General features: G+C 41.9%; 429 protein-coding genes, 2 tRNA genes, 1 rRNA gene, 1 other RNA gene, 3 pseudogenes and 5 riboswitches (1 of these 441 only partly in view). Of the genes and pseudogenes, 315 read left to right on the top strand and 121 right to left on the bottom strand.

Annotation, left to right across the window (positions count from 1 at the left end; genetic code table 11):
- Window positions 1–1,196 carry the 3' portion of an arginine--tRNA ligase gene (argS, locus tag ACIQXQ_RS02175; RefSeq protein WP_402954927.1) on the top strand. 475 nt of this gene lie to the left of the window's left edge, so only the last 1,196 of its 1,671 coding nucleotides appear in the window; its start codon lies beyond the left edge, outside the window; the stop codon is at window positions 1,194–1,196.
- A 39-nt stretch (window positions 1,197–1,235) separates the two neighbouring features.
- Here argS and uvsE read toward each other — a convergent pair whose 3' ends face one another.
- Window positions 1,236–2,192: a UV DNA damage repair endonuclease UvsE gene (gene uvsE / locus ACIQXQ_RS02170; protein ID WP_402954924.1), complete on the bottom strand. Its 957-nt coding sequence runs from the start codon at window positions 2,190–2,192 to the stop codon at window positions 1,236–1,238.
- Between the two features lie 25 nt (window positions 2,193–2,217).
- Window positions 2,218–3,423: a cardiolipin synthase gene (cls, locus tag ACIQXQ_RS02165; RefSeq protein ID WP_402954921.1), complete on the bottom strand. Its 1,206-nt coding sequence runs from the start codon at window positions 3,421–3,423 to the stop codon at window positions 2,218–2,220.
- Between the two features lie 308 nt (window positions 3,424–3,731).
- On the opposite strand from cls, the gene ACIQXQ_RS02160 reads away from it, so the two are divergent.
- The 9 genes from ACIQXQ_RS02160 (at window position 3,732) to ACIQXQ_RS02120 (ending at window position 17,534) form a co-directional block, all read left to right on the top strand.
- Window positions 3,732–5,861 (top strand): heterodisulfide reductase-related iron-sulfur binding cluster, encoded by a 2,130-nt coding sequence (locus ACIQXQ_RS02160; protein WP_402955126.1) that lies wholly within the window; start codon window positions 3,732–3,734, stop codon window positions 5,859–5,861.
- A 186-nt stretch (window positions 5,862–6,047) separates the two neighbouring features.
- On the top strand, window positions 6,048–7,241 hold the full coding sequence (locus tag ACIQXQ_RS02155; protein ID WP_402870253.1) for an acetyl-CoA C-acetyltransferase: 1,194 nt from the start codon (window positions 6,048–6,050) through the stop codon (window positions 7,239–7,241).
- Window positions 7,242–7,270: 29 nt separating this feature from the next.
- Window positions 7,271–8,122, top strand: coding sequence for a 3-hydroxybutyryl-CoA dehydrogenase (locus ACIQXQ_RS02150; protein WP_402870256.1), 852 nt, complete (start codon window positions 7,271–7,273; stop codon window positions 8,120–8,122).
- 40 nt (window positions 8,123–8,162) lie between these two features.
- Window positions 8,163–9,293: an acyl-CoA dehydrogenase gene (locus tag ACIQXQ_RS02145; RefSeq protein WP_402955123.1), complete on the top strand. Its 1,131-nt coding sequence runs from the start codon at window positions 8,163–8,165 to the stop codon at window positions 9,291–9,293.
- A 25-nt stretch (window positions 9,294–9,318) separates the two neighbouring features.
- A complete protein-coding gene (locus tag ACIQXQ_RS02140) occupies window positions 9,319–10,458 on the top strand; it encodes an acyl-CoA dehydrogenase (protein WP_402954918.1) in 1,140 nt (379 codons plus the stop codon).
- A gap of 112 nt (window positions 10,459–10,570) precedes the next feature.
- Window positions 10,571–11,221, top strand: a complete 651-nt coding sequence (locus ACIQXQ_RS02135; RefSeq protein ID WP_402954915.1) for a TetR/AcrR family transcriptional regulator — start codon at window positions 10,571–10,573, stop codon at window positions 11,219–11,221.
- An 11-nt stretch (window positions 11,222–11,232) separates the two neighbouring features.
- Window positions 11,233–14,499 (top strand): fused isobutyryl-CoA mutase/GTPase IcmF, encoded by a 3,267-nt coding sequence (gene icmF, locus ACIQXQ_RS02130; RefSeq protein ID WP_402954912.1) that lies wholly within the window; start codon window positions 11,233–11,235, stop codon window positions 14,497–14,499.
- Window positions 14,500–14,945: 446 nt separating this feature from the next.
- Window positions 14,946–15,518, top strand: coding sequence for a DNA-directed RNA polymerase subunit delta (rpoE, locus tag ACIQXQ_RS02125; RefSeq protein ID WP_402870265.1), 573 nt, complete (start codon window positions 14,946–14,948; stop codon window positions 15,516–15,518).
- A gap of 411 nt (window positions 15,519–15,929) precedes the next feature.
- On the top strand, window positions 15,930–17,534 hold the full coding sequence (locus tag ACIQXQ_RS02120) for a CTP synthase (protein WP_402954908.1): 1,605 nt from the start codon (window positions 15,930–15,932) through the stop codon (window positions 17,532–17,534).
- A gap of 56 nt (window positions 17,535–17,590) precedes the next feature.
- Here ACIQXQ_RS02120 and ACIQXQ_RS02115 read toward each other — a convergent pair whose 3' ends face one another.
- Window positions 17,591–18,127: a DUF2529 domain-containing protein gene (locus ACIQXQ_RS02115; protein WP_402954905.1), complete on the bottom strand. Its 537-nt coding sequence runs from the start codon at window positions 18,125–18,127 to the stop codon at window positions 17,591–17,593.
- A gap of 278 nt (window positions 18,128–18,405) precedes the next feature.
- On the opposite strand from ACIQXQ_RS02115, the gene ACIQXQ_RS02110 reads away from it, so the two are divergent.
- From ACIQXQ_RS02110 to spoIID, 46 genes are all read left to right on the top strand, one after another.
- Window positions 18,406–18,777 (top strand): response regulator, encoded by a 372-nt coding sequence (locus ACIQXQ_RS02110; protein WP_402870275.1) that lies wholly within the window; start codon window positions 18,406–18,408, stop codon window positions 18,775–18,777.
- A gap of 238 nt (window positions 18,778–19,015) precedes the next feature.
- Window positions 19,016–19,873 carry a class II fructose-bisphosphate aldolase gene (locus ACIQXQ_RS02105; protein WP_402870278.1) on the top strand — a complete coding sequence of 286 codons (858 nt, stop codon included), beginning with the start codon at window positions 19,016–19,018 and terminating at the stop codon, window positions 19,871–19,873.
- Window positions 19,874–20,020: 147 nt separating this feature from the next.
- Window positions 20,021–20,671 carry a fructose-6-phosphate aldolase gene (gene fsa, locus ACIQXQ_RS02100; RefSeq protein WP_402870279.1) on the top strand — a complete coding sequence of 217 codons (651 nt, stop codon included), beginning with the start codon at window positions 20,021–20,023 and terminating at the stop codon, window positions 20,669–20,671.
- Between the two features lie 217 nt (window positions 20,672–20,888).
- Window positions 20,889–22,172 (top strand): UDP-N-acetylglucosamine 1-carboxyvinyltransferase, encoded by a 1,284-nt coding sequence (locus ACIQXQ_RS02095; protein WP_402954902.1) that lies wholly within the window; start codon window positions 20,889–20,891, stop codon window positions 22,170–22,172.
- Window positions 22,173–22,269: 97 nt separating this feature from the next.
- The gene (gene glpX, locus ACIQXQ_RS02090; RefSeq protein WP_402870284.1) at window positions 22,270–23,232 is read left to right on the top strand and encodes a class II fructose-bisphosphatase; all 963 of its coding nucleotides are present in this window, start codon (window positions 22,270–22,272) and stop codon (window positions 23,230–23,232) included.
- Window positions 23,233–23,546: 314 nt separating this feature from the next.
- Window positions 23,547–24,836, top strand: a complete 1,290-nt coding sequence (rho, locus tag ACIQXQ_RS02085) for a transcription termination factor Rho (RefSeq protein WP_402870287.1) — start codon at window positions 23,547–23,549, stop codon at window positions 24,834–24,836.
- Window positions 24,837–24,984: 148 nt separating this feature from the next.
- Window positions 24,985–25,185, top strand: a complete 201-nt coding sequence (gene rpmE, locus ACIQXQ_RS02080) for a 50S ribosomal protein L31 (protein WP_034315847.1) — start codon at window positions 24,985–24,987, stop codon at window positions 25,183–25,185.
- A 137-nt stretch (window positions 25,186–25,322) separates the two neighbouring features.
- Window positions 25,323–25,928, top strand: a complete 606-nt coding sequence (locus ACIQXQ_RS02075) for a thymidine kinase (protein WP_402870289.1) — start codon at window positions 25,323–25,325, stop codon at window positions 25,926–25,928.
- A 176-nt stretch (window positions 25,929–26,104) separates the two neighbouring features.
- Window positions 26,105–26,557, top strand: a complete 453-nt coding sequence (locus ACIQXQ_RS02070; RefSeq protein ID WP_402954899.1) for a hypothetical protein — start codon at window positions 26,105–26,107, stop codon at window positions 26,555–26,557.
- Between the two features lie 160 nt (window positions 26,558–26,717).
- Complete coding sequence (gene prfA, locus ACIQXQ_RS02065) at window positions 26,718–27,788, top strand: peptide chain release factor 1 (RefSeq protein WP_402870294.1); 1,071 nt, start codon at window positions 26,718–26,720, stop codon at window positions 27,786–27,788.
- The gene (gene prmC, locus ACIQXQ_RS02060) at window positions 27,781–28,650 is read left to right on the top strand and encodes a peptide chain release factor N(5)-glutamine methyltransferase (RefSeq protein ID WP_402870297.1); all 870 of its coding nucleotides are present in this window, start codon (window positions 27,781–27,783) and stop codon (window positions 28,648–28,650) included. The genes prfA and prmC overlap by 8 nt, the downstream gene beginning before the upstream one ends.
- Before the next feature lie 119 nt (window positions 28,651–28,769).
- A complete protein-coding gene (spoIIR, locus tag ACIQXQ_RS02055; protein ID WP_402954896.1) occupies window positions 28,770–29,549 on the top strand; it encodes a stage II sporulation protein R in 780 nt (259 codons plus the stop codon).
- A gap of 292 nt (window positions 29,550–29,841) precedes the next feature.
- Window positions 29,842–30,885 (top strand): L-threonylcarbamoyladenylate synthase, encoded by a 1,044-nt coding sequence (locus tag ACIQXQ_RS02050; RefSeq protein WP_402954893.1) that lies wholly within the window; start codon window positions 29,842–29,844, stop codon window positions 30,883–30,885.
- Window positions 30,886–30,972: 87 nt separating this feature from the next.
- Window positions 30,973–31,539 (top strand): manganese efflux pump MntP, encoded by a 567-nt coding sequence (locus tag ACIQXQ_RS02045; RefSeq protein ID WP_402954888.1) that lies wholly within the window; start codon window positions 30,973–30,975, stop codon window positions 31,537–31,539.
- A gap of 214 nt (window positions 31,540–31,753) precedes the next feature.
- Complete coding sequence (locus ACIQXQ_RS02040; protein WP_402870310.1) at window positions 31,754–32,197, top strand: low molecular weight protein arginine phosphatase; 444 nt, start codon at window positions 31,754–31,756, stop codon at window positions 32,195–32,197.
- A gap of 19 nt (window positions 32,198–32,216) precedes the next feature.
- A complete protein-coding gene (locus ACIQXQ_RS02035; RefSeq protein WP_402870312.1) occupies window positions 32,217–33,506 on the top strand; it encodes a methyl-accepting chemotaxis protein in 1,290 nt (429 codons plus the stop codon).
- Window positions 33,507–33,633: 127 nt separating this feature from the next.
- On the top strand, window positions 33,634–34,080 hold the full coding sequence (gene rpiB / locus ACIQXQ_RS02030) for a ribose 5-phosphate isomerase B (protein ID WP_402870315.1): 447 nt from the start codon (window positions 33,634–33,636) through the stop codon (window positions 34,078–34,080).
- 58 nt (window positions 34,081–34,138) lie between these two features.
- Complete coding sequence (locus tag ACIQXQ_RS02025; protein ID WP_402954885.1) at window positions 34,139–34,732, top strand: TIGR01440 family protein; 594 nt, start codon at window positions 34,139–34,141, stop codon at window positions 34,730–34,732.
- A gap of 348 nt (window positions 34,733–35,080) precedes the next feature.
- Window positions 35,081–36,322 carry a serine hydroxymethyltransferase gene (locus ACIQXQ_RS02020; RefSeq protein ID WP_402870321.1) on the top strand — a complete coding sequence of 414 codons (1,242 nt, stop codon included), beginning with the start codon at window positions 35,081–35,083 and terminating at the stop codon, window positions 36,320–36,322.
- 257 nt (window positions 36,323–36,579) lie between these two features.
- Window positions 36,580–37,209, top strand: a complete 630-nt coding sequence (gene upp, locus ACIQXQ_RS02015) for a uracil phosphoribosyltransferase (protein ID WP_402870323.1) — start codon at window positions 36,580–36,582, stop codon at window positions 37,207–37,209.
- A 21-nt stretch (window positions 37,210–37,230) separates the two neighbouring features.
- On the top strand, window positions 37,231–38,370 hold the full coding sequence (gene wecB, locus ACIQXQ_RS02010) for a non-hydrolyzing UDP-N-acetylglucosamine 2-epimerase (RefSeq protein WP_402870325.1): 1,140 nt from the start codon (window positions 37,231–37,233) through the stop codon (window positions 38,368–38,370).
- 98 nt (window positions 38,371–38,468) lie between these two features.
- The gene (locus ACIQXQ_RS02005) at window positions 38,469–40,700 is read left to right on the top strand and encodes a S8 family serine peptidase (RefSeq protein WP_402954882.1); all 2,232 of its coding nucleotides are present in this window, start codon (window positions 38,469–38,471) and stop codon (window positions 40,698–40,700) included.
- A 482-nt stretch (window positions 40,701–41,182) separates the two neighbouring features.
- On the top strand, window positions 41,183–41,551 hold the full coding sequence (locus tag ACIQXQ_RS02000; RefSeq protein WP_402870330.1) for an ATP synthase subunit I: 369 nt from the start codon (window positions 41,183–41,185) through the stop codon (window positions 41,549–41,551).
- A gap of 22 nt (window positions 41,552–41,573) precedes the next feature.
- A complete protein-coding gene (gene atpB, locus ACIQXQ_RS01995; RefSeq protein ID WP_402870331.1) occupies window positions 41,574–42,269 on the top strand; it encodes a F0F1 ATP synthase subunit A in 696 nt (231 codons plus the stop codon).
- A gap of 63 nt (window positions 42,270–42,332) precedes the next feature.
- Window positions 42,333–42,557 carry a F0F1 ATP synthase subunit C gene (atpE, locus tag ACIQXQ_RS01990; RefSeq protein ID WP_402870332.1) on the top strand — a complete coding sequence of 75 codons (225 nt, stop codon included), beginning with the start codon at window positions 42,333–42,335 and terminating at the stop codon, window positions 42,555–42,557.
- 168 nt (window positions 42,558–42,725) lie between these two features.
- Window positions 42,726–43,247, top strand: coding sequence for a F0F1 ATP synthase subunit B (gene atpF, locus ACIQXQ_RS01985; RefSeq protein WP_402870335.1), 522 nt, complete (start codon window positions 42,726–42,728; stop codon window positions 43,245–43,247).
- A complete protein-coding gene (locus ACIQXQ_RS01980) occupies window positions 43,244–43,780 on the top strand; it encodes a F0F1 ATP synthase subunit delta (protein ID WP_402954879.1) in 537 nt (178 codons plus the stop codon). Before atpF ends, ACIQXQ_RS01980 begins: the two co-directional genes overlap by 4 nt.
- Before the next feature lie 24 nt (window positions 43,781–43,804).
- Window positions 43,805–45,313 (top strand): F0F1 ATP synthase subunit alpha, encoded by a 1,509-nt coding sequence (gene atpA, locus ACIQXQ_RS01975; RefSeq protein WP_402870337.1) that lies wholly within the window; start codon window positions 43,805–43,807, stop codon window positions 45,311–45,313.
- A 37-nt stretch (window positions 45,314–45,350) separates the two neighbouring features.
- Complete coding sequence (locus ACIQXQ_RS01970; RefSeq protein WP_402870340.1) at window positions 45,351–46,211, top strand: F0F1 ATP synthase subunit gamma; 861 nt, start codon at window positions 45,351–45,353, stop codon at window positions 46,209–46,211.
- A gap of 87 nt (window positions 46,212–46,298) precedes the next feature.
- Window positions 46,299–47,696, top strand: a complete 1,398-nt coding sequence (atpD, locus tag ACIQXQ_RS01965) for a F0F1 ATP synthase subunit beta (protein WP_402870343.1) — start codon at window positions 46,299–46,301, stop codon at window positions 47,694–47,696.
- 24 nt (window positions 47,697–47,720) lie between these two features.
- Complete coding sequence (locus ACIQXQ_RS01960; RefSeq protein ID WP_402870346.1) at window positions 47,721–48,122, top strand: F0F1 ATP synthase subunit epsilon; 402 nt, start codon at window positions 47,721–47,723, stop codon at window positions 48,120–48,122.
- 355 nt (window positions 48,123–48,477) lie between these two features.
- Complete coding sequence (locus ACIQXQ_RS01955) at window positions 48,478–48,852, top strand: NADH-quinone oxidoreductase subunit A (RefSeq protein WP_402870349.1); 375 nt, start codon at window positions 48,478–48,480, stop codon at window positions 48,850–48,852.
- A 26-nt stretch (window positions 48,853–48,878) separates the two neighbouring features.
- Window positions 48,879–49,355, top strand: a complete 477-nt coding sequence (locus ACIQXQ_RS01950) for a NuoB/complex I 20 kDa subunit family protein (protein ID WP_402871312.1) — start codon at window positions 48,879–48,881, stop codon at window positions 49,353–49,355.
- Window positions 49,356–50,585, top strand: coding sequence for an NADH-quinone oxidoreductase subunit C (locus tag ACIQXQ_RS01945; protein WP_402954876.1), 1,230 nt, complete (start codon window positions 49,356–49,358; stop codon window positions 50,583–50,585). It abuts the gene before it with no gap.
- A 4-nt stretch (window positions 50,586–50,589) separates the two neighbouring features.
- Entirely contained in the window at window positions 50,590–51,690 is a 1,101-nt protein-coding gene (locus tag ACIQXQ_RS01940; RefSeq protein ID WP_402870357.1) for an NADH-quinone oxidoreductase subunit D, read from the top strand.
- The gene (gene nuoH / locus ACIQXQ_RS01935; RefSeq protein WP_402954873.1) at window positions 51,691–52,698 is read left to right on the top strand and encodes an NADH-quinone oxidoreductase subunit NuoH; all 1,008 of its coding nucleotides are present in this window, start codon (window positions 51,691–51,693) and stop codon (window positions 52,696–52,698) included.
- 32 nt (window positions 52,699–52,730) lie between these two features.
- Window positions 52,731–53,150 carry an NADH-quinone oxidoreductase subunit NuoI gene (gene nuoI, locus ACIQXQ_RS01930; protein WP_402870364.1) on the top strand — a complete coding sequence of 140 codons (420 nt, stop codon included), beginning with the start codon at window positions 52,731–52,733 and terminating at the stop codon, window positions 53,148–53,150.
- On the top strand, window positions 53,147–53,671 hold the full coding sequence (locus tag ACIQXQ_RS01925; RefSeq protein WP_402954870.1) for an NADH-quinone oxidoreductase subunit J: 525 nt from the start codon (window positions 53,147–53,149) through the stop codon (window positions 53,669–53,671). The genes nuoI and ACIQXQ_RS01925 overlap by 4 nt, the downstream gene beginning before the upstream one ends.
- Entirely contained in the window at window positions 53,668–53,982 is a 315-nt protein-coding gene (gene nuoK, locus ACIQXQ_RS01920) for an NADH-quinone oxidoreductase subunit NuoK (protein WP_402870369.1), read from the top strand. Before ACIQXQ_RS01925 ends, nuoK begins: the two co-directional genes overlap by 4 nt.
- A 42-nt stretch (window positions 53,983–54,024) precedes the next feature.
- Window positions 54,025–55,896 carry an NADH-quinone oxidoreductase subunit L gene (nuoL, locus tag ACIQXQ_RS01915; protein WP_402954867.1) on the top strand — a complete coding sequence of 624 codons (1,872 nt, stop codon included), beginning with the start codon at window positions 54,025–54,027 and terminating at the stop codon, window positions 55,894–55,896.
- On the top strand, window positions 55,893–57,416 hold the full coding sequence (locus ACIQXQ_RS01910; protein ID WP_402954864.1) for an NADH-quinone oxidoreductase subunit M: 1,524 nt from the start codon (window positions 55,893–55,895) through the stop codon (window positions 57,414–57,416). Before nuoL ends, ACIQXQ_RS01910 begins: the two co-directional genes overlap by 4 nt.
- Before the next feature lie 2 nt (window positions 57,417–57,418).
- The gene (gene nuoN / locus ACIQXQ_RS01905) at window positions 57,419–58,945 is read left to right on the top strand and encodes an NADH-quinone oxidoreductase subunit NuoN (RefSeq protein ID WP_402954861.1); all 1,527 of its coding nucleotides are present in this window, start codon (window positions 57,419–57,421) and stop codon (window positions 58,943–58,945) included.
- A 149-nt stretch (window positions 58,946–59,094) separates the two neighbouring features.
- Window positions 59,095–59,340, top strand: a complete 246-nt coding sequence (locus ACIQXQ_RS01900; RefSeq protein WP_402870379.1) for a DUF1146 family protein — start codon at window positions 59,095–59,097, stop codon at window positions 59,338–59,340.
- Between the two features lie 160 nt (window positions 59,341–59,500).
- Entirely contained in the window at window positions 59,501–60,250 is a 750-nt protein-coding gene (locus ACIQXQ_RS01895) for a YwmB family TATA-box binding protein (RefSeq protein WP_402954858.1), read from the top strand.
- Between the two features lie 32 nt (window positions 60,251–60,282).
- The gene (gene murA, locus ACIQXQ_RS01890) at window positions 60,283–61,581 is read left to right on the top strand and encodes a UDP-N-acetylglucosamine 1-carboxyvinyltransferase (protein ID WP_402954855.1); all 1,299 of its coding nucleotides are present in this window, start codon (window positions 60,283–60,285) and stop codon (window positions 61,579–61,581) included.
- 207 nt (window positions 61,582–61,788) lie between these two features.
- The gene (gene spoIID, locus ACIQXQ_RS01885) at window positions 61,789–62,823 is read left to right on the top strand and encodes a stage II sporulation protein D (RefSeq protein WP_402954852.1); all 1,035 of its coding nucleotides are present in this window, start codon (window positions 61,789–61,791) and stop codon (window positions 62,821–62,823) included.
- Window positions 62,824–62,844: 21 nt separating this feature from the next.
- On the opposite strand, the gene ACIQXQ_RS01880 is transcribed toward spoIID, so the two are convergent.
- Window positions 62,845–63,270 (bottom strand): VanZ family protein, encoded by a 426-nt coding sequence (locus ACIQXQ_RS01880; RefSeq protein WP_402954849.1) that lies wholly within the window; start codon window positions 63,268–63,270, stop codon window positions 62,845–62,847.
- Between the two features lie 152 nt (window positions 63,271–63,422).
- Between ACIQXQ_RS01880 and spoIIQ the strand changes: the two genes are divergently transcribed.
- From spoIIQ to ACIQXQ_RS01840, 8 genes are all read left to right on the top strand, one after another.
- Window positions 63,423–64,322 (top strand): stage II sporulation protein SpoIIQ, encoded by a 900-nt coding sequence (gene spoIIQ / locus ACIQXQ_RS01875; protein ID WP_402954846.1) that lies wholly within the window; start codon window positions 63,423–63,425, stop codon window positions 64,320–64,322.
- A 438-nt stretch (window positions 64,323–64,760) separates the two neighbouring features.
- Window positions 64,761–65,033, top strand: coding sequence for a sporulation transcriptional regulator SpoIIID (spoIIID, locus tag ACIQXQ_RS01870; RefSeq protein ID WP_402870395.1), 273 nt, complete (start codon window positions 64,761–64,763; stop codon window positions 65,031–65,033).
- Between the two features lie 298 nt (window positions 65,034–65,331).
- Window positions 65,332–66,333, top strand: coding sequence for a rod shape-determining protein (gene mreB / locus ACIQXQ_RS01865; RefSeq protein ID WP_402870397.1), 1,002 nt, complete (start codon window positions 65,332–65,334; stop codon window positions 66,331–66,333).
- Between the two features lie 284 nt (window positions 66,334–66,617).
- On the top strand, window positions 66,618–67,454 hold the full coding sequence (locus ACIQXQ_RS01860; RefSeq protein ID WP_402954843.1) for a flagellar hook-basal body protein: 837 nt from the start codon (window positions 66,618–66,620) through the stop codon (window positions 67,452–67,454).
- Between the two features lie 54 nt (window positions 67,455–67,508).
- Complete coding sequence (locus ACIQXQ_RS01855) at window positions 67,509–68,357, top strand: flagellar hook-basal body protein (protein ID WP_402954840.1); 849 nt, start codon at window positions 67,509–67,511, stop codon at window positions 68,355–68,357.
- 179 nt (window positions 68,358–68,536) lie between these two features.
- On the top strand, window positions 68,537–68,800 hold the full coding sequence (locus tag ACIQXQ_RS01850) for a DNA-directed RNA polymerase subunit beta (RefSeq protein WP_402870404.1): 264 nt from the start codon (window positions 68,537–68,539) through the stop codon (window positions 68,798–68,800).
- A 129-nt stretch (window positions 68,801–68,929) separates the two neighbouring features.
- The gene (gene fabZ, locus ACIQXQ_RS01845; protein ID WP_402870407.1) at window positions 68,930–69,358 is read left to right on the top strand and encodes a 3-hydroxyacyl-ACP dehydratase FabZ; all 429 of its coding nucleotides are present in this window, start codon (window positions 68,930–68,932) and stop codon (window positions 69,356–69,358) included.
- Between the two features lie 273 nt (window positions 69,359–69,631).
- Window positions 69,632–69,946, top strand: a complete 315-nt coding sequence (locus ACIQXQ_RS01840; protein WP_402954837.1) for a hypothetical protein — start codon at window positions 69,632–69,634, stop codon at window positions 69,944–69,946.
- Window positions 69,947–70,007: 61 nt separating this feature from the next.
- On the opposite strand, the gene ACIQXQ_RS01835 is transcribed toward ACIQXQ_RS01840, so the two are convergent.
- On the bottom strand, window positions 70,008–70,454 hold the full coding sequence (locus ACIQXQ_RS01835; protein WP_402954834.1) for a YwpF family protein: 447 nt from the start codon (window positions 70,452–70,454) through the stop codon (window positions 70,008–70,010).
- Between the two features lie 320 nt (window positions 70,455–70,774).
- Here ACIQXQ_RS01835 and ssb point away from each other — a divergent pair, with 320 nt between their 5' ends.
- The 9 genes from ssb to ACIQXQ_RS01790 all read left to right on the top strand — a co-directional run bounded on the left by ssb (window position 70,775) and on the right by ACIQXQ_RS01790 (window position 81,985).
- Complete coding sequence (gene ssb, locus ACIQXQ_RS01830) at window positions 70,775–71,140, top strand: single-stranded DNA-binding protein (RefSeq protein WP_402954831.1); 366 nt, start codon at window positions 70,775–70,777, stop codon at window positions 71,138–71,140.
- A gap of 18 nt (window positions 71,141–71,158) precedes the next feature.
- On the top strand, window positions 71,159–71,431 hold the full coding sequence (locus ACIQXQ_RS01825) for a hypothetical protein (RefSeq protein WP_402954828.1): 273 nt from the start codon (window positions 71,159–71,161) through the stop codon (window positions 71,429–71,431).
- A gap of 322 nt (window positions 71,432–71,753) precedes the next feature.
- A complete protein-coding gene (locus ACIQXQ_RS01820; RefSeq protein WP_402954825.1) occupies window positions 71,754–72,758 on the top strand; it encodes an ABC transporter ATP-binding protein in 1,005 nt (334 codons plus the stop codon).
- The gene (locus ACIQXQ_RS01815; RefSeq protein ID WP_402954822.1) at window positions 72,739–73,707 is read left to right on the top strand and encodes an ABC transporter ATP-binding protein; all 969 of its coding nucleotides are present in this window, start codon (window positions 72,739–72,741) and stop codon (window positions 73,705–73,707) included. Before ACIQXQ_RS01820 ends, ACIQXQ_RS01815 begins: the two co-directional genes overlap by 20 nt.
- 41 nt (window positions 73,708–73,748) lie before the next feature.
- Complete coding sequence (locus tag ACIQXQ_RS01810) at window positions 73,749–75,368, top strand: ABC transporter substrate-binding protein (protein ID WP_402954819.1); 1,620 nt, start codon at window positions 73,749–73,751, stop codon at window positions 75,366–75,368.
- 113 nt (window positions 75,369–75,481) lie between these two features.
- Window positions 75,482–76,486 carry an ABC transporter permease gene (locus ACIQXQ_RS01805; RefSeq protein WP_402871314.1) on the top strand — a complete coding sequence of 335 codons (1,005 nt, stop codon included), beginning with the start codon at window positions 75,482–75,484 and terminating at the stop codon, window positions 76,484–76,486.
- A 12-nt stretch (window positions 76,487–76,498) separates the two neighbouring features.
- The gene (locus tag ACIQXQ_RS01800) at window positions 76,499–77,401 is read left to right on the top strand and encodes an ABC transporter permease (protein WP_402870427.1); all 903 of its coding nucleotides are present in this window, start codon (window positions 76,499–76,501) and stop codon (window positions 77,399–77,401) included.
- A gap of 221 nt (window positions 77,402–77,622) precedes the next feature.
- Window positions 77,623–81,363, top strand: a complete 3,741-nt coding sequence (locus ACIQXQ_RS01795; protein WP_402954816.1) for a S8 family serine peptidase — start codon at window positions 77,623–77,625, stop codon at window positions 81,361–81,363.
- Window positions 81,364–81,562: 199 nt separating this feature from the next.
- A complete protein-coding gene (locus tag ACIQXQ_RS01790) occupies window positions 81,563–81,985 on the top strand; it encodes a hypothetical protein (RefSeq protein WP_402954813.1) in 423 nt (140 codons plus the stop codon).
- A gap of 35 nt (window positions 81,986–82,020) precedes the next feature.
- On the opposite strand, the gene ACIQXQ_RS01785 is transcribed toward ACIQXQ_RS01790, so the two are convergent.
- Both ACIQXQ_RS01785 and ACIQXQ_RS01780 read right to left on the bottom strand, forming a co-directional pair.
- On the bottom strand, window positions 82,021–84,993 hold the full coding sequence (locus tag ACIQXQ_RS01785; protein WP_402954810.1) for a DEAD/DEAH box helicase: 2,973 nt from the start codon (window positions 84,991–84,993) through the stop codon (window positions 82,021–82,023).
- The gene (locus ACIQXQ_RS01780; RefSeq protein WP_402954807.1) at window positions 84,986–86,608 is read right to left on the bottom strand and encodes a hypothetical protein; all 1,623 of its coding nucleotides are present in this window, start codon (window positions 86,606–86,608) and stop codon (window positions 84,986–84,988) included. Before ACIQXQ_RS01780 ends, ACIQXQ_RS01785 begins: the two co-directional genes overlap by 8 nt.
- Before the next feature lie 145 nt (window positions 86,609–86,753).
- Between ACIQXQ_RS01780 and ACIQXQ_RS01775 the strand changes: the two genes are divergently transcribed.
- Window positions 86,754–87,302 carry an REP-associated tyrosine transposase gene (locus ACIQXQ_RS01775; protein ID WP_402954803.1) on the top strand — a complete coding sequence of 183 codons (549 nt, stop codon included), beginning with the start codon at window positions 86,754–86,756 and terminating at the stop codon, window positions 87,300–87,302.
- Window positions 87,303–87,512: 210 nt separating this feature from the next.
- Here the strand turns inward: ACIQXQ_RS01775 and ACIQXQ_RS01770 are convergent, their stop codons facing one another.
- A complete protein-coding gene (locus ACIQXQ_RS01770) occupies window positions 87,513–88,406 on the bottom strand; it encodes a helix-turn-helix domain-containing protein (protein ID WP_402954800.1) in 894 nt (297 codons plus the stop codon).
- Between the two features lie 538 nt (window positions 88,407–88,944).
- Between ACIQXQ_RS01770 and ACIQXQ_RS01765 the strand changes: the two genes are divergently transcribed.
- The gene (locus ACIQXQ_RS01765; protein WP_402870447.1) at window positions 88,945–89,277 is read left to right on the top strand and encodes a hypothetical protein; all 333 of its coding nucleotides are present in this window, start codon (window positions 88,945–88,947) and stop codon (window positions 89,275–89,277) included.
- A gap of 31 nt (window positions 89,278–89,308) precedes the next feature.
- On the opposite strand, the gene ACIQXQ_RS01760 is transcribed toward ACIQXQ_RS01765, so the two are convergent.
- Window positions 89,309–89,455: a hypothetical protein gene (locus tag ACIQXQ_RS01760; protein ID WP_402954797.1), complete on the bottom strand. Its 147-nt coding sequence runs from the start codon at window positions 89,453–89,455 to the stop codon at window positions 89,309–89,311.
- 221 nt (window positions 89,456–89,676) lie between these two features.
- On the opposite strand from ACIQXQ_RS01760, the gene ACIQXQ_RS01755 reads away from it, so the two are divergent.
- The 6 genes from ACIQXQ_RS01755 to ACIQXQ_RS01730 all read left to right on the top strand — a co-directional run bounded on the left by ACIQXQ_RS01755 (window position 89,677) and on the right by ACIQXQ_RS01730 (window position 100,657).
- Window positions 89,677–91,116, top strand: a complete 1,440-nt coding sequence (locus tag ACIQXQ_RS01755; RefSeq protein WP_402954794.1) for a magnesium transporter CorA family protein — start codon at window positions 89,677–89,679, stop codon at window positions 91,114–91,116.
- Between the two features lie 153 nt (window positions 91,117–91,269).
- Window positions 91,270–93,282, top strand: a complete 2,013-nt coding sequence (locus tag ACIQXQ_RS01750) for a penicillin-binding transpeptidase domain-containing protein (protein WP_402954791.1) — start codon at window positions 91,270–91,272, stop codon at window positions 93,280–93,282.
- A gap of 580 nt (window positions 93,283–93,862) precedes the next feature.
- A complete protein-coding gene (locus ACIQXQ_RS01745) occupies window positions 93,863–96,748 on the top strand; it encodes a hypothetical protein (protein ID WP_402954788.1) in 2,886 nt (961 codons plus the stop codon).
- A 410-nt stretch (window positions 96,749–97,158) separates the two neighbouring features.
- Window positions 97,159–97,419, top strand: a complete 261-nt coding sequence (locus ACIQXQ_RS01740) for a hypothetical protein (RefSeq protein WP_402954783.1) — start codon at window positions 97,159–97,161, stop codon at window positions 97,417–97,419.
- A gap of 485 nt (window positions 97,420–97,904) precedes the next feature.
- Window positions 97,905–99,317, top strand: a complete 1,413-nt coding sequence (locus ACIQXQ_RS01735; protein ID WP_402954780.1) for a recombinase family protein — start codon at window positions 97,905–97,907, stop codon at window positions 99,315–99,317.
- Window positions 99,314–100,657 carry a recombinase family protein gene (locus ACIQXQ_RS01730; protein WP_402954777.1) on the top strand — a complete coding sequence of 448 codons (1,344 nt, stop codon included), beginning with the start codon at window positions 99,314–99,316 and terminating at the stop codon, window positions 100,655–100,657. Before ACIQXQ_RS01735 ends, ACIQXQ_RS01730 begins: the two co-directional genes overlap by 4 nt.
- 60 nt (window positions 100,658–100,717) lie before the next feature.
- Here ACIQXQ_RS01730 and ACIQXQ_RS01725 read toward each other — a convergent pair whose 3' ends face one another.
- From ACIQXQ_RS01725 to ACIQXQ_RS01710, 4 genes are all read right to left on the bottom strand, one after another.
- Window positions 100,718–100,873 carry a hypothetical protein gene (locus tag ACIQXQ_RS01725; protein WP_402954774.1) on the bottom strand — a complete coding sequence of 52 codons (156 nt, stop codon included), beginning with the start codon at window positions 100,871–100,873 and terminating at the stop codon, window positions 100,718–100,720.
- A 134-nt stretch (window positions 100,874–101,007) separates the two neighbouring features.
- Window positions 101,008–101,253 (bottom strand): hypothetical protein, encoded by a 246-nt coding sequence (locus tag ACIQXQ_RS01720; protein ID WP_402954771.1) that lies wholly within the window; start codon window positions 101,251–101,253, stop codon window positions 101,008–101,010.
- 708 nt (window positions 101,254–101,961) lie between these two features.
- Complete coding sequence (locus tag ACIQXQ_RS01715; protein WP_402954768.1) at window positions 101,962–102,855, bottom strand: tyrosine-type recombinase/integrase; 894 nt, start codon at window positions 102,853–102,855, stop codon at window positions 101,962–101,964.
- A 9-nt stretch (window positions 102,856–102,864) separates the two neighbouring features.
- Window positions 102,865–103,812: a helix-turn-helix transcriptional regulator gene (locus tag ACIQXQ_RS01710; protein ID WP_402954765.1), complete on the bottom strand. Its 948-nt coding sequence runs from the start codon at window positions 103,810–103,812 to the stop codon at window positions 102,865–102,867.
- Window positions 103,813–105,834: 2,022 nt separating this feature from the next.
- On the opposite strand from ACIQXQ_RS01710, the gene ACIQXQ_RS01705 reads away from it, so the two are divergent.
- The 8 genes and pseudogenes from ACIQXQ_RS01705 to ACIQXQ_RS01670 all read left to right on the top strand — a co-directional run bounded on the left by ACIQXQ_RS01705 (window position 105,835) and on the right by ACIQXQ_RS01670 (window position 115,844).
- Window positions 105,835–107,289 (top strand): hypothetical protein, encoded by a 1,455-nt coding sequence (locus tag ACIQXQ_RS01705; protein ID WP_402954762.1) that lies wholly within the window; start codon window positions 105,835–105,837, stop codon window positions 107,287–107,289.
- 74 nt (window positions 107,290–107,363) lie between these two features.
- Entirely contained in the window at window positions 107,364–109,247 is a 1,884-nt protein-coding gene (locus ACIQXQ_RS01700) for a hypothetical protein (protein ID WP_402954759.1), read from the top strand.
- An 822-nt stretch (window positions 109,248–110,069) separates the two neighbouring features.
- Window positions 110,070–110,240 carry a recombinase family protein gene (locus ACIQXQ_RS01695; protein WP_402954756.1) on the top strand — a complete coding sequence of 57 codons (171 nt, stop codon included), beginning with the start codon at window positions 110,070–110,072 and terminating at the stop codon, window positions 110,238–110,240.
- Between the two features lie 34 nt (window positions 110,241–110,274).
- Window positions 110,275–111,228: a recombinase family protein gene (locus ACIQXQ_RS01690; protein WP_402954753.1), complete on the top strand. Its 954-nt coding sequence runs from the start codon at window positions 110,275–110,277 to the stop codon at window positions 111,226–111,228.
- A gap of 116 nt (window positions 111,229–111,344) precedes the next feature.
- Window positions 111,345–111,671, top strand: a complete 327-nt coding sequence (locus tag ACIQXQ_RS01685) for a hypothetical protein (RefSeq protein ID WP_402954749.1) — start codon at window positions 111,345–111,347, stop codon at window positions 111,669–111,671.
- Between the two features lie 138 nt (window positions 111,672–111,809).
- Window positions 111,810–111,942, top strand: a pseudogene (locus ACIQXQ_RS01680) (IS1595 family transposase); the annotation flags it as partial.
- A 438-nt stretch (window positions 111,943–112,380) separates the two neighbouring features.
- Window positions 112,381–114,450: a SpoIID/LytB domain-containing protein gene (locus tag ACIQXQ_RS01675; protein ID WP_402954746.1), complete on the top strand. Its 2,070-nt coding sequence runs from the start codon at window positions 112,381–112,383 to the stop codon at window positions 114,448–114,450.
- A 179-nt stretch (window positions 114,451–114,629) separates the two neighbouring features.
- Entirely contained in the window at window positions 114,630–115,844 is a 1,215-nt protein-coding gene (locus tag ACIQXQ_RS01670; protein ID WP_402954743.1) for a right-handed parallel beta-helix repeat-containing protein, read from the top strand.
- 99 nt (window positions 115,845–115,943) lie between these two features.
- Here the strand turns inward: ACIQXQ_RS01670 and ACIQXQ_RS01665 are convergent, their stop codons facing one another.
- From ACIQXQ_RS01665 to ACIQXQ_RS01650, 4 genes are all read right to left on the bottom strand, one after another.
- Complete coding sequence (locus tag ACIQXQ_RS01665) at window positions 115,944–116,519, bottom strand: undecaprenyl-diphosphatase (RefSeq protein ID WP_402954740.1); 576 nt, start codon at window positions 116,517–116,519, stop codon at window positions 115,944–115,946.
- Between the two features lie 113 nt (window positions 116,520–116,632).
- Window positions 116,633–118,054, bottom strand: a complete 1,422-nt coding sequence (locus tag ACIQXQ_RS01660; RefSeq protein ID WP_402954737.1) for an alkaline phosphatase — start codon at window positions 118,052–118,054, stop codon at window positions 116,633–116,635.
- A gap of 88 nt (window positions 118,055–118,142) precedes the next feature.
- On the bottom strand, window positions 118,143–121,022 hold the full coding sequence (locus ACIQXQ_RS01655) for a YhgE/Pip family protein (RefSeq protein WP_402954734.1): 2,880 nt from the start codon (window positions 121,020–121,022) through the stop codon (window positions 118,143–118,145).
- A 462-nt stretch (window positions 121,023–121,484) separates the two neighbouring features.
- Window positions 121,485–122,141 (bottom strand): C40 family peptidase, encoded by a 657-nt coding sequence (locus ACIQXQ_RS01650; protein WP_402954731.1) that lies wholly within the window; start codon window positions 122,139–122,141, stop codon window positions 121,485–121,487.
- 241 nt (window positions 122,142–122,382) lie between these two features.
- On the opposite strand from ACIQXQ_RS01650, the gene secA2 reads away from it, so the two are divergent.
- Together secA2 and ACIQXQ_RS01640 are read left to right on the top strand one after the other, a co-directional pair.
- Entirely contained in the window at window positions 122,383–124,764 is a 2,382-nt protein-coding gene (secA2, locus tag ACIQXQ_RS01645; RefSeq protein ID WP_402954728.1) for an accessory Sec system translocase SecA2, read from the top strand.
- Complete coding sequence (locus ACIQXQ_RS01640) at window positions 124,764–125,645, top strand: accessory Sec system S-layer assembly protein (RefSeq protein ID WP_402954725.1); 882 nt, start codon at window positions 124,764–124,766, stop codon at window positions 125,643–125,645. The genes secA2 and ACIQXQ_RS01640 overlap by 1 nt, the downstream gene beginning before the upstream one ends.
- Window positions 125,646–125,757: 112 nt before the next feature.
- On the opposite strand, the gene ACIQXQ_RS01635 is transcribed toward ACIQXQ_RS01640, so the two are convergent.
- The 5 genes from ACIQXQ_RS01635 to ACIQXQ_RS01615 all read right to left on the bottom strand — a co-directional run bounded on the left by ACIQXQ_RS01635 (window position 125,758) and on the right by ACIQXQ_RS01615 (window position 133,028).
- On the bottom strand, window positions 125,758–126,165 hold the full coding sequence (locus tag ACIQXQ_RS01635) for a hypothetical protein (RefSeq protein ID WP_402954722.1): 408 nt from the start codon (window positions 126,163–126,165) through the stop codon (window positions 125,758–125,760).
- Window positions 126,166–126,602: 437 nt separating this feature from the next.
- Window positions 126,603–127,529, bottom strand: coding sequence for an LCP family glycopolymer transferase (locus tag ACIQXQ_RS01630; protein WP_402954719.1), 927 nt, complete (start codon window positions 127,527–127,529; stop codon window positions 126,603–126,605).
- A 205-nt stretch (window positions 127,530–127,734) separates the two neighbouring features.
- A complete protein-coding gene (locus ACIQXQ_RS01625) occupies window positions 127,735–129,513 on the bottom strand; it encodes a M14 family zinc carboxypeptidase (RefSeq protein ID WP_402954716.1) in 1,779 nt (592 codons plus the stop codon).
- A gap of 126 nt (window positions 129,514–129,639) precedes the next feature.
- On the bottom strand, window positions 129,640–130,689 hold the full coding sequence (locus tag ACIQXQ_RS01620) for a C40 family peptidase (protein WP_402954713.1): 1,050 nt from the start codon (window positions 130,687–130,689) through the stop codon (window positions 129,640–129,642).
- 188 nt (window positions 130,690–130,877) lie between these two features.
- A complete protein-coding gene (locus tag ACIQXQ_RS01615; protein WP_402954710.1) occupies window positions 130,878–133,028 on the bottom strand; it encodes a S8 family serine peptidase in 2,151 nt (716 codons plus the stop codon).
- A 263-nt stretch (window positions 133,029–133,291) separates the two neighbouring features.
- On the opposite strand from ACIQXQ_RS01615, the gene ACIQXQ_RS01610 reads away from it, so the two are divergent.
- Entirely contained in the window at window positions 133,292–135,496 is a 2,205-nt protein-coding gene (locus tag ACIQXQ_RS01610; RefSeq protein WP_402954707.1) for a PA14 domain-containing protein, read from the top strand.
- 38 nt (window positions 135,497–135,534) lie between these two features.
- Here ACIQXQ_RS01610 and ACIQXQ_RS01605 read toward each other — a convergent pair whose 3' ends face one another.
- The 3 genes from ACIQXQ_RS01605 to tagD form a co-directional block, all read right to left on the bottom strand.
- Window positions 135,535–137,259 carry a transglycosylase SLT domain-containing protein gene (locus ACIQXQ_RS01605; RefSeq protein ID WP_402954704.1) on the bottom strand — a complete coding sequence of 575 codons (1,725 nt, stop codon included), beginning with the start codon at window positions 137,257–137,259 and terminating at the stop codon, window positions 135,535–135,537.
- Window positions 137,260–137,364: 105 nt separating this feature from the next.
- The gene (locus ACIQXQ_RS01600) at window positions 137,365–138,534 is read right to left on the bottom strand and encodes a CDP-glycerol glycerophosphotransferase family protein (protein ID WP_402954701.1); all 1,170 of its coding nucleotides are present in this window, start codon (window positions 138,532–138,534) and stop codon (window positions 137,365–137,367) included.
- Window positions 138,527–138,925: a glycerol-3-phosphate cytidylyltransferase gene (tagD, locus tag ACIQXQ_RS01595; protein ID WP_402954698.1), complete on the bottom strand. Its 399-nt coding sequence runs from the start codon at window positions 138,923–138,925 to the stop codon at window positions 138,527–138,529. Before tagD ends, ACIQXQ_RS01600 begins: the two co-directional genes overlap by 8 nt.
- Before the next feature lie 389 nt (window positions 138,926–139,314).
- Here tagD and ACIQXQ_RS01590 point away from each other — a divergent pair, with 389 nt between their 5' ends.
- The 6 genes and pseudogenes from ACIQXQ_RS01590 (at window position 139,315) to tagH (ending at window position 149,764) form a co-directional block, all read left to right on the top strand.
- Entirely contained in the window at window positions 139,315–141,471 is a 2,157-nt protein-coding gene (locus ACIQXQ_RS01590) for a CDP-glycerol glycerophosphotransferase family protein (RefSeq protein WP_402954695.1), read from the top strand.
- Window positions 141,472–141,818: 347 nt separating this feature from the next.
- A complete protein-coding gene (locus tag ACIQXQ_RS01585; RefSeq protein ID WP_402954691.1) occupies window positions 141,819–145,148 on the top strand; it encodes a CDP-glycerol glycerophosphotransferase family protein in 3,330 nt (1,109 codons plus the stop codon).
- Between the two features lie 74 nt (window positions 145,149–145,222).
- Window positions 145,223–146,761, top strand: coding sequence for a glycosyltransferase family 2 protein (locus ACIQXQ_RS01580; protein ID WP_402954687.1), 1,539 nt, complete (start codon window positions 145,223–145,225; stop codon window positions 146,759–146,761).
- A gap of 174 nt (window positions 146,762–146,935) precedes the next feature.
- Window positions 146,936–148,138, top strand: a pseudogene (locus ACIQXQ_RS01575) (CDP-glycerol glycerophosphotransferase family protein); the annotation flags it as partial.
- Between the two features lie 3 nt (window positions 148,139–148,141).
- Window positions 148,142–148,951, top strand: coding sequence for an ABC transporter permease (locus ACIQXQ_RS01570; protein WP_402954683.1), 810 nt, complete (start codon window positions 148,142–148,144; stop codon window positions 148,949–148,951).
- Window positions 148,952–148,966: 15 nt separating this feature from the next.
- Entirely contained in the window at window positions 148,967–149,764 is a 798-nt protein-coding gene (tagH, locus tag ACIQXQ_RS01565; RefSeq protein ID WP_402870547.1) for a teichoic acids export ABC transporter ATP-binding subunit TagH, read from the top strand.
- A gap of 13 nt (window positions 149,765–149,777) precedes the next feature.
- Here tagH and ACIQXQ_RS01560 read toward each other — a convergent pair whose 3' ends face one another.
- The 3 genes from ACIQXQ_RS01560 to ACIQXQ_RS01550 all read right to left on the bottom strand — a co-directional run bounded on the left by ACIQXQ_RS01560 (window position 149,778) and on the right by ACIQXQ_RS01550 (window position 153,967).
- Complete coding sequence (locus tag ACIQXQ_RS01560) at window positions 149,778–150,920, bottom strand: glycosyltransferase family 4 protein (RefSeq protein WP_402954680.1); 1,143 nt, start codon at window positions 150,918–150,920, stop codon at window positions 149,778–149,780.
- Between the two features lie 88 nt (window positions 150,921–151,008).
- Window positions 151,009–152,535 (bottom strand): murein biosynthesis integral membrane protein MurJ, encoded by a 1,527-nt coding sequence (gene murJ, locus ACIQXQ_RS01555; RefSeq protein ID WP_402954677.1) that lies wholly within the window; start codon window positions 152,533–152,535, stop codon window positions 151,009–151,011.
- 4 nt (window positions 152,536–152,539) lie between these two features.
- A complete protein-coding gene (locus ACIQXQ_RS01550) occupies window positions 152,540–153,967 on the bottom strand; it encodes an O-antigen ligase family protein (protein WP_402954674.1) in 1,428 nt (475 codons plus the stop codon).
- 111 nt (window positions 153,968–154,078) lie between these two features.
- Between ACIQXQ_RS01550 and ACIQXQ_RS01545 the strand changes: the two genes are divergently transcribed.
- The 3 genes from ACIQXQ_RS01545 to ACIQXQ_RS01535 all read left to right on the top strand — a co-directional run bounded on the left by ACIQXQ_RS01545 (window position 154,079) and on the right by ACIQXQ_RS01535 (window position 157,073).
- Window positions 154,079–154,822, top strand: a complete 744-nt coding sequence (locus tag ACIQXQ_RS01545) for a WecB/TagA/CpsF family glycosyltransferase (RefSeq protein ID WP_402954671.1) — start codon at window positions 154,079–154,081, stop codon at window positions 154,820–154,822.
- A gap of 19 nt (window positions 154,823–154,841) precedes the next feature.
- Complete coding sequence (locus ACIQXQ_RS01540; protein WP_402954668.1) at window positions 154,842–155,948, top strand: glycosyltransferase family 4 protein; 1,107 nt, start codon at window positions 154,842–154,844, stop codon at window positions 155,946–155,948.
- A 72-nt stretch (window positions 155,949–156,020) separates the two neighbouring features.
- Window positions 156,021–157,073, top strand: coding sequence for a glycosyltransferase family 4 protein (locus ACIQXQ_RS01535; protein WP_402954665.1), 1,053 nt, complete (start codon window positions 156,021–156,023; stop codon window positions 157,071–157,073).
- Window positions 157,074–157,224: 151 nt separating this feature from the next.
- On the opposite strand, the gene ACIQXQ_RS01530 is transcribed toward ACIQXQ_RS01535, so the two are convergent.
- Together ACIQXQ_RS01530 and ACIQXQ_RS01525 are read right to left on the bottom strand one after the other, a co-directional pair.
- The gene (locus ACIQXQ_RS01530) at window positions 157,225–158,247 is read right to left on the bottom strand and encodes an LCP family protein (protein WP_402954662.1); all 1,023 of its coding nucleotides are present in this window, start codon (window positions 158,245–158,247) and stop codon (window positions 157,225–157,227) included.
- A 161-nt stretch (window positions 158,248–158,408) separates the two neighbouring features.
- The gene (locus ACIQXQ_RS01525; protein WP_402954659.1) at window positions 158,409–159,044 is read right to left on the bottom strand and encodes a YigZ family protein; all 636 of its coding nucleotides are present in this window, start codon (window positions 159,042–159,044) and stop codon (window positions 158,409–158,411) included.
- A 634-nt stretch (window positions 159,045–159,678) separates the two neighbouring features.
- Between ACIQXQ_RS01525 and ACIQXQ_RS01520 the strand changes: the two genes are divergently transcribed.
- From ACIQXQ_RS01520 to ACIQXQ_RS01455, 14 genes are all read left to right on the top strand, one after another.
- Window positions 159,679–160,830 (top strand): sensor histidine kinase, encoded by a 1,152-nt coding sequence (locus ACIQXQ_RS01520; RefSeq protein ID WP_402954656.1) that lies wholly within the window; start codon window positions 159,679–159,681, stop codon window positions 160,828–160,830.
- Between the two features lie 48 nt (window positions 160,831–160,878).
- Window positions 160,879–161,562: a response regulator gene (locus ACIQXQ_RS01515; protein WP_402870571.1), complete on the top strand. Its 684-nt coding sequence runs from the start codon at window positions 160,879–160,881 to the stop codon at window positions 161,560–161,562.
- A 182-nt stretch (window positions 161,563–161,744) separates the two neighbouring features.
- Window positions 161,745–162,587: a DegV family protein gene (locus tag ACIQXQ_RS01510; RefSeq protein WP_402954653.1), complete on the top strand. Its 843-nt coding sequence runs from the start codon at window positions 161,745–161,747 to the stop codon at window positions 162,585–162,587.
- A 120-nt stretch (window positions 162,588–162,707) separates the two neighbouring features.
- A complete protein-coding gene (locus tag ACIQXQ_RS01505; RefSeq protein WP_402954650.1) occupies window positions 162,708–164,096 on the top strand; it encodes an ATP-dependent helicase ComFA in 1,389 nt (462 codons plus the stop codon).
- Complete coding sequence (locus ACIQXQ_RS01500) at window positions 164,089–164,781, top strand: ComFC family protein (RefSeq protein ID WP_402954647.1); 693 nt, start codon at window positions 164,089–164,091, stop codon at window positions 164,779–164,781. Before ACIQXQ_RS01505 ends, ACIQXQ_RS01500 begins: the two co-directional genes overlap by 8 nt.
- Before the next feature lie 88 nt (window positions 164,782–164,869).
- Window positions 164,870–165,280, top strand: a complete 411-nt coding sequence (locus ACIQXQ_RS01495) for a TIGR03826 family flagellar region protein (RefSeq protein WP_402954644.1) — start codon at window positions 164,870–164,872, stop codon at window positions 165,278–165,280.
- Window positions 165,281–165,527: 247 nt separating this feature from the next.
- Window positions 165,528–165,791 (top strand): flagellar biosynthesis anti-sigma factor FlgM, encoded by a 264-nt coding sequence (gene flgM / locus ACIQXQ_RS01490; RefSeq protein ID WP_402954641.1) that lies wholly within the window; start codon window positions 165,528–165,530, stop codon window positions 165,789–165,791.
- A 76-nt stretch (window positions 165,792–165,867) separates the two neighbouring features.
- Complete coding sequence (locus ACIQXQ_RS01485; RefSeq protein WP_402954638.1) at window positions 165,868–166,356, top strand: flagellar protein FlgN; 489 nt, start codon at window positions 165,868–165,870, stop codon at window positions 166,354–166,356.
- A 29-nt stretch (window positions 166,357–166,385) separates the two neighbouring features.
- Entirely contained in the window at window positions 166,386–167,942 is a 1,557-nt protein-coding gene (gene flgK / locus ACIQXQ_RS01480) for a flagellar hook-associated protein FlgK (RefSeq protein ID WP_402954635.1), read from the top strand.
- A 15-nt stretch (window positions 167,943–167,957) separates the two neighbouring features.
- On the top strand, window positions 167,958–168,839 hold the full coding sequence (gene flgL / locus ACIQXQ_RS01475; RefSeq protein ID WP_402954632.1) for a flagellar hook-associated protein FlgL: 882 nt from the start codon (window positions 167,958–167,960) through the stop codon (window positions 168,837–168,839).
- A 49-nt stretch (window positions 168,840–168,888) separates the two neighbouring features.
- Entirely contained in the window at window positions 168,889–169,467 is a 579-nt protein-coding gene (locus tag ACIQXQ_RS01470; protein ID WP_402954629.1) for a DUF6470 family protein, read from the top strand.
- A gap of 8 nt (window positions 169,468–169,475) precedes the next feature.
- On the top strand, window positions 169,476–169,922 hold the full coding sequence (gene fliW / locus ACIQXQ_RS01465; protein ID WP_402954626.1) for a flagellar assembly protein FliW: 447 nt from the start codon (window positions 169,476–169,478) through the stop codon (window positions 169,920–169,922).
- Window positions 169,922–170,155 (top strand): carbon storage regulator CsrA, encoded by a 234-nt coding sequence (gene csrA, locus ACIQXQ_RS01460; protein ID WP_402954623.1) that lies wholly within the window; start codon window positions 169,922–169,924, stop codon window positions 170,153–170,155. The genes fliW and csrA overlap by 1 nt, the downstream gene beginning before the upstream one ends.
- A gap of 138 nt (window positions 170,156–170,293) precedes the next feature.
- Entirely contained in the window at window positions 170,294–171,829 is a 1,536-nt protein-coding gene (locus tag ACIQXQ_RS01455; protein ID WP_402954620.1) for a flagellin N-terminal helical domain-containing protein, read from the top strand.
- A 67-nt stretch (window positions 171,830–171,896) separates the two neighbouring features.
- Here ACIQXQ_RS01455 and ACIQXQ_RS01450 read toward each other — a convergent pair whose 3' ends face one another.
- Window positions 171,897–173,072, bottom strand: coding sequence for an IS110 family RNA-guided transposase (locus ACIQXQ_RS01450; protein WP_402955120.1), 1,176 nt, complete (start codon window positions 173,070–173,072; stop codon window positions 171,897–171,899).
- A 185-nt stretch (window positions 173,073–173,257) separates the two neighbouring features.
- Window positions 173,258–173,432: pseudogene (locus ACIQXQ_RS01445) on the bottom strand (recombinase family protein); the annotation flags it as partial.
- A gap of 213 nt (window positions 173,433–173,645) precedes the next feature.
- On the opposite strand from ACIQXQ_RS01445, the gene flaG reads away from it, so the two are divergent.
- The 6 genes from flaG (at window position 173,646) to ACIQXQ_RS01415 (ending at window position 178,017) form a co-directional block, all read left to right on the top strand.
- Window positions 173,646–174,008 (top strand): flagellar protein FlaG, encoded by a 363-nt coding sequence (flaG, locus tag ACIQXQ_RS01440; RefSeq protein WP_402954617.1) that lies wholly within the window; start codon window positions 173,646–173,648, stop codon window positions 174,006–174,008.
- Between the two features lie 11 nt (window positions 174,009–174,019).
- Window positions 174,020–175,513, top strand: coding sequence for a flagellar hook-associated protein 2 (locus ACIQXQ_RS01435; RefSeq protein ID WP_402954614.1), 1,494 nt, complete (start codon window positions 174,020–174,022; stop codon window positions 175,511–175,513).
- Between the two features lie 24 nt (window positions 175,514–175,537).
- A complete protein-coding gene (fliS, locus tag ACIQXQ_RS01430) occupies window positions 175,538–175,939 on the top strand; it encodes a flagellar export chaperone FliS (protein WP_402954611.1) in 402 nt (133 codons plus the stop codon).
- Window positions 175,939–176,283: a flagellar protein FliT gene (gene fliT / locus ACIQXQ_RS01425; protein WP_402954608.1), complete on the top strand. Its 345-nt coding sequence runs from the start codon at window positions 175,939–175,941 to the stop codon at window positions 176,281–176,283. The genes fliS and fliT overlap by 1 nt, the downstream gene beginning before the upstream one ends.
- Before the next feature lie 256 nt (window positions 176,284–176,539).
- Window positions 176,540–177,097, top strand: coding sequence for a ribosome hibernation-promoting factor, HPF/YfiA family (gene hpf, locus ACIQXQ_RS01420; RefSeq protein ID WP_402870618.1), 558 nt, complete (start codon window positions 176,540–176,542; stop codon window positions 177,095–177,097).
- A 672-nt stretch (window positions 177,098–177,769) separates the two neighbouring features.
- A riboswitch (cyclic di-GMP riboswitch) is annotated at window positions 177,770–177,856 on the top strand.
- Between the two features lie 32 nt (window positions 177,857–177,888).
- Complete coding sequence (locus ACIQXQ_RS01415) at window positions 177,889–178,017, top strand: anti-repressor SinI family protein (protein WP_402954605.1); 129 nt, start codon at window positions 177,889–177,891, stop codon at window positions 178,015–178,017.
- Between the two features lie 109 nt (window positions 178,018–178,126).
- Here the strand turns inward: ACIQXQ_RS01415 and ACIQXQ_RS01410 are convergent, their stop codons facing one another.
- Window positions 178,127–178,447, bottom strand: coding sequence for a helix-turn-helix domain-containing protein (locus ACIQXQ_RS01410; RefSeq protein ID WP_402954602.1), 321 nt, complete (start codon window positions 178,445–178,447; stop codon window positions 178,127–178,129).
- Window positions 178,448–178,858: 411 nt separating this feature from the next.
- Here ACIQXQ_RS01410 and secA point away from each other — a divergent pair, with 411 nt between their 5' ends.
- From secA to ACIQXQ_RS01360, 10 genes are all read left to right on the top strand, one after another.
- Window positions 178,859–181,372 carry a preprotein translocase subunit SecA gene (gene secA, locus ACIQXQ_RS01405; protein ID WP_402954599.1) on the top strand — a complete coding sequence of 838 codons (2,514 nt, stop codon included), beginning with the start codon at window positions 178,859–178,861 and terminating at the stop codon, window positions 181,370–181,372.
- A 168-nt stretch (window positions 181,373–181,540) separates the two neighbouring features.
- Window positions 181,541–182,639 (top strand): peptide chain release factor 2 gene (gene prfB / locus ACIQXQ_RS01400; protein WP_402870630.1). Its coding sequence is split into 2 segments (ribosomal slippage): window positions 181,541–181,612 and window positions 181,614–182,639, totalling 1,098 coding nucleotides; the frame shifts between segments, so codons are not numbered across the junction.
- Window positions 182,640–182,810: 171 nt separating this feature from the next.
- The gene (locus ACIQXQ_RS01395; protein WP_402954594.1) at window positions 182,811–183,674 is read left to right on the top strand and encodes a YitT family protein; all 864 of its coding nucleotides are present in this window, start codon (window positions 182,811–182,813) and stop codon (window positions 183,672–183,674) included.
- A 53-nt stretch (window positions 183,675–183,727) separates the two neighbouring features.
- Entirely contained in the window at window positions 183,728–184,072 is a 345-nt protein-coding gene (gene cccB, locus ACIQXQ_RS01390; protein ID WP_402870636.1) for a cytochrome c551, read from the top strand.
- Window positions 184,073–184,348: 276 nt separating this feature from the next.
- Complete coding sequence (ftsE, locus tag ACIQXQ_RS01385) at window positions 184,349–185,035, top strand: cell division ATP-binding protein FtsE (protein WP_402870638.1); 687 nt, start codon at window positions 184,349–184,351, stop codon at window positions 185,033–185,035.
- Window positions 185,025–185,918, top strand: coding sequence for a permease-like cell division protein FtsX (ftsX, locus tag ACIQXQ_RS01380; protein ID WP_402870641.1), 894 nt, complete (start codon window positions 185,025–185,027; stop codon window positions 185,916–185,918). Before ftsE ends, ftsX begins: the two co-directional genes overlap by 11 nt.
- A gap of 113 nt (window positions 185,919–186,031) precedes the next feature.
- Window positions 186,032–187,396, top strand: coding sequence for a murein hydrolase activator EnvC family protein (locus ACIQXQ_RS01375; RefSeq protein WP_402954589.1), 1,365 nt, complete (start codon window positions 186,032–186,034; stop codon window positions 187,394–187,396).
- A gap of 130 nt (window positions 187,397–187,526) precedes the next feature.
- Entirely contained in the window at window positions 187,527–188,951 is a 1,425-nt protein-coding gene (locus ACIQXQ_RS01370) for a S41 family peptidase (RefSeq protein ID WP_402954586.1), read from the top strand.
- 199 nt (window positions 188,952–189,150) lie between these two features.
- Window positions 189,151–190,344, top strand: a complete 1,194-nt coding sequence (locus ACIQXQ_RS01365; protein ID WP_402954583.1) for a PDZ domain-containing protein — start codon at window positions 189,151–189,153, stop codon at window positions 190,342–190,344.
- Window positions 190,345–190,449: 105 nt separating this feature from the next.
- Window positions 190,450–190,887, top strand: coding sequence for a hypothetical protein (locus ACIQXQ_RS01360; RefSeq protein WP_402954580.1), 438 nt, complete (start codon window positions 190,450–190,452; stop codon window positions 190,885–190,887).
- 69 nt (window positions 190,888–190,956) lie between these two features.
- On the opposite strand, the gene ACIQXQ_RS01355 is transcribed toward ACIQXQ_RS01360, so the two are convergent.
- From ACIQXQ_RS01355 to ACIQXQ_RS01345, 3 genes are all read right to left on the bottom strand, one after another.
- Entirely contained in the window at window positions 190,957–191,490 is a 534-nt protein-coding gene (locus tag ACIQXQ_RS01355; protein ID WP_402954577.1) for a YceI family protein, read from the bottom strand.
- 163 nt (window positions 191,491–191,653) lie between these two features.
- Window positions 191,654–193,846: an MMPL family transporter gene (locus ACIQXQ_RS01350; RefSeq protein ID WP_402954574.1), complete on the bottom strand. Its 2,193-nt coding sequence runs from the start codon at window positions 193,844–193,846 to the stop codon at window positions 191,654–191,656.
- Between the two features lie 176 nt (window positions 193,847–194,022).
- Complete coding sequence (locus ACIQXQ_RS01345) at window positions 194,023–195,753, bottom strand: N-acetylmuramoyl-L-alanine amidase family protein (RefSeq protein ID WP_402954571.1); 1,731 nt, start codon at window positions 195,751–195,753, stop codon at window positions 194,023–194,025.
- A gap of 353 nt (window positions 195,754–196,106) precedes the next feature.
- Here ACIQXQ_RS01345 and ACIQXQ_RS01340 point away from each other — a divergent pair, with 353 nt between their 5' ends.
- The 5 genes from ACIQXQ_RS01340 (at window position 196,107) to ACIQXQ_RS01320 (ending at window position 204,481) form a co-directional block, all read left to right on the top strand.
- A complete protein-coding gene (locus ACIQXQ_RS01340) occupies window positions 196,107–197,684 on the top strand; it encodes a catalase (protein WP_402954568.1) in 1,578 nt (525 codons plus the stop codon).
- A 148-nt stretch (window positions 197,685–197,832) separates the two neighbouring features.
- Entirely contained in the window at window positions 197,833–198,063 is a 231-nt protein-coding gene (locus ACIQXQ_RS01335; RefSeq protein WP_402870665.1) for a DUF2198 family protein, read from the top strand.
- Window positions 198,064–198,282: 219 nt separating this feature from the next.
- Complete coding sequence (gene uvrB, locus ACIQXQ_RS01330; protein WP_402954565.1) at window positions 198,283–200,268, top strand: excinuclease ABC subunit UvrB; 1,986 nt, start codon at window positions 198,283–198,285, stop codon at window positions 200,266–200,268.
- A gap of 6 nt (window positions 200,269–200,274) precedes the next feature.
- Entirely contained in the window at window positions 200,275–203,154 is a 2,880-nt protein-coding gene (gene uvrA, locus ACIQXQ_RS01325) for an excinuclease ABC subunit UvrA (protein WP_402954562.1), read from the top strand.
- 226 nt (window positions 203,155–203,380) lie between these two features.
- Complete coding sequence (locus ACIQXQ_RS01320) at window positions 203,381–204,481, top strand: DUF4097 family beta strand repeat-containing protein (protein ID WP_402954559.1); 1,101 nt, start codon at window positions 203,381–203,383, stop codon at window positions 204,479–204,481.
- 46 nt (window positions 204,482–204,527) lie between these two features.
- Here the strand turns inward: ACIQXQ_RS01320 and ACIQXQ_RS01315 are convergent, their stop codons facing one another.
- Entirely contained in the window at window positions 204,528–205,205 is a 678-nt protein-coding gene (locus tag ACIQXQ_RS01315) for an N-acetylmuramoyl-L-alanine amidase (protein WP_402954556.1), read from the bottom strand.
- A 185-nt stretch (window positions 205,206–205,390) separates the two neighbouring features.
- Between ACIQXQ_RS01315 and hprK the strand changes: the two genes are divergently transcribed.
- Genes hprK through ACIQXQ_RS01290 form a run of 5 tightly spaced genes read left to right on the top strand, consistent with a single transcriptional unit; the run spans window position 205,391 to window position 209,312 of the window.
- Window positions 205,391–206,326: an HPr(Ser) kinase/phosphatase gene (gene hprK / locus ACIQXQ_RS01310; RefSeq protein WP_402870680.1), complete on the top strand. Its 936-nt coding sequence runs from the start codon at window positions 205,391–205,393 to the stop codon at window positions 206,324–206,326.
- A 28-nt stretch (window positions 206,327–206,354) separates the two neighbouring features.
- Window positions 206,355–207,167, top strand: coding sequence for a prolipoprotein diacylglyceryl transferase (lgt, locus tag ACIQXQ_RS01305; protein ID WP_402954553.1), 813 nt, complete (start codon window positions 206,355–206,357; stop codon window positions 207,165–207,167).
- A gap of 27 nt (window positions 207,168–207,194) precedes the next feature.
- Window positions 207,195–208,139: a nucleoside recognition domain-containing protein gene (locus ACIQXQ_RS01300; protein WP_402954550.1), complete on the top strand. Its 945-nt coding sequence runs from the start codon at window positions 207,195–207,197 to the stop codon at window positions 208,137–208,139.
- Window positions 208,129–208,797: a pyrophosphatase PpaX gene (ppaX, locus tag ACIQXQ_RS01295; RefSeq protein ID WP_402954547.1), complete on the top strand. Its 669-nt coding sequence runs from the start codon at window positions 208,129–208,131 to the stop codon at window positions 208,795–208,797. Before ACIQXQ_RS01300 ends, ppaX begins: the two co-directional genes overlap by 11 nt.
- Window positions 208,794–209,312, top strand: a complete 519-nt coding sequence (locus ACIQXQ_RS01290; RefSeq protein ID WP_402954544.1) for an acyltransferase — start codon at window positions 208,794–208,796, stop codon at window positions 209,310–209,312. The genes ppaX and ACIQXQ_RS01290 overlap by 4 nt, the downstream gene beginning before the upstream one ends.
- Window positions 209,313–209,326: 14 nt before the next feature.
- Here ACIQXQ_RS01290 and ACIQXQ_RS01285 read toward each other — a convergent pair whose 3' ends face one another.
- From ACIQXQ_RS01285 to ACIQXQ_RS01275, 3 genes are all read right to left on the bottom strand, one after another.
- Window positions 209,327–209,473, bottom strand: coding sequence for a YwzD family small protein (locus ACIQXQ_RS01285; protein WP_402954541.1), 147 nt, complete (start codon window positions 209,471–209,473; stop codon window positions 209,327–209,329).
- A gap of 63 nt (window positions 209,474–209,536) precedes the next feature.
- On the bottom strand, window positions 209,537–210,157 hold the full coding sequence (locus ACIQXQ_RS01280; RefSeq protein WP_402954538.1) for a class D sortase: 621 nt from the start codon (window positions 210,155–210,157) through the stop codon (window positions 209,537–209,539).
- Window position 210,158: 1 nt separating this feature from the next.
- A complete protein-coding gene (locus ACIQXQ_RS01275; protein ID WP_402954535.1) occupies window positions 210,159–211,193 on the bottom strand; it encodes a processed acidic surface protein in 1,035 nt (344 codons plus the stop codon).
- A gap of 452 nt (window positions 211,194–211,645) precedes the next feature.
- On the opposite strand from ACIQXQ_RS01275, the gene ACIQXQ_RS01270 reads away from it, so the two are divergent.
- The 15 genes from ACIQXQ_RS01270 (at window position 211,646) to ACIQXQ_RS01200 (ending at window position 225,107) form a co-directional block, all read left to right on the top strand.
- Window positions 211,646–212,875: an ATP phosphoribosyltransferase regulatory subunit gene (locus ACIQXQ_RS01270; protein ID WP_402954532.1), complete on the top strand. Its 1,230-nt coding sequence runs from the start codon at window positions 211,646–211,648 to the stop codon at window positions 212,873–212,875.
- A complete protein-coding gene (gene hisG, locus ACIQXQ_RS01265; RefSeq protein WP_402870706.1) occupies window positions 212,868–213,500 on the top strand; it encodes an ATP phosphoribosyltransferase in 633 nt (210 codons plus the stop codon). The genes ACIQXQ_RS01270 and hisG overlap by 8 nt, the downstream gene beginning before the upstream one ends.
- 24 nt (window positions 213,501–213,524) lie before the next feature.
- On the top strand, window positions 213,525–214,805 hold the full coding sequence (gene hisD / locus ACIQXQ_RS01260) for a histidinol dehydrogenase (RefSeq protein WP_402954529.1): 1,281 nt from the start codon (window positions 213,525–213,527) through the stop codon (window positions 214,803–214,805).
- A gap of 107 nt (window positions 214,806–214,912) precedes the next feature.
- Window positions 214,913–215,500 carry an imidazoleglycerol-phosphate dehydratase HisB gene (gene hisB, locus ACIQXQ_RS01255; protein ID WP_402954526.1) on the top strand — a complete coding sequence of 196 codons (588 nt, stop codon included), beginning with the start codon at window positions 214,913–214,915 and terminating at the stop codon, window positions 215,498–215,500.
- A complete protein-coding gene (gene hisH, locus ACIQXQ_RS01250; protein ID WP_402954523.1) occupies window positions 215,501–216,133 on the top strand; it encodes an imidazole glycerol phosphate synthase subunit HisH in 633 nt (210 codons plus the stop codon).
- Window positions 216,130–216,864 carry a 1-(5-phosphoribosyl)-5-[(5-phosphoribosylamino)methylideneamino]imidazole-4-carboxamide isomerase gene (gene hisA / locus ACIQXQ_RS01245; protein ID WP_402870718.1) on the top strand — a complete coding sequence of 245 codons (735 nt, stop codon included), beginning with the start codon at window positions 216,130–216,132 and terminating at the stop codon, window positions 216,862–216,864. The genes hisH and hisA overlap by 4 nt, the downstream gene beginning before the upstream one ends.
- The gene (gene hisF / locus ACIQXQ_RS01240) at window positions 216,865–217,623 is read left to right on the top strand and encodes an imidazole glycerol phosphate synthase subunit HisF (RefSeq protein ID WP_402954520.1); all 759 of its coding nucleotides are present in this window, start codon (window positions 216,865–216,867) and stop codon (window positions 217,621–217,623) included.
- Window positions 217,620–218,276: a bifunctional phosphoribosyl-AMP cyclohydrolase/phosphoribosyl-ATP diphosphatase HisIE gene (gene hisIE, locus ACIQXQ_RS01235; protein ID WP_402954517.1), complete on the top strand. Its 657-nt coding sequence runs from the start codon at window positions 217,620–217,622 to the stop codon at window positions 218,274–218,276. The genes hisF and hisIE overlap by 4 nt, the downstream gene beginning before the upstream one ends.
- A gap of 168 nt (window positions 218,277–218,444) precedes the next feature.
- Window positions 218,445–219,947, top strand: coding sequence for a tetratricopeptide repeat protein (locus ACIQXQ_RS01230; RefSeq protein ID WP_402954514.1), 1,503 nt, complete (start codon window positions 218,445–218,447; stop codon window positions 219,945–219,947).
- A gap of 101 nt (window positions 219,948–220,048) precedes the next feature.
- Window positions 220,049–220,999, top strand: a complete 951-nt coding sequence (gene trxB / locus ACIQXQ_RS01225) for a thioredoxin-disulfide reductase (protein ID WP_402871328.1) — start codon at window positions 220,049–220,051, stop codon at window positions 220,997–220,999.
- A 435-nt stretch (window positions 221,000–221,434) separates the two neighbouring features.
- A complete protein-coding gene (locus tag ACIQXQ_RS01220) occupies window positions 221,435–221,893 on the top strand; it encodes an 8-oxo-dGTP diphosphatase (protein WP_402871330.1) in 459 nt (152 codons plus the stop codon).
- A 43-nt stretch (window positions 221,894–221,936) separates the two neighbouring features.
- Window positions 221,937–222,836 (top strand): RNase adapter RapZ, encoded by a 900-nt coding sequence (rapZ, locus tag ACIQXQ_RS01215; protein WP_402954511.1) that lies wholly within the window; start codon window positions 221,937–221,939, stop codon window positions 222,834–222,836.
- A complete protein-coding gene (locus tag ACIQXQ_RS01210; RefSeq protein ID WP_402954508.1) occupies window positions 222,826–223,806 on the top strand; it encodes a gluconeogenesis factor YvcK family protein in 981 nt (326 codons plus the stop codon). Before rapZ ends, ACIQXQ_RS01210 begins: the two co-directional genes overlap by 11 nt.
- A 65-nt stretch (window positions 223,807–223,871) precedes the next feature.
- Window positions 223,872–224,825, top strand: coding sequence for a DNA-binding protein WhiA (gene whiA, locus ACIQXQ_RS01205; protein ID WP_402954504.1), 954 nt, complete (start codon window positions 223,872–223,874; stop codon window positions 224,823–224,825).
- Between the two features lie 24 nt (window positions 224,826–224,849).
- The gene (locus ACIQXQ_RS01200; RefSeq protein ID WP_402870738.1) at window positions 224,850–225,107 is read left to right on the top strand and encodes an HPr family phosphocarrier protein; all 258 of its coding nucleotides are present in this window, start codon (window positions 224,850–224,852) and stop codon (window positions 225,105–225,107) included.
- Window positions 225,108–225,183: 76 nt separating this feature from the next.
- On the opposite strand, the gene clpP is transcribed toward ACIQXQ_RS01200, so the two are convergent.
- The gene (gene clpP, locus ACIQXQ_RS01195; protein WP_402870740.1) at window positions 225,184–225,789 is read right to left on the bottom strand and encodes an ATP-dependent Clp endopeptidase proteolytic subunit ClpP; all 606 of its coding nucleotides are present in this window, start codon (window positions 225,787–225,789) and stop codon (window positions 225,184–225,186) included.
- Window positions 225,790–226,078: 289 nt separating this feature from the next.
- On the opposite strand from clpP, the gene ACIQXQ_RS01190 reads away from it, so the two are divergent.
- The 10 genes from ACIQXQ_RS01190 to ACIQXQ_RS01145 all read left to right on the top strand — a co-directional run bounded on the left by ACIQXQ_RS01190 (window position 226,079) and on the right by ACIQXQ_RS01145 (window position 236,075).
- Window positions 226,079–226,150: transfer RNA gene (locus tag ACIQXQ_RS01190), tRNA-Arg, on the top strand.
- Between the two features lie 258 nt (window positions 226,151–226,408).
- A complete protein-coding gene (gene rpoN, locus ACIQXQ_RS01185) occupies window positions 226,409–227,746 on the top strand; it encodes an RNA polymerase factor sigma-54 (RefSeq protein ID WP_402954499.1) in 1,338 nt (445 codons plus the stop codon).
- Window positions 227,747–227,761: 15 nt separating this feature from the next.
- The gene (locus ACIQXQ_RS01180; protein WP_402870745.1) at window positions 227,762–228,004 is read left to right on the top strand and encodes a glutaredoxin family protein; all 243 of its coding nucleotides are present in this window, start codon (window positions 227,762–227,764) and stop codon (window positions 228,002–228,004) included.
- 138 nt (window positions 228,005–228,142) lie between these two features.
- Window positions 228,143–229,177: a sugar-binding transcriptional regulator gene (locus ACIQXQ_RS01175; protein ID WP_402870748.1), complete on the top strand. Its 1,035-nt coding sequence runs from the start codon at window positions 228,143–228,145 to the stop codon at window positions 229,175–229,177.
- A gap of 35 nt (window positions 229,178–229,212) precedes the next feature.
- A complete protein-coding gene (gap, locus tag ACIQXQ_RS01170) occupies window positions 229,213–230,220 on the top strand; it encodes a type I glyceraldehyde-3-phosphate dehydrogenase (protein WP_402870751.1) in 1,008 nt (335 codons plus the stop codon).
- A 200-nt stretch (window positions 230,221–230,420) separates the two neighbouring features.
- A complete protein-coding gene (locus tag ACIQXQ_RS01165) occupies window positions 230,421–231,605 on the top strand; it encodes a phosphoglycerate kinase (RefSeq protein ID WP_402954496.1) in 1,185 nt (394 codons plus the stop codon).
- Window positions 231,606–231,652: 47 nt separating this feature from the next.
- Window positions 231,653–232,414: a triose-phosphate isomerase gene (gene tpiA, locus ACIQXQ_RS01160; protein WP_402954493.1), complete on the top strand. Its 762-nt coding sequence runs from the start codon at window positions 231,653–231,655 to the stop codon at window positions 232,412–232,414.
- Window positions 232,407–233,942 carry a 2,3-bisphosphoglycerate-independent phosphoglycerate mutase gene (gpmI, locus tag ACIQXQ_RS01155; protein WP_402954490.1) on the top strand — a complete coding sequence of 512 codons (1,536 nt, stop codon included), beginning with the start codon at window positions 232,407–232,409 and terminating at the stop codon, window positions 233,940–233,942. Before tpiA ends, gpmI begins: the two co-directional genes overlap by 8 nt.
- A 27-nt stretch (window positions 233,943–233,969) precedes the next feature.
- The gene (gene eno / locus ACIQXQ_RS01150; RefSeq protein WP_402870762.1) at window positions 233,970–235,265 is read left to right on the top strand and encodes a phosphopyruvate hydratase; all 1,296 of its coding nucleotides are present in this window, start codon (window positions 233,970–233,972) and stop codon (window positions 235,263–235,265) included.
- A gap of 171 nt (window positions 235,266–235,436) precedes the next feature.
- Window positions 235,437–236,075, top strand: coding sequence for a hypothetical protein (locus ACIQXQ_RS01145; RefSeq protein WP_402954487.1), 639 nt, complete (start codon window positions 235,437–235,439; stop codon window positions 236,073–236,075).
- A 167-nt stretch (window positions 236,076–236,242) separates the two neighbouring features.
- Here the strand turns inward: ACIQXQ_RS01145 and ACIQXQ_RS01140 are convergent, their stop codons facing one another.
- Both ACIQXQ_RS01140 and ACIQXQ_RS01135 read right to left on the bottom strand, forming a co-directional pair.
- Window positions 236,243–237,061 (bottom strand): M15 family metallopeptidase, encoded by an 819-nt coding sequence (locus ACIQXQ_RS01140; RefSeq protein ID WP_402954484.1) that lies wholly within the window; start codon window positions 237,059–237,061, stop codon window positions 236,243–236,245.
- 55 nt (window positions 237,062–237,116) lie between these two features.
- Window positions 237,117–237,665, bottom strand: coding sequence for a hypothetical protein (locus tag ACIQXQ_RS01135; protein WP_402954481.1), 549 nt, complete (start codon window positions 237,663–237,665; stop codon window positions 237,117–237,119).
- A 177-nt stretch (window positions 237,666–237,842) separates the two neighbouring features.
- Here ACIQXQ_RS01135 and secG point away from each other — a divergent pair, with 177 nt between their 5' ends.
- The 5 genes from secG (at window position 237,843) to ssrA (ending at window position 242,372) form a co-directional block, all read left to right on the top strand.
- Complete coding sequence (secG, locus tag ACIQXQ_RS01130; protein WP_402870772.1) at window positions 237,843–238,076, top strand: preprotein translocase subunit SecG; 234 nt, start codon at window positions 237,843–237,845, stop codon at window positions 238,074–238,076.
- Window positions 238,077–238,209: 133 nt separating this feature from the next.
- The gene (locus tag ACIQXQ_RS01125) at window positions 238,210–238,956 is read left to right on the top strand and encodes an alpha/beta hydrolase (protein WP_402954478.1); all 747 of its coding nucleotides are present in this window, start codon (window positions 238,210–238,212) and stop codon (window positions 238,954–238,956) included.
- Window positions 238,957–238,989: 33 nt separating this feature from the next.
- The gene (rnr, locus tag ACIQXQ_RS01120; RefSeq protein ID WP_402954475.1) at window positions 238,990–241,359 is read left to right on the top strand and encodes a ribonuclease R; all 2,370 of its coding nucleotides are present in this window, start codon (window positions 238,990–238,992) and stop codon (window positions 241,357–241,359) included.
- A gap of 59 nt (window positions 241,360–241,418) precedes the next feature.
- Entirely contained in the window at window positions 241,419–241,886 is a 468-nt protein-coding gene (gene smpB, locus ACIQXQ_RS01115) for an SsrA-binding protein SmpB (RefSeq protein ID WP_402870780.1), read from the top strand.
- Between the two features lie 123 nt (window positions 241,887–242,009).
- Window positions 242,010–242,372: a transfer-messenger RNA gene (gene ssrA / locus ACIQXQ_RS01110) on the top strand.
- A 180-nt stretch (window positions 242,373–242,552) separates the two neighbouring features.
- Here the strand turns inward: ssrA and ACIQXQ_RS01105 are convergent.
- On the bottom strand, window positions 242,553–243,350 hold the full coding sequence (locus ACIQXQ_RS01105; RefSeq protein WP_402954472.1) for a DUF2935 domain-containing protein: 798 nt from the start codon (window positions 243,348–243,350) through the stop codon (window positions 242,553–242,555).
- 268 nt (window positions 243,351–243,618) lie between these two features.
- On the opposite strand from ACIQXQ_RS01105, the gene ACIQXQ_RS01100 reads away from it, so the two are divergent.
- Together ACIQXQ_RS01100 and ACIQXQ_RS01095 are read left to right on the top strand one after the other, a co-directional pair.
- Complete coding sequence (locus tag ACIQXQ_RS01100; RefSeq protein ID WP_402954469.1) at window positions 243,619–245,274, top strand: FAD-binding dehydrogenase; 1,656 nt, start codon at window positions 243,619–243,621, stop codon at window positions 245,272–245,274.
- Between the two features lie 414 nt (window positions 245,275–245,688).
- Window positions 245,689–246,678: a nuclease-related domain-containing protein gene (locus ACIQXQ_RS01095; RefSeq protein WP_402954466.1), complete on the top strand. Its 990-nt coding sequence runs from the start codon at window positions 245,689–245,691 to the stop codon at window positions 246,676–246,678.
- Window positions 246,679–246,693: 15 nt separating this feature from the next.
- Here the strand turns inward: ACIQXQ_RS01095 and ACIQXQ_RS01090 are convergent, their stop codons facing one another.
- The 3 genes from ACIQXQ_RS01090 to fdhF all read right to left on the bottom strand — a co-directional run bounded on the left by ACIQXQ_RS01090 (window position 246,694) and on the right by fdhF (window position 251,291).
- Window positions 246,694–247,743, bottom strand: coding sequence for an Mrp/NBP35 family ATP-binding protein (locus tag ACIQXQ_RS01090; RefSeq protein ID WP_402954463.1), 1,050 nt, complete (start codon window positions 247,741–247,743; stop codon window positions 246,694–246,696).
- A gap of 123 nt (window positions 247,744–247,866) precedes the next feature.
- Window positions 247,867–248,340 (bottom strand): helical membrane plugin domain-containing protein, encoded by a 474-nt coding sequence (locus ACIQXQ_RS01085; RefSeq protein ID WP_402870812.1) that lies wholly within the window; start codon window positions 248,338–248,340, stop codon window positions 247,867–247,869.
- Window positions 248,341–248,357: 17 nt separating this feature from the next.
- Window positions 248,358–251,291, bottom strand: a complete 2,934-nt coding sequence (gene fdhF / locus ACIQXQ_RS01080; protein ID WP_402870815.1) for a formate dehydrogenase subunit alpha — start codon at window positions 251,289–251,291, stop codon at window positions 248,358–248,360.
- 335 nt (window positions 251,292–251,626) lie between these two features.
- Here fdhF and ACIQXQ_RS01075 point away from each other — a divergent pair, with 335 nt between their 5' ends.
- From ACIQXQ_RS01075 to ACIQXQ_RS01030, 10 genes are all read left to right on the top strand, one after another.
- Window positions 251,627–251,989 carry a Na-translocating system protein MpsC family protein gene (locus ACIQXQ_RS01075; RefSeq protein ID WP_402870818.1) on the top strand — a complete coding sequence of 121 codons (363 nt, stop codon included), beginning with the start codon at window positions 251,627–251,629 and terminating at the stop codon, window positions 251,987–251,989.
- Window positions 251,990–252,050: 61 nt separating this feature from the next.
- Window positions 252,051–252,848 (top strand): formate dehydrogenase accessory sulfurtransferase FdhD, encoded by a 798-nt coding sequence (gene fdhD / locus ACIQXQ_RS01070; protein ID WP_402954459.1) that lies wholly within the window; start codon window positions 252,051–252,053, stop codon window positions 252,846–252,848.
- Between the two features lie 315 nt (window positions 252,849–253,163).
- Window positions 253,164–255,233: a Na+/H+ antiporter gene (locus ACIQXQ_RS01065; RefSeq protein WP_402954456.1), complete on the top strand. Its 2,070-nt coding sequence runs from the start codon at window positions 253,164–253,166 to the stop codon at window positions 255,231–255,233.
- Window positions 255,234–255,561: 328 nt separating this feature from the next.
- A complete protein-coding gene (gene desA / locus ACIQXQ_RS01060) occupies window positions 255,562–256,614 on the top strand; it encodes a Delta(5) desaturase DesA (protein ID WP_402870829.1) in 1,053 nt (350 codons plus the stop codon).
- A 93-nt stretch (window positions 256,615–256,707) separates the two neighbouring features.
- Entirely contained in the window at window positions 256,708–257,826 is a 1,119-nt protein-coding gene (locus ACIQXQ_RS01055) for a sensor histidine kinase (RefSeq protein WP_402954453.1), read from the top strand.
- 11 nt (window positions 257,827–257,837) lie between these two features.
- Window positions 257,838–258,446, top strand: a complete 609-nt coding sequence (locus ACIQXQ_RS01050) for a response regulator (RefSeq protein WP_402870835.1) — start codon at window positions 257,838–257,840, stop codon at window positions 258,444–258,446.
- A gap of 118 nt (window positions 258,447–258,564) precedes the next feature.
- On the top strand, window positions 258,565–259,086 hold the full coding sequence (msrA, locus tag ACIQXQ_RS01045) for a peptide-methionine (S)-S-oxide reductase MsrA (protein ID WP_402954450.1): 522 nt from the start codon (window positions 258,565–258,567) through the stop codon (window positions 259,084–259,086).
- A 155-nt stretch (window positions 259,087–259,241) separates the two neighbouring features.
- A complete protein-coding gene (locus ACIQXQ_RS01040; RefSeq protein ID WP_402954447.1) occupies window positions 259,242–259,937 on the top strand; it encodes a response regulator transcription factor in 696 nt (231 codons plus the stop codon).
- Complete coding sequence (locus tag ACIQXQ_RS01035) at window positions 259,934–261,289, top strand: sensor histidine kinase (RefSeq protein WP_402954444.1); 1,356 nt, start codon at window positions 259,934–259,936, stop codon at window positions 261,287–261,289. Before ACIQXQ_RS01040 ends, ACIQXQ_RS01035 begins: the two co-directional genes overlap by 4 nt.
- Before the next feature lie 64 nt (window positions 261,290–261,353).
- Complete coding sequence (locus tag ACIQXQ_RS01030; protein ID WP_402954441.1) at window positions 261,354–261,905, top strand: PepSY domain-containing protein; 552 nt, start codon at window positions 261,354–261,356, stop codon at window positions 261,903–261,905.
- A 91-nt stretch (window positions 261,906–261,996) separates the two neighbouring features.
- On the opposite strand, the gene ACIQXQ_RS01025 is transcribed toward ACIQXQ_RS01030, so the two are convergent.
- The 4 genes from ACIQXQ_RS01025 to ACIQXQ_RS01010 all read right to left on the bottom strand — a co-directional run bounded on the left by ACIQXQ_RS01025 (window position 261,997) and on the right by ACIQXQ_RS01010 (window position 267,509).
- Complete coding sequence (locus tag ACIQXQ_RS01025) at window positions 261,997–263,073, bottom strand: tetratricopeptide repeat-containing glycosyltransferase family 2 protein (protein ID WP_402954439.1); 1,077 nt, start codon at window positions 263,071–263,073, stop codon at window positions 261,997–261,999.
- A gap of 373 nt (window positions 263,074–263,446) precedes the next feature.
- On the bottom strand, window positions 263,447–265,342 hold the full coding sequence (shc, locus tag ACIQXQ_RS01020) for a squalene--hopene cyclase (protein WP_402954436.1): 1,896 nt from the start codon (window positions 265,340–265,342) through the stop codon (window positions 263,447–263,449).
- A 122-nt stretch (window positions 265,343–265,464) separates the two neighbouring features.
- Window positions 265,465–267,120, bottom strand: a complete 1,656-nt coding sequence (locus ACIQXQ_RS01015) for a M14 family metallopeptidase (RefSeq protein WP_402954433.1) — start codon at window positions 267,118–267,120, stop codon at window positions 265,465–265,467.
- Window positions 267,121–267,239: 119 nt separating this feature from the next.
- On the bottom strand, window positions 267,240–267,509 hold the full coding sequence (locus ACIQXQ_RS01010; RefSeq protein WP_402954430.1) for a DUF1450 domain-containing protein: 270 nt from the start codon (window positions 267,507–267,509) through the stop codon (window positions 267,240–267,242).
- Between the two features lie 357 nt (window positions 267,510–267,866).
- Here ACIQXQ_RS01010 and ACIQXQ_RS01005 point away from each other — a divergent pair, with 357 nt between their 5' ends.
- The 5 genes from ACIQXQ_RS01005 to ltaS all read left to right on the top strand — a co-directional run bounded on the left by ACIQXQ_RS01005 (window position 267,867) and on the right by ltaS (window position 274,544).
- Window positions 267,867–268,817 (top strand): ABC transporter permease, encoded by a 951-nt coding sequence (locus ACIQXQ_RS01005; RefSeq protein ID WP_402870859.1) that lies wholly within the window; start codon window positions 267,867–267,869, stop codon window positions 268,815–268,817.
- Complete coding sequence (locus ACIQXQ_RS01000; protein ID WP_402954427.1) at window positions 268,810–269,757, top strand: iron chelate uptake ABC transporter family permease subunit; 948 nt, start codon at window positions 268,810–268,812, stop codon at window positions 269,755–269,757. The genes ACIQXQ_RS01005 and ACIQXQ_RS01000 overlap by 8 nt, the downstream gene beginning before the upstream one ends.
- Entirely contained in the window at window positions 269,751–270,509 is a 759-nt protein-coding gene (locus ACIQXQ_RS00995; RefSeq protein WP_402870864.1) for an iron ABC transporter ATP-binding protein, read from the top strand. Before ACIQXQ_RS01000 ends, ACIQXQ_RS00995 begins: the two co-directional genes overlap by 7 nt.
- Window positions 270,510–270,711: 202 nt before the next feature.
- On the top strand, window positions 270,712–271,671 hold the full coding sequence (locus ACIQXQ_RS00990) for a siderophore ABC transporter substrate-binding protein (RefSeq protein WP_402955117.1): 960 nt from the start codon (window positions 270,712–270,714) through the stop codon (window positions 271,669–271,671).
- A 902-nt stretch (window positions 271,672–272,573) separates the two neighbouring features.
- Window positions 272,574–274,544 (top strand): lipoteichoic acid synthase, encoded by a 1,971-nt coding sequence (gene ltaS, locus ACIQXQ_RS00985; RefSeq protein ID WP_402954424.1) that lies wholly within the window; start codon window positions 272,574–272,576, stop codon window positions 274,542–274,544.
- A gap of 56 nt (window positions 274,545–274,600) precedes the next feature.
- Here the strand turns inward: ltaS and ACIQXQ_RS00980 are convergent, their stop codons facing one another.
- From ACIQXQ_RS00980 to ACIQXQ_RS00965, 4 genes are all read right to left on the bottom strand, one after another.
- Complete coding sequence (locus tag ACIQXQ_RS00980) at window positions 274,601–275,221, bottom strand: RraA family protein (RefSeq protein ID WP_402954421.1); 621 nt, start codon at window positions 275,219–275,221, stop codon at window positions 274,601–274,603.
- 153 nt (window positions 275,222–275,374) lie between these two features.
- The gene (locus ACIQXQ_RS00975; RefSeq protein WP_402870872.1) at window positions 275,375–276,055 is read right to left on the bottom strand and encodes an ABC transporter ATP-binding protein; all 681 of its coding nucleotides are present in this window, start codon (window positions 276,053–276,055) and stop codon (window positions 275,375–275,377) included.
- Window positions 276,055–277,176 carry an ABC transporter permease gene (locus ACIQXQ_RS00970; protein WP_402870875.1) on the bottom strand — a complete coding sequence of 374 codons (1,122 nt, stop codon included), beginning with the start codon at window positions 277,174–277,176 and terminating at the stop codon, window positions 276,055–276,057. Before ACIQXQ_RS00970 ends, ACIQXQ_RS00975 begins: the two co-directional genes overlap by 1 nt.
- Window positions 277,177–277,330: 154 nt before the next feature.
- Entirely contained in the window at window positions 277,331–277,867 is a 537-nt protein-coding gene (locus ACIQXQ_RS00965; RefSeq protein WP_402870878.1) for a PadR family transcriptional regulator, read from the bottom strand.
- Between the two features lie 277 nt (window positions 277,868–278,144).
- Between ACIQXQ_RS00965 and ACIQXQ_RS00960 the strand changes: the two genes are divergently transcribed.
- The 4 genes from ACIQXQ_RS00960 to ACIQXQ_RS00945 all read left to right on the top strand — a co-directional run bounded on the left by ACIQXQ_RS00960 (window position 278,145) and on the right by ACIQXQ_RS00945 (window position 281,474).
- Entirely contained in the window at window positions 278,145–278,474 is a 330-nt protein-coding gene (locus tag ACIQXQ_RS00960) for a DUF948 domain-containing protein (protein ID WP_402870881.1), read from the top strand.
- Between the two features lie 45 nt (window positions 278,475–278,519).
- Window positions 278,520–278,620: riboswitch (guanidine-I (ykkC/yxkD leader) on the top strand.
- Between the two features lie 46 nt (window positions 278,621–278,666).
- The gene (sugE, locus tag ACIQXQ_RS00955) at window positions 278,667–278,987 is read left to right on the top strand and encodes a quaternary ammonium compound efflux SMR transporter SugE (RefSeq protein WP_402870883.1); all 321 of its coding nucleotides are present in this window, start codon (window positions 278,667–278,669) and stop codon (window positions 278,985–278,987) included.
- A gap of 53 nt (window positions 278,988–279,040) precedes the next feature.
- Window positions 279,041–279,604: a YhcN/YlaJ family sporulation lipoprotein gene (locus ACIQXQ_RS00950; protein WP_402954418.1), complete on the top strand. Its 564-nt coding sequence runs from the start codon at window positions 279,041–279,043 to the stop codon at window positions 279,602–279,604.
- Between the two features lie 187 nt (window positions 279,605–279,791).
- Complete coding sequence (locus ACIQXQ_RS00945; RefSeq protein ID WP_402870888.1) at window positions 279,792–281,474, top strand: glycoside hydrolase family 13 protein; 1,683 nt, start codon at window positions 279,792–279,794, stop codon at window positions 281,472–281,474.
- Between the two features lie 47 nt (window positions 281,475–281,521).
- On the opposite strand, the gene ACIQXQ_RS00940 is transcribed toward ACIQXQ_RS00945, so the two are convergent.
- Window positions 281,522–282,973 carry an amino acid permease gene (locus ACIQXQ_RS00940; RefSeq protein ID WP_402870890.1) on the bottom strand — a complete coding sequence of 484 codons (1,452 nt, stop codon included), beginning with the start codon at window positions 282,971–282,973 and terminating at the stop codon, window positions 281,522–281,524.
- Window positions 282,974–283,070: 97 nt separating this feature from the next.
- Window positions 283,071–283,253, bottom strand: a riboswitch (Lysine riboswitch).
- 230 nt (window positions 283,254–283,483) lie between these two features.
- A complete protein-coding gene (locus ACIQXQ_RS00935; RefSeq protein ID WP_402954415.1) occupies window positions 283,484–284,446 on the bottom strand; it encodes a LacI family DNA-binding transcriptional regulator in 963 nt (320 codons plus the stop codon).
- 87 nt (window positions 284,447–284,533) lie between these two features.
- Between ACIQXQ_RS00935 and ACIQXQ_RS00930 the strand changes: the two genes are divergently transcribed.
- Window positions 284,534–284,686, top strand: coding sequence for a hypothetical protein (locus ACIQXQ_RS00930; protein WP_402954412.1), 153 nt, complete (start codon window positions 284,534–284,536; stop codon window positions 284,684–284,686).
- Window position 284,687: 1 nt separating this feature from the next.
- Here the strand turns inward: ACIQXQ_RS00930 and ACIQXQ_RS00925 are convergent, their stop codons facing one another.
- Together ACIQXQ_RS00925 and ACIQXQ_RS00920 are read right to left on the bottom strand one after the other, a co-directional pair.
- On the bottom strand, window positions 284,688–284,987 hold the full coding sequence (locus ACIQXQ_RS00925; protein ID WP_402870897.1) for a hypothetical protein: 300 nt from the start codon (window positions 284,985–284,987) through the stop codon (window positions 284,688–284,690).
- Window positions 284,987–285,190 (bottom strand): helix-turn-helix transcriptional regulator, encoded by a 204-nt coding sequence (locus tag ACIQXQ_RS00920; protein ID WP_402954408.1) that lies wholly within the window; start codon window positions 285,188–285,190, stop codon window positions 284,987–284,989. The genes ACIQXQ_RS00925 and ACIQXQ_RS00920 overlap by 1 nt, the downstream gene beginning before the upstream one ends.
- A gap of 267 nt (window positions 285,191–285,457) precedes the next feature.
- On the opposite strand from ACIQXQ_RS00920, the gene ACIQXQ_RS00915 reads away from it, so the two are divergent.
- The 5 genes from ACIQXQ_RS00915 (at window position 285,458) to rodA (ending at window position 290,272) form a co-directional block, all read left to right on the top strand.
- Complete coding sequence (locus ACIQXQ_RS00915; protein ID WP_402870902.1) at window positions 285,458–286,375, top strand: metal ABC transporter solute-binding protein, Zn/Mn family; 918 nt, start codon at window positions 285,458–285,460, stop codon at window positions 286,373–286,375.
- Window positions 286,376–286,386: 11 nt separating this feature from the next.
- Entirely contained in the window at window positions 286,387–287,139 is a 753-nt protein-coding gene (locus ACIQXQ_RS00910; RefSeq protein WP_402870903.1) for a metal ABC transporter ATP-binding protein, read from the top strand.
- 10 nt (window positions 287,140–287,149) lie between these two features.
- Complete coding sequence (locus ACIQXQ_RS00905) at window positions 287,150–288,073, top strand: metal ABC transporter permease (protein ID WP_402954403.1); 924 nt, start codon at window positions 287,150–287,152, stop codon at window positions 288,071–288,073.
- Complete coding sequence (locus ACIQXQ_RS00900; protein ID WP_402954400.1) at window positions 288,070–288,951, top strand: metal ABC transporter permease; 882 nt, start codon at window positions 288,070–288,072, stop codon at window positions 288,949–288,951. Before ACIQXQ_RS00905 ends, ACIQXQ_RS00900 begins: the two co-directional genes overlap by 4 nt.
- Before the next feature lie 151 nt (window positions 288,952–289,102).
- Entirely contained in the window at window positions 289,103–290,272 is a 1,170-nt protein-coding gene (gene rodA / locus ACIQXQ_RS00895; RefSeq protein ID WP_402954397.1) for a rod shape-determining protein RodA, read from the top strand.
- Between the two features lie 39 nt (window positions 290,273–290,311).
- Here rodA and ACIQXQ_RS00890 read toward each other — a convergent pair whose 3' ends face one another.
- A complete protein-coding gene (locus ACIQXQ_RS00890) occupies window positions 290,312–290,647 on the bottom strand; it encodes a spore coat protein (RefSeq protein ID WP_402870912.1) in 336 nt (111 codons plus the stop codon).
- Between the two features lie 13 nt (window positions 290,648–290,660).
- Complete coding sequence (locus tag ACIQXQ_RS00885) at window positions 290,661–290,939, bottom strand: hypothetical protein (protein WP_402870913.1); 279 nt, start codon at window positions 290,937–290,939, stop codon at window positions 290,661–290,663.
- A gap of 153 nt (window positions 290,940–291,092) precedes the next feature.
- Between ACIQXQ_RS00885 and ACIQXQ_RS00880 the strand changes: the two genes are divergently transcribed.
- Complete coding sequence (locus ACIQXQ_RS00880; protein WP_402870916.1) at window positions 291,093–292,007, top strand: proline dehydrogenase family protein; 915 nt, start codon at window positions 291,093–291,095, stop codon at window positions 292,005–292,007.
- A 49-nt stretch (window positions 292,008–292,056) separates the two neighbouring features.
- Here the strand turns inward: ACIQXQ_RS00880 and ACIQXQ_RS00875 are convergent, their stop codons facing one another.
- Window positions 292,057–292,188 carry a YuzL family protein gene (locus ACIQXQ_RS00875; RefSeq protein WP_402870919.1) on the bottom strand — a complete coding sequence of 44 codons (132 nt, stop codon included), beginning with the start codon at window positions 292,186–292,188 and terminating at the stop codon, window positions 292,057–292,059.
- 210 nt (window positions 292,189–292,398) lie between these two features.
- Here ACIQXQ_RS00875 and ACIQXQ_RS00870 point away from each other — a divergent pair, with 210 nt between their 5' ends.
- The 23 genes from ACIQXQ_RS00870 (at window position 292,399) to ACIQXQ_RS00765 (ending at window position 315,619) form a co-directional block, all read left to right on the top strand.
- The gene (locus tag ACIQXQ_RS00870) at window positions 292,399–294,783 is read left to right on the top strand and encodes a 3-hydroxyacyl-CoA dehydrogenase/enoyl-CoA hydratase family protein (RefSeq protein WP_402954394.1); all 2,385 of its coding nucleotides are present in this window, start codon (window positions 292,399–292,401) and stop codon (window positions 294,781–294,783) included.
- 77 nt (window positions 294,784–294,860) lie between these two features.
- A complete protein-coding gene (locus ACIQXQ_RS00865; RefSeq protein WP_402870923.1) occupies window positions 294,861–296,039 on the top strand; it encodes an acetyl-CoA C-acetyltransferase in 1,179 nt (392 codons plus the stop codon).
- An 89-nt stretch (window positions 296,040–296,128) separates the two neighbouring features.
- On the top strand, window positions 296,129–297,916 hold the full coding sequence (locus ACIQXQ_RS00860; protein WP_402870926.1) for an acyl-CoA dehydrogenase family protein: 1,788 nt from the start codon (window positions 296,129–296,131) through the stop codon (window positions 297,914–297,916).
- A 142-nt stretch (window positions 297,917–298,058) separates the two neighbouring features.
- Complete coding sequence (locus ACIQXQ_RS00855; RefSeq protein ID WP_402870929.1) at window positions 298,059–298,415, top strand: arsenate reductase family protein; 357 nt, start codon at window positions 298,059–298,061, stop codon at window positions 298,413–298,415.
- 97 nt (window positions 298,416–298,512) lie between these two features.
- Complete coding sequence (gcvH, locus tag ACIQXQ_RS00850; protein ID WP_402954391.1) at window positions 298,513–298,893, top strand: glycine cleavage system protein GcvH; 381 nt, start codon at window positions 298,513–298,515, stop codon at window positions 298,891–298,893.
- 67 nt (window positions 298,894–298,960) lie between these two features.
- Entirely contained in the window at window positions 298,961–299,326 is a 366-nt protein-coding gene (locus tag ACIQXQ_RS00845; protein WP_402954388.1) for a toprim domain-containing protein, read from the top strand.
- Between the two features lie 3 nt (window positions 299,327–299,329).
- Complete coding sequence (locus ACIQXQ_RS00840; protein WP_402870937.1) at window positions 299,330–299,638, top strand: thioredoxin family protein; 309 nt, start codon at window positions 299,330–299,332, stop codon at window positions 299,636–299,638.
- Between the two features lie 339 nt (window positions 299,639–299,977).
- Window positions 299,978–301,288 (top strand): O-acetylhomoserine aminocarboxypropyltransferase/cysteine synthase family protein, encoded by a 1,311-nt coding sequence (locus ACIQXQ_RS00835; RefSeq protein ID WP_402954385.1) that lies wholly within the window; start codon window positions 299,978–299,980, stop codon window positions 301,286–301,288.
- Between the two features lie 112 nt (window positions 301,289–301,400).
- Window positions 301,401–301,512, top strand: a riboswitch (SAM riboswitch).
- Between the two features lie 145 nt (window positions 301,513–301,657).
- Window positions 301,658–302,692, top strand: a complete 1,035-nt coding sequence (locus ACIQXQ_RS00830) for a methionine ABC transporter ATP-binding protein (RefSeq protein WP_402954382.1) — start codon at window positions 301,658–301,660, stop codon at window positions 302,690–302,692.
- A complete protein-coding gene (locus ACIQXQ_RS00825; protein WP_402870946.1) occupies window positions 302,685–303,353 on the top strand; it encodes a methionine ABC transporter permease in 669 nt (222 codons plus the stop codon). Before ACIQXQ_RS00830 ends, ACIQXQ_RS00825 begins: the two co-directional genes overlap by 8 nt.
- Window positions 303,354–303,368: 15 nt before the next feature.
- Entirely contained in the window at window positions 303,369–304,202 is an 834-nt protein-coding gene (locus tag ACIQXQ_RS00820; protein WP_402870949.1) for a MetQ/NlpA family ABC transporter substrate-binding protein, read from the top strand.
- Window positions 304,203–304,356: 154 nt separating this feature from the next.
- Window positions 304,357–304,509, top strand: a complete 153-nt coding sequence (locus ACIQXQ_RS20775; RefSeq protein ID WP_483878323.1) for a YuzK family famiily protein — start codon at window positions 304,357–304,359, stop codon at window positions 304,507–304,509.
- Window positions 304,510–304,940: 431 nt separating this feature from the next.
- Entirely contained in the window at window positions 304,941–305,726 is a 786-nt protein-coding gene (sufC, locus tag ACIQXQ_RS00815; RefSeq protein ID WP_402954379.1) for a Fe-S cluster assembly ATPase SufC, read from the top strand.
- A 15-nt stretch (window positions 305,727–305,741) separates the two neighbouring features.
- A complete protein-coding gene (gene sufD / locus ACIQXQ_RS00810; RefSeq protein ID WP_402954376.1) occupies window positions 305,742–307,043 on the top strand; it encodes a Fe-S cluster assembly protein SufD in 1,302 nt (433 codons plus the stop codon).
- Window positions 307,043–308,272: a cysteine desulfurase gene (locus tag ACIQXQ_RS00805; RefSeq protein WP_402954373.1), complete on the top strand. Its 1,230-nt coding sequence runs from the start codon at window positions 307,043–307,045 to the stop codon at window positions 308,270–308,272. Before sufD ends, ACIQXQ_RS00805 begins: the two co-directional genes overlap by 1 nt.
- A complete protein-coding gene (sufU, locus tag ACIQXQ_RS00800) occupies window positions 308,262–308,690 on the top strand; it encodes a Fe-S cluster assembly sulfur transfer protein SufU (protein WP_402870960.1) in 429 nt (142 codons plus the stop codon). Before ACIQXQ_RS00805 ends, sufU begins: the two co-directional genes overlap by 11 nt.
- 56 nt (window positions 308,691–308,746) lie before the next feature.
- Window positions 308,747–310,144, top strand: a complete 1,398-nt coding sequence (sufB, locus tag ACIQXQ_RS00795; protein WP_402870963.1) for a Fe-S cluster assembly protein SufB — start codon at window positions 308,747–308,749, stop codon at window positions 310,142–310,144.
- 232 nt (window positions 310,145–310,376) lie between these two features.
- On the top strand, window positions 310,377–310,556 hold the full coding sequence (locus tag ACIQXQ_RS00790) for a hypothetical protein (RefSeq protein WP_402954370.1): 180 nt from the start codon (window positions 310,377–310,379) through the stop codon (window positions 310,554–310,556).
- A 288-nt stretch (window positions 310,557–310,844) separates the two neighbouring features.
- The gene (locus tag ACIQXQ_RS00785; protein ID WP_402954367.1) at window positions 310,845–311,693 is read left to right on the top strand and encodes a DUF72 domain-containing protein; all 849 of its coding nucleotides are present in this window, start codon (window positions 310,845–310,847) and stop codon (window positions 311,691–311,693) included.
- A gap of 84 nt (window positions 311,694–311,777) precedes the next feature.
- Window positions 311,778–312,605: a sulfite exporter TauE/SafE family protein gene (locus ACIQXQ_RS00780; RefSeq protein WP_402954364.1), complete on the top strand. Its 828-nt coding sequence runs from the start codon at window positions 311,778–311,780 to the stop codon at window positions 312,603–312,605.
- 15 nt (window positions 312,606–312,620) lie between these two features.
- Window positions 312,621–314,006 (top strand): bifunctional metallophosphatase/5'-nucleotidase, encoded by a 1,386-nt coding sequence (locus ACIQXQ_RS00775; RefSeq protein ID WP_402954361.1) that lies wholly within the window; start codon window positions 312,621–312,623, stop codon window positions 314,004–314,006.
- A gap of 60 nt (window positions 314,007–314,066) precedes the next feature.
- Complete coding sequence (locus ACIQXQ_RS00770) at window positions 314,067–314,369, top strand: YunC family protein (RefSeq protein WP_402870974.1); 303 nt, start codon at window positions 314,067–314,069, stop codon at window positions 314,367–314,369.
- Between the two features lie 143 nt (window positions 314,370–314,512).
- Entirely contained in the window at window positions 314,513–315,619 is a 1,107-nt protein-coding gene (locus ACIQXQ_RS00765) for an HD-GYP domain-containing protein (RefSeq protein ID WP_402954358.1), read from the top strand.
- Window positions 315,620–315,634: 15 nt separating this feature from the next.
- On the opposite strand, the gene yunB is transcribed toward ACIQXQ_RS00765, so the two are convergent.
- Entirely contained in the window at window positions 315,635–316,393 is a 759-nt protein-coding gene (gene yunB, locus ACIQXQ_RS00760; RefSeq protein ID WP_402954355.1) for a sporulation protein YunB, read from the bottom strand.
- A gap of 90 nt (window positions 316,394–316,483) precedes the next feature.
- Window positions 316,484–317,449: a M23 family metallopeptidase gene (locus ACIQXQ_RS00755; RefSeq protein WP_402955114.1), complete on the bottom strand. Its 966-nt coding sequence runs from the start codon at window positions 317,447–317,449 to the stop codon at window positions 316,484–316,486.
- Window positions 317,450–317,682: 233 nt separating this feature from the next.
- Here ACIQXQ_RS00755 and lipA point away from each other — a divergent pair, with 233 nt between their 5' ends.
- Window positions 317,683–318,597, top strand: coding sequence for a lipoyl synthase (gene lipA, locus ACIQXQ_RS00750; RefSeq protein WP_402870983.1), 915 nt, complete (start codon window positions 317,683–317,685; stop codon window positions 318,595–318,597).
- Window positions 318,598–318,645: 48 nt separating this feature from the next.
- On the opposite strand, the gene ACIQXQ_RS00745 is transcribed toward lipA, so the two are convergent.
- Window positions 318,646–319,299, bottom strand: coding sequence for a YhcN/YlaJ family sporulation lipoprotein (locus tag ACIQXQ_RS00745; protein WP_402871337.1), 654 nt, complete (start codon window positions 319,297–319,299; stop codon window positions 318,646–318,648).
- 123 nt (window positions 319,300–319,422) lie between these two features.
- Between ACIQXQ_RS00745 and ACIQXQ_RS00740 the strand changes: the two genes are divergently transcribed.
- Entirely contained in the window at window positions 319,423–319,698 is a 276-nt protein-coding gene (locus ACIQXQ_RS00740; RefSeq protein ID WP_230159383.1) for a YutD family protein, read from the top strand.
- Window positions 319,699–319,739: 41 nt separating this feature from the next.
- Here ACIQXQ_RS00740 and ACIQXQ_RS00735 read toward each other — a convergent pair whose 3' ends face one another.
- Both ACIQXQ_RS00735 and ACIQXQ_RS00730 read right to left on the bottom strand, forming a co-directional pair.
- Complete coding sequence (locus ACIQXQ_RS00735; RefSeq protein WP_402870984.1) at window positions 319,740–320,033, bottom strand: cytosolic protein; 294 nt, start codon at window positions 320,031–320,033, stop codon at window positions 319,740–319,742.
- 66 nt (window positions 320,034–320,099) lie between these two features.
- Window positions 320,100–320,366: a DUF3055 domain-containing protein gene (locus ACIQXQ_RS00730; protein ID WP_402871339.1), complete on the bottom strand. Its 267-nt coding sequence runs from the start codon at window positions 320,364–320,366 to the stop codon at window positions 320,100–320,102.
- A gap of 229 nt (window positions 320,367–320,595) precedes the next feature.
- Here ACIQXQ_RS00730 and ACIQXQ_RS00725 point away from each other — a divergent pair, with 229 nt between their 5' ends.
- From ACIQXQ_RS00725 to ACIQXQ_RS00715, 3 genes are read left to right on the top strand one after another with little or no spacing between them, the layout of a single operon-like run.
- Window positions 320,596–321,894, top strand: a complete 1,299-nt coding sequence (locus tag ACIQXQ_RS00725) for an EAL domain-containing protein (protein WP_402954352.1) — start codon at window positions 320,596–320,598, stop codon at window positions 321,892–321,894.
- Window positions 321,895–321,916: 22 nt separating this feature from the next.
- On the top strand, window positions 321,917–322,354 hold the full coding sequence (locus ACIQXQ_RS00720) for a DUF86 domain-containing protein (RefSeq protein WP_402870987.1): 438 nt from the start codon (window positions 321,917–321,919) through the stop codon (window positions 322,352–322,354).
- A gap of 24 nt (window positions 322,355–322,378) precedes the next feature.
- Window positions 322,379–323,146 (top strand): TIGR01457 family HAD-type hydrolase, encoded by a 768-nt coding sequence (locus ACIQXQ_RS00715; protein ID WP_402954349.1) that lies wholly within the window; start codon window positions 322,379–322,381, stop codon window positions 323,144–323,146.
- Between the two features lie 81 nt (window positions 323,147–323,227).
- On the opposite strand, the gene ACIQXQ_RS00710 is transcribed toward ACIQXQ_RS00715, so the two are convergent.
- A complete protein-coding gene (locus tag ACIQXQ_RS00710; RefSeq protein ID WP_402870991.1) occupies window positions 323,228–323,725 on the bottom strand; it encodes a phosphatidylglycerophosphatase A family protein in 498 nt (165 codons plus the stop codon).
- 150 nt (window positions 323,726–323,875) lie between these two features.
- On the opposite strand from ACIQXQ_RS00710, the gene yutH reads away from it, so the two are divergent.
- From yutH to thrB, 5 genes are all read left to right on the top strand, one after another.
- Window positions 323,876–324,877: a spore coat putative kinase YutH gene (yutH, locus tag ACIQXQ_RS00705; RefSeq protein ID WP_402954346.1), complete on the top strand. Its 1,002-nt coding sequence runs from the start codon at window positions 323,876–323,878 to the stop codon at window positions 324,875–324,877.
- Window positions 324,878–324,996: 119 nt separating this feature from the next.
- Window positions 324,997–325,914, top strand: a complete 918-nt coding sequence (locus ACIQXQ_RS00700) for an SH3 domain-containing protein (protein ID WP_402954343.1) — start codon at window positions 324,997–324,999, stop codon at window positions 325,912–325,914.
- A gap of 177 nt (window positions 325,915–326,091) precedes the next feature.
- The gene (locus ACIQXQ_RS00695) at window positions 326,092–327,390 is read left to right on the top strand and encodes a homoserine dehydrogenase (protein ID WP_402871000.1); all 1,299 of its coding nucleotides are present in this window, start codon (window positions 326,092–326,094) and stop codon (window positions 327,388–327,390) included.
- Entirely contained in the window at window positions 327,387–328,448 is a 1,062-nt protein-coding gene (thrC, locus tag ACIQXQ_RS00690; RefSeq protein WP_402871001.1) for a threonine synthase, read from the top strand. Before ACIQXQ_RS00695 ends, thrC begins: the two co-directional genes overlap by 4 nt.
- Window positions 328,445–329,389, top strand: coding sequence for a homoserine kinase (gene thrB / locus ACIQXQ_RS00685; RefSeq protein ID WP_402954340.1), 945 nt, complete (start codon window positions 328,445–328,447; stop codon window positions 329,387–329,389). The genes thrC and thrB overlap by 4 nt, the downstream gene beginning before the upstream one ends.
- Window positions 329,390–329,558: 169 nt before the next feature.
- On the opposite strand, the gene ACIQXQ_RS00680 is transcribed toward thrB, so the two are convergent.
- Window positions 329,559–329,795, bottom strand: coding sequence for a NifU family protein (locus ACIQXQ_RS00680; protein ID WP_402871006.1), 237 nt, complete (start codon window positions 329,793–329,795; stop codon window positions 329,559–329,561).
- A gap of 154 nt (window positions 329,796–329,949) precedes the next feature.
- Between ACIQXQ_RS00680 and ACIQXQ_RS00675 the strand changes: the two genes are divergently transcribed.
- Complete coding sequence (locus tag ACIQXQ_RS00675) at window positions 329,950–330,276, top strand: YuzD family protein (RefSeq protein WP_402954337.1); 327 nt, start codon at window positions 329,950–329,952, stop codon at window positions 330,274–330,276.
- A 73-nt stretch (window positions 330,277–330,349) separates the two neighbouring features.
- Here ACIQXQ_RS00675 and ACIQXQ_RS00670 read toward each other — a convergent pair whose 3' ends face one another.
- Window positions 330,350–331,417, bottom strand: a complete 1,068-nt coding sequence (locus ACIQXQ_RS00670) for an NAD(P)/FAD-dependent oxidoreductase (protein ID WP_402871012.1) — start codon at window positions 331,415–331,417, stop codon at window positions 330,350–330,352.
- Window positions 331,418–331,720: 303 nt separating this feature from the next.
- On the opposite strand from ACIQXQ_RS00670, the gene ACIQXQ_RS00665 reads away from it, so the two are divergent.
- Window positions 331,721–331,957, top strand: coding sequence for a YuzB family protein (locus ACIQXQ_RS00665; RefSeq protein ID WP_402871015.1), 237 nt, complete (start codon window positions 331,721–331,723; stop codon window positions 331,955–331,957).
- A gap of 70 nt (window positions 331,958–332,027) precedes the next feature.
- Here the strand turns inward: ACIQXQ_RS00665 and ACIQXQ_RS00660 are convergent, their stop codons facing one another.
- On the bottom strand, window positions 332,028–332,753 hold the full coding sequence (locus ACIQXQ_RS00660; protein ID WP_402954334.1) for a DUF2225 domain-containing protein: 726 nt from the start codon (window positions 332,751–332,753) through the stop codon (window positions 332,028–332,030).
- A 203-nt stretch (window positions 332,754–332,956) separates the two neighbouring features.
- Between ACIQXQ_RS00660 and ACIQXQ_RS00655 the strand changes: the two genes are divergently transcribed.
- Together ACIQXQ_RS00655 and ACIQXQ_RS00650 are read left to right on the top strand one after the other, a co-directional pair.
- Window positions 332,957–333,319 (top strand): HesB/IscA family protein, encoded by a 363-nt coding sequence (locus ACIQXQ_RS00655; protein WP_402871018.1) that lies wholly within the window; start codon window positions 332,957–332,959, stop codon window positions 333,317–333,319.
- 368 nt (window positions 333,320–333,687) lie between these two features.
- Window positions 333,688–333,837: a hypothetical protein gene (locus ACIQXQ_RS00650; protein ID WP_402871020.1), complete on the top strand. Its 150-nt coding sequence runs from the start codon at window positions 333,688–333,690 to the stop codon at window positions 333,835–333,837.
- A 96-nt stretch (window positions 333,838–333,933) separates the two neighbouring features.
- On the opposite strand, the gene ACIQXQ_RS00645 is transcribed toward ACIQXQ_RS00650, so the two are convergent.
- Both ACIQXQ_RS00645 and ACIQXQ_RS00640 read right to left on the bottom strand, forming a co-directional pair.
- Window positions 333,934–334,575: an SDR family oxidoreductase gene (locus tag ACIQXQ_RS00645; RefSeq protein WP_402954331.1), complete on the bottom strand. Its 642-nt coding sequence runs from the start codon at window positions 334,573–334,575 to the stop codon at window positions 333,934–333,936.
- A gap of 179 nt (window positions 334,576–334,754) precedes the next feature.
- Window positions 334,755–335,747 (bottom strand): NAD(P)/FAD-dependent oxidoreductase, encoded by a 993-nt coding sequence (locus tag ACIQXQ_RS00640; protein ID WP_402871026.1) that lies wholly within the window; start codon window positions 335,745–335,747, stop codon window positions 334,755–334,757.
- A 380-nt stretch (window positions 335,748–336,127) separates the two neighbouring features.
- On the opposite strand from ACIQXQ_RS00640, the gene ACIQXQ_RS00635 reads away from it, so the two are divergent.
- The 4 genes from ACIQXQ_RS00635 (at window position 336,128) to ACIQXQ_RS00620 (ending at window position 339,196) form a co-directional block, all read left to right on the top strand.
- Window positions 336,128–337,345 carry an NAD(P)/FAD-dependent oxidoreductase gene (locus tag ACIQXQ_RS00635; RefSeq protein ID WP_402871029.1) on the top strand — a complete coding sequence of 406 codons (1,218 nt, stop codon included), beginning with the start codon at window positions 336,128–336,130 and terminating at the stop codon, window positions 337,343–337,345.
- Window positions 337,346–337,462: 117 nt separating this feature from the next.
- Window positions 337,463–337,942 carry an NUDIX domain-containing protein gene (locus tag ACIQXQ_RS00630; protein WP_402871032.1) on the top strand — a complete coding sequence of 160 codons (480 nt, stop codon included), beginning with the start codon at window positions 337,463–337,465 and terminating at the stop codon, window positions 337,940–337,942.
- Between the two features lie 103 nt (window positions 337,943–338,045).
- Complete coding sequence (locus ACIQXQ_RS00625) at window positions 338,046–338,363, top strand: YuiB family protein (protein ID WP_402871034.1); 318 nt, start codon at window positions 338,046–338,048, stop codon at window positions 338,361–338,363.
- Window positions 338,364–338,500: 137 nt separating this feature from the next.
- On the top strand, window positions 338,501–339,196 hold the full coding sequence (locus ACIQXQ_RS00620; RefSeq protein WP_402954328.1) for a 3D domain-containing protein: 696 nt from the start codon (window positions 338,501–338,503) through the stop codon (window positions 339,194–339,196).
- A 55-nt stretch (window positions 339,197–339,251) separates the two neighbouring features.
- Here ACIQXQ_RS00620 and ACIQXQ_RS00615 read toward each other — a convergent pair whose 3' ends face one another.
- Window positions 339,252–340,046 carry a cobalamin-binding protein gene (locus ACIQXQ_RS00615; protein WP_402954325.1) on the bottom strand — a complete coding sequence of 265 codons (795 nt, stop codon included), beginning with the start codon at window positions 340,044–340,046 and terminating at the stop codon, window positions 339,252–339,254.
- Window positions 340,047–340,057: 11 nt separating this feature from the next.
- On the bottom strand, window positions 340,058–340,540 hold the full coding sequence (locus tag ACIQXQ_RS00610; RefSeq protein WP_402871041.1) for a divergent PAP2 family protein: 483 nt from the start codon (window positions 340,538–340,540) through the stop codon (window positions 340,058–340,060).
- Between the two features lie 280 nt (window positions 340,541–340,820).
- Here ACIQXQ_RS00610 and ACIQXQ_RS00605 point away from each other — a divergent pair, with 280 nt between their 5' ends.
- Together ACIQXQ_RS00605 and ACIQXQ_RS00600 are read left to right on the top strand one after the other, a co-directional pair.
- Complete coding sequence (locus ACIQXQ_RS00605) at window positions 340,821–341,357, top strand: GNAT family N-acetyltransferase (RefSeq protein ID WP_402871044.1); 537 nt, start codon at window positions 340,821–340,823, stop codon at window positions 341,355–341,357.
- A 123-nt stretch (window positions 341,358–341,480) separates the two neighbouring features.
- A complete protein-coding gene (locus ACIQXQ_RS00600) occupies window positions 341,481–342,986 on the top strand; it encodes a leucyl aminopeptidase (RefSeq protein WP_402954320.1) in 1,506 nt (501 codons plus the stop codon).
- Between the two features lie 36 nt (window positions 342,987–343,022).
- Here ACIQXQ_RS00600 and ACIQXQ_RS00595 read toward each other — a convergent pair whose 3' ends face one another.
- Complete coding sequence (locus ACIQXQ_RS00595; RefSeq protein WP_402954315.1) at window positions 343,023–343,421, bottom strand: YuzC family spore coat inner layer protein; 399 nt, start codon at window positions 343,419–343,421, stop codon at window positions 343,023–343,025.
- A gap of 241 nt (window positions 343,422–343,662) precedes the next feature.
- On the opposite strand from ACIQXQ_RS00595, the gene ACIQXQ_RS00590 reads away from it, so the two are divergent.
- The 5 genes from ACIQXQ_RS00590 to ACIQXQ_RS00570 all read left to right on the top strand — a co-directional run bounded on the left by ACIQXQ_RS00590 (window position 343,663) and on the right by ACIQXQ_RS00570 (window position 347,776).
- Window positions 343,663–344,412 (top strand): GTP cyclohydrolase II, encoded by a 750-nt coding sequence (locus ACIQXQ_RS00590; protein ID WP_402954312.1) that lies wholly within the window; start codon window positions 343,663–343,665, stop codon window positions 344,410–344,412.
- A gap of 15 nt (window positions 344,413–344,427) precedes the next feature.
- Window positions 344,428–345,522, top strand: a complete 1,095-nt coding sequence (gene ribD / locus ACIQXQ_RS00585) for a bifunctional diaminohydroxyphosphoribosylaminopyrimidine deaminase/5-amino-6-(5-phosphoribosylamino)uracil reductase RibD (protein WP_402955111.1) — start codon at window positions 344,428–344,430, stop codon at window positions 345,520–345,522.
- A 21-nt stretch (window positions 345,523–345,543) separates the two neighbouring features.
- Complete coding sequence (locus ACIQXQ_RS00580) at window positions 345,544–346,638, top strand: FAD-dependent monooxygenase (protein ID WP_402954309.1); 1,095 nt, start codon at window positions 345,544–345,546, stop codon at window positions 346,636–346,638.
- A gap of 16 nt (window positions 346,639–346,654) precedes the next feature.
- On the top strand, window positions 346,655–347,221 hold the full coding sequence (locus ACIQXQ_RS00575) for a 5' nucleotidase, NT5C type (protein WP_402954306.1): 567 nt from the start codon (window positions 346,655–346,657) through the stop codon (window positions 347,219–347,221).
- Window positions 347,222–347,383: 162 nt separating this feature from the next.
- Window positions 347,384–347,776 carry a hotdog fold thioesterase gene (locus tag ACIQXQ_RS00570; protein WP_402871057.1) on the top strand — a complete coding sequence of 131 codons (393 nt, stop codon included), beginning with the start codon at window positions 347,384–347,386 and terminating at the stop codon, window positions 347,774–347,776.
- A gap of 52 nt (window positions 347,777–347,828) precedes the next feature.
- On the opposite strand, the gene mnhG is transcribed toward ACIQXQ_RS00570, so the two are convergent.
- The 7 genes from mnhG to ACIQXQ_RS00535 are packed head-to-tail and all read right to left on the bottom strand — an operon-like array spanning window position 347,829 to window position 353,551.
- Entirely contained in the window at window positions 347,829–348,167 is a 339-nt protein-coding gene (mnhG, locus tag ACIQXQ_RS00565; protein ID WP_402954303.1) for a monovalent cation/H(+) antiporter subunit G, read from the bottom strand.
- On the bottom strand, window positions 348,151–348,387 hold the full coding sequence (locus tag ACIQXQ_RS00560) for a Na(+)/H(+) antiporter subunit F1 (protein WP_402871344.1): 237 nt from the start codon (window positions 348,385–348,387) through the stop codon (window positions 348,151–348,153). The genes mnhG and ACIQXQ_RS00560 overlap by 17 nt, the downstream gene beginning before the upstream one ends.
- A 47-nt stretch (window positions 348,388–348,434) precedes the next feature.
- Complete coding sequence (locus ACIQXQ_RS00555; protein ID WP_402871061.1) at window positions 348,435–348,911, bottom strand: Na+/H+ antiporter subunit E; 477 nt, start codon at window positions 348,909–348,911, stop codon at window positions 348,435–348,437.
- A gap of 6 nt (window positions 348,912–348,917) precedes the next feature.
- The gene (locus tag ACIQXQ_RS00550; protein ID WP_402954300.1) at window positions 348,918–350,399 is read right to left on the bottom strand and encodes a Na+/H+ antiporter subunit D; all 1,482 of its coding nucleotides are present in this window, start codon (window positions 350,397–350,399) and stop codon (window positions 348,918–348,920) included.
- On the bottom strand, window positions 350,392–350,733 hold the full coding sequence (locus ACIQXQ_RS00545; protein ID WP_402871066.1) for a Na(+)/H(+) antiporter subunit C: 342 nt from the start codon (window positions 350,731–350,733) through the stop codon (window positions 350,392–350,394). The genes ACIQXQ_RS00550 and ACIQXQ_RS00545 overlap by 8 nt, the downstream gene beginning before the upstream one ends.
- Window positions 350,733–351,155 (bottom strand): Na(+)/H(+) antiporter subunit B, encoded by a 423-nt coding sequence (locus tag ACIQXQ_RS00540; protein WP_402871069.1) that lies wholly within the window; start codon window positions 351,153–351,155, stop codon window positions 350,733–350,735. The genes ACIQXQ_RS00545 and ACIQXQ_RS00540 overlap by 1 nt, the downstream gene beginning before the upstream one ends.
- Window positions 351,152–353,551, bottom strand: coding sequence for a Na+/H+ antiporter subunit A (locus tag ACIQXQ_RS00535; RefSeq protein WP_402954297.1), 2,400 nt, complete (start codon window positions 353,549–353,551; stop codon window positions 351,152–351,154). The genes ACIQXQ_RS00540 and ACIQXQ_RS00535 overlap by 4 nt, the downstream gene beginning before the upstream one ends.
- 316 nt (window positions 353,552–353,867) lie before the next feature.
- Between ACIQXQ_RS00535 and ACIQXQ_RS00530 the strand changes: the two genes are divergently transcribed.
- Complete coding sequence (locus ACIQXQ_RS00530; protein ID WP_402871073.1) at window positions 353,868–354,440, top strand: DUF5366 family protein; 573 nt, start codon at window positions 353,868–353,870, stop codon at window positions 354,438–354,440.
- 75 nt (window positions 354,441–354,515) lie between these two features.
- Here ACIQXQ_RS00530 and ACIQXQ_RS00525 read toward each other — a convergent pair whose 3' ends face one another.
- Both ACIQXQ_RS00525 and ACIQXQ_RS00520 read right to left on the bottom strand, forming a co-directional pair.
- Window positions 354,516–354,773 carry a SunI/YnzG family protein gene (locus ACIQXQ_RS00525; protein ID WP_402871075.1) on the bottom strand — a complete coding sequence of 86 codons (258 nt, stop codon included), beginning with the start codon at window positions 354,771–354,773 and terminating at the stop codon, window positions 354,516–354,518.
- 34 nt (window positions 354,774–354,807) lie between these two features.
- A complete protein-coding gene (locus ACIQXQ_RS00520; RefSeq protein WP_402954294.1) occupies window positions 354,808–356,670 on the bottom strand; it encodes a transglycosylase domain-containing protein in 1,863 nt (620 codons plus the stop codon).
- Between the two features lie 289 nt (window positions 356,671–356,959).
- Here ACIQXQ_RS00520 and kapD point away from each other — a divergent pair, with 289 nt between their 5' ends.
- Window positions 356,960–357,583 carry a 3'-5' exonuclease KapD gene (gene kapD / locus ACIQXQ_RS00515; RefSeq protein WP_402954291.1) on the top strand — a complete coding sequence of 208 codons (624 nt, stop codon included), beginning with the start codon at window positions 356,960–356,962 and terminating at the stop codon, window positions 357,581–357,583.
- A 40-nt stretch (window positions 357,584–357,623) separates the two neighbouring features.
- Here kapD and kapB read toward each other — a convergent pair whose 3' ends face one another.
- On the bottom strand, window positions 357,624–358,010 hold the full coding sequence (kapB, locus tag ACIQXQ_RS00510) for a kinase-associated lipoprotein KapB (protein ID WP_402871080.1): 387 nt from the start codon (window positions 358,008–358,010) through the stop codon (window positions 357,624–357,626).
- 180 nt (window positions 358,011–358,190) lie between these two features.
- Here kapB and ACIQXQ_RS00505 point away from each other — a divergent pair, with 180 nt between their 5' ends.
- The 4 genes from ACIQXQ_RS00505 (at window position 358,191) to ACIQXQ_RS00490 (ending at window position 360,388) form a co-directional block, all read left to right on the top strand.
- Window positions 358,191–358,781 (top strand): peptidylprolyl isomerase, encoded by a 591-nt coding sequence (locus ACIQXQ_RS00505; RefSeq protein ID WP_402871083.1) that lies wholly within the window; start codon window positions 358,191–358,193, stop codon window positions 358,779–358,781.
- A gap of 132 nt (window positions 358,782–358,913) precedes the next feature.
- On the top strand, window positions 358,914–359,138 hold the full coding sequence (locus ACIQXQ_RS00500) for a hypothetical protein (RefSeq protein WP_402871085.1): 225 nt from the start codon (window positions 358,914–358,916) through the stop codon (window positions 359,136–359,138).
- A gap of 143 nt (window positions 359,139–359,281) precedes the next feature.
- Entirely contained in the window at window positions 359,282–359,758 is a 477-nt protein-coding gene (locus ACIQXQ_RS00495) for a GNAT family N-acetyltransferase (RefSeq protein ID WP_402954288.1), read from the top strand.
- Window positions 359,759–359,773: 15 nt separating this feature from the next.
- Window positions 359,774–360,388: a PH domain-containing protein gene (locus ACIQXQ_RS00490; protein WP_402954285.1), complete on the top strand. Its 615-nt coding sequence runs from the start codon at window positions 359,774–359,776 to the stop codon at window positions 360,386–360,388.
- A 50-nt stretch (window positions 360,389–360,438) separates the two neighbouring features.
- Here the strand turns inward: ACIQXQ_RS00490 and ACIQXQ_RS00485 are convergent, their stop codons facing one another.
- Complete coding sequence (locus ACIQXQ_RS00485; protein ID WP_402871092.1) at window positions 360,439–361,296, bottom strand: manganese catalase family protein; 858 nt, start codon at window positions 361,294–361,296, stop codon at window positions 360,439–360,441.
- Window positions 361,297–361,439: 143 nt separating this feature from the next.
- Between ACIQXQ_RS00485 and ACIQXQ_RS00480 the strand changes: the two genes are divergently transcribed.
- Window positions 361,440–362,192, top strand: a complete 753-nt coding sequence (locus ACIQXQ_RS00480; protein WP_402954282.1) for a TraR/DksA C4-type zinc finger protein — start codon at window positions 361,440–361,442, stop codon at window positions 362,190–362,192.
- A gap of 44 nt (window positions 362,193–362,236) precedes the next feature.
- On the opposite strand, the gene ACIQXQ_RS00475 is transcribed toward ACIQXQ_RS00480, so the two are convergent.
- Window positions 362,237–363,442 carry a MalY/PatB family protein gene (locus tag ACIQXQ_RS00475; RefSeq protein ID WP_402954279.1) on the bottom strand — a complete coding sequence of 402 codons (1,206 nt, stop codon included), beginning with the start codon at window positions 363,440–363,442 and terminating at the stop codon, window positions 362,237–362,239.
- Window positions 363,443–363,527: 85 nt separating this feature from the next.
- On the opposite strand from ACIQXQ_RS00475, the gene ACIQXQ_RS00470 reads away from it, so the two are divergent.
- Window positions 363,528–363,788, top strand: a complete 261-nt coding sequence (locus tag ACIQXQ_RS00470) for a DUF1871 family protein (RefSeq protein ID WP_402954276.1) — start codon at window positions 363,528–363,530, stop codon at window positions 363,786–363,788.
- A 50-nt stretch (window positions 363,789–363,838) separates the two neighbouring features.
- On the opposite strand, the gene ACIQXQ_RS00465 is transcribed toward ACIQXQ_RS00470, so the two are convergent.
- The gene (locus tag ACIQXQ_RS00465) at window positions 363,839–364,669 is read right to left on the bottom strand and encodes an alpha/beta fold hydrolase (RefSeq protein ID WP_402871103.1); all 831 of its coding nucleotides are present in this window, start codon (window positions 364,667–364,669) and stop codon (window positions 363,839–363,841) included.
- Window positions 364,670–364,988: 319 nt separating this feature from the next.
- Between ACIQXQ_RS00465 and ACIQXQ_RS00460 the strand changes: the two genes are divergently transcribed.
- Complete coding sequence (locus tag ACIQXQ_RS00460) at window positions 364,989–365,489, top strand: Lrp/AsnC family transcriptional regulator (RefSeq protein ID WP_402871106.1); 501 nt, start codon at window positions 364,989–364,991, stop codon at window positions 365,487–365,489.
- A complete protein-coding gene (locus ACIQXQ_RS00455; RefSeq protein ID WP_402954273.1) occupies window positions 365,486–366,658 on the top strand; it encodes an aminotransferase in 1,173 nt (390 codons plus the stop codon). Before ACIQXQ_RS00460 ends, ACIQXQ_RS00455 begins: the two co-directional genes overlap by 4 nt.
- A gap of 160 nt (window positions 366,659–366,818) precedes the next feature.
- On the opposite strand, the gene ACIQXQ_RS00450 is transcribed toward ACIQXQ_RS00455, so the two are convergent.
- A complete protein-coding gene (locus tag ACIQXQ_RS00450) occupies window positions 366,819–367,178 on the bottom strand; it encodes a helix-turn-helix domain-containing protein (RefSeq protein WP_402954270.1) in 360 nt (119 codons plus the stop codon).
- Window positions 367,179–367,322: 144 nt separating this feature from the next.
- Window positions 367,323–368,672: a sodium-dependent transporter gene (locus ACIQXQ_RS00445; protein ID WP_402954267.1), complete on the bottom strand. Its 1,350-nt coding sequence runs from the start codon at window positions 368,670–368,672 to the stop codon at window positions 367,323–367,325.
- Between the two features lie 332 nt (window positions 368,673–369,004).
- Between ACIQXQ_RS00445 and yugI the strand changes: the two genes are divergently transcribed.
- Entirely contained in the window at window positions 369,005–369,409 is a 405-nt protein-coding gene (gene yugI, locus ACIQXQ_RS00440) for a S1 domain-containing post-transcriptional regulator GSP13 (protein WP_402871118.1), read from the top strand.
- A 118-nt stretch (window positions 369,410–369,527) separates the two neighbouring features.
- Here the strand turns inward: yugI and ACIQXQ_RS00435 are convergent, their stop codons facing one another.
- Window positions 369,528–369,761, bottom strand: coding sequence for a DUF378 domain-containing protein (locus ACIQXQ_RS00435; protein ID WP_402871121.1), 234 nt, complete (start codon window positions 369,759–369,761; stop codon window positions 369,528–369,530).
- 200 nt (window positions 369,762–369,961) lie between these two features.
- Between ACIQXQ_RS00435 and ACIQXQ_RS00430 the strand changes: the two genes are divergently transcribed.
- From ACIQXQ_RS00430 to ACIQXQ_RS00415, 4 genes are all read left to right on the top strand, one after another.
- A complete protein-coding gene (locus tag ACIQXQ_RS00430; protein WP_402954264.1) occupies window positions 369,962–371,125 on the top strand; it encodes an iron-containing alcohol dehydrogenase in 1,164 nt (387 codons plus the stop codon).
- Window positions 371,126–371,252: 127 nt separating this feature from the next.
- On the top strand, window positions 371,253–372,599 hold the full coding sequence (locus tag ACIQXQ_RS00425) for a glucose-6-phosphate isomerase (protein ID WP_402954261.1): 1,347 nt from the start codon (window positions 371,253–371,255) through the stop codon (window positions 372,597–372,599).
- A gap of 133 nt (window positions 372,600–372,732) precedes the next feature.
- On the top strand, window positions 372,733–372,930 hold the full coding sequence (locus ACIQXQ_RS00420) for a hypothetical protein (RefSeq protein WP_402954258.1): 198 nt from the start codon (window positions 372,733–372,735) through the stop codon (window positions 372,928–372,930).
- 60 nt (window positions 372,931–372,990) lie between these two features.
- Window positions 372,991–373,395 (top strand): YugN-like family protein, encoded by a 405-nt coding sequence (locus ACIQXQ_RS00415; protein ID WP_402871129.1) that lies wholly within the window; start codon window positions 372,991–372,993, stop codon window positions 373,393–373,395.
- Here the strand turns inward: ACIQXQ_RS00415 and ACIQXQ_RS00410 are convergent.
- Window positions 373,392–374,387: a potassium channel family protein gene (locus ACIQXQ_RS00410; RefSeq protein WP_402954255.1), complete on the bottom strand. Its 996-nt coding sequence runs from the start codon at window positions 374,385–374,387 to the stop codon at window positions 373,392–373,394. The genes ACIQXQ_RS00415 and ACIQXQ_RS00410 overlap by 4 nt on opposite strands.
- A gap of 239 nt (window positions 374,388–374,626) precedes the next feature.
- Window positions 374,627–375,913 (bottom strand): glycoside hydrolase family 18 protein, encoded by a 1,287-nt coding sequence (locus ACIQXQ_RS00405; protein ID WP_402954252.1) that lies wholly within the window; start codon window positions 375,911–375,913, stop codon window positions 374,627–374,629.
- A 167-nt stretch (window positions 375,914–376,080) separates the two neighbouring features.
- Here ACIQXQ_RS00405 and ACIQXQ_RS00400 point away from each other — a divergent pair, with 167 nt between their 5' ends.
- Window positions 376,081–376,284 (top strand): alpha/beta-type small acid-soluble spore protein, encoded by a 204-nt coding sequence (locus tag ACIQXQ_RS00400; protein WP_402871137.1) that lies wholly within the window; start codon window positions 376,081–376,083, stop codon window positions 376,282–376,284.
- Window positions 376,285–376,341: 57 nt separating this feature from the next.
- Here the strand turns inward: ACIQXQ_RS00400 and ACIQXQ_RS00395 are convergent, their stop codons facing one another.
- Window positions 376,342–377,082, bottom strand: a complete 741-nt coding sequence (locus ACIQXQ_RS00395; RefSeq protein WP_402954249.1) for a glycerophosphodiester phosphodiesterase — start codon at window positions 377,080–377,082, stop codon at window positions 376,342–376,344.
- A gap of 155 nt (window positions 377,083–377,237) precedes the next feature.
- Here ACIQXQ_RS00395 and ACIQXQ_RS00390 point away from each other — a divergent pair, with 155 nt between their 5' ends.
- The 6 genes from ACIQXQ_RS00390 (at window position 377,238) to ACIQXQ_RS00365 (ending at window position 383,083) form a co-directional block, all read left to right on the top strand.
- On the top strand, window positions 377,238–378,065 hold the full coding sequence (locus tag ACIQXQ_RS00390; protein ID WP_402871142.1) for an undecaprenyl-diphosphate phosphatase: 828 nt from the start codon (window positions 377,238–377,240) through the stop codon (window positions 378,063–378,065).
- 491 nt (window positions 378,066–378,556) lie between these two features.
- Window positions 378,557–379,876, top strand: coding sequence for an APC family permease (locus ACIQXQ_RS00385; RefSeq protein WP_402871145.1), 1,320 nt, complete (start codon window positions 378,557–378,559; stop codon window positions 379,874–379,876).
- 143 nt (window positions 379,877–380,019) lie between these two features.
- On the top strand, window positions 380,020–381,204 hold the full coding sequence (locus ACIQXQ_RS00380) for an MFS transporter (protein WP_402954246.1): 1,185 nt from the start codon (window positions 380,020–380,022) through the stop codon (window positions 381,202–381,204).
- 110 nt (window positions 381,205–381,314) lie between these two features.
- Window positions 381,315–381,644, top strand: a complete 330-nt coding sequence (locus ACIQXQ_RS00375; RefSeq protein WP_402871149.1) for a hypothetical protein — start codon at window positions 381,315–381,317, stop codon at window positions 381,642–381,644.
- A 185-nt stretch (window positions 381,645–381,829) separates the two neighbouring features.
- The gene (locus tag ACIQXQ_RS00370) at window positions 381,830–382,183 is read left to right on the top strand and encodes a hypothetical protein (protein WP_402954243.1); all 354 of its coding nucleotides are present in this window, start codon (window positions 381,830–381,832) and stop codon (window positions 382,181–382,183) included.
- A 6-nt stretch (window positions 382,184–382,189) separates the two neighbouring features.
- Complete coding sequence (locus tag ACIQXQ_RS00365) at window positions 382,190–383,083, top strand: methyl-accepting chemotaxis protein (RefSeq protein ID WP_402954240.1); 894 nt, start codon at window positions 382,190–382,192, stop codon at window positions 383,081–383,083.
- 43 nt (window positions 383,084–383,126) lie between these two features.
- Here the strand turns inward: ACIQXQ_RS00365 and ACIQXQ_RS00360 are convergent, their stop codons facing one another.
- On the bottom strand, window positions 383,127–383,276 hold the full coding sequence (locus ACIQXQ_RS00360) for a hypothetical protein (RefSeq protein WP_402871155.1): 150 nt from the start codon (window positions 383,274–383,276) through the stop codon (window positions 383,127–383,129).
- A gap of 167 nt (window positions 383,277–383,443) precedes the next feature.
- On the opposite strand from ACIQXQ_RS00360, the gene ACIQXQ_RS00355 reads away from it, so the two are divergent.
- The 3 genes from ACIQXQ_RS00355 to ACIQXQ_RS00345 all read left to right on the top strand — a co-directional run bounded on the left by ACIQXQ_RS00355 (window position 383,444) and on the right by ACIQXQ_RS00345 (window position 387,520).
- Window positions 383,444–384,310 (top strand): STAS domain-containing protein, encoded by an 867-nt coding sequence (locus ACIQXQ_RS00355; protein ID WP_402871157.1) that lies wholly within the window; start codon window positions 383,444–383,446, stop codon window positions 384,308–384,310.
- A gap of 197 nt (window positions 384,311–384,507) precedes the next feature.
- Window positions 384,508–384,945 carry a hypothetical protein gene (locus ACIQXQ_RS00350; protein WP_402871160.1) on the top strand — a complete coding sequence of 146 codons (438 nt, stop codon included), beginning with the start codon at window positions 384,508–384,510 and terminating at the stop codon, window positions 384,943–384,945.
- A 202-nt stretch (window positions 384,946–385,147) separates the two neighbouring features.
- Entirely contained in the window at window positions 385,148–387,520 is a 2,373-nt protein-coding gene (locus ACIQXQ_RS00345) for a penicillin acylase family protein (protein ID WP_402954236.1), read from the top strand.
- 116 nt (window positions 387,521–387,636) lie between these two features.
- On the opposite strand, the gene ACIQXQ_RS00340 is transcribed toward ACIQXQ_RS00345, so the two are convergent.
- Complete coding sequence (locus ACIQXQ_RS00340; RefSeq protein ID WP_402871166.1) at window positions 387,637–387,855, bottom strand: hypothetical protein; 219 nt, start codon at window positions 387,853–387,855, stop codon at window positions 387,637–387,639.
- Window positions 387,848–388,468: a sigma-70 family RNA polymerase sigma factor gene (locus ACIQXQ_RS00335; RefSeq protein ID WP_402871169.1), complete on the bottom strand. Its 621-nt coding sequence runs from the start codon at window positions 388,466–388,468 to the stop codon at window positions 387,848–387,850. Before ACIQXQ_RS00335 ends, ACIQXQ_RS00340 begins: the two co-directional genes overlap by 8 nt.
- Window positions 388,469–388,625: 157 nt before the next feature.
- Here ACIQXQ_RS00335 and ACIQXQ_RS00330 point away from each other — a divergent pair, with 157 nt between their 5' ends.
- The 5 genes from ACIQXQ_RS00330 to ACIQXQ_RS00310 all read left to right on the top strand — a co-directional run bounded on the left by ACIQXQ_RS00330 (window position 388,626) and on the right by ACIQXQ_RS00310 (window position 396,476).
- On the top strand, window positions 388,626–388,787 hold the full coding sequence (locus ACIQXQ_RS00330) for a YvrJ family protein (protein WP_402871171.1): 162 nt from the start codon (window positions 388,626–388,628) through the stop codon (window positions 388,785–388,787).
- Window positions 388,788–389,183: 396 nt separating this feature from the next.
- Complete coding sequence (locus tag ACIQXQ_RS00325; RefSeq protein WP_402954231.1) at window positions 389,184–390,032, top strand: GNAT family N-acetyltransferase; 849 nt, start codon at window positions 389,184–389,186, stop codon at window positions 390,030–390,032.
- A gap of 49 nt (window positions 390,033–390,081) precedes the next feature.
- Entirely contained in the window at window positions 390,082–390,540 is a 459-nt protein-coding gene (locus ACIQXQ_RS00320) for a DinB family protein (protein ID WP_402955108.1), read from the top strand.
- Between the two features lie 371 nt (window positions 390,541–390,911).
- Entirely contained in the window at window positions 390,912–392,456 is a 1,545-nt protein-coding gene (locus tag ACIQXQ_RS00315; protein WP_402871178.1) for a BCCT family transporter, read from the top strand.
- 222 nt (window positions 392,457–392,678) lie between these two features.
- Window positions 392,679–396,476 (top strand): bifunctional 2',3'-cyclic-nucleotide 2'-phosphodiesterase/3'-nucleotidase, encoded by a 3,798-nt coding sequence (locus ACIQXQ_RS00310; protein ID WP_402954228.1) that lies wholly within the window; start codon window positions 392,679–392,681, stop codon window positions 396,474–396,476.
- Window positions 396,477–396,607: 131 nt separating this feature from the next.
- Here the strand turns inward: ACIQXQ_RS00310 and ACIQXQ_RS00305 are convergent, their stop codons facing one another.
- The 4 genes from ACIQXQ_RS00305 to ACIQXQ_RS00290 all read right to left on the bottom strand — a co-directional run bounded on the left by ACIQXQ_RS00305 (window position 396,608) and on the right by ACIQXQ_RS00290 (window position 400,615).
- The gene (locus ACIQXQ_RS00305; RefSeq protein WP_402871182.1) at window positions 396,608–397,066 is read right to left on the bottom strand and encodes a TspO/MBR family protein; all 459 of its coding nucleotides are present in this window, start codon (window positions 397,064–397,066) and stop codon (window positions 396,608–396,610) included.
- 182 nt (window positions 397,067–397,248) lie between these two features.
- Window positions 397,249–398,616: an amino acid permease gene (locus ACIQXQ_RS00300; protein ID WP_402871185.1), complete on the bottom strand. Its 1,368-nt coding sequence runs from the start codon at window positions 398,614–398,616 to the stop codon at window positions 397,249–397,251.
- A 303-nt stretch (window positions 398,617–398,919) separates the two neighbouring features.
- Window positions 398,920–400,065: an endonuclease gene (locus ACIQXQ_RS00295; protein ID WP_402954225.1), complete on the bottom strand. Its 1,146-nt coding sequence runs from the start codon at window positions 400,063–400,065 to the stop codon at window positions 398,920–398,922.
- A 217-nt stretch (window positions 400,066–400,282) separates the two neighbouring features.
- A complete protein-coding gene (locus ACIQXQ_RS00290; RefSeq protein ID WP_402871190.1) occupies window positions 400,283–400,615 on the bottom strand; it encodes a phage holin family protein in 333 nt (110 codons plus the stop codon).
- A gap of 528 nt (window positions 400,616–401,143) precedes the next feature.
- Here ACIQXQ_RS00290 and katA point away from each other — a divergent pair.
- Window positions 401,144–402,598, top strand: a complete 1,455-nt coding sequence (gene katA / locus ACIQXQ_RS00285) for a catalase KatA (protein WP_402954222.1) — start codon at window positions 401,144–401,146, stop codon at window positions 402,596–402,598.
- A gap of 821 nt (window positions 402,599–403,419) precedes the next feature.
- On the top strand, window positions 403,420–404,577 hold the full coding sequence (gene purT, locus ACIQXQ_RS00280) for a phosphoribosylglycinamide formyltransferase 2 (protein WP_402954219.1): 1,158 nt from the start codon (window positions 403,420–403,422) through the stop codon (window positions 404,575–404,577).
- Between the two features lie 82 nt (window positions 404,578–404,659).
- Here purT and ACIQXQ_RS00275 read toward each other — a convergent pair whose 3' ends face one another.
- Window positions 404,660–405,991 carry a CitMHS family transporter gene (locus tag ACIQXQ_RS00275; RefSeq protein ID WP_402954216.1) on the bottom strand — a complete coding sequence of 444 codons (1,332 nt, stop codon included), beginning with the start codon at window positions 405,989–405,991 and terminating at the stop codon, window positions 404,660–404,662.
- A 403-nt stretch (window positions 405,992–406,394) separates the two neighbouring features.
- Here ACIQXQ_RS00275 and ACIQXQ_RS00270 point away from each other — a divergent pair, with 403 nt between their 5' ends.
- From ACIQXQ_RS00270 to ACIQXQ_RS00220, 11 genes are all read left to right on the top strand, one after another.
- Window positions 406,395–407,252, top strand: coding sequence for a LysR family transcriptional regulator (locus tag ACIQXQ_RS00270; protein ID WP_402871202.1), 858 nt, complete (start codon window positions 406,395–406,397; stop codon window positions 407,250–407,252).
- 158 nt (window positions 407,253–407,410) lie between these two features.
- Window positions 407,411–408,919 (top strand): FAD-dependent tricarballylate dehydrogenase TcuA, encoded by a 1,509-nt coding sequence (tcuA, locus tag ACIQXQ_RS00265; protein WP_402954213.1) that lies wholly within the window; start codon window positions 407,411–407,413, stop codon window positions 408,917–408,919.
- A gap of 96 nt (window positions 408,920–409,015) precedes the next feature.
- Window positions 409,016–409,786 (top strand): class I SAM-dependent methyltransferase, encoded by a 771-nt coding sequence (locus tag ACIQXQ_RS00260; protein WP_402954210.1) that lies wholly within the window; start codon window positions 409,016–409,018, stop codon window positions 409,784–409,786.
- A 66-nt stretch (window positions 409,787–409,852) separates the two neighbouring features.
- Window positions 409,853–410,980, top strand: coding sequence for an AbrB family transcriptional regulator (locus ACIQXQ_RS00255; protein WP_402954207.1), 1,128 nt, complete (start codon window positions 409,853–409,855; stop codon window positions 410,978–410,980).
- Window positions 410,981–411,307: 327 nt separating this feature from the next.
- Complete coding sequence (locus ACIQXQ_RS00250) at window positions 411,308–412,684, top strand: alkaline phosphatase (RefSeq protein ID WP_402954206.1); 1,377 nt, start codon at window positions 411,308–411,310, stop codon at window positions 412,682–412,684.
- Between the two features lie 18 nt (window positions 412,685–412,702).
- Complete coding sequence (locus tag ACIQXQ_RS00245) at window positions 412,703–413,350, top strand: DUF4352 domain-containing protein (protein WP_402954204.1); 648 nt, start codon at window positions 412,703–412,705, stop codon at window positions 413,348–413,350.
- A 107-nt stretch (window positions 413,351–413,457) separates the two neighbouring features.
- On the top strand, window positions 413,458–413,610 hold the full coding sequence (locus ACIQXQ_RS00240) for a YpzG family protein (protein WP_402871217.1): 153 nt from the start codon (window positions 413,458–413,460) through the stop codon (window positions 413,608–413,610).
- Window positions 413,611–413,889: 279 nt separating this feature from the next.
- A complete protein-coding gene (locus tag ACIQXQ_RS00235; protein ID WP_402871219.1) occupies window positions 413,890–414,264 on the top strand; it encodes a nucleotide excision repair endonuclease in 375 nt (124 codons plus the stop codon).
- A 191-nt stretch (window positions 414,265–414,455) separates the two neighbouring features.
- Window positions 414,456–415,703, top strand: coding sequence for a flavin-dependent oxidoreductase (locus tag ACIQXQ_RS00230; RefSeq protein ID WP_402954202.1), 1,248 nt, complete (start codon window positions 414,456–414,458; stop codon window positions 415,701–415,703).
- Between the two features lie 11 nt (window positions 415,704–415,714).
- Window positions 415,715–416,011, top strand: a complete 297-nt coding sequence (locus ACIQXQ_RS00225; RefSeq protein WP_402954200.1) for a Dabb family protein — start codon at window positions 415,715–415,717, stop codon at window positions 416,009–416,011.
- A gap of 82 nt (window positions 416,012–416,093) precedes the next feature.
- Window positions 416,094–417,440: an MFS transporter gene (locus ACIQXQ_RS00220; protein ID WP_402954198.1), complete on the top strand. Its 1,347-nt coding sequence runs from the start codon at window positions 416,094–416,096 to the stop codon at window positions 417,438–417,440.
- A gap of 157 nt (window positions 417,441–417,597) precedes the next feature.
- Here the strand turns inward: ACIQXQ_RS00220 and ACIQXQ_RS00215 are convergent, their stop codons facing one another.
- Window positions 417,598–418,857 carry an amidohydrolase family protein gene (locus ACIQXQ_RS00215; RefSeq protein ID WP_402954196.1) on the bottom strand — a complete coding sequence of 420 codons (1,260 nt, stop codon included), beginning with the start codon at window positions 418,855–418,857 and terminating at the stop codon, window positions 417,598–417,600.
- 214 nt (window positions 418,858–419,071) lie between these two features.
- Between ACIQXQ_RS00215 and ACIQXQ_RS00210 the strand changes: the two genes are divergently transcribed.
- The 5 genes from ACIQXQ_RS00210 to ACIQXQ_RS00190 all read left to right on the top strand — a co-directional run bounded on the left by ACIQXQ_RS00210 (window position 419,072) and on the right by ACIQXQ_RS00190 (window position 423,079).
- A complete protein-coding gene (locus ACIQXQ_RS00210) occupies window positions 419,072–420,763 on the top strand; it encodes a methyl-accepting chemotaxis protein (protein ID WP_402954194.1) in 1,692 nt (563 codons plus the stop codon).
- A gap of 224 nt (window positions 420,764–420,987) precedes the next feature.
- Complete coding sequence (rpmG, locus tag ACIQXQ_RS00205; RefSeq protein ID WP_402871234.1) at window positions 420,988–421,137, top strand: 50S ribosomal protein L33; 150 nt, start codon at window positions 420,988–420,990, stop codon at window positions 421,135–421,137.
- A gap of 45 nt (window positions 421,138–421,182) precedes the next feature.
- Window positions 421,183–421,452 carry a 30S ribosomal protein S14 gene (gene rpsN, locus ACIQXQ_RS00200; RefSeq protein WP_402871237.1) on the top strand — a complete coding sequence of 90 codons (270 nt, stop codon included), beginning with the start codon at window positions 421,183–421,185 and terminating at the stop codon, window positions 421,450–421,452.
- A gap of 467 nt (window positions 421,453–421,919) precedes the next feature.
- Window positions 421,920–422,273 (top strand): hypothetical protein, encoded by a 354-nt coding sequence (locus ACIQXQ_RS00195; protein WP_402871239.1) that lies wholly within the window; start codon window positions 421,920–421,922, stop codon window positions 422,271–422,273.
- A 119-nt stretch (window positions 422,274–422,392) separates the two neighbouring features.
- Window positions 422,393–423,079, top strand: a complete 687-nt coding sequence (locus ACIQXQ_RS00190; RefSeq protein WP_402954192.1) for a hypothetical protein — start codon at window positions 422,393–422,395, stop codon at window positions 423,077–423,079.
- A gap of 61 nt (window positions 423,080–423,140) precedes the next feature.
- Here the strand turns inward: ACIQXQ_RS00190 and ACIQXQ_RS00185 are convergent, their stop codons facing one another.
- A complete protein-coding gene (locus tag ACIQXQ_RS00185) occupies window positions 423,141–423,521 on the bottom strand; it encodes a VOC family protein (RefSeq protein ID WP_402955105.1) in 381 nt (126 codons plus the stop codon).
- 252 nt (window positions 423,522–423,773) lie between these two features.
- On the opposite strand from ACIQXQ_RS00185, the gene ACIQXQ_RS00180 reads away from it, so the two are divergent.
- Together ACIQXQ_RS00180 and ACIQXQ_RS00175 are read left to right on the top strand one after the other, a co-directional pair.
- A complete protein-coding gene (locus ACIQXQ_RS00180; protein WP_402871248.1) occupies window positions 423,774–424,043 on the top strand; it encodes a DUF1292 domain-containing protein in 270 nt (89 codons plus the stop codon).
- 314 nt (window positions 424,044–424,357) lie between these two features.
- Window positions 424,358–425,824 carry a PAS domain-containing sensor histidine kinase gene (locus ACIQXQ_RS00175; protein WP_402871251.1) on the top strand — a complete coding sequence of 489 codons (1,467 nt, stop codon included), beginning with the start codon at window positions 424,358–424,360 and terminating at the stop codon, window positions 425,822–425,824.
- A 32-nt stretch (window positions 425,825–425,856) separates the two neighbouring features.
- Here the strand turns inward: ACIQXQ_RS00175 and ACIQXQ_RS00170 are convergent, their stop codons facing one another.
- Window positions 425,857–426,849, bottom strand: a complete 993-nt coding sequence (locus ACIQXQ_RS00170; RefSeq protein WP_402954190.1) for an NADPH:quinone oxidoreductase family protein — start codon at window positions 426,847–426,849, stop codon at window positions 425,857–425,859.
- A 160-nt stretch (window positions 426,850–427,009) separates the two neighbouring features.
- On the opposite strand from ACIQXQ_RS00170, the gene ACIQXQ_RS00165 reads away from it, so the two are divergent.
- Entirely contained in the window at window positions 427,010–427,450 is a 441-nt protein-coding gene (locus tag ACIQXQ_RS00165) for a peptidylprolyl isomerase (protein WP_251540275.1), read from the top strand.
- Window positions 427,451–427,493: 43 nt separating this feature from the next.
- On the opposite strand, the gene ACIQXQ_RS00160 is transcribed toward ACIQXQ_RS00165, so the two are convergent.
- The 8 genes from ACIQXQ_RS00160 to ACIQXQ_RS00125 all read right to left on the bottom strand — a co-directional run bounded on the left by ACIQXQ_RS00160 (window position 427,494) and on the right by ACIQXQ_RS00125 (window position 435,393).
- Window positions 427,494–427,709 carry a hypothetical protein gene (locus ACIQXQ_RS00160; protein WP_402955102.1) on the bottom strand — a complete coding sequence of 72 codons (216 nt, stop codon included), beginning with the start codon at window positions 427,707–427,709 and terminating at the stop codon, window positions 427,494–427,496.
- A gap of 9 nt (window positions 427,710–427,718) precedes the next feature.
- Complete coding sequence (locus ACIQXQ_RS00155; protein ID WP_402954188.1) at window positions 427,719–428,924, bottom strand: Ger(x)C family spore germination protein; 1,206 nt, start codon at window positions 428,922–428,924, stop codon at window positions 427,719–427,721.
- Window positions 428,921–430,426, bottom strand: a complete 1,506-nt coding sequence (locus tag ACIQXQ_RS00150) for a spore germination protein (protein WP_402954186.1) — start codon at window positions 430,424–430,426, stop codon at window positions 428,921–428,923. The genes ACIQXQ_RS00155 and ACIQXQ_RS00150 overlap by 4 nt, the downstream gene beginning before the upstream one ends.
- 25 nt (window positions 430,427–430,451) lie before the next feature.
- Window positions 430,452–431,582, bottom strand: a complete 1,131-nt coding sequence (locus tag ACIQXQ_RS00145) for a GerAB/ArcD/ProY family transporter (RefSeq protein ID WP_402954184.1) — start codon at window positions 431,580–431,582, stop codon at window positions 430,452–430,454.
- Between the two features lie 113 nt (window positions 431,583–431,695).
- A complete protein-coding gene (locus ACIQXQ_RS00140; RefSeq protein ID WP_402954182.1) occupies window positions 431,696–432,637 on the bottom strand; it encodes an oxidoreductase in 942 nt (313 codons plus the stop codon).
- Between the two features lie 128 nt (window positions 432,638–432,765).
- Window positions 432,766–433,131, bottom strand: coding sequence for a hypothetical protein (locus ACIQXQ_RS00135; RefSeq protein WP_402954180.1), 366 nt, complete (start codon window positions 433,129–433,131; stop codon window positions 432,766–432,768).
- Between the two features lie 102 nt (window positions 433,132–433,233).
- Window positions 433,234–434,874, bottom strand: a complete 1,641-nt coding sequence (locus tag ACIQXQ_RS00130) for a zinc ribbon domain-containing protein (RefSeq protein WP_402954178.1) — start codon at window positions 434,872–434,874, stop codon at window positions 433,234–433,236.
- A gap of 27 nt (window positions 434,875–434,901) precedes the next feature.
- Window positions 434,902–435,393: a zinc ribbon domain-containing protein gene (locus ACIQXQ_RS00125; RefSeq protein WP_402954176.1), complete on the bottom strand. Its 492-nt coding sequence runs from the start codon at window positions 435,391–435,393 to the stop codon at window positions 434,902–434,904.
- Window positions 435,394–435,583: 190 nt separating this feature from the next.
- Here ACIQXQ_RS00125 and ACIQXQ_RS00120 point away from each other — a divergent pair, with 190 nt between their 5' ends.
- The 4 genes from ACIQXQ_RS00120 to ACIQXQ_RS00105 all read left to right on the top strand — a co-directional run bounded on the left by ACIQXQ_RS00120 (window position 435,584) and on the right by ACIQXQ_RS00105 (window position 441,149).
- Entirely contained in the window at window positions 435,584–436,960 is a 1,377-nt protein-coding gene (locus tag ACIQXQ_RS00120) for a TcaA 3rd/4th domain-containing protein (RefSeq protein WP_402954174.1), read from the top strand.
- Window positions 436,957–438,282: a beta-N-acetylhexosaminidase gene (nagZ, locus tag ACIQXQ_RS00115; protein ID WP_402954172.1), complete on the top strand. Its 1,326-nt coding sequence runs from the start codon at window positions 436,957–436,959 to the stop codon at window positions 438,280–438,282. The genes ACIQXQ_RS00120 and nagZ overlap by 4 nt, the downstream gene beginning before the upstream one ends.
- 164 nt (window positions 438,283–438,446) lie before the next feature.
- Window positions 438,447–440,876, top strand: coding sequence for a bifunctional diguanylate cyclase/phosphodiesterase (locus ACIQXQ_RS00110; protein WP_402954170.1), 2,430 nt, complete (start codon window positions 438,447–438,449; stop codon window positions 440,874–440,876).
- Between the two features lie 84 nt (window positions 440,877–440,960).
- Entirely contained in the window at window positions 440,961–441,149 is a 189-nt protein-coding gene (locus tag ACIQXQ_RS00105; protein WP_402871278.1) for a hypothetical protein, read from the top strand.
- Between the two features lie 139 nt (window positions 441,150–441,288).
- Here ACIQXQ_RS00105 and ACIQXQ_RS00100 read toward each other — a convergent pair whose 3' ends face one another.
- Window positions 441,289–441,687: an SET domain-containing protein gene (locus tag ACIQXQ_RS00100; protein ID WP_402871281.1), complete on the bottom strand. Its 399-nt coding sequence runs from the start codon at window positions 441,685–441,687 to the stop codon at window positions 441,289–441,291.
- 353 nt (window positions 441,688–442,040) lie between these two features.
- Here ACIQXQ_RS00100 and ACIQXQ_RS00095 point away from each other — a divergent pair, with 353 nt between their 5' ends.
- The 3 genes from ACIQXQ_RS00095 (at window position 442,041) to ACIQXQ_RS00085 (ending at window position 445,537) form a co-directional block, all read left to right on the top strand.
- The gene (locus tag ACIQXQ_RS00095) at window positions 442,041–443,531 is read left to right on the top strand and encodes an amino acid permease (protein ID WP_402954167.1); all 1,491 of its coding nucleotides are present in this window, start codon (window positions 442,041–442,043) and stop codon (window positions 443,529–443,531) included.
- Window positions 443,532–443,705: 174 nt separating this feature from the next.
- Window positions 443,706–444,839: a CaiB/BaiF CoA transferase family protein gene (locus ACIQXQ_RS00090; RefSeq protein WP_402954165.1), complete on the top strand. Its 1,134-nt coding sequence runs from the start codon at window positions 443,706–443,708 to the stop codon at window positions 444,837–444,839.
- Between the two features lie 173 nt (window positions 444,840–445,012).
- Entirely contained in the window at window positions 445,013–445,537 is a 525-nt protein-coding gene (locus ACIQXQ_RS00085) for a hypothetical protein (protein WP_402876034.1), read from the top strand.
- A 36-nt stretch (window positions 445,538–445,573) separates the two neighbouring features.
- Here the strand turns inward: ACIQXQ_RS00085 and ACIQXQ_RS00080 are convergent, their stop codons facing one another.
- Window positions 445,574–446,677 (bottom strand): 5-methyltetrahydropteroyltriglutamate--homocysteine S-methyltransferase, encoded by a 1,104-nt coding sequence (locus tag ACIQXQ_RS00080; RefSeq protein ID WP_402954163.1) that lies wholly within the window; start codon window positions 446,675–446,677, stop codon window positions 445,574–445,576.
- Window positions 446,678–446,762: 85 nt separating this feature from the next.
- Window positions 446,763–446,862, bottom strand: a riboswitch (SAM riboswitch).
- 216 nt (window positions 446,863–447,078) lie between these two features.
- On the opposite strand from ACIQXQ_RS00080, the gene ACIQXQ_RS00075 reads away from it, so the two are divergent.
- On the top strand, window positions 447,079–448,116 hold the full coding sequence (locus ACIQXQ_RS00075; RefSeq protein WP_402954161.1) for a PTS sugar transporter subunit IIC: 1,038 nt from the start codon (window positions 447,079–447,081) through the stop codon (window positions 448,114–448,116).
- Window positions 448,117–448,399: 283 nt separating this feature from the next.
- On the opposite strand, the gene ACIQXQ_RS00070 is transcribed toward ACIQXQ_RS00075, so the two are convergent.
- Window positions 448,400–449,437: an outer membrane protein assembly factor BamD gene (locus ACIQXQ_RS00070; RefSeq protein WP_402954158.1), complete on the bottom strand. Its 1,038-nt coding sequence runs from the start codon at window positions 449,435–449,437 to the stop codon at window positions 448,400–448,402.
- Between the two features lie 321 nt (window positions 449,438–449,758).
- Here ACIQXQ_RS00070 and ACIQXQ_RS00065 point away from each other — a divergent pair, with 321 nt between their 5' ends.
- The 7 genes from ACIQXQ_RS00065 (at window position 449,759) to ACIQXQ_RS00035 (ending at window position 457,513) form a co-directional block, all read left to right on the top strand.
- Window positions 449,759–450,205, top strand: coding sequence for a hypothetical protein (locus tag ACIQXQ_RS00065; protein ID WP_402954156.1), 447 nt, complete (start codon window positions 449,759–449,761; stop codon window positions 450,203–450,205).
- Between the two features lie 189 nt (window positions 450,206–450,394).
- Window positions 450,395–450,940: a glycerol-3-phosphate responsive antiterminator gene (locus ACIQXQ_RS00060; protein ID WP_402876044.1), complete on the top strand. Its 546-nt coding sequence runs from the start codon at window positions 450,395–450,397 to the stop codon at window positions 450,938–450,940.
- 207 nt (window positions 450,941–451,147) lie between these two features.
- Window positions 451,148–451,972 (top strand): MIP/aquaporin family protein, encoded by an 825-nt coding sequence (locus tag ACIQXQ_RS00055; protein ID WP_402876046.1) that lies wholly within the window; start codon window positions 451,148–451,150, stop codon window positions 451,970–451,972.
- Window positions 451,973–451,997: 25 nt separating this feature from the next.
- Window positions 451,998–453,488 (top strand): glycerol kinase GlpK, encoded by a 1,491-nt coding sequence (gene glpK / locus ACIQXQ_RS00050; RefSeq protein ID WP_402876048.1) that lies wholly within the window; start codon window positions 451,998–452,000, stop codon window positions 453,486–453,488.
- Window positions 453,489–453,731: 243 nt separating this feature from the next.
- Window positions 453,732–455,384 (top strand): glycerol-3-phosphate dehydrogenase/oxidase, encoded by a 1,653-nt coding sequence (locus ACIQXQ_RS00045; protein WP_402876050.1) that lies wholly within the window; start codon window positions 453,732–453,734, stop codon window positions 455,382–455,384.
- Window positions 455,385–455,571: 187 nt separating this feature from the next.
- Window positions 455,572–457,026, top strand: a complete 1,455-nt coding sequence (locus ACIQXQ_RS00040) for an alanine/glycine:cation symporter family protein (RefSeq protein WP_402954154.1) — start codon at window positions 455,572–455,574, stop codon at window positions 457,024–457,026.
- A 310-nt stretch (window positions 457,027–457,336) separates the two neighbouring features.
- Window positions 457,337–457,513, top strand: coding sequence for a hypothetical protein (locus tag ACIQXQ_RS00035; protein ID WP_402876053.1), 177 nt, complete (start codon window positions 457,337–457,339; stop codon window positions 457,511–457,513).
- 127 nt (window positions 457,514–457,640) lie between these two features.
- On the opposite strand, the gene map is transcribed toward ACIQXQ_RS00035, so the two are convergent.
- From map to ACIQXQ_RS00020, 3 genes are all read right to left on the bottom strand, one after another.
- The gene (map, locus tag ACIQXQ_RS00030) at window positions 457,641–458,381 is read right to left on the bottom strand and encodes a type I methionyl aminopeptidase (protein ID WP_402954152.1); all 741 of its coding nucleotides are present in this window, start codon (window positions 458,379–458,381) and stop codon (window positions 457,641–457,643) included.
- A gap of 358 nt (window positions 458,382–458,739) precedes the next feature.
- Window positions 458,740–458,812 (bottom strand) — tRNA-Ala (locus ACIQXQ_RS00025).
- Between the two features lie 118 nt (window positions 458,813–458,930).
- On the bottom strand, window positions 458,931–459,638 hold the full coding sequence (locus tag ACIQXQ_RS00020) for an MgtC/SapB family protein (RefSeq protein ID WP_402876056.1): 708 nt from the start codon (window positions 459,636–459,638) through the stop codon (window positions 458,931–458,933).
- A 136-nt stretch (window positions 459,639–459,774) separates the two neighbouring features.
- Between ACIQXQ_RS00020 and ACIQXQ_RS00015 the strand changes: the two genes are divergently transcribed.
- On the top strand, window positions 459,775–460,656 hold the full coding sequence (locus ACIQXQ_RS00015) for a DMT family transporter (RefSeq protein ID WP_402954150.1): 882 nt from the start codon (window positions 459,775–459,777) through the stop codon (window positions 460,654–460,656).
- A 45-nt stretch (window positions 460,657–460,701) separates the two neighbouring features.
- Here ACIQXQ_RS00015 and ACIQXQ_RS00010 read toward each other — a convergent pair whose 3' ends face one another.
- Window positions 460,702–460,890 carry a hypothetical protein gene (locus ACIQXQ_RS00010; RefSeq protein WP_402876058.1) on the bottom strand — a complete coding sequence of 63 codons (189 nt, stop codon included), beginning with the start codon at window positions 460,888–460,890 and terminating at the stop codon, window positions 460,702–460,704.
- 413 nt (window positions 460,891–461,303) lie between these two features.
- Between ACIQXQ_RS00010 and ACIQXQ_RS00005 the strand changes: the two genes are divergently transcribed.
- A 16S ribosomal RNA gene (locus ACIQXQ_RS00005) occupies window positions 461,304–461,373 on the top strand; the annotation flags it as partial.

Genomic DNA, 461,373 nt, shown 5'->3' with positions numbered 1-461,373 from the left:
CGGGATATGACGTTTCGCGCGAATACTATATCAATGATGCAGGTAACCAAATCAATAACTTGGCAATTTCAATCGAAGCACGGTACTTCCAAGCACTTGGCCTTGATAAAGAAATGCCTGAAGACGGTTACCGCGGCGAAGATATTATCGGGATTGGTAAAACGCTTGCGAAGGAATATGGAGATAAGTATGTTAACGTCGATGAAAAAGAACGTTATGACTTTTTCCGTAAGTACGGATTGAAATGTGAAATGGCTAAGCTGAAAACGGACTTGGAAAATTTCCGTGTCGGTTTTGATGTGTGGTTCTCGGAAACGTCCCTTTATCAAAATGGGAAAATCGACGAAGCACTAAGCGTTCTGAAGGAGAGAGGCCATGTTTATGAAGAAGACGGGGCAACTTGGTTCCGTTCAACAGAACTTGGCGATGATAAGGACCGCGTTCTTATCAAAAAGGATGGCTCCTACACATACCTGACACCGGATATTGCGTACCACCGCAATAAATTGGAGCGTGGATTCGACACCCTCATCAATATTTGGGGAGCGGATCACCATGGTTATATTCCACGTATGAAAGCGGCAATCGAAGCGTTAGGCTATAATCGTGAGCAGCTTGAAGTGGAAATCATTCAGCTTGTTCATCTATTCAAAGATGGCGAGAAAATGAAAATGAGCAAGCGTACCGGTAAAGCGGTAACGATGCGTGACTTGATTGAAATGGTCGGCCTGGATGCCACACGGTATTTCTTTGCCATGAGAAGTGCGGACACACATATGGACTTTGACCTTGATCTAGCTGTATCACAATCCAATGATAACCCGGTCTATTATTCACAATATGCTCATGCCCGTATTTCAAGCATCTTGCGTCAAGGTGTGGAACAAGGGATTAGCTATGAAGGCATCACTGATTTTACTGCTCTTTCTACGGAGAAGGAATTCGAGCTATTGAAGAAATTAGGGGAATTCCCACAGGCAATCGCGGAAGCGGCCGAAAAACGGATGCCGCACCGCATGACGAATTATATTTTCGACCTGGCTTCTACATTCCACAGCTTCTACAATGCGGATAAAGTATTGGATAGTGAGAAAATGGATAGAAGTAAAGCTCGTCTTGCTCTAGTGAAATCGGTTCAAATTACGTTGAGAAACGCACTGGCACTAATCGGCGTTTCTGCACCGGAAAAAATGTAATAAGAAAAAGCGGTCGTTTCCCGTGAAACGGCCGCTTTTTTATTTAATGAAAACAGATCCCCCGCTTACTCTTTTCACTCCACGGATTCTAGACATCTCTTCAATCAATTTCAGCATCGCCTGATCCTTCATTTTTGCTTCAATCATGAAATCAACATCCTTCCCCAACTCCGTGAGTGCTTTTAGGAGGGGCATAATGAAGGCTATATCAATATAATCGGCATGTGAACGAAACGCACTGGCTGACTTTGGGGAAGAAATATGGATTGTAGGGACCGAATTGCTGTCTTCCCATGTAGTGTAGACATCGGTGAGTAGCTCGTTAAGCGGCTCCACGGATAGATTGGCAAGATGGTGATGATAATCAAAGACGAAAGGAATGCCTTCCCGCTTACATACACGTAACGTTTCGGAAGCTGTATAGGTTTTATCATCATTCTCCAGGGTCATCCTTGCTTTTACATGTTCAGGGAGCGACCTGAGGTTGTCATGAAAGCGAATGATTGCTGAATTTTTATCACCGTAGGCGCCGCCAATATGGATATTGATGAAGGATTGGTCTGCAATGCCCATCGCTTGAAGCATTTTATAATGAAATTCCATATCCTTCACGGCATTTTCAGTAATGCTTGGTTTCGGGCTAGTGAAAAGCGTAAATTGGTTCGGATGAAAGCTGACCCGCATGTTGTTCGCCAATACCCAATCCCCAAGTTTTTCCCATTCTTTTGCAAAAGGGGTGACAAAATCCCATTTTACGTCCGGGTGAGTCGCCAAGGGCACGATGGAACTGGAAAGTCGGTAAAGCTCGACCTGATGGGCCGTATTATACTGAAGGACCCGCAATGTGTTCTCGATATTTTGTTTGGTCACCTCCAATAGCTTTTGCCTTCCTTCTTCCTGACCAAGCTCGTTATATCGTTTGAAGGTCAGGGTCTTTGCAGGGGAGGCCTCCCAAAGACAGGTTGCATTGGAAACAAATCCGAATCGTATTTTCATTTTCTTCTCTCCCATTACCCGATTTTTAAAGAAAAGGGGAAAGGATGGCAGCTAGTGATTCTTTTGCTGAACGTAAGATATTAGGGGAGGAGAGTGTCTTTTCCGCTATTGGGTTAGATTCAGCAATGTCGATCGCCAATTCATCCTTCACATCTTCTATGCAGCGGCGGTCATATATTAAACAATTGATTTCGCTATTCAGGAATAAACTCCGTTTATCAAAGTTTGCTGTACCGATATCACACATAATATCATCGATCAAGATTACTTTAGAATGGTAGAACCCTCTCTGAAATTGCATGATGGAGGCGCCTTCTCTTAATAAAATTCTAAAGTAGCGGAATGATGCCTCTTTAACTAGGGCATGGTCCGAAACGTCCGGAACGATGACGGTGACCGCTACCTTTCTGGAAAGGGCTTCCCTTAATGCTTCAAACAATTTATGGCTTGGGATGAAGTAGGGTGTCCCAATAATAATTTCCGTATCAGCTTTTTGAATCAGGTTTATCAGAGTTTGTTCAAGGTCGCTTCCATTAGTCACGATGAACTGTTGAGCTTGTGAGCCAGGAACTAATTCAGGAAAATAGGCGGGAGTCCCCCTGAAATCTTCTTTTGTATCATAAAACCAATCAGAAAGGAAAACTTCCTGTAAATCCTTCACTCCTTCCCCCGTGATTTTCAGGTGGTAATCACGCCAAGGGTTTAGCTTTTCTCCTTGATTAATATATTCCTTCCCAATATTAAAACCGCCCAGATACCCAATCCTTCCGTCAATGACGGTGATTTTCCGGTGATTTCTTCTTTGCGTGGAATAGAAAAGGAAAGGGGGCTTCGGTTTAAAGCTATATGAAAAGTGAACATTGCTTTTCTTTAATTCTTGAATGGACTGCCGGGACATTTTTTTACCACCGACCCTATCTACCAACAGCCTTACCTCCACACCCGATTCTGCCTTTTTTTGAAGCAACTTCAAAAAGTCATTGCTAAATTGATCCTCTTTCACGATATAAAAAAGAATATGTATGGACTCCTGGGCCCGTTCAATTTCTTTCAGGAAATCTTCGAATAGGATTTTCCCTGATGTAAAGACGGTCATTTCACTTTTACGGGGCGGGAAAGTGATGTTCGTTGCCCGCTTTACCTGCTGCTTATAGCCTAATTTGAAGTCAACCCAGCACCAAGTGAGGATCAACATTAATATAGAAAAAAATGTAACGAACACCTTCAACACGATCCCCCCTTAATGGTTTAAGTTAGTTTGACTCAAACAACCTATTTGTAACCATTAATTAAGTACAAGAGAAAGTGGATTTTTTTAAAAAATAAGAAGGGTAATTGACGGAATTGTCGAACCTTATTTAGTGGGTGTAGAAAAATAACAATATTTACAAAGAAAAAAGTTGACTGAATGCTCATTCATTATATAATGGAGATAATCAAATTTCAGGAAAATGCCATTTTTTCTATAATTTTAAAGTGGCGATCTGGCATTTTTACACGATTCACGAATATATAAAAGGGGGAACGCATGCAATGGAAATGAATGGCCTGCTGTGGATTAACTTAATTGCATTTTTACTTGTAACCGCTTACGCTGCTGGATTATTTGTCTATTTAATCAGGACTCGAATGGCCTATATAAAGCTTGGCAAAAAGGTGGAATTCGATAATCGCGTCAAAGAACGGCTGGTTAAAATTGGGGTTTATGTATTCGGACAAAAGAAGCTCTTTAAAGACAAGAAGAGCGGGATTATACACTCCATGTTATTTTATGGTTTCATCTTAGTACAATTTGGAGCCATTGACTTTTTTATCAAAGGGTTAAAGCCAGGATGGCATTTACCATTTGGTCCGGTATACCCGGCGTTCACTTTCTTTCAGGAAGCCGTGACACTCACGGTTCTTGTTGCAATCTTATGGGCAGCATACCGCCGTTATGTTGAGAAGCTTGTTCGATTGAAAAGAGATTTTAAAGCAGGGTTGGTCGTCATTTTCATTACCGGAATCATGGTTACCGTATTAACAGGTAATGGAATGGGAATGATTTGGCACGGTCATGATGCAACGTGGTCAGAACCCGTAGCATCCAGCATTGCGTTTTTATTCAACTGGATCGGACCGACCGCAGCGACTGTCGTGTTTTACGTAGCTTGGTGGTTGCATTTGATCATCATATTATCGTTCCTTGTCTATATCCCGCAGTCCAAGCACGCTCATTTAATTGCTGGACCCGTTAATGTATTCCTGAATCGTTTGGATAATCCGGGTAAGCTGAAGCCGGTCGATTTAGAGGAAGAGATTTTGGATAAAGAAGGAAATCAATATTATGGTGCCAAATATATCGAAGACTTAACGCAATATCAAATGATTGACCTATATGCCTGCGTAGAGTGTGGTCGCTGTACGAATATGTGTCCGGCCACAGGTACGGGGAAAATGCTATCGCCGATGGATATCATTATCAAAATGCGTGATCACTTAACGAATACAGGGGCAGCCGTTACGACTAAGCAACCTTGGGTTCCGTCTTTCGTATTTGGAAATACAAAGGGCAACCAAATCGCTTTAGCGAGTGCGGGGCAGGGGGCGCAGGAGTCTGCAGCAGCAACCGAGGCCTATAGCGCTAGCCTTATTGGGGAAGTCATCACGGAAGAGGAACTATGGGCATGTACAACGTGCCGGAACTGTGAAGATCAATGTCCGGTCATGAATGAACATGTTGATAAAATCATTGATATGCGCCGTTACTTGGTGCTGACGGAAGGTCGTTTGGATCCCGATGCCCAACGTGCGATGACAAACATCGAACGCCAAGGTAATCCTTGGGGATTGAACCGTAAAGAAAGAGAAGACTGGATAGGTTTACGTGACGACGTTGTCATCCCAACCGTCAAGGAAATGAAAAAAGCGGATGAGGAATTTGAATATTTATTCTGGGTAGGCTCGATGGGGTCGTATGATAACCGAAGCCAAAAAATCGCCCTTTCTTTTGCTAAATTAATGAATGAAGCTGGCGTCAAATTTGCCATCTTAGGAAATAAGGAGAAAAATTCGGGCGATACTCCACGCCGTCTAGGAAATGAGTTTGTTTTCCAAGAACTGGCCATGAAAAATATCGAAGAATTCCAGAAAAACGATATCCAAAAAATCGTGACCATCGATCCGCATGCATATAATATCTTCAAGAATGAATATCCGGACTTTGGACTGGAAGCGGAAGTGTACCATCATACTGAATTACTTGCTCAGCTTGTTAAGGAAGGAAGACTGGTACCGCAATTCCCGGTCAATGAAACGATTACCTTCCATGACTCCTGTTACTTGGGAAGATATAACGATGTATACAGCCCACCACGCGAAATCTTGCAATCCATTGAAGGCGTCAAACTTGTCGAGATGGAACGTAACCGTGAAAAAGGAATGTGCTGTGGAGCTGGGGGCGGCTTGATGTGGATGGAAGAGGAAACGGGTAACCGAATTAACGTTTCTCGTACCGAACAAGCTCTTGCAGTAAACCCAACTGTTATTAGCTCAGGTTGCCCATACTGTTTGACGATGTTGTCGGACGGGACGAAGGCAAAAGAAGTTGAAGAGAATGTGAAAACGTATGATGTTGCCGAATTACTCGAAAAGGCAATCCTGGGAGATAGTAAGCCAGTAGCGTCTTAAGTTAAATAGAATTGCCTGCTTCTTTTAAATGAATACATTCACTAGAAGCAGGCAATTTCTCTTTTGTATAAACTAAATATTTTAATTTTTGTAAAAAATATGTAAAATGGAATTAAGCGCTTTCAAATTTTTTTATACGGGCATCGAGCGAGCGTTCAATCAATTTACCTGAGGAGGAAATGAATAATGACGAAAACAGTGATCATTAGCGGTGTGAGAACACCTTTTGGTAAGTTCGGCGGGGGCCTCAGCAGTTTGACAGCCTCACAGCTTGGTGGAATAGCAATCAAAGAAGCGGTTGAACGGGCAGGGATTGATGGAAGCAAGGTAGGCGAGGTCATTATGGGGAATGTGCTCCAAGCGGGGCAAGGGCAGATCCCTTCTCGGCAAGCAGCACGTAATGCAGGGTTACCTTGGGAAGTGAAAACGGAAACGATAAACAAAGTTTGCGCCTCAGGTCTTCGAAGCGTGACATTGGCAGATCAGATTATTCGCTTAGGGGAGGAAGAAATCATCGTTGCTGGTGGAATGGAATCGATGAGCAACGCACCATACATTCTCCCGAAAGCGAGATGGGGACTACGGATGGGCGATGGTCAGCTGAAGGATACGATGATCTCGGATGGCCTTAGCTGTAGCTTTACAGGCGTACATATGGGGACGTATGGAAACAGTACAGCTGCAGAACTGGAACTTACGCGTGAGCAGCAGGATAGCTGGGCTTATGAAAGTCACCAAAAGGCCATTAAGGCAATCGATGCCGGAATTTTGGCTGAAGAGATCATTGCCGTAGAGGTTCCGGTAAGAAAAGGAACGCCTATGACGATTGAGCATGATGAAGGCCCAAGAAAAGATACATCAGCCGAGAAGCTGGCCAAATTAGGTCCGGCCTTTAATAACGAAGGGACCATCACGGCTGGAAATGCCCCAGGGGTCAATGACGGAGCGGGAGCCCTTGTCTTAATGAGTGAAGAACGTGCAGAAAAAGAAGGGGTAACGCCTTTTGCCTATATTTTGAGCCATGCAGAAGTGGCTGTGGAAGCCAAAGACTTTCCCAAAACACCTGGTTTGGTCATCAATGAACTCTTGAAAAAGTCCGGTAAATCCATCGAGGACATAGATTTATTTGAAATCAATGAAGCCTTTGCCGCTGTCGCCCTAGCCAGTGGGAAGATTGCGAATGTCAATCCTGAAAAAGTAAATGTAAACGGTGGTGCCGTAGCATTAGGACATCCGATTGGGGCTAGTGGAGCCCGCATCATCATCACGCTTATGCATGAATTGAAACGTCGCGGCGGCGGATTGGGCATTGCAGCCATTTGCAGTGGCGGCGGTCAGGGAGATGCCATTTTAATAGAAGTGCCAACGCAGGGAAAATAGATTGCTAGATAACTAAGGAGGGATTTTGGATGGGCATTCAAAAGGTGATGGTCATTGGTGCAGGGCAAATGGGTTCTGGTATTGCCCAGGTATGCGCAATGAGCGGCTATGATGTTCTATTGCATGACTTGAAAGAAGAATATGTAGAAAAGGGATTAGGTACGATTACCAAGAACCTTTCACGACAAGTAGAAAAAGGAAAACTGCCTGCTGAAGATAAAGAAGCAACGTTATCCCGGTTGACAGCATCAACGGATTTGAATCAAGCGAAAGATGTGGATTTGGTCATTGAAGCAGCCATTGAAAATATGGAAATCAAAACGAAGCTTTTTGCCCAATTGGATGAAATCGCCCCGAAGCATGTCATACTGGCGACCAATACGTCATCGCTTCCCATTACGGAAATAGCTGCTGCGACAAAAAGGCCGGAGAAGGTGATCGGCATGCATTTCATGAATCCGGTTCCGGTCATGAAGCTGGTCGAGATCATCCGTGGCCTTGCTACAGCAGACGACGTATATGAAGAAATTGAGGAAATGGCAAAGTCCTTAAGTAAGGTCCCGGTCGAAGTGAATGATTTTCCTGGATTCGTTGCGAACCGGATACTGATGCCAATGATCAATGAGGCAGTTTATACCCTATACGAGGGTGTAGCAACCAAAGAGGCGATCGATGACGTCATGAAGTTAGGCATGAATCATCCCATGGGACCACTTACACTCGCGGACTTCATTGGCCTGGATACATGTTTATACATAATGGAAACCCTCCATGATGGGTTAGGGGACGACAAATACCGTCCATGTCCGTTATTAAGGAAATATGTAAAAGCAGGTTGGCTTGGTAAGAAGTCAGGACGTGGTTTTTATGAATACAGTTAGTCTTCAGGTAGAGCAAGGGCATCAGGGGAGGAATGTAGGGATGGATTTCCGATTCACAGAAGAGCAGGAAATGATGCGCAAGATGGTCCGTGATTTTGCCGAAAAGGAGATAGAGCCCCATATAGAATCGATGGAAAGAGGGGAGTTTCCCAAAAAGATCCTCCGTAAAATGGGTGAACTTGGACTGATGGGTATCCCGATCCCAGAGCAATATGGTGGAGCAGGGATGGATTTCATGTCTTATATCATTGCCATCAATGAAATTTCTAAAGTGAGCCCGACTCTGGGTGTCATACTTTCGGTCCATACTTCCGTTGGCACGAATCCAATCGTTTACTTCGGAACGGAAGAACAGAAAGAGAGGTTTGTCCCGAAGCTTGCTGCAGGTGAATACTTAGGTGCCTTCTGTTTGACGGAACAAAGTTCAGGATCCGATGCTGCGAGTTTGAAAACAAAAGCCGTAAAGGAAGGCGACACCTACCGGCTGAACGGTTCAAAGGTATTCATCACAAATGGAGCTGAGGCAGATGTTTACATTGTATTCGCTTCCAGTGATCCGAGTAAGAAAAGCAAGGGCATTTCTGCCTTTATCGTAGAAAGAGGAACACCTGGCCTTATTTTCGGGAAAAATGAGCGGAAAATGGGACTTCATGGTTCCAGTACGGTACAGGTAACCTTTGAAGATATGAAAATACCAGCTGGGAATCTCCTTGGTAACGAGGGTGAAGGGTTCAAAATTGCAATGGCCAACCTGAACGTTGGAAGAATAGGCATTGCTTCTCAAGCCCTCGGTATTGCCGAAGGCGCCATGAAACATGCTGTCGAGTATGCAAAGAGCAGGGTGCAATTCGGCAGACCGATTGCCATGCAACAAGGCATCGGTTTCAAATTGGCCGAAATGGCTACGAACATCGAGGCTTCCAGGTTATTAGTCTATCAAGCGACCTATCTTCAGTCCCTTGGGTTACCTTGTGGCAAGGAGGCATCGATGGCAAAGTTGTTTTCATCGAAGACGGCTGTAGAAGTGACAACTGAGGCCATTCAGGTATACGGAGGGTACGGGTATACAACGGAATACCCGGTCGAACGTTACTTCCGGGATGCCAAGGTGACGGAAATTTATGAAGGAACCAGTGAGATACAAAGGATCGTCATTAATAAACATCTCTAAAACCAAGAAGATGGGGGACATGGATATGCAATTTAAATTAACGGAAGAACATGAAATGATCAGGAAAATGGTGCGTGATTTCGCTGAAAATGAAGTGGCTCCAACAGCAGCCGAAAGAGATGAAGAAGAACGGTTTGACCGTGAGATTTTTGATAAAATGGCTGAACTTGGACTGACCGGAATTCCATGGCCAGAAGAATACGGTGGCATCGGAAGCGATTATCTTGCGTATTGTATCGCAATCGAAGAACTATCCCGTGTATGTGCCTCTACGGGTGTTACACTTTCGGCCCATACATCCCTTGCTGGTTGGCCAATCTATAAATTTGGTTCGGAAGAACAGAAACAAAAATACCTTCGCCCGATGGCTCAAGGTGAAAAAATCGGGGCATATGGTTTGACGGAACCAAGCTCAGGGTCTGATGCCGGTGGCATGAGAACGACTGCAAAGCTTGTAGGAGATGAATACATCATCAATGGTTCGAAGATTTTCATCACGAACGGTGGTATCGCCGATACGTATGTAGTATTTGCATTGACAGATCCGGAGTCTAAACAAAAAGGAACAAGTGCCTTTATTGTCGAGAAGGATTTTCCAGGCTTCAGTGTAGGTAAAAAAGAGAAAAAACTCGGAATTCGTTCTTCACCGACAACTGAAATCATTTTTGATGAATGCCGTGTACCAAAAGAAAATCTTTTGGGAAAAGAAGGCGAAGGGTTCAAAATCGCGATGATGACTCTTGATGGCGGACGTAACGGAATTGCCGCTCAGGCAGTCGGTATTGCCCAAGGAGCCTTGGATGCGGCGGTTGGTTATGCAAAAGAACGCGTCCAGTTTGGAAAACCTATTTCCGCACAGCAGGGAATCGGTTTTAAATTGGCGGATATGGCGACAGGTGTCGAGGCTTCTCGACTCTTAACGTATCAAGCGGCTTGGCTGGAGTCAGTGGGCCTTCCTTATGGAAAGGAATCCGCCATGTCGAAACTTTTTGCCGGGGACACAGCCATGAAAGTAACAACGGAGGCTGTTCAAGTGTTTGGCGGGTATGGATATACAAAAGATTACCCGGTTGAACGCTTTATGCGCGATGCAAAGATCACCCAAATTTATGAGGGAACGCAGGAAATTCAAAAACTGGTCATCTCAAGGATGATAACTAAATAGAGTTGAAACCAGGTTTTCCGGAGAGGCCCTTCCGCCTCCCGGAATACCCTTTTCATTTTTCTGAAAGGCTCCCTGAAGGTGAAGGGTGAGCTTTCTAAAAGGGGTTTAAGAAATGGAAAAAAGAGAAGTTCAAGCGTCTGTCAAGGATGAGAGGCTGATCGAGAAAAGGCGTAAGCAGATGATTAAAGGTGCCGTTAACCTATTTAAAGAGAAGGGGTTTCACCGGACGACAACAAGGGAGATTGCTAAAGCATCCGGTTTTAGTATCGGTACGTTATACGAGTATATCCGGACGAAGGAAGACATTCTATATCTCGTCTGTGACTTTATTTATGATGAGGTCCGGGAGAAACTTCAGAGGGAAATCGAACAGAGTGAAGGGACGCTAGACAGCCTGAAACTGACAATCGCCTATTTTTATCAGGTAATGGATGAGATGCAGGATGAAGTATTGGTCATGTATCAAGAGGTGAAAGCCTTGACCAAGGATGCCTTACCATACGTTTTAAACAAGGAAATCGAAATGGTGGGCATGTTCGAAAAGGTCATCACCAATTGTGTCAAGAACGGGGAGCTTCACTTGACGAAGCAACAGATCAGCCTCGTCTCCCATAACATTTTCGTTCAGGGACAGATGTGGAGTTTTAGAAGATGGGCTTTACACAAAAGATTTACGCTTCAAGAGTATGTTGAAATCCAAACAGAATTATTGACCCATAGTGTATCGATTCAGAAACATGCTGATATCAATTCATTTCAATAAGGAGGAGTCAAATGAGTACAATTGAAGTGTATCAACCTAAAAACCATATTCGGTTCGTGACGGCTTCGAGTTTATTCGATGGCCATGATGCATCCATTAACATTATGAGAAGGATTCTTCAGGCAAGCGGGGCGGAAGTCATTCATCTAGGCCATAACCGCTCGGTCGAGGAAATCGTGAATGCAGCGATTCAAGAGGATGTCCAGGGTATCGCGATGTCATCCTACCAAGGTGGGCACGTGGAATACTTTAAATATATGTATGACTTATTGAAAGAAAAGGGAGCCGAACACATTCGAATATTCGCTGGTGGCGGCGGTGTCATCTTACCAAGGGAGATTCAGGAACTCCATGAATATGGGATTGCCCGTATCTTCTCTCCTGATGAGGGCCGCGAGTACGGGCTACAGGGAATGATCAACGTTTTGATGGCAGAGTGTGACTTCTCGACAGTAAAGCCATCCTTGCAGGACCGTTTTGATGAACTGATTGCAGGAGAAACGAGTGCGGTTGCCCAATATATCACCTGTGCAGAAAATAGGCTCGACGCCACCCAGGAAACAGCCGCAACAGTTGAAAGTCTCCTTGAACAGGTCAAGACATCGGAAAAACAGGTGCCGGTGCTCGGCATTACAGGAACGGGAGGAGCTGGGAAAAGCTCACTGACTGATGAGTTGATCCGACGTTTCCTCAATGAAATTCCGGAGAAGAATGTGGCGATCCTTTCTGTCGATCCGACAAAACAAAAAACTGGCGGGGCGTTGCTTGGTGACCGGATCCGAATGAACGCCATTTTTTCCAATCGAGTCTATATGCGAAGCTTGGCGACTCGCCATTCAAAAAGTGAGCTCTCACTCGCCATTCAAGATGCCATTTCAGTGGTCAAGGCGGCAGGCTTTGATTTAATCGTCGTAGAAACGAGTGGAATCGGCCAGGGAGATGCGGGCATAACCGAGATTTGCGATGTGTCCATGTATGTCATGACAAGTGAATTCGGAGCCCCTTCACAGCTTGAGAAAATTGACATGATCGATTATGCCGATTTGATCGTCATCAATAAATATGAGCGTAAAGGGTCTGAAGATGCTAAAAATCAGGTTCAGAAACAGTATCAGCGAAGCCACACTTTATTTGATCGAGACACTTCCGAAATGCCTGTATATGGCACCATCGCCTCGCAATTCAATGACCCAGGCACGAATGCTTTATTCGCCGTTCTTATCGAAAAGTTAAATGAAAAGGCCGGGACGAATTGGAGCACGACTTTTTCAAAAGAAGCGGATGTCTACAAGCAGAATGTCATCATTCCAACTGACCGGCGGTACTACTTACGTGAAATCAGTGAGACGGTCCGGAATTATCATAAGCAGGCCCGTGAACAAGTCAAACTGGCAAGAAGATTGTTCCAGCTGGAAGGGGCGATTGTGGCGGTCAAGGAAAATGGGTGTGAGGAAGCTGTCGTGGAGTCACTTGAGGCATCGAAAAAAGAAACCGTTTCCAAGTTATCGGCCGAATCGAAAGCCATCCTGACTGGCTGGAACGAGTTAAAAGATAAATATTCGGCCACACAGCTTGTCACGAAAATCAGGGATAAGGAAATCGTCACAAACCTAAAGACGAAAAGTTTGTCCGGGTTAATGATCCCAAGGGTTTCCCTTCCTAAATACGAAGACTATGGGGAGATACTAGGGTGGGTCTATCGAGAAAATGTACCTGGCCATTTCCCGTATACGGCCGGAGTTTTCCCATTCAAACGCGAGGGGGAGGATCCCAAGCGCCAGTTTGCCGGCGAAGGGTCACCGGATAGAACGAACCGCCGTTTTCATTACCTATCTAAAGATGATGATGCGAAACGCCTGAGTACCGCCTTTGATTCGGTTACGTTATATGGGGAAGACCCTGATTACCGGCCGGATATTTACGGGAAGGTAGGAGAGAGTGGCGTCAACATCTGCACGTTGGATGATATGAGGAAATTGTATGCCGGCTTTGATTTATGCGCCCCATCCACCTCGGTGTCCATGACGATCAATGGCCCTGCGCCCATTATCTTGGCCATGTACATGAATACGGCAATCGAGCAGCAGGTTCGCCTGAAAGAAGGGGAATTAGGCCGTTCGCTCACAAAGGAAGAATATGAACAAGTTCAGGATTATACGCTTCAAACGGTCCGTGGGACAGTTCAGGCTGATATTCTCAAAGAAGATCAAGGGCAAAATACCTGCATCTTCTCTACTGAATTTGCCTTAAGGCTGATGGGGGACATCCAAGCATATTTCATAGATAAAAAGGTCCGGAATTATTACTCGGTTTCGATTTCCGGCTATCATATCGCAGAAGCGGGAGCCAATCCTATTTCCCAATTGGCCTTCACGTTGGCGAATGGCTTTACGTATGTCGAATATTACTTAAGCCGCGGCATGGATATCAATGACTTTGCTCCAAATCTGTCATTTTTCTTTTCCAACGGCCTTGACCCGGAATACACCGTTATCGGAAGGGTCGCGAGACGAATATGGGCGACAGTCATGCGTGATAAATATGGTGCCAATGAACGCAGCCAGAAGCTAAAATACCACATCCAGACATCGGGACGTTCCCTGCATGCACAGGAAATCGACTTCAATGATATACGGACAACGCTACAGGCCTTAATGGCCCTGCAAGATAATTGCAACTCGCTTCATACCAATGCATACGACGAAGCCATCACTACGCCTACAGAAGAGTCTGTACGCCGTGCCATGGCCATTCAGATGATCATCACGAAAGAACATGGACTATCCAAGAATGAAAATCCGATGCAAGGTGCCTTCATTATTGAAGAGTTGACTGAACTAGTCGAGGAAGCCGTCTTGAGGGAGTTCGATAGCATTAATGATAGAGGCGGTGTGTTGGGCGCCATGGAAACCCAGTATCAACGAGGGAAGATTCAGGATGAATCCATGCATTATGAAATGAAAAAACATACAGGGGAACTCCCAATCATTGGGGTGAATACGTATTTGAATCCGAATCCCCCAACAGAAGAAGCTGTGAACAGCATGGAGGTTGCCCGAGCTACAAAAGAGGAAAAAGAAGGGCAAATCGCGAATCTTCGTGCATTCCAGGAAGAAAACAAGGAAAGTGTTGAGGAAGCCTTGAACCGATTAAAGGACACGGCAATGAACGGAGGAAATATTTTTGCCGAACTGATGACTTGCGTGCAAGTCGCGAGCTTGGGTCAGATAACAAGTGCATTATATGAGGTTGGCGGACAATACAGAAGAAATATGTAAAAGGGAAGGGGTATCCTTAAGGGATGCTCCTTTTTCAGAACCAATTTTCATCATTTTTCGGAAAATGAAACATTCACCTTATAAATTCCTTGAAAAGGGGCAAAGATGATGATTCACCCCTATTTGTGATTGGTAGAATCAAAACGAGGATACTGATGTTAAAAAATAAGGATTATTTCGCACATCAATCTCAAATCTTTTTTAACTTTATTTGTGGGTGCTTTTTCCCTTATACCTTCCTTGAAATAGATTTAGTTTTTATAAGCCAGTAGGGAAAATCTGTGAAAGTATCAGATAGAACTAGCATAAACCCATTTAGATTGTTTATAATGGATAATATGTCTAGCAGGAATTGTCGTTATTTTACCGAAATACTGTTTTAGATTATTTTTTTATGTGAAAAAACATGACTAGTCGTGTTCGAATAGAGAAGGGAAGTGCGGAACTTGAGTTTGAAAAAATACTCGAAAGAGCAAATTATGGAAATGTCCTTGATAGAAATCGCATATGAAGTGTTGGTTGAAAAAAACGAACCCATTCTATTTAAAGACTTAATGAGTGAAATAGCTTCACTTCAGCATTTATCAAAAGCGGAAGTGGCAAAGAGAATTGCCCAGTTCTATACGGATTTGAATGTAGATGGCCGATTCACTTCACTTGGGGAAAACCGTTGGGGATTGAAAACTTGGTACCCGGTTGACCAAATTGAAGAAGAAGTTGTGCACGTTGTAAAAGTGAAGAAGAAAAAGAAAGCGAAGAAAGCTGCAGTGGTCGTTGAAGACTTCGATGATATTGAAGACGAAGATCTAGATTTCGAGGAAGATATTGATGACTTGGATGAAGATGATGACGATGACGACGATGATGAAATCTTAGGCGGCGCAGTTATCGACGAAGTACTTTTAGAAGACGACGTGGATGATGACGACGATTTAGAAGAGGAAATTATTGAAGATGAAGTTTTCGAAATCGACGAAGATGAAGACGAAGATGAAGAAGACGACGAAAAAGAGAAATAAATAATCGCCCCTTGACTTTTTAAGGCGAAATTTGTAGAATCATTTTTGGGCTCCTTAAAAAAGGACACAATCTTAAAATTATATCGCTCCCTTACTTTTTTGTAAGAGGAGCGTTTTTGTTTTTGATGATGGAATGTTAAAATGACATCATTTTTTTATTTTTACAATGAATACGCGTAAAGTGGTAAAAACTATAGATATCAGTAAAAAGTTCATGTTAAACACAGGGAACTTATCTAATTGGCATGCCAGGCATACCCCATCTTACCGTCCGAATTCTTGGTTACTTCTAAGAGATAAGATTGTAAGACCTGGTTTGTTCGTCTATATCTGCCGGAATAAACAAAGGCAGAAGGTTCAATGGAATCAAGAGAACGGCAGTTGATGAAAACATTCATAGGAGGATATGAGATGACTAAATATATTTTTGTAACGGGTGGAGTAGTTTCCTCTTTGGGAAAAGGGATAACAGCAGCTTCTCTAGGAAGGCTTTTAAAAAATAGAGGGTTAAATGTAACAATTCAAAAATTCGACCCATATATCAACTTGGATCCAGGAACAATGAGCCCATACCAACATGGTGAAGTGTTCGTAACGGATGATGGCGCCGAAACGGATTTGGACTTAGGTCACTATGAGCGTTTTATCGACATCAATCTTGGTAAACACAGCAATGTGACAACAGGTAAAATTTATTCAACCGTTTTACGAAAAGAACGTCGCGGAGACTACTTAGGCGGAACTGTTCAAGTTATCCCTCATATTACCAATGAAATCAAAGAACGGGTTTTCCGTTCAGGAAACGAAACGAATGCGGATATCGTAATCACTGAAATCGGTGGAACAGTCGGCGATATCGAATCTCTTCCATTCCTTGAAGCCATTCGTCAAATCAAAAGTGACATTGGAATCAATAACGTCATGTATATTCACTGTACTCTTGTTCCTTACATTAAAGCTGCCGGTGAAATGAAAACAAAACCAACACAGCATAGTGTTAAGGAATTACGCAGTCTTGGTATTCAACCGAATATCATCGTAGCACGTACTGAAAGACCGATATCACAAGATATGAAGGATAAGATCGCTTTATTCTGCGATATCGATAAAGATTCAGTAATCGAGTGTCTTGATGCGGATACACTTTATTCAATCCCGCTTGCCCTTCAAGCGCAAAATATGGATCAGATTGTGTGTGACCACCTACAACTAGATTGTGGAGTGGCAGAAATGGAAGATTGGAAAGAACTTGTTAAAAAAGTTACTTCTTTGACGAAGAAAACGAAAATTGCCCTTGTCGGTAAATATGTTGAATTGCAAGATGCATACCTTTCTGTTGTCGAAGCACTTAAACATGCAGGTTACGCATTTGATGCGGACGTTGAAGTAGATTGGATCAATTCCGAAGATGTATCGAAAGAAAATGTTGCTGAATTGCTTAAAGATGCAGATGGAATCCTTGTCCCTGGTGGATTTGGAGATCGTGGTATCGAAGGGAAAATCGCAGCAATCGAATATGCACGAACAACAAAAACGCCGTTCTTCGGTATTTGCTTGGGTATGCAATTGGCATCCATCGAATTTGCACGCAATGTTCTAGGTTTGTCTGAAGCGCATTCAGCAGAAATCAATGCAGATACACCAGACCCAATCATTGACCTTCTACCAGAACAGAAAGATGTGGAAGACTTGGGTGGTACTTTACGTCTTGGTCTATATCCATGTAAGCTTATCGAAGGTACAAAAGCATATGAGGCATATAACGATGAAGTCGTATATGAACGTCACCGCCATCGCTATGAATTCAACAACCATTATCGCCAAGCCATGGAAGAGGCAGGATTCATCTTCTCTGGTACAAGCCCAGATGGCCGTTTAGTGGAAATCGTAGAATTGCAAGATCACCCTTGGTTCGTGGCATCACAATTCCATCCGGAATTCATATCACGTCCAAACCGTCCACAACCACTTTTCCGTGACTTTGTGGGTATGTCTTTGAAACATAACGAAAAATAATAAAAACAAAAAAACAGCCGTTTGGCTGTTTTTTTTGTTTTGGTCTAGAAGTCGGGTCAAACTTCGGATTCATCTTCATATTCTTGTATGATTTCCTCGACCGTGAACTTAATCCCATGATAAGCAAAAAGGGCAGCGATGAGAGTCGGGTAACCGTAACGATTTCCCGTTTCATCCGGGATTAATCCACGTTGGATGCGTAAATCAATGTGGACATCCGCAAGCTCCACCAGTGTGGTTCCTTCGGATGGAACCGCGGTTGAAACGGCAACGAAAGGTATGCCTTCCTGATGAAGTCGTTCAGCAAATTTGATGGCTTCTGGATCATCTGAGTGACGACTGAATAACAGAAGCCGATCCTCGTGGGAAATCCTACTATCATCTGTGTATCTTTTAGCTTTTGGAAAAGGTTCCTCCCCCTCAAGGCTTTCCGCAACAACTCCTTGCATTTCCCCGAATCCATGAATGAAAACGGACCCATCTCCGACCACGGCCTGAGCTAATAGGCGTCCGGCATCCTCCATTTCGAAAGAATCCTTTTCCATGATCTTCTTAAATACACCACTTAACTGTGTAGAAAATATCTTCAACATATTTAGGAACTCCTTTAAAAAATAGTACCCCTATTATAAAGGACTTTTTGTTTCTTTAACAGATTTCCAGTCATTCGAGTCATTATCTGTCAGAAAGGTCATCCGAAAAATTAAAATCAATTTACTCTTATTGCAGGAATTTTGTTACAATTATTGAATATGAACATAGAGACATAGAACTCCAAAGAAGTTTTGCAGTAAGCCAAATTAATTACCCATAAGGGGGATCTATTATCTGATTCATTTTCACATTACAAATAGAGAACAGAGGTGGCTAAATGTCAGGGAAAATATTAATTGTCGATGACCAGTTTGGGATTCGGATTTTATTGAACGAGGTCTTACATAAAGCAGGGTATGAAACGTTTCAAGCTGCGAATGGCATTCAGGCTTTAGAAGTTCTTAACAATGATTCACCTGATCTTGTATTGTTGGATATGAAGATACCCGGTATGGATGGAATAGAAATCTTGAAGCGGATGAAAGCGGTCGATCCCGATATTCGGGTCATCATCATGACGGCGTATGGAGAACTTGACATGATACAAGAAGCAAAGGACTTAGGGGCGATGACTCATTTTGCAAAGCCTTTTGACATCGATGATATTAGAAATGCTGTCCGTGAATATTTACCCATCCAATCTAGTTAACTAGGTTTATGGATCTTTATCTCAATAAAGAAGCGTCACGGCATCTTCTTTAAGATAGCCGTGTTTTTTTTAGTGTGAAGCTTAAGTGATATGGTCAATTTGTTGCTGTTTTTTTCATGTATTGATATGCTAAACGAGTAGAGATATTCTGGTTATTATGTGTATGATGCTTTAGTTTTCGGGAATATCTAGATAGAAACAACTTTCAACAATACATTCATTATTAGGAGGAAATCAAATGCCTTTAGTTTCCATGAAAGATATGCTGAATAAAGCTCTTGATGAAAAGTATGCAGTAGGTCAATTTAACATTAATAACCTGGAGTGGACGCAAGCTATTCTGGCTGCTTCAGAAGAAGAAAAATCGCCGGTCATTCTTGGTGTTTCTGAAGGGGCTGCCCGTCACATGGGTGGATTCAAAACAACTGTGATGATGGTTCAAGGTTTAATGGAAGATATGAAAATCACCGTACCTGTGGCCATTCATCTTGACCATGGTTCTAGCTTTGATAAGTGTAAAGAAGCTATCGAGGCTGGTTTCACTTCAGTAATGATCGATGCTTCCCATCACCCGATTGAAGAGAACATTGAAACGACTAAGAAGGTTGTGGAATTCGCTCACGCCCGCAATGTGTCCGTTGAGGCTGAAGTAGGAACAGTAGGTGGACAAGAAGATGACGTCATCGCAGATGGTGTCGTTTATGCAGATCCTAAGGAATGTGAACTTCTTGTTAAGGAAACGGATGTAGACTGCTTTGCTCCGGCATTGGGTTCTGTCCATGGTCCATATAAAGGAGAACCGAACCTTGGGTATAAGGAAATGGAAGAGGTTCGTGATCTAACTAAAAAACCGCTTGTTCTTCATGGTGGCACTGGTATTCCGACAAAAGATATCCAAAAAGCCATTTCACTGGGAACATCAAAAATAAATGTGAATACGGAAAACCAAATCGTTTTCACTAAAGCTGTTCGAGAAGTCTTAAATAGTAATGCGGATGTATATGATCCACGCAAATTCTTAGGACCTGGTCGGGAAGCAATCAAACAAACGGTCATTGGTAAAATTCGCGAATTCGGTTCCAATAACAAAGCTTAATTTTTTTAAAAGGTAATTTGTCCATCAGAGATTTTTTTGTTCTCTGATGGCGACATAGGAACAAGGCGGTATTGCCCTTCGTTCATCAAACCATTAAAATGCAGTGTACAAGCACGTAAAATTCATTTACATATGGAGGAACTTTTCATGAAATTCTTTATTGATACAGCTAATATGGAAGAAATTAAACAAGCTTACGAACTTGGTGTCTTAGGAGGGGTTACGACCAACCCATCGCTTGTAGCAAGAGAAAAAGGCGTTTCTTTTCATGACCGTCTAAAAGAGATTACAAGCCTTGTAAAGGAATCTGTCTCTGCGGAAGTTATCTCCCTTGATTTTGAAGGAATGATGGCAGAGGCAAAAGAACTAGTTGCCATTGCACCAAATATCACAATCAAAGTACCAATGACACCGGATGGCTTGAAGGCTGTTGCAGCTTTAACAAAACAAGGAGTTAAAACGAATGTTACCCTTATTTTCAGTGCCAACCAAGCGTTACTTGCTGCTAGGGCAGGAGCGACATATGTGTCTCCATTCTTAGGACGTTTAGATGATATCGGTCAAAATGGATTGGACTTAATCTCCGATATCGCAGACATCTTTACAATCCATGGCATCCAATCAGAAATCATCGCGGCTTCAATTCGCCATCCGATGCATATCACACAAGCTGCGTTAAACGGAGCTCATATCGCAACAATTCCTTATAAAGTGTTAATGCAATTATTCCACCATCCTTTAACGGATAAAGGGATCGAAGCATTCTTGAAAGACTGGAACTCTCGTACAGAAGCATAATGAATCCTACCGCTAAGTTGCAAAAGAATGCTGAGTATTGGATGAAAAAGAAAAAAATTAGAAATTTTTCTCATTTTTCTACATGACTTTTCTATTTTTGTGTAAACTAAGAAACTAGATAGTGAATGATGTCGGATTACGCAATTTTCTTGTGGTAAAATATTACTTTTATTTAAAATACAGCTTCTTGAGTGCTTAGCGTGGAAGGGAGTTCATTATGGAAAAACTTAAAATTGCCGGTGGTTATCCTCTTAAGGGGACCATTCGGGTCAGTGGTGCGAAAAACAGTGCTGTCGCTTTAATTCCTGCAACGATTTTGGCAGATTCCCCAGTCACGATAGAAGGCCTGCCGGATATCTCTGATGTACAGATGCTAAAAGAATTAATGGAGGAAATTGGCGGTACTGTTGTTTTTAACGATGGTGAAATGACTGTCGATCCCAGCAAAATGATTTCTATGCCTCTACCTAACGGAAAGGTGAAAAAATTGCGTGCCTCTTATTATTTGATGGGTGCGATGCTAGGGAAATTTAAAAAAGCTGTAATTGGACTGCCTGGAGGATGTCATTTAGGGCCTCGTCCAATCGATCAGCATATTAAAGGGTTCGAAGCACTAGGAGCACAAGTGACGAATGAACAAGGCGCCATTTATTTAAGGGCGGACGAGCTACGTGGTGCCCGTATCTATTTGGATGTAGTCAGTGTCGGGGCAACGATCAATATCATGTTGGCTGCTGTCTTGGCTAAAGGGCGGACCGTAATTGAAAATGCCGCAAAAGAGCCAGAAATTATTGATGTGGCTACCTTGTTGACCAATATGGGAGCGAAAATCAAGGGAGCCGGAACGGATATCATTCGGATTGATGGTGTGGATAGCCTTCATGGGTGCAAACATACGATTATCCCCGATCGGATAGAAGCGGGAACTTTCATGATTCTAGCTGCTGCTGTTGGTGAGGGCATATTGATCGATAATGTCATTCCCCAACATTTAGAGTCACTCACGTCCAAAATGAGGGAAATGGGCGTCGGAATTGAAGCTGGGGACGATCAAGTATTTGTGGCTCCTGGTCAGGCCCTGAAGTCTGTTGATATAAAGACCTTGGTTTATCCGGGGTTCCCGACTGACCTACAGCAGCCTTTTACGTCGTTATTAACAAAAGCAAGCGGTTCAAGCATGGTGACTGACACGATTTACGGAGCACGCTTTAAGCATATAGACGAATTACGCCGCATGAATGCAAAGATTAAAGCGGAAGGCAGGACGGGTATCATTAGCGGCCCGGTCCAACTTCATGGGGCAAAGGTCAAAGCGAGCGATTTGCGTGCAGGAGCAGCTTTGGTAATTGCAGGTTTAATGGCAGAAGGAATAACGGAAGTGACGGGTCTTGAACATATAGACCGTGGATATAGTCATCTTGTAGAGAAACTTTCTGGCTTAGGTGCAACGATCTGGCGTGAAAAAATGACAGAAGAAGAAGTGGAGCAGCTGAAAAGCTGATCCCTTTCTTATTGCCTTATTGTGTTACGTTATATGCTTTAATGTGCTATACTATTATATAAATAAAACATGTTTGCACATTGAGGGGGAACGAAAAATGGAAAGAAGTTTGTCGATGGAGCTTGTCCGTGTAACGGAAGCGGCTGCTCTTGCATCTGCGCGTTGGATGGGTAGAGGAAAGAAAGAAGAAGCAGATGATGCGGCAACAACGGCGATGAGGGATGTTTTTAATAGCATACCCATGCAAGGTACGGTCGTTATCGGTGAAGGGGAAATGGACGAAGCACCCATGCTTTATATCGGTGAGAAACTTGGTACAGGCCTTGGACCACTAGTGGATGTTGCAGTCGATCCTTTAGAAGGAACGAATATCGTTGCATCAGGCGGATGGAATGCACTAGCAGTTTTGGCTGTTGCCGATCAAGGGAACTTGCTGCATGCTCCTGATATGTATATGGATAAAATTGCCGTCGGTCCTGAAGCGGTAGGCCTGATCGATATCAATGCATCCGTATTAGATAACCTTAAGGCAGTTGCCAAAGCGAAAAATAAGGATATTCAAGACGTGGTAGCTACGGTCTTGAACCGTAAACGCCATTCTAAAATCATCGAAGAACTTCGCGATGCGGGTGCCCGTATCAAGTTGATCAACGATGGAGATGTAGCCGGTGCCATTAATACGGCTTTCGATCATACAGGTGTTGATATTCTATTCGGATCTGGTGGAGCTCCTGAGGGAGTCATTTCAGCTGTAGCATTAAAATGTCTTGGAGGAGAAATCCAAGGTAAGCTTCTTCCTCAAAATGAAGAAGAAGTGAAACGCTGTGGGAAAATGGGACTTGATCTTGGTAAAGTCTTGAGAATGGAAGACCTTGTCCGTGGTGATGACGCGATTTTTGCTGCGACTGGCGTTACGGATGGTGAACTTCTTCGTGGCGTACAATTTAAGGCTCATCATGGCGAGACACAATCCGTGGTCATGCGTGCCAAATCAGGAACGGTCCGTTTCATCGATGGACGCCATATTCTGAAAATGAAGCCAAACGGCTTGATTAGATAAGACCATTTACTCTTGAATAGTTATGAGGGAAAGCGCGCGTGTTTCATGCACGCTTTCTCTTTTAAAAAATTAAGTTGAATAATTTAATTAAAAAAAGTAAAATAAAGCTTGTTCTACTAATTGATTTAATTCTGCCCTTTCACTCCAAACTTCAAGAAGCCTTCAAATAATTTTCTTCTTTACATGTAAAATGTATCATCCTTTCTACGAAAACTCTGGTCAGGTACATGGATTGTGGATTCTCTTCCATTTAACAAACCAATCCTTTTTCAGTATGGGTGAAAACGTTTAATTAATAAAAGTGTGGTGTCATGATGAATTTAACGATTTCCAATTTAGAAAACATGAAATTAAAAGATCTCTATGAGCATGCACGGGAATATAAAGTTTCTTATTACAGCAAGCTGTCGAAAAAAGAACTTATATTTGCGATCCTGAAAGCTCAAGCCGAACAAGATGGCCTTCTATTCATGGAAGGTGTTTTAGAGATTATCCCTTCAGAGGGATTTGGTTTCCTGCGTCCGATTAATTACTCTCCAAGCTCGGAGGATATCTATATTTCAGCTTCCCAAATCCGCAGGTTTGATTTGCGTAATGGTGATAAGGTATCCGGAAAGGTTAGGCCGCCGAAAGAAAACGAACGCTATTATGGATTATTACATGTAGAAGCCGTTAATGGCGACAATCCTGAGTCTGCTAAGGAACGTGTCCATTTCCCTGGGTTGACTCCGTTGTATCCAAATAGACAGATTACATTAGAAACAACGACGAAGAATTTATCAACAAGAATTATGGATGTCCTTGCTCCTGTCGGGTTTGGCCAACGTGGGTTAATCGTGGCTCCCCCTAAGGCGGGTAAAACGATGTTGATTAAAGAAATGGCCAATGCCATTACAACGAATCATCCCGAGGCGGAATTAATTGTCTTACTCATTGACGAACGCCCCGAAGAAGTAACGGATATTGAACGTTCAGTGGCTGGTGACGTCGTTAGTTCGACATTCGATGAAGTGCCGGAGAACCATATCAAAGTGGCTGAACTGGTATTGGAACGGGCAATGCGCCTAGTTGAGCATAAACGCGATGTCATCATTCTAATGGATAGTATTACTCGTTTGGCACGTGCTTATAACCTAGTGATTCCCCCAAGCGGTAGAACGTTATCGGGTGGGATTGATCCAGCTGCATTCCATCGGCCGAAACGCTTCTTTGGAGCAGCCAGGAACATCGAAGAAGGCGGTAGCTTAACGATTCTTGCTACAGCTTTGGTAGATACTGGATCACGTATGGATGATGTTATTTATGAAGAATTTAAAGGTACGGGAAATATGGAGCTTCACTTAGACCGCTCCCTTGCTGAAAGACGCATTTTCCCTGCGATTGACATTCGCCGTTCAGGTACCCGTAAAGAAGAATTATTAATTCCGAAAGACCGTTTGGATAAGCTTTGGGCCATTCGTAAAACGATGTCCGATTCCCCAGATTTTGCAGAGAAATTCCTTCGCCGTCTAAAACAGACAAAAAGCAATGAGGAATTTTTCAGTAAGTTGGACGAAGAGATGCTTGAAATGAAAAAAGGATCATCGAGTTTAAAGCGCTCTTAAACAGGTTGAAAACAAAATGTTGCACAACGAGTTTTAAATTGCTATAATGAGGTCATGTGTTTTTACAATAAATGTGAGGATGCATTTTCCTCATCTTGAAGTATATAACTCTGTTTCGAATGATTCAGGGCAGAAGGAGCTGAAAAGAATGAAAACTGGAATTCATCCAAATTATAAACTATCAAAAGTAATTTGCTCTTGCGGGAATACTTTTGAAACTGGTTCAGTTAAAGAAGAAATCAAAGTTGAGACTTGTTCAGAATGCCATCCATTCTACACTGGTCGTCAAAAATTCGCTGAAGCTGGCGGACGTGTTGATCGCTTCAACAAAAAATACGGTATTAAATAAGCCGGACTTTCAAAAAACAGGCAAGTATTCTTCTTGCCTGTTTTTTTCTTTTCTGAAAATTAATGAGATTTTATATAAAACCGGGTCCAAAAAAATTATGGCCAAGGGATCGACAGGTGGAAGGAGTAGCTGTTTCCATGTATGTAATGAAACAAACAGGCTGGATCGAGGTTATTTGCGGAAGCATGTTTTCAGGTAAATCTGAGGAATTGATAAAACGGGTCAGCCGTGCTCAATTTGCAAAAGAGAGTATAGCGGTTTTTAAACCAGCTATAGATAACCGCTATGCGGAAGAGGCTGTCGTATCACACAACGGTTCCTCCGTGATGGCAAAGCCGATTGCCCATTCAACAGATATATTTAAGTATCTGGATCAGCCCTTGGATATTATTGCGATAGATGAAGTTCAATTCTTTGATCCTGAAATTATCGGGGTTGCCCAGCATCTTGCGGACAGCGGTTATCGAGTGATTATGGCTGGACTGGACCAAGATTTCAGAGGTGAACCATTCGGCCCCATGCCTACTTTATTATCACTTGCTGAATCCGTTACGAAGCTGCAAGCTGTATGTGAAGTATGTGGGTCACCTGCGAGTAGGACTCAGCGTTTGATTGATGGTTCGCCTGCTTCCTATGATGAACCCATCATTCTTGTTGGTGCATCGGAGTCATATGAGCCCCGTTGCCGTCATCATCACGAAGTTCCAGGTAAACAAGCGGTGGAAGTAAAAGAACAAATATGAATGTAAAACGATGTCCTAGGATTCCGATCCTAGGGCATTTTTTATTAGGTAAAGGGAACATATAGAAGAAAGGTCATCCCAATACATGGAAGAGAATTAAAGAAACTTTTACCTTCATTTTGGGAATGCTGAAGAGGAAGCACTCTAATAAGACATAACCTAATGGAGGTAAAAACATGAAAATCACTTTGCCTTTTTTGGCGGCTGTTTTTCTTAGTATATTGACAGCTTGCGGTCAAAATGACAATGCAATTGATAATGATTCAGAATACGGAGATCAAACTAGAAATGGTCAAGAATTTGTTGGTAATCATATGAAAAATGTCACTCCTGATTGGGACAATGAAACGGAACGCCCGTCTGATCAGCTGCTGAATACACCTCATCATACAAGTAATAATTCACCCTCAATGGGACAAGAAGTAGATAAAATCCGGGCGGTCATTAAATCGGAAACCGATTATGATACTGGGATGGTGTGGCATAATGGCAATACGATTCATGTGACCGTCCTTGCCAAAGGCAAAATAAAGACGGATCAGGAAAGAGAAAAGGAAAAGAGACGGATCGAGGATCTTATCTTACGGGCCGTTCCCCAATATAATATAGATGTGAAAGTAAAGAAATAACCACATATTTGAATCAGCTTTGACGTTGATTATTCACCTATACTATAATTAACCTTAGAAGTGAACTCGAATGGGGCACTGAATTAATTATATGTAGAAATAAAAAGATCCTTTCAACATCATGCCAAGTAGGTGTTGGATAACTTAAGAGGTGAATAACTTGTTTGATCGACTGCAAGCAGTAGAAGATAGATATGAGAGATTGAATGAACTATTGAGTGACCCTGAAATCATCAATGATACGAATAAGCTAAGGGAATATTCGAAGGAACAAGCTAGTATTCAGGAAACGGCTTCCACTTATAAGGAATACAAAGAGGTCCGGGATCAACACAAGGAAGCTAAAGCAATGCTTGAGGATAAATTGGATGCGGATATGCGCGATATGGTTAAGGAAGAAATCAGTGAACTCGAATCCACGATACAACGACTCGAGGAAAAGCTGAAGATCTTGCTGATTCCGAAAGATCCTAATGATGACAAAAACGTTATCATGGAAATACGTGGAGCGGCAGGCGGAGATGAAGCGGCTCTATTTGCAGGAAGTCTTTACCGCATGTACAGCCGTTTTGCTGAGGTGCAAGGTTGGAAGACTGAGGTCATTGAAGCGAGTCCTACCGGGCTTGGCGGTTATAAGGAAATCATTTTCATGATCAATGGGAATGGTGCTTATTCCAAGTTGAAGTTTGAAAATGGAGCCCATCGTGTTCAACGTGTCCCTGAAACGGAGTCGGGTGGACGAATTCATACATCAACGGCAACGGTCGCCGTTTTACCAGAAGCGGAAGAAGTGGAAATACAAATCCATGATAAGGATGTACGTGTAGATACTTTTGCATCCAGCGGACCTGGAGGGCAAAGTGTTAACACGACCATGTCTGCCGTACGTTTAACACATATACCAACGAATACGGTAGTGTCTTGTCAGGACGAAAAATCACAAATCAAAAATAAAGACAAAGCGATGAAAGTATTACGGGCTCGGGTATATGACAAAATCAATCGCGAAGTACAGGCAGAATATGACCAGAACCGGAAGCTTGCAGTTGGTACAGGGGACCGTTCAGAACGAATCCGCACGTATAATTTCCCGCAAAACCGTGTTACCGACCATCGGATTGGCTTAACGATTCAAAAGCTGGATCAAATCATGGAAGGAAAGCTGGATGATGTCGTGGATGCCTTGATCATGGAAGATCAATCATCAAGGCTGGAAAATGCAGATGAATAATCCGGTTGTGAAAGTATATGAAGCCCTGAAGTGGGCTTCTTCTTTTTTAATGGAGAATGGTCGCGATGCCAATGCGGGAGAGATTTTGCTGCAACATTATTTAAAACAGACGAGATCGCAACTTTTGGCCAATCTGCACACAGAACTCAGTCCAGAACAGCTTGAACAATTCAAGTCGGGAGTGGCGCAACACGTAAAAGGAGAACCGGTCCAGTATATAATCGGAAGCGAGGAGTTTTATGGCCGTACCTTCCTTGTGAATGAAGAAGTATTGATTCCCAGACCGGAAACGGAAGAATTGATATACTATACGCTTCGAAAACTTCCCGGCATTTTTAAAGGGGCCCAGAAGCTGAATATGGCAGATATCGGGACGGGTAGTGGAGCAATTGCCATAACGATGAAACTGGAGGAACCAAGACTGCACGTGACGGCCACGGATATCGCAGCACCTTCACTTGAGGTGGCGCGAAGGAATGCTGGATTACTGGATGCGGATGTGCAATTTATCCAAGGTGATTTACTTCAGCCCTTCATCCAGCAAAATAAGAAGGTGGACATCCTTTTATCGAATCCTCCATATATCCCGGATGAAGATGAAAAGACGATGTCTACGGTCGTAACGGATCATGAGCCCCATCGTGCTTTATTTGCAGGTGTCGATGGACTCGATTTTTACCGCCGGTTTATGGAACAATTGCCGCAAGTCATGCAAGTGCCTGGTTTCATCGGTTTTGAAGTGGGGGCAGGACAAGGGAAAGCTGTGGCTGGATTACTGAAAGAAACGTTTGTGCACGCGGATGTTTCCGTTGAACATGATATTAATGGGAAAGATCGGATGGTCTTTGCTATATTGAGTTGATTCGTCTCCGTTGGGGACGGATTTTTTCCTTTTGGAAAATCGTGAACCTTAAATCATATTTACTAGTTTAAGATAGCCGGGTATTGGCGAGACTAGTTTGTATGAGGGGGGCGAGAGTAATGAAAACTAAACATTTAGCCATTATTTATCTATTAATCTTAACAATAGGAACGATTATAAGTATATACATGCCGAAAGCGGAAGCGGTCGGAACCGAGGCGACCATGGTCATACCGGATGAGGCGATTCGTCTTAGGATTTTGGCTAACAGCGATAAGGAAGCGGACCAATCCGTTAAACGCCTGATCCGTGACGAAGTGAATGCCGATATTACCGAGTGGGTAAAAGATCTTACCTCATTAGATGAAGCGAGAAAAGTAATTCAATCCCATTTGGGTGATATTGAGGCCACGGCCAGGGAAGTGGTAAAGGAGAATGGTTTGGAGCAGTCCGTTTCCGTGGATTTTGGACAAGCGGAGTTTCCCACAAAGCTTTATGGCCAGTATTTATACCCTGCAGGTGAGTACGAAGCGGTGATCATTACGCTTGGTGAAGGGGAAGGGGCTAACTGGTGGTGTGTGTTGTTTCCTCCATTATGCTTCCTTGATTTTTCAAACGGTACGGCAGTAAGCCAAAGTCCTATTGTAGAGGATGAAGAAAAGGAAACGGTGACGGTGGAAAAGGCAAAAGTGTCCGCGGCTGTAAAGGACACGAAAGCAAAAACGAAGGATAAGATAGTAGAAGGGGCGAAGGAGGAGGGGAGAGAAGAGGATGAAGAAGTAGAGAATGCCGAATATACGGCCTCTGCCGATAAGGGACAACAAGTGTACGACGGAGAAGATGAATCCGAAGTTGAAGTGAAGTCACTTTTTGCGGAAATTTTCCATGAGATTTTTTGAAATGGGGGCAACTGTCCCCAATTTTCAGGTTTAGAAAGGGAAAACCGTACATATCCACAGGCATATTAACAAAATATCGAAAAAGTCAGTCTTTAATGGCCAATATCCACAATATTATCCACAGTTTACTTGTAGTTACCCACAATTTGTGGATAACACTTGAATATTGTGTATACTTCTTTTATACTTTCAAAGTATCTTTTAAGCAAAAACCATCTAAAACGGCTGAAAAACCGTTCATATATAAGCAATTATCAAAAATAAGATAAGTAAAAAAGTGAAGGTGTTAATAATGGAAACGAAAGTCTGGTTAGTGGATAAAGATGTGGATAATTTACAAAGTTATCCCCAGATCATACAATCGGCCGAATTATTAGAGGCCAATCAGGTGGTAGCCTTTCCTACTGAAACCGTTTACGGCTTGGGAGCTAATGCAAAAAGTGATGAAGCGGTAAAAAAGGTGTTCGAAGCAAAGGGGCGACCAAGTGACAATCCATTGATTGTCCACATCGCTTCTGAGAAGCAATTAAACGAGATAGTTGAAGAGGTCCCAGAACAAGCAAGGAAACTGATGGATGAGTTTTGGCCGGGGCCATTGACTCTCATTATGAAACGAAAACCTGGAAAGTTGTCGGACATAGTGACAGCTGGCTTGGAGTCCGTTGCAATCAGGATGCCGAATCATCCGATTGCCTTGGCCCTTATTAAGGAGAGTGGCTTGCCGATAGCGGCACCGAGTGCAAATACTTCGGGGAAACCGAGCCCGACTACCGCTAAGCATGTCGAAGATGATTTGGTAGGTCGAATTGCAGGTATCGTCGACGGCGGGGCAACAGGGGTAGGCGTTGAGTCCACGGTGCTTGATTGTACCGTAGAAACCCCGGTTATATTAAGACCCGGTGGGATTACACTCGAACAAATCGAAGCGGTCATCGGTACGGTAAGGCATGATGTCGCTTTGAAAAGTAAAGATGCGGCCCCAAAAGCACCGGGAATGAAATATACACATTATGCACCGAAAGCGCCACTTTTTTTAGTGAAGGGCAATCAAGCTTTTCTTCAAAGACTTGTGGATGAAAAAAGAAAAGATGGGCTGAAAGTTGGCGTCATATGTTCTACTGAGCATCAACCTGAATATAAAGCGGATTATGTCATAGCGCCTGGATCATTGGCAGACTTGCATACGGTTGCAGCCGGGTTGTACGATACGTTAAGACAATTTGATGCCCTTGATACGGATATCATCTTTAGCGAAATGTTTCCGGAGTCCGGGATTGGCGTTGCCATCATGAACAGGCTCGTTAAAGCTGCCGGTCACCAAACTATCGAGGGATAGATAATCAAAGCTAAAACACAGGATTTTTCCTTCTATTTCTTTTCGGACATGCATAACATGTAGTAGGCACGTCCGAGGGGGGTTGGAATGAATACGGTTTCTGGGGAAATCATCACCTTATTGATCATGGCTTTTGCGTTAGGCATGGACGCCTTTTCTGTGGGATTGGGAATGGGCATGTTCAAGCTAAGGCTGAGGCAGATTTTCTTCATCGGGCTGACAGTCGGTTTTTTTCATGTATGGATGCCGTTGCTTGGAATGGGGGCGGGGCGTTTTATCTCTGATAAATTCGGAACTTTTGCTACATATGCGGGCGGCCTCTTGTTGATTTTTCTTGGCATCCAGATGTTCCTACCCGGGAAGGTGAATGAATCAGGGAGCAGAGATCAAAAACTACTTGCCCCGGTGGGAAAAGGGTTGCTCATATTTGCGCTTGGGGTGAGCCTGGATAGTTTTTCAGTGGGTTTGACTCTCGGAATCTATGGGGCGAAAACGCTCGTGACCATTTTATGCTTTGGCCTTGCCGCCACTCTTTTAACGTGGGCGGGACTTCTGCTTGGGAGAAAGATGCAGGGACTCATGGGAGTATACAGTGAGATCCTTGGTGGAAGTATTCTATGTGCATTCGGCTTAAAGCTATTATTCTCTTTTTAGACATATTCATATCCTATCTTTTCATCATCAAACTGTTCCGAATGCCGGAGCGGTTTTTATTTTTATCAGGACTAGGTAAAAAGGTTTATAAAATCGCCTTATTTTATTCAAATTATCGATGTTTTTTATGTTATTTTAATTAAGAGTAGGCTTTTAGACTGACTATTCAAATTGGATCTATGCCTTATAATGAATAAAAAAGGAGGCGTTACATATGATCCGAGTATTGTTTGTATGCACCGGTAACACGTGCAGGAGCCCCATGGCAGAAGCAATTTTAAAAAGTAAGAACATATCGGGCATCGAAGTGAGGTCCGCAGGCGTATATGCTACACCTGGTCAGGACGCATCAGAATATGCCAAAAGAGTATTGGACGAAAATGATATGTGGAATCACCATCGCTCCACACTATTATCCCAGCAGGATTTAGACTGGGCCACACATATTTTTACGATGACGGAAGGACATAAATCGGTCATTCTGAATACATTCCCAACCATAGATCACAAAACTTTCACTTTAAAAGAATTCATTCAGGACGATAAATATGATAAAGACATACTAGATCCGTTTGGCGGTTCGGAAAACCTGTATCGGGAAACGTTCAAGGAGCTTCATGGTTTAATTGTAGAATTGGTTAAAAGGCTCAAAGAGTAAGTCTACAGGGGGAAAGAGAATGGCAGAAAGAGCACATTATAAGTTTGGTTTACGAAAGAAATTGGTTGTCTTCATTACAGTCCTTGCTTTAATCACGTATTCAACCTCGGCATTTTTCATTTTCGTTGTACACCCAATGTTTTTTGAAAATATCAGTTCGATAAGTTTTAGCATTGCTACGTTGTTACTAGGCATAATGTGGTCGGGCCTTCTCGCCTTTTTTGCAGCCGGTGTCATTACTAAACCACTACAAAGGTTAGAAAAAGTTGCTCTAAGTGCAGCACAAGGAAGCATTAACGAAGAAGTGGTCCTATCGAAGGCGGATGATGAGATACGTTCACTCGGCATGGCTTTTAACTTGATGCTGTTTAACCTCCGGGAAATGGTACAGAGCATTGAAGAGAACTTTCAAGAGACCAATAATAAAGTCATTCATATCTCCCAAGAGTCTTCGAGAGCTTCGGACCAGGCTGAGAACATCGCAAGGACCATTGAAGAAATATCCAAAGGTGCCGACAACTCGGCAGTCTCCATCATGAATACGGCTGAATCCATCGATGATGTCATCATGATTGCGCAGCAGGTTCAAAGCAAGGCGAAGGCATCGGTTGGACTGTCAAGTGAAATGGCGGAAGAACTGTTTCAGAGTAAGGAAGTCGTCAATTCTTTGGTTTCCGGTATTAAACAATTGGCTCAAGAAAACCAAGAGTCACTCAAAACGGTGAAGCGCTTGGAGGAAAATGCGAAAAAGGTAGAACAAATCATTGAACTCGTCGGTGATATCGCAGCTCAGACCAACCTTTTGGCCTTGAATGCCTCGATTGAAGCAGCCCGAGCCGGAGAACACGGTAAAGGATTTGCCGTTGTAGCGGAGGAAGTCCGTCTCTTGGCGGATGAGAGCGCGAAAGCTGTTCAGGGCATTTCAAGTCTTATCCAAAACATTCAAGTTGAAGTTCAGGCGGTCGTCAAACAAATCAGTGAGCAGGTGGTATCGGCGAATAAAGAAGCGCAAAAAGGGACCGATACAGACATAGCGATCGAAGGCATGACAAAAACGGTACATAACGTTGTCGTAGCGGTCAAGGATATTACCGAGCTTGTTGATCGTCAGATGGAAAGTGTGGAGGAAACATCCAGGCAGTCACAGGAAGTCGCTGCCATTGCTGAAGAGACATCCGCTGGTGCAGAAGAAGTCACGGCTGCAACCCATGAACAGGCTTCCGTTATGGAAAATGTAGATAAGTTGGCCATGGAACTTAAGGATCAAGCCGACAAACTTAAGCAGACCATCACCCGTTTTCATACGTAAACCGCTTCCTTGCAGGAAATCAGTCGCTGATTTCCTGCTTTTGTATAGAGGGGACCTGCTTCCCTTTATCTTTTCATAACTTTGTGACACAATAAAAATAAATGAGAACATCTAGGAGGACTTTATTATGAAAGTTGCAATTGCTTCAGACCATGGAGGAATTCAAATCCGTGAAGAAATAAAGAACTTGATGAATGAGTTGAATATTCCATATGAGGATTTCGGCTGTGAATGCAGTACATCCGTGGATTATCCCGACTTTGCCCTGCCGGTTGCTGAAAAAGTGGCGAAAGGCGAATTTGATCGAGGCATCCTAATCTGTGGTACAGGCATCGGAATGAGCATTGCTGCCAATAAAGTCAAAGGGATACGTTGTGCGCTGGTTCATGATGTGTATAGTGCAAAATTAACCCGTCAGCATAATGACAGCAATGTGTTGGCGATGGGGGAACGTGTCATTGGGCCTGGTCTTGCAAGGGAGATAGCCCAAACATGGTTGACTTATGAATTTGAGGGCGGTCGTCACCAAAATCGGATTGGCAAGATTGCAGAGTATGAGGACAAAAGTAACTAAGTCATTCATCATCCGTAATGCTAATGCGAGGTATCCACAATGAAAGGATGCGTTTTTCATGACAAGTGATGCTTTATTATCAGAAGAGCTTGAGATATGGAAAAACCAGTTTCAAAAACTGTTCCAGGAGTTCCAGGAAACCGCCGCTTTAGGGAAGCGCCAGCTACTTGTAATTGGTTGCTCTACAAGTGAAGTGGCTGGGAAACGGATTGGTACCGAAGGATCGGTTGATGTGGCGGGCATGCTTTTTTCTGTAGTGAAGGAATTTCAAGAAGAAACCGGAGTGCAGGTTGCCTATCAGTGTTGTGAACACTTGAATAGGGCGCTCGTCCTCCCAAGGGAGTCGGCGGATTCACGAGGCTATGAAGAAGTTGCGGTTGTACCCGTACGCACAGCTGGAGGGTCAATGGCCACCCACGCTTATCAGCAATGGGATGATGCTGTAGTTGTCGAGCACATCAAGGCGGATGCAGGGATTGATATTGGCGATACGTTTATCGGCATGCATTTGAAACATGTAGCTGTTCCAGTTAGAACATCCATTAAGGAAATAGGCCATGCCCATGTGACAATGGCTAGAACCCGTCCTAAACTAATTGGTGGGGAACGGGCCGTTTATCAAGCTGCTTCTGTAAATAAGAGTTGTACATGATAATTAAAAAGGCGAACAGCATTCCTTTAATGAGGGGATGCTGTTTTCAAATAACAGAGGAACAATCTTAAATAATCGCAAATTGATTGTATGGAAAATGTTTTTTGCTGATTAAATCTAAGGATACTAAGGGTTTTTTCGGGAAAACTCTATAAAATACGAACAATATTTTAATATTATAGAAGGAATATTCGATAAAAATAAACTACCACTTCTAAAATAGACATGTTAAAATAGAGTAGAATTTTCAAACAATTATAGCTGAGGCTTTTTCATGTCCTTTTGAGGGCATGTTGTACATAATGGAAAAAGCGAATAATCCCGCACAATTTGAGGAGGAGTTACGGAATGAATCGTTTGGCAAAACAAGATGAACAAGTATTTAACGCAATCCAACTGGAATTAGGGCGACAAAGAAGCAAGATTGAGCTTATTGCATCTGAGAACTTCGTTAGTGAAGCTGTCATGGAGGCTCAAGGATCTGTTCTAACGAATAAATATGCTGAAGGGTATCCTGGAAAACGTTACTATGGTGGATGTGAATATGTCGACATCGTAGAAGACTTGGCACGCGATCGCGCAAAGGAAATATTTGGTGGCGAGTATGTAAATGTACAACCTCACTCTGGTGCCCAAGCGAATATGGCCGTTTACTTTACTGTTCTTCAAACAGGTGACACAGTGCTTGGGATGAACCTTTCCCATGGTGGCCACTTAACGCACGGCAGTCCTGTTAACTTCAGTGGAGTGAACTATAACTTCGTTGAATATGGTGTGGACGAAAAAGATCACCGTATCGATTATAATGATGTATTGGAAAAAGCCCGTCAGCATAAACCGAAATTGATCGTAGCGGGTGCTAGCGCATATCCACGTGAAATTGACTTTAAACGCTTCCGTGAAATTGCCGATGAAGTTGGAGCATATTTAATGGTGGACATGGCACATATCGCCGGTTTAGTGGCTGCAGGTTTGCATCCAAGCCCAGTTCCATATGCTGATTTCGTAACGACAACAACCCATAAAACACTTCGCGGACCACGTGGCGGAATGATTATTTGTAAAGAAGAGTTCGGCAAGAAAATCGATAAATCTATCTTCCCTGGTATTCAAGGCGGCCCGTTAATGCATGTTATTGCGGCTAAGGCAGTGGCATTCGGTGAAGCGCTTCAAGATGATTTTAAAGGATATGCTCAACAAATCATCGATAATGCTAAACGCTTGGGTGAAGGTCTTAAGAAAGAAGGATTCACGCTTGTATCTGACGGTACGGATAATCATTTAATCTTACTTGATGTTCGTTCAACAGGACTTACAGGAAAGATTGCAGAAAAAGCATTGGATGAAATCGGAATCACCGTCAATAAAAACGCAATTCCTTATGATCCGGAAAAACCATTCGTTACAAGTGGTATCCGTATCGGAACGGCGGCCGTGACTTCTCGTGGCTTCGGGTTAGAAGACATGGATGAAATTGCGTCACTCATTGGTCTTGTTTTGAAAAATAATGAAGATGAAGCGAAACTTGAAGAAGCGAAACAACGCGTTGAAGCTTTGACAAGTAAATTCGATTTGTATCCTTCATTCTAATATGTAGAGCCGCTTCCTTTCTGGGGAAGTGGTTTTTTTACGTAGTGCACGTGATGGAAAAAAGATATATAAGTCATTGTGTTCCGAAAAATCTAAATACTAAAAATAGGTCTGACATCTAAAGGCTTATTGAAGATTGAATCTTTTTTCTGTAAAATGAGTAGAAGTGAAATTTAAAGGGCATAAAAAGACTTTAGATGACTATGGCAAGTATGAAATATAAACAAAATCAGGCACTGGAATGGGAGAGATGAAAAATGGGAAAAGTTTTTGTTTTTGACCACCCGTTAATTCAACACAAATTAGCTTATATACGCGATATAAATACAGGAACAAAGGAATTCCGTGAACTAGTGGATGAAGTGGCATCATTGATGGCATTTGAAATCACTAGAGACATGCAACTTGAAGAAGTTGAAATCCAAACACCTGTAAGCAAGGCGAAGGTGAAAATGCTTGCTGGTAAGAAAGTGGGCATCGTTCCGATCCTACGTGCGGGAATAGGGATGGTTGACGGAATCATTAAGTTGATCCCAGCTGCAAAAGTAGGACATGTGGGTCTGTACCGTGACCCTGAAACATTAAAGCCTGTTGAATACTATGTGAAAATGCCAAGCGATTTGGCTGAAAGAGAATGTATTGTTGTTGACCCAATGTTAGCTACGGGCGGTTCTGCTATTGAAGCGATCAATTCGATTAAGAACCGTGGGGCAATCAATATCAAGTTCATGTGTCTCATTGCGGCTCCAGAGGGAGTGGAAGCATTAAAAGAAGCACATCCGGATGTTGATATTTACATTGCAGGACTTGATGAGAAGTTGGATGAACACGGATATATCGTTCCAGGTCTAGGTGACGCAGGAGATCGTTTATTCGGCACAAAATAGAAAGAAACTGAGGTGTCACGAATGAAACAACCGATCAAGGTCATGACGATTTTCGGAACGAGGCCGGAAGCTGTCAAAATGGCTCCCTTAGTACTCGAATTTCAAAAGCACCCAGAATTTTTCGAACCTATAGTTGCTGTAACGGCACAGCATCGACAAATGCTAGATCAAGTTTTGGACTTGTTTTCCATCGTTCCCGATTATGACTTGAATATAATGAAGGAAAGGCAAACGTTAGCGGATATTACAACCAGGGCTTTAAGTGGGCTTGATTCCGTAATGAAAGAAGCCAAACCCGATATTGTTCTGGTACACGGTGATACCACCACAACTTTTGTTGCGAGCTTAGCCGCCTTTTATAATCAAATCGTCATTGGACATGTGGAAGCGGGGTTGCGTACATGGAATAAATATTCCCCTTACCCTGAAGAGATGAACCGCCAATTAACGGGCACGATGGCTGACCTTCATTTCGCACCGACTGCCAAAGCGGAAGAGAACTTGTTGAATGAAAACAAGAGAGGCAATATCTTCGTGACCGGTAATACGGCAACGGATGCTTTGAAAACGACGGTTCGCTCCACGTATTCCCATCCGGTTTTAACTGGGTTGGGCAAAGACAGGCTTGTTTTACTGACGGCTCATCGTAGGGAAAATCTAGGAGAACCGATGCGCAATATCTTCAGGGCCGTTAAAAGAATCGTGGCGGACCATGAAGATGTTCAAGTGGTTTATCCAGTACACTTGAATCCTGCTGTACAAGAACTTGCCAATGAGATTCTCGGCGATCATCCCCGTGTCCATTTAATTGAACCGCTGGATGTTTTGGATTTTCATAACTTTGCTTCCAGAGCGTATTTGATTTTGACGGATTCCGGGGGGATTCAAGAAGAGGCCCCTTCACTAGGGGTCCCTGTCCTTGTATTGCGGGATACGACTGAACGTCCTGAAGGAATCAACGCGGGTACCTTGAAGCTGGCAGGAACGGACGAGCGGACAATTGTACAAATGGCGCATGAATTGCTGAACGATCCCGAAGAGCACGAAAGAATGTCAAAGGCCTCAAATCCATATGGTGACGGAAACGCATCAGCCCGGATTGCTGAAGCGGTCCGATACTATTTCAAGCAAATAAGTGAACCACCAACAAGATTTGAATAATAAAAAAGGAAAAGCCAATATCCAAGGGCTTTTCCTTTTTTTATTGTATACTCCTCAATCGTTGAGAAGAAGATAATGGGGAAGGAGGGTGCATTAAAATGAGAGCAATCATTATAGGTATATTTATATTTATTTTTTTATCCACATTCCCCCTTCCGATTGAAAGGGGAGTGGCGTCTGTCATACTGCCCCCACTACCCAAAACGGCTGAATCCCAAAAAGTTAGGGCTGTTGTCACGACGGATCGACCGCTAAGCAATAGGGAGATTATAAAGGTACTTTCTAAATATCCATCACTGAATCTGCGCAATGTTTTTACGGTCGCCCTTGACGGATTTTCCGTACAGGGGAACAGGGAGGAGGTTAAGCGGCTTTGGAAGGAAGATCATATTCAAGCTGTTTCGGAAGTGTCAAAATATCATCCGGCGCTTGATGAAAGCGTCCCATATATTGGCGGCGATCGGGTAAGGAGCTTTTTCGATCAGAAACATCGTCGTATAACTGGAAAAGGAGTGAAGGTCGGTATTATCGATACGGGAATGGATTATACCCATCCGGATTTACAGCATGCGTACAGAGGCGGTAAGGACTTAGTGGATGACGATTCTGACCCGATGGAGACAACGAATCAGGGGGAAATGAACACGATTCATGGAACTCATGTGGCTGGCATCATTGCCGCAAATGGCAAGATGAGGGGAGTGGCCCCGGAAGCTGAAATCTATGCTTACCGTGCATTAGGACCTGGCGGGGCAGGAGATACTGAGCAAGTTTTGGCAGCCGTCGAGTCGGCCATCAAGGATAAAGTCGATGTTTTGAATCTTTCTCTTGGGAATGACATCAACGGACCTGATTTACCGATTTCACTTGCACTAAATAAGGCGGTGGAATCAGGAATTGTTGCTGTCACATCCAATGGTAATTCAGGTCCGGCCGTATGGACGGTCGGATCACCAGGAACGGCGGAGAAAGCGATATCCGTCGGGGCCTCGACTCCTCCTTTGAAAGTGCCTGTTATGGAATACGGGCTTGGTTCAAACCACTATCAATCAGATTTAACCTTGTTGCAAGGGTCGAAAAAATGGAATCTGACCTTTTCGGAAGATATCACGTATGGAGGTCTTGGGGAGGAAAGTGACCTAAAGAGGGTGAAGGATAAGATTGTTTTAATGGAGCGCGGAGTACTCACTTTTCAAGAAAAAGCGACCAATGCTGAGAAGGCTGGGGCCAAGGGCGTCATCATCTTTAATAATACAAATGGTATGTTCACAGGTAGCCTGGAGAAAGAGATGAGAATACCAGTTGCTTCTATTAAAAGAAAAGATGGGTTACGCCTTAAAAAGGAATTGGAAGGTCAAGCACATGGAAAAGTCCACTTTGTAAACAAGAAGGAACAAGATAGGCTGGCTGATTTTAGCTCAAGAGGTCCTGTGACGGTGTCATGGGATATTAAACCAGATGTGCTTGCCCCAGGAGTGGAAATCACGAGCACAATTCCAAAAGGGTACATGGCTCTAGCGGGAACGAGCATGTCCGCTCCGCATGTAGCCGGAGCATGTGCACTTATCTTGCAAAAGCACCCGAACTGGACACCCGAACAAGTGAAGTCGGCATTGATGAGCACGTCCAAGCCATTAAGTAAATCCGTTCAGCATTTGTACCATACCTATGAGCAAGGGGCAGGGCGAATCCAAATTGATGAAGCGATAAAAGCGGATACACTCTTATACCCGAGTTCCTTATCATTTGGAATGTACACTAAAAGGGATGGTATCGAGGAACACCAACAAACATTGATTCTTGAAAATACAGGAAAGAATAAAAAACGGTACACGATGATCGTTCCTTTACAAGAAAAAGGGCTGAATTGGGATTTGCCACAATCCCTTACTTTAAACCCTGGGGAAAAGAAGGAAGTGCAATTGGGGCTTCAAGTAAGTCCAGAGAAACTTAGTAAGGGTGTGTATGATGGCTATCTCTTGATAATGGAAGGTAATAAGAAAATATCGCTCCCTTATTTATATGTAAAAGAAGAGCCTGATTACCCAAGGGTGATGGGATTTGAATTCGGAAAAGGAGATCAAGCCAGTACGTACCGTTATGAAATGTATCTCCCACGAGGAGCAGAGGAATTCGGGATTGCACTCTATGAGGCAGATAGTCTGAGATTTGCTGGGTTCATGGATTGGTCCAGACCAGCTTCATCCGGTATGACGAAAAAAACCATTTTCAAAAAGGATTTACCACCCAATGGAGTGTATAAAGCGATTATCTTTGCGAGGAGGGGAGGAAGGGAAGATCGGATAGAAAAGACGTTACTTATTGAGTGAACATGACAGATGTGTAAAATAAAACTGATGTCAATAGTCAAAAAAAGATATTCTGTGAACAATTCAGTAATATTTACAAACCTGTGACAAATTTCACTAACGACACATTGACATTGATTCTAGCCTATTGTATGCTAACTAAGGATGTAAAATGAGAGGGTTTTCAAATGCCCGACATGCAGAATTTTACAGCATGGATTTTTTTTCTATCCTCCACCAAATTCAACCGCGAGGATGCAACTTTGCATCAAAAGAATTGCCTTCCTTTATGGCAGGGGCTGTTGTTTTGATGTCAGCGATTCTTTCTCAACTAGTCGGATCTTTTGTCAATCCATTTCACCTTCTAAGGGAAATGAATGGACGAACTATGATTCGAACCGCTGCAATTATAATAATTGGCCTTCTTTGTGAACTTGCGTCAGTTAGTTTACAAGCAATGCTCCATTCAGTACGAAAATATTTCTCAGGAGATTAAATGTAAAATGCCAGAAATAAAAATCATGTTCAACAGGCAGAGTAAATATATAGTTTATCTTCTGGCGGTTTATGTTGTTGGATGGGGACTTACGAGTTACCAAGCCGTGTTTGCGGGGCTTATACTGGGTACGATTTTGAGTTTATATAATTTATGGCTGATCAATCAAAAAATCAAGAAATTCAGTCGAGCGCTTGATGAGGGCAAAAAAGTCAAATCTCTTGGTACATTGACACGAATGGCATCCGCAGGTTTTGCGGTACTCGTTGCATTGGAATATCCGGAGCATTTTCATCTGATTAGTGTTGTATGGGGATTAATGACAGCTTATATTGTCATTTTTATAGATTTTTTCATCCAATTAATACGTCGATAGCGGGGAAGAGAGGTGAATATAGTTGAATCATGAAGCACCCTTACATGAATTTATGGGTCTAACCTTTAACTTAAGTAATGTCCTAATGATAACGATAGCAAGCCTGGTTGTATTTATCCTTGCAGTAATTAGCACACGCAAACTTGCGATGAAGCCAACTGGCATGCAGAATTTCATGGAATGGATTATGGATTTCGTTAAGGGTATTATCAATAGTAACATGGACTGGAGAACAGGTGGTCAGTTTCAACTGCTTGGTATGACTTTGCTGATGTACATTTTTGTGTCCAATATGCTCGGTCTTCCATTTGCAATTAGTTACGATGGTGTCCTTTGGTGGAAATCACCAACAGCCGACCCAGTTATCACATTGACTCTTGCAGTCATGGTCCTAGGTTTAACGCATTATTATGCTATAAAAATGAAAGGCGCGAAGGGTTATTTCAAAGCTTATAAAAACCCAATGACTTTCGTAGAGGAATTTACCAATTCTTTGACACTTGGTCTGCGTCTGTATGGTAATATTTATGCTGGTGAGGTTTTATTAAGTCTATTAGCTGGTTCTTTAGCTATGAGTGGAGCTCTAGGTTTTGTCGGAGCGATCGTTCCTACTTTAGTATGGCAAGGCTATAGTATTTTCGTCGGCAGTATCCAAGCATTTATCTTTGTTACGTTAACAATGGTTTATCTGTCTCATAAAGTCAGTGACGACCATTAATTATAAGTTCATTTTGAACTGAAATAATAAAATTTTGATACAATTTTAAGGAGGATATTTATAATGACAGGTTCAGTAGGTCTTCTTGCAGCAGCAATCGCAATTGGTTTAGCAGCACTAGGTGCTGGTATTGGTAATGGTCTTATCGTTTCAAGAACAGTAGAAGGTATCGCTCGTCAACCAGAAGCTCGCGGTATGCTTCAAACTACAATGTTCATCGGGGTAGGTTTAGTTGAGGCGATGCCTATCATCGCAGTAGTTATCGCATTCATGGTATACGGTAGTTAATAGAACCTTTAAAAAGTTCAAAAATGGCGAAGTTCGTTCCATGTGAACCTTCGCCTTTCCTTTATGTCCACAATCCTGTTTTAATACATTTTAAGAGCACAGTTTTCTAAAAGTTCATTTATAAATGAACGCTTAAGAAGTGAAACTCGTGAAGGGAGTGAACCAAGCGTGTTAACAAGCAGCTTTGTACTTGGGTCATCAACTGCCGGCTTCAATGGCGGAGATATGATTTTCCAATTAGTTATGTTTATTATTTTGTTAGCGTTGCTGAAGAAATTTGCATGGGGTCCTCTAATGGGCATCATGACTCAACGTGAAGAACACGTTGCAAATGAAATTCAAGCAGCTGAAGCTAGCAGACAAGAAGCACTTAAATATTTAGAAGAACAACGTGAGATCGTTAAGCAATCTCGCACTGAAGCTGGACAACTTATCGAAAATGCAAAACTTCAAGGTGAAGCGCAGCGTGAAGATATCGTGAAACAAGCACGTCTTGAGGCTGATCGTGTGAAAGAATCAGCGAAGCGTGAAATCGTACAGGAAAAAGAAAAAGCCATCAATGCATTACGCGAGCAAGTGGCATCTTTATCCGTTCTTATTGCTTCTAAAGTAATTGAAAAAGAACTATCTGAAGCTGATCAAGAGCAATTGATTAATGAATACATTCAAGAGGCAGGAGAAGGTAAATGAGCGATATAACAGTAGCAAAACGTTATGCCGTTGCCCTTTTCCAAATTGCGAAAGAGCAAAATCTCATTAACCAACTTGAAGCTGAACTTCGCGTAGTGAATGAAGTTTTTACAAACGATAATGAGCTATTAAGCTTTTTAGCTCATCCTAAAATGACTAAAGATGCTAAGCGTACTGTACTTATCAATGCTTTTACAAGCATTTCTCCTTCCATTCTAAACACTGTACTGTTAATGGTAGAACGTCATCGTACAGATGAAGTACCTGCCATGGCACAAGAGTTTATAGAACTTGCGAATGAAGAAAATTCAGTGGCAGACGCTACAGTCTATACAGTACGTCCATTAACTGAAAACGAAATGGAAGCTGTGTCTTCATCTTTTGCTGCAAAAATCGGCAAAAAACATTTACGCATCACTAATGTTACGGATAGCAATATTCTTGGCGGCATCAAACTTCAAATCGGTAACCGTATTTACGACGGAACGATTAGCGGTAAGCTTGATCGCCTAAGCAAACAACTATTAGGTTAATATTCACAGATAGGGGTGAAATTCATGAGCATCAAAGCTGAAGAAATCAGTGCGCTGATTAAAAAGCAGATTGAAAACTATCAGTCGGAAATTAAAGTAAGCGATGTAGGTACAGTTATCACTGTTGGTGATGGTATCGCTCGCGTTCATGGTTTAGATAATGCAATGGCTGGGGAGCTCTTAGAATTTTCTAATGGTTCAATGGGATTAGCACAAAACCTTGAGCAAAATAACGTAGGTGTTGTTATTCTTGGACCTTTCAGAGATATTCAAGAAGGCAGTGAAGTACGCCGTACGGGCAGAATCATGGAAGTACCAGTTGGAGAAGAATTAATCGGACGTGTTGTAAACCCGCTTGGACAACCTATTGATGGTCTTGGTCCAATCGCTACTACAAAAACTCGCCCAATCGAAAGTCCTGCTACAGGTGTTATGGACCGTAAATCCGTTCATGAACCACTACAAACAGGTATTAAAGCAATCGATGCTCTTGTTCCAATCGGACGTGGACAACGTGAGTTAATCATCGGTGACCGTCAAACTGGTAAAACATCAGTTGCAATCGATACAATCTTGAACCAAGCTGACCAAGATATGATCTGTATCTACGTAGCTATCGGTCAAAAAGAATCAACAGTTCGTGGAACAGTTGAAACACTACGTAAGAATGGTGCTCTAGATTACACAATCGTTGTATCTGCATCAGCTTCTCAACCAGCTCCACTATTATACCTAGCTCCTTATGCTGGTGTAACTATGGCTGAAGAATTCATGTTCTCAGGCAAGCACGTTCTAGTGGTTTACGATGATCTTTCTAAACAAGCATCTGCATACCGCGAACTTTCCTTGCTGCTTCGCCGTCCTCCAGGTCGTGAAGCATTCCCAGGGGATGTATTCTACTTGCATTCACGTTTACTTGAGCGTGCTGCTAAATTGAACGACACTTTAGGTGCTGGTTCAATCACTGCACTACCATTTGTTGAAACACAAGCAGGCGACATTTCTGCATACATTCCAACAAACGTTATTTCCATCACTGATGGACAAATCTTCTTACAATCTGATTTGTTCTTCTCAGGTGTACGTCCTGCGATTAACGCTGGTCTTTCCGTATCACGTGTTGGTGGATCTGCGCAAATTAAAGCGATGAAAAAAGTTGCCGGTACATTACGTCTTGACTTGGCTTCTTATCGCGAATTAGAAGCATTCTCTCAATTCGGATCTGACCTTGATGCTGCTACTCAAGCTAAACTTAACCGTGGTGCTCGTACAGTTGAAGTTCTTAAACAAGATTTGAATAAACCAATTAAAGTAGAAAAACAAGTTATGATTTTCTACGCATTAACAAAAGGCTTCCTAGATGATATTCCGGTTTCGGATATCCTTCGTTTCGAAGAAGAATACTATGTGTTCCTAGATCGTTCTCATCCAGAATTATTAGATCACATTCGCACAACAAAAGGTCTTCCTGAAGACGCTGCTATGGTTGCTGCTATTAACGAATTCAAAAAGAACTTCGTTATTTCTGAATAATAAGGTCTAAATAATTTTTAAAGGGTGGTGAGAATGAATGGCCTCTTTACGCGATATTAAGTCTCGGATAACTTCAACGAAAAAGACGAGTCAAATTACAAAAGCGATGCAAATGGTATCCGCTTCAAAAATGAACCGTGCGGAAGCTAATGCTAAAGCATATGTTCCATATATGGAAAAAATTCAAGAAGTAGTATCTAGTATTGCGAACGGAAGCGCGGATGCATCTCATCCAATGCTTGCCAAGCGTCCAGTGAAGAAAACCGGTTACCTGGTGATCACATCGGACCGTGGTTTGGCAGGGGCATACAACAGTAGCGTCCTTCGTCAAGTTCATAAAACAATTCTTGAACGCCATAAATCCAATGATGAGTTTGTCATTATCGCAATCGGAAGGGTTGGCCGTGATTTCTTTGTCAGCCGTGGCATGCATGTAGAGCTTGAAGTAATCGGTGTTCCTGATCAGCCGTCTTTCGCTGACATCAACACACTTGCTAAATCGACAGTGAATTTGTATCTAAATGAACTGTGTGATGAGCTTTATATGTACTATAACCATTATGTCAGCCCAATCCAACAGGACGTAACGGAAAAGCAAGTCCTTCCGTTATCGGACTTTGATACTTCCAATGCTCAATTGACATCTTATGAATTTGAACCGAATGCGGAAGAAATTCTTGAGGTTTTACTTCCTCAGTACGCTGAAAGTTTAATTTATGGTGCATTGTTAGATGGTAAAGCAAGTGAGCACTCTGCACGTATGACAGCAATGAAAAATGCAACCGACAATGCGAAAGAATTGATCGATTCACTTTCATTGCAATATAACCGTGCACGTCAAGCCGCAATCACTCAAGAAATTACCGAAATTGTCGGTGGCGCAGCTGCTTTAGAATAGATGTAATGATGGGGGCGGTCCGGCGGACGATGCTTGGCCGTTCCATAAATATGATAGTCGTTATAAGCAACGTAAGGAGGGAAAACGATGAATATAGGACGCGTTACTCAAGTTATGGGTCCGGTTGTTGACGTGAAATTCGAAGACGGACAACTTCCTAAGATCTATAACGCGTTAAGAATCGAAAATAAAGCGTCTGGTACAGGACTAACTCTCGAAGTAGCCCTTCAACTAGGTGATAATACAGTTCGTACTGTTGCAATGTCTTCCACGGACGGTTTAACTCGTGGTGCAGAAGCACTTGATACAGGAGCACCGATTTCCGTTCCTGTAGGTGATGTAACTCTAGGTCGCGTTTTCAACGTATTAGGGGAAAATATCGATCTATTTGATCCACTTACAGCAGATGTACGTCGTGATCCAATTCACAGACAAGCACCAACTTTTGAGGAACTTTCAACACAAGTTGAAATCCTTGAAACTGGTATCAAAGTAGTAGATTTACTTGCACCTTACATCAAAGGTGGTAAAATCGGTCTCTTCGGTGGAGCCGGTGTTGGTAAAACTGTACTTATCCAAGAACTTATTAACAACATCGCCCAAGAACACGGTGGTATTTCCGTATTCGCTGGTGTAGGTGAGCGTACTCGTGAAGGGAATGACCTTTTCTACGAGATGACTGACTCTGGTGTTATTAAGAAAACAGCGATGGTATTCGGACAAATGAACGAGCCACCAGGTGCACGTATGCGTGTAGCTCTTAGTGGCTTGACAATGGCTGAATATTTCCGTGACGAACAAGGACAAGACGTTCTTTTCTTCATCGATAACATCTTCCGTTTCACTCAAGCAGGATCTGAGGTTTCTGCCCTACTAGGACGTATGCCTTCAGCGGTTGGTTACCAACCTACCCTTGCTACAGAAATGGGTCAATTACAAGAGCGTATCACTTCAACTAATAAAGGTTCTGTTACATCTATCCAAGCAATTTATGTACCTGCCGATGACTATACGGATCCGGCTCCAGCTACAACTTTCGCTCACTTAGATGCAACGACTAACCTTGAACGTAAACTTTCTGAAATGGGTATCTACCCTGCGGTTGATCCATTGGCTTCTTCTTCTCGTGCGCTTAGCCCAGAGGTTGTTGGAGCAGAGCACTATAATGTTGCTCGTCAAGTACAATCAACATTACAGAAATATAAAGAACTTCAAGATATCATCGCAATCTTGGGTATGGATGAATTAAGCGAAGACGAGAAAGTAATCGTTGCTCGTGCTCGTAGAATCCAAAACTTCTTGTCACAAAACTTCCACGTGGCTGAACAATTTACTGGTCAAAAAGGTTCTTACGTACCAGTAAAAGAAACAGTTCAAGGATTCAAAGATATCCTAGCTGGAAAATATGACGAGCTTCCTGAAGATGCATTCCGTTTAGTTGGCCGTATCGAAGAAGTTATTGCTAAAGCAAAAGAAATGGCTTAATTAAGGGAACTAGGAGGTAATGAAATGAAGACCATTAAAGTCAATGTTGTTACTCCCGATGGCCCAGTATATGAAGCAGAAGTTGAAATGGTAAGCACGAAAGCTAAAAGTGGTGAGCTGGGAATTATGGCTGGACACGTTCCAACCGTAGCTCCCCTTACTATCGGTGCTGTTCGTCTTAAAAATGGAAACAACACAGACTATGTAGCTGTAAATGGTGGCTTCCTAGAAGTTCGCCCTGATGTGGTAACCATTTTAGCTCAATCTGCTGAAAGAGCTGAAACTATCGATCTTGCACGTGCTCAAGCAGCAAAAACACGTGCAGAACAAAGATTGCAGAACAATGATGGATCTAATGACTCGAAAAGAGCTAATTTAGCACTTAAACGGGCTGTAAACCGGATTCAAATTGCAGAAATGCGATAAATTTCAAAGAAAAAGCACCCCACTTTCCACTTGGAAAGTGGGGTGCTTTTTTATATTTTAGCAAAAGGCCACATTGAATTAATCGGTTGTCACATCATGTAGTACGATGTTGACAAGTATAAAATATTATCGGATTAGGAGGAAAAGTATTTCCCTATTTGATTCGCTGAGCCATGACACTGCGTTTTACGGAATGTTATAATGTATACGCTTACATTTATTGGATGTAGTCTCGGAATATCAGATTGCTTCTAAAAAAAGGTGTACCCGCATACTTTTTTAAAACGGGGTTACTTACCTAAAATGAAGACAAGTGTACCATTTAAACATGATTCTTCTATAAAGGGTGATGGACATGGGACAGCTGCATATTTACCAAAATAATTATTTAATTGTATTCGTTTTCCTCAGCTTAGGAATCTTACTTCCACTAGTGGCGCTATTTCTTGGAAAGCTTCTTAGACCAAATAAACCGAATGAGATGAAATATACGACCTACGAAAGTGGAGTGGAACCTTTTCAGGACTCCAGGGTCCAGTTCAATGTCAGGTATTATTTATTTGGATTGATGTTCGTCATCTTTGATGTAGAAACCGTTTTTCTTTATCCTTGGGCGGTTGCATATGATGAATTGGGATTGTTTGCTCTGATTGAGATGCTATTTTTTGTCCTTATCCTATTGTTAGGCCTAATTTATGCTTGGAAAAAGAAGGTGTTAAAGTGGAATTGAAATTAGATAACCTTACCCATGAAGAAATGGAAGAAATGCGTCAAAGTGTCTTTTTATCCACGCTTGAGCAAGTAAAGGCGTGGGCTAGAAGCAATTCATTATGGCCAATGACTTTCGGGCTTGCATGTTGTGCCATTGAAATGATGGGGGTGGGATCCTCCCATTATGATTTGGATCGATTTGGTTCCTTTTTTCGTACTTCACCGAGACAATCGGATGTCATGATCGTTTCTGGTACAGTGACGAAAAAAATGGCCCCTATATTGAGGCGCCTATATGACCAAATGCCAGAGCCGAAATGGGTGATTGCAATGGGATCCTGTGCAACGGCTGGAGGCCCGTATGTCCATTCCTATTCAGTAGTTAAAGGGGTAGACCAAATTGTGCCCGTTGATGTTTATATTCCTGGGTGCCCTCCTAATCCGGCAGCACTGATTTACGGAATCAATAAATTGAAAGAAAAAATCAGATATGAAGCCAAAACCGGAAAGCGGGTGATTTAAATGAGTGATGAGCAAGACTTAGCTCAGCAGAAAAAGGAGGCCGCGGCAAAAGCGAAAGCAGCAGCCCTGGCCCGAAAGCAGGTAAAAGAGAGTGGATCAGAAGCAGGAGGGGACAACCTAGATATAGCGAAGCAGAAGGCAGCCGCCGCGGCAAAAGCGAGAGCAGCAGCCCTGGCACGAAAACAGGCAAAAGAGAGCGGAACAGAAGGAAGAGAAGAAGACAACCTAGATATAGCGAAGCAGAAGGCAGCCGCAGCAGCAAAAGCGAAAGCAGCAGCCCTGGCCCGAAAACAGGCAAAAGAGAGCGGAACAAAAGGAGGAGAAGAAGACAACCTAGATATAGCGAAGCAGAAGGCAGCCGCAGCAGCAAAAGCGAAAGCAGCAGCCCTGGCACGAAAACAGGCAAAAGAGAGCGGAACAGAAGGAGGAGAAGAGGACAACCTAGATATAGCGAAGCAGAAGGCAGCCGCAGCAGCAAAAGCGAAAGCAGCAGCCCTGGCACGAAAACAGGCAAAAGAGAGCGGAACCGAAGGGGGAGGAGACAACTTAGATATAGCGAAGCAGAAGGCAGCCGCCGTAGCGAAGGCCAAGGCTGCTGCACTAGCCAAAAAGAAAGGAGCGACCAATAAAGAAGAAGATCCCGAAAAGGCGAAGGCTAAAGCCATCGCTGCTGCAAAAGCAAAGGCAGCGGCGGCCGCAAAGGCAAAGAATACTGTAAAAGAAAGTCCCGAAGCGACCCCAGAAGCACCTTCACCCAACCAACCTATCCTCGATCAACTTATTCAGGCCATTGAACGGCATTTGGGAGAAGATGTCCTAGTAGATTACTATATTAATACCCTTTCAAAAGATATTCCCACCTTGGTAGCTAAACCTGATACATATTTCCAAATTGCAGACTTTCTACGCCATGATAAAACGTTAAGTTTTCAGTACTTATCAGAGTTGCATGGCACCGACTTTGAGACCCATATGGAAATGTATGTACAGCTGTACTCCTTTCTAATAAATCATTCAGTTGCACTGAAGGTGAAACTTGATAGGAATACTCCTTCTGTCCCGTCGTTGGTGCCCTTATGGCCGGGAGCAAATTGGCCGGAGTGTGAGGCATACGACTTACTCGGCATCGTATTCCAAGGGCATCCGGATTTAAAGCGGATCTTGCTTGGAGAAGATTGGATTGGATATCCGCTTCGTAAAGATTATCAGCCCTATGACGTGGAGGTGTAGCTCAATGTTACGGACGGAAGAGATGTTGCTTAATGTCGGACCACAGCATCCCAGTACGCATGGCGTGTTCCGGCTTATCATCAAAATCGACGGTGAAATCATTAAAGAGGCCACCCCAGTCATTGGGTACCTTCATCGGGGAACGGAAAAGCTGGCAGAAAATCTGCAATATACACAGATCATTCCCTATACCGATCGGTTGGATTACTTAGCGGCAATGACTAATAATTATGTACTTTGCCATGCAGTTGAAACCATGATGGGGGTGGAGGTACCTGACCGCGCGGAATATTTGCGTGTTATCGCGATGGAGTTGGGCCGTGTGGCCAGCCACCTTGTGTGGTGGGGAACATACTTACTTGATATTGGAGCGACAAGTCCCTTTTTATACGCCTTTCGTGAACGGGAAATGATCATCAATTTATTGACCGAATTGTCGGGGGCACGGCTGACGTTTAATTACATGAGGGTTGGAGGCGTGAAGTGGGACGCTCCGGAGGATTGGATAGAAAAGGTGGCAGAGTTTGTCCCCTACATGAGGGAGCAACTGGCTGGGTATCACCAACTGGTTACAGGCAATGAGATTTTTATGAACCGGGTCAGGGGTGTGGGCGTTTATTCAAAGGAAGATGCACTTTCCTATTCATTGAGCGGCGCTAATTTAAGGTGTACGGGTGTGAAATTTGATTTAAGAAAAGATGAGCCTTATTCCATTTATGACCGGTTCCAATTCGATGTACCCACCCGTGAAGAAGGTGATGCCTTTTCCCGTTATCATTGCAGGATGGAAGAAATAGAAGAGTCCTTGAAAATCCTGGAACAGGCCGTGAAGCAATTTCCTGCTGAGGGACCGATCCTTGCCAAGGTCCCGAAAATCATCAAGGTCCCAAAAGGGGAGGCGTTCGTCCGAATCGAATCGCCAAGAGGGGAAATAGGTTGCTATATTGCGAGTGAAGGGAAAAAGGAGCCGTACCGTTTGAAATTCCGGCGACCATCCTTTTATAATCTGCAAATCCTGCCCAAATTGCTTGAAGGGGAAAATATGGCGAATCTGATAACGATACTTGGGGCGATTGATATCGTTTTAGGGGAGGTGGATGGCTAGATGATCCATAATCTACTTCAATCAGCTCCAAGCCTTCTCAACTTTGGCATCTTCTTTGGTTTGGCGGTCCTGCTCCTATTCGTAGTGTTAGGGTTTGTCACCTATGGCATCCTCTCGGAACGGAAAATCATGGGGTTCATGCAGATGCGGGTGGGTCCGAATCAACTTGGAGGTAAATGGGGGCTTTTACAGACCGTTGCCGATGTTTTAAAGCTTTTGATCAAGGAAGACACCATACCGAAAAAAGCGGATAAACCGCTGTATATATTAGCTCCCGTGATCGCCTTTGCTCCGGCTTTCATGGTCCTGGCGACCTTGCCTTTCACAGAAGCTTTTCAATTTGCGGATATAGGTGTCGGCCTCCTTTATTATGTGGCGGTATCGGGCATATCGACGATTGGCATCGTGACCGCTGGATGGGCATCCAACAATAAGTATTCTTTGATTGGCGGGATGCGCGCGGCGGCACAAATGATTTCATATGAAATCCCGCTTGTCATGTCAGTAGTGGGAATCGTCCTTTTGACGGGGAGCCTAAACCTGAACGAAATAGTTGCCGCTCAGGATAAAGTTTGGTTCATTTTCCTTCAGCCCATTGCATTCTTCGTATTCTTTATCGCATCGGTGGCCGAGTTGAATCGGGTACCTTTTGATCTTCCAGAAGCGGAATCAGAGCTCGTTTCAGGCTACCATGTCGAGTATTCCGGCTTTCGTTGGGCTTTCTTTATGTTATCGGAATATGTCTATATGTTTGCAATGGCTACGTTAACCACTGTATTATTTTTAGGTGGATGGAATTCTATACCGTTTCTGGATTTTATTCCGGGAGCCATCTGGTTTGGCTTGAAGTTTAGTCTTGTCTTTTACGTATTGGTTTGGATTCGCGTTACGTTTCCACGGATAAGAGTGGACCAATTGATGGAGTTTGGTTGGAAGGTCTTGTTGCCCGTAGCGTTAGCCAATATATTTTTGACTGCGCTTTTCAAAGAACTATTCAAACTATTTTAAACGTTAAAGATTTCAGAAAGTGGGGGATCCATATGCTGGGGTTAGCAAAAGGTCTAACGTACACGCTTAAGAACCTGACCCGGAAAAAGGTGACGTATGACTATCCGAATGAGCCACTGCCACTCCCTGATCGGTTCCGGGGAATTCAAAAATTTTATCCTGAAAAGTGTATTGTTTGTAATCAGTGCGTGACGATTTGTCCGACGGATTGCATTCAGTTAACGGGAAAAAGACATCCAGATCCTACGAAAAAAGGAAAGATCATCGATACCTATGACATCAATTTTGAAATATGCATTTTATGCGATTTATGCACGGAGGTTTGTCCGACCGAAGCAATCGTGATGACAAACGAATTTGAACTGGCTGAGTATAGCCGGGATCAGTTATTTAAAAATCTGGAGTGGTTGGATGAGAATGATGAGAATATTCGAAAGGTGAATAAGGTATGAGTGTGTCTGGTGAATTACTTGCTTTTATCGGCTTGGCAACCGTCGCGATAGTGGGCGGGGTACTGCTGATTACGTTAACGAAAGTGGTGCACATGGTGGTTGCACTGGTCTTTACATTCCTAAGCATTGCAGGCATTTACTTGCTTTTATCGGCGGAATTTGTCGCTGTCGTACAAATCCTCATCTATTCCGGGGCGATTACGATCGTGATGCTGTTTGGAATCATGCTGACGCGCCATCATGAAAAGGAGGAACCGGCAAAGGACGGTTGGCGAAAGTTCTTTTTGATCTTAGGAATTGCCGGCTTTGCCTTAGTGGTTTATCTAGGCATTTACAACCTGGATATACCGGTTCAGCTATCAACCCTGCATGAGGAAAATACGAAACAAATCGGAATCGAGCTGTTCTCAAAGTATGTGATTCCATTTGAAGTGCTTTCCGTGCTCCTGCTCGTCGCTTTGGTCGGTGCCATAGTCTTGGCAAAAAAAGATGATGAGGAAGAGGAGGGAGGAAAGTTATGACAGGTGTTCCCTTGTCTGCTTACCTCGTCTTGGCACTCGTTTTATTTTGCATCGGGCTATACGGTGCCTTGACGAAAAGAAATGCAGTTATTGTTTTGATATCGATTGAACTGATGCTGAATGCCGCGAATGTCAATCTGGTTGCCTTCAGTAAATTTGGGGTAACTCCGTCTATTACGGGTCAGGTATTTTCATTATTTACGATTACAATCGCTGCAGCCGAAGCGGCTGTGGGGCTAGCCATTTTAATGGCTCTGTACCGAAATCGAAAAACAGTCAATGTGGATGAAATGGATACGATGAAGCATTGACGGTTCATACAAATGAAGGTATGAAGAAGGGGATTTGATACGATGATGGAGAATGCTTGGGTCATACCGATCCTTCCACTCGTCTCGTTCGTGTTACTGCTTTTATACGGTAGACGGTGGCGGGAAAAAGGCGCCTATATTGGAATACTGTTCACACTCACATCGTTCATTTTATCTGTAATCGTTTTGGTGGAACGGCTGCAGGGACCTACTTATAAGATGGCGATGGATTGGCTTTCTATCAGTGGGACGCAACTCACGGCAGGATTTGAAATCAATCAGCTGAATGCCTTGATGCTTGTGGTCGTATCTCTGGTGAGTCTGCTTGTTCAAATTTATTCGGTGGAATACATGAAAGGGGAAGAGCGGTGTTCCACTTTCTATGCTTACCTTGGTTTCTTTACCTTTTCCATGCTTGGGCTTGTCATAGCACCGAATTTACTGCAGCTATATATCTTCTGGGAGCTTGTTGGAGTTGGCTCATTCCTATTAATCGGTTTTTATTTTCATAAACAGGAAGCGAAGCTCGCTGCGAAAAAGGCATTTATCATGACCAGGATTGGCGATGTGGGGCTTCTCATTGGAATTATTCTGTTATTCTGGGAAACTGGAAGCTTCGAATATGGGGATATTTTCTCAGCTGTTCAAACGGGGGAAATCTCGATGGGAAGGTTGACGCTAATCGCCATTCTGATTTTCATCGGGGCTGTCGGGAAATCCGGACAGTTTCCACTTCATACGTGGCTTCCTGACGCGATGGAAGGGCCCACACCGGTCTCCGCTTTGATCCATGCGGCAACTATGGTGGCGGCAGGCGTTTACTTGGTAGCCACGATGTTTCCTCTGTTTCTTGCAAGTTCGGCAGCTATGCAGGTCGTAGCCGTGACGGGTGGCTTTACCGCGATCTTCGCCGCTAGCATTGCTCTCGTCCAAAAAGACGTGAAGCGAGTGCTGGCCTACTCAACCATCAGCCAGCTTGGATTCATGATGCTGGCGTTGGGCACGGCGGGGTATGTCGCAGGGGTGTTTCATTTAATGACCCATGCTTTCTTTAAAGCTTTGCTGTTCTTGGCAGCAGGTAGTGTTATTCATGCTTTACATACACAGGATGCAGAAAAAATGGGTGGAATTTGGAAGAAGTTGAAGGTAACGGGTCCGTTGTTCCTAATTGGTACGCTCTCGATATCGGGATTTCCCCTTTTATCAGGATTTTTCAGTAAGGATGAAATCTTGATGTCGGCCTGGGGGAATGGGAGCTACTTTCTATTCACGCTCGCTTTGATTACCTCCTTTTTGACGGCCTTTTATATGTTCCGTTTGTTTTTCATGATTTTCGCCGGAGAATCAAGAGGTCCTGCCAATCAAGTCGAAGATCCTTCTTCTTTCATGTTGGTTCCAATGATGGTCCTTGGGGTGCTTGCCGTGCTCAGCGGATATATACAAACTCCATGGTTTGGGTCCTTTCTTGGAGACTGGCTCATCGATGGAAATGAATCGCTGTTAGGTGTCAGTCATCATGAGGGACCGGTTTGGGTCATGTTGTTAGCCATTCTCGTTTCACTTGCTGGTATATTCCTGGCTTATCTCATCTACGTAAAAAGGGCGCTATCACGGAGTTGGCTGGTGGGAGAGGACTCCATGATTTATAGAGTTTTAGATAATAAGTACTTCATAGATGAGATGTACTACTTTACCGTAGGCTATCTTACCAGAGGCCTTAGCTTGTTTCTATCTTATATGGAAAAGTTCATTATCGGAGGATTGGTGTCCACAGTGAGTAATTCCATAGAAGGGTTAGGGAAAATGGGTGCTAAACTTCAAACGGGACAGGTACAGCAATATGGCGTTATAGCCTTTCTGGGACTTGCGGTTCTGATGGTCATCTTTGCGTTCACTGGGGGGTATTTAAGATGAACGGATACTTACTCACATTGTTGGTGGCTTCCCCGCTGCTTGGTATGGTGATGGTGGCCCTCATGCCTAGGACCGAGGAAAGGACCATTAAGCAATTTGGTTTCTTTGGGACACTGCCGCCCCTTATACTGATGTTATTTTTACTTGTACAGTACTATTCAGGGATAGCACTCTCTTCTTTTGACATCAAGGTGAACTGGATTCGATTTGGTAATCTTTCGATGTATGACCCAAATTTATTCGCGGTGAATTTTGAATTGGGTCTGGATGGTTTAACCCTTGTCTTTCTATTGTTGACGACAATCATTTCCTCTTTGGCGGCCCTGGCATCCTTTTACATAAAGAGGGAGTGGAAAGGGTATTACCTATTATTTTTACTTTTAGAGATTGGGATGCTTGGCGTCTTTACGGCGGAAAACCTCATCTTGTTTTTCATCTTCTTTGAAATGACCTTGGTCCCGACGTTCTTCTTGATTGGCAAGTGGGGATATCTTGAGAAAGAAAAAGCTTCTTATCAGTTTTTGATCTATAACGGAATAGGATCGGCCATTTTATTGGTGGTGATTCTGATATTGTTCGCCCGGACAGGTACAACGAATATCGCGGCTTTGACACAGATGATGACAATGGGTGGTGTTTCTCTATTCGCACCGGTTTCCGACTCGATGAAATATGGCCTATGCTTGGCCCTTCTGATTGCTTTTTCCATTAAACTGCCTGTGTTTCCCTTCCATACTTGGATGGTGCGGGTTCATGCCGAGGCGCCACCGTCGATTGTCATGATCCATGCAGGGATTCTCTTGAAGATAGGCGCTTACGGAATCATCCGGTTTGGAATGGGAATCTTTCCAGAACAATATCAAACGCTTGCCTCCATCATTGTTCTCTTTGGGGTCATCAGCTTGTTGTATGGTGCCTTCTTAGCGTTAGTGCAGACAGATTTCAAGCTTGTTTTAGCCTATTCGTCCGTTTCACATATGGGAATCGTGATGATGGGGCTTGGTGCCTTGAATGAAGCGGGTTTGCAGGGGGCTATTTTTCAAGTGGTATCACACGGGTTGATTGCCGCTTTCCTATTCTTTTTGGTTGCTGTGTTGTATGAACGGACAGGTACGACGGTGCTTAACCGGCTTGGAGGCCTAGCCAAGTCGATGCCGCTCTTTTCCGGATTTCTGCTGGCCGGGGGGATGGCTTCTCTTGGTTTGCCGGGCATGTCCGGATTCATCAGTGAATTCATGGTCTTCCTTGGCCTATTTAAGAGCCAGCCGGTGCTTGCTGCAATTGGCGCCATCGGTCTCATCTTAACAGCTATCTACGTCTTGAGGGCTGTCCTGACGATGACATTCGGCAAGGATAATAGCTTAATAGAGAAAGAGATATATGATCTTAAGGGTAAGGAAATGGTACCGACGGCAGTGCTTCTCGGCTTAATTATAGCGATCGGTGTATATCCGAATCTACTCGGCAGGCCTCTTCAAGGAACGATTGATGCAATCATGCTAGCCGTAGGGGGGCGATGAAGATGGATTGGAATACGATGCTTTCATATCATTGGGGAGCGATGATGCCGGAATTCGTCATCCTTGGAACGGCGATGGCCCTTTCCATATTGGACTTATTCTGGCCGAAGCATTTTAATCGGAGAAAGCTGGCCTGGTTGGCCCTTACCGGTATCATACTGGCCTTTTTCTCCTTGATAAGTTTGTTTTCTTTTGAAACGGTAAGTATCTTATCCGATACTTTTCGGTTAGATTCTTTTGCAAAAGCGTTTAAGCTAATCTTACTGTTAGGAGCGGGGTTAATCATCCTGCTTGCAGAGAGCTATGAGCCCAAGGAAGGGTTGAAGGAGCATCGCGGGGAATTTTATTATCTGTTCCTGGCGGCGTTGCTTGGAGCAATGATCATGACATCAAGTGGGGACTTAATCACGTTATTTGTTGGCCTGGAGTTGCTATCACTTTCTTCCTATATACTATCGGGCATACGTAAACAAAATACGAAGTCAAATGAAGCGGCCATGAAATACGTAATTAATGGAGGAATCTCTACAGCCATCACTCTGTTTGGCATGAGTTATTTGTATGGTGTGACGGGGTCGGTGAATCTGGGGGAAATGAGCCGAACGATGGCAGGCATGACAGATGGTCAACTGCTCTACATTACGGGGCTCGCTTTCTTCATGGTTTTCATCGGTTTATCTTTTAAAATTGCCGCTACCCCCTTTCACATGTGGGCTCCGGATGTTTACGAAGGGGCACCTACGCCCGTCACTGCCTTTTTAAGCGTCATCTCGAAAACAGCTGGATTTGTAATCCTTCTGCGTATTTTTCTCTCCTTATTCCTGACTGCACCTGGGGATACTCTCGGGGCATTCGACTTTTTCGAGAAAAACAGTGGATATATCGCTTTAGTGTCAGCGGTGACGATGATCGTAGGGAATGTGATTGCATTAAGACAGCAAAATTTAAAACGGTTATTCGCTTATTCGAGTATCGCCCATGCAGGATACCTTCTTGTAGCCGTAACCACATTGGGCGGCGGGTACTTCTTGATGGATACAGTCTGGTTTTACTTACTTGCTTATACACTGATGAACATTGGTGCTTTTGCAATTATTCAAGTGCTCTCAATCCGAAGCGGTTCAGAGGACATCAGTATCCTTGCAGGGCTAGGGAAGAAGTCACCATATCTGGCCATAGCCTTTACCGTGTTTATCCTCTCGTTGGCAGGCATCCCGGGAACGGCAGGCTTTATTGGCAAACTGAATATCTTTCTCGGCGCCTTCATTACGGAACCGGGACATTATGTCCTTGCAGGGATCATGATTGCGGCAACAATCGTGTCCTATGTCTATTACTTTGGATTATTGGTCCAAGTCTTTTTCCGGCCGGACCATTCCGGTAAGTTAATAAAGGTGCGTTCGGGTTTGTCCATCGTTATAATGGTTTGTATAGGCGGCACGATCCTATTTGGATTAGCTCCTAATCTTGCCTTTGATTTCCTGCATAACCATTTTGGGGATTTTAAAGACTTTATTTCAAGTGAGTGATATAATGCCTTTATCAGAGGCTGGTTCCAATGGATACAGTCTCTGTCTTTCAATTCTGAAAGATTTTTCACGATTTTTCCTTTTAAATTCCAAATTTAAAGGGGATTTGTGATAGAATGAAAGACGGGTGTCTTTTAGGAGGTATGTACATGTTTTCAACAATGGGACAGCAGGCCTTGCTGGGTATCGTTTCCCACTTGTTCTTCATCGCAGTTACATGGTGGGCTCTGCAGGCTTTACATTTTGATAAGATATTAAGATCCAATTCGGTCATTAAGGCTAGGGTACTTTATATTTTATTGACGGTGGCCATTGGTTCTGTTGTGAGTGATTTCTTCCTTGACTACCTAGGACTTGCTAACCAACTTCCATATATGTTTAGCGATGATAAATAAGCTATAAGATTTCATGTATAGCAAAATATGATTCTTCTTGTATTCGCCATTATTCTACTGATTTTTATAGCATTAGCAGAAAGCATCATCAAATGTCAGGAAATGAAAAGTATGAACTCTCCTTTTTTGGAAATAATGCTTTAAAGGGGAGGGATTTAACATGTTTGCAGAGAGTAAAAAAATGTTATTATACATAGTAATTCTTGGTTTGACGGTGTTTTTAATTGGGAATAGTACAATTGTGGCAAAAGGCAAAGCCGATATAGTGAAATTGGTGGAGCTACTGCAACAAGATAAAGCGGTAAACATAGGAGATTGGTCTGTGTACGCGCGCGAGAAAAATAAAGAGATCACAACTAAACAAGAGTTTGAAAGAGAAGTGATCGCATTAAAACGAAAATATCCTCAATTTGATTGGAACCGGGAAGACGGCGCTTCCGCACAGAAGGCTGAGGCGTTACTTTACCATGCCGATTCGGGTCTGACGGAGTCTATTAAATTGATGACAACCGAGGATGAATCTGATAAAGTTACCTATGTCATTTACGAAGTCAAGGGACAAGAATGGAAGGAAGGCTACCCTGCTTACTTTACCAGTACGTACCAAAATAGAGTGAATGACATATTTAAGGGAACTCCTTCAATTTTTTCTTGTATTACGGGGTCTATCAATGATAATATGGATTCGATTTTAAACTCTAAAACCGAAAGCCTGTTAGATAAGTTCCAAGCGAGGGAAATTGAGAGTGTGCATGAAACAAACTTTACATCTATATCTGCACATTCAACTTTGTTTAAACAACCTTTGACTAAAGAAAAATTAAATTTGCAGTTTGGGCTACGGACAGAAGGATTGGGTGACCGGACGAACTTTGTAATTGGCACACCAATCATAACGTTTGAATATTAATATAGAGAAAATGGACGCGGAGGGGAATACTTTTGGAAAAAATCATCGTCCGCGGCGGCAACAGGCTTAGCGGGACAGTTAAAGTAGAAGGTGCTAAAAACGCCGTTTTGCCAGTTATCGCTGCAACATTATTAGCAAGTGATGGGAAAAGTATCATTAAAGACGTTCCTACGCTCTCCGATGTATATACAATCAACGAAGTATTGCGCAACTTAAACACAGATGTTGCCTTTCAAGATAATCAAGTAACTGTAGATGCATCAAGAGAGTTATTAGACGAAGCACCATTTGAATATGTACGTAAAATGAGAGCTTCCGTTTTAGTAATGGGATCATTATTAGCAAGGAATGGCCGGGCCCGCGTTGCTTTACCGGGTGGTTGTGCCATCGGTTCCCGTCCTATCGATCAGCATTTAAAAGGCTTTGAAGCGATGGGAGCAAAAGTGAAGGTCGGCAATGGTTTCATTGACGCTGAGGTAGATGGCAGACTTAAGGGAGCAAGAGTGTATCTTGATTTCCCAAGCGTAGGTGCCACTGAAAATATCATGATGGCAGCGACACTTGCTGAAGGTACGACTATTCTGGAAAACGTGGCGAAAGAGCCTGAAATCGTGGATCTAGCTAACTTCCTTAATAAAATGGGTGCCAAAGTTAAGGGCGCTGGTACGGGTACATTGAAAATCGAAGGTGTCCATAAATTATATGGTGCTGAACATTCAATTATACCTGACCGCATCGAGGCTGGAACATTTATGACTGCTGCTGCACTTACTGGTGGCAATGTTCTTGTTCAAGGTGCTGTTCCTGAACATCTTACGTCCCTCATTGCCAAAATGGAAGAGATGGGTGTTACGATCATCGAAGAACAAGATGGATTGCGTGTAATCGGTCCTAAAACCTTGAAGGCCATTGATATTAAAACAATGCCCCATCCTGGTTTCCCGACTGATATGCAATCACAGATGATGGCATTATTATTGCGTGCTGAAGGAACAAGTATGATCACGGAGACCGTCTTCGAGAACCGTTTCATGCATGTTGAAGAATTCCGTCGCATGAATGCCAATGTTAAAATAGAAGGTCGTTCTGTTATTGTTAACGGGCCAACCAACCTTCAAGGTGCAGAAGTTTCTGCCACTGACTTGCGTGCTGCTGCTGCGCTTATCCTGACTGGATTGGTTGCAGAGGGCGTTACCCGTGTTACAGAATTAAAGCATCTTGACAGAGGATACGTGAATTTCCATGGTAAATTAGCATCATTGGGTGCTGATGTGGAACGTATTAATGAAGAGGTTCCAGCAGAAACGAAAATAGCGGATTTGAACGCTTAAGATTACTTATTAAAACCCATTCGGGCTTCATTCATTGAAGCCCGAATGGGTTTTTTGTTGTGTGCTGGGATAAGGAAAGCTAACCTGGGCACCTGACACTTTTCTATTCATAAAAGCTTGTCCTTCGACATACATTTATCATGTAGAGAAACCTGCTGGATTTAGTTTGTAAAAAAGCAGAGAACAAGTGTAGGGAGGCCCAGGAATTTGAAAGCAATGAAACCTGTGATTGTACTATCCATAGCTGTAGCATTCGTCATTATCATGATTCCAGCAGTGCTTGTGCTTCCGTTTTCCAATGATGTAACAAGTGGGGAGTTAGCTGAACAATTAGAGAAAAAAGAGAAGGAAGAAGGAAAAGAAGTGGCTGCAAATAAAATGAGTTCCATTGATGTGGCCGTGTACCGGACGGCTACCCAAAAGATTCAAAAGCTTCCACTTGAAACATATCTATCTGGTGTTGTGGCAGCAGAGATGCCTGCGGACTTTGAGGAAGAAGCGTTGAAGGCGCAAGCATTGACGGCAAGGACCTACATCGTGAATCAGTTGATGAGCAATAATCGCCGGGGGTTGCCAAAAGGAGCTGATGTAGGGGATACGGTAATGCATCAAGTGTATAAGAATGATAACGAGCTGAAGAAGCAGTGGGGCTCTGATTATAAATGGAAAATGAAAAAGATAGATAAAGCCATTAAGGCAACGGAAGGCAAGATATTGACCTATGATGGAAAACCGATCACCGCCACTTTCTTTTCGACAAGCAATGGGTATACGGAGAACTCCGAGGAATATTGGCAAGCAGAGTTTCCCTACTTGAAAAGCGTGTCTAGCCCATGGGATAAAGAATCGCCGAAATTCTATAATAAGATGGTGGTCGATGCGGGAGATTTCGAGAGGAAGTTAGGAGTGAGTTTATCATCGGGGACGACAATCGGTACAGTCGTTCAAAGGACAACCGGAAATCGAGTGGCTCTAGTTGAAATTGGAGGGAAGAAATTGACGGGGATGCAAATCCGGGAAAAACTCGGGTTGAATTCCTCCGACTTTGATTGGGAGCGTCAAGGGAATCAAATCGTCATTACGACAAAAGGATATGGTCATGGAGTGGGAATGAGTCAGTATGGTGCCAATGGGATGGCTCGGGAAGGGAAAAACTATGAAGACATCGTGAAGTATTATTACAAAGGCGTCAAAGTACAGTCCTCAAGTAAGTGGATCAATACCATGACAGCAAAAAAATGAGAGTAGGGGTTTTCCCAGCTCTCATTTTTTTGCGCCGAATTTTTCTAGTAGGGTCAGAAAGCCTCGTTTATGCTTGAAGTAGTGATACTGCACATGAAAATAGACAGCGAGCACGCCAATGATGTCCTTCGCCACATCAATCAAGGATGCAGAGCGGTATGGGATGAATGACTGGTGATATTCATCAACGATACCGTATAGACCGGCAACGAATGCGGCTACCAAACTAAATCCAGGCTTCAGCTTATGATTAACAGCAAGTGCAGAAACGAATAATATGTACAAAATCGCAAATTCGACTAAATGGAGCGCCTCTTTAATGAATCGATCCACTGTTGAGGACGGGAGGTCAAGGATGATGTCGTCAGGTTTACTCGACATTATCCAAATAGCAATCATGTAAAGAAAAGGTAGAATCGTTACTAAGATTTTAATGGTCTTTTTCATCAATTAAACATCCTTCAATAGCAAGATACCAAACATTTTACCATTCTACGAATAAAATCGGATTCTTTTTCATAAAATAAATCTAAAATTTTTTTCACTCGGATGTATATAATCTTGGCAAAATGTTCAGAATGGTTGCTGAGGTGATTAATATGAGAGAGGAAGAAAAAAGACCAACTTCCAAAATCCAACGAATACTCAAAAAGCGTTGGGCATTATCAGCAATCTATATCGCAAGTGCAGCCTTAATCTTAGCCGCGGCCTTTTTATTACAAAATAGTTTTGATGATTCAGCTAAGGACGAGAAAAAGGATTCAGCTGAAACAGGAAAAAACTATGATCAGCCTTCAGTCGAAGTGAATAGTGATCTGGAAACCGTTAAGATGCCTGTAGCCAATGCCGATAAAACGGTCATCAAAAAACAATTCTATGACGTGAATGCAGATGAGAAGGCACAAGAAGATGCGTTGGTCTTCTACAACAATAGATATGAGCAGAATAAAGGGATCGACATTGCAATGGAAGATGGAAAATCTTTCGATGTGAAAGCATCATTGAGCGGTAATGTATCGAAAGTACAGGAAGACGCTCTACTTGGCAATTTGATTGAAGTTGAGCATGAAGATGGCGTCGTTACTCGTTATCAATCTGTTAAGGATATCAAGGTTGCCGTTGGGGACAAAGTGAAACAAGGACAAGCTATCGCAACTTCAGGCAAAAGCCAAATCAATGAAGAGGCAGGCGTTCACGTTCACTTCGAAATCAGAAAAGACGACATCGCGTTGAATCCAGTTGATTTTATTGAAAAGCAAGCATCCGCTATACAAACAGCAACTGAAGAAACAGAAGGTAACAAGGATGATTCAGCAGGCAAAGAAGAAGCACCTGCTTCCGAGGGTTCTGAAAAAGGGACAGAGGAATCACCAGCAACGGGCGAATCTGATGCAGGCACTGAGCTAGAAAGTGGCACTGAAGATGATAACTCCACCCCAGCTGAAGATTCTACCGAGAAAAGCGATTCTTTGGAAGATTCATTAAAGGAAGCAAATTAATCACAATAAAAAATTCAAATACAATCAAAACATAAACCATGAGCGTTAAGAAGTACAACAACTGAAAATTTGGTAAAAAGGGGGCCGTTCAATTTGAACGGCTCCCTTTTTTAATTTCGGGGAGATAGTGGAATATATGAGAAAAAGTCTGAGTATCTGACATATTTCTCGGGAAATAATGCAGTTACTGGAAAAGGAACGGCAGAATGTTGATAAATAAAACGAAACACCCTGTCCATTAGGCATATATTCTTAACCAAGCTAATAAGATGTTATAAACCATGCAAAGAGAGTGTTTGAGGTGAGGGGTCGTTTATTACAAATAATCTAATAGTTGATCATTCTATCTTTCATTGTTTATAAGACAGGGGTATTCGATTCGAAAAATACGAATCTCATTTCACACTTCTCACATCCAATTTGGGGAGGTCGAGTGGTGTGCACGATTACATCAAAGAAAGAACTATCAAGATAGGCAAGTATATCGTGGAAACTAGAAAAACGGTCCGCGTCATTGCAAAAGAATTCGGTGTCTCTAAAAGTACAGTCCATAAAGATTTAACGGAGAGGCTTCCGGAAATTAATCCTGAATTGGCTAACGAAGTGAAGGATATATTGGATTACCATAAATCCATTCGTCACCTTCGGGGTGGAGAAGCGACCAAGCTCAAATATAAACGGTCAGAAAAAGAAGAAGAAATCGCTAAGTAAACCACAAATCCATTCCGGAAATTGGAAATGATTCCAAGGGATTAGGGTAAAGACAAAGGATGGCATATAAACATGTCCTTTTCTACACCTAAGTCAGGAACCTCCAACCCGGAATTTTTTTATGGATTAATTTTGTTAATATGGAAATCCTTTATATATCTATGTTAAATAGGATAATCCGGGGCAGGTTTCGTTTTTATTTGTATTTCATACTTCTTCTTGACAAGGTGATATGGTAAAATAAACAATTAGGACAGAATTAGGTTTTATGTGAGGATATTCAAGGAGGATTTAAGAAATGTTTGCTAGAGATATTGGGATAGATCTTGGAACAGCCAATGTTCTAATACATGTCAAAGGTAAAGGAATAGTGTTAAATGAGCCTTCGGTAGTAGCCATTGATAAGAATACGAACCGTGTTCTTGCTGTTGGTGATGAGGCTCGTAAAATGGTAGGCCGGACACCAGGAAACATTGTTGCAATTCGCCCTCTAAAAGACGGTGTCATTGCTGACTTCGATGTAACGGAAATGATGCTTAAGCATTTTATAAATAAGTTAAATGTGAAAGGCTTTCTTTCTAAGCCACGGATTTTGATTTGCTGTCCAACAAACATCACGAGTGTTGAACAAAAGGCAATCAAAGAGGCTGCTGAAAAAAGTGGCGGGAAAAAAGTATTCCTTGAAGAAGAACCTAAAGTGGCTGCAATCGGTGCTGGCATGGATATTTTCCAACCAAGCGGTAACATGGTCGTGGATATTGGCGGTGGTACAACGGATATCGCGGTTCTTTCAATGGGAGATATCGTTACGTCTTCTTCGATCAAAATGGCCGGTGATAAATTCGATAATGAAATCTTACACTACGTTAAACGTAAGTATAAGCTCCTAATCGGTGAACGTACAGCTGAAAATATCAAAATGCAGGTTGCGACGGTATTCCCAGGTTCACGCAATGAAGAAATTGATATACGCGGACGTGATATGGTTTCAGGCTTACCTAGGACCATCTCCGTTAACTCGGAAGAAATCGAGGAGGCGCTGCGTGAACAAGTCTCCGTTATCGTACAAGCTGCCAAAGCCGTGCTTGAACGGACACCACCAGAACTTTCTGCTGATATTATTGACCGTGGCGTGATATTAACAGGTGGTGGAGCATTGCTTCATGGCATCGACCTGCTTTTAGCAGAAGAACTTAAAGTCCCTGTACTCGTTGCAGAGCATCCAATGGATTGCGTAGCGATTGGAACGGGAATCATGTTAGATAATATGGATAAATTGCCAAGGCGCAAATTCAATTAAAAAAAGCGGCCGTAAAAAGCTGCATTATAAGATAAGGGTCTAAGGTTCAGACACACATGAAGCATAGTGAAAGTCCGTGCAGTTCTAGTACTGATGAGCAATAGACCCTATTCTTTTAGTTTGGAACTTTAACACTATTCCTTTAAATCTGACCTATCCTAAAACAAGAAATGAATGATTCTGGACCAAGCATTTATTTTCCCCTTAAATACAGACGATTATATCCGATAAGATACATATAGGGAATGAACGGAATACTTTTGTGGAATGAGGAGTGAAATAAATTGTTAAGAGGTTTTTATACAGCCGCTTCTGGAATGCTTACACAGCAAAGACGCACAGAAATGTTAACGAATAATATCTCCAATGCGAATACAACCGGGTTTAAAGCCGACCAAACCAGTGTACGGTCTTTTCCGGAAATGTTACTTGGCAATATGCAGCGTAATGCAATACCTACCGATAACCATTTAAGCGTGCCCAAGCTATCTCAAGTGGGCAGTCTTAGTACAGGCGTTTATGTACAAGAAGCGAATCCATTGTTCACGCAAGGGACGCTTGAAGAAACGGAGCTTAGTACTGATATTGCCTTAGCAGATGAAAATATTCCCATCAATGAGGAAACGGGGAAGGCCGGGTCGGTCCTTTATACCGTCCAAGATAAAGACGGGCAAATGCGTTACACAAGGGACGGCAGTTTCACTCTGGATGGACAAGGCTATTTGACGAATTCTAAAGGCTATTATGTATTGGATGAGAACAATGAACGGATACAGCTTGAGAATGATCGCTTCACCGTGACCGAAAAGGGAATAATCTTTGAAGGCAATAATCAAGCGGCCCGCCTTGGCATCGGTTATGCAGACGACCCCATTAAACAGCTCGTGAAAGATGGCGAAGGGTTATATAGGGCTGTCGATAATGAATTGCCCAATGCGCATGCAGCAGAAGGATTGACCTTCTCAACGAAACAAGGTTTCCTTGAGGGATCTAATGTCGATCAATCGAGGACGATGACGGAAATGATGTCGGCGTACCGATCTTTTGAAGCGAATCAAAAAGTCCTTCAAGCTTATGATAAGAGTCTCGATAAAGCGGTTAATGAAGTGGGGAAACTCTAATTATGGATTTGTAGAAGGAATCTTTGGGAAATTTGAACAGTAAGGGGAATGTCTATGAATCGAACGATGTTATCCGCGACGAATACACTCAACCAAATTCAAAGTCAAATTGATCAGATCAGCAATAATATTGCTAATGTGGATACCACGGCTTATAAAAAGACGCAAACCAGCTTTAGTGATATGTTAACCCAAAGTTTTAATAATCAGCCGAGTGAGACGAAGGAAATCGGAAGGCTGACCACACCGGGCATTCGTCAGGGAACGGGTGCTAAATTAAATCCATCCCAAATCGTGCTGACACAAGGTTCGCTAAAGAACACCAATCGCAACCTGGATGTGGCATTGACGAAGGAAGATCTATTTTTTACGGTAAACGTACAGGATGACGGAGGGACCAACACTCGTTTAACGAGAGATGGTGCTTTTTATCTTTCTCCTAACGAGGCGAACCCAGATCAAATGATGCTCGTTACCTCAGCCGGACATCAAGTCCTTGATGAATATGGGAATCCGATTCTAATTGATGGCAGCATCAAAGATATTAAGGTTTCGGAAGAAGGTTTAGTGAATGTGGATACAGAAGAATATGGAGAGCGAAGCTTCGGTCTTGGTATCGTTTCTGTAAAAAAACCGCAATTCCTGGAACAATTGGGGGGGAATCTGTTGGGGCTCCCGGGCAACCTCGGTGAATTGGGTGTTGCGGAAGACGACATCATGACGCTATTGACGGGGGATGACCGTACGGAAATCGCAGTGAAACAAGGTTCACTTGAATCATCAAACGTCGATCTATCAAAAGAGATGACGGATTTGATCAATGCCCAACGTCAATATCAATTTCAATCCCGGGCGATAACGATGGCCGATCAAATGGGTGGACTGATTAATGGGATTCGGTAAGCGCGATAGGGTATAAAATCATGGCTTTAGGTTTCATATTGAAGCGTTTTTCATTATACTTTAGCAAAGAGGACCGTTGACGCTCATTCATTTTGACATGGCATGTGATTTGATGCTTCTATTTATGTATAAGCCAAGACGCTTTTATTCGGCGAGTTTTCTGAAAAAGGAGCTTTTGTATGGGCATGGAACAAAAAAGTGTAATGAGACAAGAAGTGAGTGAAGAGGTCAAGGAAGCAAAAACAACGCAACCGAACCGAAGAATCAAGGTCCGGCTTTTGCCGATCTGGCTGCGTTTACTTATGATCATCGGATTGATATTCATCGCTTTACTTGCCGGTTCACTAATAGGCTATAGTGTGATTGGCGGAGGGCAGGCAACGGATGTTTTCAAGAAATCCACATGGACCCATATCATCGATATTGTAAATGAAGATGCATAGAAATAGTCTGTCGACGCAGTTGCCACCGTTTTAGAAAATTTCAATTGGCAACAACATGCCTCTTCCCTATGTAAGGGAGGGGCGAGTTTTCGTTAAAAGTAGGCAATATCATTATTAGGAGGAAAAGCCATGTTAGATATTACGCAGATAAAGGACATCATCCCCCATCGTTACCCTTTTTTATTAGTTGACCGGATTATTGAAGTGGAAGATGGGAAAAGAGCTGTAGGATTAAAAAATGTATCAGCCAATGAAGAATTTTTCAATGGCCACTTTCCGGATTACCCTGTTATGCCGGGTGTATTGATTGTGGAGGCGTTAGCGCAAGTAGGTGCTGTAGCAGTATTGAAACAAGAAGAATTTAAAGGGCGGCTGGCCTTTTTTGCAGGAATCGATAACTGTCGTTTCAAGCGCCAGGTAAAACCGGGAGATCAACTCCGCCTCGAAGTAGAAATTATTCGGTTAAGGGGATCGGTTGGTAAAGGAAAAGCGGTCGCAACAGTAGATGGCGAAGTTGCCTGTGAAACGGAAATCATGTTCGCTTTTGGAGATAAATAAGCTTAAAAGGGCTAAACATGGCCATTTTGAGCAAGAATGTTTAAGAAGACGAATTAGGTGTACATAATACATATACGATGCAGCTGATAGCTACAATGACTGCAGTTAGTTGTTTACAACCATTTTTTCTCCCTTTGATGCCGGACATTTATGTCCGGCATCTTTTATATGCAGAAGTTCAAGCATATTTTACTAATTAAAAATAAGGCGCAAGTTATTTTTACATTCGGGCAAAATACTAAATGATAAAGAATGAAGGGAGGTTACCTACTCATGATGAAGAAAAGACTTTATGCGCTAATCGGGGGATCTTTGATGTCTGCCATGTTCCTTGCTGGATGTGGAAATGATGATGACAACAATCCTGCACCCGAGAATGACAACATGATCGAAGAAAATCAAAATGATGGTGTCGATGATAATGGAGGCACTGGAAACGATAATAACAATCTTGATACGGATAACGACGGTATGATCGAAAATGATGATACGATGAATGGCGATGACAATAACAATACAACGAACAACAACAATGATTCTGACGATTTAATTGAAGATGCTGAGAAAAAAGGCAAAGATAACAAATAAAAGGCATATAAAGAGGACTGGCTTAGCAGCGGGTGTTATTCCCTTCAGCTAAGCCAGTTTTTTATTTTATGGACGATTTATAGGTGGCCAGTTTAGGTCTGGATTTAATTTTTTTCTTGAATTCCCTGATTAAATCCTCGCCCTCCAAGCCTTTATAGACTAAATCCTCAAGAAGAAGTTCTGCATATTTTGTGTGGTTTTTTTTGATATGGCCGACAAATAAAAGGCTATAGTGACCATCGACTTTTTTAATGGTGCGCAGGACGGTATCGAATAAAGCGGGTTCATTGTCTTTTTTCGTTATAACAGCCTGAATGGTCACTTCTCCATTAATATCAGGAAGTGAGGATGCAAACTCATGAAAATGTTTTTCTGCCACAAAAGCCTCTAGGAGCCACGAGCTGATATCATTTTCTTTATTAATGATGAGTCCATCGGCTAAGGGTATATCAATTAATCGTGAATCCTCTGTAACAATCTGTAGATAGATTAATTTGAAAGATTTCATTAAATACCTCCATTCCTTGCCTTTATGAAGAAGACAGTCAAATGCCCATTTATCCCTGTTAATTCCTTTTAAAGGTAATTATATCATACTAGAATATTTTGATTTTTTAAAATGATAAACCTAAAAATACGCTAAAAGTAAAAAAAAGTCCAAATTGATAGGTTTAAGCTTTTTAGTAAACAAGTTTTCTGCAAAAAAGAGTTATAGGTGTAATATAACGTTTTTTAAAGCCAAAATGAGTGGCATTCGTCCATTTTGTCGATTTCCCCTTTTTAAAAGAAAATCTTATGATTAGATCATGAAAGGAAAGGAGGAAGAAGATGATCAATCAGGTAACCCTTGTCGGACGATTGACGAAGGATCCCGAATTAAGGTATACGCCAGATGGCAAGGCGGTTTCCAATATTACTTTAGCTGTGAACCGTAATTTTCGTAATAATGCAGGGGATTACGAGGCTGACTTTGTACACTGTACCCTTTGGAAAAGAACAGCCGAAAATACAGCACAATATTGCAAAAAAGGTTCGATTGTCGGGGTTACTGGCAGAATTCAAACGAGGAGATATGACAACCAAGAGGGTAAAAAAGTATATGTCACCGAAGTTATTGCCGAGCTGGTTCAATTCATAGGGACTAAGCAACAGAATGATGGCAAGGCAAATGAATTCGAACACATTGGTTTATAGCTTACTTGGAGGTGAAGCATGAGTGAAAAAAGTGGAATGCTTTCCAACGGGCAGAAGCGAAACCGACTCCTGTTCAGTTCGATGCAGGATAAGCAACGAGTAGAACAACTCATTGGTGACTTAATTGGACATGTGGCCAAGACTCATGTCCAAACGAAAGAGAATGAAGATGAGTTGAAACACCTCAGGTTAAAAGTAGCCCAATTAGAATCGTATAACAAGTATTTACATGAACATAATGAAAAATTAGACAAAAGGGTTACAAATTTAGAGAAAGTTGGTGAATTATAAAAAGCGATACCCTTCGAAAAGTATACTAATAGTGGCAAGTCCCTGTTATTTTCCTATTTCCCCAAGCCGACTTGGCTTTTCCCCGCAAGTGTCCCCGAATCCTCTCATAAAAAGAATCAAAAGCTTGATTCTTCCCCTTTTTGGAATGACTGTACTTGTACAGTCATTCTTTTTATGAAGCTAATACTATAGAACTAATTAAAAAATATTATTCTGTTAAGTTAGAATTTTAAGAAAATATATTGTAAAATGTTAAGTTTGATGTAATAATAAACCAAATAATATTAAAAATGTAAAATATGGATATAAAGGAAGTGATATTATGAGTATTCCAATTATTGAAGTCAACGGGTTACGAACGAGTTTTCGTACTGACGATGGAGAGATTCCTGTCGTGAACTCCATCGATTTTCATATCAATCCTGGTGAGGTGTTAGGAATTGTCGGGGAATCGGGCTGTGGGAAAAGCGTAACCTCTTTGTCGATCATGGGGCTTGTGCCTTCGCCTACCGGTAAGGTAGAAGGGGAAATATTGTTTAAGGGAAGTAACATTGCCAACGCATCTGAAGCTAAAATGAGAAAGATTCGGGGAAATGAAATCGCTATGATCTTCCAGGAACCAATGACAAGCTTGAACCCTGTCTTCACAATTGGAGAACAATTGGTGGAGACACTTCGGATACATAGAAAATGGAATAAAAAACAGGCCCGCCAAAGAGCGGTCGAAATGTTGAAGTTGGTTGGGCTTGGACGAGCCGAAGAACTGATAGATGAATACCCTCATCAGCTTTCGGGCGGGATGAGACAGCGTGTCATGATTGCCATGGCCATGATTTGTGAGCCAAAGCTTCTAATAGCGGACGAGCCGACCACGGCCTTGGATGTCACGATTCAAGCCCAGATTTTAGAATTGATGAAGAACCTGAACAAGGAGACAGATACAGCAATCATGATGATCACCCATGACCTTGGTGTAGTGGCACAAATGTGTGAGCGTATCATTGTCATGTATGCCGGAAGGGTGGTCGAGGAGGGAAAAGTGCAAACGGTTTTTCAAAACCCTAAGCATCCGTATACGATTGGCCTCCTGCAATCGATTCCTGATATGCGCATAAAAAAGGAACGGCTTTATTCAATCCCTGGAAATGTGCCAAAACCGGGTACGAGCAAACTTGGCTGCCAGTTTGCCCCTCGCTGTTCTCATGCGATGGAGCAATGCCTGAATGAAACCCCGTCTCTTCTGGCGTTTGATGAAGGGCAACAAGTACGTTGTTGGCTGTACGAAGATGCGAAAGGAGCACCATTGCATGACTCAACCATTAGTTAAGGTAGAAAACCTGAAGAAGCATTTCCCAATCAAAGGGGGAGTGCTCGGTAAAACGATCGGTGAGGTGAAAGCCGTCGATGGCTTGTCATTCTCCATAAACAAAGGTGAGACGCTTGGCCTTGTCGGTGAAAGCGGGTGCGGTAAATCGACGACGGGCAGACTTTTGCTTCGATTACTCGAGCCAAGTGAAGGTAATGTCTACTTTGAGGGTAAGGACCTGACGACACTATCCACCCGTGAAATGAGGAAGATGCGCCGCGAAATGCAAATGGTCTTTCAAGATCCATTCGCCTCGCTCAATCCTAGGCACACGGTTGAAAAGATATTGGAAGAACCACTCATCGTCCATGGTGTCAAAGATAAGAAAGAACGGAAAAAGCGTGTGCAGGAGCTACTTAAGGTTGTTGGGTTAAGCAGTTACCATGCCAAACGATACCCACATCAGTTCAGTGGTGGTCAGAGGCAACGTATTGGCATCGCCAGGGCACTAGCCGTCAATCCGAAGCTGATTATCGCGGATGAGCCTGTTTCGGCTTTGGATGTTTCCATTCAAGCACAGGTGTTAAATCTCCTACAAGATTTGCAGAGGGATTTTGACCTCACTTATCTTTTCATTGCCCATGATCTCGGAGTCGTCAGGCATATCTCGGATCGGGTAGGCGTGATGTATCTAGGACATATTGTTGAATTGACGGAAAGTGAAGGGCTTTATGAAGATCCGCTACATCCGTATACACAAGCCTTACTATCGGCGGTTCCGATTCCGGATGTAGAATATAAGGGCGATAGGGTCATATTGCAGGGCGATGTCCCGAGTCCATCCAACCCGCCTAGCGGATGCACATTCCATACAAGGTGCCCGAAAGCGATGCCAGAATGCAAGACTGTAAAACCAATTTTACAGGAACACAAACCAGGTCACTACGTCTCTTGTCATTTATATAATTGATAGGACGTATACATAAATTTATAGAAAATAGGGGGAAGAATATGAAGAAGACATTAGCTTTATTGTTAACCAGTATTTTAGCCATTTCACTTGCGCTTGCTGGCTGTTCATCATCAACATCGAAAGATAAGGATGACGAAAAAGGCGGCTCAAGCGAGGCAAAGGGCGGCGGGGTTTTAATATACGGTAAAGGCGGAGATGCGGTTTCACTTGATCCTGCTATCGTAACGGATGGCGAGTCTTATATCGTCACACAGCAAATCTATGAAACACTTGTGAAATACGGAGAAGACAATACGGAAATCGAACCGGGTCTTGCAGAGTCATGGGAAGTTTCCGAAGATGCGAAAACTTATACGTTCAAGCTGAAAACAGGCATTAAGTTCCACGATGGCACGGATTTCAACGCGGAAGCGGTCGTTAAGAACTTTCAGCGCTGGGCAACAAGTAAGGATGAAGCGAAATTTGCTTACTATGCTTCCATGTTCGGTGGCTTTGAAGGTGACGAAGGCCACGTGATTAAAGAAGTAAAAGCTCTTGATGATAGCACAGTGGAATTCACACTAGTACGCCCACAAGCACCATTCTTGAAAAACGTTGCGATGTCACCATTTGCCATTGCAAGTCCAACGGCAGTTGAGAAAGATGGAGACAATTTCGGCAAGAATCCGTCTGGAACGGGTCCTTTCAAGTTCAAATCATGGAAACCAGGCGACACGATTGAAGTCGTGAAAAATGAAGACTATTGGCAAGAAGGATTGCCAAAACTTGATGGCATCACGTTTAAAGTCATCAAAGATAACTCGGCTCGTTTGAATGCAGCAATCAAAGGTGAAGTCGACCTAATGGACGGATTGAACCCAAGTGATATCAGCAAAGTGACAGGGGACAAAAACCTTCAAATCTTTGAACGTCCATCCATGAACGTTGGCTACTTTGGATTTAACGTTGAAAAAGCGCCATTTGATAAAAAGGAAGTGCGTCAAGCCATTTCCCATTTGATCAACAAACAGGAAATCATCGATAACTTCTTTGAAGGAACGGCTGAGCCTGCGAAGAATCCAATGCCACCATCCGTCTCTGGATACAATGATGAAATTGAAGACTATGATTACAACGTAGAAAAGGCAAAAGAACTTTTGAAAAAGGCTGGTCTTGAAGATGGATTCAAAATGGATCTATGGGCCATGCCGGTACCACGTCCATATATGCCTGATGGACAAAAAGTCGCTGAAGCCATTCAAGCAAGTCTGAAACAAGTCAATATTGAAGCCAATATCATGACGTATGAGTGGGCTGCATACTTGGAAAAAGTACAAGCCGGTGAAGCTCCATCATTCATGCTTGGCTGGACTGGTGATAATGGAGATGCCGATAACTTCCTTTATACATTATTGGATAAAGATACAATCGGCTCGAACAACTACTCTCGCTATGCAAACGAAGAAGTTCATAAATTATTGATTGAAGCTCAATCTACTGCAGATGAAGCGAAACGTAATGAGCTATACGGAAAAGCACAGGAAATCATACATGAAGAAGCACCTTGGGTACCACTTGTACATTCGTTGCCACAATTAGCTGGTACTAAGACAATCAAAGGATTCGTTCCGCATCCTACAGGTTCTCAGTCTCTAATTAACGTGTCAATCGAAAATTAATTGTACGGACCGGGGGGTATGAATGTATGCTCCCCGGTTTTGTCATGTGAATTAAAGATTTAAAGAATGAAGGGCGATTAAAAGCCCATGTGTAAAAAAGGCAGGTGAGTGTTTTGTTTTCCTATACCATAAGACGTTTGGGTTCTCTCATTCCGGTGCTTCTCGGAATGGCGTTTATTGTATTCATGATGATTCGGGCGATACCGGGAAACCCCGCCCAGGTAATATTAGGGCAGCAGGCAACGAAAGAAGCCGTCGCTGCCATGACAAAGGAGCTTGGTTTGGACCAACCATGGTTCATTCAGTTCTGGGATTACTTAATTGGCCTGTTAACAGGCAATCTGGGGGTTTCTCTAAAAACGAATACCCCTGTTTCAGAGGAAATTTGGCCCTACTTGACGGCCACGATGGAATTGGCCCTGATTGCGATGATCATTGCGGTTATCATCGGCGTAAATGCCGGAATCATCTCGGCATGGTTCCAAAATTCCTGGTTTGATTATACGGCCATGATCGTCGCCTTAATTGGCGTATCGATGCCGATATTCTGGCTTGGTCTTATGGAACAGTATCTCGTTGCGATTCAGTGGGACTTGCTTCCAACTACTGGACGGGACAATATAAGAGACCCTGTGGAAGCGATAACGGGCTTTTATTTAATAGATACTCTTGTTTCCGGTAGATTCGATCAATTCATTGAAGTGGTGAAACATCTTATCTTACCGGGAATTGCACTTGCAACCATCCCGATGGCGATCATTGCGAGAATGACACGCTCATCCATGCTAGAAATCATGAGGTCCGATTTCATCCGGACGGCTCGCGCGAAGGGCATGAAAATGTTCTGGGTGGTTTATAAGCACTCCCTGAAAAATGCTTTAATTCCAGTGGTCACCGTTATCGGTCTGCAAACGGGTCTACTATTGGGTGGCGCGATTTTAACGGAAACCATCTTTGGATGGCCGGGTATTGGAACATATATCTATGAAGCTATCCTTTACCGGGATTATCCGGTCATTCAATCGGGAATTCTCGTCATCGCCTTTTTGTTCGTCATGATTAACTTGATTGTGGACCTTTTGTATGCAGCGATTGATCCTAGGATTAAATATAAATAGGGAGGATATCTCATGGCTGAAATTGTTACGAATACACCGCCGATCATTCCCCCTCAAGAGGTAGAGGAAAAAGCCATTTCTCCCTGGAAGGAAGGTTGGAAAAGCTTCAAGAAAAATAAGGTAGCCCTGGTTGGCCTCGGCATTGTCCTATTTTTCATTATACTGGCTATTTTCGCCCCGCTTATTGCACCCTATTCCTACGAAGGGCAGAAGCTCAGCGATAAACATTTGTCCCCTTCGTCAGAGCATTGGTTTGGCACGGATGAATTCGGCCGCGATATTTTGAGCCGAATCATCTATGGCTCTCGCTTATCTCTATGGGTCGGCTTTTTATCAGTGGCCGGTTCTGTAGTGGTCGGATCTTTCCTCGGCATCATTGCCGGGTATTATGGCAAGTGGATCGATACGATCATTTCGAGGCTTTTTGACATTGTACTGGCGTTTCCGAGCATCCTGCTAGCCATAGCGGTTGTTGCCGTATTGGGACCATCCCTGCGCAATGCACTCATCGCGATTGCAATCGTCAATGTGCCTACGTTCGGTAGACTTTTGCGATCACGGGTTCTGACTGTAAAAGAAGAGGAGTATGTAACGGCCGCTAAGGCGATTGGTATGGGGGATGGTCGGATTTTGATTCACCACGTCCTGCCGAATAGCCTTGCGCCCATCATCGTTCAAGGGACTTTAGCGATCGCGACCGCCATCATTGAGTGTGCAGCGCTTGGATTCCTTGGGCTGGGTGCACAACCACCTTCACCTGAATGGGGAAAAATGCTTGCTGATTCGAGACAGTTCATCATTCAGGCGCCTTGGACCGTTCTATTCCCAGGGATCGCCATCATGTTGACCGTACTTGGCTTCAACCTGATGGGCGATGGCCTACGTGATGCATTGGATCCAAGAATGAAAAACTAAAGAGGAAGAGGCGGTGATTTTCCGAATCACCGCCTTTTTTGCGCTTTGATATTTTCCATAATCTCTTAATGATGACAGGTATTGAAAAATAAACATATTATACTAGAGTCTTCTAGGAAAATAGTGACTATTATCTCTTAAATTCATGATAAAGGGTGTGATACTTTTATACCTATAAGGAAAAATATAGAAAATTCTAATTTTATAGGAGGAATCGTTCATTGATTAAACGCATTTTGCCCATTCTAGCAATCTTTCTATTAGTATTTACAGCAACGGTTTCCGCTGCCAATCTTCCTGATCCTTCGATTGGAAAGAATGCGGGACAGAAAAATCAGGAAAGTATCCTGAAGTTGAAGAAAGAAGAGACAGATAAGAAGTACAAAACCGATGAAAAGGTCAGGGTTATCGTACAGATGAAGGAAGCCCCGGCCATTGAATATGCCTCTAAGGAAGGTAAACGATTTAAAGACCTTTCTAAAAGCAAAAGGGAAGAATTAAAGTCTAAAAAACTATCAGGCCAGAAAAAAGTGAAAAATAAAGTAAAAGAGAAGAAGATAGCTTTAAAGGAATTTGAAAGTTTTACGACAGTCTTGAATGGGTTCAGTGCAGAGCTACAATATGGAGAAGTCAAAGAAGTGGCAGCTTTGCCTGAAGTGGCTGAAGTACATATTGCGAATGAATATAAACGACCTGTTGAAAAACCGGATATGGTATATAGCAAGGAACTGGTCCAAGCCCAGGAAGCTTGGAGGGAGTACGGCTATACGGGGGAAGGGATGGTCGTCGGAATCATTGATACCGGGATTGACCCATCTCACCGTGACATGATCCTCAGTGATGCTTCAAAGGCGGAACTGACGAAAACGGAAGTCAGTGAAATGATACAAGCCAACCAGTTACTTGGAAAGTATTATACGGAAAAGGTCCCTTACGGATATAACTATATGGATGACAATCAAGAAATCCTCGATCTTGCTGAGGGAGCTTCGATGCATGGGATGCACGTTGCCGGGACCGCAGCGGCTAATGGGGATGAAGAGAATGGCGGCATTAAAGGGGTGGCCCCTGAAGCCCAGCTTTTAGCTTTGAAGGTGTTCGGGAATGACCCTGCTGTGAAGACGACCTGGGGGGATATTTACATCAAGGCCATTGATGATGCCATTATTCTTGGGGCAGATGTCTTGAACATGAGTCTTGGTTCGACGGCAGGCTTCGTCTCAGAGGAAGATCCTGAGCAACAGGCCGTATCAAGGGCCGTGGAAAATGGAATCGTGATGTCGATTTCGGCAGGAAACTCTGCCCACTTGGGAAATGGGTTCGCGAATCCATGGGCAACGAATCCAGACATCGGCATAGCGGGTTCTCCGGGACTTGCCTATGATTCGCTTCAAGTGGCATCGATTGAAAACAACTATCTTGATTTAGATGCTGCTACCTATCAGTTGAACGGGCAGGAAGGGAAAGCACCGTTCATGTCGGCTTCCAGTGTACATCCTAACGCTTTAAAGGAAAAGACGCACGAACTAGTCGATGCAGGCCTTGGAACCCCTGAGGAGCTAGCCAAGGTGGATGTCAAAGGCAAGTTTGCCCTTATCGAGCGTGGGGGAATCACTTTTATCGAAAAAACGCAAAATGCTCAGAAGGCAGGAGCAACAGGTGCCATCATCTATAACAATGCCGATGGATACGTATCCATGGCAACAGAGCCTAGCATAACGATTCCACAGCTATTCATGCTTAAATCGGATGGTGCGAAGCTGCAAGCCGCCTTATCGGAAGGTGAAAAAGTGACACTCACTTTCAAGGGGGATAAGGTGAAATCAGCTAATCCCGAGGCTGGGAAAATGAGTGCCTTTACTTCATGGGGCGTCGCACCGAACCTTGATTTCAAACCGGAAATCACAGCGCCGGGCGGACAAATCTATTCGACATTGAACAATGATGAATACGGCATGATGAGCGGTACGTCGATGGCGGCTCCTCACGTATCGGGAGGCTCTGCCCTCGTATTGGAAAGAGTCGATAAAGACTTGAACGCAAAAGGGTTCGACCGGGCAAACCTGGCCAAAAACCTAATGATGAATACCTCTCGACCTGTAACCGATCAAGGCATGGTCAATGCTGCATTTGGATGGAATATTCCCTACTCGCCGCGCAGGCAGGGAGCCGGGATCATGCAATTGAATTCCGCGTTGGCTACGCCGGTGGTCGTGACCGAGGCATTTACGAATGTAGCGAAGGTTGCATTGAAAGAGGTAGGAAACACGTTCGCTTTTACTTTGAAGGTTGAAAATATAAGTGACGAAGCGGTCAAATATGATGTATTGGGGAATATCCAAACAGACTATTCGATTCAGGGACAGTTAGGTTATGCAGCCAATCAATTAGAAGCACAGGAAATTCAGGATGCTACGATAAAAATCAATAACCGTGAACAAGAAGAAATCACTATACCTGCAAAGAAATCGGTCAACATTGAAGTGAAGGTGGACCTGTCTAAGGCTAAGGTGCTTGGGGACGACCTCCAGACGCCAGTCGCAATCGATAAGGTCTTTCCAAATGGGTACTTTGTTGAAGGGTTCGTGACACTGAAAGACCCGGCAGACAATAATCCAGAACTGAACGTTCCATATGTAGGGTTCAAAGGAGAATGGGACAAGGCACCTATCTTGGACGGAACGAAATATGATGAAGAATCATACTACGGCATGGCTGGGGCGGTATCAACTGCAGGTGAAGACTTTACCTACCTGGGTTATGAGCCGGTTGGAAAGATATTTGACCGGAAATATATCGCGATCTCCCCGAATGGTGATGGAGCGCAGGATGATTTTATCCCGATTCTATCATTCTTGAGAAATGCGAAAAAAGTAGAATACAACATCATGGATGCTGCGAAAAAATCGGTCCGGACAATCCGTACGGAGAATCAGGTGCGGAAGGACTATTATGACGGCGGAAGCGGGACGGCCTATACGTTAGACCCCGCCCGTAAATGGGATGGCAAAATCAATAATAAGCTCGTTGCAGACGGTGAATATATCTATGAAGTCAAAGCAGTGATCGATTATGAGGGAGCTAAATGGCAGACGTTTGAGATCCCTGTCAAAGTCGATACAGTGGCACCTACGGTCAAGATTTCAAAAAATGGCAAGGTGGTTGCCATTGAAGGATCGGATAATGTCAATGGATCAGGCTTGGCGTATTACGATGTACAGATAGACGGGAAATCAATCATAACAGAACCGCTTGTTGCGGATACAAAAGAATATACTCTGCCGGATGTTAAGGGTGAAAAAGTACAGGTTGTTGCCATAGACTTCGCAGGTAATGAAAAGACAGCTGAAGCGGACTTGACTCAGGATACGGAGCCGGTTGAAAAAGATAAAGCGGCCCCATCCGTCTTTATCACGAGTCCTGAAGTGTTGAGCGTGACCAATATGAAGAATGTGACGATTACGGGGTACATTAAAGAGGCATCTGGCATCAAGGAATTCAAGATCGACGATAAAAATGTCCCAGTGAAATATAATGAAGAGAAGAAACAATACGAATTCTCGTATAAAAAGAAATACAATGACGGCGTCCAAAGCTTCGTGGTTAAAGCAACGGACATAGTCGGTAATACCATTTCCTTCAAACGGATGTTCATGGTGGACACAAAGAAACCAAGTTTGAAGGTCAAAGGAGCACCCCTGATGGTAGGGGCCAAAAAACCGAACCCGAAAGTGGATGTGACCGTCGAGGACAACTTCGATGAAATCCGCCTTTACTTGAACGGAAGTGAAGTATTCTATCATGAATTTAAAGAACCATACAAAATGCGTTCTTTCAAAGAAACGATAGAGGATGTTGAGTTGCCACTTGAAGTGGGCAACAATACATTCGAATGGAAGGTCACGGATATTGCCGGAAATGAGACGAAGAAAACGACCTACATCTATAAAGCGAAACGATAATAAAATGGCAGCTCCCTTTTTACAGAGGGGGCTGCTTTTCTTATGTTGAGGCTGCGTATGCACCCTTTCACACGTTTGATGGATTATTACGTTGCTTATAACGTAATCCATGAGAAGCATTCTTTTTTTGAAATAGAGAAGGAAAATAAAAAGATGATACCGAAATAGGTATATGGAACTAAATAAGAGGAGGAAATCGATGAATTTTAAAAAAGGTCTGACTACGAAGGAATATGGTCGTGGTGTTACAGTTAAATATGAAAATTATGATAGGTCACTAGCAAAAACGAGTTTCTTTGATGCACTTCAACTTGCTAATTCTCCATTTGAAAAGGAACCCCGGCACGATTCGTCTTATCAAGAATATCCGCTTATTCCGGATGTAACCCTTTCGCTTTTTGAAAAGGATATGGCTAAGACTTCGATCACATATGATCCCCATAGAGAAAAGGTCATCATTGAAGAACGCTCAGAGAGATATTTGCCCAATAAAGGTGAAGCGCTTACAACGGCATTGGAGCACATCATGATCAGTCATGGAAATTACCAATCTTTTTTTATAGTCAATCCGAAAGATTGGAACACAAAAAGAAAAACCACCCATAGCTTGAAACCCGATTAATCAGGAAAGCTATTGAGTGGTCTAACTAGCAAAACTTAGTGAAGAGAGACGAGGTCCTTGATTTCATCAGTGGAAAGTTCTGTGATCCAGTTATCACTACTGATGATTTCATCGTTCAGCGCCTGTTTTTTGTCGAGCATCTGATCGATCTTTTCTTCAAGCGTCCCGGTACATATCAATTTATGAACGTGAACGAACCGCTGTTGCCCGATGCGGTAGGCACGGTCAGTGGCTTGATTTTCAACCGCAGGATTCCACCAGCGATCATAGTGAATGACATGGTTTGCCGCCGTTAAATTCAGGCCTGTGCCCCCAGCCTTCAACGAAAGGATGAAGATGGGGAAATCGCCATTTTGGAAGCGGGTGATCATATCATCACGCTGTTTCTTGTTCGCACTTCCGTTCAGGAAGGGAACTTCAAAGCCATAGCGTTTTTCAAGCAGTTTTTTCATCATGTTCCCCATACCGATGTATTGGGTGAAAATGAGGCAGCTTTCCTCCTGCTCGCGGACAGCATCCACGATTTCAGTTAGCTTCTCAAGCTTCCCGGATCGGCTAGCTGCCATCATGATGTTTTCCTTTTCAGTTTCCTTTAGATAAAGGGCAGGGTGATTGCAGAGCTGTTTCAGTTTATTCAGCATCTGCAGAATGATCCCTTTGCGTTCAAAGGTGGACAACTGCTCGATATCGGCAAAGGTATCCTTGATTAGCTGTTCATATAATGAAGCCTGCTCGGTGGTGAGCGGCACGAATTCTTTTTGTTCCTGCTTATCAGGAAGGTTCAATGCGACCTCTTTATCCCGTTTTGTCCGACGGAGCAGGAAGGGCTGAATTAAGCGTTGCAGTTCTTTGATTTTATCTTTTTGTTCTTCCCGCTCGATGGTGGTCACGTATTTTTCCTGGAATTGACCAAGCGTTCCCAGGTAGCCTTTGTTAATGAAATCAAAAATGGCCCATAACTCGCTTAAGCGGTTTTCCATCGGTGTACCCGTTAAGGCGATATGATGACGTCCATCAAGCTTGCGGACTGCCCTGGATTGCTTCGTTTGGGCGTTTTTGATATTCTGAGCTTCATCTAGGATGACACTGCTCCAATGGATGGAGGACAATTCCTCCACATCTTGGTGGGTCAGGCCATACGAAGTCAAGATGATGTCGTGGGTAGAAGCTTTTTTAATGAACGCATCACCCTTGGACCGACTCGAACCGTAATGAAGGTGAACCTTGAGTGATGGAGCGAATTTTTCCAGTTCCTTCTGCCAGTTTCCGAGTACCGATGTAGGGCAGACAATCAACGCGGCCTGAACAGGAACATGCTCAGGCGGGTTGGTGATTACTTCGACCTCATCGGCGCTTTCCGTTTCACTTTCCTCATCGACAATGATGGGTTCGCTCGTTTGTACCTTTTCTTCATGGGTAGGTAGCTCCTTGTCAGTCGCTTCGGCATTCTTGACATAAAGGAGGTAGGCAATCATCTGGACGGTTTTCCCAAGTCCCATATCGTCCGCGAGACACGCGCCAAATCCATATTCCCTTAAGAACAGAAGCCAGCTCATGCCCAGTTTTTGATAGGGACGTAAATCACCTTGCAGTGTCCCAGGGACTGGCATGATCGAAATGTTCTTGGTTTCCCGTAGTCGTCCGACCATTTTTCTAAGCTCCTGATTCAATTCGAATTGAATTCGGAGCATTTCGCCGTTTTCCGGGTCATCCTCGATTTCTTCCCCTTCACTATTTAAAAGCTCCTGTTGCAGCAAATCAGTCAGTTGGATGCCTTTTTCATTGGCAGTTTCCATCAGATTCTGGATTTGCTTGATGAAAGCGGGGTCGAGCTTGACCCATTGGCCGCGGATATAGACAAGCCTGCGTTTCTCATCGACGAGCTCCGCGAACTCGGACTCAGTGAGCTCCTTACCATTCAGGGAGAATCTCCAGTCGAAGTCCATCAATGCTTTCAGCCCAACGTAGGAAGGGCCGCGATTCGATTGGCTCTTCACTTTTGCCTTCACTTTGAGGGAGGATTCCTTCAAAGCGACCCACCAGGATGGAAGGAGGATTTCGACACCGAGAAATAGCAGCTTTTCGCTTGCATCGGTCAAAAACTCCCAGGCATCGATTTCGGATAGCTCGCTTTTTAACCGGCCCTTTTCCCCAATCCATGGGACGACGAGCTGCCAGCGTTTCGTCGCCCGTACGACTTCACTTGCGTACTTATTCCAGCCACGCGGCAATTTCTTGCCAGTATACGTTTCGATGATGCTTTCATCTTTTTTAGAGCGAAGCGTGACGTCTAGCTTCCATGGGCCATTTCCTTCAGGTGGTTCGGTTAAGCGTAGACCGATGGTGAAGGGTTTAGGATCCGGATTAACGCCAAGCCATTCCTGCCAGCTGTCCTGATCGAAAAAGGCCTGCAACTCTTCCGGAGAAAGCCTTGAATCTTTTAAGGCCCCAACTGCTTCGCTCCATTTATTGTGCATCGGCGAGTAGGTCTTCAAATACATATTAGCGGCGCCATTATACCATTTCTCGATAAAAGTCCGATTGGTTTCCACTTCAGGTGAAGGGAGGTCCAAAGGAATCTCCTCTTCCCAAAAGGAAGGAAGGAATTCTTCTTCGACCTCTTCCGGCAGTTTCCAGCCGATGGAGTCCAACTGTAAATTCGTGAAATCAGGCACAGGAATCCCCGCTTCAATCGATTCATGAAGTACGGGGGCTGCGGATAGGCATAAGGATGAGAGCTCGGACCATTCCCATTCTATAAAGGAGTTAAAGCTTTCCTTCGCAAAAAAGTTCAGCAGTCCCCAGGCATCAAGAATGAAAACAGGGTTTTCGTTTATTGTATCTGTCGTCATTTTTGTGCCATAAAAACTGGCGTCATCCCAGTTGAACAGCAGTCTACGAATGTAACTCGTATTGAGGAAGCTATTCTCTTCATTGACGACACCGAGGACGTAGGATCCATTTTCGAGAGCCGCTATTTTGATTTTTAATTTTCCTGTATTAAACATCGATTAGCTTTCCCCTTTTTAATTCTTCTTGAAAAGCGCGCAGTCGTTTCGTCGAATCGACTACATATTGCATATACCGTTCGAATACCTCTTCCTTTTTCATCTTTTTATAGATGGTACGCATCTTTTTCAAATAACGGACTGCCTGTTTATAGGCTGGCCTGTTTTTCAAGGACACTTTTTCCTGTACCGCATGATAATAGAGGGGAAGCATCACTTCCGGATCTTTCGAGACGACTTCCTTGATGGATTCAGTGCTTATTAAGTCAATGCTGATTTCGGAGTAGATATGCATCTCCACCCATTTTTTATATTGGCCCTGTTCAAAAAGAAAGTTTGCATAGTTCCAATAGCTATGGGGAAGGGTAGCCCGGAAGAATTTCTCAAGCAAATCATTCCGCTTCAACTTAAAGCAACAGCTGGTGATCAGGGTCGTGAAGGTCCGGACAAAATCGACCCGCTGATAATAATCGGATAGGTCAATTAAGAATTCCTGAACATGGGCGTTGATGAATTCAATGAAAGGAATGGCCCGGGTACGGTCCTCTGAATCGGAAAGGAACTCCAGCCAATAAAAAATATACGGACAGGCTTCCTTCTTCAATTCGTGGAGAAGCTCGATCGCTTGTCGGTCCTGATTCTCCATCAAAGATAGGTGAATCGTAGCCAGGGTATAGGAAATGCGCTCCGTCGTGCCTGCATATTGCTTGGGCAGTTCCTCCTGAACTCGGTTCAGCTCCTCTTTACGCCACGAAGATGTGGTGAACAGGTAGCTCCAGATTTCCCGGTAGAGGTCGATTTTTTCATACTCCAACCCTTCGCTGCCATCCAGTAGCTTCGCTACATCTTCCTTAATGCTAAAGACGAAGGGGTCAAAAGCAAAGGGACGGGCCTGTCTGCTAAGTGGCTGCACCGTTTCATGAAGCTCTTCGGCCAAATCGGCGGCGAGCGCATAAAAGACACGGACCGCTTGGGTGTTGCTTTTATGTAGCTGGATCATTCTCATAGTCAGCTGCAATGTACAAAAATGGGTCACAAAATGATAAAGCAGCTTCCATTCCCGTTCCATCGGGGTTTTGGAGCTGAGACGTTTAAAGAAAGTCTGTATATGATTCTCAATCATGTAAGGCGGTTCCTCTATATAAGGCTCCACTTGCTCAGTGAAGGTATCGTGCACGAATTGCTTCCATGATGGATAGCTTTTTTCTAAAATGATGGATTTCTCCTTTGTATGTTTAAATATTTCACTTGCCCGCTTTACCTGCTGCAAAGCCTGGGTAGGTGTGGATTTTGGCGCGTTCCATTCGCTAACCCAATCGGACACACTGGCGTGCTCGGAATATCCGGAGAAGAATACGGCCATTTGGTGTCGGCAAATAAACCTGGAATCGCAGGTACAGCTTCCATCCTGAGGGAAAAGCAAACTCAGCCTTGCCTTATAGCGCGTGACATCCTGCACCTCCGCGGTAATCAAGTCTTCCGCTTCCTCTTTCAGATCAACGAGCCCCTGGCGATATAACTGAAGACCCTCATTCACAACAGCCAAATCATCCGGATCACCGGCCTCCAACAACTCCGCCAGCCGCTCCCCAACAAACAACAACTCCCGCTCCATACTCTCCTCCTTTTTGGGGTCACTTTTAGGGGTCAGACCCCATTTCCCAAAATTATATTTTTGTATTATCATTGATATATCAGTACTTTAACAACACCGGATGGGGGTCAGACCCTATTTCCCGGCATAGGAAAGGATGATGTTCATGCCTCGTAGACCGAGGATATGGTACCCTGGTGCGATGTACCATATTACTAGCCGCGGCAACCGCCGCAGTGATATTTTTTTAGACGACAAGGATCGCCTTCGTTACCTGCGTTATTTAGAGGAAACGAAAGAAAGGTATTACTTCGAACTCCATAGCTACTGCCTCATGACGAATCACGTGCATCTTCTCCTCGAAACGAAACAACACCCGATTAGTGATATTATGCATAAGCTGAATTCCCGCTATGCCATCTCCTTCAATAAACGGCATGACCATGATGGTCACCTCTTTCAAGGCCGTTACCATTCCGTCTTAATCGAATCAATTGAGCAATTCACTGCCACGAGCCGTTATATCCATTTAAACCCTGTACAAGCCAATATCGTCAAAAACCCCGCCGATTATAAGTGGAGCAGCTACAAAGTCTTCCAAACAGGAAAACCAAGCAAACACGTCAACCCCACACAAATCCTTCATTACTTCCAAACCCCACAGAACTATGAAACCTACGTCATGCGGGGGTCAGACCCTATTTCCCAGACTTAACAAAAATCAAAAAACCTTTGCCAGTCAAGGGTATGGAGTATTCGGTAAGGGGTCAGACCCCATTTCCCGGCACCCATTTCGAGGTCATCTCTTTATTATACTTCATTTGGGCTTGGAATTTGAAATGTTGTATACAGGTTTTGGAATATGTTTATGGTGGGAATGTGAAAAGCCATTCCCGGGTTGGGAATGGCGAGAGTTTTACAAGCCTTACTGGTTTTTCTTTTGTCTTTTTAAACTGTTAAGCTTATTTTGGATAAACGTGATAAAAACTTCATTCTTTTGGAGAGTAAAGAGAAATTCAGATTTTTCTATGAAAGATATGGCAGATTCGTAGTCTTCTAGTAGTTCAAAATTATATCCAAGGTGATAATATAAGTCAGCTAAAGCATACAATTGATCATTAGCTAAGCACCATTTTATTGCTTCACGGCAATAGTTAATAGATTCTTCATATCGTTCTAAACGTGTTAATACTCTACCAAAATTATAGGTTAAACGAGTTCTTAACGTCTTGTCTGTCAAAAAAGGAAGGGCTATTAAATGGTCCAATGCCTTCTGAAGTAGGGAAAACGCTTTATCATATTGTTCTTCATCCATATATAGTACACCGAGGCTACTTAAAATCTCTAGTTCTCGTTCAGAAAAAATTTTATCTGTAGTATGGGTAAGGGCAATAGCCTGTTTAAACAAATCCGTTGCCTTTTCTAGATTCTTATTTTTTTCATATTCATAGATGCCCTTGTGCCAAAGAATCAGTTGATGATTCTTTTTATTTTGGATGAAAAGAGGATTCTTTTCTTCCATCTTCACGATTTGTTGCATTTCTTCATAATTTCGGGTTCTTCTAGCTATTTTAAGCTGATGTATAACTTCCTCAACATAATCTAGCCGAGGGGTCATTCCAATATCGAAAAAATAGTTCACATCAACGCCTAAACGTTGAGAAATTAGGTAGAGAGTAGAGGCATAGGGATATACATCTCCCTTTTCAATTTTACTGATTTGAGCCTGCGTACAAATTCCCGATGCTAATTCCTCCTGTGAAAGCCCAATCTGTTTCCGTAGTTCTTTAATTTTCTGTCCAACAGCGAAAAAATCCATATTGATTCTCCTTAAAATATGCCTAGAGTTATATTTCATAACGAAAAATCGGTAAAATGGCCAAGTATCTTTGTTTAACGGTGTAAAAAGATTTCTAAGTAGAAATTTGTAATATTAAAAAGTGTGGTTAAATATAACTATAGAATTTTTTTCTATATTAACCAATATTTTTTACCGAAAAGAGGAGGAATGACCTATGAAAAAAAATACTAAGGCATTAGCGATCTCTTTACTTATTATCGCTGCTTTTGTAATCGCTCCTACTGAATTGCCAGGTCTTCATGAATTGCCAGGCTTACATGTAAAAAGCTAAAAATTGATGTTTTTCAGACATCTTCTTCAGGAGGTGTCTTTTTTTTTTGCCTTTATCTAAAATATTCTTTCAAGCATATGCCTTTAGTTATATTTATCCATGATTTGTCAATATAAGGGGGCATAGGAAGATGTGGAAGAAACGTGAGGGGCTATATGAACACATGGATGCATGTAGAAAGTTTGTTATAGTAAGAGTAACAAAACAGAGAGAGGTGGAAGAATGATGATTGATATTAATATGAAAGTTCAACCCTCTTTTTATGATGACGAATGTGCCATTGTATTTTCTTTTTACTTTGATAGGGCTGCCAAGAAGGTTGGGGAAGCTGTGGTTTACACATGCAAGAAATCAAATGAGAAAAAATACAACCAGGATGATATAGATACAGATGAACTCCTTGACCCGAGTAGTCAAGAAAAAATCGCTTATATAAAAGAGTTTTCCATCGTGGATGAATACCAGGCGAGCTCTATGAAAAAAATTCAACACTTTTTGGACGTAATTGGCATTCAAAATTGCGTGGGGCAAGATCATCAGAAAAAAGTTGCATATTAAGAACGTAAAGAAGCTCATGACATCTCATATGTCATGAGTTTTTGCTTGTTAATTGGGAGTTTTGTGCATTGTTTTTCATTTTTTTTATGAATTCGCTCATCCGCTTCCGGTCGTTTGATTCCGTAGGTTTTACCCGTTCTAATAACTCGAAATGGTATTTTTTCGTATCAGATTTCACGTTGTCGCCCCCTTACCAAATTCTTCTTATTTGTTTTGTACCCTTTTTGTGGTTGTTTAAACCAGAAATTACCTTCCATTCAATAAGGAGTGGAGGGGAATAGAAGCTTGTCCGTTTTCTTACCATATTATGCTTCGTTTTTATTTGATAGAACTGGGGTAAGTGAATAAGAGCACGTGAATGAGAACCGGAGAACCCCGGTCAAGGCGGAGGAAAAAAATATGGCTATGAGTAATGAAAAAAACGACCGTACCAAGCGCTCCTTCCAACAATTTATTTTTCCGTTCATGCTAGAAGGAAATAAAATCGAAGGGTTTGTCAAACGGTTGCTTAAGGATGACTTTGTCTTTTTGGACCTGGATAATATGGACCTGCAGGACGATTTTTATGGCAATCATAAAGTTTCCCATCGTAACTTGGAGCAATACTTTATGCCGAATATTGTCCCCATTTTGTTTCCAAGCAGTTCAAAACAGAAAGAGGGCATACGCCGTTTCTCGAAGAAAATGGATCTGGGATGTACGTTCCGTTCGCCATTCTTAAAAACGGCTTTTATAATCAACTCCATTGATATCTATATTTGCCCGTTTCATATCGGGATGATTAATATCCGGGTTACATTGCCTGAGAACCTTCCTTATGATGATGTCCTTTATTTCACGGATACGTTCCGGATTCTCGAACCCATTGCGGAAGATGAAATCGAGATGAAGGTCGGCTGTAGGAATAATGAGTATGATTACGTGAAAGATTTTGTCTTCAATGAGTTAATCCCTCCTGCTGAGAAATATATTGATGACGAAGAAGACCACACATCCTACTTCGGAAGTTTGCCTTTCTTCGTGGATGAACGCATGTTTGTCCTCAGTTATACGAATCTCCCGAAGGATCGGGAAATTACCAAAACGGATTTATACCGAACGAGTCAGTTAAATGGATATGATAATGATGGAGAACCCTATGTCGGCGCCCTGAACCCGAACTATATTGACAAGTATTACAAGGAGAGGGTGTACGATCGTTGGGGGGAGGAAACGTATTATGTCACGAGCGAGGGGCATTTTGCCTGTGTCACAAAAGCGACAGGCAAGCTAGAGAACCAACTTGCGAGTGAAATGTACGGGCAACACTTCTATTCCATGCTGCTTTACTTCTATTATAAAATAGTCCTGTTGAAGCTGGCTCATGACCATTCCCAGATCGATGTGGAAAAAGACCAGTCGGATACGGAATTGCTAATCTTCATGATCACCGAGTTTTCGGCGAAATACTTATTTGCTGAAGTGAACAGCACCTTCACAGGGAAAGAGCTCTTCAAAATGACGAAAGAAGTATTCAGGATCGAACCGCTCTATCAAGAAGTGAAAGAAACGCTTTCCTACTTGTACCAAAACCAAGATAAGCTTTCCGGGAAAAGCAGTAATTACCTGCTGCAAATCCTTACCATCTATACGGTCATCTCCGGCATATTCGGGATGAACCTGTATATAGAGGATTGGCAAAAGAAATTGACGTTGGAAGATTATATGAATTACACACTGTATGAATGGGTGGCTGTATTGGTAACATCATCCGGCCTGATCATTTCCTTTGTCATGGGCTTCTTATTCTTGAAAAAATGGCTTCAAGAACAAAAAAGCCGGAAAAAGAAAGTGCTATAACAATCAAGTCCTGCGCACATGTGCAGGACTTTTGTTTGTGTTCAATGATCCTAAATAGTAAAAAGAGGGAAAGTGTCATTACAAATTTCCCCTTTTCCTCCCAACCTTTGATAAACTATAGATATCATTCTTACTGTTCATTAGGAGGAGATTATGAAAAGATTAGCATTAGTTTTCGGCTGTTTGTTGATGAGTGTCATGTTTTTGGCGGGGTGCTCGGAAGAACCTAGTCCAGAAGAACGCTTTGCGGCCTATACGAAACTATGGAATAAACAAGATTTTGCGAAGATGTATGATTATCTGTCAGCTGATACGAAGAAACAAGTCAGTGCAGATGAATTTGCAGAGCGATATAAAAAGATCTATAAAGGAATCGAAGCCGACCAAGTCAAGGTGGGCTATACTAAACCAAAAGAAGAAGAAGCAAAAGAACATAAAGATGATGAAAAGGTGAAATTGGCTTATACCGTTGACATGAACACGCTAGCGGGAGCTGTCAGTTCCGACCATAAGGCGACCCTTGTCAAAGAAGAGAGAGACAAGGAAGAAAATTGGTACATTAAATGGGATGAAAGCTATATCTTCCCGGATCTCAAAGCTGGTGAAAAGATATCAGTCGAGTCCTACCCGGCCATCCGTGGCGAAATTGTCGACCGGAATGAACGTGGCCTGGCGATGAATGGGATGGTTTCGGAAATCGGAATCGTACCAGAGAAAATGGGTGACAAAAAAGCCACCGTCAAACAGGTGGCCGGTACTCTTAACATGACAACGGATGAAGTCGAAAAGAAATTGAACCAATTATGGGTGCAACCTAGTTACTTCGTGCCCATCAAGCAAATTTCTTCTGATGAGACAGCAACCTTGGATAAGCTGTTAAGCATCCCAGGGGTCTCTGCCAACAGTTCCGAGGAACGGATCTATCCTTATAAAAAGGCCACTGCGCATTTAATCGGTTATGTTGGGGAGGCTTCGGCGGAAGATCTGGAGAAATTAAAAGGCAAGGGGTACACCGCAAATGACGTCATCGGAAAACGTGGCCTCGAGCAAATTCTAGAAGAACGCCTTAAAGGGAAACCAGGAGGCAAGATCTTCATCAAGACAGAAGAAGGCGAGGAAAAAATCATCGCCGAGAAACCGGCTGAAGAAGGCGAAACGATCACGTTGACGATTGATGCCGAGCTTCAAAAGGATATCTTCAAGCAATATGATAACGAAGCGGGATCAGCGGCAGCACTTGATCCGAATACCGGCGAGACACTGGCGCTCGTATCCAGTCCTTCTTTTGATCCGAACAAATATGTACTGGGCATCACGAACGCGGAACAAAAGGCATTGGAAGATGACCCGGACAAGCCATTGCTGAACCGGTTCAGTTCAACCTTTGCACCGGGATCGACGATTAAAGCACTAACGGCGGCGATTGAATTGAAAAATGGAATCGATCCTAAAGCGGCACTCAGCATTCAAGGAACAAAATGGGCGAAATCGAACTGGAAAGACCATTCCATCACACGGGTCTCCAACCCAGGAGTGCCGATTGATATGGAAAAGGCCCTCATCTATTCTGATAATATCTACTTTGCCCAACAGGCATTGAAACTTGGTAAAGATAAATTTTCAAAAGGGCTCCAAGACTTCGGTTTTGATGAATCCCTGAACTTTGACTACCCGATTAAAGCATCAAGTATTGGAAAGCTCGATAGCGAAGGACGCCTGGCTGACGCTAGCTATGGGCAAGCCCAAGTCCAAATGAGCACCCTTCACTTGGCAATGACCTACTCGGCTTTCTTAAATGAAGGAAACATCATGGCCCCTTCCTTAGTGACAGGCGATAAAACGGAAAAGAAACCGTTGAAAGAAAACATCATTTCTGCAGATCAAGCAACTACGATCACCAAGATGCTGACACAGGTCGTGGAGCATCCTAAAGGAACCGCACATGATTTAAACGATATTGGAGTGAAGCTGGCTACGAAAACAGGCACAGCCGAGACCAAAGCATCCAAGAATTCCAGCGGAACCGAAAATGGTTGGCTGGTTGCCATGGATACTGAAGACCCAGAGCTGATCATGGCCTGGATGATGGAAGACGTAAAAGGACGAGGCGGCAGCCATTTGGTAAGTGATAAAATGAAGCCGGTTCTGAAGAAATATTTGAAGTGACACAAAAAAGACACCTATTTCCAATAGGTGTCTTTTTTGTGTCACTAAATACCTGTAGAAAGGGGAGCGGGCGAAGAAAATTATACCTGAAAAATCCTTAGTTTCACCCAGTTTAAATCAAGAATAAGGCTGGTAATTAACGATTACTTCACTAAAATGTCATAACATAACAAAATGTAGGTCAATAGTATTTGAGATTGACAAAATAGTAATATCTAATTCATTTATTTGATTATATGGAATATAAAACTATTATTATCAAATTTAGTTAGCTTTAAATCTAGTTAAAAGAATAATTGGAAACAATTACTAGGTTTTTTCCCAATAAATATTTATAAAAAGGTAGAAATTCCAAAAAACTTGTATTATTATAGATTAAGTAGAACGGATTGGTAATTAACCCAATTATAGTTCTCTAGTTTAAAAGAACTAGTCATTGATATTATTACTTGTCGTAGGAATTATGAATTGGTCATTTAGTATTAAATGCGTTTTTTTGTAAGTCGTTAGTTATTTCGCTCTATATGGGCTTGCGTTCCTAACGCACTACTTTAGATATTGAAAGGGAGTTTTTTCTAACATGGGAAAAAAGAAAGCAATTAAATTAGCAACGGCAACTGCAATTGCCGCATCAGCGTTCGTCGCAGTAGCACCAACACAATCAGAGGCAGCTACTAGCTCAGTTGACAAAGCGATTACAAAAGCTTCATCAGCAATGCTTAAAGCATTCAACACGTATAACAAAACAGCTCGCGTAAATCATAAACTTCCTGCACTAGCAACAATCAAAAAAGACGTAAAATCAGCTCAAGATGCTTATGCAGCAGCTGCAAAAGAGATCGCTTCAAAAGGCGGAACTAAAGCTCAAAAAGCGGCTCTTACAAAAGAACTAGATACTAACAAAAAATATCTAGATCGCGCTGAACAATACTTGAAAGCTGTCACTACAAACCTTAATCCTACTAAAAAAGCATTTACAGAAGCTGTAGCAAGTGGAAAACAATCTACAGTTTCAACTACACAAGCTGCGTACCAAGCAAAAATTGAAGAGTTCGAAGCAAATGTAGCTAAAGTCTACGGACCGGATGCACGTGATCTTCTAACTGCGAAATATGCTGATGCAGCAAACAAACTAGTTAACTCTGTAAACGACGAAATGAAAGTTTACAAAGCGTACAAAGCAATCGAGAAAGAAGAACTTATCAAAAAAGATCTTGAAGCTGCTTTCAAAGAAATCGACGGCGCTAAAGAAGAAGCAGCTAAAATTGCAAAATTAGACACTACATTAGCTAAAAACATCACAAAAGCAGTTGAGAAAAACAACAAAAAATTCGAAGACACTGTTCAAGCTGCAGTAACTATCGAAGGCATCACTGACGGAGAAAAAACTGACGAAGAAACAAAAACAATCACTGTCAAAGCTACTAAAGGTTCAGAAATTAAGGTAACACTTAATGGAACAGCAGTAGCAGCTAACGAAAACGGATCTTATACTCTTAAACTACAAGAAGGTTCAAACAAAGTTGCAGTTGAATCAACTGTTTACGGAGTGAAAACTGAGTTAAACAAAGAAATCACTTCTAACCAAACTCCTGCTGTTAAGAGTGTAAGTGCGATTAACGCTAAAGAAATTGAAGTTACGTTCAACAAACCAGTAAAAGCTAGCACAATTGTTGCTCCTGCTGGCGCAACATTACCAGAAGTTGCTGGTACTCTTATAAATGGTGCGGTAAAAATCAACAATGCTGCTGCTGATTCTCTTGGAGCATCACTAAGCGAAGATGGAAAAACTTTGACTATTACAGCTGCTACTTCATTTGACGGTAGCTATGCATTCGAACTAGTAAAAGATAAAGTTGAAACAGTGGATGGAAAAGCTGTTGCCCCAACTGTAACAAACTTTGTGGCTAATGATACTTCTAGACCAGAAGTGAAAAATGTTCAGTATCTTTCAAACTCAAAGGTTCGTGTATTCTTCTCTGAGCCTCTAGCTACTGTAACTCCAACTAATTATACTTATGCGGACGGTTCAGCTATAACTGCAGGTGGAATTACTGAAACATTTACTCCAGGTAACGACTATATCGAATATACACTAACAAAAGCTAACCTTACTGTTGGTAAAAACATTGTAGTATCTTTCACGGATGCAACTGACTATAATGGCAATATTAACAAGCCGACTACTGCTACATTCAAGTATGATAACTCGGACCAAACAGCACCTACATTTGTAAGTTCTGTTGCAACATCTCCAACTACTTTTGATCTTAAATTCTCAGAAGACTTGGATAGCGCAACTGCTGGCAAGATCAAAGTAAATGGAGTTGCAGTTACAACTGCAGTAGTAGATTCTAAAGATAAAACTTTGGTTCACGTTACAACTACTGCACAAACTAATGCAGTTGCAGTAACTTTAGATGCTGCTGCTGTTCAAGATTTAAATGGAAACGACAGTGCTGCAACTTCTACACTAGTTAACTTTGCTGTTGATAAGGTAGCTCCTCAAGTCGTTAATGCTGCTGTTCAACGTGTAAATGGTGTTGAATCTTTAGTACTTACTTACAATGAAAATGTTGTACCACAATCTACAGTTGCAGTGGATTTCAAATCTGTAGATGCTGACGGAGTAGACCAAACAGTTTCTAAGTCTGTAACACCTGTTCTTTACAATGCAGTTGATGGAGTATCTAAGTCTGTATCTATTAACCTAAACACTATTTTATTGGTTGATGATACTAATTACACTGCTGACTTTGCTGCTTCATTAGTTAAAGATCAATGGGGTAACAGTGCAGTTGCAAACAAGGGCGTGAAGTTTAGCACTACTAAGATTGCAAATGCAACTGGTAAACTTGTTGCAACACTTCCTGCATCTAATGCTACACCAGGAGTAATCAACATTTCGTTTGATCAGAAACTTGATCCTACTTCTGCTAAGAATGTAGCAAATTACACTGTTGAAGATGCAACAGTTAAAGAAGCGAAATTAACTGCTAATGCTGGTGGAGTATATACTGTTCAACTAGTATTAAACGATAGCACAGTTAAAACATCTGGGCATTACAAAGTTACAGTTAAAGATGTTAAGCCAGCTTCTCCATCAGCTAGCGTTGTTAATGAAACATCCGCACTAGTTGACTTAACTGAAAACGTACGTCCAACTGCTGGAACTGTAGCTGTTAAGACACTTGCTGCAACTTCTATAGTTGATGTAACATTTAGTGAGGCTATTACTGACGCTAATGCTGATACTGATTATGCATTATATGTTGATGGAACTCTTGTTCCGGGTGCTACTGTAACAAACACAGAAGCTGGTAATGTAGTTACATTCTCTATTGTTGAAGACTTAACTGATGAATTAACTCAAGGTAAGAAAGTAGAATTGAGAGCATTAAGCACAATTGATCTTAAAGATGCTGCTGGAAACCTTGTAAATGCTCCGGTTATCGTAATTAAATAATTTGGGTAATATTGAAAGGGGACTATCTTTGATAGTCCTCTTTTTTAAGCGGTAGCTTGGGGATAAAAGATAATTAAGGCTTCTCTCCATTACTGCAAGATGTGTACTTCTCTTGAGGAATACATAATTTAAGGTGTGAAATGAAAACAAATATTATATAGCTCCCTGTTTTACAAATACATCCGAAACAAACAGATTTGTGAATCTAAAATATAAGATAGCCCTAACTCCTGAAGAGTTAGGGCTATTTGAATTACAGAGCAATAATATTTACTCGGAAAAAGAAGGCAGAAAACTAAAGAGAATTTTGATGAAAGAAGAGAGACAATAGAAATAAATATTCTGTGTTCGGTTTGTGTTTGCGATCCTGACAGTATTGATAAAACAATCGCAGTCCGAACATTTTAGTTTTGATGATCCTTGCTTGTAACGATACAGAAGATGAAACTGCTGATGACTTCTACTTCATTGATGCAGATTACTCAGGTGCATATAATTCTGGAGAGGTTAAAGTTGCATCTGTAATCACAGTATCTCCTGGAACTTATATTGCAAAGATTAATTCATCAAATATCATATCATTAAAAGTTACAACTGTAGCAACTGGTCAAACTGGTGCTGATGCAGAAGGTAACCTTGTGAAAGCAAACGTACAAAAGGTAGTAAAATAATCAATCAGATTTTTGTATTGTGCTTCCGGATAAGCATCTAGCTGCTCCCTTCACCCATACACATAATTGTTGTGGGGGGTTAAATAAAACAGAGAGTATGTAGCTCTCTGTTTTTCTATTTTCTATGCAAAATAGTTAAGGATAGGAATTTCATCTCAGAAAAATACTTTAGGTATACCTTTCTACGAAGGTGTGCCTTTATTTGTATAAAATTAGTTGAATATTGGTAGTTAACTTGTTAATTAGGGGGAGAAAAATTTTCAAATACTTTGATATTTACCAATTTACCCAATTATTAATCGTGTTTTTTGTAAGTTAAACAGCCTACGGTACTCGTCACACCGTAGATGTTACCAAAGAGTGATCATTGTCAGAAGTATAATCGGATATTTTTATGGGCTAGTTAACTATTAGCAAAATTAAAATAGTTAACAGTGTTTGAATTGATTTATCAGAATAGTTAAAAAGGAGTGTAATTAAAATTTATGAAAAGAGGAATTCAGTATAGCAGAAAATCAACGAACCCAAGAGATTTCCTCGATGAAAAGGAAGGTATTAAATACCAAGAGCAAGTAATGGATGAATACTGCATCAAACACAATATCGAGATAATAGCTAGGTATAGTGACGTCGGTTATTCCGGGGTTCATACTCAGAGACCTGAACTACTGGAAATGTTAGATTTTCTGAAAAAGTCAGAAGAAAAGATTGATGTACTTCTTTTCTTTAGCGTTGATAGGTTAGGCCGAGATTTAAGGAACAATATTAACTTAGCTTTAAAAATAAGTGGGTTTGTAAATAAGATAGTATTTGTTTCAGAAGGAATTACTAATAACTACGAACACTTCAAGTTATTTTTGATTCTTAAATCCATTGTTGCTGAAGAGGAACGAATCAATATTATTACTAGACTAGCTGGAGGCAGAAGAACAAAAGTGATGAACCGGAAAATATATTCAGGGAACAAAGCCCCTCTAGGATATGTTCAGAAAAAGGACGGTGCGTTAAAGCTGGCTTCTCTAGATGAGACGAAAGATTTAACCGACATTATAGGGTTGGAAGCAGTTAACTATATTTTTTTAGCTTACCTTTCAAACCAATCACTTAGTCAGATAGCAAAGGACCTTAGACGAAAGTTTGGCTTAACTAGATTGGGTAAAGTATGGGATAAAAACTCAGTAGCCTATATTCTGCGAAATGATATTTATGCCGGAATTCTAAGCGGAAAAATAAGCGGTGAAGAATACACAATTCCATCAGGCAATATAGAGCCCTTACTATCAATGGTTACCTATCAATTTGTAAAAACTAAAATTAGTAATTCAGTAAAAGGAAGGAAATCAAAGAAAAATACTCTTCCTCAATTGTCAATCTGCATACAATGTTTAAAGCCGGTTGTACTGATTGGAGATGAGATATCTTGCCCAAGCTGCCGAAAGTCAGTTAATGCGGAGCTTTTATCAAAAAGCATTGAAAAAAAACTTGTAGAACACCTTTTTGGTAACTATACAAGCGGCATTGTTAATAGATATTTAATGAATGAGAGAACGAATCTATTATTCCGTATACAGAACCTTAAGGAAAAAGTGAAGGATCTAGAAGGAACACAGTTGTTGATAGAATCAATGTTTAAGGATGATCCGAAAGAGTTTAAACTATTGCTTAGTTACAATAAAGAAGAAATTAGGAATTTGGAGAGAGAGATTAGAGAGATTAATCATTTCTTAGAGTTCCTGTATGATGAGAAAGCTATTGACTTAAATGAAGAGGATGTTCTGGTAAAAGGAAGGAATGACTTATATCTTGACCTCCCCTATCTCTTATTGATTGACTTCAATCTGAGAGATGTATATATAAAGTTTCACCCTTGCGTTTTTGAAGGGAAGACGGAGCGATGAGAGATATAAATAGGAGTATTGTCATCGTTTGCTGTTACTGTCGGACTTCGGGGAAAATTAATGGAGAAGAAAGTATTCCTAATCAAAAGTTTATTTTAAAAGAATACTCCAATCAAGAAGGTTATAACATAAGGGGTTACATTGTAGATGAAGCTAAATCGGCTTTTAGCAATCAAAGGAGAGAAGGATACGAGGAACTAATGCGTTTAATTGATAATAAAAAGGTGGATTGTGTACTGGTTACATTTTTTAATCGGTTGGCTAGAAGAGCTGAGGACTTGCTTAATATTTTACTATTAATGAAATCAAAAGACATTGAATGCATCAGTGTATCTCAAAATAAGAGGCTTTCTACGATGAGTCATTATGAAATTGCTTTTGAAGCCATTATGACTGAAGAAGAAGATAAGAGCATAACAAGAAGAATTCATTCTTCTAAGGATAGGAGTAGAAAACAAGGTGAATATCTCACTAATCCAGCTATAGGATATGCTAGAGATGAGAAGAGACATTTAAACATAGTAGAGGCTGATGCAAAGATTGTGAGAGATATCTTTAATCGATTTTTAGAAGGACAAACGACAAAGTTGATTGCAAAGCAACTTAATGAGTTGGGCATAGCTGGCCGAAAATGGTCTACCCATAATGTAGAGGGCTTATTAACTAACCCTATTTATTCAGGTAAGTTATATAAGCGAGAAGTGGGAGAAGATCTCACAGTTAGCTTTGAATTACTATCTTCCGTGGAGCACGATGCTATCATTGATGAACAAACTTTTTTTAAAGTTGTTGAGGTAATCAATGAAGGAAAAAGAAAAAGAGGAAAAAGAACATACAGTAAGCAAGGTCACTTGTTTAAGGGAGTACTCTGTTGCCCGGTTTGCAATAATAAAATGCAGGCGAATACAGACTATTATAGGTGTACAAATAAAAAGTGTTCCTTTAAATCGGTACGGAAAGATCGGATAGAAGGTCTATTACTGGAATACATTAAAGAAATAGATAAAAAGCCAGATAGTTTTAAATTTGCAAGACAAAAAGTTCACAAGCATACAATGAAAATAAACTCACTGAAGTCAGAGATGGCTATGCTTAAACAAAAATTTTCCATAGGGAAAATTAATGTAAATACTCTTAAAGAGCATATGTTTAGAATTACCCTTGAGATTAAGGCGTTACAAGATAAAGTGGATTATGGGGTTTACCAAGAAGAAGATGTTACTTTTTCGGAGTTAATTGAGGAACGCAGGTTCGAGGGTTTAAATGATTTAATGATACGAAGAAAATTAACATTAACCCTTGAAAAAGAAGGAAATAGTTATAGAATAAAGAAGCTCTAATTAGAGCTTCTTAATTCTGGAGTTATATATGGAAGGAAGGTCTCTATAATATCTTTTCCTCTAGGTGTTTAATCTTCTTGAGCTATCCTCCTTTGCCAACTGGTACTTATCCTGCAAGTGTTGGTCAATCTTTTGGTTCAGGATAAAAAGCAACTGTTCATTGGAAGGCATATTCAAGAAATGAGTAACACATTCATTTTTTAATGGCTCAACCAATTTAATCACCTCCTTTAAAGTTAGAGTGAGTAGTTAATCGCCATAATATTCCTCAATGTACAAAAAATAACGTAAAGATAGCTATACTTATCTTTACGTTATTTTTTGGTAATTTTCCTATTAACAATCGAATGTTAAGCCAACTTGGTAATAAACAAATACCTTTTGCTTAAGCTCAGGGAGTTAATTAACAACCAAAGGCAATAAGCTGTGGTATCTTCAATAGCGTAAGGTCTACTATTGATATGGATAATTCGTTCAGCTATTTTGACTTTTTCCCTGGTTAAAAAAAGAATTTCGCTTTGGTTAACTCCAAACTTTTGAAGATCACGTGTTAAAAAGAAGAGAGCCATAAAGCGGTACAGTTGGACAAAACACATAGTTTCCCCTCCTTTCAGGAATATTATTTCCAAAAAATGCTTAGTATTTTTAATTTGGTAGTTAACTCTTTATTAACTCTTTTATGTAACTCGTTATTTTAGTGGGCTATGAGTACGCTGAGACCAATTAACTAACTTGTAGGGGTTAGGAAACCGCGTTCTTTAACTAATGAATGGGATAATATAAGAGTTCAGCTTTAAATAGAACATCAAGATAAGTATCCTATATATCAAGTTCTTTCATCTCTTGAATTATTCTTTATTTAATTGCAATTAGTTCTGTCTTAAACCCATCACTTCTGTTAATACAATCGTTTTATTCAACAGGAAGAAAGACATAGTCACGTATAATTTACGGTTCAAATAAAAATGCTCGACCAATCTCACTTCATATTCTATTGAAAAATTAGATTTGGCTGTTCTCTAAAGGAGCCAATTAACCAATTGATCTGGTCAAGCATTATCATCATCCTCTACATTATTAAATCTATTTTCAATATAATTTATCCTTTCTAAGAAGAATTTTTGTGAAGTGAGAACCTAATTTAAATTCATACTTTTATCTTAGATACTGTTTTCTTTTTATGTTTTTTACCAAATAATTTTATTGTGGTTTTTTTATAAATAAAATCGTATAAAAAAATAAATAAAGTCAATAATAATAAAAAAGGATAAGGAACAAGTCCTTATCCATATTTATACGATTTATTAAGGAAGCAGATTAAGTGAATCCCTTAAATTATCAACATTTAGTTGTTGGTACCTTGCAGTTGACCGTGGGTCTTTTTGTCCCAAAATGTTTGAGATAAATTTCTGGTCTACTTTTGCAAGGGTCAAATGGGTTGCTGTACAGTGTCTAATTATATGAGGTGTAACTCTTTTTTCAATGCCAGCAAGGTTTTTAACCCGTTTTAAATGTAATCTAACGGTGGTATGGTCAATATATTCTCCAGGATTTCTTGGTGAATGGAAGACAAAAGGATAAGCCGGTGCTGGATGATTATTTAGGAATGTCTCCATAATAGGTTTAAGCTTATTGTGTATAGGGAGGTATAAATCTTCACCGCCTTTAATTCTTGGGAAGTAAATTTTATTGTCCTTAAGATTTACATTTTTCTTTTCTAAACTTATCACTGGAGTTATCCGGCTTCCTGTGTAATAGAGAAAAGAAAATAAAGTAAAGAAGTATAAAGAATACTCCCTAGCTGTCAATAATAATCTTTCCATTTCTTGAATATCCAATATAGGAGGTAATGGAGTATAAACCTTTTGATGTCGTATCTTGGCGGCTACATTTTCCTTAATATTTAGCTCGTCCACTAAAAACCTATAAAAAGATTTTAAAGTTGATAAATGTCTATATACTGAGTTTGGCTTATAAGCTCTTTTATCCTGTAAAAAGACCATATAATCTAATATATCGTTACGTGTAACTTGTTCAAGCATTATTTTGCCTTGATATTCTCTATAAATAAACTCATTAAATATCTTAAGATCTTTGCTGTACCCAATAATAGTTTGTTCGGAGTAGTTGACTCTTTTAAGATATTTGATAAATTTCTTTACATAGATAGGCAAGTCATAATTAGGACTAAAAAACATTTATATCACCTATTTAAAGTAATTTTCCACAAAGGAAGCCTCAAGTTCAATATTTTGTAATGGTACTCCCTGTGATGAAAGTAGAGATTTGACTTTTAAAGCTATTTCGGAAAGGTTAAATATCCTGACGACCTGTAATGGCACGTTTTTATAAATACTACCTAAATTACCGTTTTTACTCTCCTTATGCACCCACCCAGGAATCAGATTAATAAACTCTTCCATAGGGAATCGATCTTGATACCGCGTAGTAATCGATAAAAAATCATTGTTACTATTAATCGTGAAAAAAAACGCTGTATTGCTTAAATGCAATTGACCCTCAAACTCAACAGTATCCTGTCCTTTGCTTCCAGTCGAATCATAACCTGGTAAGATTCCTTCCTTTAACCACTTATTTGTTGTTTTCAACATAAGTTCTTTCAGTTCCTTATGTGTATATCTGGTAATGAGATTACTAATAGTAATATCAAGGAAATTGTCTACTTGTTCTTCAATATTTTCCTGGATTTCTTCAGAATGATACGATAATTTTCGAACAAGTGATTGAACGATTGGATTGCTACCGAGAAGTTCTAACAGCTCTAGAGTTTTAGGATCCCTTGTTATCATATTTAGTATATTTTCTAAGTTGGGTATATCCTCGAGGAGAGTAACTAAGTCTGAGGTAGCAGCTTTGGTTGGTGTTGAATTATTATGTTTCGAGTCTACTTCATCGATATGATTCATTTTTTCCTTTTCTAAAAGCTCCATCAAATCATTAAACTCAAACTCTGTATAAGTATCGCTAAATGTCCTTAAAAATTCTTCGGATATCCGCTTTTTATTTTTTAGAATTTGGTTAATATATGAAGTTGTATAGTTTAGGGATTCTGCAATTTCTGTTTGAGATAGTTTCCTCTCCTTTAAGAAACTGTTTAAAAACTCGCAAATATTACTATAGCTTTTAATTCTCACTTTATTCACCTCCTTATTATCAATCCATTTTTAACTATTAGTAGGTTTTTTATTCATTAAATTTAATAGAAGTCAGCACCTAGAGAAAAAATCTTCCTGAATCAGGGAGGACCTTTAATGTCTTACCCAAAGATGAAATTAAGAAATAGAATTTTATTCAATGTAAAAAACCCCTAGGGCTGTGGCCCAAAGGGATTTTTGTATTTTTTGTAACCTAGCTCATTATTTTATCTTACCGGCTTTTTGGAGCTGTTCCTTTAATATAGAATATAAGCTGGGATTACCCCGTTTAGAGGTCGGGTTATCTGTCACACTAGTTAACTTACCATTCACATTCATATGAATATGCCCTGTTTGATCATTCATCCATATATTTAATGGGACAGAAAATAGTTTTTTTATTAGCTTCTGTTTTCATATCAATTTTCCAACTGTTTAGCGAAAAAAGAGGAATTTGATACTTAAATGTATAATTTTAACAGATATTGATGTTAAATATTAGTAACTTTGAGCTGATTATATGATCACAGAAGAAGATGAACTGAATTGGATAAGGCAGGTTTTAAGTAGCGATTTCCATTCCGATTCTAAACTAACAGAATATAAATTGGGTTGGTTAAAACTGGTTTTAGGTGAGGATTATGAATATGATTCTACTACACTATCGGCACCCTATGTTCGTCTAAAAAAAACCAGTTTGAACGCAATACAAATAAAGAAATTGTGAGAAAAATCTTAGATGTTCTTAGAGAAAAAATAAAAAAATTTACTCCACAAGAGTTGCTTGAACTTAAAAATAAAAATGTAAGAGATAGCAAGGGTATTGAAGATTTCGCTGGTATTTATATCATCCATAATCGTGTAAATGATACGTTGGACAATCCGATAGCGTATTCCGCAGGGCTGCACTTTCTTCAAGACCACACAGGAAATTCTGAAATATATAATATTATAGTTTAGGAGACACATTCAGTATTAGTTTAATCCCTTTAGAGGATACCTCATTTTCATCTTTAAACGAGTTAGAGGATAATGCTATTAGGGCTTATGATTCATTTCCAAATGGTTATAATAGGATGCTAGGAAATATAATGGATAAACCTTTTTTCAATAATGACGATTACCAAAAAGTTGCGGACTTAATATTAAATAAGATAAAAGGAACAGAATCTTTTTTTAGCCTATCAAATGACCGTAAGAGATGGCACTCACCTCTAGCTTATTATTAGAACTTGAATTGCCAAACAATCTACATTTCATTAAAGGTAAGGTGATAAAACAGTATCAAAAGGCTAATAAAAAATTAAGAAATAATCAAGAAAAAATCAAGCCCTCTTCTTCAAGGGTGCGTTAGTTTAATAAGAACGGCTTCTTCGACAGCCTTTTTGTATTACTTATCAGTATTTGTTCTAAAAGGAATTCGAAAAGCCATTATAGAAACATATTGTAATACTCAATCACTTGGAGGATTTGTTTTGAATAAAAGGAAAATACAACTAATTGATCTTGCTGTTACTCTCATTTCAGCATTTATCCCCTGCGATCGGTATTAACAATGGTGGGTAACCACGTATATTTGGTTTTCCTACTGAAGTTTACCAAAAATAATACTCAAGATATAGGTTTGTCAGCATTAAAACCTAAATTGGATACCTCCAGTTCCGAAATAACATACACGAGGTTGACTAGGAACTCTATTTCGCATCCAAATGATATTTTATGGATAGAATTAAAGTGTTAATGTTCTTTGTGACCTTCGTAGATTATTGCGAACTCCAATATCTCTTTATCAACTACTATAAGAATAATTCATAAATGATAACAATAAACAAAATGTTCAAGGAATAAAAATCTTCTTGGACCGTAAGCTCTGCTAGAAAGCAGGGCTTTTTTGTATATCTCTTTAATCTAATACTTTTAGTTAGTATCTTCTAAACGGATACCAAAATAAAAATTGTTTACTCTTTAGATAGGTATATTATGGTAACATTAATTCGCATAGATAATATAGGGGGACTAGCTTTGGATATAGAAATAATTAAAAAGAATGATACTTACATACCGAATAAATATGAAGTAGAAAGGAGCAAAAGGTTAAGAGAGCAAAGTAATATACTAGCCCGTATAAAAAATGTAACAATCTTTATGTTGATCATAATTTTTTGTGAAAAAGTTATTTTAGAACCCTTGCAAATCAGTTTTAAATGGACACAAAGTACATATGTTTATTGGTTTTCAGTATTTATTGTATTAATTTACCCAACTCAATTTATTTATAAGATAAGAATTTTTACTTGGGAAATGTTTTACAAACGACTGAAATTCCCTCGTGATCATTTTTCTAAGCTACTCAGTGTTAGTTATCCTCTTTTCTTAGCAGCTTTTTTATATGTGCTTAACAGAGGCTTTAGCTTTGAAATAGGGAACGATTTTTGGAAAAACCTTGAATTTGAACATAAGCTAATAATTCCAATTTTATTAGGATTCCTATTAAATATTATCATTTCAGCTTTTCCTGGTTATGTATCATACCGCTTAGTATCTATTGTAAATAAGGAACTAGCAAAAAAATTCCCACCAGATAGTACGGAGAATGAAATTAATAAAGATAAGAAAAAAAGTACATTGGTAGATAAAGTAGAAAGTTTAGTAAGAAAATGTAAACAGGTAATTATTTTTGTAGTTTCTCCAACTTTTGTGTATGCAAAATGTTTTAAAGACAAACTTGAAAGAGAATCGTTACAGTATATAACTGTTGAGTGCACGAGTAAGAAATGTTTTAAAGGAAAACTTGATAAAGATGATAAAGAAAACCGATGTGAATGTTACTGGGAAACAATTCAGAATCAAAAACGAGATATTCTTCAGTATATTAATTGGATAAACCTATTACTTGTAATCTTTTTGTATTTCCTTTATGGATTCTTGTTCCTATCAAAGGTTGGATTTTTTGTAGAGTTGTTCTTAGTAACTTTTATTTTGCATTTTATATCCCGTTCAATTGAGATTGTTTATGCATTTTACATAGACGTGGTACGGGTAAATTTGCGTGTATTCGTAAACGCGGAAAATATTAAAGTTATTAATGAATGGAGAAATTCTTCACTGCAAAAGAGTACTAGAATATCATTAGCTTTCCATTCCCTATTAGAAGTAATTATCTCTTTTGTAATTATATATGTAGCTTATATTTATTTTAACGGTAGTTTTCATAATGGTAGTATTGATATTGACTTTAGTTATCCACTTAAGTTGTCAGATTATTATAGCTTGTTAATGTATAGCTTTTCAGTATCCGTCTTCAATGTATCCTTAATAAATCATAAGAACGATTTCTCTTGGTTAATTCATATCTGGCAGGTTGGATTAAGTATTAACCTAATTATATTATCCTTAGCATATTATATTGGTATGGATAACAAAATGACTAAAAAACAAGCGACATATTTCTATAATTTACATCGGAATAATAAGTAGAAGTACATTTCAAACTTTTTAAATATCATTGAATAATTCTTACAGCCACTACACAAAATAGATCTGACGAATCATTGGTTAAATTGGTAAATTTATTGGTAAGTGCGATTAACGGTAAAGACATTGAAGTAGTTTTCAATAAAGAACTTGATAAACTAACTGCTGAAACAAAAGCTAACTTCGAAATTTCTGTAAATAACGCATCTGCTTTAGCTTCTAGTGCATATACTGTAACGCTAGATGAAAAAGATGCTAAAAAAGTTCACATTACACTAGCTGATACTTCTGCCCTTGATAATGGTGCTTATGTTTCTATAAAAGTTAAAAAAGAGGTATTAGATACTAAATTGAAACCTCTTGCTGAAGATACAACTAAAACTTTAACTTTTGTTGACAACAGTGCTGCTAAAATCGAGAAAGTTGTAGTTGATGGAAATGACTTAAAAGTTACTTTTAATGACTACGTATCAGCTGTAGGTTTAGTGAAAGTGAATGGTGTTGCAAAAACTCCTGTAGTTGCTACTTCACCATATACTAAAGTAGTTACAGTAACTAATGGTGCTCAAGGTCTTGGAAATGGAACTTATACAGTACAGTTAGCAAATGTTGAAGATATTGCAAACATTAATGGAACTGGAAATACTAACGTAACTTCTTTCGCTAATGATAGCTTTGTAATCTCATCTGAAACTGTTGCCCCTTCTGTAAGTAAAGTGGAAAAAGTAGACGCTAATACTTTCAAACTTACTTTCAATAAAGATGTTACTGTACCAACTGTGACTGCTAAAAAGGGTGGTCTTGACTTAACTGTATCAGCTGTAAATGCGACTGGTGATGCAAAAGTTTGGACAGTTGACGTAGCAGATAACGGTGGAGTTAAACTTTACAATACTAATGAAACACTTGCATCACTTGCTGTAAATGTTTCTGGATTCAAAGCTGTTTCTAACAACGTTGTTGGGGATGCTTCTAATCATACAGTAACACTTTCACAAGATACTGAGGCTCCAACTGTACAAACTCGTTTCAGCGAAGTTGCTCATGACGCTGTTAAAGGTGACGTATTCCATATCTATCTAAACGAAGAGGTTACTCTTGAAGATGCGTCTAAAATTGTAGTTACAGATAAAGATGGAATAAGAAAAACTGTAACTGGAGCAGCTGTTATCGCTGATGCAAATGGTGATGATACTATTCTTGAAGTTGAAGTAACTGGCTTACAAACTGCTAATAACTTCCCAGTTGGTAACTATACTGTTTCTCTAGGTGCAGGTGCTATTGCAGATCTTTCTAGTAACAAAAATGTTACTACTTCTGTAGCGCTGGCTAAAACAGGAGCAGTAGTTTCTGACCTAAGTGTATCTGCTAGTGCATCTGGAAATGTTATTACAATTCCTTACGCAACTGATATGACTAATAGTGCATTAGATAAAGCTAACTATGCAATTGATAATAAATCATTACCAGCTGGAACTTTGGTATACTTTGATAGTAATAAACAAACTGTCAAAATCGAACTTCCTGAATCTTCAATTTTAAATAATGACGATATAGCTCTTTCAATTTCTTCAAATGTCGTCTCTACAAGCGGAGCTAAATTGAATGCTGCTTCTCGTAACCAAGTAGTGTCTGGATTGGTAGACAACGTTAAACCAACTCTAGTTTCAGCTAAGAAATTAACTTCAACTACAATTGAAGCTACTTTCAGTGAGAATCTTGCACCTGTACTTGACCGAGCTTCATCTCAAAATGATTTTGTAGTTAAAGTTAACGGAGTTAACTTCACAGTTACTGCTGTAACTGATGGATCTGCAGGCGACAAAAAAGTTGTATTAACAGTTGATCCTTTCAACGTAGACCAAACAATAACTGTAGCTATGGCTGATAGTGCTATTGAAATTGCGGATATCGCTACTAATACTGCTACTGCTAAAACTTCTGTAACTGCAACAAAATAATTAAGATACTCAATCAAGTTTAAAATAGTTTTCTTGCAGTATATAATGAGACGTCAGACTGTAGGCAAATTCGATGTAAATCGACTTTGCCTACAGTCTTTTTTTTGTTTCAAGAATAGAAGCATTAAAATTTGAGGTGATAATGATGCTTTCGAAACATAATTTATACATTGAGATCAACTTGAAGTGATTACATTGGATCAATGGGTGCCAGCGAGCTATTTGGTTAGTAAAAATGAGGAGGTAATTGATTTTTTATGATCTGGTGAAAGATATGTATTCCGAGGTGGTCGCCCTAATATCGAAATAGTTATTTTGTTAAACTTGCATTCATTTAATATACCTCTGTTATTTGTTTAATGTGTTAAATAATTGAAGAGGTTGATATAAATATGGCTTACCGTTGATTCTTAAGTTACGATTTTAGGAAAAAGCACCTCACTTCTCAACGTACGTAAAAAATATGAGCATGTGGGAGAACTTAAAACAGAATACCAATGATAAAAGTAAACGCAAAAGCTGCGTAACATGAAGAATGTTGCGAATAATACGAAGGAATGACCTATGTGGCTCTATGAAGGTGAAACCTTAGCAAGGCTCTTTTTTGATTTCATATTTTTCTTTCTATCTTTACCCCTAAATTTAATGTATAAAATCCTGCTAATTGATTATCCTAACCACCAATAATGATGTTTTCTCAATAAAAAAGTTAACAAGATTAGGAGTTAATGATTAACTGAATTCTACTAGCAAAAACAATCTATGTAACTACTTCTTTGTTAATCGTTAACATAGCCATATGTTTAAGGAGATGAATCAGATATGAAATCAAAACAAGTCATTGCGTATTATCGTAAATCAACGAATCCACGAGGGAAAAGTGATGAAGAGGGGGTGGCTTATCAACAAAGTAGAATTCGTGAATATGCGAAGGACAATGAACTCACGATTATAAAGGAATTTTTTGATGTCGGTGTAACAGGGAATCATTGAAAATAGACCAGAACTTTTAGAGATATTTCATTATTTGGGTGAAACTGAAGAGAAGATAGAAGAAATATTGTTTTACTCTATTGATCCGTTCGGGAGGGATACGCTAATCAACATCAATTTGTTGAAAAATGTGATTGAAAATGTCGGTAAAGCTACTTTTATTAGAGAGATCCTATCAACAGGTGTAGAGCACTTTAATATGTTATTTCTCCTTTATTCAGGTGTGGCTCAAAGCGATCATGAAAATTTATTAAAGAATCTTAAAGATAGTAGGAAGGCAAAGATTTTAAGCTATGGAAATTTTGATGGAAACTATACTCCATTAGGTTATAGAGTTGATCGACCGAGTAAAAGGCTAGTCGCAAAAGCAAATGAATATTCTACAGATGAACTAGCCAAACAAGAATTAACCATTCTTGAAACAATTTATCGTTCATATTTATTTGGAAAATCTCTACGTCAAATTGCAAAAGATTTGAATAATCGATTTGGCTATACAAGGAGAGGGGCTAACTGGCACTATAAGTCGGTCCGATATATCTTAGAAAATTCCGCTTACATCGGTGTTTTATCTGGAACCTTAGAGGGGACAGAACATTATTATCGAGAAGATAGTAATATTGAAGCACAAATAAATCCTATTATCTTTGCTCTGGTAAAGAAGAAGTTAGAGCATGAAAAGTCAGGCAGGAAGAGAAAGGACACTAAGTACTTTCCAGTCCTTATGCTATGTAGGTATTGTGGACACTCTTTGGACTTTAAACAAGAGAAGATTGTCTGTGAACAGTGTCAGACTGAAGAGGATGCCAATATAGTTATGTTATGTACTAAAGCAAAATTAGAAGACTATGCAAACGACAAGCTTTGTCATGGGGTACTACAAGGGATTCGAGAAAAGCTGATTTTGTACTATAAAATCAAGTCTTGGGAGATGGAATCAATCCTCTCTAGCTTATTTTTGGCTAGCCTCAGTATAGTAAACTTCTAATTGTTAAGTAGTTCATATAAAGAGTATAATAACACGAACGCACATTCTTTATAAAAAATTTATCATTTTAGAATATAGGGCGTTAAAACTTTCATGTCTAAAGGGGAACGATGAAAATGAGAAAAATAGTTGTAATATTGAGCTCTTGTATGATTTTTGCATTATTATTAGCTGGTTGTGGAGCTGATGAACCAGACTATACAACTGAACAATTTGAATCTGCACTAAATAAAGGAGATAACTTGGAAGGGAAAACTGTATCAGTTAAAGTAGATGAGATTGTACCTGATAGTGCTTTTGGTTACAATATCGAGACTGGAGAACATTTGAATTTCGTGTCAACCGACAATCCGAAGGTTAAAAAAGGAGATGAAGTAGTTCTGAAGGCCAAGGAAGTAAAGAGTGTACTTGGCTCATTTATTATTACTTATGAAAAGCAGTAATTTGATCAAAGAAATGTTTCATCAACAAATGAACGCATACGAATCCGCAATGGATTACGTATGCGTTTTTATTGTAGAGAAGAAAATTTGATAAGAATTAACAATCAAATTTATTGTTGCTTTTAAGGCTGAACATGGCGTGTAAAAGCTGAAGAGTTTGATGCAGTGAATGGGAAGTATATTCATCCATCTTCTATGCTTTGTACGGATACAACTACTTACTACCAAAAGGTTCTCTAAAATCAAAGGTTTACAATACCAAACCATCAATAAACGTCAAAGGCCACTATTATTCATTACCGAACATTCAGTATCTTTCCTAGACTACGATGCGAGATAGCAAATTTCTAATGAGCTTGGAAGATATACTTTGAATAGTAAATACCCAAGAAATACAAACCTCTTTAACATTCCCTTCATTTAAAAAAACGCGAACAAAATTGGAAAAATAAACCTAGAATTAAATAAACCTCAAGAAATAATAACGTAATTCAGAAGGATAATAATGAACACATCAAGAAGTTAACAGATAGGCTAATTACATGCCTAGATAATTAATACGTATAGTATGAGCTGGCCTGCTAGAAACCACTGTTCGTGTCTAATTTACTATACACCTCTTAGAATTTTACTAACTTTGCCGATATTACTAATATAGCAATCTATCGAAATATTTATCCATAAACCAGTATAGAGAAGAGGCGGTAGTATGAGAAGTTTGAGGTATATGTGCGTGGCTTTCTTTATCGTTTTTTTTACATTTCCTGCTTATGAAGAAGCGGCAGCGGAAGAGTCTACAGAGATGAAAGTGAAACTGAAGAACTACTTGGGTAATCAAACATCCGTGACGGTAACGGCAACAGGTGACTATCTAACATCTGATGGTGCACTCTTTATCAAGAGTGGGGAGGAACTGACGGTTAAAGTGGAGACCGGAAGGCTGGTTGTATACAAGAATGCAAAGAAGCTAGAAGCATATTCTTCGTTTACCGTTACACCGGTTAAGGAAGATTCTCTATTAACCATTAATAACCGCCCGTATCCAGGATCACTGGAGTTCACTGTTGAAGGCGGTTATGTACGGCCAATCAACCATGTTCATATTGAAGAGTATGTAAAGGGAGTCGTTCCTAGGGAAATGCCAGCCCTATGGCATATTGAGGCCTTGAAAGCCCAAACGATTGCAGCCCGTACCTACGCACTCCGTTTTCAGTCTAAGGTGATCGATGATACGGTTTCTTACCAAGTATATGGAGGAGCCGACGGTCATGACCGCTCTAATTTGGCGGTGGAACAAACAAAGGGGCTTGTTATCAAGCATGATGGAAAGTTGATTGAGGCGCTTTTTTCTTCAAGCAATGGCGGCATGACGGAACTGAATTCCAATGTCTGGACAAGCGGTAAACCTCTAGCTTATCTGGACATTAAAGAGGATCCGTTTGATCCGAAAATAAAATGGTCGGTTTCACTGGATAAGCAGCAAATTGATCTTTCCAAAAAAGATTTATCGAAGCCGGGAGATTGGTGGACAAGTGTTAAGGAAAAGGATACAGCCGTCGTTCCTAACTTGAAAAGTTGGCTTCAAAGTAATGGCTATAACAAAAAGGATATTAAAATTACGGATATTCCTGTTTTAGCTTTATCAGATAAAACTTCTGGAGGACGAGTGACAAAGGGCTCCATCCAATTGAATTTCTATTTGAAGGATATGCTTGATGAGAAAGGCAAATTAGTACAGCAAACAGTTACGGAACTGAATGTCCCTGCTTCAAAGATCCGGGCTATGGTAGGTACGGATAAGATGAAGAGTTATTTAGTAGTGGATTCCATATCAACCAATTCGGAGAGAGTTTCCATAGATGGGCTAGGTTTTGGCCATGGGGTTGGAATGAGTCAGTATGGAGCGAAATATAGAGCTGAATTTGGCCAAACGTATCAAGAGATTTTAGGATTTTATTACCCGAACACGACGATTGTAAGGGAGTATGCCGATGCTGAGCCTGTAGTGAATAAGGATACAACAGCACCGAGCATCACTGCTGTAAAGGCGACAGAGGATTATTCTAATAATAAGGTCGGCATTACGTATAGTATGAATGAAGATGCGATCGTTTCCTTAACGATTAAAGATGGCATGGGAAATGTTGTAGCCACTCCTGTTCGTGAACAAGCCTTGAAAAAGGGGAGTCAGTCCGCTACATGGAACATAAAAGATGTCAGTAGTGGAACTTATACCGCAGAAATTATCGCAACAGATCGAGGCAGAAATAGAAGTACGGTAATCCGGGCGATTAAGGTAAGCAAAGATACGACCGCCCCGAAAATTACAACCATCGACACATCAGGGAATTACAGCACTGAAAAGGCAAGCATTTCGTATCATATAAACGAAGATGCTAAAGTGACGGTGCAAATCAAAAATAGTAAAGGGGTAGTAATTGCCACTCCAACTAGTGCAAAATCGTTGAAGAAGGGGAATCAGTCGGTTACATGGGATTTTAAAAATGTATCCAACGGTACGTATACAGCCCTCATCACTGCGAGTGACGCAAGTGATAACCAAAGAACCGCTACAACGAAAATCAATATTAAGAAAACGACAGGGAAAGTGACCGCAACTGTTTTAAATATACGAGAGAAGGCCAATACAACTTCGAAGATTGTCGGTAAGCTTAAGAAAAATCAGACCGTCACAATCTTAGCGCAACAAGGGAACTGGTACAAAGTGAAGTACGGTACTAAAAGCGGGTATGTATCCAAAACCTATATAAAAAAATAACGATTCGAGACGCCATTTCATTGAGAGATGGCGTTTTTTTGAATAAATTTTAGAAAATAATGGGGTTTTTATAGCTGAATCTACTCATAACAAACGAATGAATGATATTATAGGGAAGTATGTTAAAAAATGACTTTATTAATATGGAGAATTAAACAGGAAAAAGGAGAGTTTGCTACATGAGAAAGAGGATTGGATTTTTATGGATAGCCGCTATGTTATTGGTTAGCGTGTTATTGCCTACATATTCAGCAGAGGCAGCGGCAAAACCAACTTATACCATATCGCCAACAAGCAAAACCTATAAGAATAATATGATGAATTTTTCTACATATAACTCGTATACGAAGCATTATTATTTATTGCGTTCATACCTTGAAGAGTTAGAGAAAAAAGGTGGCGGTACGCTTGTCCTGAAAAAAGGTACGTATACAATCAGTAATACACTCTATGTTCCTTCGAACGTAACAATCAAGATGAAGGATGGCGTAAAGCTGGTTAAAGGAAAGAAAACGGGAACGAACCAGTTCGTTGCAGCCAAATCCATGTTCCAACTTATAAGGCCATCCAAGTCCTCTAAGAAGGGTGTGTATGGAAAATATAATGGAGAGAAGAATATATCCTTCATCGGCGAAGGTAATGTTACTGTCGATTTAAAGTATATAGAAGACAGCATCGCCATCATCATGGGTCATAATAAAAACATCAAGGTGGAGAATATCCATTTTAAGAATATGTTCTCCGGCCATTTTATTGAAATGGATGCCTCGGATCATGTCATGATCCGTAAGAATACGTTTATAGATTCGAAAGTATCCAAAAATGTAAATAAAGAAGCGATTAATATTGATACACCAGACAGAACCACGCTTGGGTGGAGCCAAACTTGGAGTAAGTTTGATAAAACAGCCAACAAACATATTACCATCGAAAATAATACGTTCAAAAATCTTGATCGTGCGATAGGGACTCATAAGTATTCCGGCGCAAAATATCATGATAAAGTAGTTATCCAAAAAAATAACATAGAGAAAACACGTAGCGATGCGATTCGGGTTATGAATTGGTCTGATGCACAAATCATTAACAATACAATAAAAAATGTGGAAAACGGCGAGCCTGGAACACGAGGGATTTTAGCCAGTGGTGCGAAAAACCCGACATTCAAGAATAATACATTTCAAAAAGTTGGCCGACCTGTTCAATTTACCACCTGGAAGAATGCAGGACCAGGTTCTCAATACGATATTACTTACAATGTATTAAGTAAGAAAAACAAACAAGATCTTTCAAAGAATCTAGCGATAAATACCGCAGAAAATTTTATCCGGATCAATAACAAATATAATGAATATATCTTATATACCGAAAAAATCTACCTTGTCTCAAAATAGACTAACAAACCAGCTATGATTAAATTCCTAAAGAAGATGTCTTTCATGAGTAGTAAACAAAAAACTGCTAGTTGAATTCAACTAGCGGTTCTTATGTGTTTATAAATCTGCCGATTTAGTTTTTTCTACATTCTCTTGCTTATTCAAAAGACGCTGAATGTTCTTTGATTTTGGGAAGACTTTGTAAACAATAAATGATACGGCCATGCTAATCAATGCGCCGACAAGAACATCAGCGGGATAATGAACGCCTACCCCTACACGCGATATTCCCACAAGTACTGCTACAATCAACCATAAAAAACGATATCGGCTTTTGCTGAATAACCAGAAGGTCATGCAAAAGGAAAAGAAGAGGATGGTGTGATCGCTAGGAAAAGAATTATTGATATCTTTCTCTATCAATTTATTCACATCGTCCAAAACGGAAAATGGTTGATAATTGGTATGGAGGTTGCTCACTAGTTTCCCCACTACCTCTGCCAAAATAAATGTAAGGCCTGCACATACAACCATCAATCTATTCCTACCATTACGTGTAAAAAAGAAAACGACAACAGCCAAAGCTAAGAAATACAATGAATAGTCAGCAAGAAAAACAAACACTGGATTTAGATAAACGTGCTCTTTTCCTAAATCATTAATCATCCTAAATAACGTGATATTCAATTCCAAAATGGTCTTTTCCTTTCTATGTAAACTTGATATATGAATCATTATAATACATGTTTGATCCTTTTTGGCTAAAGCATGAAATATAAAAAACTAGGGCTGACTATGTGTCAACCCTAGTTTTGTAATAGTTGTTGGCCTGGGGTAAAGGGAACGCCGGCCGCTTTTGCAATGATTTGTGAGATGTCCGTATTGTCGAGTACGCCGTCGAATGCCTCACTTCCAGGTCCGGTTGCAAAGACAGGTACCATATTGGCGGTGTGCCCTCCTGTCGAACTGGCTGCACGTATACTTCGGTCCGCTACTCCAGCTTTATAATGCTTGGCGATGGTACTGCCGATTTCCCAATCGATGCTGTGCTGCGGGTAGACAAGCGTTCTATTGCTTCTTACGTGATTGATGAATTGTTGAGCTTCTTCAGGTGTAAGAGAGATGTGGGCATAGTTCTTGAATACGGAAATGACGCTGTTTGGTTCGATTTTATTGTCTTTATCAAAGGTAAGCTGCTTGGCCATATACTGAGTAGATACTTTGATTTTTTTCAATGCAGCAATGTCCATCGTCTCCGATGCGGAGATTCCCATCGTTTCATGGTCAGCCAACACGACAATCAAGGTATCCTTCCTTTGCTTTGCCCATTCCACAGCCTTCTTTACCGTCTGGTCTAACTCAATCGTTTCCCTCCAAATCCCCGTATAGTCTGCGGCATGTTCCATTGAATCGATGCGTGCCCCTTCCGCCATTAAAAAGAACCCGTTGTCACTTTGAGATAAGACATCAAGTGCTTTTGCCGTCATTTCGGAGAGTGTGGGCTCCTGTGAGTGGACCACTTCTCTATCCAGCTTGAAATTCATATAGGTGGGGTGGAATAGCCCTAGCAGTTTTTTAGGGTGTTGAACGGAAGCAAGTTCTTCCTTATTTGCCGTAAACGCATAACCGGCTTCTTTAAATTTGGAAACCAGGTCGACGCCATTTTGCCTTTCCTCCTCGAAATAGGAAGCACCACCGCCAAGAATGACGTCAATCCGGTGATCAAAGAGCTGCCGGGCAATCTGGGAACCACCTGTCCAGCGATTTTTTACGCTGGCTCCGAAAGCGGCGGGGGTGGCATCGACGACCATATTAGTGGAAATGAGCCCGACTTTTTTTCCGTGTGCTTGAAAGGCATCAAGAACGCTGTCGATCTCTACTCCAGTCGAGTCAACCCCGATCGATTCGTTATTGGTCTTGATGCCAGTGGCGATGGCTGACCCTCCGGCCGCTGAATCGGTCACATAATTATTAGCGGAATAGGTGCGCATCAGGGCGACATGTTCTAACTTTTCCATATGAAGCACCCCGGATTTACCATATTCGAATTGGCGGGCAACTTCGATGGCCCCTACACCCATGCCATCGCCAATGAGCAGGATTACATTTTTGGGAGGCTTTTGAGCTTGTCCATGAATCGGGTAGGCCAGGAAAATGAGGAGGAGGGATACTAATGCTAGACCATACGGGCGTATGAATAGTTGAATGCTTCTGATTTTATTAGTCATGTGGAATCCTCCATTTGATGTATGTCTTTCTATTATTAGTAGAGATCCATAAAAAAAACCTTCCTGAATATCAGGAAGGTAAAATCTTTTATGCTGCAACATCTGCACGTTCTGAATTTCTACCGGACTTGAACCAAATAACAGCCAGGGAAAGGGCAGCGAACAAGACAAGGAATATGGCAAGAACGCTGACGCTTGACCAGAATAAATCATAGTTATTAAGAGTGATGACTGATTTAAAGCCGTTAATCGAGTACGTAAGTGGTAAGAAATTACTTAATGTTTGCAATCCTTCTGGAAGCATATGAACCGGTAAGCTTGAACCTGTTGTGGATAGCTGTAAAACTAAGAATGCAAAAGCGATGAAACGCCCGATATTTCCAGCTAAAGCCACTAGGAAGAACACGATGGCCAAGAAGGTTAAGCTGATGAATACCGAGAATAGGATTAACATGATCCCGTTTGTAAAGGTTGATTTTAAATAGAAGGAAGCGAAAACAGATGCAATGAGCGCCTGGGCTATCGCAAGCACTGCCATGTTTCTGAATTGGATCGCGTACCATCTAAATGCGGAGCCCTCTGTCACCGTTGGCAATTGTAAGTTGAAGAGACAAGCCATGACCAAAACTCCTACGAATAATGCTAACGAAAGGATATATGGAGCATTCGCATAACGGTATCCAGGGAATGTATTGATGGATTTTCCACTCAATTCCACTGGTGCCGCAAACATGGCAATGTTCTTTTCATCCGTGTTAATGGCACTTAATTTATCAGCACCGCCAGATAAGCCGGTTGTCAATGTCTTACTGCCATCTTTGATTTGTCCGACACCACCGTCTACTTGTTGGACACCATCGGATAAAGTGCCCCAACCTGTTTTCACGGTTTTCGTGCCGTCACTCACTTGCGTCATTCCGTTATCCAGTTTGTTTGCACCAATTGTAAGGTCGTTCCATCCCGCTTTCACGGTTTGGTTACCTGCGGCAAGCGTGCCCGTTCCAGCGGCAAGCTTACCAGCACCTTCCGCTAGAGTACTTGTTCCAGAAGCAAGGGTCTTTGTACCGTTAGCAAGCGTGCCAGCCCCGGCTACAAGATCCTTACTGCCTTTAGCGAGAGTTCCGGTTCCAGCTGCAAGGTCTTTACTTCCTTTTGCAAGTGTTCCGGTTCCAGTCACAAGGTCTTTAGTGCCGTTAGCAAGAGTTCCCGTTCCGGCTGCAAGATCTTTACTGCCTTTAGCGAGCGTGCCAGTGCCAGCTACGAGGTCCTTACTACCAGAAGCCAAAGAGGCTGTTCCAGCTGCAAGAGTTGTGGTACCTGCCGCTAATGAGCCTGTTCCTGTTGCAAGTTGGCTAGCTCCAGTGGAGAGATCCCCTGCACCTTTAGCAAGAGTTTGCGTTCCTCCGTATACTTGCTTTTGTCCTGCTACTAAAGTATTTAGCCCAGCTTCTAGAGTGTTAGCCCCGGTTGATGCGTTGGCTAATCCTCCTGATATCTGATCAGCTCCCGCTACTAAACCAGGAGTTTTTTCCGCTAATAGCCCGAGACCGCCAGCAACCTGTTGACTTCCTACTAATAGCTTTTGGAAATCTGGACTTGCCTTAAGTCCAGGTACTTGCTCGGCAAGTTGGGCTAAGCCGGCTGCAACAGTATTAGCGCCTGGGGCTAATTGTTTTACTGCAGAGTTTACGTCCGAAGCACCTGTAGAAACTCCTTTGCTACCTTCAGCTAGAGTCGAAATGCCTGCCTTTAATGTATTACTTCCTGCTTCCGCACTTGTTAAACCATCTAATACTTGCTTCGCGCCACCTTGTAATGAAGTGGCTCCATTCACTAATTCTTTTGTTCCACTATTCAATTTTTGGGCTCCATCATTGACTTGACTAGCGCCACCCTTCAGAGAAGCAGCACCTGCTTGTAAAGAACTGGCACCCGCATTCAGTTTTTGAGCTCCATCATTGACTTGATTAACCCCACCGTTTAATTGCTGAGCCCCGGCATTCAGAGAAGTGGCACCAGTGTTCAACTTTTGAGCTCCATCGTTAACCTGACTAATACCGCCATTGAGTTTTCGGGCCCCGTTATTGACTTGGTTCGCACCACTATTCAGTGCTTGCGCTCCATTATTAAGCTTGCCTGCACCAGCGTTTAACTCATTGGCACCAGCATCTAATTTTCTAGCTCCGCCATTTAAGGTCTGAGCGCCATTGTCTACTTGTTTAGCACCATCCGCTAACTTGCCGATGTCTCCCTGTTTACCAGCAAGAGAGCTATACATCACGCTTGTTCCAGCTTTTAATTCTGCTGCCCCACTCGCAAGCCTTGCGATGTCTGGTGCCTTTTGTTTCAGGGAGTCAAGGATTTGAGCGGTACCATTTTTCAGTTCTCCGGCTCCATCATTGATTTTTTGAGAACCATCTGCCCCATCTTTGAAACCGTTTTCAATATCGCCCAGTTGATTGAGCAAGCTTGTCGTATAAGTGGCTGTCACCTTATCCGCCAAGCTTTCACGAATACGTTCTGTAGCACTTTTGGTTACTTGAGCAGCCATAAAGTGTAGCCCTTCATTTTGTGTATAGATCAATTCAGGTTTTACCGGATTTGTATCCAAGACTGTTGTTACATTCTGTGAGAAGTTTTCCGGAATTTCAATGACCATGTAGTAATCGGTATTATCTAACCCTTTTTTAGCGGTCTTTTCATCAACGAAGTCCCAGCCAAGGGTATCGCCAGACCGCAACTCAGCTACTAAATCATTGCCGACATTAATCGGTTTCCCACCTGAAGTGCCCCCTATATCCTTATTGACGACAGCGACAGGTAGTCTGGATAAATTGTCGTAGGGCCCCCATTTTGCAGTAAGTATAAGTGCTGCGTAGATAAATGGGATTAATAAGACAGCGACGATAGCGATGATCCATCCCGTCCTATTTTGGGAGCCGCCAAACTGAAATCCTGATTCTTTCATACATAACCCCCTATAAACTCTTATTTTTTAAAGGATGACTGGGAGCCGTCCAATCAAACTTTTATAAGTATATTCTGACCATTTATTCTAATTCCTTCTTATTTTTGACAAAATATTATTCGGAATTAGATATTTTTAGGATTAAAGTTTCATAAAATAGTAATTATTTGGACAAACAAAAGATACTAAAGTAGGATTTTAATTTAAATTTCTTTATGAACAATGCATATGAATGGTTATTCATTCACTTTTTGAGTGATTTAATAATTAAGATACTTATCTTTAAAACCTGAATAACAATTCTAAAAAAACAATAAGTATTTTTACGAAATCGTATGAAATGTTAGTTTACAGAGTTCTAATATATGAAGATAGTCGGAAATCACTTATAGTGCAGAAATGAAAAAGAGTGTACTGAAAAAAGAAGGTTCACTGAAATTCATTTCAGTGAACCTTCTTTTTTTATAGGGTTTTTGACCCGATATATTTCGGCTTCCAGTAGGAGTTGTCCATGCTTGAGATGCTAACTCCTCTAGAAGTGGCAGAATGGATGAATTGATTATCACCTATGTATATTCCAACATGTGAAACACGTTTGCCATTTTTAAAGAATACAAGATCCCCTGGTTCGGGTTCTGATGTTTTCAAACCAACTTTAGAATACAAATCTGCAGCTGTACGTGGCAAGACGACATCTTGTGACTTTTCAAAGACATAGTAGATGAACCCAGAACAATCGAAACCTTTGGGAGAAGTTCCGCCCCATCTATATGGTACACCCATATATTTCTTAGCTTTTTCTATTAATTTGTCATTATCTATGTTGTATACGCCCAAGGCATTAAAGGTCGATCGGTTGGATATCCCATTTTTCTTTAACTTGTGGTCTTTTTGAAAAGCCTTTACTGCCTTTGTAGTAGATTCATTATAATTATTTGAGTAGGAGCCTGATGGTTTATAGTAACCTTTAAACTTCAGAAGTTTTTGAAGTTGGCGTACGTCGGAATGTTTCATTTTCGGTTCTAACGTTTGATCACCAATATTAGCAGATGCTTGATGCTGTAGAGGTGAAAGCAATAAGACGGCAGCGACAACTAGACTACTAAATAACTTTTTCAATGAATTTTCCTCCTGAAACAAATATTGGTTCTTACATAGTAATATAGTCTTGTTACAATAAACGACATTTTACATTACATTTCTGTTACAAAAGTCAAATTATGCATAAAAAAGTGAGCATTAAACCTTTAATTCTATTAATTACTTCATATAGGTAATTATTGCTAACACTCCAGTTTATAACTATATATGATATAATTTCTATAGTGCATTCAATTGATTTTATAGGAGAGAAAACCCTATGTTAACTGGTATGAAAAAGATATTTAATGAGAGTTCTAAAGACTTAAAGCGAATTTATAAGCTTGTAGATAATGTGAACCAACTAGAGGGAAAGTTTGAAAAATATTCGGATCATGAATTAAGAGGTATGAAAGATACGTTTAGAAGTTTGCTAGCTTCTGGAAAAACGTTAATGGATATTCAAGCTGAGGCTTTTGCCGTAGTGCGGGAAGCATCGAAACGTGTATTGGGTCTACGGCACTATGATGTTCAGCTCGTAGGTGGGTTTGTCTTGAATGAGGGTGCAATCGCTCAAATGAATACGGGTGAAGGGAAAACTCTTGTTGCAACCTTGCCGAGTTATTTACATGCATTGGAAGGTAAAGGCGTCCATATTATCACGGCAAATGAGTATCTCGCCAGCCGGGATAAGGATTTGATGGGGCAGGTGCATGAATTTTTGGGTCTGACAGTCGGCTTGAATATTTCACAAATGGCTCCTTCTGCAAAGCAGGAAGCCTATGCTGCAGACATTACCTATGGGACAGGTACGGAATTCGGTTTCGATTACCTTCGGGATAATATGGTCTTTCGAAAAGAAGAGAAAGTGCAAAAAGGACATCGATTTGCCATTGTCGATGAGATTGACAGCATCTTGATTGATGAAGCAAGGACCCCGTTAATCATTGCAGGCAAATCAAGCGATGGAACTGAGCTGTTTCATATTACTGCTCAGATTATGAAGTCGTTTAAAGAGGATGAGGATTTTGAGGTTGCTAACGAATCAAGGGCTACCTTTTTAACAGATCAAGGCGCATCCAAGATTGAAAAGGCGTTCGGAGTAGATAACTTATATGATATAGAGCATCAAGAGCTACTGCATAATGTGACGCAAGCGCTTAAAGCACATGCCATTATGAAATTGGATGTCGATTATATCGTCAAGGATGGACAGATATCCTTGATAGATAAATTTACTGGCAGGGTGATGGAGGGCCGAAGTTTTAGTGAAGGTCTCCATCAGGCCATTGAAGCAAAGGAAGGCTTGGAGATTTCTGAAGAGAATGAAACCCAGGCTACAATTACCATCCAAAATTATTTCCGTTTATATCATTCACTTTCAGGGATGACGGGAAGTGCCATGCCTTCGAAAAAGGAGTTTTGGGAAACCTATCAGCTGCCTGTTATTGAAATTCCAACGAATAAGCCCATTCAACGACAGGATAAACCAGATTTAATCTTTAAAGATGAATTAAGTAAAATCAAAAAAATCGTTTCAGAAGTAACACGTATCCATAATGAAGGAAGGCCAATTTTGATTGGAACGACTTCCATTGAGCAATCGGAAACGTTGTCCATTCATTTGAAGAAAGAAACAATCCAACATCAGATCCTCAATGCGAAAACGGAAAAAGGCGAAGCGGAAATTATCGCCAAGGCCGGACAAAAGGGTCAAGTAATGTTAGCAACGAACATGGCTGGAAGAGGTACGGACATTTTGCTGGATGAAGATGTTAAGGAATTGGGCGGTCTTCATATTATCGGTACGGAGCGACATGAAAGCAATCGTATCGATATGCAGCTACGTGGTCGTTCGGGTCGGCAAGGTGACCCGGGCTCTACACAATTTATCATTTCTTTAGAGGACGATTTGTTTGTCTACTATGAGGAAGAAGAAATTGAACGGTACGTAAAGAAAGTTAAAACAGATGAAACCGGTTTGGTCGTAAGTCCTGCTCCGGAAAAATTCGTGAAAATGGTTCAGGAAACGATTGAGCAAACACATCAGTCTAGCCGTAATCATTTGCTGAAATTGGAACACGCTTTAAATGAGCAAAGTAAAATTATCTATTCGATGAGAGATCGGATTCTGGATATGGAAACGGATCAAATGTTTACAATTCTCCTTGAATATATTGAGAATTACATCCGTAAGCTCGTGGCGAAGTATTATCCTGAATATATGGAAGAGCCGAATTCGAAGGCTTTTATTGAAGAGCTGTCCCTTGTCTACTTATCGTTGGATTGGAAAGAGGACGATTTGCAAGGTCTTAACCGTTCTGAAGTGGAAGCAAAGGCACTTACTGCATTCAATGAAATGGAACCTATGTTGTTGACTTTACAAGAGGATGCTGAGTGGGGAAGCCGGTTACGTGCCTTTATGTTGAAACAAATTGATACGAACTGGATGAGTCATTTAGACGAAATGAATAGAGTGAAGGAAGGCATAGGGTTAAGCGGGTATGGTCAACAAGACCCTTATATGTTATTCGAAAAAGAAGCGCTTGTTCAATTCGAACAACTTATAGGTCAAATCGAGTCAGGCATCAGTGTCCACTTTATGGAGTATGTAAAAAGCCAAAGGGATCAAGAAGAACTTGATGAAAAGGGGGAAGAATAATGGGTCTGTTTAGTAAAAGTGGAAAGGCAAAAGAAAAAGTCAAAATCGAAACAGCAACAGCGGAAGAGTCTGTCTCAAATGCAGAAGATGCGATCTATACTACCTTGGTTTTTCATGATGACTCTGATTTTTCCAAGCAAGAAAAGTATGTTTACCAGTTCCACCATCAACAATTGCCGTCATTAAAACCAAATCAAATTTCCATTTCAGGAGTTAAATTATCAAGGTTTGAAGAGGAAGTAGTTATTATGGCCTTCATCCGTAATACATTAGATAAAGCGGTCCGCTTTGAAGTAGTGGATTTATTATTATTGGATGAAAACGGGCAAGCTTTGGCGAAGAAGTCATTTGATTTATCGGAAATGGGCGAAATCCCTGCTGTTTCTTGTATGCCATGGAGCTTCTTATTTGAAGAAGAAGATACCTTAGCCGAGATTCCGGACAATGGCTGGAAGATAGCTTTTGAACTGAAAAATCAGGCGCCTCAAGAACATGCATTGGATTTGGCACCAACATGGAGAGAGCAGCTTTCGGATGCTCAACAGAAGAATCTGCAACAACTTGTTGCCGGGTTACCCAAGCTTAACCAAGGCGAAGTGAACTTCATGGGACTAGCAGCTACGTTCAAGGAGAATGATCAATTAGCCGTCACGGTTTTAATTCGGAATGGTAGTGAAAAGCAAATTAAGATTGAAAAACTGCCATTGATTGTAGAGGATGCGGATGGAGATCAAGTTTGCCAAGGTGGTTTTTCCCTTGATAACTTTGAAGTGAAATCAAATACAAGTAAGCCCTGGACGTTTATTTTTCCAGGAGAACTCGTGAAAAAGAAAAATCCTGATTTATCACGGTGGAAAGTATATCCGCCTAGTTCTGTATAAAGATCCTGAAAAGCCCTCATAAGCGATGAGGGCTTTTATGGTCCCATAAAAGTTAAACAGTTATGAGATTAAGAATATTTAGGTTTTTTAGGTTTCAAGTTTTTTGGGGGAATCAAGAAAATTCCGGCCAGTTTTTTTGTACTTGATCGCCTTCAATTTTCACAAGGGTTCGATAGTTCAAGGGTAATAGCTCGTTTTCTCCCTTACCGGTATGTGGTAGGGCTAATTCAAAAGGGATCAAAGTGAATTCTTCTTCCGTTTCAGAAATAAGATACACACCTTTAATTTGTCCATGTTTCTCCATGTCCAAAGTCAAGAAGGCAGGGTAGTAGGTTTCATCATTAGCCATAAGTACGGCTTTAGCGGTAATAAGGTTATCTTCTTCCTTTTCCACATCCGGGTTACTCGTTTTCTCGAGAGTTTTTACCGCCCATCCTTGCTTCTTATAACCACCAATGATTTTAGGAGGATTCTCCTGCAACTTCTTTAAAAGATCATTTGTTTCGTCATGATTATCCATTTATGTTTTGTTCCCTCCAATGATAATTCGTTGTTATGGCAACTATGTAAAAAGCTTCAAATAATTCAATCATTAATATTATACCTATCTTTTTCTATTAGGTAAAATATCTATCTGACAAAATACTGAGTAGTCATGCTGTATCATGAATGTGTTCGCTTACAATTAATGATTCCGATTGCTTTGTATGAGAGGGTTCATTAGCCATTTGAAGGTTACTAGGTAGTTTAGTAAGAACTGACACCACATTAAAGTTAAAGTTTCTTTGGATTAGAGGGATGCCTATAGAATGTCGATGATTAGGCAGTACTATTCCATAGAATCCAAATTAAGAATGGTTGAAGGTTTAATGATTTAATCAAACGTTTGATTAAATTAGGGGAAGCCTTACCTGAGGTGATTGATTTGGAAAATGAGGGAGTGGCTCCCTCATTTTCTTATATGCCAAGATGCATCTTCAAACGATTTTGTGCTTCGGTTTTTGTTTCATCGGATACAATGTTATACCAAAGTCCATCAACTCGTTGGTTCTCTCCTGCAAGTGTAAATTGTTCAATATTATTGAGGGAAGATTTGTAGTTTTTCTGAATGCTTAACATTTCATTGAACGTTAAATTAGTTTCTACATTTTTTCCGATGGCTTTAAGGATATCATCATAATTGGTCAAAGTGGACAAGCTTGCGCCTTCTTTAATGACCGCTTGTATCACTTGTCGCTGTCTCATTTGTCGACCGAAATCACCGCGAGGATCTTCTTTTCGAATGCGGGAATATATCAAAGCTTCTTTACCATCTAAATCAATTGTTCCTTTTGCAAAGCTGTAATTTTTATAGTTGAGGTTCATATCATTATTGACTGTGATGCCGCCAACAGCATTAACAATGTCCTGGAAGCCCTTCATATTCATCTTTACGTAATAATCTATTGGTATATCTAAATAGGCTTCGACTGTGTTGATCGACATAGTAACGCCACCGTAGGCATAAGCATGGTTCATTTTCTCCGTTGTACCTCTCCCGATAATTTCTGTACGCGTATCTCGGGGGATGCTTAACAATTGAATTGATTCTTTTTTAGGATTTACTGTCATGACAATCATCGTATCTGAACGACCACTATCGTTCTTTCTTTCATCTACTCCTAGTATCAGTAATGAAAAGGGGTCCTTGTTTTTAAACATTATATCTTCGACGCGTTTATCTGTTTTATGCTCAGTACCCTGCATAGTGTTTATGGTTCCTAATAGGGACTGGTATATAGATGTTGCATAAGCTCCTCCACCAATGAAAAGGATAAGAAGGATGAATCCCAATACTTTTAACGATTTACGTTTTCTTTTCTTTTTTTTACGTTCTGATCTCATTTGTGTTCCTCCTCGAGCCATTCCACTTAAATAGAAAAGTGTGAAAAAATACCTAGATGGTATGTCTAATATACCTTTTTTTTACTAAAAAAAGAATAGTTTCTTTTTGTACATGCAGTACATATTTACCTTTTTTAAATGGGAAAAGCGAGGGAATCTAAATGACAAAGATTCCTTCGCTCACTGGGATTGGTGGTTATTCTTATTAAGCGTCTGAGCCGTCTTTTGGAACTTCAGAATCTGGGTCCGGAACTTCCGGGTCTTCAATTGGCACAGGCTGTTCAGGTACTGTCGGGACATCTGGTTCTAGCAGAAGAAGCTCATCTTCAATTGCTCTTAGCCTATTTTTGAACATAGTTTCTAGTTTTTTGTAGGAGTTAGTAGATTTTAATTTTTTATATTTAGTAATATTTTTTTTCACATCATCGTATTGTTCATTATCCACTTGTTCTTCCATATCCAATAATAATTCATATCTTGCTATATCGTAGTCTGCATTTTTCTTGTTGGTTTTAGCAGGAGTGACATATTTGAGTGTGGCCAATTTTTGAACACTCTTACTGAACATTTTTTTGATTTTATTTTCGGTAGTGCTGGTCTGCTTGACCAATTTATCATAGGTAGTAAATGTTGTACTATTTAGTTTTCCTGCTGTTAAGTGATCCGCTAACTTCTTATTTGTTTGAATAAGATCGTCTCCAGCATGAATAGCATTCATAAAGGCCAGAGAGTTATCGCGATATGATTTAGTCGTTTTTAATGCTGCATTTGGCTTTGTACGATATTTAGCGGGAAGCTTGGCGATTGCCTTTTCCTGTTTTTTAATTTCTTTATTCGTTTTGTTATATAGGGACAGATGTGCGCTGGTCACTTTCAATTTACTTTGGCTTTTAATGTCGGTAGAGTAATGGTTTTTTAATTTTGCTGCTGTCTTATTATATGTTTTGATTTGCGTGGTCACTTTATCACTAGCTGCAGTATTGCGGGTATCGTAAAGCTTGAATCCTTCTTGTGCTGTATATAGGCCGATGCTTGCATTTTGACTCCAGATTCTAGCGTAATTCCTAAGGGGTACATGGGTTTCACCAACTGCTGGCGACACTTCAATAGTGAAGGCTGGTTTTTTTTCTACATTGGAGAACCAGTCGCTGAAACCTCCACCGAATGATTTCGATTTAACCAAGCTATAGCCAGTTATTTTGCTCAGTTTACTTGCATATTTGGCATCTTGGGCATAACGGCTTCCGGTTTGCTGATACTTCCAGAAGATGATTTGTCCACTCGAATGGTATGAAATGGCCATTTCTGGGTCGATTTTATCTACAAATGATAGTAGAGCTTTCGTTTCGGATGCGACCGCCACTTTTGATCCGTTGTAATTTTTATAATAGGGAACCTTAGGACCACCAAGGTATTTCCAATTAGGACTATATTGTCGGTTTAAATCCACGCCTTTGGCATTGGCTTTCCAGCGCTTGAAATTCTTGCTGCCACCATTCATTTTAATGATTTTGGCATGGTCTTTTGTAGGAAAATATTTTAGACCGTATTGTTGTAAGGTGACCCCATCCGGGTTGACCATTGGCACAAACCAAATGGTCGTATTATTGAGAAGCTTTTTAACATTGTAGCCGTTTATGTTGGAGTTGCTTTTATATGCAGCGGCATATGTATCTAACATATCCATATTGAGATTGGTCGTGATCCATTCACGTGCATGGTGAGATCCATTAATGAAGACTTTGGATTCTCCTTTTCCAAGTGAGACAGCGTAGATATTACGACCGTATTCGGATTTCCCAATGACTTCTTTTTTGACTAGTCCTGGATAGGTCTGTTCTAGTTTTTTTATATCTTTTAACATTGTGGTAGTGGAATAGGTTTGGTTAGGATTAACAATTGACTTGGCAAAAGTAGAATTCGAGAATAGGAAAGTTCCACAGAGGACGATGAGTGAAAGTAATAAAAGACGAAATCTGGACATATTGTGCCACCTTTTCTAGTTAGTATCTAGTTAATAATGACTATATTAACATAAATAACTAAAATAAAATTATAATTTTTACATAAAAAATACCAGACTTATAGAAATATAGTCTGGTAAAAAGAATTATAGACTTCTGTAGCCTATAAGTTTGCTTTTGTAATAGGAGTTTGAAACGTTGTTAATCTCTATTCCATTGCTTGAAGAAGCATGAATGAATTGTCCATTTCCTAAATAGATGCCCATATGACTGACGACGGATTTACTTGATCCAGTAGCAAAGAAAACGAGATCACCTGATTTTGGCGAAGACACTTTCTTGCCCATATCATAATAGGTGGAAGAAGAAAGTCTGGATACTTCATAGCCTGCTTTTTTAAACGTGTAGTAAATGAATCCACTGCAGTCAAATCCTGAAGGGGAGGCTCCTGCCCAGGAATAAGGGGTGCCGATTAACTTTTTTGCTTCAGAAATGAGTGTATCCACTTTATTACCTGAGTCTGTTACTTTTTCAGGAGTTTCTACTGCAGAAGCTGGAGTTGCCGATTTAACCAGGGATAATTTCTGACCGATTCTTATAATGTCGGAGGTTAAGGAATTGTATGATTTAAGGTCAGCTACTGATATGTTTGCCTGTCTAGCGATTTTTGATAGGGTGTCGCCCTTTACAACGATATATGTATTCGAAGTGAGATTGACTTTAGGTGTTGAGACATTCGCTGGCTTGGCACTGCTCGGTAAATCAATGGTCGTGGTTGTTTTAGAGCTTGAAACAATCAGTTTATTACCGGCATATATCATGTCGGATTTCAGGTTGTTTAGTTTTTTTAATTCAGCGAGTGTAAGATTATGTTTGTTGGCGATTTTTGTTAACGTATCTCCAGGTACGATGGTATAAGTGGAGTTTTTTGTTTTTTCTACGGAAACTGACGCTGTTGTAGCTTTTATTTTAGTTGTTGTTTGAGATTTAGACGTAATAATCTTTTGATTGATCTTTAACATGTCTGATTGTAAGTTATTAAGTAGTTTTAACTCTTTTACGGTCGTCTTGTGTTTTTGGGCGATTTTGCTTAAGGTATCACCGCTTTTTACTGTATACGAGTTGGCAAGGGCTGGAGAAACAAAAGTCGAAGATAGGACGGCTAATGTCGAAATTGCAACGATACTCTTTTTCACGTATTCCACCTCTAACATGTCTTTTTCCCTATTCTAACAAACTAAATGGAAAAAAATATATTACATTTATGTTACATGGATAAAATGGTATAAATTAACTGACTTATTTTGTTGTAAAGTAGTTGTGTAATTTCAGTTGTTTTCTCCTATATTGTGAGTGTTTTTTCACCATGGTAAATGCATCTCACTCACTTTCCTATTCTTTTGTCGACTACTTTAAAAGGGGTGCTTGTTAATATGCGGGTATTTCCGGCGGTGTCGGTTAACTTTCCTTTAAACTGATAGGTTCCTTCTTTTGTATAGACATTATTGGATATCCTTCCATCCCAGGTAATTATATGATTTCCTTTTTGATGATTTCGCAACGATTCTAGTTTTTTTATGGTGTCACCTTTTGAATTGATAATGGAAATAGTAGAAGCAACCGATTCATTCTTTGTGATGGTTGTGGTGATTGTAGAAGCCCCCGTCATTTTAAAAACTGTGCTTGAATTTTTCATGGTTGCTTTAGGGGCTTTAGTATCAACGACTACCTTAAGTATCTTCTTCTTTCCTGTATGTTTATCCATATCAAGTAGTGAGGCTTGGAGCGAATAAACCCCATCCTTCGCCTGTTTATTGCTATTGGTTTTTCCATCCCAGAAAAGTGTGTTCTTCCCACCTTTGAAAGTCTTAGATTTTGATAGGGTATCTATTTTCAAACCGGTGTTATCCACTAGAGTTGATGTTAATACAGCAACTTTGTTCAGATGAAAAGGAATTTCCAATTGATCGCCTCCGAGTGGGGAATAACTAATTGATTTCTGATTGAAAGTAAGCTCAGGCGTTACCTCATCTTTTACCGTGACATACGTGCTCTTGGAAACACTATGTTTCTTGCTGGAAATCTTCACAGTGACTTTCACTTTCCCGGAAGGAGCATAGGAGCCATTATCCAATTTCCCGTCCCACTTCGTTGAAAAGACCTGCCCGTTCGACTTTTTATTCGTCACAAGTTTCCGGATGGGTTTATTGTTGGCATCATGAATGAAAACGGATATACTCGTTCCCTTTTTTGCCTTGAACGAAAGGGAAAGGGAATTCGTTCCGTCTTCGATCAGTGTCTGGCTTGATGTCGTCAGCTTTGATAAGGGTCCTGGAGTATGGGTCAATGCGTTATAGGCATCGACACGGCCATATCCATAGAAATCATCTCGGCCCATTACTCCAAGGTCCTTACTGGATGTTTGTAAGATATCCGCCACTTCTGCTGGAGTAAGGAATGGGTTCTTCGATAAAACCAATGCGGACACGCCGCTGACTACTGGAGCAGCCATGGAAGTCCCACTCATGACATCATAGGAATTCCAAGGAACGGTGGAGTAGATATCCAGACCAGGTGCAGCTAAATCGATAGATGCACCATAGTTGGAGAAATCAGCTTTCTTATCTTGTTTTGTTGTGGCGCTGACGCCTAATACATGCTCTAACGCGGCCGGATATTGTTCAGTCTTTGTATCCTCATTTCCGGCTGCAGCCACGATGAGGATCCCTTTCTTCCACGCACTTTGTATGGAGTAATCCAATACCTCTGTATAATCTTCCATTGTCAGGCTTAGATTGATGATATCGGCCCCCGATTTAACGGCATAATCGATCCCATCGACAATTGTGAAGATATCCGCCTCATTTTCACTGAATACGTTGACTGGAATGATCTTGACGTTCGGAGCGATCCCGGCGATTCCTTTTCCATTTAGGGAAGCACCGATAATGCCGGCAACATGGGTACCGTGGTCATTCGAAGGTAGCGTTTTATTGCTCCCGGTAACAGCATTGAATGGATTGATGATGTGGTCTTTCAGTTCGGGATGAGTGGCTTGGATGCCAGCATCAATGACGGCCACTTTAATGTCTGGCGATCCTTTGGTTAGGTCCCAAGCTGTATCCATATTGATTTTCTTTGCGTACCATTGTTTGGAGTAACCCGAATCTGTAGGAATATAACTCGTCCTCACTTTATAGTTGGGCTCTACCGCCTCTACCTCATCCCACTTTTTAAGAGAGGTGATGGCCTCTTGCCTATCCATTCCTTCATGGAGGGAAATGAGGGTGAAGTTTCCGTTTTGGATGGTTTGGAGTTCTTTTGCTTGAATGCTCTGTAATATGGATTCTTTAACGTTATAGGTAGTCTCCCTATCGAACTTAATGATTAGTTGCTCGGTTTGATAGCTTGTGGTGGAAGAAGACACTTGGTTCTGATTATCATTCGGCTTCGAATTCATTTCGGAACCATAGGCATGTGACCAGTCCGTCGAAAAGAATAGAAGGATAAAGAGCATGGGAATGCATTTTTTCATTAACATATTCCTCCTGAGTTGTTCTAGAAGATTCATATCTAAATAGTATCATGGATTGAAGCGTAACCTAGTATTTTCCTTTTGAGAAGTGTGTCGAATCACCTCTAAAAATGTCTATGAGTGATTCAACCTAGGTGGTTAGTACCCTATTTATGCTAAAATTACTCATTTTTCTTAACAATTTATGTATATATACGATATTATTAACAGTATATCGATAAAATTGGACTAGGAGTGAGTTAATTATCAAAACAAAGTGGTTAATGGTTGGCGTAGTTACCTTAGGATTGGTGTTATTTTCAAGCGGAGGATTTTCAGGGACGACTGCTGAGGCGAGCAGTGGTAAATGGAGCGTAATGTATTATCCGAAACTTAACTTCAAAGGAACCGCCGTCAAGAAGACGGTAAGTGATATCAATTTTGCCTGGGGCACTAAATCCCCGGCAGCAAAGATTCCGGTCAATAAATTTTCCGCTAAGTTGACGAAAACGCTTACGGTCAAAGAGGGCGCGAAATACCGTATTTCCGGAAAAGCGAATGACGGTGTAAGAGTCTATGTAAATGGTAAGAAAAAAGTAGACTATTGGAAAGATGGGTCTCATTCATTTAAGAAGGACCTTATGTTGGCAAAGGGAGATCATAAGGTGGAAGTGCAATATTATGATCAAAAGGGCAATGCATACTTGAATGCCGACGTTGAAAAGGTACCGGAGACCATCCCAACAGACAAATGGACAGGCTTGTTTTTCCCAAGTTCTAACTTCACGGGAACGCCAGTAAGTACCACGGCTAGCAATCTGAAATTTTCTTGGGGTTCAAAGGCACCCGTCGATAAAATAGCAAAAGGTACATATTCGGCCATCTATCAAAAGAAAGTGGTCGTGAAAAAAGATACGAAATACGTGTTGATGGGGAAAGCGAACGATGGCGTCCGCATTTATGTGGATGGCGTAAGGAAAGTAAACGAGTGGATGGATGGCACGCGTAACTTCGAAAAGAACCTCACGTTGAAAAAAGGGACTCATACGATAAAAGTAGAATACTATAATAAAAGTGGAAGTGCGCAATTAAATGTCGATCTTAAGGAATCCAAAGATGTTACGCCGCTTGAGAGATGGGCAGTGACCTTATATGGTAACCAGGATTTGACGGGGAACAAGGTCTATCAAAGTGCCGCTACATTGGACTATGATTGGGGCACGAAAAAGCCAGCCACTGGAATCCCGACCAATCATTTTTCAGCGATATTCGAGAAACGGACAAAGCTGACAAGCTCGGGTACGTATATCTTATCAGGCGGTGCTAATGATGGGATACGGGTATATGTAGATGGAACGAAAAAAGTAGATCAATGGAAAAATGGAACACATCCTTTTAACATAGAGATGAAATTGGATGCAGGCATTCATGTCATCAAAGTGGAGTACTATGACAATACGGGGTTTGCTAAAGTTAAGGTTGATTTAAAAGAGAAATCGAATATAACCAGGGCAGCAAAGTCCGGGTATAATGTGACCTTGGATTCCGCCCTGTCGAAGCAAATGTCGACTAACCCGCAAACTGATAAAAAATATGAAGCCTTCATCCCTGCAAGCAGTGTGAAACTTGCCTCGACGAAGACGAGCGGGACAACGAAGGAAAAGGTCAACATCATTACAACGGACTCCAGGAAATTAGGTTCGTTATCGAAGAACGCGAAGGTTACGATTCAAGATAATAAAACGATCGATAAGAAGAAGTATTATAAAATTGCAACGGGATGGGTGAGTGCTTCCAAAGCTGATACGAAGTATTATATGGATCCGAGTAACTTTACGAAATCGGATACGTCCTATTATCAATTTGCTAAACTATCAATGTTCTCCGCACTGAATGAAAGTGAAATCAATCAAAAAATCCTCCATGATAAGGGGATCTTGAAAGATCAAGCAAGTTCATTCTTAGAGGCTGGGTTCAAGTATGGCGTGAACGAAATCTATCTTATTTCCCATGCTAATCTTGAAACGGGCAGAGGGTCCTCAAGGCTGGCTAAGGGAATCAAAGTGAAAACGAAAAAAGACAGCAAAGGCAACATCGTTTATGCAGCCAATAAGGAAAAAGAGATAGTTGTATTGGCGGATGATGCGAAGGATTATGAAGCAAAGGTTTACAATATGTACGGAATCGGTGCCTATGATAGCTGCGCTTTGGAGTGCGGTGCAAGAAGGGCGTTCAATGAAGGCTGGACAACCCCAAGCAAGGCCATCGTGGAAGGTGCGCAATTCACAGCGGAAAACTATATTTATGCCGGTCAGGATACGCTTTATAAAATGAGATGGAATCCAGATCAGTTGGTGGAGAAAGGGTATGCCACCCATCAATATGCCAGTGATATTGGCTGGGCCGTTAAGCAGACCAAAAATTATGTGGAGCTTTATTCTCTACTCAATAGTTATACGGTCGTGTATGATGTTCCAAGTTATAAATAAACGAAAAAAAAGGTACCGCTCGGGTACCTTTTTTTTCGTTATTGAACATTGGAAGAGGCGATATACCAAGTCGTTTTCGAACCTGATACTTGGATCTTGTACCAATTGAACAAGTTAGCGGCATTGTTGTCCTCTATGGAGCTTTCTACAATCTTGAATGTCGTTCCCTTTTTAAATGTTTGCTTTTTGGAACTGGTTGTCGATGGCTCATTTCTAAATAGCGTATCCTTCTTTAACGTGAATGAAGCTCCTTTTTTATGGAGCTGAGTGGATTGTGTTTGTTTAGGTGTTTGATAAGACAGCTTGTTTTGGAAATTCAGGATGCTGTCGCTAACCTTGATATCCACATCATCTTTGGTGAAGATATAAGGATTTACAAAGGCTTGTTGATTAATCAAATGATAGACCTTTGCCTGATAGGGAGCCTTTGCAGCTGGGTGGTTCCGTTCGGATAGACCGTTATAGGCCATGATGGCAAAGTACCAGTTTTCAAGAATGTCTGTTTTATAGTGATTGACCTTAGGCAATACAGGTCTCTTCGCATTGGCATAGTCCCACTTTTTTAGTAGGATCTCCACGCCTGCCTGAATATTATACTCCGTATCATACTTTACTTTATCCAAATCATAGCTTTTGTCTTCTTTGGATTGGGGCGTGATCTGCATGATTCCGTACCCACCATCCGAACTTGTGAACACGTCGCCGGCATTCGTGAATTGGTGCCACTTTCCATTCTCTGTTTTGGCAATGGCTTTAACAACCTCAGGTGGAATGTTCTTTTCGATTGCCTTCTTCGTTAGCAAGGCTTTTAATTCTTTCGTGCTTAGAAACATGTCGGACATGATGGTCGTTAGTTTTTGCTCCAATAAGTTTCTTTCAGAAGGAAGGGCTTTTATCTTTTTCATAATGGAATCACGAATTTGTGGGACCTTTGCATCTGACTTTCCCCGGGAGATAAGGCCATCTACCTTATCGTAGTCAGATTGAAGGGCAACCCATTCGCCAAGTTGATCTTTCTTCGAGAATTCCTTCTTGGCAAGGTCGTTCTGTATTGCGCTGAATTCCTTCTTCAGTTGTGCCTTTTGTTTTGTGTTGGAAATCGTATCGATATATAGAATGACCTTTTTATAATATGGCAGGATCTTTACGCTAGTGGCATTCATATTTTTCTTGGTATCGTTAATGGCCTGTTTCACGGTCGAAACCGTTTTTAAATTCCTCTTATGCTTTTCGACAGGCTTGATATACAGTGATTTCATTTTTTCTTTTGTTTTGGTTCCTTTTACCTGAGTGACCTTAATGGATTGCTTATCAAAGGTGGCTATAAGGGAAAGGTATGCCGTATGAGCGGATTGCGTGTAGGGCCCGGTTTTCAAAGCCTTTTCTAGTTTCATCCGTTTTTTGTCTATTTCTTTCCCGGCTTTAACAGCGGCGATATAAACCTTTCCAGTGTCCACTTTTGTCTTCACTTTCTTGAGACGATTGTTATACTTTGTTTTCGCCTTGCCGTTGGATAGCTTATTGACTTCCTTTAGAGCTGTCGCATACTTGGTGTTTGCCGATTTATATTCTTTCTCAGGCAGGTTTTTCCCGGTCGCTTTACCAGGGAGATAACTCAACGTATATAAAGTGGACGCTGCCTTTTCCGCATTGGCGACTGCGGTCTCTGTTTTGGAAACGGCATGCGTTGAACTTGGCTGTAGAATGGCAATGAAGAGAAAAAGGGTACAGAGGGTAAGGAAAAGTTTTTTAGCTTGTATCAAGAAATGAAACCTCCTAGTAAAATAGTCTATGTTACTAGTATTCTACCAGAAAATATATGAATTTACATAAAAAACCACCCTTGTATTTGGGGTGGTTGAAATAGTCTATTTTTTAGGAAAAAGGAAGTCGACCAGATTTTTGCTCGAATCCCCGTTTGAATACTGATTCCATTTTTGCTTGAAGGGTTCGACTTTTTCTAACTGGTAATCAGCTGTACGAATTTTCTCGAGAAGTTCTTCTGTTGTTGTGACGATGGGCCCTGGCATCGAAGATTTGTAGTCTTCCCAGAACCCACGCTCTTCTTCGTATTCTTGCAAGTCATAGGCAAAGAAGATCATGGGCTTTTGTAAAATGGAAAACTCAAATGGAATCGATGAGTAGTCCGTTATGAGAAGGTCTGTGCTTACAAGAAGCTCGTTCACGTGAAAATCGCCGGTAACGGGATACACGAATCCAGGAAACTGATGCATGACATCATGTTCAGCTGTTACAGCTGGATGAAGCTTGAGTAGTACCGCATAGTTCTCATTTTGTAGTTCTCTGTAGAGCAAATCTAAATCGAGCGCTACTTTTCCCGAGTTTAAGTCGGCATTCCGAAAAGTGGGAGCATACAAGATGATTTTCTTATTCTCAAGTTCGGGATATTTGGTCAACAGTGCCCGTCTTGCATCCTGCTTTGCACTTTCATTAAAAAAGAAGTCGGTACGCGGAATTCCTGTTCTGAGTATATGGGAATCCGGCAACTGAAAACTTTCCTGATAAATCCCGGCCATTTTATCTGAACCGGTCGTGACATAATCGAATTGTTGATAGACGCTTAAAAATCGTTTTCTGGCCCTGGATGAACGATCGACAATCGAAGGGTCCATGGCGCCGAATTTCTTGACGGCACCAGCCGCATGCCAGACTTGCACAAGGCTTACGGGCTTTTTGAATGTTACCGTCGAGAGAAAACCAAAATAGTTATCCATAATGATCCATTTGGATGTGGCCAGGTGATAAATGGATCGGATTAAGGCAATGATATTCTTGGTCTCAAACGGAAGGACGATGGTTGTCCCATCGTCCTTTACTTGTATATGGCTGCCTGCCTTCGTTAGAATCACTTTTTGGGAAGAAATGTTTTGCTTGTCCATTTCATCTTTAATGTACTGGCAGTTATCTCCGAATGTAGTGACGAAAGTTGTTTTATTTCTTAATGGGAATAGCTTGAAAAGTGAGAAAAGAACTTTGAAGCCTAATAAATAAATCTCGATCGCAATTTCCCTAGCCATTTGTAACTTTTAAAAGGTCATCTTTGATTTGTGAAGTGGATATTCCAATGGTTCTTGGCAGGTATACGACTTCACAAACTTCAGCTAATTCATCGAATTTGCCTTTCCAATCATCGCCCATGACAAAAACATCTACACCTTCACGAATGATATCTTCTCTTTTTTGTTCCCAAGTATTTTCCGGAATGACTTCATCTACGTATCGTATGGATTCAAGAATCATTTTCCTGTTTTCAAAGCTATGGTAGGACTTTTTATCTTTTAATGCGTTAAATTCATCCGTGGAAATAGCAACGATTAAATAATCTCCTAAATCTTTAGCGCGTTTAAGTAGATTAATATGTCCCCAATGAAGTAAATCAAAGGTTCCGTAAGTTATAACTTTTTTCATGATTTTCTCCTCCTGTACTTGTGAATTTATATATTTAGCAGAAATCTGAATGGTCAAATAGTAAGGAATCAATAGTAAAGCACTATTCTTAAACTTTTTAGATAGTAAGCAGTACACCTAATTATACCTTATTAAATTTACAATTGAACCACAAAATTTTTACAATCTTGTTGAAGATATAACATATCTAATCAACTTGGATATAATTTTACATTTTTTCCTGACGTAATTCAAAAATTTCTATTTCTAAGTTATGATGGTATTACTTGAAAAGTGGATTTTAAGTATTTCTTAAGTGGAAGAATTATGGGGACTGCTTCGTTGAACTTCGTGTTTTTATAATAGTCGCAATATTCTTTATATTAGTTTGGGAGGAGAAAAGATTACGGATGCAGAATAGTTTACTAAAAAATAGAAAGATAATTAGTGTGCGCTTAGATAAAGATGCTTATTGCATTGAAGTGGTCATTAAGCAGACGTACTTGGAAGGTGTGGAAGATTTCTTTTTTGTTATAACGAATAGATATAATGAAGATAATAGTATGTACTTGGATTTTGTGAAAAAGGATCAACTAAATGACTTTGATTTGTTTGAAATAATGGTGCCATTCAGTTCAGATATAGAGAAGCTCGTTGAAGGCGAAATATGGGACCTTCATATTTTAAGGATATTAGATAATAACGAGGTTAAGTCTAGAATTAAAAGCAAAGGGCACGAGTTAAATCTGTATTCCATTGTACAAGAAGACCTAGAAAAAATGGTTTATCCTTATACTACTAAAAAGGGGAATTTTTCTTTTTGTGCGAGTGATTATAAACTATTTTCTATGTTCGATGAATTACATGTAAAAAAGGATGGAACTATTCAATTTTCTGGTTATTTTAATTATCCACCATTATTTCAAATAAACGGTTATGAGTTTGGTCAGATGACGCTGCTCGTTAAGGATAATTTAACGGAAAATGAAAGGATGGTTCCTTTAAAAAGCGTAAATCGCGCTGAACAGGGCAAAAAGTATATCGGAAGTAAATTACCCGAAAATATAGGTTTTCAAGGTGAAGTTAATCTCCTGGAGGAATTAGAGTTAGAACAAGTTAAGCACTTTTCGTTTTACATGGTGCTTGATTATAAAATCAATGGTGTTCAGAAACAGCTGTTGAGTTTAAGAATGAAATGCAATTCGGTTCAAGGTCTTCCTGTTAGATATATTTTAAAGGTGAAGGACAAAAAGGTACAGCTGCGAATTAAATCGACAAAAGTCTCAGAGTACTTATCTCTTTCCGTTTCCCGTTATAACCTCAAAGCTGAGGTTGTTCAAGGGATTAAAAAGAGATGGGTGAAAATTCGTAGAAGCAAGCGGCTTATAAGCTGGTACAAAGCTGCTTTCACAGTTATCGGGATGTTGGTGCCAACCAATAAGAAGCTGGTGGTATTCGAGAGTTACCACGGAAAGCAATATAGTGATAGTCCAAGGGCTATTTACGAATATATGAAGGAACATTGTCTGGATTATAAGCTGATTTGGAGTGTGAACCGTGCTTCTATGAACTATTTTGCTCAAAAAGACGTCGAGTATGTTAGACGATTTTCAATACGTTGGCTTCTAATTATGACGAGGGCGAAATATTGGGTGAATAACGTTCGGTTTCCGATATGGCTTCCAAAGCCGAAGCACACGATTTACGTGCAAACATGGCACGGTACGCCACTTAAACGCCTAGCTATGGACATGGACGCAGTACATATGCCTGGAACAAATACCAGTAAATATAAAGTGAACTTCTTAAAAGAGGCAGGTAAATGGGATTACTTAGTGTCACCAAATGCCTATTCAACGGAAATTTTCCAACGGGCGTTTCAATTTAATAAGGACGTGATTGAATCAGGTTATCCGCGTAATGACTTCCTGAAGAACTCTAATAACGAAGAAACAATAAATGATCTTAAAAGGAAATTCAATCTGCCACTTGATAAAAAAATTATTTTGTATGCCCCTACGTGGAGAGATAATCAGTTTTACAGGAAAGGGAAATACAGATTCAATCTAGAGTTGGATTTAATGCGAATGCGTGAAGAGCTGGGCGACTCCTATATTACTATTATGCGTATGCATTATTTAGTGAGCCAAAATATGGACCTTACTGAATTTGAAGGCTTTGCGTATGACTTTTCCCACTTAGAAGATATTCGAGAATTGTATGTAATATCGGATATCCTTATAACTGATTATTCATCTGTATTCTTTGATTATGCAAACCTAAGAAGACCGATAATCTTCTTTACATATGATCTTGAAGATTACCGTGATAACTTAAGGGGATTTTATTTTGATTTTGAAGAAAAGGCACCGGGCCTTCTGACAAAAACGACAGAAGAGCTTATTGCCGGTGTGAAAGATATTCAAAGTAGGCAATTTAAGGTAAGTGAACGATTTGAAGAATTTTATGAGAAGTTTTGTTATCTTGAATGTGGACAATCAACTAAACGTGTCGTAGAGGCATTTGTGCAAACGGAGAAAGTGACCATGGATGTGGAACGTGAATGACCCCGCTGTTTTGACAGCGGGTCTTTTTAATTTGAAAACAATGTCCTTTCGGTGGATTATTACATAGTACGTGTTTTGGTGATACTTTCTGATTTCTACTTTAGTATGTACAAATTTTATTGAGTAATTACTTTAAATGTCTGTCTTAGTGATTTACATTATATAATGTACTCTTCTGCATAGAGTTAATTACTTAGAAGGCAAACGACATATCTTAAATGAGGATCCGCCTGGCTAATTGGACCTTATTATCATCAACATTGAGAAAAATATGAAAAAAGTTTATGATTTTAAAGTATATATTTTAAAATAGTTCTTTTTAAATAATAAATTATAGGTGGTTCGCCATGATAAACAAGCTTTTTAGAATAGGGAAAGCAAGAAAATCTCCTAAAATTAAATTAAAACAAAGTCTGACCATTACTCAAGATAAAGATTTTGTATTGATCAAAGGGAAGTTCTCTAAAGAATATTATTGTGCAAAAGAACTTTGGCTTTTTTCTAGAGAAGATGAAGAAAAAAAAGTAAAAATAGCTGAAACTGTTATTTCATCTGACTTTAACTTTGAATTAAACCTGAAACATTTAATCCAAAGTTTACAAGAGGATGAACCAGCTGTTTATGACTGTTATATAAAGGTCACCGTTCCTGTTGAACTGATTGGAGAAAAGACATTATTCAAAGTGCAGCATGGGGCCGACTGTGTAGAAGTTGATGGGCATTTAAATATTGAATATCTTATTCGACTTGGCCGTTTCCAGGAGACGAACATTGGTCAATTAGATTTTTATAACGATAAAGATAGACAATGTATATTCTCTATAACTAAAAAAGGGAATTTGTCTCTTTATATGAATGTCACACCTAATACTTCGATAAAATCTCAAATTGAAAAAATAATCAATAAACCAAAAATGATGCTTATCGATGGTCAAATCTTCACTAGACATTCAAAAATTTTATCTGGAGAAGGTGTAATCAAAGGACGACAAAGCGATCAAGAGTATAAGGCAGATATTTCTTTTATATATAACCAAGAAATGAATATAAAGAAGTTTGGTCTGAATCGCTATATATATAATATTAAATTAGATCTGGAACAAATAGTAAGTGAATCCTTAGAAGATGATGTATATGATATTTATATGAGGCTGCAGTTACATGATCAGGAAGAACCGAAGCTGGTCCGTATTGGGAGACCAACGACTCGAGCTAAATTATTTACTAAACAGACCAACGTTAGTAGAAATCGTACCGTTGCGATTATCAATCCGTACTATACGTTTAAAGCTTCCAATCTGTCTTTAGAAGTGTTTAACTTCCCGAAAGATACGTATGAATATCTAAGAAGGAAAATGGGATGGAGAAGATTCCTGAATGTATTTAAACAGAAGAAAGATGTCTGGCTGATTGGTGAAAGAATTTATAAAGCACAGGATACAGGATATCATTTCTTTAAATATATGAGAGAGAATCATCCGGATAAAGAAGTTTATTATGTGATTGAAGAAGGCTCTGTTGAAGCTAAGAACGTAGAGCCACTTGGAAATGTACTCTACTTCAAATCCAAGGAACATATTAAAAAGACTTTGGAATCGACACGTGTTATTTCTTCACATCATCCAGATTATTTATACCCTCTAAGAACGTCTACCTTCAAAAAGCGGGTTAAGTCGATTAAAGTCTTTCTTCAACATGGTGTAATGGGCACAAAAAATATGGTGGCTAATTACGGGAAGAACTCAACATCTGGTTTCAAAACGGATATTTTTCTAGTGAGTTCAGATTTTGAAAAGAATATGATTGTTACAGATTTTGGCTACAATGAAAAAGAAGTGTTTGCTACGGGTTTATCTAGGTTTGATTCCCTTTTTAATAATGATGTTTCAGTAAAACGACAACTGTTGATTATTCCAACTTGGAGAGATTGGATTACATCCGATGAAATCTTTTTGGAAAGCGAGTATTTTGAGCGTTATCAGGAATTAGTAAATCATCCGTTTTTACATGCTCTTTCTAAGAATTTCGGCTTTGAAATCATATTTTGCTTGCACCCCAATATGCAGAAATTCACTTCTTATTTTAAAGATGCCCCAGTAAGGGTGATTAGTCAGGGAGAAGTGGACGTTCAAAGGTTAATTAAGGAAAGCTCGATTATGATAACGGATTATTCTAGTGTGGCCTTCGACTTTAGCTTCCTTCATAAGCCAGTGATTTACTATCAATTTGATAGAGATCGTTTCATAGGGAGAAGACCATCGCATTTGGATTTAGATAACGATCTTCCGGGTGAAATCAGTAATGAATTGGATGAACTGCTTGCTATACTTGATAAGTATGCCAAAAATGATTTTACAATGGAGAATAAGTACATTGACAGAGCCAATCGCTTTATTAAATATCGTGATGTTCATGCTAGTGAGAGAATCTTTGAAGTCATTCAAAATGTAGGCAAAGATGAAAAGACGGCAGTGAAAATTTACAATCATCCGGTTATCAAGCTCTTAATGAATCGTTTTAGAAAGAGTAAATATTACTTCCCTGTTATGAAGAAAGTATATAAAATCATGTCTAAAGCCATTCCAGTTGATCAAAATCTTATTCTTTTTGAAAGTGGAATCGGGAAGCAATATTCCGATAGTCCTAAGTACATTTTTGAAGAACTAGTGAAAAGGGATAATAACTATAAAAAGGTGTGGGTTTACAACAGTAATTTACCTGTGAAGGATAAGAATACTATACGGATAAAACGTTTAAGTCCGGAATATTATTATTATTTAGCGAAAGCAGGCTATTGGGTAAATAATCAAAACTTCCCTACGTATTTAAGTAAAAGAAAAGAAACTACTTATATACAGACATGGCACGGTACACCTTTGAAAAAAATGCAATTCGACATTGAAAATATTCAAGGTAGAGATGATGGATATTTAAATCGAGTGCACAGTGCAACAAAGACATGGGATTACTTAGTGTCACCAAGTTCGTATGCCTCTAATGCCTTCAGGAGTGCATTCCGTTATGAAGGAGAAATATTAGAAACTGGCTACCCGAGGAATGATCTGTTTTATAGAGAAGACGTTTCAACGATTGCTAATGTTGTAACAGATAGATTGAAGTTACCGAAAGGGAAAAAGGTTATCCTGTATGCTCCTACTTTCCGGGATAATCAAACCTCAAAAAATAATAAATTTACATTTGATTTAAATTTAGATTTAGAGAAAATGAAAGAAGCACTTGGAGATGAATATGTTCTATTACTAAGAATGCACGTAGTGATTAGTAACAAGCTCAAAATTCCAGAAGGGTATGAAGATTTTGTTATAAATGTGTCCAAGTATTCAGATATACAGGAACTTTACCTAATTAGTGATATATTGATAACTGACTATTCATCAGTCATGTTTGACTTTGCTAATACGGCTCGTCCAATTTTGTATTACACCTATGATCTGGAAGATTACAGAGATAATATCCGTGGATTCTATATCGACTTTGAAGGTGAAGCACCAGGGCCATTCCTTAAAACGACTGAGGATATTATTGAATCCATTACCAATATTGATGAAATCAATAGGCAATATGAAACAAGATATAGTTTATTTAGAGAAAAGTATTGTGGAATAGAAGATGGACAGGCAGCGAAAAGAATCGTTGATAAATTCTTTGATAATTGATTCCTTAAAAGGGTATATAGTACAATAGCTGTTTTATTGAAATATGTACTTTAGACTTAAAAGGAGTGTATCGAATGAATTTTTTGGTGCGTCAAAAAGCGAGGGAACTTCTAAAGAGCGGTAATTTTCTTATAAAAAATAATCCTTCAAGCTTAAGAAATAAATTTTCAGGAAAAGTTAGAAAAGTTACTGTAGTTACTGCTGCTTATAATGCCGAAAAATTCATAAGAAAAACGATTGATTCAGTAGTAAATCAATCCATAGGTATAGATCAGATCGAATATATCATTATTGATGATTGTTCGACAGATGCGACTAATAAAATCATTCAAGAGTATACAGCTAAGTATAAAAATATCTGTTCAGTTACCCTACAAGAAAATAATGGGTCACCTGGGACCCCCAGAAACATTGGAATAGAATTGGGGACATCCAAATATATAACTTTTTTAGACGCGGATGACTGGCTTGCTCATGATGGATTGGAAACCCTCTATAACATCCTCGAAGAAACAGGCGATGATTATGTAGTGGGGAAAACGGTAAAAGTCGAATCTAAGTCAGAGAGTGTTATAGGTGAGTTTGCTTCCATTAAAGAAAGAAGAAGTATTACCCCAATGGATGTTCCACACTTTTTTTATCATATGGGTCCAACGGCTAGAATGATGAAACTGCCTATGGTTAAAGAAAATGAAATTGGTTTTCCTAATTTGAAATTTGGTGAAGATAAATGGTTTTTTATGGATGTTTTCTTTAAAGTGAGAGCAGTATCAACTACTAAAAAACCTATTTATTATGTCAATAGAACTTCTGAGAACCCATCGTCCTTAACACGTGCTACGAATGTGTTAGATAAAAGAAAAGCGGATCTAGAGGTAATAAGATATATTCAATCCAAGGATATTGCCAATGAATTGAAAAAGGCGGCTCTTAACCGGATTTATGAGTACGATATTGTAAAAACGTTCGATAGTCAAACTTTTGTGAAATCTAAGCATAAAAATGATTTTATAGAAATATTAAGGGAAGCTGTCGAAACAACGAAAACTCTGTCATATGACTTTAAGAATGAATTTAAAGAACCTATTTATAAATGTGCCATTGATTTATTTATGGAGGATCGTATTGATGATTTCGTAAAGTTATTTGAATGGTTAAAACGAGATCCCAATAAAAAATATCATATTATAGATGGTTTACCTTATTATGAACTTCCATTTCTGAAAGATGATTATCGCTACGTAAGGATACCGATGCTAGCTCGTGCAATAGATTCCTTTGTTATGGATAATGTCTATCATCAGAGTTTTGAGATCTATGGTGATGATCTAGATAACATAGACTCTGTATTGATACGTGATAGAAAAAGAATTGACAATGAAATCAATTGTGAAGTCCAAATAGAAGATAATAGAGGTCATTTCACTGTTTCTTTAGATAAAATTGATCGAATGGAAAAGTCATTATTTGCAGTATTCATTCGCTATAATGATTATCAATTGGTGAATATTAAAAGGATCCTGAAAAATAAGATGATCTATAATAATAAAAATGTGGAGTTTTATACAACAGTGGCAAATAATTTAGGACTAGCAATAAAGTCTTTGGAGTAGCTGTTACGTGTACACGGAAATAAGCTCTCCCTGATATGGGCGAGCTTATTTTTAGTTTTGAATATTTTAAAGAAGTAGGTTCTATTCTCTGGGTTAAAGCATTCAATCACCACCACCACTACTCAATAAACAGGGAGAAAAGATATGTCAATTGAAAAACCGAAAACGCCGAATAAACCTTCCTTGCTATCCATATTGAAAAAAAGTTTGAAAGCCATCTTTTTCAGAGCATATAAAATGGCATTCAGCATGGCAGGGAAAGTGTTGCCCGTCAATCACAAGCTTGTTGTTTTTGAAAGCTTTTTAGGAAAACAATACAGTTGTAATCCACGTGCGATATATGAATACTTGCAGAGTAACCATCCTGAATATAAAATGTATTGGAGTGTCGACAAAAGGTATACGGCGCTGTTTGAAGAGGCGGGCATTCCACACCTCAAACGATTTTCGGTAGGGTGGTTGCTTAAGATGACGCGTGCCCATTATTGGGTGACGAATAGCAGGATGCCGCTATGGATTCCTAAGCCAAAGCATACCGTATATTTACAAACCTGGCATGGTACACCATTGAAAAAACTTGCTTCAGACATGAAGGAAGTCCATATGCCTGGGACGACGACGGAGAGTTATAAAGAGAATTTCCATGCTGAATCAAGCAAATGGGATTATCTGATTTCTCCGAATGCCTATTCCAGCGAGATTTTTGCGCGCGCTTTTAATGTCGACCCCTCTAAAATTCTGGAAACCGGTTATCCACGCAATGATTTACTGTATAATGGGAATAATCGTGTTACAATCGACTCATTGAAACAGAAAATAGGGGTACCGGTGGAGAAAAAGGTCATTTTATATGCCCCCACTTGGAGAGACGATGAGTTTTATAGTAAAGGAAAATATAAGTTTGAAATAAAGCTGAACTTGGATCAAATGAGACAGGAATTAGGGGATGAGTATGTCATTTTACTCCGTCTTCATTATTTGATTTCCGAGAACTTGGATTTGTCGGCTTATCAAGGCTTTGCCTACGATGCATCGAGTTATGAGGACATCAGCCATTTGTATCTCATTTCAGATTTATTAATAACGGATTATTCATCGGTTTTCTTTGATTACGCAAATTTACAGCGACCGATGTTGTTCTATGTATATGATATTGAAAAATACAGGGACAAGCTTCGCGGGTTTTATTTCGATTTTGAAGGGACCGCACCAGGTCCGTTAGTAAAGTCATCGGATGCTGTCATTGAAAGCATCAAGGCGATGAAATTGGAGAAGCCCGTAGAGTTGGATCAGTTCCATGAGAAGTTTTGTGCACTCGAGGATGGTCAGGCTTCACGCCGTATCGTAGAAAAAGTGTTTTTAGGAAGGTCTGTGTAATATATGAGTTCAGCTTTGACCGTTTTAAAAGAACAAATCAATAATTTTTATTTGGTTAGACGCTTGTCAGCCTATGAAATGAAAAGCGCCAACAGCAATAACTACCTGGGGATCCTCTGGGAAATCATCAATCCGATGATTCAGATTGCGATTTATTGGTTCGTGTTCGGATTCGGGATCTTCAATCGAAAAGATGTAGATGGCCATCCATTCTTACCATGGCTGATGGCGGGGATTGTCGTCTGGTTCTTTGTGAACCCAGCCACGACCCAGGCGTCCAAATCGATCTATTCGAGATTGAATATGGTGTCCAAGATGAACTTTCCCATGAGTGTCATTCCTTCTTATGTCATTTTTGCGAAGTTGTATCAGCACTTTATGTTACTAGCAGTCATCATCATCCTTTTAGTTTTCACGGGATATGTCCCGACGTTTTACATCATTCAACTGCCATATTACATCGTTGCAACGGTAGCGTTGCTGTTTTCGTTCGGATTGATCACGTCGACGTTATCGACTGTCATCCGTGACGTACACAATATGATCCAGTCATTGATGAAAATCTTGTTTTATTTAACACCCATCCTTTGGATACTAAATGCGACCCAGCATCCGACGATCGTCAGTATTATGAAGCTAAATCCCCTATACTATATAGTGGAAGGGTATCGCGCTTCGTTGTTGGGGGAATCATGGTACTTCATCGGTCATTGGGAATACACACTTTATTTCTGGGCAGTCGTACTCGTCTTCTTTTTGATAGGTTCCTCGCTGCATGTTAGATTTAGAGATCGCTTTGTTGACTTTAAGTAAACTGGAAGTGAGATATTGGAAAAATCGGTAATTGTCAAAAACGTAACGAAGAAATATAAATTATATAATAAAAACTCGGAAAAGCTTCTCGACCTCCTTTTGCCCAAAAGCTATGGGGAAGAGTATTATGCGCTGAGAAACGTTAGCTTTGAAGCGGAAAAAGGTGACGTCATCGGATTTGTCGGGGTCAATGGCTCAGGGAAATCCACGTTATCGAATATCATTGCCGGAATCGTACCGGCAACGGATGGAAACGTCGTGACGAATGGTAAGACGGCGTTGATCGCCGTTTCATCCGGTCTTAATAATCAATTGACCGGGAGAGAAAACATCGAGTTGAAAATGCTGATGCTCGGATTCGATAAAAAGCAAATCCGTGAGCTGGAGCCTGAAATCATCGAGTTTTCGGAACTGGGCAAGTTCATCAATCAACCTGTAAAATCCTACTCAAGCGGGATGAAGTCACGACTTGGATTCTCCATTTCGGTGCATATCGATCCGGATATCCTGATCATTGACGAGGCTTTATCGGTCGGCGATAAAAACTTCGCTGAAAAGTGCTTGGAAAAGATGAATGAATTCAAGGAAAAAGGCAAAACGATGTTCTTCGTCAGCCATTCAATCGGTCAGATGAAGAAGTTCTGTTCGAAGGCATTGTGGCTCGAATATGGGGAAGTTAAAGCATATGGCACGATGAAAGAAGTCATGCCACAATATGAAACGTTCTTGAAGGAATATAAAGCGATGTCCAAAAAGGAACAAAAAAAATATCGCGAAGAGCAAATGGAAAAACGCAGTAAAGCAACAGTATAAAAAACAGGCAGACTCAAAACTTGGGTCTGCCTATTTTTGTGTCGAGCACTTCTTGATAGACGTCCATAAAATGCTTGGCGGCTGCCAGATGAGAGTATTCCAGCTCGATTTTTTCTCTGGCTTTTATGGCGAGCCTCTCGCCTTGGGAGGAATCGTTAAGCAGCATTGTAATGGCTTGAGCGAGTTCCACGGGATTCTTTTCCTCCACTAGCAGTCCGTCTTCCCCATCTGTAATGATTTCTTTAAGTCCGCCGATCCTGCTGGCAATGACGGGTGACCCGGAGCCCATTGCTTCTAAGGCGGAAATGGAGGTGGCTTCTTCCACTCCGTGTGAATGGACACTCGGGATAAGGACGATATCAGAGGCGCCATACACGTTATTCATATTCTCATAGGGAACAGAACCGAGGAAGAGCACGTACTCTTGCAGACAAAGTTTTGCAGCCGTTTCTTCAAGCTTGCTTTGTTGCTCCCCTGTCCCGGCATAGACTAACACCGTATCAGGATTCTTTTTCAGCACTTCGGGAAGAGCCAGGAGAGGGTAGATGACACCGTTTTTTTCCGTCATCCGCCTTGGGACGAGAAGCATCCTTTTATGTGAAGGAATTAGGAATCGTTTTTGCGTGTCTTCCCGGTTGGACGTATTGGGTTTGAATGCAGTGACATCAATGAAGTTTCTGATGGTGGTGGCCTCGACATGTGCAGCATGGCCGATGTATTCGTTGATGCGCCGGTCGACCGTCACGACTTTTGCCGCCGAACGATAGGCTTTTCTTTCATACTCTTGAAGCAGTAAGTCCTCCTCGCTGTTCTCGAAAATGGCGCCCCTGCTAATTGCCTCAAATGAATAATATCCATGCACCGTTTGGATCGTCGGGATTCCGGCTTCAATGGAAGCAAGGGTCGCAAAGATATCCTGGGCATGGATGATGTCGTACCTTTTCGTTGATTTTTTAATGGTTGCAGTCAATAATTTCATCCGTTGCCGGTCGTTAAACAGCTGTCCGCTTCCTTTTTTGATTGAATTTAATAGAAAGCCAGGGGCTTTTGCAAAGAGCGTTTTCCTGAATGCCGGCAAGTGCGAGAAGGATAAAGTATCCACCGTATGTCCCATCGATTCTAAGCCGCTTTTCAACGTCGTGATGTGACTGGACAAGCCTCCCTCATGGGGATAGGAAAATATCGTTGTCATCAAAATGTTCATACGATGATCCTTTCTTTTGAATGGTGAGTATCCAAATTCTTTAATTTCTTGAACGGATATTTCTTAAAATCTGCAGGCTGCTGCTTTTAAAAAGGAAGGATAGAAGGAGATAACCTCCGAATACGAGAGCGGTGATCATACTCAATTCAAGGAAAATCGGAAACTCTATACTATATGGATGAAGCCATGAAGCGATTCCATAGAGGATGCTACCCATGACCAAAAGCTTGCCCATCTCTTGAAGAATTTCAGTGAATAAGGATGCATCCGCTTTTGTCGTGTTCACGTGTAGCAAGCTGAACAGGAAGATACATTGGATGAGCATCGAAAGGCCTGTTGCAAGGGCGATTCCTCCGACACCGAGAAAACGCGATAGCACCCAGCTGAGCAGGATATTCAGTAAAACGGCACTCAAGCAGGAATACATCGCCATTTTCGTTTTTTTCAAGGCGTAAAAGGCATTCATCAAATAATCCCTCGCTGCAAAAAAGGGAAGGGCTGCCGCATAAAAGAAGAAAGCGGCATAGGTGGTGTCTGCTGCGGACGCATCAAAGGCACCACGTTGAAAGGCAAATGCGATCAAGCTTTTCCCACTGACCAACATGACGATCATGAAGGGGACTGATAAAAAGGCAAGTGCCTTCAACCCTTTTAAGGTAAGAGTGAGAAAAGCACGATAACTTTCAAGGGCGCGACCGACGATGGAAGGATACAGTACGGTAATGATGGGTGTAAGGACAATGCTCAGTGGCAGCCAAAGCAGCCGGTTTGCATAGTTAAGGGCCGACACGCTTCCTGACTCAAGTGAGGTCGCGATGATCCGGTCGACGACACTATTCAGCTGGAGTGCCAATGCCGCGATGATGATCGGGTAAAACATCGACAATGCCTCAATGATTTCCCGTTTATGTGATTTGAAAGAAAACACCAAGTGAAAATGGTCCTTTTTTAATGCCGGGAATTGAATCAAGAATTGACTGGCGGCCCCGATTAAAAATCCCCAGGCCAATCCTTTCACACCAAAGGGTGCTGCGAATAAGACCGTGGCTACAATGATCACCGTATTGTGAGCCGTTGACGTGAAGGCGGGAAGCAGGAAACGCTGATTGGCTTGCAGGATTCCTGTTGCCATGTAGGCAAGTGTGAAAAACAGTAAACTTGGCAGCATGATCCTAGTCAATACTTCCGTTAATTCGAGTGCAGAACCCGTGAACCCTGGGGCTACCATCCAGACGAGCGGCTTTGTGAAGAGAAGGCAGAGGAGGGTCAGGATGATGGCAACCATCACGAAAAAGGAGCCCAAAACACTGATGAACTCATCGGCTTTTCTTGGGTTTCTCTCTTTTTTCTCCAAATAGATGGGGATGACACCCGCTTGAAGGCCACTGCCGAGTGCGGTAAATAGTATGGTCGGAATAAGGCTCGCCACAAAGAAGATGTCGGCCGTCGATGATGCACCGAAGTACGCAGCGATGATGGATTCCCGCCCAAAGCCCAGGACTTTTCCAATGGCACCGATGATGGTGACGATTCCTACCGATTTAACAACATGTGAAAGTGCAGGCATAGGTTCAACCCTTTGAAAAGATGTCCTTTTGTAAACAAAAGCCTAAACAACTATAAAAGAAGAGCGTAAATGTCTTATCTTCAAGGATATTGTAAAAAAGTCCGGCTATAAGCGCTGCCAGCAATAGGCAGATGGTGAAGGCGGCCGCCAATCGGTTGTTGCTGTGAAGTAGTGCACGATAGGTTAAAAAAACAAATCCGAAAACGGCCGCCAAGCCGAGCAGGCCGGTCTGGACCAGAACCTGGATGTATTGGTTATCTGTATACATGTTTTCGCCAATTCCGTATTCCTGATAAATCGGCGATGAAAAGGAAAGGGTGGCGGAATCTCCGAAAGTCGCAAGCCCTGTACCGATTACAGGATGGTCCATGAAAATTTCCATTCCTTTGATCACCACATATAACCGGCCCCACTCTGTACTCTGGCTTAAGCTCTCATCAGAATAAATCTCTGAAAACCGCTTGGAGAGGGCCTGATCACCTTCGGGAGGTAGGCTCCCTATTATCATCGTGTCGACAGGAACGGAAGCGGACAGATCATCATTGCTTGATGTGAATGAAATGGGAAAGTAAATGAGAAGCAGGCCACAAAGGAATGAACCCAACCCATATAGAAAAAGCGGTTTGTTTTTTGTCAGGATGATGTACAGGAGAGAGGCCATCCCGAATGCAATCATCGTACCCCTGGAATAGGTGAATAATAAGGTCCCGAATATCAGGGCGGACGAAAGAAAAATCCAGACTCTATGTTTTTTGGCAGCTTGGAAGAGAAAGAAACTAAAAAAGAACTGAATCCCTAAAAATAAGGCAAATACATTGGGATTGGCTGCTGCTCCATAAATTCTCATGTTGTTTATCGGAGGGAGTTCCCATGCGCTCCAACTGTCAGGAATGAGAATCGTGCGCGAGAAACCTTTCTCGATTAAACCGTGAATGGAAAGTGCGACCGCAAATAGGAGCATCCCCTTTAAAAAGAGTAAGATATCCTTTCTTTCTAGATGTAGTTCACCGATAATGTAGAGGAGCAAGAAGGTCACGAGCAATGCCCGTAGTTCAAATAAAATCGGAATGAGATCCACACCGGTCATGAACGCGGCGATCACCCCTACTAAGCAGAACAACAAAAATGGAACCGTAAAATGATAGTTTGCGGTGGACCACTCTTTATTCTTCACTTTTTCAATCAGCACAGAAAGAAATAAAATGAGGATGATGAAGTCACCGGAATAGGTTAATCCGTTATTTAGTTCCATGAATAAGGGTCGGGCAGGGAAGTACATGAATAGAATGAATAGCAGATGTTTTTTATGGATGAATGCAAAAACGACCAGCGTTGCGGTTGCGGCGTAGCCGACAATCGGATTAGGTATGGCTAATGGGAAGAGTAGGCACGCGATCAGAATGGGCAGTGAATATTTTTCAAGAAGCTTCAACGACGAAAAACCACCTTTGCATGAAGGTTCCGTTATAAGATGTGTATGAGAAAAACCTTGAATAATTCCTGACCCTCTAAATATATAGTACATATGAAAGGCTGAAAAAATATGAGCGAGAAGTTTGTGGAAATCTTAACGATTCCCTTTATAGATACGAATATGGATGAATTTATAAATCAGATGCTGTATCCAAGAATGAGAAATCAAGAAAAAACGTTTGTCGTAACGGCAAATCCTGAAATTGTGGAGTATGCAAATGAACATCAGGATTATAAGGACATCATTACGAACGCGGATTACATTACCCCGGATGGCATAGGTATCATTATGGCGTCCAAATGGCTGGATCAACCACTTCAGGAGCGAATTACAGGGTTCGACCTGATGAATGAACTTTTCTTCATTGCCAATGAACAAGCACTTAAGGTGTATTTATTGGGGGCGGAGGAATCCGTGATTGAAAAAGCGGCCGCCAAAGTCCAACAGCAGTATCCTGGACTAAACCTGGTCGGCCATCATCACGGTTATATTGATATTGAGGATGAAACCTTGGCGAAATCGATAGCGGATCTTGAACCGGACATCGTTTTGACGGCCTTAGGCTTTCCACGGCAGGAAAAGTGGACATCGCTCCACTATCCCTTGTTTAAGAAAGGGCTTTTCATGGGAGTCGGCGGAAGCTTCGATGTTCTCGCAGGGAAGGTGAACCGGGCTCCCGTTGTGTGGCAAAAAATGCGTCTTGAATGGATGTACCGGCTGATTCAGGAGCCTTCCCGATGGAAGCGGATGCTGGTGTTGCCACAATTCGTATGGAAGGTCAGGCGGATAAGGAGAAAGGTACAGCGTTCCTAAACAATAAGGAGTGGACTGGATGAAAATCTTGCACCTAAACGCTGGAAATGAAACCGGCGGTGGTATGTTTCATATTCTGTCCTTGCTGAATCAACTAAATAAAGAAGAGTGCCTGCTTGGCGTGTTTGAAGAAGGGGAATTGTATCGTCAGGCAGTGGCCTCTGGCATTCAAACCGAAATTTTCAGGCAGCGATCCAAATTTGATTTGACCATATTGAAACCTTTACGGAACTTTATCCGTCTACATCATATAGACATCATTCATACACATGGACCACGGGCTAATATTTACGGGGTGCTTTTAAAGCGGTTAGTAAAATGTCCGTGGGTCCTTACTGTACACAGCTCCCCTGCTTATGATTTTTTAGGGATGGGGCTAAAAGGGAAGCTCTATACAAGCTTGCATCTATTGTCATTAAAGCAAGCGGATCATCTATTGGCGATTTCCAATGAATTTAAAGATGAATTGACTGGTCAGGGAATATCACCCACCAGAATCACGAAAATCATGAATGGCATAAATTTTGAACAGAACATAGAAGAACCTTATCAAAGGGCGGAGTTCGGTTTGGAAGCGGATGATTTCGTCATGATCATGACAGCCAGGCTTGAACCGGTGAAGGGGCATGAATTCGCCTTGGAAGCAGTAGCTGACATGGTTTCTGATTTTCCTCATATAAGGCTCTTGATTGTTGGAGATGGCAGAAGAAGGCGTGCATTAGAACAGGTGGTTTTGGATAAGGGATTATCTGACCATGTGTTCTTTTTAGGGTACCGTGATGATATGGAAAGGCTATATCCTTTGGCAGATTTGACCTTGCTGACTTCGATAAGCGAGAGTTTTCCGCTTGTTCTATTGGAAGGGGCGAGGGCTGGATTGCCGGCCCTTACGAGTGATGTCGGAGGGGTGAAGGAACTCATACCCGATAGAGAACATGGTTGGATTACCCAGGTGGGCAATGTTCAGGAGATCACGGAAAGCATCCGCGAGGCCATCATCCTGAAAAAAGACGGAAAGTTGACAAAGATAGGAACTAATTTACAAAAATTTGCAAAAAACAACTTTCCTATAGAGATTTTAGCTGAAAACATATATAATATTTATTTGAGGATGAATAAAAATTAAGTAATGACATATATAGTTTGTTTTATAGATTATTAGGGTATTAGATTTTAAGTTGAATAGAGGTGGTTCTTGATGTTAATAGGGGCCTTATTTGTAGCATTCTTTTTATCTCTTCTTTTGACTCCATTTGTCGGGAAACTCGCCTTTAAACTTGGAGCAACCGATAAACCGAATGAGCGGAAAGTTCACGTAAAAATTATGCCACGCATGGGTGGTTTGGCGATATTCTTGAGTTTTTTAATTACTGTACTGGTTTTCACGGATGATTTTTTAGGGCAGTTGCCACTGTTGGTCGGCGCCCTTGTCATCATTTTGATTGGTATTGCGGATGATATATATGAATTAAGGGCTGCGCCTAAGTTTTTAGGCCAGATTTTAGCTGCTCTCATCATCGTGTTATGGGGCGGGCTTGAAGTGGAATTTATTAATCTTCCATTTTTCACGGATAAGCTTGAGTTTGGGATCTTCAGTATTCCCATCACGATTTTATGGATTGTCGGCATCATCAATGCCATCAATTTGATTGATGGCCTAGACGGACTTGCAGGTGGGGTCTCGACGATCGCTTTGGTGACCATCGCGACGATGGCCCTTATCAAAGGAGATTTATTTGTTGCGACGATTGCCTTGATTGTCATTGGTAGCACCCTCGGGTTCTTGAAATACAATTTTCACCCGGCAAAGATTTTTATGGGGGATACAGGTGCCCTGTTCCTGGGGTACATCATTGCGGTACTTTCCTTGCTTGGATTCAAAAACGTCACAATGATTTCCTTGATTGTCCCGATCATCATCTTGGGGGTTCCCATTTCGGATACATTCTTTGCAATCATTCGCAGGCTTGTCAATAAGCAACCGATTTCGGCCGCTGACAAATCGCATCTACATCATTGCTTATTGAACTTAGGTTTCACTCATAAGCAGACGGTTATACTCATTTATGCATTAGCAGCATGCTTTGGACTCGCTGCGATCATCTTCTCCTTTGCGACATTATGGGGAGCGTTGATTCTTGTAGCCGGTATCCTCGTGCTCATTGAGATATTGGTCGAGAAAATCGGGCTGGTCGGTTCCAATTACCAGCCACTGTTGAAAATGCTTAATGCACGTAATATAAAAAAATAAACGGAAGGCTGTTCCTGATTTTTCAGGACAGCCTTTTCTTTATTTTACGCTTTTTATAAGCTTGTGATTTATGGAGTTTAAAGGGCAGATGGGGAATGAATCTCTAGCTCAGTCAAATGAAAAAGGGACTCGAGGTCGAGTCCCTTTTTCATTATTCAATCTGTGATTCTGCGGCATCTGCTTGACTGCTAGTCTTTGTCGGTCCCAGGTTCATGTGGGATTTTAAAAGCAGCTTAATGTTTTCAACGGAGGTTTCATTTAATTGATAATAGTACGTTCCGTTAATGTTCGAATCGGTACCCTCAAGCTTGACCGTTTCGAGGTTAAGGCCATTATCCGTCGTCACATATTTGATGAAGCCTCTAATTTGTGAAAATTGAAGGTTCGTTGTCATGTTGTCGCCTACAGCCTCCATTACATCGGTATACTTTGATATGGCGCCAACCGTAGTTGCTTTGGAGATGATGGCTTTCAAGACTTCCTGTTGACGTTCACCACGTTGGATATCACTGTCCTGCTTACGTGTCCGGGCAAAGGCCAATGCTTCTTCACCATCGACTGTCTGTAATCCTTCTTTTAAATGAATGGCGTTCTTTTTGTCATGAGAATCCATTTCATGCATTTCATAAGGAACATCGACTTCGATGCCATCTAAAGAATCGACAACATCAATGAAGGCGTTAAAGTTCATTCTGACATAATAATCAACCGGGATATCAAACAACTCTTCCACTGTGTCCATCGTAGCTTTTGGCCCACCTGCTGCATGTGCCGCATTGATTTTTGTGGTCACGCCTTTTTCTGGGACGTACACATATGAATCACGTGGGATGCTCAAAAGCTTAATAGATTTTTGATCTTTATTGAATGTAGCCAAAATCAGGGCATCCGATCGTGAATTTCCTTGGTAGTCCCGTTCATCACTATCGTCGATTCCAATAAATAGGATAGAAAAGTTGTCTTCGAGCGGGTCTATTGCTTCATCCCGCTTCGCTGAAGCTTCAACAGGGTCGTAGGAACCATCGAAAACGTTCTGTGCTTTCGCATATAAACTAGCGGCATACGTTGTGGCGCCTAATACGAGAACCAACAGGGGGACTAGAACTAGCCAAAGTCTTTTACGTCTTTTTCTCTTTGTTTTTTTAATTTTATAAACACGTCTAGTAGTAGACATCTTTTCTTCTCCTTTTAAATAGCAGATTTAACCCGCTATTCTTCGAATCCTTCAATATATATCGTCAAGTATTACAGTTAATTTTACATGGATATCATGAATTCGTAAAATAAATATTTCTTTTTCAAGTGAAAAATAGTAAAAAAAGGAAATGGCACGTCCTACAGGAGTTCCTCTTCCAGATATAGAATCTCGCCTTCTGCTATACTTCCTTGGCCATTCGTCAGCTCAGTCATCCAATTTACATACGCCTGCTTCTGTCCTTCCTCCACATAAACAAGGAGAATGACTTGATCAAGATATTGGATATCTTTCATTTGATAAATAGAGGAGCGTAGTGCATTTTCCACTTTTCCGAGCCACGTATACTCGATGCTTGTGGACATCACACGCATTAGTTTCCGAACGACCACACCTGTTGTATTGATTCCTTCTGAAGTGGCTTTGCTATAAGCGCGGATGAGGCCGCCTGCACCGAGCTTGATGCCTCCGAAATAACGGGTAACCACAACGGCCGTATCTTTGAGGTCTTTTTTCTTAAGGACTTCAAGGATGGGTACACCTGCTGTTCCGCTTGGTTCGCCGTCATCAAGGGCTTTTTGGATTTGATTTTGTTCGCCAATCATATAAGCTGAACAATTATGAGTTGCATCTTTGTGTCTTTTCTTTACTTCCTGAATAAAGGCCTGTGCTGCTTCTTCTGTTTCGACTCGGGCGACATGGGAAATGAACCGGGATTTTTCAATGACGATTTCGTGTTCCCCTCGTCCTTTTACCGTTAAATAATGAGGGAGCATGACTTTTCCACCTTCGTTCTTTCTATATAATCGATTAATTATAAATCTTAGCTTGAATTGTGGCAACGAAGTTTGACGTAAATTAAACATGTGTAAAGAAACTTTAATATAAGAAAAATTTGTACGTGTTATAATTAATTTTATTGACTGTAAATCTTTCGTAGTTGTATTTTTATGCTTAAAAGAATATCTTTATGGCTAAATCAATGCGTTTTGGACTATATTCCTGACTCTTCCTGATAGAGTTCATGCATATAAGGAATTATGCCATTTTAGTAATTTTCTGTTTCGTATAATAATTAAGGTTGTAGAATATTCAATTTTGTTTGATTAGGATAAGTTGTATGGGATAATGAGATTTCTTATCTATACAAGTGGGCCGTTCATCCTCAATTCTGTATCAGCCCAGTGAGCTCGAAGTATGCTAAATATGTATATTTTGTGTAAATCCATTATTGAAAGTAACGTATTTTTCTTCTTTTTTTGGTACAATATGTTCATGAAGGTTTCTTCTTAAATGTTACCTGCTGTAATATAAACATTCATGAATTAGGAAAAAGAATATTTTTCCGTATACATAGTCTAAATGACAACAACATGGTTAAAGTGTGTTGATTTAAGTGGAGGGATCTTGATGTCCATACACAAGGTTGATGCTAAAGCATTGGACAAGATCTTAGAAACAATGGTAAGCACGGTTAGTGAAAGCAGGAATGAAGTCTTTGATATTGAAGAGCAATGCCGCAAAGATTTCGAATCACTGACAAAAGAGCTTGAAGATGTGAAAGTAAGAGTTGCGATAATGATAAATGACAGCGATTCACTGGATTCTAAAGCAAGATTTGCTCGAAAGAGGCTTTCTGAAGTCAGTATGCACTTCAACCATTTTTCTGAGGAACAGGTGCGCGATGCGTATGAAAGGGCTCATAAGTTGCAAGTCGATTTACAAATGAACAGGCAGCTTGAAAAAGAGCTTCGTAATAGACGGGATGAACTTGAACTCAGAATAAAAGGATTGCAACACACGATTGATAAAGCCGCACATCTTGTCTCGCAAATCTCTGTTGTACAGAATTATTTAACCCAGGACTTGAAATTTGTAGGGGAAGCCCTTCAAGAAGCTAAGCGTAAGCAAGACTTCGGCTTGAAGATCATCGAAGCCCAGGAGCAGGAGCGGAAAAAGCTTTCACGGGAAATTCATGACGGTCCGGCACAAATGCTCGCCAACGTCATGATGCGTTCGGATTTAATTGAACGTGTCCAACGGGAGAGAGGTCCTGATGAAGCACTTGTGGAAATCCGCAGCTTAAAAGTCATGGTGCGTAATGCATTATATGAGGTGCGCAGAATCATTTATGATCTTCGTCCTATGGCGCTTGATGATTTAGGACTAGTTCCTACCCTCAGAAAATATCTACAAACAACCGAAGACTATAATATCAATAGCGGCGTGCGTCTGAATTTTGTCAATATGGGCCAAGTCATAAGGCTTCCCTCCGATATGGAAGTCGCTTTGTTCCGTCTGGTTCAAGAGGCCGTGCAGAATTCATTAAAACATGCTCAGCCCAAACATATTAGTGTCAAACTATCCATTTCCAAAGAGCTAGTGACCGTCGTCATTAAAGATGATGGAAAAGGGTTCGATGCGGCCATCCAAAAAGAGGGTTCTTTCGGCTTAGTCGGAATGAGGGAAAGAGTCGAGCTCCTCGAAGGAAGCATGACGATAGACTCGCAGCCGGGGGCAGGAACGTTGGTATTGATCCAAGTCCCTTATCAATTAAAATAAACATCCAAATGCAGAGGCATTTAAATAGAAATTAGGAGGAAGAAGCCGTTGAAGACAAGTATCATCATTATCGATGACCATCAGCTTTTCCGCGAAGGCGTTAAGCGTATTTTAGATTTTGAATCATCCTTTGACGTTGTCGCCGAGGGCGATGACGGAAGCGAGGCTATGGACCTCGTAGAAGAGCACAAGCCAGACGTTGTTATCATGGATATCAACATGCCGAATATGAACGGGGTAGAAGCAACGAAGATGCTTGTACAACGTTATCCTGATACAAAGGTCATCATTTTATCGATTCATGATGATGAAAACTATGTACAGCATGCATTGAAAACAGGAGCACAAGGCTATCTGTTAAAAGAAATGGACGCAGATGCATTGATCGATGCGGTTCGTGTTGTCGCTGAAGGTGGTTCATACCTTCACCCGAAAGTGACGCACAATCTGGTCAAGGAATATCGCCGTTTGGCCGCTGAAGAAGGAGCCGATCGCGATTCCCTATATGCTGTGGAAATCAGAAGACCTCTTCACCTGTTGACTCGACGCGAGTGTGAAGTCCTTCAACTTCTAGCTGATGGAAAAAGTAACCGTGCCATCGGTGAAACGCTTTATATCAGTGAGAAAACCGTCAAGAACCACGTAAGTAACATTCTTCAGAAAATGAATGTAAATGACCGTACGCAGGCTGTTGTCATGGCTATCAAAAACGGCTGGGTCGAAGTGAAATAAATAAATTCATGATTTTGTCCGGTTCTTCCGTTACGCAACGCGTAGGGAGGGCCGGCTTTTTTGTTTGACTTATCATGATAATCATAGGAGAAAGGAAAGCTATTTAATGCAAATAAAGGCTTTTTCCTATAGAATGTTGAATAAGTACAGAGAGTAAATATGGTTAAGGATGGTACTATACTATGAAAACGGCAGTCGTAACAGACAGCACAGCATATATACCTAAGGAAGTACGTGAACGATTACATATACATATGATGCCGCTTAATGTAATTTTCTCGAATGAGGCATACCGGGAAGAAGTGGATATTACCGCAGATGAATTTTATGAAGAAGTTAAAAAGCAAGAAAAATTGCCGACCACTTCACAGCCCCCAATTGGTTTGTTTGTCGAGAAGTTTGAAGAACTGAAGGAGAATTACGATGATGTCATTTCAATTCATCTATCGAGTGGGATAAGCGGGACGTACCAAGGGGCCATTGCAGCCGGTGACATGGTTGAAGGGATTCGCGTCCATGCCTTTGACTCCGAAATCAGTTGCATGGTCCAAGGGCTTTATGTTCTTGAAGCAGCTCAGATGGCCCTTGATGGCAAATCTGCAGACGAAATCTTGGCGAGGCTCCGGGAAATGAAGCAGTCCGTCCGGGCCTATTTCATGGCAGATGATTTATCCCATCTGCAACGTGGCGGACGACTTAGTAGTGCTCAAGCGTTGATCGGAAGTTTACTTCAAGTGAAGCCTCTTCTTCACTTTGTTGACAAGGTCATCGTACCGTTTGAAAAAATCCGCACGAGAAAGAAAGCGATGAAACGGATTGCGGATTTACTTGGTGAAGACGCGGCAAGCGGGCTCCCGTATAGAGCGGTCATCATCCATGCCAAGCGGGAAGAGGAAGCGACGGAATGGAAAACGGAACTTGAAGCGCGATTCCCGAATGTGGAGTTCAGCCTTGGCTATTTCGGCCCTGTCATCGGGACGCATCTGGGTGAAGGCGCAATGGGAATGGGCTGGTATAAAATCTAAAGGATGAACGTCTTTCCAGAGGAGAGGCGTTTTTTTTTTTTGTGATTAAAAAAGGATTCACTTATAGAATGCGAGAATTCTAATCAAGAGTCATCAGTTTACAAGAAAGAAGGTAGGAATGTGAATACTCTCCCCTTTTCAAAAGAACTTCAAAAGCACCTCGCTGGACGGCTGCTGTTGGCAGCGGAAATTCCCTTCCCCAAAGAAATCCTTACTGAACATATTACAAAAGGCCATGTTTCGGAAATAAGTGGCGTACGGCGCGAGAATGGGCGCTTCACATGCATACGCTGTGGGAACAAGGATCCTTCCTTGTTTTATACGTTTCCATGTAAAGTGTGCCATCAAGATTGTACGTACTGCCGGTCCTGTATCATGATGGGGCGGGTCAGTGAATGTAGCAAATTATACAGTTGGAGTGGTCCTCCACTCGCGTTTCCTATTCCGGATCAGGTCATGGGCTGGGAGGGAACACTTTCGGCAGGCCAGCAAACGGCCTCGGATTGTGTCGTTCAAGCCATCCAAAAGAACGGGGAATTCCTCGTATGGGCCGTGTGCGGTGCCGGGAAGACGGAAGTTCTATTTGCAGGAATCGAGGCAGGCTTGCTAGCTGGGAAGCGGATTTGTATCGCGACACCCCGTACCGATGTCGTACTAGAACTAGCTCCCCGTTTAAAAAGGGCTTTCCCGACAATCGAAGTATCCGCCCTCTATGGCGGAAGCGAAGACCGGCATAAACCATCGCCCCTTACCGTTTCCACCACCCATCAGCTTTTTCGCTTTTCCAAAGCCTTCGATGTCATCATCATTGATGAAGTTGATGCATTTCCCTACTCCATGGATAAATCGCTGCATGATGCGGTCCAGAAATCCAAGAAACCAACTTCTACCACCATCTACTTAACGGCGACACCCTCCAAACCAATGCAACTAGCTTACCAAAACGGAAAACTGCAAGCGGTGACGATTCCAGCACGTTATCACCGGCAGCCCATACCTGTACCTGAAATGAAGTGGGCTGGCAATTGGCAAAAGCAATTTCTCCAAAAAAAGATTCCTTCTGTGATCAAGAAGTGGGTAAGCGACCGCCTACAGAAAAAGACGCCTCTATTATTATTTTTTCCGAGCATACAAGTGATGGAGCAGGTGCTTCCTCTGTTTCAAGAGCTGGACCCGAAAGTGGAAGCCGTTCATTCAAAGCATCCGGAGCGAAAAGAAAGGGTGCAGGCTTTAAGGGATGGCGAAGTGCCAGGGTTATTGACGACGACCATCTTGGAGCGTGGCGTCACGATCGAACGTCTGGAGGTTGCGGTGATTGGTGCCGAACACGAGGTGTTTTCCGAGAGTGCCCTCGTCCAGATTGCCGGACGTGTGGGCAGAAGCTTTGCTTATCCGAGGGGCACGGTCACGTTTTTTCATTATGGAAAAAGCCGGGCGATGCTAGAGAGTATTCGTCATATTGAAAAGATGAACCTGGATGCTAGGAAAAGGGGGCTGCTGGATGCGTAGATGTTTATTCTGTGATGAAGAGATGAAGGACGTCCTGACATGGAGGAGTTTATTGCTGAAGGTTGAAGCGAAAGTGATCTGCGAGGAATGTGAATCAAGACTTGAGGTGATAAGTGGCGAGACCTGTTCGATGTGCTCTAGGGAGCTGGATGAGAAGTTTCGGATGGGGGATCGATGTTTAGATTGTGTGAGATGGGAAAAAGATGAAAAGTGGAAAGGGCATTTAACGCAGAACGTCTCATTATTTCGTTATAATGAATTCCTGAAAGACATCATTGCGAAGTATAAGTACCGAGGAGATTATGCATTGGCAGAAGCCTTCGTCCCCTTTTTAAGAGAAAGAATGAAGGACCTGAAATATGATATTGTGACGGTGATTCCGCTTAGCGAGGAGCGGTTGAAAGAGCGCGGGTTCAATCAGGCACAAGCCTTAACAGATCTATTGGGTCTTGAAACAATGGAGCTCCTTACGCGCCTCCATACCGAAAAGCAATCGAAAAAGTCACGTGAGGAGCGGATATCATTGCCACAGGTTTTTCAAGTTATCGAGCTGGACGCGATACAGAACAAATCAATTGTAATCGTGGATGACATTTACACGACCGGATCGACGCTTAGGCATGCAGCGAAAGCCTTGAAACTTGCTGGCGCAGGAGATATTTTCTCCATCACGCTAGCTAGGTAAAAGTGAGTATTTTTACAAACTTCCTAAAGTATCGCTTTTTCTATTCGATATATACAGTAGAAGAATATAGTCGAGGGGGACACCCGAAATGGATTTATTCAACTGTCCGAACTGTAATTCGTTATTTGTTAAAACGAAATTCCGCGATGTTTGCGATGCTTGCTATAAAGAAGAAGAAGCGCAATTTGATAAGGTGTATGATTACATCCGGAAGAAAAGTAATCGTACAGCGTCCATGATACAGGTGGTGGATGCCACAGGTGTCGAGGAAGAACTAATCATTAAGTTTGTGAAAACGGGAAAGCTGAGAATTGCTCAATTTCCGAACTTGAGTATTCCTTGTGAAAAATGTGGAACGCTTATTCGTAACGGGAGATTATGTGAAACATGCAGCGATTCCATTCGTTCGGGTCTAGAAACGTTTGAGAATGAAGAAAAGCGTCGCCTTGAGATTGAGGAACGCGATAAAAAAAATACATACTTTACGAAAGATCTATAAAGTGTAAATCTTAGCTTCTTGGCTGGAATTTTGTTAGAATATTCTGTATTGAGAACAGAATTCGACAAAGGATGTCGAAGGAAAGATTACTGGAAATCATCAAATAAATCTATTCCTTGTCGATAATACTAGTATGGATAATAAACACAGCCGTGAGTCTTTCTCATCGCCTGTTAAAGGAATCGTAAATATGTGGATGTTGATAAGAATAGATAAAAAAAATCGACCGAAGGAGAGGATCTGGAATATGAAAATCAATAACGTCGGTGTAACGGGTGTGAATCCCTATAATACTCAAATCAATAAAGTGGGGAATGTCAAAGATTCCAAGGTCAACCCCTCAGACAAAGTGGAAATATCTTCAGCCGCAAAAGAGATGCAGCAATTATCACCCATTCCAGCTGCTAGACAGGCGAAGGTGGATGAACTGAAAATCCAAGTGGAAAACGGAACTTATAAGATAAATGCAGAGGCAACAGCCAAGGGATTAATCGATTTCTACCGAAAATGACCCTTAATCAAACGTTTGATTAAAATGGACGGAACCGCATTCCGTCCATCATCTATGAGCAGAGGAGGCAGCGAACATGTCTGCACGACAGATCATCGACTCGCTTGAAAAATTGGTTGCCCTTCATAAAAGCTTCAACCAATTAGCGCAAAGAAAAACGAACATCTTGAAAGCCGGCGACACGGAGGCTATCTCCGCCCTGCTGATTGATGAACAAAAGCATATTAAAGCAATCAGCCAAACGGATCAAGAAAGAGAAGCCGCTGTGGAAAGATTTCTTACGGCAAATGGTGCAGCGAATCAAGAGGCTTCGATTTCCACTGTAACGAAATTCACAGATCCGCTTGAAACGGTTGCGCTTGAACACTTAAAAACGGAACTGATTGAAGAGGTAGCTCAATTGAAAGAGCAAAACAGTTTAAATCAACAGCTAATCTATCAATCTCTTCAATTCATAAATGTCTCCCTGAATATGCTACGGCCTCAAAATCAGAATATGAACTATGGAAAAACGGCCAAGAAAGCTGCGAAAAGCGGCTTAGGCATGTTTGATTCGAAAGCGTAAGATAGAGAAAATAATGGAGGTTTGAACTTATGATTTCAAGCTTTATGGGGCTCGAAACAGCAAAGCGTGGATTATCCACCTCGCAAGGTGCCTTGTATACGACAGGAAATAACGTGTCCAATGCTAACACGGTAGGCTATTCAAGGCAGCGGGTCAACTTGGAGCAAACATCCGGTTTCCCTACCGTCGGGATGAACAGCCCCCGTGTAGCGGGTCAAATCGGAACGGGTGTAGCGGCAGAAACGGTGCAAAGAATCCGCGACAGCTTTTTGGATGCGCAATACAGAACGCAAAGTAATAAAATCGGTTATTATGGCGCCATGAGCGAATCGCTATCGAAAATGGAAGGCATCATGAACGAACCAACGGATAGCGGCTTGGCTGCCACGATGGAGAAGTTCTGGAATTCAATCCAAGGATTAACGGCCAACGCCGAAAATTCTGGTGCCCGTGAAGTCGTGGCCTCCACAGGCGTGATGGTCGCTGATACATTGAATTACTACTATAACTCGTTAACAAGCGTGAAAACGGACATTGGCAACCAAATCAATGTCAAAGCGAACGAAATCAATACCATCATTGACAGCATTGATCAACTGAACCAACAAATCAGTAAAGTCGAGCCGCATGGCTATATTCCAAATGACCTTTACGATAAACGGGACGTGCTCGTCGACAACCTATCACAGCTTGTCAGTGTCAACGTGAAAAACGTCATTCCAAGCGACTATGGCAAGGCAAGCGATGTTGCGACAGGTTTATACAACATCGAGCTAATGAATGAAGATGGCTCCTCGTATGTACCACCTATCAATTTAGTCAGTGTGAACAAAACGGGCATGCTTGGGACAGTCAAAGTTGCAGTGAGCTATGATGATACGTCAGGTGCGGTAGACGGAGTGAAGTTCGGCTCGAAAACGATTACGGACTTCAATTTTTCTGGAGAACTGGCTGGGTTGATTGAAAGCTTCGGATATAAGAAGAGTGATGGCACAACTGGGGGCTCTTATCCTGATATGTTGCAAAAGCTCGATAACATGACGAAGGCCTTTGTGAATGAGTTTAATGCGATTCATCAAGAAGGGTTTGCTTTAGGTGCGAATGCAAAATCAGGGCTCAACTTTTTTGAAATCAGCGTTAATGGGAGTGCTGCTCAAAGTATCAAGATGAATAGTGATATTTTAAAAGATTCTTCATTAATTGCCGCTGGGAAAACAAGTGGGGCATCTGGCGATAATGAAAATGCGAAGCTATTGGCTGATTTGAAAAAGAAAGCTTTTAATGACTATTCGACAAAGGATTTAAATTCTAAGGATTTAACAGGGAGCTTTGACACCTATTATTCCGGAATTATTGGAAACTTGGGTGTTGATTCTCAAAGTGCCCAAAAGAACCTTTCTAACTCATTAGTGCTTGCAGCATCAGTTGATCAAAATAGAGCATCTGTTAGTTCTGTATCCTTGGATGAAGAAATGACTGACATGATTAAATTCCAGCAGGCTTATAATGCATCAGCAAGAATGGTGACGATGGTCGACGAGATGCTCGATAAAATCATTAACGGAATGGGAACCGTAGGCCGATAATAGGAGTGAATATAGATGCGTGTAACGCAATCGATGCTAACCAATAATATGTTAACCAACCTTAGCAGTAGCTATGAGAAATTGGGCAAGCTGCAGGAACAAGTCTCATCGCAAAAGAAATTCTCGAAGCCTTCTGATGATCCGGTCGCAGCGATGATGGGGATGGGATACCGGACCAACCTCAATCAAATCCAGCAGTATAAGAGTAATATCTCCGAAGCGGAAAATTGGATTGATAGTACGGATGATGCGATTACTGAAGCAGTTTCAGCTTTACAAAGGATTCGGGAGCTAACGGTACAAGGTAGTAATGGGACGTATGAAGAAAATCAGAAGGGTAATATTGCAGAAGAAGTCAAGCAATTGAAAGAACATCTTGTGAGTATCGGTGATACACAAATTGGTGGTAAGTATATTTTTAATGGACAGAATACGAATGTGAAGCCTTCTGATAGTTTAGATGCTACAACAGGGAAAATCACATACGGTTCGGAACCTATTAACCTTGAAGTGTTTTCTGGAATTTCTATTCAAATCAATACAGATGGATCCAAGGTTTTTGGAGATGCTCTTGCCAAGGATGGTAGTATTCAAAAAACAATTGATGCGCTCGAAGGCAATGGTGATGTTGGTGCGATGTTGGCAGAACTTGATAAAACGATTGATAGCTTCTTAGCTACGCAGGCCCAAGTGGGTGCTAGACAGAATCGGATTGAGTTGATGACTGATCGTCTAAGTCAACAAGAGGTTTTTGCTACGGAAATTCTTTCGAAAAATGAGGATGTCGATATTGAGAAGGCGATCATGAATTTAACGACTCAAGAAAGTGTTCATAGTGCTTCATTAAGTATCGGCGCAAAAATCATGCAACCGAGTTTACTAGATTTTCTTCGCTAAGCTATTCGTAATCGGATAGCTTTTTTCTATAAAGAGAGGAGTGTTGAAGATGCAAATGCCGCAAATTCGCATGCAGTCTACATCGATGCAAATCGGATTGAATATCGAACAACCGGTACAGCAAATAGAACAAAAAGCAGCGGACTTATTGATAGAACAGCCAAAAGCCATTTTAGAAATTCAAACTACTCCTGGGAAGCTAACAATTGATCAGTCGAAGGCTAGAGAAGATATGGATTTGAAGAGCCTCTCCAAGCGAGTGGAGGAATTTGCCCAGCAGGGTTACCAGGATTGGCTTGCTGGTATGGCAAGAAGATCACAACAGGGAACGGAATTGAGGCATATTGAAAACGGTGGGAATGCGATAGCTTCTCAGGCGAAACAGAACGGCAAAGGCCCAGAGAAGCAATTCAATCTTGGATGGATTCCTTCACATTTCAGTGTGAAGCTTGATTATCAACCGGCCCAAGTCGATATTGAAGTAACTCCGCAAAAACCAAACATTGATGTTCAAATTAATAGACCGACTCATGAATATACGCCAGGTAACACGGAAGTGGAAGTTCTACAAAAAAATTCACTGGATATAGATTTCATAAATTTATTTCCAGATGAGATAGTGGAGTGAAGAATTATATGATTAGATCAACAAAATTTCATGGTGAAATAGAAATAGCAGAGGAAGATATTTATAGATTTGAAAGCGGGATACCTGGGTTTCTGGAGGAAAAGGAGTTTAGTTTATTGCCATTAGAAGAAACGCTATTTTTCGTTCTTCAATCTATTAAAACAAAAGAAGTGGCATTCATCGTTACAAACCCTTTTGATACTTTTCGTGATTATGAAGTGAAGCTGACTGATGAAGTACTTTCTACCTTACAAATAGAAACAGAAAAAGAAGTCATAACACTTGTCATCTTAACCATTCAAGATCCTTTCAATCAAACAACTGCCAATCTTCAGGCTCCTATCATTTTAAATACTCATAAAAGAACTGGAAAGCAGTTTATCATGAATGGTAGCGGCTATATGATTAAGCATTTGCTAATTGAACCTCTAGAAGTAGAACAGGGGGAATACTAATGCTTGTATTAACGAGGAAACCAAATGAATCGATCGTAATAGGAAATGATATTGAAATTACAGTGCTAGAAATAGAAGGAGAACAGATCAAACTTGGTATCAATGCACCAAAAAATGTGGATATTCACCGAAAAGAAGTCTACCTGTCCATTCAGCAAGAAAATAATGAAGCCACTAAAACAGAAACCAATATTATGGAAAAAATAAACGAATATTTTAAGGAAAAAACTTAAAAATTGCTTAATATGTTTCTTAGACTGTCGATATTATATATACAACGATAGATAGTGAAATAGGCGGCCGACTTATTCACTGCTTATCGTAAAAAACCACATGGATGTGGGAACCGAAAACTCAAGGAGGAAACAATAATGATTATCAATCACAATATCGCAGCACTTAACACACATCGTCAGTTATCAAGTGCTTCAAGTGCACAATCTAAATCAATGGAGAAACTGGCTTCAGGTATGCGTATCAACCGTGCAGGAGACGATGCAGCAGGTCTTGCAATCTCTGAAAAAATGCGTGGGCAGATTCGTGGTTTAGACCAAGCCTCTAAAAACGCACAAGATGGTGTTTCTTTAATCCAAACAGCTGAAGGTGCATTAAATGAAACTCATGATATTCTTCAACGTATGCGTGAATTAGGAGTTCAATCATCAAACGATACAAATACTACTGATGATAGAGCAGAAATTCAAAAAGAAATTACTCAATTAGCTGATGAAATCGATAGAATTTCTAGTACTACAGAGTTTAATACTAAGAAACTAATTGATGGTTCAAGTTCTGATAATGCAAAGAATAGTTTTTATACGAATACTACTGGAGCAGCTGTTGCTGGAGTAGATGTTAAATCATTTGCATCTATTGGCACTTCTACTGTTCATGGTGTTTCTGTAGCAAATGCGAATGCAGCAACTATTACAGCATCAACTGTACTCAAGTCTGGTGTAGGTTTGGATGCTGCTGCAGCAACTGGAATAAGCACTTTAGCTTCACTGAACAATACTGGGGATGCTTCATTGGGCTTATCTAATGGTGATACTATTAAAATGTCCATGAATGTGGCTGGCGAAAATCTAGATTTTGAATATAAAATAACAGATGCTTCTACTGAAACTTATCAAAATGTAGTAGATACTCTTAATACAAAATTAGGTTCTAAAGGAACAGCTGCAATTAATGATGGTAAATTAACGATTACTGGGACTGTTGGTAGAGATAATGCAATTACCGATGTAAGTATTACTGCTACCAATAGTGCTGGGGCAGAAAGAGCGGCATTTAACACAACTGCTACTTTCACCCAAACACAGGTTGCAGCTAATAAAGGGGATATTGTTTTAAACGTAGGTTCTGATGCAGTAACAAATAATTCAGTTGCAGCTGCTGCAGGATCTAAAGTTAATGGTTTAATTGATGGAGTAACAATCGAGTTAGGTAGCACTTTTACAGCAAATGATGAAGTTAGTGTCACTGTTTCTAAGTCAGACCAATCTTTATCTATGCATATAGGAGCAAACGAAGATCAAACAGTCAACATTTCTATTAGTGATATGAGTGCTCGTGCACTTGGTATAAGAGATAGTAATGGTAAGGCGGTTGATGTAACAAGTGCAGCTAGTTCTGAAACAGCAATTACTGCAATTGATGATGCTATTAAAACGGTATCTGCAGAACGTTCTAAACTTGGTGCTATGCAAAACCGTTTAGAACACACTATTAATAATTTAGGTACATCATCTGAAAACCTAACTGCTGCGGAATCTCGTATCCGTGACGTAGACATGGCGAAAGAAATGATGAACCAAACTAAAAACTCAATTCTTTCTCAAGCAGCACAAGCAATGTTGGCTCAAGCTAACCAACAACCTCAAGGCGTACTTCAATTACTTCGTTAATCTTCGCCCCACGGCTTAGATTAGCTAAAAAGAAAGAGACTCTAGGGATTTTTCCTAGGGTCTCTATTTATGCACTCTCATTCTCTAATACAGGCTGTCTGTAAGGTGTTTTATTCTTCATAATACTAAATACTATGTTTACTAGCCTTCTTTCTACATAGACCATGGCTTGTTTCTTCTTGCGCCCCTCTTTAATTTTACTCTGATAGTATTCATACATGATTGGGTTCATATTTTTTCTTATTTGTGTTAAGGCAAGGGAGTAGAAGGCTTTATTAAGTTCTCTGTTACCTAATTTGTTTGAGTAATTTCTTTGGCTCTCCCCCGAACTGTGTTCAAGTGGAGCAATTCCAGCCAATTTAGCTAGTTTATTTGCCTTAGGAAACCTATTGACATCTCCAATATTGGCTATGAAGGTAGCTGCCAGTACTGTATCAATTCCATTTATAGTCTTGAGCGGATATCCTGTTACTTCGATTAAGTTATCAAGGGTTATATCAAGACTACCAATCTGACTTTCTAGATTTTCGAGGGAATTTATGAAAGATATCACACTTTCATTTTGTTCCTTCTGATAATCTGTCTTATTCCAGCCGTTACTATCAACCGCTTCTAATATCTCTTTTACCTTCTTTTTAGGTACTGATTTATTAAATTTCTTTAGTTCTTCCATCAGTTCCCGCTCTGTGACCGCTTCAAGTAAGTTTGGTGAAGGATATTTCTTGAAGAAACCTTTTGCCGTTTTACTTTCTAGATCCTTAAAAAATTCTTTATGCATGGGGTAATGATGAACAAGGATATTCTGAAGTGACATTTTGATATTGGCTGTCATTTGAACATAATTGTTTCTAGTATTGAGTGTTTGTTTGATGGCAAGATATACATCTTGAGGATTGGCAAAAGGGAGGTGTTTATATTCGAAAATAAGAGTTTTAGCAACCGCAAGAGCATCAAGCTCATCAGATTTATTATGATTAGTTCCAATACTTCTTTGTTTCTTTGTATAAGAAGAATTAACTTCTTTTACTATGAAATCTGAGTCAAGTAGGTATCTGGCAAGGCTTCTACCATAAAAATTAACATCTTCTAAACCAAATACAATTTCTTTCCAGTCTGACTTCTTCTGCACTTGTTCAACGAATGCAGGGAAAGCAGAGAATGCATTCTTTAGGTTAAATGTCTTGATTTTATCTCCAAAACAGTCAGTTAATACTGCAACATGATAGTTTTTATGTAGGTCTATTCCTACAAATACGCATTTAGTTCATCTAGCTGGTTCATTCAAATCATTCCTCCTAAGTAATTTCTATTCATTTGGGTTAATAAGAGAATGTGACAGCGTCAGTTATAGCGTTAGCCCGCCAATAAAGGAGACTCGCAATGATACGTTAGTCTAACACTCTCTTATCTACCAAACTAAAATTAGGATTACAAAATGGCTTTATGTTGACCTTGTGAGGTGGTTACATCTCCATAATGATATGTACCTTTAAAAATCTTCACGATCTAAAATTCGTTTTACTTGGACTTTGGTAAACTGTTTTCCCTTATTAGTTTTATGACCTTCTATATTGAGTTGATCAGCTACTTTTTGGAGTGACCAGCTACTATTAGATGATAAGAAGCGGACCATAGTTTTTAGCTAGGGTCTATTCGTGCTTACTATTTTTCTTAAATAAAAGGGTTGCCTTCAAATAAGTTTAAAATTGTACCTTTCTAATATTCACTAAATCTACATTACCCCATTCCAATCACTAAATATAAACTGGCAAATACCGATATAAAAAGTAAAGATATATTATTGGGGGCAAAAGAGATGTTGGAGAGTCTATCGACGAATATTCTTTCCTCGCAACTTAGAACAGCAATCTCAGAGGGAATCAGTACGTATTATCAGAGAGAAATCAATACAGTAGCCTATTCAGAACAAAGTGTAGAATCGAATGACAATCCAACAAAAGAAAAGGTCCAGGAGGTAACTGAAAGTTTAAATACCTTTCTAAATCCAACACATACAGCGGTACGCTTTGAATATCATGAAAAACTGGACGAGTATTATGTTAAGGTCGTTGATGACATAACGAATGAAACAATCAGAGAAATCCCTCCAAAAAAGCTTCTAGACTTTTATGCGGCAATGACGGAATTTGTCGGAATAATGGTAGACGAAAAAATATAAGCAGGTGATGAATGATGGTACGTGTCAGTGGATTAGCAAGCGGAATGGATATTGATGAAATAGTAAAAAGTATGATGCAGGCTGAACGAGTTCCCTTGGATAAACTAACACAGAAAAAGCAATATTCTGAGTGGCAACGGGATGATTATCGGTCGGTAAATACAGCGTTATCTGAATTGGATAAACTGATTTCAGATGGAGTTGGAAAACAATCTTCATTTATTAAGAAGACAGTAACGGTTTCTAACCCAAATGCAATTGGTATTAAAAATATAAATTCGACTACAGATTTTGCTGGAACGATAGAAGTACAGAATTTAGCTGTTGCAGCTACTATGAAAAACCATACACCACTTTCCCTTAATCCTAAAGCTAAGCTTTTAGCTGAAGGAGAAGCTGAAAAAGAAATTTATATCCAGGCAATTGATAAGAATGGGGAACTAGGCGAGAAAAAAAAGCTGACCATTACTGCGGAGGATACTCTAGATAGCCTAATTTCTAAAATCAATTCTAACACTGATGTTACTGCTTTCTATGATAAGCAATCCGGTCAAATGTCATTCACAGCTAAAAATACCGGGGATATTGCGAATAAAGCTGAAATCATATTAACTGGAGACTTTTTTACAGGAACCCTAAAGATGGATGAAGATAATGAAAAAGCAATAGAAAAATCAAAAGGAACGAGTGGGATAAATGCGACTCTTACCTACAACGGACTAGAAATTACAAGAAGTTCAAATGTGATTAATTTGAATGGCGCCGAATTTACGTTAAAAGAAAAGACTGAGGGACCGGTCACGTTCTCCTCCAAAGCTGACGTAGACACCATTTTAGACACGGTCACTCAGTTCGTGAACAAATACAATGAAATCATCAAAAAAATTCAGGACAAAACTAGTGAATCGAAATATCGTTCCTATACGCCTCTTTCAACAGAGCAAAAGAAGGCGATGACCGAAGATGAAGTGAAATTGTGGGAAGAAAAGGCGAAGAGTGGGACATTGAAAAATGACTCAACATTAAAAAGTCTTCTGACAACGATGAGGTCTTCTCTGTATACTTCTGTAAGTGGTATGACAGGGAATCATACGCTCAGTGGTTTGGGAATTACCACAACTAAGAATTACTTAGAAGGTGGTAAACTAACCATTGATGAGGATAAGCTGCGTGCGGCCATTTCAGAAGATCCGAATGCAATTTATAAACTGTTCATGTCTGAAGGTAAAGATACGGAGAAAAGTTCACAAGGTCTGGCACGTCGTTTGCGTGCGGATATCCAATCATCCATGAAGGTGATTACAGAAAAAGCCGGTAAGGCTGGCTATGTTAATAATAATTTCACCATCGGAAAAGCGGTCAGTGGGCTGGATACAAGAATTTCAGCGTTCGAGGCAAAGTTAGTAAAACTGGAAACACGATACTACAATCAATTTACAGCCATGGAGAAGGCAATATCGAAGGCGAATAGCCAGAGCTCTAGTTTGTCGCAATATTTTAGCTAAGTAAGAAAGGAAGAATGAAAAGAAATGGCCATAAACAACCCATACCAATCTTATCAACAAAATTCAGTGAATACAGCGTCGCCGGGGGAGCTTACACTCATGCTTTATAACGGATGCCTGAAGTTCATTCTACTTGGTAAAAAAGCCATTGAAGCGGGTAAAATCGAAGAAAAGAATACGAATATCTTAAAGGCTCAAAACATCGTTCATGAGCTGATGGTTACCTTGAATATGGATGTTGCCGTATCGAAAGACTTGATGAGCCTCTATGATTATATGAATCGACGTCTGATTGAAGCTAATTTGAAGAATGATATTGCGGCCCTAGAAGAAGTGGAGGGGCTTGTTACCGAGTTCCGTAATACATGGAAGGAAGCCATTCAATTGAACCGCCAAAAACAATTCGTCCAAAGTGGTCAAGTTTGATGGTGCTTCAAGACTTTCATGATATCACCACTGAATTACTAACCGTCTTGCAGGACCAGAATATTGTCGAACGCGATGATCGAATCGATCGAATCACAAGGTTGCTTGACCGTCGTGAAGCGTTTCTTTCGCATATCCAACCGCCTTTTTCGGATGAAGAGCTACAATTGGGTCGTCAATCCAAGCTTCTGAATCAGCAGGTCGATCAATTGTTGTTGCTTCAAAAGCAAGAGATTCAGCGGGATATCAAGGAACTGAACCAGAAAAAGAAAACTTCGAACAAATACACCAATCCTTATGAGAATCTTTCCACGGATGGCATGTTTTACGACAAAAAGAAATAAACTCTTACCCAAACCGTTTGAATTTCAAACGGTTTTTGTGTAAATTATTTCTAAAATTTCTGTAAATTACGATGGCTAATTTTTTCTTTATTGGGCAGTGTTTGGTATAATAGAGCTAAGGTAGACAACAACCTTTTTCAAACCTTCCGACAATTGTTTCATAATTTCGACATATTTCATGATGTGTTTCTAAAGGAAACCGGAGGGGTATTGTAGAATCTAACTGTATAGTCTTAATTTAAGGAGGACTCACTTTATGAATTACAACGTACGCGGTGAAAACATTGAGGTAACTCCAGCAATTCGAGAATACGTCGAAAAGAAAATTGGCAAGTTAGAAAGATATTTTAACAATACGCCAGATGCGAATGTGCAAGTGAATTTGAAAGTGAACAATAATACGTCCAAGGTCGAAGTGACGATTCCGATGCAGAATTTGGTTCTTCGCGCTGAAGAAGAAAATGCGGACATGTATGCCGCAATTGATTTGATCAATGACAAGCTAGAACGCCAAATTCGTAAACATAAAACGAAGGTCAACCGAAAGTTCCGCAACAACTTATCCAATACACCCGAAGCATTCGCTTTTGCTACGGAAGTCGATGAAGTGGCGGATGAATTCGAAGATGACAGCGATATTGAAGTGGTCCGCAACAAACGCTTTGATTTGAAGCCGATGGACAGTGAAGAAGCGATTCTGCAAATGAATATGCTGGGTCACAGTTTCTTCGTTTACACGAATGCGGATACGAATACAACCAACGTCGTGTATCGCCGGAAAGATGGACGATACGGATTAATAGAACCAAGTTAAGTTAATCATGAAATGTATAGAAGCACCGTCCAGACCCTGGGCGGTGTTTTTTAGGCATTCTCTTTTTCTATTTATTTAACATTGAAGTAGGTATAAAGTAATGGTTATGTTTTCTGGATTTGGAAATGCGTTAAAGATCCCATGAGGTATATTCCTTTCATAACAGGTATTCTCAAATGAAGTAGAGGTAATATAAAGTTTCTTTAAAACGAACAAAAAGTGTTCTTTTGTGAGAAAGATAGGTTTTTATACCTATTTCTATATTCCCTTAATTTGGCATATAATCGACTTAATCGTTCTTTAAAACGAACAAGTGGTTAATAAGGTGCAGAGGGGATGGGATGTTGTTTCGGAAAAATTGCCATACATGCAATAGGGCTTCATTTAGTAGTTCGGAAATGGGGAATTGGTTTTGTCCTACCTGCGGCGAGGATTTGACCGTGCAAAAGGCCTTTGATGCACTGTCGGTGGAGCGAATTAATATGTCTCATCGCCTGAATGAAAAGAACAAGGTTTTTTATTATCTGAAAAAGCGAACGTGATTTTCTCCCTATTGTTGTAATTTGTCGATAAATATTTCCTTATATTGGTTAATTGACGACATAAACTAGCAACATATGTAGGGTGTATTCCCTATAATAAGATTGTAAACTATGTATTTAGTAATATTTATCGTGAAAAAGGCAAACTTATCGAAAGGTGAGGGCGCAAAGGCACAGGTCTAAGGCTGTAAGTGGCTATGATGGCTGGTCTGCCTGAAATACAAGGTAGTATTTTAGGAGGTTGATAATATGATTACGACGGAAATGGATCAAGAGTGGATGACGTTGATCAAAGAGGCAAAATGCTTAGGATTAACGAAAGAAGAGATCCGCGATTTTCTAGCGCGGGAGTCATCGAAGGGGAATCACAAAAAATGAGAAAGATGTGGAAAGCATCCCTATAAACAGTATGGAGCATGGCTGTTTATAGGGATGCTTTCGTTTGCGTAAATAGATTGATAGAGTGCTATGCTTCCTATCTATTTTTCTATTCGTTGTTCTTTTTCCATTTGTTAAACTCAATAAATTCTCGGAATTGTTGTTTTGAAACACCTGAATGCATGGCATCTTCAACGATTTTTATCCAGTCGTTATCCAGGATTTCCTTATTGGGAGCATCGTAAAGAAGGGCATCAACAGGAACATGAAGCACTGCAGAGATTTTTTCCAAAAATTGAATGGAAGGATTCGTTTGTAAGTTCCGTTCGAGCGAACTTAAGTAGGACTTGGCTACCCCGGCTTTCTCGGCTAGTTCAGTCATCGACATTTTCTTTTCTTCCCGCAGCTTTTTAACACGCTCACCGATCATCATTACCACCTCGAACTAGTTCTATTTATCCCACAGAATAAGCTTTGCTGACCACTTACAGTGTCTTCTACTATCCAGGTTTACAAGCGAATGGCGTCAACTATCTATTAAACCCATTTATAGTAGTTGAGATATATAGCCTTTTTTAAAGACCATCTGTGCAAACGTGGGCCTACCCATATGTATTTTAAATCTTCCCTCTATTTTAACAGTTTTTGTTCTGTTTTATCCATTGTTTTTCTCAAGAAGTGATATCTGGCCCATAGTCCTGAAAGTGACATGAAGTTGTACCTCATGAATAGAAGTGGTAAAATTAAGACTAGATTATTATCGGCAGAAGGTGTGTTCCTTCTTACTTATATGAATGAACGATATTGAATGATCATTTTCCCAATAGAGGAGCGTTAATGAATGCTTAATATATTAAATAAAGTTTTTGATCCGAATAAGCGAGAACTTAAGCGGTTAGAAAAAGTGGCTGATCAGGTCGAAGCGCTGGCGGATGAGATGGCTTCGTTATCGGACGAGCAGCTGACTGCCAAAACGGAAGAATTCAAGAAACGTTATCAAAACGGGGAAACTGTGGATGATTTGCTCGTTGAGGCATTTGCTGTTGTACGTGAAGGTGCAAAGCGGGCCCTTGGCATGTATCCTTTCCGCGTTCAGATCATGGGTGGGGCGTCCCTTCATGATGGGAATATCTCCGAAATGAAAACAGGTGAAGGGAAAACGTTGACCTCAACCATGCCCGTTTATTTAAATGCGATTACTGGCAAAGGTGTGCATGTCGTGACCGTCAATGAATACCTCGCACAACGTGATGCGACTGATATGGGTGTGTTATACAATTTCCTCGGACTGTCTGTCGGGTTGAATCTGAACAGTCATTCTAAAGAAGAAAAACAAGAAGCATACAATGCGGATATCACGTATAGCACGAATAATGAGTTAGGTTTCGATTACTTGCGTGACAATATGGTGCTATATAAAGAACAAATGGTTCAACGGCCATTGCATTATGCGGTTATCGATGAAGTCGATTCCATCTTGATCGATGAAGCGAGGACGCCATTGATCATTTCCGGTGCGGCGCAAAAATCAGCCCAGCTTTATATCCAGGCGAATGCGTTTGTGCGTACCCTGAAAAAAGATACGGATTACACGTATGATGAGAAAACCAAAGGCGTGCAATTGACTGAAGAAGGTATGAACAGGGCTGAAAGAGCGTTCAATATTGATAATTTATTCGATATCACTCATGTGACATTGAACCATCATATCAATCAGGCATTGAAAGCACATGTTGCCATGCATTTGGATGTGGATTATGTGGTCCAAGACGGCGAGATTGTCATCGTTGACCAATTTACAGGCCGTTTAATGAAAGGTCGCCGTTATAGTGAAGGACTTCATCAGGCCATTGAAGCAAAAGAGGGACTAGAAATTCAAAATGAAAGCATGACCCTTGCGACGATTACTTTCCAGAACTATTTCAGGATGTATGAAAAACTTTCCGGTATGACGGGTACGGCCAAGACGGAAGAAGAAGAGTTCCGTAATATCTATAATATGAATGTTATTGCGATTCCAACGAACCGGGATATCGTCCGGGATGACCGTCCAGATCTCATTTATGCGTCAATGGACGGAAAATTCAAAGCGGTCGTGGAAGATATTGCAGAGCGTCATGTAAAAGGACAGCCCGTGCTGGTTGGTACGGTCGCCATTGAGACTTCGGAGATCATTTCCAACTACTTGACGAAAAAAGGCATTCCTCATAACGTGTTGAATGCGAAGAACCATGAGCGTGAAGCGGAAATCATCTTGAATGCAGGGAATAAGGGAGCGGTTACGATCGCCACAAACATGGCTGGCCGTGGTACGGATATCAAGCTAGGCGAAGGTGTCAAAGACGTGGGCGGGCTTGCCGTCATCGGGACGGAACGTCATGAAAGTCGCCGGATTGATAACCAGCTGCGTGGTCGTTCTGGTCGTCAGGGAGATCCAGGGGTCACTCAGTTCTATCTATCCATGGAAGATGAATTGATGCGTCGCTTTGGTTCGGATAATATGAAGAGTATGATGGCGCGCCTTGGCATGGATGATTCCCAACCCATTCAAAGCAAAATGGTGTCAAGAGCCGTTGAATCCGCTCAGAAACGGGTTGAAGGCAATAACTTCGATTCTCGTAAACAATTGCTGCAGTATGATGATGTTCTTCGTCAGCAACGTGAAATCATATACAAACAGCGTTTCGATGTAATGGAAAGCGAAAACTTGCGTGAAATCGTTGAAACGATGATCACGGCGTCCATTCAACGTAATGTTGCAGCTTTTGCGCCGATGGGCGATGAAGAAGGCTGGAACTTGCAAGGACTTGTCGATTACTTGAACGGCAATCTATTCCAAGAGGGTGAGATTACAATCGCCGATTTGGATGGGAAAGATGAATCGGAACTGGTTGAGTTCATTCTAGGAAAAGTAAAAGAAAGTTATGATCAAAAAGAAGCCGAGCTTTCAGAAGAGCAAATGCGCGAGTTTGAAAAAGTTATCGTGCTTCGTGCAGTGGACAGCAAGTGGATGGATCATATCGATGCGATGGAACAATTGCGTCAAGGGATTCACCTACGTGCATATGGTCAAATCGATCCGCTTCGTGAATACCAATCAGAAGGCTTCGCGATGTTTGAAAGCATGATTGCTTCGATGGAAGATGAGGTCACTAAGTACATTATGAAAGCTGAAATCCGCAATAACTTGGAGCGGAAGGAAGTCATAAAAGGACAAGCGGTCAATCCGAAAGAAGACGAAGGCGGTAAAGTGAAGAAGGCACCGGCTCGTAAATCGGAAGATGTCGGGCGAAATGCTTTATGTCCATGTGGCAGCGGAAAAAAATATAAGAATTGTCATGGCAACTTAGCCTGAAAATAGGTGTATAATGGAGAAGAGACGGATAAGTTAAATGAACTTACCGCCTCTTTTCATGTTCCGTTTATGAAACCGGACTGAATGCATATCGTTTTAAAAAGGCATATTTGCATAAAGCAAATCCCGATACGGGATTTTTTTAACATACTAATGAGGTGAATAGAAATGGAAATGGCAGAAATCAGAAACGAATTAGAAAGAACAGCGCAACGATTAACGGACTTTAGGGGGTCTCTTTGACTTAGATGAAAAAGAGGCACGCATTGCACAACTAGAAAATGAGATGACGCATCCTGACTTTTGGAATGATCAACAAAAGGCTCAAGGTGTCATCAATGAAACGAACGCATTGAAAGAACAAGTCGACCAATTGGCCGAGTTGAATGATTCGTATGAAAATCTCGATTTGACGTATGAACTGGTCAAAGAAGAGAATGATGAAGATCTTATGACAGAGTTAGTGGAAGAAATCACGATTCTTTCCCAAAAGATGAATGACTTTGAACTACAGCTTCTACTAAGTGAAGAGTATGATTCGAAAAATGCCATTCTGGAACTGCATCCTGGTGCAGGCGGAACAGAGTCCCAAGATTGGGGTTCCATGTTGCTACGCATGTACACTAGATGGGGCGAAAAAAGAGGATTCAAGGTGGAAACCCTTGATTACCTTCCAGGTGATGAAGCGGGAATCAAGAGTGTAACGCTCCTATTCAAAGGCCATAACGCATATGGCTATTTGAAAGCGGAAAAAGGCGTGCACCGTCTTGTCCGGATTTCTCCTTTCGATTCATCAGGCCGCCGTCATACTTCGTTCGTATCATGCGAAGTCATGCCGGAATTCGATGAAACGATTCATATAGATATCCGTACGGAAGATTTGAAAATCGATACGTACCGGGCAAGTGGCGCCGGCGGTCAGCATATTAACACGACTGACTCAGCTGTCCGGATTACCCATTTACCAACGAATACGGTCGTAACGTGTCAAAATGAGAGATCGCAAATCAAAAACAAGGCCCAAGCGATGAATATGCTGAAAGCCAAATTATATCAACTTGAGATCGAACAGCAACAAGCCGATTTGGATGAAATCCGCGGTGAACAGAAGGAAATTGGCTGGGGAAGCCAAATCCGCTCTTACGTCTTCCATCCTTATTCCATGGTAAAGGATCACCGTACAAGTGCAGAGACCGGGAACCTTGGAGCAGTGATGGATGGGGATATCGATATGTTCATCGATGCTTATTTACGTTCTAAATTATAAGAGGTATGAATCGAACCGGATCTTATTCGGTTCGATTTTTTTGTACAACATTTCAATTCATTAGTCCTTTACCACGTCATCTGGATGTTATTTACAGGAAATGAACAGGGATGCTATACTACTTTCGGTTAAGACTAATTAAATAAGAAGGATTATGAGGAGACAACCAGAATGAGAAAGAGATATCGGGAGCCAAAGCACCCTTTGATACAAATTTTGATGGAATATGGTCTAGTGTTGATAGGGTCAGGCATCATCGCGATTGGGTTCAATGTATTTCTACTACCTAACCAGGTCGCTTCAGGCGGGGTCAGCGGAATCAGCACGATTCTATATACCACGCTAGGTTGGGAACCAGCGTATGTTCAGTGGGCATTTAATATTCCTTTATTCATTGCCGGACTTATTGTACTTGGAAGGAATTTTGGAGCAAAAACGTTCATCGGTACGTTATTTTTACCGTTTGTCGTCTTCCTGACAAAGGATTGGGAACCATGGACGAACGATGCATTACTCGGGTCACTTTGTGGCGGTATCCTTGTCGGATTAGGATTGGGCATAGTCTTTCGCGGGAAGGCTTCCACTGGCGGTACTGATTTAGCGGCGCAAATCATTCATAAGTATACCAATTTGTCATTGGGGACCTGTGTGGCAATCATTGACGGCCTCATCGTGTTGAGCGCGGCCATTGTTTTTGATATTGAAAAAGGGCTGTATGCCTTGATCAGCTTATATGTCACAAGTAAGACCATCGACCTTATCCAAGTTGGATTCAACCGTTCCAAGATGGCATTAATTATCACGAATAATGAACCCGAAGTTAGGGATGCTATTATACATGAACTAGACCGCGGTGTTACACGGATTTCCGGGCATGGCGGCTATACGGACGATTCCCGTCCGATTTTAATGTGTGTCATCGATCAATCTGAATTCACCAAATTGAAACAATTGGTCAAAGTCGTTGACCCTAAAGCATTCGTGATCGTCATGGATGCCTCAGAGGTACTTGGAGAGGGTTTTAAACTCGATTGAGATTGGTATAATGTTTCTGTACTGGTAGACTTAAGAAGAAGGGGGCTTGTCCAATGAAAAAGAAATGGTTAGCTTTACTATTAGGTACATCTCTTGCGCTTACTGCTTGCGGGGGGAATGACGATAATAACGCAGATAAAGAACCGGCAACGGATACTAATGAAACGACCACTGCTGGTGCCGGTGATGCAGCCAAGATTTATGAAAATAAATGTTCAAGTTGTCATGCCGTGAATCTTGAAGGCGGCGTAGGCCCGAATTTAACGGAAGTCGGTTCGCGTTTGTCGAAAGATGAAATTGAGCAAATCATCTTGAAAGGCCAAGGTGGAATGCCAAAAGGTGTCATCATTGGTGATGATGCATCAAAAGTAGCCGATTGGCTTTCCGAACATAAGTAACATTTCTACTGAAACGTCCTCCTTTAGGCTGGACGTTTCATCCATCCTCTTCATAAAATCCCCTATTATTTCCATTCGTTTTTCCGTATACTAGATAGATAGTCTTACCTCACTCTTTGAAATGAAACTGTAATATTTTTATGCTTAATTTGACAAACTTTGATGTTATAATGTTCCTGTGCTTAAAACGAAATGATTCCTGTCGTTATTTAAAAAATGCTGTCGAAAAAAACGCTTTTAATAGATAAGTTAACAAGCAAATTAGGTGGTTTTAGAATGATAGAGATGATAGATGTCAAAAAGACCTATTCTAATGGCGTCATAGCCATTAATGGGTTGAATGTAAAAATACAACCAGGCGAGTTTGTTTATGTAGTGGGTCCAAGTGGTGCCGGCAAATCGACCTTCATCAAAATGATGTATCGGGAAGAAAAGCCGACAAGTGGAAATATCTTGGTTAATGGTGTCAGCCTACCAAAAATCCGCAATTCGAAAGTTCCTCTATTTCGCCGTAATATCGGGATGGTCTTCCAGGATTTTAAACTCCTTCAAACTTTCACAGTCTACGAAAATGTTGCCTTTGCAATGGAAGTCATCGAAAAAGAACCTGAAGTCATTAAAAAGAGAGTCATGGAAGTTCTCGATCTAGTAGGGATCAAGCATAAAGCCAGAATGCGTCCTGCAGAGTTATCAGGTGGAGAACAACAAAGGGTTGCGATTGCCCGTTCAATCGTCAATGACCCCAAGGTGGTTATTGCCGATGAACCTACAGGGAATCTGGATCCTGAAACATCATGGGAAATCATGAGCATATTTGAAGAAATAAACAAGCGCGGAACGACACTTATCATGGCTACGCACAATAAAGATATTGTTAATAACTTTAAACGTCGTGTAATTGCCATTGAAGGTGGAAAAATCGTTCGCGATGAACATAGAGGTGAATACGGATATGAAATTTAGAACACTCGTCCGTCACTTCCGTGAAAGCTTTAAAAACATTGGTCGTAATGGTTGGATGACGTTTGCATCAGTAAGTGCTGTAACAGTCACTCTAACATTGGTTGGCGTTTTTTTAGTGATTATGATGAATTTGAATCATATCGCGGGTAATGTCGAAAACGATGTCGAAATTCGTGCGCATATTGATAATGCAGCGAGTAAAGAGGATATACAAGCAATCAGCAAGCAGATAACGAGTATAGGTGGAATTGATAGTGTTGTCTTCTCCCCTAAGGATGAAGAGCTCACCAATTTAATTGATGATCTAGGCGATAATGGAGATGCCTTTAAACCATTTGAACAAGACAACCCTTTACGGGATGTTTATATCATTAAAACGAAAACACCTCAAGATGTGATCAAGGTAGCTAAAGAAATCGAAAGCATCAATTATATTCAAAGCGTTAAATATGGACAAGGTTATGTTGAAAACCTATTTAGTTTTGTCGAAATTGCTAGAAATATCGGGATTGTACTTATCGTAGGGTTGCTTTTCACAGCCATGTTCCTCATCTCGAATACGATTAAAATTACAATTGTGGCTAGGAAAAAAGAAATCGAGATCATGAGATTGGTAGGGGCAACAAACAACTTCATTCGTTGGCCATTCTTCTTAGAGGGACTCTGGTTAGGAATCCTTGGTTCTGTCGTGCCTATCGCCCTGATTTCAGTACTCTACTACAATCTGTTCAATTATATATCACCACAGATTACGTTTAAATTCGTAGACTTTTTACCAGCAAGTCCATTCATTTACCAAGTGTCGGCGATTCTTATCATCATGGGCGCCGTGATTGGAATATGGGGAAGCTTAATGTCCGTTAGAAAATTCTTAAAAGCATAAGCGAACAAACTTTACAATTCTTTTACACTCGAAATACGAAGAAGAAATTCATTCAAAATAGAGAGACGTTGCATGGCACGAGTTGTAACGAGATTGAAAGGGGAAATGGAACATTGAAAAAGAATATTATCGCGGTGAACGCGACAATCATGATTGGCTTGGGGAGCATTTTGGCTGCTCCTTCAGCTTTTGCTGAATCCATTTCAGACTTAGAGCAAAAGAAGGCATCTATACAGGAAAAACGTTCGGGTGTTGAAGCGGACATTTCCACTACCTCAGAAAAAATCAATAACCTCCAGAATAAACAACTGACAGCTGAGGAGCAAATCGCTGCCATTGATGCGAAAATTGCAGAATCAGCAAAGAAAATTGATGCGAAAAATGCTGAAATCACTCAAACAAAAGAAGAAATTGAAGTATTGAAAGCAGAAATTATAGTGTTGCAAGAACGTATCGCTAAGCGTAACGACGTTCTGAAGGAACGTGCACTTTCCTTCCAGGAGTCCGGTGGAGATTTGAATTATGTGGAAGTATTGTTCGGATCATCTAGTTTTAGCGATTTAATTGACCGTGTAGGAGCTGTTGCAGCCATTGCAGAAGCCGATCGCGAGATTTTGAAACAACATGAGCTGGATAAAAAAGAGCTTGAAGAAAAACAAAAGGCCGTAGAGACGAAGCTTGCTAGTTTAGAAGTGGCTAAAGCTCAACTTTTACAAATCCAAAATCAACAAAAACAGCAGAAAGAACAAAAAGCTGCGTTAGTTAAGAAATTAAAGAAACAAACGAAAAAAGAAGAAGAAAATAAAATGGGCTTAGAGGAAGAAAAGGCGAACCTTGCTGCTCAAGAAACAGCTATCAAGTCAGCCATCGACTTAGAGAAGAATCGTCTAGCTGAATTAGAAGCAGCTCGTAAAAAAGCAGCAGCTGAAGCGAAAAAACGTGCAGAACAAGAAGCGGCAGCACAAGCAGCGCAAGCAGCTCAAGCGAAAAAACAAGCTCCTTCCCATTCTAACTCTAGTTCTAATAGCAGTTCATCCTCACAAGCTCCGGCTAGTGTAAGTTCTGCACCGGCTGTATCGTCAGGAACATTTACAAGACCAAGTGCAGGTTATGTATCTTCGACAATGGGCGAACGTTGGAATAAACAGCATGCCGGCATTGATATTGCTGCAAGCGGAACAGTGCCTGTTGTAGCAGCAGCAGACGGAGTCGTAAGTCGTTCGTATACGTCCTCTTCATACGGTAATGTAATCTTTGTTACCCATAATATTAGTGGACAAACGTGGACAACGGTTTATGCACATTTAAGTTCAAGACAAGCTAGTACAGGTGCAGTCGTTGCCAAAGGTCAACAAATTGGGATCATGGGGAATACCGGACATTCTTATGGACAGCATTTGCACTTTGAGCTTCACAAAGGTACGTGGAATTACAGCAAGTCCAATGCAGTCAATCCATTAAGCTACATACCTAACTAATACCCAATATATGAATCATAAAACAGACCAGGATCACATCCTGGTCTGTTTTTTTGCTCTGTTCAAAAGCATATTTACCTGAAACTACTCATATAGTGAAAAATATATCGGGGTAGAAAAGGGGATAAATATGGTCAAAAAATGGGTAATTCCTCTGGTAATCATGATGTCATTAGTTATTGGGGCAGCAGGGGGCATGTATTGGACAAGCACCCAGGATAAAGACGAGATGAAACAGGAAAGCCAAGAGGGCATAAAAGATCAGGAGTGGGCAAAAGTGGAACAAGCTTATGGGTTGATCGTGAGCCAGTATGTTGAACAGGTAGACGGCTCAAAGCTCATCGAAGGTGCCATTCAAGGCATGCTGACAACATTGAAGGATCCATACTCGGTATATATGGACAAGGAGACAGCAAAGCAGTTCAATGAGACCTTGGATTCCTCATTTGAGGGGATCGGTACGGAAATCGGGATGGAGGACGGTAAGGTCATCATTGTCTCTCCCTACAAGGACTCCCCGGCTGAAAAGGCAGGATTAAAGCCGAAGGACCAAATCCTAAAGGTGAATGGGGAAAGTGTCGAAGGGTTGGACCTCTATGAAACTCGGTTGAAGATCCGTGGGAAAAAGGGTTCTCCAGTCAAAATGGAAATAAAACGTGCCGGCGTATCCAATCCGATCGAATTCAATATGGTTCGTGCTGAAATTCCATTGGACACGGTTTTTTCTTCGACCAAGGAAGTAGCGGGTGAGGAAATCGGGTATGTGGAGTTGACCACATTCTCGGAAAATACCGCATCGGATTTTAAAAAGCAGTTGAAGGAACTTGAGAAGAAGGGAATCGAAGGGCTGGTGATCGATGTCCGGGGGAATCCGGGCGGTCTCCTTTCAAGTGTGGAAACGATTTTAGGCGAGTTTATTACGAAAGATAAACCATATTTGAAAATAGCTGAAAGAACGGGTGAGACGCAATCCTTTTTCACCGAGCTGAAGAAAAAGAAGGACTACCCCATTGCCATCCTGACGGATAAAGGCAGTGCCTCGGCCTCGGAGATCCTTGCCGGTGCCATGGAGGAGGCCGGGGGATACCCGCTGATTGGCGAGAAGACGTTCGGTAAAGGGACGGTTCAACAGGCAGTCCCAATGGGAGATGGCAGCAATATCAAGCTTACGCTGTACAAGTGGCTGACACCATCTGGTAACTGGATTCACAAAAAGGGAATCGAACCGACGATTGAAGTCAAGCAACCGGTGTACTTCAACGCCCATCAGTTAACCATCGAAAAGGTATTGAAGCGGGATATGACAGACGACCAAATTCAGTATGCGCAAACGATCCTAAAAGGGATCGGTTTTGAAACAGGGCGTGAGGATGGGTACTACGATTGGAATACAGAGATTGCGGTCAAGGCTTTTCAGAAGCAGTATGGGATGAAAGCGACTGGTAAGTTGGATGCTAAGACCGCAGCTAAGCTAGAAACCGTCATCTTGGAAAAAATTCAGGATGAAGATAATGATATTCAGCTACGGACGGCTTTGAATTATTTGGCGAAATAGAAGAAGGAGGCAACGCCCATAGGGGTGTTGCCTTTTTACTTGGCAGGAAAGGGGAGCGATTCACTTCATCTAGTAGAGCGGATACAGTTTTTTCTACATCTTAATAGGCAGAAAGCTGACATATTTGATAGAATAGGAAGTAACTGACTAGAACGATTGATACATACTTTTAATCACTTATAGGGATGGTGGAGAGAAATTGACAACGGATTGGCTTATTGATTGCTTAATAGGATTGGGGAAACTCTTCCTTCATCCATTGCTTTACGTTTCCATTGCTTATTGTTTATTCATCGGCTATCTTCGGGTTAAACGGGAGCGCCGTGATTTCAATACGAAGATTTATAGGAAAACCATGGAGCTTCGGGCTTTGCTTCTACAGGGAATCGTCACTGGGGTGATTCTGTCACTCCTCGCGCTGGTGTCTGGCCTTGTCATACCGATGGCGGCGGTGGTCATCATGGCGGCAGTCTCGGTCCTAGCCGTCTTGACCATGAAAAGGAGACTGGTATCACCTGTTTATACGTTGGGTGTCACGTTCTTTATCCTTTTCTTTCTAAATGGTAAGGATATGCCACTTCCTATTTTCACGGATGCATTTGACCAACTGAATCAATCGGTTTATCCGACACTTGTGATATTGATTGGACTTTTGTTGATTGCGGAAGGTTTTCTTATCGTTAAGAAAGGCAGTAAAAAGGCATCACCGCAGTTAGAGGTTTCAAAGCGCGGGCAGCCGATTGGTGTTTATGTTTCGCAACGTATTTGGCTGATTCCGATGTTCGTATTGATTCCTGGAGGAGAACTGCCCGTTCTTTTTGACTGGTATCCCGTATTCTCCATTGGTGAAGTGTTCGTTTCTCCAATCGTTCTGCCATTTTTGATTGGATTTAGGCAGAAGGTTCATGGATCGCTTCCGGAACAGGCTATTAAGGCCCAAGGTAAGCAGGTAGGGACACTTGGCATATTGATTACAGTCTTGGCGGTCGTGAGCTACTGGTATCCACTATTGGCAATCATAACAGCTGTTTTAGCGATCCTTGGACGGGAATTCATCCATTATGCGCAAAAGAATTTGGACGAAAAGCAACCGTTTTACTTTTCGAAAAGCAAGCTTGGCGTCCAGATTCTAGGCGTTATCCCTGAATCGCCAGCTGACAAGATGGGATTGGTCAAGGGTGAAATCATCTCAAAGATCAATGGCGTTGTCGTCAGGGAAGAGGAAGAGCTGTACCGGGCGCTGCAAAAGAACCGGGCCTATTGTAAGCTAGAGGTAATCGGCATCAATCAGCAAATGCGCTTTGTGCAACGGGCCTTATTTGAAGGGGAGCATTATGAATTGGGCATCCTTTTTGTGGATGATCAATTGAAAGAGAGTGGCCAAGCAGGATAGAAACGGCCGGATCTTTCTGAATAGTAACTGAAACCACTTAGATGATAAATCTAGGTGGTTTCTTATATGGGTAGACGAAATGAAAAGTGAAGGTGCGAATAGGATATGACGATGAAGATGAAGAGTATTTTGATAGTATTATCATGCTTGTTCTTATATGGATGTCAACTAGGTGGGAAAGACGGGAGAAAGGCAAGTTCTGCCCCCGTTGACCTTATAGGGGAGTGGCATGGGGAAGAAATGAGTTTAGATGGGAATCGTTATACAGGATTTTACGCGTTTGACATCGAGAAAAATGGGAGATTTTCTTTGTATGATGCTGAAGCGGGGAACCCGGGCATCCAAGGAGAGATTACACAATATGATGGGGAATCTCTGAAATTGAAGACAGGGGATGAAGCAGATTTTGATGTACCTGCAGAATGGGCAGGATTAAAGCATTCCGATACTCTGTTGTATGAAATAAAAGGGGAAAAATTATATATGAGTTACAAAGATAAACAGGATAAGCATACGCTGGTTTTTTCTAAATCCAGTTATTGAACGATTTTTCACAGGAAACCCCCAAAAGGCAGGTTGCTCTGCTCATTGGGGGTTTATTAATGAAACATTTTACGCTTCTCTTGCGGCTTCGATATCAATGGAAATGGTGATTTGATCCCCGATCAGTACCCCCCCCGTTTCCAGGGCAGCATTATAGGTTAAACCATAGTCGCTGCGTTTCACCTTGCCTTTACCACTGAATCCTGCTTTTTCCGTACCCCATGGATCTTTTCCTTGCCCTTCGAATGTCATAACGAATGTTTCTTCTTTTGTCACTCCATGAAGTGTGACATCACCGGTTACGGCATACTCATCGTCATCCGTTTTTTTGATGTCTGTAGCTTTAAATATCAGTTCCGGGTTCTTTTCAACGTCAAAGAAGTCAGCAGAACGCAGGTGGTTATCACGGTCTGTATTACGAGTGTCAATGCTGGACAAATCGACGGTGAAATCAATTTCCGCTGTTGTTAGGTCGGTTGGGTCTGCAGAAATGTTGGCGTCAAATTTATTGAAACTTCCTTTTACTTTTGCAATCATCATGTGTTTTACAGAAAACTCTATGGCGCTGTGTGTAGGGTCGACTATCCATTTTGTTTTAGCCATTTTGTATATTCCTCCACTTCATATATCTTTAATTTGAGATAATTTAACATATTGTAATTATATGAGCTGGGGGTTCCAGAGTCAAACGTTTTTTCCTTTATTTAGAAAATGCAAAAAAAACCTGTGCCGCATGTGTGCGGACACAGGTTTAAGAAAGAAACTCTTAGTTAGAACGTTCTTTTTCTTCGTGAATCGGGGCTTTACTTGGCCAGAAAGCATAGCGACCAAGCAGAGCGGTAATCGCCGGCACTAGGAATGGGCGAACGATGAATGTGTCCATCAGTACACCGAGTGCGGTTATGAGTCCGAATTGGACAAGCACTTGAATCGGCAACGTAGCGAGCACAGAGAATGTAGCTGCCAAGATGATACCGGCTGAAGTGATGACGCCACTTGTTTCGGTTACACCTTCTCTTATGGCTTGCTTGATTGGCATCGTCTTCTTCTTGCGCCATATGCTGGATACCATAAAGATGTTGTAATCTTCTCCTAGGGCGACAAGGAATACGAATGAATACAACGGAATCGTACCTTCAATTGCATCCACACCCATGAAGTGGTGAAGGATGATCCAGCCTAAGCCCATAGCGGCAAAGAAGGAAAGGATAACCGTTCCCATTAAATAAGCCATGGCTGTTACGGAACGAAGGTAGGCTAACAGTAGCAATGAAATCAAGACGATGATGATTGGGAAGACCAAGAATTCATCTGCCTTGACCGTTTCGCGTTTATCGTGTTGCTCGGCTGTCTGGCCGCCAATCCATACTTTTTCATCAACGGATGAGATCTTCGCATCTTTCAGTTCTTTTTCTACGGAACTGCGTATATCTGAAATGGCGTCGATCGCTTTCGTATCGTATGGGTTGATATTGAATTTGACTTCATAGGATTGTAAATCCTTATTGGTCTCACTCCTGACCGGTTCTGAGACACTTCCAATCAGGCTCATATCCTTCAGGGAATCTGTTAAATCGATATCCTTGCCATCCGTATCGATGACGACTGTAGCTGGTGCAAGTTCACCAGGTGAGTAGGCATCGGAAATGACGGTATACCCTTCACGCGAGTTGATGTCTTCTGGGAAAGAAGAGAGGATATCATAGGAATACTTTATTTGTGATGAATAGCCAGCTAAAAGGCCGAAAAGAATCAAACAAGTAAGGATGACGGTCCACGGCTTGGTTGTAACGATATTCCCAATCCATTTTCCAATGCGTCCGCCTTCTTTGTGTATCTTGACGGGTTTGCCCTTTTTCTTCGCGCGTGCTTCTTCCATTTCGGGTGTACGTGGAACGATCGGGAAGAAAGAGGCCCGGCCGAAAACGGAAAGTAGTGCAGGAACGAGAGTTAAGGCAGCAATCATCATGATTAATATGGATAAGCTGAATGGTACGGCGAAACGATGATAAGCACCATATTGAGCCACGAGCAATGTTAATAGGGAGACGACGATCGTCAGACCGCTCATCGCAATGGCGCCTGAAGAATCTTTAAAGGCAGCCATCATGGCTTCTCGTTTGCTTTCGTGTCTTCTCAATTCACTACGGTAGTGGGATATCAAGAATAAACAATAATCGGTTCCCGCCCCGAATAGCAATACGGTCATAATCGAAATGGCCTGCGCATCGACTGTAATCCAGCCGTGGTCTGCCATGAATCCTAGGATAGGACTTGTGACAAGGTAAGCGAAACCGACCCCGATTAATGGAATGATCGCTAAAAGTGGTGAGCGATAAATAAGTAATAAGACGACAAGAACGAGTATAACCGTTGCCAGAAGTAATTGAATATCGGCACCGGCAAATAATCCAGTCGCATCGACGGAGATCCCGACAGGACCCGTTACACGAAGGGACAGGTCTTCAGAGTTGATTTTAACCTTTGAAGGGTCCGTACCGACGCGTTCGGTTACTAATTTATTGATGCGTTCAATATTTTTTTCCAAAACGGCTGTCCCGGCACTTTCCTCAAAGAAGAGGGGCTGTACGAAAGTCGTACCATCTTCAGAAACAGAGCCCTTTAGTGCGGGCAGTGGAGCGTTGTGAAGAGGAGGTAAGAAGGATTGCTGTTTTAAGGGACTTTCTGTAAGCTCTTTGGAAAGGTTTTGAATTTCAGCTAAATCAGCATCAGTCAGTCCACCCTCCCGATGCCATGTAAGCAAGGCAGGTATCCCTGAGGAATTAGGGAATTCTTTTTTTATCAGTTCATCCGCTACGACAGAATCTGAGTCTGCAGGTAAATCAGTAGGAACATTTTCCGTTTTATCATTCACTGCCGGTAACGTGAAGGTTAACAGCACTGTCGCAATAATCCAGATGGCGATGACAACCCAACGGCTGATTGTTCCGGTCATCATTTTGCTTAATCTTCCTAATATGTTCAATGAAGGCACCTCACTTTTGAAATTTTTATCATAATCCACTCTTAATTATAAAGGGGAAACATTCCTATTTGCAAAACTGGGTATGCGGTTTCTTGAATTTCTAAAAAAAAGCTTTGGAAGGAAAATCCCTCCAAAGCTTTTTTGATTCATTAAAATAAATTGAAGTATTTCTTCAACCCATTAAAGATACCAGTGACGGCCGTGTCTTGATAGGCGCTCGTGGCAATGAGCTTTTCTTCTTCCAAATTGGAGATGAACCCTAATTCTAGTAATATCGCAGCTTGCTTGTTATCCCGGATGACTTGGAAGTTACCCGTTTTGGCACCGCGGTCCCTCAATTTTGTTTCTTTAATGATTTCCGCTTGTACGGTTTGTGCGAGCTCTTTTTCATTGACATTCGATGCTAGATAAAATGTTTCAATGCCGTTGGCTGAGCTGGGACCAGCATTATAGTGAATGCTGATAAAGACATCGGGTTTGTTGGCCTGGCTGATTTCCACTCGCTTACTTAAAGAGGGATACGTATCGCCTGTTCGTGTCATGACGACTTTTGCACCGGCCTCCTCCAATTTGGCTTTCAGCTTTTTAGCCGTGGAAAGAGTTAAATCCTTTTCCCGATTATTTTTCCCGGATGCCCCAGGGTCAGACCCGCCATGCCCCGGATCAAGGACGATCACCTTGCCTTTAAATCCATCACTCGGTTTGGTCTTCGATAGATACGTGAGGGAGGCCCATCCTACCAAACCGGATTGTGTTTCGACCTTGCCCCAATCTCCTTGTGTTTCCGTCACTATGACACTATCACTTCTATCGACGGCCCCTAGTATTTTATTCGTTGCCGAAGGTCCATTGCGAATGTTCAACGAGTCGGAAATGACATAGTATTTGGTTGGCTTGGTTTTGACCGGTTCTTCTTTTTTAGGTGCTTCTACTTTAGGTGGTGTGGTTGTTACTGGTTTTGTTTCTTTCGGCTTGGTTTTTGCTAGATAGGTAAGGGAAGCCCAACCTGTTTTCCCTGAAGCCGTTTTGATTCTTCCCCATTTGTCTTTCTCTTCATAAAGCGTGACAGCCTCCCCTTTTTTTAGAGTGGTGACTTTGTCAGCTTTTGAGTTACCCGATTTCCTTACATATAGCTCGGCAGCTGTTACATAGTAAGTCGTTTCCTTAACGGCTGAAGGAGATGCAGTAGGTTTTTTCTTAGATAGATAGGTTAAGGAAGCCCATCCGGTCACGCCGGATGCCGTCTTCACGTTTGCCCAGTTACCCGATTTTTTAATATAGGTAACGGCAGCGCCCTTATTGATCGTCGCCAGCTTCTTTGACGTGGTATTGGCAGACTTACGGACATACAATGAACTGGCTGTAACATAGTACTTGGTTGTGCTGACAGCTGCCGGTTTAGCGGTGGCTGTAGGCTTGGAACTAGATATGTATGTTTTAGAAACCCAACCGGTTTTCTTTTTGGAAGATACATAGATTTGTAGCCAATTGCCTTTGGTCGATTTAATTTCTACAACGGTTCCTTTAGGTAAGGTTGCGAGAGCCTTGCTGCTTGTATTATTTGATTTTCTTAATACTAACGAGGAAGCTGTCACATAACCTAACTCGTCCAAATACGTGGTGGACACCCAGCCCGTTAGTTTTCCATACTTGATTTTCGACCATCCGGATTTTTGTGAAGAGATGGTCACTTCTTTTCCTTTTTTAATTAGGCCCAGAGATTTTGCCGTTGTCTTAGGCTGTTCTCTTATATGGAGGGAACTAGCTGTAACTTTGGCCGTTTTGGAAGCGGCCTGAACTTGATCGGTGGCGTATGGATACGAGAAAATCGTCAAAAAAACCAAGGTTGCTGCAAATAAGGTGATTATTCTTCTTTTCATTAAAGCTCGCTCCTTTAAATTATGCTGAAATAATCGAATGGTTATGGTTCATCCAGAGGTTGGGTCAGAATAACCCTTGGTAAGTGAATATAAGTGCACATATACTGCGGAGATGCCTTCATTGGAGTAATCTCCATGATTTTTATCGGTATCATTGGCGATAGTGTGAAGGAGATTCATTAATAATAGTACAATATACTCACATCAATTAGTAGGTGTTTTTTGGAACTTTTTGTAGGTAATTAGAACGTAATTTACATTAATTGAAGAATTTTGAATTAATATGAGTGAAGTTTGAGGAATTGGGGATGTTAGTTGGAGTGATGGATGATATTTACAAAGGAGGAAATTTAGTGTCTGATCAACCAAAAGAGACGAATAATGAATCGGAAGAAACCTTGACCAACCGACAAGGGCACCCCATAACGAATAATCAAAGCATCCGGACTGTTGGAAACAGGGGACCAAGTACATTAGAGAACTACGACTTCCTGGAAAAAATGAGTCACTTCGATAGAGAGCGGATTCCGGAGCGGGTGGTACATGCACGAGGTGCAGGTGCACATGGATATTTTGTTCCGACAGGCAAGGCGGGAGACGAGCCGGTTTCTAAATATACGAGAGCAAAGGTCTTTCAAGAAGCGGGTAAAAAAACACCGGTCTTCGTCAGGTTTTCTTCGGTCATTCATGGGGGAACCTCCCCTGAAACATTACGTGACCCTCGTGGATTTGCCGTTAAGTTTTATACGGAAGATGGAAACTGGGATTTAGTAGGGAACAACCTCAAAATATTCTTTATCCGCGACGCCATGAAATTTCCCGATTTGATCCATGCCTTCAAACCCGACCCGGTTACGAACATTCAGGATGGCAGAAGGATTTTCGATTTCTGCTCAAGTTCTCCGGAAACCTTCCATATGATCACCTTCTTATTCTCGCCTTGGGGCATTCCGGCTAGCTACCGCATGATGCAGGGTTCCGGGGTCAATACGTATAAGTGGGTGAATCAAGAGGGAGAAGCAGTCCTGGTCAAGTACCATTGGGAACCAAAGCAAGGGATCAAAAACTTGACGCAGAAAGAAGCGAATGAGATTCAGTCGACGAATTTCAATCATGCTACACAGGATTTATATGAAGCAATCGAAAATGGGGATTACCCAGAATGGGATTTAAATGTACAGATCATGAGTGATGATGCCCATCCTGAACTGGATTTCGATCCATTGGACGATACGAAGATTTGGCCAAAAGACCAATTCCCATGGCTGCATGTCGGCACGATGGTTTTGAATAAGAACCCGGAAGATTATTTCACCGAAGTCGAGCAGGTTGCTTTTGGAACGGGAGTCCTTGTAGATGGATTGGATTTCTCGGATGATAAGATGCTCCAAGGCCGCACATTCTCGTATTCGGATACACAACGTCATCGCGTGGGGGCCAATTATCTGCAACTGCCGATCAATGCACCGAAAAAACGGACGGCGACCAATCAAACGGGCGGCCAAATGCAGTATGAAGTGGGTAGAGGAAACCAAAGTCCTCATATCAACTACGAACCATCGACTGTAGGAGGATTGAAAGAGGCTGAGCAGACGGGTAAAGAGTATACCCCTTTTGTGGAGGGCAAACTGGTCCGTGAAACGATAGATCGCCAAAGCAACACGAAACAAGCAGGTGAAACGTATCGTGAATTCGAGGATTGGGAAAGGGACGAATTGATCTCCAATCTAGTGGATGCACTCGCACCTGCTGATCCACGCATTCAAGAGAAGATGATTGCCCTTGCTGAAGAGGCCGATAAAGATTATGGCCGTCGTTTGAAAGATGGATTAGCGGCAGCTTCCCAACATACCGAGTCTTCCAAACCAATGGGTGGTACGGACAATCCAGAGGAAGCGGTCGAAAAAGGTCATGACGCCGATCCATATTAATAGGATGCAAAAAGTGAACTCCCTTCCTTGAAGGGGGTTTCCCTTTTGTATACCGCTTGTTCGTTTTGCAGGAAATAGATTGGCAAAAAACCAAGGAATCATTTAAACTGTAACTACTCTATTTTTCTCTTACAAAGGAGATGAAAAAATGATTAAATTTCTTTCAGCCCTTCTATTACCCGGTCTTCTAGTCATGCTATTTTCAAGGGTCACCTATAACTATATTGTAGGTCTTATACTAACGGTTGCATTGATCGCCGCTTCCGCATATAAAGGTTATACACATACGAACTTATTAATAATCATTGATGCACTATCACTGACGGTGGGTTTCTGGTTATCAAAAAGAATGATGAAACGAACAGCCAAGAGCGCCTAATTTATAGAGGTGCTTTTTTTGTCTCGATTTCTATGAAAAGGACTCTTTGACCTGCTAGGTTATAAAACGCGAAACAGAATGTTTGTTCGCTTTTCGGTGGTTTGTTTTGAGGATATTGTGGTAGAATGTGTATATATAGTTCTTTAAACGGAATAAATAGAAGGAATAAATCATATCCCTTTTTTCATATAAAACTAATTCAGTAGGAGGCCATGCTTGGTGAAGGAAACGTTTGAGTTAGTCTCAAAATATTCTCCACAGGGAGATCAGCCAGCGGCGATAGAAAAGCTTGTTGCTGGCATAAAAGAAGGAAAGAGTATGCAGACGCTGCTTGGTGCGACAGGGACAGGGAAAACATTCACTGTCTCCAATGTCATCCAACAAATCAATAAGCCTACCCTTGTCATTGCCCATAACAAAACGTTGGCAGGGCAGCTTTACAGTGAGTTCAAAGAGTTTTTCCCCAATAATGCGGTTGAGTACTTTGTCAGCTATTACGATTACTATCAGCCAGAAGCCTATGTGCCTTCCACTGATACTTTCATAGAGAAAGATGCCAGTATCAATGATGAAATCGATAAACTCCGCCACTCGGCGACATCCTCTTTGTTCGAACGGGAAGATGTCATCATCATTGCCAGTGTATCCTGTATTTATGGGTTAGGTTCCCCGGAAGAATACAGGGAGATGGTGGTATCGCTGCGTACTGGTATGGAGATAGACAGAAATGCACTGCTGCATAAACTTGTAGATATTCAATATGAGAGAAATGATATTGCCTTTCAACGTGGAACGTTCAGGGTCCGCGGAGACGTAGTTGAAATCTTCCCGGCCTCAAAAGATGAACACTGCGTTCGGGTCGAGTTTTTCGGGGACGAGATTGACCGGATTCGGGAAGTCGATGCCCTGACTGGCGAGATCACTGGTGAACGGGAACATATCGCCATCTTTCCGGCATCCCATTTCGTCACACGTGAAGAGAAACTGAATGTGGCGATTCAAAATATTGAAACGGAACTTGAAGAACGATTGGTAGAACTCCGTGAAGATGAAAAGCTTCTTGAAGCACAGCGATTGGAGCAACGGACCCGTTACGATTTGGAAATGATGAGGGAGATGGGTTTCTGTTCGGGTATCGAGAACTATTCCCGTCATTTAACACTACGCCCCGCAGGAGCCACACCTTACACCTTGATTGACTATTTTCCGGAAGACTTCCTATTGATTGTCGACGAGTCACATGTGACCCTTTCACAGATCCGCGGCATGTTCAATGGCGATCAGGCTCGTAAGCAGGTATTGGTGGACCATGGATTCCGCCTGCCCTCTGCGAAAGATAACCGACCACTCAGATTCGAGGAGTTTGAAAAGAAAGTCCATCAATCCATATTCGTTTCGGCAACTCCAGGACCATATGAATTGGAACATACACCGGAAATGGTCGAGCAAATTATCCGACCTACTGGATTGCTTGATCCCACCATTGAAGTGCGACCGATTGAAGGGCAGATTGATGACCTGATAGGTGAAATCCAGGAACGGGCTAAACGGGATGAACGGGTTTTAATTACGACATTGACGAAAAAGATGTCCGAGGATTTAACGGATTACCTGAAGGATATAGGAATCAAGGTTCAGTACCTTCATTCTGAGATAAAAACGTTGGAAAGAATTGAAATCATCCGGGAATTGAGGATGGGGAAATATGATGTCCTTGTCGGGATCAATCTTTTGCGGGAAGGTCTGGATATCCCCGAAGTGTCCTTGGTGACCATTCTCGATGCTGATAAAGAAGGATTCCTCCGCTCGGAACGTTCACTCATCCAAACGATGGGCCGTGCCGCCAGGAATGCAAACGGGCACGTCATCATGTATGCTGACCGGATAACGAATTCGATGGAACTGGCCATCAGTGAAACGACGCGCCGACGGGAAATCCAGGAAAAATTCAACAAAAAGCATGGAATCACACCACAGACCATCCAAAAGGATATCAGGGATTCCATCCGGGCTACGCAAGTTGCTGAAGATGGGGAAGCGTATCAGGAAGATCCGGCTATCAAACTGTCTAAGCTTCCGAAGAAAGAGCGCGAAAAAGTGGTGGCAAGCATGGAAAAAGAAATGAAAGAAGCGGCAAAGGCACTGGATTTCGAACGGGCTGCCGAACTGCGTGATTTAATATTAGAGTTAAAAGCGGAAGGGTGACGAAACATGGCAATGGATAAAATTGTGATTAAGGGTGCAAGGACCAACAACCTCAAGAATATCGACGTCACGATACCGAGGGATAAGCTTGTGGTGCTAACGGGATTATCCGGTTCCGGGAAGTCGTCCTTGGCTTTTGATACGATATATGCGGAAGGACAAAGACGTTATGTCGAATCACTCTCGGCTTATGCCCGCCAATTCTTAGGGCAGGTGGATAAACCAGACGTGGATATGATTGAAGGGTTATCTCCGGCGATATCGATCGATCAGAAAACGACGAGCAAGAACCCTCGTTCCACTGTGGGAACCGTAACGGAAATTTATGATTATTTAAGATTGCTATATGCGAGGGTCGGCCGGCCGACTTGTCCGATCCATCATATCGAAATCAGTTCCCAGACGATTGAACAAATGGTTGACCGTATACTTGACTATCCGGAACGGACAAAGCTTCAAGTATTGGCACCACTCGTTTCAGGAAGAAAAGGAACGCATGTGAAAGTGCTGGAAGAAGTGAAGAAACAAGGGTATGTCCGTGTACGGATTGATGGGGAGATGTATGACCTCAGTGATGATATCACCCTTGAAAAGAATAAAAAGCATTCAATAGAAGTCATCATTGACCGGATCGTCATCAAAGAAGGAATCAGGGCAAGACTTGCAGATTCCTTGGAAAGCGCTTTGAAGCTTGGGGATGGCAAGGTCATTATAGATGTGATGGGCGAAGAAGAATTACTCTTCAGTGAGGATCATGCTTGCCCAATCTGTGGTTTTTCTGTTGGGGAGTTAGAGCCGAGGATGTTTTCTTTCAATAGTCCATTCGGGGCCTGTCCGGATTGTGATGGTTTGGGTGCAAGGCTTGAAGTGGACCGTGATCTGGTCATCCCGAATAAAGAGTTAAGTCTTCGCCAGCATGCCATAGCGCCATGGGAGCCGACGAGTTCTCAATATTACCCGCAGCTCCTTGAAGCTGTAGCGACTCATTATGACATCGATATGGATATCCCGGTCAAAGACCTTCCGGAAGAGAAACTGGAGAAAATCTTACTGGGATCAGGTAAGGATAAGATCTATTTCCGCTATAAAAATGATTTTGGAAGAGTGCAGGAAGGCCATATTCCGTTTGAAGGGGTTTTACGAAATATCGAACGGCGTTTTAAGGATACGAACTCCGATTATATACGGGAGCAAATGCAGAAATACATGTCGGAGAATCCGTGTCCCACATGTAAGGGGCATCGATTGAAAAAAGAAAGCCTCGCTGTCCTCATTCAAGGTGTCCATATAAGTGAAACAACGGCTTTATCGGTTGCAGACTCCTTGCAGTTTTTCGATAACCTGGAGTTGACCGAAAAAGAAGCCGCGATTGCGAAGTTGATCTTACGGGAAATCCGCGAACGCCTTGGTTTCCTTGATAACGTCGGGTTGGATTATTTGACGTTAAGCCGGGCAGCAGGAACATTATCGGGTGGGGAAGCTCAGCGTATCCGGTTGGCTACCCAGATAGGTTCACGTCTGACGGGGGTGCTGTATATTTTAGATGAACCTTCCATCGGTCTGCATCAGCGTGATAATGACCGATTGATTGACACGCTAAAAAACATGCGTGAAATCGGCAATACGCTCATCGTGGTCGAGCATGATGAAGATACGATGCTTGCGGCAGATTATCTGATTGATGTGGGACCGGGAGCAGGTGAACATGGTGGAGAAATCGTAGCTGCCGGCACCCCGGAAGAAGTCATGAATAATCCCCAATCATTAACGGGCCAATACCTTTCCGGAAAGAAGTTCATCCCTCTTCCGTTAGAACGCCGAAAAAACGACGGACGGTTCATTGAAATCAAAGGGGCTAAGCAAAATAACCTAAAAAACGTCAATGTTAAATTCCCGCTTGGAGTTTTTACATCGGTCACTGGGGTTTCCGGTTCTGGTAAAAGTACGTTAGTGAATGAAATCCTTCATAAGTCTCTAGCGCAAAAACTGAACCGTGCCAAGGCTAGACCTGGGGAGTACCGTGAAATTAAAGGGATTGAACATTTAGATAAAGTAATTGATATTGATCAATCACCAATTGGCAGGACACCTCGTTCTAACCCAGCCACCTATACAGGCGTGTTCGATGATATTCGTGACGTTTTTGCATCAACGAATGAAGCGAAGATTCGTGGGTATAAAAAAGGACGTTTCAGCTTTAATGTGAAGGGCGGCCGTTGTGAAGCCTGCCGTGGTGACGGAATTATTAGGATCGAAATGCATTTCCTTCCTGATGTCTATGTTCCATGTGAAGTCTGCCATGGAAAAAGGTATAACCGTGAAACACTGGAAGTGAAATATAAAGGGAAAAACATTTCTGATATCCTTGATATGACCGTCGAGGAGGCTGTCAACTTCTTCGAAAATATCCCGAAAATCAAACGGAAAATACAAACGCTATTTGATGTGGGTCTAGGGTATATCAAGCTTGGGCAACCGGCAACCACACTTTCAGGCGGTGAAGCCCAGCGGGTGAAGCTCGCTTCCGAATTGCATCGCCGCTCAACTGGCCGTTCATTTTATATCTTGGATGAACCGACTACCGGTCTGCACGTCCATGATATCGCCAGGTTGCTTGAAGTCTTACAGCGACTTGTGGACAATGGGGATACCGTTCTCGTTATCGAGCATAATCTTGATGTCATCAAGGCATCGGACCATATCATTGATTTGGGTCCTGAAGGCGGAGATAAAGGCGGGACCATCGTAACCTACGGAACACCAGAGGATATTTGTGAAGTGCCTGAATCTTATACAGGGAAATACTTAAAGCCTGTGTTGACCCGTGATAAAATCCGGATGGAAAAATGGATCGAAGAAAAAGAACAAGAGCATGAACATGTTTAAGAGCAAGCCAATTCGGCTTGCTTTTTGTAGAAATATGGCAGGTTCCTTTTAATTAATCAGTTGATTAAAATCAATTGAACTCCATTATTTCCGGGGAAATGTGTTCTTTCCCCTTTCAGAAATTGTCGCCACTCTTTGTCGATAAATGGAATTGGGATAATTATGAAACTTTTCACCTGTCTGGGCGTATGTATGTGTAAGGTACTCTAAGAAAGTGGGGATGTCTATGCAAGCGGAAAAACAGAGAATATTAGAGATGGTACAAGAAGGAAAGCTGACAGCAGTAGAAGCATTGAATCTGTTGGAGGAATTAGAAAAGGCTAGTTTGGAAAGTGATGCAAAAGAGCAGAAGTTGCAAAATGAGCTATCCACCGTTGTTGTCAATCAGAAAAGTGATGACAGTGCCCAGGATACCTTCAAGAAGAATGTACAATCCTCTAAGGAAAAAATCTTAGGCTTCGTTGAAAGTGCATATAAAAAGATTAAAGAAACGGATTTGGATTTTAACTTTGGGAAATCCGTCGAGGTCAGTCATATTTTTCAACATGATTATGAGTACCTGGATGAAATCGATATCGATATCGCAAATGGGAAAGTGAAAATCGCAACATGGGACCAGCAGGATGTACGAGTGGAATGTCTTGCTAAAGTGTATCGGGTGGAAGATATAGAAAAGGCGAGGGAGACCTTCCTAGAGGAAGTTCACTTCGCAATCGACGCTGGGAAAATGAAGTTCAAGGTCCGTGAAAAGACGATGAAGGTCGATACGGTGTTGTATATCCCGAGCAAGGCCTATGAAGACATTCAGGTTAGGCTGTTTAACGGTGCAATCACTACAGAATCCCTGACGGCAGAGAAACTTAAGGCCAAAACGGCAAATGGTGTCATCCATATCCAACAAGGGAAAGGTGAAACGTGCGAACTTGAAACGGGTAACGGAACCATCACCATTTCAGATACGAGTTATGATGAGCTCGAGGCAGAAACATTAAATGGGGCAATTAATGCCGATGGGCACTTCAAGAAAATGGATGTTCAGTCCTTTAACGGGGAAATCGTCTGCAAGAATCAAGCGCAGGATTGTGAAGCAATCCATGCCAAATCGATTACTGGGAAGGTCCAGCTGATTTTGCCTCCAGGAAAGGCGATTGAAGGAGAGTTGAAGTCTAACTTAGGAAGTTTTAACGTAAGCTTAGAGGGAATGACCATCGTCGAAGAAAAAAGTGATGTGGTTCAAAAAGTGCTTAAGTTTAAAACGACTAGTTTTGATGATTCGGTCCTCCATGTATTCGCCGACACGAAAACGGCAGCCATCACGGTTTCTTAAAAGTAAAAAAAAGCGTAAGCCCGCCAGTTAGACTGACGGGCTTTGTTTATGTTTGCTTGGTAATGAAGGCATCATAACCATCTTTGGCCAACTTTTTGACAAGGGTTTCAGCTTTTTTCTTATCCGTGAAGGCTCCGATTTGGACTTTATACAGAATGGTGGAGGAGCCCTCGTTTTTAAGCTTATAATGGGCAAGGACGCTTTTGGCGATGGACTCCCCGCATGTTTTCCGAAAGGCTTCCGTTCTTAAAAGGGAGGCCTCCTGTTGATTGGTCATGAACCCACATTCGATTAAAAGGGCAGGGCATTTTGTTTCACGAAGAACCTGGAAGTTTGCCGTCTTCACTCCTCTGTTCTTCAATTGTGTGGCTTTTACCAAATCATGTTGGACCTTTTCGGCGAGGGAGAGCGATTCCTTCGGTTTAGAGGTATGAACATAAGTTTCAATCCCGTTTGCCTCATGCCATTTCCCTGATCCAGCGGCATTCGCATGGATGGAGAGGTATAGGTCAGCTCCGAGGGCATGGGACTTCCGGGTTCGTTCGCCAAGAGGGACGTCCCTTTCATCTTCGTGGGCGTAATGAACCGTGATGCCTTTTGATTTTTCTAGATAGTGTTTGATGAAGGCAGCCGTCTCGCGATTGAACTCATATTCCTTCATGCCATCGGGAGATCGCTTGCCGGGGGTCGAATAACCGTGGCCGGCATCAAGTACGATTTTCATGTGTTATCCCTTCCTTTCGAAATCCTGTATTCTTCATTATAATCAAATGGGAAAGGGGTAAAGTAGCTTCCGGATAGGAAAAAAGAATAAATTGATCATGCGTGGTTTGGTTATTTACAGAATAATGCTAAAATGAAAAAGTATCGCTAAAAATAAACATCGCTCCAAAAAAGGAGGAAAGATATATGGCAAAAGTCCGTACAAAGGATGTAGTCGAAGCATTCGATCTTGAACTTATCAGTGGTGAAGAAGGCATCAACCGTCCAATCGTTACAAGTGACCTTTCTCGACCAGGATTGGAAATAGCCGGTTTCTTCGACTATTATCCTGCAGATCGCGTACAACTCCTGGGAATGACGGAGATGTCGTTCTTCAACCGTCTGAATGAGGCCGATCGAATACAAAGGATGGAAGAACTATGTAGAGACTATACACCGGGAATCATCATCACTCGTGGTCAGGAAGTGCCTATCGAGTTGATTGAAGCATCGGAACGCGAGTCCGTTCCTGTCATGCGGTCCTCCATGAAGACAACGAGGTTATTCAGCCGTCTGACGAACTTTCTCGAAAGTAAATTAGCCCCCACTACAGCGATTCATGGCGTGTTAGTGGATATCTATGGATTGGGTGTGCTGATTACTGGAAAAAGCGGGGTCGGTAAAAGTGAGACGGCGCTCGAACTGGTTAAACGTGGACATCGTCTTGTAGCCGATGATTGCGTCGAAATCCGCCAGGAAGATCAGGATATGCTTGTCGGGAATGCTCCGGATTTAATTGAGCACCTTCTTGAAATCCGGGGACTGGGCATCATCAACGTCATGACGTTATTTGGGGCCGGAGCTGTTCGGAGCCACAAGAAAATTTCCATCGTCATCAATCTGGAACTTTGGGAAAAGAATAAGCAATATGACAGGGTCGGCCTGGATGAAGAGACAATGAAAATCATTGATACAGAGATTACGAAAATCACCGTTCCGGTTCGTCCAGGACGAAATTTAGCTGTCATCATTGAAGTGGCCGCCATGAATTACCGGTTAAAACGCATGGGTGTTAATGCCGCGGAACAATTTTCGGATCGTTTAAATAATGCTATTGCCGATTCGGACAACGATGAATTTTAAGTAAAGTTATCAGAAAAGAGGGGACAAAATGGAGCAAGGAATTCAACCAATAAATCCGATTGCGATTGAACTTGGTTCCATCCAGATACACTGGTATGGACTGATTATCGGGTTTGGGGTACTACTGGGCCTTATCATTGCCTTAAGGGAATCAGAACGCCGAGGCCTGGATAAGGAACTATTTACGGATATGATCCTGTTTGCAGTGCCCATTGCGATTATATGTGCACGCATTTATTATGTTATCTTCCAATGGGATTATTATTCACAAAACCCTGGGGACATCATTAAAATATGGAATGGCGGAATTGCCATCCATGGGGCATTAATCGGTTCGGTCCTAACCGCCATCATTTTTGCAAAGGTAAAGAACGTTTCATTTTGGAAGTTGGCGGATATCGCTGCCCCAAGTTTGTTGCTAGGTCAGGCCATTGGCCGTTGGGGCAATTTCATGAACCAAGAAGCGCACGGTGGGGAAGTAACCAGGGCCTTCTTGGAAAACTTACATCTTCCAGAGTTCATTATTAATCAAATGTACATAAATGGAACGTATTATCACCCGACCTTTTTATACGAATCGGTCTGGAACATAGTCGGCGTGGTCATCCTCCTATTATTGCGTAAAGTGAACTTGCGTAGGGGAGAGTTATTTTTAACATACGTTCTATGGTATTCAGTTGGTCGCTTTTTCATTGAAGGGCTGCGGACCGATAGTTTGATGCTAACGGATTCACTTCGGATTGCCCAAGTGATTTCCATTGTCTTGATCATTATTGCTGTTGCTTTCATTCTTTATAGAAGGTTCCGTGGTCATGCGGATAAACGATATTTAGATGCATAGAGAATATGTGTAAAGGGAGAGGGCATAGTGATAGTAGATTCCGTTAAGAGGGGCATTCTTTCTGGTTTAAATACTACTTGGACATTGGGGAAAATCATTTTTCCGGTTACATTGATTGTGACGGTGCTTCAGTATACACCTGTATTACCATGGATGATTGACTTAATTGCGCCACTGATGAATTTAATCGGTCTCCCTGGTGATGCGGCCATCCCGCTTGTACTAGGGAACTTCTTGAATTTATATGCGGCAATTGCAGGAATCTTGACGCTCAATCTCACGGTAAAGGAAGTCTTCATCATTGCCGTGATGTTATCCTTTTCACACAATTTATTTATCGAATCGGGGGTAGCCATGAAAACGGGCGTCAAGCTGTGGGTCATTTTGCTGGTCAGGTTTGGTCTCGCCCTAGTGTCTGCCGTCATCATCAATCTCGTTTGGCAGGGTGGTGCGGAAATGGCCCAAGGTTTTGCTGTTCCGGAGACAGTCGAGATTACCGGGGCTGGTGCGATTCTATTACATGGGGTCATTCAGGCTCTATACGGAATTGGACAGCTGGCGCTCATCGTGATGCCCCTTATGGTCGTTGTTCAGATTATGAAAGACTTAAAATGGCTGGAGGCCTTCTCCAAGGCACTTGCTCCTTTTATGAAAATCCTGGGGATGAAGCCAAATACATCAATGCCATTTGTGGCAGGGCTGACACTTGGCCTTGCTTATGGAGCGGGTGTGATGATTCAGGCTGCCAAGGAAGACAATGTCTCGAAGAAGGATATGACCCTCGCGTTCATCTTTTTAGTAGCCTGCCATGCCGTTATAGAAGATACATTGATTTTTATACCACTGGGGATTCCCGTTTTGCCTTTATTACTAATCAGGCTGGTCACCGCCATTGTCCTGACGATGGTAGTCGCTTATATATGGAATCGATACAGCAGTGTACAGAGGAAGGATGCCGCATATGAACAGTAATATAACTACACTATTATTTGACCTGGATGGAACGTTGATCAATACGAATGAATTAATCATCGCCTCCTTTACGGAAACGTTGAACCATTATTATCCCGGACAATTCAAGCGGGAGGACATTATCCCATTCATAGGCCCGACATTGGTCGATACGTTTACTTCGATAGACCCGGAACGCGCGGATGAAATGATCGCCCGCTATCGCGAACATAATTGGAAAAACCATGATATGCTGGTAACCCAATTTGATGGGGTTTTCGAGACGGTCCAAACGTTGAAGCAAAGTGGCTATAAGCTAGCTGTCGTGACGACGAAGAAAAGGGATATTGTCGAAAGAGGCTTACGCTTAAGCAAACTTGATCAATTCTTTGATGTCGTAGTCACTTTGGATGAAGTGAAACACGCAAAACCAGATCCGGAGCCGCTGTTAAAAGCATTAAAGCAGCTTGACTCAGTTCCAGAAGAAGCGGTGATGATTGGCGACAGCCATCATGATATTCTTGGTGGAAAAAACACGGGAACGAGAACGGCCGGTGTTGCGTGGTCCATAAAGGGCCGGGAGTTCCTGGAAAGCTTTCATCCAGATTTCATGCTGGAGAACATGTCTGATTTATTGGATATAGTAGAGGCTGAGAAGTTTGAAGAGGTTAAGGGATGAGACGGACGACCCGCTTTCCAGTAAAAGGGGCCAATTCACTTTGGCATGTGTATAAAACCGTCCCGTTCTGGAAAGTCGTGAAGAATTTTATTGTGATTCAACTAGCAAGATATACACCGTTTTTAGGCATGAAAAATTGGTTGTACCGAACTTTTCTGCGAATGGAAGTGGGAAAGCATACCTCGTTCGCCTTGATGGTCATGCCGGATGTCATGTTTCCTGAAAAGATTTCAGTGGGGCGGAATACAGTCATCGGCTATAATACGACGATTCTTGCTCATGAATATTTGATCGACGAGTACCGGTTGGGAGAGGTGGTCATTGGGGACGAAGTACTGATTGGAGCCAATTCCACCATTCTTCCGGGACTGACAATCGGAAATGGGGCAATTGTTTCAGCTGGGACGCTTGTTCATAAGGATGTTCCAGAGGGAGCTTTCGTTGGTGGGAATCCGATGCAGCTGATTTATACTAAAGAAGAAATGCTGAAGCGTGAACAGCAAACTTCTTTATAAGAAAAAGGACTTGCTCAATGAGTAAGTCCTTTTAGCTGGGACAAATCCTTTTTTAGCTGATCCATAACCTCTGCCAATGATATATTCTCTTCACTAGACGTGATTTCATATGTGTTTCTTACGATTTGAAAGAAATTTTCCTGCGCCCTTTTATCGGTCACGCGCCCGTCCTCCTACTCTCTTATAATGGAGAGAGGGCTGCAAAAAGGATGCAGCCCTCTCTTTTAATTGTCCACTTCCGATTTCAGTAAATCAGCAATCAATACATATCGCTCTGGTGCACTACCAATATATGAAAAAGGATAGCAGGTTGTTACCGTTAGCGTGGCTTTGGGCTTGGGTACGATCACGGTCCGGTCATCGGCATCAACAATACGGACCTTTCTTACCTTATACGTGAACGTGCCTGCTTCTGTCTTCGTGATCAGCAAGTCCCCCTTACCAACCTCACCTAGCTTCCGGAATACAGTGTCCCGATGGCCAGATAAAACGGAATTATCCTTTTCCCCAGGCAGGACAGAACCTGCATAATGGCCGACTCCCTTTTCAAGCTCATCCTCATCTGTTCCATGATAAATCGGTAAGGTTGCTTCGAGCTTGGGGATATACAGTTCACCCACCAGGTCGCCCATTTCTGGCCTTTTTTCATATAGTTGATCAGGAACAGGGTCCTTTTTTTCTTGGTGTAGGGTCGCCGTCGACTCCACACTATCCGGCTTGTTCCATTTATAGAGGGCATAGCCTTTTAACAGCGTATAAGTATTCGTCGTCGTAAAATAAAACCCTACAATTATGAGGCAGGAAGCTACAAGGAGCAGCCACTTTTTCTTTTGCTTGGGATTCATCTTATTTTACGAGTGTCGCTTTTCTGATCAGCCTGTAGGCAAGGGCAATCATCACTAAGCCGATTAACGCACCAAAAAGATAGTTACCGGAAGTTTTGGGCATCAAAGCACCTTTTTCCGTTTTATGTGTAGGCTTTTCTTGTTTTACATCAGCCACTTTGGTTATGACCTTCGTTGTTTGCTTAAGGTCATTTCCTGTTTCTTTCACTAAAGTGGAACCAATCATTTCCCCAGTCAATTTAAAATCAAGCAAGAGGTTGCCACTTAAGTCATAGATGGAGACTAGCAAGCTAGCATTCGTTAAATCCTCTAGCTGGAATAATGATTCAAGAGAAAGAGTGGAGGTAACGCCTTCATGAGTTAAGGAAAACTTGAATTGAATCTGCAACAAGTTTTGCAATTCATCATAAATTGAAAGCATTTCAGCCACTTGTTCAGCGGAAAGTTCATCGATTGTATCGAAGTATTCCAATTGTTCCATCTTATCGGCAATCGCCATTAAGCGTGATTCGAAGGAAGGGTCCTCGACGATGGGCAACAAATGGTTCATCAGGCGGTCGAGTTCTTCTTCTGTGAGATCGACTTCGGTAAATAGACCATCCATCAGATCAAGAAGATCCTCGTCGGCATAATCCATGTCTGATTCTAAATCCATATCAATGATATCTTGAATATCGTAAATGAAGTGAAACGAATCGAGAATGGTTTCCCCTTTTTCCATTTCGCCATATTCCACTAATAAGCTCGTAACCTCTTCTTCGGTCATTTCATATTCATCCAGGAGCTCCTGTAAAGATTCTGGAGTAACGATGGGACCACAAGTATCGCGTAGCTCTTCCAATGAATCGAAATCTTTCAAAGTTAAATCATAGTAGTCCAAGTACTCTTTTAACTCGTCTTCCGTCATTCTTATTTCAGCAAGATAGGCATTCAGCTCATCTTGATTGATTTTCATTGCGGCAAACCCCTTATCCCCGCCAAACCCGAACGTAAAAATGATGACACTTGCAACAATAAACGACAAAAATCTCTTCAAAATCATTTCCCCCTAAGAAGTTAAAATACACCTAAACCACTAAAAATTATAAATCCTCCATACCAAAAGATATACAACAATAATAAAAAACGAACAAAGATAGTAGAAAAGGACCGGGAAATAGGGTCTGACCCCTCCTGTTTTTTTCCAAAACCACGCCGCTGTAGGTGTCGGGTGCTTATAAGGAGTTTGGGAAATAGGGTCTGACCCCCTTTTTTCATTGACGGGAGGTGGGGGCAGGAGTACACTAGTAATAACTTCATCTTGTTACCATATTAGCGAACTAAAGCGATTTGATAGATAATTGCGATTATTTATAGGATTATGTTAGTTTTTTTGATAGTATTTTACATGTGACCCATAGTGGGGTTTTAAGATTGGCATATAGGAAAGATATAAGTATACACATATTTAATTTATCAAGGCCCTGCATTTTAAAAGAGGGGGGTCGAATGGAAATACATACAGTACCCATTATTCCAAAAGGATGTGCAGTCGTGACTAAGCCATTTATGTTTGAGAAACCGTTAGGGATGAGAGATACATTACCGATGCTATACGAAACCAAAGTATCGGTTCGAAATAAGATGAGTGATGAGATCAAGAAGTGGGGGTATCAATTTATTGAAACACCTGCTTTGGAATATTACGAAACAATCGGGGAAGCTTCTGCCATTTTGGATCAGCAATTATTTAAACTGCTTGATGCCCAGGGACATACGCTTGTGCTTCGACCGGATATGACGGCTCCGATCGCCCGGGTGGCGGCATCGAAACTGCTTAAACAACAAATCCCACTTCGTCTAGCTTATTCAGCGAATGTGTATCGCGCCCAGCAACGTGAAGGCGGGAGACCGGCTGAGTTCGAGCAAATCGGGATTGAATGTATTGGAAACAAATCAATCAGTGCAGATGCGGAAATGATCGCGTTACTTACCGATGTCCTGAAGGCTGCCGGCCTCGAGGATTTCAAAATATCCATCGGGCATATCGGATTTTTACAGGAATTCTTCTTGAGCATATTAGGGACGGAAGAAAGAGCTTCGGTTTTACGAAAGTTGTTATATGAGAAGAACTATGTTGGTTTTCGTGAACATGTAAAATCGCTTCCGCTTTCTTCTATTGATAAACAAAGGCTCATCGAATTCATTTCCTTAAGAGGAAGTGAGGGCACTTTGTCAAAAGCAATGGCGCTGCTTGAGAATGGAAAAGGACAGGATTCACTCGATGAACTGAGGGAATTGGCTGTACAGTTGAAGGAATTCGGTGTCGATCAATATGTGAACCTTGATTTAACGCTAGTCAGTCATATGAGTTATTACACCGGAACGCTGTTCGAAGTGTATGCAGGTCAAGTCGGGTCGCCGATCGGGAATGGTGGACGTTATGACAACTTACTTGAAAAATTCGGATGGGATGCCTCTGCCACTGGTTTTGCAATTCGTGTCGACCGCCTTGCCGAAGCACTAGGTGAACCTAGTCAGCTAATTGCACCTGAATGCATTTTGTTCAGTCCGGAGCGCCGAGCGGAAGCCCTTGATTATGCGAAATCGAAACGATTGGAAGGAAAGAGAATCACGATCCAAGATATTACGGTCGTACAAAATGTCGATGCGTTTACAAGAACTTTTTCTGATGTGCATATGTTTGTAGGGAATGGGGGGAATGGACAAGATGAGTAATAGCTTTTTAACAATCGCGATGCCTAAAGGCAGAATTTTTGAAGAAGCGGCGGAGCTATTAAGGAAGGCCGGCTTCCGTCTACCTCCTGAGTTTGATGATTCCCGTAAGTTAATCATCGAAGTGGAAGAGGAAAATCTTCGGTTCATTTTAGCGAAGCCGATGGATGTCGTAACCTATGTGGAGCATGGAGTTGCTGACATGGGGATTGCGGGCAAGGATGTAATGTTAGAGGAAGAACGCGATGTTTATGAATTACTGGATTTGAAAATCAGTGCTTGCTACTTAGCGGTGGCCGGGCTACCTGGAACGAAAATCAGCTCATTTGCCCCTAAAATTGCCAGTAAATACCCGAATGTGGCCTCGAGTTATTTTCGCCAGCAAGGTGAGCAGGTCGAAATCATCAAATTGAATGGTTCGATTGAATTAGCCCCATTAATTGGCTTGGCAGAGAGAATCGTGGATATCGTCTCAACAGGTCAAACATTGAAAGAAAATGGTTTGGTCGAATATGCGAAAATTGCCGATGTGACTTCACGGTTGGTGGCGAATCCTGTCAGTTACCGAATTAAAGAGGCGCGAATTACGGAAATTGTCGATCGTTTAGCGGAAATCATAGAACAATAATACGTATGTTTATGAGGTGGAAACATGAAAATTGCACGGTTTGCAGAAGGCATTTCCTTAAAGCGTTCAGTTGATGCAGGTACTGCCGATCAACGAAAAGCGGTACAGGATATCATTTATGCTGTGAGAAAAAATGGGGATGAAGCAATACATAATTTTACGGAACGTTTCGACGGCGTTCGTCTTGATGAGTTTCTAGTTACCGAACAGGAAATCGAACAGGCAACAGCGGATTTAACTGAGGAGCAGGTAGCAATCATTCAGGAAGCGGCCGATAATATCAGAATGTTTCACGAGAAACAAATTAGGAACTCCTGGATCACAACCGATGAGAATGGAACGATGCTAGGCCAGAAAATGACGCCCCTTGATGCGGTTGGGGTCTATGTTCCCGGTGGAACGGCTGCCTATCCATCATCCGTTCTGATGAATGTGATGCCTGCCAAAGCGGCGGGTGTGAAGCGAATCGTCATGGTATCTCCACCTGGGAAAGACGGGAAATTGACACCGGCCGTTTTAGCCGCTGCGAAAATTGCCGGTGTGACGGAGATTTACAAGATCGGTGGGGCTCAAGCGATTGCGGCACTTGCTTATGGAACAGAAACGATTGTGCATGTCGATAAAATCGTCGGTCCCGGCAATATATATGTAGCATTGGCGAAACGGGAAGTATTCGGGGACGTGGCAATCGACATGATTGCAGGCCCTAGTGAAATTGCCGTCCTTGCAGATGATACGGCTGCTGCTTCGGAAGTGGCCGCGGATCTGTTATCACAGGCAGAACATGATGCTCGTGCCTGTAGTGTCCTTGTGACGACTTCAATGGTCCTTGCAACGGAAGTGGCTAAAGAAGTGGAGAAGCAGGTTGCATTACTTCCACGGCGGGAAATTGCAGAAGCTGCGATTAAGGATTACGGGCGGATTGTTGTCTGTGAGAATATGGACGAGGCCATTGGTGCCGTAAATGAGCTGGCACCAGAGCATTTGGAAATTGTGACTCGTGATGCTCTTGAAGTGATGGCGAAAATCCGCCACGCCGGGGCCATCTTTATCGGCCGTTTCAGTTCGGAACCGGTGGGGGATTATTTCGCAGGACCGAATCATGTCTTACCTACGAACGGGACGGCCCGTTTCTCTAGTCCATTAAATGTTGACGATTTTCAAAAGAAATCGAGCATCATCATGTACAGTGAAACGGCATTCCGACAAAACGCGGCAAAAATTGCCGCATTTGCCCGAATGGAAGGACTCGAAGCCCACGCACGCGCCATCGAATCCCGTGGTGTGCAGGAACTTGGGAAATAGGGTCTGACCCCTAAATAAATCATTGAAAGTATTGATATATAAGTGTTTTCAAAGAGTTTACGAACTTGGGAAATGGGGTCTGACCCCCGATTTGAGGAGGATTAGTTATGGAGCGTTTTGCTAGTGTGGAGCGGAAGACGAATGAGACGGATATTAGTTTGAGGTTTGGTGTCGATGGGGAAGGGAATTCGTCGATTGAGACGGGTGTTCCGTTTATGACGCATATGCTTGATTTGTTCACGAAGCATGGGAAGTTCGATCTTACTGTGGATGCGAAGGGGGATACGGAGGTTGATGATCATCATACAACTGAAGATATCGGCATTTGCTTAGGGCAGACGTTATTGGAAGCCCTTGGGGACAAGCGTGGCATCAAACGTTATGGAAATGCCTTCGTACCGATGGACGAGGCTCTTGCTCAAGTGGTCATCGATTTAAGTAATCGGCCGCACCTTGAGTTCCGTGCAGAGTTCCCTTCGCAGAAGGTCGGGACATTCGATACGGAATTGGTGCATGAATTTCTTTGGAAGTTTGCGCTTGAAGCACGAATGAACCTGCATGTCATCGTTCATTATGGCCATAATACGCATCATATGATTGAGGCGGTCTTTAAAGCGCTAGGGCGTGCATTGGATGAAGCTACTTCTATCGATCCGCGAGAAAAAGGGATTCCATCGACGAAAGGAATGTTGTAAATGATCGGGATCGTCGATTACGGAATGGGGAATTTATTTTCCGTCAGTAAGGGGCTCGAACGTTTGGAAGCTGATTCATTCATTTCCGACGACCCAGCCGAGCTGGCCAAAGCGACAGGCATCATCCTACCAGGCGTCGGTTCATTCAGAGATGCGATGAGTCTTTTGGAAAAACAGAAGCTTGATGAGTTCCTGAAACAATACGTCGCCGATGGTGGATTTTTACTCGGGATTTGCCTTGGCATGCAACTTCTATTTGATGAAAGTGAAGAGAATGGACCAGCAAAAGGACTTTCTCTAATTCCGGGGAAAGTCGTTCGTTTTACCGGTGTTGATGCTAACGAACAAACATATAAAGTACCACATATGGGCTGGAACCACCTTGAATTTAAACAATCTTCGCCATTAATCGACGGTCTTGCAGAAGAGCATGTGTACTTCGTCCATTCCTATTATGCAGATACCGATGAATCGTATATGATCGCTTCAGCAACCTATGATGTGGAGGTACCGGCGATCGTGGGGAAAGGCAATGTGTTCGGCATGCAGTTTCATCCGGAGAAAAGCGGGCAGATGGGCATGTCTCTCTTGAAAAATTATTTGTCGTTAGTGGAAGGGAAGGAAAAAGCATGAGCAACTTTACGATTTACCCGGCGATTGATATGCGGGGCGGCAAATGCGTCCGCTTAATCCAGGGAGACTATAATCAGGAAACGGTCTATGGAGATTCTCCCTTTGATATGGCCAAAAGCTTTGCGGACCAAGGAGCAGAGTGGATACATATGGTTGATTTGGATGGGGCCAAAGAAGGCGTGCGCATCAATGACTCATACGTGATTAAAGCGGCAAAAGAGTTGGGGGCGCGTGTCCAAATCGGCGGCGGGATTCGGACGGAGGAGGATATTGCCCATTATCTCGATAACGGTGTAGAGCGTGTCATTCTTGGCAGCACAGCCGTTTCCAATCCTGAATTCACAAAAGAAATGATTAGAAAATACGGGAAACACATCGCGATTGGAATAGATGCGAAGGATGGTAAAGTGGCCACGCATGGTTGGCTACAAACCTCTGAAACACTGGCCATCGATCTTGGGAAAATTCTTGCTGATGCCGGTGCGGAAACGTTTATCGTGACAGATATCGCGACGGACGGGATGCTTTCGGGTCCTAATGTGAAGGGGATTGTCGCGATGGCGGAAGCAACCGGTAAGAATGTGATCGCATCAGGAGGCATCAGTTCGCTTGCTGACCTTATCAAACTCCAAGAATATGAAGCCCAAGGTGTTGCAGGGGCGATTATCGGCAAGGCCATTTATACGAACCGCTTCACGGTAAAAGAAGCGCTGGAAAAGGTGCGTGGTTAAATGCTGACAAAACGGATTATCCCCTGTTTGGATGTAAAGGATGGACGCGTCGTTAAGGGGATTCAGTTTGTTTCCTTAAGAGATGCGGGGGACCCTGTCGAACTTGCGGCCTTTTACGATCAAGAAGGAGCCGATGAACTGGTCTTCCTTGATATTTCTGCTTCGCATGAAGGACGGGAAACCATTGTCGACGTCGTTCAAAGTGTGGCAGGTAGCCTTGCCATCCCCTTTACGGTTGGCGGTGGCATTAACTCACTAGCGGACATGAAGAAGATTCTACGAGCAGGCGCTGATAAAGTGTCTCTAAATACAGCCGCCGTCCTACGACCTGACTTAATCAATGAAGGTTCCGATTACTTTGGAGCGCAATGCATCGTCATTGCCATTGATGCACGATATGATGAAGCGCTTGGTTCTTGGCGTGTGTATACCCATGGGGGCCGAAAACCGACAGAATGGGAAGTCATAGATTGGGCAAAGGAAGCGGTCAGCCGTGGTGCCGGTGAAATCTTATTAACCAGCATGGATTGTGATGGCGAGAAGCAAGGGTTTAACATTGCATTAACGAAAGCGGTATCTGAAGCTGTTTCCGTTCCGGTCATTGCCTCGGGTGGTGCCGGGAATGCGGAGCATTTCCAGACTGCATTTGAAGAAGGAAAAGCGGACGCGGCATTGGCGGCTTCAATTTTCCATTATAAAGAAACATCAGTTAAAGAAGTCAAAACGTTTCTCAAACAACAAGGAGTGGTTGTACGATGAATTTCGATACTATTAAATATGATGAAAAAGGCCTTATTCCAGCGATTATCCAGGATGCTGGTACAGGAGAAGTGCTTACACTTGCTTACATGAACAAAGAATCCTTGAATCTTTCCATCGCAAAAGGGGAGACGGTATTCTATAGCCGTTCTCGCAATGAGTTATGGCATAAAGGGGAAACGAGCGGAAATACACAAAAAATAGTCGAAATGAAATATGACTGCGACCAGGATGCATTAGTCGTGAAGGTTGTACCTGCAGGGCCCGCATGCCATACTGGTGCAACTAGTTGCTTCGGCACAACGATTTATAAAGATGAAGAAGTGCAACAATCTGGACCGACGAACGTGAATTTCCTAACGGAATTGGAAGGGTTGATTGCAGAGCGAAAAGCAAAAATGCCTGAAGGATCTTATACGACCTACTTATTCGAAAAAGGCGTTGATAAAATCCTGAAAAAAGTGGGGGAAGAATCCGCTGAAGTCATCATAGCTGCCAAAAATCGTGATGCCGAAGAACTTTCGATGGAAAGTGCCGATCTCCTTTATCACTTATTCGTCCTGCTACAAGAACAGGAATTACCTTTCCAGGCCGTTCTTGATGTATTAAAAGCTAGGCATTCCGTAAAAGACGAGCCAAAATCAAAGGCCTAAGCAGGTCTATTGCCCTCCTTCTTCGGAGGGTGTTTTTTTTACAAAGGCCACCCGTCAAATCGAGAAAAAGGAAGTCAAATATCAATTTCCAGTTTCTTGAATCGTTCGGCAAAAATCCTTCCATATGGTATAATACTATAGTTAATCAACTTGTAGATGGAGGATTACATGAGTAAAGACTCTAATTATGGCCAACAGGCAAAAATTCTAACCTTTCACCCAACTGGTGAGTATTACTTCACCAAGGGTTTAAAAGCATATCATAGACATGAATTACCAAAGTCAAAAAAATACCTGGAACGTGCCTTGGAACTTGAACCCGCTGAACCGATGATTGCATGCCAATTGGCAATTACTTGTTCGGAAATCGGAGAATACAATTATTCCAATAACCTTCTAGAAAATATCTTGGATGTAATGGATCCCTTTATGTCGGAATGCCATTACTTCCTAGCCAATAATTATGCCCATTTAGGCATGTTCAAGGAAGCATACCGCCATGCGAGTGCTTACCTGGATAAAGAGGAAGACGGGGAATTCAGTGACGACGCTGAGGATCTTCTTGAACTTATCACCTTTGAGTCAGATGGTTCGGAGGAAAATCCCTTCAAGCATGATGGCCTGATTGCCAAACAGGAGAAAGCGCGTGAATATTTGGAAGCGGGCGACTTCCCTAGAGCGATTGAAGTGTTAAAAGAAACGATTGCCGAATATAAGGATTACTGGTCCGCTTACAATAACCTTGCGTTAGCCTACTTTTACCTTGGGCAGGAAGATGAGGCGTTCGCCACATTGGATGAGGTCCTGGAAAAAAGCCCAGGAAACCTGCATGCGCTATGTAATTTAGTCGTCTTTTATCATTATCAGCAGGAAGATGAGAAGGTGGATGAACTTGTTTCGATGCTCGAAAAGATCCGGCCGATGCTATCGGAACATCGCTTCAAGCTTGGTGCCACTTTTGCATTAATCGGAAACTATGCATCTGCATATAAATGGTTAAATGTGCTACAAAAGCAAGGTTTTGAAGGCGACGGAACGTTCTACTATTGGCTGACGATATCAGCTCATCATTTAGGACATGAACAGGCTGCCAGAAAAGCATGGAAAAAGGTCATTGAGATGAATCCAGAAAAAGAAGGCATGGAGCCTTGGGGGGATATGAACGCTACCTCTGATGGGTTTGAAAATCACCTTCCTTCTATTATAAAACGGCTTGATAGTGAATTTATCGAAGAAAGATTGTTTGCTATTTTCCTATTAAAGCACTCCGTTCATAAACCGAAGCTTTTGAAAAACCAGGTTTTCGGCATGAAGCAGAATTTCACCGAATGGGAAAAGGATTATGCTGACATGGTGCAGGAACCTAATAAAGACCGCCAACTGACAGCGATTGGTTTTGCCGATCGGACGGCAGAATTGTTATATCAGCATTTTCACCCCATCCAATTAAATGAAGCAGGCCTTTATTTAATGTGGTTTTCTGTCTTCGTCGAGGCTACCCATGCGAATCAGAAGCTGAACAATCCAGCAGGCTGGGCGTCAGCTGTCGAATATGTATGGAATAAGCTGAAAAACGAAAAGATGAGTAAACAGGTCATCGCGGATAAATATTTCATATCGGTGTCCACTTTGTCGAAGTATGTAAAGCTTGTTCAAAACCTGTTAGGTTGAGCAAATATTTGGACGAAAAATTATTTGTTATATAGGATAATAGGTAGGGAACACTAACCGTAGTGAAAGTTCCATTTGTAATGGAATATGAAGGAGTGAGAATTATGTCTGAAAAAATTTATGACGTTGTGATTATCGGAGCGGGTCCTGCTGGGATGACTGCTGCTGTATATACATCACGTGCGAACCTTTCAACATTGATGCTAGAACGCGGAGTGCCAGGAGGCCAGATGGCCAATACGGAAGAAGTCGAAAACTACCCAGGATTCGACACCATTCTTGGGCCTGAGCTATCCACAAAAATGTTTGACCATGCTAAAAAATTCGGTGCGGAATACGCTTATGGAGATGTTAAGGAAATCATTGATGGGGAAGAGTACAAAACCATCAAAGCAGGCTCCAAGGAATTCAAAGCACGTTCTATCATCGTTTCTTCAGGTGCGGAATATAAGAAAATCGGCGTCCCGGGTGAAAAAGAGTTGGGTGGCCGCGGTGTTTCTTATTGTGCTGTCTGTGATGGGGCTTTCTTTAAAGAGAAAGAACTGTTCGTCATCGGTGGAGGAGACTCTGCTGTTGAAGAGGGCGTCTACTTGACTCGCTTCGCTTCTAAGGTGACGATCGTTCATAGACGTGACGAACTTCGTGCACAGAAAATCCTTCAAGATCGTGCGTTCGCTAATGAAAAAATCGACTTCATCTGGAATCATACATTGAAGCAAATCAATGAAGAGGGCGGAAAAGTCGGTAGTGTCACACTTGTTTCAACGGCTAACGGAGAAGAAAAAGAGCTAAAGGCAGACGGAGTATTCATCTATATCGGTATGCTTCCTTTAACCAAGCCTTTTGAAAATCTGGGCATCTTGAATGCTACGGGCTACATCGAGACGAATGATGTAATGGAAACACGGGTTCCAGGCATCTTTGCAGCTGGAGACGTTCGTGAAAAAACATTGCGCCAAATCGTGACGGCTACTGGGGACGGTAGTATCGCTGCACAATCGGTTCAGCACTATGTGGAAGAACTAAAAGAAAAGTTGCAAATTAAAGCGTAACCGCTTATACAAAAATTTACACTTCGTCATTGCGTTTTAACGAGGTTGTAACATCCATGCAATAAAGATTGGGTATAGTAAGGGTAGTATTGACCCCCTTTATTATATAACGTGTTGGGCACAGAGGAATCTGTGTCTTTTTTTGTATGGGGGACGAGGGTTATGGGTACAAAGTGATTGTGTGGTCATGAATAATCAACCAAACCAGGAAGTTTCCTTTATTGTTAGCTTATTTCAAAAATAGTATAATGATAAGATATACTACACATAGTTTAATCATAGAGGTAAGATGTAAAATACAGCTTGTTTGTACTATAAGCATTTGTAAATCGCCAGATGGATGTCTAGCGGTGATTTAAGAATTGAACGGATACTCTAAGGAAGTCAGAGGAGAAGTTTCTATAGTCGAGCATAGGCCAATTTGAGGTGAAGAACGTGCAACGTGTCACAAACTGTGTATTAGTTAAGGACAATAAGATCCTTTTATTAAAGAAACCAAGACGTGGATGGTGGGTAGCCCCAGGCGGCAAGATGGAGCCTGGTGAATCAATCCGGGATGCTTGTATTAGGGAATACCGTGAAGAGACGGGCGTTTACTTGAAAAACCCCACCATTAAAGGAATCTTTACTTTTATTATGAAGGATGGAGACAAAGTATTATCCGAATGGATGATGTTTACTTTCTTTGCTACTGATTCCGATGGCATCAATGTGGATGTGTGTGAAGAAGGCGAGCTATTTTGGCACCCTATTGAAGATGTTAAAAAACTGGACATGGCTGAAGGGGATTATCATATTCTAGATTATATGGTTCAGGGAAGCGGAGTAATCTACGGTACCTTTACCTATACACCCGAGTTTAAGTTACTTTCCTATCGACTTGATCCAGGTTAATGATTATTTATAAAAGCGATTACTACTCCAGGGGGCGAAAAGAATGAGTGATGGGCAGATGAATGATACGCAGTTGGTCGTCATAACAGGAATGTCAGGAGCAGGAAAGACGGTGGCCATTCAAAGTTTTGAAGACCTCGGTTTTTTTTGCGTCGATAATTTGCCGCCCGCTTTATTGCCAAAGTTTTTGGAGTTGATGAAAGACTCTGGAAATAAGATGAATAAAGTAGCCCTTGTCATGGATTTACGGGGGCGGGAGTTTTTCGATTCTTTGTTCCTTGCCTTGGATCAATTGACGGAAACATCATGGGTCTCCCCTAGGATCCTCTTTCTTGAGGCGGATGATGAAGCTTTGGTCCGTCGATATAAAGAAACGAGAAGGACTCATCCATTAGCTCCGATGGACCGGCCGTTAGAGGGCATTAAATTGGAACGGGACCTTTTGGATGAATTAAAAGGTCGGGCGCAGTTAATTTTCAATACGTCCCAGCTGAAGCCACGCGAATTAAGGGAAAAGATTGCATCTGAGTTTTCAAAGGATAAACAGGTTGGATTTTCTGTTAATGTCATGTCTTTCGGTTTCAAACATGGCTTGCCAATTGATGCGGACCTTGTGTTTGACGTGCGTTTTCTGCCTAACCCATACTATATCGATCAAATGAGACCAAAGACTGGCCTTGATAAGGAAGTGTCCAGTTACGTTTTAAAATGGGGCGAGACTCAAAAGTTTCTAGAAAAGCTGACGGATTTGCTTGCGTTCATGCTTCCGTATTATAAACGTGAAGGAAAAGCCCAGCTTGTTATTGCGATTGGATGTACAGGTGGTCAGCACCGTTCTGTAGCTTTGACCGAATACATTTCTAATTTTTTTCAAAAGAGCTATACGGTTCATGTGTCCCATCGTGATATCGAAAAGAGTAAGGGGAAAGTAGATGCCAGATAAAGAGAAACAGCCTAGAGTAGTGATCATTGGAGGGGGAACGGGCCTTCCAGTCCTACTTAGGGGGTTGAAGAAATACCCAGTAGATATAACGGCAATCGTGACGGTTGCCGACGATGGTGGAAGCTCCGGTCGTATCCGCGAAGATATGCACATCCCTGCTCCAGGTGATATCCGTAATGTCTTGGCGGCACTCTCGGATGTAGAGCCACTTGTCGAGCAGATGTTTCAACACCGTTTTCAAAGTAAAAATGAATTGTCCGGTCATTCATTAGGGAATCTAATCCTTGCTGCCATGACTTCATTGACGGGGGACTTTGTCCATGCAATCCAGGAAATGAGTAAGTTCCTGAATGTCCGTGGCAAAGTCCTTCCTGCTGCTAACCAAAGTGTGGTCCTTCATGCTGAAATGGAAGATGGAACGATTGTAACGGGAGAGTCGAAAATCCCCTTATCAGGCAAGAAGATAAAAAGAGTATTTCTATCTCCTCAACACATAAAGCCGCTCAGTGAAACGATTCAGGCAATCAAGCAGGCCGACCTGATTGTGATTGGTCCAGGTAGTTTATACACGAGCATCCTTCCTAATTTACTTGTTCCAGGTATCGGAGAAGAAATAGCCCGCTCCAAAGCTAAGAAAGTGTACATTTGCAATCTAATGACCCAAGCAGGGGAGACACTGGATTATAGCGCGAGCGACCATATAAAAGCGATATATGATCACATGGGAAATGCCTACATAGATCGCATTCTTGTCAATGCTGAAGAAATACCATCCGAAATTCAGCAACGGTATCATGCGGAGTATGCAAAACCGGTTGTGTATGATGTCGAGAGTTTAAAAAGAATGGGCCTTGAAATCATACAGGGGCACATTTTCAGCTTTGAGGGGGACGTCATTCGCCATGACACCAAAAAGGTGGCGGATTTACTATATAATATGCTGATACATGAAAGTCATATAGCTCCTTAAATATAGGTGGAGACTGTCTTTTGACTAAAAAATAGATGACCTATGTTCAATTGGGGGTGAAATGAATGTCTTTTGCTTCGGAAACAAAAAAAGAACTGACTACATTGGAAAGTAAGGATTGTTGCGTGAAAGCCGAGCTGTGTGCGCTCATCCGGATGAACGGATCCCTTTCCTTTTCGAATCGTAAGCTTGTCGTGGATATACAAACGGAAAATGCGGCGATTGCCAGAAGGATCTATACACTTTTGAAAAAGAGTTATGAGGTCCAGGTCGAACTGCTCGTTCGTAAGAAGATGAAACTCAAAAAGAATAATGTGTATATTGTCAGGATGTCAGCGGGAGGACAGCGGATCTTGACCGATTTAGAAATATTAGGAGAAGGATTTGAAATTCTCCATGACATATCCGATAATATAGTTGGGAAGAAATGCTGTAAGCGTTCGTATATAAGAGGTGCTTTCCTTGCTGGAGGTTCGGTCAATAATCCAGAAACGTCATCATATCACCTGGAAATTTTCTCTCTTTATAAAGAACATAATGATGCCTTATGTGAATTAATGAATAAGTTTGATTTAAAGGCAAAGACGCTTGAACGAAAAAAGGGATATATCATTTATTTAAAAGAAGCCGAGAAAATTGCCGAGTTCTTAAGCATTGTTGGAGCGCACTCAGCGTTATTAAGATTTGAGGATGTACGAATTGTCCGGGATATGCGTAATTCCGTCAATAGGCTCGTAAATTGTGAAACTGCTAATTTGAATAAGACGATTGGGGCTTCGCTACGGCAAGTTGAAAATATCCATTATATCGAAGACACGGTGGGGCTAAGTATCTTGCCGGATAAGTTACGGGAAATCGCGGAGCTACGGATCGCTTTTCAGGATATTACCCTAAAGGAACTGGGTGAAATGGTTTCTGGTGGGACGATCAGCAAATCCGGCATTAATCACAGACTGCGAAAAATTGATGAAATAGCTGATAGACTCCGTGGGGGAGAAGCTTTTTCTGCGAAAAAATAATAAGGTGTAAATGGAGAGATCAAGATGGTGGAAAAACAAATAGAAGTAAAACTGAAGACAGGTTTACAAGCCCGCCCGGCGGCTCTTTTCGTTCAAGAGGCTAACCGCTTTCATTCAGATGTTTTCCTTGAAAAAGAAGGAAAAAAGGTGAATGCCAAAAGCATCATGGGTTTAATGAGCCTTGCCATTAGTTCTGGTGTATCCATCAAGCTTATTGTAGACGGTCGCGATGAACAGGATGCGATGGAAGCGTTGGTAGAATTCGTACAGCAAGAAGGATAAGAAAAATGGGATGCTCACACGGCATCCCTTTTTTTATAGAAAAAACGGACTCGAATGGAGTCCGTTCAGTTTCGTATTAAGATTCTTTCTTTTCATCAAGGTGGCTACGAGTGATGACTTTGTCAATCAAGCCATATTCAAGAGCTCTCTCAGAAGTCATGAAGTTATCACGTTCTGTATCTCTTTGAAGAACTTCAAGAGGTTGACCAGTACGGTCGGCTAAGATTTGGTTCAATTTATCTTTCAAGTGAAGGATACGGCGGGCAGCAATCTCGATTTCCGTTGCTTGTCCTTGTGCGCCTCCAAGTGGTTGGTGAATCATGACTTCACTGTTAGGAAGGGCAAAACGTTTTCCTTTTTCCCCAGCAGCCAATAGGAATGCACCCATTGAAGCCGCCATACCGATACATACAGTAGAGACATTAGGCTTGATATATTGCATCGTATCATAGATAGCCATACCGGAAGTGATGCTTCCACCTGGGCTGTTGATGTATAATGTGATATCTTTTTCAGGATTTTCAGCTTCTAAGAATAGTAATTGAGCGACAATTGAATTGGATACATTGTCGTCGATAGCACTTCCAAGCATGATGATCCGGTCTTTTAATAAACGGGAATAAATATCGTAGGCACGCTCCCCACGACTTGTTTGTTCGATTACTGTAGGAATTAAATTCATGTTCATTTCCTCCTTCGATTAAGAGAATCATTTAAATTCTTTATGTATGTATGATACACTTTTTGGTCAATTAAGGTCAAACAAAACAAACCCGATATTTGATTATTCGTTCGACAATTTCCTATGAATGCTCCTTTCAAATTATATTTAATTTGAATTATGCCGTTCAGGGATGAATTTCCACTTTATCCATACTACCCATATATTAAGGTTTTAAACCTGAATGCCTCTTGCAAACAAACGGTTTATATCATATAATTAAGTCTGTTGTTAACCAACTTCCCATTCTGCCCTCGTAGTGCAACGGATAGAACGCAAGCCTCCGAAGCTTGAAATGCAGGTTCGATTCCTGCCGAGGGCATTACTAAATCTTCTGCTTATGTATTAAGCAGGGGATTTTTTTATGGAAAAAAGACTCGATTCTTGTTTGAAATCCTCGATTTTTTATCTGTTCCAAGGAAACTTTGTCATTTCCAGGAAAGTAGTCGTGATGGGCTTTGCCTCAGCATAAGCTATATAAAATACGACTATACCATTCCAGAAAAAAGTAAGCGTTTCCAAATTTTTGTGTAGAATTATCTCCTAATCATGTAAAATGGAATGGGGGAGGGATGAATCGATGAGTATGAACATGAAGGCAGGTCTTTTTCAACAGCAAACATTAAAAATGGCTATGACCCAGGAATTAATGCAATCTATTACATTGTTGCAGTATTCCACACAAGAGCTTACATCCTTTTTAGAAAACAAAGTGGAGGAAAATCCTCTAATATCCCTGGAACAACCAGTTTCCGCTTTATTTCAACCTACCTATGATCGTAAAAAAGGAAAACAACATATAAAAAACACGTATGACTCGAACTATTGGATTGAACAATTGAGTGAAGACACATTTTCACTTGAACAGCATGTCATGTCACAATTAAATCACCAAAAGCTAACCGGTGAACACCAAAAGGCTATATTGTTCTTGATCCGTAACCTTGATGAAAATGGTTATTTGCGGATTCATTTGGATGATATATGTGAACCCGGTATGTCTTCTGCCGTTTTGGAAGAAAGCTTAGGAATGTTACAAGAGCTTGAGCCGCATGGTCTAGGGGCAAGGAGCCTGCAGGAGTGCCTCCTTCTTCAGGCAAAAGCAGAAGGGGTGAATCCACTGGCGGAGTCCATCCTTGAAAACTATTTCCTCGAGTTCGTGGAAAAGCGCTGGAAAGACTTGAGTAAGAAGATTTGTGTCTCTTTGAAGGAAATACAACAAGTGCTTGATTATGTCCAGACATTGAACCCAAGGCCGGGGTCACTCTTTTTTCAGGAAAAGCCCTCCTATATCGTACCGGATGTAGTCGTGGAAGCGATCGATGGTATCCTGCTAGTCGGAAATTCAGATGGGAATTCGCCGAATCTACATGTAGATAAAGGGTATCTGAACCAAATGAAGAGTTACAAAGATCAAGGTGTACAGCGTTTCATTCAGGACAAGTGGCAGGAGTTTCAATGGATTTCAAAAGGAATCCAACAGCGTAAGGAAACCATACTAAAGGTCATGCAAACGATCGTCGAAAAGCAGCCTGCCTGCTTTCTTCATGGGCTGAATTATTTAAAGCCAATGACGATGAAGGAGATCGCGGACGAAATCGGTATTCATGAGTCCACCGTAAGTCGGGCTGTTAAAGGGAAATATGTTCAAACACCTTTTGGTACATTAGAAATGAGGATATTTTTCACTACGTCCTTGCAGTCGGTTGGCCATGTGGAAGATATGTCAGGCATGCAGGCGAAAAAGTATCTGCAGGCAGCCATCCAAAACGAAAATAAGCAAAAGCCGCTTTCCGATCAAGATTTGGTGACTTGGTTAAAAGAAGAGAAGGGAATCATCCTGGCACGGCGAACCGTAGCGAAGTACCGGGAGCAACTGGGCATTCCCTCTTCGTCTAAACGAAAAAGATATGATTGAAAAGGATGAGTAACGGTGGAAAAGAAGACATTCATTTTGTATAGCAGGGAACAATGCCCGCTATGTGTGAAGGCAAAACGGGTTCTGGATGAATTAAAACGGGAATCCGACCTGCATTATTCAGAAATCGATATTCATTCTGATGATGCGCTACTGGAAAAGTACGGGTTAATGATTCCAGTCATTGAGAAGGATGGAAGAATCATTCAGTACGGAAATGTTGATATATCAACGATTCGCAGCTTTTTGGAAAAATAAACTATCAAATCATTTGAAGAAACATTCCGTTCCTGCTAGAATAAAGTATGTAGCAGGAATATTTTTTTATTTTAAGTGGGACAAAAAATGACTATGTGGGACATAATATGTCCATAAAGATTTATTAGGAGTTTTAACATGCATACATTACTCGAAGTACAAAGAAAATTATTGCCCGATTTCCTTTCGGTTATGCAAAAAAGGTATGATATCCTGCGTTATATCAAAATGTTGCAACCAGTGGGAAGGCGAAGTCTGGCTGTGAGCCTTAATTTGACGGAGCGGACCCTTCGAAGTGAAATTGATTTTCTAAAAGGTCAGAACCTCATAAATATATTTAGTTCTGGCATGTTGCTTTCTGAAGAAGGGATTGAAATCCTGGAAAAATTGGAAGGAATAATGCGAGAAGTAATGGGTATAGACATTATGGAGCGGCAATTGCAGGAAATGCTACAGGTTGACGAGGTCATTATCGTCTCAGGAAACTGTGATGAATCGCCTTGGGTAAAAAAAGATTTGGGTAAAGCCTGTGCAAACCGTATGAAGCGGGAATGGAGCATGAAAAACACCATAGCGGTTACTGGCGGGTCGACAATGGCCGAAGTAGCCAATTCTTTATCACCAGATGAAGCATCGATGCAATTGACATTTGTTCCAGCCCGAGGGGGTCTTGGTGAAGCAACACAGAACCAAGCAAACACGATTGTAGAAAAAATGGCACATAAAGCTCGCGCATCATACCGGGTATTGTATGTACCCGATCAGCTAAGCGATGAGTCGTATGCTTCCTTCATGAAGGAGCCTGCCATGAAAGAGGTCATCACTAAAATTAAATCTGCAGATATGATTATCCATGGTATCGGTGATGCTTTAGCGATGGCTAAGCGAAGAAATACAACACCTGATATGTTAAAAAAGCTACATGATGGAAATGCTGTAGGTGAAGCGTTTGGTTATTATTACGATGAAGATGGAACTGTTGTCCACAAAGTCTTGACCGTCGGCATTCAATTAGAGGATCTTAGCCCAGAAAAGCGAGTGATAACTGTCGCTGGTGGAAAGACTAAAGCGAAGGCAATCCGTTCCTATATGAAAGGCGCTCCTTCATCCACGGTTTTGATTACGGATGAGGCAGCAGCAATGGAGTTAATTCAGGGATATCATACCCTTTAATAAAATATTTTCGAACTTAAGAGGAGGAATTTTTCATGACAGTAAAAGTTGGTATTAATGGTTTTGGACGTATTGGACGTAACGTATTCCGCGCAGCATTAAAAAATCCAGAGGTGGACATCGTCGCTATTAACGACTTAACGGATGCTAATATGTTGGCACACCTTCTACAATATGACTCCATTCATGGTTCTCTACAAGAGAAAGTAACAGTGGACGGGGATTACCTGGTAGTTGATGGACATAAAGTCAAAGTATTGGCTGAACGTGATCCAGCACAATTAGGTTGGGGCGAACTTGGCGTAGAAGTTGTTGTTGAATCAACAGGACGTTTTACAAAACGTGCTGATGCAGCTAAACATTTAGAAGCTGGTGCGAAGAAAGTCATCATCTCTGCTCCTGCCTCTGATGAAGATATTACAATTGTCATGGGTGTAAATGAAGAAAAATATGACGCAGCAAACCATCACGTTATTTCAAATGCATCTTGTACGACAAACTGCTTAGCTCCTTTTGCTAAAGTCCTTCAAGAACAATTTGGTATTAAACGTGGAATGATGACAACTGTTCACTCATATACAAATGACCAACAAATTCTAGATTTACCTCATAAAGATTATCGCCGTGCACGTGCAGCTGCTGAAAATATCATTCCGACAACAACAGGTGCAGCTAAAGCTGTAGCGCTTGTCCTTCCTGAGTTAAAAGGAAAATTAAATGGTATGGCAATGCGTGTACCTACACCAAACGTGTCTGTAGTGGACTTAGTGGCTGAGCTTGAAAAAGACGTGACAGCTGAAGAAGTAAATGCAGCGTTCAAAAAAGCGTCTGAAGGCGAACTTAAAGGCATTCTTGAATACAGTGAACTTCCACTAGTATCTGGTGACTATAACGGAAACCCATCTTCTTCTACAATTGATGCGCTTTCTACAATGGTCATGGAAGGTAACATGGTAAAAGTATTATCTTGGTATGATAATGAAACAGGATACTCTAACCGTGTTGTAGACTTAATTGGATATCTTGCTAAAAAAGGTCTGTAATTCGCTTAAATTATAAATAGTAAAAAACCTCACGAAGGTGAGGTTTTTTTTATAACAGCATAAAAAACGCTTGTTTTTGGATAATTATCCGTTTACAGATTATAATGGAAAAGAGAAAAAGGGAGTTGGAAAGTCGTTGACTCCCTTTTTACTAATAGAGTGGAAAATATAGTAACCATATCTAAGGAGGTTCTTGGATTATGAATAAAAAGTCGATTAAAGATATTGAATTAAAAGGAAAACGCGTATTTTGTCGAGTGGACTTCAATGTTCCGATGCAGGATGGTAAGATTTCCGATGATACGAGAATCAAGGCTGCATTGCCGACCATCACGTACTTAATCGAACAAGGGGCAAAAGTTATATTAGCCAGTCACCTTGGACGTCCTAAGGGACAAGTTGTAGAAGAATTACGCTTAGCTCCTGTTGCAGAAAGATTGAGCCAGCTGATCGGCAAAGACGTACAGAGAGCTGATGAAGCATATGGAGAGGCCGTACAATCAATCATCGAAGGGTTAAAGGATGGCGAGCTTCTATTGCTGGAAAACGTACGCTTTTATCCTGGGGAAGAGAAGAATGATCCTGAATTGGCGAAGGAATTTGCTAAACTTGCGGATGTCTATGTCAATGATGCTTTCGGGGCAGCTCACCGTGCCCATGCGTCAACAGAAGGAATTGCCCACCATCTTCCAGCCGTTGCCGGATTGTTGATGGAAAAGGAACTTTCCGTTTTAGGAAAAGCATTATCCGAACCTGATCGTCCATTTACCGCAATCATCGGTGGAGCTAAAGTGAAAGATAAAATCGGCGTCATCGAAAATCTTTTAGAAAAAGTGGATCACTTGATAATTGGCGGTGGATTGGGTTATACCTTTATTAAAGCCCAAGGCCATGAAGTTGGCACGTCGTTATTGGAAGAAGATAAAATCGAACTGGCCAAGTCATTCATTGAAAGTGCGAAGGAAAAAGGCGTCAAAATGCACTTGCCGATCGATGCGGTCGTTACAGCGGAATTTTCTCCTGATGCGGAAACGGAAATTGTCGATATCGATTCAATCCCAAGTGATAAAATGAGTCTTGATATTGGACCTAAAACAAGTGAACTTTTTGCAGATGTCATTAAAGGATCTAAGTTGGTCATTTGGAACGGACCGATGGGAGTCTTTGAATTTGATAAATTTGCGAATGGTACGAGAGCGGTTGCTGAAGCCTTAGCGGATGCAAAAGATACATACAGCATCGTGGGCGGCGGCGATTCAGCGGCAGCAGCGGAGAAGTTCGGTCTTGCCGAGAAGATGTCCCATATTTCAACGGGTGGCGGTGCCTCTCTTGAGTTCATGGAAGGTAAGGAATTACCAGGCGTCGTGGCTTTGAACGATAAGTAAGAATGACAATCCGAGAAAATAACAACTCTAGAAGGGATGGAGAACGAATGAGAAAACCGATTATTGCAGGTAACTGGAAAATGAATAAAACATTATCAGAAGCGACCGGGTTTTTAGAAGAAGTCAATACACTAATTCCAAAAGCGGATAAGATTGATTCGGTAGTCTGTGCTCCGGCATTATTTTTGAATCAACTTGTTCAATCAGCACAAGGAACAGATGTGAAGATTGGTGCACAAAATATGCACTATGAAGAAAATGGCGCATTCACTGGAGAAATCAGCCCGATTTCCCTTGCTGATATCGGCGTTTCCTATGTCATCCTTGGTCATTCTGAACGCCGTGAAATGTTTAATGAAACGGATGAAGCCGTGAATAAGAAAGTGCATGCCGCTTTTAAACATAACCTGACACCTATCGTTTGCTGTGGGGAAACACTTGAGCAAAGGGAAGCTGGGGAAACCAATGATTTCGTTGGAGGGCAGATTGAAAAAGGCCTTGCCGGTCTAACTGAAGATCAATTGAAACAAACGGTCATCGCCTATGAACCAATTTGGGCCATCGGAACTGGCAAGTCATCATCTGCTGAGGATGCCAATGAAGTGTGTGCCCATATCCGTTCAGTTGTGGCTGACAAGTTTTCTAAAGAAGCGGCAGAAGCGGTCCGCATTCAATATGGTGGTAGTGTGAAACCTGAAAACATCAAGGAATATATGGCTCAACCAGATATCGATGGTGCTTTGGTTGGTGGCGCAAGCTTGAAACCCGATTCATTTTTACAATTGTTGGAGGCTGGTCAATATGAGTAAATCGCCTGTCGCTCTTATCATCTTAGACGGCTTTGGATGCCGGAAAGAAGAAGAGGGAAATGCAGTTTATCATGCAAAAAAGCCTAATTTCGATCGATTTTGGGAACAATATCCTCACTCGCATTTAACTGCAAGTGGGGAAGCGGTTGGTCTACCTGCGGGTCAAATGGGGAATTCTGAAGTAGGACACTTGAATATCGGGGCAGGGCGGATCGTCTATCAAAGCTTGACGCGTGTCAATCTTGCCATTCGTGAAGGTGAATTCGCGGAAAACCCAACATTACTTGATGCCATGACCCATGCCAAGGAAAAGGGCACGGCCCTTCACTTGTTCGGTTTACTTTCAGATGGTGGCGTACACAGTCATATTGAGCATTTATATGCCCTTCTGAAGCTGGCAGCGAAAGAAGGCGTCAAAGATGTATTTGTTCATGCATTTTTGGATGGCCGAGATGTCGGACCGAAAACGGCAAAAGGGTATATTAAAGATGCCGAAGCCAAAATGAAGGAAATTGGTGTAGGACAATTCGCTACCATTTCCGGACGTTATTACTCGATGGACCGAGATAAACGATGGGAGCGCGTGGAGAAATCATACCGTTCCATGGTATACGGAGATGGACCAGCATACGGTTCGGCAATGGAGTGTGTGGACGATTCGTATGAACATGGTATTTTCGATGAGTTTGTGATTCCTTCTGTCATTACCGCTGAAGATGGTAAGCCTGTAGCGACAATACAGGACGAAGACGCCGTTATTTTCTATAACTTCCGTCCAGACCGTGCCATTCAAATATCCAATACGTTCACGAACAAGGACTTCCGTTCATTCGATCGTGGTCCGGGACATCCTGAGCACCTTCATTTTGTCTGTTTGACACATTTCTCGGAAACTGTTGACGGATATGTTGCTTTTAAGCCGACAAATCTTGATAATACAATAGGAGAAGTACTTTCTCAAAACAATCTTACACAGCTTCGTATCGCTGAAACGGAAAAATATCCACATGTGACATTTTTCATGAGCGGTGGCCGTGAAGAGAAGTTTCCTGGCGAAGAGAGAATCCTAATTAATTCTCCAAAGGTTGCTACATACGATCTACAACCTGAAATGAGTGCCTATGAAGTGACGGATGCTTTGCTGGAGCAAATTGAGGCGGACCGCTTTGATGCGATTCTCTTGAATTTTGCCAATCCGGATATGGTTGGTCACTCAGGGATGCTAGAGCCTACTATTAAAGCGATTGAAACCGTCGATGAATGCCTTGGTAAGATTGTCGACCTAATCGTCGCAAAGGGCGGTACAGCCATCATCACGGCCGATCACGGAAATGCCGATGAAGTCGTGACGCTTGAAGGGAACCCAATGACAGCACATACAACCAATCCTGTACCTGTCATTGTCACAAAAAATCAGGTAACATTAAGAACAGGTGGAATTCTAGGTGATTTGGCTCCAACGATGCTTGATTTGCTTGGAGTTGAAAAACCTGTCGAAATGACGGGTAAATCCCTATTATCTAAATAAAACAGCAATAAAAAAGGAGAGATTTAAATGCCGTATATCGAACATGTATATGCACGCGAAGTACTAGATTCACGTGGTAATCCAACAGTAGAAGTAGAAATTCAAACAGAGTCAGGATACTTTGGCCGTGCGATCGTGCCATCTGGTGCATCAACAGGAGAACACGAAGCGGTTGAACTTCGTGACGGAGATAAATCTCGTTACCTTGGCAAAGGGGTACAAAAAGCAGTTGATAACGTAAATAATATCATTGCTGAAGCAGTCATCGGCTTGGATGTAACCAATCAAGCTGGTCTTGATTTAACGATGATTGAATTAGATGGAACAGAAAATAAAGGGAACCTGGGCGCTAATGCGATTCTTGGTGTTTCCATGGCCGCTGCCCATGCTGCAGCTGAATTCTCAGGACTACCATTGTATCGCTACCTTGGAGGATTCAATGCTAAACAACTTCCGACTCCAATGATGAACATCATTAACGGTGGATCACATGCGGACAACAATGTGGACTTCCAGGAATTCATGATTCTTCCTGTCGGTGCTCCTAGCTTTAAAGAAGCCGTCCGTATGGGTGCAGAAGTATTCCATGCATTGAAATCGGTCCTTTCATCTAAAGGCTTAAATACAGCTGTTGGTGATGAAGGTGGATTTGCGCCAAACCTTGGTTCAAACCGTGAAGCCCTTCAAGTCATCATCGAAGCAATCGATAAAGCTGGTTACAAAGCTGGCGAAGACATCTATCTTGGTATGGATGTTGCTTCTTCTGAGTTCTATAACAAAGAAACAGGCAAATACGACCTTGCTGGCGAAGGACGCAATGGCGTGACTTCTGAAGAAATGGTCGCTTTCTATGAAGAGCTAGTGAATGAATTCCCAATCCTTTCTATTGAAGATGGCTTGGACGAAAATGACTGGGATGGTCACAAGCTTCTAACGGAACGCCTTGGAACAAAAGTTCAATTGGTTGGTGACGATTTATTCGTTACGAACACGAAAAAATTGGCTGAAGGTATCGAAAAAGGTATCGGCAACTCCATCTTAATCAAAGTAAACCAAATCGGTACATTGACTGAAACGTTCGATGCCATCGAAATGGCTAAACGCGCTGGTTATACAGCCGTCGTTTCTCACCGTTCAGGTGAAACAGAGGATGCAACGATCGCTGACATCGCTGTTGCGACAAATGCAGGGCAAATCAAAACAGGTTCCATGTCCCGTACAGACCGTATTGCTAAGTACAACCAACTTCTTCGCATCGAAGACCAACTTGGTGACTTGGCTGTCTATGGCGGCTTGAAATCTTTCTATAACTTGAAGAAATAATGGAAAAAAGGCGCCGCTTCTGACGAGAAGCGGTGCCTTATTTTTTTTGCTGTCACAATCATCATCAAACCCACTCCTCATATTTTTGATAATGATTTTAGTATAAATTTCCAATATACTACAATTTAGAGAACGGTAAATATAACCGTGGGAATAGGAAGGACTGGGGCGATGAAAAAGCTAATTAGGAAACTCTTATTTTATGGGGCTTCATTGTTGTTATCAGGAATGCTTGTAGGATGTGCTGGTAAAGAATCCGCAGTTGATTCTTCAGGAAAAGATGTAATGTCAGATTCAGAAGAAGTATCCGGCATAGATGAGAGTAGAGCAACAGATGAGCTAGGGGGGGCAGATGACGAAGCGGCGAATGACATCGCTCCCTCACCGGAAAGTGATGGGAAACAAACAGGTGATAAGAAAGGGAAACAAACACTATCCATGTACTCTACTGAACAGATTGAGTATGCTAGAATTTGGTTGCAGCTTGGCGCGAATCAGGATATTGATGAATTGAATGTGAGGCATTTTCCAGCAGGCACTCCGCTCAATCCTAATGATGACACAAGTGCTGCCTATCCAAAAGATGTTGTTCAGTTAGCAGGTTCTCGCTTGGTGGATGGATCCGTTACGTATTCTAGCAATGGGGACGGTACGATTCATGTATATAATGTCCCTTTACGCTGGGATGGCAGGTATCCCGCTGGTGAAAAGTTCTATACAGACCTGATTACCCAAACAAAGTGCGTGTACGTTGACCCGGGAGAGGATGAAAGAATCATAGAATTAATCCAATTGTTACGGGTTCATTAATATCCCCGTGTTGATCAAGGGAGAGCAGTGAATTACCATTGAAACTAGAGGCACTTTCTTTTGTTCCATAAACGTCTAAAGCTAGAGATACCAGCAAGTAATGGGTTTAATCAAACGTTTGATTAAACTCAAAAAAAGGGGCGTCCACCCTCGGACACCCCCATTTGTTATTTCTTAGTACTGGCTTCTACCGGTACAGCGTTATAATATTCTTCCAATGTGCTGTTGGCCTCAAATATCTCTGTAGCGACATCGACACCGACGTAGCGGATGTGCCATGGTTCATACTTGTAGCCCGTGATATCCTCTTTCCCCTCAGGATACCGGATGATGAATCCATACTCGTGGGCGTTCTTTGCAAGCCATGCAGATTCTTCTGAGTCACCAAAGCAGTCTTGGGCAGCACAGGCCCCGTCATGTGTTGTGACATCAATGGATAACCCTGTCTCATGCTCGCTTGTTCCAGGCAGGGCACTATATGTTTTAGCCTTTTCTTCGCCGTCCTGTGCGACATAGTTGCTGAAGATGGCGATCTGAGTTTGGTGCGAGCGGTAAGCGGAAACGCCGGCTAGATGCATATTGTCTTTTTCAGCCGCTTGGAACATTTTCTCTAGCGCTTTACCGGCTTCTTTTCTCATCATCCGTTTCTCGATTTTATCCTCGAAGATGAAATCGACTTTTGGATAGATCAGGTCAGTCGGTTTGTAACTTTCGGGAAGGCTGTATTGTTTATTGACCAAGACTGGTATACTTTCAGGCTCGGCTAATGTCTGAAGGCCTTCCTGGGCAGGTTTTGCCGTTGTATCGACGGCAACTTGATGTTTGACTTGCCCTGCAGAATCATCCTTCTGCGTTTCTTCTGAGGCATTCTGGGATGATTGTTCTTCTTTTTGTTCTTTCTTCTCATCCGATGAAAAATCGAACGAACATCCAGCTAGTAAGATGAAGGAAGAAAGAGCGGTTGCGGTGAATATAGGTTTTAACATACGAAAAGCTCCTTGGTATAAATAAGATTTCCAAAAAAATAAGGTTCTAAGAATATTATCGGGATAAATAGTCCCTTGTTAACTCCCGCTGGTATTTATCTAGAAACAAGCCAATCCAGATGATCATCAATAAGAAAGGAAAATCATTACGGATGGCGGCTTCGACCACGGGGGTTGTCCAAAAGTGGGAAAGGAACCCGGAAGCACTGTTCATCGTAACTGTTTCAAAGCTGACAAGCGCATGTAAAGCGAGCCAGAGAATGGTAAGCGTATTCGTACCAAACCCTATGACGGCGGCTATGATACTCAATAAAAAGGCCGCTAATCCTAGTAATAAGACGCTGATGCCCGATTGGAAAAAGTCGATGCTGCTATCTGAAAGTCCATTATAAATAATAGCAGTAAAATAAATGGTTGTCGTGATATATGCAGTAAATAATAAATATCGGTTTCCATGATACTTGGCTAGAAGCAGTAGAAGTGGTGAGAGAATGATTAACAGGACACTTATTAAATTACTGCCGTTTGCCCAAAGGGAGTAACCGGCTACCGCGGAGAATAGGATGGTCAGTATATCAAGAATCCGGAGTATGGGCTTAAACATAGGAACACCTCTTTCTTCTCTTTTAAGTGAATTATCTCAAATTTTGATTCAAAAAGAAAACAATGACTATGAAGTCTAGGAATTCTTTCCATTATTCCATAACAATGATTGTGGATACCTTATGGGTGTGGTAAAGTTAAGGTAATTGTTTATTGGTTCTTCAGGAGGTGTAATTGCATGCATGCATTACTCATAACGCTTTTGGTGATTGTCAGTATCGCGCTTATCGTGACGGTATTGCTTCAATCAGGAAAAAGTGCAGGTTTATCAGGTGCGATTGCTGGCGGTGCTGAGCAGTTATTCGGAAAGCAAAAAGCACGCGGCTTAGACCTTGTTCTTCATCGGGCAACTATCGTATTAGCTGTTTTATTCTTTGCTTTAACTTTACTTGTTGCGTACTTTGATGTGTAATGGATCAAAAAATGAGTCTAGCTAAATAGCTAGGCTTTTTTCTTTGCACAATAGTTGCAGGAATAGCTATAGTTAATTTAGAAATTATAAAACAAGTAGATATGACAGTTACAGTTAAAGGAGCCTATTACATATGAAAATGAAGCTGCAAAAGCCCTTTACCTTTGAAGGTGGAAAAAGGGCGGTCTTACTTTTACATGGATTTACGGGTAATTCCGCCGATGTACGAATGCTTGGACGATATCTCGAAAAGAGAGGATATACCTGCCATGCGCCGCACTATAAAGGACATGGTGTCCCACCTGAAGAATTGGTGGAAACGGGTCCTTCTGACTGGTGGAAAGATGTGATGATGGCCTATGATTTTCTAAAAGAAAAAGGCCATACGGAAATTGCTGTTGCCGGACTGTCATTAGGAGGCGTATTTTCTCTCAAATTAGGTTACACTGTACCTATAAAGGGTATCGTATCAATGTGTGCGCCTATGTATATCAAAAGTGAAGAAGCGATGTATAAAGGAGTATTGGACTACGCTAGAGAATTTAAAAAGTACGAGGGAAAAGAACAAGATCAAATCGAAGAGGAAATGGGCCGCTTTGCTGATAAACCCATGCGTACATTAAAAGCTCTTCAAGAATTGATAACGGATGTACGTGAGCACGTAGATCATATCTACGCACCGACTTTTGTCGTGCAGGGTCGACATGATGATGTTATCAATTCAAAAAGTGCCGATATTATTTATGAAGCTGTCGAGTCGCCCGTTAAGCAAATCAAATGGTATGAAGAGTCCGGCCATGTCATCACCCTTGATAAAGAGCGTGAACAGCTGCATGAAGATGTATTAGAATTTTTAGAAAGCCTGGATTGGTCCGAATAATAAATTAATCATACCCTGAATAGGAGGGTTTTTATGGAAGATAATATTCAAGAACATATAAATAAGCTTCTGACATACATGAAAGATGAAGCATATAAGCCACTTACGGTACAAGAATTGGAAGAGGCCCTTAAAATCGAAGACTCGGCGGACTTCAAGAATTTCGTGAAGGCACTAGTTAAGATGGAAGAAAAGGGATTGGTGGTCAGGACGAGAAGCAATCGTTATGGCCTGCCTCAAAAAATGAATCTATTCCGAGGTAAGTTAACCGGACATGCAAAGGGATTTGCCTTTGTGACGCCGGAGGATAATCCGGGAATGGATGATATTTTCATCCCGCCGAATGAAACAGGAACAGCGATGCATGGAGATATTGTCATGGTCCGGGTTTCTTCGGAAACATCTGGTTCAAGACAGGAAGGTACAGTCATCAGGATCCTTGAACGTGGGATCAAACAAGTGGTCGGTACATATTCTGAAAGCAAAAGTTTCGGATTTGTCATTCCAGATGATAAGAAAATCGCCAATGATATCTTCATCCCCCAGCATGCTTCCCATGGAGCGGTGGAAGGGCATAAAGTTGTCGTCAAGCTTACCTCTTATCCGGAAGGACGCGTCAGTGCGGAGGGGGAAGTCATTGAAATCCTCGGTCATAAAAATGATCCAGGTGTAGACATTCTATCCGTCATCCATAAATATGGCCTTCCAATGGAATTTCCTGAAGATGTGATGGAGCAGGCTAATGCCGTTTCAGATACCATTAAAGAATCCGAAATTGGAAACCGCCGGGATCTACGAAATGAAGTATTGGTTACGATTGATGGAGCAGACGCGAAGGACTTGGATGATGCTGTTGGGGTTACTAAACTCGAAAACGGCAACTATAAGCTTGGCGTACATATTGCCGATGTCAGCCATTATGTGACAGAAGGTTCACCGATTGATAAGGAAGCTCTTGAAAGAGGGACGAGCGTGTATTTGGTTGACCGGGTCATTCCTATGATCCCGCACCGTCTATCGAATGGGATTTGTTCATTGAATCCGCAGGTCGATCGCTTCACGTTATCGTGTGAAATGGAAATCACACCGGATGGGGAAGTCGTTTCACATGATATTTTCGATAGTGTCATTAAAACGACGGAACGGATGACATATGGAAATGTGAACAAGATTCTTGTCGAAAAAGACGAAGAACAAATGGAACGCTATGAATCCCTTGTTCCAATGTTTCAGAATATGGAACAATTGGCTGCCATCCTTCGTAAAAAACGGATGAATCGCGGGGCCATCGACTTTGATTTCAATGAGGCCAGAGTGATCGTTGATGAAGAAGGCCACCCGACGGATGTAGTTTTACGTGAAAGATCAGTTGCAGAGAAATTGATTGAAGAATTCATGCTTGCTGCTAATGAAACTGTTGCTGAACATTTCAACCGTCTTGATGTGCCATTCATTTACCGTATTCATGAAGATCCGAAACCGGAAAAGTTACAACGTTTCTTTGAATTCATCACGAACTTCGGATATATCGTCCGTGGATCTGCCAATGATGTACATCCAAAGGCCTTGCAGGACATCATCGAAGCCGTTGCTGGTAAGCCGGAAGAAACGGTCATCTCGACCGTCATGCTCCGTTCCATGCAACAAGCGAAATATGATCCGGAAAGCCTGGGTCACTTTGGTCTATCGGCCGAGTTTTACACTCATTTCACATCACCGATCCGTCGTTACCCAGATTTGATCGTCCACCGTTTAATTCGGACGTATTTGATTGAAGGGAAACTTGATGAAGCGACTAAAGAGAAGTGGAATGCCATTTTACCGGATATCGCGGACCATACATCGAAACGCGAACGTCGCTCCGTTGACGCGGAACGAGAAACGGATGATTTAAAGAAAGCAGAATATATGCTTGATAAAATCGGAGAAGAATATACAGGGATCATCGGCTCCGTTACGAACTTCGGAATGTTTGTCGAGTTGCCGAACACCATCGAAGGGCTTGTCCATGTCAGCTTCATGACAGACGATTACTACCGCTTTGATGAGCGTCAGCTTGCAATGATCGGGGAACGGACAGGAAAAGTGTTCCGGATTGGCGACGAAATCGACATTCGGGTATCCAACGTCAATAAAGAAGAACGGGCGATTGATTTTGAAATCATCGGCATGAAAGTAAGCCGTCCGCGTCCTTCAGGCGAGAAGAAAATCTTCAAGGCCAATTCAGGTCCAGGCGGCCGAAAGCGCAAAGGCGGAGATTCAAGAGGATCGGAACGCAAAGGCGGCCGTAGTGGTGACACCCGAAACGGTGGAGCGTCTTCTGACAAAAAGCCGAAAAAGAAGAAAAAGTTCTTTGAAAATGCGCCGGCAGCGAAGCGTAAAAGAAAACCTAAAAAGAGATAAAACGGAAGAGAGGATGATCCAGTCATCCTCTCTCCGATTGGATAAAAGGGGAGAGTTAGATGCCAAAAGGCTCAGGAAAGCAATTAGCGCAAAATAAAAAAGCGTACCATGATTTTTTTATCGAACAAACATTTGAAGCGGGTATCGTATTAAAAGGGACCGAAATCAAGGCCATCCGTGCAGCACGGCTGAATTTGAAGGATGCCTTTGCCAAGATAGAAAACGGCGAAATCTACCTTTACAATATGCATATCAGCCCTTATGAGCAGGGGAACCAGTTTAACCATGATCCTTTGCGGACAAGGAAGCTTCTTTTACACAAGAAGGAAATCAATAAACTGATCGGTGAGACGAAGGAAACGGGTTACACCATCGTCCCATTGAAAATGTATTTGAAAAATGGCTTCGCCAAGGTTTTAATCGGGTTGGGTAAAGGGAAGAAACAATATGACAAGCGTGATGACCTGAAGAAGAAAGAAGCAAAACGTGATATCGAGCGTGCTTTCCGCGATCGTCAAAAGATGTAGGGTTACCAAGACCTTACAATTGATTTTTTGATTCAATCTGTTATAATTAAACCTGTACCGATGACAACTGAATATCAGCCAACTTGCTGACTATTCTTTTCTCGTACGCTCCATTCTTATCATGGGGACGTTACGGATTCGACAGGGATAGTTCGAGCTTAAGTTGCGAGTCGAGGGGATCGGCCTCGTTAAAACGTCAACGCCTATAACTGGCAAACAAAACAACAACCTAGCTTTCGCTGCGTAACAACAGACGTTAAGCTGTTCCTCCCTCCATGGCCCACGTGGTAGGGTAAGGGACTCACTCTAAGTGGGATACGCCGGAATCCACCGTCTGAGGATGAAGGAAGAGACCAATCAGACTAGCTGCTCTGCCGCCTGTCGATAGGCTAATGAGTTCGCGAAACGCGAATATATCGACTACACTCGTAGAAGCTTAAGTGCCGTTATGTCTGGACGTGGGTTCGACTCCCACCGTCTCCACCAATACATATATTGGTGGTTTTTTATTTTGTCCTTAATATTACCCCTAAAATAAATTTGTTAGTAAAAAACCCAAGCGCCATAGAGTGCTTGGGTTAGTTTGTCGAATGAAGCATGCAAACCATATTAATAAAGTGCTGGGGATATCCTTCTTCCTCAGCACTTTTCATTAGAATATTATTTTCACTCTTTAATCCGAGGTTTAGTAGGATCACAGTTTGGTGTATCAAGATTTGCCGATTCACTTAACTTCATTAGATAGTAACATTCTTCACGTAACATATGGTCCGCCATTAACGGGGCAAATGTCCCTAATGCTTGATTACTTAGCTCCAGCTCTTCGATTTCTTGTAAAAACCCCTGAAATAATTTTATTTCTAACTGGGTGTCTGAATTGAATTTTACCAAAGCGGGAAACTCAGTTACATTCGTTCTTAAATAGCCTGCCATTTCAACAGCTTTTAAGTAAAAATCCTCAAAATGCTTCGTGAATGAATCACTTTTCTCTCTTAATCTCTTTTCAACACTGTCTAAATTGGATGAAATCGTATCTGAATGACCGGCAGCATCTAATAACCATACAAGATGATGATGTAGTTCATGATAAATAGGGGGAACTTGCCCTTCTTTTAAATAGTTTAAAATTCGTAGATATTCTTCTAATTCATTTATCATATGATTAATAAAGGTGGGGGCAAGGTGAATCTTGATTTTCCCGATAAGATGTTTTCTTAATAAATCTAATTTAAATTCCCGAAGTTTGATGGCCTCTACTTCAGCTTTTGCCGTTAATTGCATGAGATCATTTGATTTGACATCATCCAGAAGTTTATCAAATCTCCGAATAAATATGGAAGCTTTTTCAATTTCCTCCTTTTGAACAGGTGCTAAAGCTTCATAAATAAATCTAGAATGATCACCTAAGATTTGAAGCCAAAAAGAATGTTCAAATCTGGCTGTCTTTTCAAAACCATCATTCATACGGATGCCCCCCTTATTAAAAAAATACCCATTCAATTTTGATATATATTCATTTATAAGGGGAAGATTCTTAAATCATGTATATCCAGTATAGGAATGTGAAGGAATCTAATTGCCGTAAAGTTCAAATGGGAAGCTTAATTGTCAGACAGTTAGGTGCTTTTTTATGTGTAAGAAGGAAATCGAGACTTAAGCAGGGAATATAGGGACTTAAGTAATAATATTATAAACGGATACATAGTCTTTGATTTAAATCGGGGGAATATAAATGGAAATGGACGTAATCGTTGTCGGAGCTGGTCTTGCAGGGTTAGTGGCCACGGCGGAGCTAGCTGATGCCGGGAAGCGGGTTCTACTTTTGGATCAAGAACCTGAAGCGTCTATGGGTGGGCAGGCATGGTGGTCTTTTGGTGGTTTATTCCTTGTGGATTCACCTGAGCAGCGTAGGCTTGGAATCAGGGACTCTAAGGAACTTGCTTGGCAGGACTGGTTGGGGACCGCTGGTTTTGATAGGGAAGAGGACGAAGATTATTGGGGCAAGAAATGGGCGGAGGCGTATGTCGACTTCGCTGCCGGGGAAAAAAGGGAATGGTTATCTGCCCAGGGTATACGCTTTTTTCCGGTAGTCGGCTGGGCTGAGCGTGGTGGCTATCTGGCTGAAGGCCATGGCAATTCGGTTCCGCGGTTTCATATCGTATGGGGGACAGGGCCTGGCATCGTTAAACCGTTTGAAGAGAGAGTTCGCAGGGCAATGGAAAAGGGGCTTGTCGACTATCGACCCCGCCATCGGGTCAATGAATTGATGACGGAAAATGAGGCGGTAATCGGGGTGGGAGGATCGATACTCGTTCCAAGCTCGGCAGGCCGAGGTGAGGCGAGTTCCCGGGAAGTGGTCGGGGATTTTACATTTCATTCGAAGGCTGTCCTTGTCACAAGCGGTGGAATTGGTGCCAATCATGATTTGATTAGAACAAACTGGCCAGCTCGACTTGGGAAAGCACCGAAGACGATGATTTCCGGTGTACCGGAGCATGTGGACGGAAGGATGCTGGCCATCACGGAAAAAGCGGGTGGGAGGATCGTCAACCGCGACCGGATGTGGCACTATACGGAAGGAATCAAAAACTGGGACCCGGTTTGGGATAAGCATGGGATTCGCATTCTCCCAGGTCCGTCGTCGCTTTGGCTGGATGCAAAAGGACGACGATTTCCAGCCCCGAATTTTCCTGGGTTTGATACGCTGGGGACGCTTGAGGCGATCCAGAAGACCGGATATGATTATTCCTGGTTCATCTTGACGCAGAAAATCATTGAAAAGGAGTTTGCATTGTCAGGTTCTGAACAAAACCCCGATTTGACGGGGAAGAGCATTCGAAAGGTTCTATCTCGTGTACTGCCCGGTGCTCCAGCTCCCGTACAAGCTTTTATGGATAAGGGTGAGGACTTTGTCATTGCAGGTACAGTATCGGAACTAGTAGACGGGATGAATAAGATTACTGGGGAGAACTTACTGAGTGCTGAAGAGATTGAAAGGCAAATTTTAGCGAGGGACCGGGAGATTGACAACACATTCACGAAAGACCTGCAGATCACGGCCATGCGTGGGGCGCGAAGTTATATCGGTGATCGATTTGTGAGGGTGGCTTCTCCCCATAAAATTCTGGACCCCAAAAAGGGCCCGCTGATTGCTGTACGGTTACATATAGTCAGTAGAAAGACGCTGGGAGGATTGCAGACGGATTTATCTGGTCGAGTCCTTAACGCAATAGGAGAGCCAGTGCCAGGACTTTATGCCGCGGGGGAAGTATCCGGATTCGGAGGTGGCGGTGTCCATGGCTATCGCTCCATGGAAGGGACATTTCTGGGTGGGTGCCTATTCTCGGGGCGACAGGCTGGACGTGCGATTGCAGATAATATAGATTGATGGACTTGCCTGGGCGCTGGTCCTTTTTTTGTCGAAAAATCGATATAATATGCAATTGCGAAGATAAAATCCTGTTTGTGAAGATAAATATTCGGAAAGGGAAGATAAAGTCCTTAATTTGGTTGATATAACACTTTCACAATTAGAATCCAAAGTTTGAAGATAAAACGTCAAAGGACGGACTGTAATATCAGCAAGTCCTTAATGAAATTTATCTGATATTGTCGAAAAATCGATATATCAGATAAATGGGAAGATAAAAGAGCAATTACCGAAGATAAAATCCCGTTTGCGAAGATAAGTATTCGAAAAGCGAAGATAAAACTCATTCGGAGGATATAAATCAAGAGTTTAAAGGAATATCACGTTCTGCCATAGAATTTATGGAGAGAATAACAAGATTGGAGTGATCAAATGATTATAAAGGAACGTAAAATCCCGCTTTCTATCCTGAAATTACAGGCTTTGTTGCGCAGGCTTCCACCAGCCCATCCGAAAATCCTCTTTATTATGAGTGAACTTAGTAAAAAGGAAGCTGGCTATAGGGGAGAGTGCGCTATCGATTTTCCTTTGAGTTTTCTTGAAACGAAGGAGTATTTCATATTCCATGATATCAGGTTACAGGATCAAACTCGTTTTTTCCAAATTGATACGTTATTACTATCCAGAAAATTCATCCTCATCATCGAAGTGAAGAATATAGCAGGTTCCCTCTATTTCGATTCCACTTTTAATCAGCTCATACGGACGAAAGACGGAAAAGAGATGGGGTTTCCAGATCCCCTGATTCAAATTGAGCGTCATGAATCACAATTGAAGAGTTGGCTTATGAAACATGGGCTGACAGAACCCCCAATTTACTCTCTGGTCGTAATTAGTAATCCCCAAACAATTATCCGCGCAAATCCTGAAAACCGAAATCTTCATTACAAAGTCATCCATCGTGATACCCTACCTTTTAAAATCCACCAAATCGAAAAATCCATCAACCAACCAAGTCTCAGTGATAAAGAATTGAAAAAAATCATCAAAATCATCAATAAGCATCATATTGAAGCGGATGCTTCCGTTCTCGAACGGTTCAATCTTTCCATGGAGGACCTTATAAAAGGAGTCATCTGTGAGAAGTGTTTGATGTCTCCATTATTGAAGCAGCGTAGGGAATGGAAATGCTCCAGGTGTGAGCACGAGAGTAAAGACGGACATATTCGAGCGTTAAAAGATTATTATTTCCTACTCGGTCCCACGATAACGAATCGACAATTAAGGGAGTTTTTACGTATTTCATCTTCTGCTAGTGCGACGAGAATTTTGCGTTCCATGAATCTTGTCAGTGAGGGGATGAATAAGGGGAAAGTGTATAGGTTGCCTTTCGAATATGAAAAAGAGGCTGACTCCAATTGAGCCAGCCTCTACCTATTAGGATTGATTAACTAAGTCTTCCGCTAATGATGCGAAAGTTTCACCAATGTAGGATTCTTCATCAAAAACGTTGGCGTCGTTGTTTTCTTTACGGTTCGAGAATGGGATGGTCGCGATCACTTCTGTTCCAAGACGTTTCGCAAGCATTTCTCCGCCGCCTTTTCCGAACAGGTAGTTCTTCGATCCATCTTGTTCTTCAAAGTAAGCCATGTTTTCGATTATACCGACGATTTCGTGTTTCGTATGCTTGGCCATTGCACCTGCTCTTGACGCAACAAAAGAGGCGACATTATGTGGTGTAGTTACGATGATTTCTTTACCTTGTGGAATCATGGCAGCAACATCGATCGCTACGTCACCTGTACCAGGAGGTAAGTCAAGCAACATGTAATCTAATTCTCCCCAGTGCGTGTTCACAAGGAAGTTTTTGATCCACTTGTTCAGCATTGGTCCGCGCCACATTACAGGGTTATCATCGGCTGCAAAGAAGCCCATCGACATGACTTTCACACCATGGCTCTCAACCGGGATGACAGTTTGGTCAATCATCGTCGGCTTTTGGGTGATGCCCATCATTGCAGGAACGCTGAATCCGTAAATGTCAGCATCCAGAATACCGACGCGCTTGCCTAGACGTGCTAGTGCAACCGCAAGATTGATTGTCACGGTAGATTTACCGACGCCGCCTTTACCACTTGTGATGGCAATGAACTTCACGCCTGAATCAGGAGCAAGCATCTTTGGCATACCGGTTTCGGTCGTCGCATTGCCTTTTAATACTTTCGTCAATGTTTCCCGTTCTTCTTTGGTCATTGAACCAAATTTCAAGGATACACTTAAAGCACCGATTTTTCTTAAAGAGCTCTCGATATCTTCTTGAATCTTAGCTTTTAGTGGGCATCCTTGAATGGTTAGGACTACTTCTAGTGAAACATGTCCCTCCATGATGTTAATGTTTCGAACCATATTCAGTTCAACGATACTTCTATTCAATTCCGGATCTTGAACGTGTTTTAAGGCATCTATGACGTTTTCTTTTGTTAGCATTTCATCCGTCCTTTATAGTTATTATTTTAAAAAAGACTCAAAAGAGGCTGATGCCTCTTCTAAGCCTTCATTCTATTTATTGTTTACATTCGACTTGGGGATAGTCTGTTTAAATTATTGTTACTATTTTAGTTCTTTACCCATTCCTTTTAAGAAATGGACGCCGAAACCAATTGCTCGATTAATGTCGGGGTCGTTCAATACTTTTACTAAACTCATCACACCGATTTTTTTATCGGTCTCAATGAATTTGCTACCTTCATCGATGCCGGCAAGTGCGCTGCTAAGAAGCTTTGTCACTTGGTCGGTATCAGCCTTCATCAAGGCTCCAGTTGCACCCATAAGCGTATTGATTAAGTTGGTTACGGGTTCTCTGGTTACTTGTCCAAGAGCGACTTTTGCTATTTGTTCTTTTCCTCTAAGCATAGAAGTGGCGGCATCAAGCACGCCAGAGTCGTTCAGCTCACCGAGGATGTTAAACAGACTGTTTAACACCTCTTCATTATCGGTGACTAGCATTTTTAGTTCTTCGATTTTCTGTAACTTGATATCTTCCTCTGTTATAGGATTATGGATTTCCGTGATAGGAGCTGCCATGATCTTTACCCTCCTTATTATTTATCAGTTAAGTGTACATAACCCGGACGTGCCCACTTACGTTGAACCTCAACACCATTTTGAGGATGACGTTTTTTATTACGTGGGTTAGATCCCGGCAATGGAATTTCTCCGCTTTCTTTAAGCACTTCCATACGTACCTTTGTTTGTTTATAAGCAGGTGTACTTGTACGTTGATCATATATAGGACCAGTCAGGAAGTTGATGGCTGAATCCTTGTCGACTGAATTCATCGGAAGGAATAGTTCATTTTTCTTCACTCGGTCTGTAATAAGCACTCTTAATTTGACGGCACCATATGGTGATACCAATCGAACTAATCCGCCATCACTCACTTGACGTTCCTTGGCTAACTCCGGAGAAACTTCAACGAAAATGTCAGGAACTTTAGATTGAATTCCGTTTGATTTATTCGTCATGTTTCCTTCATGGAAATGTTCAAGCATACGTCCATTATTGATATGAAGATCGAATTCTTCAGGGAATTTATGTGGTTCTACCCAGTCAGCTATAGCAAAGCGAGCTTTTTTATCAGGGAAGTTGAAGCCATCCGTATAAAGAAGCGGTGTGCTTGATCCATCATGACTTCCCCATAGGAAGCTGTTCCAGCCTTCAAGTACTTCGTAATTGGCTTGGCTGAAAATAGGTGACAGGCTTGCCATTTCATCATAGATGTCACTAGGATGAGTGTAATTCCAATTTGCACCTAAGCGGTTAGCGATTTCTTGGGTGATTTCCCAGTCCGCTCTAGAATCTCCCAAAGTAGGAAGTGCTTTATATAGACGTTGGACACGGCGCTCTGTATTCGTGAATGTTCCATCCTTTTCAAGAGAAGGAGCTCCCGGTAATACTACGTCTGCATATTGGGCTGTTCTAGAAAGGAAGATATCTTGAACAACAAAGAAGTCTAGGCTTGATAATACTTTATCCACATGGTTTGCATCAGAATCAACAAGTGCCATATCTTCACCGACAAGGTACATCGCTTTCATGTCGCCTTTTTCAATGGCTTCCAGCATTTCAATATTGTGCATACCTGGTTTGTTGTCAATTTTGACACCATATGCTTCTTCGAATTTAGCACGGGCAACATCATCCGTAACACGTTGGTATCCTGGTAGGAAGTTCGGTAGAGTTCCCATATCACAAGCACCTTGAACGTTATTATGGCCACGAAGCGGATAAGCTCCAGCCCCTGGACGACGGTAGTTACCTGTAGCCAATAGAAGGTTAGAGATGGCAGCCGACGTATCGGAAGCACCAGTGTTTTGTGTAACACCCATTCCCCAAAGAATACAAGTACCATCTGCATCGCGAATCGCTTCTGCAATTTGGATCAATGTTTCTTTTGAAATTCCTGTGTTTAACTCTGCATAATCAAGGGTATATTTTTCTAGTATCTCTTTATAATCGTCAAAGAAGTGAACATTTTCATCGATGAATTCTTGATCATGCCAGCCTTGATCGATCATATATTTAGTAACGGCCATCAACCAAACTTGGTCAGTACCTTGTTTTGGACTGATATGGATGTCAGAACGCTCAGCCATTTCGTTTTTACGTACATCGGCAACGATCAGTTTTTGTCCGTGTAGCTTATGTGCACGTTTTACGCGTGTGGCTAGAACAGGATGTCCTTCGGCTGGATTTGCACCGACGATGATGACAAGTCCTGCTGCAGCGATATCTTTAATCGTACCAGCATCTCCACCCATACCGACTGTGCGGAATAATCCGTCTGTCGCAGGAGATTGACAATAACGAGAACAGTTGTCGACGTTATTCGTTTCGAACATTTGACGTGCTAATTTCTGAATCACATAGTTTTCTTCATTCGTGATTTTAGATGAAGAAATGAATCCTACGGAATTGCCACCGTATTGTTGTTTGATTGAACCAAGTCTTGATGCAACCAAGTCAAGGGCTTCATCCCAGCTTGATTCAACGAATCTACCATTTTTACGGATCAATGGTTTAGTGATACGTTTTTCAGAGTTTACGAAATCCCAACCAAATTTCCCTTTAACGCAAGTGGAAATCGCATTAACTGGTCCTTCATGCGTAGGTTGAACTTTAAGGATTTTGCGCCCTTTTGTCCAAACTTCGAATGAACAGCCGACACCACAGAACGTACAAACCGTTTTCGTTTTCTTCGTACGTGTATCACGCATAGCTGCTTCTATATCAGAAACAGGGAAAATTACGCTGAAATCAGGCTCGACATCTTTAACTAGGTCGATCATTGGTTCCATAATATCTTCTTTCATGGCTGTCATGAAGCCAGCCTCTCCAAGCATGGATTTCTCCATTAACGCATTACATGGACAGATAGTTACACATTGTCCGCAACCCACACATGATGAATTATTGATTTCAGTTCCTTCATCCCAAATAACACGTGGACGTTCTGCTTCCCAATCGATGGATAGCGTTTCATTAACCTGTAGATTTTGACAAACCTCTACGCATTGTCCGCAAGCGATACATTGGTTCGCATCATAGCGGTAGAATGGATGGGACATGTCCACAGCCAAATCCGGTGTAGTTTTAGGCGTAAAGTCTTGGTGCGGGATTTCCATTAATTCTACAGTGTTGTGCAGTTTACAGTTGCCGTTATTATTGTCACAAACTGTGCAATATAATAGGTGATTCTCAAGAAGACGATCCATCGCTTCATTTTGTGCTGCTTTTGCACTTGTTGAATCCAATGAGATATCCATGCTGCTATCGACTTTTGTCGAGCATGATCTAACAAGTTTCCCATTCACTTCCACGATACACGTATCGCATGTTTGAATCGGGTCCACTTCAGGAACATAACAAACCTGTGGATGGGCTATCTTATTTTCATTGATAACTTCCAAGATTGTCGATCCAGTTTTTGCTTTATAATCCAAGCCATTGATTTTAATAGTAATTGAATCGCTCATAATTTTTCCCCCTCTTATTACCAAAAAACACGAAAAAAACCACCATGATTACACCTCTGTCTCTGAACAGTGATGTAAGTCATGGTGGAAAAGTTTAAAAGCAAATCTTGCCAATATACCAATCCAAACCATTATATAAATGATGGATAAAAGATAGAAACATAACAAATCTTATTATGTGACCAACTTTCACAAAGGTATTATACCTTTAATTATAAAAAGAAACAATCAGTATGAGAAAAGTAGTTATTTTCAATAAACTTTTTTTTTTAATCTTATTGCTTTATGATAAGGAAATACTAGATGAAATATCATATGTTAGGAGCGAAATCAAGATGTCAAAAGTAATCCATGAATTCAATGATATGATTCGAAAGCTCCGAAAAGAACTATTCGGAAAAGGGCCAGAGCGTATTCATACGGTTTTTGTAGATAATATGGCTGTTTCCACGCTATATGGGAATTTGACTCCGACGGAAATATTCATTTCGAGTACGGAAGAGGGCAAAGACATGGTTCATTCAGCTAGGACAAAAATGATTCAGGATCTTTATTCGGTTGCTCCTCCAGAGGGAATGGAAGAGTTGGTCGGTGCGAACCTGGTTCATTTGTTTTCTGATATTAAAGTGAAGGAAAATATAGCCATCTCTGTGTTTGTATTTGACCAGGACATAGCAGGAAAACTAAAATCGAACTGATATCATTTTACTGTTTTATATAAGGGGCATGAAGTTCGTGTAGATAATGAGGAGTGAAGGCATGAAGGAGATAGAGAAAAAACGGGGGATCATCCGCATTAGCAAAGGGGAAGTCCAGCAGACGGAAGACAAGGTTGTGACGGAATTTCCCGTTACAGTGAAGATAAATGGGCAAGAGTTCGTGACGATGGTATGTACACCGGAATACATTGAAGATATGGTCATCGGTTATTTAGCCTCGGAAGGGATTATCCGTAAATATGAAGAAATCAAAGAAATTTGGTTTCAGGAAAAAGAAGGATATGTTCACGTCAAAACGGATAAGCTGAATCCTTATTACCAAGAGTTTCAGAATAAACGTTATATTACTTCATGCTGTGGAGGAAGTAGACAAGGTTTCGTCTTCGTAAACGATGCTCTGACCGCCAAGAAGATGGAGAATATGACGGTAAGGCTAACACCGGAAGATTGCTTCCGCTTAATGAAGGACCTGCAACAGTCCGCGGTGACGTTCCAACAAACCGGTGGTGTCCATAATGCGGCATTGTGTGATGTGAATGGGCTTGTATTAAGCCGAATGGATATCGGGCGCCATAATGCATTGGATAAGATCTATGGGTATTGCTTGAAGAATGGTATATCTTTAGAAGGAAAAGCGATTGTATTCAGTGGGCGCATTTCATCGGAGATACTGTTGAAAGTGGCGAAGATCGGATGCGAGTTGATCCTTTCTAAATCCGCACCAACTGAATTGGCGTTGGAGCTAGCGGAAGGGTTGGGAATCACTACCGTCGGATTTATCCGTAATGATTCGATGAATATTTATACTTGTCCTGACCGGATTCAACTAAATGAATAGAAGTTATTAGACCCGAGTGGATTGCTGATCCACTCGGGTTTTATTTTGACGTCTTTTAGCTGCAAATGAAAAATCAGTTGATAATAAAATGAAACTTGAAAGTTGTCATACCTGTTTGTAATGAATAACTAAGGGGTATATCAATTATCGTTAATACAACAAAATATGCATGATTAATGCGAGAGTTTCTTTTAAAAGATATACACATTATAAGTAGGGACGATTTTTAAAAGTGGTGATATCGCTTTAAAATATCTCTGCTTTTTTACCTTTTTAGAGGCAACCGTACAAAATATTAGAAGATAGGAGGATTCTATGTCATTTTTAATCACTTTGCTCGGCTTATTAGTTTCCACAATAGTCGCTACAATCTTAAATGCTAAATGGCCTCGTATTCCGCTCCCTATATATCAGATAGCCATGGGGGCAGTCATTTCATTTTTACCGCTCCACTTATCATTAGACTTTCATTCTGAATTATTTATGATTTGTATTATTGCTCCCCTCCTATTTACAGAAGGAAAAAACACATCTCGGAAAGAAATGCTTGAGTTGCGTAAGCCGATTCTGTTATTGGCATTTGGGTTAGTATTCGTGACTGTTTTTGCAGGTGGCTTTTTTATCCACTGGTTAATTCCAGATATGCCTTTGGCTGTGGCTTTTGCCTTAGCAGCGACCATTACCCCAACGGATGCAGTAGCGGTACAATCCATTACAAAAGGCTTGAAATTGCCCGGAAACATGATGCCCATCCTTGAAGGAGAATCGCTTTTCAATGATGCAGCCGGAATCGTTGCTTTTAAAGTGGCTTTGGCAGCTGCATTGACGGGCGTCTTTTCTATAAAAGATGCTTCGCTTAATTTTTTATTTGTGTCTTTAGGTGGGATTATTATAGGTCTCCTTCTGGGCTATTTAATCGTTAAATTGCGATTGTTCCTACGGGTTCATGGACTAGAGGAAATTCCTATGTCCATTGTTATTGAGCTGATTACACCATTTGTGATTTATATGGTTGCTGAAGAGTTCCATGTTTCTGGAATCTTAGCAGTGGTTACCGCAGGAGTCATACATGGCATTGAGCGGGATCGCCTTCAGAGTTCCACAACCAAGTTGCAAATTATATCTACGAATACATGGTCTGTATTAGGTTATCTTTTGAATGGTCTTGTATTTACTTTATTAGGATTCATGATACCGAGTGTTTATCAGGAAATTGAGTCCAACTTAAATAGGGGAACTCTTTTTGGAATTAGCGTCTTGATTGTACTTTTATTATTGGTGATCCGTTTTATTTGGGTATACATTCTTCATGATACTTTCACGAAAAACAGAGTGAATCCATTGGAACAATTTATTATGTCCAGGGTTCATCCTGAAGATAATAACGTTGTGGATGATAAGAATGTGTCAAAATCGCGATATGCCCTTTTGGCATCAGTTTGTGGCATACATGGTACCATAACTTTAGCTACCGCTTTATCCATACCAACTTTAATGCCGGATGACACGGCGTTCCCGATGCGTAATACAGTCTTATTTATCGCGGCCTGTGTAATTTTGCTAAGCGTCTTTTTGGCTACATTTCTTTTACCGATATTAATAAGGAAACCGACTGAATCTGAGGATGAACGTCTTACTACTGAAGAAGCTTATAAAATTGTGTTAAATAAGACAATCCAACTGCTGAGTAAAGAGGCAACCATGGATAATCAGAAAGCGATTCATCAAGTAATGGAAGATTTAAATGAACAATTGATAGATTTGGAACGTGGAATAACGAAAAGGCCGGATAATAAGACCATACAGGATTTGATGAAGCTAGGGACCAGCAAGGAAATGGAAGTCGTTTTTGGGTTAGTTCAAAAAGGGGCTATCTCCGAAACAACTTTTGAGCTTTATAAGGTGTATGTTTCAAGAACGTTAAACTATATGCAAAAATCACCTCTGAAAAGAGCGTGGATTAATTGGAAGACCCTCTTTATCAAAAACAAGATCAATGTCAAATGGGATAAAAAGTGGGAAAACAAATTAGAGAACTCTATTAATAAAAATGCGGACCTGATCCGGGAGTTCCGTAAAGCACAAAAAGAGGCACAAAAAGAAGCGATGATGGTAATCAAACAACAAACTACTCCAGAAAACCGTCATGAAGTCATGCTGGTCATTCAAAGATATAATCATTATTTGAATCCATTCGGAACACTAAGTGAAAAAGAAGTAAATCGTTTCGAAGAGATGGTCAGTCGTTTTCAATTGAATGCGATGCAGATCGAACGTGATATCATTCAGCAAATGGTTGAAGAGGATCAAATATCCACTAAAACAGCAACGGAGCTTAGACAAAACTTGGTTTATGATGAAATGCTCATGATCCAAAGTCAGTAAATTGATGATTCCCAGTATGTGTTTCGGCCGTTCGAGGTGAATCTGCTTTTTTCTGGAATATCAGGTAGGTTCTTGTCATTTCCACCATTTCATGCGTAAAACAAGAAAAAAAGGAAATAATAGGGTGGTTAAATGCGACTGTAAGACGGGTATATGACAGATGTCATATGAGTTCATTGACGTTTATGACTACAGTAGGTTGAAGAATGTAACTATAATTGAAATATAGAAAAGAAAACATTCATCACTACTATATAGAAGTTGATTCATGCCATTGAATAGACGTTATTGAAACACTCCATATTTTTTACATTTTAAGGAGGAAACTATGAGTAAACACGATCAAAAGCAGTTAAGAAAAGAAGTTGCGCCTTTTGAAAAGTCGAATACGAAATCAAGCGTGAAGCAGATCATCAATACATTTCCACCATTTTTTCTACTCTGGTTCTTGGCTTACCAGAGTTTGAGCATTTCCTATTGGCTGACACTGGCATTCGCCATTCTTTCTTCAGGGTTCGTCATCAGGATTTTCATCATTTTCCATGATTGCTGTCATTCCTCTTTTTTCAAAAGCAAGAAAGCGAATAATATCCTAGGTACGATTAGTGGGATTGTCACTTTATTTCCTTATGAACAATGGAAGCACAGTCACTCGATTCACCATGCAACAAGTAGTAATCTGAACAAACGTGGCACAGGCGACATTTGGGTCATGACGGTTGATGAGTATGTTGCGGCTTCATTCTGGGGACGTCTTGCTTACCGTTTATACCGGAATCCGATTGTCATGTTTGGATTAGGACCTTTTTATCTATTCCTCGTGACCAATCGTTTGAATGTTAAGGGAGCAAGAAAAAAAGAACGGATGAATACGTATCTTACAAACGCGGCTATCGTGTTGATATACGGCCTATTATGTTTGGCAATCGGTTGGCAGGCATTCCTTATGATTCAATTACCGATCCTTTTTGTATCGGGTTCACTGGGCATCTGGTTGTTCTATGTTCAACATCAGTTCGAAGATTCTTATTTTGAAGAAGAATCTGATTGGGATTATGTGAAGGCAGCTATAGATGGAAGCTCTTATTATAAGCTTCCAAAGGTTTTACAATGGGTAACGGGTAACATCGGTTTCCATCATGTGCATCATTTAAGCCCTAGAGTGCCGAACTATAATCTGGAGAAAGTCCATGATTCGACGCTGCCCTTACAACAGGCTACGACGATCACGCTCGGCTCAAGTTTGAAATCTCTCCGTTTCCGCTTATATGATGGAGAAAATAAAACGTTTGTAAGCTTTAAAGAAATTAAGGAACGTTTGAATGCAACGAAAACTAAAGTTGAAATGACTTCTAAACGACCAAGTTTACAAGAAAAATAAATATCCCGTCAAAAAACCATTCAGTTTCGATTGAATGGTTTTTTGACAAAACTTCGTAGTATATACTAGAAGGAAAAGGAACAGAGGGACGCTATGCAAAGTTGGTATCATATTTTTCCGAAGAATACTGGATTAAGCCCGTATGTCTGGATCATTTTCTGTATTCTTCCTTTTTACTTCATTTTTAGATCATCCTCGATGTCCGAAATCATCTTCGGTATAATTATGATCATTTTATTTTTCATCTCCTACGGATTTTCGTTCGCCTCCAAGGGATGGGCCGTATATGTTTGGACAGGGATACAAATTGCCATTTCCATATCGATGACCATCTTTTTCGGTTTTATTTACTTTTCTCTTTTTCTAGCGTTCTTCGTAGGCAATGTTCAAAATAAGGTAGGCTTTTTTGTCTTATATTCGGTTCAACTATTGGCTACCATCGTGTCCGTCAATATTGGGTTCATCATGAAAGACCCCATATTCTTTTCACAGTTTCCCTTTATGCTCATTTGTATAGTGGGTGTGATTCTACTCCCGTTCAATACGTATAATCGAAATAAGCGGGATAAGCTAGAAGAACAGCTCGAAGATGCCCATAAGCAAATTTCGGAACTCGGGAAGATGGAGGAACGTCAGCGTATCGCGCGTGATTTGCATGATACATTGGGGCAGAAGCTTTCACTGATCGGATTGAAAAGTGACCTTGCTGGAAAGTTGATTGATTTGAATCCTGAGTCGGCTAAGAAAGAGATCAAGGATATACGTCAAACGGCGAGGACAGCGTTAAAAGAAGTGAGGGAAATGGTGTCGGAAATGCGTGGGGCTAAGCTTAGCGACGAAGTCATTCGGGTCAAGCAGATTTTGAAAGCTGCCCAAATAGGCTTTGAGTTGGATGGTTCTACGGATTTACGAGCAACACCCTTATTTGTCGAAACGGTTTTGAGCATGTGCATAAAAGAAGCCGTGACCAATATCGTTAAGCATAGTAAGGCCACGCTATGTAAAATTTCCATTGAAGAATTGAAGACGGGCGTAATGATTAAAGTCGAAGATAATGGGGTGGGTCTTACTCAAACTTCGGATTTCTATAAAGGAAATGGACTTCAAGGTATGAAAGAAAGGCTGGAGTTTGTGAATGGAAGCCTGGACATAGAATCAAACAACGGGACCATCGTTTATATAAAGGTTCCGAATGCAATTAAAAATGAATAGGTGGGATTAATTTGATTCGAATCGTGATCGCTGAAGACCAGCGGATGTTACTCGGAGCGCTTGGGTCCATCCTCGACTTGGAAGAGGATATGGAGGTTGTCGGAAAGGCCAGCGATGGAGAAGAAGCCATGAATCTCATAAATCGATTGCAACCAGATATCTGTGTCACGGATATAGAGATGCCAGTGAAAACCGGACTGGATGTTGCGGAAGAGATTAAGAATAAAGGAATCCAATGTAAGGTCATCATTTTGACGACATTTGCCCGTCCCGGTTATTTTGAAAGAGCCAGAAAAGCTGAAGTGGGCGGCTATTTACTTAAAGATAGTCCAAGTGAAGAACTGGCCAATTCCATCCGTGTCATCATGGATGGAAGGCGCATCTACGCCCCAGAGCTTGTGGATATGGCCTTTGAAGAAGAGAACCCATTGACTGAACGAGAAACGCAAGTGCTTGGGCTGATAGCGGACGGAAAGAATACAAAGGAAATTGCCAACCAGCTTTTTCTTACCAATGGGACGGTCCGGAACTATATTTCGGTCATTCTCGATAAACTCGATGTCAGTAATCGTGTGGAAGCGATTGTTCGGTTCAAGGAAAAAGGCTGGTCTAAAGATTAAATAGGATGGGCCATATGGCTTATCCTATTTCTTATGAAATCAGCAACCACTACATAAAACAAATGGTTATGGTATATTGGTTTTTATTACATTAGATGAGTAAAGGGGGACGATTGGTATGGAAAAGGCAATATTTGCTGGTGGTTGTTTTTGGTGCATGGTTACACCATTCGATGAACTGCCAGGCATAGAAGGCATCATCTCTGGTTATTCAGGTGGACAGGTTGAAAACCCTACCTATGAGGAGTTGAAAACGGGGACGACGGGGCATTATGAAGTTGTTGAAATTACGTTCGACCCTCAAGTTTTTGCTTATGAGAGATTGCTTGAATTATATTGGCAGCAAATTGACCCAACCGATGATGGAGGACAATTCCATGACAGAGGAAGCCAATATCGGACGGCCATTTTCTATCATAATGAGACACAGTACCAATTAGCTCTTGAATCCAAAGAGCGACTAAGTGCAAGCGGAAAATTCAAGAAACCGATCGTTACGGAAATCCTTCCGGCCCAAACTTTTTATCCTGCTGAGGAATATCATCAGGATTATCACAAGAAAAACGAAAAACATTATAAAGAGGACCGTGAGAAATCTGGCCGTGACGAATTTATCAGTCAGAATTGGACGGGTAAATAATTCATCTCGATTCCCAAACCTCTTGTTTCAATATGAAAGCAGCCCTCTTCTAGAAAGATGGCTGTTTTCTTTTTAATCTTTTCAATGGGAATCGTCCATTTCTCATGATATTTTCATATTTCTTCAGTACACTAAGATTTAGGCGGTGTTGAATGATGGATAAACGAATTTTGATCATAGAAGATGAAGAGAAAATCGCAAGGGTGCTGACGTTGGAGCTCAACCATGAAGGGTATCAAACCGAATCGGCTTTTACCGGAAAAACAGGACTCGAGAGGGCGGAAGCGCAAGACTGGGATTTGATTTTACTGGATGTGATGCTCCCTGAGTTAAATGGGATCGAAGTATTAAGACGATTCAGGAAAAAGAATGTTCATACGCCGGTCATCCTTCTGACGGCAAGGGATGCGGTACCGGATAAGGTGAATGGGCTTGATCATGGAGCGAATGATTATGTAACCAAGCCTTTTGAAATAGAGGAATTGCTGGCCAGGATCCGTGCGTGCTTTAGGAGCCAAACTGGCGGCGGCATTAAAGATGTAAAAGAGGATAGTCTAACGATTCACGATTTACAATTGGAACTGGGCACAAGAGATATCCTACGTGCCGGTAAGCGGATTGAGCTGACTTCCCGTGAATTTGATTTGCTGGTCTATCTTTTGCAAAATAAAAATCAGGTTCTGTCACGAGATCAGATCATCTCCCATGTATGGGGATATGATTTTTCTGGAGATACGAATGTGGTGGATGTGTATATCCGGTATTTGCGTAAAAAAATCGACTATCCTTATGATGTGCCTCTCATTCATACTTATCGCGGTGTGGGGTATAGCCTGAAGGAGCCGCTATGAAGATCCGGACAAAAATCCAATGGTACTCGAGTTTGTTTTTGACCATCATGCTGGTCTTGTTAAGTGTCTTCGTCCTCGTTGCTTTTCTTTGGATTTCTATCGAGCGGGAACAGGATATACTCGAAAATCAGGCAAAGCTACTAGAAGAAAACGTAAAGGTGGGAGCTCTCTTTTCCGGAGATTCAAAGGCGATTGAGCCCTATACGCCGGACGATGGGATGGTGCGGATTTTCAATTCGAACGGTTCCTTGGTAAATCGCTTTGTTGATGAAGATGGACTTGAGGAGCTAGCGGTGAAATCATTTGACGATAAGGGGTATAACTTCGCAAAAGTGGATGGTGAATACGTATTGACTTACCGATCGCCCTATCCGGAGGAAGGCGCTCCGTCGGGGATGATAGAGGTCACCCAAATACAGGATGCCCTCCTTGAACAGTTATCCATGCTGGCGCTTGTGCTCGTTGGTTCATCCTTATTTGTCATTCTCTTATCGGTTATCGCCGGGAAGTGGTTGGCAAACCTTATCCTAAAACCGATTTCCATCATGAGCCGGACCATGTTGGATATTGAGGAAAGCGGAGAATTCAAAGAGATCCCATTGCCGGAGAAATCAAAGGATGAACTTCAGGTAATGGGGGTTGCGTTTAACAGGATGATTGGAAGACTTGAACGGAACTTTAATCAGCAACAGCAATTTCTTTCGGATGCCTCGCATGAACTGAAAACGCCGATAACCGTGATAGAAAGCTACGCTTCCTTATTAAAACGTTGGGGCATGAAGGATGAGGCGATTCTAGAAGAGGGAGTTGAGGCGATTCATCATGAAGCGCTCCGGATGAAGCAGCTGACGGGACATCTACTGAAGGCCGCTTCCCAAACGGAACCGTCTTCCGATATGAAGGAAGAGATCGAACTGATTTCATTTTGTGAGCAAATTGCCCAAACGTTCAGACGGACTACGGAACGGGAAGTGACTGTCAGTTCAGAGCTTTCTTCCATCCATACGGAGACGGTTTCAAGTAAGCTCGAACAGATTCTTATAATCTTATTGGACAATGCGATGAAATATAGTGATTCAGCGATTCACATTTCCATTCATGTGAAGGACGGAAGACTGTTGATAGAGGTACAGGATCAGGGTGTAGGCATTTCTGAAGAGCATCTGCCGCACGTGTTCGAGCGGTTTTACCGGGTAGATTCCTCACGGGCAAGGAAAACGGGGGGGAATGGGCTCGGTCTATCGATTGCTCGCTCCCTAGTTGAGTCTCTTGGAGGAAGATTGGAGATTCAAAGTGAAAAGGGAACGGGTACAACCGTCACGATTAGTCTTTCTCATCAAATTCTAATCTAGCATTCATGGTGGCCTCATAGAGAATGGTTATCCTTAAGGTACAACTTAAAGGAGGAATTCATTCATGAAAAAGACATGGGGCAAAATAAAAGAAAACATCAACAAAAGGAAAAAAGCGATCATAACGATATCAGGGGCAGCGGTTTTACTATTCGGTGGTGTTGCCGGAACGGCAGTGTATGCGGTCAACCAGGGAACGTTATCTGAAAAGGATGCTATCAACATGATATCTGGAGAACTTGGTGGCGAGGTTGTCCAAGTCGAAAAAGAGTGGGACGAATATCCGATCACGTATGACATGACCGTTAAAACGGAAGAAGGTTATCAGGATGTGGAAGTCGATGCGAAAGAGGGGACGGTCCTATCTCAAGAGATGGACGATGATCAGGATGAGGACGCATTGATCCAGGAAGCTTTGAAAACGGCAAAAATCAGCATGGAAGAAGCTGAAAAGATCGCCCTGAAGCAGGTGGAGGGTCAAATAACGGATCTAGAAGCGGATATGGAAAATGGCATCCTTGTTTATGAATTGGAAATCAAGCAAGACCAGAAGGAATACGATCTAGAAGTTGACGCGAATACAGGCAAAGTGTTAAAAGTGGATTTGGACGATTAAAAAGACCGGGCTGCCTTTCAACAAGAAGAAGCACCTATTAGCTTAATGACTGATATAGGTTCACCCCCGTTTAAGATAAACGGGGGTGTTTTCATGTCTCGTTCATGTCTTGGAAGTATTTCCGATTATAGAGCACGGCAGGGTGATTAGGCACGAATTCAGATGCTAACTCATTATGCTTGTTAGCTTCACCGTACTTTCCAAGACGGTCATAGCACAAGCAGAGCTGGATATGAGGCAGCCATGTATAGCAACTTCGGTCAATGAAGGGGCTTTTATTTTCGGGAATGGCAACTTGTGTCGCTAAATTGTACCAGAATATGGCGCGTTCATAATCATTTTGCTGCAGATAAATAGAGCCGAGCCGGCAGCAGTTTTCTCCTCTTGGGGTATCGTATTCAAACGATTTTAAGCAACTTTGGATGGCTGGAAGCCAATCTTTGGTCTGGAGAAGGCAATCGGAAATCTTTCCACATGCTTGAATATTATCCTCGCTCCAGCCCTTGCCCTCATCCAGGAACTTTTGATACCATTCTATGGCTCTTTCGTAGTGGCCGTGGTCCTTGCACTCATTTGCAAAATAATATTTGTCACGTGGTGTGAAAGGGTGGCCTGCTTCGAGTGCTTTTTCATAGATCTTCAAATTCCGGTCGCTATGGACCTTTTCCTTTTTATGAACAATCGCAATATCCGATTGAAAAATATTCCCCTTCACATCGAGGTATTCATGAACGAATCCAATCCACCGGAAGTTCTTTTCTCGTTTTATGAGCCGGTTCCGACGCGAGCTGAAGCTAGGATTGCCATGCTCATCAAATGAGAGATGATAGAACATCATGACGGAGTCAACATAACTAGGAAGCGTTTCTTTGAGCGTTAATAACTTTTGCTTATTTTCCATTGTTAAAATGTCATCTGCGTCGAGCCATAGAATATAGTCCTTTGTCGCTTTCGAAAAAGCAAAATTCCTCGCTGCGGCAAAATCATCAATCCATTCAAAATCATACACATGATCTGTGAAAGTGGTAGCGATTTGTTTCGTCTGGTCTGCAGACCCTGTATCGATGATGATTATTTCATCTGCCACTTCACCTACGGAAGTAAGACAGGCAGCAAGCGTGTCTTCTTCATTCTTTACTATCATGCAAAGACTAATCGAGATAGCCATTTTTTCACCTCCGCTACCAGCATATTAATGACTACTCGTATGGGTGTTACGCGGTAAGGTAAAAGGGCATGGGTTTCCCCATTTATAACCTTTGAAAGGTATCCAATGAAAGAGTCATCCCCAATCTATCCACAAAACGTACAGGTTGAGCTCATATTAGAAGGGGATGTGCACAATTTTCGGCCTATAGATTCTTGAAATGTGATACAGATATTGAAATTTGTGGATAAGTGTACTGTTTTAAAAAAATTCCGACGTCATTTGGTGTGGATAACCAAGGAATGTGGATAACTGAACCGGTATCCAGGATTGTTTTCCACAATTCATCCACATCCTAACACCATTCCTTAATTGAATGGTGGATAACCGGTCTTTAATCATTCATGAACTTATTTTTGTAGTGACTTAATGTTAATAAGGGATAAATATAACGATAACTGTGATAATGAATATACAAAAAGTTGGCCATTGCTTGGCCTGCTGGATACTCATTGGCCCAGCACTCTTTTGACCCTTCACGAATGAGATAGGTTATTCCCTTCTTGATTTCAGGTGTTGGCTCTTCTGAAGTGGATATCAGGGCGTCCACTGCCCAGGCCGTATGGGTCAGAGTACTGGTACCGAGTGGAACATATTTTTCTTTTATATCGCTATAGCAAGACTCCCCCCAACCACCATCTTTATTTTGGATTTTCTTCAACCAGCCCACAGATTGCTTTATGGCAGGATGGTCTGAAGAGTGTCCGGCCGCCTTTAGTCCTGTCAAAGCAGACCAAGTCCCATAAAGATAGCAAATTCCCCAGCGTCCATACCATGATCCATCCGGTTCTTGATTATCCAATAGCCAATTGACGGCTTTTTTGCTGACTTTTTCAGGTTTCTTCATATTTGTATAGTTACCTAAGAATTCGAGTGCCCTCCCTGTTAGATCGGGGGTGGAGGGGTCCGTTAACAGGTATTTCGATCCTTCGAAAGGAACAAGGTGGAGCCATTGATGATCATTATTCCGTTCGAATGAAGGGAATCCCCCATCATCATTTTGCATGGAAATCATGAAAGCAACTCCGCGTTGCCAGCTGTCCTGATTCGTTGGATTGTGCTTTAATTCATATGCCAATGCGCGCAACGAGGCACTCGTATCATCGACATCGGGGTTCATGGTATTCAAATCGGAAAATCCCCAACCGCCAGGAACAGCTTTTGGGTTATGGATCCGCCAATCGCCAAAGATATGATGCTGACGGCTAAGCAAATATTGATTAGCAGCCTTCACCGTTTGGTCTTTTGAAGATACGCCAGCTTCCTGTAAAGCATAGCTAATCAATGAGGTGTTCCATACATGAGGCGTAGTGAACTGGATATGGGTATGGCCATCGATTGAACAGGCCATGCCCTTCAAGCCGTCAACAGCTTTCAGGATGACGGGGTCATCTTTTGAATAGCCGACTGATAGCAAGGCAAAAATCATGAAGAAGGTGGAGCCAAAATAATTATAGAGCGTTCCATCAGGCTCAAGGCGGTCAATCATAAAGCGCTTTGTTGTTTCAAGGGCTAGCGAATGAAGGTAATCGGGAAATCCAATCAAGGACTTAACGGCATTCTGCACGGTAGAGAAGAAGGACCGGTACTCATCAGTTCGATATTCTTCCCATACGTGTTCCTTTGATCGTTCCTCCCGGGTGTGATATAAATCTTTTAGATTAGGAGTGATGGGAGATTTGATCTGGAATTTTTTATGACCTAGAAGAAGTAGCGGAATCATGTTGACCCGTCCGAATACGGAGAGGTCATACATATTAACGGGAGAGACGGGCGGCAATAATATAACTTCAAGAGGCAACGGGAAGATGAGTGGCCATTTGTATTGGCCGGTGACGGTAAGCATCATTTTCGTTAACATTTTGGCTTTTTTGATTCCGCCATGGGCAAGGATGAATTGCTTCGCCTTTTTGATATGGGGATCTTGTTTTTTCCGGAGGCCACTATAGAGAAGCCCATAGTAAGCCTCGATGGTAACGGATAGGTTTCCGTCTTTTTCATCATGGAAGAGTTTCCACGAACCATTTTCCGTCTGTCTGCTTTCAATCCTGTTCACCAATGCCTCTATAAGCGGTTCGTCCTCTATTTGCAGTATTTTCAGTAAGATAATCATATAGGCATCCGCCGTAATCCCGGTGTCAAACGGATAATTCCACGATCCATCCGAAGACTGATCTTGCTTTAACCGGTTAACAAGGCGGTTGATTTCCGTATATACATGCTCGCTCAAAGACTTTCCCCCTTTCTAGTCATCCTTTTAAATATATTCACCCACCCCTGTTCCATTCCAAAAGAAACGAAAACACGCCTGAGCACTAATGCTCAGGCGTGTTTTCGTTTCGGGTTCTCAGTCTATTTTACCGGTAAGGGTGGTTGTTTCATGTAACGGTAAATCGGAAGTTCATCGCCTTTGGCCGCAGGGATGAAATTGAAGGTCACGTAACTGTCGATGCCTTCGGGCTCAAGGGTTAGGGCAATGAAGTTGGCATCAGGCTGGGACATATTGAATACATAGCTACCTTTTGGGAAGCTTTGTTTCTTCGTATGGACGGAGGTCGTCACTTCTTTCGTTGCATGTCCATTTTCCAGTTCGTCGGAAACTTTCAAATCTGTTACTTTGTAGCTTTCAACCGGTATAGTGATGGACTTTTTAAGTGTATTCACTTGAACACCCAATCGCTCCAGTTTTTTTGCTACCTCTTTGTACTCGGCAGGGAGGATATAAGCCGTTGGACGATTTCTGACCAGTGTAGGGTAAGCGTCGGTCGAATCAAACCAATCGATGGACGTATCCACCTTTTTGGCTTTTTCCAGATCGATGACCGTTAGTTTTTGGTTCTTGATTCGTTTATTTTCACTTTTTATGACAACCTTATCATTGTCATTTGCTTTTGCGCCTTTTTTGACGACTTCACTTTCTGATTGGCGAACCACTTTTTTCACTTTGGTTGCCTGATCAGCCGTTGCTTTTATGAAGGCAGCCTGTGCTGTAGCTTGTGCATGCACACGTCGCGTGAAATCCGTCCGACCAATATTGATTCCGCGAGTTTCTATTAAATAAGACATCGTATTCTTCAAGCCTAAAGCGTTACGTCCAATCCGTGCCTCCGTGCTTCCTTCGGTGGCCGTCAGCACCCCATCTTCAGAGGTAGCGAGAGTATAGTAGTCCTTATAGGATAGCTTTTCTTTTTCCAATGTCTTAAAAACCTTCGGCAAAAGCAATTCATCGGATGCTTTTCGCAGCTGCTGCGGGATGTTTAGATTCTTTGCTGAAGAGATGAGCAAATCATATGAAGCGATTGCGCCGTTCTTGCCGACTTTTTTAAGCGGGGCAGGGTTGACCGTGTACTCATGTACGTCAAGAATGACCTCTGGTTCGTAAGCATTTATTGCCCGGTGGATTGTCTGGACTTCAGGATGCTCCACTTTTAAATAGTCCCGATTGGCATCCAAGTTAGTGGCCGTCGTACGTTTAAAGTAATAGGATCCATCCGGATTCACGCGTGGGACGATGGCGATATTCACTTTATCGAGGACATTGCCAAGCTTCCCTTCTGCTAACCATTGGGCAATGACTAAGGTGGATTCCCCGGCAGCGGGTTCATTGCCATGAATTTGTCCCTGAATCCAGATCAATGGTTTCTTTGAATTCTTTTGCAGTTTTTTTGAGTCCTTACTGAAAAGAAGCATGGGAATATCGCGACCTTCTGTGGATTGACCAATGCTCTTCATTTGAATATGCTTATTTTTATGGGTGAGACCTTCGATGAATGTGTTCATTTCTTCTTGACTGGTAAAAGCAAGTCGATCTTGTTGAAAGGCAGGCGTCTTGAATGAAGTGTCAGGTACAGGGAAGAGGTAGGAGAGATTATCAGGTTGAATGTAACTTGGCCCACTCCCATAGTAAGGAGTGAATTCTTCTGCTTGAGCGACGTTGCTATGGCTCGGCAATCCAGTGGCAAGGCTAAGAGAGATGACGGAAACTAAGGTAGGTACGATTTTTTTCACAGATAGTCCTCCTGGAAAAGTCATTTACCATAAATTAACATAATGTGCACGAGAAAAGTAGTCAAAGCTAACAATATGGTAAAAATGATTAATAGAACCTAAGTGTTTATGCCCATATATTATTTTAATGTGTTTTGTAACTGGCTTAAAAGGTCGTCTGGGTCGGCCCCAATAACCAATTCTCCATTAACCTTGGCGTAAGGAGATTTCTTGCAAAGCGCACATTCACTTAAACATTCATATTCTTTATACTGAATCCGGGGATTCTTTAAGAATTTTCCATAGGCCTCCGAAGTTTGTTCATTGAGGAAACGATCAAGATTATTTTGGCAAAATTCTATTTTGACATGTTCTTTTTTTGTGAAAAGTTTAGTTAGAAAGGTTTTCATCATATCGCTACTTTCGTTGAAGAGTAAATAGATGTTATTTCCATTTTATCATGTAGGAAGGGGGGTGCATAGGTAGAGCTGGACGAACTATCCTAAAGGATGAAAGGAATTCTCGGTAAAGAGTCATCCAGACAATTCCATTATACCCAAGTAATTAGATTTATTAAGTTGACACATAGCGGAGACATGGTAGAATGAAAAGGGAATAATGATAATGAATCTCATTATCATATTTAAGTGACAAACATCATTCTATCGTTCATTTGAAATGAATTTTCATTCAAGCATTAATACATAGTTTCAAATCAATCATATATCACTGTATATTTACTGAGATAGGAAGAGTAGGAAACGTAGATGAAGATTAGATATTTAGTTCTTATGTTAATCGTTTTATCCTTTACTTCTCTATTTATAGGTGTTAAGGATATTACGCCCTTGGATTTATTGGACTTAAGTGATGATAAAGTCCAAATTATGTTGCAAAGCCGTTTTCCTAGAATGGTAACCATTATTATAGCTGGTGTCGTCATGAGCATCAGTGGTCTTATCATGCAGCAATTGAGCAGGAACAAATTTGTATCACCTACAACTGCCGGTACGATGGATTCAGCAAGACTAGGTCTTCTTCTTGCTCTGATTATCTTCCCATCGGCAGCCCTTATCGAGAAAATGGCATTTGCCTTCATCTTCGCCTTGGCTGGTACTTTTCTATTCATGAAAATACTGGACAAAGTAAAATATAAGGATACTATTTTCATACCATTAGTGGGATTGATGTTTGGTAATATCGTTGGATCCATTTCAACTTTCTTTGCTTATAAGTATGATTTAATCCAAAGCCTCAACACTTGGATGAATGGGGATTTCTCGATGATCATGTCGGGTAGGTATGAATTGATATATGCTAGTATCCCGTTAGTCATCGTCGCATATATCTTTGCCAATAAATTCACGGTGGCAGGGATGGGGGAAGAGTTTGCCATCAATCTGGGCCTCAATTACAAATTTGTGGTCAACCTTGGATTGGTTATCGTGGCGCTTGCCTCCACGCTCGTTTTATTAACGGTAGGAACAATTCCTTTCATCGGGTTGATCGTACCTAATATTGTTTCCCTTTACCTTGGTGATAACTTGAAGAAGAGTCTTTCTCATACAGCATTGCTAGGGGCTGTTTTCCTATTAATCTGCGATATTTTGGGCCGGATCATCATTTATCCATTCGAGATTCCGATTGGCCTTGTGGTGGGAGTAATAGGAAGCGCCATATTTATCTATTTGATAATGAGGAGAAAGGCATATGAATAATAAGAATAAGATCATAATATTGGCGGTTCTTGCCGCCGTTTTAACAGCCTTTTACATCTTTTGGGACCTTGGCCCGAATTGGGATTATTCCCTTCCGAGGCGGGTCTGGAAAATTATCGCCATCATCGTAGTGGGGTGTGCGATTGCCTTCGCTACAGTGATATTCCAGACGGTCACTAATAATAAAATACTGACACCAAGCATCTTGGGATTAGATTCCATGTATATGCTCATCCAAACAGCGGTCATTTTCTTGCTTGGCTCGACGCATATCTTGATCACGAATAAAAACCTTAACTTCCTGGTAACGTTGGCCATCATGCTCATCTTTGCCAGTTTGCTTTTCAAATTCATGTTCAAGCAGAACCGGAACATTTATTTCCTACTGCTGATTGGAATCATCTTTGGAACATTATTCGGTAGTATGTCATCCTTCATGCAGGTGTTGATTGACCCGAATGAGTTCCAAATCATACAGAACAAAATGTTCGCGAGTTTCAATAATGTCAATACAGATCTTTTAATCTTGGCTATTGTACTCATGATCGCGGCTATCGCTTACTTCTTTAGATTCATGAAATATTTAGATGTCATGTCCCTTGGGCGGGATCAGGCCGTCAATTTGGGTGTGGATTATGATTACGTCACCAAACGAGTATTGATCGTTGTCACGATTCTCATCTCGATTTCAACGGCCCTGATCGGTCCCATTACATTCCTTGGTTTGCTGGTTGCCAATGTCGCGTATCAATTCATCAATTCCTATCAGCATAAAATCATCCTTCCGGGTGCGATGCTGATCAGTGTCATCGCCTTGGTCGGGGGCCAGTTCATTGTTGAGAGAATCTTTACCTTCTCGACTACATTAAGTGTCATCATCAACTTTATCGGCGGTGTATATTTCATCTATCTTCTATTAAAGGAGAATAAATCATGGTAGAAGTTAAAAAATTATTCAAACGATACAATAATAAAACGGTCGTCGAGGATGTCTCCTTGAAAATCCAAAAAGGAAAGATCACTTCTTTCATTGGACCCAATGGTGCAGGAAAAAGTACGGTCCTCTCCATGATAAGCCGGCTCATTGCCAAAGATTCAGGGGACGTCCTGATTGATGGAAAAGATATGAACAATTTCAAAAGTAACGAGCTTGCGAAGAAGATTGCCATTCTAAAGCAGGCCAACCACATTAACATTCGTTTAACCATTCGTGAACTCGTCGCTTTTGGCCGTTTTCCTTATTCACAAGGGAAACTGACGAAAGAGGATTGGGTATATGTCGATGAAGCGATTGAATATATGGAACTTGCCGATATGCAGGACAAGTTTCTAGACCAGCTTAGTGGTGGACAGCAACAACGGGCATTCATTGCCATGGTCATTGCTCAAAACACAGAATATGTGCTTCTTGACGAACCATTGAACAACTTGGACATGAAGCATTCCGTTCAAATCATGAAGGTTTTAAGAAGACTGACCGATGAATTGGGAAAAACGGTCATCATCGTCATCCATGATATTAATTTTGCTTCTTGTTACTCCGATTACATCGTTGCACTGAAGGATGGAAAGGTTGTCCATAATGGACCGACCGAACAGGTCATCAACTCCAATGTCTTAAAGGAAATATATGATATGGACATTGAAATCCAAAACATCAATGATAATAAGATTTGTGTGTACTTTACTTGAGTTAATCCGTTCATATGGATTTAAAATCACCTAGGATTCAAAGCTTGAACATACTTTAATCTCTATTTTTCAAACTGTTTCAGTAGGCAGGCGCCCAAGATATGGCTGGCTGAAAGGGGTTATAGAAGATATGGTTACAGAAGGCTAATGGTTTCAAAGGTGATTTCAAATATAAAATAACTTTCGAGGTGACTATCTAATGATGAAAAAATTATCTTTATTGCTTTTATTGGCAATGTTGGCAGTCGTAGCTGCAGCTTGTGGATCGAATGATGAAAAAGAAGAATCAAGTACAAAAAAAGATACAACATCAAGTGAAACAGCTAAAAGTGAAGAATTCACCGTTAAACACCAATTAGGCGAAACAAAAGTTAAAACGAACCCTGAAAAAGTTGTTGTATTCGATATGGGTGCCCTTGATACTCTGGATAAATTAGACGTAGAGGTAGCTGGTGTTCCTCAAGATGGCCTTCCTAAATACCTTTCTGACTACAAGGAAAGCACTGAAAATGTAGGTGGCTTGAAAGAACCTGACTTTGAAAAGATCAACGAAATGGCTCCTGACCTGATTCTGATCTCAGGTCGTCAATCAGAAGCATATGAAGAATTAAGTGAAATCGCCCCAACTGTATTCGTTGGTGTGGATACTACAAAATATATGGAATCATTTGAAGAAAACGTTACACTTCTAGGTAAGATCTTTGGTAAAGAAGACCAAGCAGCTAAAGAACTTGCAAGCGTTGAAGAAAATATTGATGCTTTGAAGGAAAAAGTTCCTGCTGATAAAAAAGGTTTAATCGTTCTTGCTAATGGTGGAAAAGTAAGTGCATACGGTCTTAACTCAAGATTCGGTATCATCCATGATGTATTCGGCGTTCCTGCTGTAGACGATAAATTAGAAGTATCAACACACGGTCAAAGCATTTCTTTCGAATATATTGCTGAAAAAAACCCGGACTACCTTTTCGTTATCGATAGAGATGCTGTAGTGGGTGATGGTGCTGCTGCGAAAGAAACTGTTGAAAATGACATTGTGAAGAACACAAACGCTTATAAAGATGGCCACATCGTTTATCTTGACCCTAACTACTGGTACTTATCAGGTGGCGGATTAGAATCCGTTAATGAAATGGTTAATGAAATCTCTGAAGGCCTTAAGTAATTCATGAATCCCGAAATGCCTGTTCCCACTTTATGTGAGAACAGGCATTTTTTTATTGGCTAACACAATCGCAGAGGTGGAAACATACCTTTAAGAAATCAACGAAACAGAGTGCGTAAAATTATTTTTCTTCCTATTATAATGCTCCTCACGGAGTGCTCATGAAAACGAGTAAGATGGTGTGTATCTTACAATAAATCGAAATGAAAAAAATCTCATGCAGGTTACAAAATTATTTTTTTATGGAGAATGAATCATTTTCGAGGACAATCCGTATATATTAAGGAATGTCTTAAGGGAAATTGGAGAACCAGGAAAGAAGGAGAATGGTGTCGATAGAAGACGATATCTTGTGGATAACATTAGCCCGCTCATAATCGTATGAGCCATCTCAAACCGTTACGAAGTGGGGGGAGGAGAAAGGGTTTTGGATCTTCATTGGGCGAAAACTACAGTTGGTTTCAAGATGTCGAATGATCGGACAAGAAAAAAAGGAATTATAGTAAAGGGATGACAAAATAAAAACGATGAATTTTCCAATAATTTTCGAAATGCCGTTTACATATTTTGTAAAGTTGTGGTCTTTTCGTAAGGAGTCGTTTATAATGGTAAAGGCTTAGGAGATTTGATATCGGGATGGAAATATCATTCGTCGTTGCCAGGAAACATGGGTTATATTTATTGGAATGTAATAGGAGCTTCCTATATATTTAAAGGTATAGGTATTGAAACTTTTTTGGATGGGGAATAATGACAGACGAGAAAAAACACGTGACATTTGAAAGTTTTGTGCATTCTTGACTATAGAAGCAAAAGAGTGCTATCATAAGGTTTGCGAATTTCCGTCTTCTGTAAGAAAGTAAAAGTTTACTATATACCACTAGTTTAATAGAGGTGAAAGCATGAAAAATTTCTTGAAAAAAGGCCAGCATTTATTTGTAAATAACATACTAGGCTTTTTTGTTGTAGCTATAGTCTTGTTTTGGATAAAGACCTACATTGGTTATCGAATGGAATTCAATTTAGGCCTAGAGAATGGATTACAACAATTCTTACTTTTCATTAACCCAGTTAGCTCAGCTATCTTGATTTTCGGCTTGGCATTATTGGTGAGAGGTAAAAAGTCGTTCAAATGGGTTATCAGGTTAAATCTATTGATGTCCTTATGGTTATTCTTTAATATTGTGTATTACCGTTCCTTTACGGACTTCATTACACTGCCAACCTTGACGCAAGTGCAAAATGCCGGAGATTTGGGACCGAGTGTTTTAGCATTATTTAAATCTTATGACGTATTTTATTTCCTAGATACGGTTCTTTTAATGGTTCTATATAAATTCAAAGACGTTAAATTGGAAAACGTTAAAGTTAAACGTCGTACAATAGCATTGGTCTACCTTACTGGACTTGTGATTTTCGCTATCAATTTGGGACTGGCTGAAAAAGACCGCCCCCAATTATTATCAAGAACATTTGATCGGAACTACATTGTTAAGTATCTTGGCATGTTCAACTATACTGTATACGATGCCGTTCAAAACACTAAAACGTACGCTCAGCGTGCAACGGCCAACAGCACGGATATTGCAGAAGTCGTCAACTATACAAAAGCGACAAGTGCAGAGCCGAATCCGGAATACTTCGGTAAAGCAAAAGGCAAAAACGTTATTTACTTGCATTTGGAATCAATGCAGAATTTCTTGATCGACTATAAGTTGAATGGAGAAGAGGTTACTCCTTTCCTAAATTCACTTGCACATAATGAGTCGGACTTCATGTATTTTGATAACTTCTTCCATCAGGTTGGTCAAGGAAAGACAGCGGATGCTGAATTCATGCTTGAGAACTCATTGTTCGGTTTACCACAGGGAGCAGCATTCACTACTCAATCGCAAAATACGTATCAAGCAGCACCGGCTATCCTAGGACAAAATGGATACACTTCCGCCGTGTTCCATGGTAACTATAAATCCTTCTGGAACCGGGATAAGATGTATAAGTCACTTGGATTCGATAATTTCTTTGATGCCGCACATTACAATATGGACAACAAAGATGAAGTATTGAGTTATGGATTAATGGATAAGCCTTTCTTTAAAGAATCGATTCCTATGTTAGAAACGCTTCAACAGCCTTTCTATACAAAGTTCATAACTGTATCCCATCATTTCCCTTATGCCATGGACCAAGAGAAAACAACAATCGAAAAACATACAACAGGGGATGCATCGGTTGATAGTTATTTCCAGACAGCTCGCTATGCTGACGAAGCCCTTAAAGAATTCTTCGATTATCTGAAGGAATCAGGTTTGTATGATAACTCTGTCATCATCATGTATGGTGATCATTACGGTATCTCGGAAAATCATACAGATGCGATGTCAAAAGTGCTTGATAAAGAAGTGGGCACGTTTGAAAATGCTCAGCTACAACGTGTACCATTATTAATTCACGTTCCAGGTGTTGAAGGTGGGGAAATGCACCAATACGGAGGTCAAATCGATCTTCTTCCAACCATGCTTCATTTACTCGGAATAGAATCCAATGATTATGTACAATTCGGTTCAGATCTATTGTCAAAAGATCATAATGAAATTGTACCTTTCCGTAATGGAGACTTCGTATCGCCAGAAGTTACTTCTATCAAAGGAAAATACTATGACTCGAAAACTGGGGAATTGGTCGAGGAAAATGAAGACATCCTCAACTCTAAATCGAGAGTGGAGACCATGCTCAATTTATCCGACAAAGTCGTGAACGGTGACTTGCTTCGTTTCTATTCACCGAAGGGCTTTGAACCAATCGACCCAGCAGATTACGATTATACGTACAAAGAAGATGAATCGAACCAGGTTGATTCGGATAAGAAATAATGAAAGAAAGCAGGGTGGGAAGCAAATGCTTCTCACCCTGCTTTTTTTTAGGTACGTTAAGACTTTGAAGTCATCATGGCAATGTACTTTTTGATTTCTTCGGGATTTCCGGCGTATTTTTCGGCACGCTGTTCATCTTTAAGTAGTTTATCTTTTGCCTTTTTTAAAATTTCCTCACCTTTTGACTGAGGGACGACGACTACTCCATCCATGTCCCCAATAACCAAGTCCCCGGGGTTTACGGTGACTCCACCACAGGAAATGGGCAAATTGGTCTCTCCCACTCCATATTTTCCACTTGAGGCAACGGTGGTGCCTTTGCTGAATACAGGAAAATCAAGTTCCTTAATAGCACCGAGATCACGTATCACTCCATCAACCACGAGTGCCCCAATTTGCATCGTCTTCATCAGGCCAATGACGAAGTCACCAGCAATGGCCCGGTATGTATCTCCTTTACTGTCGACCACCAATATATCCCCTGGACGTGCCTCGCCGATTGCTTTTAACACGGCTGAGTTATCACCAACGGGTAATTGAACCGTATATGCCCGGCCGGCAAACCTATACCCTTCCTTTAAGGGCTTAATGCCTGAATCTACGTTGTTCATGCCCTCCATTGCATCTGAAATGGCCGTGGTAGGAATCTCTTTGAATTGTTGAATTAAATGATCCATATTCTTCATCCTCCTCATTTTAAAAAGACACCTTCATTATACATGTTATTTTAATTTTCTGATAACTGTAGGTCTGAGAAGATTTCGCTAGTCGACCTGCTCACATTATTCCATTAGTAAAGCCCATCCTTATACAAGGATGGGCTTTATATATCAGTTGGAGACGAGTGATAATTGACCGTCTTCCATCTTATACACTTTATCGCAATATTGTAGCATGCGTTCATCATGGGTTACCATGATGGCTGCTTTCTTCCGTGACTTAACTTCTTTGGCGATAAGTTGGACGACTTCATGTCCTCGTTTGGAATCAAGGCTTGCAGTTGGTTCATCTGCAAGTATGATATTGGGTTGGTTCATGAAGGCTCTGGCGATGGCTGTCCGTTGGCGCTCTCCGCCTGATAACTCGTTTGGAAACTTACTCATTTTACTTCCTAGACCTAAGTCAGTGAGTAGACTTTTAGCAAATGCTTTATCTTGCTTTGTGATCTTGCCTGCCATTTTTTTCACGACAAGTAATTGGTCAAGTACCGTCAAATACGGTATGAGGTTCGATGTTTGTAAGATAAAACCGATATCGTTCAAACGGACATTGGCCAATTCTTTCGCATTGAGGCCACCTAGATCCTTACCATTCAGGCTGACTGCACCTGCAGAAGCTTGAAGGAGGGCTCCTGCTATGGAAAGGAAGGTACTTTTACCAGAACCGGATGGGCCAATGACGGCCACAAATTCCCCTTGTTCGACGGATAAAGAAACATCTTGAAGGGCCGCTATCTTATGGCCACCCTCTTCGTAAAATTTCGATACATGTTCAAGTTGTAATCCAGTCATTATTCTGCCCTCCCAATAGCTTGCAATGGATCGATTTTCGTGATTTTACGAACTGAAATCCATGAACTTACAACGGATATGATAAGTAAAATTATGCTGTAGATAATCACTAACTTCGTATCCAGTTCAAATGGCATGCCTGCTGGTAAGATAAGTGCCGTACCATATGTTAAGAGGATACCTACGATTATACTGATAAGTGATAATAGGAACACTTGGGAAACAATCGCTTTACCAAGGAACCCATTGCTTGCTCCAATCGCTTTCATGATGCCAAATTGGTTGGATTTTTGTAGCGTTAGTACATAGAAGAATACACCTAGGACGAAAGCTGAAATCGCAAGAAGGAAGACAAGCATCATAACGATTGTCCCATTTTCTTCCACGTAACCTGGCATACCTTGAACCGCTTGGGATTTAGTAACGATATCATAACCCTTGAATTCTTTATTTATGGAATCAACGTCAATATCTTTGCCTTGAAGCATAATGGCGTTAACAGGTTCATTGACTCCATTATCGGAACCAGGAGCCGCATAGTGAATGCTCCGCCACTTATCAAGTGTTGTAAAGACGGATGTCACATGGTTGTATGTTTGATTTTCTGTAAATCCAACAATCGTAACTTTCTCTGTCGTTCCTTCCAATTCCAAGGTATCGCCAAGCTTAAAGCCTTCTTCCTTGAATGAATCATTTACGACAACATCTTTGGGACGATCTTTAGATAGAGCATGTCCTTCGATGATTTCAGGCTCCAGGAAGCTACCGGGTTCTATCGCAAGCAAGGCGATATCCGTTTTTTCCTCCGTTGCGTCAGTATCCCCTTTTAAAACAGTTGCCATTGAATGTCCCATGGGAGATACAGCTTTGACTTCCGGGAATTCCTTTAGTTCATCTGCAAGATCTCCACTAAACATGGACCGTGTCATCGAGTTTCGGGATCCTTCTTCAAAGACTACATAATCGGCATCCATATTCTTGAAGGATGCGGCACTTAATGTAGAAAGTCCATTGCCAAGTCCTGAAAGGATGAAGACTAGCCAAGATATGAGCACTAGGATGATACCTATCATCATGAATCGGAATTTTCCGTGCTTGAGTTCCTTTAGTGCAAGATACATCGTAACACCTCTTTAGTTTTATAGTGATTAGTCAGTTATGACTATTACTCCTAAAGTATAGTACCGTCTGTATTAATAGTCAAATAGAAATTCCATGCAAACAAAAAACCCCACCGAGTAGGAAGTGCACGCTACTTGGCAAGGGTTTAGACTATCATGTACTTTTCAGTTCTTTCAGCTGATCCTTAAGTGTGAGTACGGTGTTTTTGATGAATTCCGTTTCTGCTTCAAGCATGGCAATCTTATGAGCTACGGCAAAATCGACGCCATGTCCTGAACCGTGTACGGGAGTCTTTTTTAACACGGTAATCAGTTTCGCATTCTCTGTGAGCTTGTTTTCAAGAGCTGGAATGACATTTTCCAAGGGGAGGTGATCAATGAACATCAGGCCGATATCCCCGCTGAACTTTACACTTTCCGCAGAGGAGAGGTTTTGAATGAGCAGCTCGTAGAAATATTGTTTTCCCTTTTCATTAATGGAATACACTTTACGAGGTGGTCTGTTGCCTTCTTGCTCAGTGTGTACCTCAATGTAGCCTTGTTTACTTAATTTATCTAATGTTGCATAAGCGGTTGGCTTCTTCATATCTGTAATGGTACTTAAGTTTCTTTCTATGAATTCATTAATTTGGTAGCCATGTTGACTCTGGGCCATAAGTAATCCAAGTAAAATAAGTGATCGCGTATCCATAATGGGGCCCCTTTCCGATGGTATCTACTCTTATAGTAGCATGTTTTACATCAAATCTATAGCAAGAGTTGGCTTGATAAACGGATGAAGCGAAGCCCATAGTCTTTTCTGAAAAGAGACCAATGGACGAAGCGGGTCTACCGGGGATTGCATCATTCGGTGTTTCTGCTTCGCTTTGTTAAACCCAGGCTTATGAGAAATTACATGTGTACTGTTTTCTAGCGGGTATAATGGGTATAGTAGTGGAAAGAAGAGAAGAAGAAGGAGGAAACGATACGTGATCATTGTATATATTAGTCTGGCCCTCTTTATTGGTTCGATTATTTATTTAGCATTTTTTGCTTTTAAGACATTTAAGGATTCTAAACCAACCATTGATAATGTAAATGAAACTGTTGCGCGCATGCAGGCGAAAACAGATCAGATTAAGTCGGAGACGGATCATCTTGCGGAGACACAGCAGGAAATCACAGAAGATGTTCAATATAAAAAAGAAGCGGTTCAGTATACGGTGGATGCCGCGAAACAAACACCACAACCATTTAAGAATATCTGGCATACTATTAAAGGCGAAAAAAGGACAATGACGAGCAGAAGAAATGGGTAAGAAACGTTTGACCCCCATTAAATCGAAATGATATAGTACAGGTAATTGAAATGTTTCTAGGGTTCCGCGGTCCAAGGCCGGACTGGACCGAGAGAGACGCGCAGAGAAAAACTCTGCGTACACGGAGGGATAAAAGCCCGGGAGGTTATGTTCGTGACCTCCCGGGCTTATTCTGTATTGGAGGAAAATAAGATGGCTTGGATTCAACTCGTTATTGCTGGGTTATTTGAAGTGGTTTGGGCTACAAGTTTGAAATATACGGAAGGCTTCACGAAATTATTTCCTTCTGTCATCACGATTGTAGGCATGATTATTAGTTTTTATTTTCTGTCCTCAGCAATAAAGACGCTACCGATGGGAACGGCGTATGCGATATGGACGGGAATTGGAGCAGTCGGCGCCGTATTGGTGGGCATCATTGCGTTTAACGAACCGAGGGATGCCATACGCCTGGTCTTCGTTGGTTGTATTGTCGTAGGGATTCTTGGGTTGAAAATCACTTCTTCTGAATAATTCCTTCCCTCCTTGCAAATAGTAAGGGAAACCATATGTGAGGAGGGAAAAAAATGAAAAAATACAAAGCGTTAGTGACAACCGCAATGGTGGCTTTATTCATTACAGGATGTTCCGCGAATGAAAATGAAGGAGCAAACGAAAACCTTGGGCTGAATCGGACCAATCAGGATAGAGATTTGAGTCAAACTGGTTATAATCCTACGACGGTGAACGATAGAACGGATACTAAAACTAATAATAATAATAATAATAATAACGACAACAACAACAACGCTGGTCAAGGTAACAATCAGATGAGGGTAACTGAGAATATTGCTGACCGAATCGAGGAATTGAAGCAAGTAAAAAGAGCAAGAGTTATCGTGATCGATAATGATGCATATGTGGGTGCCGTACTCAGAAAAGGGGAAGACTCCCTTACCACGGAAGTGAAAAACAAAATTGAAGGTGCTGTAAGAAACAGTGATACTTCCATCAATGATGTTCATGTATCGACCAACCCCGATTTTGTAAAGAGGATGGATCAATACGTGAAAGATGTTAAAAGTGGAAAACCGGTTGAAGGGTTTACAGATGAGTTTCAGAATCTTGTACACAGGGTTTTCCCTAGTTAAACTAGCATATATCCATTCATGATCAAGGCTTGTCCGATTGATTTTCAGCTGAAGAGCTTGAAGATAAAGCGGGTGAGCCTTTTTTTAGGTGTAGAAAATATGTTATTGGTAATATTTTGAAGTTTCACTCTTTATAATAGAAAGATTATTGTATAATTATGTAAAGGTTATGGAGGGAGTGGTAGGTATGGAAAAGACGTGGTGGAAAGAGTCGGTTGTTTATCAAGTGTACCCTCGTAGTTTTATGGATAGCAATGGAGATGGAATAGGTGACTTGAAAGGAATCTTACTCAAGCTTGATTACTTACAGGAGCTTGGTGTGGATGTAATTTGGCTTTCTCCCGTATACAAATCACCGAATGATGATAACGGGTATGATATTAGTGATTATCAGTCAATCATGACGGAATTCGGGACGATGGATGATTTTAATCGGCTTTTAAGTGCGGTCCATGAACGGGGAATGAAAATCATGATGGATCTCGTAGTGAATCATACGTCAGATGAACACCCATGGTTCCTGGCTTCTCGTTCCTCCGTGGATGACCCGAAGCGAGATTACTATATTTGGAGACCTGGTAAGGATGGAAAGGAACCGAATAATTGGGAGTCTGTCTTCAAAGGTTCAGCATGGAAATATGATGAGGGAACGGATGAATATTATCTACACTTATTTAGCCAAAAGCAGCCCGATTTGAATTGGGAGAACCCTCAACTTCGTGAGGAAATCTATAGCATGATGAAGTGGTGGCTGGATAAAGGGGTTGATGGATTCCGGATGGATGTCATTAACTTTCTATCGAAGGACCAGCGATACATGGATGGAAACATTTTGGATGGAAAACAGCACGGCGATGGAAGTCCCTATTTCCTGAATGGACCCAGAATTCATGAGTTCTTGCAGGAAGTCAATCAACGCGTCCTTTCTGATTATGATGTGATGACAGTTGGAGAAATGCCCGGTGTTTCACCAGATGACGCGGTACTCTACACAGGGGAGGATCGTGGGGAATTACATATGGTCTTCCAATTTGAACATATGGATATAGGGGGAGGACCGGAAGGAAAATGGAATAATGAAAAATGGGATCTGAGCGATTTAAAAGGGATTCTCTCAAAATGGCAATATGGGTTGGAAGAGGTAGGTTGGAACAGTTTGTACTGGAATAACCATGACCAGCCAAGAGTTGTATCAAGATTCGGAGATGATGGGGAGTATCGGGTGGAAAGTGCGAAGATGCTTGCTGCTTGTCTTCATATGTTAAAGGGGACACCCTATATCTACCAGGGGGAAGAGCTGGGAATGACCAATATCGCTTTTGAAAGCATAGAAGAGTATCGTGACATAGAAACGATGAATTCCTATGAAGAATTAGTGAATACGTATGGATGGTCAAAAGAAAAGATGATGGCTGCCATTCATGCACGTAGTCGAGATAATGCGCGAACACCCATGCAGTGGAATGATGGACGGAATGCGGGATTCACGACAGGAACTCCATGGATCGGCGTGAATGCCAACTACCCGGAAATCAATGCAGAGAAGGCCTATAATGATCATCAATCCATTTTTCATTTTTATAAAAAGCTCATTCAATTACGTAAACAACATGACATTATCGTATATGGTCGTTTTGATTTACTTTGTCCGGATGATGAACAGATTTTTGCCTATACGAGGACGCTAGGTGAGGAAAAGGTGCTTGTGCTATGCAACTTTAAGGGACAAGAAGCGACTTTGACGATACCGACGGCGTTACATTCATTAAAGGCTACCCTGTTGATCGGCAATTATGAGCAGGAGGAAAGCGACACGGTCTCCAGTGAACCGTTGCGTCCATATGAATGCCGTGTCTACCTTTTGAAATAAGAAAAGACCTGAACTTCTCTGTTGAAGAGAGATTCAGGTCCTTTTTTTTATTTCACTTTTAGATCACATTCCTCAAGGGGAATGATTTTGGATTTATGTTTAATTTTATATCCGAGCCAGAGAACGAAGAACAAAAGAAGACCAATGTAGGAAACAAACATGGAGTTCCAATCAATTCCGTCTGTGCTGAAAGCTTGATAGCCTTGTCCAAGGATGATGAAGAGGCAAAGGACAAGCGCAAAAACCGGACCGAACGGAAAGGTTCTTGAACGGTATGGGAGGTCATTTAAATCCAGACCTTGAGCGATATAAGCTTTTCGGAATCGATAGTGGGCAAGGGCAATCCCGACCCATGTGACGAAACCAGCCATGCCGGAAGCGTTCAGTAACCAAATATACACGACTCCATCCCCGAAGAAGGAAGCCAAGAAAGCAAGACATCCGACTAAAGAAGTCACGATAAGAGCATTTACAGGTACGCCTCTTTTATCAAGCTTGCCAAGGAACTTCGGTGCTTTTCCGTCACGTGCTAAATCCCATAGCATACGGGTTGAGGCATACATGCCAGAGTTACCAGCTGAAAGTACGGATGTTAAAATGACTGCGTTCATGACAGCAGCGGCAAAGGCAAGGCCTGCGCGTTCAAAAACAAGCGTAAATGGACTGACGGCAACATCTTCACTTAGTAAACGTGCATCCGTGAAAGGAATGATCATTCCTATGACAAAGATTGCTAGGATATAGAATAAGATAATGCGCCAAAAAACGGATTTGATCGCCCTAGGGATGTTTTTCTCAGGATCTTCACTTTCTCCAGCGGTTACTCCAAGCAATTCCGTTCCTTGGAAGGAGAAGCCAGCTGCCATGAAGACTCCTAGAATGGTAAAGAAGCCTCCATTAAATGGCCCATCACCCATGGTGAAATTAGAAAAACCAATCGGATCATTTCCGCCCATGATGCCAAAAATGATTAAAAAACCAGTAATTAAGAAGATAATGACGGTCACGATTTTAATCATTGCAAACCAATATTCGGCTTCGCCAAAGCCCTTAACGGACATATAGTTAATTAAGAACATGATGAGTAATGCAACGGCACTCCAAATGAATGATGGAGTATCCGGGAACCAAAATTTCATGATCAGGACAACGGCCGCCAATTCAGCTGCTATCGTGATGGCCCAGTTATACCAATAATTCCACCCAATCGCAAAACCGAAAGAGGGATCGACGAATTTGGATGCATAAACGCGGAACGAACCGGCAACTGGCATATAAGCAGCCATCTCGGCAAGGCTTGTCATTAAATAAAAAACCATGGCGCCAATTACCGCATAAGCAACTAATGCACCACCGGGGCCAGCCGTATGAATGGCACCACCACTCGCTAAAAATAGTCCGGTGCCGATTGTTCCACCTAGAGATATCATCATAAGGTGCCTAGCTTTCAGACTCCTTTTCAGTTCAGTAGGATTTGAATTTTGTTGTTGATTTTTCAATTGATGTTACACTCCTTTTTATGGGAAGGGGACGGAATATAAAAAAAACAGCAGTCGAAAAAGATCGACGGCTGTATATAGATACCCGTTTAATCCTTCCGAAGATAGCTCCCCACGTTTTATGAAAACGTGACAGTGATGTTCCTGTTCGAAAACATCGCCAGCCTAGAAATACAAGGAATATTTCTACACTTCGGCAACTTATCCTTTCAAACGGAGTCGTCAACTTTCCTGAATCTCGTCCGTGTTACTTTTATAAGCCGCAGCCTCTAACTCATCGGTAAATGAGGAAGTATTCAATTCGTACTGTTAATAACGCGAATTTTAAATGGTGACATACAGTTTGTGAGTCACTGAATGAAATTTGCTATATTAAAATTATAAAATATTCCTCTAGAGAGCGCAATGTTTATTTTTCAAGTATCTTTTTCCCTAATTAGACATGAATCAAACCATTTAGTGTTCAAATAGATAATATAGGTGAATAATAAAAACAAATAATTCTGATTATTATACACTTTTTCGCGTTATAAGGCTGAAACCTAGCTTTACATGTTTGATCGTGGCAGGATCCTCAAAAAGGTCAACAGCCATTCTCCCAATCGAATCCAAGGGTAGGGATATAGTCGAGATGTCCAGCATTTCGCTAATACTATCGTTATTGAAACCAAGGATGGCGACGTCTTCAGGTATCTTAACTCCCGCTTTTTGAGCGGAAATGATGAAGCCAGCTGCCGTATCATCGTTCGTTATAATGATGGCCTCTGGCTTATCCTGCATGGCGACCCATTCTTGAAAGGCCCTTTCTCCGTCTTTGATATAGTAACTGCCTTCAAACAGCCATTCCTCTTTACTTATAAAATGATGTTTTTTCATGCTATCTTCAAACGCCTTTATCCGAAGTGAACTATTCCTGCTCTTTTTTCGCCCAAGGCTGTAGCCTATTTTCTTATATCCCTTGTTTACCAAGTAGTCGAGGGCTGAGGAAAAGGCGGCATAATGGTCGATGCTGATCGAAGAAAATTCTGACTGCGATGTATCTTCACATAAGATAATCGGACCGTAGACATGATACTCCAAGAGCACTTTCATTTCTGAGATTCTAGAACAGACGATGATGCCATCGAGTTGCTTCATTTGTAACATTTTCAGTGCTTGGATTTCTTTCTCTCTTTCATATTGTGTTTGGAAGATGACAATATGGTAACCAAGGACATTTGCTTGTTTATTAATTCCCTGGATGATTGCTCCGTAATAGGGGTGATTGGTGTATGGAATGATGACGCCAATCAGATGAGTCTTGCCTTTCGTAAGATGGATGGCGTTGATATTTCTCGTATAGTTCAATTGCTCGATGGCCTTTAGTACACTCTTTCTCTTTTCCTCACTTACATAAGGATGGTTATTCATCACGCGAGATACGGTCGTAATCGATACACCTGCATATTCAGCGATTTTTTTTATGTTCGTCATTAGATCACCATTTTTCGTTTTTTACAGTCTACCCTATGAAACCCATTTCAGAGCAAGAGAACGAAAGCATAAAGGGGAAATGCCTTCATGCTGGGACTTGTTCTGGTATGGGTTTCATCCTTTAAGATTAATAAAAGTCTTGAAGGAGGGATGAAGATGTTAACGACTTTGCTTTGTTTGATCGTGCTTTGCGGGATTGAGTTGGGGTTAGCTTATCTAGCAGTAAAATCACAAAAATGATTTAAAGCTTTGCTTCATAATAAAAAACGGAAATCGCCCATGACCCGAGATGAAGAAGTAAGAGAATACCTAGAACAGGGGCAACAGAGAGTTTTACGCCAAAAAATAATAAGAAGAAAAAGATATAGATCCCAAAAAGGGTGAAAAACCAGCTGGTTGCCCGTGCTTTAGTTCGGATGAGGTCAAATCGTTCATCCAATCCCCGTCGCTTGGCAGCGGCACGGCGACCTCCCCTTAATCCAGCCAGCCCTCCGATGATGCCAAGGGTACTTCCTAAAAAAGCCCACCAGTTAAAATCCATTACATTTCCTCCTCCTCAAATAGAAATATATCCTCAATGGTCAAATCGAACACTTTTGCCAGTTTGTAAGCAAGCTTGATGGATGGATCGAATCTTCCGGATTCTATAGAAATAATCGTCTGCCGGGATACGCCCGTTAGTTCGGATAGCTTTTCTTGTGTAAGTTGATGAGACTTGCGCATATCCCGTAATTTGTTTTTCAACCCCTCAGGCTCCTTTCTTTAATGTAAAGCTCACTGTACGTAAAGTATACTTTACAAAAGTTGTTTTGTATATATTTTCCTGCATTAAATTTCTTCAGTCCAACATTTAAAAATTTGCACTTTTTACGAATAATTGTGTATAGTATAAAATAAGTTGTATAGAGGAAACATTCTAGCGCGTAGGACAAAATATAACGGATTTTTTTTGGCCTAAATCTTGCCCTTGGTAAACTTTTTTATATAGGGCTATAAAATGGAGGGGAATACATGAAGTTTTTGAAATGGGTTGGAAGCTTGCTTATGGCAGTGGTCATGATATCAGGATGTAGCAATGAACCATCGAATCACGTTCAAGGAAAGCTGAATGTAGTAGCTACGACGGGGATGATTGGGGACTTGGTCGAGAATATCGGCGGTGAACATGTGAAGGTCACAAGTTTAATGGGGCCGGGAGTCGACCCCCACCTATATAAGGCAACGCAGGGGGACGTGAAAACACTTGATTCAGCTGACATGATTTTTTATAACGGTGTGCACCTTGAAGGGAAAATGACGGATATCTTTGAAATGATGAGTAAGGAGAAACCGACGATTGCGGTGACGAAAGACTTTACGGGGGATCAGCTTCATAAGGTCAGTGAAACGGAACATGACCCGCATGTCTGGTTTGATGTAAAGCTTTGGATGGTGGCAGCGGAAGCCGTGAAGGAAGAGCTGATTGCAAATGACCCGGACCATGAAGCTAGTTATCTAGAAAATTATGAAGCCTATGTTATCCAGTTGAAGGAACTTGATGAATATGTCCATGAGGAGATAAATAAGATTCCGGAGAATCAGCGGGTCCTCGTCACGGCACATGATGCTTTTGGGTATTACGGCAAATCATATGGATTGGAAGTGAGAGGGCTTCAGGGGATGAATACTCTATCGGAATATGGTTCGAAGGATGTAACGGATATGCGTGAATATCTTGTGGAAAATGAAATCAAAGCCATTTTCGTGGAATCAAGCGTACCGAAAAAGGCTATCGAAGCGGTCATTCAGGGAGCTGAAAAGCAAGGCCATAGCGTGGAAATAGGCGGCGAGCTGTTCTCGGATGCAATGGGGGAAAAAGGCACGGAAGAAGGAACCTATATCGGAATGGTCCGGCATAATACCGATACGATCGTGAAGGCATTAAAATAGGAGGAAATGGGATGAATTATGCGTTGAAAGTCGAGAATCTGACGATAGCTTATCATAAAAAGCCGGTGGTCGAAGATGTTACATTCGAGGTTCCGGAAGGGAATCTGATTGGTATCATCGGTCCGAATGGGGCGGGGAAATCCACCTTGATCAAGGGGATTCTTGAATTGGTTCCAAGACTAGCCGGGAAAGTCACGATCCATGGTGCTTCTTATAAATCCATGAGGAAGAGTATCGGTTATGTACCACAGCGAGAATCGGTGGACTGGGATTTCCCGACAAATGCACTCGATGTCGTGATGATGGGCAGGTACGGGCACCTGGGCTGGTTGAAGCGTCCCGGGAAGGCTGAACGAATGAAGGCGATGGAATGTCTGGAAAAAGTAGGGATGGTTGAGTATGCTGACCGTCAGATTAGTCAGCTTTCCGGCGGGCAGCAGCAACGGATTTTCCTGGCACGAGCGTTGGCGCAGGAAGCGGACATCTATTTCATGGATGAACCATTTGTGGGCGTTGATGCCGCAACGGAAAAGGCAATCATCCAGCTATTGATGGAGCTGAAAGAAAAAGGGAAGACAGTTCTTGTAGTGCATCATGATTTGTCGACTGTGAAGGAATATTTCGATTGGACGATGTTGCTCAATAAAAAGGTGATGAAGATTGGTCCGACAGAAGAGGTCTTCATTCCTGAGTTTTTGCAGGAGACATATGGAGGACGGTTAGCGATATTATCCGATGCTGAGTCAGGCTTGCTATTGAAATGAGGTGTACACGATGAACGTTCTGGATATACTTGCGGACCCCAACACAAGATGGATATTGCTAGGCACCATGTTCCTTGGCTTAAGCAGTGGAGTCATCGGAAGTTTTGCTTACTTGAGAAAACAATCCCTATTGGGTGACACGCTCGCACATGCGGCCTTGCCTGGGATTTGCGTCGCTTTCATCGTAACAGGGGTGAAGTCGACCTCCTTCTTTCTGATCGGAGCGGCCGTTGCAGGTTTAGTGGCGGTTTTTCTGATTAGCATACTGACGAGGTACAGTAAAATCAAACAGGATGCGGCACTAGGCATCGTATTGACTTCATTCTTTGGATTGGGAATCGTATTGCTGACACAGATCCAGCAGAGTGAATATGGAAACCAAAGCGGACTGGACACTTTTCTGTTCGGGCAAACGGCATCGATGGTGATGTCGGATGTGTATATGATGATGACCGTTTCCTTTATACTCATTTTCACTTGTACGTTATTTTTCAAGGAATTTAAGCTATTGTCCTTCGATCCTGGATTTGCCAAGGGGATGGGATTGCCGGTCGTATTCCTCGACTATTTCATCATGATGCTGATAGTGGCGGCTGTCGTCATCGGCATTCAGGCGGTAGGGGTAGTGTTGATGGCATCCTTGCTGATTACCCCAGCCGTTTCTGCCAGGTACTGGACGGAGCGCCTGCATATCATGGTCATACTCTCTGGAATTTTCGGTTTGCTGAGCGGGGTGTCCGGGACATTAATCAGCACGTCGGTCAATAACCTGCCAACAGGCCCTTTGATTGTTTTATCGGCCACGGTCTGGTTTTTCTTTTCCATGCTTTTTGCTCCTAAACGTGGAGTCATCTCCAAGACGTGGAGAAGGGTTTCGGCAAAAAAGATCTATGTACATGAACAGGAAAAAAGGAAAGGAAGCCATTCAGCATGAACGATTTTTGGATTATCTTAGTCGGGGCGCTTGTAGCGAGTTCCTGCAGTGTACTGGGGTGTTTTTTAATAGTAAGGAAGATGACCTTGATTGGCGATGCAATCAGTCACTCGGTTTTACCCGGCATCGTATTGGCGTTTTTAATAACGGGGTCGCGTGATTCGATTCCCATGCTGATTGGTGCAGCAGCACTCGGTTTACTTACCGTATTCTTAATCCAGCTATTCCAAACATCCGGGGTTCAATCCGACGCAGCGATAGGCATCGTGTTCACTTCCCTATTCGCAGTAGGGATTGTATTGGTCAGTTTATATACACAGCAAATCGATTTTGATCTGGATCATGTCCTTTATGGCGAGATTGCATATACCCCATGGAATATGATGTCAATCGGTGGGGTTATGGCAGGGCCAAAGGCCGTTTGGATTGTAGGAAGCTGTTTCATGATCAATCTTCTCTTACTTTTTCTTTTCTTCAAGCAATTTAAGCTGGTTTCCTTCGATCCCGCACTTGCTGCAGCGATGGGCATACCGGTTATATTTTTTCACTATTTACTGATGGGTCTCGTTTCTTTGACAACTGTGGCGTCGTTTGATAGTGTCGGTTCGATTTTGGTGGTGGGGATGCTCATTATTCCTGCGGCAACGGCCTATTTGCTTTCGGACCGATTAAGTCGGATGATTGTCGTCAGCATCGGGGTCGGGGTCTTGAGCTCGGTCATTGGGTATTATTCAGCAACTTTTCTTGATGCTTCCATCTCAGGGTGCATGGTTGGTTCAGCCGCTTTCTTATTCGGCTTGGCTTTCCTTTTTTCACCGATCAACGGGGTGGCCACTAGGTTTATAAAACGAAGAAGGGCAAGGGAAACCCATTTATAGTACATTCCACTTAGAGGCTGCATGATTTTCACTTCATGTGGCCTTTTTGCCATCAAACTATCCTTAGATATAGTTGTGATTTTCTTTGTTTAAAGTATAATGAGTAAGTGTAATTTAAAGAAGCAGGAACCTTTTTAAGGGAGAGTTCATTATGGAAGAACAAAATAAATTTTCATCGCGAATAGATTTTTCTTTGGTCACGATATTATTGTTGTTATGTATTGGTAGTTGTTTGGCCATATACAGTGCGCAGACTACTGGACAATACGAAGAAAACTTCTTAATAAAACAAATATTTTGGTATGCGGTTGGAGTCGGGATTGTTCTCGGAATCATCACGCTGGATTCAGACCAGTTGAAGAAGATATCTTGGTATGCATATGGATTCGGATTATTGCTATTGTTATTATTGCTTGTCATGCCAGATTCCATTGCGCCCGTACGTAATGGTGCGAAAAGTTGGTTCATCATTAAGCCACTGGGATCGATACAGCCCTCGGAATTCATGAAGGTTTTTCTCATTTTGGCCTTGGCGAATGTCATTTCAAATCATCATCTCAAGAATACGTTGAAAACCATCCAAACCGATCTCTGGCTCCTTGTTAAGATAGGGCTTGTGACGGGAGCTCCGTTGCTGTTGATCATGCAACAGCCGGATTTAGGTACATCGCTTGTTTTAATGTCAATCATGATCGGAATGATCTTCATTTCGGGGATATCATGGAAAATCTTGCTTCCAATCGTGACAGCCGGTATCGTTACCGTTTCCACCATCATGTACTTCGTCCTCTGGCATCCGGAATTGCTTGAGAAAATAGGTGTGAAAACGTATCAGTTCGGCCGTATTTATTCATGGCTGGATCCTTATAACTATGCGAGTTCGGAAGGGTATCATTTGACGAAATCCTTGCTGGCCATAGGTTCGGGGCAGACCACAGGTAAGGGCATAGGGTCAAGGGAAGTATATTTACCGGAAAGTCATTCGGATTTCATCTTTAGTATCATCGGGGAAGAATTCGGCTTCATCGGTTCCAGTATCATTATCTCCTTGTTCTTCTTATTGGTTTACCATATTACAAAAACCGGCATGGAAACGCGGAATAATTTCTATACATATATTTGTGTGGGCATCATCAGCATGTTAACGTTTCACGTGTTTCAAAATATCGGAATGACGGTCGGCGTATTACCGATCACCGGAATTCCGCTTCCATTCATCAGTTACGGGGGAAGCTCGCTCATGGGGAATATGATGGCCATGGGCTTGATATTCAGCATAAGGTATCATTATAAAAAGTACATGTTTTCGACGGATATATAAAAAACGCCGGCCATTCACCATGGCCGGCGTTTTTTATAGTTATTGAAGCTTTGAACCGGATGGGAATTGATCTTTATATCCAGAGAACTGCTGGTAGGACTGGCCTAAACTATCAGTTTGTGCCTTTTCCAAGCCATACCATCCTTTTTCGAACATCAGGTTATAAAGTTCCCGTTGCATTTCCTGGGTTTCCTTAGAGACCGAGAAAATATCTTGAAATAAAGCTTGGTTACTCATCTCATGGAGGGCAACTGAATAAGAGTTACAGAAATACTTCTCTGTTGCCAACATATCATTTGTAAAATCGCGATCATTCATTTCTGGCGTCTTGGCAATGGTTGATTCGGGATTTTGGACCTTGTTTTGATTAGGCATCAAGAAACCTCCTTTACTGGAATTGTTGTTGGTTTTGCTGTTGGTTTGGATTTAAGTGGGACAAGATGGTGTCGTAATGACGTTGATGCATCTGTCCACAGCGGGTTAAAGCGTCTATGATTTGAGGATCTTTACATTGTTTCGCGTAAAAGTGTGCTTTTTTAATCGCAATCAAGTTCCAGGAAAGCATATCGGTAAGGTACATACTATCTTTTACAGATACCATTTCGGGTGGCTGTTTCATGAAACCGGTCGTTTGTTGCTGGTTGTTCATCGAGTTTTGTTGTTCCATCATCTTACCTCCTTCATTGTGGTCTGAACGAGATTAATTTCCCCTGTTTTTAATTTTATATTCGAGAAGAGCAAGTGACTGAATATACATGAAGGATATAAGAGCCTAACCCTAACATCTATTTTTCCAAACGGGGATTTGGAGGGAACGCAGATGGAACTAATGAGGAACTTCTTTCTCTACCTATCGAAGAATAAACCATTAATTAAGGCTGCACGGAGATATGGATTGCGTTTTGGGGCAGCCCGCTTTGTTGCCGGAGAAACTTTGGATGAAGCGACTAAGGTCATTGCAGAACTAAATCGGAAAGGGTTATCTGTGACGATAGACTATCTAGGTGAATTCATAGATCATGAGCAGGAAGCAGAAGAGATGGCAAACCAGTGCATCGATGCGATTCGAGCCATTTCCGAGCATGGTCTCGATTCCCAATTATCATTGAAACTTACTTCGATGGGTTTGGATATCTCGGAACATGTTGTCATGAAGAATATGAGAAGGATTTTAGAAGAAGCAAAAGCCGCCCGGGTATTCGTTACGCTAGATATGGAAGATTTTCCGCGCTGTCAGCCAACATTAGAAGTGTTCAAAAAACTAAAAGCTGAATATAATGATCTTGGTACGGTTATACAAGCATATCTTTATCGGACGGAGAAAGATCTCGACGAGTTGAATTTCCTCCATCCGAATCTTCGACTGGTTAAAGGAGCTTATAAAGAACCAAGTGACATCGCCTTCCCAGAAAAAGAGAAGGTGGATGCAAACTTCAAGAAAATCATTAAAAAGCATCTGCTAAATGGGAACTATACGGCGGTCGCCACCCATGATGATAAAATCATTGATTACACGAAAAACCTCGTCAAGAGACATGGCATCAGCCCGGATCGGTTCGAATTTCAAATGTTATACGGCATCCGGAATGAAAAGCAATTGGAATTAGCTGATGAGGGTTATAAGGTTAGGGTGTATGTTCCATATGGTACGGATTGGTACGGATATTTCATGCGCCGCCTAGCGGAGAGGCCAGCCAATGTTGCCTTCGTTTTAAAGGGGATATGGAAGAGATAGCAGGTGTAAGAGCCGGCCCGGATAAGGGACGGCTACTCTACTTTGGACTCTATTTTTTAAATTGATTGTTCTGGCTGTTCACCTTATTCTTTCCGTTGTTACGTTCACCGCCAGGACCCGCGTTTCCTTTCACGCTTGCGGCACTTACGGCTCCTTTGGAAGGATTATCTTTATGCTTCATGAGTATACGTCACCTCCTGTTCGTTATTTTCTTCTAAAGAGTGAAAACTAACCAAGGGTTTTACGATAAAAATATTTAATTTTTCCTGTTTAATCATTGCAGAATTTCCAAATTTATTCTATATTAGTAATAAGAATAAATATTCAAAAATTTTTTAGGGCAAAAATGAATGAGCATTCATTCAATACATTGTGTAAGGGGGATATGAACTTGGTTCGACAAATACGAAAGGCTGCTGTTCTAGGGTCAGGAGTTATGGGATCAGGGATTGCTGCACACCTTGCTAACATCGGCATTCCGACTTTATTATTGGATATTGTACCTCGTGAACTCACGGAGGACGAGAAGAAAAAAGGTCTTACATTAGAAAATAAACAAGTACGTAACCGCATTAGTCAGACTGCGATTACTAAACTTCTAAAACAAAAACCAGCTCCGTTATCAGCAAAAGGCAATCTGGCCTTGATTGAAGCGGGGAACCTGGAAGATGATATAAGCCGTTTAAATGAAGTAGATTGGGTAATTGAAGTGGTCGTGGAGAGACTTGATGTGAAGCAGAGTGTGTTTGCTCAGGTTGATAAATACCGTAAACCGGGCAGCATCATTTCTTCCAATACATCAGGTATATCAATTGAGGCGATGGCCAAGGGACGTTCTGAAGATTTCCAAAAGCATTTCTTGGGAACTCACTTTTTCAACCCTCCACGCTATTTAAAACTTTTGGAAGTCATTCCTACGAAAGCCACTGCTCCTGAAGTACTTGAATATATGAAGCAATTTGGTGAAGACGTTCTTGGTAAAGGAGTGGTCGAAGCCAAAGATACACCGAATTTCATCGCCAACCGCATCGGTACGTATGGTCTGCTTGTTACCCTTCGTGAAATGCAAAAAGGCGGATACAGCGTGGGTGAAGTGGATTCTGTAACAGGTCCATTGATTGGCAGGGCGACGAGCGCAACATTCCGTACGCTTGATGTAGTGGGTCTTGATACTTTTGCACATGTTGCGAAGAATGTATATGACCAGGTTGAAGGAGAGGAAAAGGAAGTTTTCCGCATCCCGGATTTCATGAATAAAATGCTTGAAAACGGTTGGCTTGGAAGCAAATCCGGACAAGGATTTTTCCTGAAAAAAGGCAAGGAAATCCTTGAACTGAATCCTGAAACACTTGAATACGAACCACGGAAAAAACTGAAAACGCCTTCTATAGAAATGGCGAAACAGGCAAAAGGTCTTTCTAATAAAATGAAAGCGCTTGTTTATAGTGATGACCGTGCTGGCCTCCTGCTTTGGAATGTGTTGAATCCAGCCCTTGTGTATTCTGCACAACTACTAGGAGACATTGCTGACGATATTGTGGCAATTGACCAGGCAATGAAATGGGGCTTCGGTTGGTCTACAGGACCTTTCGAAACGTGGGACGCAATTGGTGTCGAAAAATCAGTAGCACGCTTAGAACAAGAAGGTGTCACTGTTCCTCAATGGGTGAAGGAAATGCTGGAAAAAGGCATCACTTCATTCTATAAAGAAGAAAATGGTGTAGTTTCCTACTATCACAATGGTGAATATAAGGAACTTCTTGAGAATCCAAAGGTGATCAACCTGAAAGCGATCAAGAAGCAAAAAGGCGTAATCAAGAAAAACAGTGGTGCAAGTTTGATTGATATTGGAGACGGAGTCGTACTTCTTGAGTTCACGTCACCGAACAATGCAATTGGTCTTGATATCATGCAGATGATCAATGCGGCTGTTGATGAGGCCGAAGCAAATTATAAAGGCTTGGTCATTGGAAACCAAGGCAAAAACTTCTGTGTAGGCGCCAATATCGCCATGATGTTGATGGAAGCCCAGGATGACAATATATTCGAATTGGATATGGTGATCAGCCAATTCCAAAAAGCGATGTTGAAAATTAAATATAGTGCGGTCCCTGTCGTCGTAGCGCCATTCAATATGACGCTTGGCGGAGGTGCAGAAGTTTCCCTTCCTGCCGCACGCATTCAGGCGACTACGGAAACGTATATGGGTCTAGTGGAAGCTGGCGTTGGCTTGATACCTGGTGGTGGCGGAACCAAAGAACTTTATGTGAAAACATTGAAGAGCATGCCAAAAGGCGTCGACTTTGATTTGCAGAAGGTAGCGAATCGGGTATTTGAAACGGTTGCCATGGCTAAGGTTTCTACTTCTGCCGAAGAGGCGCGGGAAAATAATTTCCTTGGTGCTTCCGATCGAATCAGTGTGAATTCCGACCATCAGTTATATGATGCGAAGCAGTCCGTCATTTCGATGTATGACCAAGGTTACACAGCACCAACCCGCACGAAAATCCCTGTGGTTGGTGAGACCGGTTATGCCGCACTTCTTTTAGGGGCAGAAGCGATGCGTCTTTCAGGCTTCCTCTCCGAGCATGACCTAGTCATCGCTAAAGAGCTTGCGTATGTCCTGGCTGGTGGGAAACTTCCATTCGGTACAGAAGTAGATGAACAATATATCCTGGACCTAGAAAAACAAGCATTCTTAAAATTGATTTCAACACCGAAATCACAACAAAGGATGCAACACATGCTTGTTAAGGGAAAACCACTTCGTAACTAATTGATCGTCCAAAGATAGAGTCAAATAACTAAAGTTCAATAGGTTGATAGCTTAAAAATGAAGTAAGGGGGATCCTCATGAAAGAAGCAGTAATAGTAGCTGGAGCAAGGACTCCGGTAGGAAGAGCAAAAAAAGGTTCTCTTGCTAACGTTCGTCCAGATGATTTAGGGGCTCTTGTGGTAAAGGAAACGTTGAAGCGTGCTGGAAATTATGAAGGCAATATCGATGATTTGATCATCGGCTGTGCGATGCCAGAGGCAGAGCAAGGCCTGAATATGGCAAGGAATATCGGAGCATTGGCTGGCTTGCCATACACGGTGCCGGCCATTACCATCAATCGTTACTGTTCGAGTGGTTTGCAAAGCATTGCATATGGAGCGGAACGAATCATGCTCGGCCAAAGCGATACGGTCATAGCAGGTGGCGCAGAATCTATGAGTCTAGTGCCTATGATGGGCCATGTTACCCGTCCGAACGCACATCTTGCTGAAACGGCGCCTGAGTATTACATGGGTATGGGGCACACAGCCGAAGCTGTAGCGAATAAATATGGGATTTCCCGTGATGACCAAGATGCATTTGCTGTACGCAGCCATCAAAGAGCGGCGAAGGCCATTGCAGAAGGGAAATTCTCTGATGAAATCGTTCCGGTAGACGTAACTCTCCGTTCTGTAGGTCCGGATTTGAAACTGCAGGAAAAGAAATTTCAATTCACTCAAGATGAAGGCGTCCGTGAGGGGACGACAGTCGAAGTCCTTAAAAAGCTAAGACCGGCATTTTCTGTAACTGGATCCGTTACCGCAGGAAATTCATCGCAAACAAGTGATGGAGCTGCTGCCGTCATGGTGATGGAGGGAGAGAAAGCTTCCTCTTTAGGCATGAAGCCAATTGGTAAGTTCCGTTCCTTTGCGGTAGCGGGAGTTCCGCCTGAAATCATGGGGATCGGCCCAATCGCTGCGATTCCTAAAGCATTAAAACTTGCAGGGCTTGAGCTATCTGATATCGGTTTGTTCGAATTGAATGAGGCGTTCGCTTCTCAATCCATTCAAATCATCCGGGAGCTTGGCTTGAACGAAGAGATTGTCAACGTCAATGGAGGGGCCATCGCCCTTGGTCATCCACTTGGCTGTTCGGGTGCCAAATTGACCCTAAGCCTGCTTCATGAAATGAAACGCAGAAACCAACAATTCGGAGTAGTCACCATGTGTATCGGCGGCGGTATGGGTGCTGCCGGAGTATTCGAATTATTAGCTTAGAACCTTTTATCCGGATGCAGGTATAATCACTGTATCCGGCCTTCAATGAAACTTATTATAATGAAACTTACCATATAGGAGGAATTTTTATGTCCAATCCAACAACAGAAAACTTGATTAAAGGTGGAGCATTTTTAGTCGAAGATATTACGTATGATCAAGTGTTTACACCAGAGGATTATTCTGATGAGCACAAAATGATTGCCAAAACTTCTGAAGATTTCGTAGTGAACGAGGTCCTTCCGCAAGTTGAACACTTAGAAAACCATGAATTTGACCGTTCTGTAAAATTGCTGAAGCATGCTGGGGAAATTGGCTTACTAGGCGCTGACGTACCAGAAGAATATAGCGGTCTTGGCCTTGATAAAATCAGCTCTGCATTAATTACGGAAAAAATGGCACTTGCTGGCGGATTCGGAATTACGCACGGTGCGCACGTAGGAATCGGCTCTTTACCAATCGTATTATTCGGTAATGAAGAGCAAAAACAAAAATACCTTCCACTACTTGCAACAGGTGAAAAAATTGCGGCATATGCTTTAACTGAACCGAGCTCGGGATCTGATGCGTTGGGTGCGAAAGCAACGGCAAAATTGAATGCAGAAGGCACTCATTATATTTTAAATGGAGAAAAACAATGGATCACGAATGCAGGATTTGCAGATGTATTCTGTGTTTACGCAAAAATCGATGGCGAACAGTTTTCCGCTTTCATCGTAGAACGTGAATATCCTGGTGTATCTACAGGTGCCGAAGAAAAGAAAATGGGCATTAAGAGTTCTTCTACACGTACATTGATCCTTGAAGATGTAGCCGTTCCGGTTGAGAACCTTCTAGGTGTCGCGGGTAAAGGCCATGTCATTGCCTTCAATATCTTGAACATCGGACGTTATAAATTGGGTGTCGGTGCAGTAGGCGGTTCAAAACGTGCTCTTGAACTTACAGCTGCTTATACAAATCAGCGTCAGCAGTTCAAAACGAAAATTTCTGATTTCAACCTAACAAAAGAAAAATTAGCGACGATGGCTTCTAAAATCTATGCCGCGGAAAGCTCTGTTTATCGTACGGTCGGCCTTTATGACCAAAGACAAAGCAAACTGACTGATGAGCAAGTAAAAGACGGTAAATCCATGGCCGCAGCCGTTGCTGAATACGCAATCGAGTGTTCATTGAATAAATTCTTCGCTTCGGAAGTGTTGGATTATGTAACTGATGAAGGGGTTCAGCTTCATGGTGGGTATGGCTTCATGCAAGAATATGAAATTGAGAAAGCGTACCGTGATTCTCGTATTAACCGCATCTTTGAAGGGACAAATGAGATCAACCGCTTGCTCGTTCCAGGCACATTCCTGAAAAAGGCACTTAAAGGTGAACTTCCTCTTCTTCAAAAAGCACAAGGCTTACAAGAAGAGTTAATGATGATGATGCCGGAAGAGCCAGGCGATGAGCCGTTGGCACAAGAAAAAATGCTGGTTAGAAATGCTAAGAAAATTGGCATCCTGGCTGCAGGCCTTGCTGCACAAAAATTCGGTAAAAAACTTGATCAAGAACAAGAAATCCTTTCAAATATTGCTGATATCGTATCTCTTGCCTATGCTGCTGAATCAGTGGTGCTACGTACGGAAAAAGCAATCGCGACTACAGGTCTAGAAAAGAACCAACAAAAAGTGCTTTACACTGAAATCTTCGTTCAAGAAGCTTTCAATGAAATCGAGCAACATGCAAAAGAAACGTTGATTGCTGTTGAAACTGGCGATACGTTGCGCATCATGCTTTCTTCCCTTCGCAAGTTGACTAGACATAATCCAATCAATGTTATTGCGAAAAAACGTGAAGCTTCCGTCAAAGTAATCGAAAATGAAAAATATGCACTTTAATTCTTAAAGTCTTAATCAAGGGGATGCCCATATCGGGTATTCCCTTGATTTATTTTGTAGGTTTTTCATGGGGATGCGAAGAGAGGGTCTATCGTTGTATTGCCCCAAAAAAACGGGTATTCTAAGGGAAGGTGGTGAAACGATGGGCTTAACTTTATACTGGTACCCAAAATGCGGCACATGCCGTAATGCAAAGAAGTGGCTGGATCGTCATGAGTTGCAATATGAAGCGATTCATCTCGTGGAAAATCCCCCTTCTCGGGCAGAAATTGAACAAATATATAAAAGTAGTGGACTAGAGTTGAAGAAGTTTTTCAATACGAGCGGGCAAAAATATCGCGAGCTCGGTTTAAAAGACAAACTGAAAGAAGCTTCAGAGAAAGAGATGCTCGATATATTGGCTACGGATGGCATGCTTTTGAAAAGACCAATTGTGACGGACGGTTCAAAAGTGACAGTAGGTTTCAAAGAAGAACAATTCGATCAGACCTGGAGCTAAGACTTTACAAAACATTTGGATAATTCCTTATCATAACAAAGAATCTACCTTATAATGTAATAGATAAAATATAAGCTGTAATATGGAGGGAATTAATATGTCAACGCCAAAAGAACTTCGTTATACAAAAGAACATGAATGGGTCAAAACGGAAGAGGGTACAGTACGCATAGGGATTACTGCATTCGCCCAGTCTGAACTTGGGGACATCGTTTTTGTTGAACTTCCAGAGGTCGGATCTGAACTGAAAGCGAACGAGCCCTTTGGTAGTGTAGAATCCGTTAAAACGGTTTCTGAACTTTATGCTCCTATTAGCGGCAAGGTCATTGAAATCAATGAAGAGTTAAATGACAATCCTGAATTCGTTAATGAATCTCCGTTTGAAAAAGCATGGATGATCGTCCTTGAACCATCAGACAGCAGTGAAGTTGAAAAACTGATGAGTGCAAACGAATATGATAGCCTGATAAACGGGTAAGTAAGGTGAGGGGGAGGCTTTAATTAAGCCTGCTCTTTTTCAATTTGAGTGGAGACGGGGTGATGAGATGGAATGGGATGTACCCGATAAAGTGATCATGGTTGAAGGCCTTTCAGACAAGCGCAAAGTGGCATCCGTTCTGGACGAAGAAGTGGAAATCAGATGTACCAATGGCACCATTTCTTTAACGAAGTTGGATGAAATGGTGGATGAATTGATAGGCCGGGACGTTTATATCCTTTTTGACGCAGATGAGTCAGGGGAAAAGCTAAGGAAACAATTTCGTCGGGAACTGCCGGAAGCAAGGCATTTGTACATAGATAGGATGTACAAGGAAGTCGAGGATACCCCAGAACATCACATCGCTTCCGTGCTACTAGCTGCAAATATGAAAGTGAAAACTAAATTTACAAGTAAAAGGATGGAAGAGTAACTGATGGAGGAATGGAAAGAAGAAGACTTTAAGCAAGCTGTTGATCAAGGGAACACTTTTAGCTTATATCTATACACACCTTTGTGTGGAACCTGCCAGGTGGCTTCAAGAATGCTTTCCATAACACTAGAGCTGTTCCCGGAAATGAAGGCTGGAAAAATGAACATGAATTATGTCCAGACATTGGCTGAGCGATATGAAATTGAGAGCGTACCCTGTCTTTTGCTTTTTGAAAAAGGAAAGATGACAAAAAAAATATATGCCTTTCAGTCTGTTCCTTATTTGTATGGATTGCTGAAAGAGATAAGCTAAAAGCCGATCCTACATGGATTGGTTTTTTTGTTGAAGTCATGGGGGGAATATAGCATTCGTATTAATGATTGAATATTCTAATAACTAATTGACTACCTGCTACTAAAGTGCTATATTTTGTATGAAGTACATACGTTATAGACGCATCATACACGAGGATGGAATGTTTGCCATTTACAAAACGCGCTTATCCAAGCGACATCGTTCAATAGGGAAATCTCTATCGACCCCGGCGGGAAATTCCGACTTCTTCATATTATAAGGTTCCTTGCATATAACAAGAGATGAGGCAATATCGCTTTAATTCCTACTAAAACAATGGAAGAAGGGGAGAATATAATGACAGAAAAAAAATTCCGCTTTGAGACGTTGAGTGTGCATGGCGGTTTAAAAGTCGACGAAACGGGTGCCCGCGCCGTGCCCATTTATCAAAGTAATGCTTATTTGTTCAAAGATACAGATCATGCAGCGAATCTATTTGGATTAAAAGAGAATGGTTACATCTATACGAGGCTTCACAATCCCACTGTCAGTGTCTTTGAAGAAAGAATGGCCCTGTTAGAAGGGGGAATCGGTGGATTGGCAGTTGCAAGCGGCATGGCCGCTATATCCCTTTCCATCCTTAATATCGCTGGTATGGGGGATGAAATCGTTTCTGCTTCAACACTGTACGGCGGGACCTATAATTTATTTGAAAATACACTCCCTAAATACGGAATCAAAGTGAAATTCGTCTCACCTGATGATCCGGAAAATTTCAAACGGGCAATCACTCCACGAACGAAGGCCATATTTGCCGAAACAATCGGCAACCCAAGCTTAAGGGTTCTTGATATCGAAGCAGTGGCGGAAATAGCCCACGAAGCAGGGATACCTCTTATTATTGATAACACTTTCGCAACGCCGTATCTGTGCCGACCAATTGACTTTGGGGCGGATATTGTCATCCATTCAGCTACAAAGTGGCTATTGGGTAATGGTACGACATTAGGGGGAGTCATCATCGACGGTGGTAAATTCGATTGGAATTCGCCTAATTATCCAGGCTTTACGGAACCTGACCCTAGTTACGATGGACTTGTCTATTCCGAAGCGGTAGGGCCTGCTGCCTTTATTACGAAAGCGCGTGTGCAATTGCTTCGGGATTTGGGACCGACGTTAAGTGCTCAAAGTGCATTCCAGTTCACGCTTGGCCTGGAAACGCTCCATGTCAGGATGAAGGAACACCTGTTGAATACGAGGACAGTCATTCAATACTTGGAGAACCATCCGGCAGTCTCATGGGTTTCTTATCCGGGTAACGATGATCATCCCGATAAAGCCCTTGCAGATAAATACTTGCCTAAGGGAGCCGGATCTGTGGTGACGTTTGGAATTAAGGGGGGACGTGAAGCAGGTTCCACACTCATCAATTCGGTTGAGTTATGGTCGCATGTCGCCAATGTCGGGGATGCTAAAAGCCTAATCATCCACCCAGCAAGTACAACTCACCAGCAATTGAATGATGCAGGACTGGTCAAGGCCGGTGTCAGTGCCGACCAGGTTCGCCTTTCAATCGGTATTGAAAATGTAGACGATTTACTTGAAGATCTAGAGCAAGCGATTGAAAAAGCGACGAATATCGTGTCAGTGAATTCTCAAAGAGTTTAATGGAGAAACAGGTACACCCTAGGATTTTACATTGCACTCCTTTTTTATCTGTGTTAAAATTTCAGACATAGTAAAGTGAATGTTAAGACAAAAAAGAATAGTCCATATATAGCTCTTATCAAGAGAGGTGGAGGGATGTGCCCGTTGAAACCCGGCAACCGACAAGGATTTTCCTTGGAAAGGTGCCAATTCACACAAAGCGTAGAGGCTTTGGGAGATGAGAGGAAGGCCTGCTTTTCCCTGCCTTTCTGCTCATGCAGAAGGGCTTTTTCTATTTTCTTTGAATCATAGTTGGATAGATTCATCAGGAGGCCATAAAAATAAATCGACTAAATTCATAGGCTTAATTGGATAAAGAGGTGAGCATACATGATTACATTGTCAAACGTCAGTAAACTTTTTCGAACAGGAAAAGCAAATAGCGAAACGATTCATGCCGTGAATAGTGTGAATTTAGAAATAAATAAAGGCGAGATTTTCGGAGTCATCGGATACAGTGGGGCTGGCAAGAGTACGCTCATACGTATGCTGAATGGGTTGGAACGGCCTACTGAGGGCTCCGTGAACGTTGCGGGAAATGAAGTTTCAACAATTAAAGGGTCTAAGCTTCGTAAAGCCCGTCAAGAGATTAGCATGATTTTTCAGCATTTTAATCTCTTGTGGTCAAGGACCGTTCAAGAAAATATATCCTTTCCTCTGGAAATTGCGGGCATCTCCAAGCAAGAACGCATCAAGCGCGTCAATGAACTCATTAAGTTAGTTGGATTGGAAGGAAGAGAAAAAGCGTATCCATCGCAGCTAAGTGGTGGACAGAAGCAAAGGGTGGGAATAGCGAGGGCTCTTGCCAATAACCCGAAAGTGCTTTTGTGTGATGAGGCCACGTCCGCTCTAGATCCCCAGACAACCGATTCCATCCTGGAATTGCTTGTGGATATAAATCAACGCCTTGGTTTAACCATTGTCTTGATTACACATGAGATGCATGTCATTCGGAAGATTTGCAATCGAGTGGCTGTGATGGAAAGTGGACGGGTAGTCGAACAGGGAGCTGTCCTGGAAGTATTCAGAAACCCTAAAGAACAGATGACTAAGCGTTTTGTTCAGCAGGTGACAGAACCAGAAGAGACAAAAGAAACGATGGAGCATTTGTTTGAACGGTATCCAGCAGGAAAAGTGATTCAACTGACATTCGTGGGGGATCATGCAGAAAGCCCGTTGATCACAAAATTGGTACGTAATTTTGAGTTGGATGTGAACATTGTCCAGGGGAAGATATCACAAACGAGAAGCGGCTCATATGGAACATTGTTCATCCACCTTGATGGCAGTGAAGATGAAATGCTCCGCGCAATCGAATTCATAAAAGCACAGCAGGTAGGCGTGGAGGTGATTACTCATGCTTGAAGAATTATTGCCGAATGTAGATTGGGAAGACATCATAGAAGCGACGAAAGAAACGCTGTATATGACAAGTATTTCAGTTGTAGCGACCTTTTTTATAGGGATACTATTGGGGTTGCTTCTGTTTTTAACAGGCAAGGGGAATATGTGGGAGAATCGGGGCGTTAACGGTGTGTTAAGTGCTTTCGTTAATATTTTCCGTTCGATTCCATTCCTTATCTTGATTGTATTATTAATTCCGTTCACCAAATTACTTGTCGGTAGCATGATTGGTGAGAATGCGGCATTACCAGCACTCATTATCGGTGCAGCACCGTTTTATGCGCGGATGGTCGAAATCGGCCTTCGTGAGATTGATAAAGGCGTGATTGAAGCGGCTAAATCAATGGGAGCCAAAACCAGCACCATCATTTATAAGGTCCTCCTTCCAGAATCGATGCCGGCCCTTATATCAGGCATCACGGTAACATCGATTGCATTGGTTGGATACACGGCAATGGCAGGTGTCATCGGGGCTGGTGGATTGGGTAACTTAGCCTATCTGGACGGTTATCAACGGAATCACAACGACGTTACCCTGGTAGCGACGATTGTCATATTAATTATTGTCTTCATCATACAGATTATCGGTGATGTGATTACTTCTAAATTGGATAAAAGATAAGGGGAGATGAAAAGGATGAAAAAGTTTTTAGGGTTTGCATTCGTTCTAGTTTTATCAATTGCATTGGCGGCTTGCGGAACGGATAAAGAGAAAGATACAGGTAGTGGCGATGATACGAAGAAGTTAGTGGTGGGTGCATCGAATGTACCACATGCAGAGATTCTTGAAAAAGCGATTCCTCTTCTTAAAGAAAAAGGCATTGAATTGGAAGTGGAAACATTCCAAGACTATATCTTGCCAAACAAGGCTTTGAACAATAAAGAACTGGACGCGAACTACTTCCAGCACATTCCTTATTTAGAATCTCAAATTAAGGAAAATGGATATGATTTTGTTAATGCAGGCGGCATCCATATTGAACCAATTGCTTTGTATTCACAAAAATATAAAAGCATTGATAAGCTTCCAGAAGGAGCAACAATCATTTTAAGCAGCTCTGTTGCAGACCATGGACGTGCCTTATCACTTTTAGAAAAGAATGGCCTGATTACTCTTAAAGAAGGCATTGATAAAACGACAGCTACAGTAAAAGATATTGTCGAGAATAAGAAGAACATTAAATTCGATGCAGATTATGAAGCGGCATTACTTCCGAAGATCTATGAAAGTGGCGAAGGAGATGCGGTCCTAATCAACTCTAACTATGCAATCGACGCTGGCTTGAATCCACTTAAAGATTCCATTGCAATAGAAGATTCTGAATCACCATATGTGAACGTGATCGCTGTTAATAAAGGTGACGAAGACAAAGAAGAAATCAAGACGCTTGTGGAAGTATTACATTCCAAAGAAATTCAAGATTTCATTCTTGAGGAATATGAGGGTGCAGTCGTACCTGCAAAGGAATAAAGCAACGAAAGACGACCTGGATTTCCAGGTCGTTTTTAAGTTGGGGTTTAAAGTTGAAAGCAAAGGGTATAGAATAGACGAAGAAACAAAATGATTCACAAATTTGAAAGGATGGTTCACTATCAATACTTTAGATTTAAACGTAACGAGCGAAATGGAAAAAGCTATGCAGTTATCACATGGGGTTGGGTACAGTGAATACAGCAGAAATTTAGACCTTCGTATCGAGGTTGAAAAAGTAAGAGATAGGGAACATGAGCAATGCAATAAAATGGTTCTGGAATTACAACGTAAAATCCACGGATAAGCATATATTAGAGTCTTTCAAAAATCGGTCTGTAGAGGTAAAATGAAAAGTGATCTGTTGTACGTACCGGATCCTGCTCATTACTCCTGCAGATCGATTTTTTTCATGATAAGGGCCAACCGTCTTCCCCTTGAACTTTTCGGGAATATCTTATTATGAATGGAATCCCGAATAATTAGCTTACATTAACGAAAACTAAAATAAGGGCATATTTGCAGTGAAAAGCCTTTATACGGTCGTTTTATAACAATAGGGCAGGTTTCCACTCCCTAGCGAGTAAAAACCTCCATCTATATTAGTTGATTCTAAATTGGATTTGTTATAAAATTGTAATGAGAATAAAGTGAGAATGATTTTTTGAAAACTATAGTCAAGAAAGTGATTTTCACTTTCTGTAATAAAATAGGAATTAAGTTCACGGAGGTATTATTATGTCAGGTTCAACATTAACGGTAAAAGATCTTCATGTATCAATAGAAGGCAAAGAAATTTTAAAAGGGGTTAACCTGGAAGTAAAAGGCGGAGAAATCCATGCAATCATGGGGCCGAACGGAACAGGTAAATCCACTTTATCTTCAGCAATCATGGGTCACCCTAAATATGAAGTAACAAGCGGAAGCATCAGTTTTGATGGTGAAGACGTATTGGAAATGGAAGTTGACGAACGTGCTCGTGTTGGTCTTTTCCTTGCTATGCAATATCCAAGTGAAATCAGTGGTGTTACAAATGCAGACTTCTTGCGTTCGGCTGTCAATGCACGCCGTGAAGAAGGCGACGAAGTTTCACTTATGAAATTCATCCGTCAAATGGATAAAAACATGGAATTCCTTGAAATGGATGAAGATATGGCTCAACGTTATTTGAATGAAGGATTCTCTGGCGGAGAGAAAAAACGTAATGAAATCCTTCAATTAATGATGATTCAACCAAAAATCGCCATTTTGGATGAAATTGACTCAGGTCTTGATATCGATGCACTTAAAGTCGTTTCTAAAGGAATCAATGAAATGCGTGGAGAAGACTTCGGTTGCTTGATCATCACTCACTACCAACGTCTACTAAACTACATCACACCTGATTACGTACACGTTATGATGCAAGGTCGCGTCGTTAAATCAGGCGGTCCTGAATTAGCTGCACGACTAGAAGCAGAAGGTTATGACTGGATTAAACAAGAATTGGGCATTGAAGACGAAACTGTTGGCGAAGAAGCGTAAGTAGGAGGATTTGCAATGACTACAGAAATGAAATTATCGCTTGAAAAAGAGGACATAAGCTCTTATTCAACAAAAAATAATGAGCCATCTTGGCTATCAGACCTTCGAATCAAAGCTTTTTCAGATTTAGAAGAGCTTCCGATGCCTAGACCGGATAAAACGAAGATAGATAAATGGAATTTCACTTCATTCAAAACCCATACGGTTGAAAGTGAAGCATTTGCTTCTTTAGAAGAACTTCCAAAAGAGATTAAATCGATCATTGAAGAAAATGAAAATCTATACATTCAACGCAATAATACGCCGGCACATATTAATTTGTCAGCAGCTATAAAAGAACAAGGCGTTATCTTCATGGATATTTTCACAGCGGCTCGAGATCATGCTGAGTTAGTACAGAAGTATTTCATGAAAGATGGCGTGAAAGTGAATGAACACCGTTTAACGGCTCTACATGCTGCATTGCTTAACGGGGGAGCATTCCTATATGTTCCGAAAAATGTAGAAATCAAAGAACCAATCCAAGCAGTATTCTTGGTGGATAATCCTGAAACTACACTGTTCAATCACGTATTGATCGTAGCGGAAGATAATAGTTCTGTAACATACGTGGAGAACTACTTCTCGGCCGTTGAGTCTAATGAAGGCATCGCTAATATCGTAACCGAAGTGTTTGCGAATGCAAATGCGAAAGTGGAATATGGCGCTGTTGACACTCTATCCAAAGGATTCACAACATATGTGAACCGTCGTGGGGTAGTTGCACGCGATGCTCGTCTTGAGTGGGCACTTGGATTGATGAACGATGGTAATACGATTTCAGATAATACAACCAATCTAATAGGTGATGGCTCTTACGGAGATACAAAATCCGTAGTGGTTGGACGCGGGGAACAAAAACAAAACTTCACGACAGCCGTTGTTCATTTCGGAAAACGCTCTGAAGGCTTCATCCTTAAGCATGGTGTTATGAAAGACAGTGCATCAACCATCTTTAATGGTATTGGTAAAATAGAGTATGGTGCAACAAAGGCCAATGCGGAACAGGAATCACGTGTATTGATGTTAAGTGAAAAGGCACGTGGAGACGCTAACCCAATCCTGTTAATCGATGAGGATGATGTTACGGCAGGACATGCTGCGTCTGTCGGCCGTGTTGATCCCCTTCAACTTTATTACTTGATGAGTCGTGGTATCGCGAAAAAAGAAGCAGAAAGACTTGTCATTCACGGATTCTTGGCCCCTGTTGTGAATCAACTTCCAATCGAAGGAGTTAGAAAACAACTAGTCGAGGTCATTGAAAGGAAAGTACAGTAATGAACCCATACGAAATTCGTAAGCTTTTTCCGATATTAGATCAAGAAGTCAATGGTCAGCCATTAGTTTATTTAGACAGCGCTGCAACATCTCAAAAACCGGCTGCTGTCATTGAAACGATTGAAAATTATTACCGCGGTTTTAACTCTAATGTTCACCGTGGTGTGCATACACTTGGAACAAAAGCTACGGATGCGTATGAAGGTGCACGTGAAAAAGTTCGTAAATTCATCAATGCATCCTCTACTGAAGAAATCATATTCACTAGAGGAACGACTACATCCTTAAATACCGTAGCGAAGAGTTACGGTGGTGCAAATATTAAAGAAGGTGACGAAATTGTCATCTCCTATATGGAACATCATAGTAATATCATTCCATGGCAGCAGCTCGCTAAAGAAAAGGGTGCTGTACTGAAATATATTCCGCTACAAGAGGATGGAACGATTTCGCTTGATGATGTGCGGGCTACCATTACGGATGCCACGAAAATCGTGTCTGTCATGCAGGTTTCCAATGTGCTTGGTGTGATTAATCCTGTTAAGGAAATCGCAAAGATCGCGCATGAACATCATGCAATCATGGTGGTGGACGGAGCGCAAAGTACACCGCATATGAAAGTGGATGTCCGTGATTTAGATTGTGATTTCTTTGCTCTTTCAGGCCATAAAATGGTCGGTCCGACTGGAATCGGCGTATTATATGGTAAAAAGGAACTTCTCGAAAAAATGGAGCCGATTGAATTTGGTGGAGAGATGATTGACTTCGTAGGTTTGTATGAATCTACTTGGAAAGAACTCCCTTGGAAATTCGAAGCCGGAACTCCAATCATCGCAGGTGCCATCGGTCTTGGTGCTGCCATTGATTTCTTGGAAGAAATCGGCATGGATCAAATCGAACAGCATGAACACAAACTTGCTGCCTATGCGATCGATAAGTTGTCTGAAGTGGAAGGCCTTACGATTTATGGCACAAAAGATCCGAAAAAACGTGCCGGTGTAGTAACCTTTAATATAGATGACGTCCATCCACATGACGTCGCTACCGTCCTAGATGCAGATGGAATCGCTGTCCGTGCCGGTCATCACTGCGCTCAGCCTTTAATGAAATGGCTGGACGTATCATCGACAGCAAGAGCAAGTTTCTATCTATATAACACGGAAGAAGAGATCGATAAGCTAGTGTCCGGGCTTGTCAAAACGAAGGAGTATTTCAGTAATGTCTTTTGATAACTTAGATACACTTTACCGTCAGGTCATCATGGATCACTATAAGAAACCCCGTAACAAGGGTATGCTTGAAGATGGAAGTTTGACCATCGATATGAATAATCCCACATGCGGCGACCGTATTCGTTTAACGATGAAAATCGAAGACAATAAGGTCAGTGATGTTAAATTCGATGGCGATGGCTGTTCGATTTCAATGAGCTCGGCTTCCATGATGACTCAAGCCATCAAAGGAAAAGATATAGATACGGCTTTAGCGATGTCCAAGACTTTTTCAGAAATGATACAAGGAAAAGAGTATGATGATGAAATCGACCTTGGTGACATTGAAGCACTTCAAGGGGTCTCTAAGTTCCCTGCACGAATCAAGTGCGCGACTCTAGCCTGGAAGGCCATGGAAAAAGGTTTAAAGGAATAATTAAATTTAAATGAGCTGTTGTAGATTCAGCCATTTGAAATGGAGGAATACAAGCTATGGCTAAAAAGATGCCTGAAATTGGCGATTATAAATATGGCTTTGCGGATAAAGATATTTCCATCTTCCGTTCAAAGCGCGGCCTGACAAAAGAAATCGTGGAAGAAATTTCACGCATGAAAAGTGAACCACAATGGATGCTAGATTTCCGTTTGAAATCATTGGAGCATTTTTACAATATGCCGATGCCTCAGTGGGGCGGAGACCTAAAAAGCTTGAACTTCGACGAAATCACTTACTATGTGAAACCATCTGAGAAGTCCGAGAAATCATGGGATGAAGTGCCTGATGAAATCAAGCAAACGTTTGATAAATTAGGAATTCCTGAAGCGGAGCAAAAATATTTAGCAGGGGTTTCTGCTCAATATGAATCCGAAGTGGTTTACCACAACATGAAGGTAGAATTAGAAGACATGGGTATCGTATTTAAAGATACGGATTCCGCTCTTCGTGAAAATGAAGATATCTTCCGCGAGCATTTCGGTAAAACGATTCCGCCAACGGATAATAAATTCGCTGCCTTGAATTCAGCTGTATGGTCCGGTGGATCATTCATCTATGTACCAAAAGGCGTGAAAGTGGATACACCGCTTCAAGCATACTTCCGTATTAACTCAGAAAATATGGGTCAATTCGAACGTACGCTGATCATCGTCGATGAAGGAGCATCCGTTCATTATGTTGAAGGTTGTACAGCACCAGTTTATACAACCAATTCCCTTCATAGTGCGGTCGTGGAAATCGTCATCAAAAAAGACGCATATTGCCGTTATACGACAATTCAAAACTGGGCTAACAATGTGTTTAACTTGGTTACGAAACGTGCGGTTTGTGATGCGAATGCAACGATGGAATGGATTGATGGAAACATCGGTTCTAAACTGACGATGAAATACCCAGCCGTCATCTTAAAAGGCGAAGGCGCTCGTGGTATGACATTATCCATTGCCATTGCTGGTAAAGGTCAACATCAAGATGCAGGAGCGAAAATGATTCACCTTGCACCTAACACTTCTTCAACAATCGTATCAAAATCGATTTCTAAACAAGGCGGGAAAGTAACTTACCGTGGTATGGTCCATTTCGGACGTAAAGCCGAGGGAGCCCGCTCAAATATCGAATGCGATACATTAATCATGGATAATCAGTCAACATCTGATACAATCCCATACAATGAAATTTTAAATGACAACATTTCTCTTGAGCATGAAGCGAAGGTTTCCAAAGTATCAGAAGAGCAATTGTTCTACTTGATGAGCCGTGGAATCTCTGAGCAAGAAGCAACAGAAATGATCGTCATGGGCTTCATTGAGCCATTCACGAAAGAGCTTCCGATGGAATATGCAGTAGAAATGAACCGCTTAATCAAGTTCGAAATGGAAGGTTCTATTGGTTAATCATCTATATATGTTTTTAACAAACGTTGTAGATGGAATAAAGTGAAGGAAACCGGGTGTGCACATGCCATTTCGGTTTTCCTTTGCCCGAAGAAGGCGAACTTAGTTCGTCTTCTTCTATTTTTTTCTGTTGATCCTCTTAAAGGGTTTAGACGATTGAAGGGAAAGTACCAATCAAGCAGGTACTTTTTTTGTCTTTAAAAGAAAGTACATATAGGTAGAGGTGGATATTGTGGATTGGCTGATTCAGAATAAAGAATTGGTTTTCGTAGGAATCGGTGTTAGCCTTGTTTTAGGGCTGACTGGGATATTCCTGAAAAAGGGGGAACCGAACTCCCAGCCGGTTTCCGGAAGTCGTTCTAAGAGTCATGGAAGGGATCATAGTGGTGCGATTAGGCATCATGATGAATAAACTGAACCGTTTTGGCTAGAATGGTTCTAAAATATTAAGTCTGAAAAAGGTCCTTATCCAAGGGCCTTTTTCATTTACTCATTATCTGCACGAAATGATAGGTTAAAAGGGAAGAATCCTTGCTGGATGTATGTGTAACAACCGGTAGATTTTGATATGATAAAGGAATAGGAAACCAGTCGTATGAGAAGCAGGAAGAGTGAATCGAGTGACAGTGCTTATACGTTTTGAAGTCAGTAGTGAAAGGGTAAAAAAAGTATAGTGTAAGTGGTTTAGGAGGGGTGAAGAGTGATATACATTGGCTTAACAGGTTGGGGGGACCATGATTCATTATCAATCGATAAAGTTCCCACTCGTGACAAGCTGAAGGTATATGGAGCGCATTTTCCAACGGTTGAGGTGGATGCATCTTTTTATGCCATTCAGCCGAGGCGGAATATAGAAAAGTGGATAGCCGAGACACCAGATTCCTTTCAATTTGTTGTAAAAGCCTATCAGGGAATGACTGGTCACCAAAGAGGTGAGATTCCTTTTGAAAGTAAAAAAGAGATGTTCACTGCATTCCGGGAATCTCTTGAAGCTTTTCAAAAGTCGGGTAAACTCGCGATGGTCCTTTTTCAGTTTCCGCCATGGTTTGATTGCAAACGGGAGAATGTTCAGTATCTCCGATGGTGTAGGGCGGAGATGGGGGATATTCCTGTGGCCATTGAGTTCAGGAACCAAAGTTGGTACCGACCGAATAGGGTCCAGCAGACACTCGAGTTCATCGAGCAAGAAGGGTGGATTCACACGGTATGTGACGAACCACAGGCAGGAGAAGGTTCCATCCCCCTTGTCCTCAAGGCTACGCATCCAGATAAAACGTTAGTACGCTTTCATGGACGCAATATCCACGGTTGGCAGAAACCAGCTTCTGGAGCAAACTGGCGGGAAGTGCGCTATTTATATCGCTATAACCAACAGGAATTAACCGACTGGGTGGGAAAACTTCGCCTATTAGAAAAGCAGAGTAAGGATGTATATGTATTGTTCAACAATAACTCTGGTGGGGACGCGGCGGATAATGCCAAACAATTTATCGATTTGCTAGGCCTTACATATGAAGGATTGGCTCCTAAGCAACTTGGTTTGTTTTAATTTGGACTATATAATGAATAAAGACTGGGTGGGCAAACTAGAAGAAGAGCTTTAGCTCACAAATCGATAAAGGCGGATTTCTTCATGATATGGGTATTATTAATTAGTGTGGGTTTATTGGCGGGTACAATCGGGGCCCTTGTAGGATTAGGGGGCGGAATCATCATAGTGCCTTCGCTCTTATTTCTAGGTAGCTCCACAGAGGTGATGGGCGCCTTGACGCCACAAGTAGCGGTTGGTGTTTCAACAGTCATCATGATTTTCACTGGATTGGCTTCCACTTTATCTTATATGAAGCATAAAGTAGTGGATTATAAGGCCGGTCTCATTTTCTTTGCTGGAAGCGCCCCAGGGGGGATCATCGGAGCTTATGTGAACAAAGTTCTCAATGTGGATGCATTTTCGCTGTACTTCGGCCTTTTTATGATAGTGATGGCCATCGTCTTATTGGTGAAAGATAGATTGCGACCGATCACCTTCAAACCGGGGACCGGAAAAATCACCAAGACTTATATAAACAAAAATGGACAGGCATCCACTTATGGATATCAGCCCTTGGTGGCCATATCCATCTCATTTGTCGTGGGGATCAGTTCCGGGTTATTTGGCATTGGCGGAGGATCGCTCATGGTCCCGGTCATGATGCTGGTATTTTTCTTCCCGCCCCATGTGGCTGTGGCGACATCGATGTTCATGGTATTTTTATCTTCCATTACGAATTCCATCACGCATATCTCTCTGGGGAATGTTCATTGGCCATATGTGATTGCCTTGATTCCAGGGGCTTGGCTTGGTGCGAAACTTGGAGCTTTTGTGAATACACGCCTGAACAGCTCAGCACTTGAGAACATGCTGAAATTGGTTCTGATCATTATTGGGCTACGTCTTATTTACCAAGGTATAACAGGATAACGAGGGGGAAAAATGATGTCAGAAATCATACATCTATATCACACCAATGATTTTCACAGTCATTTTGAAAATTGGCCTCGTATTGATAAGTTTCTTAAAGAAAGAAGACAACTTCATCAAGAAACGGGAGAGGAAGCGGTCATACTAGATATAGGAGACCATGTCGACCGCTGGCACCCATTCTCAGAAGGTACGATGGGTAAGGGGAATATTGACCTTCTGAACGAAGCGGGTTATCAATATGTAACAATCGGCAATAACGAAGGCATTACATTGCCTCATGAAGCGTTGGATACTTTGTATAATAAAGCTCATTTCAAGGTATTGGCAGCGAATATCTATTACCTGAACGATACTAGGCCCCAATGGGCGCTTCCTTACTGGATACATACCACGAAAAAAGGTACAAAGCTTGGCATGATCGGGCTGACCGCCTTTTTCCAAAAGTTTTATCGTGCATTGGATTGGCATATTGCCGATCCATTTGCGGAATTACAAAAACAGATAGAAAAGATCAAGGAAATGGCAGATGTAGTGATCGTTCTTTCTCATCTGGGCATACATGATGACGAAAGAATGGCAGAAGACTTTCCGGAAATAGATATCATTCTTGGTGCTCACACCCATCATATTCTTCATCAAGGAAAACTCGTCAACCAAGCATTACTTTGTGGTGCGGGAAAATATGGGTTTTATATTGGTCAAGTGGAATTGACCCTTAATGACAAAAAAGAAGTAATCAAGAAGACGGCCATGCTCTACGATACCAACGACCTTCCCGAATTGGAGGGCGAGCGGAGCTGGATTGAAGATATGAACCAAGTCGGGAGGGATGCTCTCAAACAAGTTGTCCTATCCTTACCTGAACCTTTGGAGAATGATTGGTTTAAAGTGTCGCCGCTTACGAAGATTCTAGGTGAAGCGTTACGAGAGTGGAGCGAAGCGGACTGTTCCTTTGTGAATGCTGGGCTGTTATTGGAAGGCTTGCCACAAGGTCCCGTCTCCAAAGGGGATATTCACCAGATCTGTCCCCATCCGATCAATCCGTGCATCGTTGAAGTGAATGGCCGGGAATTGAAGGAAATCCTCATGCTTTCCCGAAATGAGGAGTGGCCCCATATCCAGGTGAAGGGCTTCGGATTCCGAGGAAAGATCATGGGAGTCATGCACTATGATCAAATAGAATTTAAACGGACGAAAAACGGAATCGTTAAAGAAATCAGCGTGAAAGGTACAAAGATTCAACCGGATCAAACCTATAAACTGGCCCTACCAGATATGTTTACGTTCGGGCACTTCTTCCCAAGCATTCAGCGCTCCAAACAAAAGGAGTACTTAATGCCAGAATTTTTACGTGATATCCTTTTATGGAAGTTGAAAAAAATGTATCCCGACAACTAGGTATATATCACGGTTCCTCCCTCCTTTTCATAATATATGAGAAAGAGGGGGCGAAACCAATTGATTAACATGATGCCAATAATGATCGATAGCAAAACATTCTTAGCCATCTCCGTCCAACTGCCCAAAACCAATCTGCTTGCCGTAGCATCCGAAAAGGGATATATCATGTGCGGAGCATTAGACGTCGGTCTTTTGAATGAAACGTTAAAGGACCGGAAAATCCTTGCAGGAAGGGCTATAGGCGTTAAAACGATAGAAGAGTTACTGGATGCACCTCTCGAAACCGTTACGTGGGAGGCTGAAGAAAAGGGCATTTACCGGGGAATGATTGGAAGGAAGGCATTAATGAAAATGATTTAATTATAAAGGCTTTCCTTTAAATAGAGGGGGCCTTATTTTTAATTGAAAAAAATAAATAGGTTTCAGGTTGAATTTCCACAAATATAGCCGATATTTTCTATAAGGAACTATTTAAAATTTTGAATCTGAAACGGAGTATTAGTATGAGGCTATCCATTACAGCGTCGCTTAATCCGGGAGAGCGGCTCGGTATGAACATCTATAATGAGCAGGGCACCATCCTTTTGAGCGAGGGGCTAACATTGACACAAAAAATGATCAATCGATTGGTTGCCCTTAATATTCCCTTTGTTTATATTCAAGATTCTAGAACGGATGACATCATGCCAAAGCCACCGATTTCTGGGGAACTAAGGCGAGAGGCCCTTCAAACGATAGAAGCCACTTTTCTGGAAATCAAAAATGGCGTCAAGGTGAATAGTGCATTTACCATCGAGAAGGCCGCGTTGAAATTCACCCATCTCGTACGAAGTATCATGGAAGAGTTGAAAAACAGCAACGAATTGCTGACTTTACTGGCTGACGTCTATACATATGATGATTATATTTTTACTCATTCCTTTAATGTGACGCTATACACACTTGCTTTAGGTATGGAATTGAAGCTAGAAAAAAAACAGTTAGAAGTTCTTGGGCTGGGCGCCATTCTACACGATGTCGGCAAGATGCTTGTACCAGTGGATATCTTGAGAAAGCCGGGTAAGCTAACCGAGGAAGAGTTTGAGCAAATTCAAAAGCATCCCGAGTATGGATTTCATTTAATTAAAAACGTATATACGGTTTCACTCATCGTCGCGAATTGCGCCTATCAACACCATGAAAGGCTGGATGGGTCTGGATATCCCCGTGGGGTCAGGGGGGACGAAATTCATTATTACGGTAAAATCATTGCGGTCGCCGATGTATTCGATGCGGTTACATCTAATCGCGTTTACCGCAAGGCGATGCTTCCCCATGAGGGCTTGGAAATCTTATATGCAGGTGCAGGGAAAAAGTTCGACAAACAGATAATCGAGGCTTTTCGCCGGGCGGTGGCCATTTATCCTAACGGATTAACTGTGGAACTGAATGATGGGAGAAAAGGAATCGTCTCTTCCCAAAACGAGGGAATAGGGGATCGACCCGTTGTACGTATCCTTGAGGAACCTAACCATAAAGTAGTGCATCCATATGAGGTGGATTTACGGACAGACCTCCATTTGCTGATAAAGGAGTGCCTGAATATACAAGAAAACAGCTTAACCTTATAAAGGGCAAGCTGTTTTTTACTTCTTATCTTCCTTCTCGTCCTTCATGATGGCAGGAGCGACCGTGCCGCTTCCGTTGCTATAATAACTTGGGACATCCCCCTGCATCAAAATGCTGCCAACCTTCACTTCCTGGCTGACTTTGGTTTCTTTTGTGAATGAGGGGATGACAATCTGGATATTGACATTGAAATCGACGGCCATTTCGTAATACACATTATTGATGCCGGCGTTTGTGAGTTTGGTTTTTAAATCCGACTGGACATTCCCGATGACGGACATTTTCACGGGAATCTTGGGTCCATAATTGGAAAGAAGGCTATTTCCGGTTACCACCCCTAAGGGGACATAATACACCACCGTTTTATATTGTTCATCATTAAGTTTGGCTGGTTCCTTTTTGTTGAAGGGATTTCCCTTTTTAATTCCGAGATTATTTTGAATGTCCTTTGTGATGTTGGAACGTAATTCATTATAGATCCCAGGATTAAAGCTGTAGGAGGGGTTGGCATCGTCATTTTTGTTGGTGACGATGATCTTTTCCATATCGACTTTAGAGATATTGTCATCAACAGCTTCGTGAATGGTCTCGGTTGCAATCCGCTTGATTTCATTTTCTGCCACTTTCATGATGACCGGTTCAATTTCCTTATCAACGTAACGAAGCGTCAGGATGCTTGATAGGATAAAAAGGATGAATGAATAAAGAAAAACCTTTCTGGTAGGAAGAGGTCCTTTTTTGCGGAACTTTTTTGGGCGGAATCTTTTTCGAAACACACTTTAGCCCCCTTTACTAATACTTATGCATAAAGTTCGGGGGTTTATGTTCGTTATATAACAAAAAGCAGCGAAGGAACCCAACGCCGCTCATCTTGTTTTTTTTGCTAAATCCTTTCGTTCCCACATTTTCAAATAAGGATAGGGATCAAAACTCCACTCGGTGATTCCATTATCTTTATACATCCCATAATGGAGATGAGGCGGGAATTTTCCGGATGTCCCGGGCGGTCCGTAACCCGTACTGCCCACACCGCCGATGACCTGACCAGGCTCGACGATTTGTCCCACCTTCAAACCTTCAGAAAAACCGCTTAAATGGGCGAAGTAATGGTACGTATTGTTTAGGTCACGTATGCCAATCCGCCACCCTCCATATTTATTCCACCCCTTCATTTCAATGATCCCATAACACGTAGAACGGACGGGAAGGCTATAGTCCGCGAATATATCCGTTCCTTCATGAATCCTTCGGCCTCCCCATCCTCGAGCACTCCCCCATGTATTTAAATACGTATAATGAGTCCGTACGGGTACAGGGAAGGCTTTTTCCTGTAAATCTAGCCTGCCATACTTTTTATAGATATGGGCGTGGCCAATGATGATGCTGACTGTCTTGTCCCTTTTATAATAATCAAATAGTCCAATCCGGATATTATCTTCATCTGTGCCGTAATACAGGAGATGCTTGGCAAAGGCATATAAACGGTCGGTGTCGTTTTCCAGTTCCGCTTTTCCGTCCCCGTTGCCATCCTGCCCCAATCCATCGAAGAAAGAGATGGAAAGCGGGTTTGAGTCGGTGAGGTTAGGATTAAGGGCCCCTCTCCACCTCGAAGGCTCCATGTGGATCCCTATCAGGCCCTTGGCCGGTTCCAAATCGTTCCGGGAAAGTCGCAGGCTATGTTCGTATTGGTCGGCTCCTGCAAGGTAATACCAAGGAATCTGCAAGGTGGCCTCCATGTTTTTATATAGTTCCATCCTCCCTTGATAGGGATCCGGGGTTTCGGCTGCCGATACTGATGGAATATGGGTATTCAAACAAAACAAACAGGCGATGAAGAAAAGTAATCCCTTTTTCAAAGAGGCAGCTCCTTTCGTAGACAATTCGTATTCATCCTTTCGTGTAGCTGGACATCGAGCTAAATGCTTTTCTTTCTGCTTCTTCTATAGTTTTACTGATTTAGCTTCAAACATGAAAAATAAATAATGGTAAACCTCCTATAACTTGTATATTTGCGTTATTATTGTTAAAGTAGGGTGTCATAATTTCTCAGAATGGAGTGACTTTCTTGTCTACTACTAATAAAGAAATTCTTCGTAAACCAGACTGGCTGAAAATTAAATTAAATACAAATGAAAATTATATGGGTCTGAAAAATATGATGAGGGAAAAAAATCTTCATACCGTTTGTGAAGAGGCAAAATGTCCGAATATACATGAATGCTGGGCGGTTAGACGGACAGCCACATTCATGATTTTAGGTGAAATTTGCACGAGGGCTTGCCGGTTTTGTGCAGTCCAGACAGGCCTTCCCAATGAATTGGATTGGGCCGAACCTGAACGTGTAGCGGATTCCGTCGTGTTAATGAATCTAAAGCATGTGGTGATTACGGCCGTGGCCCGTGATGATTTAAAGGATGGGGGCGCCGCTGTTTTTGCTGAAACAGTCCGGGCGATCCGGCGTAAGAATCCGTTTACATCCATTGAAGTCCTACCTTCTGACATGGGTGGCGAATACGACAATATTAAGATGTTGATGGATGCTAAGCCTGATATCCTGAACCATAATATCGAGACGGTAAGAAGCCTTTCCGATAAAGTACGGGCTAAAGCGAAATATGAGCGATCATTGGAGCTATTAAAAAGGGCAAAAGAATTACAGCCGGAAATACCGACAAAATCCAGTTTAATGGTAGGGCTAGGGGAGACGCGTGAAGAAATCCTTGAAACCATGGATGACCTTAGAGCACATCATGTGGATATCATGACGATCGGCCAATATTTACAACCGACGAAAAAGCATTTAAGGGTGTTGAAATACTATACACCGGAAGAGTTTGCGGAATTAAAGGAAAGGGCATTGGAAAAGGGGTTCAGCCATTGTGAATCCGGTCCGCTCGTCCGTTCTTCCTACCATGCAGATGAACAGGTGAATGCTGCGGCCAAGCATAAACATAGTAAAGGTGAAGAGTTACTGAAATAAAAAGGAAAGGACCGATTCTTATTCGGTCCTTTCTTAGGTTCATGCTAGTTAATCCATGGTCTTTTGACGAATGTTATCATGACGATCTCTTTTGTCATTCATCATTTCGCCATTTTCATTTTCTACATTACTCATCTTGTAGCCTTGAGGGGACTTGAGCATATTTTTGATGGTTTGTTCAATTGTATAATCCATTCCTTGACTGCCAGAACCCAGTGTGGCGAAATTCTCGATATCCTGTGCGTGTGTTTGGTCGTCACTTACATATACATGATAGTAACGGGGTACGACGCCCATGGCAGTACGTTTCACCTGGTCAGCCGTTTCAGTCCGGTTTTTTGAATCCGTATCATAAACGACTAGTACTTCCTCATCCGTGACGAGTGTAGCGACGTCATTGACATTTGGTAGCTGAACGCTTAGTGTTGAAATCATATCAGCTAGCTGTTCGCGATCGATGGAGGCCGTTTTATTGTCGATGTTTCTTCCATCAACGGTCGTTTTATTCGTACGGGTAAAGCCGAAATCGTCACGATTGGTGTCTTGATTACGATTATCCTCGTCATAATACTTCGACGGGTTATTTACATTTTGTGGGTCACCTGCACCCCTGTCATTATTCATCAAACCGTTGCTTTGATCTTGATTGCCCGAGCAGCCCGTTAGAGCAATAATTGAGCTTAAACCTACCGTTAGGATCATTTTTTTCAACGGAAACACCCCCTTGTCTAATAGGGTGAACATATTTCTTGATTTTTCGCTTAGTAATTAATGGGGAATCAGTTATAATTTAAAGAAGGAATGCATTTTAAAGAGGTGAAACGTATGATCAACATCAATAACCTGACGTATGAAATCATTGAAGACGAAAGAGAAGGCTATAATGAAGAAGCATTTAAAGCAAGATACAGTGAGATATTAACGAAGTATGATTATATTGTCGGGGATTGGGGTTACGGTCAATTGAGACTCCGCGGTTTTTTCGACGACACTAATCAGAAAGCCACCTTTGACACGAAAATTAGCACGCTCAGTGAATATCTATATGAATACTGTAATTTTGGTTGCCCGTATTTCGTCGTAAAGAAAATTAAAAAGTAAAAAGAGCCAGAATGGATTCTGGCCTTTTTCATTTCTCTCGATCATGAGTTTCCGTACCCTTTATATGGAGGTTGAATATGTTTTTCCGGGTCATCATGGGTTGGATGAGCACCGGGATACTTCCGCTGTAGGTTTTCATGAAGCGATTTATTTTCATAATTGAATGCACTCTGATAACGTTGTCCTTCTAGCCACGGCGTGGTTTTATTTTCAACGGGAGCATCCTGATTAATGGGCGATCCGAACGGTCCCTCTGGAAACTCTTCTGGAATTAGAAAGTCCTGTTGTTTTTGCACGGTTGAAAAATCGTGGTATGTTTCCTCTTTTTTATCCAAGGCAATCCCTCCTCATGTACTCCATACATTCAGTAGGTTACCCTCTTTTAAGAAAAAACGGCGCACTTAGATGATTTCCATTAAAAAGTGGGTAAGTTCCTCCGCTTCCGCTTCTGTCAGTGAAAATGCATGTTCAAGATAGCCTTCCTCTTCCAAATCATCCGGCCCGATAATGGCAAAACGATTGCTCTGCATATTCAGCACAAGTTTTTTTCCATAAAAACGGTCGGTCATCGTAATGGCAAAATCATATCTGGATTCCTCTCCCATAAAACTAATGAACCTGGTTTTCGTATCAACTAAATCATTGTATAAATAAAAACGATCTTCCACAGTATCACACCTTTCCCCTTGCCTGCAATTGGTAGTACCATCATCATAACAAAACGGCTGCCATAGGGAAACAGACATTTTTGTCGCCTGCCAAGTTGCCGTTTCTTCAAGAAATGAGTATTTAGTATGAAGTTTCTGATAAAACGACAAAATTTTTCTGTTTTAAGCTAAAAAAATCCCTATTTATGTTAGAATATAGGAAAAATAACCCGGAATAGAGGAAGATTCTATGACATCGTTAAAGGGTAAAGGGTATATATTACTAGGAAAATGGTTCAAGGTATTTTCCTCATCAGCCAAACTTCGGTTCTACCCGCCACAGTTCGCCCTAAGAAAGCCAGTGGTTCGCGCGGTGGAAGCGGCTATTTCCCATGATTATGAAGTGGCAGTCATAGTTTTTAACGTAAAAGAATTACTCGAACTTAAAGAAAAGGGCCAGCACGAAGAACTTCCCCAGTTCATTACCAGTTTGAAACAGGCATTTAAAAAGGTTGTAATAGATCAAGTACGGGAAGAAAACCTATTGACGATACATGACTATTATTCAGACGGCATTACTCTCCTAATGAACATAAAAGGGTCGTCGAAATCATTGATCTATATGGATGAATTGATCCGTTCCATTTCCAGGGAAGTGAAAGAAAGGTTGCTTAGTGTTAACCCTGAACAAGCGGTCACTTTAAACACAGGATACATGTTCGTGGAGCATAAGCATTATTCGATTGAGGGAGCCCTTGATAAAGCGCATAGGCAAGCGGTCACCATGGCAGAAGCTGAATCACCGATGAATGAAATGCGGGAATCGATTAATCAAATTATCGAGAATGGGAATATTAACTTACTGGCACAACCCATTTTTGATGTGGCGACCAATCAAATCAAGGCATATGAAGTGCTGACCCGTGGCCCGCGTGGTACAGAGCTCGAGAACCCATTGGCGCTTTTCGCAGTGGCCAGGCAGACGGGACGGTTATATGATTTGGAGAAAATCGTTTTGGAAAAGTCCTTCAGACAGATTTCCGAGAATGAGTCCCCCCAGAATGTGTTTATCAATTTCACCCCGGTAACGCTCAGTGATCCCCGGTTCGTAAATGAAGTAAAGGATATGCTCAAGAAATACAAAGGTGTGCATGCTAATCAGATCGTCATGGAAATTACCGAAAGAGACCCGATTCTAAATATAGAAGAATTCATTGAAAGCATTAGAGGGTTACGTGAATTGGGGTTCCGTCTAGCGGTGGATGATACGGGAGTAGGATACTCAAGTCTCTACGCGATCATAGAAATCATGCCGGAGATCATTAAAATCGATCGATCGGTCATCGAGAATATCGATCATAATGCCGTGAAAGAAACGATGTTAAAAGGACTTTTACTGATTGCCAAGGAGACAGGATCCGTTGTCGTGGCAGAAGGAATTGAGAGTATAGGAGAAGCTATGGTATTATCAAGGAATAGGGTTGATTTGGCGCAGGGGTATTACTACGCTAGACCTTCAACTGTAGATAAAATTTCTATATCATCTTAAGAGTCAGAAAGGATCTGGGAGTATGTACTTTGTAGACCGACAAAAAATCGGACGGATTTTAGAGTATCTGGAAAAACAATTGGAGCTTTTTGAAGGACAGGAAAGCTGGAACGGGAAACTTATGGAACATAGTGTCGAGAGAATCATTCAAACCTCCATTGATTCCGTATTGGATGCGGGGAATGCCATGATCGATGGTTTCATTATGCGTGACCCAGGTAGCTATGAAGATATTGTCGATATCCTGCTAGACGAAAAGGTCATTACCGAACCGATTTCCTTACAATTTAAAAAGGCATTGCCATTAAGAAAGATGCTCGTTCAGGACTTCATTGAAGTGGATCATACAGTGCTCCTAACCGTTTTCAAGGAAAACATTGAAGCATTCAAGCAATTCCCTGAGTTAATAAGGAACTATTTATTAAACGAATTGGGCCCAGTTTCAGCATTCAAAAACTAATTTGGTTAAATAGGGGGAATGTGCATGAAGGCGTATAAAGGATATTTAATTGACTTAGATGGCACAATGTACCGTGGCACCGAGCAAATAGCGGAAGCGGCCGGTTTTATAAATGAGTTAAGAAAAAGGGACATCCCTTATTTATTCGTGACCAATAATTCATCCAGGACACCTGAGCAAGTGGCCCAAAAGCTGCGCAGTATCGGAATTGCGACTGACGATGCCCAGGTATTCACGACAAGCATGGCGACGGCAAACTACATTGCTGAACAAAAGGAAAATGCGTCCGTCTATGTCGTGGGTGAAGAAGGCATTACCGAGGCGTTGAGAGAAAAGGGTATGAAACTTGTTGATGAACATCCTGATTTCCTGGTCATGGGCATTGATCGTGGCGTGAATTATGAAAAGTTATCTAAAGCATGCCTTGCTGTCAGAAATGGAGCCGTTTTCATTTCGACGAATGGCGACATCGCCATTCCTACCGAACAGGGTCTTTTACCAGGGAACGGGGCGTTGACTTCTGTCGTTTCCGTTTCTACGCAAGTTCAGCCGATTTTCATCGGTAAACCGGAATCTGTCATCGTTGAGCAGGCCCTTAGGGTATTAGGTGTGCCTAAAGAACAGACAATCATGGTCGGCGATAATTACGATACGGATATTTTGGCAGGGCTTAATGCAGGGATTGATACCTTACTTGTACATACGGGCGTCACGACAAAGGAACGGTTAAAGGAATACGAAAAACAACCGACTTATGTGGTGGATACCCTTGATTTATGGCAGTTTGAATAAAAAAAGATCCAGGTTTGCAGATGCAGACCTGGATCTTTTTTGTTTTAACCTACGTGCTCCTCCCCGCTTACCATTATGGCGTCATTCCACGTTTTCGACCCTATGTGCGAGCCGGCTGGATGCAGCAGCGGCTATGGCACCGACGATATCATCCAAGAAGGTATGGACCTTGCCGGTGCTTTTATCGTTTAAATATTTTAGGATACCCGGTTTTTGCTTGTCGATAAATCCATAATTGGTGAAGCCAATCGACCCGTATACATTGACTATGGATAAAGCCAATATTTCATCCACACCATATAGTCCTTCATCGATCTCAATGATGCTTTGAAGGGGTTCTTCAAGCAGTTTTTTTTCGGCTAACATATCCAGTTGGATGCCGGTAAGGATCGCATTCTGCACTTCGCGTTTCGAAATGACCCGTTCAACATTGTGGAGGCAGTCTGCCATTTGTAAGTCTTCATGGTAGCTTGATTGTAGATACATGACCAGCTCTGCGATATCCTCCACTTTCACTCCTCGTTCACCAAGCCATTTTCGAGCTGTTTGTTCAGACATTGATTGTTTTATATTAGTCATTTCATCATCCAATCTCCATAGTTATAGGATAAATTTTTCATGCGTGAATTTTCGGTATCGATAGTTATTCAGAAAAGAGCGTATTCCTCATATATATAAGTATATGATGCCCAATTTGTTTGTATCCATTTGATAAGGGAGGAAAACGCTATGATAGAAGAAATCATTTTTAATAATTACGGAATCGAGGTGGAGCGGGAGGAAGCCAATAGCCGGTTTCCTAGCTTTCGTTCCGGGCCTTTCATTTACAGCATCGTGCCATTAGAAGACAGGGAACAAGAGGAATTGGCAGAGCGCCATAGAATGGCTGAGCACATGATTGCCCTAGGAGATCGTCATGTTTCAGCGTTCGTCCTTGCCAATCACGGCAGTTTTGTTTCGGAAGCGGAGGACCAATTATTTATCCTCCTTGCCAATGAGGACTTGGAAGGGCCGAAAAATTTCAATCCGGGACGTCACATAGCAAGGTTCCACCAACGTGGAAGAGCCATAACGGAGACGATTCGATCCTGTTCACGGATTGGCCAATGGAAAGAACTTTGGGAGCAAAGAATCGATCAGCTGGAGAACATTTGGAGGGACAAATTAAAAGCCCATCCGGATAACCCATTCGAAAAAATGTTTGTAGAAACCTTTCCCTATTATATGGTACTAGGTGAGAATGCGATTCAATATTTAGTCGACACGGAAATCGATGATACACCACAACCTATAGACAGCGGTACGGTGTGTTATGAGCGGTTTTTAAATGATACCTGGAAGAACAATAAGTGGATGAAGAATCCGTTTGATTGGGTATTTGACCATGGGACACGGGATGCCGCGGAATGGGTGAGGGAGCATTATTTTCAAAATGTGCATACGCATCAACGGGGCATCAACACCTTTTTTCGTGAATATCAAGGCATTGAACCATTCTCCAGTTTCTCGGCACGCTTACTGTATTCAAGAATGCTGTTTCCCATTCATTACTTTGAGGCAGTTGAAGAGTATTTCTCAAAAGTATCAGAAGCAAGATCGAATGAATTGGAAGATAAGCTGTCCTCCATCACGAATACATCGGAGAAGTATGAGACGTTTCTCAAGCAGTTTTACGATTTGGCCGAAATTCCAGTTAACCATTTTAACCTTCCGAAGATTGATTGGATTTAAAAAAAACTGGAAGAAATATGATACCACCTCATTTACTATGTTATGATAATAATATGATTTTTTAGAATAGTTCGATAAGTGGTTTCGAAACTTGTTCAAGTGGAGAAAGGATGCATGCAATGAAACGTACAATGCTGGCTTTATTGATTGTCCTATTCGTTTTTCCAGCTACGGTTTCTGCCAAGACAACAATCAAAACCAGCTGTGATGCGACGCAGTTCAAAATTGTACTTAAAACGACAACGGATTTGAAAGAGTCGGCATCGACGGACAGTAAAACACTAGAGACATATCGGAAAAATAAAGAGTTATCGGTCATTGGGAAGACGGGTAATTGGTATAAGGTTTGCCATTCCAACCATACTGGTTATATTGCCATGAAAAATGCCAGGGAAGTATTTAGCTCAGGCGAGAAGACCATCCTCAAGAAATTGGATAAGCGGAAAGATATCAGCCAACTCATAGCCGCCACAGGCGAAACCATGGGTGGGATGAAGGTGACAATCCGAACCTATGAGAAGAAGAAGGGTGAATGGCGGCGAGCCTTAGGCGATATGAAGGGCGTTACCGGAAAGAATGGATTCACGAAGAATAAGAAAGAGGGCGACGGGAAAGCACCTGTCGGGATGTATTCATTCGGAACAGCCTTTGGAAGCACATCCAAGCCAGATAAAGTGAAGATGGATTACCGGAAAACAACCAAGTATGATTATTGGATCGATGATCCGGCGTCCAAGGACTATAACAAGTGGGTCACGTATAAAGGAAAGAATCCGTATGAGAAATGGAAATCTTTCGAAAGGATGAACCATGAACTTTATAAATATGGAGCCGTCATCAATTATAATAGGAATCCGATCATCAAGGGAAAGGGCAGTGCAATCTTCCTTCATATATGGAGAGGGGAAAACAAGCCAACAGCGGGTTGTACAGCTACTTCCGAGACGAATGTCCTTAGCTTGCTGAAGTGGATGGATCCCGAGAAGAATCCGCACATAATCATGGGGACGTATGATTCGTTGAACTCTGTGAAATAAATACGAGGTTCGCCCTTAAACGTCGGTTTTTCCTGTCATACCTAGCAAGGACTTCGAAAAAGAATTGAAAACTGTATATTCTAACTATTGATAATTGAACGAATAAAACATATAATGTCTACTATACAAATACAAATGTTTTCTTGGGGAAAACAGATACTTTAAGGGGGAACCAAAATGAAAGCCATCTCGATCGGATTATTGGGGCTGGGCACTGTCGGGTCCGGAGTCGTACAAATCATTGAGAGACATCAAGACAAGCTCATGCACCAAGTAGGTTGCTCAATCACCATTAAGAAGATACTGGTCAAAGATACGTCAAAGGAACGACTCGTATCGGTGGATAACAGTATGCTAACTTCCAATCCGGAGGATATTCTTTCAAACCCTGAAATCGATTTAGTTATTGAAGTGATGGGCGGAATTGAAGAAACGCGTGAATACTTAATCAAAGCCTTGAAAAATAAAAAAAATATCGTAACGGCCAATAAGGACCTGATGGCCCTGTATGGTCCGGAACTTTTGGAGTTAGCCACGGAAAACCAATGTGATTTATTCTATGAAGCAAGCGTGGCCGGGGGCATCCCGATATTGCGCGGTTTAGTTGATGGGTTATCCTCGGACCGGATCACAAAAATGATGGGGATCGTTAATGGAACGACAAATTTCATCCTAACGAAGATGAGCAAAGAAGGAAGGGCTTATGAAGACGTGCTGAAAGAAGCTCAGGAACTGGGTTTTGCCGAGTCCGATCCGACCGCGGATGTAGGTGGACTGGATGCCGCACGGAAAATGGCCATCCTATCGACTCTCGGTTTTTCCATGAATATCGGCTTGCATGATGTCGAAGTGCAGGGGATCACAGAAATAACCGAAGAGGATCTGAGATACAGCCAAAAGCTTGGCTATACCATGAAGCTGATTGGCGTAGCGACTAGAACGGGGGATAGGGTCGAAGTTAGCGTGCAGCCGACTTTGCTTCCGGAGGAACATCCACTAGCTTCTGTAAACAATGAGTATAATGCAGTGTACGTTTATGGTGAAGCAGTGGGGGAAACGATGTTTTACGGCCCTGGGGCAGGTAGCCTACCAACAGCAACGGCTGTCGTTTCGGATATGGTAACGGTCATCAAGAATATGAGATTGGGCGTGAACGGGAGAAGTGCCGTTTCTCCTCAATACCCGAAACAATTAAAAGATCATACGGAGATTCTGGCTAAGTTCTTCATTCGACTCCATGTACAGGATGAAGTGGGTGTCCTAGCTAGGATCACGAATTTATTCGCGGAGCATGGGGTCGGTTTCGATAAGATCCTACAATTGCCGCTGGATGAAAAAGAGTCCTCGGAAATTGTATTGGTTACCCATAAAGCCCCAATGGCGGCTTTCGATCAAATTAAATACGAATTGAATGATTACAATATGGTAAAAGAAGTGAAAAGCACATACCGTGTAGAAGGAGAGGACAACAAATGAGTTGGCAAGGACTAATTAGCGAATATAGAGAATTTTTACCTGTAAATGAAGATACACCGGCATTATCCCTTTTAGAAGGAAATACACCTTTGATTAAATTGGACCGTTTATCAGAAGAGTGGGGAATTGAGCTCCATGTAAAATACGAAGGAGCCAATCCAACGGGATCATTTAAGGACCGTGGAATGGTCATGGCTGTTGCCAAAGCGATCGAGGCTGGAAGTGATACGATCATCTGTGCATCCACGGGGAATACATCAGCTGCGGCTGCTGCTTATGCGGCGCGTGCCAATATCCGTTGTATTGTTGTCATTCCAGAAGGAAAGATTGCCATGGGTAAATTGGCTCAAGCGGTTATGTATGGAGCAGAGATCATTTCGATTGAAGGCAATTTCGACCAAGCTTTAAAAATCGTCCGGTCCCTTAGCGAACATTCACCTATCACTCTAGTAAACTCTGTTAACCCATATCGGATTGAAGGCCAGAAGACGGCTGCGTTCGAAATTTGTGATGCGCTTGGATCTGCACCTGATATTTTGGCATTGCCAGTCGGGAATGCGGGAAATATCACCGCGTACTGGAAAGGGTTTAAGGAGTACAATGAAGGAAAACAGACAGGGCTACCTGAAATGAGAGGGTTCGAAGCCGAAGGGGCAGCAGCGATTGTCCGTGATGCGGTCATTGAAAACCCTGAAACGATCGCAACCGCGATACGAATTGGTAATCCTGCCAGCTGGAAGTTTGCTGTGGAAGCGGCAAGTGAATCAAATGGTAAAATTGATGAGGTAACGGATGAGGAAATCCTTGAAGCCTATCACTTCCTGGCTAAAAAGGAAGGCGTATTTGCTGAACCGGCATCATGTGCATCCATTGCCGGCGTGTATAAACAATTAAAAAGCGGCGAAATCAAAAAAGGAAGCAAAGTAGTGGCTGTCCTTACTGGAAATGGATTGAAGGATCCGAACGTGGCTGTCGATACAAGCACGATTCATCCGACATTACTACCAATGGATGAAAAAATCATTTTAGAACATTTACAAGGTGTGAACCAGGCATGAGTGCGGAATCGGAGATGTTTTTGATCCGTGTGCCAGCAAGTACGGCTAATCTTGGGCCCGGGTTCGATTCAATCGGTCTTGCCCTTGGATTGTACTTGGAGATACACGGATCCCTATCGAATCATTGGGAAGTCATTCCGCTTTCTGAGGAAATGTCCGTTTTCCCGAAAGATGACACGAATTACATCATTCAAATCGCAAAGAAAACGGCGGCATATTATGGGAAAGACCTGTCACCGTGCCGGATTTCCGTTTCTAGTGAAATCCCGCTTGCCAGGGGACTTGGAAGCAGTGCTTCAGCCATCGTAGCTGGGATTGAATTAGCGAATCTAGTCGCTAAACTGAACTTATCAGCTGAGGAAAAAAACAGACATGCCTCTACTTTTGAGGGACACCCGGACAATGCAGGGGCATCTGTTCATGGTGGTTTGGTCGTCGGTATGCATACGGATGAAAAAACGGATGTTCTTTCATTTCCGATAGAAGGGGTAAATGTCATTGCCGTGATTCCTAACTTTGAATTGCTTACAGAGGATTCAAGGAATGTCCTTCCCGAAACACTTCCGTATAAAGAAGCAATAAGCGGAAGTGCGGCAGCTAATGTGCTACTTGCGGGAATCTTGACGAATAACTGGAATCTTGTCGGTCAAATGATGCAGAACGATCGATTTCATCAACCCTATCGCGCTGGCTTAGTGCCGCATTTAGCGGAAATCGAAGAAATTGTACGTCGGGAAGGCGGCTATGGTGCCGCTCTAAGTGGAGCAGGTCCGACCGTCCTCAGCCTAGTGTCTGGCGAAAAAACAGCACAACTGCTAAGAAGTTTGAAGGAAGCATTTCCTGACTTTCAGGTGAAAGAGCTGAGGGTCGACAATGATGGAAGCCAGACGGCGATCCTATCAGAGGAAGAGAAGAAGGAATGGAGCTTTAATAAATCATAGATGTTCATTGCAACAGTAAAAAAGCTGATTCCCTTTAAGCCGTATCAATCAAGGATTGATAGGACTGATAAAGCGGAGTCAGCTTTATTTCTATAGCAGACTAAATATATTTAGTCTGTATGTGTTGTATCTAATATGGTTGAATGCTCAACCCGTTATTAAAGGCTAATTAGAAAACTTGCTCAACTTCCACTACCCCGGGAACTTCTTCAAGAAGTGCGCGCTCAATCCCAGCTTTTAGAGTAATGGTCGAACTTGGGCAGCTTCCGCATGCTCCTAGTAATCGTAATTTTACAATTCCATCTTCTACGTCAACTAGTTCACAGTCACCGCCATCACGAAGTAGAAACGGACGAAGTTTATCTAGAACATCTTGAACTTGTGTTTCCATTTGTTGGTCAGACATTGCAATCGACTCCTTTCCTAATCATATTATAATGCGAACATAGTAAAAAATCCAACTGTAACTTTGCGGAAATTAAATCTATTCTTTTCGAATCTGTCATTAATAGGGAAAAGATTCCAAAAAGCACAGAGAAAATACATGGTGGAGGTAACAGATGATAAAGAAAAAAATTGAAATAGAGGTATATGGGGCGACGCAAATATGTGCGAGTTGTGTTAATCTTCCCTCTTCGAAGGATACATATGAATGGCTTCAAGCCGCATTGACACGAAAGTTTCCAGAGCAACCATTTTCCATTACTTATATTGATATGTTGAATCCGCCTGATGTTGATAGGCAAAAAAACATGGCGGCGAAGATGGTCGAAGAAGATTTATTTTATCCACTTGTCCTCATTGAAGATGAGATTGTGGCCGAAGGGAACGTTCACCTGAAAAAAATTGTGGAATTAATGGAGAACTACGGATATAAAGGGAAATGAAAAAACTGACCCAGGAGGAAGCTTTATAGCAGCTTTTTGAGTCAGTTCAAGAATAGGTTCATGAAATTTTAGATTAACCGTTATGGTATTTATACATCCAAAGTATTCCGGATTTCATTAGGCGTGCCACTCTTCCTGTGATAGGACGGTTAGCGACAAGTCCAAAACCTTGTTTCTTCCCAAGAGAACCTAATGTCCCTTTTAATTTTACGGGAGGGAAACTTTCGGGAAGTGGTTCATTGGCCCATTTTTTCAAGAGAACTTGAACAATCTGTTCGGCTTGAGATTCCGCTAATTGAGCACTCGGTGCATGTGGCAAACTAGCGCAGTCGCCGACTACAAAAATGCTGTCATTGGTAGGAAGGAAATGCTGTGGTGTAAGAACGGCTCTTCCTTGACGGTCTTTTTCGATATCCATGTCACGAATGATCTTGCTTGGTTGTATGCCGGCTGTCCAGACAATAACATCACTATGAACCGCTTCATCCCCATTATAAAGCAGGTTAGGTTCAACTTTAGTGATATTAGAATGATGAACGATTTCGATGGTATGTTTATCAAACCATGATTCGACAAACGTACTTAGTCTTTCTGGGAAAGCAGATAGAATATGTGGTCCACGGTCGAAAAGCTTTACGTTCAAATCAGAACGACTTTCAATTAATTCACTGGCTAACTCGACACCGCTAAGGCCTCCGCCAACGATTGATACGGTTGCACCAGCGCCCAAATTATTCAAAGCTGAATAAGTGCGACGTGATTTATCGATGGTTTGGATGCTATATGTGTGTGTATCAGCACCAGGAATATTGTGATATTTATCTTCACATCCAAGGCCGATAACTAAATCGTCGTAAGCAACGGGCTCTTGGTTCTCGATAATGACTTGTTTGTTCTCCATATCAATGGAAAGAACTTCTCCGTATACGTTCTTTAAGCGAGGGTGTTCTGGAAATGCAACACGGATGTGCTGATCAGGAATAGTACCTGCTGCTAGTGCATAATATTCGGTTTTTAAGCAGTGATAAGGATTGCGGTCGATTAGTGTGATGCTCACGTTTTCAGGAAGCTGATTAGGCAGCAATCTTTGTAACATGCGCATACCACCATACCCACCACCAAGTATGACTAAATTCTTCATATGTTTTTTCCCCTTTGTTTGATCTCTAGAAATAATGTTAAGTATTTCACTTGTGAAAATAAATTATCCTACTATAGGATTCCCCATTTGTATCCTATGGAATTATGTGAATAAATATATGCCTAATTTGTAGAATAATAAAAATATTATATGATTTCTTGTTTACATACCCCGACAAAAGTATAACGAATATAACTGTAAATCACAACCGATATCTTAAAAACGGCGTATTTTTGTGCGTATTTATTGACTGTTAATGTGAAAAGGTTTAGGATAAACTGTTAATGACAGCGAGGTGAAACGATGTATCCAATCATTGAGTTCTGTGTAAGCAATCTGGCCAGTGGGGCACAGGAAGCTTTCGAAAGATTAGAGAAGGATCCTAATTTAGATATTATTGAATATGGTTGCCTAGGATATTGTGGGAAATGTTCCAGTTCTTTGTATGCCCTTGTTAATGGTGAAGTAGTTTCTGGGGATACAACGGATGAACTTGTGAAAAATATATATAAATTTATTGATGAATATCAAATGTTTTAATCGACATAAATAAAGGAGGCAGCCGAATAACATGTTGGGCCGCCTCCTTTTTGGTGGAGGATACATTTCCTCAGGCATTTGCCGCGATACCACCCATTTCCGATTCTTCCTTGATTTCATGCCACCGGTCTCTGGCCATTTGGATAATGGACGATTCCCTGGCGTGTTTTTGCCTTTCAAGTACCATGGAAAGAAATTTAATGGCTGCCTGTGTATTTCCGATTCTTTTGGATATATCGCCGGCAAGGTATAAAATCCTGACTTCCGATACTTGCGTGCCGCTGAAGTCCCCTGATGAATAAGATGCTTCATATTCCTGAAGAGCAAGTCGTAGGAACCTATTTTCCTGCTCCTGTTTATTTTGAAATCTATACAGCCAGGCAATCCGTAAATGAATACCGGCCAGGATGATATGTTTCTCCTTTTTCAAGGAACCGCAATAACTGGCCAGTTTATAGGTTTTGATTGCATCTTCAACGGAACGTACATCACTGAAATGATGGGGATTCCATTTAGAACAGATTTTCTCTTCGATGACTTCTTTTGTGGTAGGTGGGAAATATCGTGAGAAATCTTCAGAATAGGAAAAACCGCAGTGTCGACAAACGTGAATATAATAGTAAAGGGCGTTAGCGTCCGGGTTTTCATATATAGGACAAAAATCAGTGTCATAACGGGATACTTTAATAAAGCGTGAACGTATTTTCTTAGTGGTTGATGTTTGTTTACAATGAAGACATTCTATACTTTTATCATATAGAGGCTGTAATTCTTCGATAGAGATTACCTCCTTCATAAAATCTTATAAGACTAATTACACAGGTAATTATACCCATAAATCACGATTTAATCTAGTTTTTTCATGAAATGTGGGGGGATAATGATCTGGAACATTTAATTTTTTTCAAGCTGGAAAATTGAGCAGGGGAATTTCTTTGGTATATACTATAAGTAAAGAAAGATTCTATCTCACATCTTTAGGAGAGGGAGCGGTTTATAATGAGTGAAGTTGTTCAGATTACGGAAGCAGCTGCTTTTCAGATAAAAGAAATGATGAAGCAAAACGAAGAAGAGGGATCGTTTTTAAGAGTGGCTGTAAAAGGCGGAGGCTGCAGTGGATTATCCTATGGCATGGGGTTGGAACAGGAACCTGGCGAGAAGGATGAGAAGTTGGAGCAATTTGGGATCCATATCCTTGTGGACAAAGAGGATGCCAGCATATTGAATGGAACGGTCATCGATTATAAACAAACGATGATGGGTGGAGGATTTACGATTGAAAATCCTAATGCCATCGCGTCATGCGGTTGTGGATCTTCCTTCAGGACGGCTACCGAAAAAGGTACGCCGGAGAACTGTTAATGGTTGGTTGACGGTCAGTGATCGTTAGCGTTTAGTTAATTCGATATCAACGTTTATATCTGGCGCTTCTTGACGTATGTAACGATACGTTGGGAGGCGTCTTTTTATGTCAGGATAAAAGACTTATCCAATAAACACGTAGAAGCGAGCATTCTAAAATGATAATGAAATGCTTATGTGGATTCGTCGTCTTTTGTCGATTAAAGCATAAAGTCCCTTGCTATGTTAGTATTACGTGTGTGCACGAACCGTATATATGGAAGGTTAGCAGGACACAAATAAAGTAATAAGGTTTACTTCACAAAAATAAGGTATGATATATTTATTGAATAGATTCTCTTTAAAGACAGGAAAAGTAGGTGAACATAGTGGGAAAATATCAATTGGATTACAAAGGCCAGGCAGCTGTGACAAGATATCAGGAAAAGCAGACGACTGCCAAATTTGATAAAAAGCAGCATATTGAAAATCTGCGTGCGGAGTATTTGAAAAAAAAGCAAAAACAAACAGATAAATAATATGAATGAAACCCTAGGAAGACTAAAATCTCCCTAGGGTTTTCTTATGGAAAAAGGGAGACACATTTGAAGTGTCCCCCCTTTTTTTCATCATTCTTATAGGGTTTTCAAGGCTTCCTTGATCGGTTGGTCACCACTATGAATTTCGAACGTTTTATTGAAGGTGTTTTTTTCGGAGATGGCTTGGGCCAATACTTTAGCGACATCCGCTCGTGGTATGGAAGTATCGACATGATTGACTTTTGCATCTGCCTTAATTTTCCCAACCGCTTGGTCATTAGTCAATGCGACGGGACGGACGATGGTATAAGTGAGACCGCTCTCCTTTAAATGTTCATCCGCATCATGCTTGGCTTCGAGATAGTGTTGCATTCCTTCGGGGCCTTGTTGGGGCTGATCGGAACCGACGGAGCTTAACATGACAAAGCGCCCGACGCCTTTTTTCTTAGCGGCATCAATCAGTTTGATTGCTCCGTTCTTATCCACAGCCGTGGTCTTATCAGGTCCTGTCTTCGGACCTGAACCTGCAGCAAATACGATGGCGTCCATGTTATCCACCGCTTTATCCACATTTTCCTCTAAATCAGCGAGGATGGGCTGTCCGCCAAGGTCTTTTATCCCTTGTGCTTGTTCTTCTTTCCGGATCATTCCATATACCGTATCCTGTTGGGTTTTTGATAGTTCTTCGATGATTTTCTTACCAGTCGTTCCATTCGCGCCTGCTATTAAGATATTCATGAATGTAAACTCCTTTCTTTTTCTTCTCGTACATTCATTACCCTTTATCGAAGAGTCCGAAAACATCTAGAACCCATTGTGGATAACTGCTTTCCCGGAAGTTATCCACAAGTTAATAAAACAAATAAAAAAACCAGCTCAATTCAGAGCCGGTTAAAAGTGAAATGAGCGATAGAATGCTAAAACATGGAAGAGCTGTGCATGGGCTGCACTTTTGCTTTTGGGTCAATGTATTGCTTCGCATGATTGACGGCAGTAGGGGCTTCGCCAAAGCCGCTGGCAATTAATTTGACTTTGCCATCGTAGGTTGCGATGTCACCAGCCGCGTAGATTCCGGGGATGTTCGTTTCCATTCTGGAGTTGACTAAGATGTTGTTTTTCTGAATATCGAGCCCCCATTCCTTGATGGGACCAAGAGAGGAGATAAAGCCGTAGTTGACGATGACTGCATCAACATCCAATGTTTCGGTTTCTTCTCCATTCGTATCCTTAAGGACGACTGTTTGAATTCGATCTTCCGTACCAATTAAATCTGCAGGTATGTAAGGGGTTTTAATTTCTACTTTAGAATTTTTGAGATTTTCGACACTATGTTCGTGAGCCCGGAATTTATCCCTTCTATGGACAATGCTCACCTTTTCAGCGATAGGCTCTAACATGAGTGCCCAGTCCACTGCGGAATCGCCGCCTCCGAAGACCACCACTTTTTTCCCTGCAAAACGGTTAAGGTCATCAATGAAATAATGAAGGTTCGTACCCTCATATTGCTTAGCATTCTCGATTTCGATGCGTCGAGGTTGGAAAGCCCCGTTTCCGGCAGTGATTATGATTGTTTTGGAATAATGTACTTCTTTATCCGTGGTTAACATGAAGACGCCATCGGCCTGTTTCTCCACTTCTTGAACGGATTGTTCCAAGACGACGGTTTGTTCGAATTTCGCCATTTGCTCTTTCAAATTATTGACTAATTCCTGAGCCAGCACTTTAGGAAAACCTGCGATATCATAGATGTATTTTTCAGGATAAAGAGCGGATAATTGTCCACCCAATTGTGGGAGGCTTTCAATGATTTTGACTGATGCCTGTCTCATACCACCATAGAATGCGGTAAATAAGCCTACAGGTCCACCACCAATGATGGTAATATCATATACTTTTTCATTTACTTCCAACGCTATCCCTCCGATATACTAGGTTTGTTGAAATTCTTTCTTCATTTTAACATAGTTGAAGTTAAAGAAGATGGATAAATTTTTTGAAAAATGAGAAAGTTCGTGCGAGCAATCAGGCATACTAATCATCGAAATGAAAAGTTACGGCATCAAGTAGACTGATTTTCCATTAATCAAGGGGAAATCGGTTTCCTTGAAAAATGAGAGGGAATGGAATAATATTCAATTATATGGAATTTGTTGGTTCGTTCGTGAACTTTAATTAGTGAAAGGCATCACATATGAATAGGATTGCCTTCTTTAATGGAAATTAAGGATATCGCATAGAAATTGAGATGGAAAGCGGGATAAAGAAAAATACTGTAAAGGTGGAAGATTACTTGAAAAAACCAACTATCGTTATTTTGGGAGCAGGTTATGGCGGTTTGATGACCGTAACCCGATTACAAAAAGCATTGGGACAAAATGAAGCGGAAATCATCTTAGTGAATAAAAATGATTATCATTATGAAACAACCTGGTTGCATGAGGCGTCTGCCGGAACCCTTCATCATGATCGTGTGCGCTATCCCATCAAGAATGTCATCAACAAAAGTAAAGTGAGGTTCGTTCAAGACTCCGTTTTAGAAATCAAGACCGAACAGAAAAAAGTCATTCTAGAAAATGGCGAAGTTTCGTATGACATCTTAGTGGTCGGGCTTGGTCCAGAATCAGAAACATTCGGCATTCCAGGATTAAAGGAATATGCCTTCTCCATTTCCAATTTAAACTCGGCCCGGAAAATACGGGATCATATCCAATTGCAATTTGCCACATATAGCTCGGAAATGGAAAAAGACGAAAATCGCTTGACCATCGTAGTCGGTGGAGCTGGGTTTACGGGCATTGAATTCCTTGGGGAGTTAGCCAACCGTGTTCCTGTGCTGTGTAAGGAATATGATATTGACCCTCAGAAAGTCCGCATGTACTGTGTAGAAGCTGCACCGGCGGTACTTCCTGGTTTCGATCCCGAATTAGTGGATTATGCCGTTTCATATCTTCAAAAAAAAGGAGTGGAATTCAAGATTGGCACGCCCATCAAGGGAGCTACCCCTGAAGGAATCATCGTGGCAATTGGTGAAGAGGAAACCGAGGAGATCAAGGCAGGGACCGTTGTTTGGGCAGCTGGAGTTCGTGGGAATTCCGTCATTGAAGCTTCGGGATTCGATGCAATGCGTGGTCGCATAAAAGTGAACCTCGATATGCGGGCACCAGGTCATGATGATATCTTCATCGTGGGTGACTGTTCATTGATCATAAATGAAGAAATAAACCGGCCATATCCCCCTACCGCACAGATTGCCATGCAGCAAGGAGAAGTCATTGCGAAGAACATTACCAAGTTGGTCCGCAACCAAACCGACCTAGATACCTTTACGTTCGAAAACAAAGGGACGGTATGTTCACTTGGTGAGCATGATGCAATCGGGGTTGTTTTTGGTAAGAAAGTGACGGGGAAAACGGCCTCGTTCATGAAGAAAATGGTGGATAACAGAGCGTTATTATTGATAGGCGGCCCTTATTTGGTTGCGAAAAAGGGTAAATTCAACATCCTGTAATTTCATAATAAAGGTATGAGCCATTCAAGAAATTTCCGGGATGGCTTTTTTCTATTGTGTATGACTGAAAAAAAAGGTTTATAATACAAATATTGAGAGAAATGAGGAGTGAAATGATTGGAACGTTGCAAAAATGTCTGGTTGGCTGTATCGGGTCTCGTGATTTCCGATAAAGGCGAATGGCTTGTCGTTAATAAACGGTATGGAGGATTGGAAGGTCAATGGTCCCTCCCCGCCGGCTTCGTTCGAAATGATGAAACGGTGGATGAGGCAGTCATTAGAGAAGTGCTGGAGGAGACGGGGATTCATACGGAAATTGAAGGGATGGTAGGCGTCAGGAGTGGAGTCATCAAAGGGGAAATAAGTGATAATATGTTGGTGTTTTTACTTAAGCCGCTTAGTTTTGATGTATCGGCTCAAATGGACGAGCTATATGAAGCTAAGTTCTATGATCCGGAAGCCCTCATTGCGGAAGGCAAGCAGTCTGTGTTATTGAATCATCTTTTATCCTTTAAAAAGGAAAGAATGCAGACGATGCTCGACGGAGTCAATCCAGGGAATCATTTCGGATATACCTCTTATAAATTATTTATGTAAGACAATGATGCATCACAAGGGATTAATTGGTATTATGTCGTTGACGAACCAATTATGTATTCTGTAAACTAAAAGTGGTTCTTTTAAGGAGGTCTAGAAGATTATGCCATTACCGGTATTGGTCATCTCAATACTTTTATTCTTTGTATTGTTTTTCGGGATAGGCTTTTTACTTAACATGCTTTTTCGATCATCATGGATCATGGTCGTCCTTTTTCCTATCGTTTTCCTTGTCATAGTGAATAAAGCCAAGTTGATTGAATATTTCAGACAACCCAGTGACACGTTTTCCGAACTTGGGACGAGCCTAGCATCTTTGCATGCGGCGGATCTGATGATTTTATCAAGTGGATTAATTGGTGCTATAGGGGCTGGAATCACGATTAAGATATTGAGGAATAAGGGGTACCAAATGTTTTAAATAGGTGGGGCTGCCATTTAGTGGTGGTCCTTTTTTCTGTTTTTCTAGTGATATGTAGTCATTTTTGGGTCTATATGAATACTTTTCCTCATGTTAGGGAACAAATATCCTTGTGAGAGGAGTGGAATGACATACATATGAAAATCATACGGACATTATTTTTGCGGGTTGCCATCATCCTATTGTTTTTCTTGGCTATTGAATCAACCGTTCATCATGTTTTTGGAGCCGAGCCCGAAGTCCATCCTTTGGAAGAAACGATTAGGAAAAATACGGTATTCGAGCTGGAATACAAAGCCTTTCATCGTGGGCACCATAAAGCGACCTTTATAGCATCGTCCACGAAAAAAAGTGGGGGACCACCAACGATAGAAGAGGCTATAGAGCTTTCGAAGTATCCAAAACATAAGGTGTTGGCAACGGGATATACAGCAGGCTATGAATCCACTGGTAAATATCCGGATAGCCCGTCTTATGGCATTACCTATTCTGGGGTGAAGGTGAAGCGGGATATGTTTTCGACCATTGCTGCTGATCTTTCCGTGTTTCCGCTAGGTACCATCCTTTGGATCCCTGATTATGGTTTTGGGGTGGTAGCCGATAAGGGTGGGGCGATTAAAGGGAACCACCTTGACCTGTATTACGACACGGTGCAAGATGTATATGAGAAGTGGGGAAAGAAAACCCTGGAGGTCTATCTTGTACAAAAAGGAAACGGGCGTCTTTCAGAGGAACAGTTATATGAGTTGAATGAAATGAAAGTGAGGCAGGTCTTCAAACATACGATCGCCGAAAAAACGGTCCATACAAACATGTCTTCCTTTGTGTTTTAAATACATGAATGCTCGCAAAAAAGCCGACTCAATGTAGAGCTGGCTTTTTTGCCGTTCAATCTGTAGGGATGTGGAGGTAGGCTTCGGGATGAAGCGTCCTAGCCAGTTTGGATAGTCCATCCAGCAATCTGGGGGACGGCCGGCAGAATAAGGGTTCTTCCATGATATGAATCGCATGGTTTTGGACGGCTTTCATTTCGGACCAGCCCTTTCGTTTCTTGATTAATTCAGGGTTGACCTTATGTAACGGGACGCCGACCCATGCTAAACAAATGTGGTCCGGGTCCTTTTCTAGGACTTCTTCCGATGGCACTTGAATGCTTGCCATGTCTACTTCTTCAAAGAGGTTATACCCTCCAGCCAGACGGCTGATTTCCGTTAACCAATTGACCCCGCCAGGTGAGAAAAGGGGATTGGGCCACCATTCCCAGTAGAGGGAAGGGGGATGGTCGATGCTGTCCGCTACCATCTTATATTGCCGGATGGTGGAACGGAATTTGTCCGCCTGCAACGCGGCCTTTTCCTGTACCTGAACGGCTTCCCCAAGGGTCAGTAAATCCTGGGCGATATCTTCAAGCGATTGCGGATTAAAGATGATATAAGGAATCTGTCGTTTTTTGAGTGCCTCGATGTTTTTTTCCATACCAGGTACGCTGAGGGAAGCAAGAACCAAATCAGGTTTTAATGATTCCACGAGATCTATGTTAATGGACAGATCTGGACCGACTTTAGGCAGATGCTGTATGGAGTCGGGCCAATCCGAATAGTCATCGATGGCAATCAACTGGTCTTCGATTCCGAGATATGTACAGAGTTCAGTATTACTTGGGCAAAGAGAGATTAATTTCATTTATAAGTCACCTACCCTTGAAAGATTAAAAAATGAAGAACAAGTGCGATGAATACTCCAGTCAATGCGCCGAAAAAGACTTCAATTGGTTTATGGCCCAATAATTCCTTCAATTGCTGTTGCTTCTGCTTCTCCTCTTTCTTCTGCCAATTCTTCGCTTGTTCGACAAATAAATTGAAATCTGTGACAAGCTGATTCAGGACGGCAGCCTGTTCCCCTGCCTGCCTCCTAACACCCGTTGCATCAAACATCGTGATGATGGCAAAAAGTGTCGCAACGGCAAAGATGGGTGAGTCCATGCCCGTTTCAATCCCCACTGCTACGGTAAGTGCAGTCACGGCGGCCGAATGTGAACTTGGCATACCGCCCGTTGAGTTGATCAACGACCAATCCCATTTACGAAAGGCGATGAAATGAATCGGGACTTTAATGAATTGGGCAAAGAAAATGGCGATTAAAGCGGCAATTAAAGGGAAGTTTAAAAAAAATTCCAAAAGTTTCAGCCTTCTTTCCATTTATAAAGTAACGGTGAGACGGGAAAATATTCATCCTTACTAATACTTTCCATCATATCCTATCGATTCCCTGCTTATTGGAAATAAATATGATCTTTCTTATACTATTTCTCTAAAGAGCGGCTTTCTAAACTACTTCCTTACTAGGCAGGTGAAATAAAGCTAAGATTTAGAAAGAAGAGGCGATTCTTTAGAAGGTCTAGGTAGGTCGATAAAGAATATGAATAGTAATCATATGTTTTATAAGGAGGAGATAGTATTGTCTATTTCAAAAGACCCGGTTAGTTACATGGTTCGTCCTGGAAAACTGGAAGACTCCGAGGCGATTTTAGACATCCAGAAATCCGTTGTGTCAGAAGGTGAATTCCTAATCGCGTTATCCACAGAGTTCAATAAAACATCTTCCCAACAAAGCGAATGGGTTCAGAGCATATTGGATCATGAAAGAGAAACATTACTGGTAGCTGAAAGTGAGGGAGAAGTCGTTGGTTGGATAGTATTCGAAATGGCCAAAAATAGAATGCGATTGTCCCATACAGGCACCTTTGGCATGATGATAAGAAAGGGTTATAGAGAAATGGGGATTGGAAGTATGCTACTACAGGCATTATTGGATTGGGCAGAGAGCAATCCCTTCATCGAAAAAGTGAGTTTAGGCGTTTTCGCATCAAATCACGGTGCTATTACTTTGTACAAGAAAATGGGGTTCATTGAAGAAGGTCGTAAGGTTAAAGAATTTAAAATGAGTGAAAATGAATATGTCGATGATATCCTGATGTACAAATTGGTTAAGTGAAATCGAATGGATCATCTTGTTTAAATGAATGAAGCGGGCATTTCAAATCCACTTTGTGCATTGAATTCGGAAATTTCGGGGAATTTGGTTATAATAGGAGTATTCGAATGGAGGCGTATCAGAATGTTTACAGTGAAACATACATTAAACTTAGATGTTACGGAAGAATGCCTGTTAATGGGTGTGTTTGATCGGCCGATTAAATTCACGGGGATTGGGCAGGAAGCGGATGAGAAATTATCGGGACATCTTACACAATTGGTGAAGGATGGTGATATCTCTTCCAAGAAGAAGTCCATCACTAAAATACATACTTTAGGAAAACTAGGCGTAAAGAGGCTGATTTTTGTCGGTCTAGGGAAAGAAAAAGAACTATCTTTCGAGACTTTAAGGGAAGCTTTAGGGAAGGCCCGCAAAGTGGTGGCTGAATCAAGGCTTACGACAATCAGCATCGCTTTGGACACCTTCACGACTGAACAGTTGGACGCACTGGATGCGGCGCATGCATTCTCCGAGGCATTTGAGCTGGCAGGCTATAAATTTGCCGGGTATAAACAGAAATCGAACCAGATAGAAAAAAGTTTGGAAGCCATCACGGTTTATAGTGAGTGCCAAACGGATGAAGTGGGAGCGGCCCTACATGTCGGCCGTGTGTTTGGGAAAGCGACGAATTCAGCGAGGACGCTAGTTAATACACCTGGGAACTTACTGACCTCCACGGATTTAGCGAACTATTCCATGGAATTGGGGGACCGGTATGGATTCGAGGTTGAAATCCTCGAGAAGGAAGACATGCTCAAGCTTGGAATGGGTGCTCTTCTAGCGGTCAATCAAGGATCGGTCGAACCACCGAAAATGATCGTCCTCAAATATCAGGGAAAAGAAGAATGGACGGATGTAATCGGGTTGGTCGGAAAAGGAATTACCTTCGATACAGGAGGTTACTCATTAAAAACAAAGGCTGGAATCGTTGGAATGAAAACGGATATGGGCGGTGCAGCGGCCGTCTTGGGTGCGATGGAAATCATCGGGGAATTGGGCCCGGATCAAAATGTCGTTGCCGTCATTCCTTCTACCGATAACATGATCAGTGGAAATGCATTTAAACCGGATGATGTGATTACCGCCATGAGTGGTAAAACCATCGAGGTGCTGAATACGGATGCCGAGGGACGGCTTGTATTGGCGGATGCAGTGACATATGCGAAACACCATGGTGCGGAATACCTTGTCGATGTTGCCACCTTAACGGGTGGTGTTATAACGGCCTTGGGCAATGATATGACAGGTGCCATGACCAATAACGTGGAATTCTATGAACAAGTTCAAAAGGCCTCTGAGGAAGCCGGTGAGCCAATGTGGCGCCTGCCGATTACCGAAAAGGATAAAGAGCGTGTGCGTAATAGTAAGATTGCGGATTTGAATAATTCGCCGGGAGGAGCCGGGCATGCCATCATGGGTGGTGCCTTTGTCGGTGAATTTGCCGAATCGACCCCATGGGTCCATCTCGATATTGCGGGAACATCCACGACAGCGAGCGCAAATGAACTGGGTACGGCCGGGGCGACTGGAGTCATGACCCGTACCCTTGCCCTTCTTGTGGAAACATTCAATCCGGGCAAGAACTAGGATCGATGCCGAAGCCGGAAAGAGGCTTCGGTTTTTTCATATGTTGCTCCACTTCAAACTGATGATGACATGGCAATTTATCTCTCCTTTTTTCGGATAAAAATCAAAACGGATGCCATCGGGATTGTACTTGATATCTGGTTCGTTTTTAATACCTGTCTTTTTGATCATGTCGGTGACGGCAGCCGTTTTCGATTCTTGGGCGGCGGACATGAGCCGTGTCGAAAATGGTTTGGACGAGGCAATCATATCCACTACTTTTTTTGCATCATCCATTAACGATTGCGAAGATTTAGCCGATTGAATCAAGAGGTCGGGGTTTCCGGCGGAGAAAGGGCGAAGCAGCGGATCTACCTGATTACGATAAGGCAATCCCCAATCACGGTTTCTCTGGAAAAAATCTTGGTCGAAAAAAAAATAAGGGATATCAGCCAAAGGTTTGCCTCCCTTTCCTATGTCTTTCCATAGACAGGTTTATTATATAGGTTAAAATATGAGTGGATGTAGAAGATTATGATAGTGTTTTAGAAAGCCGTTTTTCTTACTTGAAAAATAGAAAGAAGTGTACACTATTATTTGTAAAAATCCTCACTTGGTAGTATACTTAAAATACTTGCTTACCTTAAGTAAGTAGCGAGACCGTACTATATAAAACTAAAAAATAGGTGATTTTACTATGAAAATAACAAAGCAAATAAAAGACCTTTTAATAGATAAAATGAACATCCTGAAAACACCGGGTAAAGATGATCTATGCCTGGTCGGTCCCGTGAATCTCCCTGTTAAGCAAGGTGACTTTTCGGCTGTCTTCCAATGGTACACCTGGCTTCAGCTTGATGGCGAGGATAATGTTGAAGAAGCAGTGCTCGAATCGCTTTCGACTGCCAACTTGGCTTTTGGCCAGCAATCTTCGGTATTGGTGTATGGTGATTTCGAGAAAGCGGAGGATGCACTCGTCCGTATGCACAGCATCTGCCATACGGGGGATATATTCGGCAGTCAACGTTGTGATTGCGGATACCAGCTTCACCAATCGATGAGGATGATTGCCGACGCCGGAACCGGCGCCATTTTTTACCTTGCGGATCATGAGGGAAGAGGTATTGGCTTATTTACAAAATCATTGGCTTACTTGCTTCAGCAAGAAGGATTTGACACCGTTGAAGCGAACCATGCTTTGGGATTCGAAGATGATACAAGATCTTATGAAGGAGCGATCACGGTGTTGAAAGCTCTGCGTCATAAACCCGTAACGCTGATTACGAATAATCCTAAAAAGCTGGCAGCGCTTAAGGAGCATGGCTTGACGGCGAAGAATCATATCCCGCTTTGGGGTGGTTTGACTGAAACGAATAGTTTCTATCTGGATACAAAAATCAAGAAATCCGGGCATATCCCACTAGAGGATCCCACTGTAATTGTGTGAAGGGGAGCTGTGATGATGAATAATGATCAATATTACATGAAACTGGCTTTGGACCTAGCGGGCAGTGCTAAAGGGAAGACGAACCCAAACCCCATCGTCGGGGCTGTTATTGTGAAAGACGGCGTGATTGCCGGAACAGGGATTCACCGCAAAGCCGGTGAACCGCATGCCGAGGTCCATGCATTCAAAATGGCGGGAGAGTATGCCAAAGGTGGAACTTTATATGTGACGCTTGAACCTTGTTCCCATTATGGGAAAACACCACCATGTGCGAATTTGGTGAAGGAATCGGGAATTAAACGGGTCGTAGTGGCCATGGAAGATCCCAACCCGGAAGTTGCAGGGAGAGGAATCGCGCTTCTTAAAGAGGCAGGCATTGAAGTGGAAGTGGGCATTTTGGAAAAAGAAGCACGAAGGCTGAATGAACGCTTTATCCATAATATGACGACAGGGCGGCCTTTTGTCCTGTCCAAATTTGCGATGACGCTCGATGGGAAGCTGGCGACCCACACTGGACATTCGAAATGGATTACAGGGGAAGAATCCCGTCACTCGGTCCACTTGCTACGTAATGAGGTCGATGCAATTTTAGTCGGCATCGGAACGGTCCTGGCCGATAATCCATCCTTGACGACCCGGCTTCCTGAAGGCGGGGGAAAAAATCCGGTCCGCATCATTTTGGATAGTGAACTCCGCGTACCTCTAGATTTCCATGTCTTACAGGTAGAAGAAGCGAGAACGGTCATTGTCACGCATGAAAATGCCTCGTTGGAAAAAATCGCCTCCCTAAGCGAAAGAGGAGTCGAATTCATCATGGTCCCCAAAACAGAAGCAGGGTTGGATTTGGAGATCCTGATGGCCGAACTATATAAAAAGGGGATAACGGATGTCTTGCTTGAAGGCGGAAGCGAGGTAAATGCTTCATTCTTAAGGGCAGGACTCATCGATAAATATCTAATCTATGTAGCTCCTAAACTATTGGGTGGAAGAAACTCACTTACTCCTTTTTCAGGGGACGATGTAAATCAAATGGATGAAGCCTTGGATGTTTCCATCTCTCATGTTGATACGTTTGGGGAAGACATCCGCATAACGGCTTATCCAAAATAAAATAGACAACAGGTGAGAAGCATGATGGGTAAAACGGATGTTTGCATTGTCGGTTCAGGACCTGGAGGGGCGCTTTTAGCCTATTTATTGGCCAAACAGAACATTTCGGTCATCCTCCTTGAGCGGAATCAGGCAGTCGCACAGGAATTTCGAGGGGAATTCTTAAACGATGAAGGGGAGAGCATCCTTAAAAAGCTTGGCTTATTTGCGAAAGTGGAGAATCTGGGCCTGCTTAGAATGGAACAGATTGAATATTGGCAGGAGGGGCGACTGGTAAAAGAGATTTATCCGGACGACCATCAAGATAATCTGGGCATTCATGTTCCGCAGAAGCATCTGTTGAAGGTGATCTTGGATGAAGCTGAAAAGTTAGATTCCTTCCACTTGATGCTGAACACGAGGGTGACAGATCTCGTCCAGGACAAAGAGGGGCGGTTCTGTGGAGTGAAAGCCGTTAAGGATGGGAGTGAATTCACCATTCAAAGCCGATTGATTGTCGGGGCGGATGGAAGGTTTTCAACGGTCCGGAAAAAAGCGAAAATCCCGGTTGAGGTCAAGAACCACGGCTATGATTTACTCTGGGCTAAAATACCGGCCCCTTACGGATGGAAGCCATCGATCAAGAATGCATTGGTCAATGGTTCCCAGTTGGCACTCTTCACTCAGGCGGGGGGGTTCATCCAAATCGGATGGAATATAGAACATGGTTCGTACCCTCAGCTTCGGAAACAGCCTTTTGAACCTTTTATTGAAAAGTTGATCATGAATTTCCCAGAGTTACGGAGTGTGGTCCGTGAAAATATCCAATCCTGGCAGGACTTCATTTTATTGGACGTTCATAGTTGCTCATGTGAAACGTGGACCAAAGATGGTGTTCTGCTAGTGGGGGACGCGGCCCATACCATGACCCCCACTGGTGCTTTCGGACTCAATTGTGCCCTTGGTGACGCTGAACTAGTGGCCCAACAAATTTATGAACACATCCTTCTGGGAGATAGCGGATTAACGGGGCTCAAAAGGGCGGAGCCAAAAAGAAGAGCTTATATTGAAAAGCTACAGGCCTTGCAGGTGGACATGGAGAAATCTTTTGAATCCTTGTTTACCGCGTATGTTTAAATGGAGAGTGAAGAAGATGAGATTCGGTTTTGATATAGATGATACTTTGATTAATTTAAGGGAATATGCATTCCAGTTATATAATGAAAAGCTCAATAAAAATGTAGAGTTAACAAAATTCAAGGCCTTGAAAACCTTGGAGATTCATGAATTGTTCGAGATGAGTAAAGAAGAAGGCGGAAAAATGTGGAATAGCCTTGCCGAAGAAATCTATTATTCCTCGTGCCCGGCGTTTGAGGGGGCAGTGGAAGCATTACAGGCCCTTGAAAACGAAGGACATGAAATCTTTTATATTACGGCAAGAAAAGCCGAGCATGGTGAACGGACGAAACAATGGATGATCGAGAATGGATTCCCTGTAAAGGACGACCATTTTTATTGCGGCATGAAAGACCATGAAAAAATTGAAACGATCAAGAAATTGGAGCTGGACTATTATTTCGATGATAAACCGGCCGTTTTGGAAACGTTGGTGGGCATTCAAACGAAGGTATATGCCATCGATAATTCCTATAACCGTGAGATAGAATCCATCCCTAGACTGACAAACTGGTCGGAGCTGAAGCAGGTTATATCCAAGTAAGACAGGCATGCATATGAGATGGAGGATGACTGGAAGGTACCCGGATCATCCTCTTTTTTTCATCAATAATGAATGGTTATTCATTTATATCTGTTATAACTCACCCAGACAAGGTAGAATGGTTTTAATGATAGAATTCTAAAATGAAAGGGATGGGTCAAGATGGATATCAATGTGGAAGGTTCGTTGATTGGCGCACTTGGGATAGAAATGAAGGAATTGAGTAATGGGAAAGTCATTGCGACCATGCCCGTCGACGAACGGACAAAACAGCCATTTGGTCTATTGCATGGAGGCGCATCGGTTGCCCTGGCCGAGTCGGTTGCGAGCATCGGTGGTTTCCAGCTGGTCGACGGCACGAAACAAGCGGTCGTCGGGCTTGAAATCAACGCAAATCATGTAAGGGGTGTCCGTTCGGGCCTTGTCACTGCAGAAGGGAACATCCTTCATCATGGGAGAACGACCATGATTTGGGATGTGAAGATCCGGGATGAAGAAGGAAACCTGGTCTGCGTTTCCAGATGTACGCTGGCAGTCATCGACCTGCCAAAGTGAGAGTGAACAAAAAGGAGCTGCCGTTGGGTAAAACGGCAGCTCCTTTTTTGCTTCATCGGCTTTTCTTCAAATCATCCTGGACACTTTGATCCCACATTTTAACGCCAGAATGGTAGGCGGAGCGGTTGATCAAATGTCCGGCTACTGGACTGGTCATGAAGATGAAGATGATGGCTAGTACGACACGGAAATCGAAATGACTGTGCTTGTAATAAAAGTATAAGAGTGTCCCAATCAGGATGAACATGATCCCGAGGGTGGAACTTTTGGATACGGCATGATTTCGTGTATAAACATCAGGCAACCGGATAATGCCGAAGGCGGATACCAAGAATAGAAAGACACCGATCAAAATAAAGCCTGCAGAAAGAATTTCAGCGATTTCGGTCATTTTCGATGATCTCCCCTTTCTCAAGGAACTTGGCGAAAGCGACCGTTCCGATAAATGACAGGATGCCGAGCAACAGGATGGCTTCTAAATAAGCATTCGTATCCATGACGATGGATGCGAGCGCCACGAGAGCGATGAGGTTGATGCCCATCGCATCCAGGGCAATGACCCGGTCAGGAACAGAAGGTCCTTTAATTAACCGGTATAGAAACCCAAGCATGGATAGTGAGACACCGAGCAAAGCGATTTTAAGTAAAAGATCGAACATTATTTGCTCACCTCCATGATTGCTTTTTCAAATGTGTATTTAATGCTGTCGACGGCTTCTTCTTTATCAGCGATATCCATCGCGTGGATATAAAGGATGCGATTGTCTTCCGAAACCTCCACAACCAGGGTGCCTGGGGTCAGCGTGATTAAATTGGATAGGACGGTAATCTCCCAATCCTTCGTAAGCACGGTCTCGTATGCGAAGATACCCGGTTTCATATCGAGCCTTGGCTTAAGTATGACCTTAAGTACGCTAATATTGGATAACAGGAGCTCCCTGGCGAAAATGAAGAACAGCCGGATGACGGCATACACTCGGTTAAGATAAAAACGGCTGGTGAAAAAATGACGGAAGATAAACAGGATGCCAAGTCCTAAAACATAGCCAATGATGAAGGTGCTTCCGTTGAATTCATTTTTCAAAAACATCCAGATGATAGCCAGGAATACATTCAGTAAAATTTGAAAGGACATCAGGCATTACTCCTTTAAAACCGCATCGATATAAATATCGGGATTCATTAATGTGTCAACGGCTTGTGAAATATAGGGGTAAACCGCTTCTGTTCCCACTCCGTATAAGACGGAAATGGCGACAAGCAGGACCGCAGGGACAAGCATTTTGTTGACCGTTGCCTTACCTAGGGTATACGCGACTTTCGGGGTTCCCCAAAAACCGTGTATGAAAATTTTCATCACAGAATATAGGACCATCAAACTTGATAGCAAGACCATCGCCAAGCCAATATAGGCTCCTTTGTCGGCTGCCCCTTGAAGGATCATCAGCTTGCCGGCAAATCCGCTGAATGGAGGGATTCCGGCCAGTGATATGGCTGCGATGAAGAAGGTCCAGGCAAGGCCAGGATATTGCTTGATCAATCCGCCCATATTCCGTAAATCATCAGAGCCACTGATCTTAATCATGATGCCCACCAATAAAAACAGTGCGGCTTTGATTAACATGTCATGAATGATGTATAAGATCGATCCGGATAAGGCTGGTTCATTCATCAACGAAATTCCGAAGATGATGACGCCGACGGCAATGATGATATTATAAATGATGATCTTTTTAACATCCCAATAGGCGATTGCACCGATGACTCCCATGATGATGGTTAAAATCGCCAGGACTTGGAGAAACATATGGGTGAAATCTTGGTCATGATGAAACATGAGTGTATAGGTCCTGAAAATGGAATAGACCCCGACTTTGGTCAGCAAGGCTCCAAATAAGGCCATCACGGGGATAGGCGGTGCATAGTAAGAACCCGGAAGCCACTGGAATAGCGGAAAAATGGCTCCCTTCAAGCCAAAGACGATCAAGAAGCCGATCGCGATGACCGATAGGATGGCAGGTTGTCCTGCCTCTGCTATCCGCTGACTCAGGTGTGCCATATTCAACGTGCCGAGCACCGAATACAGATAAGCGACCATGATGACGAAAAAGGAGGAAGAAAGAACATTGACGATGATGTACTTCAATGATTCCCTCAGCTGAATTTTCGTTCCTCCCAAGACAAGGAGTACGTAGGAGGCCATCAGCATGACTTCAAAAAAGACGAATAGGTTGAACAGGTCACCGGTAAGGAATGCCCCATTCACGCCAATCAGTAAAAATTGAAAGACAGGATAGTAATAATGGGCCTCACGTTCTTTCCCTATGGAGTAAAACGAGTAAACCAGTATCGCCAATCCAATGATATTCGTGGTCAGAACGAGTAAGGAGGCAAGCATGTCAGCGACAATCACAATACCGAAAGGCGCATCCCAGCTGCCGACTCCCAGTGTCAAGATCCCTTCATTATGAACGGAAAGGACCAAATAGATAGCAATCCCGATTCCGATGAGGGATGAAATGAAAGAAATCCCTCGTTGAAGCTTGATTTTTTTTGAAAAGAAAATAAGGATGATGCCTGTAAAAAGCGGTAATAAAACAGGCAATAATGGTAGATTAATCATTTGTGTCGGTACCTCTCATTTCTTCCATATCGTCCGTCCCCAGTTCCTGGTAGGTCCGGTAGGCAAGCACTAATAAAAAGGAAGTGACACCGAAGCTGATGACGATCGCCGTTAAGATGAGAGCTTGTGGAAGCGGGTCAACATAAGACGTCGCCACATCCCCAAGCAATGGGACGGAACCTCCTTTTAAACCACCCATCGTTAAAATCAAAAGATGGGCCCCATGACTAAGCAACCCTGTACCGATGATGATCCGCAAGATGCTCTTGGATAGCATCAAGTAGGTTGCACACATAAATAGAATTCCTATGACAATGGCCATTAAAAGTTCCATTATTCACTCTCCCCTATCGTTTGAATAATGGTCATCGTTACACCAACAACCACGAGGTAAACGCCTAAATCAAAAAGTACCGCTGTATGAAGCGAGATGTGACCAAGGATGGGAAAATCGATATAACGGTACACATGAGTCATGAGCGGAACCCCGAACAGGAGCGAACCGGCTACAGTCAGGGCAGAGATGAATAAACCTGCACCTATCATCAGTTTATAGTCAATCGGCAAGATCTCCGCGACGGTTTTAATGTCATAGGCGAGTAAAAGAAGGACAATCGCCGCTGATGTCATCAATCCGCCGACAAACCCGCCCCCCGGTGAGTAGTGGCCGCCTAAAAAGATGGAAACGGAAAAAAGTAGGATAACAAAGGCCGCAACCTTTGTCACCGTTTGAAGAATCAAGTCATTTTGTTTCATGATTTATCTTTCCTCCCAGTCAGTCGCAATTTAATCATCGCGAAGATCCCGAGTGCTGCGATGGAAAGAACACTTATTTCAAACATCGTATCAAGTCCGCGGAAGTCAACGAGAATGACATTGACCACGTTTTTTCCTCCTGCTTCCTTATACGCATTTTCAAGGTAATAACTTGAAATGGAAGCAAATAGCTTATTGCTATGCGCTGATAAAGCAATCAATGTGACGATCACGCCAACGCCAATTGAAATCAAGGCATTATTCAACCTGAATGTCATCCGCTCTTCCTTCCTGCTTGCAAGTAATGGTAAATGGAAGAAACAGAGCAGGAAAAGCGCGACGGAGATGGTTTCAATGACAAGTTGCGTCAATGCCAAATCCGGTGCTCTAAGCAAGACGAAAAATAGGGAAATGGTATAGCCGACCGCCCCTAAGAGGATGATCGATGTTAAACGGGATTTCGCAAATAGAATGGCAATCGATCCAATCACGATGATAGCCGCCAAAACGACTTCATAGACGCCGAATGGAGCAAAGTTTCCTGTATCGAGTACAAAGGCATCTTTCCAGTAAAGGGAAAAGCCTAAGGAAAGGATGAAGAAAAGGAAAATCGAGAGCAGATAGTTTCGAATCGACCCTGTCATGAGAAACTTCATGATGGTAGATGCCGAGCGTTCCATCCCCTTTAATCCATGATCATAAAGGGAGTTCAATGAAAAACGGTCTGGCACTATCCGATAGATGCCGTTCCATTTGGATAACGTTTTGTATAAAATGATCCCTACCACAATGATTCCAATCGTCATCCATACTTCCGGTTGGAAGCCATGCCAGAATGCGATATGAACATGATAATCCGGGTCTACCAAGTTTGGCTGGATACTCGCCACAGCCGGCTCGATGATTGACGAAGATAATAGATTAGGGAAAATCCCGAATACAAGGACCAAAGAAGCAAGGATAATCGGTGAAATCAACATGCCAATCGGCGCTTCATGCGGTTTCTTATCCAAATGTCGAAGTTTCCCTGTAAAAGGCTTAAGAACGACAATCATGCTGTAAATGAAAGTGAAAACACTAGCAACCCAAGCCACTACCGGGAATAACACGCCCCATGTCTCCATATTGAATATATCCAGTTCCAATACATTCACCATGGCAGCCAGGAACATTTCCTTACTTAAGAACCCATTGAACGGAGGAAGCCCGGCCATGGAAAAGGCACCGATGATGGCCACCGTAAAGGTGATGGGCATCAGCTGCATCAAGCCACCAAGCTTGCGGATGTCCCTTGTACCAGTTTCGTGGTCAATAATACCTGCCACCATGAATAGACTTCCTTTGAAGGTTGCATGGTTAATCAAGTGGAAGACGGCGGCCACTGTTGCGGCCAGGTATATATTGTCCCCCAGCGTGTCATAGTGAAGGGCAGCGGCTCCGATTCCCAATAGAGACATGATCAAACCAAGCTGACTGACGGTGGAAAAGGCAAGAATCCCCTTTAAGTCCGTTTGTTTCACAGCTGAGAATGAACCCCAGAATAAGGTGACCAACCCGGCAATCGAAACGAGCCAGAACCAGACACCGGATTCCGCAAACACCGGGCTTAGACGGGCAACCAGATAAATGCCAGCCTTGACCATTGTCGCGGAATGGAGATAGGCACTGACTGGTGTCGGTGCTTCCATGGCATCAGGTAGCCAGATGTGAAATGGGAACTGTGCCGATTTAGTGAAGGCACCCAGTAAAATGAGTAGAAGAGCAGGGATGAAAAGCGGATGATCCAACAGTTCGCCGCTTTGAGCTATCAGTTCCCTTATGCTGTAGGTGTTTCCCATGATGGAAAGGAGCACGATTCCCCCAAGCATGCTTAATCCGCCAAAGACGGTGATCAGCAGGGATTTCTGAGCTCCATAACGTGAGCGTTCCCTTTCGTTCCAATACCCAATGAGTAAAAAGGATGACAAACTTGTAAATTCCCAAAATGAATAGAGAACGATTAAATTGTCGGAAAGGACCACACCAAGCATGGCGCCCATGAATAGTAAGAGAAAGACATAAAACTGGTTCAGTTTTTCTTTTTCTTTTGATAGATAAAAGATGGAATACAAAATAACGAGTGAACCAATCCCCGTTATGAGCAGAGCGAACAAAAGACCTAGTCCGTCTACATAAAAGTCAATATGTATTCCTAGTGAAGGAATCCAAGTAGCCCGTTCAGTTATGGTCTCCCCTTGTTTGGTTGAAGAAATGAACCGGGAAAAATAGCTAAATAGAAGAACGGGTAAAATCAGTACAAACCAGCCAGTATGTATTCGACGTAAATACTTGTATAAAAACGGTATTAAGATGGCCAAAAGAAATGGTGATAATACCGCCCAATGAAGCAAAGACATAAACTCCCCCCTTATAAACGAAGTCATCGCCTTATTATGCATTTTTTTACACAATCCTAGACGGTAAAGTATCTTCGTTGAATGTGTTTTTTTTATATGTGTTACGTGTCATTCCTAAAAGTATAACCCAATTTTTGAGGGTTTGCATGACATTAGGAGCGAGGAATACTGATTGATATCGAGTTTTATATATAGGTAGAAAAGGAGCGTGAAACGGCTCAAAAAATATTTTCAGAGGGGTGCAAAGAGGGGAATATATGTAAAAATCCATTGTGAAATCCTTTTATATCTTGCATAATAATAGGATAAAAGATACATGGATGGAGAAAAAATGAAAAACACGTATTTACTTAGTTATTTCCCGATCATTGCGATACTACTGTTTAGTCTGTCCTTTGCGATTTATGGGGAAATGCAGGTGCTTATCTTATTCGGGAATTTAGGAATCTATCAAGGGATGTTGGAGTTCTTTTCCGAGACAGGAATTAAGCTTGCCTTGATGATTGTGTTGTTGTTGGTCATGTTCATGGTCTTTGCAGCGCTGAAGTTAATCTCGGACACGGTCATTGAGCTTTCCCTTCTATTCTTTTCCAAAGATTCGGATGGGAAAGCATTGACGAGCATCAGGATGGGGTCGGTCATTTATGTGATCGGCGGAGCTTGTTCATTGTTCAGCGTCCAATTCCTCCCGGGGCTCATTTCCATCTTCCTTATCACGAATGTCGTGGCCCTGATTTACTTTGTGTTTAAGTTAAGCTCCAGTGTGAATGTATCTGGGCTGGTCGGACTCATCTTCTTTCCCATCTTCGTATGGACCGCGTTAGTCGCCATCGTCGCTTATTCAGGGTTGAAGTTGTATAACAGCGTGATTGCCAGCCTACCGATATAGGGAATACTCATCCATATACGGAGAAAAGAGCTGCCGGGAACATCCGGCAGCTCTTTTCATCGTGTACTTGGTTCCTTATATCCGTGCGTTGATCTTGTTTTGTATGGAAGTGGCATTCGTTGTGAACAAGATATACGTATCAGATACAGTATGAAGCACGATACGATCCGTTGTAGCATATGGCGTGCCAATTCTGATCGCACGTTTATCTTCACCCGCATATGTATCATCTTGAGTCACCCTTATGATTTCGGAAATGGGTATTTCTATTGTGGATAGTTGCCATTTAATGAGTAAATGATCCTGTGATTTTTCAATTGCGATTCCTAGCATCATAATCCCTCCGTCGTCTTATCATGACTTGCTTTTACCATTCAGCGGCTTGGCTGATTGCCTTCCATATCTCTATCTGGGGCTGTCGCGAATAGACGGCTTGCAGGTTGGCTGGCTTATCTTTCCCAACCCAGACGCCGGTTGTATAGTTTCCTGTCAGGCCGACGAACCAAATGTCTTTGGCATCATTGGTTGTGCCTGTTTTTCCCCCGATATATTCAGACGGGAAATAGGCTGAGCGTGCCGTCCCATTTGTGGTGACTTCGTGAAGAAGCTGCCGCATTTTGCTGACGGTGTTTTTATTCCACACCTTTTTCGATTGATTTTTCCATTTATAAAGAACGTTTCCTTCTTGGTCCGTGACCTTCGTGATTGCCCGTGCAGGCTGGTAGCGGCCATCATTGAATGATGTAAAGGCATTGGTCATTTCGAGAGGGCTCATCCCGTATTCAAAACCGCCGATGGCCGAACTGATGTGGTGATCTTGGATGGACACCTTTTTGAATTGAAAGGCATTAAGATAGCTGAAGCTCTTTTCTATGCCGGTCTTTTCAAAAAGCCTGATGGCCGGCGTATTATAGGATTGTGCAAAAGCATTCCTTATAGTGACCATGCCGTAGCTCGCCCCATTGTAATTTTGTGGACAGTAGCTGTTGCTACAATAGTTTGCCCCGCTAACAAGCTGATTGATATCCGCTCCCGTTTCTTCTATATAAGGTGCATAATCCAGAAGAGGCTTTATGGTCGAACCAGGTTGCCTGTAACTTTGGTATGCCCGGTTGAAAGAATTTTTTTTATAATCCTTTCCCCCAATCAAAGAGACAAGCTGGTGCGTATGATGCTGTATAACCACTGATGCACCTTCGATATCATTGAATCCGATTTTCGATTGCATGGCCGACTTGGCCTGGGTCTGTAGATTGATATCGAGTGCCGTGTGAATGGTTACGCCAGATTTCAGAAGCTTTGTGACCTGTTCATTCAGTTTGGCTTCCGCTTGATTGCGTGTGACTTCATCCGAGCTTTTCAATGGTTTTGTCAGACCTTCCGCCGAAGCGACCAGGTTTTTCAACTCTTGATGGACATATGTCACATAATCAGGGTATAAATCGATGTTGGTGGACAAGTCCAACCTGATTTCCTTTTTAATGAGTTTATCGAATTCCTTCTGCTCCAGTTTACCTTGGACAACCATTTGTTTTAGTATCCGCTCTTGACGCTTTTTCGTGTTATCAAAGTGTTTAAGAGGGTTATAGAGTTCGGGATTATTAGGAATGGCTGCAAGAAAGGCCACTTCGGCCTTTGATAGATCCTTGATCGATTGGCTGAAGTAGAGTTGGGAAGCCGCCTCGATTCCGTAAGCCCCGTTGTTGAAGTAAATGGCATTCATATAGAGCTCGATGATTTCGGACTTGGACCGTTTCCGTTCTAGCTGGTAGGCGTAAAAGAGTTCACTTAGCTTTCGGTTATACGTCTTGTCATGGGTAAGGAAAACATTCCTGGCCAATTGCTGGGTGATGGTACTCCCGCCTTGTTTGATTGCACTCTTCTGTGAATTGACAAGCAAGGCCCTACTGATCGCGGTTATATCAATTCCCCTATGCTCATAAAATTTTTGATCTTCCGTGACAATGAACAGGTCTTCTAGAAACACGGGGATATCGTCAAGCTTCAAATAGATCCGGTTTTCTCCATTGGGAATTTCACTAATCACTTTCCCATTTGCGGCCGTCATGTAACTGGTCTGAGCCAGGTCAATCTGATCGAAGGGGATGCGTTCATCCAAGACATGATGGGGAGTTTCAGCTAAAGACCACTCCTGATAGGAAAGAAAGATGAAGATGGATAAGACAGGAACTAAGAAGAAAATCGTGATATAGCCAAGGTACGCGCGCATAGTTCAACTTCCTAACTAATATATTTTTAGTAACTTAATGGAAAAGATGTGGGTAAAAAAGAGTGGTCCTTTCGCTTCGTTTCATCCATCATAATCCAATTAAGGAAGATGATAAAGGGTTTCTTCTGAAGTTGCTTAACGCAATGGAGAAAAACTGGCTGGGTGAATGGCTCTGGCTTAATGAAAATCAAATAAAAACTTATTTCAATCTTCTGTTATAATATTCTTACGGAAAAAATAACCAAATTTAGTCGGTGGAAAGATGTCATGAATAAGGAGGGTTCGGAAAATGGATGGACAACAGCAGTATGTATTCATTGATTTTGAATTTACAATGCCCGAAGGAAAGGCAAATCCAGTTGGTTTCTACCCGGAAATCATTGAGGTCGGTTTAATCGCAGTCGTAAACGATACAGTCCAAGAACAGTTTTCTTCCTACGTTAATCCGTCAAGGTTTCCAGAATTGACGAATCGATGCAAGAAATTCCTGAATATCACCCAAAACCAGGTGGATCGTGGAATTTCATTTGAAGAATTGGTTACCTTTTTAGCAAAATTGGATGAGAAGCATCCAACGACCATCGTCACCTGGGGTAACATGGATATGAAGGTGCTTCGTCAGAACTGTCAAAAAGCAGGTCTGAATTTCCCTTTCACGGGGAAACAGAGCGATCTTTGCCTGGAATACAAGCGTTTCTTCGGAGATCAAAATCAAACGGGATTATGGAAAGCCGTACAGGCCTATGGAAAAGAGGGGACAGGTAAGCATCATAGGGCCCTTGATGATGCCATTACCACGTATAATATCTTTAAACTGGTGGAGAAAGACAAAAGTTATATGAAAAATCACGAACCGACGACAATCGGTGACCGCATCGATTTATCCAAAGTATTGAATCATTTAGCGTTATAAAAGCCAAATCAATTTCTATTGATTTGGCTTTTATTATATGTTATTTAAAATAATCCGCTGCTAGGTCTTCAAGCAGCTCCAAACTTTTGTTGTTCCATTCTGTTTGGCTTTCGGTTAAAGTGCGGGCCATTTTCTCAACAGATACCCGTAAGGATTCCTTATAATCTGGAATGTCCCCATCGTATACCCTCACCATATTCATCGGGACATTGGTTTGTTCCCGGAATGCCAGGGCACGTCGTTGATGAAACATGGATACTTCCGTTTGCTTCGGATTATGAAGGTCTCCCTGCATAGGATGCTTCATGACTGCCAATACTTTTACAAGATATGCAGAAGGACGGATATCGGTGATTTCCCCGATATATTTCCCTGTTTTATAAATGGCGGTTACCTTATCGCCAACCTTGAATTCATGCTCGGACATTCCTTCATCCACCTTTCTTGTTCACTCCCTACATGATACATAAGTACGATGATTTTATACAATGAATTTGTTTACTGTATCAAAGATGCATTTTTTTCCGAAGTCGTGTAAAGTGTAGAAATGAAGGTTAAAGAATGGAGATATGAGCCATTTATTTAAAAACGAAAGAGGTAATGAACCATGACAACATTTCCACAATTAACAACCGAAATATCGGAAAATGAAAAAGCGGTGATCATGCAGACGACGCTTGGTGATATTAAAATCAAGCTGTTTCCCAAGCATGCTCCTAAAACAGTAGAAAACTTCTTAACACACGCTGAGAATGGATATTACGATGGAATCATCTTCCACCGTGTCATAAAGGATTTCATGCTACAAGGTGGAGATCCGACAGGTACAGGAATGGGTGGGGAAAGCATCTGGGGCACGAATTTTGAAGATGAATTCTCCATGGAACTGTTCAATCTGCGCGGAGCCCTTTCCATGGCGAATGCGGGTCCAGGAACGAACGGAAGCCAATTCTTCATCGTTCAGGCACAGCATGTAGACAGCAGAATGGGTGAACAAATGAAGCAAGCCGGATATCCGGAAGAAATCATCAGTGCGTATATGGAAAATGGCGGAACACCATGGTTAGACCACAAACATTCCGTTTTCGGCCAAGTTATCGAGGGCATGGATGTTGTCGATACGATCGCCAATGTAGAGACGGTTGCGGGAGACAAGCCAGCTGTGGATGTAGTCATTAAAGGCATTACGATTTTATAAACGAAGGTACGTGAAGCGGGGGGCATAGGGCCTCTCGCTTTTTTAGTTTCTAGGGGAGGAACTTGACTAGTGGATTGATTCAATAATTGTTATAATGAGGAAAAAGATCATTTTTCAGGAAGGATGAAATAGATGGACGTTCTATACTCCGCACTATTAGGCATGTTTCTTTATTTTCCGGAAGACAAAAGTGAATATATTCCCGCAGGCATTACCTGTGTCATCTTTTTGATTGCAGCTGGGTTTACGATGAGGGCCATCATCAGATACTCGAAGAAAGAAGAATTGAAGACGAAGAAGTTCGAGGAGGAAGTGACGAAAAGAAACCGGCATCTACAAGATGATTCCCTTTCTTGAACGGCTTTGTGCTTCTGACTACCTCGTTTTAGCTAAACGGGAATACTTTAGAAAAAAATGAAACAAATAAACTAGTTCCCATTTTGGCATAAGCATTTTATACTATAAGCTATAGAGAGAGAGTTTTGGGGGCGGAAAGTGTTATGCAAATCATAGCGAAGAGAATGATTGCGACAGATACGGTCAAGTGCTTCTTCATGGAACATTGGGAGACGACTCAAGTCGTCTTTTCAATCGGCATGTTCCATTATGCGGAACTCGATGGATTTGCGGTAATGGATGGGGATGAGAAAATCACGGGGATGGTCACGTATAAAGTGCTGAATCAACAATGTGAAATCATTTCCCTGAACAGTGAGCATGAGAATCAGGGCGTGGGCTCATCCTTACTTTATGTGATTGAGAATATCGCCAAGGAAAAGAATTGCCACTCCATTAAAGCCATTACCACGAATGATAATTTACAGGCTTTGAAGTTCTTTCAAAAACGTGGGTATGTCATTTCCGAGATTGTGAGGAATGCCGTGGAAGAATCAAGAAAGACAAAACCGGAAATCCCGTTTTACAGCTCCGATGGCATTCCAATACGGGATGAAATCATTCTCGAAAAACTAGTTTAAATAGGAGGAATGGATATGTTTAAGAAAATGGCAGCAGATGCTCTGGGTCTCAGTGATATAGGAAGTGTGATTAAGCCTGCTGATTATGATAAGGTCGATGCTGATGATTACATCATGCATGAAGATGACGAGAAAATTTATTTCTTGATTAAATCGAAAACGGATGAATATTGCTTCACGAACCAAGCGTTCATCCATCTCGACGGAACAAGTGCCATCAGCAAGAAACGGATGCTGACCAGATATAGCTATAGCCAGTATGAGTTTTCGCATGTGACATTAGAAACCGCTGGTACCGTCGATTTAGATGCTGAGATTAAATTCTCGATCGGTGCTAAAACCTTCTCGATTGACGTGCATAAGAAATTCATCGAGGAATTGAAGGATCTATTTAAATCACTCGTTAAAATTTCGGAAATTTGCCATGAGAATGCCTATGCCCTTCAATTTGCGCAACAAAGCGTAAATTTGGCCTCATCGACATTGAATCAAGTCCGTACAGATGGCAGCCAAATGGTGTCCAGCTTTAAGGATATCAATGCCGCTGCGTTTGACTGGTTGATGGATAGCCGCAAGAAGTACCATGTGAAAGATTTCGGGTATGTGTTCGAAAAATATATCAATAATTAATATCCACAATCCATACAAAAGCGGACACAGCGATGTGTCCGCTTTTTCGTTTAGTTATTGAGGTCATTCAAACCTGGAGCATGTTCACTAGGCATGTCCGGCATCTCTGGAACTGGAAATCCTTTAGGTGGTTCCATGACAGAAAGATTGCCGCCATTACGGCTTGGTGTCTCCCCTTGGAATACTTCGCCGATCTGGGTTTGGTCAAGCCTGAAGTTGAATTGGGCATTATGGTAGCCCAAATCTACATATTTCCGGCATTCCGGATATTTATTCAGGTCATAATTTGGGACAGGGAAGATTTTACCCCAATCCACTCCCAGTGTTTCTAAAGCCTTTGCAAACGCATTTTGATGGGCGTTGTCACGTACCATGAGGAACGCAATGGTTTCACGCAAGGTTTTATTGGAGCTCATTTCATAAATTCTCGATTTTTGGAGTACCCCCGTCGATTCAAGCATCACATTGTTTAAAAGGTTGGCAATTAAGTTTCCATGATCGTATACCCATGACCCATTCCAAGGGTTACCTCCCGCGTCTACGGGAAGGGAAGCTTTGGCACCGATGATAAAATGGTGGGGGTTCGCACCAGACTGAATCACTTCCTCAAGTGGTGCACCATTCGGACCTGAATTTCCCGGTAGATTTCCACCCGCTTCATTTAGCAGCTGATTGATTGTGGTCTGAACAAGCTCTACATGGCTTAGCTCCTCTATAAAAATGCCGCGTATTAAATCTCTATATTTTTTTTCCTTACCACGGAAGTTGGCGCTTTGAAACGAAAACTGCATCAACGTACGCATCTCTCCGAATTGGCCACCGAGCGCTTCTTGAAGGACTTTTGCAGCATGTGGATCCGGTTTGTCCGGTACGATCATATTAATTAGATCCTCTTTATAAAAATACAATGAGATAGCCTCCTTTAAGATTTGGTATCATTAGTTAGTTTTTGCAGGATTGTTCAATTTATTCTCGAGGGAAAAAATACCTTTATGGAATGCGCCAAAGAGAGAAATACTAGGGAAAGGTTGATTATGAAAGGGTGTTGCATATGCTATCCAATCAGCAACTAAATAGCTTCCAACAGCAACTTCAGCAAACGAAGCACCGGTTGGGAGAGCAATTAGAGGAATCTTACGCACTTGGCTTAAGAAAGAACGTACGAAATTGGACAGGGGAACTATCCGTGTATGATAACCATCCGGCGGATCAAGGAACGGAATTATTCGAACGTGAAAAAGATTTGGCACTTGGGGAGCATTATCGTGATGAAATCAGGGATATCGATCGAGCGCTTAAGGCCATTGATGAAGGGAATTATGGAAAATGTGAGGTTTGTTCGAAGGAGATTCCGCTTGAAAGGCTGAATATTGTTCCGACCACGACTTTTTGTGTGGAGCATAGCCCATCTCAAGAGACTTCCCATAATCGTCCGGTCGAAGAGGAGGTGCTTGGTCCAAGCTTCGCCACATATGATTGCGATGGGACGAGCTCTGTCGGATATGATGCGGAAGATAGTTGGCAAGACGTAGCTAGATATGGTACATCGGAGACGCCTTCCGACTTTGCCTATCCACCAAGTGATTATGAGGATACGTATATCGATTCGTCTGAAAATGTAGGATTCGTCGAGAACTATGAGAATATAGCCGGTGTGGATCTATATGGGGAAAACTTAACGGTTTATCATAACGTCCAATACCAGGAAATAGAAGATGATTTAATAGAAGAGGATACTCAGACTCCCTTTGGAGATTTGCCGCGTTATGAAAAAGCTCCGTATGTCGAGGAAGAAAACCAATAGCCAAAAGCAAAGAACCAGGCAATTCGCCTGGTTCTTTGTCTGTTTTATGAAAAAGCCAGTTTGAGACGAGTTAATCCATCTTGCAGCAGGCTGAGTGAACAGCCGATATTCATCCGGACAAATCCTTCTCCGCCTGCACCATATTTTGTTCCAGGCTCTAAGGCGATTTTTCCTTTATGGATCAGTCGTTCTTGTATTTCCTTATCGGAAAGACCGAGTTCGCGACAGTCAATCCATAGGAGGTAAGAGGCATCAGGATGCATGACGCGAAGGGAAGGAATTTCAGCAGAAATGAACTCCTCGGCCACTTTAACATTTTCTTCAATATACTCAATCAAATCGGTGAGCCAACTAAGCCCATCCCGGTAGGCGGCTTCCATGGCCGTTAAGGCAAAAATATTCAAACCGTGAAAGGCCTGTCTTGTTTGGGCATTCTGCAGTTTGACCTGGAGCTCTTTATTGCTGGTAATCAAGAACGAGGCCTGTAGCCCAGCGATATTGAACGTTTTGCTTGGTGCCATTAACGTGACCGTGATTTCGGCTAACTTGTCCGCCAATGAAGCGATAGGATGATGCAGGGCTGTTGAGTGAAAGAGGTCTGCGTGGATCTCATCGCTGACAATGGTGACATGATGGGCCAAGCAAAGTTCCCCGATGCGCAATAACTCCTCCTTTGTCCAAATGCGACCGCCAGGATTATGGGGACTGCAAAGGAGGAATAGCTTAACGCCGGTCTTCAACTTTTCCTCAAAATCTTCAAAGTCGATTGCAAATCTGTTAGCTTCCAAGAGAAGGGGACTATTGACGACTTCCCGTCCATTGTTTTTAATCATGTCGAAGAAAGGGGTATAGACAGGAGATTGCACCAGAATCTTATCCCCAGGTTCCGTAAAGGCCTGAATGGTGGAACCGATGGCTGAAACGACGCCAGAACTGAATGTGATCATGTCTTTTGTGATGGACCATTGATGCCGGTCTTTCACCCATTTTTGAATCTCGCCGTACACCGACTCTGAAGGGACGGTATATCCGAAGACCGGATGATTCGCTCGTTCGATTAATGCTTTTTGAATAGGTTCAGGAGAAGGGAAATCCATATCGGCCACCCACATAGGCAGGATGTCTTCCCTGCCATATAATGATGTAAGGGCCATTTTGTCCCACTTTACAGAACCGGTATGTTCCCTACTGATGTGTTCATCAAAAATAGATCTGTTCAATATATTCACCGCCAAATCATTTTTTATCATGCCCTGTTAACGTCTTAACGAAAAGATACTTGTTATGATACTATGATAACATGTTCTTTCCGAAATTATGGAGCAGGTGATTATAATGGATACACAACAAATGAATATAGCGTTTGTGGCTACTTTGCAAGAATGGGATCCGTATGGGATTGGCGGGGAACTATATGAACCGGAGATTGCCGACACGGTCGTGGCCTTACGCGATATAGATGACCTTCAGGAACTGGCGGAAAAAATCAAGTCCATCTACGAATTTGCATTTGATGAACCCGTCCAGCTGGAACGGTGTCTACAGGTTGCACAAAAACTGCTGATCATCAAAAATGATGCCAGCTGCTCGATTTAAAGAAAAGGGATGACTCCGAATTCGGGTCATCCCTCTTTATATGGTTTCGTCTATTCGTCTAAAAACTCCTTGATTAACTGATACACTTCTTCGGGTTTCTCCTCAGGAAGTAAATGGCCCGTATTTTCCATGACAATGAGCTTGGAATTGGGGAGGTCTTCATGTAGTCTTCTTCCAATGTCGAGCGGAACCACTCGATCATACCGCCCCCAAACAAGCAGGCAGGGCGTATCGATTGAATGAAGTTGTTCGGATGATAAATCGCTTTCCTTATCACGTAACATCCTTCCTAAGGCACGAAATATATCATGCTTCTTCATGAAAGGATCGAGATAGCCCTGGCGCATTTCATCGTCGATCATCGTCTGATTATGGACGACATTCCTTAGATTCTTTTCGATGCCGGACCTTTGGAGATATCCCTTTACCCCAAATGAAAAGAAAGGGAAGTAGCTGAGCATCTTCATCTTTCTCGGGAAGCTTGGCTCGTACCCGGATCCGGCAAGAAGGACGGCGCGCTCGACCAGGCCAGGATAAGCTTTGATGAGTTGCAAGGAAACCTGTCCACCCATGGAATGCGCAATGATGCTGAACTTCTTGATGTTCTTTTCTTCCAAAAGCTGTACGACGGAACCTGCGATGTTCCGGAAAGAGTATGTATAGCGATTAGTTTTCCCACTTTGACCGAATGGAGGCAAGTCTATCGAGATGACATTATAGTCTTTCGTTAAATGGGGTATCAGTTTCCGGAAGCTAAAGCTTGATGATAAAAACCCATGGATTAATACCAGGGTGGGGAAAGAGTCATGAACATGAATGTGTTCATAATACATATCGATATCCCCAATCTGCTCAATGTCTTTCTTTACGTAACTTTCCATATTCGTGTTCTCCTCTACCATTCCTAAGCAAAATAAGAAGCTACTGCTGTTGCTTATCTTCCTTAGTTTTAAATAATTTCCTCTTTATCCTGTTACATAACAATACCAGAAATTATCCCCATTAAAAAATACAATTACTATAACAGATATTACGTGAACTTTGGTATAATAGTGTAAGTTTATCCTGACAGAATAGAACTTATTAATTTAATCGTGTCATACATGCCTTTAAACAAGGCTTTAAAAGGAAATTGATCGGGCTTTCTGCCAGCCAAACCATCATGTCTACATTTATGAATTCTAATAGGGAGGTTTTCCAATGCATTTGAATGAAGGGGAATTGGAAGTCTTAAGAATCATTGAAAATAACAGTCGGATCGATCAGAAGGATTTGGCTAAAATGACCGAGTTATCTGAAGCGGACATTGAAGCAACGTTGAAGAAATTGGAAGATATGCGTGTGATTGTACGTTACTTGACCGTGATTAACTGGGCAAAAGTAGATGAATATCACGGTGTGACTGCCATGATCGATGTTAAAGTAACCCCAAAACGCGGAGTTGGTTTCGATGAAGTCGCCAAACGTATATATCGATTCAAAGAAGTGGAGTCCGTTTATTTGATGTCCGGTGCGTATGACCTTTCCGTCATCGTGGAAGGTCGTTCAATGAATGAAGTGGCAAGGTTTGTATCGGAAAAACTTTCGACGCTCGATTCTGTCATTTCCACGACAACTCACTTTATTATGAAGAAATATAAGCATGATGGGACAATTTTTGAACAAACAGAAGAAGACAGAAGGATAGTGGTATCACCATGATTAAAACGAGTTTCGTGTCAAAAACGGTTTCAGAGCTAAAACCATCGGGTATCCGTCGATTTTTCGACTTGGCTGCCAATCTAGAAGGAGTCGTTTCACTTGGAGTGGGAGAACCGGACTTCGTTACATCCTGGGCAGTCCGGGAAGCGGCAATCAACTCATTGGAAGAAGGATACACCTCTTATACAGCTAATGCCGGCTTGATGGAATTGAGGCAGGAAATCAGTGGATATATGAAAAAGCAGTTTGAGGTTTCGTATGATCCCGAGAATCAAATCATTGTTACGGTGGGTGCAAGTCAGGCCCTCGACATTGCCCTTAGGACAATCTTGAATCCTGGTGAGGAAGTCATCGTCGTCGAACCTTGTTTCGTTGCCTATGCACCATTGGTAACGATGGCAGGAGGGGTGCCGGTCACTGTCCAAACTTCCAGGGAACATGACTTTAAGTTAATGCCGGAGCAGCTCGAAGCGGTCATCACACCAAGGACGAAGGCAATCTTGATTTGTTCGCCGAATAACCCGACTGGAACTCAGTTAGAGAAATCGGAGTTGGCAGCACTTGCTGAAATCATCAAAAAGCATGATTTATTAGTCCTTTCCGATGAGATTTATGCGGAGCTTGCATATGATGAGAAATATACGTCATTTGCCGCCATCGACGGCATGCTTGAGCGTACGATCGTCATCAACGGGTTCTCTAAAGCGTTTGCGATGACTGGATGGCGTCTTGGATTTGTATGTGCGCCTCCGGAAATTTCCGCAGCGATGCTCAAAGTCCATCAATACGCGATGATGTGCGCTCCGACCATGGCACAGTTTGCAGCATTGGAAGCTTTGAAGAATGGAATGCAAGATGTGGAAGATATGCGCCGCAGCTACAGAGGAAGACGCAACTATATCGTAAAGTCATTTAACGAAATCGGTCTGGACTGCCATAATCCAGGCGGAGCTTTTTATGCCTTCCCATCCATTGAGAAAACGGGCATGACTTCCATGGAGTTCGCAGAAAAACTGCTGACTGAAGAACTTGTGGCCGTGGTACCGGGAGATGTTTTCGGGGAAAGTGGTGAGGGGCATATCCGTTGTTCTTATGCTTCTTCCATGGAACAGCTTCAGGAAGCCATTAAAAGAATGGATCGGTTCATGCAGAAATATAGCAAGTACTAAAACCCCATACGCAAAAAAATAGGGATTCGCCGTAATATACGGCGAATCCCTATCCATAGGGGGAATTAGAAAAAAGAGTTAATCTTAATGGATTAACATAGAAAGTGTTAATCATAGTATATCCAGTTTATAGAAAATAATACGCCTGATATGGATATTTTTACAATTTAGTTTGTGTGTTATATAAATGATGCATGATATTTAAAATTTGTTCTTCACTGAAATCTTTCGCGGTACGGAGGATGAGCTTAGCCTGTTTGAGTCCAATTTCCTGAATGAGTTCTTCCATTTCTTCATCCAAACCTGAAGCATTCGCAACGGGGCCATTTTGGATTAGCTCCGAGGCAGGGATATCAAGAACGGTGGAAAGCCGTAAAATGGTCTGGGTATCAGGCGTGACTTCCCCTGATTCATACATTTCAATTTTTTTGGTGCCCATACGTAGTTTCAAAGCCAGTTCTTGTTGAGTGAGATTATGATCTTCCCGGTATTGCCGAATATTCTTTGCGATATTTGACATGTCAATCACTCCTTTTTCAGGAAATAGTAGTAATAAGGTCATTTTACCATATTTTAACTTGTATACAGTGGGAATGATATGGATATTTTGTGAAAAGAAAACGCCGCATCGATTACCGATGCGGCGTTTTGAATGAAGGAAACATTACTTGTCAAATAGACCGATTGAACTCAAAAAGACGACGAGTATCGCTACCGGAACGATATAGCGAATGAGAAAGTACCAAAGTTTGAAGAAAGAGAATCCTGGGCTTGCCCCCATTTCGAACTCTTTCTGAACTTGGAGCCTTTTCATCTGATAGCCAATGAAAAGAGAGATGAATAAGGCTCCGATAGGCAAGGCGATGTTGCTTGTCACATAATCAGCGAGGTCGAAGAAGGTCAAGTTGAAAATCTTCACATCGGAGAGTACGCCAAATGATAATGCGCTTGGAATCCCGATCACGAAAACAACAAGGCCGGCTATCCATGAAGATTTCCGGCGCTTCCGAGCATCGCCCTTTATCATGGATGCTACGATGATTTCCAGAATGGAGAACGCTGAAGTAAGCGTAGCGAATAATAATAATACGAAGAAAATCGCCATGAAAATGCCACCGAAGGTAATTTCATTAAAGACCGCAGGCAACACGACAAAGACGAGTCCTGGTCCACTTGAAGGATCGAAACCAAGGGCAAATACGGCCGGGAAAATGACCAAGCCCGCCAATAAGGAAATGAAAATATTCAACCCGACTACGGATAATGCCGATTTTGTAATATCATCATTCTTACTTAAGTACGAAGCATAGGTGACCATCACGGAAATACCTACACTCAGTGCAAAGAAGGATTGTCCTAGCGCTAATAAAATCGTCTGCTCCGTCAAGGCGGAGAAATCCGGTTTCAAAAAGAAACGGACACCTTCCATCGCACCTTCAAGTGTCATGGAACGAACGAGAAGGACAAGAAAAAGGACGAATAGGGAAGGCATCATGTACTTATTGGCCTTTTCAATCCCTTTGGATACGCCACCTTGTACGACCCAAATCGTCAAGACCATGAAAAGAAGCTGCGCAATGACCGTTTCATAAGGACTGCTGATAACGGTATTGAAAAGGCCACTGTATTCCGATTGGGTTAAATTTGATAGGGACCCGGTAAAGCTTCTCCATAAATAGGAAAGGATCCAGCCACCAACAACACTATAGAAGGAAAGTAAAATGATGGATGCTAGAACTCCGCCATATCCTAGTAACACCCAGGGTTTACCTGGTGAAATGTGCTTGTAGGCCCGAATGGCATCTTTTTGTGCATTCCGGCCGATGGTGAATTCGGCGATAAGTAAGGGTGTGCCGATCATGAGGGTGAAAATCACGAAAAAAAGGAAAAAAGCGCCGCCTCCATTTGTCCCTGTCATATATGGAAACTTCCAGATGGCACCCAAACCAATAGCGGACCCAGCCGCTGCTAGAATGAATCCGATTTTGGAAGACCATTGCTCTTGTTTTGCCATGGTGAAAAACTCCTTTAGAGGTATAGAAATACGTGAATGTAGAGATAAACATTTTCTCATCTTACTACGATTAATCTCAATTTGGTAGTTTTTTGTTATGCTAATTTTTTGAAAAATTAATGATCGAAAAAATGGGGACAAAGAATTAAATGAAAACTTTTAGGATAAGTTATAAATAATAGCCATATATCGAAATGGACACTCAATTACAAAATTTTTACGTTTTAGCGGAAAAAGTATGGTATACTTAACTTTGATTATTTCCAGCTCTGTGATATAATTTTGTATTGCGTGAAAAGCCGAAAAAATATATATAAAATAGGAGTGTTACCATGTCTGAAAAATTCGAAATTGGTGCAGTAGTTACTGGTAAGGTAACTGGTATTCAACCTTACGGTGCATTTGTTGCTTTAGATGATTCAACTCAAGGATTAGTTCATATTTCTGAAATCACTCACGGGTTCGTAAAAGATATTAACGAACATTTAAAAGTGGGCGATGAAGTGAAAGTTAAAGTACTTTCAATCGATTCAAAAGCTGGAAAAATCGGCTTATCAATCCGCGCAACAGAAGAAGCTCCTGAGCGTACTGAAGCTCCTAAGAAAGCTCCAAAAAAACGCCAAGCATCTGTTAAAGCAACATCACACATCGAGTCTACTGAAGGATTCAACTCTTTAAAAGATAAACTTCAAGCGTGGATCGATCAATCTGAACGCGAAGACTTAATCAAAAAATAATTTTTTTAACCGGATGGTCTTAGGACCATCCGGTTTTTTTATTATTCTTCAATAATTGATAAAGCCGGGACATGTTTCATGGACCGGCTTTATTTTATACATATTTTCTTTTAGCGATTCATTGAGTTGGTTTTGTTTCAGTTTCACGAGACGTTTGGGGACTTGGCTTGAAGAGAAGACCAAGATTGATAAGCCCGGCGATTCCCACTAAGCCATAAACGATGCGAGCCAAAGCAGCATCTTGTCCGCCGAATATCGCTGCGACTAGATCAAACTGAAAAAATCCAATTAGTCCCCAGTTGATGGCTCCGATGATTGTTAAAACAAGTGCCGTTTTTTGTAATCCACTCATTGTATAGCCTCCTTTTTTATAAGCATCTTTCTTTACTTATCATGCTTTTTGAAGATAATTATATACACCCCAGAAAAAACTTCTAAACGGATATTTTGTATTTATATGGAATGTTCGTCATAATGAAGGGATAAAATATCCATTGCTGCAGTGGCATGGGGCTGCTGAAAAAAAGGCAATGCAAAAGGAGATTATATATATTGGAAAATTACACGTATAAGAATCCTACTAAGATCATCTTTGGTAGAAACCAATTGAAAAGCATAAAAGAGGAAATTCCTGCCTACGGAAAGAAAGTGTTGCTCGTCTACGGTGGCGGAAGCATCAAGAAAAACGGGCTGTATGATAAAGTGATGGAGGAATTGAAAGAAATCCAGGTGGAAGTATATGAACTGGCAGGAGTTGAACCAAACCCAAGGATCACGACTGTCCGTAAAGGTGTGGAGTTGTGTAAGGAACATCAAATCGACTTCGTGCTAGCGGTAGGCGGCGGAAGTGTCATCGATGCAACAAAAGGCATCGTTGCGGGTGCGAAGTATGAAGGAGACGCTTGGGATCTTGTCACCAAAAAGGCTCCCGTCAAAGAAGCCCTTCCTTTTGGGACAATCCTTACGATTGCTGCAACCGGTTCTGAAGCGAATTCGGGTTCGGTCATTACGAATTGGGAAACGAAAGAGAAATACGGATGGGGAAGTCCTTTGTTATTTCCTAAATTCTCGGTCCTTGATCCTGAAAACACTTTTTCACTTCCAAAAAATCAAACCGTCTATGGCATGGTCGATATGATGTCACATGTTTTCGAAACGTATTTCCATCAAGAAACGCATGCTCCGCTTCAGGACCGCTTTTGTGAATCACTTCTGGTGACGGTCATGGAAACGGCTCCAAAGTTATTGGAAGACCTCGAGGATTATGAAAACCGTGCTACGATTTTGTATGCGGGCAATGTGGCGTTAAATGGTTCACTGGGAGTAGGATATCTTGGCGATTGGGCCACTCATAATATTGAACATGCCGTCTCTGCGGTCTATGATATTCCCCATGCGGGAGGCCTGGCAATATTATTCCCTAATTGGATGAAACATGTGCTCCATGAAAATGTCGAGCGGTTCAAACAAGTTGCCGTCCGTGTCTTTCAGGTCGATCCAGAGGGCAAATCAAGTGAAGAGGTTGCGCTTGAGGGAATTGAACGCCTTCAGTCATTCTGGAGCAGCTTAGGGGCCCCATCGCGTCTTGCAGATTACGATATCGACGATTCACAACTTGAAGTCATTGCCGATAAAGCGATGAGCAATGGAGAATTCGGTCGGTTTAAAGTATTGAATCGCGAAGATGTCCTTGCGATTCTACGTGCTTCATTATAAGAACCTTACGATAGGCTCCCACTATTCGATAGTGGGAGTTTTTTCTAAAAGACTTAGCGATTTCTTGATTCTGCTAAATACATCAGATAAAGTAAAAGGGTAACCAAAGAATAAAGGAGGAATTGGCATGTCCCATCTACATTTCGATTATTCAAAAGCTCTACCGTTTTTCGGAAAGCACGAAATGACCTATTTACAGGATGCTGTAAAAGTGGCACATCATTCTCTACACGAACAGACCGGTGCGGGCAATGAATTTCTGGGCTGGGTCGATTTACCGAAGGATTATGATAAAGAAGAGTTCTCCAGGATCAAGAAAGCTGCCGCCAAAATAAAAGAAGATTCGGACGTCCTGTTGGTCATCGGAATCGGTGGTTCGTATTTAGGAGCACGTGCAGCCATTGAAATGCTGCAACATAGTTTCTATAACCTTTTACCTTCTGATAAGAGAAACACTCCGCAAATCATATTCGTTGGTAACAACATAAGTTCTACATATATGCAAGATGTCATGGACGTATTGGTCGACAAGGACTTTTCAATCAATGTGATTTCCAAATCGGGCACAACGACGGAGCCTGCCCTTGCGTTCCGGATTTTCCGTAAGCTTCTCGAGCAAAAGTATGGTCCAGAAGTAGCGAAAGGTCGTATATTCGCGACTACCGATAAAGAAAAGGGCGCATTAAAGACAGTGGCCACGGAAGAGGGATTTGAAACGTTCGTCATTCCGGATGATGTCGGTGGAAGGTATTCTGTACTTACTGCAGTGGGCTTGCTTCCGATTGCTGTAAGTGGTGCGGATATAGATCAAGTGATGGAAGGGGCGGAGAGCGCTAGAGCGGACTTCAGTTCATCGGAGCTTTCCGAGAACCAGGCTTATCAATACGCGGCCGTCCGTAACGTCCTTTATAATAAGGGGAAAACCATTGAAATGTTGATCAACTATGAACCTGGTCTGCAATATTTCTCTGAGTGGTGGAAGCAGTTGTTCGGCGAAAGTGAAGGGAAGGACCAGAAAGGGATTTTCCCGGCAGCCGCCAACTTCTCTACGGACCTGCATTCGATGGGGCAGTATGTACAGGAAGGGCGACGCGACCTTTTCGAAACGGTCATCAAAGTGGAAGAGGCACGTCATGAAATCTCGATTGAAGCGGCAGAAAATGATTTAGATGGTTTGAATTATCTGGCTGGTGAAACCGTACAATTCGTCAATAACAAGGCATTTGAAGGTACCTTATTGGCTCATACGGATGGCGGTGTTCCTAACCTGATTGTTTCCGTACCAAAACTGGATGCCTTCACATTCGGCTACCTTGTTTATTTCTTCGAGAAGGCTTGCGCGATGAGCGGCTATCTGTTGGGGGTCAATCCGTTTGATCAGCCTGGGGTCGAAGCCTACAAGGTGAATATGTTTGCCCTGCTAGGAAAACCAGGGTATGAAGAGAAAAAGGCGGAACTCGAACAGCGTTTATAAAATAAAGTGAAGAAGGCATCATGCTGGACTAGATTGTCCACGCATGATGCCTTTTTTTATCGGATTAAGAAAAAGTTGAGAAAAAAGGTTGATAATGCTATGTAATCCGATACCTAGAAAAGAGGGACTGTGCATGCAACTATCTTCGACAACGAATAGTTACGCTGGAACGATAAGTACCCCTTCAACTACGGGAAATCAAAACGCTATGAAGGATCTGGAAAAACAGAAAACAGAGCAGCAGGCAGATATCCAGGAAGCCTATCAATCAGAAGGTACAGCCGAATCCAATTTGCTTTTTACCCAATCGAAAGAGGATAGTGATCAATAGGGGTTATTTTAAGACTTTTGGGTAAGCTAATTATTAAAATTAGCAAAAGAGGTTTTTAACATGATTGAAATATCTTCTAAGTTGGAAGGGAAAACTTTTGGATTATTCGATTTGGAAACGAAGCTTAAACCAGAAGGGTATATGATCGGTGGTGGTTGGGATTATGACCACGGCACCTTCGATTTTAAAATGGACGACAAAGATGGCTATCAGTTTTTGCGTGTTCCCTTCAAAGCTGTGGATGGGTCACTTGATACGGACGGGGCCATGGTTGAAATCATGACGCCGTATTTATTATCTCATAAGTATGAAGATGGCATCGACCGCGAGGGAAATATCGGGAATCTCTCCGCTTCATTTAATCAATTTGCCGAGCCGGAAGACCCCGATGCTGAATTTCCTCAGGAATATATTGCGTATGGGAAATCTCTCGTTCGGGACCTTGAAAAAATCTTATTGGATTAACGATCGATGATGAGCAAGATATCATTTTGATGGATGATTGCATCTGCAGGAGGCTTGATACGTGTCTCGCCTCCTGAAATGATGCCAACCAAGAGAATATCCTTATCTAATAATGTAATCCCCAATTGTTTGAATGTTTGCCCGTTCCAATCGAATTGGACGGGCATCTGTTCAATCTTCAAACCATTTTCGGTGGCCGAATTTTCTTCTTCCCGCTTTTCCATTCCTCTCCATAAACATTCCTGCATATAATCACTCGCAAACTTATTCGTTTCGATAATGGCATCTGCTCCCGCACGTAATGCATTTTCCTTCTGTTCCTGCGTTAAAATTTCAACAAGACAATATACATGAGGGTTCAGTCCTTTTATAGCCAGTAAAGCCAACACGGTGAACATGTCGGTCTGCAGTTCGTTTTGTTGGAGATCGGCAGTGATGAGGACCCGTGCCGCCTGTTTAATATTGGCCTGTTGCAAAACGGAATCCAAACTGGCTTTCCCTTGGACAAAATGTATATTCGTCCGTGGCAAAGGGTGCTTGGTCAATGTGTCGTCAATCAAGACAATATATTGGTTATGCATGCGTTCATGAATGTTCTTGATGATTCGTTTTGAACGTCCATTCCAGCCGATGATAATAAAGTGACCGGTGCCGCTAAACTCCTTTCTTCCGGAAAGGAATTGTTGGTCGCTTGAGATGGACATTTTGGCGATGTAGGCAAAATAAGAAGTGATGAGCCCGACACCCGATAAGATGAGAAGCATCCCGAGGATTCTCCCAAACTTCGTAAGTGGGGTGAAATCCCCATATCCAACGGTCGATATCGTGACGATTGCCCACCAAATTCCCTCGAATATGGAAGGGAAATTATCAGGCTCGACTAGATGAATCAGCCAACCGAATACAAGTAAAAATAGGATGATGGTCAAAAATAGTTTGAGTAAACGTGGAGACCTTTTAAAAGTGTTGCTGAACGGATTGATTCGGATCATGTTATCCCCCCTACGACAGTCCTTTTAGTATGGACAAAATGGACTGAACTCATAAGGATTTAACGGATATATATAGAAGTTCTAGTAAGAACATGAGATCAAATACATGATAAAAACCTTCCGTGACCTGACGGAAGGTTTTTATCATGTGGAGTCACGTATCCAGAAAAGGACTTCATGCTCAATACTTGATGATATGTGAGGACCACATGGTTTATGCAAAAAAATATGAAAATCCCTCAGACCCGTCGTCGGACATTGAAGTTCTCACTGATGAGCAACCAGTTTTGCGGGAAGGCAAGGCCTAGCTTCCAGTAACTCATTCCTCTAAGGTTCAATTCTTTGATCAAATCGAACTTTGCTTGAATGGACCGGGCATCTTCAAACCAGACCTCATGCTCCTTCCCATCTGCATCCGTGTAATTGAAATGGGGCGCCTGCGCTTTCTCATCGTATTCTATGGATACATTGTTCGCGGCAGCAATCTGGATGGCCTGCTGGGGGCTAATCGCTTTGGCGATGGAGCCCTGGACAAAAGGCAATGTCCAATCATATCCGTATAGGTTCTGGCCCATCAGAATCTTATTGGCCGGCATTTCGGTGATGGCATATTCCAGTACGTCCCGAACCGGTCCTATCGGGGATACCGCCTGTGCTGGACCGCCGCTGTATCCCCATTCGTACGTCATGATGATCACGAAGTCGACAATTTCACCATGTGCCTTATAGTCATGTGCCTCATACCAGCCACCTTTTTGCTCTGCACTGGTTTTCGGTGCAAGTGCCGTCGAGATGAACCAACCTTCTTTTTTGAAACGGTCCCTTGCTTTACGTAAGAATTGGTTATAGGCATTTTTATCGGACGGGCGCAGAAACTCAAAGTCAAAGTGAATATCCCTGAATCCATATTTCTTGGCTGTGGTCACAATGTTGTTTAGGAACTTATTCTGCACGGAGGTGTTCGTCAGGATGATTCGACCAAGTTCATCACTGAATTGATCGTTTTCCTGATTGGTGATGACCATCATGAGGACATTCTTGTTTTCTCTTGCAATGGTGGGAAAGTTATTGAGCAACGGTTCCTTTAAGGTGCCATCTCGCAGTGCCTGAAAGCTGAATGGCGCTAAGTATGTCAAATAAGGCGCGGCTTCCTGAGCAGCTGTTTCAAGGGCAGGAGCGACTGTTGTACCACGGGGCTCGACATAGCCGTTGAATTCAGCAGTCCGTTTTTTTCGGGCAGGAATATAAAGGCGGTACCCCACGGATAAGGAGTCCTGATCGGAAATGCCATTGATCCTCGCTAATTCTTGATAGGGTACATCCACCTTTTGAGCAATCGAAAATAAAGTGTCACCAGGCTGGACAAAATAATAGCTGCCGACGATTGGAATGACAATGGCCTGCCCGATGACAAGATTATTTGGGTTAGGAATTTTATTTGATTCAACGAGCCGGTCAACGCTCACGCTATATGTTTGGGCAATGCCAAATAACGTTTGGCCAGGCCTAACCACATGAATTTGCACGTCTTTTCCCCCTTACTGAAAGTTTCCTAACAGTTTATGAGCATAGGAAGAAATTCATGATAGCGAGCGAAGAAGTTATCTTCCTAAAGTTACGATTATTCAATAAATTGGAAAACATAATTGGAGGGGGAGATGTAAATAAATATATATAAGGAGGTGAGAAACACATGGCAAACAACAATAGCAGCAATCAACTAGTAGTAGCTGGTGCAGAACAAGCTCTAGAGCAAATGAAGTATGAAATTGCTTCTGAATTCGGTGTAAACCTTGGTGCAGACACAACATCACGTGCTAATGGATCAGTTGGTGGAGAAATTACAAAACGTTTAGTGCAAATGGCTGAACAACAATTAGGCGGATCGACTCGCTAATAACTGAATAAACATGGATTGAAAGAGGAGGGGAATGTTCCCCTTCTCTTTCACATTTTATTTGGCTGACATGCCTTTCAGAGTCGTGATGGCTTTCTCAGGAAAATCGGTCATGATGACATCGACTCCCCATGTGACTAGCCGCTCGATATCTTCTGGTTTATTGGCCACCCAAGGGCGGACTTTGTATCCAAGTTTCCTCGCAGTGGCATGAATGGAAGGGGTCAGGCTATTTTTGTCAGGGTGAAAGCCAGCTTCTTTTTTCTCGGCTAAAATTTCCTCGACGTTTGCTGGCAATCCCTCGAATAATAAAGCCCGCTCCAGTTCCGGGGCCAGCGTCTTTACGTTTTCAATCGATTGATGATTGAAAGAAGAAAGAATCACTCGATTTTCCATGTGATGCTGCCGGATTAAACCCACAACTTTTTTTTCGATGCCTTCGTAAGGGAGCTTATCTGTTTTAAGCTCAATATTCATCCACAATGTATGTTCCTTCGCCCATTCGAAAATTTCACCTAAGAATGGAATCTTCTCACCATGGAATTCCTCGGAAAATTTGCTTCCCGCATCCGCTGATTTTAACTCTTCTGCGGAGAAATCCTTTACATACCCGGAAAGAGTGGTCGTCCGGTCAAGTGTTTCATCATGGATGATTACCAATTCCCCATCCGAACTGAGGTGGACATCGAACTCGATGCCATCCGCCCCGACTCGTAGGGCTTCTTTGAATGCAATCATCGTATTTTCAGGATGCGTTCCTTTGGATCCACGGTGGGCATAGATTTGGGTGTTTTTCACATGCATCACTCCTTTTTCTGAAAAGAAGAACCTTGAATCTATGATACATGTATCTCTTCTTTCTTTCAGCAATGATTAATAGACAATATTTTAAACAACGAGTAAAATACAATGGTATTTCCATTTACAAGCGGAGAAATAATGAGGTGAAAACAATGAATATATGGGAAATTTTTGTGGCCGTTATCCTTGGCCTTGTGGAAGGCCTGACGGAGTTTGCACCAGTATCTTCTACGGGGCATATGATCATAGTGGACGATCTATGGCTGAAATCTACCGAAATATTTGGTAGTGAAGTAGCGAATGCATTCAAGGTCGTCATTCAGCTGGGATCGATACTGGCTGTTGTTGTGCTCTTTTGGGGGCGGTTCATGGACTTGCTCGGATTACGAAAGATGAAGAACCCCTCTGCCGTGGCAGGGAAAAAGTTGAATTTGCTTCAAATCATCGTAGGGTTGCTGCCTGCGGCCGTATTAGGTTTATTGTTCGAAGATTATATTGATGACCATTTATTCACTGTAAAGACGGTAATCGTCGGATTATTCCTCGGTGCTTTGCTGATGATTGCAGCGGATAGGTTCCGACCGAAATTGACAGCCGAAACGGTTGATCAAATTACTTATAAACAAGCCTTAGGTGTCGGGTTGATACAATGTCTAGCCCTTTGGCCAGGCTTCTCCCGTTCGGGTTCCACCATATCAGGCGGCGTACTGCTGGGGATGAGTTACCGTGCAGCTTCCGATTTCACGTTTATCATGGCTGTGCCTATCATGGCAGGAGCCAGTTTGCTGAAAATCGTAAAATACTGGGAGTACTTTACGCCTGACGTGTTACCATTCTTTATCGCAGGGTTTATCAGTGCCTTCATATTTGCGTTATTCTGCATACGTTTCTTCCTATTATTGATTAATAAAGTGAAGTTGACGCCATTTGCTATTTATCGTATGGTCTTAGCCATTATCCTGTTATTTATTGTTTGGTAAGAAGCAGGGTTTAACAAAATGAAAAGAAAAAGGCAGAAATGTTGCGACATCAACATTTCTGCCTTTTTTCGTGGCTTAGCGAGCACAAAAGAATGTTAATGTTATATTCATATTGGATTAAATCTCTATATAAGGATAAAGATATGAATCTGAGGACCTTGTATGCATCATTCCATCGATATCGAAACCATAAATGAAATAACTGAAGATAGAATGGAATTATACGAAATATTATATGTATAATTAACTAAATCATTCGTCTTAAGTCATTTTAAAGTATGAAAACTTGAATTTATAAAAAAAATAATTCGTAATTTAGTGAAAATGAAGAAAAGTTAAAATAATTATGAAAACGGATACAATATAGAGATAACAAGGCTCGTAACATCAGATTGATTATTTAGATTATTCGATAAACTATTCTTGTATATTTTTCGTGGTATAATTTTTCTGAGAAAATAGAAGGTGTGTACACGGAAGGAGGACATTATGTGAATGATCAATTGAAAAAAACGATTGGCTTTTGGGTTGGAACATCTATAGTAGTGGGTACAGTCATAGGCTCTGGTATTTTCATGAAGCCGGGAGTGGTACTTGAGTTAAGTGGTAATTCAACGATGTCCTTATTGGCTTGGCTGATTGGTGGCTTGATTACGCTGGCAAGTGGATTGACAATCGCCGAAGTGAGTACACGAATTCCTAAAACGGGCGGTTTATATGCGTATTTAGAAGAAGTGTATGGAAAGTTGTGGGGCTTTCTTTGCGGTTGGGTTCAAACGCTAGTTTATGGACCTGCAGTAATGGGCGCACTTTGTTTATACTTTGGAGCGTTGGTGGCCGGTTTATTTAATATATCCATGGATTATACAATGGGTATTGGAATAATCACGATTGTCTTTTTGACGGCCATGAACTTGTTGGGGACGAAATATGGCGGGTTGATTCAAACCGTTTCAACGGTTGCCAAATTGATTCCAATCGTCTTCATAGCTGTGTTCGGTATGGCTCAAGGTGAGATGCCCGTTTTCAACATGGATGTTGAAACGACGGTGAAGGTGAGTATGGCAGGGGCCATTCTTGCAACACTTTGGGCGTATGATGGCTGGATCAATGTCGGCTTTATGGCTGGTGAGATGAAGAATCCACAGAAGACATTACCTCGGGCCATCATCACGGGGATAGTCGTGGTCATGGTTGCCTATTTAGCTGTAAACCTGGCCATGCTACACGTTCTGGGTCCTGATGGAATCATTGCGAATGGAACGAATTCCGCTAATGTTGCAGCCACCGTTCTTTTTGGTGAGCTAGGCGGAAAATTAATTGCAATCGGAATCTTGATTTCAATCTTCGGTTGCCTGAACGGCAAGCTTCTAACCTTCCCAAGGATTACACTTGCGATGGCTGAGGATAAGATGGTTCCTGGTCATAAACAGATAAGAAAGATATCACCTAGATTCAGGACACCTGTCAATGCCACAATTCTACAAGTGGTCATTGCGATCATCATGATGATTGTGACAGATCCGGATAAGCTATCGAATATGGCGATATTCTCTGTCTTTTCTTTTTATGGGCTAGCCTTCTTTGCAGTCTTCATTCTACGTAAAAAAGATCCGGATGCAAAAACGTATAAAGTGCCGCTTTATCCGTTCATCCCTATCCTGGCAATTATCGGTGCGGTATACATAGTGCTTAGCACATTAATCGATACACCGATGGATGCCCTCTACTCCATAATTATTTTGATAATCGGCTTACCTGTATATTGGCTGATGGTCAAGAGTGAGCGGAAGGATAGACAAGTTCATTAACGATTTTCCATCCCTTCACGGTATCTGTGAAGGGACTTCTTTATGCCTGGCAATCCAATGGGCCTGCTCCTTATTCGTAAAATAGACAATTGAGTCCAGACGTATTAACATAAGAAATAAGGAATTGAAAGGTCTGAGCAGAATTGAATTATATTGAACCTGCGGGTAAATCATTTCGGAAAACGATTTTGGCTTTATTTCTTGGAAGCTTTGTAACATTTGCAGATCTATATAGTACGCAACCGGTCATACCGGTTTTTGCGAAGCAGTTTGGGGTTTCTCCACCAATGGCAAGTCTTACGTTGTCTTTTGCAACCGGGACGCTCTCCATATGCCTATTGCTGGTTTCTTTTTTTTCGGAAAGCATTGATCGAAAGAAGATAATGGGTGTAGCCCTGACCATGTCTGCTTTGCTGTCGATCAGTGTCAGTTTTGTCCAGGATGACATCTACCTGTTGATTGCCATCCGGGCGGTTCAAGGGGCAGTCCTTGCAGGGTTCCCGGCAATCGCCATGGCTTATATCAATGAAGAATTCCATCCGAAAAGCCTGGGGTATGTGATGGGCATCTACGTTAGTGGGTCGTCAATTGGAGGGCTGGCAGGGAGATTGATTGTCGGGGTGTTGACGGATCACTACTCATGGAATGTAGCGATTGGAAGTCTTGGCGTTTTAAGCTTACTTATCAGCTTGTTCTTTTGGTGGATGCTGCCTTCCTCTCAGCATGTCACGCACACGAACATGTCTGTGAAGAGAATGATAGAATCCTTACGACATAACATGAAGAATCCACAATTATTATGGCTATTTGGCATGGCTTTCTTATTAATGGGTTCCTTTGTCACCGTTTATAACTTCGTGGGAATTCCCTTGATGGAACCGCCTTATCAATTATCACAAACACTGATCGGTTTCATTTTCCTTATCTATCTCGTCGGGACCTTCAGCTCGACTTGGATGGGGAAGCTCGCTGACCGCTATAGCCGGGGGCGCGTGTTACTAACCGGGATTCTGATCATGCTAGCAGGGGCCCTCCTGACCTTGGCAGTTCCTCTATCGATGAAAATAATGGGATTGGCTCTTTTCACCTTTGGTTTTTTTGGGGCCCATTCGATTGCGAGTGGCTGGGTCGGAAGGTTGGCGGATAAAAACGAGAAGGCCCAAGCCTCGGCTCTGTACCTTTTCTTCTATTATGGAGGATCCAGTATAGTGGGGGCCACGGGCGGTATATTCTTAATCCGGTTCGGCTGGGGAGGAGTCATTTCCGTTGTATCCATCTTGATCATTTTGGCGGCCATTTGTATATGGATGGTGAAAAAGGTAAAATAAAAGAGGAAAACAAAGTCTCTTTTCTATCATATTTACTAGGTTTCTGAATATAATCTATTGAAAAAGGATAGTAAGTAATAGATTGATAAAAAGAAGGGGTAATAGATAGAGTGAAACGAAAAACAGTAATCCTAGGTGGTTTAATAGCCGTTTTAATCATACTATTGGTTGTATATTTAACAGGTCCAGGCCGGTTGGACAAAGTGGTGATCGTCGAGAAGTACTACCCTCATTTTTCCGATGGCAAGGCGATTGGCTTTAAGACGAATGAAGTCATTAACGTGAGCAAAACAGAAGAGGGTTCGAATTGCGCAATGAAATTCGATAACGGAAAGATATTGGAAATAGATTGTGACCGGTATTTATCCTATAAAGTAGATGAAACGGTCTATATCTCTTCGGACGGTGATGAAGTCAAGACTATCCAAAGGAAAAGATAGCGCCGTTCTTAAATAAGTGAATAGTAGAATAGAAAGCTGATTTTGTCCTTGCTAAACAAAATCGGCTTTTTTTATTTGTGATAGATAAGTACTATTTAAGGATAAATGTGGAAATTATAATAGGAAAATAGTATGATAATTCTGTGAACATTTTAAAAAATTTAAAATCATAGGAGTGGATACTAATGAGACTAATTCAATATATCATTCGGACGAGCTTGGTTGTGGTACCAGGTACCTTCATGATTGGGCTGTTCGTTTGTCTCGCAAATGGTATTTCGGGAATGCCCATGCTATGGAATCTGGTCTTCATTACAATTTGCGGTGTGGTTGTCGGAATTATTTCCTCCGTGATCAACCATCGAAGGTTCATTCGTCCGATTGGATTGATTAATCGTTATCTAGAGAAAATTGCGGACGGTGACCTTAAACAAAGGATAAGTGAAGATCAGTTAGGTTTTTTGAAAACGATTGCACTTCATATCAATCACACTGTGGAATCTTGGAGCGACGTATTGAAAAAGGTTCAGGATGCATAGAAGAATATGAACGCCTATTCCAATGAATTGGCGGAAGGAGCGCATCAGACAAGCAGCGCGACGGAAGAAATCTCCTGCTCGATAGAAGATGTCGCACAAGGAGCCAGAAACCAGGCAAAGGGAGTGAACGAGACTACTGAGGTGATTTATCAGATGTCATCCAGCCTTTCAAGGGTAACAATCGGGGCGGAGAAGGTATCTGGCTCCATCCATAAGTCCTTGGAGAAAGCGAATGCGGGAAAAAACTCAATCGAACAGGCGGGCCAACAAATGGAGTCCATTTATTCGAATGTGAATGAATTGGCAAGGGTCGTCAATGGATTGGGGGAACGTTCCGTCGAGATAGGGAAAATAGTTGAAGTGATTACAGGGATAGCTGCTCAGACGAATCTATTGGCCTTGAATGCTTCCATAGAGGCGGCACGGGCTGGTGATCAAGGAAAAGGGTTTGCCGTGGTGGCCAATGAAGTGAGGAACCTTGCAGAGCAATCAAGCCATGCAACTCAGCAAATCAGTGAAATCATCAACCATATCCAAAAAGAAACAAAGCAGGTGGCCGAGCAAATGGGGTCTGTCAATCGCGAGGTAAGCGAAGGAATCAACGTGATGACCGGAGCTGGAGATACATTTATAGAAATTCACCACTCCATAAACGATCTTTCTGATCAAGTGGGGCAAGTGGGGGAGACGATTGAAAAAATGGAAGCGGGAACGAGGATGGCTGTACAGTCGATGGAGATGATATCCACTGCAGCGGCGGGTTCAGAGGCGGCGACACTAAATGTCTTGACGGCTACGGGGGAACAATCCGCCGCAATAGAAGAAATCAGCGCCTTTGCTGAACACTTGCGGAAATTAGCCGGAGAAATGGATGGCATCATCCATACTTTCAAAATTTAAGCCTCATCGGAAATGAAGACCCAGACCTTTTTGGTCTGGGTCTTCATTTGCCTTTTTCATCTCTATTTTCTTTTTTGTCTTTTTTATTACGACGAAGTACATCTAAGATTCTCCGGCTATTATTTTTACTATTGATCAGTTCAACTAAGTCACTCATATTTTCTGCTTCAAAGTCTTGTTGTTCTTTTTTCATTAGGAATCCCTCCTCCAAGTTATCGTAATACCCTTATTTTAATAAAATGAAACTTCTTTTATCCTATTGGTAATATAAGGTTTTTATATCGCTTTTAAATAAAAATTTGCTAAAATTAAAAAAAGGCTTGATATTTAATCAAGAGCTGAATGGAGGCTGTTGCCGTTTTGGAGGAAGAATTGGTATTGATTGGAGAAAAAATCGAAAAATTCAAATATATATTGGTCCAGCATCTCGAACTTTTCGAAGAAGATTCGCCATATGATTTGGAAACCAGCAAAGTGATTCGGGCACAAATCATTCAAATCCATGCTGATGCCTTGATCCATGGAAAAGCCCAGGCGATGGAAAGCATGAGTGAAATCGGGATGAGAGTTGGGAATCGAATTGTGGAGATGGGCGTTTCGTTAGATAAAATCATTGGGGAGATTCAGCTGGCGCGTAACCTTTTCTGGAGCTTCATTGAAGAGGAAGTCAGCAATCGACACTATTCTATCGAAGTCTTGTTGAAAGCTAGTTCAATCATTGATGCCGTATTGGACGAGTTCCTCTATTGCATGAGTGTGAGTTTTGTGAACTATTATAAGAAAATTGCCAAATCGGCAAACGAGTCTTTAAAGAAAGTAAAAGAAAATCAAGAAGTCATGGAGGAGTTGGCGACGCCAATCGTCCAAACCATGTTAAGCGATGTGTTGCTCGTACCGTTAATCGGACGTATCGACGAATGGCGAATGGGGTCCTTGCAGTCGACGGTCCTGCAAAAGTGTAACGATTCCCATGCTGAAGTAATGATTTTGGATTTCTCCGGCATCACTTATACGCAGGATGATAACATGTTTTCCCTGCTCGACCAGTTGGTTGGCGCGTTAGCATTGATGGGTACAGAAACGATGTTTGTCGGGTTTACACCGGCCGTAGTCAGGCAAATTATCAAGCTTGATTTCTCCCACCAGGTTAAATCATTCTTATCATTCGCCCAAGCCATGGAGTATATCGTTAAACAGAGGGGAATTACAATCCAGTATTCGAATTGAAGGAATCCTTATGAATGAGGATCCTTTTTTTATAGCATATAGAGTGATGATGTTTTTGACCAAAAGTGACCGGTATTTCTTTACTTTGAAGAATCATGATAAAATCAAAAGAAAAGCATAAGAAACAGGTGCCTGCTATCTTCAATCGTATATATGGAAAACATGACTTACATAGACGAAAGGTTGATGAATGAATAGTGGCTTTCAAACAAGAAAACACGCTCAATCCACAAGTAAAATGGTTCAGTGTGGGGATCATGACGGATAACGGCCTCGAATATGAAGAGTATGAGGCGCTATCAAAGCGTATCCTTGATTCAGTCGATAATGTAGGAGCCATATCGGACCTGGTCAGGGTCGAATGGGATAAAGCAAAATTGATTACCTTAAACGAACGATTCAATCATCCGGTTCTTTCGGATCCTTGCTTTATCATTAATGAAGTGATTCCGGAAGATATTGAAAGGGAAAAGAGGCTTTTGCAGGAAAAACATAAGTGGAAAAGATACCTGAATCTAATTTCCCGATATGACTACCTCGAAGCGGAGACGAAAGCCGTCCATGATTTTGATAAGTCCCTTTTGTATACGGATGAAGTGGAGAAGGTGATTGAATATCTTAACCTTAACGCCTAAATGAAACGCATCGGTTCATCGATGCGTTTCATTTGCGTTCAAAAGGAATTTTTCCTTAATCGTACATAGGAAAAAGGAGAGGCATATATCCAATCCTTTCAGAATAAGTAGAAAAATATTAAAGGATTGGTAGGGAAGTCGGATATGAAAGCGAATACTTTAAAGTAGAAAGAGAGAGTTATTAGAAAAGGGAGATGAAACAATGGAAGCAGTCCTACCTCAGTCAAAGCCAAAACCAAAAAGAAAATGGAAAAGACGTGTCCTTTGGGTTTTTGTATCACTGCTCTTGCTTATAGTGATAGCCGTGATTGCGGCAAATGTATTCTTATCAAGGTCGCTTCCTGAAACGAAGGGGGATTTATTATTGCCTGCTCTTTTGAAACCGGTTACAGTGATACGTGATTCGAGTGGGGTTCCACATATTACGGCTGATAATGAACATGATCTGTATTTGGCTCAAGGGTATATTCAGGCGCAGGACCGTTTGTTTCAGATGGACCTAAGCAGGCGTCAGGCATCCGGGGAATTAAGTGAAGTGATTGGTGAGAAGACCGTGAAAAATGATAAATACTTTCGAACGCTTGGGTTAAGGCGGGCTGCCGAATCTTCTTACGCTGGCTACTCAAGTGAGGGGAAAGCAGCATTGGATGTATTCGCTGAAGGTGTGAATCTCTATATCGACGAATTGAAGGATAATGGAAAATGGCCGGTCGAGTTCACTTTGCTTGGCTATGAGCCGAAACCCTGGACACCTGTGGATTCATTGACGATTGGGAAGTATATGGCGTTTGATCTAGGCGGGAACTGGGAAGATCAGGCATTCAGACAGTACTTACTCCAAACGTTCCCAAAGGAAAAGGCCTATGACTTATTCCCGGATTATCCAAAGGATGCACCTTATATCATCGGCAAGGAAGAGCTGGACATTGAGAAGAGCTTTGCTGGTGCCGTCATACCTTATGAATTCAATGGCAGTAATAACTGGGTGGTCTCCGGTGAAAAGACGGATACGGGAAAGCCGCTTTTAGCCGACGATCCCCATCTTGGACTCGCCACTCCCTCGGTTTGGTACCAAATGCATCTGAAGGCACCGACCGTCAATGTGAGTGGGGTCATTTTTGCAGGAATTCCTGGCATCATATTGGGTCATAACGAAAACGTTGCCTGGGGTGTGACGAATACGGGTCCGGATGTTCAGGATCTGTATATTGAGAAGAGGAACCCAAAGAACGAGAATGAATTTGCTTATAAGGAGAAATGGGAAAAGGCCAAAATAATCGATGAACCGATCAAGGTGAAAGACGGTAAGACGATTGATTACCAGGTGACCATTACACGTCATGGCCCGGTCGTTTCTGAATTCGCCGGTAAAAGTGGGAAAGATACGGTCCTGGCATTAAGGTGGACGGCACTAGATCCGTCAGCAGAACTGGAAGCGGTTTTGAATATGAATAAGGCAAAGAATTGGAATGAATTCGAAAAGGCGCTTTTGAAATTCGAAACGCCTGCACAGAATTTCGTTTTCGCCTCCAACGATGGGACGATAGCGTATAAGGCGAACGGGAAGATTCCAATCCGTAAAAAAGGGGATAGCATGTTGCCGGTGCCAGGGTGGACGGATGAATATGAATGGAAAAGCTATATTCCTTTCGATGAACTTCCAAAAACGATCAATCCAAAAGAGGGATTCATCTCGACCGCGAATAACAAGGTCATTTCAGATGATTATCCGTACCACATCAGTAATAACTGGGCACAGCCCTATCGTCAGATGAGGATTCAGGAGTTCTTGGAAGCGAATAAGAAACTGACTGCAGGGGATATGCAAAGTCTGCAGATGGATCAGGTGAATTTGCAGGCGAGAGAATTTGTCCCGCAATTTTTAACGATCTTAAACGGGCCATCAGGAAAGCAGGAACAAAAGGCGTTAGAAATTCTACAAAAATGGAATCAGATAGATTCTGCAGATGCCGCTGCACCGATGATCTTCAATGTGTGGATGAAAAAAATCGGGGATGTCCTGCTGACGGATGAAATTCCAGAGGAAACCCTTAAGCTTTTTAATGGAAGGAAATCGGCGATTGATGAATTGCTGCGGGAGGCCCTGAGCGGAAAGCCAGGTCCATGGATCGAGGAAGCAGGGGGACTTGAGCAGGTATTGGCGAAGTCATTACAGGAGACATTGAAAGAATTGGAGAAAACGCAAGGAGGCGACCTAACCGATTGGGAGTGGGGAGAGTACCACCAAGTCCGCTTCGATCATCCGCTTTCAAGCGTTTCCCCATTGAACTATTTGTTTAACGGAGAAGGAGGGATTCCCGTTGGCGGGAGCAGTGTCACTGTCCAGGCCGCTGCATTTCTTGACGACGGTACCGTCAATCATGGCGGCTCCTGGAGGTTTGTCATGGATCTTTCCGATATGAATCAAGCTTATCACCTCGTCGGTCCTGGGCAATCCGGACATGTCAAAAGTAAATGGTATCATGACCAGCTCGAAGATTGGGCGGAAGGGACGTATCACAAAACCAGGCTAGATAAACCAAAAGGCGATACGCTGACATTGAAGCCTGAATAGGAGAAGGGACCTCACTTTCTAAAAAGTGAGGTCCTTTTTGTCCTTGAAAAAGGCTTGGACGGAAAGCCACATAAAAAAAGAGCCCCAAGCCCAGCAAGAGCTGAACTTGGCACTCCTTACCGTTTCTGTTTGTTCAAGAATTCTGTCAGGAATTCCTCGAAGTTGGGAGCTTCGATGGCTGCAATTTTTTCATAGGATTCTATGATTTTGAGCTTTATCTCTTGTTCCAGGTCTTTTCTGTCCTGATGGTGTGTATTCTTTAAGGACTTTTTTATTTTGGGGTCTAAAGAATCAATCATTTCCATCAATTCTTTCTTTGATAGTTTGTTATCCACAGTACCTGTTCTCCTTCCTAACATAAATCTCATTCAAATAGTGTTTTCGCAGTTTTTCGAGTCCCTGTTTGCGAATGCTCGAAATATTCTGTGGTGATTCTTTGAAATAAGCTGCGATTTCTTTGTTGGTTAGGCCGTAGGAATAGACCATCGTAAGTACCCTATTTTGTTTGGGCGTTAGTTTTTGCAGCGCATTCACCAGTTGTTCATCACTAATGTGGGAAGAAAGGTCGCCGGTTTCCCCCATCTTTTCAAGTTGAACATCTACATTTCCGATTCGGTCGATGATACCGCCGCTATCCGAGGTCATGTCGAGATCCATTCGATAGCGTTCCCGTTGCTTTCGCGCCCTTTTATCATAATCAACTGAGAAAAAGTAAATTAAAGAGCATAAGTATTTGTACACCTTGGCCCTGTAATAGAAAATTTGGAATGTCTCGTTGAGATGACAAAGGTTGTTGGTAGAAGGGGATTCAAGCGTATCCGTGAAAATCTTCAAATGTTCAGGATTCTGTAAAAAAACCTGGATGATGGGTTGATCAAAGAATGAAGCATATCTCTGATGTAACACATCAAGTGAATAAGAAAAGAAATGGGCCGTTAACTTGTTCATTTATTATCCCTCCTTAAGTTCTAAAGTGATGGACAAGGGGAATAAATCAATTATATACGAACATTTGTTCTTTTTGCTATAAACCGATAGTGCTAGATTGATTTTGCTCGGACATTATTCACTTTACTTAATAGATACAAGAAAAGGGGTGAAGAGGATGATGATTGAGGATGCTACTGTGTGGGTATCATTAGTTAGCGATTTTGGCTATCCATTCGTCGTTTCAATGTTTTTGCTCTTCCGCTTCGGAAAAAAACTAAACGAACTAACTGTAGAAGTAGAAAACCTAAAGAAAACTGGCCATAAAAAGAGAAGTTGACATAAGGGTAACGAGGGGCTAGGTTGAAAAATGGATTTTGGATCCTATATTCAATCGGATCCAAAATCTGATTGAACATGAGTTGACGAAGCCTATTTCCTTCTATTCATATTTTGCCCGAATAGGATATTATGTTCCCTTAGCTTGGAATATAACACAAAAAATGGAAAAAATAATCCTCAAATAGAATCATTTTATTGATATAATGCATCGGTCCTTAGAATTAGTGGAAATCCCCCTCCCATACGTTTTTAGTTTTATAGAGTAAAGTGAAAATACTTTTGAAAAAACAACATTTTTATAAGATATGAAAAAAAATGCAGCAATCCATTTGAGGATGCTGTATTTTTTATCGAATAGGAATAAAATGGAATGAAGGATGGGGGGCGAACTATTTTGAATAAAAAACAACTAAGGGACCTTGAATGCTTACAACAAGAAAGTGAACAAGGAGATTTTACATTGAAGCTGAATTGGGATACACTCCGGAGCCGGAATGGCATCATGCAAAATGATTTTCTTCATTACGAAAAAGGACAGCTTGTCGGGTTTGTGGGGTTATATGACTTCGGAAGTAAATTGGAGATGTGTGGCATGGTTCACCCGGAGTTCCGGAGGCGGAGGATTTTCACTAAACTGGTGAATGAAGCATTGGATGCTGCGTTGGGAAGGGAGGCCAGAGAGATCATCCTGAACACTCCAGGACCATCACAATCGGGGAAGGAGTTTTTGAAACGGCTTCCTTGTGAATTTTCTTTCTCGGAGTACCAAATGAAATGGACGCCTACCGAACTGTCAGACTATGAAGATATTGTCATTCGCCCTTCACGAGAAATGGATGCAGAAACGGAGATTCAGTTGGACATTCAGTGTTTTCAATTTCTGGAGAAGGAAGCGAGGGAATATTATCAGCGCATTCAGTTTGAACATACATTGAAGACCTTGATGATCGAGACAGATGGGAAGACCGTCGGCAAGATCCGTGTCGATCATAGTGAAGGGGAAGCATGGATTTACGGGTTTTCTATTTTTCCGGAATACCAGGGGAAAGGCATTGGCAAAAAGGTGTTGAAAAAGATAGTGGCAAAACAGCATGGTCTGGGCTATGATATCTTTTTGGAAGTGGAAGCGACGAACGCCCATGCCCTCAGGCTCTATGAATCATGTGGGTTCAAGACGATACAGCGGCAGGATTATTATCGGTATAAGGAAGAGAACAGGGAGGCTCGATCCGCTCATCTATGAGTTCTCTAAATAGGAGGCGTTCGAGCTTTTAGGTAAAGGAGATGATGGTCTGCTTACACTTTTTAGCTATAACTGGCAAGTAAGAAGCGAGTGGTTTCGTTGGTGTCACGAACTCCATTCTGATGAACTACTAAGGAAGAGAAACGGGGGGATGGGCCAAATATTGAAGACGCTCGCCCATGTCATCGATGTCGAAAATAGTTGGATCAGGGCCATGCAGGGAAAGCCGGATCTCGAGATAGATTTGGATTCCTTTCATACAGTTGAAGCGATTCAGGACTTATCCGCAAGGTATCATCCGGAAGTGAAAGAGTTCTTGGAGACGTGGTCACCTGCCATGGAGTTTGAATGTATAGAGGCACCATGGATGGAAGGGAGTTATGAAAAGGGCAAGGTATTAAGGCACCTGATTGCCCACGAAATCCATCATATCGGTCAGCTATCGATTTGGTCGAGGGAGATGGGCATCCAACCGGTCTCCGCCAGTTTGATTGACCGTCATTTATAAGGATAAAGGGGAACTGGTGAATGTACCCACATTTCCAGTTCCTTTTTTGTATGGCCAAATTTTATGATTATCCTGTGAAAAATGGGGTATATAGAAATTTAGACTGATATGTTTTCAAAAAGCCGGTTAGAAATGGTAGCTATATTAAAGAATTGATTTTGTTAAAGGGACGTAGAAGATTTTTGGATTCCAGCATTCCGTGATTTAAAGAAAATGAAATAAGCAGCACAGGTTAGCGTTTATTCATGAATAGGCAAGCTCCTTTTTTATCTTCTTGTTTTTATCTAATTCAATTCTTTCCCCTCGAATGACCATTTGTATAACATAACCCATTTCAATAAAAAACCATGCACCTTAGAAAGGAAGAATCGATGCGTTTAAAATTAAACAGCGTTTTTTGGATTTCTGCTATGATTGTATCGTTAGTTGTCATTATAGGAGCGATGGTTCCTAACACTTTTGCGAAAGGGGCCAATGCCGCTCTAGCATTTACTACATCTTCTTTTGGCTGGCTATTTTTGGCCGCTGTCTTCTTATTTGTCGTTTTCCTGATTTATCTCGTTTTTAGCAAATACGGAAAAATTCGTTTGGGCGGGGATGATGAACGTCCGGAATTCCCTATGTTCACATGGATTGGCATGTTATTCTCCTGTGGGTTTGGCATTGCTTTAGTATTCTACGGGATAGGAGAACCGATGACCCACTTCTTTACGCCACCATACAAAGACGTCGAACCATTAACGACAGAAAGCGCCCGATTGGCAATGGGGTATTCCTTCTTTCATTATGGTGTCAGTCAATGGTCCATATTCGCAATCGTGGGACTTGCCATGGCTTATTTTCAGTTCCGGAAAAAGGAAAACGGTCTGGTTTCAACCACGCTTTCTCCTGTAATCGGGAAGGGACGGCATGTGAAACCAACAAAAAAAATCATTGATATCCTTGCCATCACCGCAACGATCATGGGTGTTGCCACTTCATTGGGATTAGGCATCATGCAGATAGATGGTGGTTTGCGATTCGCCTATAATGTGCCGGATGCAAACTGGATCAAGATCATCATCGTAATCGCGATGACAGCCCTTTTTTTAACCTCTGCCATCACGGGTTTGAACAAAGGGATGAAATGGTTAAGTAACTATAACTTATTTGCAGTATTCGTGATCATGCTGTTCATCTTCATTACAGGGCCGACCCAATTTATCCTGGATACATTCATTGTGGGGATTAGTGATTATATCTCTAATTTCGTATCGTATAGTCTAAGGTTGAATCCATATACGGGAAATCCTTGGGTCTATCAATGGACAATCTTCTACTGGGCTTGGGCGATTGCCTGGTCGCCGTTCGTCGGATCATTCATCGCCCGCGTTTCGAGGGGGCGCACCATCCGTGAATTTATCATAGGTGTGATGGTCGCACCACCAGTCATCGCGTTAGTCTGGATTGCCATATTTGGTGGTACAGCCCTTCATATGGACTTGTTTGAAGGGACGCAAATTGCAACAGCTGTGAATAATGATATAACGAGTGCCCTTTTTACCATGCTTAAAGGACTTCCCTTCACAGGTGTCGTCACGGTTTTCGTCTTGATTTTAATCCTGACTTTCCTTGTGACATCAGTCGATTCAGCCGTTTTTATCTTAAGCTCGATGTCGACGAATGGTAGCTTGAACCCTCCAGTGCTCGTCAGAGTGATTTGGGGCGTCCTGATGGGGGCAATTGCCTTGGTCCTTCTCTTATCGAGTGGATTGACCGGATTACAGTCTGCATCAGTCGTTTCGGCCTTGCCATTCACGATCATACTGATACTCATCATGGCTGCCTTTTATAAAACGCTGCGTAAGGACTTTAGAAAGGCGCCTAAACCTGCAACAGTGAAAAAAACACCGTTAAGGGAAGAGGAAAGCACATGATAATCAAATAGATTAGTAGGCCGGTTCATATAATGAGCCGGTCTTTTTTTGCAAATATATAAGAAAAATAAAATGGTATATTCTCCCTTGTTGTCAATAAATAAATGATGCAAAAGAAGTATTTTATCAAAAAATGTAAGATCATAATAAAATGTGTAAAAATTCTGATAAGAATATGTTATATTATTCTAGAATTTGATAAAATCTGAGAGGTTGTGAAGTATGTCGTTCAAGTCCAAAATGCTAGTCCCTATCCTTGCTGTAAGTTTAATTACAGCACCATTTGCCCTTCCGGTGGATGCATCCGCTAAAGGAGAGGCAAAAGCGAAACCGTTTGCCATATCCGCTCCTTCGGTAAGTTACACAAATGGGGCAAAAGCCACTGTGACCGTTACGCCCAAAAAGGGCAATAAGGGGAAAGAAGCCGTTGTCTTTCAGTTAATGAATGGGACAAAGGTCGTTTCGCAATCAGCAGTAGAGACGGACATCAAGACAGCACAAAAGTTTTCTGCTCACTTCAACACGTACAAGTCAGGATATTGGATCAAGGTATCCGTCGTTTCCAACTATAATGGAAAAACGAGTAATTTCGGAACAAGCTTGGCCACTTCGGTTTCCGACGCGCCATTTGAACTGAGAATCATGGAAACGACAGACATACACACCAATCTAGTAAGTTATGATTATTACAAAAATGCCGTATCGGATTCAGTAGGGTTTTCCCGCACGGCAACCTTGATCAAACAGGCAAGAAAAGAAGTGAAAAATAGTGTCTTAGTAGATAATGGGGACCTCATTCAAGGCACGCCGCTTGGTACATACAAAGCGAATATAGCCCCGCTTAAAAAGGGAGAAGTGCACCCTGTCTATAAAGCGATGAATCTACTAGACTATGATGTGGCTACATTCGGTAACCACGAATTCAACTATGGCTTATCCTATTTGGATGAAGCCATCAATGATGCGAAATTCCCCTATGTAAATGCAAACGTTTATAAAAAAGACAAAGACAAAAATCCAAATAACGATAAAAATAAATACACGCCTTATAAGATCGTAACGAAGAAAGTGAAAGATATAAATGGTAATGAAAAGTCCGTGAAAATCGGCTATATCGGATTTGCCCCTCCACAAATCATGGATTGGGATAAAACAAATCTTGAAGGGAAAGTCGTAACAAAGGAAATCATTGCGACAGCCAAAAAATATGTCCCTGAAATGAAGAAAAAGGGTGCAGATGTCATCGTGGCGCTTACGCATTCCGGTTTTAGCGGCGACGCCAAAAATACCGAGGATGTTATCTATTCATTAAGTAAAGTGGCCAATATCGATGCCATCACGTTCTCACATACTCATAAAGTCTTCCCGGCCCAAGATGAGGCATCATTGGACAACCTGTTCAAAGACAGTCAAGGCAAAGTCCTTGCGGGCGTAGATAATAAAAAGGGAACGATCAATGGGGTACCAGCCGTCCAAGCAGGATATGGTGGAAGTAATCTTGGCATCATCGACCTTGATATTCAGAATATCAAGGGAAAATGGAAAGTCATCAACTCAGATTCTTCAACTCGGGCAATCAATGACAAAGTAACCGGTAAGAAAGCGGCGGAAGATGCGGCTGTTGTGAAGGCGGTCAAAAAAGACCACGAGGCAACGGTTAAGTATGTTAACACGCCAATCGGTAAAACAACAGCACCAATCCACAGTTATTTTGCCCTTGTGCAGGATGATCCTTCTGTACAGGTCGTAACAAGTGCACAAAAGTGGTATGTTGAAAATTACCTTAAGAACAATCGTCCTGAATATAAGGACTTACCAATCCTTTCTGTAGGGGCACCATTCAAGGCTGGCCGCAATGGAGTCGAGGAATACACCGATATAAAAACGGGTGATTTGACAATCCGCAGCGCTGGCGACCTATATTTGTACGATAATACATTAAAAGCCATCAAAATCAAAGGGTCCGTGGTCAAAGAATGGCTTGAAATGTCCGCAGGGAAATTCAATACAATCGATCCTGCGAAAACAGAGGAACAGAAATTATTGAATGAAAAGTTTGCAGTCTATAACTTTGACGTGATTGATGGCGTGACGTATCAAGTCGATGTCACGAAAGCTCCCCGTTATGATGAAAAAGGCGAAAAGCTTTCAGACTCAAGCAGGATCACCAACTTGAAATACGAGGGCAAAGCCGTTGATCCAAATCAAGAATTCATCGTCATAACGAATAATTACCGTGCTTCGGGCGGAGGGAATTTCCCAGGCGTCAAAGGCAGTGAATACATTGTCGACTCCGCTGATGAAAACCGTCAGATCTTGATGGATTACATTACACAAGAGAAGGAAATCAATCCGACCGCAGACAATAACTGGTCGATTGCCCCGATTTCCGACAAGGTGAATGTTACATTCACTTCATCGCCAAAAGGTGCAGAATATTTAAATGAAGAAAGTGCTATTTCATATACAGGCAAAACGGATGATAAAGGATTTGGTATCTACAAATTCAATCTAGCCAATAACAACATTCAAGTACAATTGTTGGGCATCAATGATTTTCACGGTCAAATGGATACTACCTCTGAGTTTGGCGGAGTCAAACAAGGACGTGCCGATTACTTAGCGGCCCACTTAAAAAAGCGTGAGGCGGAGAATCCGGAAAATACCCTGTTAATCTCAGCTGGGGATGCCGTTGGTGCGAGCGCTCCTGTTTCCTCTCTATTACAGGACAAACCAACTCTTCAGTTTCTGAATAATATGGGGTTTGATGTAGGAACGGTCGGAAACCATGAGTTCGATAAAGGAATCGAAACGCTGATGGCCCAAATTAATGGCGGAAAGTCACCCACTTCGGATGTTGTCTTCGATAAGTTGAACTTCCCGTATGTGGTGGCAAATGTCGTGTATAAAGACACAAAAAAACCAATATTAGATCCTTATGTCATTAAAGAGGTCGGCGGTGTGGAAATCGGATTTATTGGTGTCGTCACGAATACGACACCTCAAAAGGTAAGCCCTGCCGGTATCAAGAATGTAGAATTCATTGAGCAGGCCCCAGCCGTCAATAAAGCGGTCGATGAGTTAAAGGAAAAAGGCGTCAAATCGATTGTCGTTGTCTCGCATGATCCAGGTACTGAGAAAGATGGGGTCATTACAGGGGAAGTGGCGGAACTGGCAAAAGATATCGATGATGAAGTCGATGTCATTTTAGCTGGAGACAATCATGCCAAGAATAATAGTACGGTCGATGGAAAGTTAATCGTTCAAGCGTATTCTTACGGAACGGCTTTTGAAGACATTGACTTGGAAATTGATCCGAAAACAAAGGACATTGTCAAAAAATCAGCTGAAATCGTGACAGTCACACAAGACGGAATCACACCAGATGCTGAAACGACGAAGTTCATAAACTCATATTTGGATCAGTTCCCAGAACTGAAAGCGCCACTAGGAACGACGGATGAAAAGATTTTAAGAGCGAACGCCTATACCCAGGAAACGGGTCTTGGAAATTTAATCGCGGATTCAATGAAAGCCGATCTACAATCTGATTTCGCTTTCATGAATCCAGGTGGAATTCGTGCCGATATTCCACAAGGTGAAGTAACATATGCCGATTTGGCAAAAATCCAGCCATTCGGAAACGTACTGGTCAAACTTGAATTAACAGGTGCGGAAGTGAAAACATTGCTGCAACAGCAGTGGGTCGTTGAAGGCAATCCGAAAACTTTGCAAATCTCCGGATTGAGCTATACCGCTGATTTCAGTAAGCCAGTGGCAGAGCGCGTCACGGAAATGAAGAAAGCGGATGGCACCCCAATCGACGAGTCAAAAACGTACACCGTGACTGTCAATGACTTCATGGCAAGCGGCGGCGATAACTATACCGTGTTAAAAGATAAAGAGCGCGTATTCGGCCATGCCGATTTAGAGGCTTTCGTTGAATATGTGAAAAACACTTTTAAAGGTGGAAAAATCACGGCGGTTACGGAAGGTAGAATCACGAACATCAATAACTAAAATGAGTTTTATCGGTCCATTCAGGAAGGATATCAGTCCATTTGGCAGATATATCGGTCAAACTGGATGTTTTATCGGTCCAATTCAAAAAAAGCGAGCATTCCGAAACATGGAATGCTCTTTTTTCTTCATCAGTTGTTTCTGAACATAGAGTAGTTAAGGCCCAAAGCGAAAGTCACCCAGCCGATATAAGGAACCATGGCGAGGCCAGCCGTACGGTCGATGCTGTAAAACTCGAAGGCTGTCAAAGTAATCAAGGTCAATAGGGCGGCCATTTCGATGAAAGCCGTTCCACGCAAGCCCCATTTGAAGAAGAGGAAAGACCATAAAAAGTTCAGTCCGAGCTGGGTATCATAGAGGAGTTCCGGTGATTTTGTGTTTTTTTCCTTCACGGATACACGATATTTTGCGATTCCCATGACGGTATATAGGCCTGTCCAAGCGACGGGGAAAACCCATGAAGGGGGAGCGAATGAAGGTTTCTTGAGGTCATTGTAAATCTCTTTGGAGTTTCTTGTGGCAATTGCCCCGACAATGGACCCTCCGACAACAGGAATCAACACGCTTTTTGCTAATTTTCGATAATTCATAATGCCATCCACCATCTTTCTACATATTTGGTCGTTGTTATACCATTACCTCTAATTGTCTAAATAAAACATTTTAATGGGTTATTAAGTGTAACTTTATTCCATTTTTATCGTAGGGAAAAAGAAGGGAAAATAGCTAAAGAAAGGGTGCCCGTGTTCAATGGGCACCCTTTCTTCGCTATTTATTTTTTTCGCTTATGCAATCCTGTTATGTAGTACAACACGACAAGCAGGATAATCCAGATCGGACCAACGATCAAAGCGATTCTCGTATCAGGAGAAAAGCCGAGAACGACCATGACAAATACTAGAAAGGCAAGGGCGAAATAAGAAGTGAGCGGGAAAAACGGCATTTTGAATGTTAAGTTTTGTTTTTCCTGTCCACTCATTTTCTTTCGGGAACTGATGTGTGTGATAAGGATGGTGCCCCATGTCCATAGTGCTCCAAATGTCGCCACACTAGTCACATAAGTAAATACTTTGTCAGCTTTCATATAATTCAGGTAGACGCCAAAAAGGAGAACGACGGCCGATACGATAATGGCTGTGCCAGGCACGCCATTCTTTGTGACACGACCGAAACTTTTTGGTGATTCGCCTTGCTGTGCCAGGTTAAACAGCATTCGACCCGTACTGAAGATTCCGCTATTGCAAGAAGAGAGAGCTGCTGTCAGTACGACGAACTGGATGATCCCTGCCGCCCCTGGGATGCCGATTCTATCGAACATCATAACGAATGGGCTGTTTTCCCCTGTCATTTGATCCCATGGAGTAATTGAAAGAATGACAGTAAGAGCCAAAACATAAAACAGTAAAATTCGATAAAACACGGTATTGATTGCCCGTTTAAGTGATTTCTCAGGGTTCTTTACTTCCCCAGCCGTCACTCCAAGCATCTCGATGCCTAAATAGGCGAACATCACCATTTGGAATGAAAGAACAACGCCCGAGATACCATTAGGGAAGAAGCCTCCATGTGAGAATAGATTACTGAATCCGACTGCATCCCCAGCGTTACCGATACCAAAGAAAATCATGCCAAATCCTAAAACGATCATTAAGATAATCGTGACAATTTTAATTAGGGCAAACCAAAACTCTAATTCACCATAAGCTTTAACGGCAAGGAAATTAACGGTTGTCATAATCACAAGTGCGCCTAATGCCCAAGCCCATTGTGCAGTGTCTGGATACCAGAACTGCATGTAAATGCCGACAGCCGTAATTTCGGCCATGCACGTTGCAATCCAAAGGAACCAGTAATTCCAGCCTGTAATGTATCCGGCGAGAGGACCGATAAAATCGCTTGCATAGCGGCTGAAGGAACCGGCAACGGGGTTTTTAATGGCCATTTCCCCTAAAGCCCGCATGATGAGATAAATAATAAAGCCGCCAATGGCATAAGCCAAAATAATTGCGGGACCGGCTAATTTAATGGCTGATGCAGAGCCAAGAAACAACCCGACCCCAATGGCAGCGCCAAGAGACATTAATGCGATGTGTCTTTCTTCCAATCCTCTATGTAATTGAGAATCTTTGGAGTTTTGCATAATTTTCCTCTTTTCTTGTGTAGGAATATGGGTTTTTAACGCATTCTACTATTTTATCACTAGTAGAGTTGAGGAGCATAATATGTATTGTCTTTTCTCAAAATATTACAATTAAATAATATATACTAATAGTTTATTTGTAAAGAAAAAAATGAAAACGCTTACCAAATAAGGGAATTTTTAAGAGAATATATGAAGTTTGTAAGGTAATTGTTATTTAGCGAAAGTTAATTAACTAATTTTTCTTACTACTTGATGCCTGTATGAAAAAGGCTGCCCTTAGGAAATGGGCAGCCGGTTTCATTACTCCCAGATGGAAGCAGCCCATTCGGGATGATCGATGAAAGGATTTCGATTATGTTGGTAGTCGTTATAAATGATTTCATTTCGATTTCGTTCAAATGCATCGACTGGATCTTGTTCATGCCAATCAAGCAACACGTCCAGTTTCCCATGATATGGAGCTGAGCCGTTGTTGACTAGGTTATTCAATTCCAAATCGACTTCACCGTTCTCTCCTTCATAGCGCACCGCCATATAGAAGAGCATCCGCGCCACATCTCCTTTCACCTTATCCCGTGGTTCCCATGAATCGGAGTCGTAATAGTTCCCTTTGGCTTCGGAATGTTCGGATCCCCCATTATCAAAGTCGAGATTATTGCGCGTACTATTGACGGACGCATCGGTCGGCCGCAAGTGATGTAAATCGGTGCCAGCACCCATGGATGTCCCAAATCCGCCATGGGATTTTGCCCAGACATGCTCACGGTTCCAGTCATTCACGCCTGCACCATTGGTGGTCTTTGCCTGTGAACGCCCTGTATATAGAAGAATGACATGATTGGAGTTGTTTGGATCTTCATCGGTTTCTCGCAAGGCTTCCCACACATTTGCGTAGGAAATTTTCGTATGGTCATCAATGATTTCATGGAGGGCATCTTTTAGAGCACGCCCGGTTTTTCCGGTAGCCGAGTCATAATATGATCCGGTATTCGGAGTTCCTGAGTCTGGAGTGCTCCCGTTTTTCACCATGACTGAGGGGTCCTTCAAGCCAGAATGAGAAAAGTAGGAAGTCAGTGTTCCGGTTATGGTGACTTTTTGACCTTTTAAATCAGGATTCGATTGCAATCCGAATTCAGAACGGAAGGAGGAGGGAATTTGGACAAAAAGCATATTCGATACGTTTGTTTCCGAGGAACTATCAGCTATTGCCAGCGCATAATCACTTGGATAGTTGCTGAACTCGACGCTAGTGGCTGAAGTGGGCTGGCCGATTACAAAGCCACTGACAGTACGAATGGAACTATTTTGGTTTACGAAAGCCTGAGAGACGGAGTAAGGAGAAGATGGGCTTCCATCCCCGGTTGCGGCTAAGGATGAAGCTGGAATAAGGAAAGCGAGCACGAGCATGAGGGACAGAAGAATTCTTGGTTTACGATTGGTGTACATGTCATTCCTCCATAAGTCGATTCATACCTGTTTTTAGCGTATGTATGGATAAACTTATGCAAAGGTGGTTCCATTCCCTTTTTGTTTTTCGAAAATGAGTGAATACTGCTAGTGATAATTTGCAAAAATTAGGGAAATAGCCCAGGAAATATCGAACGGTGTTATGGAAAAAGTCACGAGATAAAAAAATCGTCAGCATGTCGACTGACGAGTGTTCCTACTCTTTTTTGACGAGTAAACTTTGACTGATGGTTAGTAAAAACGAACCGATGAGCGCGCCCCAAAAAGAATGAATGACAAAACCACTGACCACATACGACGTAATCAGAAAAGTGAAAGCGTTGATGATGAAGGAAAACAATCCGAATGTCAGGATCGTGATTGGTAAAGTGATGAGCTGTAGAATGGGTTTAACTAACATGTTCATAATCGATAATATGAAGATAGCCAGCAAAGCTGTGCCATAAGATTTTATCGTGATGGAGTCGAGAAGCCAGTCTATGAAAAGTAATATCAGCCCATTGGCAAGAAAACGCATGATTATATTCATGGAAACCTCCTAAAACACTATATGCATTCCTTATTATACTAAAACCTCATGCAAATCAGGGGGGAATTTGCTGAATTGGCACAAAAAATCTTCTATATTTAGAGGCATCTTTCGACTGTTTGGCGAATGGGTACACGTGAAAGTAAAATTCACAGAATTTTCACTGATTAAACAGGCTGATTTCCTATAAAATGAGAGAAAGCGAAGCATCTTAATTGATAACGCTTCCAATTTCACCCTCTATTATTCTCGATTACTATTATATTTTTCTTATAATTGATAAAAAAGCAAGAATAAAGAGAATGCGCCACCGCTGGAGTTATACCAATATATAGATAGTGAATACCTAAATAAATGCATAATACCTCATTTCCCCTACATATTTTATACTTTACTAGCATTTAGAAAAGAAATTATGCTTATTGAATCTTATTATTATATTAAAATTATTATAAATAAGTATTGATTTTTTTCTAAGAAACTATATTATTATATGTATATTAAAACTAATGAAGAGGTGGTTCATTTATGTCGAATAAGAAAAACCTGACAACTAGCTGGGGTGCCCCGGTTGGCGATAACCAAAATTCAATTACTGCTGGGTCACGTGGACCAGTGCTTATACAAGATGTTCACTTATTAGAAAAACTGGCACATTTCAATCGTGAACGTGTTCCTGAACGTGTCGTCCATGCTAAAGGCGGTGGCGCATTTGGTACTTTTACCGTTACGAATGATTTGTCCAAATATACGAAGGCCAAAGTATTCAATGGTGTAGGGAAAGAAACGGAGATGTTCATCCGTTTTTCAACGGTAGCTGGGGAACTTGGTTCTGCCGATACATTACGTGATCCAAGGGGCTTCGCGGTCAAATTCTACACAGAAGAAGGAAACTACGATATCGTTGGGAACAATACACCTGTATTTTTCATCCGTGATGCAATCAAATTCCCTGATTTCATCCACACACAAAAAAGAGATCCTAGAACACACTTGAAAAATCCGACTGCCGTATGGGATTTCTGGTCTCATTCACCAGAATCACTTCACCAAGTAACTACGCTGATGTCCGACCGTGGGATTCCAGCAACATGGCGCCATATGCATGGATTCGGAAGCCATACATTCAAGTGGGTGAATGAAGAAGGACAAGCTGTTTGGGTGAAATACCACTTTAAAACAGAGCAAGGCATCAAAAACCTTGATGTGAACCTTGCTGCTAAACTTGCAGGTGAAAACCCTGATTACCATACGGAAGATCTATTCAACGCGATTGAAAAAGGTGATTTCCCGGCTTGGAAATTATGCGTACAAATCATGCCTTTGGAAGACGCGGACACATACCGCTTTGACCCATTCGATGTGACTAAGGTCTGGTCGCAAAAAGATTATCCATTAATCGAACTTGGCCGCGTGGAATTGAACAGAAATCCTGAAAACTATTTTGCTGAAGTAGAGCAAGCAACATTCTCCCCAGGAACATTCGTACCTGGAATTGAAGCTTCTCCAGATAAAATGCTTCAAGGCCGTTTATTTGCTTATGGCGATGCCCATCGTTATCGTGTAGGTGCTAACCATAACCAACTTCCGGTTAACCGTCCGAAAGTGGAAGCAAACACATATCAACGCGATGGCTTCATGCGTGCCGATGATAATGGGAAAGGTTCCGTTTATTACGAACCAAATAGCTTTGGGGGACCAGCTGAATCAAACGAAAACAAACTTGCGCCGTTTGAAGTGTCTGGACAAGCTGCTCAGGTTGCCTATGATCATCATGATCACTACACTCAAGCAGGAGATCTATATCGCCTGTTGAGCGACGAAGAAAAAACACGTCTTGTAGAAAATGTCGTGGGTGCAATGAAACCAGTGGAATTAGAAGAAATTAAACTTCGTCAAATCGGACACTTCTACAAAGCCGATCCAGAATACGGAACACGTATTGCTGAAGGTCTTGGATTAGCTGTACCGCAAGAAGTCTAAGAATAGAATCAACATCTAAACAGGCATCCATTAGTGCAATGGATGCCTGTTTTTTCGTATTAAGCGAAGGTCCTACCTAGTTGGAGATGTCGGTATACAGTTCATGTCAATCACAGCACATGCATCATCTACAGTCTCAGCTTGTGTTTTTAAATGGTCTGCTATTGGATTTTTGCAAGTCTTGACCATCCTGGATGAGATGGGGAAGGAACTAGAATGTTAGGTACAAACGAAAAAGCTCTTCTCTGATTTTTCAGTGGAAGAGCTTTTAATCTTATAAACTATTAGACTGAAACGATGAGGGCTGCTGCAAAGACGAGGGCATTTTAGACAACCCTTGTCCATGACTATGTATGGTGCATATATCTAACAAGTAACTGTTAAGAATCTTTAACAGCCCTTATCCAAGGAGTGCTAATAGTTGTGCGTTAAAAGTGTTTTCCTACTTTTAACGCTAGTATTGGCCCCGCCTACGCCGAATACTTTGACGGCCACGCATGCCATCCAACCTACTTACATTATAAAGGAAAGCGCTTACATTATCAAAAAGTATCGTAGTACAAATTTCGACATGTATAAGATATCACTCCTCCATTCTGTAAAGAACGGTGCTGATTTCACTGAGCGTACTTGGCATTCCGTCCTCCAATCAAATGGTATCTTCCTTTGTTTATAAAGATTTATGATTAAAAAACAAAATATTTTATATGAAATCAAGAGTTTTAGATGAAAATCAAAATAAAAAGCGAACGAAATATGTTTTTATTAGTATATAGTTCGTATATAATGGTTTTGAACACATGGAGGGGGAGAAGTGGAATATGTATAGAACTAAAAAGGTTTTATTATTGGGCTCAGGAGAATTAGGCAAGGAAGTCATCTTGGAAGCACAGCGGCTTGGTATTGATACCGTTGCAGTCGATCGATATGAACATGCACCTGCCATGCAAGTGGCCCATCGAAGTTATGTGATTGATATGTTGGATGAGAAGCAGCTTAGGGAAGTTGTTGAAAAAGAACAACCTGATTTAATCGTGCCGGAAATTGAGGCCATCGCCACTTCCGAATTGCTTAAATTGGAGGAAGAAGGGTTCGCGGTTATCCCAAATGCAAGAGCGGCTAAATTGACGATGGATCGTGAAGGAATTAGAAGGTTGGCCTCTGAAACGCTAAAGTTACCAACGGCAGCTTATCGATTTGCCAATACATATGAAGAATTTGTTTCATCTGCTACAGAAATCGGTTTTCCTAATGTCGTGAAACCGCTAATGAGTTCTTCTGGTAAAGGGCAAAGCGTTTGTCGTTCAAAAGATGATTTGGAAGCCTGCTGGAAAATAGCGATGGAAGGTGGCCGGGTCCAAAATGGAAGAGTGATCATTGAAGAGTTCATTCGCTTTGATTCGGAAATTACGTTGCTAACTGTCCGTGCCGTTAACGGAACGATGTTTTGTGCACCAATCGGTCATGTCCAGGAGGGCGGGGACTATATAGAATCTTGGCAGCCACATGCTATGACGGAAGGACAAATCATCGAAGCAAAAAGGATTGCCAAGAAGATTACAGATGAACTTGGTGGATATGGATTATTTGGAGTGGAGTTATTCCTTTCAGGGGATAAGGTCTATTTCAGTGAAGTCTCCCCACGTCCGCATGATACAGGATTAGTAACATTGGTCACCCAAAACCTATCGGAGTTTGCCCTTCATGCCCGTGCGATTCTAGGATTCCCGATCCCTGAAATCACACTGATCACCCCAGGAGCAAGCCGTCCCTTGAAAGCACCGGTTGAGTTATCAGAATATTCTATAGTCGGGGTAGATAAAGCCTTGGCTCAACCGAATACGCAGGTGCGCGTTTTCGGAAAACCGGTCACGAAGGTTGGCAGAAGGGTTGCTGTTGCATTATCCACAGCTGATTCTGTCGAAACGGCGAGGGAAGCCGCAACCCGTGCACTGAGTTACATGAAGGTTGAAAAATAAAACACAAAAGCACTCCAGGAATGGAGTGCTTTTGCTTAAGGATTATTATTGGTAGATGGATGTAATAGTTAAAAAATGTGTATCACATGAAGGATATGGCCCCAGTCAATATCGCCAATCCAGTGAGAATCAGGGATGAAAGAATGGCCCATTTTAAAGCAAAACGTTGATGGTCACCTATATCTTTCCCAATCATGCCGACTAATAAAATGGTCGAAGCAACTAATGGACTCATTAAGTGAACGGGTTGGCCCAATATGGAAGCCCGGGCAATTTCAATAGGGGCAATCCCATACGCGGAGGCCGCTTCAGCAAGGATGGGCAGGACTCCAAAATAATAGGCGTCGTTTGATAATACAAAAGTAAAAGGCATACTGGTAAACGCTACGATTAAAGGGAAGAAGGCGCCTAAAGATTCCGGAATGATGGAAACCAAGGTGTTGGCCATTGCGTCCACCATTTTTGTTCCGGATAAAATTCCAGCAAAAACGCCAGCTGCAAAAACAAGGATGACCACGATTAGAGCGTTACCTGAGTGAGCTAGCATCCGTTCTTTTTGCTTCTCTAAGTCTGGGTAATTTATCAGCAGGGCAAGGATGAAGCCAATCAGAAACAATACGGGAGCAGGCAGTAGGTTCAGTATAAGAGTAGTCATGATGGATAGGACGATCAAGAGATTTACCCACAATAACTTAGGCCTTTTTATATCGCTTTCTTCTTTAATGAGAGTGTCTTCTATAGTAGCGGCAGTCTCAGATTGAGCGATAGAATCCTCTGCTGCGTATGGGAAAGGGATACTTCCAAGCCGTTTGCGTTCTTTTTTTCCGAGTAAAAAAGCAATGAAGGTCACCCATAAAGCTCCCCCGATCATTGTTGGTATGAGGGGAACGAAGAATTCTGAAGCATCAAGACCCAAAACAGCTATGACCCGTGTAGCGGGGCCTCCCCATGGTGTCATGCCACTCATTACACTTAAGGAGAGCATAGCGATAGTGGCCATTATCAAAGGATTCATGCCAATTCGTTTATAAAGAGGAAGCATGGCTGAAACCACGATCATATATGTGGTTGTGCCATCCCCATCTAATGCTACCATGAGGGATAGAATGGCTGTCCCTATCGCAATTTTGACAGGGTCCCGTTTAACGATCTGTAATATTTTTGCGATAAGCGGGTCGAATAACCCAGCATCGATCATCACTCCAAAAAACAATATAGCGAATAATAATAAAGCGGCTGAAGGTGCAACGAGCTTTATCCCCTCAAGCATCATGGGACCGATATCAGAAGCAAAGCCACCAATTATAGCGAAAATGATAGGTATAAGTGTTAAAGCCACAATCGGTGACATCTTTTTGGTCATAATCAAATATGTAAAGATAGTAACCATGGAAACTCCTAATATAGTTAGCAATGGACGGTTCCCCTCCTTTTGAATACGCTTACAATAAAGACTTTTCTTGATTGATTATTCAGAAAATTAATTTCAAAAATTCCTATTTGCATCACCTCAATGTTGTTATTGGTTATCTTTGTTAAATAGTAATACAGGAAAGTTAATAAGTTAAATATATATTTTTTTCAATTTGTCATTAAAAAAGTTTATAACCTATGTACTTCATCACAATCTTAAGGGGAATGTCAGGGGTTCTTTTTTGGTACCTAAAGGAGGAAGTAACGCTAAAGCATACTAAACTATTTAGGCTTGGAAGAAGTCGAAAGAGAGGAAAGGGTATTCGATAAACTCATAAATTCAATGTATACTTTCTTTAATATCTTATAAATACAAATTATAACATTAGAAAAGGCGGGTTCGAATGGATGAAAAGGATTGGATTTTCTTAAACATACTTCATGAGGAGAAAAGCATTACACGCACGGCAGAACGACTATATATATCGCAGCCAGCTTTAAGCTATCGATTAAAGAATATAGAAGCAGAGTTTGGCGTAGCTTTATTTTTCAAGACGAAGAAAGGGATCGATTTTACCTCTGAGGGTGACTATATAGTCAAGTACGCCGAGGAAATGCAAAGGAAATTGCAACAAACGAAAGACCATGTGATGAATATGAATGATGGAATCAATGGAACGTTGCGTTTAGGTGTTTCCAGTAATTTTGCACGGTATAAGTTGCCTGAAATCTTGAAAAGATTTTCGAAGCAATATCCAGATATACAATTTAATTTAAATACGGGATGGAGTACCGAAATCATGAGCCTCCTGGATTCGTCAAAGGTACATGTGGGGATCGTGCGGAACAACTATCAATGGAAGGGAGAAAAGTCCCTATTATCCCAAGAGAGGTTATATCTGATTTCGAAAAGAGAGATTACGATAGAGGAGCTGCCGAGCTTGCCGTTCATTAATTATCATACCGACAACTCATTGAAAAATTTAATCAGTGATTGGTGGCATGATCAGTTTTCGTCTCCACCTCGTATCACCATGGAAGTAGATAAGCTGGAGACATGCAAGGAAATGGTCAAAAATGAATTAGGGGTGGCAATAATCCCGGAGATGTCTCTACAGCCCAATGATTTTCTACATAAGTTATGCTTAAAAGATAAACAGGGAACACCTTTGCAACGGAACACGTGGTTAATGTACGATGCCAATTTTTTAAATCTTTCGGTAGTAAAAGCTTTTGTGGATTTCCTTGTTAAGGAAAGATAATAAAACGGGCTTAGGGATATGGAATGACTCCATCCTAAGTCTTTTTTTTGTTTGGTTATAAATATTTTTTATCGACTTAAGCTAAATTTATATATTTCATTTATTTTTTGAAGTGTATTAAGCTTAGCTCAAGTAAAAAATTGTTAGGAGGAAGATATATGGTTCAATCTAATTTCGATATAATAGTAGTAGGAGCGGGAAATGCCGCTTTATGTGCAGCTATAGCAGCTAGAGAAAAAGGCGCAAGCGTACTAGTACTCGAGCGAGGACCGAAGCAAAAGAGAGGTGGAAATTCATTCTTTACGGATGGAGCCATTCGCACTGCTTATAATGGTCTGGATGATATCAGAAAAATCATTCCTTCTATCACTGACGAGGAAGCCGAGAAAATTCATGTGCCCGTTTATAGTGAAACAGAATACTATGATGATCTCATGAGGGTTACGAAAGGACAGAGTAATCCTCAATTGGCGAAGCAATTGGTTACTCAATCCTATAAAACCATTCAATGGATGCAGGGCCATGGCATTGAATTTGAACTTAATTATGAAAATCAATCTTTTGAAAAAGACGGCAAACGGATATTTTGGGGTGGTCTTCCGTTAAAAACCAATGATAAAGGTGTAGGGCTGATTAGAAAACTGAATGAACGTGTGATAGAACTTGGCATAGAGGTTTGGTACGAGACGCGCGCTACCGAGCTGAAGCTCGAGAATAATCAGATCAAGTCAATCGTTGTACAGCAAGAAGGCAAGGAGCTAACGATCAATACGACAAGCATCGTTTTAGCGTGTGGAGGATTTGAAGCAGATAAAAAGCTACGGAGCGAATTTATCGGTGAGGAATGGAATGCGGCTATTGTGAGAGGAACGGAATATAATACTGGAGACGGGTTAACTATGGCTTTGGCGGTAGGAGCACAGAAATATGGGCAATGGTCCGGCTGCCATTCAATTGGGACGGATTATAATGCTCCAAAAGTCGGTGATTTTACGAAACCAGGAGACATCTTCAAAAAACATTCTTATCCTTTAAGCATCATGCTAAATAAAGATGGAAACAGGTTTGTCGATGAGGGTGCGGATTTCCGAAACTATACATATGCCAAGTATGGAAGGGAAATCTTGAAACAGCCTGATCATGTAGCCTATCAGATTTATGATTCTCAGGTGCGACCGTATCTGCGTAAAGAGTATGACCTTGAAGAGGCTACCATTTATCAGGCGGATACGCTCGAAGAACTTGCTAATTTGCTGCCGGTCAATCAAGCACAATTCTTGAAAACGATTGAGGAGTATAACCATTCTGTACAAGAAGGAAATTATAATCCTACGGAAAAAGACGGTAAAGGAACGGATGGAATTACCCCACCAAAATCAAATTGGGCACTTCGCATTGAACAAGGTCCATTTTATGCTTTCCCGGTAACATGTGGAATCACTTTTTCGTTTGGTGGAATACATGTCAACACGGTAGGCGAGGTATTGAATGAAGAGGAAGCACCTATTGCGGGATTGTTCGCTGCGGGTGAAATGGTCGGAGGGATTTTCTACGAAAACTATCCAGGCGGATCTGGGTTAATGTCAGGTTCTGTATATGGTAAACTTGCAGGAACATCTGCCGCTTCGTATGCCTTGGAAAATCGAAGAGACACGGTTACTCAGTAAAGAATAATGGATGAAGATAAGGAAGCCGACTTTTTCTATATTAGAAAATTCGGTTTTCTTTATTTGGAAAGGAAGCGAGAAGAAGGAGGTTTTAAGATGGGAGAAAAAGATCAAGTTCTTTCCCAATTTGGGAAAAACGCTGCCAACTATGTGACGAGCAAAACGCATGCGAGTGGAGAAGATCTGGATTTACTTATAAAGATCGTGGAAAAGAACAGAAAGGATAACCTTTTGGATATCGCAACGGGAGGCGGTCATGTGGTCAAAGCTTTAGCTCCACTATTTAAACAAGTGACCGCTCTTGACTTGACCCCTGAAATGTTAGAGAAAGCAGAGAAATTCATCACCTCAAATGGCATTGGAAATGTATCGTTTGTTCAAGGAGATGCCGAGCAGCTCCCTTTTTCCGATCAATCATTTGGGACGGTTACATGTCGGATTGCACCCCACCATTTCCCGAACATAAACCGATTTGTAATGGAGTCAAACCGGGTCTTAGAAAGAAATGGCCTTTTCCTCCTAATAGATAACGTTGCAGCCGAAAAGGATGAATACGATCACTTTTATAACTATATAGAAAAGAAAAGGGATCCTAGCCATTACAGGGCCTATAAAAAAACTGAATGGATTTCACTTATTGAAAACACAGGCTTTATTATTGAAAGTTTTACGACATTCAAAAAAAAGTTCGAATTTAAGAAGTGGTGTGAAATGATGCAGCTTCCTGAAAAGGAACAAAATGAATTGATGGCCTATATGATTGCGGCTGAAAAGGAAACAACCGATTTTCTTTCAATCGAGGTTGTTGAAAACCAAGTTCTCTCTTTCCAAGGGCAGGCGATGTTATTAGTGGCAAGGAAAGAGTGAACAGGTATGTTCGTTTCTTTGAGATTTGTACGAAAAGATGAAAAATAAAAGTGGGAAGGTCATCGAATGGAGCGATTAGTAGATACAATGAAAGGCATTTGGCTAGTGATACTATGCGGCCTAGGAGGGGCTTTTCTGGCGTCAACGGGATTATCCATCGGATGGATGATCGGATCCCTGTTGATGTCCGCCCTGCTTTCTTTTTGGAAGCCAGCTTTCTTGAAGTTACCTGATAGTCAATCGAATAGCATGCAAATTTGGTTAAGAACAGGACAATGCCTGCTCGGCATTGAATTGGGCTTACAACTCAACCTTTCCGTGTTGAGAATATTCATGGAAGATAGCATCACGATCATCATCGTCTTGGCTTTATCGTTGTTGTTTTCTTTAGGCTCCGGTTTTCTTTTGTACAAGTTATGTAAAATGGATATGCTGACGAGTTTCTTTTCTACGGCACCGGGAGGTCTTTCAGCTATGCCAGGAATGGCTCAGGAAGCAGGGGCCAATACCGGAGTTGTGACGATCATACAAACCATCCGGATTTTTTTGGTTGTCATGATTGTACCTTTCTTTGTACTTGGAGCTAATCCATTAGCCTCAACTCCGGCTCGTTTTTTCGGTGGGGTGGAAAGTTTTAATAAAGTTGAAATAGGATGGACGCTTGTGCTGGCTCTCGCTGCCTGGGGTGGTTTCCATGTCGGGAAAATCCTCAAGTTACCTGCGCCGTGGCTAGTAGGCAGTATGTTGACGGTTGCATTTTTTCAAGCTTCCGGTTCACTCATTGCCGGGGTGGATTTGATTGCCTGGTGGCCAGATAGCATCATGATTGTTTCACAAATTATGATTGGGGCAAGTGTGGGATCCAAGTTCAATAGGGGAATGTTCGTAGGAATGAAAAAAATTCTGGTCGTCTCTTCATTAAGTACCGTTGCTTTTATATTCATGATGATCCTTTGTGCATATATCGATTCCAGAATGACTGGAATGTCCTTTATGACTACTTCATTGGCCTTTGCACCTGGAGGAGTTGCGGAAATGACCGCCACTTCAGTAGCCCTCGAATCCGACCCGATGTTTGTCGTTGCTGTTCAGGTACTCAGGGTGTTGATGGTGTATGTGACATTGCCGCCATTATTTAAATTACTGAATCAACGAGCGATGCAAAAAAATGGACATCCCGATTTATCAGCATAGTGTTTACGCTATCAATAATTATGTTTTGACTGATGACGCCCAGCCCAACTCGAAGGGGAAGAATAATCCAGCATGGACTGCCTCTTCTGTGGCGGTCTTTTTTTAGTGTGTGCTTTCTTTCATGAACTGGAAGACTTCTTTTGAAGTGGCGGAATTTGTCTTTGTTGTAGCAGTCCCCTGAACCTATTCATTCTCTACCTATTTTCCTTTTCTTTACTATTCATTTACATAAAACCCCCATATATTTACACTCCCTTCACAGTAGGTTCATCTTCCTGCGGTATATTTTAACTGAATCATCCATTAAATCAGTAGGAGGTCGTTTTCTTGAAACGTTCATTCAGTAAAAAGATTTTGCCTGTTGCCATCATTTCCACACTAGCTCTTGGAAGTCTTACATGGTCGGTCACAAACAACGATGTCCTGGCAAAAGGAAAGCCTAAGAAAGAACCGGAGATTAGAAACGTCATTTTCATGATAGGGGATGGAATGGGTGTCTCTTATACATCCGCCTATCGGTATTTAAAAGATAGACCTTCTACGACGGTGGCTGAAAGGACGGCATTCGATCCATACTTGGTGGGTCAGCAGATGACATACCCAGAAGATCCGACACAAAATATCACGGATTCCGCTTCTGCAGCAACCGCGATGTCAGCCGGGGTGAAAACGTATAACGCAGCAATCGCAGTCGATAACGATAAGACAGAAGTGAAAACGGTATTGGAAGCGGCTAAGGAAAGCGGGAAATCAACCGGTCTTGTCGCCACATCGGAAATTACCCACGCCACCCCAGCATCATTCGGTGCCCATGACGAAAACCGGAAAAACATGAATGGAATTGCTGATGATTATTACCGGGACCTAATAGAGGGTCAACATAAAATCGATGTCCTCTTGGGGGGAGGCCAATCGAATTTTGTCCGGCCTGATGTCGATTTGACAAAAGCGTTCAAAAAAGATGGATATAGTTATGTTACCGATAAAAAGCAGCTCTTAAAGGATAAAAATAAACAGGTGCTTGGGTTGTTCGCTTCAGGAGGTTTGCCTAAAATGATTGACCGCACCAATGAAACGCCTTCTTTGGAAGAGATGACGGACTCGGCGATTCAACGCCTGAATAAAGATAAAGATGGATTCTTCTTGATGGTGGAAGGAAGTCAAATTGATTGGGCTAGCCATGATAACGACATTGTCGGGGCGATGAGTGAAATGGAGGATTTTGAAAAAGCCTACAAGGCAGCCATCGAGTTCGCGAAAAAAGATAAACATACCTTAGTTGTCGCTACGGCTGACCATTCCACGGGAGGGTTCTCAATCGGAGCGAAGGGAGTCTATAATTGGTCCGGTGAGCCGATTAAGGCTGCCAAACGGACACCTGACTTCATGGCGGATGCCATCGTAAAGGGTGAGGATGTTGAAAAAACCTTGAAAAGGTATATTGATCAAAAGAAAGTGAGACTTACAAACGAGGAAATCCAATCCGTCAAGGATGCCACAACAAGTAAACATGTTACGACGATTGATAATGCAATCGAAGCCATTTTTGATAACAGGTCCAATACGGCTTGGACTACCGGGGGACATACGGGGGAAGATGTGCCCGTCTATGCATTCGGGCCCTACAAGGACCGTTTTGCCGGACAGGTCGATAACACGGATCATGCCACGATCATCTTCGACTTATTAAATAAAGGAAAATAAAACGCTGGGAGGGATTCGGTGAACAAACTACTTTTTGGTGCCTTTTTATTAACCACATTTGGTGCACTTAATACGCAGCCAGCTTTTGATGAAAAACCAAACGTAATAGAAAAGACAGAGGAAAAGGAAGAACCATTGGTGAAGAAGGATGTCTATGTTCCTAACCCCCAGCTACCGGATGATCGTGATTTGAAACAGGTTGGCCAACAGGTTTCCGATGCACGAGGCGAATTGACAGTAAAAGAGTATAAGCCGATAAATGAAACCGTGAAGGTCGGGCCAATCACGGTAGAAATGAAGGATATCAAGGTGATGCATGTGGTTCCGGATTATAGCATGATTGACTTCTTTCATGGTTACACCCATGAACACGCATTCGATATCGTGAAAATGAATGTGAAAGTCCATAATCCTACCAATGCGGACGCCAAGATTTCCCCGGTCGCTTTTCTTGAGACGGACGGGGGAGAACATTTGACTTGGAAAGATGATATTTACCTGGAGAACTTGAATGGGGATATAAAAGCGAAGGGCTCAAAGCAAGGGAATATCGGGTTCATCCTCAAAAAGGAAGATGTGAGGAGGATTTCGGTTCTGACCAGTGATGCCGTAAATGGTGAAGGGAAAGTGCTTTCGAAAGGGAAAAAGGTAGAATTTTCTTTTTAAGAAGTAATGTATGTTTACTCGTCCCCAATCCATACTAAAACTGTGATAGGAACCTCCTATTGCTTTGAAAAGAAATATCCCAATCTTTTACGATGAGGTGATACAACATGAGTTATAAAGATCAATTAGATCCACATTCTCAAAAGTTTCACCATAATTGGACAAGACCTAAGCGTTCGAAGTCTCAAGTAAATGGCCATACGGAAGTATCGCAAACGAACATTATACTAAGAAGCAATGCGAAGGCCCACAGGTGGTAACGGATATTTCTGATCATGGAGAAGGAGACTCGTAACGGGTCTTCTTCTTTTCCTTCCTTAAAAAAATACAAGGGTCCATTGCCTTTTACTGAACCGCTATGTTCATGCCATGGCTTTTCCGCCAAAATTATGATACCATCTACTTTTAAGGACATGGTAGAGCAAGTGTTGGAAAGAGCTTGAACAAGCCCATTATATTCCACTAGAACATAGTGTGATTTATCAATATGACTATTTCCAGCACTCACATACATATACAAAAAGAGGACGTGACTTTTGATGATTAATATTAAAATCCCAGCAGCGGATATCAGCATTAAACAAAGAAAACAAGTGATTGAGGGCGATGAAGCCATCATCCCGGAAATCTTCGGATTCATTGATTTCCATTTGATTCCCCGTGATAAGGGCGGCATCATCATGTTTTATAATGAGAAGGACGAGTTGATCTTTGTCGGAAAGGCACGTAAATTAAGACAAAGAGTCAAAAAGCATTTCGAGGATAATGTTTCACCGATTAAAGAACATCGTAATGAAGTGAAAAAAATTGAGGTTATCATCGTAGAAGATGCGATGGAACGTGAAATCTATGAAACGTACATCATCAATACACTTCATGCTAAATACAACATTGATAAAGTATTTTATAAATAATAGGAGAGCTGATTGCATGCGCAATCAGCTTTTTTATGCGTAGAAGCAGATTTACAGGTAAGACTTCCTTATGATCCTATGAAATTTTATTGCATAATCCCAGAATTTATATTGCTAAACTGGAGTTTTGTGACATAATTAGAATAATTAAAATATTTGAATAACTTATCAGGTCATTTGGAGGGGTTTCTGTGTCAAAAGTGAATACGGCAATTATTGCTGGTGGGGGCATCGGCGGGCTTGTTACTGCCCTTAAACTTCACCGCGTTGGTGTATCAGTGCAAGTTTTTGAAAGTGTACAAACGATAAAAGCATTGGGAGTGGGCATCAATCTTCTTCCACATGCTGTACGGGTCCTTACGGAGCTTGGATTAGGGGAAGAACTTCAGAAGATTGGACTGCCTACGGCCGAGTTGAGTTTTTTCAATAAATACGGTCAACAAATTTGGCAGGAACCGAGGGGGTTGAATGCAGGATATCGGTGGCCACAATATTCCATCCATCGTGGAAGTCTGCTGATGCTGCTACTAAAAGCGGTCAAGGAAGAGTTGGGGGAAGACTCGGTCATAACCGGTCACCATCTATCTTCATTCCAACTGTTCGATGATTGCGTGGAAGCTCAATTTGTGAATAAAAAAACAGGGGAAAATCTAGGGGCATATAAAGCAGACATCATGATTGCAGCAGATGGCATCCATTCCACAGTTCGAAAATTCTATTATCCGAATGAAGGTGACCCTAAATTCAGCGGCCGGATTTTATGGCGTGGCATCACAGAATCGTCATCTTTTTTAACCGAGAAGACAATGATCATGGCTGGCTATCAAGACCAGAAATTCGTTGCTTATCCTGTCGATCCTTTGGCAGAGAGTGGTCGTTCGCTTATGAACTGGATTGCGGAGTTGACGATTGAAGGGGATGCGCCTTCCCGAAGTGATTGGAATCGGAAAGTAGAGAAGGAAGTCTTTGCACCAGCTTTCGCCGATTGGGATTTTGGATGGTTGAATGTACCTAAATTAATAGAGGAAACGGAGTCCGTTTTCGAATTCCCAATGGTCGATCGCGATCCTCTTCCACGCTGGTCCTTTGGCAGAATCACGTTGCTTGGTGATGCCGCACATCCGATGTACCCAATTGGTTCCAATGGAGCTTCCCAGGCGATACTGGATGCGGATGCGTTAGGGGAAGCCATTTTAAGTGGAGTACATGCAGAAGCGGCTTTATGTGCTTATGAAGAATCACGTCTTGAGAAGACGGCGGCCATCGTGCTGGCCAATCGTCAGAATGGACCGGAAGAGGTCATGCAAATTGTCGAGGACCGGGCTCCAGAGGGATTCGATCATTTACATGATGTCATATCACAACAGGAACTAGAAGATATTGCCAATAAATATAAACAAATTGCCGGTTTTGACCGTCATGTTTTAAATAGCAGATAAGGGTGAGCAGAATGGTTGAACATATTGTTTTGGTTAAGTTAAGTGATGATGTAACAGATGATCAAGTGGATGAATTGATTTCTAGGACTCTGTCTCTAAAAGATGTTATACCAGGTTTACTGGATATCCAGCAAGGAAGGAATTTTGCGGGGCGCAATCAAGGGTACGAGATAGGCATGACTGCCAGATTTGAGGACAGGACGACATTTGAAGCATACTTGCCGCATCCATCGCATCAAGCGATTCTTACCTATTTAGAAGAGATTGGACTTGAAGATTTAATTGTGGTCGACTTTGATACTAATTGATTAAAGGTGCGTGTCATACGCATCTGTCTGTTCTTTGGCTTTTGTGCTTCAACGTACTAAATAAAGGGAAGAAGGTGTAGGATTGAGGACAGTCCATGCTGGTGAAACGATAGATAAAAGTCGTTTTAACCTGTTTCACTTACTATTAATTTTTTGGGGTTTTTTCATTATCCTGGTCGACGGTTATGATGTGGTCATCTATGGTTCAATCGTTCCTTCATTGATTGAGGAGTGGTCCATATCATCGGTGACAGCGGGAGCAATCGGCAGTTATACGGTAATGGGTACGGTGGTCGGAGCGGTCTTTTTTGGCTACTTGGCCGATAAGGTCGGACGTAAGAAAATCATCTTATTTTGTACGGCTCTCTTCAGTCTTTTTACTGCTTTATCCGGGGTGGCTGGTGGACCAGTCTTGTTCACCGTTTTTCGTGTCATTTCAGGAATCGGACTGGGAGGCGTGATGCCGAACGTGATTGCCCTGACAACGGAGTACGCACCGAAAAAGATTCGGAGTGCGATGATTTCCTTTGTATTCTGTGGGTATTCGGTCGGAGCGATTGCAGCCGCCCTAGCCAGCCGTGCCATACTCCCGGAATTTGGATGGAGGCCGATTTTCTGGATTGCGGGTTTGCCGCTATTGGTCCTACCCTTTATAGCTAAAGCGATTCCAGAGTCGGCGGTCTTCCTATTGGAAAAAGGGAAAAACGAGGAAGTAAAGCAGATTCTTAAGAAAGTCAATCCAGAGTTAAGTTTGAATGGGGAGACAAGACTCGAAAGAACGGAAGCACCTGAACAAGGTTCAACCATTGTGAAATTATTTGAGAAAAAACGGGGGTTCAGTACGCTCATGTTTTGGATTTCCTGTTTCAGCTGCTTTGTCCTGATATACTCGATGAACACGTGGCTGCCCAAATTGATGATCCAGGCAGGGTATAGTTTAAGTTCTAGTTTGCTATTTGTTGCGATGATGAATGTCGGTGCGATCGTCGGAACGATTGCGTTCGGTCCGCTTACGGATAAACTAGGTTTCAAAAAAGTCATGATTCCCCTGTATGTATGTGGAGCCATTGCCCTTGCAAGCATCGGTCTTACACAAAATGCGGTGCTTGCCTATATATTGATTGGTTTCATCGGTGCATCGTCGGTCGGGGTGCAGAATATAAGCAACGCGATGGTATCACAATATTACCCACCTTCCATGCGCTCCAGTGGAGTGGGGGCATCGATGGCGTTCGGTCGCCTAGGTGGGATTTTTGCACCAACTTTTGTAGGCATCCTCTTAACGATGAACCTGCCAGCTCAAATGAACTTTTCCTTGATTGCAATCGCTGCGGTAGTAGGAGCGATCGCCATTGCTTTCGTTCAGGAAAAACATGCACATTACGGCATGGCCGGAGAAGGTCAACCCGAGGAGAAGCGGGCCGTTTAAATCATGAGACAAGGGGCTGTCTAATAAGTCCTTATTCCATTGAATTCCGCAAAAACAAAGAGGCAGAAATGTTGTTAAATCAACGTTTCTGCCTTTTACTATTTATTCAATTACGGGGTAATTACACCTTTTGGGACAGCCCCTGTGTCATTGAAACCTATTCAACAACCTGATGATAGACTTTCGTCAGGATCTTTTTATATGCCCGGTTCATTTCTTCCTCATCCACGTGTGTAAGGGTGCGATTGAACATGATCCATTCCCCGTTGACCATTACATGATGAATGGATGGTTCGCTCGTTTCAAGTAATAGATTATGCACGGTCGTGGAAAACTCGTCTGTATCGACCTCTGGAATAAGGGAGTTCTTTTTTATGAAGACAAGATCTGCATGAAATCCATCCTTGATTCTTCCACTCATGTTCTGATGATAGGCGGACGCGCCATTTTGCGTTGCCATTTGCCAGATGTTCTCCGCTGTGAACGGATGTGTCGGGGACATCGCTTTTAGTAGATAATAGGCGATTTTCATATTTTCCCATAAATCGGTACTGGCATAATCAGATCCCATGCAAACATTCACGCCTTTTTCAAGCATGCTGGATACGGGGGCTATACCTGCTCCAGTGCTTAGGTTCGAGACGGGACAATGGACGACAGAGGAACCTGCCTCAGCTAGTAAATCGATATCCATTTCATTCAAGTGAACGCCATGGAAAAAAATCGTCTTGTTATCGAGTAGCCCTTGCTCTTTATATAACTCGATGGATGACTTTCCGTATTGAGAATAAATCAGGTCCCTTCTCCATTGGTTTTCCATCCCATGCGTGGTATAGAGGGAATCAAAGTCCTTTTTACTAGAAACACAGAGAGCAAGGGTTTCATCCGTGATATCCTCTTCTTCTAGCAAATGCGTACCAAAGTTGACCTGCCCACTTTGCAGATCGTGATATTCCGGAATCTTCTCATAGGTATCGACAAAACCTTTCATTCCAATGCGGTTGATGGTTTCGGCAATCGCATCCGGCCAATTACTCGGCTCTGATTCACTGACGAACGTGATTCCTTTCTTCACCATATCTGCGTAAGCCTTCATACAAATCGTTTCATATTCCCTTCTGGTCAGTGCATCGATTTTATCAAAATAACCGGATTGAAGGTGTCCTTGTTTGCTGTCATTACACCACTCTTCAATTTTCATATCCCTTTGAAGTCCTTGGGCAGTTAATGAATAACCATGAAAATGAGCATTGTATAATCCAGGTATTAGTATATATCCTTCACAATCCATTTCTTCGACAGAAGCATTCCCTTCAGAGAGAGAAGGATTTGTGACGATTTTCCCTTCATGTATTAACAGATCTCCCCTTGAAATGGCATACTCTTCATTCAAATATGTTGCGTTTCTTAATAACATGCATTCCCCTGCCCTCTTAAATGATAGTGTTTAACAAATAATATTTATTTTACCACCATGTTCCATTTAATTTTTCCTTTTCTTAACCGATAAAAGAAAAGGAAACTATTACTCCTTGGGAACATATTTACCGTCCACTTTAATTGTGGGCTTTTTATATGAAAAGGGATAGATAAGCGTGACCATTACATAAGAAATAGAGGGGTAAAAAAGAATGAAATTATCCATAAAGAATAAGTTACTACTAAGCTTTTTTCTTGTCTCCATCATTTTTGGAGTTTCAGCTTTCATTTCTTATCACAGTATGAAAGATATGAACAAGAAGTATGATTATATTCTTGATAATATCTCCGAGGTTCAATCAATCACTCAAAGTATCCAGACGGATGCAGCACGTCAGGTAACGTATTTAAGAGGATATCTATTATATGAAACACCTGATATGAAAGAGAAGATGTATGAATCGAATGAAAACATCAATGAATTAATAAAAGAAGCGAGAGATTTGTCGCACTCAGATAAAATGACCAAAGAGCTCGATGGAATCAAAGCATCAAATGACGAATGGATTGAGGAGAGTCGTAAATCTGTAGAAGCGGTACGAGCCGATCCTGAAAAAGCCAAGTCCCTAGCCCGGGATAATGTGGTTCCCATCAGTACCAAAATGGTTGAGCAAACGAATTCATTCTATACATGGATCAAAGACGACATCATGGTGCAAAAGGTGAAAGAGGTTCAGGATAAATCTAAGTCGGCAACTAAGAAGATTATCATTCTAAGCCTGATAGCTTTCGTGCTTGCGATGGCTGATGGATTATTGATTTCAAACGTTATTTCCAAACCAATCGAGAAGTTGAGTAAAATGGCTAACCGGGTCGCTGAAGGAGATTTGAATATAGAAAAAATCGAGGTAAGAACCCGCGATGAGGTTTATGTGTTAAATCAATCTTTTGAAAAGATGACCCAAAATCTGCATCATACGATTACGGCCATCTCCTCCAATACGAATAAAGTTACATCATCGGCTGAGCAATTAAGTGTCAGTTCTGAACAATCGAAATTGGCAGCAGAAACAATTGCTCTTTCGATACAGGAAATCTCCGGGGCTTCTGAAAGTTCAACAAGGCAACTGGAAATTAGTCTCGGTTCACTGAATGAAGTGAGCCAGGGTGTGGAACGGATTACCGAAAGTACGGCTAGCATGTCAGAGCTTTCAAAAGAAACCGAGAAACAGGCAGAAGAGGGCAGCCACTATGTCGAGGAGAACTTGAAGCAAATGAGATTCATCCATGAATCGGTTAACCAATCGAATCAGGTTATCGATTCTTTATCGGAACGTTCTAATCAAATCGGGAATATTATCGATGTAATCACGGGCATTGCCGGACAGACGAATCTATTGGCATTAAATGCAGCAATCGAAGCGGCAAGGGCGGGCGAACATGGTAAGGGATTCGCCGTGGTGGCCGATGAAGTGAAGAAACTAGCTGAACAATCCCAGAACTCTACTAAATTGATCACGGATTTAATCATGGGGATGCAAGACGACACAAGGAATTCTGTTACGATCATGAAAGACGTGATGGATAATGCGGAACAGGGCGTGAAGGTTTCAGTGGAAACATCGAATAAATTCGCCCAGATCCTTCAAAGTACGAGAGACATTACTCCAAAAATCGAAGAAATCACGGCTTCCATTCAACAAATTTCAGTCAGTGTAGATGAAGTATCGGAAACGTCGAATAAATTAACGGCACACGCACAGGAAAATGCGGCCAATTCAGAAGAAGTGGCGGCTTCAACGGAAGAACAACTGGCATCGATGGAAGAAATCAATTCATCCGTGCATTCATTGACCTCTATGGCAGATGAGCTAAAGCAAGTGGTTCGTAAATTCCAGATTTAAAAAATGTATTTTTAGAAAAAAGCAGGCTTCCTGACATGGTCGGGAAGCCTGCTTTTTCATTATGGAGATATTTGATGTTGAGTAGGGAACCAAGGGGAAATCGAAAAAGCTTACGAAAAAACTTGCAAATAGTAATCATTACGTTTTATTATATGAAGGTAAACATCATAAACCGTAATCATGACGATTAAGGATATTTATAAAACATTTAGGAGGGAACAAACATGAGAGTAAACATTACCTTGGCATGTACAGAGACGGGAGATCGGAATTATATAACGACGAAAAATAAGCGAAACCATCCTGATCGAATCGAATTGAAAAAGTACTGCCCGCGCTTAAAGAAACACACACTTCACCGTGAAACAAAGTAATCCGGGTACAATATAATCATTTTTATAGAAGGGGAGATAACTAAGGTGGCAAAAAAGTCAAAGATAGCAAAGGCAAAAAAACAGCTGGAAACAGTAGAGAAGTATGCAGAGGTTCGACAGGAACTTAAAGTGAAAGGAGATTATGCAGCATTGGCCAAGCTCCCAAGGGATGCTTCGCCAACACGTATTCACAATCGGTGTGGAGTTACGGGAAGACCACGTGGATATATGCGGAAATTCAACATGTCCAGGATCGTTTTCCGTGACCTTGCACATATCGGGCAAATCGCGGGCATCAAAAAGGCAAGCTGGTAATCTAAGATAGAATGAAAAAGGTGATCACTGGGTATTTACACCCGGAATCACCTTCTTCTAGCATTTGATACTCTCCTATTCAAAACCCCGATAATTCTGTTGAAGTTCCTTCTGTTGAAGTTCCTTCTGTTGAAGTTCCTTCTGTTGAAGTTCCTTTCTTAACGTGGAAATCTCTTGGTTGATTCAAGTAGGTTTCATCATTTCTATTTTCCTAGTACATACTTAATTAGTTATTCATCTTTATCTACGACGGTAATAAAATCTGCCCTCAATACTTGAAAGTGGACGTATGATTTAGGGGTAAAATCCAAAACCTTTATCATTCTTCGAAAATTTTACCGGGTTAATCAAAAAGGTAAAAAGTTTAATGAGATATATGTACTAGATTAAGAGAATGTCGTTATTGTATTCCCTTTTCATCCGATACTTCATATAATTGAAGAATCTTACCGGAAGAAGGATGGAATATGCATATTTTTTGGACGATTTATTTAGGGATTTTAGGAACGGTGGCGATTGCTTTTTTGCTTAAAGGCCTTCGTACCCCCTCTTTAATAGTGGATTTCATCATTTCAGTTATTACGTGGATCGGACTATTTGGATTTGTGACGAATACAGCCATACTCACGCCTCTTATATGGAAATTCGTGTTTGTAGGTGGTTTGCTGTGGGATGTACTTTTCAGTTATATCGGAAAGCATGATGATGGAGAAGCAGCAATGGAAGATATATCGGGACGTGCGAAAAGTATCCTCATCGGAGTCACATTACTCATTACACTCGGACCGTTATATTATGGGTTATATCAATATGCATTCTAAAGGAAAGGGCCAATAGGGTCTTTTTTTGATTAGTTCCCTGTATTTTTTTAGTATGGTATGTTATTAAATGACAATAAGTAGTGATATTGAACTACTAAATGGATATGGGGGCTAATAATATGGGTTTTCTCAAAAGTGCCGGTGAAGGTGCGGGATGGTTAGTTGGCGGTGTGACTGGAGGCATTATTAAGGGAGTTGGAGAATTAACGGGATCTAAGTTCATCCAAGAGGTTGGCGATGGTGTTAAGAATTCAACGGAGTTCACAGGTAAGCAACTAGGGAATGTTGCTGAGGGAGTTTGGAATCTTGGAAGTGGACTAGTATCGAAAGATGATGGGAAGGTGGTTCAAGGGTTCAAGGATTTAGGGGACGGTGTTGGGAAAACAGCGAAAGCAGTGGGACAAGGTATTAAGGCGACGGTGGGGAATGTTGGAGATGTAGCCGGAGGACTTAGGGATGGAGACGAAACACGTTGGAAAGAAGGATTACGCAATGTGGGGAAAACAGTCGCCGTTGGTGCGTTGGGGGTATCCATTTTGGATATGGCGGACGTTATTGATGTAAATGGGAATGAAGGCGGATTGGGTGGTTCGGATCTTGCACTAGAAAATGGGTCAGATGGATCATATATAATAGAAGAAAATCATCAAGAACATGGTGTGGAACCTCATTGGCGGACATTGGAGAATGGAGAGAGAATTTGGATTGATGGTGATGGGGACAGCAGTATCAATCAATCCGTGGAAGAAGGCGGAGGTTGGAACCAGAGCAATCCCGATTACCGGATACCGGTAGACGAAGCTTGATAACTATTTATTTATTGGACTCATTAAAAAAAGCAGAAGCTGATCGCTCTGCTTTTTGTGTTCATCTCTGGAAGAACTCGATCCATTCTTTCTCTGGTCCGTATATGTAGAAATAGCGATAGCCGTTTGGCAAGGTGACGATTTCTTCATCAATCAGTTCGACATTCTCAAGGCTTTGGATCCGCGCGTATTCTTCTTCGATATCATCCACGGTAATGGCAAAGTGGTGAATCGTTGCTTCTGATGGCAACGTGTCACTATATCCTTGGATCAATTCAATTTCGGTTTCATCTGAACCGTCATACCCAAGAAAGGCAAGCTGAATGATACCATTCGTATGGGGTACACGCGCTTTCAATTTCAAATCCAACACTTCTTGATAAAAGGAGATGGATGTTTCTAGATCTCTTACAACGATGCCGATATGATCGACTTTCTTCATAGTCAAAGGGGATTCCTCCTTCTTGTTGTTATTAAGCAATATTAGTATATATGATTAGGTATAAAATTACAGCAATATAAACAAAATAGTCTGAATGATTTAAATTCTAGCGATTTCCCCCACTTTACTGGATTTTTTATTGAAAAGGAAAAGAATTGCCCTTTTTTAAAGCAAAAATTTGTTTCTGTATGGAATAGTAGATATACTATGGAAACAAACCCATTTTAAATGGACTTGAGAGGAGAGATTATGATGGGAAGTATTCGCGAAGGTGAAGTGTTTACCCTTACTGACGACAGTGATCAAGAGCACGAGGTTGAAGTTCTGGGAACATTGGATGTTGAAGGAACGGAATATGTAGCTGTAGGTTTGCTAGAAGACATTGAAGAAGACACAGAGGAAGATATCGATATTTTCTTTTTCAGAGTTGAAGGCGAAGGAGAGTTAAATGATATCGAAACGGACGAGGAGTTCGAAAAGGTATCATCTGCTTTCGAAGCGGCTTTTGATCCACAAGATTGATGACTAGAAAAGACGGCACATCTACGTGTCGTCTTTTCTTATGTATATCGTGTTAAATTATTGTGCGTATACCATGATAGTGGTTACATGCTATCCAATCTTAATAAGTTACATGCTTCTATGAACCGATAGTTGGAGAATGTAAATATAATACATTTAAAGGGAAGAGCTAAATCTGCATGACTGATTTAGCTTCTTTTTATTGGGTTTTCACTACATTGATAGTGAAAACTACTATAAAATACTGGTAAATGATTTACTGTTACTGTAAAATTGAGTAAGTGAATTTTCGGAATTGGAAAGGAATAAATCTGTTGAAAAAGCTAATTAATGATAGACAAGGGCAAGTGGAAGAAAAAGTAGATGATATCACAAAGCAGCTTCAATCTTTCATGGAACAAAGTGCGGATGCCATTTCCATCGTTGATCTAGATGGTAAAACCCTACAAGTTAATGCTGCCTTTGAGGAGTTTTTTGGCTGGATGAATGACGAGGTATTTGGTAAGCCTTTTCCGATCATCCCCGATTTCCTGAAGGAATCTGTTGACGAGTTGCATAATAGGGTCAAGTCGGGGGAACAAGAGAAGGGGTTCGAAACGGTCAGACAAAGAAAAGATGGCCAGCTAATTGATGTGAGCATCACCCTTTTTACGATCAGGAATAACGAAGATGAACCGACGGCATTGGCGTTCGTATACAGGGACATTACGAATCAAAAGTTGGCTGAAATAGCGTTGAGGGAGAGCGAAGAACGGTATCGCAACCTGATCGAGGTGTCACCTGAAGCAATCTTTGTGCATCGAAATGGAATCATTGAGTATATGAATCCCGAAGGTGCCAGAATGCTGGGCTTGTCTGTGGAAGAAATTATGGGGAAGTCCGTTTTTCAGTTCGTGCATCCCGATTCTCAAGACACGGTCGGCAAGCGAATAGAAGTGATGAGAGATGAGGGGAAGACGGTCGAGTTACTGGAGCAAAAGTTCAGGCGCTTTAATGGTGAAGTATTTTATGGTGAAACCATCGCCCTTCCGATTATTTATAAGGGACGACCGGCCATTCAGGTTTTCTGTAGAGATATTACCGAACGTAAGAAGACAGAAGAATTATTATGCAAGACGAATATGCTTTCTGCGGTCGGTCAGATGGCGGCGGGCATTGCCCATGAGATAAGGAATCCACTAACTGCCATCAAGGGATTTTTGCAATTAATGGGTGAAACGCCTGACAAGCAGGAATACCTTGACCTGTCAGTGAAGGAAGTGGACAAGATCGAACGGTTGGCTAAAGAGTTTTTATGTCTTGCCAATCCCCAATTGCAAACATGTGAACATACCCGGATACCTGCCATTTTAGATAGTGTCATAACGTTGGCCAAGCTTCAGGCGAATCTGAACGATGTCGAAATAACGATGGAAACTAAAGTCGACGATTCAACAGTATTTGGTGAACCTAATTTATTAAAGCAAGTGTTTACTAATGTAGTGAATAATGCGATTGAAGCCATGGAAAATGGCGGGAAACTTCATATCCAGTTGGATGAATATGATCCAGGGAACCTGGTCATCCGCTTCATTGATTCGGGTAGTGGGATGACAGAGGAACGAATGAAGCATTTAGGTGAGCCTTTTTATAGCACAACGGAAAAAGGGACCGGCCTGGGGCTAATGGTGAGTACAAAAATCATTCATGAGCATCAAGGGCAAATTAAATTTAGTAGCGAGGTCGGCAAAGGAACCACCGTCGATATCATCCTCCCTATTCAAAGGCACATTAAAAGGTGACGAGAGCCAGAGCTAACGTCACCTTTTGTTTTTTATAATTTGACGATTGTCCGTCCCCTTGCTTGACCTTTCAGTAAGGTAGGCAGGACATCGGGAAGTTCCTGCAAGGAAATTTCCTGTTGAATGAGCTGTTCTACATGATCCAACTTAAAGTCGGTTGCTAGGCGTTTCCAAACTTTCAGCCTCGTATCCATAGGGCAATTCACTGAATCGATGCCAAGCAAGCTGACGCCTCTCAAAATGAATGGGAAGACAGTCGAAGGCAGGTTTGTCCCTCCGGTTAATCCACTGACCGCCACCGATCCACCATATTTAACTTGGCTCAGGACAGAGGCCAATGTTTCTCCACCGACTGGGTCAACGGCACCAATCCATTTTTGCTTGCCAAGTGGACGAAGCGTGCCATCATAGACATCTTCACGGGATAAAATCTTCGTAGCGCCCAGTTCCTTTATGTACGCGTGTTCTGATTTTTTCCCGGTGCTCGCTTCTACCGAATAGCCGAGCTTGGAAAGAATCGAGACGGCAAAACTGCCGACGCCTCCAGTGGCTCCTGTGACGAGAACATTTCCGTCCTCTTGCTTGAGTCCATTTTCTTCTAGACGCATGATGGAAAGTGCAGCGGTGAAACCGGCAGTTCCGATAACCATGGCTTCTTTCAATGTTAGGCCTTCAGGGAGCGGGACAACCCACTCTGCTGGAATACGGGCGAACTCACTGTAGCCCCCGAAGTGTGAAACGCCAATCTCGTAGGAGGTGGCAATCACTTCGTCTCCTTCTTTGAAACGGGAATCCCTAGATGAAACGACAACACCTGCCAAATCGATGCCAGGGACAATCGGATAGCGGCCAACGATGTTTCCGTTAGGGATCGTCGCTAGGCTGTCTTTATAGTTCACGCCAGAATAATGCACGCGGATGAGCACTTCACCTTCTGGAAGATCGCTGAGTGAAAGTTGCTGAATGGTTAAGGAAAAGTCATCTTCTTGTTTGTTTACGAATAAGGCATCAAATTGTTGGGTCATTGTTTTTTCCTCCTTTTTTAGTGAATATTCCCTATTATAAGAGAAGAAACGCACGCTGTATAATAATTGAATCTGAAAACACAGCGCTTTCTTTTCTTTCTCTTGCTAAAAATGGTACTATTAAGACTGATTCAGTTCATTTTAAAGGAGATGTTTTATAATGGCTAAAAAAGGATACATATTGATGGAAAACGGAGAGAAAATCGAATTTGATCTTTTCCCTAATGAAGCACCAAACACAGTGGCTAACTTTGAGAACCTGGCAAACACAGGCTTTTACAATGGTGTAGTCTTTCACCGTGTCATCCCTGGCTTCGTAAGCCAAGGTGGAGATCCAACAGGTACAGGTGCAGGCGGAAGCGGCACACAAATCAAATGTGAAACAGCTGGAAACCCACACAAGCATGAAGCAGGCAGCTTGTCCATGGCGCATGCCGGAAAAGATACGGGCTCAAGCCAATTCTTTATCGTTCATGAACCACAACCGCATCTAAACGGTGTTCATACTGTATTCGGTAAAGTAACATCAGGTCTAGAAACGGCTAAAGCAATGAAAAATGGCGACAAAATGGAGAAAGTAGAAGTTTTTGACGCTGAATAATAAATGAAGAAAGAGGGGGCCGGCCTAGGCTCCCTCTTTTTCGTTATAATAGCTTTTTTAGTGGACCAAACAGGATGTTGAATATTTGTGTAGGTCCCGGCATTTCCGGAAAGAGTATGAGAAGGATTGCCAGAACCCATCCGATGGCCAGTAAAAGGACCACCGTTTTTTTCTCTCTTTTATGGGAGCGGTCGATTTTAGGATAGTTGAAAAGAAAAAGGAGGAAGAGTAAGACAGTCACTCCCAATATAACGGCCATTTTCAAATCCTACTCACCTCTCTTTATCGTTCCTAATGTTTTCGTCATCAAACCTGGTTCTTGTACTTTCAAATGGATATCCATGTTTATTGTGACTTGTGGGAAGACATACTTCCAATGGTCTTTTACCTTTTCCCACTCTTCTGGATACTTTTGATGAAAGGATTCAGCAATACCGAAGGCATCCGTCCCCATGCCATCCCTCACCTCGGTAATGGCAGCCTCTATATCTCGTTCCATTTCATGCTGTAAATAGGTCTCAATCTGCTTCGAGCTAGATTCCTCCATGATATCCAGATTGCTGCCGTTTTGAACCAGTAAACCGTCTACGTTCACATCAACCGTTACACTCCACTTTCCGTTTTCAATCTTGGGAATCAGCTTTGTCGATTGCCGAAGTGGGTGCACCGAGATTTTCCTTCCGTCAGGGGTCGATGTGGTTATCGCTCCCAATTTATTTTGATTCCGGATCCATAGCAAACCTTGCGTGACATCTTCTTTAATCGATCCTACCATTTTATCCTCTTTGAAAATAGCGACACCAGAAAACGTGGTAATGGTCTCAGTTGCCTTTTCTGGTTGATCAGGCTTGGATATTTCAAGAAGGGGGAGTATGCCGCCCTTGGAATCACTGATGGTCATCAGCTGGAAATCCTTTACTGTGATCGGTTTTTTTATATACAATTCCGATGATTTTTGTAAAACATCCCCCATATAACTTTCTAGAGCGGGGACCAATTCGAGTATCTCGGAAGCCGGCCCCTTGCTGATAAATAAGTCGCCACGTGCCCGGGGTTGAGGATGGCGATTGATGAAATCAATCTGATCATTCAAATGACCTTTAAGGGCAAATTTTTCTCCGAAAATAAAGGCATCACAGTGGCCCCAGAAAATCTGGCGAGAAAATAACTTTTGCAGGTTCACCATGGCATCCGCCATATTTTCCCCTGTTGCGGATTTAACGAGGACAAGGCTTTCGACTCCACCCGTCCCAGGACCGGCTCCTTGCTGTTGACTGCTGGCGGCCCGGGGAATGAAAACCTGGATGGTAACTTTCACTTTATCTTCTTCTGTAATATCTATCCCCGCTGCCATGACCAAGGCCATATTGGAAAGTTCTTTACTACCCCAACAGCCAGATAGGGTACAAGTGAAAAAGCAAAGCATGGTCACTGTAATGGCTTTTTTGATTGGCTTGGAAAGAATGGTATTCATGCTTTGGAGTCCTTTCCTCTCATCCTAAGGTTTTTCTGATTGGGGTGGTTGTCTTCATTAAAAAATCTCCTCTGTTTCTGTAAAGATTGCCAAGGTGCCCGGAATAGTGCGTCTTGCCATGAACCATTCTTCAAAGGTGGTAGGTAAGGTACCCCAATGGAGGTCAACTTGCATAGATGAATGACGATAGTGATGATCCCAAGCATCAGCCCGAATAATCCCAGTGTCCCGGCAAGGAGGATAATGGGGAAGCGTAATAATCGTAAGGCGATACCCTGCGAATAGCGAGGCACTAAAAAGGAGGCGATCCCTGTAAGAGAAACGACGATGACCATCGGAGCGGAAACGATTCCGGCTTGAACCGCGGCCTGTCCGATAACTAGCCCCCCGACGATGCTGACGGCTGCACCGATTTGTTTAGGAAGCCGGAGTCCTGCTTCCCTTAGAGCCTCGAAGGTGACCTCCATCAGGATTGCTTCCACGAATGCCGGAAATGGTATGGCTTCCCGTGATGAGGCAATGGTAATTAACAGGGTGGTCGGAATCATTTCCTGGTGAAAAGTCAGGATGGCGACATACAAGGACGGGAGGGTAACCGAGAAAAAAATAAATAGGTAGCGTAATAGTCGTACAGAAGAACCGATTAAAAAGCCAAAATAATAATCTTCCGGTGACTGGATAAAAGAATAGAAACTGACCGGGGCGATTAAAACGAAGGGTGTCCCATCGACTAGGATGACGATACGTCCTTCCAGCAAATTGGCAGCCACAACATCGGGTCTTTCCGTTGTTAGCAATTGTGGAAAAGGCGAATATGGATTGTCCTTGATGGATCCCTCGATATATCCTGTTTCCAGAACACCATCCAATTCAATCTCGTTGATCCTGGTTTTCAATGTCTCCAATACTTGTTTATCAGCCTTACCCTCTATATAGGCAATGACAACCTCCGTTTTTGTATAACTCCCCACTTTTACTGATTCCATTTTAAGCGTGGGGGAGCTGATTTTTCTGCGAATGAGAGATGTGTTGGTTTGTATGGATTCGATGAATCCTTCGCGGGGACCACGTACCACACTTTCAGCTTCGGGGTCCTCAATCGGGCGCTTATCAACTTTCACAAGGCCCAGTGCCAGGGCATAATCCATTTTTTGTACCAAGAGAATCGAGTAGCCGGTAGAAAGATAGGTGATGCAATCGGCAAACGTACGAATTTCTTTTGTATCAAGAACTTGAAGCCTTTCTTTCACGGCTTCATGGATGTCAGAAAATGAGAGGGACTCTTCCATCAACGTATTCATCACATTATTTTCAATTTGTTTCGTATCAGATAGTCCTTCCATATAAAGGAGGGCGGCATCCGTATGTACCCCAATGCAAAAGGTCCGAAAAACCACATCGTAACAATTGGAATAAGTCGCTTGTAAATAGGAAAGGTTTTTGGGAAGATCCTTAAATAGCGGCAAGTCCTGCTTTATTTTCTCTTGTTCGGATTGGTTCATGACATGGCCTACTCCTTTCTACAGGCTAGTTTTTAGTTAGGGATGAAGAGCCATTCGGCACTTCTTTCTTCTGGTATAAACGTCTTTTCAATTTAGCTATTACTAATAGCAGGACCGGGAGCAGTGTCAGCATGAAGGGAAGCAAAAAAGGAAAGACGGTTCTAGTGAACTCGGTCTGACCCTGTAAGTTGTAAAACTCCCAAAAACCAAATAATGTAACCAGGAATCCTAACGGTAGGATAAGCGGTTTATAGCTAGGAAGATTCAGGCACTGAGCTGTACCCACAACTAGGATATAGAAGAACACCGTGAGCTTGATGTATGCTCCAAGCATCCATCCTGGTATAATCGCCGCTTCAAGGTGCTCAAAGAAATTCATGAAACTGATGTAGCGAATCGCCTTGAATACGGGAAATGTGTAGTAGCTCGTGAGATCACCGAAAAGGAACAAGGCAGTTAGATTCAAACAAATAAGGCTCAGCATAATGGCGATGATGGAGATGATGATCCATTTCATCCCCTGCTTTCGATCCCTAAGGAATGGTAGAAGTACCGCAATGATAAAGACTTCACTGAACCAAGCCTGTGGAACGGCGGCGCCTAATAGTGGCGGCTTTAGACCATTTTCCAATATCGGATAAATCCTGGTCGTATCGTAGTCCTGAAAAAGAATCAACATAATGAATGGAATCGGGATGATGAATATGGGAATGAAAAGAGATGAAGCACGTCCCAGCACCGATACACCGCCAGAAACCGCGAAGGCAGACACCAAGACCAGGCTACCCATGATGACGACCCTTGGCGTTTCCGGCAAAAATGTAATGATGATGAAATCGGCATACTCCCTTAAAATGAAGCCCGACATGTAAAGGAAAAAGAAAACATACAAACAAGTCAGGGCCTTTGAAGGAAACTTGCCTATAATATGCCGGCTGTATTCGAATATCGTTTCATTCGGGTACATCTTATGTAATTGGTATAGGATATAAGCTGTGAAAAAACCATTCAATGAGCCAATGATCGGAGATATCCACATATCTCGCCCCGCATATGAATGGGATATGTTTGGCACGGTCAAAATGGCTGTAGCAAAGATGGTTGGGTAAATAATCAGTGCCAATTGATAGGAAGTAATTTTTCCGTTTTCAAGCATGCTTGTCCCTCATTAATTTTTTTTATAGTATCTCTCTTAAAAGGGAAATTACGCATCTTTCATAAAAAAAGACGAAAAAAAAGAACAGCTGGTTCCTGTTCTATAGAGAATCATCATGATCGGTTTATATTGGCAAAAGTGAAGGGATACTGAACACCTGTCATGGATTCTGAAGTCTCCCATAACCTTTCTGAAGTGTCTTTTTCATATAGAGAATCGATGATGGGATCTTTTTTAGGGAAGCCCTTTCTTCCCTTTTTTCCATCCGGGCCAATATATTCCCCACCTCTTAAGGTAGGTTCCGTTGCTGCATAAAGCGTGGGAAGGGCACCCATATTGGCGGGCTGGGTGAAGGTCTTGGACAGATAGTGGACAAACTTATTCAGGGGCTTGCCAGATCCGCGTGACATGAGGTTGGTATGGGAAAGTCCAGGGTGGCAGGCGACACTGATCGAGTTTGCTTGGTGCTGTTCGAACTTGTTTTGCAATTCCCGGGAAAAGAGAAGGTTGGCAAGTTTGCTTTGGGCATAATACCTCATTGGTTTATATTGATCCTTCCCATCCAAGTGATCGAAGTTTATGGTCCCGTTATTGGCGGCTAAACTGCTTAATGTGACGACCCGTGATTTTGGCGTCGAAAGGATTTTGGGAAGCAATAGGCCGGTCAAGGCAAAATGCCCAAGGTGATTGCTTCCGAATTGTAGCTCGAACCCATCCTTCGTTTGACTATAAGGGGGAATCATGACCCCTGCATTGTTGATTAGAATGGATAAGGAATCGTAGTTCTCCAAGAATGAATCACTAAACTGATGAATGCTCCTCAAATCACTTAAATCGAGTGGCATCACGGAGACATTTGCCTTAGGATGGGCAGACGTGATTCGATCCACCGCCTTTTCCCCTTTCGAAGCATTCCGGACAGCAAGAATGACTTCTGCTCCTTTCCCCGCTAATACAAAAGCCGTTTCAAAACCAAGGCCGCTATTCGCCCCTGTAATCACAACTGTTTTCCCCTTTACATCTGCCATTTGATCGCCATTCCACTTTTCATTCATGTACTATCGACTCCTTTCCTGCTCATTCTCTCTCTATCATATACCCATATTATTCCTATATGTCTCGTTTTAAGAGGAATAAAAAGTAAAAAGTGGCCCTTTTTTTATAAAGGGGCCACTAATGACGTTCAATCTGGCAAGAGGGTATTAGGAATCTTAATGGGACTGGACAGTTTAGAATGATCACGATAGGAACGATAGGAGATGATAACGTGATTTTTGATGTGGACGTCCAACTGAAGGATGTGGGCATTTTTCATTTCCAAATGGTAGGTCGCTCCTTCTTTCTTTAGAGAATAAAAGGTATAGATCTTCCCTAAAAGATCCTTGTCGATTCGATTCGTCTCCGGTTGGTTTTGAATATAAAGAGCGAGCTCCATAATTGTGATGGAGGTTCCTCCCGTAAGTTCTATTATCTTTTCCTTCATATAATCTACAGCATGACTCAGAGAGGCCTGTGCCCTACCAGCAAGTTTTTTTACCTTATCATCCATGAAGTCTTCTCCTTTGTATTGGGTCATACATGTAGTATGGGGCACATAGCTTAGGCTTTATACAAAAAACCTCTGTCCCTTGAGGGAACAGAGGAAGAGTGATTATTTTAGAGAACCGGGAAAGAACTTGTTCAAATAGCTACCGGCAAATCCAGCAATATAGGAAAGAATAAAGCTACCGATAAAGACCTGGACAACACTGACGCCGAGGGAGAAGGTAATGGCATTTTCTCCATCCCCCATATCAAATAGACCATTCAGCGAAATTGCCGAGAAAGATGCTATTGCGCTAACGAATAGACTATATACAAGGCTTAGTACAGCCAGTGATACGAATGAAGACTGTTTGGACTTAGCCATAGAATAACCGGCAAATATCAGCAATAAGATAGGAAGGATCATCGCTAGCTTCAAGTAAAGGTCGATGTTCGTAAAACTGAAAAATAAATCTAGATATGAAAGATCTCCTCCTTCCATAACGTCACCATCCGTGCTAAAGCCGGAGAATACGGAGAAACTAATTTCTCCACTTTCTCCGTCCCCTTCTCCTTTTAGGGAGAGTGGGGTGAAATGGAGCATACTATAAACGATGGAAGATAATTGCACACCTAGATAGCAGGCTGCCAAGGTGGTCTTTTCTAAAATTTGTTGACTAACACCAGGTACATCAAGGACCGAGAGCATTTCTTTTGCATCATTCATTTTACTGATAAGGATGGCGACCATTACAATGGTAAGTGTAACGAAACCACGGATAAATGCAGAAAACCCTTGGTGGACGGCATTCCCATAAGGAATCAATGATTCAAGTTGCTTGGTTATTTGGCGGTAGTTAATACTAAATAACATCCCCAGCATGCTAAAGACGATTCCAAACAAAAAACCTTTAAAGAAGGTTTGGAAGAATGGATAAGCAGTTGTTATGGCTAGATTCAAGCTTTCTCCGCTTTCAGAGTGCTTGATTTTATAATCAAAACCACTGAATAGAGATAAGAACGTCAACAAAAGGCTGTAAATCAATGCTATTCCAACGGCTCCTGAAAGGAAAGATTGTATAGAGATATCAGTATGTTTCTTTCTGTATACAATGCCACTTAAGAATAAGCATAATAAGGGAATTATAATGAATAAAACATATGTGAAGGAAAGGCTCAATTCGCCGGACCCTTTATAATCTTCATATGAGTTATTGCTTTCCATATCTAACGTATAACTTGGTGAAAGTGTATGAGACATCATGACCGTATCTGAGAATCCGAATATAGCTCCAGGTTCTTTGAATTTGAAGCCAGACTCATCCGCCATGTTTTCGGCAGCTTCCTCTGGGGTGAACCCAAACGATTCTTCAAATATGTCCTCATAAAAATTAGTATTTGTCGTATACACTAAAAGATTTAAAAGAAGCATGAGAATAAAAGCTGCAATGGCAGGTATAAGGGCTTTTCGTAATGTATCTTTAGATAATAGAGAAGTAAACGAGAAGGTCCTTGAATTTAATATTCGTGGTGTTACTTTCTCGTTCATGGAAATCTTTGTTGTGCCGAATTTAAGTAGGGAGTTTCCGCAAGATTTGCAGTAATTATCAATCTTGTTAGTTCCTTCTCCACATTCGGGACAAAAGTTCGTTTCATTATTTACTAATTGTAACTGTTGCAGAGATGATGAATTTCCTAGTGCAGTCCCATCATGTGAGCAATAGTTGCTATAGTCCGGATTAGATTCTCCGCATGTTGTACAGAACATAGCTATCCTCGTCTCCTTTCATTTCATTCATGATGTCTTTAAACCGCAACAGTTGCAGAAGACAGCATGTAATGGGATTTGTTCTTCACATGAAGGACAGGAAGATGTTTCTATTTGAGTATCCAATTTTGGTAACTCCACTTTGGCTCCGCAGCCTCCACAAAATTTATCTTCACTGGTGACCGGAGACCCACATGAATTACAGGCATGCTCTGTTTGACTTTGAGAGTTCAATTCAGTAATAGACTGTTGTGCCTTGTATATGACGTGGTCAAATTCCATTAAAGATGTCATTTTTTTTGTCAGTTCTTCAGTGGGATGGATCTCGTTGCTACGTAATTTTTTATATAATTCCTCCCCTAACTGTAAAAGTATTTCGTTCCGTTTCATACCGGTTTCTTGTATGCTCCTTTTGTACTGGTTAATCGTTTGGGCGTTTTGAAGCTTTTGTTTGTTCGTTTGTAAGCTATCCTGAATCTTATTGAGTCCACTTCCTAGCTTATCTTGCAATTCATTCAAATTTACCACTCCTTCATATTTTCCTAAGCTATCAAATAATTCAAAAGTTATATGTATAATTAGATAGTGATAGGTCTAAATTCATAAGATTTGTTGCGTTGTCATGTTACATAATATAGTATTATTGAGATAATATGAATCGATTTTTATAATTTAGCATATATTTTAAGTAAAAAAAGGGGAGAAAACATTGCATTGTAATAATTGTGGGGAAAAAATAAGTGGGAATAAGGCCTTTTGTACTAAGTGCGGAACGACTATAGAAAATCAGAATCCTATTGCTGAAACACGGATAAAAAGTCCTAGAACGGGTTCTTTTTTTAAGTCGAAAAGTTCTAAGGTTCTCTCCATTTCTGTAATCCTATTGCTAATGGTTGGATTTGCTGGTTATATAACAGTACAGAGTATGTATAAACCGGCTAAAGTAGTTAAACAATTTGAAGATGCCATTAAAAGTAACAATACTAAGGACGTAGCGAAGATTTTGAATGGTGGACAGGATGTGATGAAGGTAGAAGAAGCGCATGCGAAGATGCTTATTCAATATTTCGATGAAAATCCTGATCTTCTAGCCGAAACCAAGTCAAATCTGAAAAAAACGGCTCAATACTTGGAAAATGATAATGTAATAGGTTCTAAAGGTGAAGGTTTTTTAACCTTGCAAAAGGTTAAGAAAAAATGGGGAATCATTAAGCAATATGGTGTTAGCTTTCAGCCAGTTTACATAAAGGTCTCAACAAATCAGCCACATGCCTCCGTTTCCATTAATGAGAAAGGCGTGGGGGAACTGAAAGAGGGAGAAGAGCGGACATTCGGGCCATTCTTACCGGTTGAGCATGAGGTTAAAGGCTCCTATAAAGGGGAATATACAACGGTAACTGATAAGGTTAAAATTGATTCATTAGAGGAAGACAGCCATAAGATTCCCGTTGGTTTGGATTTGACGGGAGATGATGTGTATCTAACCTCTAATTATGATGAAGCGACCGTTTTCGTAAATGGAACGAGCACGGGCAAAACCGTCGAGGATCTAGAATCATTCGGTCCGGTGTCTTTAGATGGGAAGATGAAGATTCATGCGGAAGTAAAAGTGCAAGGAAAGACCTTGAAAAGCGAAGAGGTCTCGGTTAAAAATGCTTCAATAGATTTATGGGTGGATGATACGGAAATCGCGGAAGCTGAAGAACGAGCTTACCAAGCAGCTGCTGCAAAAGAAACGGAAGAGGAAGATGTAATAGCGGTAGTCAATGAGCATTATGAAGAGATTACAAACGGAAATTATGAATCAGCTTATAATTTATTCAGTACCGGCAGAAAAGGGAAAAATAAATTCAGTAGCTGGGAAGAAGGAATGAAGGATAACATGAGTGATGAAGTGACGTATGTAGAAGTTGAATCATTGAATGATAACAAGGCCACTGTCTCGTTTGAAATGGTCTCTGAAGATTGGAAAGGTGGAGAGACACTTGTCCAAACATGGAAGGGAAAATGGCATCTGGTGAAGGAATCTTCTGATTGGAAGCTTTCAGACCCTGAAATTAAATTAGTGGATAAGAAAGTCCAATGAAGAAAAGGTATACATACATTGGACTCCTCTTCATTGCGCTTCTCTCATTTTTAACGGTCGTACTCATCCAGTTGAATATGGATACGAGTCTTCCAAGTGAAAAGACAGAGAACCATGATACCAAGGAAGCCAATCAAAAAGAGGAAACAACCGTACAAGAGAATAAGATAAATAAAGAGGGTACAAGCGAAAAGGAAATTAACGCATTGACCGATACCGATGAAAAAGTGGAGAAAATGCTAGAAAAGATGACGCTCGAAGAAAAAGTCGGGCAGCTCATGATGATCGGCTTTTCTGGTACGGAAAAGAGCACCGAGGTTCAGGAGTTCATCGAAGAAAAGCATATAGGCGGCATCATTTACTTTGACCGTAATATGAGTTCTCCTAAACAAGTGGCCGAGTTATCCAACTCACTGCAGGAATCTGCAGAAGGTAGCCGGTTCTCCCTTCCACTCATGGTTGCCATCGATCAAGAAGGGGGGGCCATTACCCGGATGAGGGAACAGGTTTCCCCTATCCCTTCGCAACAGAAGTTAGGGGAAAAGGCCACTGCGGATGAAGTATATCAGGTGGCTAAATTGAATGGTAGAGAGCTGGAGTCGATGGGAATCAACCTTAACTTTGCCCCTGTTTTGGATTTATCGAAGAAAGATAGCCGTTCATTTGGGACGGACCCCAAAAAAGTCCATCAATATGGGGGAAAAGTGATTCAAGGGTTGAATGAAGCATCCGTTACAGGAGCCCTGAAGCACTTCCCGGGGAATGGCCGTAGCGAGATTGATCCACATGTCGAGACCTCTTCCGTGGAAGCAAACCAGCTTGACCTGGAAAACTCGGATATCTATCCGTTTAAAGAGATCATCAAGGATGTGGATAATGACAAGTTTTTCATGATGGTGACGCATATAAAATATCCGGCTTATGATAAAGAAAAACCTGCCAGCCTATCCAAGGTCATTATCGAAGACCTGCTACGAGAGAAGCTTGGCTACAAAGGAATCGTCATCACGGATGATATGGAAATGGGAGCCGTGAAAAATTACTTTTCCTTTAAGGACATGGGCAAAGAAGCGATTCTAGCAGGCGTGGACATCGTCTTGGTCTGTCACGAACATCCCCACCAATTAGAGGTGTATAACGGGATAATCGATGCCGTTAAAAAAGGGGAAATCCCGATGGAACGAATCGATGAATCAACAAAGCGCGTCCTGACTTACAAACTGAACAACATTCAACAAACGACCGTTGACCCAGAACAAGCTGCAAAAGTAGTGAAAAGTCCTGAAAGCGTGAATTATATCAATGGTCTGGGCCTTGAATGAATTGGCAAGAAGTAGAACCCGAACGGTGTCGTTCGGGTTCTTTTTCGTCTTTTGAAGGAACTGGCTTGGTAAATATGTATATTTAATGGATGTGGAGATTGAAATTGCTGAAATGTGTCCGATATATGACTAGAAACGGGAATTTTTGATGAGGGAGAAAAAAATTGCACATACATGGAAGCTATAACATAGGGCTTGTCATTTTGTCCTTCATAATTGTGACCTTGGCTTCGTATTCGGCTTTGGATCTTGTGGGAAGAATCATCCATTCAAAACAGAAAGCCAAGAAATATTGGCTGGTAGGTGGAGCGATTACGATGGGTCTAGGCATATGGTCGATGCATTTTATCGGGATGCTGGCTTTACAGGTCCATGAAACAATTACGTATGATTATCTTAAGGTCCTGATATCGGTTGGGATCGCCATTTTTGCTTCAGGGATGTCCTTGTTCTTTGTCAGTCGTGAAACGATGAATTGGAAACAGCTATTGATTGGAGGTGCCTCATTGAGTACAGCCATCCTTACGATGCATTACACGGGAATGGCTTCGATGCGTATGGCGGCGTCCATTCAGTACGATCCGCTATTGGTGATCTGTTCCGTACTGATTGCTTGTTCCGCTTCAGTCGCGGCTTTAAAGATCAATTTTCGCTATAAACACCAAAAGGCTACCCGGCTAGTTGAAAAAATCATCAGTGCAAATATCATCGGGATAGCGGTTGCAGGCACGCACTATACGGGAATGGCGGCTGCCACGTATCACAGCAATCACACGGTTTCCCCAACCAGTTCAGCTCTTCCTGTTGGAACACTCTTTCTGGCACTCGGAATCGGAAGTGCCATGCTTTTCATTCAGATAGTTGTCCTCTTTTTCATTAGCCTTGATAAGAAACTCACCCTACAGAACAAGGAGCTGCTACTAACCCAGCAAAAGTACGATTCCCTTGTTACTTATAATCCGGATATCATTTTCAGGATGAATAAGGAAGGGAAGTTGGAAACAATCAACCCGGCGGTTTTCAGGATTTTAGGTTATACACCAGAGGAAATTCAAAGATTGTCGATTGAAAGTCTTGTATCTGAAGAGGAATGGCAGGAAAGCAAAAACTACTATATGGATACGTTAAAAGGGACCCTTCGCTCTTATGAAATTATGGCCATCCATAAAAATAAGAGCAAGGTCACTTTTAATGTCTTGACCGTTCCGGTATATGTCGATAATGAAATCGAAGGTGTATACGGAATTGCCAAGGACATCACCGAGCAGAAAGCGGCCTTGGCCAAAGTCAATTATATGGCCTATCATGATGAACTTACAGGGTTGCCAAACCGAAGATCCTTTAAGGAAAAAGCAAATATCTTCATTGAGCAAAATGTGGAAGGCATGTCTGCTTTGCTCCTGATGGATATTGATCGATTCAAGACTATTAACGATACCTTGGGGCATGGGCAAGGGGATTGGTTTATAAAAGAAATTGCCAAACGGTTTGACGATTGCCTGGAACCAGGAGAACTCCTAGCTAGAATCGGGGTGGATGAATTTGCGGTATTCCTGCCGCAGATATCCGGGCTTGAACAAGTGGAAATCGCCGCCCAAAGGTTACTGGAATCTTTGGTAGAACCAATCAAGCTCAATAACCATGACATCTACACAACCACATGTATTGGGATATCGGCTTACCCGCAGGATGGGGGGGACATCGAAGAACTTTTGAAAAGAGCGGATCTGGCGATGTTCTTAGGAAAAGGAACGGGAGACTCATCGTATAAGTTCTTTAAAGAGTCCATGGAAAGTAGATTGGATAAAATCCTGATTGAAGAAGAAATGAGGACGGGGATTCATAAAGATAATGAATTTCTATTATACTTTCAACCAAAGATCGATACACAGACTGAGAAAATATCAGGTGTAGAAGCTTTGGTCCGTTGGAACCATCCAAGGCTGGGATTCGTCTCACCAGCTGAGTTCATTCCATTGGCTGAGGAAACGGGGCTGATCATCCAACTCGGTGAAAAGATACTCGACTTGGCATGTGCCCAACTCCATGCCTGGCATAAAGAAGGATTCGATTCCATTCATATCGCCGTCAACATATCGACGAGGCAATTCATGCAGGAGAATTTCATCGAAAAGTTGAGATGCATGTTGGACAAATGGAATATAGATGGCAGAAATCTGGAGCTGGAAATAACCGAAAGTACGGCGATGAACAATGTGAACAGGGCCATCTTTACCTTTGAAAGGTTAAGGGAACTGGGCGTGAAGATCGCCATAGACGACTTCGGCACCGGATATAGTTCCTTTGCTTACTTAAAGGATTACCCCATCAATACATTGAAAATCGACCAATCGTTTATCAGGAACTTGGCAACCGGTGGACCGGATGAAGCGATTGTGGCGTCCATCATTGGGCTGGCCAAAAACATGCAGCTGAATATCGTGGCAGAAGGCGTTGAATATCAAACGCAATTCGACTTTTTAAAAGAAATGGAGTGTAACCAGGTACAGGGTTACATGTTCAGTAAACCGTTGCCAGCACACGAATTAGAAGACAAGTTTCTACGCAATCTATATGCGTTTCCGGTCGCCTGAAGGATGGATGTTTGGGTCTCCTTGTTTAAAGAAGTGGTTATAGGGAAATACTATACTATACTAAAATATAAGGAGGAAACTCAGATGCCATCAAACAAAATGATTGGAACCGTCGTATTGGGAGCAGCTGCTTACTTAATGCGCAATAAAGAAACGCGTGAGAAAACAATAAGCCAGATCAAATCAATTGCTAATCCTGAAATGATTGATAAGGTAAAGAGCCAACTCCAATCCTTCACTAAATCAAAATCAAGTAATTCAACAATCAATTAAGGTAGCATGAAAAAAAGCTCCATCAAGGGATAGCATATCCTTGATGGAGCTTTTTTGGTTTCCCGAATTACGTAAAAAGCACCTGCCTTTAAAAAACTGGAGAAAGTTTTTTAAACGGCAGGCGCTTTTATGTCATCAATTACTCAGCTTCTTCACCATTGTCTTCTTTATTGAACCATAATGGATCTTCGTTATCGACCTCACCATTATAATTGATGGTAATCTCTTCTCCCGCCTTAATATCGGTATAAGCGAAGAAATCGAATGTATGATGATCAAAGTTTATGTCATATGTGGCATTCGGCGTATAGGAGTGGTTAAACAGCATGCCATATCCTAAAAGCAGGCAAGTATGGTTGATGCCATACTCAAACGCATAATCCGCTAGCAATGTTTTCTCGATATGAACATGCTCTTCATTTGGATAAGCGATAACCGGTGCTTCATGCAACAGCTCACCTTTTTTAATATCACGTTTTGCGAAAACGCCTCTATTGAACTCTCCATCACTGAGTGTGGAATTTTTAACTTCGATCATATTCGTCACCTACTTGTTCTTTTCTTTTATAGTCCAGATTGTATAAGCTTGACAGCAATTAGGAAGAAAAGCAACTAATTTAGGGAAATTAATCGTTATCCTCTTGAAGAATCCCCAATAAGTGCAAAATAATCTTGGCACAAAAACGCAAAGAAATATGGCGTAAGTGCAAAGGAATTTGTCTATATCGCGGTTTTATTGGGTGAAGATGTAGGATTTTGCTGATAAGTGAAAAGTGGCATGAAAATTGCTGAAAGAAAAAGAATAATTAATCCATTCAGAACTTTCAAGTAGTATAATTTCTAAAGTGGGAATTTTCTGAACTGCGTGCAAAAGCAAAAGGGGATGTACATATGATAGTAAAACGCGAAGAGGAAGTCTTTGAGTATCCAGTCGAAACACCGAAAAAAGAACAGGCGTTAAACAGAGGGTTGAAATCTCGTCACTTAACGATGATTTCCATTGGAGGAGCCATCGGAACAGGATTGTTTCTTAGCAGTGGGGCTGCCATACATACAGCGGGACCAGGCGGTGCTCTACTTGCTTACGCATTGGTCGGGGCCATGGTGTACTTTGTCATGACAAGCTTAGGGGAACTAGCTGCCTTTATGCCAACCAGTGGGTCATTTAGTACATATGGAACGAAATTTGTCGATCCTGCCTTTGGATTTGCCTTGGGTTGGACATATTGGTTCAACTGGTCCATGACTATAGCGGCCGAGTTAGCCGCATCGACCATCATCATGAAATTCTGGTTTCCGGATAGTCCATCACTATTGTGGAGTTTCTCATTTTTAGTGCTTATTTTTCTATTGAACTATCTTTCTGTCAAAGGCTATGGTGAAGGGGAATATTGGTTTTCTTTCATTAAAGTGACGGCCATCATCATTTTTATCATTGTCGGCTTACTCATGATTGTAGGCATTATGGGAGGGGAAGCGGTAGGCTTTAAAAATTTCACAGTGGACGATGCTCCTTTTCCAGGTGGGTTCATGGGGGTATTCATCGTTTTCATAGCAGCAGGTTTTTCTTTTCAGGGGACGGAAATCGTTGGTGTTGCAGCTGGGGAAAGTGAAAATCCAGCTAAAAATATACCGAAGGCCATTAAAAGCGTCTTCTGGAGGATTCTCCTTTTTTACATATTGGCGATTTTCGTGATAGGGCTGCTTATCCCTTATACGAATTCAAGTTTACAAGGCGAGAATGTTATGGTCAGCCCATTTACGCTCATATTTGATAAAGCGGGAGTAGCCTTTGCGGCTTCCCTGATGAACGCCGTGATTTTAACTGCGGTATTATCTGCGGGGAATTCAAGCTTATATGCCTCTACCCGTATGTTATATTCGATGGCTAAAGCCGGGCAAGCACCCCGGATTTTTGCCAAACTGAATAAACGAGGGGTCCCAGTGGCGGGTATGATCTTAACATGTGCCATCGGAATGCTTGCCTTTTTGGCTTCCATATTCGGTGATGGCACCGTATATCTATGGTTAATGAACGCGATCGGGATAACGGGATTTATCTTCTGGCTGGGCATTTCCATAAGCCATTATCGCTTCCGTAAGGCATATGTGTTACAAGGGCATTCATTGGATAAGCTGCCGTACAAGGCTTTATGGTTTCCAATCGGGACGATATTTGCCATTACGATTGGAATGGTCGTCATCTTGGCTCAAAATATCCAAGCGTTCTTTTCGGACCATATCGATTGGGGAAGTGTGGTGGCGGCATACTTAGGAATCCCTCTTTTTCTCGCCCTCTGGTTTGGGTATAAACTGATTAGGAAAACGAGATTCGTTAAGCTCGAAGAAGTAGAAATTAATTTTGATGAAAAGTATGACTGAAAACTTCCGGAACCATGTTCACAGACATGGTTCCGGTTTTTTCATTTTAAAATGAACGTGTACCAATGTTAGTCGCATCGAATTGGATGTGAATGTTGTTTTGCAGGAAATGGTAGGGTGGAAGAAGAATGAGTATATAAGATAGAAATCCCTTCAGAAGATGAAGGCATCCATTTGGTAGAAAAGGAAGGTGCAAGACCGATGACACTACTGACCAATCTGAAAGTGCTAGACTTTTCGACACTTTTGCCAGGGCCATTCGCTACGCTCATGCTTGCAGATTTAGGAGCGGACGTGTTGAAGGTAGAGCGGCCGGCCAAGGATGATACATGGGGAGTCGATCAATATTTGAACCGTTCAAAAAAATCGGTTGCCCTTGATTTAAAACGGCAGGAGTCGATTGATGCCGTAAAGAACTTAGTGAAAGAATACGATATCGTCCTTGAACAGTTCCGGCCGGGTGTCATGGATCGGTTAGGGCTGGGATATGAAGAATTAAAACAAATCAACCCAAAGTTGATCTACTGTTCGCTTACTGGCTTTGGTCACACTGGTCCATACAAGAATCGACCTGGCCATGATATCAACTATATTTCGATAGCGGGATTGTCCGGTTACTCAGGTACGCAAAAAGGAGGACCTGCAAAAAATGGAACACAAATAGCCGACCTTGCAGGAGGCTCCTTACACGCTGTCATCGGGATTTTGTCGGCAGTCATCTACCGGGAGCGGACGGGTGAAGGTCAGTTCATCGATATTAGCATGACCGATTGCAGCTTTGCTTTGAATGCGATATCTGCCCCCCTACATTTACAGGGGGGATTGGAGCTTGAACCGGAAAAGCTGGTATTGAATGGCGGGACGTTTTATGATTTTTATGAAACGAAAGACGGCCGTTACTTCTCGGTTGGTAGCTTAGAGCCATCATTCCGTGAAGTGTTATGTGAAGCAATCGGACAGCCTGAACTGTTCGAGTTAAGCATGAAGCAAGATGCGGAAAGCAGCATCCAATTCAAAAGGATCATCAAGCATGCATTCCTTGAAAAGACATTTGAAGAGTGGCAGGGCATATTCGAAGAGTTCGAGGCTTGTGTCGAACCGGTGCTGACCTTTTCTGAATCGACCCTTCACCCGCAACTGCAAGCGCGCGGCATGATAGTCGAAGTGCCTGATGGAGAAGGAAAGATGCAGAGGCAGATAGCTTGTCCCATCAAAACATCGGTCTTCACTCCAGAGTATAAACATGTTGGGATGAAGCCGGGAGAAAGTAATGATGAGGTTTTTGGCACTCTTGAAATGGAGCGATAACAACGGATGGACCGGCAGATAATCTGCCGGTCTTTTTGTGGATTAAAGGGGAGTCACTTAAGACATGTGAATATTTACTAGTTAAAACGGATCCACACCGGGTAAGAGAGTATCATCCTTCGAATAAGGACTTGTCTGTATACACCAAGCTCAAAATAAGGAGGATGATTGGCATGTTCGGTTTGTCTGATATCACTAAATTTCTCTTTTCCTTTTTTCTGATTTTACCGGTTGTCACGCTCATTCATTTAGGTGGGCATCTATTCTTTGTCACGCTGTTTGGCGGTACGGAGAAAAAAATCAAGATCGGATGTGGAGATAAGATTTTCTCCTTTTGCAATATAGAAGTGAGAAAATACTACTTTTGGAATGGGCATTGTGAGTTCAAGGGATTAAAATATGATAATAAGTTCACGAATAGTTTGATTTATCTAGGGGGAGCCCTCTTTAACCTAATAAGCATGTTGTTGATATATAGTTTGGTTTATCAGGGGATCTTGGAGAAATCGGTCCTCTGGTACCAGTTCATATATTTCTCTTTCTATATTATGTTCTTTTCCTTATTTCCAATGTATTTTTCCGATGGGTCGCCAAGTGATGGAAAGGCCGCAGAATTGACATTGAAGAACCAACTCGATGATAAGGTGACAGATGATGTAGTGGGGAAGAAAGAGGATGAGGACGATCGATGTTGTTGAATAAAGGGACGAGCATAGGCTCGTCCCTTTTTGTTCTTATCCCCATACTTCTTTGGCGACATCCACAACGAATTTTAACTTTTCCCATTGCTGCTCTTCCGTTAGCTTGTTGCCAAGATGTGTGGAAGCGAATCCGCATTGAGGGCTTAAGCACAAGTGTTCATGTGGCACGAATTGTGCCGCTTCTTTAATACGTGATTTAACGGTTTCTTTATCTTCAAGTTCGCCATTCTTCGAAGTAACCACGCCAAGAACGACTTGTGCGCCGTCATTTGGAATGTGTTCTAATGGTTTAAAATCCCCTGAACGATGATCATCGTATTCCAAGAAAAATCCATCTACATTTTCCTTGGCCAATAGAGTTGGGGCGATACGGGCATAGCTACCTTCAAAAGCCCAAGTCGATTGGTAATTCCCACGACAAAGGTGAGTCGTGACAACCAAATCCTCTGGTTTTCCCTCCAACGTCCCATTAATCACGCGCAATGCTAAATCGATTAATTGTTCCCTTGTATATTTCCCCTCTTTGAACTGGAAGTCCGGAGCGGAAAGCCTGGCTATGTATACATCATCTAATTGTAAATAACGTACACCGGCATCGTAAAAGGCTTGTAAAGCATCTTGATAGGCTTTGATAATATCTTTTGCATAGTCTTCGATGTCAGGATAGATTTCTTCATTATGGACCCCTACCGCAAATAATTGATTGGGACTAGGGATGGTTTGTTTCGCCACAGCCCGTCCGTCCACGATTTCATTAAACTCAATAAAGTCTTTAATAAAGGGGTGATCTGGGTTGAAAGAAATTTTTCCTGTATTCCGAACGTTATAACGTTCTGTTTCAATTCCATCAAATGTGAGGCCTTTTTCCGTGACATACCCTTCGATTCCATTTAAATGTTCCAAGAAGTCAAAGTGCCACCAGGTGCGTCTGAATTCCCCATCAGTCACTGCCTCTAAACCGATTTCTATTTGCTTATCGACGATACGCTTGATTTCCTTCGTTTCAACGTCGCGTAATTGTTCTGCGGTAATGATTCCTTCTTTCCGTTGCTTTCTTGCCAGATGTATACTTTCTGGTCTTAATAGACTTCCTACGTGGTCGGCTTTGAATGGAGCTTTCGTTAAAGTGATAGACATGGTAGATTCCTACTTTCCTTATTAAAATATAAAAACCTCTTCTTTCAAAAAAAGAAGAGGTATAATCAGCAATGCTTATATTCTCTTCTTATCTTCAAGTTGAACACTTCTGGAATTAGCACAGTACAGTAAAGTCTGTTGCTGAGGTATCAAAGGGCCAGTCCCTCCACCTCTCTGGATAAGAATATGAACTATTCAATTAATTACGACTATACAGGTAGTATTAGTAAAGGTCAATAGAAAACAGATAATTTAGAATATATGCGTTATTAGAAAGTAAGTTTCTCTTATTCAAAATACTTTTATACACTTTCGCGGTGAAGTATTAAAAAAATCCTTTGACTATTGTCAGAATATTTCTTATAATTGTGTACATTATAGCGAGATAGGGGATTATTTAGATGAAAGATTTTTTTAATAAATTATTAACGGGGATGAGCATAGGGATTGTCGTTTCATTAATTCCGAATGCTTTGTTAGGGGAAATACTTAAACTATTGATTCCACATTTTCCCGTGTTACAGCATATATTCGATATCACCGTTTTCGTGATGAGTTTGTTACCTGTCATGATTGGGGTGATGGTCGGGATTTCGTTCAAGCTACCATCCATTCAAACGGCCAGTATCGGGATAGCGGCCATGGTCGGAAGTGGTGCCATCCAGAAAACGGCTGACGGTTTATTTGCCCTTAATGGGATTGGCGTTGTCATCAATACCGGGATTACCGCGGCATTGACCGTATTGTTCCTGCAATTAATTGGCGACAAATTAAAGGCGTATGCGATTCTCTTGATGCCGACTTTAAGTATCTTGGTACCAGGCATGATTGGATACTTCATTCTGCCATACGTAAAATCCGCTACGGGACTATTAGGAGTCGGCATCGCTAACGTGACGTCCTTGCAACCCATTTTGATGGGAGCCATTATTTCCGTTATCTTCTGTCTTATTATCTTATCCCCCATTTCAACGGTTGGGGTAGCGACGGTCATTATGCTCTCAGGGATAGGATCTGGTGCGGCCAACCTAGGCATCGTGGCAGCTGGTGTTGGCCTAGCCATTGCAAGCTACAAAGCGAATTCATTAGGGACGGCTTTAGCCCATGTGTTGGGTTCCCCTAAGATTCAAATGAGGAATTTCTTCATGAAACCGAAAATTGCGTTTCCCATGTTAATCACGTCAGCTATTCTTGGCGCGTTGGCAGGTTTGTTAAACATACAAGGGACTCCGTATAGTGCTGGATTTGGTTTATCGGGGTTGGTCGGTCCCTTGAACTATATGAAACTGGTGGAAGGCGGATGGATTTTCAGTAACATATCCATCATGGTCATCATTTTCTTCATTCTTCCGATTGTGTTGAACCTTGTACTAATCTACGTTTTCTCAAAGAAATTAAAATGGATTAAAGCAGAAGACTATACCTTGCATTTTGAATAAAAGGAAACCAAATAAAAGAAGCAGTCAGGCGTTTAGCTCTGGCTGCTTCTTTTGATGAGGAGGCTAATTCAAGGGTACTTCAACTTTTAAATCTAGAATCTGCGGTATCTGATGATGGCTAGGATTCATTTCATCCACTTTACTCAGGATAAATACACGTCTAAACGATTCCACTTACCTTCTTTATAGAGGCAAGCTGGACATCGCATCGGTTGAAGAAGAAAATAGAAAGAGCCATAAACCGAAGCGTATCTCGACGGTTCATGGCATCGGTCTCATCCCGTTAGGAGTTGGTCGAAGGGATGAAGGTTTCTGCGATATGAGATGTGATTGCACCGTACTTCTCCTGTTCGCTAGCGGGATAGGTAATGATAAAGGTAGTGCCCACTTGATCATTAAAGTAGTACCTCTTATAGATAATTTTCCTATTTTCTTCGTAGGAAATGACATACCAATCGTCTGTAAGTCGCTGATAGGCGATTTCTTCTGTGATACTTTTCAAATCATCTTCATAATACATTTCAATCGTTTCTTCATCGTTGATTATATTCGTATGGCTAGCAAAGGCGGTAATTTCAAATTCCTCATTATAGAACCTGGCTCCATCACCATTTGTTGGTGGGGTGTCCATATTTAAGCCTTTGGGATAGTACATGGAGAACCCATAACGGCCATTTTGATATAGTTGGTACGCAGTTTTTTGACCGTCGGCTTTTTCTACGGTTTTCTTATCTTCAGTTTTCTTTACTTTCTTTTCTTCTGGTTGCGTTTCTTCCTGGTCTTTCAGGGCAAGATCGACTTGTTCCGTAAGTTTAGTCAACTCAGATTGATAGCTTGATAGTAAGTTATCCGACTCGAAGCTTTTTTCTAAAAGTTGTAATTTCTTTTGTGCTAAGCTGTAACTTTCTTTTTCGATAAGTTCCTTCACAATCTTCATCGTGTCTTCAAACGAAGAAGTTGTTTCCTGATCAGCAAGGATTTCCTCTTTTAGTTTTTTAGCTTCGGTCTGCAACGTGTTCAACGTGCTTTTATTCGTAATGACGGCATTTAGAGATTCAAGGGAAGTATCAAATTCTTTTTCTTCATATGCAGTGACTGCCGTATCCATATGATTTGCCTGATCTAGATAAGCGGAGGCATCCTCATCCCTTTTTTTCTCCTTTAAGGCCAATTCGAATTGGATGGCTGCCTGATGGTAATCCCGTTTTCCTAGATATTCAATCCCCTTGTCCAAAGCATCCTGGTACCCATCATTTGAACATGAAGCAAGGACGAATAAGCAGAGGAGGATAACGGTTAGTGAAAGGCCTTTTTTTATCATGTAATCTCCTATTCTATCGTACGGTATTTTAGTGCGAATTAATTTTACCAGAATTTGAACGCTGTGGGTGGTTTTGCAAGACGAATACAAAATTTAAATTATTTTGTTTGAGCGGTCATTCATCTGTCATCCCGAGTGGCGTTTTATTATTTAAAGGTGGTCAGATAATCAAAAAGGTTTGCGGAACCTGTTAGAACCGTGCAGATACTGATAAAATATGGTAAGTGTGAGGGGAGGGACGGTCATTGGTCGTTCCGCAATTACCCAATTCGGAATAAGATGATTCAACGGAGTTTTTGCATAGGGCAAGGGAGGGAAATCATGTTTGATAAATTCAAGGATATAATCAATAAGGCTACAACGGAGGGGATTTCCATCCCCATTACGGCAAAGATGATGGCAAGTTTAATAGAAAAGAAGTCAGGTGAAGAAGACATTGATGTGCATATTTCACCAGAGTATATCGTGCTGCGCGGGACTACAGAGGTGAAGAAAATGATGTTGAAGAAAAAGGTTGCCTTCACCGTCACCTTGAAACCGGTGCAAATCGAAAAAAGAACGATTCTGTTTCAGCTTGTTGGGATGAAACCGGTTAATGTTAATTTCATCAACCATAAACTGTTTAATAGACCACCATTCTTTGAATATCATAATCGGATGATCAAAATTGATTTTAACGCATGGGATATGGTGAAAAAGGTACCGGTCGGGCAGATTAAGTCATTTGAGCTGGTTGAGGGTGCCATGAATATCAAATTGGCTCTTTGACTATCAAAAAACAACAAAAGGCCTAAATAATGGCTCTTTATTTAGGTTTTTTGTATGCTTAGGGTACACGCATTCTTTTCTAGTGGAATTTGGATAAATGCGAGCGTCCTTATGGAATGATGGTGGGACCTATTGTTTTTACGGCAGGTTCTGATTATGATGGGATTGTTAGCATAGGAGGAGGATATGATGGATCAGAAGATACTGCCTGCTTCGGCAAGCATGAAGGATTTCGAGAGGTTCTTGGAGAGTTCCTATGAGATAGGGGTTTTTCTGGATTTACATATATCACAGCTGAAAAATGTGAGCTTGATGGCCAAGCAACGTAATAAGAAAATGATTTTCCATGTAGATTTGATTCAAGGAATCAAAAGTGATGAGTATGCCACGGAATTCATTTGCCAGGAGGTCCAACCTTATGGCTTGATTTCGACAAAGTCCAGTGTGATTTTAAAAGCGAAGCAAAAGGGCGTTGTTGCGATTCAACGGATTTTTTTAATAGATTCCCATGCGTTGGAGAAAAGTTATAAGTTGGTAAAGAAGACAAAGCCTGATTATATCGAAGTGTTGCCAGGTGCCATGCCCTGGATGATTAAAGAGGTGAAGGAACATTTGCAAACGCCGATTTTGGCCGGAGGGTTGATCCGTAATTCAGATGAGGTCCTGAACGCACTTGAGGCGGGAGCATCGTCGATCACCACTTCCAAAACGGAGTTATGGAATATGTTTAAATAAAAAATATAAAACAATTTTCTATTTTTTGATAAATAGTTTGACAGCGTTTTCATTAACTAGTATATTAATCTAAAATACAAGTTAATAGATGTGACGGAGATAAGGAGATTCACAACGGAAAATTCCCATTTACTTGTGGGATAGTTCTGCTGTGGGCCTCCTTTTATTGATTTATGGTCATTATTCTAGAGGGGAAGAGGTTTTAATATGACACCATTTTGGGGAGAAGTAGTAGGTACGATGATTTTGGTTCTTTTTGGTGCAGGTATCGGGGCGGGATCTTCATTGAAAGGATCTTATGCCAAAGATGCTGGATGGATTGTCGTGACGATTGCGTGGGGGTTAGCTGTGACAATGGGTGTTTTTGCAGTCGGTTCCATTAGTGGTGCCCATTTAAATCCGGCTGTCACCATAGGTTTTGCACTTATCGGGGAGTTTCCTTGGGGAGACGTTCCAGGATATATCATAGGTCAGTTAATTGGTGGGATTCTAGGTGCAACATTAGTATTCTTGCATTATTTACCGCACTGGAAGGGTACGAACGATCCGGGTGCCAAGCTTGGTGTATTCGCGACTTCACCAGCGATCCCACATACTTTTTCCAATCTATTAAGCGAAATGATTGGTACATTCATCCTTGTTCTTGGTTTACTATTCATAGGGGCCAATGAATTTACGGAAGGGTTAAATCCATTTGCAGTCGGTTTATTGATTGTTGTGATCGGGATGTCCCTAGGTGGGACAACAGGATACGCCATTAACCCTGCCCGTGACTTGGGTCCACGTATTGCACATTTTCTTCTTCCTATTCCAGGTAAAGGAGATTCGAATTGGGGCTATTCATGGATTCCAGTCGTAGGTCCGATAGTAGGTGGGGGACTCGGAGCCATCTTTTATAAAGCATTCTTTTTAGGTGAAATCACGATAGTAAGTTGGTCTGTTTTTGCAGGAAGCCTAGTATTATTGATAGTGGCTTACGTATTTGGAAAAAAACAGTCGCATGAAATAGAGAGTAAGAATATAGCTAGTTAATTTAAAGAGGTTGGGGGAAAATACTATGAAAAAATACATCTTATCTTTGGATCAAGGAACAACAAGCACACGGGCAATATTGTTCAATGAAAAGGGCGAGTTGGTCCATGTAGCCCAAAGGGAGTTTACACAGCATTTCCCGAAACCGGGCTGGGTTGAGCATGATGCCAATGAGATTTGGGGGTCGGTTTTAGCCGTCATTGCGAGCGTCATATCGGAATCCGGAATAAAGCCTGAACAAATTGCCGGAATCGGAATAACGAACCAGCGTGAAACGACAGTCGTATGGGATAAGGAAACGTCAGTCCCTATCTATAATGCCATCGTATGGCAATCCAGACAGACGAGTGCCATCTGCGAAGAGTTGAAGGAAAAAGGTCATAATGACATGTTCCGTAAGAAAACGGGATTATTGATTGATGCTTATTTTTCCGGTACAAAGGTGAAATGGATCCTTGATAATGTGGAAGGTGCACGTCAAAAGGCCGATGAAGGCAAACTACTATTTGGAACGATCGATACGTGGTTGATCTGGAAGCTCTCAGGAGGAAAAGCCCATGTGACGGACTATTCCAATGCTTCAAGAACGTTGATGTATAACATCCATGAACTGAAGTGGGATGAAGAGATTCTGGAAATCCTGGATGTTCCAAAGTCCATGTTACCGGAAGTCAGACCTTCTTCAGAAGTGTATGCGAACACGATCGAATATCATTTCTTCGGGCAATCGATTCCAATTGCCGGTGCAGCAGGTGACCAACAAGCCGCTTTATTCGGCCAAGCTTGCTTTAATCAGGGAATGGCGAAAAATACGTATGGAACAGGATGTTTCATGCTTATGAATACGGGTGAAAAAGCAGTCGATTCCGAACATGGCCTATTGACGACGCTTGCCTGGGGATTGAATGGCAAGGTTGAATATGCACTGGAAGGCAGCATATTCGTAGCCGGTTCTGCAATCCAATGGTTACGTGATGGCATGCGGATGCTGAATAACGCCCAGGATAGTGAGGCGTATGCAAAACGAGTGGACAGCACGGATGGCGTCTATGTGGTGCCAGCCTTCGTAGGACTGGGAACCCCATACTGGGACAGCGATGTACGTGGCTCTGTATTTGGACTAACACGTGGGACAACGAAAGAGCACTTTATACGCGCTACCCTTGAATCCCTTGCCTACCAAGCGAAGGATGTCCTGGATGCGATGGAAGCAGACTCAGGTATTGCGCTGAAGACATTGCGAGTGGATGGCGGGGCAGTGAAGAACGACTTCTTAATGCAATTCCAAAGTGATTTATTAGGGGTACCCGTGGAAAGGCCGACACTGAATGAAACGACAGCGCTGGGTGCCGCATACTTGGCTGGACTAGCGGTTGGCTATTGGAAGGATCAAGAAGAAATCGCCCAGCAGTGGGTAATAGACAAGACTTTCACGCCTTCCATGGAAGAGAAGGAAAGTGAAAAATTATACGAAGGCTGGAAAAAGGCCGTGCACGCGGCAATGGCTTTTAAATAAAATAAGCAAAGTCTTTTAAATACAGGCAACACTATGATATACTGAAATCAAGTTAATAACTCGGCCGGAGAATAGGAGAGACCACGAATGCGTTATCGAGAAATCGATGATGTGCATTTGTGGTCTCTTTCTCTATATTTATATCCTGATTATGGTTATTAGCTTACTAGAATGGGAAGATAATAGAGTATATGCTGATTATTAGAAGAACCAACAAGATAACACCCCAAGGAGGAGTTAGATATGAGGTTTTCAAATAGATATAGAAAAGAAACAATCGATAAATTAAAAAAGGAGAAATTTGATTTAGTTGTAATAGGTGGAGGAATCACCGGTGCAGGGATAGCATTGGATGCGACCGTACGCGGCATGAAAGTGGCATTAGTTGAAATGCAAGACTTTGCGGCTGGTACATCAAGTCGATCAACCAAGCTTGTCCACGGTGGATTGCGTTACCTTAAGCAGTTGGAAGTGAAGATGGTTGCCGAGGTAGGTAAAGAGAGAGAAATCGTTTTTGAAAATGGACCGCACGTAACGACACCGGAATGGATGCTCCTTCCGATGCATGCAGGTGGGACATTTGGCAAATTCAGCACATCTATCGGTCTCCGTGTCTATGATTTCCTTGCAGGCGTCAAGAGAAGTGAACGGAGAAAAATGCTTACTGCGGATGAAACCTTGAAGAAAGAACCGCTTGTCAAGAAAGACGGGCTTAAAGGTGGAGGGTATTATGTTGAGTACCGTACGGATGATGCGCGTCTGACGATTGAAGTCATGAAGGCGGCCGTCGATAAAGGGGCGACTCCCATCAACTATACGAAGGTAGAAAAATTGGTCTATGAAGATGGTAAAATTGCTGGAGTAAAAGTCCGGGACGTACATTCAGATGAAGAATACGAAATACTTGGAGCAAAAGTGGTCAATGCAGCTGGACCATGGGTCGATTCAATTCGTGAAAAAGATAACTCGAAAAAAGGAAAAACGCTTAAGCTATCCAAGGGTGTTCACATCGTCATCGACCAATCGAAGTTCCCTTTGAAACAGGCCATTTATTTCGATACGCCGGATAAACGGATGGTCTTTGCCATTCCGCGTGCGGGTAAAGCTTATGTGGGAACGACAGATACCTTTTATGAAGGAGATCCGATAGATCCGGGTGTAACGCAAGAAGACCGTGATTATATCTTGAAGGCGATAGCTTTCATGTTCCCTGAAGTGAAGGTTACGGATGCAGATATCGAGTCAACCTGGTCCGGTGTAAGACCATTGATTCTGGAAGAAGGCAAGGACCCCTCTGAAATTTCACGAAAAGATGAAATATGGGTGTCCGATTCAGGTCTTATCACGATTGCCGGTGGGAAATTGACCGGGTACCGCAAAATGGCCAAAACGACCGTAGACCTAGTGGCCAAGAAGTTTTCAGAGGACTTGAACAAATTGTTCGCTGATCATAGTACAAAACGGATCCGCGTTTCAGGTGGAGATGTAGGTGGGTCGAACAACTTCCCTGAATACATCAAGAACCATATTCAAATGGGTGTAGATGCAGGGCTCTCTGTTGAAGATTCCAGAAAGATCCTGTCCATGTACGGATCGAACGCGCCGGTGTTATTTAACATTGCTATCAATGAAAAGGATGGGGGAAGCCGTACAGGCCTACCGCAAGTGTTATTCGTACAATTGCAATATGCACTGGACCATGAAATGGCAGCCACTCCTGTAGATTTCTTCTTCCGCAGAACTGGAACGCTTCTGTTTGATATCGATTTGGTTCAAACGCATAAAGAAGCCGTAACCAACTACATGGCTGAATACTTTGGTTGGAACGAATCAGTTACAAAGAAAAGAACAAGCGAACTGGAACACGCAATACAAGGCGCTACTTCAGTCTTGTGACCTCCATATGAAAGTAGAAACGCCAGCGGATAACGCAGGCGTTTCTTTTTTTATGCTGTCAAGAAGGTTCCCCTTTTTTACGACAAAATTATTTCAAATGTAAGAAAAACTAACATAACATATTGTGGAAAAATATAAATTGTTATATAATTTTGAATATTCTAATCGATAAAAGGGGGGAACTTACTTGAAGGAATTCATAGATGCTTTGAATGGAGTGTTATGGAGCTCGCCGGTCATTTATATCTTATTGGGGGTCGGGCTATTATTCTCTATATTGACGCGTTTTCTACAAGTTAGGCATATTAAAGAAATGATTGTATTGATGTTCCGGGGAAAGAGTTCGAAAGCGGGGGTTTCCTCATTCCAGGCTTTATCCATTGCCCTTTCAGGACGTGTCGGGACAGGGAATATAGCTGGGGTGGCGACGGCCATCGCCTTCGGTGGACCAGGAGCGGTTTTTTGGATGTGGGCCATTGCTTTCATAGGGGCATCCAGCGCATTCATAGAATCTACGTTAGCCCAGATTTATAAAGTGAAGCAAGACGGTCAATATCGTGGGGGGCCTGCTTATTATATTGAAAAAGGGATAGGGTGGAAATGGTTCGCCGTCCTCTTCGCAGGCGCGGCACTTATCGCAATGGCGATTCTTATGCCGGGCGTCCAGTCCAATTCCATTGCCGCTGGAGTGGAAAATGCCTTCGGTGTTGAGCCGTTCATCACAGGAATTGCCGTGGTCCTTTTACTTGGGTTCATCATATTCGGTGGCGTAAAGAGGATCGCTAATGCAGCACAACTAATTGTTCCGTTTATGGCCCTCGGGTATATTCTATTATCCGTTATCATCGTCTTCATGAATATCGCAGAATTACCCGGTGTCATATCATTAATATTTAGAAGTGCTTTTGGTCTGGATTCTGCATTTGGCGGGTTGATCGGGATGGCCATCGCGTGGGGAGTGAAACGCGGCGTGTACTCGAATGAGGCTGGTCAAGGAACGGGTGCTCACCCAGCAGCTGCAGCCGAAGTTTCCCATCCGGCCAAGCAAGGCCTTGTCCAAGCTTTTTCCGTTTATATAGACACCCTATTCGTTTGTTCGGCTACTGCCTTCATGATCTTATTCACGGGCATGTACAATACGCAAGCGGAAGATGGGACATCAATCGTGAATAACTTAGGAGAGGTGGAACCGGGTCCAGGCTATACACAAGCGGCCATTGATAGTGTGATTCCTGGGTTTGGTGCAGGATTCGTGGCTATAGCCCTCTTTTTCTTCGCCTTTACGACCATCATGGCCTACTATTATATCGCAGAAACGAACATTGCTTACCTGATGCGAAATCGGAATAGTAAATGGGCGATGCACACCTTGAAGGTCATTATCCTTGCCGCCACTTTTTATGGAACGATCCGAACGGCAGAAGTGGCTTGGGCCTTAGGGGATGCGGGGTTAGGAATCATGGTATGGCTCAATATCATAGCGATTCTGATTCTAGCCAAACCAGCACTCATAACATTAAGGGATTACGAGAAACAAAAGAAACAAGGGGTGGACCCAGTTTTTGATCCAAAAGCATTGGGGATTAAAAATGCGGATTTCTGGGAGCATGAATATATGAAGGATGAAGAGAAAATATCATAATCCTATGAAATGATATATGTATTTCAATTAAGCTAGCTCGAGTGATTGGGCTAGCTTTTTTTGATGTCATTACCAAAAAGGGAACTACATATTATGAGTAAAGAAATGGATAGCGGACTAGCGGAGTCGGGCGTGTCTTCATATTCACAAAGGTGGTAAATGGACCAATATTATACATTTGGTTATAATGAGACTATCTATAGGTAATCGTTCGTTCAGTTAATGTCACGGAAAAGGGAAAGTAAATAATCCTTCACTTAAGTTTGGTGAGAAGTTCGTAAAAAAGTGGTGGTAAAGGGAGGCGAGTGGAATGGTTGCCGTATTGGTTGCTGTATTTAAAGAAGTTGGAGAAATAGTGAGCTTGGTATTAGGATTGATTATCGCCTTGATGCTGATGGTTGGGTTGGGTGTAGCCCTTACAAAAGTACAAGAATCCGTTCTAGTACCCGCTGTTCGCAAGATCAAGAAAATGATGAGTAGAAGTTAGCGTAAATGCCTTCACTCCCCGAATCATTCTCGCAATATTCCCTACCTGACGAGATAAAAGCGGAGTGTAAAGAACACTCCGCCGTGTACTACTATTTTAATATAAAACTTTACCGTCTATGCTTGAATTAAAGGGTGACAATAATCGGGCCATTTTTAGTAAGGATAATCGTATGCTCCAATTGAGCTACAAAGCTTTTTTCTGTGGCATAGGTCCAATTATCTTCTTTTTGGAATACTTCTTCTTCAAAGGTTGAAATAAATGGCTCGAATGCGATAACCATCCCTTCCTTTAGTATTTCGTTATCCCAAGGATCATAATAATTACATATATGGGCAGGTGCTTCGTGGATCTTTCGTCCAACACCATGTCCCGTAAGATTTTCGATAACAGTGAATCCATGTTGTTTCGCGGTTTCAAAGACCGCTTTTCCGATTTTGCTTTTCTTGGCACCAGGTTTTGCTTTCTTGAGACCTGCATCAAATGCCTTTTTAGCGACATCGCATAGTTTCGTTAAGACTTCATTGCCCTCTCCTACTACAAATGAGATTCCTGTATCTGCGAAATAACCATTCTTTGAAGCGGAGACATCTATATTTACGAGATCCCCTTCTTGAATAACCCGTTCACCTGGAATGCCATGCGCTACTTCTTCGTTAATGCTAATGCAAGTATAACCAGGAAAATCATATTCCCCTTTTGGGGCGGAAATGGCACCTGCCTTCTTTAGCAGTTCTCCAGCAATATCATCAAGTTCTTTGGTCGTTACGCCAGGAATTGATCTTTGTACCAATTCATCTCTAATGGAGGCAATAATTTTGCCGATTTCTTTCAAGCCATTAAAATCTTCTTCAGTCTTTGCAATCATTCTTTCACCTCATTAATTATTTATATAGGAGTTATTAATTGTACCCTTATTTCCACTTTAGTTAAAATAAATGTGAAAAAGTGCCTGACGAATTTATTCCGAAAACAGTTAGCTCCTTCACTCTTCTAAAAATATCAGAAACACAAGAAAAAACAACTGATGAGTGGCTGGTTTGAATCGTCCGATGTGAGATGAGAATGGTATCGAGGCAAAGATAAGTAAAATGTAGCTATTCCAACGTAGAGGGAAAAAGCATGAATTACTGTTAAGGCGATTATAAAGGGAAGTTTTTTGAGAAGAAAAGGGGAGGGATACAAAGAAAAAAACCCTTTGCTTAAAAGCAAAGGGTTTTGAAGTATGGAGACTAGGGGGATCGAACCCCTGACCTCTTGGCTGCCAGCCAAACGCTCTCCCAGCTGAGCTAAGCCCCCGGGTTATGGTACAATAATTATTTTATTCGGAATCTGAAGAAAAGTCAATATTAAATTTTATAATTTGTAAAATGAGTAAGAAAAACCCGTTTGAAGGAATTCAAACGGGTTTTGTACATTAGCCATTTTCAATTTCCACTCTGGATATTTCACTGAGTTTAGAGACGGTATAGTACACCTCGGAAGTCTTGACTTTATAATCGACCAACACTTTTAGTGTTAAAAGGTGAAGGTCTTCTTCGACATCTTTAATCCGAAGCGCCTTGATGTAAATATTCTCTTCTTTAATTTTCTTCAGTACGATAGCAATATCATCTTTACCCTTGATCTCTAGCTTTAGAAAGATTTCCTTTTGTCTCAATTTTCTTGGTCCGAGCCAAGTGACAAGGGACGGCACCAATTCGACACTGATGATTAACAGGATGACTCCAGCAATCGCTTCAAGGAAGAAACCGGCCCCAACCGCAATCCCAATACCTGCGGCACCCCATATGATGGCGGCGGTCGTTAAACCGGAAATGCTGTTATTATCGCGACGCAGGATGACCCCTGCACCGATGAAACCGACCCCTGATACGATTTGGGCCGCAAGACGAAGAGGGTCCATCGTGATATTAACATCGTCACTGCCTGGAAATTTATAAGCTGATTCCAACGAAACGATTGTTAATAAACAGCTGACGATGGAAATGACCAGACTTGTTTTTAGTCCGACTGGTTTCCGTTTCATCTCCCTCTCTAACCCAATGATTAATCCGAGGAGAGCCGAAATCCCTAACTTTATCAATATCTGCAGTTCAGATTGAGGTTCGAACACCCATTCCATACCATTCACATCTCCTCAGAAAAGATAGAAGAATTAATAATCTATTCAATATTGCCCATTTCAAATAAACTATCCCTTATAATTCTACCATAGTAAAATAAACTTCAAACTAGAATTCGGGGAAAGAGGAGAGAGAATGCAGCCCAAACCAAAAATGAATCCCTATTTGGCTTTAGCTATAGGAGTAGCCTCGGTCTCTTTTTCGGCGATCTTGGTCAAATTAGCAACTGCGCCTTCGGGAATCATTGCTTTTTATCGATTATTATTTACCGTTCTATTGATGCTTCCTGTTTTCCTTATCAAGTATCGGCATGAACTCAAGCTCATCCGGAAAAAGGACTGGTTGTTATCGATTGCCGCTGGTGTGTTTCTAGCCTTTCATTTCATACTGTGGTTTGAATCGCTCAATTACACATCCGTGGCCAGTTCGACAGTCCTTGTCACACTTCAGCCGTTATTCGCTTTCGCGGGGGCTTACTTCTTTTTTAAAGAAAGGTTTTCGTTGAGAGCGATAGGTAGTGGCGTCATCGCGATAGCCGGAAGTTTTGTCATCAGCTGGGGAGATTTCCGAATCAGTGGGATGGCACTTTGGGGAGATGTCCTAGCCCTTATCGCATGTGCATTAGTAACGGGTTACCTATTGTTTGGACAGAGTGTTGTAAAACGTATCTCTTCTATAACATACACATTTGTCGTGTATAGCATTAGTGCGGTCACTTTGTTCGTCTATGTTCTTGTTAAAGGCGAGGCACTCGCGCCCTATGCCGTTGAAGATTGGATCTATTTCATTCTCCTTGCCATCTTTCCAACGTTATTAGGACATTCGTTATTCAACTGGACATTGAAATGGCTAAGTACTACAACCATTTCGATGGCGATACTTCTGGAGCCGGTAGGGGCCACGGTCCTTGCCTACTTTATTCTCGATGAGCCTATTCTATGGACTCAAGTTCTCGGAGGCACCATCATCTTGGTTGGCCTAACGACGTTTTTAAAAGCTGAAGGGAAAGAAGGTTGAAAAAGACTCATATAAAAGCAGTAAGTCTGACGCGACTTACTGCTTTTATTCATAGGGATAGAATAAATAGGTCATCCTGGTGAAAATCAAGGCGAAAATAAAGCTGAATAAGAAGGTCGTGCCGTTCACTTTCCCTTTTTCTTTACTGAATTTAATGGCTTCATAAAAAGCGGTGCAGAATAAATAAAGAGCCATGCTATAACAAATGAGTAGCGCAACCAATAAAAGATTCATCATTTCACCTCATAAAAAAGATATCAATCTATCTATATATAAATTCAAGATGAAATATGCGGGATATTTTAATTTTGTTATGGGGATAAAGTGAATGCAGGGGAAGTTTATATAGAAGAAATGAAAATGAAAACTTTTTTAAAAAAACTTTGTAAAAATATATTGCAAACATTTTTTATACATGGTATATTATTTCTTGTCGCTAAGACAGCAACTTAAACGGCTTAACAAGCTGTTGAAAATTATTTTAAAAAAGTTGTTGACGAACAGCGACAAAACATGATAAACTAACGAAGTCGCTTTGAGAGAAACGACAACGAAATTGCTCTTTGAAAACTGAACAAAACAAAGCGCCAACGTAAATTTTGAGTGAGCACACACTATAAAAAAGCAAAATGAGCAAGTCAAACATTTCTTCGGAGAGTTTGATCCTGGCTCAGGACGAACGCTGGCGGCGTGCCTAATACATGCAAGTCGAGCGAA

It is taken from the genome of Peribacillus sp. NPDC097198 (assembly GCF_044762055.1).
Classification (GTDB): Bacteria; Bacillota; Bacilli; order Bacillales; family DSM-1321; genus Peribacillus.
The sequence above is the reverse complement of the archived record's forward strand: the minus strand, read 5'-3'. Positions and strand labels throughout refer to the sequence as shown.

Coding starts and splice junctions, on each gene's coding strand:
- uvsE (WP_402954924.1), bottom strand. CDS start 2,192: ATGAAAATACGATTCGGATTTGTTTCCAATGCAACCTGTCTTTGGGAG.
- ACIQXQ_RS02160 (WP_402955126.1), top strand. CDS start 3,732: ATGAATGGCCTGCTGTGGATTAACTTAATTGCATTTTTACTTGTAACC.
- ACIQXQ_RS02155 (WP_402870253.1), top strand. CDS start 6,048: ATGACGAAAACAGTGATCATTAGCGGTGTGAGAACACCTTTTGGTAAG.
- ACIQXQ_RS02150 (WP_402870256.1), top strand. CDS start 7,271: ATGGGCATTCAAAAGGTGATGGTCATTGGTGCAGGGCAAATGGGTTCT.
- ACIQXQ_RS02145 (WP_402955123.1), top strand. CDS start 8,163: ATGGATTTCCGATTCACAGAAGAGCAGGAAATGATGCGCAAGATGGTC.
- ACIQXQ_RS02140 (WP_402954918.1), top strand. CDS start 9,319: ATGCAATTTAAATTAACGGAAGAACATGAAATGATCAGGAAAATGGTG.
- ACIQXQ_RS02135 (WP_402954915.1), top strand. CDS start 10,571: ATGGAAAAAAGAGAAGTTCAAGCGTCTGTCAAGGATGAGAGGCTGATC.
- icmF (WP_402954912.1), top strand. CDS start 11,233: ATGAGTACAATTGAAGTGTATCAACCTAAAAACCATATTCGGTTCGTG.
- ACIQXQ_RS02120 (WP_402954908.1), top strand. CDS start 15,930: ATGACTAAATATATTTTTGTAACGGGTGGAGTAGTTTCCTCTTTGGGA.
- ACIQXQ_RS02115 (WP_402954905.1), bottom strand. CDS start 18,127: ATGTTGAAGATATTTTCTACACAGTTAAGTGGTGTATTTAAGAAGATC.
- ACIQXQ_RS02110 (WP_402870275.1), top strand. CDS start 18,406: ATGTCAGGGAAAATATTAATTGTCGATGACCAGTTTGGGATTCGGATT.
- ACIQXQ_RS02105 (WP_402870278.1), top strand. CDS start 19,016: ATGCCTTTAGTTTCCATGAAAGATATGCTGAATAAAGCTCTTGATGAA.
- fsa (WP_402870279.1), top strand. CDS start 20,021: ATGAAATTCTTTATTGATACAGCTAATATGGAAGAAATTAAACAAGCT.
- ACIQXQ_RS02095 (WP_402954902.1), top strand. CDS start 20,889: ATGGAAAAACTTAAAATTGCCGGTGGTTATCCTCTTAAGGGGACCATT.
- glpX (WP_402870284.1), top strand. CDS start 22,270: ATGGAAAGAAGTTTGTCGATGGAGCTTGTCCGTGTAACGGAAGCGGCT.
- rho (WP_402870287.1), top strand. CDS start 23,547: ATGAATTTAACGATTTCCAATTTAGAAAACATGAAATTAAAAGATCTC.
- rpmE (WP_034315847.1), top strand. CDS start 24,985: ATGAAAACTGGAATTCATCCAAATTATAAACTATCAAAAGTAATTTGC.
- ACIQXQ_RS02075 (WP_402870289.1), top strand. CDS start 25,323: ATGTATGTAATGAAACAAACAGGCTGGATCGAGGTTATTTGCGGAAGC.
- ACIQXQ_RS02070 (WP_402954899.1), top strand. CDS start 26,105: ATGAAAATCACTTTGCCTTTTTTGGCGGCTGTTTTTCTTAGTATATTG.
- prmC (WP_402870297.1), top strand. CDS start 27,781: ATGAATAATCCGGTTGTGAAAGTATATGAAGCCCTGAAGTGGGCTTCT.
- spoIIR (WP_402954896.1), top strand. CDS start 28,770: ATGAAAACTAAACATTTAGCCATTATTTATCTATTAATCTTAACAATA.
- ACIQXQ_RS02050 (WP_402954893.1), top strand. CDS start 29,842: ATGGAAACGAAAGTCTGGTTAGTGGATAAAGATGTGGATAATTTACAA.
- ACIQXQ_RS02045 (WP_402954888.1), top strand. CDS start 30,973: ATGAATACGGTTTCTGGGGAAATCATCACCTTATTGATCATGGCTTTT.
- ACIQXQ_RS02040 (WP_402870310.1), top strand. CDS start 31,754: ATGATCCGAGTATTGTTTGTATGCACCGGTAACACGTGCAGGAGCCCC.
- ACIQXQ_RS02035 (WP_402870312.1), top strand. CDS start 32,217: ATGGCAGAAAGAGCACATTATAAGTTTGGTTTACGAAAGAAATTGGTT.
- rpiB (WP_402870315.1), top strand. CDS start 33,634: ATGAAAGTTGCAATTGCTTCAGACCATGGAGGAATTCAAATCCGTGAA.
- ACIQXQ_RS02025 (WP_402954885.1), top strand. CDS start 34,139: ATGACAAGTGATGCTTTATTATCAGAAGAGCTTGAGATATGGAAAAAC.
- ACIQXQ_RS02020 (WP_402870321.1), top strand. CDS start 35,081: ATGAATCGTTTGGCAAAACAAGATGAACAAGTATTTAACGCAATCCAA.
- upp (WP_402870323.1), top strand. CDS start 36,580: ATGGGAAAAGTTTTTGTTTTTGACCACCCGTTAATTCAACACAAATTA.
- wecB (WP_402870325.1), top strand. CDS start 37,231: ATGAAACAACCGATCAAGGTCATGACGATTTTCGGAACGAGGCCGGAA.
- ACIQXQ_RS02005 (WP_402954882.1), top strand. CDS start 38,469: ATGAGAGCAATCATTATAGGTATATTTATATTTATTTTTTTATCCACA.
- ACIQXQ_RS02000 (WP_402870330.1), top strand. CDS start 41,183: ATGCCAGAAATAAAAATCATGTTCAACAGGCAGAGTAAATATATAGTT.
- atpE (WP_402870332.1), top strand. CDS start 42,333: ATGACAGGTTCAGTAGGTCTTCTTGCAGCAGCAATCGCAATTGGTTTA.
- ACIQXQ_RS01980 (WP_402954879.1), top strand. CDS start 43,244: ATGAGCGATATAACAGTAGCAAAACGTTATGCCGTTGCCCTTTTCCAA.
- atpA (WP_402870337.1), top strand. CDS start 43,805: ATGAGCATCAAAGCTGAAGAAATCAGTGCGCTGATTAAAAAGCAGATT.
- ACIQXQ_RS01970 (WP_402870340.1), top strand. CDS start 45,351: ATGGCCTCTTTACGCGATATTAAGTCTCGGATAACTTCAACGAAAAAG.
- atpD (WP_402870343.1), top strand. CDS start 46,299: ATGAATATAGGACGCGTTACTCAAGTTATGGGTCCGGTTGTTGACGTG.
- ACIQXQ_RS01960 (WP_402870346.1), top strand. CDS start 47,721: ATGAAGACCATTAAAGTCAATGTTGTTACTCCCGATGGCCCAGTATAT.
- ACIQXQ_RS01955 (WP_402870349.1), top strand. CDS start 48,478: ATGGGACAGCTGCATATTTACCAAAATAATTATTTAATTGTATTCGTT.
- ACIQXQ_RS01950 (WP_402871312.1), top strand. CDS start 48,879: ATGGAAGAAATGCGTCAAAGTGTCTTTTTATCCACGCTTGAGCAAGTA.
- ACIQXQ_RS01945 (WP_402954876.1), top strand. CDS start 49,356: ATGAGTGATGAGCAAGACTTAGCTCAGCAGAAAAAGGAGGCCGCGGCA.
- ACIQXQ_RS01940 (WP_402870357.1), top strand. CDS start 50,590: ATGTTACGGACGGAAGAGATGTTGCTTAATGTCGGACCACAGCATCCC.
- nuoH (WP_402954873.1), top strand. CDS start 51,691: ATGATCCATAATCTACTTCAATCAGCTCCAAGCCTTCTCAACTTTGGC.
- nuoI (WP_402870364.1), top strand. CDS start 52,731: ATGCTGGGGTTAGCAAAAGGTCTAACGTACACGCTTAAGAACCTGACC.
- ACIQXQ_RS01925 (WP_402954870.1), top strand. CDS start 53,147: ATGAGTGTGTCTGGTGAATTACTTGCTTTTATCGGCTTGGCAACCGTC.
- nuoK (WP_402870369.1), top strand. CDS start 53,668: ATGACAGGTGTTCCCTTGTCTGCTTACCTCGTCTTGGCACTCGTTTTA.
- nuoL (WP_402954867.1), top strand. CDS start 54,025: ATGATGGAGAATGCTTGGGTCATACCGATCCTTCCACTCGTCTCGTTC.
- ACIQXQ_RS01910 (WP_402954864.1), top strand. CDS start 55,893: ATGAACGGATACTTACTCACATTGTTGGTGGCTTCCCCGCTGCTTGGT.
- nuoN (WP_402954861.1), top strand. CDS start 57,419: ATGGATTGGAATACGATGCTTTCATATCATTGGGGAGCGATGATGCCG.
- ACIQXQ_RS01900 (WP_402870379.1), top strand. CDS start 59,095: ATGTTTTCAACAATGGGACAGCAGGCCTTGCTGGGTATCGTTTCCCAC.
- ACIQXQ_RS01895 (WP_402954858.1), top strand. CDS start 59,501: ATGTTTGCAGAGAGTAAAAAAATGTTATTATACATAGTAATTCTTGGT.
- ACIQXQ_RS01880 (WP_402954849.1), bottom strand. CDS start 63,270: ATGAAAAAGACCATTAAAATCTTAGTAACGATTCTACCTTTTCTTTAC.
- spoIIQ (WP_402954846.1), top strand. CDS start 63,423: ATGAGAGAGGAAGAAAAAAGACCAACTTCCAAAATCCAACGAATACTC.
- mreB (WP_402870397.1), top strand. CDS start 65,332: ATGTTTGCTAGAGATATTGGGATAGATCTTGGAACAGCCAATGTTCTA.
- ACIQXQ_RS01855 (WP_402954840.1), top strand. CDS start 67,509: ATGAATCGAACGATGTTATCCGCGACGAATACACTCAACCAAATTCAA.
- ACIQXQ_RS01850 (WP_402870404.1), top strand. CDS start 68,537: ATGGGCATGGAACAAAAAAGTGTAATGAGACAAGAAGTGAGTGAAGAG.
- fabZ (WP_402870407.1), top strand. CDS start 68,930: ATGTTAGATATTACGCAGATAAAGGACATCATCCCCCATCGTTACCCT.
- ACIQXQ_RS01840 (WP_402954837.1), top strand. CDS start 69,632: ATGATGAAGAAAAGACTTTATGCGCTAATCGGGGGATCTTTGATGTCT.
- ACIQXQ_RS01835 (WP_402954834.1), bottom strand. CDS start 70,454: ATGAAATCTTTCAAATTAATCTATCTACAGATTGTTACAGAGGATTCA.
- ssb (WP_402954831.1), top strand. CDS start 70,775: ATGATCAATCAGGTAACCCTTGTCGGACGATTGACGAAGGATCCCGAA.
- ACIQXQ_RS01825 (WP_402954828.1), top strand. CDS start 71,159: ATGAGTGAAAAAAGTGGAATGCTTTCCAACGGGCAGAAGCGAAACCGA.
- ACIQXQ_RS01820 (WP_402954825.1), top strand. CDS start 71,754: ATGAGTATTCCAATTATTGAAGTCAACGGGTTACGAACGAGTTTTCGT.
- ACIQXQ_RS01815 (WP_402954822.1), top strand. CDS start 72,739: ATGACTCAACCATTAGTTAAGGTAGAAAACCTGAAGAAGCATTTCCCA.
- ACIQXQ_RS01810 (WP_402954819.1), top strand. CDS start 73,749: ATGAAGAAGACATTAGCTTTATTGTTAACCAGTATTTTAGCCATTTCA.
- ACIQXQ_RS01800 (WP_402870427.1), top strand. CDS start 76,499: ATGGCTGAAATTGTTACGAATACACCGCCGATCATTCCCCCTCAAGAG.
- ACIQXQ_RS01790 (WP_402954813.1), top strand. CDS start 81,563: ATGAATTTTAAAAAAGGTCTGACTACGAAGGAATATGGTCGTGGTGTT.
- ACIQXQ_RS01785 (WP_402954810.1), bottom strand. CDS start 84,993: ATGTTTAATACAGGAAAATTAAAAATCAAAATAGCGGCTCTCGAAAAT.
- ACIQXQ_RS01780 (WP_402954807.1), bottom strand. CDS start 86,608: ATGGAGCGGGAGTTGTTGTTTGTTGGGGAGCGGCTGGCGGAGTTGTTG.
- ACIQXQ_RS01775 (WP_402954803.1), top strand. CDS start 86,754: ATGCCTCGTAGACCGAGGATATGGTACCCTGGTGCGATGTACCATATT.
- ACIQXQ_RS01770 (WP_402954800.1), bottom strand. CDS start 88,406: ATGGATTTTTTCGCTGTTGGACAGAAAATTAAAGAACTACGGAAACAG.
- ACIQXQ_RS01765 (WP_402870447.1), top strand. CDS start 88,945: ATGATTGATATTAATATGAAAGTTCAACCCTCTTTTTATGATGACGAA.
- ACIQXQ_RS01755 (WP_402954794.1), top strand. CDS start 89,677: ATGGCTATGAGTAATGAAAAAAACGACCGTACCAAGCGCTCCTTCCAA.
- ACIQXQ_RS01750 (WP_402954791.1), top strand. CDS start 91,270: ATGAAAAGATTAGCATTAGTTTTCGGCTGTTTGTTGATGAGTGTCATG.
- ACIQXQ_RS01745 (WP_402954788.1), top strand. CDS start 93,863: ATGGGAAAAAAGAAAGCAATTAAATTAGCAACGGCAACTGCAATTGCC.
- ACIQXQ_RS01735 (WP_402954780.1), top strand. CDS start 97,905: ATGAAAAGAGGAATTCAGTATAGCAGAAAATCAACGAACCCAAGAGAT.
- ACIQXQ_RS01730 (WP_402954777.1), top strand. CDS start 99,314: ATGAGAGATATAAATAGGAGTATTGTCATCGTTTGCTGTTACTGTCGG.
- ACIQXQ_RS01720 (WP_402954771.1), bottom strand. CDS start 101,253: ATGTGTTTTGTCCAACTGTACCGCTTTATGGCTCTCTTCTTTTTAACA.
- ACIQXQ_RS01715 (WP_402954768.1), bottom strand. CDS start 102,855: ATGTTTTTTAGTCCTAATTATGACTTGCCTATCTATGTAAAGAAATTT.
- ACIQXQ_RS01695 (WP_402954756.1), top strand. CDS start 110,070: ATGAAATCAAAACAAGTCATTGCGTATTATCGTAAATCAACGAATCCA.
- ACIQXQ_RS01685 (WP_402954749.1), top strand. CDS start 111,345: ATGAGAAAAATAGTTGTAATATTGAGCTCTTGTATGATTTTTGCATTA.
- ACIQXQ_RS01675 (WP_402954746.1), top strand. CDS start 112,381: ATGAGAAGTTTGAGGTATATGTGCGTGGCTTTCTTTATCGTTTTTTTT.
- ACIQXQ_RS01670 (WP_402954743.1), top strand. CDS start 114,630: ATGAGAAAGAGGATTGGATTTTTATGGATAGCCGCTATGTTATTGGTT.
- ACIQXQ_RS01660 (WP_402954737.1), bottom strand. CDS start 118,054: ATGACTAATAAAATCAGAAGCATTCAACTATTCATACGCCCGTATGGT.
- ACIQXQ_RS01655 (WP_402954734.1), bottom strand. CDS start 121,022: ATGAAAGAATCAGGATTTCAGTTTGGCGGCTCCCAAAATAGGACGGGA.
- secA2 (WP_402954728.1), top strand. CDS start 122,383: ATGTTAACTGGTATGAAAAAGATATTTAATGAGAGTTCTAAAGACTTA.
- ACIQXQ_RS01640 (WP_402954725.1), top strand. CDS start 124,764: ATGGGTCTGTTTAGTAAAAGTGGAAAGGCAAAAGAAAAAGTCAAAATC.
- ACIQXQ_RS01635 (WP_402954722.1), bottom strand. CDS start 126,165: ATGGATAATCATGACGAAACAAATGATCTTTTAAAGAAGTTGCAGGAG.
- ACIQXQ_RS01630 (WP_402954719.1), bottom strand. CDS start 127,529: ATGAGATCAGAACGTAAAAAAAAGAAAAGAAAACGTAAATCGTTAAAA.
- ACIQXQ_RS01625 (WP_402954716.1), bottom strand. CDS start 129,513: ATGTCCAGATTTCGTCTTTTATTACTTTCACTCATCGTCCTCTGTGGA.
- ACIQXQ_RS01615 (WP_402954710.1), bottom strand. CDS start 133,028: ATGAAAAAATGCATTCCCATGCTCTTTATCCTTCTATTCTTTTCGACG.
- ACIQXQ_RS01610 (WP_402954707.1), top strand. CDS start 133,292: ATGGTTGGCGTAGTTACCTTAGGATTGGTGTTATTTTCAAGCGGAGGA.
- ACIQXQ_RS01600 (WP_402954701.1), bottom strand. CDS start 138,534: ATGGCTAGGGAAATTGCGATCGAGATTTATTTATTAGGCTTCAAAGTT.
- tagD (WP_402954698.1), bottom strand. CDS start 138,925: ATGAAAAAAGTTATAACTTACGGAACCTTTGATTTACTTCATTGGGGA.
- ACIQXQ_RS01590 (WP_402954695.1), top strand. CDS start 139,315: ATGCAGAATAGTTTACTAAAAAATAGAAAGATAATTAGTGTGCGCTTA.
- ACIQXQ_RS01585 (WP_402954691.1), top strand. CDS start 141,819: ATGATAAACAAGCTTTTTAGAATAGGGAAAGCAAGAAAATCTCCTAAA.
- ACIQXQ_RS01580 (WP_402954687.1), top strand. CDS start 145,223: ATGAATTTTTTGGTGCGTCAAAAAGCGAGGGAACTTCTAAAGAGCGGT.
- ACIQXQ_RS01570 (WP_402954683.1), top strand. CDS start 148,142: ATGAGTTCAGCTTTGACCGTTTTAAAAGAACAAATCAATAATTTTTAT.
- murJ (WP_402954677.1), bottom strand. CDS start 152,535: ATGCCTGCACTTTCACATGTTGTTAAATCGGTAGGAATCGTCACCATC.
- ACIQXQ_RS01545 (WP_402954671.1), top strand. CDS start 154,079: ATGAGCGAGAAGTTTGTGGAAATCTTAACGATTCCCTTTATAGATACG.
- ACIQXQ_RS01540 (WP_402954668.1), top strand. CDS start 154,842: ATGAAAATCTTGCACCTAAACGCTGGAAATGAAACCGGCGGTGGTATG.
- ACIQXQ_RS01535 (WP_402954665.1), top strand. CDS start 156,021: ATGTTAATAGGGGCCTTATTTGTAGCATTCTTTTTATCTCTTCTTTTG.
- ACIQXQ_RS01530 (WP_402954662.1), bottom strand. CDS start 158,247: ATGTCTACTACTAGACGTGTTTATAAAATTAAAAAAACAAAGAGAAAA.
- ACIQXQ_RS01525 (WP_402954659.1), bottom strand. CDS start 159,044: ATGCTCCCTCATTATTTAACGGTAAAAGGACGAGGGGAACACGAAATC.
- ACIQXQ_RS01520 (WP_402954656.1), top strand. CDS start 159,679: ATGTCCATACACAAGGTTGATGCTAAAGCATTGGACAAGATCTTAGAA.
- ACIQXQ_RS01510 (WP_402954653.1), top strand. CDS start 161,745: ATGAAAACGGCAGTCGTAACAGACAGCACAGCATATATACCTAAGGAA.
- ACIQXQ_RS01500 (WP_402954647.1), top strand. CDS start 164,089: ATGCGTAGATGTTTATTCTGTGATGAAGAGATGAAGGACGTCCTGACA.
- ACIQXQ_RS01495 (WP_402954644.1), top strand. CDS start 164,870: ATGGATTTATTCAACTGTCCGAACTGTAATTCGTTATTTGTTAAAACG.
- flgM (WP_402954641.1), top strand. CDS start 165,528: ATGAAAATCAATAACGTCGGTGTAACGGGTGTGAATCCCTATAATACT.
- ACIQXQ_RS01485 (WP_402954638.1), top strand. CDS start 165,868: ATGTCTGCACGACAGATCATCGACTCGCTTGAAAAATTGGTTGCCCTT.
- flgK (WP_402954635.1), top strand. CDS start 166,386: ATGATTTCAAGCTTTATGGGGCTCGAAACAGCAAAGCGTGGATTATCC.
- flgL (WP_402954632.1), top strand. CDS start 167,958: ATGCGTGTAACGCAATCGATGCTAACCAATAATATGTTAACCAACCTT.
- ACIQXQ_RS01470 (WP_402954629.1), top strand. CDS start 168,889: ATGCAAATGCCGCAAATTCGCATGCAGTCTACATCGATGCAAATCGGA.
- fliW (WP_402954626.1), top strand. CDS start 169,476: ATGATTAGATCAACAAAATTTCATGGTGAAATAGAAATAGCAGAGGAA.
- csrA (WP_402954623.1), top strand. CDS start 169,922: ATGCTTGTATTAACGAGGAAACCAAATGAATCGATCGTAATAGGAAAT.
- ACIQXQ_RS01455 (WP_402954620.1), top strand. CDS start 170,294: ATGATTATCAATCACAATATCGCAGCACTTAACACACATCGTCAGTTA.
- flaG (WP_402954617.1), top strand. CDS start 173,646: ATGTTGGAGAGTCTATCGACGAATATTCTTTCCTCGCAACTTAGAACA.
- ACIQXQ_RS01435 (WP_402954614.1), top strand. CDS start 174,020: ATGATGGTACGTGTCAGTGGATTAGCAAGCGGAATGGATATTGATGAA.
- fliS (WP_402954611.1), top strand. CDS start 175,538: ATGGCCATAAACAACCCATACCAATCTTATCAACAAAATTCAGTGAAT.
- fliT (WP_402954608.1), top strand. CDS start 175,939: ATGGTGCTTCAAGACTTTCATGATATCACCACTGAATTACTAACCGTC.
- hpf (WP_402870618.1), top strand. CDS start 176,540: ATGAATTACAACGTACGCGGTGAAAACATTGAGGTAACTCCAGCAATT.
- ACIQXQ_RS01415 (WP_402954605.1), top strand. CDS start 177,889: ATGATTACGACGGAAATGGATCAAGAGTGGATGACGTTGATCAAAGAG.
- ACIQXQ_RS01410 (WP_402954602.1), bottom strand. CDS start 178,447: ATGATCGGTGAGCGTGTTAAAAAGCTGCGGGAAGAAAAGAAAATGTCG.
- secA (WP_402954599.1), top strand. CDS start 178,859: ATGCTTAATATATTAAATAAAGTTTTTGATCCGAATAAGCGAGAACTT.
- ACIQXQ_RS01395 (WP_402954594.1), top strand. CDS start 182,811: ATGAGAAAGAGATATCGGGAGCCAAAGCACCCTTTGATACAAATTTTG.
- cccB (WP_402870636.1), top strand. CDS start 183,728: ATGAAAAAGAAATGGTTAGCTTTACTATTAGGTACATCTCTTGCGCTT.
- ftsE (WP_402870638.1), top strand. CDS start 184,349: ATGATAGAGATGATAGATGTCAAAAAGACCTATTCTAATGGCGTCATA.
- ftsX (WP_402870641.1), top strand. CDS start 185,025: ATGAAATTTAGAACACTCGTCCGTCACTTCCGTGAAAGCTTTAAAAAC.
- ACIQXQ_RS01370 (WP_402954586.1), top strand. CDS start 187,527: ATGGTCAAAAAATGGGTAATTCCTCTGGTAATCATGATGTCATTAGTT.
- ACIQXQ_RS01360 (WP_402954580.1), top strand. CDS start 190,450: ATGACGATGAAGATGAAGAGTATTTTGATAGTATTATCATGCTTGTTC.
- ACIQXQ_RS01355 (WP_402954577.1), bottom strand. CDS start 191,490: ATGGCTAAAACAAAATGGATAGTCGACCCTACACACAGCGCCATAGAG.
- ACIQXQ_RS01350 (WP_402954574.1), bottom strand. CDS start 193,846: ATGATGACCGGAACAATCAGCCGTTGGGTTGTCATCGCCATCTGGATT.
- ACIQXQ_RS01345 (WP_402954571.1), bottom strand. CDS start 195,753: ATGAAAAGAAGAATAATCACCTTATTTGCAGCAACCTTGGTTTTTTTG.
- ACIQXQ_RS01335 (WP_402870665.1), top strand. CDS start 197,833: ATGATTAAATTTCTTTCAGCCCTTCTATTACCCGGTCTTCTAGTCATG.
- uvrA (WP_402954562.1), top strand. CDS start 200,275: ATGGCAATGGATAAAATTGTGATTAAGGGTGCAAGGACCAACAACCTC.
- ACIQXQ_RS01320 (WP_402954559.1), top strand. CDS start 203,381: ATGCAAGCGGAAAAACAGAGAATATTAGAGATGGTACAAGAAGGAAAG.
- ACIQXQ_RS01315 (WP_402954556.1), bottom strand. CDS start 205,205: ATGAAAATCGTACTTGATGCCGGCCACGGTTATTCGACCCCCGGCAAG.
- hprK (WP_402870680.1), top strand. CDS start 205,391: ATGGCAAAAGTCCGTACAAAGGATGTAGTCGAAGCATTCGATCTTGAA.
- lgt (WP_402954553.1), top strand. CDS start 206,355: ATGGAGCAAGGAATTCAACCAATAAATCCGATTGCGATTGAACTTGGT.
- ppaX (WP_402954547.1), top strand. CDS start 208,129: ATGAACAGTAATATAACTACACTATTATTTGACCTGGATGGAACGTTG.
- ACIQXQ_RS01290 (WP_402954544.1), top strand. CDS start 208,794: ATGAGACGGACGACCCGCTTTCCAGTAAAAGGGGCCAATTCACTTTGG.
- ACIQXQ_RS01280 (WP_402954538.1), bottom strand. CDS start 210,157: ATGAATCCCAAGCAAAAGAAAAAGTGGCTGCTCCTTGTAGCTTCCTGC.
- ACIQXQ_RS01270 (WP_402954532.1), top strand. CDS start 211,646: ATGGAAATACATACAGTACCCATTATTCCAAAAGGATGTGCAGTCGTG.
- hisG (WP_402870706.1), top strand. CDS start 212,868: ATGAGTAATAGCTTTTTAACAATCGCGATGCCTAAAGGCAGAATTTTT.
- hisD (WP_402954529.1), top strand. CDS start 213,525: ATGAAAATTGCACGGTTTGCAGAAGGCATTTCCTTAAAGCGTTCAGTT.
- hisB (WP_402954526.1), top strand. CDS start 214,913: ATGGAGCGTTTTGCTAGTGTGGAGCGGAAGACGAATGAGACGGATATT.
- hisH (WP_402954523.1), top strand. CDS start 215,501: ATGATCGGGATCGTCGATTACGGAATGGGGAATTTATTTTCCGTCAGT.
- hisA (WP_402870718.1), top strand. CDS start 216,130: ATGAGCAACTTTACGATTTACCCGGCGATTGATATGCGGGGCGGCAAA.
- hisF (WP_402954520.1), top strand. CDS start 216,865: ATGCTGACAAAACGGATTATCCCCTGTTTGGATGTAAAGGATGGACGC.
- hisIE (WP_402954517.1), top strand. CDS start 217,620: ATGAATTTCGATACTATTAAATATGATGAAAAAGGCCTTATTCCAGCG.
- ACIQXQ_RS01230 (WP_402954514.1), top strand. CDS start 218,445: ATGAGTAAAGACTCTAATTATGGCCAACAGGCAAAAATTCTAACCTTT.
- rapZ (WP_402954511.1), top strand. CDS start 221,937: ATGAGTGATGGGCAGATGAATGATACGCAGTTGGTCGTCATAACAGGA.
- ACIQXQ_RS01210 (WP_402954508.1), top strand. CDS start 222,826: ATGCCAGATAAAGAGAAACAGCCTAGAGTAGTGATCATTGGAGGGGGA.
- whiA (WP_402954504.1), top strand. CDS start 223,872: ATGTCTTTTGCTTCGGAAACAAAAAAAGAACTGACTACATTGGAAAGT.
- ACIQXQ_RS01200 (WP_402870738.1), top strand. CDS start 224,850: ATGGTGGAAAAACAAATAGAAGTAAAACTGAAGACAGGTTTACAAGCC.
- clpP (WP_402870740.1), bottom strand. CDS start 225,789: ATGAATTTAATTCCTACAGTAATCGAACAAACAAGTCGTGGGGAGCGT.
- rpoN (WP_402954499.1), top strand. CDS start 226,409: ATGAGTATGAACATGAAGGCAGGTCTTTTTCAACAGCAAACATTAAAA.
- ACIQXQ_RS01175 (WP_402870748.1), top strand. CDS start 228,143: ATGCATACATTACTCGAAGTACAAAGAAAATTATTGCCCGATTTCCTT.
- gap (WP_402870751.1), top strand. CDS start 229,213: ATGACAGTAAAAGTTGGTATTAATGGTTTTGGACGTATTGGACGTAAC.
- ACIQXQ_RS01165 (WP_402954496.1), top strand. CDS start 230,421: ATGAATAAAAAGTCGATTAAAGATATTGAATTAAAAGGAAAACGCGTA.
- tpiA (WP_402954493.1), top strand. CDS start 231,653: ATGAGAAAACCGATTATTGCAGGTAACTGGAAAATGAATAAAACATTA.
- gpmI (WP_402954490.1), top strand. CDS start 232,407: ATGAGTAAATCGCCTGTCGCTCTTATCATCTTAGACGGCTTTGGATGC.
- eno (WP_402870762.1), top strand. CDS start 233,970: ATGCCGTATATCGAACATGTATATGCACGCGAAGTACTAGATTCACGT.
- ACIQXQ_RS01145 (WP_402954487.1), top strand. CDS start 235,437: ATGAAAAAGCTAATTAGGAAACTCTTATTTTATGGGGCTTCATTGTTG.
- ACIQXQ_RS01140 (WP_402954484.1), bottom strand. CDS start 237,061: ATGTTAAAACCTATATTCACCGCAACCGCTCTTTCTTCCTTCATCTTA.
- ACIQXQ_RS01135 (WP_402954481.1), bottom strand. CDS start 237,665: ATGTTTAAGCCCATACTCCGGATTCTTGATATACTGACCATCCTATTC.
- secG (WP_402870772.1), top strand. CDS start 237,843: ATGCATGCATTACTCATAACGCTTTTGGTGATTGTCAGTATCGCGCTT.
- ACIQXQ_RS01125 (WP_402954478.1), top strand. CDS start 238,210: ATGAAAATGAAGCTGCAAAAGCCCTTTACCTTTGAAGGTGGAAAAAGG.
- rnr (WP_402954475.1), top strand. CDS start 238,990: ATGGAAGATAATATTCAAGAACATATAAATAAGCTTCTGACATACATG.
- smpB (WP_402870780.1), top strand. CDS start 241,419: ATGCCAAAAGGCTCAGGAAAGCAATTAGCGCAAAATAAAAAAGCGTAC.
- ACIQXQ_RS01105 (WP_402954472.1), bottom strand. CDS start 243,350: ATGAATGATGGTTTTGAAAAGACAGCCAGATTTGAACATTCTTTTTGG.
- ACIQXQ_RS01100 (WP_402954469.1), top strand. CDS start 243,619: ATGGAAATGGACGTAATCGTTGTCGGAGCTGGTCTTGCAGGGTTAGTG.
- ACIQXQ_RS01095 (WP_402954466.1), top strand. CDS start 245,689: ATGATTATAAAGGAACGTAAAATCCCGCTTTCTATCCTGAAATTACAG.
- ACIQXQ_RS01090 (WP_402954463.1), bottom strand. CDS start 247,743: ATGCTAACAAAAGAAAACGTCATAGATGCCTTAAAACACGTTCAAGAT.
- ACIQXQ_RS01085 (WP_402870812.1), bottom strand. CDS start 248,340: ATGGCAGCTCCTATCACGGAAATCCATAATCCTATAACAGAGGAAGAT.
- fdhF (WP_402870815.1), bottom strand. CDS start 251,291: ATGAGCGATTCAATTACTATTAAAATCAATGGCTTGGATTATAAAGCA.
- ACIQXQ_RS01075 (WP_402870818.1), top strand. CDS start 251,627: ATGTCAAAAGTAATCCATGAATTCAATGATATGATTCGAAAGCTCCGA.
- fdhD (WP_402954459.1), top strand. CDS start 252,051: ATGAAGGAGATAGAGAAAAAACGGGGGATCATCCGCATTAGCAAAGGG.
- ACIQXQ_RS01065 (WP_402954456.1), top strand. CDS start 253,164: ATGTCATTTTTAATCACTTTGCTCGGCTTATTAGTTTCCACAATAGTC.
- desA (WP_402870829.1), top strand. CDS start 255,562: ATGAGTAAACACGATCAAAAGCAGTTAAGAAAAGAAGTTGCGCCTTTT.
- ACIQXQ_RS01055 (WP_402954453.1), top strand. CDS start 256,708: ATGCAAAGTTGGTATCATATTTTTCCGAAGAATACTGGATTAAGCCCG.
- msrA (WP_402954450.1), top strand. CDS start 258,565: ATGGAAAAGGCAATATTTGCTGGTGGTTGTTTTTGGTGCATGGTTACA.
- ACIQXQ_RS01040 (WP_402954447.1), top strand. CDS start 259,242: ATGGATAAACGAATTTTGATCATAGAAGATGAAGAGAAAATCGCAAGG.
- ACIQXQ_RS01035 (WP_402954444.1), top strand. CDS start 259,934: ATGAAGATCCGGACAAAAATCCAATGGTACTCGAGTTTGTTTTTGACC.
- ACIQXQ_RS01030 (WP_402954441.1), top strand. CDS start 261,354: ATGAAAAAGACATGGGGCAAAATAAAAGAAAACATCAACAAAAGGAAA.
- ACIQXQ_RS01025 (WP_402954439.1), bottom strand. CDS start 263,073: ATGGCTATCTCGATTAGTCTTTGCATGATAGTAAAGAATGAAGAAGAC.
- ACIQXQ_RS01010 (WP_402954430.1), bottom strand. CDS start 267,509: ATGAAAACCTTTCTAACTAAACTTTTCACAAAAAAAGAACATGTCAAA.
- ACIQXQ_RS01005 (WP_402870859.1), top strand. CDS start 267,867: ATGAAGATTAGATATTTAGTTCTTATGTTAATCGTTTTATCCTTTACT.
- ACIQXQ_RS01000 (WP_402954427.1), top strand. CDS start 268,810: ATGAATAATAAGAATAAGATCATAATATTGGCGGTTCTTGCCGCCGTT.
- ACIQXQ_RS00995 (WP_402870864.1), top strand. CDS start 269,751: ATGGTAGAAGTTAAAAAATTATTCAAACGATACAATAATAAAACGGTC.
- ACIQXQ_RS00990 (WP_402955117.1), top strand. CDS start 270,712: ATGAAAAAATTATCTTTATTGCTTTTATTGGCAATGTTGGCAGTCGTA.
- ltaS (WP_402954424.1), top strand. CDS start 272,574: ATGAAAAATTTCTTGAAAAAAGGCCAGCATTTATTTGTAAATAACATA.
- ACIQXQ_RS00980 (WP_402954421.1), bottom strand. CDS start 275,221: ATGGATCATTTAATTCAACAATTCAAAGAGATTCCTACCACGGCCATT.
- ACIQXQ_RS00975 (WP_402870872.1), bottom strand. CDS start 276,055: ATGACTGGATTACAACTTGAACATGTATCGAAATTTTACGAAGAGGGT.
- ACIQXQ_RS00970 (WP_402870875.1), bottom strand. CDS start 277,176: ATGTATCTTGCACTAAAGGAACTCAAGCACGGAAAATTCCGATTCATG.
- ACIQXQ_RS00965 (WP_402870878.1), bottom strand. CDS start 277,867: ATGGATACGCGATCACTTATTTTACTTGGATTACTTATGGCCCAGAGT.
- sugE (WP_402870883.1), top strand. CDS start 278,667: ATGGCTTGGATTCAACTCGTTATTGCTGGGTTATTTGAAGTGGTTTGG.
- ACIQXQ_RS00950 (WP_402954418.1), top strand. CDS start 279,041: ATGAAAAAATACAAAGCGTTAGTGACAACCGCAATGGTGGCTTTATTC.
- ACIQXQ_RS00945 (WP_402870888.1), top strand. CDS start 279,792: ATGGAAAAGACGTGGTGGAAAGAGTCGGTTGTTTATCAAGTGTACCCT.
- ACIQXQ_RS00935 (WP_402954415.1), bottom strand. CDS start 284,446: ATGACGAACATAAAAAAAATCGCTGAATATGCAGGTGTATCGATTACG.
- ACIQXQ_RS00930 (WP_402954412.1), top strand. CDS start 284,534: ATGCTGGGACTTGTTCTGGTATGGGTTTCATCCTTTAAGATTAATAAA.
- ACIQXQ_RS00925 (WP_402870897.1), bottom strand. CDS start 284,987: ATGGATTTTAACTGGTGGGCTTTTTTAGGAAGTACCCTTGGCATCATC.
- ACIQXQ_RS00915 (WP_402870902.1), top strand. CDS start 285,458: ATGAAGTTTTTGAAATGGGTTGGAAGCTTGCTTATGGCAGTGGTCATG.
- ACIQXQ_RS00910 (WP_402870903.1), top strand. CDS start 286,387: ATGAATTATGCGTTGAAAGTCGAGAATCTGACGATAGCTTATCATAAA.
- ACIQXQ_RS00905 (WP_402954403.1), top strand. CDS start 287,150: ATGAACGTTCTGGATATACTTGCGGACCCCAACACAAGATGGATATTG.
- ACIQXQ_RS00900 (WP_402954400.1), top strand. CDS start 288,070: ATGAACGATTTTTGGATTATCTTAGTCGGGGCGCTTGTAGCGAGTTCC.
- rodA (WP_402954397.1), top strand. CDS start 289,103: ATGGAAGAACAAAATAAATTTTCATCGCGAATAGATTTTTCTTTGGTC.
- ACIQXQ_RS00890 (WP_402870912.1), bottom strand. CDS start 290,647: ATGCCTAATCAAAACAAGGTCCAAAATCCCGAATCAACCATTGCCAAG.
- ACIQXQ_RS00885 (WP_402870913.1), bottom strand. CDS start 290,939: ATGGAACAACAAAACTCGATGAACAACCAGCAACAAACGACCGGTTTC.
- ACIQXQ_RS00880 (WP_402870916.1), top strand. CDS start 291,093: ATGGAACTAATGAGGAACTTCTTTCTCTACCTATCGAAGAATAAACCA.
- ACIQXQ_RS00875 (WP_402870919.1), bottom strand. CDS start 292,188: ATGAAGCATAAAGATAATCCTTCCAAAGGAGCCGTAAGTGCCGCAAGC.
- ACIQXQ_RS00865 (WP_402870923.1), top strand. CDS start 294,861: ATGAAAGAAGCAGTAATAGTAGCTGGAGCAAGGACTCCGGTAGGAAGA.
- ACIQXQ_RS00860 (WP_402870926.1), top strand. CDS start 296,129: ATGTCCAATCCAACAACAGAAAACTTGATTAAAGGTGGAGCATTTTTA.
- ACIQXQ_RS00855 (WP_402870929.1), top strand. CDS start 298,059: ATGGGCTTAACTTTATACTGGTACCCAAAATGCGGCACATGCCGTAAT.
- gcvH (WP_402954391.1), top strand. CDS start 298,513: ATGTCAACGCCAAAAGAACTTCGTTATACAAAAGAACATGAATGGGTC.
- ACIQXQ_RS00845 (WP_402954388.1), top strand. CDS start 298,961: ATGGAATGGGATGTACCCGATAAAGTGATCATGGTTGAAGGCCTTTCA.
- ACIQXQ_RS00840 (WP_402870937.1), top strand. CDS start 299,330: ATGGAGGAATGGAAAGAAGAAGACTTTAAGCAAGCTGTTGATCAAGGG.
- ACIQXQ_RS00835 (WP_402954385.1), top strand. CDS start 299,978: ATGACAGAAAAAAAATTCCGCTTTGAGACGTTGAGTGTGCATGGCGGT.
- ACIQXQ_RS00830 (WP_402954382.1), top strand. CDS start 301,658: ATGATTACATTGTCAAACGTCAGTAAACTTTTTCGAACAGGAAAAGCA.
- ACIQXQ_RS00825 (WP_402870946.1), top strand. CDS start 302,685: ATGCTTGAAGAATTATTGCCGAATGTAGATTGGGAAGACATCATAGAA.
- ACIQXQ_RS00820 (WP_402870949.1), top strand. CDS start 303,369: ATGAAAAAGTTTTTAGGGTTTGCATTCGTTCTAGTTTTATCAATTGCA.
- ACIQXQ_RS20775 (WP_483878323.1), top strand. CDS start 304,357: ATGGAAAAAGCTATGCAGTTATCACATGGGGTTGGGTACAGTGAATAC.
- sufC (WP_402954379.1), top strand. CDS start 304,941: ATGTCAGGTTCAACATTAACGGTAAAAGATCTTCATGTATCAATAGAA.
- sufD (WP_402954376.1), top strand. CDS start 305,742: ATGACTACAGAAATGAAATTATCGCTTGAAAAAGAGGACATAAGCTCT.
- ACIQXQ_RS00805 (WP_402954373.1), top strand. CDS start 307,043: ATGAACCCATACGAAATTCGTAAGCTTTTTCCGATATTAGATCAAGAA.
- sufU (WP_402870960.1), top strand. CDS start 308,262: ATGTCTTTTGATAACTTAGATACACTTTACCGTCAGGTCATCATGGAT.
- sufB (WP_402870963.1), top strand. CDS start 308,747: ATGGCTAAAAAGATGCCTGAAATTGGCGATTATAAATATGGCTTTGCG.
- ACIQXQ_RS00780 (WP_402954364.1), top strand. CDS start 311,778: ATGATATGGGTATTATTAATTAGTGTGGGTTTATTGGCGGGTACAATC.
- ACIQXQ_RS00775 (WP_402954361.1), top strand. CDS start 312,621: ATGTCAGAAATCATACATCTATATCACACCAATGATTTTCACAGTCAT.
- ACIQXQ_RS00765 (WP_402954358.1), top strand. CDS start 314,513: ATGAGGCTATCCATTACAGCGTCGCTTAATCCGGGAGAGCGGCTCGGT.
- ACIQXQ_RS00745 (WP_402871337.1), bottom strand. CDS start 319,299: ATGATCCTAACGGTAGGTTTAAGCTCAATTATTGCTCTAACGGGCTGC.
- ACIQXQ_RS00740 (WP_230159383.1), top strand. CDS start 319,423: ATGATCAACATCAATAACCTGACGTATGAAATCATTGAAGACGAAAGA.
- ACIQXQ_RS00725 (WP_402954352.1), top strand. CDS start 320,596: ATGACATCGTTAAAGGGTAAAGGGTATATATTACTAGGAAAATGGTTC.
- ACIQXQ_RS00720 (WP_402870987.1), top strand. CDS start 321,917: ATGTACTTTGTAGACCGACAAAAAATCGGACGGATTTTAGAGTATCTG.
- ACIQXQ_RS00715 (WP_402954349.1), top strand. CDS start 322,379: ATGAAGGCGTATAAAGGATATTTAATTGACTTAGATGGCACAATGTAC.
- ACIQXQ_RS00710 (WP_402870991.1), bottom strand. CDS start 323,725: ATGACTAATATAAAACAATCAATGTCTGAACAAACAGCTCGAAAATGG.
- yutH (WP_402954346.1), top strand. CDS start 323,876: ATGATAGAAGAAATCATTTTTAATAATTACGGAATCGAGGTGGAGCGG.
- ACIQXQ_RS00700 (WP_402954343.1), top strand. CDS start 324,997: ATGAAACGTACAATGCTGGCTTTATTGATTGTCCTATTCGTTTTTCCA.
- ACIQXQ_RS00695 (WP_402871000.1), top strand. CDS start 326,092: ATGAAAGCCATCTCGATCGGATTATTGGGGCTGGGCACTGTCGGGTCC.
- thrC (WP_402871001.1), top strand. CDS start 327,387: ATGAGTTGGCAAGGACTAATTAGCGAATATAGAGAATTTTTACCTGTA.
- thrB (WP_402954340.1), top strand. CDS start 328,445: ATGAGTGCGGAATCGGAGATGTTTTTGATCCGTGTGCCAGCAAGTACG.
- ACIQXQ_RS00680 (WP_402871006.1), bottom strand. CDS start 329,795: ATGTCTGACCAACAAATGGAAACACAAGTTCAAGATGTTCTAGATAAA.
- ACIQXQ_RS00675 (WP_402954337.1), top strand. CDS start 329,950: ATGATAAAGAAAAAAATTGAAATAGAGGTATATGGGGCGACGCAAATA.
- ACIQXQ_RS00670 (WP_402871012.1), bottom strand. CDS start 331,417: ATGAAGAATTTAGTCATACTTGGTGGTGGGTATGGTGGTATGCGCATG.
- ACIQXQ_RS00665 (WP_402871015.1), top strand. CDS start 331,721: ATGTATCCAATCATTGAGTTCTGTGTAAGCAATCTGGCCAGTGGGGCA.
- ACIQXQ_RS00660 (WP_402954334.1), bottom strand. CDS start 332,753: ATGAAGGAGGTAATCTCTATCGAAGAATTACAGCCTCTATATGATAAA.
- ACIQXQ_RS00655 (WP_402871018.1), top strand. CDS start 332,957: ATGAGTGAAGTTGTTCAGATTACGGAAGCAGCTGCTTTTCAGATAAAA.
- ACIQXQ_RS00645 (WP_402954331.1), bottom strand. CDS start 334,575: ATGAATATCTTAATAGCAGGCGCGAATGGAACGACTGGTAAGAAAATC.
- ACIQXQ_RS00625 (WP_402871034.1), top strand. CDS start 338,046: ATGCCATTACCGGTATTGGTCATCTCAATACTTTTATTCTTTGTATTG.
- ACIQXQ_RS00620 (WP_402954328.1), top strand. CDS start 338,501: ATGAAAATCATACGGACATTATTTTTGCGGGTTGCCATCATCCTATTG.
- ACIQXQ_RS00615 (WP_402954325.1), bottom strand. CDS start 340,046: ATGAAATTAATCTCTCTTTGCCCAAGTAATACTGAACTCTGTACATAT.
- ACIQXQ_RS00600 (WP_402954320.1), top strand. CDS start 341,481: ATGTTTACAGTGAAACATACATTAAACTTAGATGTTACGGAAGAATGC.
- ACIQXQ_RS00590 (WP_402954312.1), top strand. CDS start 343,663: ATGAAAATAACAAAGCAAATAAAAGACCTTTTAATAGATAAAATGAAC.
- ribD (WP_402955111.1), top strand. CDS start 344,428: ATGAATAATGATCAATATTACATGAAACTGGCTTTGGACCTAGCGGGC.
- ACIQXQ_RS00580 (WP_402954309.1), top strand. CDS start 345,544: ATGATGGGTAAAACGGATGTTTGCATTGTCGGTTCAGGACCTGGAGGG.
- ACIQXQ_RS00575 (WP_402954306.1), top strand. CDS start 346,655: ATGAGATTCGGTTTTGATATAGATGATACTTTGATTAATTTAAGGGAA.
- ACIQXQ_RS00570 (WP_402871057.1), top strand. CDS start 347,384: ATGGATATCAATGTGGAAGGTTCGTTGATTGGCGCACTTGGGATAGAA.
- mnhG (WP_402954303.1), bottom strand. CDS start 348,167: ATGACCGAAATCGCTGAAATTCTTTCTGCAGGCTTTATTTTGATCGGT.
- ACIQXQ_RS00560 (WP_402871344.1), bottom strand. CDS start 348,387: ATGCTTGGGTTTCTATACCGGTTAATTAAAGGACCTTCTGTTCCTGAC.
- ACIQXQ_RS00555 (WP_402871061.1), bottom strand. CDS start 348,911: ATGTCCTTTCAAATTTTACTGAATGTATTCCTGGCTATCATCTGGATG.
- ACIQXQ_RS00550 (WP_402954300.1), bottom strand. CDS start 350,399: ATGATTAATCTACCATTATTGCCTGTTTTATTACCGCTTTTTACAGGC.
- ACIQXQ_RS00545 (WP_402871066.1), bottom strand. CDS start 350,733: ATGGAACTTTTAATGGCCATTGTCATAGGAATTCTATTTATGTGTGCA.
- ACIQXQ_RS00540 (WP_402871069.1), bottom strand. CDS start 351,155: ATGAAACAAAATGACTTGATTCTTCAAACGGTGACAAAGGTTGCGGCC.
- ACIQXQ_RS00535 (WP_402954297.1), bottom strand. CDS start 353,551: ATGTCTTTGCTTCATTGGGCGGTATTATCACCATTTCTTTTGGCCATC.
- ACIQXQ_RS00530 (WP_402871073.1), top strand. CDS start 353,868: ATGGATGGAGAAAAAATGAAAAACACGTATTTACTTAGTTATTTCCCG.
- ACIQXQ_RS00525 (WP_402871075.1), bottom strand. CDS start 354,773: ATGCTAGGAATCGCAATTGAAAAATCACAGGATCATTTACTCATTAAA.
- ACIQXQ_RS00520 (WP_402954294.1), bottom strand. CDS start 356,670: ATGCGCGCGTACCTTGGCTATATCACGATTTTCTTCTTAGTTCCTGTC.
- kapD (WP_402954291.1), top strand. CDS start 356,960: ATGGATGGACAACAGCAGTATGTATTCATTGATTTTGAATTTACAATG.
- kapB (WP_402871080.1), bottom strand. CDS start 358,010: ATGTCCGAGCATGAATTCAAGGTTGGCGATAAGGTAACCGCCATTTAT.
- ACIQXQ_RS00505 (WP_402871083.1), top strand. CDS start 358,191: ATGACAACATTTCCACAATTAACAACCGAAATATCGGAAAATGAAAAA.
- ACIQXQ_RS00500 (WP_402871085.1), top strand. CDS start 358,914: ATGGACGTTCTATACTCCGCACTATTAGGCATGTTTCTTTATTTTCCG.
- ACIQXQ_RS00495 (WP_402954288.1), top strand. CDS start 359,282: ATGCAAATCATAGCGAAGAGAATGATTGCGACAGATACGGTCAAGTGC.
- ACIQXQ_RS00490 (WP_402954285.1), top strand. CDS start 359,774: ATGTTTAAGAAAATGGCAGCAGATGCTCTGGGTCTCAGTGATATAGGA.
- ACIQXQ_RS00480 (WP_402954282.1), top strand. CDS start 361,440: ATGCTATCCAATCAGCAACTAAATAGCTTCCAACAGCAACTTCAGCAA.
- ACIQXQ_RS00475 (WP_402954279.1), bottom strand. CDS start 363,442: ATGATAAAAAATGATTTGGCGGTGAATATATTGAACAGATCTATTTTT.
- ACIQXQ_RS00470 (WP_402954276.1), top strand. CDS start 363,528: ATGGATACACAACAAATGAATATAGCGTTTGTGGCTACTTTGCAAGAA.
- ACIQXQ_RS00465 (WP_402871103.1), bottom strand. CDS start 364,669: ATGGAAAGTTACGTAAAGAAAGACATTGAGCAGATTGGGGATATCGAT.
- ACIQXQ_RS00460 (WP_402871106.1), top strand. CDS start 364,989: ATGCATTTGAATGAAGGGGAATTGGAAGTCTTAAGAATCATTGAAAAT.
- ACIQXQ_RS00455 (WP_402954273.1), top strand. CDS start 365,486: ATGATTAAAACGAGTTTCGTGTCAAAAACGGTTTCAGAGCTAAAACCA.
- ACIQXQ_RS00450 (WP_402954270.1), bottom strand. CDS start 367,178: ATGTCAAATATCGCAAAGAATATTCGGCAATACCGGGAAGATCATAAT.
- ACIQXQ_RS00445 (WP_402954267.1), bottom strand. CDS start 368,672: ATGGCAAAACAAGAGCAATGGTCTTCCAAAATCGGATTCATTCTAGCA.
- yugI (WP_402871118.1), top strand. CDS start 369,005: ATGTCTGAAAAATTCGAAATTGGTGCAGTAGTTACTGGTAAGGTAACT.
- ACIQXQ_RS00435 (WP_402871121.1), bottom strand. CDS start 369,761: ATGAGTGGATTACAAAAAACGGCACTTGTTTTAACAATCATCGGAGCC.
- ACIQXQ_RS00425 (WP_402954261.1), top strand. CDS start 371,253: ATGTCCCATCTACATTTCGATTATTCAAAAGCTCTACCGTTTTTCGGA.
- ACIQXQ_RS00420 (WP_402954258.1), top strand. CDS start 372,733: ATGCAACTATCTTCGACAACGAATAGTTACGCTGGAACGATAAGTACC.
- ACIQXQ_RS00415 (WP_402871129.1), top strand. CDS start 372,991: ATGATTGAAATATCTTCTAAGTTGGAAGGGAAAACTTTTGGATTATTC.
- ACIQXQ_RS00410 (WP_402954255.1), bottom strand. CDS start 374,387: ATGATCCGAATCAATCCGTTCAGCAACACTTTTAAAAGGTCTCCACGT.
- ACIQXQ_RS00400 (WP_402871137.1), top strand. CDS start 376,081: ATGGCAAACAACAATAGCAGCAATCAACTAGTAGTAGCTGGTGCAGAA.
- ACIQXQ_RS00390 (WP_402871142.1), top strand. CDS start 377,238: ATGAATATATGGGAAATTTTTGTGGCCGTTATCCTTGGCCTTGTGGAA.
- ACIQXQ_RS00370 (WP_402954243.1), top strand. CDS start 381,830: ATGAGACTAATTCAATATATCATTCGGACGAGCTTGGTTGTGGTACCA.
- ACIQXQ_RS00365 (WP_402954240.1), top strand. CDS start 382,190: ATGAACGCCTATTCCAATGAATTGGCGGAAGGAGCGCATCAGACAAGC.
- ACIQXQ_RS00360 (WP_402871155.1), bottom strand. CDS start 383,276: ATGAAAAAAGAACAACAAGACTTTGAAGCAGAAAATATGAGTGACTTA.
- ACIQXQ_RS00345 (WP_402954236.1), top strand. CDS start 385,148: ATGGAAGCAGTCCTACCTCAGTCAAAGCCAAAACCAAAAAGAAAATGG.
- ACIQXQ_RS00335 (WP_402871169.1), bottom strand. CDS start 388,468: ATGAACAAGTTAACGGCCCATTTCTTTTCTTATTCACTTGATGTGTTA.
- ACIQXQ_RS00330 (WP_402871171.1), top strand. CDS start 388,626: ATGATGATTGAGGATGCTACTGTGTGGGTATCATTAGTTAGCGATTTT.
- ACIQXQ_RS00315 (WP_402871178.1), top strand. CDS start 390,912: ATGCGTTTAAAATTAAACAGCGTTTTTTGGATTTCTGCTATGATTGTA.
- ACIQXQ_RS00310 (WP_402954228.1), top strand. CDS start 392,679: ATGTCGTTCAAGTCCAAAATGCTAGTCCCTATCCTTGCTGTAAGTTTA.
- ACIQXQ_RS00305 (WP_402871182.1), bottom strand. CDS start 397,066: ATGAATTATCGAAAATTAGCAAAAAGCGTGTTGATTCCTGTTGTCGGA.
- ACIQXQ_RS00300 (WP_402871185.1), bottom strand. CDS start 398,616: ATGCAAAACTCCAAAGATTCTCAATTACATAGAGGATTGGAAGAAAGA.
- ACIQXQ_RS00295 (WP_402954225.1), bottom strand. CDS start 400,065: ATGTACACCAATCGTAAACCAAGAATTCTTCTGTCCCTCATGCTCGTG.
- ACIQXQ_RS00290 (WP_402871190.1), bottom strand. CDS start 400,615: ATGAATATAATCATGCGTTTTCTTGCCAATGGGCTGATATTACTTTTC.
- katA (WP_402954222.1), top strand. CDS start 401,144: ATGTCGAATAAGAAAAACCTGACAACTAGCTGGGGTGCCCCGGTTGGC.
- purT (WP_402954219.1), top strand. CDS start 403,420: ATGTATAGAACTAAAAAGGTTTTATTATTGGGCTCAGGAGAATTAGGC.
- ACIQXQ_RS00270 (WP_402871202.1), top strand. CDS start 406,395: ATGGATGAAAAGGATTGGATTTTCTTAAACATACTTCATGAGGAGAAA.
- tcuA (WP_402954213.1), top strand. CDS start 407,411: ATGGTTCAATCTAATTTCGATATAATAGTAGTAGGAGCGGGAAATGCC.
- ACIQXQ_RS00260 (WP_402954210.1), top strand. CDS start 409,016: ATGGGAGAAAAAGATCAAGTTCTTTCCCAATTTGGGAAAAACGCTGCC.
- ACIQXQ_RS00255 (WP_402954207.1), top strand. CDS start 409,853: ATGGAGCGATTAGTAGATACAATGAAAGGCATTTGGCTAGTGATACTA.
- ACIQXQ_RS00240 (WP_402871217.1), top strand. CDS start 413,458: ATGAGTTATAAAGATCAATTAGATCCACATTCTCAAAAGTTTCACCAT.
- ACIQXQ_RS00235 (WP_402871219.1), top strand. CDS start 413,890: ATGATTAATATTAAAATCCCAGCAGCGGATATCAGCATTAAACAAAGA.
- ACIQXQ_RS00225 (WP_402954200.1), top strand. CDS start 415,715: ATGGTTGAACATATTGTTTTGGTTAAGTTAAGTGATGATGTAACAGAT.
- ACIQXQ_RS00215 (WP_402954196.1), bottom strand. CDS start 418,857: ATGTTATTAAGAAACGCAACATATTTGAATGAAGAGTATGCCATTTCA.
- ACIQXQ_RS00210 (WP_402954194.1), top strand. CDS start 419,072: ATGAAATTATCCATAAAGAATAAGTTACTACTAAGCTTTTTTCTTGTC.
- rpmG (WP_402871234.1), top strand. CDS start 420,988: ATGAGAGTAAACATTACCTTGGCATGTACAGAGACGGGAGATCGGAAT.
- ACIQXQ_RS00195 (WP_402871239.1), top strand. CDS start 421,920: ATGCATATTTTTTGGACGATTTATTTAGGGATTTTAGGAACGGTGGCG.
- ACIQXQ_RS00190 (WP_402954192.1), top strand. CDS start 422,393: ATGGGTTTTCTCAAAAGTGCCGGTGAAGGTGCGGGATGGTTAGTTGGC.
- ACIQXQ_RS00185 (WP_402955105.1), bottom strand. CDS start 423,521: ATGAAGAAAGTCGATCATATCGGCATCGTTGTAAGAGATCTAGAAACA.
- ACIQXQ_RS00180 (WP_402871248.1), top strand. CDS start 423,774: ATGGGAAGTATTCGCGAAGGTGAAGTGTTTACCCTTACTGACGACAGT.
- ACIQXQ_RS00170 (WP_402954190.1), bottom strand. CDS start 426,849: ATGACCCAACAATTTGATGCCTTATTCGTAAACAAACAAGAAGATGAC.
- ACIQXQ_RS00165 (WP_251540275.1), top strand. CDS start 427,010: ATGGCTAAAAAAGGATACATATTGATGGAAAACGGAGAGAAAATCGAA.
- ACIQXQ_RS00160 (WP_402955102.1), bottom strand. CDS start 427,709: ATGGCCGTTATATTGGGAGTGACTGTCTTACTCTTCCTCCTTTTTCTT.
- ACIQXQ_RS00155 (WP_402954188.1), bottom strand. CDS start 428,924: ATGAATACCATTCTTTCCAAGCCAATCAAAAAAGCCATTACAGTGACC.
- ACIQXQ_RS00150 (WP_402954186.1), bottom strand. CDS start 430,426: ATGAACCAATCCGAACAAGAGAAAATAAAGCAGGACTTGCCGCTATTT.
- ACIQXQ_RS00145 (WP_402954184.1), bottom strand. CDS start 431,582: ATGCTTGAAAACGGAAAAATTACTTCCTATCAATTGGCACTGATTATT.
- ACIQXQ_RS00140 (WP_402954182.1), bottom strand. CDS start 432,637: ATGAATGAAAAGTGGAATGGCGATCAAATGGCAGATGTAAAGGGGAAA.
- ACIQXQ_RS00135 (WP_402954180.1), bottom strand. CDS start 433,131: ATGGATGATAAGGTAAAAAAACTTGCTGGTAGGGCACAGGCCTCTCTG.
- ACIQXQ_RS00130 (WP_402954178.1), bottom strand. CDS start 434,874: ATGTTCTGTACAACATGCGGAGAATCTAATCCGGACTATAGCAACTAT.
- nagZ (WP_402954172.1), top strand. CDS start 436,957: ATGAAGAAAAGGTATACATACATTGGACTCCTCTTCATTGCGCTTCTC.
- ACIQXQ_RS00105 (WP_402871278.1), top strand. CDS start 440,961: ATGCCATCAAACAAAATGATTGGAACCGTCGTATTGGGAGCAGCTGCT.
- ACIQXQ_RS00100 (WP_402871281.1), bottom strand. CDS start 441,687: ATGATCGAAGTTAAAAATTCCACACTCAGTGATGGAGAGTTCAATAGA.
- ACIQXQ_RS00095 (WP_402954167.1), top strand. CDS start 442,041: ATGATAGTAAAACGCGAAGAGGAAGTCTTTGAGTATCCAGTCGAAACA.
- ACIQXQ_RS00085 (WP_402876034.1), top strand. CDS start 445,013: ATGTTCGGTTTGTCTGATATCACTAAATTTCTCTTTTCCTTTTTTCTG.
- ACIQXQ_RS00080 (WP_402954163.1), bottom strand. CDS start 446,677: ATGTCTATCACTTTAACGAAAGCTCCATTCAAAGCCGACCACGTAGGA.
- ACIQXQ_RS00075 (WP_402954161.1), top strand. CDS start 447,079: ATGAAAGATTTTTTTAATAAATTATTAACGGGGATGAGCATAGGGATT.
- ACIQXQ_RS00070 (WP_402954158.1), bottom strand. CDS start 449,437: ATGATAAAAAAAGGCCTTTCACTAACCGTTATCCTCCTCTGCTTATTC.
- ACIQXQ_RS00065 (WP_402954156.1), top strand. CDS start 449,759: ATGTTTGATAAATTCAAGGATATAATCAATAAGGCTACAACGGAGGGG.
- ACIQXQ_RS00060 (WP_402876044.1), top strand. CDS start 450,395: ATGGATCAGAAGATACTGCCTGCTTCGGCAAGCATGAAGGATTTCGAG.
- ACIQXQ_RS00055 (WP_402876046.1), top strand. CDS start 451,148: ATGACACCATTTTGGGGAGAAGTAGTAGGTACGATGATTTTGGTTCTT.
- glpK (WP_402876048.1), top strand. CDS start 451,998: ATGAAAAAATACATCTTATCTTTGGATCAAGGAACAACAAGCACACGG.
- ACIQXQ_RS00045 (WP_402876050.1), top strand. CDS start 453,732: ATGAGGTTTTCAAATAGATATAGAAAAGAAACAATCGATAAATTAAAA.
- ACIQXQ_RS00035 (WP_402876053.1), top strand. CDS start 457,337: ATGGTTGCCGTATTGGTTGCTGTATTTAAAGAAGTTGGAGAAATAGTG.
- map (WP_402954152.1), bottom strand. CDS start 458,381: ATGATTGCAAAGACTGAAGAAGATTTTAATGGCTTGAAAGAAATCGGC.
- ACIQXQ_RS00020 (WP_402876056.1), bottom strand. CDS start 459,638: ATGGAATGGGTGTTCGAACCTCAATCTGAACTGCAGATATTGATAAAG.
- ACIQXQ_RS00015 (WP_402954150.1), top strand. CDS start 459,775: ATGCAGCCCAAACCAAAAATGAATCCCTATTTGGCTTTAGCTATAGGA.
- ACIQXQ_RS00010 (WP_402876058.1), bottom strand. CDS start 460,890: ATGAATCTTTTATTGGTTGCGCTACTCATTTGTTATAGCATGGCTCTT.